Source organism: Bradyrhizobium sp. MOS003, from assembly GCF_003020125.1.
GTDB lineage: Bacteria > Pseudomonadota > Alphaproteobacteria > Rhizobiales > Xanthobacteraceae > Bradyrhizobium.
The window spans coordinates 1,238,168-1,691,808 of record NZ_PYFW01000001.1; the positions used below are offsets into that span (position 1 = coordinate 1,238,168).

416 protein-coding genes, 1 tRNA gene, 1 other RNA gene and 17 pseudogenes (1 of these 435 cut by a window edge) are annotated in these 453,641 nt (G+C 63.3%); 227 read left to right on the plus strand and 208 right to left on the minus strand.

Features of this window, described 5'->3' with window-relative positions; translation table 11 throughout:
* Positions 1 to 122: 122 nt before the first annotated feature.
* Positions 123 to 350 (minus strand): 50S ribosomal protein L31, encoded by a 228-nt coding sequence (gene rpmE, locus C7G42_RS05945; RefSeq protein WP_008137002.1) that lies wholly within the window; start codon positions 348 to 350, stop codon positions 123 to 125.
* A 196-nt stretch (positions 351 to 546) separates the two neighbouring features.
* Between rpmE and C7G42_RS05950 the strand changes: the two genes are divergently transcribed.
* Entirely contained in the window at positions 547 to 2,397 is a 1,851-nt protein-coding gene (locus tag C7G42_RS05950) for an ABC transporter ATP-binding protein/permease (RefSeq protein ID WP_106948076.1), read from the plus strand.
* A gap of 85 nt (positions 2,398 to 2,482) precedes the next feature.
* Here C7G42_RS05950 and C7G42_RS05955 read toward each other — a convergent pair whose 3' ends face one another.
* The 4 genes from C7G42_RS05955 to C7G42_RS05970 all read right to left on the minus strand — a co-directional run bounded on the left by C7G42_RS05955 (position 2,483) and on the right by C7G42_RS05970 (position 5,388).
* Positions 2,483 to 2,710: a hypothetical protein gene (locus C7G42_RS05955; protein ID WP_106948077.1), complete on the minus strand. Its 228-nt coding sequence runs from the start codon at positions 2,708 to 2,710 to the stop codon at positions 2,483 to 2,485.
* A 79-nt stretch (positions 2,711 to 2,789) separates the two neighbouring features.
* A complete protein-coding gene (locus C7G42_RS05960; RefSeq protein WP_106948078.1) occupies positions 2,790 to 3,236 on the minus strand; it encodes a GNAT family N-acetyltransferase in 447 nt (148 codons plus the stop codon).
* On the minus strand, positions 3,236 to 4,264 hold the full coding sequence (locus tag C7G42_RS05965) for a peptidoglycan -binding protein (RefSeq protein ID WP_106948079.1): 1,029 nt from the start codon (positions 4,262 to 4,264) through the stop codon (positions 3,236 to 3,238). Before C7G42_RS05965 ends, C7G42_RS05960 begins: the two co-directional genes overlap by 1 nt.
* 104 nt (positions 4,265 to 4,368) lie before the next feature.
* Positions 4,369 to 5,388 carry a flagellar motor protein MotA gene (locus C7G42_RS05970; protein ID WP_199580669.1) on the minus strand — a complete coding sequence of 340 codons (1,020 nt, stop codon included), beginning with the start codon at positions 5,386 to 5,388 and terminating at the stop codon, positions 4,369 to 4,371.
* 167 nt (positions 5,389 to 5,555) lie between these two features.
* Between C7G42_RS05970 and C7G42_RS05975 the strand changes: the two genes are divergently transcribed.
* The 3 genes from C7G42_RS05975 to C7G42_RS05985 all read left to right on the plus strand — a co-directional run bounded on the left by C7G42_RS05975 (position 5,556) and on the right by C7G42_RS05985 (position 11,162).
* Positions 5,556 to 6,575 carry an SAM-dependent methyltransferase gene (locus C7G42_RS05975; protein ID WP_106948080.1) on the plus strand — a complete coding sequence of 340 codons (1,020 nt, stop codon included), beginning with the start codon at positions 5,556 to 5,558 and terminating at the stop codon, positions 6,573 to 6,575.
* Positions 6,576 to 6,806: 231 nt separating this feature from the next.
* Entirely contained in the window at positions 6,807 to 8,000 is a 1,194-nt protein-coding gene (locus C7G42_RS05980) for an efflux RND transporter periplasmic adaptor subunit (protein WP_106948081.1), read from the plus strand.
* Positions 8,001 to 8,006: 6 nt separating this feature from the next.
* Positions 8,007 to 11,162, plus strand: a complete 3,156-nt coding sequence (locus C7G42_RS05985) for a multidrug efflux RND transporter permease subunit (protein ID WP_106948082.1) — start codon at positions 8,007 to 8,009, stop codon at positions 11,160 to 11,162.
* Between the two features lie 138 nt (positions 11,163 to 11,300).
* Here the strand turns inward: C7G42_RS05985 and C7G42_RS05990 are convergent, their stop codons facing one another.
* The 8 genes from C7G42_RS05990 to tkt all read right to left on the minus strand — a co-directional run bounded on the left by C7G42_RS05990 (position 11,301) and on the right by tkt (position 20,825).
* Positions 11,301 to 12,092, minus strand: coding sequence for an inositol monophosphatase family protein (locus C7G42_RS05990; RefSeq protein WP_106948083.1), 792 nt, complete (start codon positions 12,090 to 12,092; stop codon positions 11,301 to 11,303).
* Positions 12,093 to 12,190: 98 nt separating this feature from the next.
* On the minus strand, positions 12,191 to 13,267 hold the full coding sequence (locus tag C7G42_RS05995; RefSeq protein WP_106948084.1) for a tetratricopeptide repeat protein: 1,077 nt from the start codon (positions 13,265 to 13,267) through the stop codon (positions 12,191 to 12,193).
* Positions 13,268 to 13,275: 8 nt separating this feature from the next.
* Entirely contained in the window at positions 13,276 to 13,965 is a 690-nt protein-coding gene (locus tag C7G42_RS06000; RefSeq protein ID WP_199580670.1) for a thiamine phosphate synthase, read from the minus strand.
* Positions 13,966 to 13,968: 3 nt separating this feature from the next.
* A complete protein-coding gene (locus C7G42_RS06005) occupies positions 13,969 to 14,994 on the minus strand; it encodes a class I fructose-bisphosphate aldolase (protein WP_106948085.1) in 1,026 nt (341 codons plus the stop codon).
* 242 nt (positions 14,995 to 15,236) lie between these two features.
* The gene (gene fba / locus C7G42_RS06010) at positions 15,237 to 16,304 is read right to left on the minus strand and encodes a class II fructose-bisphosphate aldolase (protein WP_106948086.1); all 1,068 of its coding nucleotides are present in this window, start codon (positions 16,302 to 16,304) and stop codon (positions 15,237 to 15,239) included.
* 39 nt (positions 16,305 to 16,343) lie between these two features.
* The gene (locus C7G42_RS06015) at positions 16,344 to 17,540 is read right to left on the minus strand and encodes a phosphoglycerate kinase (RefSeq protein ID WP_106948087.1); all 1,197 of its coding nucleotides are present in this window, start codon (positions 17,538 to 17,540) and stop codon (positions 16,344 to 16,346) included.
* Between the two features lie 143 nt (positions 17,541 to 17,683).
* On the minus strand, positions 17,684 to 18,691 hold the full coding sequence (gap, locus tag C7G42_RS06020; protein ID WP_106948088.1) for a type I glyceraldehyde-3-phosphate dehydrogenase: 1,008 nt from the start codon (positions 18,689 to 18,691) through the stop codon (positions 17,684 to 17,686).
* Positions 18,692 to 18,839: 148 nt separating this feature from the next.
* Positions 18,840 to 20,825, minus strand: coding sequence for a transketolase (gene tkt, locus C7G42_RS06025; RefSeq protein ID WP_106948089.1), 1,986 nt, complete (start codon positions 20,823 to 20,825; stop codon positions 18,840 to 18,842).
* 366 nt (positions 20,826 to 21,191) lie between these two features.
* Between tkt and C7G42_RS06030 the strand changes: the two genes are divergently transcribed.
* From C7G42_RS06030 to C7G42_RS06050, 5 genes are all read left to right on the plus strand, one after another.
* The gene (locus C7G42_RS06030) at positions 21,192 to 21,512 is read left to right on the plus strand and encodes a DUF4164 domain-containing protein (RefSeq protein WP_199580671.1); all 321 of its coding nucleotides are present in this window, start codon (positions 21,192 to 21,194) and stop codon (positions 21,510 to 21,512) included.
* Positions 21,509 to 21,892: a cell division protein ZapA gene (locus C7G42_RS06035; RefSeq protein ID WP_106948090.1), complete on the plus strand. Its 384-nt coding sequence runs from the start codon at positions 21,509 to 21,511 to the stop codon at positions 21,890 to 21,892. Before C7G42_RS06030 ends, C7G42_RS06035 begins: the two co-directional genes overlap by 4 nt.
* A 267-nt stretch (positions 21,893 to 22,159) precedes the next feature.
* Positions 22,160 to 22,321: non-coding RNA, 6S RNA (gene ssrS / locus C7G42_RS06040), on the plus strand.
* A 118-nt stretch (positions 22,322 to 22,439) separates the two neighbouring features.
* Positions 22,440 to 23,036: a 5-formyltetrahydrofolate cyclo-ligase gene (locus C7G42_RS06045; protein WP_106948091.1), complete on the plus strand. Its 597-nt coding sequence runs from the start codon at positions 22,440 to 22,442 to the stop codon at positions 23,034 to 23,036.
* The gene (locus tag C7G42_RS06050) at positions 23,014 to 23,838 is read left to right on the plus strand and encodes a TIGR00282 family metallophosphoesterase (protein ID WP_199580672.1); all 825 of its coding nucleotides are present in this window, start codon (positions 23,014 to 23,016) and stop codon (positions 23,836 to 23,838) included. The genes C7G42_RS06045 and C7G42_RS06050 overlap by 23 nt, the downstream gene beginning before the upstream one ends.
* Before the next feature lie 269 nt (positions 23,839 to 24,107).
* Here C7G42_RS06050 and C7G42_RS06055 read toward each other — a convergent pair whose 3' ends face one another.
* Complete coding sequence (locus C7G42_RS06055) at positions 24,108 to 25,949, minus strand: caspase family protein (protein ID WP_106948873.1); 1,842 nt, start codon at positions 25,947 to 25,949, stop codon at positions 24,108 to 24,110.
* A 577-nt stretch (positions 25,950 to 26,526) separates the two neighbouring features.
* Here C7G42_RS06055 and C7G42_RS35670 point away from each other — a divergent pair.
* Positions 26,527 to 27,069: pseudogene (locus tag C7G42_RS35670) on the plus strand (LabA-like NYN domain-containing protein); the annotation flags it as partial.
* Between the two features lie 608 nt (positions 27,070 to 27,677).
* Here the strand turns inward: C7G42_RS35670 and C7G42_RS06065 are convergent.
* The 7 genes from C7G42_RS06065 to C7G42_RS06095 form a co-directional block, all read right to left on the minus strand.
* The gene (locus C7G42_RS06065; protein WP_106948094.1) at positions 27,678 to 28,148 is read right to left on the minus strand and encodes a Cif family virulence factor; all 471 of its coding nucleotides are present in this window, start codon (positions 28,146 to 28,148) and stop codon (positions 27,678 to 27,680) included.
* A gap of 1,199 nt (positions 28,149 to 29,347) precedes the next feature.
* On the minus strand, positions 29,348 to 30,484 hold the full coding sequence (locus tag C7G42_RS06070) for a DSD1 family PLP-dependent enzyme (protein ID WP_106948095.1): 1,137 nt from the start codon (positions 30,482 to 30,484) through the stop codon (positions 29,348 to 29,350).
* Between the two features lie 89 nt (positions 30,485 to 30,573).
* Positions 30,574 to 31,917: a c-type cytochrome gene (locus C7G42_RS06075; RefSeq protein WP_106948096.1), complete on the minus strand. Its 1,344-nt coding sequence runs from the start codon at positions 31,915 to 31,917 to the stop codon at positions 30,574 to 30,576.
* Positions 31,914 to 34,082, minus strand: coding sequence for a xanthine dehydrogenase family protein molybdopterin-binding subunit (locus tag C7G42_RS06080; RefSeq protein ID WP_199580673.1), 2,169 nt, complete (start codon positions 34,080 to 34,082; stop codon positions 31,914 to 31,916). The genes C7G42_RS06075 and C7G42_RS06080 overlap by 4 nt, the downstream gene beginning before the upstream one ends.
* An 8-nt stretch (positions 34,083 to 34,090) precedes the next feature.
* Entirely contained in the window at positions 34,091 to 34,555 is a 465-nt protein-coding gene (locus C7G42_RS06085; RefSeq protein WP_028142020.1) for a (2Fe-2S)-binding protein, read from the minus strand.
* A gap of 668 nt (positions 34,556 to 35,223) precedes the next feature.
* A complete protein-coding gene (locus tag C7G42_RS06090; protein WP_106948098.1) occupies positions 35,224 to 36,648 on the minus strand; it encodes a methyl-accepting chemotaxis protein in 1,425 nt (474 codons plus the stop codon).
* Between the two features lie 179 nt (positions 36,649 to 36,827).
* The gene (locus tag C7G42_RS06095; RefSeq protein WP_199580674.1) at positions 36,828 to 38,576 is read right to left on the minus strand and encodes a methyl-accepting chemotaxis protein; all 1,749 of its coding nucleotides are present in this window, start codon (positions 38,574 to 38,576) and stop codon (positions 36,828 to 36,830) included.
* 203 nt (positions 38,577 to 38,779) lie between these two features.
* Between C7G42_RS06095 and C7G42_RS06100 the strand changes: the two genes are divergently transcribed.
* From C7G42_RS06100 to C7G42_RS06135, 8 genes are all read left to right on the plus strand, one after another.
* Complete coding sequence (locus tag C7G42_RS06100; protein ID WP_106948100.1) at positions 38,780 to 39,526, plus strand: YebC/PmpR family DNA-binding transcriptional regulator; 747 nt, start codon at positions 38,780 to 38,782, stop codon at positions 39,524 to 39,526.
* A gap of 208 nt (positions 39,527 to 39,734) precedes the next feature.
* Positions 39,735 to 40,262, plus strand: a complete 528-nt coding sequence (gene ruvC, locus C7G42_RS06105) for a crossover junction endodeoxyribonuclease RuvC (RefSeq protein ID WP_106948101.1) — start codon at positions 39,735 to 39,737, stop codon at positions 40,260 to 40,262.
* The gene (ruvA, locus tag C7G42_RS06110) at positions 40,259 to 40,876 is read left to right on the plus strand and encodes a Holliday junction branch migration protein RuvA (RefSeq protein ID WP_106948102.1); all 618 of its coding nucleotides are present in this window, start codon (positions 40,259 to 40,261) and stop codon (positions 40,874 to 40,876) included. The genes ruvC and ruvA overlap by 4 nt, the downstream gene beginning before the upstream one ends.
* Positions 40,877 to 40,917: 41 nt before the next feature.
* Positions 40,918 to 41,337 (plus strand): cytidine deaminase, encoded by a 420-nt coding sequence (locus C7G42_RS06115; protein ID WP_106948103.1) that lies wholly within the window; start codon positions 40,918 to 40,920, stop codon positions 41,335 to 41,337.
* Complete coding sequence (ruvB, locus tag C7G42_RS06120) at positions 41,334 to 42,386, plus strand: Holliday junction branch migration DNA helicase RuvB (RefSeq protein ID WP_106948104.1); 1,053 nt, start codon at positions 41,334 to 41,336, stop codon at positions 42,384 to 42,386. The genes C7G42_RS06115 and ruvB overlap by 4 nt, the downstream gene beginning before the upstream one ends.
* A 129-nt stretch (positions 42,387 to 42,515) precedes the next feature.
* Positions 42,516 to 43,433, plus strand: a complete 918-nt coding sequence (locus C7G42_RS06125; protein WP_106948105.1) for a metallophosphoesterase — start codon at positions 42,516 to 42,518, stop codon at positions 43,431 to 43,433.
* 69 nt (positions 43,434 to 43,502) lie between these two features.
* Entirely contained in the window at positions 43,503 to 43,952 is a 450-nt protein-coding gene (gene ybgC / locus C7G42_RS06130) for a tol-pal system-associated acyl-CoA thioesterase (protein ID WP_106948106.1), read from the plus strand.
* Between the two features lie 94 nt (positions 43,953 to 44,046).
* On the plus strand, positions 44,047 to 44,514 hold the full coding sequence (locus C7G42_RS06135; RefSeq protein ID WP_106948107.1) for a nuclear transport factor 2 family protein: 468 nt from the start codon (positions 44,047 to 44,049) through the stop codon (positions 44,512 to 44,514).
* Between the two features lie 198 nt (positions 44,515 to 44,712).
* Here C7G42_RS06135 and C7G42_RS06140 read toward each other — a convergent pair whose 3' ends face one another.
* A complete protein-coding gene (locus C7G42_RS06140; RefSeq protein WP_106948108.1) occupies positions 44,713 to 45,426 on the minus strand; it encodes a type 1 glutamine amidotransferase in 714 nt (237 codons plus the stop codon).
* A gap of 30 nt (positions 45,427 to 45,456) precedes the next feature.
* Entirely contained in the window at positions 45,457 to 46,383 is a 927-nt protein-coding gene (locus C7G42_RS06145; protein ID WP_106948109.1) for a LysR family transcriptional regulator, read from the minus strand.
* A gap of 151 nt (positions 46,384 to 46,534) precedes the next feature.
* On the opposite strand from C7G42_RS06145, the gene C7G42_RS06150 reads away from it, so the two are divergent.
* The 9 genes from C7G42_RS06150 to C7G42_RS06190 all read left to right on the plus strand — a co-directional run bounded on the left by C7G42_RS06150 (position 46,535) and on the right by C7G42_RS06190 (position 55,502).
* Positions 46,535 to 47,491, plus strand: coding sequence for an N-carbamoyl-D-amino-acid hydrolase (locus tag C7G42_RS06150; protein WP_106948874.1), 957 nt, complete (start codon positions 46,535 to 46,537; stop codon positions 47,489 to 47,491).
* A gap of 39 nt (positions 47,492 to 47,530) precedes the next feature.
* Entirely contained in the window at positions 47,531 to 48,358 is an 828-nt protein-coding gene (locus tag C7G42_RS06155; protein WP_106948110.1) for an ABC transporter substrate-binding protein, read from the plus strand.
* Positions 48,355 to 49,212: an amino acid ABC transporter permease gene (locus tag C7G42_RS06160; protein ID WP_199580675.1), complete on the plus strand. Its 858-nt coding sequence runs from the start codon at positions 48,355 to 48,357 to the stop codon at positions 49,210 to 49,212. Before C7G42_RS06155 ends, C7G42_RS06160 begins: the two co-directional genes overlap by 4 nt.
* Positions 49,209 to 49,973 carry an amino acid ABC transporter ATP-binding protein gene (locus tag C7G42_RS06165; protein ID WP_106948112.1) on the plus strand — a complete coding sequence of 255 codons (765 nt, stop codon included), beginning with the start codon at positions 49,209 to 49,211 and terminating at the stop codon, positions 49,971 to 49,973. The genes C7G42_RS06160 and C7G42_RS06165 overlap by 4 nt, the downstream gene beginning before the upstream one ends.
* A 16-nt stretch (positions 49,974 to 49,989) precedes the next feature.
* The gene (locus C7G42_RS06170; RefSeq protein ID WP_199580676.1) at positions 49,990 to 50,805 is read left to right on the plus strand and encodes an ABC transporter substrate-binding protein; all 816 of its coding nucleotides are present in this window, start codon (positions 49,990 to 49,992) and stop codon (positions 50,803 to 50,805) included.
* On the plus strand, positions 50,792 to 51,676 hold the full coding sequence (locus C7G42_RS06175; RefSeq protein ID WP_106948114.1) for a polysaccharide deacetylase family protein: 885 nt from the start codon (positions 50,792 to 50,794) through the stop codon (positions 51,674 to 51,676). Before C7G42_RS06170 ends, C7G42_RS06175 begins: the two co-directional genes overlap by 14 nt.
* An 8-nt stretch (positions 51,677 to 51,684) precedes the next feature.
* Positions 51,685 to 52,335, plus strand: a complete 651-nt coding sequence (locus C7G42_RS06180) for an aspartate/glutamate racemase family protein (protein WP_106948115.1) — start codon at positions 51,685 to 51,687, stop codon at positions 52,333 to 52,335.
* Positions 52,336 to 52,548: 213 nt separating this feature from the next.
* Entirely contained in the window at positions 52,549 to 54,132 is a 1,584-nt protein-coding gene (locus tag C7G42_RS06185; protein ID WP_106948116.1) for an ABC transporter substrate-binding protein, read from the plus strand.
* The gene (locus tag C7G42_RS06190) at positions 54,129 to 55,502 is read left to right on the plus strand and encodes an amidohydrolase family protein (RefSeq protein WP_106948117.1); all 1,374 of its coding nucleotides are present in this window, start codon (positions 54,129 to 54,131) and stop codon (positions 55,500 to 55,502) included. The genes C7G42_RS06185 and C7G42_RS06190 overlap by 4 nt, the downstream gene beginning before the upstream one ends.
* A gap of 167 nt (positions 55,503 to 55,669) precedes the next feature.
* On the opposite strand, the gene C7G42_RS06195 is transcribed toward C7G42_RS06190, so the two are convergent.
* Positions 55,670 to 56,590, minus strand: a complete 921-nt coding sequence (locus C7G42_RS06195; protein ID WP_106948118.1) for a LysR substrate-binding domain-containing protein — start codon at positions 56,588 to 56,590, stop codon at positions 55,670 to 55,672.
* A 268-nt stretch (positions 56,591 to 56,858) separates the two neighbouring features.
* On the opposite strand from C7G42_RS06195, the gene C7G42_RS06200 reads away from it, so the two are divergent.
* The 10 genes from C7G42_RS06200 (at position 56,859) to C7G42_RS06245 (ending at position 66,991) form a co-directional block, all read left to right on the plus strand.
* Positions 56,859 to 57,893: an ABC transporter substrate-binding protein gene (locus C7G42_RS06200; RefSeq protein WP_106948119.1), complete on the plus strand. Its 1,035-nt coding sequence runs from the start codon at positions 56,859 to 56,861 to the stop codon at positions 57,891 to 57,893.
* A gap of 26 nt (positions 57,894 to 57,919) precedes the next feature.
* Positions 57,920 to 58,960 (plus strand): ABC transporter ATP-binding protein, encoded by a 1,041-nt coding sequence (locus tag C7G42_RS06205; RefSeq protein ID WP_106948120.1) that lies wholly within the window; start codon positions 57,920 to 57,922, stop codon positions 58,958 to 58,960.
* Positions 58,957 to 59,832 (plus strand): ABC transporter permease, encoded by an 876-nt coding sequence (locus C7G42_RS06210; protein ID WP_106948121.1) that lies wholly within the window; start codon positions 58,957 to 58,959, stop codon positions 59,830 to 59,832. Before C7G42_RS06205 ends, C7G42_RS06210 begins: the two co-directional genes overlap by 4 nt.
* On the plus strand, positions 59,829 to 60,638 hold the full coding sequence (locus tag C7G42_RS06215) for an ABC transporter permease (protein WP_106948122.1): 810 nt from the start codon (positions 59,829 to 59,831) through the stop codon (positions 60,636 to 60,638). Before C7G42_RS06210 ends, C7G42_RS06215 begins: the two co-directional genes overlap by 4 nt.
* An 8-nt stretch (positions 60,639 to 60,646) precedes the next feature.
* On the plus strand, positions 60,647 to 61,783 hold the full coding sequence (locus C7G42_RS06220; protein ID WP_106948123.1) for an NAD(P)/FAD-dependent oxidoreductase: 1,137 nt from the start codon (positions 60,647 to 60,649) through the stop codon (positions 61,781 to 61,783).
* 27 nt (positions 61,784 to 61,810) lie between these two features.
* A complete protein-coding gene (locus tag C7G42_RS06225; protein ID WP_106948124.1) occupies positions 61,811 to 62,107 on the plus strand; it encodes a (2Fe-2S)-binding protein in 297 nt (98 codons plus the stop codon).
* The gene (locus tag C7G42_RS06230) at positions 62,104 to 63,522 is read left to right on the plus strand and encodes an FAD/NAD(P)-dependent oxidoreductase (protein ID WP_106948125.1); all 1,419 of its coding nucleotides are present in this window, start codon (positions 62,104 to 62,106) and stop codon (positions 63,520 to 63,522) included. The genes C7G42_RS06225 and C7G42_RS06230 overlap by 4 nt, the downstream gene beginning before the upstream one ends.
* Entirely contained in the window at positions 63,519 to 64,646 is a 1,128-nt protein-coding gene (locus C7G42_RS06235) for an NAD(P)/FAD-dependent oxidoreductase (RefSeq protein ID WP_106948126.1), read from the plus strand. Before C7G42_RS06230 ends, C7G42_RS06235 begins: the two co-directional genes overlap by 4 nt.
* Positions 64,647 to 64,861: 215 nt before the next feature.
* Positions 64,862 to 65,209 (plus strand): RidA family protein, encoded by a 348-nt coding sequence (locus C7G42_RS06240; protein ID WP_038951035.1) that lies wholly within the window; start codon positions 64,862 to 64,864, stop codon positions 65,207 to 65,209.
* A 168-nt stretch (positions 65,210 to 65,377) separates the two neighbouring features.
* On the plus strand, positions 65,378 to 66,991 hold the full coding sequence (locus C7G42_RS06245) for an ABC-F family ATP-binding cassette domain-containing protein (protein ID WP_106948127.1): 1,614 nt from the start codon (positions 65,378 to 65,380) through the stop codon (positions 66,989 to 66,991).
* Positions 66,992 to 67,175: 184 nt separating this feature from the next.
* Here C7G42_RS06245 and C7G42_RS06250 read toward each other — a convergent pair whose 3' ends face one another.
* A complete protein-coding gene (locus tag C7G42_RS06250) occupies positions 67,176 to 68,510 on the minus strand; it encodes a dicarboxylate/amino acid:cation symporter (protein ID WP_106948128.1) in 1,335 nt (444 codons plus the stop codon).
* 215 nt (positions 68,511 to 68,725) lie between these two features.
* Between C7G42_RS06250 and C7G42_RS06255 the strand changes: the two genes are divergently transcribed.
* A complete protein-coding gene (locus C7G42_RS06255) occupies positions 68,726 to 69,562 on the plus strand; it encodes an SDR family oxidoreductase (protein ID WP_106948129.1) in 837 nt (278 codons plus the stop codon).
* 42 nt (positions 69,563 to 69,604) lie between these two features.
* Here the strand turns inward: C7G42_RS06255 and C7G42_RS06260 are convergent, their stop codons facing one another.
* Entirely contained in the window at positions 69,605 to 69,865 is a 261-nt protein-coding gene (locus tag C7G42_RS06260) for a DUF1488 family protein (RefSeq protein ID WP_106948130.1), read from the minus strand.
* Positions 69,866 to 70,098: 233 nt separating this feature from the next.
* Here C7G42_RS06260 and C7G42_RS06265 point away from each other — a divergent pair, with 233 nt between their 5' ends.
* The 9 genes from C7G42_RS06265 (at position 70,099) to C7G42_RS06305 (ending at position 80,593) form a co-directional block, all read left to right on the plus strand.
* On the plus strand, positions 70,099 to 70,503 hold the full coding sequence (locus C7G42_RS06265) for a hypothetical protein (protein ID WP_106948131.1): 405 nt from the start codon (positions 70,099 to 70,101) through the stop codon (positions 70,501 to 70,503).
* A gap of 201 nt (positions 70,504 to 70,704) precedes the next feature.
* Positions 70,705 to 71,979 carry a hypothetical protein gene (locus C7G42_RS06270; RefSeq protein WP_158537567.1) on the plus strand — a complete coding sequence of 425 codons (1,275 nt, stop codon included), beginning with the start codon at positions 70,705 to 70,707 and terminating at the stop codon, positions 71,977 to 71,979.
* Between the two features lie 16 nt (positions 71,980 to 71,995).
* Positions 71,996 to 72,622: a hypothetical protein gene (locus C7G42_RS06275; protein WP_106948133.1), complete on the plus strand. Its 627-nt coding sequence runs from the start codon at positions 71,996 to 71,998 to the stop codon at positions 72,620 to 72,622.
* 290 nt (positions 72,623 to 72,912) lie between these two features.
* Positions 72,913 to 73,734, plus strand: a complete 822-nt coding sequence (locus C7G42_RS06280; RefSeq protein ID WP_106948875.1) for an NAD-dependent protein deacetylase — start codon at positions 72,913 to 72,915, stop codon at positions 73,732 to 73,734.
* Positions 73,735 to 73,872: 138 nt separating this feature from the next.
* Positions 73,873 to 75,957, plus strand: coding sequence for a hydantoinase/oxoprolinase family protein (locus C7G42_RS06285; protein WP_106948134.1), 2,085 nt, complete (start codon positions 73,873 to 73,875; stop codon positions 75,955 to 75,957).
* A 2-nt stretch (positions 75,958 to 75,959) separates the two neighbouring features.
* On the plus strand, positions 75,960 to 77,618 hold the full coding sequence (locus C7G42_RS06290) for a hydantoinase B/oxoprolinase family protein (RefSeq protein ID WP_106948135.1): 1,659 nt from the start codon (positions 75,960 to 75,962) through the stop codon (positions 77,616 to 77,618).
* Positions 77,619 to 77,651: 33 nt separating this feature from the next.
* The gene (locus C7G42_RS06295) at positions 77,652 to 78,653 is read left to right on the plus strand and encodes a TRAP transporter substrate-binding protein (protein WP_106948136.1); all 1,002 of its coding nucleotides are present in this window, start codon (positions 77,652 to 77,654) and stop codon (positions 78,651 to 78,653) included.
* Positions 78,654 to 78,663: 10 nt separating this feature from the next.
* A complete protein-coding gene (locus C7G42_RS06300; RefSeq protein WP_106948137.1) occupies positions 78,664 to 79,257 on the plus strand; it encodes a TRAP transporter small permease subunit in 594 nt (197 codons plus the stop codon).
* A 31-nt stretch (positions 79,258 to 79,288) separates the two neighbouring features.
* On the plus strand, positions 79,289 to 80,593 hold the full coding sequence (locus C7G42_RS06305; protein ID WP_106948138.1) for a TRAP transporter large permease: 1,305 nt from the start codon (positions 79,289 to 79,291) through the stop codon (positions 80,591 to 80,593).
* An 851-nt stretch (positions 80,594 to 81,444) separates the two neighbouring features.
* Here C7G42_RS06305 and C7G42_RS06310 read toward each other — a convergent pair.
* The gene (locus tag C7G42_RS06310; protein WP_106948139.1) at positions 81,445 to 82,089 is read right to left on the minus strand and encodes a glutathione binding-like protein; all 645 of its coding nucleotides are present in this window, start codon (positions 82,087 to 82,089) and stop codon (positions 81,445 to 81,447) included.
* A gap of 103 nt (positions 82,090 to 82,192) precedes the next feature.
* Here C7G42_RS06310 and C7G42_RS06315 point away from each other — a divergent pair, with 103 nt between their 5' ends.
* The gene (locus C7G42_RS06315) at positions 82,193 to 82,879 is read left to right on the plus strand and encodes a TetR/AcrR family transcriptional regulator (protein WP_106948140.1); all 687 of its coding nucleotides are present in this window, start codon (positions 82,193 to 82,195) and stop codon (positions 82,877 to 82,879) included.
* Positions 82,880 to 82,903: 24 nt separating this feature from the next.
* On the opposite strand, the gene C7G42_RS06320 is transcribed toward C7G42_RS06315, so the two are convergent.
* On the minus strand, positions 82,904 to 84,871 hold the full coding sequence (locus tag C7G42_RS06320) for a methyl-accepting chemotaxis protein (protein WP_158537568.1): 1,968 nt from the start codon (positions 84,869 to 84,871) through the stop codon (positions 82,904 to 82,906).
* Positions 84,872 to 84,995: 124 nt separating this feature from the next.
* Complete coding sequence (locus tag C7G42_RS06325) at positions 84,996 to 85,961, minus strand: 2-hydroxyacid dehydrogenase (RefSeq protein WP_106948141.1); 966 nt, start codon at positions 85,959 to 85,961, stop codon at positions 84,996 to 84,998.
* A 144-nt stretch (positions 85,962 to 86,105) separates the two neighbouring features.
* On the opposite strand from C7G42_RS06325, the gene C7G42_RS06330 reads away from it, so the two are divergent.
* The 4 genes from C7G42_RS06330 to C7G42_RS06345 all read left to right on the plus strand — a co-directional run bounded on the left by C7G42_RS06330 (position 86,106) and on the right by C7G42_RS06345 (position 88,846).
* Positions 86,106 to 86,474 (plus strand): YciI family protein, encoded by a 369-nt coding sequence (locus C7G42_RS06330; RefSeq protein WP_063694117.1) that lies wholly within the window; start codon positions 86,106 to 86,108, stop codon positions 86,472 to 86,474.
* The gene (locus C7G42_RS06335) at positions 86,471 to 87,772 is read left to right on the plus strand and encodes an RNA polymerase sigma factor (RefSeq protein ID WP_106948142.1); all 1,302 of its coding nucleotides are present in this window, start codon (positions 86,471 to 86,473) and stop codon (positions 87,770 to 87,772) included. The genes C7G42_RS06330 and C7G42_RS06335 overlap by 4 nt, the downstream gene beginning before the upstream one ends.
* A 90-nt stretch (positions 87,773 to 87,862) precedes the next feature.
* Positions 87,863 to 88,402, plus strand: coding sequence for an SRPBCC family protein (locus C7G42_RS06340; protein ID WP_106948143.1), 540 nt, complete (start codon positions 87,863 to 87,865; stop codon positions 88,400 to 88,402).
* Between the two features lie 30 nt (positions 88,403 to 88,432).
* Positions 88,433 to 88,846, plus strand: a complete 414-nt coding sequence (locus C7G42_RS06345) for a VOC family protein (RefSeq protein WP_106948144.1) — start codon at positions 88,433 to 88,435, stop codon at positions 88,844 to 88,846.
* A 103-nt stretch (positions 88,847 to 88,949) separates the two neighbouring features.
* Here the strand turns inward: C7G42_RS06345 and C7G42_RS06350 are convergent, their stop codons facing one another.
* The 4 genes from C7G42_RS06350 to C7G42_RS06365 all read right to left on the minus strand — a co-directional run bounded on the left by C7G42_RS06350 (position 88,950) and on the right by C7G42_RS06365 (position 92,836).
* Positions 88,950 to 89,312: a hypothetical protein gene (locus tag C7G42_RS06350; RefSeq protein WP_106948145.1), complete on the minus strand. Its 363-nt coding sequence runs from the start codon at positions 89,310 to 89,312 to the stop codon at positions 88,950 to 88,952.
* Between the two features lie 398 nt (positions 89,313 to 89,710).
* Positions 89,711 to 90,148: a hypothetical protein gene (locus tag C7G42_RS06355; RefSeq protein ID WP_106948146.1), complete on the minus strand. Its 438-nt coding sequence runs from the start codon at positions 90,146 to 90,148 to the stop codon at positions 89,711 to 89,713.
* Positions 90,149 to 90,274: 126 nt separating this feature from the next.
* Complete coding sequence (locus tag C7G42_RS06360; RefSeq protein WP_106948147.1) at positions 90,275 to 91,063, minus strand: SDR family NAD(P)-dependent oxidoreductase; 789 nt, start codon at positions 91,061 to 91,063, stop codon at positions 90,275 to 90,277.
* 108 nt (positions 91,064 to 91,171) lie between these two features.
* A complete protein-coding gene (locus C7G42_RS06365; protein WP_106948148.1) occupies positions 91,172 to 92,836 on the minus strand; it encodes a methyl-accepting chemotaxis protein in 1,665 nt (554 codons plus the stop codon).
* Positions 92,837 to 93,155: 319 nt separating this feature from the next.
* Between C7G42_RS06365 and C7G42_RS06370 the strand changes: the two genes are divergently transcribed.
* The 6 genes from C7G42_RS06370 (at position 93,156) to C7G42_RS06395 (ending at position 96,416) form a co-directional block, all read left to right on the plus strand.
* Positions 93,156 to 93,521: a nuclear transport factor 2 family protein gene (locus tag C7G42_RS06370; protein WP_106948149.1), complete on the plus strand. Its 366-nt coding sequence runs from the start codon at positions 93,156 to 93,158 to the stop codon at positions 93,519 to 93,521.
* Between the two features lie 129 nt (positions 93,522 to 93,650).
* Positions 93,651 to 94,055, plus strand: a complete 405-nt coding sequence (locus C7G42_RS06375; RefSeq protein WP_106948150.1) for a YciI family protein — start codon at positions 93,651 to 93,653, stop codon at positions 94,053 to 94,055.
* A 56-nt stretch (positions 94,056 to 94,111) separates the two neighbouring features.
* Entirely contained in the window at positions 94,112 to 94,477 is a 366-nt protein-coding gene (locus C7G42_RS06380; protein ID WP_106948151.1) for a YciI family protein, read from the plus strand.
* Between the two features lie 129 nt (positions 94,478 to 94,606).
* Positions 94,607 to 95,347 carry a TetR/AcrR family transcriptional regulator gene (locus tag C7G42_RS06385; protein WP_094976855.1) on the plus strand — a complete coding sequence of 247 codons (741 nt, stop codon included), beginning with the start codon at positions 94,607 to 94,609 and terminating at the stop codon, positions 95,345 to 95,347.
* 118 nt (positions 95,348 to 95,465) lie between these two features.
* Complete coding sequence (locus tag C7G42_RS06390; RefSeq protein ID WP_162308739.1) at positions 95,466 to 95,957, plus strand: DUF2852 domain-containing protein; 492 nt, start codon at positions 95,466 to 95,468, stop codon at positions 95,955 to 95,957.
* A gap of 201 nt (positions 95,958 to 96,158) precedes the next feature.
* Positions 96,159 to 96,416, plus strand: coding sequence for a hypothetical protein (locus C7G42_RS06395; protein ID WP_106948152.1), 258 nt, complete (start codon positions 96,159 to 96,161; stop codon positions 96,414 to 96,416).
* A gap of 135 nt (positions 96,417 to 96,551) precedes the next feature.
* On the opposite strand, the gene C7G42_RS06400 is transcribed toward C7G42_RS06395, so the two are convergent.
* Complete coding sequence (locus C7G42_RS06400; RefSeq protein ID WP_106948153.1) at positions 96,552 to 97,715, minus strand: acyl-CoA desaturase; 1,164 nt, start codon at positions 97,713 to 97,715, stop codon at positions 96,552 to 96,554.
* Between the two features lie 324 nt (positions 97,716 to 98,039).
* Here C7G42_RS06400 and C7G42_RS06405 point away from each other — a divergent pair, with 324 nt between their 5' ends.
* The 12 genes from C7G42_RS06405 to C7G42_RS06460 all read left to right on the plus strand — a co-directional run bounded on the left by C7G42_RS06405 (position 98,040) and on the right by C7G42_RS06460 (position 113,273).
* Positions 98,040 to 98,801 carry a serine acetyltransferase domain-containing protein gene (locus C7G42_RS06405; RefSeq protein WP_106948154.1) on the plus strand — a complete coding sequence of 254 codons (762 nt, stop codon included), beginning with the start codon at positions 98,040 to 98,042 and terminating at the stop codon, positions 98,799 to 98,801.
* Between the two features lie 428 nt (positions 98,802 to 99,229).
* A complete protein-coding gene (tolQ, locus tag C7G42_RS06410; RefSeq protein WP_106948155.1) occupies positions 99,230 to 99,946 on the plus strand; it encodes a protein TolQ in 717 nt (238 codons plus the stop codon).
* A 42-nt stretch (positions 99,947 to 99,988) separates the two neighbouring features.
* Positions 99,989 to 100,441: a protein TolR gene (tolR, locus tag C7G42_RS06415; RefSeq protein WP_063201086.1), complete on the plus strand. Its 453-nt coding sequence runs from the start codon at positions 99,989 to 99,991 to the stop codon at positions 100,439 to 100,441.
* 4 nt (positions 100,442 to 100,445) lie between these two features.
* Positions 100,446 to 101,405 (plus strand): cell envelope integrity protein TolA, encoded by a 960-nt coding sequence (gene tolA, locus C7G42_RS06420; protein WP_106948876.1) that lies wholly within the window; start codon positions 100,446 to 100,448, stop codon positions 101,403 to 101,405.
* 41 nt (positions 101,406 to 101,446) lie between these two features.
* Positions 101,447 to 102,790: a Tol-Pal system beta propeller repeat protein TolB gene (gene tolB / locus C7G42_RS06425; protein ID WP_199580796.1), complete on the plus strand. Its 1,344-nt coding sequence runs from the start codon at positions 101,447 to 101,449 to the stop codon at positions 102,788 to 102,790.
* Between the two features lie 252 nt (positions 102,791 to 103,042).
* On the plus strand, positions 103,043 to 105,376 hold the full coding sequence (locus C7G42_RS06430; RefSeq protein WP_106948157.1) for a putative bifunctional diguanylate cyclase/phosphodiesterase: 2,334 nt from the start codon (positions 103,043 to 103,045) through the stop codon (positions 105,374 to 105,376).
* A gap of 189 nt (positions 105,377 to 105,565) precedes the next feature.
* Positions 105,566 to 106,291, plus strand: coding sequence for an N-acyl amino acid synthase FeeM domain-containing protein (locus C7G42_RS06435; protein WP_106948158.1), 726 nt, complete (start codon positions 105,566 to 105,568; stop codon positions 106,289 to 106,291).
* A 303-nt stretch (positions 106,292 to 106,594) separates the two neighbouring features.
* Positions 106,595 to 107,083 carry a peptidoglycan-associated lipoprotein Pal gene (pal, locus tag C7G42_RS06440; RefSeq protein ID WP_018317777.1) on the plus strand — a complete coding sequence of 163 codons (489 nt, stop codon included), beginning with the start codon at positions 106,595 to 106,597 and terminating at the stop codon, positions 107,081 to 107,083.
* A 198-nt stretch (positions 107,084 to 107,281) separates the two neighbouring features.
* Positions 107,282 to 108,322 (plus strand): tol-pal system protein YbgF, encoded by a 1,041-nt coding sequence (ybgF, locus tag C7G42_RS06445; RefSeq protein ID WP_199580677.1) that lies wholly within the window; start codon positions 107,282 to 107,284, stop codon positions 108,320 to 108,322.
* Positions 108,323 to 108,407: 85 nt separating this feature from the next.
* Complete coding sequence (gene tilS, locus C7G42_RS06450; protein ID WP_106948160.1) at positions 108,408 to 109,466, plus strand: tRNA lysidine(34) synthetase TilS; 1,059 nt, start codon at positions 108,408 to 108,410, stop codon at positions 109,464 to 109,466.
* Between the two features lie 265 nt (positions 109,467 to 109,731).
* Complete coding sequence (gene ftsH / locus C7G42_RS06455; protein ID WP_094976867.1) at positions 109,732 to 111,657, plus strand: ATP-dependent zinc metalloprotease FtsH; 1,926 nt, start codon at positions 109,732 to 109,734, stop codon at positions 111,655 to 111,657.
* Positions 111,658 to 111,827: 170 nt separating this feature from the next.
* Entirely contained in the window at positions 111,828 to 113,273 is a 1,446-nt protein-coding gene (locus C7G42_RS06460; protein WP_106948161.1) for a hypothetical protein, read from the plus strand.
* Positions 113,274 to 113,275: 2 nt separating this feature from the next.
* Here the strand turns inward: C7G42_RS06460 and C7G42_RS06465 are convergent, their stop codons facing one another.
* The 4 genes from C7G42_RS06465 to C7G42_RS06480 form a co-directional block, all read right to left on the minus strand.
* Positions 113,276 to 113,959, minus strand: a complete 684-nt coding sequence (locus tag C7G42_RS06465) for a class I SAM-dependent methyltransferase (protein WP_199580678.1) — start codon at positions 113,957 to 113,959, stop codon at positions 113,276 to 113,278.
* An 8-nt stretch (positions 113,960 to 113,967) separates the two neighbouring features.
* Complete coding sequence (locus C7G42_RS06470) at positions 113,968 to 114,963, minus strand: glycosyltransferase family 2 protein (protein ID WP_106948163.1); 996 nt, start codon at positions 114,961 to 114,963, stop codon at positions 113,968 to 113,970.
* 130 nt (positions 114,964 to 115,093) lie between these two features.
* Entirely contained in the window at positions 115,094 to 116,686 is a 1,593-nt protein-coding gene (locus C7G42_RS06475; protein ID WP_106948164.1) for a hypothetical protein, read from the minus strand.
* 87 nt (positions 116,687 to 116,773) lie between these two features.
* Entirely contained in the window at positions 116,774 to 118,264 is a 1,491-nt protein-coding gene (locus C7G42_RS06480; RefSeq protein WP_106948165.1) for a hypothetical protein, read from the minus strand.
* A gap of 407 nt (positions 118,265 to 118,671) precedes the next feature.
* Here C7G42_RS06480 and C7G42_RS06485 point away from each other — a divergent pair, with 407 nt between their 5' ends.
* A complete protein-coding gene (locus tag C7G42_RS06485) occupies positions 118,672 to 118,836 on the plus strand; it encodes a Flp family type IVb pilin (protein WP_094976876.1) in 165 nt (54 codons plus the stop codon).
* Positions 118,837 to 118,930: 94 nt separating this feature from the next.
* Here the strand turns inward: C7G42_RS06485 and C7G42_RS06490 are convergent, their stop codons facing one another.
* On the minus strand, positions 118,931 to 119,914 hold the full coding sequence (locus tag C7G42_RS06490) for a phosphatase PAP2 family protein (protein WP_106948166.1): 984 nt from the start codon (positions 119,912 to 119,914) through the stop codon (positions 118,931 to 118,933).
* 267 nt (positions 119,915 to 120,181) lie between these two features.
* Between C7G42_RS06490 and C7G42_RS06495 the strand changes: the two genes are divergently transcribed.
* Positions 120,182 to 120,862: a TetR/AcrR family transcriptional regulator gene (locus C7G42_RS06495; RefSeq protein WP_106948877.1), complete on the plus strand. Its 681-nt coding sequence runs from the start codon at positions 120,182 to 120,184 to the stop codon at positions 120,860 to 120,862.
* Between the two features lie 150 nt (positions 120,863 to 121,012).
* On the opposite strand, the gene pyk is transcribed toward C7G42_RS06495, so the two are convergent.
* Together pyk and C7G42_RS06505 are read right to left on the minus strand one after the other, a co-directional pair.
* Positions 121,013 to 122,449 carry a pyruvate kinase gene (gene pyk / locus C7G42_RS06500; RefSeq protein WP_106948167.1) on the minus strand — a complete coding sequence of 479 codons (1,437 nt, stop codon included), beginning with the start codon at positions 122,447 to 122,449 and terminating at the stop codon, positions 121,013 to 121,015.
* The gene (locus tag C7G42_RS06505) at positions 122,446 to 123,045 is read right to left on the minus strand and encodes a DUF1036 domain-containing protein (protein ID WP_106948168.1); all 600 of its coding nucleotides are present in this window, start codon (positions 123,043 to 123,045) and stop codon (positions 122,446 to 122,448) included. Before C7G42_RS06505 ends, pyk begins: the two co-directional genes overlap by 4 nt.
* A gap of 164 nt (positions 123,046 to 123,209) precedes the next feature.
* On the opposite strand from C7G42_RS06505, the gene C7G42_RS06510 reads away from it, so the two are divergent.
* The 3 genes from C7G42_RS06510 to C7G42_RS06520 all read left to right on the plus strand — a co-directional run bounded on the left by C7G42_RS06510 (position 123,210) and on the right by C7G42_RS06520 (position 124,581).
* On the plus strand, positions 123,210 to 123,527 hold the full coding sequence (locus C7G42_RS06510; RefSeq protein ID WP_106948169.1) for a DUF1244 domain-containing protein: 318 nt from the start codon (positions 123,210 to 123,212) through the stop codon (positions 123,525 to 123,527).
* Positions 123,528 to 123,723: 196 nt separating this feature from the next.
* On the plus strand, positions 123,724 to 123,996 hold the full coding sequence (locus tag C7G42_RS06515; protein ID WP_008136868.1) for a DUF2312 domain-containing protein: 273 nt from the start codon (positions 123,724 to 123,726) through the stop codon (positions 123,994 to 123,996).
* A 147-nt stretch (positions 123,997 to 124,143) separates the two neighbouring features.
* The gene (locus tag C7G42_RS06520) at positions 124,144 to 124,581 is read left to right on the plus strand and encodes a DUF1801 domain-containing protein (RefSeq protein WP_106948170.1); all 438 of its coding nucleotides are present in this window, start codon (positions 124,144 to 124,146) and stop codon (positions 124,579 to 124,581) included.
* Between the two features lie 105 nt (positions 124,582 to 124,686).
* Here the strand turns inward: C7G42_RS06520 and mepK are convergent, their stop codons facing one another.
* The 3 genes from mepK to C7G42_RS06535 form a co-directional block, all read right to left on the minus strand.
* Positions 124,687 to 126,312: a peptidoglycan L,D-endopeptidase MepK gene (gene mepK, locus C7G42_RS06525; protein WP_106948171.1), complete on the minus strand. Its 1,626-nt coding sequence runs from the start codon at positions 126,310 to 126,312 to the stop codon at positions 124,687 to 124,689.
* A gap of 269 nt (positions 126,313 to 126,581) precedes the next feature.
* Positions 126,582 to 128,747, minus strand: coding sequence for a L,D-transpeptidase family protein (locus tag C7G42_RS06530; RefSeq protein ID WP_106948172.1), 2,166 nt, complete (start codon positions 128,745 to 128,747; stop codon positions 126,582 to 126,584).
* A gap of 347 nt (positions 128,748 to 129,094) precedes the next feature.
* Entirely contained in the window at positions 129,095 to 130,591 is a 1,497-nt protein-coding gene (locus tag C7G42_RS06535) for a sigma-54-dependent transcriptional regulator (protein ID WP_106948173.1), read from the minus strand.
* 127 nt (positions 130,592 to 130,718) lie between these two features.
* Between C7G42_RS06535 and C7G42_RS06540 the strand changes: the two genes are divergently transcribed.
* The 12 genes from C7G42_RS06540 (at position 130,719) to C7G42_RS06595 (ending at position 141,645) form a co-directional block, all read left to right on the plus strand.
* Positions 130,719 to 132,662: a M3 family oligoendopeptidase gene (locus C7G42_RS06540; RefSeq protein WP_106948174.1), complete on the plus strand. Its 1,944-nt coding sequence runs from the start codon at positions 130,719 to 130,721 to the stop codon at positions 132,660 to 132,662.
* A 107-nt stretch (positions 132,663 to 132,769) separates the two neighbouring features.
* A complete protein-coding gene (locus C7G42_RS06545; RefSeq protein ID WP_018641564.1) occupies positions 132,770 to 132,994 on the plus strand; it encodes an AbrB/MazE/SpoVT family DNA-binding domain-containing protein in 225 nt (74 codons plus the stop codon).
* A 12-nt stretch (positions 132,995 to 133,006) separates the two neighbouring features.
* Complete coding sequence (locus C7G42_RS06550) at positions 133,007 to 133,402, plus strand: type II toxin-antitoxin system death-on-curing family toxin (RefSeq protein WP_106948175.1); 396 nt, start codon at positions 133,007 to 133,009, stop codon at positions 133,400 to 133,402.
* A gap of 97 nt (positions 133,403 to 133,499) precedes the next feature.
* Complete coding sequence (locus C7G42_RS06555; protein WP_106948176.1) at positions 133,500 to 133,652, plus strand: aa3-type cytochrome c oxidase subunit IV; 153 nt, start codon at positions 133,500 to 133,502, stop codon at positions 133,650 to 133,652.
* Between the two features lie 140 nt (positions 133,653 to 133,792).
* The gene (locus C7G42_RS06560; RefSeq protein WP_106948177.1) at positions 133,793 to 134,920 is read left to right on the plus strand and encodes a Re/Si-specific NAD(P)(+) transhydrogenase subunit alpha; all 1,128 of its coding nucleotides are present in this window, start codon (positions 133,793 to 133,795) and stop codon (positions 134,918 to 134,920) included.
* Between the two features lie 11 nt (positions 134,921 to 134,931).
* On the plus strand, positions 134,932 to 135,249 hold the full coding sequence (locus C7G42_RS06565) for a proton-translocating transhydrogenase family protein (protein ID WP_018453812.1): 318 nt from the start codon (positions 134,932 to 134,934) through the stop codon (positions 135,247 to 135,249).
* Between the two features lie 42 nt (positions 135,250 to 135,291).
* Complete coding sequence (locus tag C7G42_RS06570) at positions 135,292 to 136,689, plus strand: NAD(P)(+) transhydrogenase (Re/Si-specific) subunit beta (protein ID WP_106948178.1); 1,398 nt, start codon at positions 135,292 to 135,294, stop codon at positions 136,687 to 136,689.
* A 211-nt stretch (positions 136,690 to 136,900) separates the two neighbouring features.
* Positions 136,901 to 137,701, plus strand: coding sequence for an alpha/beta hydrolase (locus C7G42_RS06575; protein ID WP_502694180.1), 801 nt, complete (start codon positions 136,901 to 136,903; stop codon positions 137,699 to 137,701).
* Positions 137,655 to 139,133 (plus strand): sodium:proton antiporter, encoded by a 1,479-nt coding sequence (locus C7G42_RS06580; protein ID WP_106948179.1) that lies wholly within the window; start codon positions 137,655 to 137,657, stop codon positions 139,131 to 139,133. Before C7G42_RS06575 ends, C7G42_RS06580 begins: the two co-directional genes overlap by 47 nt.
* A 50-nt stretch (positions 139,134 to 139,183) precedes the next feature.
* Positions 139,184 to 140,281, plus strand: coding sequence for a calcium:cation antiporter (locus C7G42_RS06585; protein ID WP_106948879.1), 1,098 nt, complete (start codon positions 139,184 to 139,186; stop codon positions 140,279 to 140,281).
* Positions 140,282 to 140,308: 27 nt separating this feature from the next.
* On the plus strand, positions 140,309 to 140,593 hold the full coding sequence (locus C7G42_RS06590) for a cupin domain-containing protein (RefSeq protein ID WP_091956448.1): 285 nt from the start codon (positions 140,309 to 140,311) through the stop codon (positions 140,591 to 140,593).
* A 92-nt stretch (positions 140,594 to 140,685) separates the two neighbouring features.
* A complete protein-coding gene (locus C7G42_RS06595; RefSeq protein WP_106948180.1) occupies positions 140,686 to 141,645 on the plus strand; it encodes a hypothetical protein in 960 nt (319 codons plus the stop codon).
* A gap of 26 nt (positions 141,646 to 141,671) precedes the next feature.
* Here C7G42_RS06595 and C7G42_RS06600 read toward each other — a convergent pair whose 3' ends face one another.
* Complete coding sequence (locus tag C7G42_RS06600) at positions 141,672 to 142,319, minus strand: tetratricopeptide repeat protein (protein ID WP_106948181.1); 648 nt, start codon at positions 142,317 to 142,319, stop codon at positions 141,672 to 141,674.
* A 274-nt stretch (positions 142,320 to 142,593) separates the two neighbouring features.
* The gene (gene rpsU / locus C7G42_RS06605) at positions 142,594 to 142,890 is read right to left on the minus strand and encodes a 30S ribosomal protein S21 (protein ID WP_014492442.1); all 297 of its coding nucleotides are present in this window, start codon (positions 142,888 to 142,890) and stop codon (positions 142,594 to 142,596) included.
* A gap of 262 nt (positions 142,891 to 143,152) precedes the next feature.
* Between rpsU and aqpZ the strand changes: the two genes are divergently transcribed.
* On the plus strand, positions 143,153 to 143,875 hold the full coding sequence (aqpZ, locus tag C7G42_RS06610) for an aquaporin Z (RefSeq protein WP_106948182.1): 723 nt from the start codon (positions 143,153 to 143,155) through the stop codon (positions 143,873 to 143,875).
* A gap of 36 nt (positions 143,876 to 143,911) precedes the next feature.
* On the opposite strand, the gene C7G42_RS06615 is transcribed toward aqpZ, so the two are convergent.
* A complete protein-coding gene (locus tag C7G42_RS06615; RefSeq protein ID WP_106948183.1) occupies positions 143,912 to 145,018 on the minus strand; it encodes a 5-(carboxyamino)imidazole ribonucleotide synthase in 1,107 nt (368 codons plus the stop codon).
* Complete coding sequence (gene purE, locus C7G42_RS06620; RefSeq protein ID WP_106948184.1) at positions 145,015 to 145,503, minus strand: 5-(carboxyamino)imidazole ribonucleotide mutase; 489 nt, start codon at positions 145,501 to 145,503, stop codon at positions 145,015 to 145,017. The genes C7G42_RS06615 and purE overlap by 4 nt, the downstream gene beginning before the upstream one ends.
* 141 nt (positions 145,504 to 145,644) lie before the next feature.
* Between purE and C7G42_RS06625 the strand changes: the two genes are divergently transcribed.
* Positions 145,645 to 146,367, plus strand: coding sequence for a GGDEF domain-containing protein (locus C7G42_RS06625; protein WP_199580680.1), 723 nt, complete (start codon positions 145,645 to 145,647; stop codon positions 146,365 to 146,367).
* Here the strand turns inward: C7G42_RS06625 and C7G42_RS06630 are convergent.
* From C7G42_RS06630 to C7G42_RS06640, 3 genes are all read right to left on the minus strand, one after another.
* On the minus strand, positions 146,364 to 146,615 hold the full coding sequence (locus C7G42_RS06630; RefSeq protein WP_106948185.1) for a hypothetical protein: 252 nt from the start codon (positions 146,613 to 146,615) through the stop codon (positions 146,364 to 146,366). The genes C7G42_RS06625 and C7G42_RS06630 overlap by 4 nt on opposite strands.
* A gap of 24 nt (positions 146,616 to 146,639) precedes the next feature.
* Positions 146,640 to 146,858: a hypothetical protein gene (locus C7G42_RS06635; protein WP_106948186.1), complete on the minus strand. Its 219-nt coding sequence runs from the start codon at positions 146,856 to 146,858 to the stop codon at positions 146,640 to 146,642.
* 126 nt (positions 146,859 to 146,984) lie between these two features.
* Positions 146,985 to 147,191, minus strand: coding sequence for a YdcH family protein (locus tag C7G42_RS06640; protein ID WP_008546179.1), 207 nt, complete (start codon positions 147,189 to 147,191; stop codon positions 146,985 to 146,987).
* 329 nt (positions 147,192 to 147,520) lie between these two features.
* On the opposite strand from C7G42_RS06640, the gene C7G42_RS06645 reads away from it, so the two are divergent.
* Positions 147,521 to 147,700: a YdcH family protein gene (locus tag C7G42_RS06645; protein ID WP_094893420.1), complete on the plus strand. Its 180-nt coding sequence runs from the start codon at positions 147,521 to 147,523 to the stop codon at positions 147,698 to 147,700.
* A gap of 171 nt (positions 147,701 to 147,871) precedes the next feature.
* Here the strand turns inward: C7G42_RS06645 and C7G42_RS06650 are convergent, their stop codons facing one another.
* Positions 147,872 to 148,975 (minus strand): NAD(P)/FAD-dependent oxidoreductase, encoded by a 1,104-nt coding sequence (locus tag C7G42_RS06650; protein WP_106948187.1) that lies wholly within the window; start codon positions 148,973 to 148,975, stop codon positions 147,872 to 147,874.
* Positions 148,976 to 149,178: 203 nt separating this feature from the next.
* Between C7G42_RS06650 and C7G42_RS06655 the strand changes: the two genes are divergently transcribed.
* The 5 genes from C7G42_RS06655 to C7G42_RS06675 all read left to right on the plus strand — a co-directional run bounded on the left by C7G42_RS06655 (position 149,179) and on the right by C7G42_RS06675 (position 156,435).
* Positions 149,179 to 151,863, plus strand: coding sequence for a sensor domain-containing protein (locus C7G42_RS06655; protein ID WP_106948188.1), 2,685 nt, complete (start codon positions 149,179 to 149,181; stop codon positions 151,861 to 151,863).
* A gap of 137 nt (positions 151,864 to 152,000) precedes the next feature.
* On the plus strand, positions 152,001 to 153,461 hold the full coding sequence (locus C7G42_RS06660) for a glycerol-3-phosphate dehydrogenase (RefSeq protein WP_106948881.1): 1,461 nt from the start codon (positions 152,001 to 152,003) through the stop codon (positions 153,459 to 153,461).
* A gap of 73 nt (positions 153,462 to 153,534) precedes the next feature.
* Positions 153,535 to 154,707 carry an ABC transporter ATP-binding protein gene (locus tag C7G42_RS06665; protein WP_106948189.1) on the plus strand — a complete coding sequence of 391 codons (1,173 nt, stop codon included), beginning with the start codon at positions 153,535 to 153,537 and terminating at the stop codon, positions 154,705 to 154,707.
* On the plus strand, positions 154,704 to 155,618 hold the full coding sequence (locus tag C7G42_RS06670) for an ABC transporter permease (protein ID WP_106948190.1): 915 nt from the start codon (positions 154,704 to 154,706) through the stop codon (positions 155,616 to 155,618). The genes C7G42_RS06665 and C7G42_RS06670 overlap by 4 nt, the downstream gene beginning before the upstream one ends.
* A gap of 4 nt (positions 155,619 to 155,622) precedes the next feature.
* A complete protein-coding gene (locus C7G42_RS06675; protein ID WP_106948191.1) occupies positions 155,623 to 156,435 on the plus strand; it encodes an ABC transporter permease in 813 nt (270 codons plus the stop codon).
* A 51-nt stretch (positions 156,436 to 156,486) separates the two neighbouring features.
* Here C7G42_RS06675 and C7G42_RS06680 read toward each other — a convergent pair whose 3' ends face one another.
* The 4 genes from C7G42_RS06680 to C7G42_RS06695 form a co-directional block, all read right to left on the minus strand.
* Complete coding sequence (locus C7G42_RS06680) at positions 156,487 to 157,338, minus strand: carbohydrate ABC transporter permease (protein ID WP_106948192.1); 852 nt, start codon at positions 157,336 to 157,338, stop codon at positions 156,487 to 156,489.
* Positions 157,335 to 158,207, minus strand: a complete 873-nt coding sequence (locus tag C7G42_RS06685) for a carbohydrate ABC transporter permease (RefSeq protein WP_106948193.1) — start codon at positions 158,205 to 158,207, stop codon at positions 157,335 to 157,337. Before C7G42_RS06685 ends, C7G42_RS06680 begins: the two co-directional genes overlap by 4 nt.
* Before the next feature lie 95 nt (positions 158,208 to 158,302).
* Positions 158,303 to 159,688, minus strand: coding sequence for an ABC transporter substrate-binding protein (locus C7G42_RS06690; protein ID WP_106948194.1), 1,386 nt, complete (start codon positions 159,686 to 159,688; stop codon positions 158,303 to 158,305).
* A 209-nt stretch (positions 159,689 to 159,897) separates the two neighbouring features.
* Positions 159,898 to 161,838: an AsmA family protein gene (locus C7G42_RS06695; protein ID WP_199580798.1), complete on the minus strand. Its 1,941-nt coding sequence runs from the start codon at positions 161,836 to 161,838 to the stop codon at positions 159,898 to 159,900.
* Positions 161,839 to 162,110: 272 nt separating this feature from the next.
* Here C7G42_RS06695 and C7G42_RS06700 point away from each other — a divergent pair, with 272 nt between their 5' ends.
* Positions 162,111 to 162,848, plus strand: a complete 738-nt coding sequence (locus tag C7G42_RS06700) for a CoA transferase subunit A (RefSeq protein WP_094976912.1) — start codon at positions 162,111 to 162,113, stop codon at positions 162,846 to 162,848.
* A complete protein-coding gene (locus C7G42_RS06705; protein WP_094976913.1) occupies positions 162,848 to 163,498 on the plus strand; it encodes a CoA transferase subunit B in 651 nt (216 codons plus the stop codon). Before C7G42_RS06700 ends, C7G42_RS06705 begins: the two co-directional genes overlap by 1 nt.
* Before the next feature lie 289 nt (positions 163,499 to 163,787).
* Here C7G42_RS06705 and C7G42_RS06710 read toward each other — a convergent pair whose 3' ends face one another.
* The 3 genes from C7G42_RS06710 to C7G42_RS06720 all read right to left on the minus strand — a co-directional run bounded on the left by C7G42_RS06710 (position 163,788) and on the right by C7G42_RS06720 (position 166,303).
* Positions 163,788 to 164,666 carry an SUMF1/EgtB/PvdO family nonheme iron enzyme gene (locus C7G42_RS06710; RefSeq protein WP_106948196.1) on the minus strand — a complete coding sequence of 293 codons (879 nt, stop codon included), beginning with the start codon at positions 164,664 to 164,666 and terminating at the stop codon, positions 163,788 to 163,790.
* A 52-nt stretch (positions 164,667 to 164,718) separates the two neighbouring features.
* Positions 164,719 to 165,816: a copper-containing nitrite reductase gene (nirK, locus tag C7G42_RS06715; RefSeq protein WP_199580681.1), complete on the minus strand. Its 1,098-nt coding sequence runs from the start codon at positions 165,814 to 165,816 to the stop codon at positions 164,719 to 164,721.
* 286 nt (positions 165,817 to 166,102) lie between these two features.
* Positions 166,103 to 166,303 (minus strand): hypothetical protein, encoded by a 201-nt coding sequence (locus C7G42_RS06720; RefSeq protein ID WP_106948198.1) that lies wholly within the window; start codon positions 166,301 to 166,303, stop codon positions 166,103 to 166,105.
* A gap of 205 nt (positions 166,304 to 166,508) precedes the next feature.
* On the opposite strand from C7G42_RS06720, the gene hemN reads away from it, so the two are divergent.
* Both hemN and C7G42_RS06730 read left to right on the plus strand, forming a co-directional pair.
* Positions 166,509 to 167,861, plus strand: coding sequence for an oxygen-independent coproporphyrinogen III oxidase (hemN, locus tag C7G42_RS06725; RefSeq protein WP_106948199.1), 1,353 nt, complete (start codon positions 166,509 to 166,511; stop codon positions 167,859 to 167,861).
* 199 nt (positions 167,862 to 168,060) lie between these two features.
* Positions 168,061 to 168,258: a DUF1858 domain-containing protein gene (locus C7G42_RS06730; protein ID WP_091888479.1), complete on the plus strand. Its 198-nt coding sequence runs from the start codon at positions 168,061 to 168,063 to the stop codon at positions 168,256 to 168,258.
* A 122-nt stretch (positions 168,259 to 168,380) separates the two neighbouring features.
* Here C7G42_RS06730 and C7G42_RS06735 read toward each other — a convergent pair whose 3' ends face one another.
* The gene (locus tag C7G42_RS06735) at positions 168,381 to 169,091 is read right to left on the minus strand and encodes a Crp/Fnr family transcriptional regulator (protein ID WP_106948882.1); all 711 of its coding nucleotides are present in this window, start codon (positions 169,089 to 169,091) and stop codon (positions 168,381 to 168,383) included.
* A 130-nt stretch (positions 169,092 to 169,221) separates the two neighbouring features.
* On the opposite strand from C7G42_RS06735, the gene C7G42_RS06740 reads away from it, so the two are divergent.
* Positions 169,222 to 170,433 carry an NnrS family protein gene (locus tag C7G42_RS06740; RefSeq protein ID WP_106948200.1) on the plus strand — a complete coding sequence of 404 codons (1,212 nt, stop codon included), beginning with the start codon at positions 169,222 to 169,224 and terminating at the stop codon, positions 170,431 to 170,433.
* 2 nt (positions 170,434 to 170,435) lie between these two features.
* Here the strand turns inward: C7G42_RS06740 and C7G42_RS06745 are convergent, their stop codons facing one another.
* The gene (locus C7G42_RS06745) at positions 170,436 to 171,473 is read right to left on the minus strand and encodes an AraC family transcriptional regulator (protein ID WP_106948201.1); all 1,038 of its coding nucleotides are present in this window, start codon (positions 171,471 to 171,473) and stop codon (positions 170,436 to 170,438) included.
* Between the two features lie 201 nt (positions 171,474 to 171,674).
* Here C7G42_RS06745 and C7G42_RS06750 point away from each other — a divergent pair, with 201 nt between their 5' ends.
* Positions 171,675 to 172,289, plus strand: coding sequence for a response regulator transcription factor (locus C7G42_RS06750; RefSeq protein ID WP_106948202.1), 615 nt, complete (start codon positions 171,675 to 171,677; stop codon positions 172,287 to 172,289).
* A 173-nt stretch (positions 172,290 to 172,462) separates the two neighbouring features.
* Complete coding sequence (locus C7G42_RS06755) at positions 172,463 to 174,139, plus strand: mucoidy inhibitor MuiA family protein (RefSeq protein ID WP_106948883.1); 1,677 nt, start codon at positions 172,463 to 172,465, stop codon at positions 174,137 to 174,139.
* 165 nt (positions 174,140 to 174,304) lie between these two features.
* Here the strand turns inward: C7G42_RS06755 and C7G42_RS06760 are convergent, their stop codons facing one another.
* From C7G42_RS06760 to C7G42_RS35675, 4 genes are read right to left on the minus strand one after another with little or no spacing between them, the layout of a single operon-like run.
* Positions 174,305 to 175,108 (minus strand): heme ABC transporter ATP-binding protein, encoded by an 804-nt coding sequence (locus C7G42_RS06760; RefSeq protein WP_106948203.1) that lies wholly within the window; start codon positions 175,106 to 175,108, stop codon positions 174,305 to 174,307.
* Positions 175,105 to 176,196, minus strand: a complete 1,092-nt coding sequence (locus tag C7G42_RS06765; RefSeq protein ID WP_106948204.1) for a FecCD family ABC transporter permease — start codon at positions 176,194 to 176,196, stop codon at positions 175,105 to 175,107. The genes C7G42_RS06760 and C7G42_RS06765 overlap by 4 nt, the downstream gene beginning before the upstream one ends.
* Positions 176,193 to 177,143, minus strand: a complete 951-nt coding sequence (locus tag C7G42_RS06770; protein WP_106948205.1) for a heme/hemin ABC transporter substrate-binding protein — start codon at positions 177,141 to 177,143, stop codon at positions 176,193 to 176,195. Before C7G42_RS06770 ends, C7G42_RS06765 begins: the two co-directional genes overlap by 4 nt.
* 6 nt (positions 177,144 to 177,149) lie before the next feature.
* Positions 177,150 to 177,356, minus strand: coding sequence for a hemin uptake protein HemP (locus C7G42_RS35675; RefSeq protein WP_106948206.1), 207 nt, complete (start codon positions 177,354 to 177,356; stop codon positions 177,150 to 177,152).
* Positions 177,357 to 177,619: 263 nt separating this feature from the next.
* On the opposite strand from C7G42_RS35675, the gene C7G42_RS06780 reads away from it, so the two are divergent.
* From C7G42_RS06780 to C7G42_RS06805, 6 genes are all read left to right on the plus strand, one after another.
* Positions 177,620 to 179,971 carry a TonB-dependent hemoglobin/transferrin/lactoferrin family receptor gene (locus C7G42_RS06780; protein ID WP_199580682.1) on the plus strand — a complete coding sequence of 784 codons (2,352 nt, stop codon included), beginning with the start codon at positions 177,620 to 177,622 and terminating at the stop codon, positions 179,969 to 179,971.
* A gap of 94 nt (positions 179,972 to 180,065) precedes the next feature.
* Positions 180,066 to 180,398 carry a heme-degrading protein HmuQ gene (gene hmuQ / locus C7G42_RS06785; RefSeq protein WP_106948208.1) on the plus strand — a complete coding sequence of 111 codons (333 nt, stop codon included), beginning with the start codon at positions 180,066 to 180,068 and terminating at the stop codon, positions 180,396 to 180,398.
* A gap of 20 nt (positions 180,399 to 180,418) precedes the next feature.
* Positions 180,419 to 180,922, plus strand: coding sequence for a heme utilization cystosolic carrier protein HutX (gene hutX / locus C7G42_RS06790; RefSeq protein ID WP_106948209.1), 504 nt, complete (start codon positions 180,419 to 180,421; stop codon positions 180,920 to 180,922).
* Positions 180,923 to 180,949: 27 nt separating this feature from the next.
* Positions 180,950 to 181,726: a tonB-system energizer ExbB gene (gene exbB / locus C7G42_RS06795; protein WP_106948210.1), complete on the plus strand. Its 777-nt coding sequence runs from the start codon at positions 180,950 to 180,952 to the stop codon at positions 181,724 to 181,726.
* A 3-nt stretch (positions 181,727 to 181,729) separates the two neighbouring features.
* Positions 181,730 to 182,170 carry a TonB system transport protein ExbD gene (exbD, locus tag C7G42_RS06800; protein WP_106948211.1) on the plus strand — a complete coding sequence of 147 codons (441 nt, stop codon included), beginning with the start codon at positions 181,730 to 181,732 and terminating at the stop codon, positions 182,168 to 182,170.
* Complete coding sequence (locus C7G42_RS06805) at positions 182,170 to 183,000, plus strand: TonB family protein (protein WP_106948212.1); 831 nt, start codon at positions 182,170 to 182,172, stop codon at positions 182,998 to 183,000. The genes exbD and C7G42_RS06805 overlap by 1 nt, the downstream gene beginning before the upstream one ends.
* A gap of 193 nt (positions 183,001 to 183,193) precedes the next feature.
* On the opposite strand, the gene C7G42_RS06810 is transcribed toward C7G42_RS06805, so the two are convergent.
* The 8 genes from C7G42_RS06810 to C7G42_RS06845 form a co-directional block, all read right to left on the minus strand.
* The gene (locus tag C7G42_RS06810) at positions 183,194 to 184,549 is read right to left on the minus strand and encodes an esterase-like activity of phytase family protein (RefSeq protein WP_106948213.1); all 1,356 of its coding nucleotides are present in this window, start codon (positions 184,547 to 184,549) and stop codon (positions 183,194 to 183,196) included.
* An 86-nt stretch (positions 184,550 to 184,635) separates the two neighbouring features.
* Complete coding sequence (locus C7G42_RS06815) at positions 184,636 to 185,085, minus strand: DUF6130 family protein (protein ID WP_106948214.1); 450 nt, start codon at positions 185,083 to 185,085, stop codon at positions 184,636 to 184,638.
* A 19-nt stretch (positions 185,086 to 185,104) separates the two neighbouring features.
* Positions 185,105 to 186,112: an alpha/beta fold hydrolase gene (locus C7G42_RS06820; RefSeq protein WP_106948215.1), complete on the minus strand. Its 1,008-nt coding sequence runs from the start codon at positions 186,110 to 186,112 to the stop codon at positions 185,105 to 185,107.
* 49 nt (positions 186,113 to 186,161) lie between these two features.
* Complete coding sequence (locus C7G42_RS06825; protein WP_106948216.1) at positions 186,162 to 187,133, minus strand: MBL fold metallo-hydrolase; 972 nt, start codon at positions 187,131 to 187,133, stop codon at positions 186,162 to 186,164.
* A 133-nt stretch (positions 187,134 to 187,266) separates the two neighbouring features.
* A complete protein-coding gene (locus C7G42_RS06830) occupies positions 187,267 to 188,109 on the minus strand; it encodes a carbohydrate ABC transporter permease (RefSeq protein ID WP_502694195.1) in 843 nt (280 codons plus the stop codon).
* 52 nt (positions 188,110 to 188,161) lie between these two features.
* Positions 188,162 to 189,118, minus strand: a complete 957-nt coding sequence (locus tag C7G42_RS06835; RefSeq protein ID WP_106948218.1) for a carbohydrate ABC transporter permease — start codon at positions 189,116 to 189,118, stop codon at positions 188,162 to 188,164.
* Between the two features lie 124 nt (positions 189,119 to 189,242).
* Positions 189,243 to 190,583, minus strand: a complete 1,341-nt coding sequence (locus C7G42_RS06840; RefSeq protein ID WP_106948219.1) for an ABC transporter substrate-binding protein — start codon at positions 190,581 to 190,583, stop codon at positions 189,243 to 189,245.
* Positions 190,584 to 190,664: 81 nt separating this feature from the next.
* The gene (locus tag C7G42_RS06845) at positions 190,665 to 191,708 is read right to left on the minus strand and encodes a C-terminal binding protein (protein WP_106948220.1); all 1,044 of its coding nucleotides are present in this window, start codon (positions 191,706 to 191,708) and stop codon (positions 190,665 to 190,667) included.
* A gap of 263 nt (positions 191,709 to 191,971) precedes the next feature.
* Between C7G42_RS06845 and C7G42_RS06850 the strand changes: the two genes are divergently transcribed.
* The gene (locus C7G42_RS06850; protein ID WP_106948221.1) at positions 191,972 to 193,657 is read left to right on the plus strand and encodes a methyl-accepting chemotaxis protein; all 1,686 of its coding nucleotides are present in this window, start codon (positions 191,972 to 191,974) and stop codon (positions 193,655 to 193,657) included.
* Positions 193,658 to 193,758: 101 nt separating this feature from the next.
* On the opposite strand, the gene C7G42_RS06855 is transcribed toward C7G42_RS06850, so the two are convergent.
* From C7G42_RS06855 to C7G42_RS06865, 3 genes are all read right to left on the minus strand, one after another.
* On the minus strand, positions 193,759 to 196,197 hold the full coding sequence (locus C7G42_RS06855; RefSeq protein WP_147250228.1) for an autotransporter outer membrane beta-barrel domain-containing protein: 2,439 nt from the start codon (positions 196,195 to 196,197) through the stop codon (positions 193,759 to 193,761).
* A 256-nt stretch (positions 196,198 to 196,453) separates the two neighbouring features.
* Complete coding sequence (locus C7G42_RS06860) at positions 196,454 to 197,431, minus strand: Bug family tripartite tricarboxylate transporter substrate binding protein (protein ID WP_106948223.1); 978 nt, start codon at positions 197,429 to 197,431, stop codon at positions 196,454 to 196,456.
* A 174-nt stretch (positions 197,432 to 197,605) separates the two neighbouring features.
* A complete protein-coding gene (locus C7G42_RS06865) occupies positions 197,606 to 198,541 on the minus strand; it encodes a DMT family transporter (protein ID WP_199580683.1) in 936 nt (311 codons plus the stop codon).
* A gap of 105 nt (positions 198,542 to 198,646) precedes the next feature.
* On the opposite strand from C7G42_RS06865, the gene C7G42_RS06870 reads away from it, so the two are divergent.
* A complete protein-coding gene (locus C7G42_RS06870; protein ID WP_199580684.1) occupies positions 198,647 to 199,036 on the plus strand; it encodes a DUF1330 domain-containing protein in 390 nt (129 codons plus the stop codon).
* 184 nt (positions 199,037 to 199,220) lie between these two features.
* Here C7G42_RS06870 and C7G42_RS06875 read toward each other — a convergent pair whose 3' ends face one another.
* A complete protein-coding gene (locus C7G42_RS06875) occupies positions 199,221 to 200,153 on the minus strand; it encodes a DMT family transporter (RefSeq protein ID WP_106948226.1) in 933 nt (310 codons plus the stop codon).
* A 162-nt stretch (positions 200,154 to 200,315) separates the two neighbouring features.
* Positions 200,316 to 202,832: a magnesium-translocating P-type ATPase gene (gene mgtA, locus C7G42_RS06880; protein WP_106948227.1), complete on the minus strand. Its 2,517-nt coding sequence runs from the start codon at positions 202,830 to 202,832 to the stop codon at positions 200,316 to 200,318.
* Between the two features lie 124 nt (positions 202,833 to 202,956).
* On the opposite strand from mgtA, the gene C7G42_RS06885 reads away from it, so the two are divergent.
* The 5 genes from C7G42_RS06885 (at position 202,957) to C7G42_RS06905 (ending at position 209,271) form a co-directional block, all read left to right on the plus strand.
* A complete protein-coding gene (locus C7G42_RS06885; protein WP_245427549.1) occupies positions 202,957 to 204,210 on the plus strand; it encodes an efflux RND transporter periplasmic adaptor subunit in 1,254 nt (417 codons plus the stop codon).
* The gene (locus C7G42_RS06890) at positions 204,207 to 205,433 is read left to right on the plus strand and encodes an ABC transporter permease (RefSeq protein WP_106948229.1); all 1,227 of its coding nucleotides are present in this window, start codon (positions 204,207 to 204,209) and stop codon (positions 205,431 to 205,433) included. Before C7G42_RS06885 ends, C7G42_RS06890 begins: the two co-directional genes overlap by 4 nt.
* Positions 205,426 to 206,139, plus strand: a complete 714-nt coding sequence (locus C7G42_RS06895; RefSeq protein ID WP_106948230.1) for an ABC transporter ATP-binding protein — start codon at positions 205,426 to 205,428, stop codon at positions 206,137 to 206,139. The genes C7G42_RS06890 and C7G42_RS06895 overlap by 8 nt, the downstream gene beginning before the upstream one ends.
* A gap of 200 nt (positions 206,140 to 206,339) precedes the next feature.
* On the plus strand, positions 206,340 to 207,632 hold the full coding sequence (locus tag C7G42_RS06900; RefSeq protein WP_094893469.1) for an adenylosuccinate synthase: 1,293 nt from the start codon (positions 206,340 to 206,342) through the stop codon (positions 207,630 to 207,632).
* A gap of 37 nt (positions 207,633 to 207,669) precedes the next feature.
* Entirely contained in the window at positions 207,670 to 209,271 is a 1,602-nt protein-coding gene (locus C7G42_RS06905; RefSeq protein ID WP_106948231.1) for a hypothetical protein, read from the plus strand.
* Positions 209,272 to 209,292: 21 nt separating this feature from the next.
* Here C7G42_RS06905 and C7G42_RS06910 read toward each other — a convergent pair whose 3' ends face one another.
* From C7G42_RS06910 to C7G42_RS06920, 3 genes are all read right to left on the minus strand, one after another.
* Positions 209,293 to 209,565 carry a hypothetical protein gene (locus tag C7G42_RS06910; RefSeq protein WP_502694181.1) on the minus strand — a complete coding sequence of 91 codons (273 nt, stop codon included), beginning with the start codon at positions 209,563 to 209,565 and terminating at the stop codon, positions 209,293 to 209,295.
* A 256-nt stretch (positions 209,566 to 209,821) separates the two neighbouring features.
* Positions 209,822 to 210,052: a hypothetical protein gene (locus tag C7G42_RS06915; protein ID WP_106948884.1), complete on the minus strand. Its 231-nt coding sequence runs from the start codon at positions 210,050 to 210,052 to the stop codon at positions 209,822 to 209,824.
* 36 nt (positions 210,053 to 210,088) lie between these two features.
* Positions 210,089 to 210,298: a hypothetical protein gene (locus C7G42_RS06920; RefSeq protein ID WP_502694196.1), complete on the minus strand. Its 210-nt coding sequence runs from the start codon at positions 210,296 to 210,298 to the stop codon at positions 210,089 to 210,091.
* Between the two features lie 175 nt (positions 210,299 to 210,473).
* Here C7G42_RS06920 and C7G42_RS06925 point away from each other — a divergent pair, with 175 nt between their 5' ends.
* Both C7G42_RS06925 and C7G42_RS06930 read left to right on the plus strand, forming a co-directional pair.
* Complete coding sequence (locus C7G42_RS06925; protein ID WP_106948234.1) at positions 210,474 to 210,899, plus strand: DUF5413 family protein; 426 nt, start codon at positions 210,474 to 210,476, stop codon at positions 210,897 to 210,899.
* Between the two features lie 59 nt (positions 210,900 to 210,958).
* Positions 210,959 to 211,513: a DUF4112 domain-containing protein gene (locus tag C7G42_RS06930; protein ID WP_106948235.1), complete on the plus strand. Its 555-nt coding sequence runs from the start codon at positions 210,959 to 210,961 to the stop codon at positions 211,511 to 211,513.
* A gap of 103 nt (positions 211,514 to 211,616) precedes the next feature.
* On the opposite strand, the gene C7G42_RS06935 is transcribed toward C7G42_RS06930, so the two are convergent.
* The 4 genes from C7G42_RS06935 to msrA all read right to left on the minus strand — a co-directional run bounded on the left by C7G42_RS06935 (position 211,617) and on the right by msrA (position 213,555).
* Entirely contained in the window at positions 211,617 to 211,913 is a 297-nt protein-coding gene (locus C7G42_RS06935; RefSeq protein ID WP_014439893.1) for a hypothetical protein, read from the minus strand.
* A gap of 213 nt (positions 211,914 to 212,126) precedes the next feature.
* On the minus strand, positions 212,127 to 212,291 hold the full coding sequence (locus C7G42_RS06940; RefSeq protein WP_106948885.1) for a DUF3309 family protein: 165 nt from the start codon (positions 212,289 to 212,291) through the stop codon (positions 212,127 to 212,129).
* 105 nt (positions 212,292 to 212,396) lie between these two features.
* Positions 212,397 to 212,816 carry a peptide-methionine (R)-S-oxide reductase MsrB gene (gene msrB / locus C7G42_RS06945; RefSeq protein ID WP_094893474.1) on the minus strand — a complete coding sequence of 140 codons (420 nt, stop codon included), beginning with the start codon at positions 212,814 to 212,816 and terminating at the stop codon, positions 212,397 to 212,399.
* A 31-nt stretch (positions 212,817 to 212,847) separates the two neighbouring features.
* A complete protein-coding gene (gene msrA / locus C7G42_RS06950) occupies positions 212,848 to 213,555 on the minus strand; it encodes a peptide-methionine (S)-S-oxide reductase MsrA (RefSeq protein WP_106948236.1) in 708 nt (235 codons plus the stop codon).
* 257 nt (positions 213,556 to 213,812) lie between these two features.
* Between msrA and C7G42_RS06955 the strand changes: the two genes are divergently transcribed.
* Positions 213,813 to 215,495, plus strand: coding sequence for a caspase family protein (locus C7G42_RS06955; RefSeq protein ID WP_106948237.1), 1,683 nt, complete (start codon positions 213,813 to 213,815; stop codon positions 215,493 to 215,495).
* Between the two features lie 100 nt (positions 215,496 to 215,595).
* Here the strand turns inward: C7G42_RS06955 and C7G42_RS06960 are convergent, their stop codons facing one another.
* The 6 genes from C7G42_RS06960 to napE form a co-directional block, all read right to left on the minus strand.
* Positions 215,596 to 216,711, minus strand: a complete 1,116-nt coding sequence (locus C7G42_RS06960; RefSeq protein WP_106948238.1) for an ATP-dependent DNA helicase — start codon at positions 216,709 to 216,711, stop codon at positions 215,596 to 215,598.
* A gap of 236 nt (positions 216,712 to 216,947) precedes the next feature.
* Complete coding sequence (locus tag C7G42_RS06970; protein WP_106948240.1) at positions 216,948 to 217,601, minus strand: NapC/NirT family cytochrome c; 654 nt, start codon at positions 217,599 to 217,601, stop codon at positions 216,948 to 216,950.
* Positions 217,598 to 218,068 (minus strand): nitrate reductase cytochrome c-type subunit, encoded by a 471-nt coding sequence (locus C7G42_RS06975; RefSeq protein ID WP_162307717.1) that lies wholly within the window; start codon positions 218,066 to 218,068, stop codon positions 217,598 to 217,600. Before C7G42_RS06975 ends, C7G42_RS06970 begins: the two co-directional genes overlap by 4 nt.
* A complete protein-coding gene (gene napA / locus C7G42_RS06980) occupies positions 218,065 to 220,578 on the minus strand; it encodes a nitrate reductase catalytic subunit NapA (RefSeq protein WP_106948242.1) in 2,514 nt (837 codons plus the stop codon). Before napA ends, C7G42_RS06975 begins: the two co-directional genes overlap by 4 nt.
* Before the next feature lie 16 nt (positions 220,579 to 220,594).
* Positions 220,595 to 220,924, minus strand: a complete 330-nt coding sequence (locus tag C7G42_RS06985) for a chaperone NapD (protein ID WP_106948243.1) — start codon at positions 220,922 to 220,924, stop codon at positions 220,595 to 220,597.
* Between the two features lie 26 nt (positions 220,925 to 220,950).
* Positions 220,951 to 221,136 carry a periplasmic nitrate reductase, NapE protein gene (napE, locus tag C7G42_RS06990; protein ID WP_094893482.1) on the minus strand — a complete coding sequence of 62 codons (186 nt, stop codon included), beginning with the start codon at positions 221,134 to 221,136 and terminating at the stop codon, positions 220,951 to 220,953.
* Positions 221,137 to 221,412: 276 nt separating this feature from the next.
* Between napE and C7G42_RS06995 the strand changes: the two genes are divergently transcribed.
* Entirely contained in the window at positions 221,413 to 222,612 is a 1,200-nt protein-coding gene (locus tag C7G42_RS06995; RefSeq protein ID WP_106948244.1) for an LLM class flavin-dependent oxidoreductase, read from the plus strand.
* A 128-nt stretch (positions 222,613 to 222,740) separates the two neighbouring features.
* Here the strand turns inward: C7G42_RS06995 and C7G42_RS07000 are convergent, their stop codons facing one another.
* From C7G42_RS07000 to C7G42_RS07015, 4 genes are all read right to left on the minus strand, one after another.
* The gene (locus C7G42_RS07000; RefSeq protein WP_502694182.1) at positions 222,741 to 223,292 is read right to left on the minus strand and encodes a hypothetical protein; all 552 of its coding nucleotides are present in this window, start codon (positions 223,290 to 223,292) and stop codon (positions 222,741 to 222,743) included.
* A gap of 30 nt (positions 223,293 to 223,322) precedes the next feature.
* Positions 223,323 to 223,817: a DUF302 domain-containing protein gene (locus C7G42_RS07005; RefSeq protein ID WP_106948245.1), complete on the minus strand. Its 495-nt coding sequence runs from the start codon at positions 223,815 to 223,817 to the stop codon at positions 223,323 to 223,325.
* A 37-nt stretch (positions 223,818 to 223,854) separates the two neighbouring features.
* Positions 223,855 to 224,733 (minus strand): alpha/beta fold hydrolase, encoded by an 879-nt coding sequence (locus C7G42_RS07010; RefSeq protein WP_106948246.1) that lies wholly within the window; start codon positions 224,731 to 224,733, stop codon positions 223,855 to 223,857.
* A 142-nt stretch (positions 224,734 to 224,875) separates the two neighbouring features.
* Positions 224,876 to 225,646 (minus strand): alpha/beta hydrolase, encoded by a 771-nt coding sequence (locus C7G42_RS07015; protein ID WP_106948247.1) that lies wholly within the window; start codon positions 225,644 to 225,646, stop codon positions 224,876 to 224,878.
* Between the two features lie 213 nt (positions 225,647 to 225,859).
* On the opposite strand from C7G42_RS07015, the gene C7G42_RS07020 reads away from it, so the two are divergent.
* A complete protein-coding gene (locus C7G42_RS07020; protein ID WP_199580685.1) occupies positions 225,860 to 226,819 on the plus strand; it encodes an AraC family transcriptional regulator in 960 nt (319 codons plus the stop codon).
* 392 nt (positions 226,820 to 227,211) lie between these two features.
* On the opposite strand, the gene C7G42_RS07025 is transcribed toward C7G42_RS07020, so the two are convergent.
* The 3 genes from C7G42_RS07025 to C7G42_RS07035 all read right to left on the minus strand — a co-directional run bounded on the left by C7G42_RS07025 (position 227,212) and on the right by C7G42_RS07035 (position 228,144).
* On the minus strand, positions 227,212 to 227,460 hold the full coding sequence (locus C7G42_RS07025) for a hypothetical protein (RefSeq protein ID WP_106948249.1): 249 nt from the start codon (positions 227,458 to 227,460) through the stop codon (positions 227,212 to 227,214).
* A 17-nt stretch (positions 227,461 to 227,477) separates the two neighbouring features.
* Positions 227,478 to 227,645, minus strand: coding sequence for an RNA-binding protein (locus C7G42_RS07030; protein WP_106948887.1), 168 nt, complete (start codon positions 227,643 to 227,645; stop codon positions 227,478 to 227,480).
* A 151-nt stretch (positions 227,646 to 227,796) separates the two neighbouring features.
* A complete protein-coding gene (locus C7G42_RS07035; RefSeq protein WP_158537569.1) occupies positions 227,797 to 228,144 on the minus strand; it encodes a response regulator in 348 nt (115 codons plus the stop codon).
* A 180-nt stretch (positions 228,145 to 228,324) separates the two neighbouring features.
* Between C7G42_RS07035 and C7G42_RS07040 the strand changes: the two genes are divergently transcribed.
* A complete protein-coding gene (locus C7G42_RS07040; protein ID WP_199580686.1) occupies positions 228,325 to 229,206 on the plus strand; it encodes a L,D-transpeptidase in 882 nt (293 codons plus the stop codon).
* A gap of 17 nt (positions 229,207 to 229,223) precedes the next feature.
* Here C7G42_RS07040 and C7G42_RS07045 read toward each other — a convergent pair whose 3' ends face one another.
* Positions 229,224 to 229,868 (minus strand): Rossmann-fold NAD(P)-binding domain-containing protein, encoded by a 645-nt coding sequence (locus C7G42_RS07045; RefSeq protein WP_245427551.1) that lies wholly within the window; start codon positions 229,866 to 229,868, stop codon positions 229,224 to 229,226.
* Positions 229,869 to 230,099: 231 nt separating this feature from the next.
* On the opposite strand from C7G42_RS07045, the gene C7G42_RS07050 reads away from it, so the two are divergent.
* From C7G42_RS07050 to C7G42_RS35190, 8 genes and pseudogenes are all read left to right on the plus strand, one after another.
* A complete protein-coding gene (locus C7G42_RS07050; RefSeq protein ID WP_106948253.1) occupies positions 230,100 to 231,278 on the plus strand; it encodes a cytochrome P450 in 1,179 nt (392 codons plus the stop codon).
* Positions 231,279 to 231,560: 282 nt separating this feature from the next.
* Positions 231,561 to 232,511, plus strand: a complete 951-nt coding sequence (locus C7G42_RS07055; RefSeq protein ID WP_106948254.1) for a sulfonate ABC transporter substrate-binding protein — start codon at positions 231,561 to 231,563, stop codon at positions 232,509 to 232,511.
* A gap of 2 nt (positions 232,512 to 232,513) precedes the next feature.
* Positions 232,514 to 232,636 (plus strand): hypothetical protein, encoded by a 123-nt coding sequence (locus C7G42_RS36090; RefSeq protein ID WP_283809840.1) that lies wholly within the window; start codon positions 232,514 to 232,516, stop codon positions 232,634 to 232,636.
* A 10-nt stretch (positions 232,637 to 232,646) separates the two neighbouring features.
* A pseudogene (ssuD, locus tag C7G42_RS07060) lies at positions 232,647 to 233,847 on the plus strand (FMNH2-dependent alkanesulfonate monooxygenase).
* Complete coding sequence (gene ssuC, locus C7G42_RS07065) at positions 233,844 to 234,650, plus strand: aliphatic sulfonate ABC transporter permease SsuC (RefSeq protein WP_106948255.1); 807 nt, start codon at positions 233,844 to 233,846, stop codon at positions 234,648 to 234,650. The pseudogene ssuD and the gene ssuC overlap by 4 nt, the downstream one beginning before the upstream one ends.
* A gap of 19 nt (positions 234,651 to 234,669) precedes the next feature.
* Positions 234,670 to 235,518: an ATP-binding cassette domain-containing protein gene (locus C7G42_RS07070; RefSeq protein ID WP_106948256.1), complete on the plus strand. Its 849-nt coding sequence runs from the start codon at positions 234,670 to 234,672 to the stop codon at positions 235,516 to 235,518.
* 32 nt (positions 235,519 to 235,550) lie between these two features.
* Positions 235,551 to 236,132, plus strand: coding sequence for a flavin reductase family protein (locus C7G42_RS07075; protein WP_106948257.1), 582 nt, complete (start codon positions 235,551 to 235,553; stop codon positions 236,130 to 236,132).
* Between the two features lie 96 nt (positions 236,133 to 236,228).
* Positions 236,229 to 236,387: a hypothetical protein gene (locus C7G42_RS35190; protein WP_162848676.1), complete on the plus strand. Its 159-nt coding sequence runs from the start codon at positions 236,229 to 236,231 to the stop codon at positions 236,385 to 236,387.
* A gap of 159 nt (positions 236,388 to 236,546) precedes the next feature.
* Here C7G42_RS35190 and C7G42_RS07080 read toward each other — a convergent pair whose 3' ends face one another.
* From C7G42_RS07080 to C7G42_RS07120, 9 genes are all read right to left on the minus strand, one after another.
* Positions 236,547 to 237,695: a M20 family metallopeptidase gene (locus tag C7G42_RS07080; protein WP_106948258.1), complete on the minus strand. Its 1,149-nt coding sequence runs from the start codon at positions 237,693 to 237,695 to the stop codon at positions 236,547 to 236,549.
* 260 nt (positions 237,696 to 237,955) lie between these two features.
* Positions 237,956 to 239,341, minus strand: coding sequence for a sigma-54-dependent transcriptional regulator FlbD (gene flbD, locus C7G42_RS07085; RefSeq protein ID WP_106948259.1), 1,386 nt, complete (start codon positions 239,339 to 239,341; stop codon positions 237,956 to 237,958).
* A 33-nt stretch (positions 239,342 to 239,374) separates the two neighbouring features.
* Positions 239,375 to 239,725: a flagellar motor switch protein FliN gene (gene fliN, locus C7G42_RS07090; RefSeq protein ID WP_106948260.1), complete on the minus strand. Its 351-nt coding sequence runs from the start codon at positions 239,723 to 239,725 to the stop codon at positions 239,375 to 239,377.
* Positions 239,726 to 239,728: 3 nt separating this feature from the next.
* A complete protein-coding gene (locus C7G42_RS07095; protein WP_094976978.1) occupies positions 239,729 to 240,352 on the minus strand; it encodes a FliH/SctL family protein in 624 nt (207 codons plus the stop codon).
* Positions 240,352 to 241,440, minus strand: coding sequence for a flagellar motor switch protein FliG (gene fliG, locus C7G42_RS07100; protein WP_106948261.1), 1,089 nt, complete (start codon positions 241,438 to 241,440; stop codon positions 240,352 to 240,354). Before fliG ends, C7G42_RS07095 begins: the two co-directional genes overlap by 1 nt.
* Positions 241,441 to 241,484: 44 nt before the next feature.
* On the minus strand, positions 241,485 to 243,095 hold the full coding sequence (gene fliF / locus C7G42_RS07105; protein WP_106948262.1) for a flagellar basal-body MS-ring/collar protein FliF: 1,611 nt from the start codon (positions 243,093 to 243,095) through the stop codon (positions 241,485 to 241,487).
* Positions 243,096 to 243,288: 193 nt separating this feature from the next.
* On the minus strand, positions 243,289 to 243,564 hold the full coding sequence (gene sciP / locus C7G42_RS07110; protein WP_002714638.1) for a CtrA inhibitor SciP: 276 nt from the start codon (positions 243,562 to 243,564) through the stop codon (positions 243,289 to 243,291).
* A gap of 375 nt (positions 243,565 to 243,939) precedes the next feature.
* Positions 243,940 to 244,647 carry a flagellar hook assembly protein FlgD gene (locus C7G42_RS07115; RefSeq protein ID WP_106948263.1) on the minus strand — a complete coding sequence of 236 codons (708 nt, stop codon included), beginning with the start codon at positions 244,645 to 244,647 and terminating at the stop codon, positions 243,940 to 243,942.
* Positions 244,648 to 244,660: 13 nt separating this feature from the next.
* On the minus strand, positions 244,661 to 246,283 hold the full coding sequence (locus C7G42_RS07120) for a flagellar hook-length control protein FliK (protein WP_106948888.1): 1,623 nt from the start codon (positions 246,281 to 246,283) through the stop codon (positions 244,661 to 244,663).
* A 346-nt stretch (positions 246,284 to 246,629) separates the two neighbouring features.
* On the opposite strand from C7G42_RS07120, the gene mnmA reads away from it, so the two are divergent.
* The 5 genes from mnmA (at position 246,630) to mobF (ending at position 252,091) form a co-directional block, all read left to right on the plus strand.
* Positions 246,630 to 247,811, plus strand: a complete 1,182-nt coding sequence (mnmA, locus tag C7G42_RS07125) for a tRNA 2-thiouridine(34) synthase MnmA (protein WP_106948264.1) — start codon at positions 246,630 to 246,632, stop codon at positions 247,809 to 247,811.
* Positions 247,812 to 247,835: 24 nt separating this feature from the next.
* Positions 247,836 to 248,474 (plus strand): class I SAM-dependent methyltransferase, encoded by a 639-nt coding sequence (locus C7G42_RS07130; protein ID WP_106948265.1) that lies wholly within the window; start codon positions 247,836 to 247,838, stop codon positions 248,472 to 248,474.
* A 44-nt stretch (positions 248,475 to 248,518) separates the two neighbouring features.
* Positions 248,519 to 248,878: a hypothetical protein gene (locus C7G42_RS07135; protein WP_106948266.1), complete on the plus strand. Its 360-nt coding sequence runs from the start codon at positions 248,519 to 248,521 to the stop codon at positions 248,876 to 248,878.
* Between the two features lie 262 nt (positions 248,879 to 249,140).
* Positions 249,141 to 249,217 (plus strand) — tRNA-Met (locus C7G42_RS07140).
* Positions 249,218 to 249,736: 519 nt separating this feature from the next.
* Positions 249,737 to 252,091, plus strand: coding sequence for a MobF family relaxase (gene mobF, locus C7G42_RS07145; RefSeq protein WP_106948267.1), 2,355 nt, complete (start codon positions 249,737 to 249,739; stop codon positions 252,089 to 252,091).
* 185 nt (positions 252,092 to 252,276) lie between these two features.
* Here mobF and C7G42_RS35680 read toward each other — a convergent pair.
* Together C7G42_RS35680 and C7G42_RS07155 are read right to left on the minus strand one after the other, a co-directional pair.
* Positions 252,277 to 252,525, minus strand: a pseudogene (locus C7G42_RS35680) (hypothetical protein).
* Positions 252,518 to 252,748, minus strand: coding sequence for a hypothetical protein (locus C7G42_RS07155; RefSeq protein ID WP_106948268.1), 231 nt, complete (start codon positions 252,746 to 252,748; stop codon positions 252,518 to 252,520). The pseudogene C7G42_RS35680 and the gene C7G42_RS07155 overlap by 8 nt, the downstream one beginning before the upstream one ends.
* Before the next feature lie 156 nt (positions 252,749 to 252,904).
* Here C7G42_RS07155 and C7G42_RS36095 point away from each other — a divergent pair, with 156 nt between their 5' ends.
* Together C7G42_RS36095 and C7G42_RS07160 are read left to right on the plus strand one after the other, a co-directional pair.
* Positions 252,905 to 253,036, plus strand: coding sequence for a hypothetical protein (locus C7G42_RS36095; protein WP_283809841.1), 132 nt, complete (start codon positions 252,905 to 252,907; stop codon positions 253,034 to 253,036).
* 208 nt (positions 253,037 to 253,244) lie between these two features.
* Positions 253,245 to 253,448 (plus strand): annotated as a pseudogene (locus C7G42_RS07160) (Ku protein); the annotation flags it as partial.
* Between the two features lie 23 nt (positions 253,449 to 253,471).
* Here the strand turns inward: C7G42_RS07160 and C7G42_RS07165 are convergent.
* Together C7G42_RS07165 and C7G42_RS36100 are read right to left on the minus strand one after the other, a co-directional pair.
* Positions 253,472 to 254,743, minus strand: a complete 1,272-nt coding sequence (locus tag C7G42_RS07165) for a DUF2254 domain-containing protein (RefSeq protein WP_106948269.1) — start codon at positions 254,741 to 254,743, stop codon at positions 253,472 to 253,474.
* Between the two features lie 824 nt (positions 254,744 to 255,567).
* Complete coding sequence (locus C7G42_RS36100; RefSeq protein WP_283809842.1) at positions 255,568 to 255,690, minus strand: hypothetical protein; 123 nt, start codon at positions 255,688 to 255,690, stop codon at positions 255,568 to 255,570.
* Between the two features lie 516 nt (positions 255,691 to 256,206).
* Here C7G42_RS36100 and C7G42_RS07180 point away from each other — a divergent pair.
* Entirely contained in the window at positions 256,207 to 256,965 is a 759-nt protein-coding gene (locus C7G42_RS07180; protein ID WP_106948272.1) for an outer membrane protein, read from the plus strand.
* 762 nt (positions 256,966 to 257,727) lie between these two features.
* On the opposite strand, the gene C7G42_RS07185 is transcribed toward C7G42_RS07180, so the two are convergent.
* The 3 genes and pseudogenes from C7G42_RS07185 to C7G42_RS34975 all read right to left on the minus strand — a co-directional run bounded on the left by C7G42_RS07185 (position 257,728) and on the right by C7G42_RS34975 (position 260,315).
* Positions 257,728 to 258,072 carry a hypothetical protein gene (locus C7G42_RS07185; protein WP_147250229.1) on the minus strand — a complete coding sequence of 115 codons (345 nt, stop codon included), beginning with the start codon at positions 258,070 to 258,072 and terminating at the stop codon, positions 257,728 to 257,730.
* A gap of 1,336 nt (positions 258,073 to 259,408) precedes the next feature.
* Positions 259,409 to 259,764: pseudogene (locus C7G42_RS07195) on the minus strand (3'-5' exonuclease); the annotation flags it as partial.
* 383 nt (positions 259,765 to 260,147) lie between these two features.
* Positions 260,148 to 260,315: a hypothetical protein gene (locus tag C7G42_RS34975; RefSeq protein WP_158537570.1), complete on the minus strand. Its 168-nt coding sequence runs from the start codon at positions 260,313 to 260,315 to the stop codon at positions 260,148 to 260,150.
* A gap of 380 nt (positions 260,316 to 260,695) precedes the next feature.
* On the opposite strand from C7G42_RS34975, the gene C7G42_RS07205 reads away from it, so the two are divergent.
* On the plus strand, positions 260,696 to 261,448 hold the full coding sequence (locus tag C7G42_RS07205; RefSeq protein ID WP_106948275.1) for a carbonic anhydrase: 753 nt from the start codon (positions 260,696 to 260,698) through the stop codon (positions 261,446 to 261,448).
* 479 nt (positions 261,449 to 261,927) lie between these two features.
* On the opposite strand, the gene C7G42_RS07210 is transcribed toward C7G42_RS07205, so the two are convergent.
* Complete coding sequence (locus tag C7G42_RS07210; protein ID WP_245427554.1) at positions 261,928 to 263,016, minus strand: AI-2E family transporter; 1,089 nt, start codon at positions 263,014 to 263,016, stop codon at positions 261,928 to 261,930.
* A gap of 104 nt (positions 263,017 to 263,120) precedes the next feature.
* Entirely contained in the window at positions 263,121 to 263,966 is an 846-nt protein-coding gene (locus tag C7G42_RS07215) for an HD domain-containing protein (RefSeq protein ID WP_106948276.1), read from the minus strand.
* A gap of 1,305 nt (positions 263,967 to 265,271) precedes the next feature.
* Between C7G42_RS07215 and C7G42_RS07225 the strand changes: the two genes are divergently transcribed.
* On the plus strand, positions 265,272 to 266,321 hold the full coding sequence (locus tag C7G42_RS07225; RefSeq protein WP_106948277.1) for a SphA family protein: 1,050 nt from the start codon (positions 265,272 to 265,274) through the stop codon (positions 266,319 to 266,321).
* Positions 266,322 to 266,507: 186 nt separating this feature from the next.
* Here the strand turns inward: C7G42_RS07225 and C7G42_RS07230 are convergent, their stop codons facing one another.
* Positions 266,508 to 267,980 carry a sensor histidine kinase gene (locus C7G42_RS07230; protein ID WP_245427556.1) on the minus strand — a complete coding sequence of 491 codons (1,473 nt, stop codon included), beginning with the start codon at positions 267,978 to 267,980 and terminating at the stop codon, positions 266,508 to 266,510.
* A gap of 1,382 nt (positions 267,981 to 269,362) precedes the next feature.
* Here C7G42_RS07230 and C7G42_RS07235 point away from each other — a divergent pair.
* The 4 genes from C7G42_RS07235 (at position 269,363) to C7G42_RS07250 (ending at position 271,487) form a co-directional block, all read left to right on the plus strand.
* Positions 269,363 to 269,797, plus strand: coding sequence for a hypothetical protein (locus C7G42_RS07235; protein WP_106948891.1), 435 nt, complete (start codon positions 269,363 to 269,365; stop codon positions 269,795 to 269,797).
* Between the two features lie 453 nt (positions 269,798 to 270,250).
* The gene (locus tag C7G42_RS07240; protein ID WP_106948892.1) at positions 270,251 to 270,520 is read left to right on the plus strand and encodes a hypothetical protein; all 270 of its coding nucleotides are present in this window, start codon (positions 270,251 to 270,253) and stop codon (positions 270,518 to 270,520) included.
* Positions 270,521 to 270,770: 250 nt separating this feature from the next.
* Positions 270,771 to 270,962, plus strand: coding sequence for a phasin family protein (locus C7G42_RS07245; protein ID WP_158537571.1), 192 nt, complete (start codon positions 270,771 to 270,773; stop codon positions 270,960 to 270,962).
* A gap of 66 nt (positions 270,963 to 271,028) precedes the next feature.
* The gene (locus C7G42_RS07250; protein WP_106948278.1) at positions 271,029 to 271,487 is read left to right on the plus strand and encodes a potassium channel family protein; all 459 of its coding nucleotides are present in this window, start codon (positions 271,029 to 271,031) and stop codon (positions 271,485 to 271,487) included.
* Here C7G42_RS07250 and C7G42_RS07255 read toward each other — a convergent pair.
* On the minus strand, positions 271,465 to 272,148 hold the full coding sequence (locus C7G42_RS07255) for a helix-turn-helix domain-containing protein (RefSeq protein ID WP_106948279.1): 684 nt from the start codon (positions 272,146 to 272,148) through the stop codon (positions 271,465 to 271,467). The genes C7G42_RS07250 and C7G42_RS07255 overlap by 23 nt on opposite strands.
* Before the next feature lie 353 nt (positions 272,149 to 272,501).
* Between C7G42_RS07255 and C7G42_RS07260 the strand changes: the two genes are divergently transcribed.
* On the plus strand, positions 272,502 to 273,125 hold the full coding sequence (locus C7G42_RS07260; RefSeq protein WP_106948280.1) for a response regulator transcription factor: 624 nt from the start codon (positions 272,502 to 272,504) through the stop codon (positions 273,123 to 273,125).
* A 190-nt stretch (positions 273,126 to 273,315) separates the two neighbouring features.
* Complete coding sequence (locus C7G42_RS07265; protein ID WP_106948281.1) at positions 273,316 to 273,690, plus strand: response regulator transcription factor; 375 nt, start codon at positions 273,316 to 273,318, stop codon at positions 273,688 to 273,690.
* A 433-nt stretch (positions 273,691 to 274,123) separates the two neighbouring features.
* Here the strand turns inward: C7G42_RS07265 and C7G42_RS07280 are convergent, their stop codons facing one another.
* Positions 274,124 to 275,812, minus strand: coding sequence for an aspartate:alanine exchanger family transporter (locus C7G42_RS07280; protein WP_106948282.1), 1,689 nt, complete (start codon positions 275,810 to 275,812; stop codon positions 274,124 to 274,126).
* A gap of 713 nt (positions 275,813 to 276,525) precedes the next feature.
* On the opposite strand from C7G42_RS07280, the gene C7G42_RS35695 reads away from it, so the two are divergent.
* Entirely contained in the window at positions 276,526 to 276,789 is a 264-nt protein-coding gene (locus C7G42_RS35695) for a hypothetical protein (RefSeq protein ID WP_245427558.1), read from the plus strand.
* 2,248 nt (positions 276,790 to 279,037) lie between these two features.
* Positions 279,038 to 279,919: a hypothetical protein gene (locus C7G42_RS07295; RefSeq protein WP_106948284.1), complete on the plus strand. Its 882-nt coding sequence runs from the start codon at positions 279,038 to 279,040 to the stop codon at positions 279,917 to 279,919.
* Here the strand turns inward: C7G42_RS07295 and C7G42_RS07300 are convergent.
* Positions 279,864 to 280,736 (minus strand): DNA topoisomerase IB, encoded by an 873-nt coding sequence (locus C7G42_RS07300; RefSeq protein ID WP_245427560.1) that lies wholly within the window; start codon positions 280,734 to 280,736, stop codon positions 279,864 to 279,866. The two genes, C7G42_RS07295 and C7G42_RS07300, sit on opposite strands and share 56 nt — an antisense overlap.
* A gap of 11 nt (positions 280,737 to 280,747) precedes the next feature.
* Positions 280,748 to 281,155 (minus strand): annotated as a pseudogene (locus tag C7G42_RS36225) (DNA topoisomerase IB-related protein); the annotation flags it as partial.
* Positions 281,156 to 281,226: 71 nt separating this feature from the next.
* On the opposite strand from C7G42_RS36225, the gene rnhB reads away from it, so the two are divergent.
* Entirely contained in the window at positions 281,227 to 282,051 is an 825-nt protein-coding gene (gene rnhB / locus C7G42_RS07305; protein WP_106948285.1) for a ribonuclease HII, read from the plus strand.
* Positions 282,052 to 282,081: 30 nt separating this feature from the next.
* Here rnhB and C7G42_RS07310 read toward each other — a convergent pair.
* Positions 282,082 to 282,507 (minus strand): annotated as a pseudogene (locus C7G42_RS07310) (ATP dependent DNA ligase); the annotation flags it as partial.
* On the opposite strand from C7G42_RS07310, the pseudogene C7G42_RS07315 reads away from it, so the two are divergent.
* Positions 282,498 to 282,626 (plus strand): annotated as a pseudogene (locus C7G42_RS07315) (DUF3606 domain-containing protein); the annotation flags it as partial. The pseudogenes C7G42_RS07310 and C7G42_RS07315 sit on opposite strands and share 10 nt — an antisense overlap.
* Positions 282,627 to 282,664: 38 nt before the next feature.
* Here C7G42_RS07315 and C7G42_RS07320 read toward each other — a convergent pair.
* Positions 282,665 to 283,563, minus strand: a pseudogene (locus C7G42_RS07320) (3'-5' exonuclease).
* A gap of 732 nt (positions 283,564 to 284,295) precedes the next feature.
* A complete protein-coding gene (locus C7G42_RS35705) occupies positions 284,296 to 284,508 on the minus strand; it encodes a hypothetical protein (protein ID WP_106948287.1) in 213 nt (70 codons plus the stop codon).
* A gap of 581 nt (positions 284,509 to 285,089) precedes the next feature.
* Here C7G42_RS35705 and C7G42_RS07340 point away from each other — a divergent pair.
* Entirely contained in the window at positions 285,090 to 285,290 is a 201-nt protein-coding gene (locus C7G42_RS07340) for a hypothetical protein (RefSeq protein ID WP_106948289.1), read from the plus strand.
* Positions 285,291 to 285,558: 268 nt separating this feature from the next.
* On the opposite strand, the gene C7G42_RS07345 is transcribed toward C7G42_RS07340, so the two are convergent.
* Positions 285,559 to 285,786, minus strand: a complete 228-nt coding sequence (locus tag C7G42_RS07345) for an SDR family oxidoreductase (RefSeq protein WP_106948290.1) — start codon at positions 285,784 to 285,786, stop codon at positions 285,559 to 285,561.
* A 120-nt stretch (positions 285,787 to 285,906) separates the two neighbouring features.
* Positions 285,907 to 287,133, minus strand: a complete 1,227-nt coding sequence (locus C7G42_RS07350; protein WP_106948291.1) for an ABC transporter substrate-binding protein — start codon at positions 287,131 to 287,133, stop codon at positions 285,907 to 285,909.
* 791 nt (positions 287,134 to 287,924) lie between these two features.
* On the opposite strand from C7G42_RS07350, the gene C7G42_RS07355 reads away from it, so the two are divergent.
* Complete coding sequence (locus C7G42_RS07355) at positions 287,925 to 290,390, plus strand: bifunctional diguanylate cyclase/phosphodiesterase (RefSeq protein WP_158537573.1); 2,466 nt, start codon at positions 287,925 to 287,927, stop codon at positions 290,388 to 290,390.
* A 208-nt stretch (positions 290,391 to 290,598) separates the two neighbouring features.
* Here C7G42_RS07355 and C7G42_RS07360 read toward each other — a convergent pair whose 3' ends face one another.
* From C7G42_RS07360 to C7G42_RS07385, 6 genes are read right to left on the minus strand one after another with little or no spacing between them, the layout of a single operon-like run.
* Positions 290,599 to 291,414 (minus strand): c-type cytochrome, encoded by an 816-nt coding sequence (locus tag C7G42_RS07360; protein ID WP_199580688.1) that lies wholly within the window; start codon positions 291,412 to 291,414, stop codon positions 290,599 to 290,601.
* On the minus strand, positions 291,414 to 293,036 hold the full coding sequence (locus C7G42_RS07365; RefSeq protein ID WP_106948294.1) for a b(o/a)3-type cytochrome-c oxidase subunit 1: 1,623 nt from the start codon (positions 293,034 to 293,036) through the stop codon (positions 291,414 to 291,416). The genes C7G42_RS07360 and C7G42_RS07365 overlap by 1 nt, the downstream gene beginning before the upstream one ends.
* Positions 293,023 to 293,586 carry a cupredoxin domain-containing protein gene (locus C7G42_RS07370; protein ID WP_106948295.1) on the minus strand — a complete coding sequence of 188 codons (564 nt, stop codon included), beginning with the start codon at positions 293,584 to 293,586 and terminating at the stop codon, positions 293,023 to 293,025. The genes C7G42_RS07365 and C7G42_RS07370 overlap by 14 nt, the downstream gene beginning before the upstream one ends.
* Entirely contained in the window at positions 293,583 to 293,762 is a 180-nt protein-coding gene (locus tag C7G42_RS07375) for a hypothetical protein (RefSeq protein ID WP_106948296.1), read from the minus strand. The genes C7G42_RS07370 and C7G42_RS07375 overlap by 4 nt, the downstream gene beginning before the upstream one ends.
* 7 nt (positions 293,763 to 293,769) lie before the next feature.
* Positions 293,770 to 295,017 carry a c-type cytochrome gene (locus C7G42_RS07380; RefSeq protein WP_106948297.1) on the minus strand — a complete coding sequence of 416 codons (1,248 nt, stop codon included), beginning with the start codon at positions 295,015 to 295,017 and terminating at the stop codon, positions 293,770 to 293,772.
* 10 nt (positions 295,018 to 295,027) lie between these two features.
* The gene (locus C7G42_RS07385) at positions 295,028 to 295,729 is read right to left on the minus strand and encodes a c-type cytochrome (RefSeq protein WP_106948298.1); all 702 of its coding nucleotides are present in this window, start codon (positions 295,727 to 295,729) and stop codon (positions 295,028 to 295,030) included.
* A 494-nt stretch (positions 295,730 to 296,223) separates the two neighbouring features.
* Between C7G42_RS07385 and C7G42_RS07390 the strand changes: the two genes are divergently transcribed.
* The gene (locus C7G42_RS07390; protein WP_106948299.1) at positions 296,224 to 296,580 is read left to right on the plus strand and encodes a DUF6544 family protein; all 357 of its coding nucleotides are present in this window, start codon (positions 296,224 to 296,226) and stop codon (positions 296,578 to 296,580) included.
* Positions 296,508 to 296,975 (plus strand): DUF6544 family protein, encoded by a 468-nt coding sequence (locus C7G42_RS34725; protein WP_349627519.1) that lies wholly within the window; start codon positions 296,508 to 296,510, stop codon positions 296,973 to 296,975. The genes C7G42_RS07390 and C7G42_RS34725 overlap by 73 nt, the downstream gene beginning before the upstream one ends.
* Positions 296,976 to 297,028: 53 nt before the next feature.
* Here the strand turns inward: C7G42_RS34725 and C7G42_RS07395 are convergent, their stop codons facing one another.
* From C7G42_RS07395 to C7G42_RS07405, 3 genes are all read right to left on the minus strand, one after another.
* A complete protein-coding gene (locus tag C7G42_RS07395) occupies positions 297,029 to 297,340 on the minus strand; it encodes a c-type cytochrome (protein ID WP_106948300.1) in 312 nt (103 codons plus the stop codon).
* A gap of 41 nt (positions 297,341 to 297,381) precedes the next feature.
* Positions 297,382 to 297,594 (minus strand): hypothetical protein, encoded by a 213-nt coding sequence (locus C7G42_RS07400; RefSeq protein ID WP_106948301.1) that lies wholly within the window; start codon positions 297,592 to 297,594, stop codon positions 297,382 to 297,384.
* Between the two features lie 97 nt (positions 297,595 to 297,691).
* Complete coding sequence (locus C7G42_RS07405; protein WP_245427561.1) at positions 297,692 to 297,895, minus strand: hypothetical protein; 204 nt, start codon at positions 297,893 to 297,895, stop codon at positions 297,692 to 297,694.
* Positions 297,896 to 298,198: 303 nt separating this feature from the next.
* On the opposite strand from C7G42_RS07405, the gene C7G42_RS07410 reads away from it, so the two are divergent.
* Positions 298,199 to 298,393 (plus strand): hypothetical protein, encoded by a 195-nt coding sequence (locus tag C7G42_RS07410; RefSeq protein ID WP_106948303.1) that lies wholly within the window; start codon positions 298,199 to 298,201, stop codon positions 298,391 to 298,393.
* Positions 298,394 to 298,400: 7 nt separating this feature from the next.
* Here the strand turns inward: C7G42_RS07410 and C7G42_RS35710 are convergent, their stop codons facing one another.
* Entirely contained in the window at positions 298,401 to 298,553 is a 153-nt protein-coding gene (locus C7G42_RS35710) for a hypothetical protein (protein ID WP_245427563.1), read from the minus strand.
* A gap of 1,402 nt (positions 298,554 to 299,955) precedes the next feature.
* On the opposite strand from C7G42_RS35710, the gene C7G42_RS07420 reads away from it, so the two are divergent.
* Genes C7G42_RS07420 through ccoG form a run of 4 tightly spaced genes read left to right on the plus strand, consistent with a single transcriptional unit; the run spans position 299,956 to position 303,558 of the window.
* Positions 299,956 to 301,293, plus strand: a complete 1,338-nt coding sequence (locus C7G42_RS07420; RefSeq protein ID WP_106948304.1) for a hypothetical protein — start codon at positions 299,956 to 299,958, stop codon at positions 301,291 to 301,293.
* Between the two features lie 10 nt (positions 301,294 to 301,303).
* Complete coding sequence (locus tag C7G42_RS07425; protein ID WP_106948305.1) at positions 301,304 to 301,813, plus strand: DUF2249 domain-containing protein; 510 nt, start codon at positions 301,304 to 301,306, stop codon at positions 301,811 to 301,813.
* Positions 301,810 to 302,124 (plus strand): metal-sulfur cluster assembly factor, encoded by a 315-nt coding sequence (locus C7G42_RS07430; RefSeq protein ID WP_106948306.1) that lies wholly within the window; start codon positions 301,810 to 301,812, stop codon positions 302,122 to 302,124. Before C7G42_RS07425 ends, C7G42_RS07430 begins: the two co-directional genes overlap by 4 nt.
* Positions 302,125 to 302,133: 9 nt before the next feature.
* Complete coding sequence (gene ccoG / locus C7G42_RS07435; RefSeq protein WP_106948307.1) at positions 302,134 to 303,558, plus strand: cytochrome c oxidase accessory protein CcoG; 1,425 nt, start codon at positions 302,134 to 302,136, stop codon at positions 303,556 to 303,558.
* Positions 303,559 to 303,903: 345 nt separating this feature from the next.
* On the opposite strand, the gene C7G42_RS07440 is transcribed toward ccoG, so the two are convergent.
* Together C7G42_RS07440 and C7G42_RS07445 are read right to left on the minus strand one after the other, a co-directional pair.
* A complete protein-coding gene (locus C7G42_RS07440) occupies positions 303,904 to 305,778 on the minus strand; it encodes a sensor histidine kinase (RefSeq protein ID WP_106948893.1) in 1,875 nt (624 codons plus the stop codon).
* A gap of 91 nt (positions 305,779 to 305,869) precedes the next feature.
* Positions 305,870 to 306,259, minus strand: coding sequence for a response regulator transcription factor (locus tag C7G42_RS07445; RefSeq protein ID WP_106948308.1), 390 nt, complete (start codon positions 306,257 to 306,259; stop codon positions 305,870 to 305,872).
* A 450-nt stretch (positions 306,260 to 306,709) separates the two neighbouring features.
* On the opposite strand from C7G42_RS07445, the gene C7G42_RS35715 reads away from it, so the two are divergent.
* Positions 306,710 to 306,856, plus strand: a complete 147-nt coding sequence (locus tag C7G42_RS35715) for a hypothetical protein (RefSeq protein WP_245427565.1) — start codon at positions 306,710 to 306,712, stop codon at positions 306,854 to 306,856.
* Between the two features lie 1,396 nt (positions 306,857 to 308,252).
* Here C7G42_RS35715 and C7G42_RS07465 read toward each other — a convergent pair.
* The 10 genes from C7G42_RS07465 to C7G42_RS07510 form a co-directional block, all read right to left on the minus strand.
* Positions 308,253 to 308,516 (minus strand): hypothetical protein, encoded by a 264-nt coding sequence (locus tag C7G42_RS07465; RefSeq protein WP_106948311.1) that lies wholly within the window; start codon positions 308,514 to 308,516, stop codon positions 308,253 to 308,255.
* Between the two features lie 103 nt (positions 308,517 to 308,619).
* Positions 308,620 to 308,847 carry a hexameric tyrosine-coordinated heme protein gene (locus C7G42_RS07470; protein WP_063994426.1) on the minus strand — a complete coding sequence of 76 codons (228 nt, stop codon included), beginning with the start codon at positions 308,845 to 308,847 and terminating at the stop codon, positions 308,620 to 308,622.
* A 32-nt stretch (positions 308,848 to 308,879) separates the two neighbouring features.
* Positions 308,880 to 309,269 (minus strand): c-type cytochrome, encoded by a 390-nt coding sequence (locus C7G42_RS07475; protein WP_199580689.1) that lies wholly within the window; start codon positions 309,267 to 309,269, stop codon positions 308,880 to 308,882.
* Positions 309,269 to 310,300: an FAD:protein FMN transferase gene (locus C7G42_RS07480; protein WP_106948313.1), complete on the minus strand. Its 1,032-nt coding sequence runs from the start codon at positions 310,298 to 310,300 to the stop codon at positions 309,269 to 309,271. Before C7G42_RS07480 ends, C7G42_RS07475 begins: the two co-directional genes overlap by 1 nt.
* Positions 310,297 to 310,869 carry a nitrous oxide reductase accessory protein NosL gene (locus C7G42_RS07485; RefSeq protein WP_106948314.1) on the minus strand — a complete coding sequence of 191 codons (573 nt, stop codon included), beginning with the start codon at positions 310,867 to 310,869 and terminating at the stop codon, positions 310,297 to 310,299. Before C7G42_RS07485 ends, C7G42_RS07480 begins: the two co-directional genes overlap by 4 nt.
* The gene (locus C7G42_RS07490) at positions 310,866 to 311,693 is read right to left on the minus strand and encodes an ABC transporter permease (protein WP_106948315.1); all 828 of its coding nucleotides are present in this window, start codon (positions 311,691 to 311,693) and stop codon (positions 310,866 to 310,868) included. The genes C7G42_RS07485 and C7G42_RS07490 overlap by 4 nt, the downstream gene beginning before the upstream one ends.
* The gene (locus C7G42_RS07495) at positions 311,690 to 312,610 is read right to left on the minus strand and encodes an ABC transporter ATP-binding protein (RefSeq protein ID WP_106948316.1); all 921 of its coding nucleotides are present in this window, start codon (positions 312,608 to 312,610) and stop codon (positions 311,690 to 311,692) included. Before C7G42_RS07495 ends, C7G42_RS07490 begins: the two co-directional genes overlap by 4 nt.
* On the minus strand, positions 312,607 to 313,947 hold the full coding sequence (locus tag C7G42_RS07500) for a right-handed parallel beta-helix repeat-containing protein (protein WP_199580804.1): 1,341 nt from the start codon (positions 313,945 to 313,947) through the stop codon (positions 312,607 to 312,609). Before C7G42_RS07500 ends, C7G42_RS07495 begins: the two co-directional genes overlap by 4 nt.
* Positions 313,948 to 313,979: 32 nt before the next feature.
* Positions 313,980 to 315,926 (minus strand): TAT-dependent nitrous-oxide reductase, encoded by a 1,947-nt coding sequence (gene nosZ, locus C7G42_RS07505; protein ID WP_106948318.1) that lies wholly within the window; start codon positions 315,924 to 315,926, stop codon positions 313,980 to 313,982.
* 23 nt (positions 315,927 to 315,949) lie between these two features.
* Positions 315,950 to 318,262 (minus strand): NosR/NirI family protein, encoded by a 2,313-nt coding sequence (locus tag C7G42_RS07510; RefSeq protein ID WP_106948319.1) that lies wholly within the window; start codon positions 318,260 to 318,262, stop codon positions 315,950 to 315,952.
* Between the two features lie 202 nt (positions 318,263 to 318,464).
* Here C7G42_RS07510 and C7G42_RS07515 point away from each other — a divergent pair, with 202 nt between their 5' ends.
* Positions 318,465 to 319,340 carry a ferritin-like domain-containing protein gene (locus C7G42_RS07515; RefSeq protein WP_106948894.1) on the plus strand — a complete coding sequence of 292 codons (876 nt, stop codon included), beginning with the start codon at positions 318,465 to 318,467 and terminating at the stop codon, positions 319,338 to 319,340.
* 23 nt (positions 319,341 to 319,363) lie between these two features.
* On the opposite strand, the gene C7G42_RS07520 is transcribed toward C7G42_RS07515, so the two are convergent.
* From C7G42_RS07520 to C7G42_RS07560, 9 genes are all read right to left on the minus strand, one after another.
* The gene (locus tag C7G42_RS07520; RefSeq protein WP_106948320.1) at positions 319,364 to 319,765 is read right to left on the minus strand and encodes a hypothetical protein; all 402 of its coding nucleotides are present in this window, start codon (positions 319,763 to 319,765) and stop codon (positions 319,364 to 319,366) included.
* 76 nt (positions 319,766 to 319,841) lie between these two features.
* Positions 319,842 to 320,108 (minus strand): hypothetical protein, encoded by a 267-nt coding sequence (locus tag C7G42_RS07525; RefSeq protein ID WP_106948321.1) that lies wholly within the window; start codon positions 320,106 to 320,108, stop codon positions 319,842 to 319,844.
* A 746-nt stretch (positions 320,109 to 320,854) separates the two neighbouring features.
* Positions 320,855 to 322,249 (minus strand): cytochrome P450, encoded by a 1,395-nt coding sequence (locus C7G42_RS07530; protein WP_106948322.1) that lies wholly within the window; start codon positions 322,247 to 322,249, stop codon positions 320,855 to 320,857.
* Between the two features lie 61 nt (positions 322,250 to 322,310).
* Positions 322,311 to 322,544, minus strand: a complete 234-nt coding sequence (locus C7G42_RS07535) for a hypothetical protein (RefSeq protein WP_106948895.1) — start codon at positions 322,542 to 322,544, stop codon at positions 322,311 to 322,313.
* Between the two features lie 170 nt (positions 322,545 to 322,714).
* Positions 322,715 to 323,248, minus strand: coding sequence for a cytochrome b (locus tag C7G42_RS07540; RefSeq protein ID WP_106948323.1), 534 nt, complete (start codon positions 323,246 to 323,248; stop codon positions 322,715 to 322,717).
* A gap of 62 nt (positions 323,249 to 323,310) precedes the next feature.
* Entirely contained in the window at positions 323,311 to 324,534 is a 1,224-nt protein-coding gene (locus tag C7G42_RS07545) for an APC family permease (RefSeq protein WP_106948324.1), read from the minus strand.
* A 158-nt stretch (positions 324,535 to 324,692) separates the two neighbouring features.
* Positions 324,693 to 325,388: a VIT1/CCC1 transporter family protein gene (locus C7G42_RS07550; protein WP_007604849.1), complete on the minus strand. Its 696-nt coding sequence runs from the start codon at positions 325,386 to 325,388 to the stop codon at positions 324,693 to 324,695.
* A 50-nt stretch (positions 325,389 to 325,438) separates the two neighbouring features.
* On the minus strand, positions 325,439 to 326,005 hold the full coding sequence (locus tag C7G42_RS07555) for a cytochrome b/b6 domain-containing protein (RefSeq protein ID WP_106948325.1): 567 nt from the start codon (positions 326,003 to 326,005) through the stop codon (positions 325,439 to 325,441).
* A gap of 9 nt (positions 326,006 to 326,014) precedes the next feature.
* Entirely contained in the window at positions 326,015 to 326,287 is a 273-nt protein-coding gene (locus tag C7G42_RS07560; RefSeq protein ID WP_106948326.1) for a PepSY domain-containing protein, read from the minus strand.
* A gap of 143 nt (positions 326,288 to 326,430) precedes the next feature.
* Between C7G42_RS07560 and C7G42_RS07565 the strand changes: the two genes are divergently transcribed.
* Entirely contained in the window at positions 326,431 to 326,742 is a 312-nt protein-coding gene (locus C7G42_RS07565) for a PepSY domain-containing protein (RefSeq protein ID WP_106948327.1), read from the plus strand.
* Between the two features lie 82 nt (positions 326,743 to 326,824).
* On the opposite strand, the gene C7G42_RS07575 is transcribed toward C7G42_RS07565, so the two are convergent.
* From C7G42_RS07575 to sigJ, 4 genes are all read right to left on the minus strand, one after another.
* Complete coding sequence (locus C7G42_RS07575; RefSeq protein WP_245427567.1) at positions 326,825 to 328,849, minus strand: VRR-NUC domain-containing protein; 2,025 nt, start codon at positions 328,847 to 328,849, stop codon at positions 326,825 to 326,827.
* Positions 328,850 to 328,965: 116 nt separating this feature from the next.
* Positions 328,966 to 329,691 carry an SOS response-associated peptidase gene (locus tag C7G42_RS07580; protein WP_106948328.1) on the minus strand — a complete coding sequence of 242 codons (726 nt, stop codon included), beginning with the start codon at positions 329,689 to 329,691 and terminating at the stop codon, positions 328,966 to 328,968.
* Positions 329,692 to 329,694: 3 nt separating this feature from the next.
* Positions 329,695 to 330,144 (minus strand): hypothetical protein, encoded by a 450-nt coding sequence (locus tag C7G42_RS07585; RefSeq protein ID WP_106948329.1) that lies wholly within the window; start codon positions 330,142 to 330,144, stop codon positions 329,695 to 329,697.
* Between the two features lie 235 nt (positions 330,145 to 330,379).
* On the minus strand, positions 330,380 to 331,282 hold the full coding sequence (sigJ, locus tag C7G42_RS07595) for an RNA polymerase sigma factor SigJ (RefSeq protein WP_245427618.1): 903 nt from the start codon (positions 331,280 to 331,282) through the stop codon (positions 330,380 to 330,382).
* A gap of 210 nt (positions 331,283 to 331,492) precedes the next feature.
* Between sigJ and C7G42_RS07600 the strand changes: the two genes are divergently transcribed.
* Entirely contained in the window at positions 331,493 to 331,948 is a 456-nt protein-coding gene (locus C7G42_RS07600) for a carboxymuconolactone decarboxylase family protein (protein ID WP_106948332.1), read from the plus strand.
* 208 nt (positions 331,949 to 332,156) lie between these two features.
* On the opposite strand, the gene C7G42_RS07605 is transcribed toward C7G42_RS07600, so the two are convergent.
* Complete coding sequence (locus tag C7G42_RS07605) at positions 332,157 to 333,119, minus strand: ABC transporter substrate-binding protein (RefSeq protein WP_147250233.1); 963 nt, start codon at positions 333,117 to 333,119, stop codon at positions 332,157 to 332,159.
* A 784-nt stretch (positions 333,120 to 333,903) separates the two neighbouring features.
* Between C7G42_RS07605 and C7G42_RS35720 the strand changes: the two genes are divergently transcribed.
* The 3 genes from C7G42_RS35720 (at position 333,904) to C7G42_RS36295 (ending at position 335,169) form a co-directional block, all read left to right on the plus strand.
* Positions 333,904 to 334,110: a GDCCVxC domain-containing (seleno)protein gene (locus C7G42_RS35720; protein WP_106948334.1), complete on the plus strand. Its 207-nt coding sequence runs from the start codon at positions 333,904 to 333,906 to the stop codon at positions 334,108 to 334,110.
* 307 nt (positions 334,111 to 334,417) lie between these two features.
* On the plus strand, positions 334,418 to 334,840 hold the full coding sequence (locus C7G42_RS07620; RefSeq protein WP_106948335.1) for a hypothetical protein: 423 nt from the start codon (positions 334,418 to 334,420) through the stop codon (positions 334,838 to 334,840).
* Positions 334,841 to 334,920: 80 nt separating this feature from the next.
* Positions 334,921 to 335,169, plus strand: coding sequence for a hypothetical protein (locus tag C7G42_RS36295; protein ID WP_502694183.1), 249 nt, complete (start codon positions 334,921 to 334,923; stop codon positions 335,167 to 335,169).
* Positions 335,170 to 335,493: 324 nt separating this feature from the next.
* On the opposite strand, the gene C7G42_RS07630 is transcribed toward C7G42_RS36295, so the two are convergent.
* Entirely contained in the window at positions 335,494 to 335,688 is a 195-nt protein-coding gene (locus C7G42_RS07630; protein WP_106948336.1) for a CsbD family protein, read from the minus strand.
* A 160-nt stretch (positions 335,689 to 335,848) separates the two neighbouring features.
* Here C7G42_RS07630 and C7G42_RS35725 point away from each other — a divergent pair, with 160 nt between their 5' ends.
* Positions 335,849 to 336,265: a hypothetical protein gene (locus C7G42_RS35725; RefSeq protein WP_245427568.1), complete on the plus strand. Its 417-nt coding sequence runs from the start codon at positions 335,849 to 335,851 to the stop codon at positions 336,263 to 336,265.
* A gap of 507 nt (positions 336,266 to 336,772) precedes the next feature.
* Here the strand turns inward: C7G42_RS35725 and C7G42_RS07640 are convergent.
* The 6 genes and pseudogenes from C7G42_RS07640 to C7G42_RS35195 all read right to left on the minus strand — a co-directional run bounded on the left by C7G42_RS07640 (position 336,773) and on the right by C7G42_RS35195 (position 343,668).
* Positions 336,773 to 338,578, minus strand: a complete 1,806-nt coding sequence (locus C7G42_RS07640) for an alpha-amylase family glycosyl hydrolase (protein WP_245427621.1) — start codon at positions 338,576 to 338,578, stop codon at positions 336,773 to 336,775.
* Between the two features lie 65 nt (positions 338,579 to 338,643).
* Positions 338,644 to 341,112, minus strand: coding sequence for a 3-keto-alpha-glucoside-1,2-lyase-like domain-containing protein (locus tag C7G42_RS07645; protein ID WP_106948338.1), 2,469 nt, complete (start codon positions 341,110 to 341,112; stop codon positions 338,644 to 338,646).
* A gap of 184 nt (positions 341,113 to 341,296) precedes the next feature.
* Positions 341,297 to 341,794 (minus strand): annotated as a pseudogene (locus C7G42_RS07650) (GlcG/HbpS family heme-binding protein).
* A gap of 29 nt (positions 341,795 to 341,823) precedes the next feature.
* Positions 341,824 to 342,396 carry a hypothetical protein gene (locus C7G42_RS07655; RefSeq protein ID WP_245427570.1) on the minus strand — a complete coding sequence of 191 codons (573 nt, stop codon included), beginning with the start codon at positions 342,394 to 342,396 and terminating at the stop codon, positions 341,824 to 341,826.
* A gap of 118 nt (positions 342,397 to 342,514) precedes the next feature.
* The gene (locus C7G42_RS07660; RefSeq protein WP_502694184.1) at positions 342,515 to 343,396 is read right to left on the minus strand and encodes a DUF1259 domain-containing protein; all 882 of its coding nucleotides are present in this window, start codon (positions 343,394 to 343,396) and stop codon (positions 342,515 to 342,517) included.
* Positions 343,397 to 343,434: 38 nt separating this feature from the next.
* Positions 343,435 to 343,668, minus strand: coding sequence for a PepSY domain-containing protein (locus tag C7G42_RS35195; RefSeq protein ID WP_199580691.1), 234 nt, complete (start codon positions 343,666 to 343,668; stop codon positions 343,435 to 343,437).
* 588 nt (positions 343,669 to 344,256) lie between these two features.
* On the opposite strand from C7G42_RS35195, the gene C7G42_RS07670 reads away from it, so the two are divergent.
* The 3 genes and pseudogenes from C7G42_RS07670 to C7G42_RS07680 all read left to right on the plus strand — a co-directional run bounded on the left by C7G42_RS07670 (position 344,257) and on the right by C7G42_RS07680 (position 346,693).
* On the plus strand, positions 344,257 to 345,291 hold the full coding sequence (locus tag C7G42_RS07670) for a Cj0069 family protein (RefSeq protein ID WP_106948340.1): 1,035 nt from the start codon (positions 344,257 to 344,259) through the stop codon (positions 345,289 to 345,291).
* Between the two features lie 3 nt (positions 345,292 to 345,294).
* The gene (locus C7G42_RS07675; RefSeq protein WP_106948341.1) at positions 345,295 to 345,891 is read left to right on the plus strand and encodes an ABC transporter ATP-binding protein; all 597 of its coding nucleotides are present in this window, start codon (positions 345,295 to 345,297) and stop codon (positions 345,889 to 345,891) included.
* A pseudogene (locus C7G42_RS07680) lies at positions 345,888 to 346,693 on the plus strand (ABC transporter permease). Before C7G42_RS07675 ends, C7G42_RS07680 begins: the two are co-directional and overlap by 4 nt.
* Positions 346,694 to 346,878: 185 nt before the next feature.
* Here the strand turns inward: C7G42_RS07680 and C7G42_RS07685 are convergent.
* The gene (locus C7G42_RS07685) at positions 346,879 to 347,220 is read right to left on the minus strand and encodes a hypothetical protein (protein ID WP_147250234.1); all 342 of its coding nucleotides are present in this window, start codon (positions 347,218 to 347,220) and stop codon (positions 346,879 to 346,881) included.
* A gap of 248 nt (positions 347,221 to 347,468) precedes the next feature.
* On the opposite strand from C7G42_RS07685, the gene C7G42_RS07690 reads away from it, so the two are divergent.
* The 3 genes from C7G42_RS07690 to C7G42_RS07700 all read left to right on the plus strand — a co-directional run bounded on the left by C7G42_RS07690 (position 347,469) and on the right by C7G42_RS07700 (position 351,320).
* Positions 347,469 to 347,906 (plus strand): SGNH/GDSL hydrolase family protein, encoded by a 438-nt coding sequence (locus tag C7G42_RS07690; RefSeq protein ID WP_199580692.1) that lies wholly within the window; start codon positions 347,469 to 347,471, stop codon positions 347,904 to 347,906.
* Between the two features lie 214 nt (positions 347,907 to 348,120).
* Positions 348,121 to 349,917, plus strand: a complete 1,797-nt coding sequence (locus C7G42_RS07695; RefSeq protein ID WP_349627521.1) for an adenylate/guanylate cyclase domain-containing protein — start codon at positions 348,121 to 348,123, stop codon at positions 349,915 to 349,917.
* Positions 349,918 to 350,360: 443 nt separating this feature from the next.
* Entirely contained in the window at positions 350,361 to 351,320 is a 960-nt protein-coding gene (locus C7G42_RS07700; protein ID WP_106948896.1) for an MBL fold metallo-hydrolase, read from the plus strand.
* A 1,964-nt stretch (positions 351,321 to 353,284) separates the two neighbouring features.
* Here C7G42_RS07700 and C7G42_RS07705 read toward each other — a convergent pair.
* The 4 genes from C7G42_RS07705 to C7G42_RS35730 form a co-directional block, all read right to left on the minus strand.
* Positions 353,285 to 353,758, minus strand: a complete 474-nt coding sequence (locus tag C7G42_RS07705) for a lysozyme family protein (RefSeq protein WP_245427572.1) — start codon at positions 353,756 to 353,758, stop codon at positions 353,285 to 353,287.
* A 137-nt stretch (positions 353,759 to 353,895) separates the two neighbouring features.
* Positions 353,896 to 354,345: a hypothetical protein gene (locus C7G42_RS07710; protein WP_106948344.1), complete on the minus strand. Its 450-nt coding sequence runs from the start codon at positions 354,343 to 354,345 to the stop codon at positions 353,896 to 353,898.
* Positions 354,346 to 355,633: 1,288 nt separating this feature from the next.
* Positions 355,634 to 355,882: a hypothetical protein gene (locus C7G42_RS07720; RefSeq protein WP_147250235.1), complete on the minus strand. Its 249-nt coding sequence runs from the start codon at positions 355,880 to 355,882 to the stop codon at positions 355,634 to 355,636.
* Positions 355,883 to 355,943: 61 nt separating this feature from the next.
* On the minus strand, positions 355,944 to 356,144 hold the full coding sequence (locus C7G42_RS35730) for a hypothetical protein (RefSeq protein WP_106948347.1): 201 nt from the start codon (positions 356,142 to 356,144) through the stop codon (positions 355,944 to 355,946).
* Positions 356,145 to 356,618: 474 nt separating this feature from the next.
* Here C7G42_RS35730 and C7G42_RS07730 point away from each other — a divergent pair.
* Both C7G42_RS07730 and C7G42_RS07745 read left to right on the plus strand, forming a co-directional pair.
* Positions 356,619 to 356,768, plus strand: a pseudogene (locus tag C7G42_RS07730) (IS110 family transposase); the annotation flags it as partial.
* Between the two features lie 595 nt (positions 356,769 to 357,363).
* Complete coding sequence (locus C7G42_RS07745) at positions 357,364 to 360,696, plus strand: AAA family ATPase (RefSeq protein ID WP_106948349.1); 3,333 nt, start codon at positions 357,364 to 357,366, stop codon at positions 360,694 to 360,696.
* 179 nt (positions 360,697 to 360,875) lie between these two features.
* Here C7G42_RS07745 and C7G42_RS07750 read toward each other — a convergent pair whose 3' ends face one another.
* A complete protein-coding gene (locus tag C7G42_RS07750) occupies positions 360,876 to 361,226 on the minus strand; it encodes a hypothetical protein (protein ID WP_106948350.1) in 351 nt (116 codons plus the stop codon).
* A 795-nt stretch (positions 361,227 to 362,021) separates the two neighbouring features.
* Here C7G42_RS07750 and C7G42_RS07755 point away from each other — a divergent pair.
* Entirely contained in the window at positions 362,022 to 362,396 is a 375-nt protein-coding gene (locus C7G42_RS07755; protein ID WP_245427574.1) for a hypothetical protein, read from the plus strand.
* A gap of 325 nt (positions 362,397 to 362,721) precedes the next feature.
* Positions 362,722 to 363,783: a class I SAM-dependent methyltransferase gene (locus C7G42_RS07760; RefSeq protein ID WP_106948351.1), complete on the plus strand. Its 1,062-nt coding sequence runs from the start codon at positions 362,722 to 362,724 to the stop codon at positions 363,781 to 363,783.
* Between the two features lie 637 nt (positions 363,784 to 364,420).
* Here the strand turns inward: C7G42_RS07760 and C7G42_RS36300 are convergent.
* Both C7G42_RS36300 and C7G42_RS35200 read right to left on the minus strand, forming a co-directional pair.
* Positions 364,421 to 364,792 (minus strand): annotated as a pseudogene (locus C7G42_RS36300) (hypothetical protein); the annotation flags it as partial.
* A gap of 114 nt (positions 364,793 to 364,906) precedes the next feature.
* A pseudogene (locus C7G42_RS35200) lies at positions 364,907 to 365,137 on the minus strand (transposase family protein); the annotation flags it as partial.
* Between the two features lie 140 nt (positions 365,138 to 365,277).
* Here C7G42_RS35200 and C7G42_RS07770 point away from each other — a divergent pair.
* A pseudogene (locus tag C7G42_RS07770) lies at positions 365,278 to 366,308 on the plus strand (IS110 family RNA-guided transposase).
* A 1,489-nt stretch (positions 366,309 to 367,797) separates the two neighbouring features.
* Here C7G42_RS07770 and C7G42_RS07780 read toward each other — a convergent pair.
* Both C7G42_RS07780 and C7G42_RS07785 read right to left on the minus strand, forming a co-directional pair.
* Entirely contained in the window at positions 367,798 to 368,397 is a 600-nt protein-coding gene (locus tag C7G42_RS07780) for a Crp/Fnr family transcriptional regulator (protein ID WP_106948353.1), read from the minus strand.
* A gap of 151 nt (positions 368,398 to 368,548) precedes the next feature.
* Positions 368,549 to 368,788 (minus strand): DUF6894 family protein, encoded by a 240-nt coding sequence (locus tag C7G42_RS07785; protein ID WP_106948354.1) that lies wholly within the window; start codon positions 368,786 to 368,788, stop codon positions 368,549 to 368,551.
* Positions 368,789 to 369,454: 666 nt separating this feature from the next.
* Between C7G42_RS07785 and C7G42_RS07795 the strand changes: the two genes are divergently transcribed.
* Positions 369,455 to 371,407 (plus strand): hybrid sensor histidine kinase/response regulator, encoded by a 1,953-nt coding sequence (locus tag C7G42_RS07795; protein ID WP_106948356.1) that lies wholly within the window; start codon positions 369,455 to 369,457, stop codon positions 371,405 to 371,407.
* A 138-nt stretch (positions 371,408 to 371,545) separates the two neighbouring features.
* Positions 371,546 to 372,912 (plus strand): annotated as a pseudogene (locus C7G42_RS07800) (transposase).
* A gap of 179 nt (positions 372,913 to 373,091) precedes the next feature.
* Here the strand turns inward: C7G42_RS07800 and C7G42_RS07805 are convergent.
* The 6 genes and pseudogenes from C7G42_RS07805 to C7G42_RS07825 form a co-directional block, all read right to left on the minus strand.
* Positions 373,092 to 373,502, minus strand: a complete 411-nt coding sequence (locus C7G42_RS07805) for a helix-turn-helix transcriptional regulator (protein ID WP_106948357.1) — start codon at positions 373,500 to 373,502, stop codon at positions 373,092 to 373,094.
* Positions 373,503 to 373,733: 231 nt separating this feature from the next.
* Positions 373,734 to 374,256: pseudogene (locus C7G42_RS07810) on the minus strand (IS3 family transposase); the annotation flags it as partial.
* Between the two features lie 442 nt (positions 374,257 to 374,698).
* Positions 374,699 to 375,088, minus strand: coding sequence for an SgcJ/EcaC family oxidoreductase (locus tag C7G42_RS07815; RefSeq protein ID WP_106948358.1), 390 nt, complete (start codon positions 375,086 to 375,088; stop codon positions 374,699 to 374,701).
* 334 nt (positions 375,089 to 375,422) lie between these two features.
* Positions 375,423 to 375,887 carry an MAPEG family protein gene (locus C7G42_RS07820; RefSeq protein WP_106948359.1) on the minus strand — a complete coding sequence of 155 codons (465 nt, stop codon included), beginning with the start codon at positions 375,885 to 375,887 and terminating at the stop codon, positions 375,423 to 375,425.
* A gap of 169 nt (positions 375,888 to 376,056) precedes the next feature.
* Complete coding sequence (locus C7G42_RS34985) at positions 376,057 to 376,233, minus strand: hypothetical protein (RefSeq protein ID WP_158537574.1); 177 nt, start codon at positions 376,231 to 376,233, stop codon at positions 376,057 to 376,059.
* Positions 376,230 to 376,604 (minus strand): transposase, encoded by a 375-nt coding sequence (locus C7G42_RS07825; protein WP_158537575.1) that lies wholly within the window; start codon positions 376,602 to 376,604, stop codon positions 376,230 to 376,232. The genes C7G42_RS34985 and C7G42_RS07825 overlap by 4 nt, the downstream gene beginning before the upstream one ends.
* Before the next feature lie 278 nt (positions 376,605 to 376,882).
* Between C7G42_RS07825 and C7G42_RS07830 the strand changes: the two genes are divergently transcribed.
* Complete coding sequence (locus C7G42_RS07830) at positions 376,883 to 377,218, plus strand: DNA cytosine methyltransferase (protein WP_245427576.1); 336 nt, start codon at positions 376,883 to 376,885, stop codon at positions 377,216 to 377,218.
* Between the two features lie 519 nt (positions 377,219 to 377,737).
* Complete coding sequence (locus C7G42_RS07835; RefSeq protein ID WP_106948361.1) at positions 377,738 to 379,081, plus strand: site-specific integrase; 1,344 nt, start codon at positions 377,738 to 377,740, stop codon at positions 379,079 to 379,081.
* Between the two features lie 505 nt (positions 379,082 to 379,586).
* On the opposite strand, the gene C7G42_RS07840 is transcribed toward C7G42_RS07835, so the two are convergent.
* Complete coding sequence (locus C7G42_RS07840; RefSeq protein ID WP_106948362.1) at positions 379,587 to 380,195, minus strand: hypothetical protein; 609 nt, start codon at positions 380,193 to 380,195, stop codon at positions 379,587 to 379,589.
* A 150-nt stretch (positions 380,196 to 380,345) separates the two neighbouring features.
* On the opposite strand from C7G42_RS07840, the gene C7G42_RS07845 reads away from it, so the two are divergent.
* A complete protein-coding gene (locus C7G42_RS07845) occupies positions 380,346 to 380,576 on the plus strand; it encodes a helix-turn-helix transcriptional regulator (RefSeq protein ID WP_106948363.1) in 231 nt (76 codons plus the stop codon).
* Between the two features lie 324 nt (positions 380,577 to 380,900).
* Here the strand turns inward: C7G42_RS07845 and C7G42_RS07850 are convergent, their stop codons facing one another.
* The 3 genes from C7G42_RS07850 to C7G42_RS34990 are packed head-to-tail and all read right to left on the minus strand — an operon-like array spanning position 380,901 to position 384,789.
* Positions 380,901 to 381,788, minus strand: coding sequence for a 3'-5' exonuclease (locus C7G42_RS07850; RefSeq protein ID WP_106948364.1), 888 nt, complete (start codon positions 381,786 to 381,788; stop codon positions 380,901 to 380,903).
* A gap of 41 nt (positions 381,789 to 381,829) precedes the next feature.
* Positions 381,830 to 383,929 (minus strand): AAA family ATPase, encoded by a 2,100-nt coding sequence (locus C7G42_RS07855; RefSeq protein ID WP_158537576.1) that lies wholly within the window; start codon positions 383,927 to 383,929, stop codon positions 381,830 to 381,832.
* A complete protein-coding gene (locus C7G42_RS34990) occupies positions 383,926 to 384,789 on the minus strand; it encodes a hypothetical protein (RefSeq protein ID WP_158537577.1) in 864 nt (287 codons plus the stop codon). Before C7G42_RS34990 ends, C7G42_RS07855 begins: the two co-directional genes overlap by 4 nt.
* Before the next feature lie 252 nt (positions 384,790 to 385,041).
* Here C7G42_RS34990 and C7G42_RS07865 point away from each other — a divergent pair, with 252 nt between their 5' ends.
* Positions 385,042 to 385,299, plus strand: a complete 258-nt coding sequence (locus C7G42_RS07865; RefSeq protein WP_106948367.1) for a helix-turn-helix transcriptional regulator — start codon at positions 385,042 to 385,044, stop codon at positions 385,297 to 385,299.
* 138 nt (positions 385,300 to 385,437) lie between these two features.
* Here C7G42_RS07865 and C7G42_RS34735 read toward each other — a convergent pair whose 3' ends face one another.
* The 6 genes from C7G42_RS34735 to C7G42_RS07895 form a co-directional block, all read right to left on the minus strand.
* Complete coding sequence (locus C7G42_RS34735; RefSeq protein ID WP_147250236.1) at positions 385,438 to 385,965, minus strand: hypothetical protein; 528 nt, start codon at positions 385,963 to 385,965, stop codon at positions 385,438 to 385,440.
* A 730-nt stretch (positions 385,966 to 386,695) separates the two neighbouring features.
* On the minus strand, positions 386,696 to 388,438 hold the full coding sequence (locus C7G42_RS07875; RefSeq protein ID WP_106948369.1) for a site-specific integrase: 1,743 nt from the start codon (positions 388,436 to 388,438) through the stop codon (positions 386,696 to 386,698).
* Between the two features lie 481 nt (positions 388,439 to 388,919).
* Complete coding sequence (locus C7G42_RS07880; protein ID WP_245427631.1) at positions 388,920 to 389,210, minus strand: hypothetical protein; 291 nt, start codon at positions 389,208 to 389,210, stop codon at positions 388,920 to 388,922.
* Entirely contained in the window at positions 389,179 to 390,144 is a 966-nt protein-coding gene (locus C7G42_RS07885) for a 1-phosphofructokinase family hexose kinase (protein WP_199580693.1), read from the minus strand. The genes C7G42_RS07880 and C7G42_RS07885 overlap by 32 nt, the downstream gene beginning before the upstream one ends.
* Positions 390,137 to 391,111 (minus strand): glucokinase, encoded by a 975-nt coding sequence (gene glk, locus C7G42_RS07890; RefSeq protein ID WP_106948370.1) that lies wholly within the window; start codon positions 391,109 to 391,111, stop codon positions 390,137 to 390,139. Before glk ends, C7G42_RS07885 begins: the two co-directional genes overlap by 8 nt.
* Entirely contained in the window at positions 391,108 to 392,445 is a 1,338-nt protein-coding gene (locus C7G42_RS07895; RefSeq protein ID WP_106948371.1) for a GH1 family beta-glucosidase, read from the minus strand. Before C7G42_RS07895 ends, glk begins: the two co-directional genes overlap by 4 nt.
* Before the next feature lie 81 nt (positions 392,446 to 392,526).
* Between C7G42_RS07895 and C7G42_RS07900 the strand changes: the two genes are divergently transcribed.
* Entirely contained in the window at positions 392,527 to 393,927 is a 1,401-nt protein-coding gene (locus C7G42_RS07900) for a glycoside hydrolase 5 family protein (RefSeq protein ID WP_245427579.1), read from the plus strand.
* Between the two features lie 3 nt (positions 393,928 to 393,930).
* Here C7G42_RS07900 and ppsA read toward each other — a convergent pair whose 3' ends face one another.
* The 3 genes from ppsA to C7G42_RS07915 form a co-directional block, all read right to left on the minus strand.
* Positions 393,931 to 396,360, minus strand: coding sequence for a phosphoenolpyruvate synthase (gene ppsA, locus C7G42_RS07905; protein WP_106948372.1), 2,430 nt, complete (start codon positions 396,358 to 396,360; stop codon positions 393,931 to 393,933).
* Positions 396,361 to 396,613: 253 nt separating this feature from the next.
* A complete protein-coding gene (locus C7G42_RS07910; protein ID WP_106948373.1) occupies positions 396,614 to 396,991 on the minus strand; it encodes a response regulator in 378 nt (125 codons plus the stop codon).
* Positions 396,992 to 397,164: 173 nt separating this feature from the next.
* Positions 397,165 to 397,800, minus strand: a complete 636-nt coding sequence (locus C7G42_RS07915) for a sigma-70 family RNA polymerase sigma factor (protein WP_158537578.1) — start codon at positions 397,798 to 397,800, stop codon at positions 397,165 to 397,167.
* Positions 397,801 to 398,029: 229 nt separating this feature from the next.
* On the opposite strand from C7G42_RS07915, the gene C7G42_RS07920 reads away from it, so the two are divergent.
* Positions 398,030 to 398,467, plus strand: a complete 438-nt coding sequence (locus C7G42_RS07920) for a hypothetical protein (protein WP_106948375.1) — start codon at positions 398,030 to 398,032, stop codon at positions 398,465 to 398,467.
* Between the two features lie 26 nt (positions 398,468 to 398,493).
* Here the strand turns inward: C7G42_RS07920 and C7G42_RS07925 are convergent, their stop codons facing one another.
* The 3 genes from C7G42_RS07925 to C7G42_RS07935 are packed head-to-tail and all read right to left on the minus strand — an operon-like array spanning position 398,494 to position 401,851.
* Positions 398,494 to 398,991, minus strand: a complete 498-nt coding sequence (locus C7G42_RS07925; RefSeq protein WP_106948376.1) for a DUF427 domain-containing protein — start codon at positions 398,989 to 398,991, stop codon at positions 398,494 to 398,496.
* Positions 398,992 to 399,029: 38 nt separating this feature from the next.
* Positions 399,030 to 400,535 carry an alpha/beta hydrolase gene (locus C7G42_RS07930; protein ID WP_106948377.1) on the minus strand — a complete coding sequence of 502 codons (1,506 nt, stop codon included), beginning with the start codon at positions 400,533 to 400,535 and terminating at the stop codon, positions 399,030 to 399,032.
* Entirely contained in the window at positions 400,532 to 401,851 is a 1,320-nt protein-coding gene (locus C7G42_RS07935) for a DUF3422 family protein (protein ID WP_106948378.1), read from the minus strand. Before C7G42_RS07935 ends, C7G42_RS07930 begins: the two co-directional genes overlap by 4 nt.
* A gap of 297 nt (positions 401,852 to 402,148) precedes the next feature.
* On the opposite strand from C7G42_RS07935, the gene hemC reads away from it, so the two are divergent.
* From hemC to C7G42_RS07950, 3 genes are read left to right on the plus strand one after another with little or no spacing between them, the layout of a single operon-like run.
* Complete coding sequence (gene hemC, locus C7G42_RS07940; protein WP_106948379.1) at positions 402,149 to 403,120, plus strand: hydroxymethylbilane synthase; 972 nt, start codon at positions 402,149 to 402,151, stop codon at positions 403,118 to 403,120.
* A gap of 9 nt (positions 403,121 to 403,129) precedes the next feature.
* Positions 403,130 to 404,152, plus strand: a complete 1,023-nt coding sequence (bchI, locus tag C7G42_RS07945; RefSeq protein ID WP_106948380.1) for a magnesium chelatase ATPase subunit I — start codon at positions 403,130 to 403,132, stop codon at positions 404,150 to 404,152.
* Positions 404,149 to 405,897, plus strand: coding sequence for a magnesium chelatase subunit D (locus C7G42_RS07950; protein ID WP_106948381.1), 1,749 nt, complete (start codon positions 404,149 to 404,151; stop codon positions 405,895 to 405,897). Before bchI ends, C7G42_RS07950 begins: the two co-directional genes overlap by 4 nt.
* Here the strand turns inward: C7G42_RS07950 and hemE are convergent.
* Positions 405,894 to 406,946, minus strand: coding sequence for a uroporphyrinogen decarboxylase (gene hemE, locus C7G42_RS07955; protein ID WP_106948382.1), 1,053 nt, complete (start codon positions 406,944 to 406,946; stop codon positions 405,894 to 405,896). The two genes, C7G42_RS07950 and hemE, sit on opposite strands and share 4 nt — an antisense overlap.
* A gap of 107 nt (positions 406,947 to 407,053) precedes the next feature.
* On the opposite strand from hemE, the gene C7G42_RS07960 reads away from it, so the two are divergent.
* Genes C7G42_RS07960 through hemF form a run of 5 tightly spaced genes read left to right on the plus strand, consistent with a single transcriptional unit; the run spans position 407,054 to position 412,491 of the window.
* Positions 407,054 to 408,013, plus strand: a complete 960-nt coding sequence (locus tag C7G42_RS07960) for an alpha/beta fold hydrolase (RefSeq protein ID WP_106948383.1) — start codon at positions 407,054 to 407,056, stop codon at positions 408,011 to 408,013.
* A gap of 9 nt (positions 408,014 to 408,022) precedes the next feature.
* Positions 408,023 to 408,919, plus strand: coding sequence for an alpha/beta fold hydrolase BchO (gene bchO / locus C7G42_RS07965; protein ID WP_106948384.1), 897 nt, complete (start codon positions 408,023 to 408,025; stop codon positions 408,917 to 408,919).
* Between the two features lie 56 nt (positions 408,920 to 408,975).
* The gene (locus C7G42_RS07970; protein ID WP_106948385.1) at positions 408,976 to 410,523 is read left to right on the plus strand and encodes a phytoene desaturase; all 1,548 of its coding nucleotides are present in this window, start codon (positions 408,976 to 408,978) and stop codon (positions 410,521 to 410,523) included.
* Positions 410,520 to 411,578, plus strand: a complete 1,059-nt coding sequence (locus C7G42_RS07975; protein WP_106948386.1) for a phytoene/squalene synthase family protein — start codon at positions 410,520 to 410,522, stop codon at positions 411,576 to 411,578. The genes C7G42_RS07970 and C7G42_RS07975 overlap by 4 nt, the downstream gene beginning before the upstream one ends.
* A gap of 10 nt (positions 411,579 to 411,588) precedes the next feature.
* Positions 411,589 to 412,491 carry an oxygen-dependent coproporphyrinogen oxidase gene (hemF, locus tag C7G42_RS07980; RefSeq protein ID WP_106948387.1) on the plus strand — a complete coding sequence of 301 codons (903 nt, stop codon included), beginning with the start codon at positions 411,589 to 411,591 and terminating at the stop codon, positions 412,489 to 412,491.
* 223 nt (positions 412,492 to 412,714) lie between these two features.
* Here the strand turns inward: hemF and C7G42_RS07985 are convergent, their stop codons facing one another.
* The gene (locus C7G42_RS07985; RefSeq protein WP_502694197.1) at positions 412,715 to 413,578 is read right to left on the minus strand and encodes a carotenoid 1,2-hydratase family protein; all 864 of its coding nucleotides are present in this window, start codon (positions 413,576 to 413,578) and stop codon (positions 412,715 to 412,717) included.
* On the minus strand, positions 413,575 to 415,113 hold the full coding sequence (crtD, locus tag C7G42_RS07990; protein WP_106948388.1) for a 1-hydroxycarotenoid 3,4-desaturase CrtD: 1,539 nt from the start codon (positions 415,111 to 415,113) through the stop codon (positions 413,575 to 413,577). The genes C7G42_RS07985 and crtD overlap by 4 nt, the downstream gene beginning before the upstream one ends.
* Before the next feature lie 103 nt (positions 415,114 to 415,216).
* Between crtD and C7G42_RS07995 the strand changes: the two genes are divergently transcribed.
* From C7G42_RS07995 to C7G42_RS08075, 17 genes are all read left to right on the plus strand, one after another.
* Positions 415,217 to 416,083: a polyprenyl synthetase family protein gene (locus C7G42_RS07995; protein ID WP_106948389.1), complete on the plus strand. Its 867-nt coding sequence runs from the start codon at positions 415,217 to 415,219 to the stop codon at positions 416,081 to 416,083.
* 116 nt (positions 416,084 to 416,199) lie between these two features.
* The gene (locus C7G42_RS08000; RefSeq protein WP_199580807.1) at positions 416,200 to 417,315 is read left to right on the plus strand and encodes a methyltransferase; all 1,116 of its coding nucleotides are present in this window, start codon (positions 416,200 to 416,202) and stop codon (positions 417,313 to 417,315) included.
* A gap of 62 nt (positions 417,316 to 417,377) precedes the next feature.
* The gene (gene bchC, locus C7G42_RS08005; RefSeq protein WP_106948390.1) at positions 417,378 to 418,319 is read left to right on the plus strand and encodes a chlorophyll synthesis pathway protein BchC; all 942 of its coding nucleotides are present in this window, start codon (positions 417,378 to 417,380) and stop codon (positions 418,317 to 418,319) included.
* Positions 418,316 to 419,311, plus strand: a complete 996-nt coding sequence (locus C7G42_RS08010; RefSeq protein ID WP_106948391.1) for a chlorophyllide a reductase iron protein subunit X — start codon at positions 418,316 to 418,318, stop codon at positions 419,309 to 419,311. Before bchC ends, C7G42_RS08010 begins: the two co-directional genes overlap by 4 nt.
* A gap of 25 nt (positions 419,312 to 419,336) precedes the next feature.
* Positions 419,337 to 420,944 (plus strand): chlorophyllide a reductase subunit Y, encoded by a 1,608-nt coding sequence (gene bchY, locus C7G42_RS08015; RefSeq protein WP_106948392.1) that lies wholly within the window; start codon positions 419,337 to 419,339, stop codon positions 420,942 to 420,944.
* Positions 420,944 to 422,395: a chlorophyllide a reductase subunit Z gene (bchZ, locus tag C7G42_RS08020; protein WP_106948393.1), complete on the plus strand. Its 1,452-nt coding sequence runs from the start codon at positions 420,944 to 420,946 to the stop codon at positions 422,393 to 422,395. The genes bchY and bchZ overlap by 1 nt, the downstream gene beginning before the upstream one ends.
* Entirely contained in the window at positions 422,392 to 422,706 is a 315-nt protein-coding gene (locus C7G42_RS08025) for a hypothetical protein (protein WP_245427582.1), read from the plus strand. The genes bchZ and C7G42_RS08025 overlap by 4 nt, the downstream gene beginning before the upstream one ends.
* A 119-nt stretch (positions 422,707 to 422,825) precedes the next feature.
* Positions 422,826 to 423,044, plus strand: coding sequence for a light-harvesting antenna LH1, beta subunit (pufB, locus tag C7G42_RS08030; RefSeq protein WP_015684466.1), 219 nt, complete (start codon positions 422,826 to 422,828; stop codon positions 423,042 to 423,044).
* A 12-nt stretch (positions 423,045 to 423,056) separates the two neighbouring features.
* On the plus strand, positions 423,057 to 423,248 hold the full coding sequence (gene pufA / locus C7G42_RS08035; RefSeq protein ID WP_015684467.1) for a light-harvesting antenna LH1, alpha subunit: 192 nt from the start codon (positions 423,057 to 423,059) through the stop codon (positions 423,246 to 423,248).
* Between the two features lie 120 nt (positions 423,249 to 423,368).
* The gene (pufL, locus tag C7G42_RS08040) at positions 423,369 to 424,205 is read left to right on the plus strand and encodes a photosynthetic reaction center subunit L (RefSeq protein WP_015684468.1); all 837 of its coding nucleotides are present in this window, start codon (positions 423,369 to 423,371) and stop codon (positions 424,203 to 424,205) included.
* A 28-nt stretch (positions 424,206 to 424,233) separates the two neighbouring features.
* A complete protein-coding gene (pufM, locus tag C7G42_RS08045; protein WP_106948394.1) occupies positions 424,234 to 425,157 on the plus strand; it encodes a photosynthetic reaction center subunit M in 924 nt (307 codons plus the stop codon).
* Between the two features lie 254 nt (positions 425,158 to 425,411).
* Positions 425,412 to 426,797 carry a transcriptional regulator PpsR gene (ppsR, locus tag C7G42_RS08050; protein WP_502694186.1) on the plus strand — a complete coding sequence of 462 codons (1,386 nt, stop codon included), beginning with the start codon at positions 425,412 to 425,414 and terminating at the stop codon, positions 426,795 to 426,797.
* The gene (chlG, locus tag C7G42_RS08055; protein ID WP_106948396.1) at positions 426,790 to 427,683 is read left to right on the plus strand and encodes a chlorophyll synthase ChlG; all 894 of its coding nucleotides are present in this window, start codon (positions 426,790 to 426,792) and stop codon (positions 427,681 to 427,683) included. Before ppsR (C7G42_RS08050) ends, chlG begins: the two co-directional genes overlap by 8 nt.
* Before the next feature lie 2 nt (positions 427,684 to 427,685).
* Positions 427,686 to 429,041, plus strand: a complete 1,356-nt coding sequence (locus C7G42_RS08060; RefSeq protein WP_106948397.1) for a BCD family MFS transporter — start codon at positions 427,686 to 427,688, stop codon at positions 429,039 to 429,041.
* Positions 429,038 to 430,234 (plus strand): geranylgeranyl diphosphate reductase, encoded by a 1,197-nt coding sequence (locus tag C7G42_RS08065; protein WP_106948398.1) that lies wholly within the window; start codon positions 429,038 to 429,040, stop codon positions 430,232 to 430,234. Before C7G42_RS08060 ends, C7G42_RS08065 begins: the two co-directional genes overlap by 4 nt.
* Complete coding sequence (locus C7G42_RS08070) at positions 430,234 to 430,722, plus strand: TspO/MBR family protein (protein ID WP_106948399.1); 489 nt, start codon at positions 430,234 to 430,236, stop codon at positions 430,720 to 430,722. Before C7G42_RS08065 ends, C7G42_RS08070 begins: the two co-directional genes overlap by 1 nt.
* A gap of 41 nt (positions 430,723 to 430,763) precedes the next feature.
* Entirely contained in the window at positions 430,764 to 431,030 is a 267-nt protein-coding gene (locus C7G42_RS08075; RefSeq protein ID WP_106948400.1) for a hypothetical protein, read from the plus strand.
* A gap of 27 nt (positions 431,031 to 431,057) precedes the next feature.
* On the opposite strand, the gene C7G42_RS08080 is transcribed toward C7G42_RS08075, so the two are convergent.
* Positions 431,058 to 431,474 carry a c-type cytochrome gene (locus tag C7G42_RS08080; protein ID WP_245427626.1) on the minus strand — a complete coding sequence of 139 codons (417 nt, stop codon included), beginning with the start codon at positions 431,472 to 431,474 and terminating at the stop codon, positions 431,058 to 431,060.
* A gap of 399 nt (positions 431,475 to 431,873) precedes the next feature.
* On the opposite strand from C7G42_RS08080, the gene ppsR (C7G42_RS08085) reads away from it, so the two are divergent.
* Together ppsR (C7G42_RS08085) and C7G42_RS08090 are read left to right on the plus strand one after the other, a co-directional pair.
* Positions 431,874 to 433,247 (plus strand): transcriptional regulator PpsR, encoded by a 1,374-nt coding sequence (ppsR, locus tag C7G42_RS08085; protein WP_106948402.1) that lies wholly within the window; start codon positions 431,874 to 431,876, stop codon positions 433,245 to 433,247.
* Position 433,248: 1 nt separating this feature from the next.
* Positions 433,249 to 435,429: a GAF domain-containing protein gene (locus C7G42_RS08090; protein WP_106948403.1), complete on the plus strand. Its 2,181-nt coding sequence runs from the start codon at positions 433,249 to 433,251 to the stop codon at positions 435,427 to 435,429.
* Positions 435,430 to 435,448: 19 nt separating this feature from the next.
* Here C7G42_RS08090 and C7G42_RS08095 read toward each other — a convergent pair whose 3' ends face one another.
* Entirely contained in the window at positions 435,449 to 436,213 is a 765-nt protein-coding gene (locus C7G42_RS08095; protein ID WP_106948404.1) for a biliverdin-producing heme oxygenase, read from the minus strand.
* Positions 436,210 to 437,103: a cobalamin B12-binding domain-containing protein gene (locus tag C7G42_RS08100; protein WP_106948405.1), complete on the minus strand. Its 894-nt coding sequence runs from the start codon at positions 437,101 to 437,103 to the stop codon at positions 436,210 to 436,212. The genes C7G42_RS08095 and C7G42_RS08100 overlap by 4 nt, the downstream gene beginning before the upstream one ends.
* A gap of 294 nt (positions 437,104 to 437,397) precedes the next feature.
* On the opposite strand from C7G42_RS08100, the gene bchF reads away from it, so the two are divergent.
* The 15 genes from bchF to C7G42_RS08175 form a co-directional block, all read left to right on the plus strand.
* Positions 437,398 to 437,940: a 2-vinyl bacteriochlorophyllide hydratase gene (bchF, locus tag C7G42_RS08105; protein ID WP_106948901.1), complete on the plus strand. Its 543-nt coding sequence runs from the start codon at positions 437,398 to 437,400 to the stop codon at positions 437,938 to 437,940.
* A complete protein-coding gene (locus C7G42_RS08110) occupies positions 437,937 to 439,220 on the plus strand; it encodes a ferredoxin:protochlorophyllide reductase (ATP-dependent) subunit N (RefSeq protein ID WP_106948406.1) in 1,284 nt (427 codons plus the stop codon). Before bchF ends, C7G42_RS08110 begins: the two co-directional genes overlap by 4 nt.
* A 2-nt stretch (positions 439,221 to 439,222) precedes the next feature.
* Positions 439,223 to 440,788 carry a ferredoxin:protochlorophyllide reductase (ATP-dependent) subunit B gene (gene bchB / locus C7G42_RS08115; RefSeq protein WP_106948407.1) on the plus strand — a complete coding sequence of 522 codons (1,566 nt, stop codon included), beginning with the start codon at positions 439,223 to 439,225 and terminating at the stop codon, positions 440,786 to 440,788.
* The gene (locus tag C7G42_RS08120; RefSeq protein WP_106948408.1) at positions 440,763 to 444,491 is read left to right on the plus strand and encodes a magnesium chelatase subunit H; all 3,729 of its coding nucleotides are present in this window, start codon (positions 440,763 to 440,765) and stop codon (positions 444,489 to 444,491) included. The genes bchB and C7G42_RS08120 overlap by 26 nt, the downstream gene beginning before the upstream one ends.
* The gene (gene bchL / locus C7G42_RS08125; RefSeq protein ID WP_106948409.1) at positions 444,488 to 445,399 is read left to right on the plus strand and encodes a ferredoxin:protochlorophyllide reductase (ATP-dependent) iron-sulfur ATP-binding protein; all 912 of its coding nucleotides are present in this window, start codon (positions 444,488 to 444,490) and stop codon (positions 445,397 to 445,399) included. Before C7G42_RS08120 ends, bchL begins: the two co-directional genes overlap by 4 nt.
* On the plus strand, positions 445,399 to 446,100 hold the full coding sequence (gene bchM, locus C7G42_RS08130; protein WP_106948410.1) for a magnesium protoporphyrin IX methyltransferase: 702 nt from the start codon (positions 445,399 to 445,401) through the stop codon (positions 446,098 to 446,100). Before bchL ends, bchM begins: the two co-directional genes overlap by 1 nt.
* Positions 446,097 to 447,530 carry an MFS transporter gene (locus C7G42_RS08135; protein WP_106948411.1) on the plus strand — a complete coding sequence of 478 codons (1,434 nt, stop codon included), beginning with the start codon at positions 446,097 to 446,099 and terminating at the stop codon, positions 447,528 to 447,530. The genes bchM and C7G42_RS08135 overlap by 4 nt, the downstream gene beginning before the upstream one ends.
* Before the next feature lie 21 nt (positions 447,531 to 447,551).
* Positions 447,552 to 448,319 carry a photosynthetic reaction center subunit H gene (gene puhA / locus C7G42_RS08140; protein ID WP_106948412.1) on the plus strand — a complete coding sequence of 256 codons (768 nt, stop codon included), beginning with the start codon at positions 447,552 to 447,554 and terminating at the stop codon, positions 448,317 to 448,319.
* Positions 448,316 to 448,993, plus strand: a complete 678-nt coding sequence (gene puhB, locus C7G42_RS08145) for a photosynthetic complex putative assembly protein PuhB (protein ID WP_106948413.1) — start codon at positions 448,316 to 448,318, stop codon at positions 448,991 to 448,993. The genes puhA and puhB overlap by 4 nt, the downstream gene beginning before the upstream one ends.
* A gap of 13 nt (positions 448,994 to 449,006) precedes the next feature.
* Positions 449,007 to 449,465: a photosynthetic complex assembly protein PuhC gene (gene puhC, locus C7G42_RS08150; RefSeq protein ID WP_106948414.1), complete on the plus strand. Its 459-nt coding sequence runs from the start codon at positions 449,007 to 449,009 to the stop codon at positions 449,463 to 449,465.
* Positions 449,462 to 449,767: an O2-dependent cyclase accessory protein gene (locus C7G42_RS08155; protein WP_106948415.1), complete on the plus strand. Its 306-nt coding sequence runs from the start codon at positions 449,462 to 449,464 to the stop codon at positions 449,765 to 449,767. Before puhC ends, C7G42_RS08155 begins: the two co-directional genes overlap by 4 nt.
* A complete protein-coding gene (gene acsF, locus C7G42_RS08160) occupies positions 449,764 to 450,861 on the plus strand; it encodes a magnesium-protoporphyrin IX monomethyl ester (oxidative) cyclase (protein WP_106948416.1) in 1,098 nt (365 codons plus the stop codon). The genes C7G42_RS08155 and acsF overlap by 4 nt, the downstream gene beginning before the upstream one ends.
* Before the next feature lie 13 nt (positions 450,862 to 450,874).
* Complete coding sequence (gene puhE / locus C7G42_RS08165) at positions 450,875 to 451,885, plus strand: putative photosynthetic complex assembly protein PuhE (RefSeq protein WP_106948902.1); 1,011 nt, start codon at positions 450,875 to 450,877, stop codon at positions 451,883 to 451,885.
* Entirely contained in the window at positions 451,882 to 453,093 is a 1,212-nt protein-coding gene (gene hemA / locus C7G42_RS08170) for a 5-aminolevulinate synthase (protein WP_106948417.1), read from the plus strand. Before puhE ends, hemA begins: the two co-directional genes overlap by 4 nt.
* An 85-nt stretch (positions 453,094 to 453,178) precedes the next feature.
* Positions 453,179 to 453,641: the 5' portion of a hypothetical protein gene (locus tag C7G42_RS08175; protein ID WP_106948903.1), read on the plus strand. 17 nt of this gene lie beyond the right edge of the window; only the first 463 of its 480 coding nucleotides appear in the window; it begins with the start codon at positions 453,179 to 453,181; the stop codon falls past the right edge of the window.

Below are 453,641 nucleotides of genomic sequence, written 5' to 3' on the forward strand. Positions count from 1 at the left end.
GATTCTCAGATGCGCAATTGCGCATCCTAGCTCGCCATTCGGGCGCCCCGGAATGACGGTCACTAACAAAAACGCCCCCGGCTTGCGGGGGCGTTTTCGTCTCCAGCCTTGCGGGGGCCGGATCAATCCTTTTTGAGAAAGCCCGAAAACTTCTTCTGGAAGCGGGAGACGCGGCCGCCGCGATCCAGCATCTGGGCGTTGCCGCCGGTCCAGGCCGGATGCGACTTCGGGTCGATGTCGAGGTTCAGCGTGTCGCCTTCCTTGCCCCAGGTCGAGCGGGTCAGGTACTCGGTTCCGTCGGTCATCACGACCTTAATCGTATGATAGTTCGGGTGAATCTCGGCTTTCATGGCAATTCCTCGGCGCCCCGGCGCCTTGTTGGGTGGCTAGCGAATGACGGATTTGGGCGGCTCTATACCGCACGAAACCCCGCAAAACAAGCCATTCCGGTCGCGAACCGGGGGTTACCCCTAAGGGACATCCCGGATTTGCCACTACCCTTGCACCGGCCTATTGGGAGCAAACGAATGCAATGGGTTGGATCTCATGAGCGCAGTGGAACGGCTTGATGACCAGTATGTCGATCAGCCCGGAATGAACGCCGCGGACACCCCCTCGATCGAGGCCGAGCTGATCGAAGAGCCGGCCAAGGGTCGCGCCAAGCTGCGGCCGCTGCTTGCGCTGGCGCCCTATGTCAGCCGCTATCGCGGCCGGGCGGCGCTGGCCTTCGTCGCGCTCACGGTCGCGGCGCTGACCACGCTGCTGGTGCCGGTCGCGGTGCGCCGGATGATCGATTTCGGCCTGACGCCCGAGGGCATCGAGCTGATCAACAGCTACTTCTCGGTGATGCTCGCGGTGGTCGGCGTGCTCGCGGTGGCCAGCGCCGCGCGCTACTACCTCGTGATGACGATCGGAGAGCGCATCGTCGCCGACCTCAGGCGCGACGTATTCGCTCACCTGCTCTCGCTGTCTCCTGCCTTTTTCGATTCCGCACGCAGCGGCGAATTGATCTCGCGGCTCACCGCCGACACCACCCAGCTCAAATCGGCCGTCGGCGCCTCGGTGTCGATCGCGCTGCGCAATCTCATGATGTTTCTCGGCGCGACGGCGATGATGGTGATCACGAGCCCGAAGCTGTCGGGCTTCGTGCTGCTGGCCATTCCCTTGATCGTGCTGCCGCTGGTCGCGTTCGGGCGCTGGGTGCGGCGTCTGTCGCGCAATGCGCAGGACACGCTGGCCGAGGCGTCGGCCTATGCGGGCGAGCTGGTCGGCGCGATCCGCACCGTGCAGGCCTACACCAGCGAGTCGTTCGCCGAGAAGCGGTTCGGCGGCGAGGTCGAGCAGGCCTATGAGGCCGCGCGCACCTCGACCCAGGCGCGATCCGTGCTCACGGCCATCATCATCTTCATCGTGTTTGCAAGCGTGGTCGCGATCCTCTGGATCGGCTCGCATGACGTGCTCACCGGCGCGATCTCGCCGGGCCGGCTCGGTCAATTCGTGCTGTATGCCGTGTTCGCCGCAGCCGGCCTCGGCCAGCTCAGCGAGGTCTGGGGCGAGGTCTCGGCGGCATCGGGCGCGGCCGAGCGCCTGTTCGAGATCCTGCATGTGCAGCCCGATATCAAGGCGCCCGCCACGCCGCGCGCGCTGCCGGTGCCGGCACGCGGCGAGGTCGGCTTCGACCGGGTCAGCTTCGCTTATCCGGCGCGACGCGACGTCAAAGTACTCGATGCAGTCTCATTCACGGTGCGGCCTGGCGAGAAGGTCGCGATCGTCGGTCCGTCCGGCGCGGGTAAGAGCACGATCTTCCACCTGCTGCTGCGCTTCTACGACCCGCGCAGCGGGGCGATCTCGCTCGACGGCGTGCCGGTCAGATCCGCCGACCCCCGCGATTTCCGCGCGCGCATCGCGCTGGTGCCGCAGGAATCGAACGTGTTCGCCGCCAGCGCCCGCGAGAACATCCGCTTCGGCCGGCCCGATGCGACCGATGCCGAGGTCGAGCGTGCCGCCGAACTCGCGCACGCCGCCGAGTTCATCCGCCGCCTGCCCGAAGGTTTCGACACCCCGCTCGGCGAGCGCGGCGTGACGCTGTCCGGCGGCCAGCGCCAGCGCATCGCGATCGCCCGCGCCATCCTGCGTGATGCCCCCCTGTTGCTGCTCGATGAAGCCACCTCCGCGCTCGACGCCGAAAGCGAGACGCTGGTTCAGACCGCGCTGGAAGAGCTGATGCGCCACCGCACCACGCTGGTGATCGCGCATCGCCTCGCGACAGTCTTGTCCTGCGATCGCATCCTGGTGATGGACCAGGGCAAGATCGTCGAGCAGGGCACGCATGCCGAGCTCGTGGCCGCGAACGGGCTCTATGCGCGGCTGGCGAGGTTGCAGTTCGAGGGGGCGTAAGGTCCTTCGGGTGGTCTGCGTAAGCTATTGATTTTGCTTGTGTGGCCTACTGTGCATGGGGTTGTTTTCGCACTTTTGCCTCCCCTCACCGGCACTTCGGCGACAGCGCCGGCACATTCGGCCACGGCCAGTTCTTCCAGCTGCCGTCCTCGCCAACGCAGGCTGATGGGGCAGGGCCGCTTGTGGGAGCAGGCGAGCCCGTCGTGGTGGCCTGCATCGCAAAGCGCTGGTCGACATAGGTCGTCGACAGATATCCGGCGACGATGACGCCCAGAAAGACCGAGGAACCCTGGGCCAAATCGCGCAGCTTCATCGATCGTCTCCATCCGCTTGTCATCGCTGCTCTGGCATCAACGACTAGCAGACGCCCCGGGATCCCAGCGTGACGGGCCTCACGCTCGCCACGCCATCTTCAGCACCGGCCGGCCCGAGGTCGGGTTCACATCGTCGCCGGCATGGGCAAAGCCGTTGCGCTCGTAGAAGCGGATGGCGCGGGAATTGTCCTTGTTGACGAGCAGCGTGATGCCTGATGGCGACAGGCGTTTTGCTTCGTCAACCAGCAGCTTTGCTGCATCGGATCCCCAGTGATCAGGATCGACCACGAGCTGGTCGAGATAGCCCTCGCCGTCGATGGTGACGAAGCCGGTCAGCGCGCCGTCCTGCTCGGCGACGACGATGGATGCCTTCGGCACCAGATCCCTCAGCCAGCGCTCGCGCCACCATTCGAGCCGCGCCGCGAAATCGATCTGCGGATAGGCCTGCTGCCAGGTGCGATGCCAGAGCTCGATCGCGGCGGTCTCATCGTCGGCACGATAGGGGCGGAGGTGGATCGCGCTCACTACCGCTCCGTCAGCTTCAGCTCGATGCGGCGATTGCGCTTGTAGGCCTCTTCGGTGTTGCCGGGATCGAGCGGCTGGAATTCGCCGAAGCCGGCGGCGACGAGACGCTGGGCGGGTACGCCGAGCGAGACCAGATACTGCACCACCGAGATCGAGCGGGCCGCGGACAGGTCCCAATTCGACTTGAAGTTCGGGCCGTTGACCGGACGTACGTCGGTATGGCCGTCGACGCGCAGCACCCAGGGGATCTCGTTCGGGATTTTCTTGTCGAGCTCGATCAGCGCGGTCGCCAAAGTGTCGAGCTCGGTGCGCCCCTCGGGCAGCAGCATGGCCTGTCCGGTGTCGAAGAACACTTCGGACTGGAACACGAAACGGTCGCCGACGATGCGGATGTCGGGTCGGTTGCCGAGGATGGCGCGCAGCCGGCCGAAGAACTCCGAGCGGTAGCGCGACAATTCCTGCACGCGCTGCGCCAGCGCCACGTTGAGGCGGGAGCCGAGATCGGCGATGCGGTTCTGCGATTCCTTGTCGCGCTTCTCGCTGGCATCGAGCGCCTCTTCCAGCGCGGCCAGTTGCCGGCGCAAAGCGCTGATCTGCTGGTTCAGCACCTCGATCTGCGCCAGCGCCCTCGCCGAGACCGCCTTCTCCGAATCCAGCGCCTTGCCGAGTTCGGAGGTCTTGCCTTGCGCGTCGTTGCCGGCGGCGGCGAGGCCGTCGTAGAGGCCTTTGATGCGGTCACGCTCGGTCTCGGCGGACGCAAGGCCCGCCTTCAATTGCGAGACCTGGTCGTCCAGCGTGAGCTTGCCGAGCTTCTCCAGCGACAGCAGCTCGTTGAGCTGCGCGATCTTGGCGTTGAGCTGCTCCAGCGCCTTGTCCTTGCCGGTGACCTCCTGCGACAGGAAGAACTGCACCACCAGGAACACCGACAGCAGGAACACGATCGACAACACCAGCGTCGACAGCGCGTCGACGAAGCCGGGCCAGTAGTTGAAGGAGGTATCGCCGCGGCGGCCGCGCGCTAAGGCCATTTAGTTCTCCGTTCCCTCGTGTCCCGGACGCACTGCAGCGTGCAACGCTGCTGCGCAGAGCCGGGACCCATGTCTCGTTTCTCTGAGCCGGGGCACGCTAGCGCCTAGCTCTTCTCCGGCTGCCGCGCGATGCGTTCCAGCAGGCGGCGGATCTCGCGGTTCTGCTCGCCCTGGCCGTCGGCCCATTCGCGGATCATCTGCTGCTCGGTGCGCATGTGCGAGACCAGCGCCTGGATGGCTTCGGCAAGGCTCGCCATCGCCGCCGTGGTGCCGCGGCTGGCGCTGCCTTCCTCGAGCACCGAGCGCAAGCGTTCGACCGCGGCCTGGAGCTCGCCGCTGGCGACCCCGCCGCCGCCGGAAGCGACCGCGACCTCGCCGCTGCCATATTCGCGCACGGTGGTGGCGAGCCAGTCTTCGAGGTCGGTGTAGAAGCGGTTCTGGGCCTGGCTCGATTGCAGATCGAGGAAGCCGAGGATCAGCGAGCCGGCAAGGCCGAACAGCGAGCTGGAGAACGAGATGCCCATGCCGCCGAGAGGGGCGGCAAGGCCCTCCTTCAGCGTGTCGAACAGCGCGCCGGAATCGCCGCCGACCTTGAGCCCGTCGATCACCTTGCCGACCGAGCCGACCGTCTCGATCAGGCCCCAGAAGGTGCCGAGCAGGCCGAGGAAGACAAGGAGGCCCGTCATGTAACGCGAGATGTCGCGGGCCTCATCCAGGCGGGTCGCGATCGAATCGAGCAGATGCCGCATCGTAGTCTGGGTGATCGACATCCGCCCCGAGCGCTCGCCGCCGAGGATTGCCGCCATCGGCGCCAGCAGCTTCGGGTGCCGGGCCGGCGCCAGGCCTGGATCGGCGATGCGGAAATTGTTGACCCAGGAGACCTCGGGGTAGAGCCGGATGACCTGGCGGAAGGCCAGGATGATGCCGATGAACAGCACGCCGCCGATCAGGGCATTGAGGCCGGGATTGGCGAAGAAGGCCTGGATGATCTGCTTGTAGAGCACCACGCCGACCAGCGCGCACAGCACCAGGAAGACCAGCATCCGCACCAGGAAGACGCTGGGTGAGGACAGCTTTGTGTACTCGATATCCATGGTGGAGCGGGGCGAAGTGCCTGACGGCATGACCGGTATCATCCATTCCAAAAGCTTGCGTGCGGTGCGCACTATGGCACAGCGCCAGCCCAAAAAAAGCGCCGGATGCGCCGATTTCGGGGCCAGTTGGGGAACCCGGACCGGAAGCGGCGCTTTGATAAGCCAGTACTTGCAGAGATTTGCCAGTCAGGGGGCGCATGAGCGTCGTTTCCGCGATCATCGGGACTGCCGAACGCGTGCCGCTGCCGGACGTCGTCCTCCGCGCCGCGATCCAGCGCCTCTGCTCCCGCAGCGCAACCCGCCTCGCGGCGCATGATGCGATCACCGACGCCGCCTTCGCCGGGCGGATGATGCTGCGGCCGATCGCCGAAAATGCGGAAGCCAGGCGCGGGGAGGTGCCCGCTTCGTTCTTCGCCCAAATGCTCGGCCCCAACCGCAAATATTCCTGCTGTTTCTACAAGACCGATGCGACCACCTTGCAGGAGGCGGAGGAGGAGGCGCTGCGCCAGACCGTCGAGCATGCCGGCCTCGCCGACGGCCAGACCATCCTCGAACTCGGCTGCGGCTGGGGCTCGCTGTCACTGTGGATGGCGCGGCAGTTTCCGCACGCCAAGGTGACGGCGGTGTCGACCTCGCAGGTGCAGCGCGCCCATGTCGAGGAAGAGGCGCGGCGGCGCGGCCTGCTGAACCTGCGCGTGGTCACTGCGGACATGAATGTGTTCGCGCCCGACGGCCAGTTCGACCGCATCGTCTCGCTCGAGATGTTCGAGCAGATGATGAACTGGCGAAAGCTGATGACGCGCCTGCGATCATGGCTGGCACCGGACGGGCGCTTCTTCATGCAGATCGTCACCCATCGCTCCGGCTCGCAGCTGTTCGACCGGCTCGATCGCGATGACTGGATCGCGCAGCACGTTTTCACCGGCGGGCTGATACCGAGCCATCATCTCGTCAGGCAGTTCGCCGACATCTTCACGGTCGAGAAGGAATGGTGCTGGAGCGGCACGCATTATCAGCGCACCGCCAACGACTGGCTCGCCAATTTCGACGCGCATCGGGATGCGATCGAGGCGTCCCTGCGCCAGGTCCATGGCGAGGAGGCCGGCCTGTGGATACGGCGCTGGCGCTGGTTCCTGCTCGCGACATCGGGCCTGTTCGGCCATGCCGATGGAACCGAATGGGGTATCAGCCACTATCGGATGAAGGCTGCGGGGTAATTGCGATGTTCCGCCGCAGCACGCGGCAATGGAACCCCGCTCACAATCGAGTGAGTCAATAAACGCCTTATTAAATCAATAGGATACGCTGTGTGACAATGAGCCGCCCGCGGCACGCGTTGCATCGCAGCAGGCTCATTCTATTTTGACGGCATCAGCCGCACGGAATCGCCCAGAACGGGCGGCGTGTGACGCGTGATCAGTTTCAACAATATCGGGGCACTTAACTTCATGTCAGGACTTCGCGCGCGATCGGCATGCGTTGCAATGATGCTCGCGGCCCTGGCGCCGCTGCTTGGTGCTTGCGACGAATCCAGCTCCGCCGTTTCCGCCGCCCCGCCGGCCTATCCAGACGTCAGCGTCGTCATCGTCAAGCCGCAGCCGCGCGCCGTGGTCCGGGAGCTGCCCGGCCGTATCGCGCCGACGCGCGTCTCCGACGTGCGGCCGCGGGTCTCCGGCATCGTGGTCGAGCGCCTGTTCCGGCAGGGCAGCGAGGTGAAGGCCGGCGATGCGCTTTACCGCATCGATCCGCGTCCGTTCGAGGTCGAGGTGATGGCCAACGAGGCTGCGCTTGCCAAGGCGGAGGCTGCCTTGATGCAGGCCAAGCAGCAGGCGCACCGCATCGCCACGCTCACCAGCCAGCGCGCCGCGCCCGAGGCCGAGAACGAGAAGGCGGTGGCCGCCGAGCGCCAGGCCCATGCCGAGGTCGAGGGCCGCAAGGCCGACCTCGCGCGCACGAAGCTCAATCTCGACTACGCCACCGTACGCGCGCCGATCGACGGCGTCGTCGGCGCGGCTCTCGTCAGCGAGGGCGCGCTCGCGGTGCAGAACGAGACCAATCTTGCCACCATTCAGCAGCTAGATCCGATCTATGCCGACTTCACCCAGTCGGTGAACGAGCTCAACCAGCTCCGCCGCGCCTTCGAGACCGGCGACCTCGAGCGCATCGCCTCCGATGCCGCCAAGGTGCATCTGGTGCTCGACGACAACACGCTTTATTCGCTCGACGGCAAGCTGCTGTTCTCCGACGCCAAGGTCGACGCCCACACCGGGCAGGTGACGTTGCGCGGCGAGTTCCCCAATCCGAAGCGCGAGCTGCTGCCTGGCATGTATGTCCGCGTCCGTATCGACCAGGGTCTCGACTCCGATGCGATCGCGGTGCCCCAGCAGGCGATCCAGCGCAACGGCGGCGGCGGCAGTGAAGTGTTCGTCGTCAAGGACGACAACCACATCGCGGTGCAGCCGGTGCGCACCGGTTCGGTGCAGGACGGTGTCTGGTTCGTCACCGAAGGCCTGAAGGCCGGCGACAAGGTTGTGGTCGAAGGCTTCCAGAAGTTCGCCGCAGGCGACAAGGTCAAGCCGCAATCCTGGTCGGAGGCGGACGCGACCGCGGACAACCGGCACGCCCAGAAACTGACGCGGTAACGCGCCATGGCGAGTTTCTTCATCGACAGGCCGATTTTTGCCTGGGTGATCGCGCTGTTCATCTGCTTGATCGGCGCGATTGCCGTGCCCCTGCTGCCGATCGCGCAATATCCGATCATCGCGCCGCCCTCGATCTCGATCTCGACCAGCTATCCCGGCGCCTCACCCGAGAACCTCTACAACAGCGTCACGCGCCTGATCGAGGAGGAGCTCAACGGCGCCTCCGGCATCCTCAATTTCGAATCGACCAGCGACTCGCTCGGCCAAGTCGAGATCATCGCCAATTTCCAGCCGGGCACCAATACCAACGACGCCTCGGTGGAGGTGCAGAACCGCATCAAGCGCGTCGAGGCGCGTCTGCCGCGCGCGGTGATGCAACAGGGCATCCTGATCGAGGAGGCCTCGAGCGCGGTGCTTCAGATCATCACGCTGAGCTCGACGGACGGCAGCCTCGACGAGGTCGGCCTCGGCGATTTCATGATCCGCAACGTGCTCGGTGAAGTCCGCCGCATCCCGGGCGTCGGCCGCGCCACGCTCTATTCGACCGAGCGGTCGCTTCGCGTCTGGGTCGATCCGGCCAAGCTGGTCGGCTACGGGCTCACCGCCGACGACGTCAACAAGGCCATTGCCGCGCAGAACGCCCAGGTCGCCTCGGGCAGCATCGGTGCCGAGCCGTCGACGTCGAACCAGCGCACCTCCGCGCTGGTTCTGGTCAAGGGCCAGCTCTCTTCGCCGGACGAATTCGGCGCCATCATCCTGCGCGCCAATGCCGACGGATCGACCGTGCGCCTGCGCGACGTCGCGCGCGTCGAGGTCGGTGGTCTCAGCTACCAGTTCAACACCCGCCTCGACGGCAAGCCGACCGCCGGCCTCTCGGTGCTGATGTCGCCGACCGGCAACGCGCTGGCGACCGCGAGCGCGGTCGAGGAGAAGATGAAGGAGCTGTCGCGCTTCTTCCCGGCCAACATCACCTACGAAATTCCCTACAACATCACGCCGGTGGTCGAGGCCTCGATCAAGAAGGTGCTGATGACGCTGGTCGAAGCCGTGGTGCTGGTGTTCGTGGTGATGTTCCTGTTCCTGCAGAACATCCGCTACACCATCATCCCGACCATAGTGGTGCCGGTGGCGCTTCTGGGCGCCTGCACGATACTGCTGCTCGCCGGCTATTCCATCAACATGCTCTCGATGTTCGGCATGGTGCTCGCGGTCGGCATCCTCGTCGACGACGCCATCGTCGTGGTCGAGAACGTCGAGCGCATCATGGCCGAGGAGGGCCTGTCGCCGAAGGAAGCGACCCGCAAGGCGATGTCGCAGATCACGGGGGCCATCATCGGCATCACGCTGGTGCTGATGGCGGTGTTCGTGCCGATGGCGTTCTTCCCTGGATCGGTCGGCATCATCTATCGCCAATTCTCGGTCACCATGGTGGCGGCGATCGGGTTCTCCGCCTTCCTCGCGCTGTCGCTGACGCCGGCGCTGTGCGCGACGCTGCTCAAGCCCATTGCCAAGGGGCACGGCCATTCGACCAACTTTGTGTTCAGCCGGTTCAATCACTTCCTCGAGGCCTGCCGGTTTCGCTACGCGCGCACCGTCGGCTCGTCGCTGAAGCGGACCGGCCGCATGATGCTGGTCTATGTCGCGCTGCTGGTCGGCCTGTCCTGGGCCTTCGTCAGCCTGCCGGGCGGGTTTCTGCCGATCGACGATCAGGGCTTCATCACCACCGACGTGCAGACGCCGTCGGATTCGTCCTATGGCCGCACCGAGGCGGTGATCGAGAAGGTCGAGAAATATCTGGCGCAGCGGCCCGGCGTCGACAACGTCACCTTCCTCACCGGCTTCAGCTTCTCCGGCCAGGGCATGAACACGGCGCAGGCCTTCATCACCCTGAAGGACTGGTCGGAGCGTGGTCCGGGCGAGTCGGCCGCGGCAATCGTCAACGACATCAACCGCGATCTGGGGTCGTCGATCCGCGACGCCAAGATCTCCGCATTGCAGCCGCCGCCGATCGACAATCTCGGCAACTCCTCCGGCTTCTCGTTCCGCCTGCAGGACCGCGGCCAGAAGGGCTATCCGGCCCTGATGCGCGCCGCCGACCAGTTGATCGCGGAGGCCAATGCGAGCCCGGTGCTGCAGAAGGTCTATGTCGAGGGCCTGCCCGAGGCGGGCGTGGTCAATCTCGTGATCGACCGCGAGAAGGCCGGCGCCTTCGGCGTTACCTTCGAGGACATCAACAACACGATCTCGACCAATCTCGGCTCGAACTACATCAACGACTTCCCGAACCGCGGCCGCATGCAGCGCGTCGTGGTGCAGGCCGACGCCCGCGACCGCATGCGGACCGAGGACATCCTCAACTACAACGTCAAGAACAGCCGCGGCCAGCTCGTGCCGTTCTCGTCGTTCGCGACGATCGAATGGGCGCGCGGCCCGACCCAGATCGCAGGCTTCAACTATTATCCGGCCGTGCGCATCTCCGGCGAAGCCAGGCCCGGCTTCACCTCGGGCGACGCCATCGCCGAGATGGAGGCCCTTGCCGGCCGGCTGCCGCGCGGCTTCGGCTATGAATGGACCGGGCAGTCGTTGCAGGAAAAGCTGTCGGGCTCGCAGGCGCCGTTCCTGCTCGCGCTCTCGATCTTCGTGGTGTTCCTGTGTCTCGCCGCGCTCTACGAAAGCTGGACCATTCCGCTCGCGGTGCTGCTCACGGTGCCGCTCGGCATCGTCGGCGCCGTGATCGCGGCCATGCTGCGCGGCCTGCCCAACGACGTCTATTTCACCGTCGGCCTGATCACCATCATCGGCCTCGCGGCAAAGGACGCGATCCTGATCATCGAGTTTGCCAAGGATCTGCGGAAAGAGGGCAAGCCGCTCGTTGACGCCACCATCGAGGCCTGCCGCCTGCGCTTCCGCCCCATCCTGATGACCGGTCTCGCCTTCATCTGCGGCGTGCTGCCGATGGCCATCGCCCACGGCGCCGGTGGAGCCAGCCAGCAGGCGCTCGGCTCCATCGTGATGGGCGGCATGATCGCAGTGGTGATCCTGGCGCTCTTGATGGTGCCGGTGTTCTTCGTCTCGGTGCAGCGTGTGCTGGCGGGGGATCGGGAGCCGAAGGCGGCGAGGGAAGGCGAGGCGTATGGGCCGCCGGCGCAGGTCAAGCCGTAAGGCACAGGCATTCCGGGGCGCGCGTAGCGCGAGCGCGGAATCCATCGTGCGGCCAGTAATGCGGATCAATAGATTCCGGGCTCGCGCCAAGTGGCGTGCCCCCGGAAAGACGGTGGAGTGTGAAGCGCGGCCTGCGCGCTACGCCGGTTTCCGCAAAATCTTCACCAGCTCCCCGTGCACGAACTCATTCCCGCACACCACATGCCCGGTCACCACCGGGTCGCCCGGCGTGTCGATGTCGGTCACCGTACCGCCCGCCTCGCGCACCATGATCAGGCCGGCGGCGACGTCCCAGGATTGCAGATTGCGCTCCCAGTAGCCGTCGAGACGGCCGGCGGCGACGAAGGCGAGGTCGAGGGAGGCGGCGCCGAAGCGGCGCAGGCCCGCGACGCGGTCCTGGATCGCGGTCATCTCGCGGCGGAATTCCTCGTGGTCGCCGCGGCCGATATGGGGCAGGCCGCAGGCCACCACGCATTCGTTGAGCTGGCGGCGGCCGGCCACCCGCAGGCGCTGGTCGTTGAGGAAGGCGCCCTTGCCGCGCTCGGCGATGTAGAGCTCGTCATTGGCGGGGTTGTAGATCACACCCGCGATGATCGTGCCCTCGCGCGACAGGCCGATCGAGATCGCGAATTGCGGGATGCCGTGCAGGAAGTTGGTGGTGCCGTCGAGCGGGTCGACGATCCAGGTGTGGCTCTTGTCAGAGCCCTCGCGGGTGCCACCTTCCTCGCCGATGAAGCCGTAGCCGGGCCGGGACTTGGCAAGGTCCTCGTAAAGGATCTGCTCGGCGCGCTTGTCGGCGAGCGAGACGAAATTGGCCGGGCCCTTCAGCGAGACCTGGAGATGCTCGATCTCGCCGAGATCGCGCTTGAGGCTGCGGCCGGCGCGGCGCGCGGCCTTGACCATGACGTTGATAGTGGCGGAATACAGCATGAGCTCTGGGTCTTGATCGGGGGAAATGGCGCGAAATCGCGCTTGTTTGAGGGATTGGGTGCCCTGCGAGGGCCCTCAGGTCAAGTCATTGCGTCAGGTCATTTGGTCCCGAGCCACTTTTTGGCGGCGGCCTCAGCCTTGGCCCGGTCCTCGGCCGGCAGGTCGGACAGCTGCTTGTCGAGCTCGGGGTCGCCCTTGCCGGCGGTTTTGGCCACCAGGTGCCATTTGAAGCCCTCGACCTTGTCAGTGGCAACGCCCACGCCGTTGATCAGCACCCAGGCCAGCCGGTTCTGTGCGATCGCGCTGCCCTGGCGCGAGGCCTTGCGGAGCAGGGCGACGGCGGCCGGCTGGTTCTTCGGCGTGCCGGTGCCGTTGAACATGGCGATGGCATATTCGACCTCGGCGTCGACATTGTCGGCGAGCGAGGCGGCCTGCAGCAGCCGCACCGCGCGTTCCGGGTCCTTGGGCACGCCGGTGCCCTCCTTGTAGAAGGTCGCAAGCGCGTATTGCGCCTCGGGCAGGCCGGCATCGGCGGCCTGCCGCAGCAGCTCGGCTGAGCGCTTGACGTCCTGCGGCAGGGTCTGGCCGTCCAGATAGAGCAGCGCGAGATTATAGGCCGCCTTGGGCTCGCCGAGCTTGGCGGCAGACGCCATCAGCTTGACCGCCTCACTCTTGTCGACCGAGCCGCCGCGGCCCGAAATGCGCAGCATGGCGAGCGCGAACATCGCCTCGCGGTCACCTGCGTCGGCTGCGCGCTTGTACCATTCGGCGGCCTTGGCGTAGTCGCGGCGGATGCCCATGGCGTTGGAATAGAGCTCGCCGAGCATGGTCATCGCCTTGGGATCGCCCGCTTGTGCGCGGGCGGTGGCGAGGTCGAACGCGGTCTTGTACTGGCCGCGCTGATAGGCGCCGAACACCAGATCGGCGTTCGAATTGTCGGTCGGCGGCGCCGGGATCACGGTGGCGGCAGGCTTGGGCGAAGGGGACGGTTTTGGCGAGGGCGACGGCTTCGGCGCCGGCGCGGCCTCTTTCTTTTTCGCAGGCGCGGGCGGCTTGGCCTTCTGCTTCTCAGGCGCCGCGCTCGGCACTGTCGCCGGCGGCGCGATCTGGAGCTGCGCGGCCGCCGGCCCCGTGAGCAGCAGCGTGGCCAGCATGGTGATGCAGGGAAGCTTCATGTCGGGCGCTAGCCGTGCTCGCTGCCTGCAGGATCCTGGTCGGCCGTCGCCGTCGCATGGGCCTGCTTGATCGCGGCGTCCGCTTCGATCAGCGCGGCCTTGGGCCCGCGCGGATCGGCCCAGACGAAGTCGCCGACCAGCACGAAATCGGCGCCGCTGGCGGCGAAGTCACGGGCTTCCTGCAGCGACATGGCAAAGCCGACGCAGGGCGGCTCGAACAGCTCTGCCCACCAGTCGATACGTTCTGCGATCGCCTGCGCCTGGGGACGCTGGCCTTTCGCATCGGGCTCGCCGAACAGCAAATAATCCGCGCCGAGTTCGCCCGCATCCATGGAATGATGCCGCGTCGTCAGCCCGCCGACGCCGGCGATGCGATCGGGCTTGAGCGACGGCAGCGCCTCTTTCAGCGCGGCGATGCCGGGCAGGTGTGCACCGTCGGCGCCGCCGCGCGCGACCAGCTCGGCATGGCCCTCGACCAGCAGCGCAGCGCCCGCCTTCTGCACCGGCGGCGCGAGCGCCTTGATGCGCGAGATCATGGTGCGCTGGTCGGTCTCCTTCAGCCGCAACAGCACGGCCGCGACATCGGCGGAGCCAAGCAGGCCCGGCAGCTCGGCCAGGAGCGCAGCGGGATCATCGACGACGGGCGTCGCGAGATAAAGGCGCGGCGCCGGGCGCGGCGGAGGCGGTTTGTTCGACAAGATCTAGGCTGCCTTCTGTTCCAGGCTACTTTGCCATTCGCCTCTGGAGGCGAGGCCGTTCATTCGCGCGCGATGGCTGAAGGCGCTTTGGCCGGCCGCGACATTCTCGGCCTTGCCGGCCCAGGCCTTCTGCGGCGCGGCCTGCAGCGCGCGGCCGTAGGAGAAGGTCAGGCCCCAGGGCAGCGGGCCGAGCTTGTGCATGGCGTTGAGATGCGCGGTCGCTTCCTCATCCGACTGGCCGCCGGAGAGGAAGGCGATGCCCGGCACCGCCGCGGGCACGCAAGCCTTCAGCAGCCTTATCGTCTTCTCCGCGACTTCCTCGACGGAGGCCTGCTTCGGGGACTTCTTGCCTGAGATCGCCATGTTGGGCTTGAGCACCATGCCTTCGAGCGCGACGCGCTGCACGCGCAATTCCTGGAACGTCTTGTTGAGCACGCGCTGGGTAACCTCATGGCAGCGGTCGATGTCGTGGTCGCCGTCCATCAGCACTTCCGGCTCCACGATCGGCACGATCTGCGCGGCCTGGCACAGCGCGGCGTAGCGGGCCAGCGCATGGGCATTGACGCTGATCGCGGTCATCGAAGGAATCCCGCTGCCGATGTCGATCACCGCGCGCCATTTGGCGAAGCGCGCACCGCGCTGATAGTACGTCTTCAACCGCTCGGCCAGCCTGTCGAGCCCCATGGTGACGAGTTCGCCCGGACACATCGGCAGGGCCTGCGTGCCTTCGTCCACCTTGATGCCGGGAATGGCGCCGCTCTGTTCGATAAGCCTGACCAGCGGCGTGCCGTCCTTGGCATCCTGCCAGATCGTCTCGTCATAGAGGATCACGCCGGAAATATACTGGCTCATCGCCTCCCTGGAGCGGAACAGCATCTCGCGATAGTCGCGGCGGTTGTCTTCGGTGGACTCCACGCCGATCGCGTCGAAACGCTTCTTGATGGTGCCGGAGGATTCGTCGGCGGCAAGGATACCCTTGCCCGATGCGACCATGGCGGTCGCGACCTTGTTGAGCTCAGTCAGATTCATCGAGAGGTCCTCCCAAAGGATTCTGCCCTTGCCTGTGAAGTTAGACCGTTCTCGGGCAATTGCCGAGTTAACGTTCGTCGCAGGGTAGGGGGCGGGAGGGAGTGTCGTGCTGCAAGAAAGCCGTCATTCCGGGATGCGCCGGAGGGCGCAGGCCCCGGAATCCATAACCCCAGGCTGTGGTTATGGTTTCCGGGCTCGCCGCTTTGCGGCGCCCCGGAATGACCGAGAGGGTATGTACCGGATCACGCCACCTTCGGATCCAGCTCGCCCTTGGCGTAGCGCTTGGCCATTTCGGCGGTGGTCAGGACCCGCTTGATCTTGGCGGCCTGGCCGGCGGTGTTGAACTCCTGCAGCCGCTGCTTGCACAGCTTGGTCATGGCTTCCATCGCCGGCTTCAGATATTTGCGCGGATCGAACTCTTCCGGATTGTCCTTGAGCACCTTGCGGATCTGGCCGGTCATCGCCATGCGGTTGTCGGTGTCGATGTTGACCTTGCGCACGCCGTTCTTGATGCCGCGCTGGATCTCGGCCACCGGCACGCCCCAGGTCGGCTTCATCTTGCCGCCATTGGCGTTGATGATCTCCTGGAGGTCCTGCGGCACCGACGAGGAGCCGTGCATCACCAGATGCATGTTCGGCAGCTTGCGGTGGATCTCCTCGATCACGTTCATGGCGAGAATGTCGCCGTCCGGCTTGCGGGTGAACTTGTAGGCGCCGTGCGAGGTCCCCATCGCGATCGCGAGCGCGTCGACCCTGGTTTCCTGCACGAACTTCACGGCCTCGTCCGGATTGGTCAGGAGCTGGTCGTGGCTGAGCTTGCCTTCGGCGCCATGGCCGTCTTCCTTGTCGCCCATGCCGGTTTCGAGCGAGCCGAGCACGCCGAGCTCGCCCTCGACCGAAATGCCGCCGAGATGGGCCATGTCGGTCACGGTCTTGGTGACGCCGACATTGTAGGCCCAGTCGCCGGGGGTCTTGCCGTCGGCCTTCAGCGAGCCGTCCATCATCACCGAGGTGAAGCCGGCCTGGATCGCGGTCATGCAGGTCGCGGCCTCGTTGCCGTGGTCGAGATGCACGCAGACCGGGATGTGCGGATAGATTTCGGTGACCGCGTCCATCATGTGCTTGAGCATGATGTCGTTGGCGTAGGAGCGCGCACCGCGCGAGGCCTGGATGATGACGGGCGCGTCGACCTGGTTGGCCGCGTCCATGATCGCCAGCGCCTGCTCCATATTGTTGATGTTGAAGGCCGGTACGCCGTAATCGTTCTCCGCCGCGTGGTCGAGCAATTGACGTAACGTGATCCGAGCCATCTGTCTTGTTCTCCCGTTGGGGCCTCAAAGGCCGCTTGCTTACTTGATGCGCAGAACTTCAACGCCGGGCAGGGGCTTGCCTTCCATCCATTCGAGGAATGCGCCACCGGCGGTCGAGACATAGGTGAAGTCGCCAGCCACATGGGCCTGGTTGAGAGCCGCAACGGTGTCGCCGCCGCCTGCGATCGAGATCAGTTTTTTCGTCTTGGTGCGCTCGGCGGCGTGCCTGGCGGCCGCCATCGTGCCGCGGTCGAACGGCTGCATCTCGAAGGCGCCGAGCGGGCCGTTCCAGACCAGGGTCGCCGCATCGTCGATCGCGGCGTGGACGCGGGCGATCGATTGCGGGCCGACGTCGAGGATCATGCCGTCGGCCGGGATCGCATCGAGTCCATAGGCGTGCGACGGCGCGTTGGCGGCGAAGTGATAGGCGACGGTGGCGTCGACCGGCAGGATGATGGCGCAGTTGGCGGCTTCCGCCTTCTCCATGATCCGCAGCGCGGTCGGGGCGAGATCCTTCTCGGCCAGCGACTTGCCGATTCCGACGCCCTGGGCGTGCAGGAAGGTGTTGGCCATGCCGCCGCCGATCACCAGCGCATCGACCTTGGTCACGAGGTTTTCGAGCAGGTCGATCTTGGTCGAGACCTTGGCGCCGCCGATGATCGCGATGACCGGCTTGGTCGGCGAGCCCAGCGCCTTCTCCAGCGCGTCGAGCTCGGCCTGCATGGTGCGGCCGGCATAGGCCGGCAGCTTGTGACCGAGGCCTTCGGTCGTGGCGTGGGCGCGGTGCGCCGCCGAGAACGCGTCATTGACCCAGATGTCGCCGAGCTTTGCCAGCTCGGCGACGAAGGCCGGATCGTTCTTCTCTTCCTCTTTGTGGAAGCGGGTGTTTTCCAGGCACAGGATGTCGCCGTCCTTCAGCGCCGCCACGGCCTTCGCAGCGGCTTCGCCGATGCAGTCGTCGGCGAAGGCGACGGGCTTCTTCACCACTTTCGCCAGTGCCTCGGCGACAGGCTTGAGCGAGTCCTTGGCATCGCGGCCCTTCGGACGGCCGAAATGCGCGAGCAGGATGACCTTGCCGCCCTTGTCCGAGATTTCGGAGATGGTCGGCGCGACGCGCTCGAGCCGGGTCGTGTCGCTGACGCGGCCATTGTCCATGGGCACGTTGAGATCGACGCGCAGCAGCACGCGCTTGCCCTTCAATTCGACGTCGTCGAGGGTGCGGAATTTGTTGGTCATCTCTCTTGTCCCGGGCGCTGCGCAGCGCGGAGCGATGCGCTGCAGAACCGGGACCCACATCACAGCGAGTCCCGCAGTTGCATGGGTCCCGGCTCTGCAGCGCAGCGCTGCGCGCCGCACCGCGTCCGGGACACGAGACCTTCTCAGATCACCTTCGCGATCGCAGCGGCGGTGTCCGCCATGCGGTTCGAGAAGCCCCACTCGTTGTCGTACCAGGACATCACGCGCACCAGCGTGCCGTTCTGCACCTTGGTCTGGTCTTCGTGGAAGGTCGAGGAGTGCGGGTCGTGGTTGAAGTCGATCGAGACGTTCGGCGCACTGGTGTAGCCGAGGATGCCCTTGAGCTGCTGCTCGCTGGCGCGCTTCATCGCCGCGTTGATTTCCTTGACGTCGGTGGCGCGCTTGGCGACGATCTTGAGGTCGACCACCGAGACGTTCGGGGTCGGCACGCGGATCGCGACGCCGTCGAGCTTGCCCTTGAGCTCCGGCAGCACGAGGCCGATCGCCTTGGCGGCACCGGTCGAGGTCGGGATCATCGACATCGCCGCCGCGCGGCCGCGATAGAGATCCTTGTGCATGGTGTCGAGCGTCGGCTGGTCGCCGGTATAGGCGTGGATGGTGGTCATGAAGCCGGTCTCGATGCCGACCAGATCGTTCAGCACCTTGGCAACCGGCGCCAGGCAGTTGGTGGTGCAGGAGCCGTTGGAGATGACCAAGTGCTCCTTGGTCAGCGTCTCGTGGTTGACGCCGTAGACGATGGTGGCGTCGGCGCCGTCGGCGGGCGCAGAGACCAGCACGCGCTTCGCGCCGGCGGTCAGATGCGCGGAGGCCTTGTCCTTCGAGGTGAAGATGCCGGTGCATTCCATCGCGATGTCGACGCCGAGATCCTTCCAGGGCAGCTTCGAGGGATCGCGCTCGGCGGTCACCTTGATCTTGCCGCCGCCGAGATTGATCGTATCGCCGTCGACGGTGACGGTGCCGGGGAAGCGGCCATGGACGCTGTCGAAGCGGAGGAGATGGGCGTTGGTCTCGACCGGACCGAGGTCGTTGATGCCGACGACCTCGATGTCCTTGCGGCCGGACTCGGCGATAGCCCGCAGGATGTTGCGGCCAATGCGGCCAAAACCGTTAATTCCAACGCGGACTGCCATGTTTCGTCTCCTTCAATGACCGTTGTCATCCCGCACAACGCGCCATACGCGCCTGCGAGGGTTTTTTAGGGGCGGACGCCCGGTTCAGCCGGGCGGTGCTTGATCATATGAGAGATTACCTAGTCCTTTTTTCGGGCAAGCTCAACACTCAGGAAACGCGCTTCAGGACAGCGTTAACCGCGGCCTCGGCGGTAATACCGAAGTGCTGGAAAATCTTGTTGAGCGGGGCGCTGGCACCGAAAGAGTGCATGCCGACAAACTCGCCATCCTGGCCGATCACGGCGTCCCAGCCCCAGCGTATAGCGGCCTCGATCGCGACCTTGATCGGCGCATTGCCGATGATGGCGTCGCGTCGTTCTTTTGGTTGCGCTAACAACAGCTCGAGCGACGGTACGGAGACGACCCGGGTCGGAATGCCGCGCTCGGCAAGCTGCTTCTGGGCGGTGACCGCCATCTCGACCTCGGAACCCGAGGCGAACAGCGTCGCCTTGGCTTCGCCCTGGGATGCCACGAGTTCGTAGGCGCCGTGTTGGCAGGGATTGTCGTTCGTTGCGGTGGTCCGCAGCTGCGGCAGGTTCTGGCGCGTCAGCGCCAGCACGGTCGGGCCGTCGGTGCGGTTGAGCGCGAGCTCCCAGCACTCGGCGACCTCCATCGCATCGCAGGGACGAAACACGCGCATGTTCGGAATGGCGCGAAGCGCTGAAAGATGCTCGACCGGCTGATGGGTCGGGCCGTCTTCGCCGAGGCCGATGGAGTCGTGCGTCATCACGTAGACGACGCCGGTGCCCATCAGCGCCGCAAGGCGCATCGCGGGCCGCGCATAGTCGGTGAACACCAGGAAGGTCGCGCCGTTCGGGGCGAAACCGCCATGCAGGAAGATGCCGTTCATCGCCGCGCACATGCCGTGCTCGCGGATGCCGTAATGGATGAAGCGGCCCTTCGGTGTCTTGGCGGAGAAGGCGGTCGCCGACTTCGCCTTGTTGTTGTTGGAGCCGGTGAGGTCGGCCGAGCCGGCGAGGAATTCCATCGGCATCGCGCCGGCGATGACCTCGATCACGGCTTCGGAGGACTTGCGGGTGGCCGCATTCATCGGCTTTTCGAGCAGCTCCTTCTTGTAGGCCTTGAACGCCTTGGCGAGCGCGGCCGGACGCTCGTGGCGCAGGCGGCGCTCGAACTCGGCGCGCTTGCGGCTGCCAAGCTCACCGAGTCTTGCTTCCCATTCCTGGCGCGCGGAAGCGCCGCGGCTGCCGGCCGCACGCCAGGCCTTCAGCACGTCGTCGGGCACCGAGAACGGCTCGAGCGAAATCCCGAGATTTTCCTTGGCGGCCTTGAGCTCCTCGGCGCCGAGCGCCTCGCCGTGCACTTTCGCGGTGCCTTGCTTGTGAGGGGCGCCGAAGCCGATGGTGGTGCGGCAGGCGATCAGCGTCGGCTTGCTGGATTTCTGCGCGCGGGTGATCGCGGCGGCAATCGCCGCCTGGTCGTGGCCGTCGATCTTCTCGGCGGCCCAGCCGCACGCCTTGAAGCGCTTCACCTGGTCGACGGAGTCGCTGATCGAGGTCGGACCGTCGATCGAGATGCCGTTGTCGTCATAGAGCACGATCAGCTTGTTGAGCTTCCAGTGCCCGGCCATCGCGATCGCTTCCTGCGAGATGCCCTCCATCAGGTCGCCGTCCGAGGCCAGCACGTAGGTGTGATGGTCGACGATCTTCTTGCCGAACTCGGCGGCCAGCATCTTCTCGGCGAGCGCCATGCCGACCGCGGTCGAGATGCCCTGGCCCAGAGGACCGGTGGTGGTCTCGATGCCCTTGGTGTGGCCGTGTTCGGGATGGCCCGGGGTCAGCGACCCGATCTGACGAAAGTTCTTGAGCTGGTCGATCGTCATCTCGGGGCTGCCGAGGAGATGGAGCAGCGAATAGATCAGCATCGAGCCGTGGCCGGCCGAGAGCACGAAGCGGTCGCGGTCCGGCCATTCGGTCGCAGCGATGTCGAATTTCAGGAACTGCGTGAACAGCACCGTGGCAATGTCGGCGGCGCCCATCGGCAGGCCGGGATGGCCCGATTTTGCCTTCTCGACAGCGTCCATCGAAAGGCCGCGGATCGCGTTGGCCATGCGGTTGTGGTCGACCTGCGTCATGTCTGAAATCCGTCTGAAATGAGGCGCTTGGAGGCGACGAGCGCCCGCGCGGGAGGAGCCTGGCGGCCTGAAGGTCGGGGCTGGGATAGCACCTCGGTTCCGGGAGTCCAAGGCAGTCAAACGCGGATTTGGCCGTAAAAGTTGCCTCTGTGGATCGCCGTCGATGCGGGTGCACGAGCTGGAACTGACCACCGGCGCGGCATCGTTCCGATTGATCGGTGCATAGTTTTGCGGCGGCGTTGCGCTGGGCTAGCTTGCTTTGTAAATTTCTGCTTCTAACTGCTTGCCGAACCGAGTCTTTTGCCGGGCGGCGAGCCCCAGCAAAAGGCCACTGGGCAAAGGCCGCAAGGTTTCACCGCTGACTGCATGAACGATCGCGTCTCCAACAGTGCTGCCATGACGGAGTCTTCCGCGGTCGAGATCGAGATCGCGACCCGAAGATTGACGGCGGCGCTCGACTCGCTGGAAAGCGCGGTGGAACGACGACGCGATGCCGATCGCGACGAGAACGAACTCGCAGCGCGCATTCAGGCGCTGGGCGCGGATCGCTCGCGGCTTGCCGACGAGCTCGACGGCGCGCTGGTGAAGGCGCGCAAGCTCGAGCGCAGCAACCGCGAGATTTCCGACCGGCTGGATTCCGCGATCGTCACGATACGCTCGGTGCTCGATACCGGAGAGGACGGATGAGCCACATCAACGTCACCATCAACGGCCGGCAATACCGCATGGCCTGCGAAGAGGGCCAGGAAGTGCGGCTGCTCAAGCTCGCCGAGAGCCTGGAGACCCGCATCCAGTCGCTGCGCGGAAAATTCGGCGAGATCGGCGATGCGCGCCTCACCGTGATGGCGGCGCTGACTGTCTGCGACGAACTGGTCGATTCCGGCAACCGTCTCCGCACCATGGAGCAGGAGCTGACCGAGCTCAGGGACTTCCGCAACGCCGCCGTCGAGCGCGCCAGGATGACGCAGACCGCGGTGGTGAATGCCCTGAACGCGGCGGCCGAACGCATCGAGAAGTCGACGCAGGTCCTCAACCGGACCGTCGGCAACGGGATTGCGATCGGGTAGGGGCGCCGATGACGCGCTGAGTTGTCGTCCTCGGGGCGGCGGCAAGCTCAACCTCTCCCGCTTGCGGGAGAGGTTGCGCCGAAGGCGCGGGTGAGGGCTCTGTCCTCTGGGGGATTGTCCCGTTGCGGAGACACCCTCTCCCCAACCCTCCCCAGCAAGCGGGGGAGGGAGCGGACCTCCGTCCTGGCTCGCAGCCGCTTTATGACGCCGAAGCTCGGTACTTTCGCCGGGCTGGCGATTCGTCAGCATCGTTGTTACATTGCCTCTGCGAGGCTGCGACGCGCGTCAGGAGCCATAATATCCCCGGGGCCTTATCGATCCTTTAGGGAACTGTCCCTGGCCGGGCCCGTGGGCCCGGACATATGGTGCCCACCTACTTTCGTAGGGAACTCCGGGATCGAGTGCTTCAACGGCGTACGCGGCTTCGCACTTATTCTTTCTTGAATTGCGTTCTTCGAATTACGTCCACGACAACCGGCGGTCCAGTTCACTCTCAGTGTCATGTCCGTCCACTTTTGCGGGCGATGACGGCGGGGCGGAAGCGCGCATGCCCAACACCAAAGCCGAACTCCGTGCCAAAGCCCTCGCCGCGCGTGACGCGCTGAGCGAGAAGAAGCGCGCCACCGCCGCCGCAAAGCTCGCCAAGCGCGGGCTGCCGTTCGACCTGCTGCCCGGCAGCATCGTCTCCGGCTATTCGCCGATCCGCAGCGAGATCGATCCGATGCCGCTGCTGAAGAAGCTCGCGGAGCAGGGTGCCAAGCTGGCGCTGCCCTGCGTCACGGCGCGCGGCCAGTCGCTGATCTTCCGCATCTTCCACCCGAACGACCGCCTGATGATGGGCCCGCTCGGCATTCCCGAGCCGTCGCCGGCTGCGGCGGAAGTCATTCCGGACATCATGCTGACGCCGCTCGCGGCCTTCGATCGTCTCGGCCATCGCATCGGCTATGGTGCGGGGCATTACGATTTCACCTTCGCGCATCTGCGCAAGACCAAGAACATCCTGGGCATCGGGCTCGCTTTTGCGGCGCAGGAGATCAAGGCGGTTCCGGCACTAGCCCACGACGTCGCGCTGGATTATGTGCTAACGGAATCCGACGTGTTCGATTTCCGGAGTTCTGAAGTTGCGCATTCTCTTCGTGGGTGATGTCGTCGGCCGTAGCGGCCGCAACGCCATCGCCGAATATCTGCCCGGCCTGGTCAAGGACTGGTCGCTCGATTTCGTCGTCGTCAACGGCGAGAATTCCGCCGGCGGCTTCGGCATCACGGAAGCGATCTATCAGGAGTTTCTCGATGCCGGTGCCGACGCGGTGACGCTCGGCAACCATTCCTGGGACCAGCGCGAGGCGCTGGTGTTCATCGAGCGCGCCGAGCGCCTGGTGCGTCCCGCGAACTATCCGCGCGGCACGCCCGGCCGCGGTGCCGCCCTGGTCGAGACCAAGAACGGCAGGCATGCTCTCGTCGTCAATGCGCTCGGCCGCGTCTTCATGACCCCGTTCGACGATCCCTTCGCCGCGCTGGAGCGCGAACTCGGGGCCTGCCCGCTCGGCGTTGCCGCCGATGCCATCGTCGTCGACTTCCATTGCGAGGCGAGCAGCGAGAAGCAGGGCATCGGCTTCTTCTGCGACGGCCGCGCCAGCCTCGTCGTCGGCACCCACACCCATGTGCCCACCGCCGACCACCAGATCCTCTCAGGCGGCACCGCCTACATGACCGACGCCGGCATGACCGGCGATTACGATTCCATCATCGGCATGCAGAAGGAAGAACCGCTGCGCAGGTTCACCTCGGGGATTCCGTCAGGCAGGTTCGAGCCGGCCGCGGGCGCGGCGACGCTCAGCGGCGTCGCGGTGGAGACGGATGACGCGACGGGGCTTGCGCTGCGCATCGCGCCGGTGCGTGTGGGCGGACGACTGGAGCCGGCGACGCCGAAATTCTGGTTGAGCTGAAAGGCGAAGCCACTCACCCGGTGTCGTCCCCCGACGACCACATCAGCTTTGCCGTCATGAGCGGACATCGGCGGGCAACCGAGGGATGTCCGCTTCGGGCCAGAAGCCGACGCATCCCGCTACCAGATGCCGCGGCGAGGGCTCGGTGCCGACGCCTAGCCAGACGGGAGGGGCAAGAGGGCTGCCGCATCTGCTACTCAATCGGCGAGACAATCGCTGAACTGTCGAACACCAGATCGGTGTTCACGGGTGAGACGCCCGCGGTGCGGTCAATTACAGATCAGCGCCCCACCAGTTCCTCTGTTCTTGCTTGAGTCTCCCCCAGACTCCAAGCGGCAGCCTTGAGGCACAGGCTTGCAACCTGAACTGTTACAGAAGATTTGCCCGCTCGCTTGGGGTCGGGATGAAGTTGGTTCCCTTGCTGTCCTTTGTTCGTCTTTCTTGGCCTTATCGTCACGGGTTACTGCTGGCTTCTTGTCCTGAACTTTCTCGCATTCATTATCGTCGTTGACGCGATAGCCAACGCGGCAGGCAATCTTGACGCAGGTGTCGCCATCCGCTCTGGAGCCACGATCACAGACCAGCGGGCAGACGCGGCCCGGCTTGGCCTTGATCGCGTCCAGCGCATCAAAGCTCGCAAGCTTGTCATCAAATTTTGTGCCGGCATATTTGTTGAACAGCGCTAGCGAGCGCTGCGACGATGCTTTCCAATCGCCGTCTGCCGACGCCGTCAGACAGCCGACGCGGCGGAGTTCCGACTGCACCAATTTCGTCGTTTCCTGCGACGACATCGCCGGCACGGTCGAAGAGGGCGAAACCGCCGCTATCTTCTGCTCCGCATTGCCTGAGGCCTGTTTCTCGGCGGCCTGCTTCGCGGCGAGCTCGGCTGCAGCCTTGTCGCTCACGAGTTTCTCAGCCAGCGCTTTCTCGGCGGCTTGCTTGTCGGCGATGGCCTTCGCTGCTGCCGCCTCGGCGTCTTTCCGCCGTTGCTCGGCTGCGGCAGCCCTGGCTTCCTCGAGCTGCTTGGCTTTCTCGGCTGCTAGACGCTTCTCTTCGGCCGCCTTGGCTGCGGCCGCCGCCTTCTCCTGCTCAGCCTGGTTGGCGCGCTCGGCGGCGAGACGGGCCTTCTCCTCTTCCGCCTGCCGGGCCTTGTTTGCAGCGGCGGCGCGCTCTTCTTCAGCGCCAATCCTACTCAACTGCCCCTTGGCAAGGCTGGCGTAAAACCCATCGGGGTATTGCGCGAGGAAAGCATTCCAAACCTCACGCGAGCCGAGTTGTAGTGCCAGTTCGTAGTCCCGGCGGACAGAGTCCTGCGGGTTGGGCTGCGGACCAACCGCAACCGGCTTCGCAGCAACCAGCGGAACGTCGTCGCCCCCCAGCGAGCCGTAGACATAGGGTTCCTGCTTGTAGCCCGTACTCTTCAATACGTCGTCCCGGACGAAGCCGAATGCCTTGCGCAGATCGAGACCGGGCGTAGGGAGACGCTCAACGAGGGCCGCTGCGAATGGGCTGTTCTTCGAGTCACCGTCCGAGGCGGTAGACCCTGCTTTTGCGGCGTAGGCAACCATGGTGTTCGGGCTCGCGGGCTCGACTTTGGCCAAGCCGCGGCCGATCGCCCGCGAAGCAATTGTGCGCTTCATCGTCTTGGCGAAAGGATTGTCCCGGCAGGCATCAAGGATCACAAGCCTAAGTTGCTTGGCAGGCTCTACCGTCACCAGCACCCGATCGAGCTGAAATGCTTCGTCATAGACGTCGGTATCAGTTTCCAGAACCGCATCAGTCGGAATGAGATAATTGTTGCCGTCCAGTTCAATGCCGTGACCAGCGTAGTAGATGACGGCGACTTCGGCCTCGCGCGTACGACTGCCGAACTCACGTAGCGCCTTGCGCATCTCGACGACGCTCAAATCGAGCCTGACATCGACGGCGTCGAACCCAGCCTTTTTGAGCATGCCCCCCACGAGCGTGGCATCATTGGCCGGATTGCTCAGCCTGGGCACGCTCTTGTAAGCAGAATTCCCGATCACCAGCGCAACGCGCCGCTCGGCCTGGGCTGAGCCGCAGGCCAGCCACAGAAAAAAGACCAATGAAAACCAGCGAAGCGCGCCCATCAATAGCCCCGGATAATACGTGCGCAGGGTATGCAGAGGCTGCGGAAACGCAAGCTTCGGTTCAGTGACGCTGGTCACACTACGCCCCTGCGCTTGGCTGACAGCAACATTGGCTGCGATCCCAAGTCCGCTTCGGGTCATGGGCTGCCGTCATCTCTCCAAAAAGACCTTCCGCTTAACGCTCGGAAGCCGACCCTGAGATGCTAAGAGGTGAAGTCAGCCGCGGGCCACAAGCGAAATTCCACCGAACTGAGTGATACGGGGGTTTGGCCGACGTGCCATTGCACCTCTTGATGCGACGTAACGTCACGTACTTCAATTTTGAAATTTTGGCGCCTGCAACTTAGTCTGATTTCATTATCAGATGCCCGCCGTGATCAATTTCGTGCGGGCTAGACTCGCAAGCGGAACGACGCGTTAGCGTTTTGCTGTTGCTTGCGGTGGCGCACTGCGCGCTTACCCAGACGCGCGGTAGATGGTGCCGGACTTTCAGGTCAGCCGGTAATTGCGGCCCCCATTCCAAAATCCACATCGCGATGCCCATCGGAATCGATCCGCAGGGCCGGAGTATCGCCTCATGTCATCAGATACAGCACGCAAGATTGCATTGTTCATCGATGGCGCAAATCTCTTCGCGACCGCCAAGGCTCTCGGATTTGATATCGATTACAAGCGACTCCTGGAGGATTTTCAGGGCAGCGGGACGCTTGTTCGCGCGTATTATTACACCGCCGTCTTTGACAACCATGAGCAGTTCTCTTCAATCCGACCGTTGATCGATTGGTTGGACTACAATGGCTACACCGTCGTAACTAAGCCGGCCAAGGAGTTTATCGACCCTCACGGGCGTCGCAAAATCAAGGGCAGCTTAGACGTTGAACTTGCCGTCCAGGCCATGGAGCTTGCTGAGCATCTTGACCTAATGGTGCTATTTTCCGGCGATGGCGATTTCCGTCCGTTGGTCGAGGCGGTGCAGCGACGCGGGGTCCATGTCACAGTTGTCTCCACGATAGACATCCAACCACCAATGATTGCAGATGCGCTTCGTCGGCAGGCCGATGTCTTTATGGACATTGTCGAATTGCGACCCCGCATCGCCCGCATCTCCGCCGATCGCCCCGGCGCTACCGCGAGAGACGCTTGCCTTCCGACAGCGTCTTGCGTGGGCCTAAGCAAGATGAAAGCGAACACTAATCGCCGCTTACGTGTGTTCTATTTCCCCGACGGTGCATTAAGGTTGCTCAGCGACGCGCGCCCGGCGATCGAAAGAGTTGTTGTCAACTCAGAGACTATGATTGGTGGAGGCGGTCGACCAGCGAGATTTGCGCTGGATCAATGCGGGGGAAAAACTGGCAACAACAATGACGCGCCGGGTCCAAATTTCAGCACGGTATTTTTTAACCCGGAGGGCCGCGGACAATCTCCGCGGCCCTGGTTCGTCAAAGTCAGCATCCCGGACTAGGCGGTCTCGTACAATTGGCTTCGGCTCCGGAGTCCGCTACGGGTCAATCGCGTCGATCTGGACGCGATTTCGGCACGTCCGGTCTAGCCTCAACTGCTGACCCGCCGAGCGCGACCACGATCTTCGCCTCTGGGCCACTTGCAGACATCGCGCGAGCGGTGTGCATTTCGAGGCAACCGTATTTCGCTTTCGGACGACGTGCAGCAAGATCAAACGCCCACCCTCAAAGAGGATGGGCGCGTGGTGACTTACGACATGATGAAGTACTACTTCTTCTCGGCGCTGGCTTCCTTAGCTGGAGGCGGCTTCATGCCGACGGTCAACTGGCGGATTTTTAAAGCGCCGCCTTCACGTATGTCGATGGCGCCCCAGAACACTGTGACCTTGGTGGCGTCGCCGCTCTTGGGGTCCTTACCGAAGATGTCGGTCTCGCCGTAGGCAACGACCAGATCGTTGTTGATGACCGACATGTTGCCGACTCTGATCTCTATATGGTCGGTGCCGTTCTTGAAGTTGTTTTCATATACGGTCTTGAGATCGGAAAACACACCGCCCGGGTTGATCTGGACCCCGTCCTTCGTATAGAGCGCAGCGACACAGGTCGCGTCTTTCTTGGCGACGCAGTCGGTGTAGGCGACGGCTAATTTTTCGGCCTCCTGCTTGACCTCATCGGCCAGTGCCGGTGCAGAGATGAAGGCGGAAGAACACAATGCCAAGAGCAATGAACGTCGCTTCATAGCAACTTCCCCTCTGGTTGTGATGCACAATTGCATCGCGACGTCCTCCTGACGTAGGACGTCGCGTTGCATTTGTTCCGAGGGGCATTCTTTCGTTAGGCTTTAATACCAGCGGCTTGTGAGTATATGCCATTTTGCACGGCTTGGCGCGCGCCAACCTTGATCCTCGACAACGGGGGCGGGCATTCCCGATAATGCGGCGAATGCGGTCGGGAAAGACAGGCCAGTTGACGCATTTGACAGATGAAGTGTCTTGCTCGACGCGCCGCGATGGCCTACCTCGTTATCCAGATTGTTTACCAAAGCGGCCGGCAAAGGCCCAAGCAATTGCTGGATCGCTATCAAGCGGCCGGGGGGCACGCACATACCGATCCAGCTACTTGTGCGCGACCGCACCGCTCGATAGGCCCGCTAGTGAGAGGGAGTCTCGTAACTCGGCCTGCGGGACGCCTAACGTGTTGCACTATCACTGATCTTGTCGGGGACCCATTCCTCCGCGGTTGAGTCCCAATGATGAGTGTCGTCGAAGTGTTTCCAGAGTGGCCGCGATGGCTTGCTTTCACCCTTCTGTCGGTTTGCATTCAGTGCGCGGAGTTGGACGACGAGCACCCCAGCCATCATCACCCATTCGCGAGCGCTATATCGGGAGTTCCATTTGACTGCGGCGAGCATTGGATGCCTCCTTTGAAGTAAGAAGCCTCTGCCACCATTAGCGTGGGCCGAGAATGCAGGGATATAAACTAGCTCACAGTTTGCCAACATCTTCGACATTGCCGCCGGGCGATCTCACTGCGCGGCGACCGTAACCTACGTTCGTTCGGTACTCGGGCGTCATTTTGCCGCGCCAAACGCCCGCGTCTCTCTCAGAGAGTGGATTTTAATCGATCGTAGGTGCGCTCTCCATAAGAGGTCAGCGCATGTTGCTTCCAAGGACCGCTTCGGGTCATTTGCAGACGTACCCGGTCGGGCCAGACAACGTCTGCTCATCCGTTGGAAACGGGCAGTCCCAAATGATGAGTGCACTCCTTGGTGCGCAATTGCGAACGAGGGCCGGGACCGATAACCCCAAGGGCTCAGTTGTTTCGCGAAGCTGCTCGCTCCGTATGTTCGTCAAACTCGTGCTGCGGAGTATGGGGCCGGATTGGCGCTTCGTTCGTCCGGGACGACAGTGAAACTTCGCGCGCAACCACGCATCCATCTCAGGTGACGGCGCCGCGCGCCGCGATCGGCCAAAGCGCTTCCACGCGGGCGTCCGGCGTATTGAAGCCGCGCACGCCGACATACCAGTCGTAGAGATTGACGGTCGGGTCGCAATGACCGGGGATCAGCGTCACCCTGTCGCCGGTCGCCAGCCGCGACGAAGCGCTGTCGAAGTCGAGCACGCCGTGCTCGTCGGAGGGCATATGATAGCGCAGGTCGGGCCGGCCCAGCACGGCCGGAAATCCACTGTCGTTCGACAGGGCCTTGTGGCCGGCATCGATGACCGCGCGTTCGCCGGAGGCGGTGCTCATCACGGTCGAGATCACGAACAGCGCATGCTCGAACGGAATGGCGTTGCGCGTCCCGTCGGCGACGTTCTTGGCGTAGTCGGCGTCCATGAAAATATAGGAGCCGGCCTGCAATTCGTTCCAGATGCCGCTCGCGCCTTCGAGCTCGAAGGTCCCGGTTCCCGCGCCTCCAATCGTCCGGCATTGAAAGCCCGCATCCTTGAGGACGCGCAGCGTCTCCGTGGTCGCGTTCGCGGCGCTGGTGATGGCCGCGCGCCGCTCCTCCGGCGTGCGCAAATGCTGGGCGGAGCCGTGATAGGCTTGCAAACCGCCGAACGACAGGAAGCGTGACCCCGCTACCTGCCGCGCCAGGCCAACCGCCGCCGGGCCCGGCCTGACGCCGCAGCGACCGGCGCCGACGTCGACTTCGACCAGGACCTCGATGTGCGACCCGGCCCGCTCCGCGGCGAGCGCCAGTTGCTCGACCGCCACGGAATCGTCGACGCAAACGCTGATGCGTGCGTGGCGCGCGAGCGCCGCGAGCCGTTCCAGCTTCCGCAGGCCCACCACCTCGTTGCTGACGAGCACGTCGCTCACCCCGCCCGCCACCAGAACCTCGGCCTCGGCGACCTTCTGGCAGCACATGCCGACCGCGCCGCGCGCGATCTGCTTGGCTGCGATGATCGGCGACTTGTGGGTCTTCGCATGCGGACGCAACCGGACGCCGAGCTTGCCGACCGCTGCCGCCATCGTGTCGAGATTGCGCTCGAAGGCGTCGAGGTCGATGATCAGCGCCGGCGTATCGATCTCGGACAACGGCGCGCCGATTTGGGCGGGTGGAAGGGACATCGAAAGCCAGTCGATTGGATTCGGGTCCGCGCCCCGAATGTGCGGCAGCCTTTCTATGGCAACAACGGTCGCCGCACCAGTGGCGACACCTACTCCGCCGTCTGCTCCCTCAACTCCGCCACATCCTTCGCCGTCAGCTTCGAGCCCTTCGCTCCAAACCGCGCCGTCACGTAGTTCGCCACCGCCGCGATCTCGTCGTCCGTATACGCATTGCCGAACGCTGGCATCGACAGCGCGCCATCCGGCGTGTGCCGCTTGGTGCCTGACAACACGATCTGCGCGACGTTGGTGGCGGCGGGATCGTTGACCGCCCAGGTGCCGGTCAGCGTCGCCATCGGCGACACCGGGCTCTCGCCGCTCCAGCCGTGGCAAGAGGCGCAGGCGCCCGCGAACAGCATCTTGCCGCGCGCGTCCGCCGTGATGCCGTCCTTGTGCGAGGCGGGCGCGACCGGCGCCGTGGTCGCCGGCAGGTCGGGCGAGGGCTGCGGCGGCACGCTGCGCAAATACGCAACGATGCTGCGGATATCTTCGGGGGCGAACTGGCTAAAACTGTGATCGACGGCTTCACCCATTGGACCCGACGCCGACCCATGGCCCGGCGCGTGGCCGAGCGACAGATACGAGATCAGGTCCTTGTCGCTCCAGTTGCCGAGACCTGTCGCCTTGTCGGAGGAGATGTTGAAGGCGCGCCAGCCCGCCGTGATCGCACCGGCGAATTTCCTGCGGTTGTCCAGCGCGAAGCCGAGATTGCGCGGGGTGTGGCATTCGCCGCAATGCGCCAGCGCTTCGACAAGATACGCGCCTCTGTTCCACTCCGGGCTCTTCGAGGTGTCGGGCGCAAAGCGCGTGTCCGGATTGAACACGGCCGACCAGACCATCATCGCCCAGCGCTGGTTGAACGGGAACGACAGCGTATTCTCCGGCGCCTTGGCGCGCACCGGCGGCAGGCTGAACAGATACGCCTTCACCGCCAGTACGTCCTCGTCGGTCATGAAGGTGTAGGACGTGTACGGCATCGCCGGATAGAGCCGGGCGCCGTCACGGCGCTTGCCGTGCTGGACCGCGTTCAGAAAATCCTGGTCGCTGTAATTGCCGATGCCGGTGTCCTTGTCCGGCGTGATGTTGGTCGAATAGAGCGTGCCGAACGGCAGCTTGAAGCCGAGCCCGCCGGAATACTCTTTCTCGCCAGGCTTGGTGTGGCAGACCATGCAGTCGGCGGCCTTTGCAATGTATTCGCCGCGTTCGACCAGGCTGGCCTTCTCGAGCTTGGCCGGCACACCGCTCGGCTTGCCCGCACGGTAATCCGCCAACGTCACTTTGGTGCCGCCGGCAAAGTCGAGCGGGCCGGGCCCGCGGACGATCCAGAGGCCGAGCGCCACTGCGACGATGGCGATCACGCCCAGGCTTGTGAGGATACGCATCTTGCCGCTCATGCCTTCTTCCCCGCAGCCAGCAGTTTCCGATCGATCGGCAGGCGCCGCAGCGTCACGCCGGTCGCGGCGAGAATTGCGTTGCGCAGCGCAGGCGGCCCGGCATTGACACCGGCTTCTCCGATGCCGCCGGGCGCCTCGCCACTTTTCACGACGATCACCTCGATCTTCGGCGTCTCGTTGATGCGCATCATGCGGTAGTCGTGGAAGTTGGATTGCTGCACGCGGCCCTTTTCGATGGTGATCTCGCCATAGAGCGCGGCGGTCAGGCCGAAGATCAGCCCGCCCTCGATCTGCGCCTTCACCGTGTCGGGGTTGACCGCGATGCCGGTGTCGACCACGGAGGTGATGCGACGGAGCGTGATCTCGCCAATGTCGTCGATCTCGGCCTCGACCACGGTGGCGAGGAAGCTCGCAAATGACGGCTGCACGCAAACGCCGCGGCCGACGCGCGGCGGCAATGGCTGGCCCCAGCCGGACTTTTCGGCGACCAGGTTGAGCACCGCGAGCGCGCGCGGATTCTTTGTCAGCATCGACCTTCGGAACTCGACCGGATCCTTGCCGGCCTTGCGGGCGAGTTCGTCCATTGCGCATTCGACCGCGAACACGTTGTTGTTGGGGCCGACGCCGCGCCAGAAGCCGGTCGGCACCGCCGGCGGTTCGGCACGGACATATTCGACGTGGAAGTTGTCGAAATCGTAGGGGGCATCGACGGCGGCATCGATCGCGTCGATGTCGATGCCCTTCTGGAAGGCCGGCGGCAGCCAGCGCGCCAGCACTGCGGAGCCGGCGACCTTGTACTTCCATCCCGAGACCTTGCCGTCGACCAGCGACGCCGCGATCTGGTCGCGATAGACCGGACGGTAGACGTCGTGCTGGATGTCCTCCTCGCGGGTCCATATCACCTTGACGGGATAGTCGACCTGCCTGGCGACCTTCACCGCCGCGACCACCATGTCCGGTTCGAGCTTGCGGCCGAAGCCGCCGCCGAGCAGATGCTGGTTGACGATCACCTTGTCGACGGGGACACCCGCGGCCTTCGCCGCCTCGGATTGCACGCGCGTCATGATCTGCGTGCCGGTCCAGATTTCGCAAGAGTCCTTCGTGACCCGCACGGTAGCGTTGATCGGCTCCATCGACGCATGCGCCAGGAACGGCAGCTCGTAAGCCGCCTCGAACTTGTCGCCGCTCGCAAGCGCCTTGGCGATGTCGCCGGTCGATTTCGCGACCACGCCGTCCTTCGCACTTGCATCGCGCAGGTTCTGCCAGATGTCCCTGGTGCTGATCGCGGCGTTCGCTCCCTCGTTCCACTCGATCTTGAGCGCCTCGAGACCTTTCTTTGCCGCCCACATGTGGTCGCCGATCACAGCGACGGCGTCATCGAGCACGACGACCTTGCGCACACCGGCGACCTTCACCGCGGCGCTGTCGTCGACCTTTCCGACCTTGCCGCCGAACACCGGGCAGTTGGCGATCACGGCGATCTTCATGTCGGGCAGGATCGCGTCGATGCCGTAGACGGCCTTGCCGTTGACCTTGTCCGGCGTATCCAGCCGCTTCAGCGACTGGCCGATGAGAACGAAGTCCTTGGGATCCTTGACCGGAACGTCCTTCGGCGGGGTCTGGCCTTGTGCGGCGAGTGCCACCGCGCCGTAGCCGAGCTTGCGGCCGCTCGCGGCGTGAATGACCTCGCCCTTCGAGGCCGTACAGCCGGCGGGATCGACCCCCCATTGCGCCGCCGCGGCCTGCACCAGCATCGCCCGCGCACTCGCCCCCGCTGCGCGCAGCGGTTTCCACCACGCACGGATCGAGGTCGAGCCCCCGGTTGCCTGCAGGCCGAAGGCCGGATTGGCGTAGAGCTTGTCATCGGGCGGCGCGTGCAGCACCTCAACCTTTGCCCAGTCGGCATCGAGCTCTTCGGCCAGGATCATCGAGATCGAGGTATAGGTGCCCTGGCCCATCTCGACCTGCGGCATCATCAGCACGGTGCGGCCGGTCTCGTCGATGCGGATGAAGGCGTTCGGAGCGAACTTGCCGTCGGTCGCATCCGCCGGCTGCGAGGGCTCGTTGACCGCCGCGCGTAGCGGCAGATGGAAGGCGAGCAAGAGACCGGTAGCGAGACCGCCGGTCAGCAGCGAACGGCGGGAGACGCTGTTGTGTGCATTCATGGCAATTCTCACGACTGACGGCCGTTGGCGGCCTGCTTGACCGCCTCGCGGATGCGCACATAGGTGCCGCAGCGGCAGATGTTGCCAGCCATCGCGGCGTCGATGTCGGAATCATCAGGGTTGGGCGTTGCCGCCAGGAGAGCCGCGGCCGACATGATCTGGCCGGACTGGCAATAGCCGCACTGAATCACTTCGAGATCGAGCCAGGCCTTCTGCACCTTCGCGCCGGCAGGCGTGCTGCCGACGTGCTCGATCGTGGTGATGGCGCGGTTTTCGACCGCGCTGACAGGCAGCACGCAGGAGCGTACCGCCTTGCCGTCGACATGCACCGTGCAGGCCCCGCATTGCGCGATGCCGCAGCCGAATTTGGTGCCGGTCATTCCGAGGATGTCACGCAGCACCCACAGCAGCGGCATTTCAGGTGGCGCGTCGAACGATTTCGTTTCGCCGTTGATGGTGAGAACAGTTGCCATGTGCATCCCCTTGCTCGCTCGATCGCTTGCGGCGATCTAGTCAGCGAATTCGCGCGCGACAATAATCATACCGATACGACACGATGAAGCGTCGCAATCTCCGGCAATGCATATTTGCGCTGCCGGCGCGTCAGCCCATGATGATCACGAATTCGTGCGGCGTTCGCTGCACGCGTTTTGGGGGGGATTGATATGATAATCGTCATGTTTTGACGCATTTTCGTCGTGCGCGTCGTTGGCCGCCGGAGATTGTCGTGCGGATGCGCAAAATCATGCGATGACGAAAGTCGTGCGATTGGGAAAGCCGGATGACGGAGAGTCCCGCAAGGGCGAGCCTTGCCTTCGGCCCATCCTTCGAGACGCCGCCCTCAGCGGGCCTTCAGGATGAGGACGGAGTACGCAGCAGCAGTTTCATCGGACACCGATGCAGTGAAGCCCCATCCTGTGAGGGGAGCGCGAAACGGTCGTCTCGAAGGACGAGGTGCTTGCTCCGGCCCTGCCAAGCTCAGATGTTGAACTTCGGAAAAATGGCGTTGTGTCCCTGTTTTGCCCGACGAGTCAAAACGAGCCGGAGCCTGTCGGCGTAAATCATTGATTTCGCACGCCCTGGCTACTGTGCATGGGGTTGTTTTCCGATTTTTTGATTCAGGACGGGCCGCGCGCGCCCGTCAGCCCTGCCGAAATCCCATCCGGAAGGCGCCCCAGTGCTTGCCGCGGATCATGATCGGCGAGGACAGGTCCTTCATCAGCACGAATTGGCCGCCTCCCATATCGCGGCGGTAGGTCTGGAGCAGGAACGGCTTCGTGCTGCCTGCGACCTTCTTCACCGTGCGGTCGTTGAACAGGCGGCGGTTGCGGCAATTGGCGTTATTCCACACGGGATCCTTGCCCTGCGGCAGGCGGTAGTTGGGGTTATGGGTCGGCAAATATCCGCTCCGCGCCCAGGCGACGCAATAGACGATGCGCGGATCGGATTTCTGGAGCGGATCCTGGATCGCGGGCAGCACGCGGTCGGTGAAGTCGACGTAGTTGGTGAGATATTGCTTGGGATCGGAGCCGGGAATTTCGCGGTAGGTCTCGTCCATGAGCTGGGCGAGCGTGATGTCGCCGCGATCGATCGCGGCTTCGAACTCGGCCGAGATCCGCTTGGCGGTATCGACCACGATGCGGATCAGCGGTGTGTCCGACGTTTCGACGCCGCTGTCGGCGATCAGTGCGATCAGGCCCTCGGATGTGTCGAGCAGCTTGGCCACCCGCTCGTCGGCGTTCTTGAGATCGCGCGAGGAGAGATCGACGCCCTTTCCGAGTTCGTTCAGCTCGCTGATCACGGTGTCGCAATGTCCGAGATTGGAGGTCGCCGCGCGCGTGACGCTGCCGATCTGCGCCTCCACCGAGGCGAACCCTTGCTGGACCCGCGAGATGATGCCGGAGATCTGCTGGGCGCCTTCGCCGGCGGTCTTCGCGCGCTGCGAGGCGTCGCTGCTTTCGCCGATCAGGCCTTCGATCTGGCCGTCGAGATCGCGCACGGTGTCGGAGATCTGGTGCGTGGCCTGGCGGGTGGCTTCCGCGAGGTTCTTCACTTCGCTTGCGACCACTGCGAAGCCGCGGCCGGCATTGCCGGCGCGGGCGGCTTCGATGGTTGCGTTCAGCGCAAGCAGATTGGTCTGCTTCGCGATCGCCTCGATCGAGCCGGAGACTTTCGCGACCTGGGCGAGCGCCGAGCCGACGGCGCTGAGGCGCGCTTCGATGCGCTCCACCGCGGCGACCAGCTCGGAGATGTGGCTGACCGCGGCGTCGACGGCGCCGCGCGACTGCGCGATCTCGCCGACCGCCGCGGACGTGGTGGTTTGCACGGCCTGCGATGCATTGGCGATATCGTGGTTGGCCGAGACCATCGTCTCGGCGGTCTCCTGGAGATGGTGGAACCGTTCCGACTGGTTGGCGACGCGGTTGGCAACTTCCTGGACGTTGCCGGCGATGTCGGCGAGTTCCACGCCGAGGCCACCGATGCGATCGGCAAGCTGGTCAATCAGCCGCTCGGCCAGCGTGCGGTTGGAGCCGGTGTCCATGACGGCAAGTTGTGCGACGGACATGTTCGATGAGTCCTCCAGACAGAGCCGTAAACCCGGCTCACGGCGGCATTCCCATTCCAATCCCGCTTAAAAGGATGATTCGCGGCCGGCGTCTTGCCTGAGCGTGCACTCAGGCGCATTTCGCGCCTTATTTCCCTGTTCCGTTCGAGAAGCTGCGGCACATATTTTCGGACCAGGCTCTAAAGCTTGTAAGCCGTGCGGAATCCGCCCCAGTGCCGGCCCTGCACGCGGATCGGAACGTCGATCTCGCGCATCATCACCGTATTCCCATTGCCCATGTCGCGCGCATAGCTCTGCACCAGATACGAGCGCAGGTTGCGCGCGGCCGCCAGCCCCGCCGGATCGTTGAAGATCCTGCGGTTGCGGCTGTTGGCCGTGTTCCAGGCGGCGTCGCCCGGACGCTGCGGATGCGAATAGATCCTGTTGTGCACCGGCAGGAAGCCGTTGCGGTCGACCATGGCGCAGAACGCCATGCGTTGGTCCTTGGCCAGAAAGGCTTCCTGGAAAGGTGGTAGCGCGCGGTCGGCCCAATCGAGATATTTCGTGCGGTATTGCTGCGGATCGGTTCCGGCGATTTCGGCATAGTCGGTGTCGAAGAGGTCGTCGATTTTGACTTCGCCGCGCGCAACCGCTTGTTCAAATATCTTCGTCAGCGCGTTGCCCGCCTCCATGGCGCGGGTGACGAACTCGGTGTTCTCTTCGTGGATCGACCAGAGCCTGTCCTCGATCTTTTCGCGGAGCTCGGCATTGGGGCTGACGAATTGCGCGCGCGCGCCGGCCTTGGCTTGCTCGATCACGCGCAGGCGGCAGGCGCCGACGGCTTCGAGGGTGCCTTCGATGATCGCTTGCGGTGCAAGCCGGCCTGCATCCGCGCCGCCGATCAGCACGCCGTCCATCGCAATTTCATAGACCGGCATCACGCCGCGCGCGCTCTCGAATTTGAGATGGCAGGGCAGCCGCTCGGTCTTGCGGCGGTCGTCGTGCTCGCTCTGGCCGAGCAGCACCGCGCAGCGCGATTTCAGCTTCTGTGCGAAGGTGGTGACGGCTTTGCCGGCGCTGGCGACGTTCTCGCCGTGGCTCTCGGCTGCCTTGGTCGCGGCGTCGATCTCGGCGGCGCTTTCGCCGACCGAGACGATGAACTCCGAGGCGCTGGCGGCGTTGCCGGAAACTTCGCTGGTGGTGGCGTTCTGTTCGGCGACCGCGCCGTTGACGGTCTCGAACACCGGTCGGATCGCCTCGATCGCCTGCGAAATGCGATGCACGGCCTCCGCGGAGCCGGCCGCGTCGCGCTGGAGCGCGTCGATCTTCCTCGTGATCTCTTCCGTCGCCCCTTGCGTCTGCACCGCGAGGGCCTTGACCTCGGTCGCAACGACCGCAAAGCCTCTGCCGGCAGCGCCCGCGCGCGCGGCCTCGATCGTCGAGTTGAGCGCGAGCAGCGTCGTTTGCCGCGCGATCTGCGCGATCAGATTGACGACGTTGCCGATGGCGGCGGAGGATTCGCGCAGGCGATCGACATTGGCACGGGCTTCCTGCGCCGCAGCGCTGGCCTCGTCCGCGAGCTTGCCGGCCTCGCGAACCTGCGCGCCGATGCCCAGCGCGGACTGGGTAAACTTGTCGGCGGCTTGGGCGAAGGTGGAAGCGGTCGATTGCGCGGCGTTGGTCCGGCCGGTCAGGGCATCGGTGCGATCGCGGATGGCGGCAAGCGTCGTGGCCGTCGCCTCGGCGCCACCAGCCACCGAATTGGCGGCGCGCTCGAGCTGGCGGATCATCGCGCCGAGTTCGAGTTCAAGCAGCTCCAATATCTCCCGGGCCGAATCGGTTTCGACCGCGGGAACGGGCTCGGAATGGGCCGCCGGCTGCGGAGCCGCCGGGGCGGTCGCAGGCGCCGCCACGTCCGGCAGACGCTTCCGAAATAGTCCGAACGCCATCAGGTCTCTCTTGTCGGAGGACGAGCAAACGCTATTTTCGCAAGCCGGAATGAAATCAGGGTTAACGTTGCCTGACTTTTGGGCTGATGTGCTACGATACTACCTTAAAGTCGTAGAACCTCTTTCATTCCGGGCGGCTGGCGGCCTATAAGGCCGCGCTTCCCGCGATCACCTTTTGGCTGAGATTCCCCGAGAGACCACGCATGGCCGGACATTCCCAATTCAAGAACATCATGCACCGCAAGGGGCGGCAGGATGCCCAGAAGTCGAAGCTGTTCGGCAAGCTGGCGCGGGAAATCACCGTCGCTGCCAAGCTCGGCACGCCCGACCCCAACATGAACCCGCGCCTGCGTGCGGCGATCATCGCGGCGCGCCAGGAGAACATGCCGAAGGACAATATCGAGCGCGCGGTCAAGAAAGCGCTCGGCAACGAGGGCGAGAACTATGACGAGATCCGCTACGAGGGCTATGGCCCCGGCGGCGTCGCCGTCATCGTCGAGGCGCTGACCGACAACCGCAATCGCGCCGCCTCCGACATCCGCTCCTTCTTCACCAAATCGGGCGGCAATCTCGGCGAAACCGGCTCGGTGTCCTTCATGTTCGACCGTACCGGCATCATCGAATACGACCGCAGCGTCGCATCCGACGACGCCGTGCTGGATGCCGCAATCGAGGCCGGTGCCGACGACGTCGTCTCCGGCGAAAGCGGCCACGAGATCTACGCCTCGACCGAAGGCTATCGCGACGTCGCCAAGGCGCTGGAAGCCAAGTTCGGCGAGCCGCGCAAGGCCGCGCTGATCTGGAAGCCGCAGAACACTGTCGCAGTCGACGACGAGACCGGCGAGAAGCTGCTCAAGTTGATGGATTTGCTCAACGAGCACGACGACGTCCAGCAGGTCTACGCCAATTTCGAGGTGTCGGACGCACTGATCGCGAAGATGGGTGGCTGAAGTCCGCCGTGTCCCGGACGCGCTGCAGCGTGATACGCTGCTGCGCTGAGCCGGGACCCATCGTACCTCACGGGCGGGCCGCAATGGGCCCCGGTTCAGCGGCGCATCACTTCGTGCTGCGCCGCGCCCGGGGGCACGAGCCCACTTCCCCTGTTACTTTCGTTCTGTTTCTGTTTCGCCCACCGCAGTCAGCCGCTATCACTGGCCGATGACTGTGCTCCCGATTCGTGGCCCCGTTCGTATCATCGGCATCGACCCCGGCCTGCGCCGCACCGGCTGGGGCGTGATCGAGGCTGAGGGCAATCGCCTGATCTACGTCGCCTGCGGTTCGGTGGAACCGCCGGACAACCTGCCGCTGGCAAGCCGGCTGCTCGCGATCCACGAGGGGCTCGCTTCCGTGCTGTCCAACCACCAGCCGATGGAAGCCGCGGTCGAGCAGACCTTCGTCAACAAGGATGGCGTTGCGACGCTGAAGCTCGGCCAGGCCCGCGGCGTCGCCATGCTGGCGCCTGCGATGTTCGGCATCAGCGTCGCCGAGTATGCGCCGAACCAGGTCAAGAAGACCGTGGTCGGCGCCGGCCATGCCGACAAGCAGCAGATCGCGATGATGCTGAAGATTCTCCTGCCCAAGGCCGACCCGCCATCGGCGGACGCCGCCGACGCGCTCGCCATCGCCATCACCCACGCCCATCACCGCCAGAGCAACGCGCTACGGCTGAAGGTGGTGGGGCTATGATCGGCAAGCTCAAGGGCCTGATCGATTCCTACAGCGAGGACTATGTGATCCTCGACGTCGGCGGCGTCGGCTATCAGGTGCATTGCTCGGCACGTACGCTGCAACATCTGCCCTCGCCGGGCGAGGCCGCCGTGCTGTCGATCGAGACCTATGTCCGCGAGGACCAGATCAAGCTGTTCGGCTTCCGCACCGACCAGGAGCGCGAATGGTTTCGCCTGCTCCAGACCGTGCAGGGCGTCGGCGCCAAGGTCGCACTTGCCGTGCTTGGGACGCTGGCACCTGCCGATCTCGCCAATGCCATTGCGCTTCGTGACAAGGCCGCGGTGGCGCGTACGCCGGGCGTCGGCCCCAAGGTCGCCGAGCGCATCGTCACCGAACTGAAGGACAAGGCGCCGGCCTTCGCCAATGTGGATCCGGCCGTCGTGCACCTTGCCGGCGCCGTCGACGACCAGCGCGCGCCGCGGCCCGTGGCGGATGCGATCTCGGCGCTGGTCAATCTCGGTTACGGTCAGCCGCAAGCCGCCGCGGCGATCGCATCGGCCTCGCGTAGCGCGGGAGAGAACGCCGAGACGGCGCAGCTCATTCGGCTTGGCCTGAAGGAACTGGCGAAATAGGCTATGTTCGCCGCAGACCGACCAGGGACGATATCTCGCGAATGCTGACCAAGAAGGATAAGGAGTTGATTGCCGCTGCGACCGACGCGATCAGCCAGCGTTACCGCAACGACTGGCAGGAGGTGGGGGCGGCGATGCGCACCCGTGACGGCCGGATCGTGACCGGCGTCAATATCGATGCGTATATCGGCCGCAACGCGATCTGCGCCGAGGCGATCGCGATCGGGCGCGCGATCACGGAGACCGGCGACCACGGCATCGAGAGCATCGTCGCCGTGCGCCATCCGAAGCCCGGCGAGCCTGGTAAGATCGCGGTCGTTTCGCCCTGCGGCACCTGCCGCGAACTGATCCATGACTACGATGCCAAGGCGAAAGTGATCGTGCCAGACAATGGCAGCGCCCCGAAGGTGGTCACGATCGGCGAACTGCTGCCGAACAAGTACCGCAGAGGCAACGAGTGAACACGCCCCCCCGCATCGTCACGCCCGAGCGCCGTTCCGACGATGTCGGCGACACCGCGCTGCGCCCGCAATCGCTGTCCGATTTCGTCGGGCAGCAACAGGCGCGCAAGAACCTCTCGATCTTCATCGAGGCGGCGCGCAAGCGCGGCGAGGCTCTGGATCACGTGCTGTTCGTAGGCCCGCCCGGCCTCGGCAAGACCACGCTGGCGCAGATCGTGGCCAAGGAGCTCGGCGTCGGCTTTCGTGCCACCTCGGGCCCCGTGATCGCCAAGGCCGGTGATCTCGCAGCTCTCCTCACCAATCTCGAAGAGCGCGACGTGCTCTTCATCGACGAGATCCATCGCCTGAGCCCGGCCGTGGAAGAGGTGCTCTATCCCGCGATGGAGGATTTTCAGCTCGACCTCATCATCGGCGAGGGGCCGGCGGCGCGCTCGGTCAAGATCGAGCTGTCGAAATTCACCCTCGTCGGCGCCACCACGCGCGCCGGCCTACTCACAAATCCCTTGCGCGATCGTTTCGGCATTCCGGTCCGGCTCAATTTCTACACCATCGAGGAGCTGGAGAGCATCGTCACCCGTGGCGCCCGCGTGCTCAATGTCGGCATGAGCGCGGACGGCGCCAACGAGATCGCGCGCCGCGCCCGCGGCACGCCGCGCATCGCCGGCCGTCTGTTGCGGCGCGTGCGCGATTTCGCGTCCGCCGCCGATGCCGACAGGATCGATCGCAAGATTGCCGACCACGCGCTGAGCGCACTCGAGGTCGACGCCGCGGGTCTCGATGCGATGGACCGCCGCTATCTCACCACCATCGCGATGAACTATGGCGGCGGCCCGGTCGGCGTCGAGACCATGGCCGCTGCACTGTCCGAGCCGCGCGATGCGATCGAGGACATCATCGAGCCTTATCTGATCCAGTGCGGTTATCTCCAACGCACTCCGCGCGGCCGCCTGCTCACCTCGCACGCCTTCCGCCATCTCGGCATCGCCGAGCCCTCGCGCGATGCGGCGACCCAATTCGGCCTGTTCGGCACAGACGAGAACGACGACTGAGCTGCGCCAAAGCAGCGCGCTCCTTCTGTCATGAACTTCCGGTAATCTCGTGCAGACGGCCTGCACGAACGCACCCCAATTCCGCTCCAATCGGACCGCATCAACGAGGCGCATTACGATCGGGTTTCCATGATCACGCGCCGTCATCTCATCCGTTCCATCGGCGGTCTGTCCGCCCTCGGCGTCTCGACCGCAGCTTACGGCGTCGGCATCGAGCCGGTGCTGCGGCTCCGCGTCACCCGCTATCATCCGACGCCGCGGCAATGGCCGGCGGATTTTCCGCTGAAGATCGCCGCCATTGCCGACGTCCATGCCTGCGATCCCTGGATGTCGCTGGAGCGGATCGCGGAGATCGTCGACCGTACCAACGCGCTGAAGCCTGATATCATCGTGCTGCTCGGCGACTATGTCGCTGGCGTGCATCAAGTCACGCGCCTGATCCCGTCGCGCGAATGGGCGAGGGTGCTGGCCGGCCTGAAGGCGCCGCTCGGCGTCCATGCCGTGATGGGCAACCACGATTATTGGGACGACAGGACGGTGCAGCAGGCAGGGCACGGGCCGACCATCGCCCATCGTGCGCTGGAGGCGGTCGGCATTCCCGTCTACGAAAATGACGTCTTGCGCCTCAGCAAAGACGGTCGTCCATTCTGGCTCGCCGGTCTCGGCGATCAGCTGGCCTACTATCCCGCAAAGCGCTATGGCCGCATGCACAGGCTCGGCGCCGACGATCTCGCGGGCACGCTGGCGAAGGTCACCGATGATGCGCCGGTCATCCTGCTCGCGCACGAGCCCAACATCGCGCCGCTCGTACCCGCGCGGGTCGCGCTGCAATTGTCCGGCCATACCCATGGCGGCCAGGTTCGCCTGCTCGGCTGGTCGCCGGCGGTTTCGCCGAAGAACGGCCTGCGGCTCGCCTACGGCCACTTCCGGCTGAACTGCGACCTCATTGTCTCCGGCGGCCTCGGTTGCAGCATCATGCCGGTCCGCGTCGGCGTGCCGCCCGAGATCGTCGAGGTGACGCTGGGGCGAGCGCCGGCGGTGGCGTAACCTGCGCTTGCGCGGCTGGCCGTTTTTGCGCAAAACGGGCCGGTAGCAAAAAGCGAAGAGGCTCGCGACGTGACTGCCCATCTCGACGGCGAGATCCGCGACGGCCGCCACCACATGCAGGTCCGCGTCTATTACGAGGATACGGATTTCTCCGGCATCGTCTATCACGCGAACTATCTGCGCTACATGGAGCGCGGACGCACCAATCATCTCAGGCTGATGGGCGCCGAGCAGCAGGCCCTGTTCGATCAGGTGGAGACCGAAGGCGCGGGCTTTGCCTTCGTCGTGCGCTCGATGCATCTGGATTTCCTGAAATCCGCGCGGATGGACGACGTGCTCGACGTCGTGACTTGGCCGGTTGCTGTGAAGGGCGCCTCGATCATGCTGGCGCAGGAAGTCCGTCGCGGCGCGGAGGTTCTGGTCAAGGCCGAGGTCCGCGTCGCCTTCATCAGCGGCGGCCGCGCCCAGCCGATCCCGAAATCGATCCGGGCGTTGATGAAGGCCGATTTGATTTCGTGATCGCCCGATAAGTGATCACCCGATTTGTGATGGCCACTCGACTCCACCCATCGGAGCGATAGATTGCGGCCTCCGAGCAACCGATGAGGCCATCATGTCGCGCCCGCCGCTTCCGCCCTTCACCCGTGAGACCGCCGCGCAGAAGGCCCGCATGGCCGAGGACGCCTGGAATTCACGCGACCCGGTGCGCGTCTCGCTCGCCTACACCGAGGACAGCCGCTGGCGCAATCGCTCCGAGGTCTTGCAGGGCCGCGAGGCCATCGTCGCGTTCCTCACCCGCAAATGGGAGAAGGAGCAGGACTACCGCCTCATCAAGGACCTCTGGGCCTTCGACGAGAACCGCATTGCCGTGCGCTTCCAGTACGAATGGCACGACGCAGGCGGCCAGTGGTATCGCTCCTACGGCAACGAGCAGTGGGAGTTCGACGAGCACGGCTTGATGAAGCGGCGCGAGGCGTCGATCAACGACATCGCGATCACGGAGAAGGACCGGCGGTTTCACTGGGCCGCGCCGGGGCCGCGCCCTGCGGATGTTCCGGGATTGGGGACTGACCCGTTCTGAGATTTCAACAAGCGGCGCTGCTTCTACCCTCTCCCCCTTGTGGGAGAGGGTGGCTCGCCGCGTAGCGGCGAGACGGGTGAGGGGTATCTCTCCGCTCGTGAGCATCTCGCTCGTGGAAACATACCCCTCATCCGGCGCTTCGCGCCACCTTCTCCCACAAGGGGAGAAGGAAGAGGAACGTGCCGCGAGCACAGTGAACTAAGGAGCCGTGCGCCTCGTCAAAAACCTCGTGATGGCCGCACCGAGCTTGGCGCTGTCCATCGGCTCCGCCAGCGACGCCCGCGCCGTCGCGACAACCTCTTCCGGCGCCGTGCCGTCGCGCAGCTCGCAGCACACTTCCGCAAACTCCAGGTCGAACTCCGGATGCGGCTGCACCGTCAGCGTGGTGCCGTTGGCGTAGAGCAGGCCGGCATGTGGGGTGAAGTCGGACGTGAGGATCGTGAGCGCGTCGTTCGGCGGCTCGATCACCTGATCCTGATGTGAGGCGGCGATTGCGACCTCCTCGCCGTCGACGACGCCATTCTCCGGCAGCACCCGATAGACGTGCCGGCCAATGCCCCAGCCCTTTTCGGATTTTCGCACGGTGCCGCCGAGCGCCTGCGCGATCAGCTGATGACCGAAGCAGATGCCGACCATCGGCGTCTTGTTGGCGTAGGCGGTGCGGACGAAATCCTCCAGCGGCGCGATCCAGTCGAGCCCGTCATAGACACCGGCGGCAGCACCTGTGATCAGCACGGCCTCGAGCTTGCCCGGATCGGGAAGCGCGTCGCCCTTCGGGATGCTGACCACGTCCACAATAGCCGTGGGGTCCTCGGTGCGGACCATGCGTTCGAACATGTCCGGGAACGAGCCGTGCTGCTCCCGATATTTTTGCGGGACCTGTCCGGTCTCGATGATGGTGATGCGTGCCATCTGCCCCCCAAGGTCAAAAGGTTGCGAAGCTCAGTCGCTTTCTGCCCCATGTTGCTGGTGCGGCGCTGTACTCTCCAGCAGCGCGCTCTGCTTTCGCACCTCGTGGAGAAAGGCCTTGGCGAGGCGCGACAGCGGCTCAGCTTCCGACCATAGCATATAGGCGACCGCGTGCGTCGTCGGCGTGAACGGGCGGACGACGAGGCCGCTGCCGCCGTTCTGTCGCGGCGAGTAGGGATCGACCACGGCGGCGCCGACGCCGGCGGCGGCGAGCACGCAGGCCGTGTTGCAGTAGCGGACCTCGACGGTCGGCTGGAACGGCGCGCCGGCACGGGCAAAACTGTCGCGCACGGCTTCGCCCAGCCGGGTGCCGCGTTCGAGCCCGATGAAAGGCATGCCGGACAGATCAGATGCCGAGATCACCGGCTTGCCTGCGAGCGGATGCTGCGGCGGCAATACACAGACCATTTCGCCGGTATGCACCACCTCATGCGCGATGCCGGGATGATGCGTCAGCCCGAGCGCGAAGCCGAGCTCGGCGACGCGGCTGAGCACGCCCTCGATGATGCCCTCGTAGCGGCGCACGTCGAAGAACATGCGCGTTTCCGGGCGGCGGCGCAGGAAGCTGGAGAGCGCCGATGGAATGATGCTGTAGGCCAGCGGCGGCGTCGCCACGATGGCGAGATGCCCGGAGCGGTTCTCGCGCAGATCGCGCACGCGGTTCTCGAGCTTTGCATGCAGCGCGAAGATGGCCTCGCTCTCCTTGTACAGCGCCATCGCCTCCGCGGTCGGAAACAGCCGGTTGTTGACCCGCTCGAACAAGGCGAAGCCCGCCTGCGCCTCCATCGTTTTCAGCGCATTGCTGACCGCGGGTTGCGACAGCGCCAGCTCGTCCGCGGCCGCGACCGTGGTGCGATGGCGAATGACGGCGCGCAGGATTTCGAGCTGACGCAGGTTCATATCACTGCCAATTATACTTGAGGCCAAAACATCATAGCAGAACGAATTGATTTTGCAGCCCCGCTCGCCCGTAATGGCAGCGGATTTGCACGTCGCATCAAAGGGTTCATTCGCCCATTGAGGCAGCACTGCGCACAGATTGGAGGCAATCTTGGTTCGTGTTCTTCGCGCCGCCGCAGCTCAAATGGGGCCGACGCAAAAAGCCGATACGCGCGAGCATACGTTGTCGCGGATGCTCGCACTGCTGGAGGAGGCCGCCGGCCGCGGCGCGAGCCTCGTGGTGTTCCCCGAGCTTGCCTTCACCACCTTCTTTCCGCGCTGGCTGCTCGAGGGCGAGGCGCTCGACCACTATTTCGAGCGCGGCATGCCGAACCCGGCCGTTGCAAGACTGTTCGACCGTGCGCGCGCGCTCCGCGTCGGCTTCTATGTCGGTTATGCCGAGCTGACGCCGGACGGCCGCCGCTACAATTGCGCTGTCCTGGTCGACCGCGACGGCGAGATCCTCGGCCGCTATCGCAAGGTGCATCTGCCGGGCTCGGTCGAGCCACGCCCAGGCGCTCGCTACCAGCAGCTCGAGAAGCGCTATTTCGAATATGGCGACCTCGGCTTTCCCGCCTTCCGTGCCGGCTCGGCCTGGGCCCATGCCATCATGGGCATGATGATCTGCAACGATCGGCGCTGGCCGGAATCCTGGCGCGTGCTCGGCCTGCAAGGCGTCGAGCTCGTCTGCATCGGCTACAATTCTGCCGCTTACGATCCCAATGGCGGCACCACCGAGGACGGCGCACTCCGCACCTTCCACTCGACGCTGGTGACGCAGGCCAACGCCTACATGAACGCGACCTGGGCAATCTCGGTGGCCAAGGCGGGCGAAGAGGACGGCTCCGGGCTGATCGGGGGCTCCTGCATCGTCGATCCCAATGGCCGCATCGTCGCGCAGGCAGAGACGCTCGCGGACGAAGTGATCGTCGCCGACATCGATCTCGACATGTGCCGCCAGGGCAAGGACAAGATGTTCAACTTCGCCGCCCACCGGCGGCCGGAGCAATACAGGGTGATCACCGAACGTGCCGGCGTCATCGAGCCGGCCGTTCTCGATGCGGATTGATTTCAAACGGCCGGTCGCGGCGTTGGCAAAGGAGCTGACATGACACGCCTCTCGCAATTCCTCGCTCTCGCGGCCTTGGCTGCCGTGACGCCGGCGCAGGCGGCGGAGCTTCCGGCGGAGATCAAGCAGGCGGGCACGCTGAAGCTCACGGTCAACTCCACCTACGCGCCGATGGAATATCGCGATCCCGCGACCAACGAGCTGGTCGGGCTCGACATCGATCTTGCCAACGAACTCGCCAAGCGGCTCGGCGGCCTCAAGATCGTCTGGAGCGAGACGCCATTCGCCGAGCTGATCCCCTCGCTCCAGACCAGGCGCGCCGATTTCATCATCTCAGGCATCTCCGACCGCGCCTCGCGGCGCGAGACCGCCGATTTCGTCGATTACCTCCAGACCGGCCCGCAGTTTTTCGTAATGGCGGAGAGTGAGGCCAAGGCCGCGACCGATCTCTGCGGCAAGAAGGTCGGCACCACCCGCAGCACCAGCTTCCCGGTCGAGATCGAGAAGTGGAGCAAGCAGAATTGCGAGCCGGCCGGCAAGCCCGCGATCCAGTATGTGCCCGGCGAAAACTCGATCGACGTCCGCAACCAGCTCAAGCAGGGCCGCATCGATGCCGCCGTGCAGGGCAGCGAGACGCTGCCTTACGCGCAAACGCAGGAGCCCGGCAAATACCGCGTCGTCGGCGAGCCGTTCGCCAAGGGCTATCAAGGCATCATGTTCCGCAAGGACGATGTTGCCCTGCGCGAGGTCGTGACCGAGAAGCTCGCTGCCATGATCGCCGATGGTGCCTACAGGGCGGTCCTCGACAAATGGGGGTTGGGTGCCAACGCGGTCGCCCAGCCCATGCTGAACGCGGCGCCGCAATGAAGCCGGAGCCGGCACTCGCGGAAGGTTTCCCCGATCTGTCCGGGATGCAGATCGCGCGCGAGCCGCACTGGTTTCGCTGGCTCAGCGCCGCGCTGATCACCCTTGTGCTCGCGGCCATCGCACGAGCGTTTGCGAACGGACAGATCGAATGGTCCTATGTCAGCCGCTTCCTGACCGCAAAAGTCATCCTCGAAGGCATCGTCAACACCATGGTGATGGCGGTGCTGGCCATGGCGCTCGGCATCTTCCTCGGCATCGTCGTCGCGATCATGCGGCTGTCGCCCAATCCGGTGCTGAAGACGGTCGCGGCCGGCTACACCTGGCTGTTTCGCGGTACGCCTCTGATCCTGCAATTGCTGCTCTGGTTCAATCTCGCACTGGTGTTCCCGACCATCGGCATTCCCGGCCTGTGGAGCGCGCGTGCCGTCGACGTCATGACGCCGTTCCTCGCCGCGTTGCTCGGGCTCGGCATCAACCAGGGCGCCTATACTTCCGAGGTGATGCGCGCCGGCATGCTGTCGGTCGACATCGGGCAATACGAAGCGGCGCAGGCGATCGGCATGGGGCGCTTGCGCGCGCTGCGGCGGATCGTGCTGCCGCAGGCGATGCGTGTGGTGATCCCGCCGCTCGGCAATGAGTTCATCGGCATGGTGAAGGCGACGTCGCTCGCCAGCGTCATCCAGTATCCGGAATTGCTGCACAACGCCGAAAACATCTATTACGCCAACTCCCGCGTGATCGAGCTCTTGATCGTCGCCGGGCTCTGGTACCTGCTCGTGGTTTCGATCCTGACGCCGCTCCAGATGCTGCTCGAACGCCGTTTTGCGCGCGGCACATTGCAGTTGTCACGATGACAAAGCCCCTCGTCGCGATCCGCTCCGTCGCCAAGAACTTTGGCGAGTTCCAGGCTCTCAGGAGCGTCTCGCTCGACGTCTGGCCCGGCGAGGTGATGTGCCTGATCGGCGCCTCCGGCTCCGGCAAGACCACGCTGCTCCGCTGCATCAACCAGCTCGCCGCGATCGATGCCGGCGGCATCTGGCTCGACGGCGAGCTGTTGGGGGTGCGCGAGCAGGGCGGGCGGCTGCATCGGCTCAGCGAACGCGAGATCGGTCGGCAGCGCTTGAAGACCGGGATGGTGTTCCAGCGCTTCAATTTGTTTCCGCACAAGACCGCGCTGGAGAATGTCACCGAAGGTCCGCTCCAGGTGCAGGGCCGCAAATCCGACGAGGTGCGCGCGGAGGCGCTCGAACTGCTGCGCCGCGTCGGATTGTCCGCCAAGGCGGACGCCTATCCCGCGCAGCTCTCCGGCGGCCAGCAGCAACGCGTCGCGATCGCGCGGGCGCTGGCGATGAAGCCGATGCTGATGCTGTTTGATGAACCGACCAGCGCGCTCGATCCCGAGCTCGTCGGCGAGGTCCTCGCGGTCATGAAGGAGCTGGCGAAGAGCGGCATGACCATGATGGTGGTGACGCACGAGCTCGGCTTCGCGCGCGAGGTCGCCGACCGCGTCGTCTACATGGACCAGGGCGCGATCGTCGAGCAGGGGCGCGCCTCGGACGTATTGGGCACTCCGCGCGAGGAGCGCACCAAGGCATTTCTTTCGGCGGTTATCTAGCAGTGGGGGCATGTTGATGAAGAGACTTATCGTCGCGACGGCGCTTTTCGGCGCCATGAGTGTTCAGGCTTTGGCGGTCGAGTTGCCGGCGGAGATCACCAAGCGTGGCAGCATCAAGCTGGCGGTGGTGCCGAACTATCCGCCGATGGAGTTCCGCGACCCCGCCACCAACGCACTGTCCGGCTTTGACATCGAGCTTGGCGAGGCGATTGCCCGCAAGCTCGGCGTCAAGCTCGAATGGCAGGAGACCAGCTTCGCCGAGTTCATGCCGTCGATTGCCACGGGCCGGGTGGATGCGGTCCTGTCGGGCTTCACCGACTATGCCAGCCGGCACGAGATTGCCACCTTCGTCGACTATCTCCGCACCGGTCCGCAGTTCTTCGTCCAGCAATCGCGCGCGGCTGAGTTCAAGGACACCGCCGCGCTCTGCGGCAAGAAGGTCGGTGCCAGCCGCCGCACCAAGTACCCGGAGCAGATTGCGGCCTGGAGCGAGAAGCATTGCGCCGGCAATCCCGTCGTCTTCGTTGGCACCGACGGTTCTGCCGATGCCCGTACCCAGCTCAAGCAGGGCCGCATCGACGCCGCGGTGCAGGGCAACGAGACGCTGCCTTACATCATGGATCTTGAGCCCAGCGCCTATACGCCCGTCGGCGAGGCCATCGCGGACCAGTTCGTCGGCATTGCAGTGCCGGTCAAGGAGAAGGGGCTTCAGCAGACGATGCTGGAGGCGGTCGACGGGCTGATTGCCGATGGCACCTACAAGACGCTGCTTGCCAAATGGAAGCTCACCGACAACGCACTAGAAAAGGCAACCATCAATGCTGGACAGTAAGGCACTCGCGAGCATTCCGCTCGTCCCGGCCAACACCGCGGATCCCGCACCGGACTATCCGTGGCCGAAGCCGTATAGCTCGGCGATGTTCCTGTCGTTCGACGTGGACGCCGAGAGCGCATGGACCAGCAAGGACGCCATGCATGCACAGCGGCTCATCACCATGAGCTATGGTGGATTCGAGGCGCGGGTCGGTACGCCTAAGCTGCTTGAGCTGCTCGACCAGCTCGATCTCAAGGCCACCTTCTTCGTCACGGGCTGGTCGGTCGACGCGCATCCGGCGATGGCGGAATCGATCCTCAAGGCCGGCCACGAGATCGGCCATCACGGCTATCACCATCTCTTGCCCGATCCCGGCGATCCCTGGATCGAGGAAGAGCTGGAGCGCGGCTTCGAGGCGCTGAAGCGCCGGCTCGGCGTCAGGCCGACCGGGTATCGCGCGCCTTACGGCGAGTTCACCGAGGAGCTGCGGGTTGCGCTGGTGCGCCACGGCATCGTCTACACCTCCTCTTTCCGCGACGATGTGCGGCCCTATCGTCATCGCCTCGCCGACGGCAAGCCGGGCACGATCGAGCTGCCTGTCACCGCGAGCTATGACGACTGGATGCACGGCCTCTCGGCGCGCTTCAGCCCGCGCTCGATCTTCCCCAGGGAGCACGTGCTCTCGATCTGGAAGGACGAGCTCGACGAGACCAGAGACTGGGGCGCGATGGTGACGACGGTGCTGCATCCGCAGTGCAGCGGTCGTCCGATGCGGCTCCGGCTGTTGCGTGAGTTCCTGACCTACGCAAAGTCTTGCCCGGACGTCTGGATCACCACCGGCGAGAAGATCGCGGAGAACTTCCTGCGCCATGAGGCCGGCAACCGCTAGAGAGCGCCATGACCCGCATCCTCGTCATCAATCCGAATTCCTCGGCGTCGGTTACGGCGGCCATCGACGAGGCGGTCACGCCGCTGCGGATCGCCGGCGGGCCTGACATCGAGGTCGTCGGCCTTGCCGAGGGGCCGCCCGGCATCTCGTCGCAGCGCGATGCCGATAGCGTCGTGATGCCGCTCGTCAACCGTGTCTCGCGCGACGATGCGGCCGCCTTCGTGCTGGCCTGCTTCAGTGATCCCGGCCTGCATGCGGTGCGCGAGGCGGCCTGTGGCCGCCCGGTGCTGGGCATCGCCGAATGCGGCATCTTTCGCGCGCTGATGCTGGGCGAACGTTTCGGGATCATCGCGCTGTCGCCGTCGAGCATTCGCCGTCAGCAGCGCATGGTGCGGGTCATGGGCGTCGACGGCCGCTATGCCGGAAGCTGGTCGGTCGGCGCGAGCGCGGCTGAGACGGCAGGCGCCGATATCCGGGGACGGTTGATCGAAGCCGGTCGCGCGCTGGTCACGCAGTGCCGCGCCGACGTCGTGGTGATGGGCTGCGCCGGCATGGCCTCGCATCGTGCGGCAATCGCGGATGCGATCGGCGTGCCCGTGGTCGAGCCGGCGCAGCAGGCGGTCGCCGCTGCGATCGGCGCGGTCTTGCTGAACACGTGACACGCCAAATGACAACTTTCGATGTCTGGAAACATCTTAGCCGTGCGCTTGCTGCACCTCTCCCGCTTGCGGGAGAGGTCGGCGCGCAGCGCCGGGTGAGGGCTCTCTCCTCTTGGGGGTTCTCGCCTGTCGAGACACCCTCTCCCCAACCCTCTCCCGCAAGCGGGAGAGGGAGCGCACCTATGCTGTGGTCAAATCTGGAGCTCTAAACTAATGCCCATCTCCCGCCGCTCGCTGCTCAAGGCCGCTGCCGCAGTTCCGGCGCTGTCATTGCCGGGCATCGTCCGTGCAGAATCCCAGACCACGCTGCGCTTCATCCCCGTGATCGACCTCGCCTTCGTCGATCCCATCTACTCGACCGCGCAAGTGTCGCGAAACCATGGCTTCATGGTCTACGACACGCTCTACGGCATGAGCACCTCGCTCCAGGTCTCGCCGCAGATGCTGTCGGGTCACGGCATCTCCGGCGACCAGCTCCAGTGGGATCTCAGCTTACGCGATGGCCTGTTCTGGCACGATGGCGAACGCGTGCTCGCGCGTGACTGCGTCGCCAGCATCCGCCGCTGGGCGGCGCGCGACGGCTTTGGCGGCGAGCTGATGGAGGCGACCGACGAGCTGTCCGCCGCCGACGACCGCACCATCCGCTTCCGTCTCAAGCGCCCGTTCCCGCTGCTGCCGCAGGCACTCGGCAAGGCCGCGATCAATGCCTGCTTCATGATGCCGGAGCGGCTGGCGAGCCAGGATCCGTTCAAGCCGCTCACCGAAGTCATCGGCAGCGGCCCGTTCCGCTATCTCGCCGACGAACGCGTGCAGGGCGCGCGCAATGCCTATGCCAAGTTCGAGCGCTACCAGCCGCGCACCGACGGCAAGCCGGATTGGACCGCGGGTCCGAAGATCGTACATTACGATCGCGTGGTGTGGACCACCACGCCCGATGCCGGCACCGGCGTCGCCGCGCTGCAGACCGGCGAGCAGGACTGGCAGGAGACCACGCCGCACGATCTGTTGCCGGTGATCAAGGCCGCCGGTGACATCGAGACGCGCATTCTTGATCCCCGCGGTTACGCCTGCATGCTGCGGCTCAATCACCTGCAGCCGCCGTTCGACAATCCGGCGGTTCGCCGCGCGCTCCTGGGTGCGATCGATCAGTCCGCGTTCATGACGGCCGTCGCCGGCGTCGATCCGGCGTTCCAGGTCTCGCCGATCGGCTACTTCGCGCCCGGCACGCCGATGGCGAGCGAGGTCGGGCTCGATGTGTTCCGCGGGCCGCGCGACTACGCCAAGGTCAAGGCCGACCTGAAGGCCGCCGGCTACAATGGCGAGAAGATCGTGGTGCTCGTGCCCACCAATTCGCTGGCGCAGAAGCCGCTCGGCGAGATCGCGGTCGACAGCTTGCGCAAGGCCGGCATGAACGTCGAATATGCCGGGCTCGATTTCGCCGTCGTTCTGCAGCGCCAGCTCAAGAAGGATCCGGTCGGGCAGGGCGGCTGGAGTGCTGCGGTCGGCAACTGGCAGGGCATCGACTGGCTCAACCCGGCCGGCAACACCAACATCCGCGGCGAAGGCAAGGTTGCCGGCTGGTATGCGAGCCAGAAGATGGGCGAGTTGCGCAGCCAGTGGCTGGCGGCCTCCGAGCTTGCCGAGCAGCAGCGCATCTGCCGCCAGATACAGGCGGTTGCGTTCGAGGAGATTCCCTACATCCCGATCGGCCTGTACAAGCAGCCGACCGCCTATCGCAAAGCCATCACCGGCATTCTCGACGGCACCGCCGTCTTCTGGAACGTACGCCCCGCATGAGCACGATCGCAATCTTCGGCAGCTACGTGCTGTCACGAAAAGACGGTGCGCAGGACGTGCTGCGCGACCATTGGGTCCTCGTCGAAGGCAAGAGGATCGCCGCGGTCACGCGCGACAAGCCGCGCGCGGACGAGGTCTATGACCGTCCCGGCCGCTTCGTGCTGCCGGGGCTGCTCAACCTGCACAATCACTGCTTCAGCGAGGCGGTGGCGCGCAGCCATACCGAGGACGGCAACGGCCGCAAGAACAACCAGAGCATCGTCTACACGGTGCTGCTGCCGCTGACCAAGCGCGGCGCCGATCTGCTGTCGGCGGAAGAGCGCATGGCGGTAGCGCGGCTCGGCATCCTCCAGCTTCTCAAGGGCGGCGCCACCACGGTGATGGAGCCGTTCCGCAATTCGATTCCGGAGATGTTCGATGCGGCCGAGGAGATGGGTATCCGCTTCTACGGCGCGCCCTATCTGTTCTCGACGTCGGATGCCAAGGCCGGCCCTGACGGCGTGGTGCAGTATTCCGGCGATGACGGCGTCGCCGACATGGCGACGTGGGATGCGCTCTACCAGCGCTGGAACAATCGCGGGGATGGACGCATCGGCCTGGCCATGAGTCCGCACGCCACCGACACTTGCGGCCCCGACCTGCTGAAAGCCTGCGCCACGCGGGCGCGCGAGCTCGGTGTTCCCATCACCACGCATATGGCGCAGAGCCGTGCCGAGGTCGAGACCATCGGCAAGCGTTATGGCGGTCGCACACCGGCGCAATATCTCGACTGGCTCGGCCTGCTCGCGCCCGACCTGATGGCGGCGCATTGCATGTTCTCGAGCGACGACGATCTCAGGCTGATGTCTGCGCGCGGCATGACCGTGCTGAATTGCCCGCGCGTGTTCGCGCGCGCCGGCGTCACCGCGGCCTTCAGCCGGTTCGCCGAGCACGGCGTGCGCACCGTGGTCGGCACCGACGGCTACAACATGGACCTGCTGGGCGAGCTCAATGCGGCCTCGCTGATCTCCAAGACCACCTCGCAGCGCGCCGATGTCGCCAATTCGCCCGAGCTGATCGAGGCGAATACGGCGGTGGCCGCCGATGTCATCAAGCGGCCCGATCTCGGCCGGATCGAGCCCGGCGCGACGGCTGATCTCACCGTGGTTGATCTCGCCCATCCGCATCTCCAGCCGCTGTTCGATCCCCGCCGCGCGCTGATCGCGCTCGCCAACCGCGCCAATATCGATCAGGTCATGGTCGATGGCCGCGTGCTGATCGATGCCGGGCGCTATCTCGGCGCCGACGAAGCGGCGATCACCGCGGCCGGCAGCGCCGCGATCGGCAAGATCTGGGACCTGCCGGAGGCACAGGCGGCGTTCAGCGGGTGAGTGCGGCTTAGACGACGGTGCGCTCCCTCTCCCGCGTGCGGGAGAGGGTCGGGGAGAGGGCTCTCTCATACAGGGACACTCCCATGGTGGAGAGAGCCCTCTCCCGGCGCTCCGCGCCGACCTCTCCCGCAAGCGGGAGAGGTTGAGCGCCCGCGGCTTGCGCCGATCTAAACCGACGCCGCTCCACTCTCGCCCTCGAACTCCACCAGCGCCTTGCGCGTGGTCTCGACCAGATCGAGCGCGACCGGTGAGGGGCTGCGTTGTGCGGGAAACACCGCGGAGAACTCGAAATCGATGCGTGGCAGGAAGCGGCGCACGACGACGCCGCGGGTCGAAAATTCCTGCGCGGTGAAGGGATCGCAGATCGCGACGCCCAGCCCCGACGACACCATGCCGCACATGATCTCGGACAGGGCGGTCTCCACCCGCAGCACGCGGCGGACGTCGTGACGGTGGAAGATCTGGTCGACGAGGTGCCGGCTCGACGATCCCGCCGACAGCGAGATGAAGGTCTCGCCCTCGAAATCATGCGGCTCCAGAACCTCCTTTTCCGTGAGGCGATGACCCGTCGGCAGCACCGCGACGCGCGCAGGGGCCGGCAGTCGCAGGCTCGGCAGGCCGGAATGCGCGATCGGCACCTCGGCAAAGCCGACGTCGCACTGATTGTTCAGCACCCAATCGACCACGATCGGCGAGATCACGCCGAAGAAGGCCAGGTTGAGATTCGGCCGCTCCTTCAGGAAGTGACCGGTGAGTCGCGGCAGATAGCCGTTCGACAGCGCCGGCAGCGCGGCAATGCGCAGCGAGCCGGTGCGGCGGCCACGGATTTCCTCGGCCGCTGCCGTGATCCGTTCGAGGCCGACGAAGGAGCGCTCCACTTCGGTGTAGAGCGCCATTGCCGCGGCGGTCGGCACGAGGCCGGTGCCGCGCCGCTCAAACAGCTCCATCTTCAACAGCGCCTGGAGATCGCGCAGCAACCGGCTCACCGCGGGCTGCGTCACCGTCATCAGCGCCGCCGCCTCGGTGACGCTGCCGGTCAGCATGGTCGCGCGGAAGGCTTCCACCTGCCGCGAATTGATCCGCGCCATTCCCAATCCATCCATAACATTTAGGCATACATAGCTTGCCATTATTCATTGGACGATAGAAGTATAGGTTGCGATCTTTTTCATCAGGACTGGAGACAGCCCGCTTTTTCGGCAGATTGGAGGGGTTCAAACCTCCAGATCGCGCAAAACTCGCTGAACAGGGGCCGGAGCCCTGTCCGAAGCGGATTGGCGCGGAAGGAAAGCGGCAGGCGCCTCAGTCGGAGATTTTGGGCACGTCACCTCATCCCGGTATTGGAGATCGGACCATATGAAGACTCTCAGCCTTCTGATCGCGGCCAGCATCGCAGCGCTCATTGCCGTCCCGTCGGCCGTCTCGGCCCAGCAAAAGACGCTCTACGTCGCCGGCTATGGCGGCTCGTTCGAGAAGACGATCCGCGACGAGGTGATCCCGGGTTTCGAGAAGGAGAACGGCGTCAAGGTCGAATACGTCGCCGGCAATTCCACCGACACGCTGGCGAAGCTCCAGGCGCAGAAGGGCAATCAGCAGATCGACGTGGCCATCGTCGACGACGGCCCGATGTATCAGGCGATCCAGCTCGGCTTCTGCGGCAAGCTCGATGGTCTGCCCGCCGATCTCTACGACACCGCGCGCTTCAAGGACGATCGCGCGGTGGCCATCGGCATCGTCGCCACGGGGCTGATGTACAACACCAAGGTTTTCAAGGAGAAGGGCTGGGCGCCGCCGACTTCGTGGAACGACCTCAAGGACACCAAATACGCCAAGCAGCTGGTGATCCCGCCGATCAACAACACCTACGGTCTCGAAGCGCTGGTGATGCTGTCGAAGATGAACGGCGGCGGCGAGACCAACGTCGATTCCGGCTTCAAGATCTTCAAGGAACAGATCAATCCGAACGTGCTCGCTTACGAGCCGTCTCCGGGCAAGATGACCGAGCTGTTCCAGTCCGGCCAGGCCGTGATCGCGGTGTGGGGCACCGGCCGCGTGCAGAGCTTTGCCAATACAGGCTTCCCCGTCGACTTCGTTTACCCGAAGGAAGGTGCTGCGACGCTGCTGACGACGGCCTGTCCGATCACCAAGCCGAACGCCTCCCCGCTCGCGTCCAGCTTCATCAAGATGCTGCTCGATCCCAAGATCCAGCTCGTGTTGCTGAAGGATTACGGCTACGGCCCGGTGCTGAAATCGCTGGTGGTGCCGCCGGAGCTCGGCAAGATGGCGCCGATCGGCGAGCGCGCCGCCAAGCTCTATAATCCGGACTGGACCGTCATCAACGAGAAGCGCGAGGAGTGGACCAAGCGCTGGAATCGCGAGGTCGAGCGTTGATCTGATCGTCGCAGCGGAGACAGCGTATGGCCTATCTCGAGCTCGATCGGGTCGCCAAGCAGTTCGGGGCGCAGACTGTGGTCGACGACTTCAGTCTCGCCGTGGGCAAGGGGGAGTTCATCTCCTTCCTCGGCCCCTCCGGCTGCGGCAAGACCACGACCCTGCAGATGATCGCGGGCTTCCTCGATCCCACTCGCGGCGCGATCCGCCTGGAGGACAAGGATCTGACCGCGGTCCATCCGGCCAAGCGCGGGCTCGGCATCGTGTTCCAGAGCTACGCGCTGTTTCCGCACATGACCGCGGCGGAAAATGTCGCCTTCGGTCTCGAGATGCGCAACGTGCCGCGAGCCGAGCGAGCCGAGCGCGTTCGTGCCGCGCTGGCGATGGTCGGCCTCGCCGGCTTCGAGGACCGCCATCCACGCCGCATGTCAGGCGGCCAGCAGCAGCGTGTGGCACTGGCGCGTGCGCTGGTGATCAAGCCGAGCGTGCTCCTGCTCGACGAACCCTTGTCCAACCTCGACGCCAAGCTGCGCGAGGAGATGCAGATCGAGCTGCGCCAGATCCAGCGCACCATCGGCACCACCACCATCCTCGTCACCCACGACCAGAACGAGGCGATGTCGCTGTCCGACCGCATCGTGGTGATGAGCCAGGGCAAGATCGAGCAGATCGGCACGCCGCAGGAGACGTACGAGAAGCCAGCCTCGGCCTTCGTCTCGCAATTCCTTGGCAAGACCAACGATTTTGCCGCGGCGGTCGATCGAACCGCCACACCAGCGCAGGTGGCGGCGGGTTCCTGGAGCGCGCCGGCCCCGGCGGGCCTCAGCGGCCCCGTCACCGTCAGCGTTCGCCCTGAACGGATCGGCTTCGGCGATACCGGTCTTAGCGCAAAGATCATCACGCGTATCTTTCAGGGCAATCACTGGCTGTTCCAGTGCGACAGCGAATGCGGCACGGCGATCGTGATCCGCCAGAACGACGGACAGGCGCAGCCGGTCGAGGGTGATGCGGTTCGCCTCACCTGGCGGACCGAGGATATGAGCGTGCGCGCGAGGGCTGGCGCATGAGCGCGGTCGCCGAGGAACGCGACGCGCGTGCGCCCTGGGCGCTGGCGGCGCCCGCCCTGATGCTGTTCGTGGGCGTGCTGCTGATTCCGCTGGCAATGACCGTGATGCTCTCGTTCCACGACTGGGGCCAGTACAAGGGCATCGAGCCGGTCTTCATCCTCAAGAACTGGCACGAGATCGCGACCGATCCCTATTACGCCGAGATGTTCTGGCGGACCTTTCGCATTGCGATCCTGACCACGCTGCTCACCGCATTGCTGGGCGCACCGGAGGCCTACATCCTCAACCGCATGGATGGTCGCTGGAAGAGCTTCTTCCTGCTCGTCATCCTCGGTCCGCTGCTGATTTCCGTGGTGGCGCGCACGCTCGGCTGGGCACTGCTGTTCGGCGGCAATAACGGCCTCGTCAACAAGCTGCTGATGTCGGCAGGCGTGATCCGCTCGCCAATTCCGTTCATGTTCACCGAAACAGGCATGGTGATCGCGCTCGCGCATGTCATGATGCCGTTCATGGTGCTGTCGGTGTGGGCGGCGCTGCAGCGGCTCGATCCGCAGATCGAGAACGCGGCGATGTCCCTCGGCGCGGGCCCGATCACGACCATCCGCCGCATCATCATGCCGCAGATCATGCCGGGCGTGCTGTCGGGTGCGATCATCGTGTTCTCGCTCTCGGCCAGTGCGTTCGCGACGCCGGCGATCATCGGCGGCCGCCGGCTCAAGGTCGCGGCGACGCTGGCCTATGACGAGTTTCTCAACACGTTGAACTGGCCGCTCGGTGCTGCGGTCGCAACGCTCCTGCTGGTCGCGCTGGTCTTGATCGTCGTCGGGAGCAACGCACTGATCGAGCGGCGTTACGCGGAGGTGTTCCGATGAGACGGAACGGTCCGCTCGCGCTGGTCTTCCATACTTTCTTCGTCATCGTGATGGTGGCGCCGATCCTGGTAGTCTGCCTCGTCGCCTTCACGCCCGAGGGATTCCTCTCGCTGCCGACCAACGGCTTCTCGTTGCGCTGGTTCAGGGCGATCGCGAACTACCCCGAATTCATCCATGCCTTCTGGGTCAGCCTTGGCCTCGGCGCCCTCTCGTCCTTCGTGGCGCTGCTGTTTGCCGTGCCGGCGGCGCTGGCGATCGCGCGCTATCGCTTCCGTGGCCGCGATGCGCTCGCCGCGCTGTTCCTGTCTCCGCTGATGATCCCGCATGTCGTGCTCGGCATCGCCTTCCTGCGCTTCTTCACCTCGGCCGGCCTCGGCGGCAGTTTCGCCGCGCTGATCATCGCGCACGTCATCATCGTGTTTCCGTTCGCGTTGCGGCTGACGCTGGCGGCGGCGACCGGCATGGACCGCACGATCGAGATCGCGGCGGTCTCGCTTGGCGCCGGGGGCTGGACGCTGTTTCGCCGCGTGACCTTGCCGCTAATCCTGCCCGGCGTCATCAGCGGTTGGGCGCTCGCCTTCATCCAGTCCTTCGACGATCTCACCATGACCGTCTTCCTCGCCGCACCCGGCACCGAAACGTTGCCGGTGCGCATGTTCCTTTATATCCAGGACAACATCGATCCGCTGGTGACGTCGGTCTCGGCTTGCGTGATCGCTGTGACCATGACCGCCCTCATTCTGCTCGATCGCTTCTACGGGCTCGACCGTGTGCTCGCCGGCAAGAGTGGCGACGCCGGACGATAGGAGAAACCATGCGAACGGATTATGACGTCGCCGTCGTCGGCGGCGGGTTGCTCGGCTCCGCCATTGCCTGGGGCCTTGGCCGGCTTGGCAAGAAAGTGGCCGTGCTTGACGAAGGCGACATCACCAAACGCGCCTCGCGCGCGAATTTCGCGCTGGTCTGGGTGCAGAGCAAGGGCCTCGGGATGCCGGCCTATACGGTCTGGACCGTGCAGGCGTCGCAGGCGTGGAGCAAGCTTGCTTCCGAGCTGAAGCTGCAGACTGGACTCGATGTCGCGCTCCAGCAGAACGGCGGCTTCCATCTCACGCTCGGCGAGGACGAATTCGGCCAGCGCACCGACCTGGTCAAGCGCATGCACAACCAGACCGGTGCTGCCGACTACAAGATGGAGATGCTCTCCGCATCCGAGGTGAAGAAGTCGCTGCCGCTGATCGGGCCGGAAGTTTCCGGCGGCAGCTATTGTCCGCTCGACGGCCACGTCAATTCGCTGCGGACATTTCGCGCGTTCCATACCGGCTTCAGGGACTTCGGCATCGACTATTTTCCGGAGCGGCCGGTCTCTGCGATCAGCAAGAACGGTGGCGAGTTCAGCCTGACGACGCCGAAGGGCGAGCTGCGCGCCGCAAAGGTCGTGCTCGCAGCCGGCAATGCCAATCAGACGCTCGCGCCGATGGTCGGCCTCTACGCGCCGATGGGTCCCACGCGCGGCCAGGTCGTCGTGACCGAGCGTACCATGCCGTTCCTCCCGCATCCCCTGACCACGATCCGCCAGACCGACGAGGGCACGGTGATGATCGGCGACAGCAAGGAGGACGAGCTCGACGATCGCGCGCTGAAGCATTCGATCAGCGCGGTGATGACCGATCGCGCGCAGCGCATGTTCCCGCATCTTTCGCGGCTCAATGTGGTCAGGAGCTGGGCCGGCATCCGCGTCATGCCGCAGGACGGCTTTCCGATCTACGACCAATCGGAGACCCATCCGGGTGCCTTCGTCGCTTGCTGCCATTCCGGCGTGACGCTCGCCTCCAACCACGCCTTCGAGATCGCGCGCATGGTGGCGCAGGGCGCGCTCGAGCCGGAGCTGGTCGGCGCGTTCTCCGCGAGCCGCTTTGGCGGCGCGGGCGCCGCGAACAGTAGCGGCTATTAGAGATATCAAGGAGCCCAGAGGCATCCCATGTTCAAGCGATCCGAACAGGACAAACGTCCGCAGGTGCAGATCTTCGTCGACGGCGTCGCCGTCGCGGCGCGGCAGGGCGACACTGTCTCCGCCGCACTGCTCGCTTCCGGCGTTGACGCACGTCGCGCGACGGCGGTGAGCGGTGTGCCGCGTCTGCCCTATTGCATGATGGGCGTGTGCTTCGACTGCCTCGTCACCATCGACGGCATCGGCAACCGCCAAGGCTGCCTTGTGCCTGTGGCCGAGGGCATGCAAATCGAAATTCAGAAGGGCAAGCGGGAGATCGGACGATGACTGTGGCTCCCAAGCGCGAGGACTATGACGTCGTGGTGATCGGCGCCGGGCCCGCGGGCCTCGCGGCTGCGGCGACCGCCGCTGAAGCTGGCCTTTCGACGCTGCTGCTCGACGAGAATATCGGCCCGGGCGGTCAGGTGTTTCGCGCCATCTCCTCGACGCCGGTGACCGATCGCAACCAACTCGGCGCCGATTATTGGGGCGGTGCCGACCTCGTGCAGGCGCTGCGCGCGAGCAACGCGGAGGTCATTCATCGCGCCACGGTCTGGAGCCTCGACCGCAATCTCGATATCGCCGTCTCGATCGGCGGCGCATCCGCCTTCGTCAAGGCGAAGCGCGTGATCCTCGCGACCGGCGCGCTGGAACGGCCGTTCCCGATTCCCGGCTGGACGCTGCCGGGCGTGATGACCGCGGGTGCCGCGCAGACCATGCTGAAATCATCGGCGCTGGTGCCGGATGGGCGCACAGTCATCGCGGGGCAGGGGCCCCTGCTGTGGTTGCTCGCCGCGCAGATCCTGCGCCTTGGCGGTCGCATCGACCGTATCCTCGATACGACCGAACGTGGCAATTATTTCGCCGCCCTGCCGCACGCCTTTGCCTTCCTGACGTCGCCTTATTTCGCCAAGGGCCTGTCGATGATGCGCGAAGTGAAGGCGAAGGTGCAGGTCGTCTCCGGCGTCACCGAGCTTGCTGCGGCCGGTGATGGTCAACTCGCGAGTGTGAGTTATGTCACCGGCGGCAAGCGTGAGACCATTCCCGCAGAGCTTCTTTTGCTGCATCAGGGCGTCGTGCCAAACGTCAATCTGGCGATGTCCGCTGACGTCGAACATCGCTGGGACGATCTGCAGCTGTGCTGGTCGCCGGTGCTCGATACGAACGGCAACTCGTCGGTCGCCGGCATTGCGATTGCCGGTGATGGTGCCGGCATCGGCGGTGCGAACGCAGCAGTGGTTCGTGGACGCATCGCGGCGCGTGCAGCGGTCGAAGCGTTGGCACCCGCGGCTGCTGCGAAGCTGCCGTCGATGGCAGCTTTGCGCGCCGATCTCGCCAAGGCCGAGCGCGGCCGCGTGTTCCTCGACACGCTGTTCCGTCCCGCGCCGCAGTTCCGTATTCCCTCCGGTGACACCATCGTGTGCCGCTGCGAGGAGGTTACGGCAAAGGACGTGCTCGATTCCGTCGCGATCGGCGCAACCGGGCCGAACCAGCTCAAGGCCTATCGCCGCACCGGCATGGGCCCGTGCCAGGGCCGGCTCTGCGGCCTCACCGTCACGGAGCTGATGGCGCAAGCGCGCGGCAAGAGCCCGCAGGAGATCGGCTATTACCGCCTGCGTGCGCCCGTGAAGCCGATCACGCTTGCCGAGCTCGCTGCCGTTCCGAAGAGCGAGGCCGACGTCAAGGCAGTGGTGCGCGGATGAGCCGAAACGTGGATGCGATCGTCGTCGGCGGCGGCATCCACGGATGCTCGACGGCGCTGCATCTGTGCCTCGCCGGCCTGAAGCCGGTGCTGATCGAGAAGGACTATGCCGGCCGCCATGCGTCCGGCGTCAACGCCGGCGGTGTCCGGCAGCTCGCCCGGCATATCCCTGAAATCCCGCTCTCGATCCGCTCGATGGGAATCTGGGAGAAGATCAAGGATCTTCTCGACGACGATTGCAGCTTCGAGAGTCACGGCCAGGTGCTGGTCGCCGAGAACGAGGAGGAGCTCGCGGTCTGCCGCGCGCGCGTGGCCGAACTCAATGCGCTCGGCTTCACCCATGAAGAGCTGATCGACGCGACCGAACTGCGACGGCTGGTGCCGGCGGTTGCCGAGTCCTGTCCCGGGGGCGTGGTCTCGCGCCGCGACGGCGCCGCCAATCCGGCGCAGGCGACGACGGCGTTCCGGCGCAAGGCCGAACAGCTCGGCGCGACCGTGCGCGAGGGCGTGGCGGCCAGCAACATCCGATACAGCGACGGCCTCTGGTACGTCGATGTCGGCACCGAGACCTTTGCGGCGCCGGTGCTCGTCAACGCCGCCGGCGCCTGGGCCGGCAGGATCGCGGCCGCACTCGGCGAGCCGGTGCCGGTCGAGACCGTCGCGCCGATGCTGATGATCACCTCGCGCGTGCCGCACTTCATCGACCCCGTCGTGATCCTGCGCGGACGCAAACTCTCCTTCAAGCAATTCTCCAACGGCACCGTGCTGATCGGAGGAGGTCATCTCGCAACGCCCTACCAGGATCGCAACGAGACGGTGCTGGACTGGAAGAGCCTTGCGACCAGCGCGCGCACCGTGTTCGAACTGTTCCCGGTGATGCGCAGCGCGACGATCGTCCGCGCATGGGCCGGCATCGAGGCGAAGATGAAGGACGATATTCCCGTGTTCGGGCCGAGCAGCCGTCACAAAGGGCTTTATCATCAGTTCGGGTTCTCGCTGCACGGCTTCCAGCTCGGCCCCGGCGCCGGCGCCGTGATGGCGGAACTGATCGTCAATGGCGGCAGCCAGACCCGCATCAGCGATCTCGGCATCGACCGCTTCCATCCCACGACGCTCGGTGTATGAGGCCAATTTGTCGGATCAATTTCACAACGGGCTCGCTCTAACCTCTCCCGCTTGCGGGGGAGGTCGGCGCGTAGCGCCGGGTGGGAGCTCTCTCCACACTGGGAGCGTTCGTTGTGGAGACACCCCCACCCCAGCCCTCCCCCGCAAGCGGGAGAGGGAGCGCACCGCCTTCGCGACCTCGACCTAATCTCGTCACGCTCTAACAAGAGGACCTCATGAGCATCACCCGCAGCATCCGCACGCCCATCATGCACCGCGCCGTCGAGGCCAATGGCTTCGTTTTCCTCGGCGGCACCATCGCCGACGACACCTCGGTCTCGATGGGCGATCAGACCCGCAACATCCTCGGCAAGATCGCCGGCTATCTGAAGGAAGCCGGCACCGACAAGAGCCGAATCGTCAGCGCCTCGATCTTCGTGACCGATCTCTCCAAGAAGAAGGAGATGGACGCGGCCTGGACCGAGTTCTTCGGCGATAATCTGCCGACCCGCGCCACTGTCGGCGTCGCCGATCTCGGCGGCAGCGCGCTGATCGAGGTGGTGGTGACCGCGCTCAAGGGCTGAGCGCGCAGGGCGGAAAAAGGACGGTAGCGCCGAACGCGCTGCCGTTCCTCGGCCGCCTTGATCTCGCCCTCCAATCGAATTACTTAGAGAGAACTTCAACCAGGAACTTCGCACCCATGGATTTCACCCCGACCGCAACGCCCATCCGCCTTGCTCACGGGGAATTCCATGCCTGCTTCAGTCATCCTGTCGAACCTCTCGCTGTCCACGCCTGACGGCCGTTCTCTTCTCTCCAGCATCGATCTGACATTCGCCGCTGAGCGAACCGGTCTCGTCGGCCGCAACGGCGTCGGGAAGACGACGCTGCTTGCGTCGATCTCGGGGGAGCATCTTCCGCAGTCCGGACGCGTTCTGGTCAACGGCAGTATCGGCCTGCTGCGCCAGGACGTGCAATTGCCCGCGGGCGCGTCCGTGGCCGATCTGTTCGGTGTGCGGCCGGCACTCGAACTGCTGCGCCGCGCCGAGCGCGGCGACGCCTCGGCCGACGACATCGCCTCGATCGATTGGACGCTCGAGGGACGATTGGAAACGGCCCTCGCGCACCTCGGATTCGATCCGTCTCCCGATACGGAACTCTCGTGTCTGTCCGGCGGCCAGATCACGCGGGTTCGTCTCGCCGCGCTGGTCTTTGCCGGTCCCGACTTTCTGCTGCTGGACGAGCCCACAAACAATCTGGACCACGACGGCCGCAAGGCCGTGATCGATCTCCTTGCGGCCTGGCGCGGTGGCGCAATCGTCGTCAGCCACGATCGGAACCTGCTCGACGCGATGGATGCGATCGTCGAGCTGACATCGCTTGGAGCCACGCGATACGGCGGCAATTGGAGCAGGTTTCGCGAACAGAGGGCCGTCGAACTCGCCGCCGTGAGGCACGACCTCGCGCATGCCGAGCGGCGCCTGTCCGAGATCGACGGGAAAGCGCAGCAAGCCGTGGAGAAGAAAGCGCGCAAGGACAGCGGCGGTCGGAAGAAGCGTGCCAAGGGGGACATGCCGCGCATCCTGGCCGGGGCGCGCAAGGATCGCAGCGAGGATAGCGGCGGCAGGAACGCACAGGTCGCCGAGCGGCAGCGTGCGGAGGCGCTTCATGCCGTCGACGTGGCGCGCCGGCGCGTCGAAATTCTGCAGCCGCTCTCGGTCAAGCTGCCCGCGACCGGCTTGCCGGCGGGCAGGGAGGTGCTTTGGCTCGACGGCGTCAGCGTCGGCTATCGGCCGGAGCAACCAGTCCTGCGCGATCTCTCATTCGCTGTCGTCGGGCCCGAGCGCATCGCGCTGGTCGGGCCCAATGGCTCCGGCAAGACGACGCTGCTGAAACTAATCGCGGGCGAACTGCCTCCGCTGTCGGGCACCGTGCGGGTGAGGACGAATTTCGCGCTGTTCGACCAGATGGTCGGCCTGCTTGATCCCGCGCTCACCATTCTGGGCAATTTCCAGTTGCTCAATCCGCAGGCGGGTGCGAACGAGTGCCATGCCGCGCTGGCGCGGTTCATGTTTCGCGCCGATGCGGCCTTGCAAATCGCGGGCAGCCTGAGTGGTGGGCAGATGTTTCGCGCGGGCCTGGCCTGCGTGTTGGGTGGAGCGTCGCCGCCTTCGCTGCTGATCCTGGACGAGCCGACCAATCATCTCGATATCGAGTCCATCGAAGCGGTCGAGGCAGGCTTGCGGGCCTATGACGGCGCGCTTCTCGTCGTCAGTCATGACGAAACGTTCCTGCAGGCGATCGGGATGACGCGGCGGATCGATCTTGCAGCTGAGGTGCGGCACACCGATGGCGGGGTCGCCTGATCCCGCCCGGCGGTCCTGATGGCAGTGATTTTCAAAAACCCGACGCCCTGCCCCCAGCGCGTCGGGTGGAAAAAATGAGTATCAATCCGTGATCCCAACGCAACCATTTTGACTCGTTCCCCAGCAATTGGCCATTCCGGGAAACTACCGCATCGGAATCGCGTTGAGCCGGCTCGCCTGCAACCTATGATGCTGCACTCCCGCCCGGTTCCAGCGCTTCGCCCATCTCCAGCGGATGCGCCATGGTCTCGTGCAGCGCATTGCGATCGAGCTCGCCTTCGGAGATGCTGATGACGACGCAGGCAACGCCGTTGCCGATCAGATTGGTCAGCGCCCGGCATTCGCTCATGAACTTGTCGATGCCGACCAGGATCGCGATCGACTGAATCGGGATGTCGGGTACGATCGACAGCGTCGCGGCGAGCGTGATGAAGCCCGCGCCGGTCACGCCCGAGGCGCCCTTCGAGGTGATCATGGCGATGCCCAAAATGCCGAGCTCCTGCCAGATCGTCAGATGGGTGTTGGTCGCCTGCGCCAGGAACAGCGTCGCGAGCGTCATGTAGATGTTGGTGCCGTCGAGGTTGAAGCTGTAGCCGGTCGGGATGACCAGGCCGACCACGGAGCGCGAGGCGCCGAGATGCTCCATCTTCTGGATCATCTGCGGCAGAACCGTCTCCGAGGACGACGTGCCGAGCACGATCAGCAGCTCGTCCTTGATATAGGCGATGAAGCGCAGGATCGAGAAGCCGGCGAGCCGCGCGATCCCACCCAGCACCACGACGACGAACAGGATGCTGGTGAGATAGAACGTGCCGATCAGGGCGGCGAGGTTGAGCAGCGAGCCGAGGCCGTAGGCGCCGACGGTGAACGCCATCGCGCCGAAGGCGCCGATCGGCGCGACGCGCACGATGATGCGGATGATGCCGAAGAACATCTTCGCCGCCTTGTCGATCGCATCCGCGATGGGCTCGCCGGCCTTGCCGAGAAAGGCGATGGCGAAGCCGGACAGGATCGAGACCAGCAGCACCTGCAACAGGTCGCCGCGCGCGATCGCGCCGACATAGCTGTCGGGAATGATTGCCATCAGGTGGGCGACGATGCCGTCTTCGTGGGCCTTGGTGACGTATGACGCCACCGATTTCGGATCGATTGTGGCGGGATCGATGTTGAAGCCGTGCCCGGGCTGCAGCACCTCGCCGACCAGCAGGCCGATGGCGAGCGCGACGGTCGAGACAGTCTCGAAATAGATCAGCGACTTCAGCCCGACCCGGCCGACGCGCTTGAGGTCGCCCATCGAGGAGATGCCGTGCACCACGGTGCAGAAGATCACCGGCGCGATCATCATCTTGATCAGCGCGATGAAGCCGTCGCCGAGCGGCTTCAGGGCCTTGCCGAGATCGGGATAGACATGGCCGATCATCACGCCGAGCGCGATTGCGATCAGCACCTGGACGTAGAGGATCTTGTACCAGGGCTGGTGCCGGGGATGGATGGCTGGCTGGATCGCGACTTGTGTCATAGAATGGCCCCGGAACGCATTGATTTTGCGTGATTTCGAACTTGCATGCTTTGCATCATGTGATGGTCGCCGCAGAAGCGACAATCACATTTTTGTCTGTTCGCACGAAGATTGGCCGCCGCACCGCAGCTGGGGGGACCATGTCGACTGCAACGCGCCGATGTGATGGAACAAAGGGCGCCGCTCGTCGATGATGATTCACCCAGGAGAAACCCATGCCGCAAACCGATCGCTCGACCTCCTTTCACGCGCGCCTCGTCGGCCAATACGCCCTGGTGACCGGCGCCTCGCAAGGCATCGGCCGCGCCGTCGCCGTCAGGCTGGCTCAGGAGGGTGCGACGGTCGCCATCAATTATTTCCAGAACGACGACCGGGCGGAGGAGACGCTCGCGCTGGCGCGGGCGGCTTCGCGCGATCGCGGCCACGGCGAGGCCGATCATTTCATCGTCAAGGCCGATGTCGGCAACGAGCATGAGATTGCCGCGATGTTCGAGGCGATCCTTTCGCGCTGGAAACGTCTCGATTGCCTGGTCAACAACGCCGGCTTCCAGAAGGAATCGCCGAGCGAGGCGCTCGACGTCGAAACCTATCGCAACATCATCGACGTCAATCTCACCGGCGCCGTGCTCTGCGCGCAGAAGGCGCTCGCGCATTTCGTGGCGCGCGGGGGAGGGGGCTCGATCATCAACTGCTCCAGCGTCCACCAGATCATCCCGAAGCCCGGCTATCTCGCTTATTCGATCAGCAAGGGCGGCATGGCCAATCTGACGCGCACGCTGGCGCTCGAATTCGCCGGCCGCGGCATCCGCGTCAATGCGGTTGGTCCTGGCGCGATCGACACGCCGATCAACGAGGCCTGGCGGGACGATCCCAAGAAGCGCGGCGAGGTCACCAGCCATATTCCGCTGGGCCGCGTCGGCACCCCCGAAGAGATCGCCGCCGTGTTCGCCTTCCTCGCTTCCGATGATGCGAGCTACATCACGGGGCAGACCCTCTATGCTTGCGGAGGCCTGACGCTGTTTCCCGAATTCCGCGAGAACTGGGCGAGCTAGACACGTGAGCCCACGGACGAAATCACGAACTCATTGACCGCTTCAGAAATCTCCTGCGAGCAGGTCGTAGGAGCCCCTGCTGCCGCGGACATACTTCCTGGCCGCAGTGGCACATATCAAGTCGCGATTGCAATCGAACGCGTTCAGGAATTCCGATTCGGTCGCGTGCGCGCCCGGTTGAATCCGCTTCAACGCGCCTTCGTCGATGAAGAACGTGGCTTCGATGGCGCTGTCGTGCCCCCAGAATCGCACGGCTCGCCGTGTCCGGTCGTATGAGCGGCTGTGATTTGGAAAATCGATCATGGTTCGGGCCGATCGGGTTGAGGGTGCCTTGCGCCTCTTTCAAATGCTACTTTGACTCAAATGATGTTCTGACGACAGGGTTACAACCCGGTGCGGTTCCGATCGCGACGAATAGTTCGTCGCAAGCCTCGCTATTCGGCGAAAGGTGACTATCTATCTCTCATCACCGCCCGCCCCTCGGCCGTTATCGGTGACTGAGAGCATTTGCGCTCCCGCCGCGACCAAGAGGCGGCATGTTCAAATTCCTGCAGTATCGCGCAACAGCAGCTGCGTACGGCGTACTGGCAGAGAACTCGGCAGGCGAGGCCGATACCAGCAAATTCGAGAAACTGCAGGACAGCCTTGCATGGCGCGCGGACAACGAGCAGGTCCTCGCGGACCAATACGTGGATGCGGTCAGCGCCGGCGAGACGGAACGACTGCGCGGCGCAGCTCTCGCGAGCGAGGAAGAGCGTGTCTTGCGGTGTCTCGGCGCGGCCGTCATCATGCAATGGAACTCTCTGCCAATGACGCTTCAGCGGGAGATCTTCGACACCGCCGGATCGGTTGGAACATTGTTGGACACAGCGGCGCTCCGTGGGCAGATCGCCCGATTTCTTCACAAGCATAGGCACGACTCCGATCCCAACAAGATCTGACGCTCGTCTGGAAACTTCGGGATGTAATTCGGCAACAGTCAAAAAAAACCGAGCTTCCAGCCTAGGACGTCCAGGCGAACTCGACCGTACGGTTGATGCTCGCCTCCTTCTTTTGCCCCACGCTCTCGACGGTTGGGACCGACCCGGCCTCTAGACGTGAGAGCGAAAATGCCTCCTGCGATCATCAAGTCGATATTCCGTTTGATCCAGTTCGTCGCTGGCGGCGCGCTTGTTCATTGCGCCGGGTTCGCCGGTCTCGTCCTGATATTGGGCGTGTCTGGGCTGGGCATCTCTCCGGTAGCCGCACAGACCTGCTATTCCAATGGGAGTGGATTCCTGGGCAGCTGTGACGCCGCAACGTTGGGGCCGGGCCAAATGACCGCAATCGGCAATGGCGCTGCCGCGTTTGGAGCCGGTGCGACTGCCCTTGGCGATAATGCGGGCGCAAGCAACCAGGCGGCGACGGCGATTGGCGCTGACGCTTCTGCGACCGCCTCCAGCACATCAGTCGGCAGAAGTGCCGGCGCAACCTCCATCGGTGCTGGACAGGGCGTGACGAGCATCGGCGCATACGCCAACCACACCCAAAGTGATTTCGCAGATTGGAGCACTGCAATTGGTGCCGGTGTTAACGGCACCGCCGCTACGTCGTCCGGAAAGTACAGCGTTGCGATCGGCGGGGGCGATGGCGTAGCCGGCCAGACCGGAGCAAGTTCCAGTGGCGATAGATCGGTCGCGATCGGCGTGAGCAGCGCCGCGTCGGGGGTATCTGCCACCGCGATTGGAAGCGGTGCGAGTGCCAGCACAACAAATGCCGTCGCCCTGGGAAACGCGGTGACGGCAAGCGGCAGCAATTCCTTCGCGGCTGGCAACAACTCCCACGCCACCGGGGCGAGCGCCGTCGCGATCGGCGATGGCGCAACCGCCGGCGGGGGCGCCAATGCCATCGCCATCGGGACCAACGCTACCGCGAGCTTCACGAACTCCGCCGCGATCGGCTCCGGCGCGACGGCGACGGCTGCAAACCAGGTCGCGATCGGCACGGCAAGCAACACCTATCGCATGGCCGGTGTTGCCTCGGCCGCAAGCCTTGCGGCGCAGAGTGGACCAGTGTCCTTCGTCACCACCGATGCTGCCGGCAATCTCGCGACGTCGAACTTCAATCCGGCGAGTATCACCTCTTTGCAATCGCAGGTGACCTCGCTGCAATCGCAGGTCATGGACAACCGGCTCGAGGCGCGTAGCGGCACGGCGGTGGCCCTCGCCGCCGGCTCGATGCCGGCGCTGCAGGCCGGCCGCAAATTCGCGCTGTCGGCGGGTTACGGAAATTTCGAGGGTGCCAACGCATTCGCGCTCGGCGCGACCGCGCTGCTGTATGACGGCAAGAGCTACGCCGTCATCGCCAATGCCGGCGGCGGCATCGGGCTGGAGCGCAACGTTGCAGGCGGCCGCGGCGCTGTCTCGATCCAGTGGTAGGAAGAACGCGTTTGCAATGACGCTTCGTTGGGTAAGCGCAGGCCTTGGGCTATTGGTTCTCGGGCTCCTGATTTTGGGTGCGGTGACGACGTCTGCGCAGCAGGCCTCGCCGCAGCCGCAGCCACACCCGGCCACGCAGCCGCAAGCCGCAGCAAAGCCGGCCAATATCGACCGCAACGGCGTGCTGATGCTGATCCGGTCGACGCTGCTCGCGCTCGATCACGCCAACAAGACCGGGAACTATACCGTGTTGCGCGATCTCGGCGCGCCCGGATTTCAGGTCAACACCGCAGCGAGGCTAGCGGAGATTTTTGTCAAGCAGCGCGGCGACAAGCTCGACCTCTCTGGCGTCGCCGTCATCGATCCACAATTGTCACTGCTGCCGCAGATCGAGGCGAACGGCCTGTTGCACATGGCAGGATTTTTTCCATCCGTGCCCTCGCAGGTGAATTTCGAGCTGTTGTTTGCACCGGTCGAAGGACAATGGCGCCTGTTCGGCGTGTCTCTGTCGGTCGGTCAGTCCGCGCCGGTCGCGCCGCCTGCGCCTGAAGCGCCGGCGGTCAATGCCGTGGTCTCGCAGAAGCAGGTGACGACGAAACCCGGCGTGACTTCGAAACAGTCTGCTCCGTCAGCGACGCACTGATCGGCGAATGGAACTGCTTCGGCGGCCGTCTTCCTGGTCGCCCCGAACGGGCGCATGGTCTTCAACAATGCGCCGGGCGGGCCATGCTGGACGAGGCCTCGTTGCTGACCGAGCGAAACGGCAATTTGGCTGCAGTCGCGTCCGAGGCGCAGCGGACACTCCGCGACGCGCTCGCGGCTGCCGAGAACGGCAGCGCGACGGTCGGGGGTGGTGGTCCGATTTCGCTCTCGGCCGCGCTGCCCGGCGGGCGTGATCTGGCAAATTTCGCGACGCGAACTACATCATGCGCCATGACCAATGCTCCGCCGCCAAACCATCCGCTCCGGGATTTCGTCGATCGTCACGAAAAACTGTTCGTGCTGACCGGCGCCGGCTGCAGCACCAATTCGGGCATTCCCGATTATCGCGACAGCAACGGCAACTGGAAGCGGACCCAGCCGGTCAACTTCCAGGCCTTCATGTCGGAGGCGCATACGCGCCAGCGCTATTGGGCGCGCAGCCTGATCGGCTGGCGGCGGTTCGGCCAAGCTCGCCCAAACGATGCGCATCATGCGCTGGCTAAGCTCGAGGCGAACGGGCGGTGCGGGATGCTGCTGACCCAGAACGTCGACCGGCTGCATCAATCCGCCGGCCACCGCCAGGTGATCGACCTGCACGGCCGTCTCGACCTGGTTCGCTGCATGGGCTGCGGCGGCAAGATGCCGCGCGATGAATTTCAGCAGGCGCTCGGTCGCGCGAATGCGGAATGGCTGACGCTCGATGCGGCCGATGCACCCGACGGCGACGCTGATCTGGAGCACGAGGATTTTTCGTCCTTCCAGGTGCCTGCTTGCGAAGCCTGCGGCGGCATCCTCAAGCCCGATGTCGTGTTCTTCGGCGAGAACGTCCCCCGCGACATCGTCGCCACCGCGCAGGATCATCTGGCGCAGGCCGATGCCATGCTCGTCGTCGGCTCCTCGCTGATGGTCTATTCCGGATTCCGTTTCGTACAGGCTGCCGCGCAGCGCAATATCCCGATTGCGGCCGTCAATCTCGGACGCACCCGCGCCGACGATCTCCTCACGCTCAAGGTCGAGGAGCGCTGCGAGGCGGCGCTTGCATTCCTGCTCTGATCGCTGGGCTCGCGAACACGCCTTGCCTATTGCATGGGTGCCAAGCAGAATGGCTTGGCGCGGCATTCCCAGTCATCCATGGCATGGAAATTGCTGCGTTTTCGACGACAGTTTCGACGATCAGCCGGAGAATTTGGAATGCTTGAGGGAGCCGAGGTGCGGCTTGCCGTCGATATCGGTGGCACGTTTACCGACATCGTGCTGGACGTGGGTTTGGATCGCAAGACGCGCAAGCTGCTGACGACGCCGCAGCGTCCCGAGCAGGCGGTGCTGGATGGAATGCGTCTCATTCTCGCCGACGCGCGTGCCCATATCAGCGACATCGACGTCTTCATTCACGGCACCACGCTCGCGACCAACGCCATCATCGAGCGCCGTGGCGCCAAGACGGCGCTGATTGCGACCGAAGGCTTTCGCGACGTGCTCGATATCGGCACCGAGAGCCGCTACGACCAGTATGATCTCACCATCGACAAGCCGAGGCCGCTGGCGCCGCGCAGTCTGCGTTTCACCGTGCCCGAGCGCGTCGACGCCCATGGCGCCGTCCGTCTCCCGCTCGACGAAGCCTCGGTGCGCGCACTCGCGCCGAGATTGCGTGAGCTGGGCGTCGAGAGCGTCGCGATCGCCTTCCTGCACTCCTATGCCAATCCCGAGCACGAGCGACGCGCAGCCGCGATCCTGGCCGAGGAGATGCCTGATATCTCCGTGACCGTGTCCTCGGCCGTTTGCCCGGAGATTCGCGAGTATGAGCGCACATCGACTGCGGTCGCGAACGCCTATGTGCAACCCTTGATCGACGGCTATCTCGCCCGCATGGCTGATGCCTTGCAGGTCGAGCAGTTCCGCGGCGCGATCTATCTCGTCACGTCAGGTGGCGGCGTCACCTCGATCGAGACGGCGCGGCGCTTCCCGGTGCGCCTCGTCGAGTCCGGGCCTGCCGGCGGCGCGATCTTCGCGGCGCAGATCGCGGCACGGCTCGGCGAGAGCAAGGTGCTGTCCTTCGACATGGGCGGCACCACGGCCAAGATCTGCCTGATCGAAAAATACCAGCCCGAGACCTCGCGCGTGTTCGAGGTCGATCGCGCCGCGCGCTTTCTCAAGGGCTCCGGCCTGCCGGTGCGCATTCCCGTGATCGAGATGGTCGAGATCGGCGCCGGCGGCGGCTCGATCGCCCATGTCGACGCGATGAAGCGCGTTACCGTCGGCCCCGAGAGCGCCTCCTCGGAGCCGGGACCAGCCTGCTACGGCCGTGGCGGCCTGCGTCCGGCGGTGACCGATGCGGACGTCGCGCTCGGCATGATCGATCCCGACGCATTTGCCGGTGGCACGATCAAGCTTGATCCGGAGCTTTCGAAAAAGGCTCTGCTGAGCAGCGTGGGCGAGCCGCTCGGCCTGTCGGCGGAGACTGCGGCCTATGCGGTGCACGAGGTCGTCTGCGAGAACATGGCGAGTGCGGCGCGCGTCCATGCGGTCGAGCGCGGCGAGATCGTCGGCCAGCACACCTTGATCGCCTTCGGCGGTGCCGCGCCCCTGCATGCGGCGCGGGTTGCCGAGAAGATCGGCGTCTCCCGGGTGATCGTGCCGTCGAATGCCGGTGTCGGCTCGGCCGTTGGATTCCTGGCAGCTCCCATCGCCTACGAACTGGTGCGCAGCCGCCACGTCCGGCTCGATGATTTCGACACCGAGGCGGTGTCGGATCTCCTGCAGGAGATGGTGACCGAGGCGCGCGCATTGGTCGAGCCGGGCGCCGCCGGTGCGCCGGTGCGCGAACGTCGCTCCGCCTTCATGCGCTATGTCGGCCAGGGCCATGAGATTTCGGTCGAGCTGCCGAACCGCCGGCTGACGACGGCCGATCTCGCCGGTCTGCGCCAGAAATTCGAGGCGGATTACTCCGCGATGTTCGAGCGGTCGATCCCGGGCGCGGCGATCGAGGTGCTGAGCTGGTCGGTGCTTGCGACCACCGATGCCCGCAATCCATCCGCCGTCGCCGCCGTCGCGCGGAAGCCCGCCGGCAAGGCGAGCGGCAGCCGCAAGTTCTTCGACGGCCGGGCAGGCGAGGTGATCGAGATCCCGCTCTATCGCCGCGAGGACATGGCGCCGGGCGCGACCATTGCCGGCCCCGCCGTGATCGCGGAGGACGAGACCTCCACCTTCGTCTCCAACAGTTTCGACGCCCATATCGACGGTGCCGGCAGCATCGTCATGGAACGAAAGGCAGCCTGATCATGAGCAAGTCAAACGGCGCGAGCCTGATCGATCTCCAGATCATGTGGCACCGGCTGATCGCCGTGGTCGAGGAGCAGGCGCAGGTGCTGCTCCGCACCGCCTTCAGCCCGATCGTGCGCGAATGCGGCGATCTCTCGGCCGGCGTGTTCGACCTCAAGGGGCGGATGCTGGCGCAGGCCGTGACCGGCACGCCCGGTCACGTCAATTCGATGGCGGAATCGGTCAAGCACTTCATCAACCACTTCCCGATCGAGACGATGAAGGAGGGCGACGCCTACATCACCAACGATCCCTGGATGGGCACCGGCCACCTCAACGACTTCGTGGTCACCACGCCCTGCTTCAAGGACGGCAAGCCGGTCGCGCTGTTCTCCTGCACCAGCCATCTCATGGACATCGGCGGCATCGGCTTCGGTCCTGATGCCACCGACGTGTTCATGGAGGGGCTCTACATCCCGATGCTGAAGCTGATCGACCAGGGCGTCGTCAACGAGACGCTGATGGCGATGATCCGCACCAACACGCGGCTGCCGATCGACACCGAAGGCGACACCTATTCGCTGGCCGGCTGCAACGACGTCGGCTGCGAGCGCCTTGTCGAGATGATGACCGAGTTCGGCATCGATACGCTCGACGAGCTCGGCGACTACATCTGCGACCGCTCGCGCGAGGCGGTGCTCGCCGAGATCGCAAAGCTGCCGAAGGGCAGCTGGCGCAACACCATGGTCGTCGACGGCTACGACGCGCCGGTGACCCTCGCCGCGACGCTGACGATTTCGGACACGGGCATTCATGTCGATTTCGACGGCACGTCAGCTGCCTCGAAGTTCGGCATCAACGTGCCGCTGTCCTACACCATCGCCTACACCGTGTTCGGGCTCGGCTGCGTCGTCGCCTCGCAGATCCCGAACAATGCCGGCTCGCTGTCGCCGTTGACGGTGTCGGCCCCCGCTGGAGCTATCCTCAATGCGCCGAAGCCGGCGCCGGTCGCCTCGCGGCACATCATCGGCCAGATGCTGCCCGACGTGGTGTTCGGCTGCCTGCGCCAGATCATTCCCGAGCGTGTGCCGGCCGAAGGCACATCCTGCCTGTGGAATCTCAATGTGCGCGGCCAGACGCGAAGCGGCGTCGGCGGCAATTACGGATTCTCGATGGCGGTCACCTCCAATGGCGGCACCGGTGCGCGGTTCGCCAAGGACGGCCTGTCGGCGACGGCTTATCCGAGCGGCGTGCGCGGCACGCCGGTGGAGATCGCGGAGACGCAGACGCCTTTGATCTTCTGGCGCAAGGAGCTGCGCCCGGATTCCGGCGGGGCAGGGCGCACCCGCGGCGGCCTCGGCCAGATCATCGAGGTCGGAAGCGGCGTCGATGCGCCGTTCGACATCCTGGCGGCCTTCGACCGCATCGATCATCCGCCGCGCGGCCGCGACGGCGGCAAGAACGGCGAGGCCGGCTATGTCGGCCTGAAGTCCGGCAAGAAGCTGCGCGGCAAGGGTTTCCAGCAGGTGCCGCCGGACGACCGGCTGGTGGTGCTCACGCCCGGCGGCGCCGGCATCGGTGCGCCCGGGACGCGCGATCGCGCGGCGGTCGAGGCCGATGTCGAAAGCGGGCTCGTCTCCGCGGACAATGCGGTTGCAGTTTATGGGTACGCGCGCTGACGCGTCGGTGCGTTTGGTAAATGGAGGGGCTCTATGATCACGCGACGTAACTTCACTGCGGGCGCCGCGACGCTGCTCGCCGCCGGCCACATCTCGACCCGCGCTCGCGCGGCGACGACGAACTGGGACATGTCGACGGTCTGGCCCGACGGCAATTTCCACACCCAAAACGCCTTTGCCTTCGCCGAAGAGGTGAAGAAGCAGACGGGCGGCGCGGTGGCGATCACCGTGAAGGCCGGTGGCCAGCTCGGCTTCAAGGGGCCGGAGCATCTGCGCGCCGTGCGCGACGGCCTGGTGCCGCTTGCGGACGTCCTCAACATCCAGCAGGTCGGCGACGAGCCCTTCATGGGCGTCGAGAGCATCCCGTTCCTCTGCGGCTCCGTGGAGGAGTTGAAGGTGCTGCACAAATACGTGCGGCCCGAATACGAGAAGATCGCCGCGCGCAACAATCAGAAGATCCTCTACATCGTGCCGTGGCCGACGCAGTATCTGCATCTCAAGGCGAAAGTCGCCGACGTCGAGGGCCTGAAGAACATCAAGATCCGCGTGCCCGACAAGAATGCGGTCGACATGCTGAACGCCATCGGCATGGCGGCGGTGATGATCCCCTGGGGCGAAACGATCCCCGCGCTCGCCTCCGGCGCGGTCGCCGGCGTCTCCACCTCGTCGGTGTCGGGCGTCGACGGCAAGTTCTGGGAATTCCTGAAATATGTCTACCCGACCAATCACGTCTGGTCGTCGCAGATGCTCACCGTCAATCTCGATTCCTGGAAGGCACTCCCGGCGGACCAGCAGAAGCTCGTCGCGGACATCGCGGCGAAGATGGAGCCCGGCTTCTGGGCCAACTCGCTCAAGGCCGACGTCGACAGCCTCAACCGTCTCAAGGAAGGCGGCATGGAGGTGGTGCCGGTCTCGGACGCGATGATGACCGACATCCGGGCCAAGACCGCGCCGCAGCTCGACGCCTTCCTCAAGCGCGTGCCGGCAGCCGACAAGCCGGTGCGGTCCTATCTCGCCGAAATGAAGCGGGGCTGAGGGCAGCACCGTGGTGAGCGTTTCGTCCGAAGCATCGCAAAGCCTCAATGCAGCGGCGCCCGCGCCGCTGCGCATCCTGCTCGACGGTATCGACCGGCTCGGCCGGCTCGACGGCTGGATTGGCGGCGGCTGCCTGCTGACGCTGACCCTGCTGATGCTGTGCGAGGTCGCAACGCGCTTCCTCTCGAACTTCCTGCCGTTCTTCCCTCCGACGATCTCGATCGCCTGGGAGTATTCCTCCTACCTGATGGCGGCGTCCTTCACCTTCGGCGCCGCCATGACCTTGCGCGTCGGCGGCCACATCCGTGTCGTGCTGCTGCTCAAGAACGCGCCTGCGCCGCTGCAGCGCGCGCTCGAGATCTTGTCGGCTGCGGCCGGCTTTGCCTTCATGGCGTTCCTGACCTCGGCGATGGCGAAGTTCGCTCTCGGCGCCTATGTGCGCGGCCAGGTCTCGACCTCGAGCGACACGCCGCTGTGGTTTCCGGAAGCCGTCGTCACCTTCGGCATGCTGCTGCTGACGCTGCAATTCCTGGCGCGCGCGATCCAGGCCGTGCTCGGCCTGCCGCTGGAGGACCATCGCATGAAGGCCTCGCCCGTCGAATGACAGCTTTGCTCGCTCCCGGATTCAAGCTCCCATGACCATCGAAGTCGTCGCCCTGTTTGCGATCCTGTTCGCGCTTCTGGCCTGCGGCGTGTGGATCGGCCTGACGCTCGCGCTCACTGCGACGCTGCTGCTCGCCATGTTCCGCTCGATCCCGCTCGACAAGCTGCTGCCGCAATATGCCTGGAACATCCTGACCACGCAGGAGCTGCTGGCGCTGCCGCTGTTCATCCTGATGGGCGAACTACTGTTTCGCACCCGCCTGTCGCGCTCGCTGTTCCAGGGCCTCGCGCCGTGGGCGGGGTTGCTGCCGGGCCGCCTGCTGCATGTCAACGTGATCGGCTGCACCATCTTCGCGGCGATCTCGGGCTCCTCGGCCGCGACAACGCAGGTGATCGGCCGCATGTCGCTCAACGAGCTCCTGCGCCGCGGCTATTCGCGCGACATCGCGATCGGATCGCTCGCCGGCGCCGGCACGCTCGGCTTCCTGATCCCGCCGTCCAACATCATGATCATCTACGGCGTGCTCGGCGACGTTTCCATTCTCAAGCTCTTTACCGCCGGCGTGCTGCCCGGCCTGCTGCTGGCGGCCACCTTCATGGGCTGGGTGATGCTGCACACGACGCTCAAGCCCTCCATGGTGCCGGAGGCTGAGGCAAAGCTCTCGCAGGTGCCGTGGGTCGAGCGTTTCGCGGCGCTGAAGGATCTTGCGCCCGCGCTGTTCCTGATCGCCTGCGTGCTTGGCTCGATGTATGGCGGGCTCGCGACGCCCTCGGAGGCCGCCGCCGTCGGCGTGCTCGGCGCGGGGCTGGTGGCCTGGGCGCAAGGCTCGATGTCGCAGCAGGTGATGCGCGACGTGCTGATCGGCTCGGTCGTGACCTGCTCGATGATCGCACTGATCGTGCTCGGCGCATCGATCCTCGGCAATGCCGCGGCCTTCCTGGGCATTCCGCAAGCGGTCGCGGCCTTCGTCAAGGGCCTCGGCCTGTCGCCCTTCATGCTGATCGTGGTGCTGATCATCTTCTACCTGATCCTCGGCTGTTTCCTCGACGGTTTCTCGATGATCGTGATGACGCTGCCGATCGTGCTGCCGATCGTGAAGGGGGCAGGCTTCGACGAGATCTGGTTCGGCATCTTCCTCGTGCTCGCCGTCGAGATGGCGCAGATCACCCCGCCGGTCGGATTCAACCTATTCGTGATCCAGGGCCTGACCGAGGACGGCCTCGGCTACATCGCGCGCGTCACGATGCCCTATCTGATGATCATGGTCGGCTTCGTGCTGCTGCTGACGCTGTGGCCCGGCATCGTCACGATCCTCCCGCGGGTGCTGTACGGGTAAACCGACCGACGCCTACCATCCGTCGTGGTGCCCGACGGGCAAAACACGCCAGCGCTGGGTCGATAGCCCTGCGTCAAAATATTCGTATTTACAGAAGTTCGGTTTTGCCGTACAAGCTGTGCCATCCCGCCCGCCACAAGGGGCGTTTCGCGATCGTCACGAGACGCGGGCCGGGATGCGGTGGCCGCGACGGCGTCGGCGCGCAATGTGGTTGCAGGGCGGGAAACCGTGAGCAGCGGCAGGCGCGGTACGACACGGCGCTGACAGCGTCTCTGTCCGGTCTCGATGGCGAGCGCACGCCAGCAGTCGGGAACGCGGATGGGGACGTGCGCGGACGGAGAAGTCGTGTGGTCCTGACGCCCGGGGTCTGTGCGTCAAGTCATGTGGTGATGTGCCGCCGACCGGTGCGCACATCTGAAATCCGCAAGGCGACGGGGGCAATAGTGCAACGCTCCCCGGGGAGAGCACGAAGGACACCGTGAGAACCATCGCGCAGGGAAGGCCGGGCGACCGGCAACACCTGTCGTCCACCCCGTGCGCGTTCTTAGCACACGCGGGACTTCGGGTGCCAGCCGGCGCCCGGCCTTCCCTGCGCCCTTGCTTTCGAAGAGGGCGAAGACCACAGCAACGCTCGGGCGAAACAGGCCGCGAGGATGAGCAATCGTGTCATCGCCCAACAGCGGTCTCGTGCCCCGGACGCAGCGCAGCGCGCCGCGTCTTCGCGGCGTGGTGCGCTGCAGAGCCGGAGCCCATGCATCAGCGGATGTTCAGCGAGCTGGGTCCCGGCTCTGCGCAGCAGCGTAAGAACGCTGCAGCGCGTCCGGGACACGAGAGAGGTGGACCAACCCGGCCTACGCCGCCGCCTTCTTGCGCGCGAGCTCGGCCTTGTAGAGTTCGAACTCCTCCGCAACCGCCTTCGCGACCGACGGCCGCTGGCGCAGGCGTTCGTAATAGGCCTTCACGTTCGGCCATTTCGAGAGCTCGATCGGTGGCGTCGCCATGGTCCAGTTGATGACCGTGACGAGATAGGCGTCGGCGACGCTGAAATGGTCGAGCAGGAAGTCGCGCCCCTTCAGGTAATCGTCGAGATAGTCGAGCCGCGAGAGGTTCCTCGCGAGCACGTAGGCCTTGGCTTCTTGAGGCGCCTTGGGATCGAGCACAGGCACGAACAGCCCCTTGTGCAACTCGGTGCCGATGAAGCACAGCCATTGATGCAGCCGGGTGCGATCGATACCCTCGGCGGCGCCGAGCCCCGATTGCGGGAAACGGTCGGCGACGTATTGCAGGATCGCTGCGTTCTCGGTGAGGATCACGCCTTCGTCGGTGCGCAGCGTCGGCACCAGGCCGATCGGATTGACGGAGCGGAAGTCGGAGCCGTCGCTCAGTACCCTCTTGGTCGGCGGGTCGACCTCGAGATAGTTCGCCTCGGCACCGGCTTCGTACAGCGCGACGCGTGTTGCCATCGAACAGGCGAGCGGCGAGAAATAGAGATCCATCTGTAGCCTCCTTGGGCAATTCTTGCGGTTTCGCTCAACCTGGCCAGATTGATTTTTGTACCATCTTGCATAATATGGGACCGGTCAAGGATTAGTTTGCGAAATGGTACAAAAATCGAAGCCGCCAGCTGCTGCCAGTGAACCCGAGCGCCGCGGCGAACCCGAGCGCCGCGGCGAACCTAAGCGTCGCGGACGCCCGCGCGCCTACGAACCTGACATAGCCCTCGGCAAGGCGCTGGATCTGTTCCGTACGCAGGGGTTTGCCGCGACCTCGCTCGATGATCTCAGCGAAGCGACCGGGATGAATCGCCCGAGCCTGTATGGTGCCTTCGGCGACAAGCGCGAGCTCTACATCAAGAGCTATCAGCGCTACCGCGAGGAAGCGCGGGCTTCCATGGCCGCGATCTTTCGCGAGGAAATGCCGGTGCGCCAGCGGCTGGAGCGCATCTTTGCCTCCGCGCTGAACATCTATCTGTCCGGCGAGACCGGCCCGCGCGGCTGCTTCACGGTGGTGACGGCGGCGTCGGAAGCCGTTGGCGATCCCGAAATCCGCGCCATGGTGCTCGACGGTCTCACCGAACTCGACAAGGCCTTTGCGAACTGCTTCCGCCGCGCCAGGGAGAAGGGCGAATTGCCGGAGAGTGCCGATCCAGTGGTGCTGGCGCAGGTCGCATCAGCCACCGTCCACACCATCGCCATCCGCTCGCGTGCCCGCGTGCCGCGCAAGGATCTGGAGGCGATCGTGAAGGGGGCGATTGACGTGATGGTGGTAGCGGGCGCCAAGACCTGAGCTGTCGCGCGATCCCGCGCGTCACTAAGCCGCGCGGATCTGTGCGAGAAAGCGATCCACCTCGTCCCGCAGCCGCTGCGACTGCTTCGACAGCTCGATCGCCGAACCCAGCACTTCCTCGGCCGCTGTGCCCGTCGCGGCGATGCCGGCCGTGACGCCGGAGATGTTCTGCGAGACTTCGCCGGTGCGGGCCGCCGCCTGCTGGACGTTCTGTGCGATCTCCTGCGTCGCCGTGCCCTGCTGGCCGACGGCCGCGGCGATCGCGGCGGAGATCTCATCCACCTGCTGGATCGTCACGCAGATCGACTGAATGCCGTCCACGGCGCCGGATGTCTCGCCCTGCACGGCCGTGACCTGTGCCCCGATCTCCTCGGTCGCCTTCGCCGTCTGCGTCGCCAGAGCCTTGACTTCGGAAGCGACCACGGCAAAGCCGCGGCCGGCTTCGCCCGCGCGCGCCGCTTCAATGGTCGCGTTCAACGCCAGCAGGTTGGTCTGGCCGGCGATGCCGTTGATGAAGGAGACGACGTCGCCGATTTTCTGCGCGGCCTCCGCCAGGCTCTGCACGCGCGCATTCGACTGCCGTCCGTCGCTTGCGGCCTTGCCGACCACCTCGGTCGCGTGGGCAAGGCGCCGGCTGATTTCGGTCATCGAGGAGGACAGCTCTTCCGCCGCCGCCGCGACGGTCTGCACGTTCTCCGAGGCCAGTGTCGAGGCCGACGACACCGCGCGCGTCTGCTGTCGGGATTGCTCGACGATGGCCGACATCGACCGCGCCGTATGCTCCATCTCGACCGCAGCCGAGGACACCGTGGTGACGACGTCGCGGATGCTGGCCTCGAAATTGTCGGCAAGCGCGGCGAAGGCGCGCCGCTTCTCCGCTTCGGACTGCGCCTTGGCTTCCAGCTGCTCGGCCTGGAGCTTGCCGAAGTTGACGGCGTTGTCGCGGAACACCGCGACCGCCTTCACCATCGCCCCGACTTCGTCGTTCGCCTTGCTGGCGGGGATCGTGACGTCGGTCCGGCCGTCTGCGAGTTCGCGCATGACCGACGTGATGGAGAGGATCGGGCGCGAGATGCTGCGGGCGATGAGATAGCCGACGATGGCGGCAAGCACGAGCCCGATCGCGGCGATCGCGATCGAAAGCCACCAGGCGCGGTCGGCCGAGGCTTCGTAATCGGCATTGTCCATCACCAGCTCGACGGCCCCGAGCGGCTTTCCGGAAAAGTCCTTGATCGGTCCGAGCAGCACTGCGACCGGCGTGGTGTCGAGCTTGGCCCGTTTCACGGTGAAGCTGCCTGCGGTCGCGCGCCCGTAGTCGCCCGCGTCGAAGAAGCTCTTGCCCTTCAGCGTGCCGCCGAACAGCTTGAAGCCGGAGCCGTCGGCGAGGTGGAAGGCGACGTCGACATGGCGGTTGGTCTTGAAATCGTCGAGGAAAGACTGGCCGAAGGTCAGGCCGAATTCGACCGAGCCGAGATGCTTGGCCCCTTGCGCGATCGGCACCACGCCGCGGATGCCGAGTCCGGCGACGCCGCCTTCGAGGCCGATCACGACCTTATGTTCCTGATTGGCGACCAGAACGGTCTTGCGGAAGCCGGAAAGATCGTCGCCGAATTTGGCGGGCTGGTGCACACGCAGGAACGAGGTCGCCGGCGCCACATGGAATTGGAACTGCTCGACGCCGTATTCGGATTTGGTCGCGGCGAACACCGGCCCGAAAAGCCCGACCAGGGCGTTGCGGTCTTGTTTGGCCATCGCGTCCTGCGTCGCCGGCATCGCGGCCACGATCGCGCTCATGGCGGCCGCCCGGTGCGATTCCTCGGCGATGCGCGATTGAAGAGCGTCATAGTGGCTGTGCAATTCGCGCTGGTCGGCGCGGTCGATGATCCCCGCGATGATCCACATCGCCCCCAGCACGGCGAACAGGGCCGTCGCCGCCGCCGTCACCGCCAGGGCAACCGTAATCCGCATCCTGAGGCCGAGGCTCGCGCGCATGTCCGACTCGTTCGTTGACCGTCGGTTAAAAGCACTATCGGTTTCTCGCTAAAAGAGAGTGAACGGGATACCGGCAGAGCGCACCAGCCGGGGACGACGCAAGTGTGGGGAGTCAGCTTCAGCCTCAATATCCCCGCGCCCGATCCACCACGTTCTCCAACGCTCCGCCGGCCTCGAAGCGCGCGATCTGCTCGGCGACATAGGCCGAGATCGCGTCCGCGTCGGTGTCGGCTGCGTTGTGCGGCGTCAGCACCACCTTGGGGTGGGTCCAGAACCGGCTGTCCGCCGGCTGCGGCTCCTGCACGAAGACGTCGAGCGAGGCGGCGCCCAGCGTGCCATCGTCGAGGCAGGCGAGGATGTCGGCCTCGTTCTGCAAGCCGCCGCGGCCGGCATTGATCAGCACCGGCGCGCCCAGCGGACTGTTGCGGTTGAGCCTGGTGAAGACGTCGCGGTTGAGGATGCCGTGTGTCTCCGGCGTCAGCGGCAGCAGCGACACCAGGATGTCGGTCTTGCGCAGGAAGGCATCCATGCCTGCGGTGCCATGGAAGCATTCGACGCCATCGATCGCGCGCGGGCTGCGGCTCCAGCCGGCGACACGGAAGCCGAGTCGGCGCAGCAATTCGGCCGCATCCGCCCCCAACGTGCCAAGCCCCATGACGCCGACCGTGACCGCGCTCGCCGGCCATTGATATCTGGGCTCCCAACGCTTCGCGCGCTGCGAGTCGCGCAAGTAGAGCTCCTGGCGGTGGTGCATCAGCACGTGCAGCACGACATATTCGGTCATGCGGCCGGTCAGGTCGGGCACGGCGACGCGCACCAGCGGCACGTCAGGCAGGCTCTTGTCCGCCATCAGCGCATCGACGCCGGCGCCGAGATTGAAGATCGCCCGCAGATTGGGAAAAGTGCCGAGATCGCCCGGCACCGGCTTCCACACCGTGGCATAGTGCACCTCGGCCGGATCGAGCGTGGAATCCGGCAGCAGCACCACGCGACGTCCGCCGCAGACCGCGTCGAACCGGGCCTTCCAGCGCTCCGGCAGCCAGTTCTGCTGCGTGCTGTTGATCAGGACGGCCAGGGTGCCTTTGGTCATTCGAAGTGCCTCGTTGGGTTCCGCTTACAACGGCCCTCCTTGGCACGATCTGCTGGACTTTTCCTGCAAATTATTTCCGCAGCGCTGTCGGGGCGGGGCATATTGGCGCGTCTTCAAATCAAGCCTTCGAGGAAAGCGCCGCCTATGCTTTACGCCATCCTTTGCTATCACGATGAGGACTTCGTCGGCTCCTGGAGCAAGGAGCAGGACGAGGCCGTGATGAAGAAGCTCGCCGTGGTGCAGGAGAAGCTCACCCAGCAGGGCCGGCTCGGGCCGGTGGCGCGACTGCTGCCGACCACGGCAGCGGCGACCTTGCGCAAGGAAGATCCCCCGCTGGTGCTGGACGGCCCCTATGCCGAGACCAAGGAGCAGTTGCTCGGCTTCTACATCGTCGACTGCAAGAATCTCGACGAGGCGCTCGACGTCGCGCGCGATCTTGGTGCTGCCAATCCCGGTGGCGCCTATGAGGTGCGTCCCGTCGGCGTGTTCCGGCCCGGAGGAATTTCGGCGTGAGCGAGGCCGACACTGGCTGGATCGAGACCGCGCTGACCTCGGCGCGGCCCCAGGCCGTCGGCGCGCTGCTGCGTTATTTCCGCGATATCGACACCGCCGAGGAGGCGTTCCAGAACGCCTCCCTGCGCGCACTCAAGAGCTGGCCGCAGAACGGGCCGCCGCGCGATCCTGCGGCCTGGCTGATCATGGTCGGCCGCAATGCCGCCATCGACGAGGTGCGCCGGACCCGCAAGCAGCAGCCGCTGCCGGAGGACGACCAGGCGATTTCCGATCTCGACGACGCCGAAGGCGCGCTGGCCGAGCGGCTGGACGGCTCGCACTACCGCGACGACATTTTGAGGTTGATGTTCATCTGCTGCCATCCGCAATTGCCGGCGACGCAGCAGATCGCGCTGGCGCTGCGCATCGTCTCGGGCCTCACGGTGAAGCAGATCGCGCGCGCCTTCCTGGTCTCGGACGCGGCGATGGAGCAGCGTATCACCCGCGCCAAGGCCAAGGTCGCGGAGGCCGGCACGCCGTTCGAAACGCCCGGCGCAATCGAGCGGTCCGAGCGGCTCGCCGGTGTCGCGGCGATGATCTATTTGATCTTCAACGAGGGCTATTCGGCGAGCGGCGACACCGCGGAGATCCGCAAGCCGCTCTGCGAGGAGGCGATCCGGCTGGGGCGCCTGGTGCTCAGGCTGTTTCCGAGCGAGCCGGAGATCATGGGGCTCACGGCGCTCTGCTTGCTGCAGCATGCGCGCAGTGCCGCGCGTTTTGCCGCGGACGGCTCGCTGATCCTGCTGGACGACCAGGACCGCTCGCTGTGGAACGGCACCATGATCGCGGAAGGGCTGGCGCTGATCGACAAGGCGATGCGCCATCGCCGCAGCGGGCCGTATCAGATCCAGGCCGCGATCGCCGCGCTGCATGCCCGAGCGGCGACGCCGGAGGAGACCGACTGGGCGCAGATCGACCTGCTCTACGGCGCGCTCGAGGTCGTGCAGCCGTCTCCTGTGGTGACGCTCAACCGCGCGGTCGCGGTCGCCAAGGTGCGCGGGCCGCAGGCCGCGCTCGATCTGATCGAGCCGCTGGCCTCGAAGCTCGCCAACTATTTTCATTTCTACGGCGTGCGCGGCGCCTTCCTGATGCAACTCGGCCGCAACGACGAGGCGTGTGTCGCCTTCGACCGCGCCATCGCGCTTGCCAACACCTCCGCAGAAGCCGCCCACATTCGCATGCACATCGATCGCCTGATCCGGGACAACCAGCCGAAGCAGGCCAATGGCGGCGCCAGGCAGGGCGCGAAGGCGACGTGACACCCGGGACAACGCGGGCAAAAATCTCGCTTCGAGTTGTCGGCCCCGGCGCCCTTGCATCGTCCTAGGTCCGTATCCAGGGAGCGATCCATGCTGAAAGCCATTGCCGTCATCGCCATCGTGCTCGCCGTTGGAATTGCGGGCGTCCTCGCCTTTGCTCTGACCAAACCCGACACCTTTCGCGTCGAGCGCAGCCTCGCGGTGAAGGCGCCGCCGGGCGCGATCTATCCGCAGGTCGCCGATTTCCACCGCTGGACCGCTTGGTCCCCCTATGAGAGCCGCGATCCCGCCATGAAGCGTACCTTCGGTGGAGCTGCGGCAGGGAAGGGCGCGACCTACGCCTGGGACGGCAACAACAATGTCGGCGCCGGCCACATGGAGATCCTCGAGGCGAATCCCGCGTCAAAGCTCCGCATCAAGCTCGACTTCGAACGTCCGTTCGAAGGCCACAACACTGCCGATTTCACCTTTGTGCCGCAGGGCGATGCCACACTGGTGACATGGGCGATGTCCGGTCCGGCCCCGTTCCTGTCCAAGGTCATGCAGGTCTTCATCAACATGGACAGCATGATCGGCAAGGATTTCGAGGCCGGCCTCGCCGGCCTGAAGAAGCTCGCCGAGAAACAATGAGCCTCACTGCAAACGAAGAGGAGAGAAACGATGCTCAACCCCTATCTGTTCTATCAAGACAGTTGTGAAGCGGCGTTCAACTTCTACGCCAAGGCGCTCGGCGGCAAGATCGAGGCGATGATGCGGTCATCGGAGGCACCCTCGGACGTGCCCGCCGCGCCCGGACGCGAGAAGACGATCATGCATGCACGGATGTCGCTGCCCGACGGCAGCGTATTGATGGCCTCCGATGCGCCGCCAGAGCATTTCCATAAGCCTCAAGGCTTTTCGATCTCGCTCACGGTCAGGGATACCGAGGAAGGCGAGCGCAAGTTCAACGCGCTCGCCGACGGCGGATCCGTCACCATGCCCTTCAGCAAGACGTTCTGGGCCAAGGGCTTTGGCATGTGCGTCGACAAGTTCGGGATTCCCTGGATGGTGAACTGCCCGGCCGAAGGAATGTGACGGGCGCGACCGCCTGCATGATGAGCCGCGATCCCTCTCTCCAGCGTTGCGAGAGAGGGGGGGCTTGAATTTATCGCGTCATACCCGGATCCATCGCGAGCGCTCAACGGATCGATCCGGTCACGCCCTCGCCTTGCTGTGGCGCCTGAACGCAGCGAGGACAGATCACGAGCTTGGTGCCGAGCTTCCTGTCGTTCTCCGCTTCGATCTCGTCATGGACCGCCCACCACGCCTCCGAGTATGGCTGCAAGGTGCCCAGCACGCGTTCCCGTTCCTGATTGGGATCAGTCGCCGCGGGCGCGAGGTTCGTCGCGCGACGCTTCGCGGCATGAGGGTGGTTCGAGCCGTTGTTGGGGTCCTGGCCGAGGCCGTCCCATGCGATCGGGCGGCGCTCCTGCGCCGGTGCGACTGCGCAGCCAAGCAGCGCCGTGCAGAAAGTGAGCAAGATGAAGCCATGTCGCATCATACCGGATCCAGATTTCGGTGCACGATCCGCAAGGCTGCGTGTGGAGAACCTGCGTCGATCAAATGGAACTCAAGGGATGGGCCGTCATGGCTGAGGGAACGAACTCACGAATCGCATCACTTTGCGGGCGCAGTGAGGCCACTTCGTGAAACCCCGCGGACTGCATTGCACAACAATTGACACAAAATTGGGCTGTGATCTGCACGTCAGAATCGCTATTCATGATTCATAAAAGCTTCAAACCGGGATGGACGTCACTTAGAGGGGGAGCGACCGATGGCGACGGCGCTACAGATCAATTTTGCTCTTTGGGGGATGCTCATCTGCGCCAGCATGAAGCTGGTGCCGGTGATTCAGACTCTTTATTGAAGCTGGCCAAACCGTGGTGAGTGGGTTCTTCACCGGCAACGCGGATAGATCGCGGCGAGATCGCGGCCTTTCAACAGCAGAAGCCGTGAGCTCAGGCCGCCGCGGCGGCTGATCCAGTCGCGCACGGGGCCGGGATAGGCGGCAAGGACCGCGACCGATGCTTCCGGCTCGGCATAGAAGCGCCCGCGCCGGTCCACCGAACGCGCCGCATGGAAGCCGAGCACGGCGCGCTTGGTGACGCAGATGCGCTCGCCCGGCACGATGCTCAGCACCAGCGTGCAGGCAGACAGGCAGGGACCGTCGATCACCACGCGCTCGCCGCTCTCACGTACCTTCTCGAACAGATCGAGGAACGGCCCGACCTGCCCGCCGGGAGACTGGATGATGCGGATTTCGGCTGATGCAGGCGCGGTGGCGAGCAGCGCGGATATAAGGATCAGGGCGTTGAGAAAAGCAGCGCGTTGCATGGAGTACTCCACAAGCTCGAATCCGTAGGTGGGCAAAGCGTAGCGTGCCCACCATTGGCGCCGCAAATGCGGAGAAGTCGTGGGCACGGCGCTTGCGCGCCTTTGCCCACCCTACAATTTCCGTGCCTAGCCGTTGCGGCGCTGGCCGCGCAGCGTCGGCAGACCGATACCTGCCGCATCGAAGCCGCCATCCACGGCCAAAATTTGTCCGGTGATGTAACTCGCGCTGCCCGAGCACAGGAAGTAGATCGCTTCCGCGAGTTCCTCCTCCAGGCCGTAACGGTTGAGCGGAATGGCGTCGTGATAGTCGGCGCGGATCTCCTTGGTGTGCACCTGCTTCGCCATCGCCGTGTCGACCGGTCCCGGCGCGACCGCGTTGACGCGGATGTTGAGGGAGGCGAGCTCGACCGCGAGCTGCTTGGTGAGATGCGCGAGCCCGGCCTTGCTGGTGCCGTAGGCCGAGCGCAGCGTCGAGGCGCGCACGGCCGAGATCGAGGTGATGTTGACGATGGCGCCGCCGTGGCCCTCGCGCATCAGGGGCACGGCCGCCTTGGTGCAGAGGAACGGGCCGGTGAGATTGACCTCGATTACGCGGCGCCAATCGGTCTCGGACGTTTGCATCAGCGGCGCGAACACCGCGATGCCGGCATTGTTGACCAGTGCATCCAGCCGGCCGAACCGGCGCTCGACGGCCTCCATTGCGTCGCTCACCGCGGCTGAATCCGAGACGTCGCAGGTCAGTGCCAGCGTCGTCTCGCTTTGGTCGATGTCGGCGACGGCGCGGCCGAGCAACTCGCCCTCGATGTCGAGCAGCGCCACGCGCCAGCCCTCGGCCAGGAACTTTTTCGCGGTCGCAAGCCCGATGCCGCGCGCGGCTCCGGTGACGAGGGCGACTTTTTGCGGAGAAGCAGGCATGGGCTGATCTTGTCCTTCTGTCGGAAACGGAAGCCGCACGGGCGGCCAGCGCCTTTTACTGCGCTTTCGTTCCGGCAAGAAGGACGGAGATCGATAAAGGCTGTTTTCCTAGGAAAGCTCCGCCGAGGCGCGCTGCATATTGGCCGACATATCCGAAGTCACGATGCTCTGCTCCTCGACCGCTGCGGCGGTCGAGGCTATGAACTCGTTGACCCCGGCAATCGCGGCCTTGATCGCGGTCAGGGAGCTGGCGACGTCGCCGGAGATGGTGTTGAGCGCATCGATCTCGGACGTGATGGTGTCGGTCGCCTGCTTGGCCTGGTTGGCGAGATTCTTCACCTCCGAGGCGACCACCGCAAAGCCCCGGCCGGCCTCGCCCGCGCGCGCCGATTCGATCGTGGCGTTCAGCGCGAGCAGGTTGATCTGGCTGGTGATGCCGGCGATCATCTCGACGATGCCGCTCATGGCCTGCGCGGCCGTGTTCAGACGCTGGGCCTGGCCGTCGGCGGCTTCGACCCGGTTGGTCGCGACCTTGGAATTCTCGCGCGACTTCGCCATGGTCTCGGAGATCTCGCGGATCGAGGCGCTCATCTGTTCGCTGCCGGCCGCGACCGCCTCGATCAGCCCGCGCGCATTGTCGGCCTTTTTGCGGCCGATCGCCTGCGCGGTGATGTCGGTGGCGTATTTCACGACCTTGTAGGGCCTGCCGTTGAGGTCGAAGATCGGGTTGTAGGACGCCTGGATCCAGATATCCCGTCCGCCCTTGGCGATGCGCTTGTACTCTGCGGCCTGATATTCGCCGCGGTTGAGCGTCTCCCAGAACTGGCGATAAGCCGGCGAATTCCGTTCGCTCGGCTCGACGAACATGGAATGGTGCTGACCCCTGATCTCCACCAGAGAATAGCCCATCGCCTTCAGGAAATTCTCGTTGGCGGTGCGGATCGTGCCGTCCATGTTGAACTCGATCACCGCCTGCGATTTCTGAATCGCGGCGAGTTGGCCGTCACTGTCGGCCGCCTTCATCTTCTGCGCAGTGACGTCGGTTGCGAACTTGACCACCTTGAACGGCTTGCCGGTCTCGTCGAGGATCGGATTGTAGGTGGCGATGATCCAGATCTCCTTGCCGCCCTTGCCGAGCCGCTTGTATTCGGCCGCCTCGAATTCGCCGCGGTTCAGCTTGGCCCAGAACGCGGCATAGCCGGCACTCGCGCGATCCTCGGGCGTCACGAACATGCTGTGATGCTTGCCCTTGATCTCGTCGAGCGAATAGCCCATCGCGGTCAAGAAGTTCTCGTTCGCGGTGATGATGGTGCCGTCCATGTTGAACTCGATCACGGCCTGCGCGCGGTTGATCGCGGCGATCTTGCCGGAATCCTCCATGGTCTTGATCTTGTACGCCGTGATGTCGGTGGCGAACTTGATGAAGCTGATCACCTTGCCGCTCTCGTCGCGCAGCGGCGCGTAGGAGGCGTGGACCCAAACTTCCTTGCCGCCCTTGCCGAAACGCTTGTATTGTGTGGTCTGGAATTCGCCGCGGTTCAGGCTGGCCCAGAAATCGCGGTAGCGAGCGCTCTCGCGCTCGGCGGGGCTGACGAAGATGCTATGATGCTTGCCCTTGATCTCGGCCAGCGTGTAGCCGCTCATGTTGAGCAGGTTCTCGTTGGCATCGAGGATGGTGCCGTCCAGACCGAATTCGATCACAGCCTGCGAGCGGTCGAGCGCCTCGACCTCCGCGACGGCGTGCTTGACCTTCTTGCTCTGGAAATTGAACACGTAAGTCCCCCCGCAATTCTTCAGCAGCGAATCGGCTGCATTTCCATACCGTTTCCCCAGAGCTGAAAAGTTGCATTCTCTTATTGAGCAACCGTAAACCACGAGTTGTCGGCCAAGCGGTTCCGTAATCCTGCGGGGTATCGACCATGTACTTCAACTAATAGCGGTTCTCGGCCCATATGCACGTCGGGGTTCACAAACGGGCGGCCGTGGTTTTACGGGGCGAGCGAAATATTTTTGGTATCGCGCGCAGCCGCGGTGTCGGCGCGGTCCCAATGTGAACCGTCTTCAACGGAATGCCTCCTTGCGGAGACGATTGATGTCCGACGACTGCGAGCGCCTGATCCGAGACCTCTTCGCCGCCTATCTCGCCAACGACCGCCAGCGGTTCTCCGAAGCGTTGGCCGACGATTTCCGCTTCACCAGCCCTTTCGACGACGACATCGACAAGGCGACCTATTTCGAACGCTGCTGGGGCGACACCGGGTGGATCGCACGGCATGACATCGAGCGCATCTTCGTCAGGGGCGAGGAGGCCTTCGTCACTTATCTCTGCCTTGCGACGGATGGCAGGAGTTTTCGCAACACGGAGTTCCTTACCTTCGCAGCCGGCAGGGTCCGGCGCATCGACGTCTATTTCGGCGCTGCCCGGCAGGATGGTCGTTTCCTGCCGCATCCGCGCTAGGGCCGGGGGCCTCCGGATTATTTCCGGGGGGCGTGTCGGTTCCGCGAGAGTTCATTCGTCTTGAAGGCGAGCAGGCCTGCGCCCCACGGCGCATCCCGGAACCACCGCAGAGGCCAGGACACCACTCCCATGCGATTCATGATGCTGATGATCCCGCTCGGCTACGAGGCCGCGCCGCCGGACGTGCAGCTCGATCCAGAGCGCGTCGCGGCGATGATGCGCTACAACGAGGCGCTGAAGGACGCGGGCGTGCTGATCACGCTCGACGGACTGCATCCACCGTCGATGGGCGCGCGGGTATCGTTCGCGACCGGCCAGCCCATCGTCACCGACGGCCCATTCACGGAAGCCAAGGAAGTGCTGGGCGGCTATTGGATGATCGAGGTTGCCTCACGCGCCGAGGCGATTGCATGGGCGAGGCAGTGCCCGGCCTCGCCGAACGAGATCATCGAGATCCGGCAGGTGCAGGAGATCGGCGATTTTCCGCCCGACGTGCAGGCCGCCGCCGCCGGGTTTGGCGACCTGAAGCAATAGCCGCAATGGTCGCGATGAGAGCGCGGCTGCATCAAGACTCAACAGCGGAGAGACCGATGAACACCCAACACAACTTCCTCGCCGTCTATCTCGGCAGCATGAGCGGCGAAAAAATGAAGGCCTGGCATGCGATGCCCGAGGCGGAACGGAAGGTGAAAGAGCGCGAGGGCATGGCCGCCTGGCACGGCTGGGTCGAGAAGCACAGGGACGTCATCGTCGAGATGGGCGGCCCGCTCGGCAAGACCCGCAGGATCGACGGGCGCGGCGTCACCGAGATCAGCAATGCGCTGACCGGCTTCACGGTGGTGCGGGCTGCCTCGCAGGAGGACGCTGCCAAACTGTTCGAGAACCATCCGCATTTTGCTATCTTCCCGGGCGAGGCAATTGAGGTCATGCCAGTGCTGCCGATTCCACAGATGTAACTGCGGACGAGGCCGATTCCGGGTGCGATGCTGCCTCGACGGCCCGACATCCCCCGTGGACGTATAGGGTTAGTCGCGCCCGATTCCCGCTAGTGACCTTCGCGTCCAGCTCATGTAAAGCTCGTTCACATGAGCTGGCGCAAGGAGCAGGGCCGCGCCGAGCGCGGCTATCATCACGGCAATCTGAAGGAAGCACTTCTGCAGGCCGCCCTCGGGCTGATCGCCGAGAAGGGCGCGGCCGGCTTTACCTTCGCCGATGCCGCGCGCATGGCCGGCGTCAGCGCGGCGGCGCCGTACCGGCATTTCCGCGACCGCGACGAGTTGTTGTCTTCGATCGCCCAACGCGGCTTCGAGCAATTCGAGGCGCGCCTGACGGCGGCCTGGGATGACGGGCGCCCCGACACGGTCACCGCGTTCGAGCGCGTCGGCAGGGCCTATCTCGCCTTCTCCCGCGAGGAGCCCGCCTTCTACGCCGCGATGTTCGAGTCCGGTCTGCCGGTCGATGCCAATCCAGCCCTGCAGGCCGCGAGCGAGCGCGCATTCAACATCATTCGCGCCGCCGCCGAGCGGCTTGCGGCGCTGGCGCCGCCCGGCATTCCGCGCCCGCCGGCGATGATGATGGCGCTGCACATCTGGTCGATGGCGCACGGCGTGGCCTCGCTGTTCTCCCGTGGCGACGCCGCGCGACGAAAGCTGCCGATGTCGCCGGACGAGCTGTTGGAGGCCGAGGTGCTGATCTATCTGCGCGGTCTCGGCTTCCCGACCGACCGTCGTCCTCCGGCCAAGGGGGCCGAGCCGCCGCCGGTGCCGCCGGAGGCGTCCTCCGGTTCAGGCGTTCCGCCTGGCGGGCCTTGGGGCAAACCGAAATAAAATTACGCGAGTAATCACGCGGGCGTGTCAGGCGGCCGGCTTGACAAAATCGCGGGATGGTCTAGCTATGTAAATGTTATTTACATTCACAACGGCTGATGCCGTCATGGAGAAGGAAATGGCCTACACCGCTGATGTCAATCGCTGGCGCGGCCCTTCGGACCAACACCAACAGTACGAGCGTCCCCGCATGCTCGATACGCCTTGGCATCCGGGCTGGATCGCCGTGACCATCCTCGGCTTCATCATCTGGTGGCCGATCGGACTCGCCCTTCTCTTTTTCACACTCGGGAGCAGAAGAATGTCGTGCTGGAGCAATCAGGACCGCTGGCAGAACAAGATGGAGCGGATGCAGTACAAGATGGACCGCATGCGCGGCCGCATGGAGCGCCGCGGCTTCGGCTTTGGCTTCGGTCCGCCGTCTTCCGGCAACCGCGCCTTCGACGAATACCGCTCTGAAACGCTGCAGCGGCTCGAGGAGGAGCAGGTCGAGTTCAAGAACTTCCTCGATCGTCTGCGCCACGCCAAGGACAAGGAAGAGTTCGACCAGTTCATGGCGCAGCACAAGACGCGTCCGACCCCGCCACCGACCGATCAGCAGCAGGGCTGACCTTCGAGCCTGATGCCTCTCAAAGCCTTCAGGCGCATGCCCCCAAAGTCCTGATGGCCCCGAGCCGCCCGTCTGCGCAACCCGCAGGCGGGCGGTTTGGTTTTGGGGGCACCGCGAACTCGCCAAGCGCCGTAGAACCCGATCCGCGCGAGCCCCGACTAAGCCCCAGCAGCGCGCTTTCGCGCGCCGACGGGTACGACCATGGCCACCGCTGGATGCAACGAGACCACGCAACGCATCGCGCTGCTCGAGCGCGTCTCGGACCTGTTCGACCGGTTCGGAGGCCTGGTGCCGCTGGCGATCGCGTTCCTCAACGGATGGCCGACCGAGATCAAGTTCTATCCTGACTTCGTGGTCGGCAACGCGTGGAAAGTCTTTCTCAGCTGCATCCTCTATCAGCTCGCCGCGTTCGCGCTCAGGCGCGCGGTCACGTTTGCGTCAGGGAGCCTCGACCTGTGATCCTGCTCCGTGATTTCGCGCTTTATGCTTTGCCTGGCCTGGTCGCTGCGGGCGGCTGGCTCTATGCGCTCAGCCTGCGCAAGCAGGCGCGTCGCCGATGAAGGCCGAGCGCATCCCATCGCATGGCCGCGAGGTTCAGCGCGCTGTCACGAGCTGTGCACGAACCGAAGCCAGGAATTGTTCGTAGGCGTGATCCACGATCTCGTTGAGTGATCGCGTCCGTGCGAACATCGCCTTGGCCTCGGCGAGAAACTCCTCGCGGGTCGGGATTCTCGGCAGATGCAGATGTGTCAGCGCGTCAACGCCGTCATGCGCGCGATTGAGAATGTCGTGCAGCGTCGGCAGCTGCAGCTGGGTCGGGTCGGCCCGGTGCAGCGCCGAAGAGATCGCATGTGCAAGCTTCGGCGCGTCGAACCGCCCGGCAAGCTCGCGGGCTGCCCGATTGATCACGCGGGCGCCGAGCGGCTGCTCGTTGCGCAGCACCTGTTCAGGCGGCGCCTTCATGTTCCAGACGACGCCGAACCAGGACAACACCTTCAGCACGTAATAGGTGACGTCGATCTCCCACCAGTAAAAGCCCTGTCGCACGCTGCTCTGATAGGCGTGGTGATTGTTGTGCCAGCCCTCGCCCATCGTGACCAGCGCCAGCAGCCAGTTGTTGCGGGAGTCGTCGCCCGTCACGTAACGCTTGCGTCCGTGCACATGGGCCAGCGAATTGATGCAGAAGGTCGCGTGATAGACCAGCACCGTGCTCCACAGGAAGCCGACGATCAGGCCCGACCACCCCGCAACCAGGAAGCAGAGCGCCGCGAGCACGAAGGCAGGCAGCAGTTCCAGCCGATGCAGCCACATCAGCTCGGGATAGGCCGTGAGATCGCCGACTTTCACGAGGTCGGTCGCGTCGTGCTCCCGGTAGAAGATCCAGCCGAGATGGCTGTACAGGAAACCGCGCTGACGCGGCGAATGCACGTCCAGTTCGGTGTCGGAATGCAGATGATGATGCCGATGCTTGGCCGCCCACCACAACACGCTCTTCTGCGCGGTGCTTTGCGCAAGGCAGGCCAGGATGAATTGAAACACGCGGCCGGTGGCGAAAGCCCGATGCGAGAAGTAGCGGTGGTAGCCCGCCCCGATCGCAAACATGCGCACGACGTAAAGAGAACCGCAGATCGCAACGGCCTGCCACGTGACGCCCGACCAGATCGCCGCAAAGCAGCCGAGATGGACCAGCACGAACGGTATGGCGGAGGGATACATGACGTCGTCGTGGTGGTCGTCGGCGGGCGCGTTGGGCGACATATTCTGGCGTGACCTCAGTAACGGGGAACCGGGATTCGCGTCGGCAGCGCGGAAGATCGCCGGGTACGAAAAACCCGCGGATGGCGGACCACCGCGCGGGCTTGAGCGAACTGCTTTGCATCGACATCCCGGCGAAAGCAGCGTCGGCCGAAAACTCTACTAATTATATGGCCGCGGATGGCAGGCATGCAAGCTCGTAGCCTCACGGGGAGCTGCGGCATGGTGTTCGGGTAGTCGCAGTGCCGCTGCGCCGCGTGGCGCGCGGGTTGCCAACGGCCTATATTCGATACGCGAAGGAAGCACCCAAGCACCGGAGGCGGCCTGATGGCAGCTGCGACCGCAACGGACGATCGCCTCTGGCGGAACATACGCGAGGAGGCGCAGCGCGCGTGCGCATTCGATCCCGTCTTCGGCAAGTCGCTCGTCGATGCGGTGTTGGCGCATGATAGTTTCGCCGCGGCTCTGGCCGATCTGATCGGGCGCAGGCTTGGCGGCAACGCCGCTAGCGGAGCGCGTTTCACGTCCTTTTCTCTCGACGCCTTTCGTGGCGCGCCGGAATTGATCGAAGCTGCTTCCTGCGACTTGCAGGCGATTGAGCGCAGCGATCCCGCTGTCGCCGGTCTGTTGGCGTCGCTGCTGCATTTCAAGGGCTATGTCGTGCTGCAAGCCTGGCGCGTCTCGAACTGGCTCTGGCGTCATGACCGTCGCGATGCGGCGCTGCTGTTCCAGAACGAGGCGTCGAACCTATTGCAGGTCAGCATTCACCCGGCGGCCAGCATCGGCTCGTCCGTGTATCTCGACCACGCCACAGGGATCGTGATCGGCGCCGATGTGGTGATCGGCGACGAGGTCACCATCCTCCAGAATGTCAGCATCGGCCGCGGCAGCGAGTTGCCGACGCACTCGCCGCGTATCGGCCGGGGCGTCTATATCGGCGCCGGCGCGACCATCTTGGGCGACATCAGAATCGGCGATTTCGCCAAAATCGGAGCCGGCACGGTCGTGACATCAGACGTGCCAAGCGGCTGCACGGCAGTCGGCGATCCTGCGCGGCTGACCAATTGCCCCGAGGCCTCGGCGGCGTGACGCGCCATCGCGGCATGGGATGCGGCGGGCCCCGGCTCGATCACGGTGGAGACATCGTCTGCGGGATGTCCGGTCACCTGGCCCTGGCGAGGGGTTCTCGCCCCAACCTCCTGCGCTGCCTACCATTCCGGCAGCCAATTTCGCCTGTGGTAACCCCGCATTAACCAACGCCGGGCTCTGGTTAGGGCGGACAGTCGCGCCCACAGCCGAAGTCGGGGCCATGGTCAAGGTCTCGGGGTCGAGGCCCATAGTTTTGACATCTTGGCAGGGAATGCAGACGGCCGGCTTTGGACGAGCCCCTGCACCCAGAAAGACAAGGCTTTGAGCGGGCTTGCCGGCCGCGCCGGTTCTAGCGCGGCCATTGGGGAACCGGCAGCCATTTGCTGGCCGGTACATCGGATGACGATCGCCTTGAGAGGATACTGCTTATGAATCCGGCCGACGTGGCTCAGTCAGCCCTTCCGGTTGCCGCTTCCGCGGACGTGTCGCTGATCGCGCTGTTCTGGCAGGCTCACTGGATCGTGAAAGCGGTGATGCTGGGGCTTCTCGCCTGCTCGGTCTGGGTCTGGGCGATCGCCATCGACAAGATATTCCTGTTTGCCCGCACCCGCCGCTCGATGGATCGTTTCGAGCAGGCATTCTGGTCCGGCGAATCGATCGAGGAGCTCTATCGCACCCTCTCGGCCAAGCCGACACATTCGATGGCAGCCTGTTTCGTGGCGGCGATGCGCGAGTGGAAGCGCTCTTTCGAGAACCAGGCCCGCTCGGTCGCCGGCCTGCAGATGCGCATCGACAAGGTCATGAACGTTTCGATCGCCCGTGAGGTCGAGCGGCTGGAACGCCGCCTGCTCGTGCTCGCGACCGTGGGCTCCGCCGGCCCCTTCGTCGGCCTGTTCGGCACGGTCTGGGGCATCATGTCGAGCTTCCAGTCGATCGCGGCGTCGAAAAATACCTCTTTGGCGGTGGTGGCGCCGGGTATCGCGGAAGCGCTGTTTGCGACCGCGGTCGGCCTTATCGCCGCCATTCCTGCCACTATCTTCTACAATAAGTTCACTTCCGAGGTGAACCGGCAGGCTCAGCGGCTGGAAGGCTTCGCCGATGAATTTTCCGCCATCCTGTCACGTCAGATCGATGAGCGGGGCTGACGGGCGCATGTATAGTGTGAAGGGTCATTTGGGCACCAAGCCATGGGCATGAACGTTGCGAGTTCGTCCGGAGGCGGCGGGCGCCGCGGCCGGCGCAAGCCCGTCGTGGCCGAGATCAACGTCACGCCGATGGTCGACGTGATGCTGGTGCTGCTCATCATCTTCATGGTGTCGGCGCCGATGCTGACGGTCGGCGTGCCGCTCGACCTGCCGCAGACCCAGGCCAAGAGCCTCGAAAACAACGACCAGAAGCCGATCCAGATGTCGGTCGACATCAAGGGCAAGGTGTTCATCAACGACACCGAGATAGCGATCAACGAGCTGATACCCAAGCTGAAGGCGATCACCGACGCCCGCGGCGGCCTCGAGGAACGCATTTATCTGCGCGCCGACAAGAAGGCGGATTACGGCACGGTGGCCAAGGTGATGGGCCAATTGTCCGGCGCCGGGTTCAAGAAGCTCGCCCTCGTCACGGAAGCGGATCAGGGGTCCTAGGCCTGTGAAGGTGAACGTCGACAAGACACTCGTTGCGTCGATTGCCCTCCACGTGCTCGTGCTGGGATGGGGGCTCGTCACCTTCAGCAGCAAGGCCTACATGGCGCCGGAAGAGTCGCTCCCGATCGACATCATCTCCACGGATCAACTCGCGAAGATGATGGCCGGGCAGAAGACCGGCAAGAAGGAAGAACCCAAGCCCAAGGTCGAGAAGATCGCGGAGCCCAAGCCGGAGGAAGACGCCGTCGGCAAGGTCACCGAGAAGAAAGAGCTGATCAAGACCAATTCGCAGCCGGAGCCGCCGCCGAAGCCGGTCGAGAAGCCGGTGGAGAAGAAGCCCGAGCCGCCGAAGCCCGTGGCCGAGGCGAAGCCGAAGGAAGAGCCGAAGCCGCCGGAAAAGAAGCCTGATCCGGCCAAGGAAGATCCGATCGCCGAACTCCAGAAGAAGCTGGAGACCAAGAAGCCGCCGCCCAAGCCCGTCGAGCAGAAGGTTGCGGCGGTGCAGCCGCAGCAGCAGCCCAAGCCCAAGGAGCGCAGCTTCGATCCTGCGCAGATCCAGCGCGACCTCGACAAGCGCGCCGCGACCCGGCACGAGCAGACCGGCTCGGCGCTGAACGCCTCGGCCTCGCTCGGAGCGGCGACCGGGACTGCTGCCAACAACATTGCGACCTGGCGCGGTGCGTTTCAAGGCGCGGTCAAGCGCTGCTTCACGCCGACCTATAACGGGCAGGATGCCGATCAGTACGAGGCCGACATCGACATTCCCATGAAGATCGACGGATCGCTGGCGTCCGAACCCGTCGTGGTCGCGGTGAGGGGACCGTCGCGCTCGATTGCTCAGGCGATCGCTGAGAGTGCCAAGCGCGCCATCGTACAGTGCCAGGTCTACTCGTTCATGCCGAAGCAGCAGTACGAGAGCTGGAAGCTCATTCCGATGACTTTCGGCCTGAAAGATATGTTGTGACATCCGAACAAAAGAATTTTGCAATGAATGACGTCCGATCGATGAACCGCCGCCGCTTCATGACCCTGACCGGATCGACGCTCGCGATGCTCGGGGGCGGAAAGGCCTTGGCGCAGGCCCAGCCGCGAATTCGTATCGACCCGACCGAGTTTCAGCCGATCCCGATCGCGATCACCGGCTTCGTGCCGGGCTCGCCGTCCGACGGCGACGTCGGCAACGGTGTGACCCAGGTCATCACCAACAATCTGAAACGCTCGGGCCTGTTCGCACCGATCGACCAGGCCGCCTTCATCGAACGCATCAGCAACATCGACGTCGCGCCGCAATTCCAGAACTGGAAGACCATCAACGCGCAAGCTCTGGTGACCGGCCGGATGACGCGGCAGTCAGACGGACGGCTCAAGGCCGAATTCCGCCTGTGGGACGTGGTCTCTGGCCAGCAGCTTGCGGGACAGCAATATTTCACCTCGCCGGAATATTGGCGGCGCATCGCCCACATCATCTCCGACCAGATCTATGAGCGGATGACCGGCGAGAAGGGCTATTTCGACAGCCGCGTGGTGTTCGTGGACGAGAGCGGTCCGAAGGAGCGCCGCGTCAAGCGGCTCGCGATGATGGACCAGGACGGCGCCAATGTGCGCTATCTGACCCGCGGCGCCGACCTCGTGCTGACGCCCCGCTTCTCGCCGAACTCGCAAGAGATCACCTATATGGAATTCGGCCAGGGCGATCCAAAAGTCTATCTGTTCAACATCGAGACCGGCCAGCGCGAGATCGTCGGCAACTTCCCGGGCATGACCTTTGCGCCGCGCTTCTCGCCGGACGGCCAGCGCGTCATCATGAGCCTGCAGCAGGGCGGCAATTCCAATCTATTCGTGATGGATCTGCGCTCGCGCTCGACCACGCGCCTCACCGACACGCCGGCGATCGACACGTCTCCGTCCTACTCGCCGGACGGCGGGCGCATCTGCTTCGAGTCCGATCGTGGCGGCCGGTCGCAGATCTATGTGATGGCGGCGGGCGGCGGACAGGCGCAGCGGATCTCCTTCTCCAAGGACGATACCAACGCCAGCTATTCGACCCCGGTGTGGTCGCCGAAGGGCGATTACATCGCGTTCACGAGACAGGGCGGCGGGCAGTTCTCGATCGGCGTGATGAAGCCGGACGGCTCCGGCGAGCGGCTGCTCACCTCCGGCTTCCACAACGAAGGCCCGACCTTCTCGCCGAACGGCCGCGTGCTGATGTTCTTCCGCGATCCCGGCGGCAATGGCGGGCCGTCGCTATACAGCGTCGACATCTCCGGCCGCAATGAGCTCAAGGTGCCGACGCCGGGCTTCGCTTCCGACCCGGCATGGTCGCCGCTGCTATCCTCGACGGCGGGATGACGAGAGAGCACTAAGACATCGCGCGTTCGGGTGCGCGATGTCGTCGAAAAACGTGCCGATTTTTTCGACCTCTCCACGCAAAGCAATCTTTCCTTTACCTTGGGCTCGGCAAGGCTTGCCTAGTTGCTTGATATTTAAGCGGAAATCGGTTCGCTGATACCGAAAAACAACTCGACTTTAACGATGTTCCCTCAGAAAGGCTTCATCTGGGCTGGGTAAAAGTACGCGCCAAACAGGATGCGTAACAAGCCAATGCAACTGGCCGACCAGAAGCAGAGTGATCGAGACGAGCTGGAGCCGATTCTCTACGCCGCTCTCATCAACTCCATGGTGCAGAATTTCTGGGCGATCTTCCTCGGCTCGGCCTCCGCAGCCGTGGCCGCGGTGATGACTGCGTTGAAGACGGGCGACGTCTGGCTGTGGCCGCTTGCGTTCCTGCTGATTGCGATCGGCACCGCGCGTGCGTTCCAGATGCGCGGATACGAAAACCGCACCCAAGTGCTGTCATTCGAAGAGGCCAAGCACCTCGCGCCGCGTTACTGGATCGGCGCGCTGAGCTATGCGGCGGTGCTCGGTGTGTGGGCCTTCGTCGTCATCTACAACAACAACGATCCGGTCGCCGACATGCTCTGTGTCGCCATCGGCATCGGCTACACCGCGGGCGGCGCCGCCCGCAATTACGGGCAGCCGCGGGTGATCCAGTGGCACGTCGCGCTGGCCTGCGGTCCGATGTCGCTCGCCCTGCTGCTGCACGGCGGCTTCTACCATATCGGTCTCGCCATCCTGCTGGTGTTCTTCTTCATCGGGCTCAAGAACATCAACCTCAGCCTGCACGCGATCTTCGTCAAGGCGTTGACCTCCAGCTTCCGCGAATCCGCGCTGGCGAGCCAGTTCGACACCGCGCTCAACAACATGCCGCACGGCCTGTGCATGTTCCGCGCCGATGGCCGCCTGGCGGTGATGAACCACCGTTTCGGCGAGCTGATGGCGCTGCCCGAGGACCTGGTCAAGCGCGGCGCCACCGCCGCCGACATCGTGTCGGCCTGCGTTTCCGCCGGATCGATCTCGGCGGAGAGCGGCGACCAGATCCTGGCCGAGATCGAGCATGCGCGGGTCTGCGAGATCGTCACCGCCGATCCGGATTCCTCGCGCGGCCGCACGCTGGCCTGGACGTTCCAGCCGATGACCGGCGGCGGCACGGTGCTGCTGCTGGAAGACATCACCGAACGCACCGTTGCGGAAGCCCGCATCACCCACCTGGCCCGTTATGACGAGCTCACGGCACTGCCCAACCGGGTCAGCTTCCACGACGAGATCGAGCGCCTGCTGAAGAATTCGCACCATGCCGAGCGGCTCTCCGCGCTGCTGTTCGTCGACCTCGACCAGTTCAAGCAGGTCAACGACACGCTCGGTCATCCCTGCGGCGACCAGCTGCTGTGCGCGGTCGCCAACCGTCTGCGCGAGATGCTGCGCCCCGAAGATTTCGTCGCCCGCTTCGGCGGCGACGAGTTCGTCGTGTTCCAGCAGAACATCTCTTCGGCGGAGGATGCCGCCGCGCTTGCCCGCCGCATCGTCGAGCGGCTGAGCGAGCGCTACCGCATCGACAATCATCTGGTCGAGATCGGCGCCAGCGTCGGCATCGCGCTGACCTCGGCGGACGGAGCCGTCGGCGCCGACACCCTGCTCAAGAACGCCGACATGGCGCTGTACCGCGCCAAGGCCGACGGCCGCGGCACCTTCTGCTTCTTCCGTGACGAGATGGCGGCGACCGTCGAGGCGCGCCGCATCCTCGAGCTCGATCTGCGCAAGGCGCTCGCCAACGAGGAGTTCGAGCTGTTCTATCAGCCGCTGGTCAATCTGAAGTCCGGCAAGATCACCACCTGCGAGGCGCTGCTGCGCTGGAATCATCCGGTGCGCGGCACGGTCTCCCCCGTCGACATCATTCCGGTGGCCGAGGACATGGGCCTGATCGTGGATCTCGGCCGCTGGATCCTGCGCCGCGCCTGCATGGAATGCATGAAGTGGCCGGAGACCGTCAGCGTCGCCGTCAACTTCTCGCCGCAGCAATTCCATCAGCGCGACGTGCTGAGCGAAATCCGCTACGCGCTCGAAGTGTCGGGCCTGCCGGCGCACCGGCTGGAGATCGAGATCACCGAGTCCTCGCTGCTGCGCAACACCCAGCTCACCCACGACATCCTGTCGCAATTGCACGCGCTCGGCGTGCGCATCTCGCTCGACGATTTCGGCACCGGCTATTCCAGCCTCAGCTATCTGCACAATTTCCCGATGCAGAAGGTGAAGATCGACCGCTCCTTCCTCGAAGGCATCGACACCGACCGGCCGCTGACGCTGCTGCGCGGCGTGGCGCGGCTGTCGGCCGATCTCGGCATGGCCGTGGTGGTCGAGGGCATCGAGACCAACGAGCAGCTCGATCTGATCAGCGCCGACGGCACCGTCTCCGAGGCGCAGGGCTATCTGTTCAGCCGGCCGGTGCCCGCCGTGCGGATGCGCCAGTTGCTCAACGCCTCGCATGGACGGCGCGGCGAAGGTCAGCTCCACATCGCCAGCTCGCGCTCCTTCGCTTAGGCCCGTTTCTCGAAACCTCCCGTCATTTCAGGGTGTTGCAGCTCACCGTAGTGCTACGGGGGTTAACCCTAACTCTTCGATTGCTTTGCATACTGGTTAAGAGGGTGTTAATAATTGCCACGCGCGCGCAAGTTGTCTTGCCGCAATTGGCTTTGGATGCCGTGGCGTGAGTGCGGGTAGGGAGTTGGAATGCAGTCCTCAGCCAGATCTGTCATTTCGGCTGTTGGACGAGGAGCGGAGCTCCTGACCGACGTCGACTATCATCTTGCGGAAACCGCCGCGGAGAAAGAGGAGATCTACAATCTCCGCTACCGCGCCTATCTGCGGGAAGGCGCCGTCAAGCCTTCGGCGGACGAACGCGTCACCGACCGCTACGACGAACTGCCGAACGCGTGGACCTTCGGCGTCTATCTCCATGGCGAACTCTGCAGCTCGGTGCGCATCAGCGTGCTGACGTCGGAATGGCGCGAGTCCACCTCGGCCGATGTCTTCCCGGACATCCTGATGCCGCGGCTCGATCGCGGCGAGGTCATGATCGACCCGACCCGCTTCGTCGCCGATCCCGACCAGGTCAAGCGCGTTCCGGAATTGCCCTATCTGACGACCCGTCTCGCTTACATGGCCTGCGAGCACTTCAATGCCGATCTCGGCCTCGCCATCGTGCGTTCCGAGCATCAGGCCTTCTACCGCCGGGTGTTCCTGCACGAGACCATCGCCGAGCCCCGGCTGGTTCCCGGCCTCACCAAGCCGTTCGGATTGATGGCGGCGGACTTCCCGAACTTCCGCAAGAAGGTGTTCGAGCGTTATCCGATCATGCGGTCGACCGCCTTCGAGCGGCGGATGCTGTTCGGGCGCGGCGGCCAGCGCCAGGTGCCGCAGCGGCCGGTGCTCGTGGCGGACGCCGCGCACGCCTGAGTCGGCGGTTGCGCGGATGCGGCTTAGGCTTTTGAGCCTGGGCGTTTTGGCCGGCTACGGGTCGCCACACATCACGCCCTGCGCCCAAATTCCGGCGAATGCCGGCGGTTTTGCCGGTTGGCGAGGCTTGCCTTCACCCTCGTGCCACATTTACAACCCATTAACCATGACGGTTGCTTTTCGCTGGTTGGGGGCATTTGATCGGCTGAGGCAAGGTTCCGTCAAGGTTGACGGAACGTTCGCTTAACCAACCCCCTGTAGACCGGACAGCAGTGGACGAAACGTGAGCGTGGAGGCTCCGGAATGAAACATCCTATGCGTATCCTCCAGGGATTGAAGCTGGTTGCGGTACTCGCCGTCGCGCTGTCGATGGGCGCCTGCGCCAACAAGAATGCTGCGACGGACGCGATGGCCAATGCGGCGACGCCCGGCAGTCAGCAGGACTTCGTCGTCAACGTGGGCGACCGCGTATTCTTCGAAAGCGACCAGACCGATCTGACCCCGCAGGCGATCGTGACCCTGGAGAAGCAGGCGCAGTGGCTCCAGACCTATCCGCGCTACAGCTTCACCGTTGAAGGCCATGCCGACGAGCGCGGCACCCGCGAATACAACATCGCGCTCGGCGCCCGCCGCGCCCAGTCGGTGCGTTCGTTCCTCGCCTCGCGCGGCATCGATCCGAACCGCATGCGCACGATCTCCTACGGCAAGGAGCGGCCGGTCGCCGTCTGTAACGACATCTCCTGCTGGTCGCAGAACCGTCGCGCCGTCACCGTGCTGAACGCGAGCTCCTGACGCCGGACTGACACTCAGTCAGGCGCCGTTCATCTTGCAGAACTGATTATGCCGGCGCCCTCTCGGGCGCCGGTTTCGTTTCAGCAATCCGTGACAGAATCCCCGTGGTGCCAGACACATTTTTGGCGTACTCCCCCTCAATGTGTGGCGCGTCGCATGTTCCGTCGCAGGCCATTTCGCTTTCGTCGTCAGGGCAAGATGTCATCCAGATTTAAGGTCTTAACCGGCACCGTGGCCATCGCCGCGCTACTCCCCTTGTGGTCGCCCGTCTTCGCCCAGACCGATGACGATCCCGAGATGCGGATCGAGCGGCTGGAGAACCAGCTGCGGCAGCTCACCGGCCAGAACGAAGAGCTGCAATACCGCAACCGCCAGCTCGAGGAGCGGCTGCGGGCGCTCGAAGGCGGCGCGCAAGGCGCGCCCGGACAGGCGCCCAATGTCGCGGCGATGCCGCCCGCCCAGATCGGACCAGGTCAGGTCGCGCCCGGCTATCGCCAGCAGCCGCAGCAGCAGGCGGTGCAGCCGAATTACGAGCAGCCGCAGATCGCGTCTCCCGCGCCGATCGTTCAGGAGCAGCCGGCGCCCGGCGCGCCCGGGCGAAGCCGCCGCGGCGATGCGTTCGACCCGAACCAGAATCCGAGTGCGCCTGGCGCGCCGCGTGCGCTCGGCGGCGGCCAGCAGCCGATGCCCGCGGGAGCCCCGGGTGGGCGCAACGCGGGCGAGCCGCTCGATCTCTCCAACAATGGCGGTCGCTATCCGCAGGCCGCGGCGCCGGCGCAGCCTGCCTATCCGCCGGTCCAGCAGGGCAATCCCGCACCTGCCGGCGCTCCGGCCCTGACGACGCTGCCGCCCTCGGCCACCCCGCGCGACGAGTTCGACCTCGGCATCGGCTACATGCAGCGCAAGGACTATGCGCTCGCCGAGCAGACCATGAAGAATTTCGCGCAGAAATATCCAAGCGACCCGCTGCTCGGGGATGCGCAATATTGGCTCGGCGAAAGCTACTTCCAGCGCCAGCAATACCGCGACTCCGCGGAAGCATTCCTCGCCGTCACCACCAAATACGAAAAATCGGCCAAGGCCCCGGATGCGCTGCTGCGGCTCGGCCAGTCGCTCGCCGCGCTGAAGGAGAAGGAGGCCGCCTGCGCCGCCTTCGGCGAAATCGGCCGCAAATATCCGCGCGCCTCCGCCGGCGTCAAAGCCGCGGTCGACCGCGAGCAGAAGCGGGTGAAGTGCTGACCTGAACCGCAGACCTGCGGCGCCGAGCGCTGACAAGGCCGATGGCGTTGCGCTAAAACGGTGCCGGCATTGCTGGGGCAGCGTCATGTCAGACGACGACAATTCTCCGATCTCGACGCGCGAGGCGAGGCGGCTCTTCGCCGGCCTGAAGAGCGCGCCGGCGCTGGTGCTCGCCGTGTCGGGCGGCCCCGACTCGGTCGCGCTGATGTGGCTTGCAGCGCGCTGGCGGCGCAGCCTCGCGCGCGGCCCGGTTCTCACCGTCGTCACGATCGATCACGGCCTGCGGCGAGAGGCGGCGCGTGAGGCGCGTGAGGTCAAGCGGCTCGCCGCCGAGCTCGGATTGCCGCACCGGACCCTGCGCTGGCGCGGCGCAAAGCCGACGGCGGGTCTGCCGGCGGCGGCGCGCGAGGCGCGTTACCACCTGCTTGCGCAGGCCGCGCGTGCCGCCGGCGCGAGCCACGTGCTGACCGCTCACACCCGTGACGACCAGGCCGAGACCCTGTTGATGCGCCTGTTGCGCGGCAGCGGACTTGCCGGGCTGTCGGCAATGGCCTCCCACAGCCAGCGTGACGGAATCGTGCTGGCGCGTCCGCTGCTCGAGGTCCCGAAGGCGCAGCTGATCGCGACCTTGAGGCGGGCTGGAATCGGCTTTGCCGACGACCCTACCAACCGCGACACCGCCTTCACCCGGCCGCGGCTGCGTGCGCTGCTGCCGCTGCTTGCGGCCGAGGGGGGCGATGCCCGCACACTGGTGCGGCTCGCGGCCCGGCTGGCGCGGGCCAATGCGGCCGTCGAGTTGCTGGCCGACGGCGCCGAGCGTTTCCTCCATTTGCGGGATCGCGGCGATGCGTCGCAGGACGGTGTGCGAAGCTTCGAGGCCTCGGCCTTCGCGGGCCTGCCGGAGGAGGTCCGGCTGCGGCTCCTGTTGCGGGCCATCAACGCGCTCGGACATGAAGGGCCGGCGGAACTCGGCAAGGTTGAATCCCTCCTCGTGGTGCTCGACCAGGCCATCGCCGAAAGCCCTCGCGCAGGCGCAAAGGGCCGGCCGGCCCTGAGGCAGACCCTTGCGGGAGCCTTGATCAGCCTTGCCGGCGGGCGTATCCACATCGCGCCGGCGCCGGCCCGGCGTCGCAAGGGCGGATAGGCACGGACGAGGGCGGATCATGACACCGGCCGTTTCCGGGCGGCCGACGTCAGGTCACCTTAACCAGGCAGGAAAAACCCCGGCCGGGTCGCCATTATTTCAGCGGGAATCGCTCTAAGATGGGATAAATAGTCCCATCTCGTTCCCTTGGCAGCGACCGGGGCGGCACCTAAATTGTATTCGTCTAACGATGAGGATTCCTTGGGGATTTCCTCGTAGAGCCCAAGGATGAGGCCGCGATCCGCGCGACCACGAAGGAAGATCGATGAACGCCAATCTGCGCAATTTCGCCCTCTGGGTCATCATTGTCTTGCTGCTGTTGGCGTTGTTCACGCTCTTCCAGAATCCGGGGCAGCGCGCCTCCTCGCAGGACATCGCCTTCTCCCAGCTCCTGAGCGAAGTTGATCGCGGTAATGTGCGCGACGTCGTGATCCAGGGGCCGGACATCCACGGCACCTTCACCAACGGCTCGAGCTTCCAGACCTATGCGCCGAGCGATCCGACGCTGGTGAAGCGCCTCTATGACAGCAAGGTCCAGATCACCGCGAAGCCGCCCGGCGACAACGTGCCGTGGTTCGTCTCGCTGCTGGTGTCCTGGTTGCCCTTCATCGCGCTGATCGGTGTCTGGATATTCCTGTCGCGGCAGATGCAGGGCGGCGCCGGCAAGGCGATGGGCTTCGGCAAGTCGCGTGCGAAGATGCTGACCGAAGCGCACGGCCGCGTCACCTTCGAGGACGTCGCCGGCGTCGACGAGGCCAAGCAGGACCTCCAGGAGATCGTCGAATTCCTGCGCGACCCCGGCAAATTCCAGCGTCTCGGCGGTCGCATTCCGCGCGGCGTGCTGCTGGTCGGCCCTCCCGGCACCGGTAAGACCCTGATCGCGCGTGCGGTCGCGGGCGAAGCCAACGTGCCGTTCTTCACCATTTCAGGTTCGGACTTCGTCGAGATGTTCGTCGGCGTCGGCGCGAGCCGCGTCCGCGACATGTTCGAACAGGCCAAGAAGAACGCGCCCTGCATCATCTTCATCGACGAAATCGACGCGGTCGGTCGTCATCGTGGCGCAGGCCTCGGCGGTGGCAATGACGAGCGCGAGCAGACGCTGAACCAGTTGCTGGTCGAGATGGACGGCTTCGAGGCGAACGAGGGCGTGATCCTGATCGCCGCGACCAACCGTCCCGACGTGCTCGATCCCGCGCTGCTGCGTCCCGGCCGCTTCGACCGCCAGGTCGTGGTGCCCAATCCTGATGTCGTCGGCCGCGAGCAGATCCTCAAGGTTCACGTCCGCAAGGTGCCGCTGGCCCCCGATATCAACCTCAAGACCATCGCGCGCGGCACGCCCGGTTTCTCCGGCGCCGACCTGATGAACCTCGTCAACGAAGCCGCCCTCACGGCCGCACGCCGCAACAAGCGCATGGTGACCCAGGCCGAGTTCGAGGAAGCAAAAGACAAGGTGATGATGGGCGCCGAGCGCAAGTCGCTCGTCATGACTGAGGAAGAGAAGCTGCTGACGGCCTATCACGAGGGCGGTCACGCCATCGTCGGCCTCAACGTCGTCGCGACCGACCCGATCCACAAGGCGACCATCATCCCGCGCGGCCGTGCTCTTGGCATGGTCATGCAGCTGCCCGAGCGCGACAAGCTGTCGATGTCGCTGGAGCAGATGACCTCGCGGCTCGCCATCATGATGGGCGGCCGTGTCGCCGAAGAGCTGATCTTCGGTCGCGAGAAGGTGACATCGGGTGCGTCCTCCGACATCGAGCAGGCGACACGTCTGGCTCGCATGATGGTGACGCGCTGGGGTCTGTCCGAAAAGCTCGGCACCGTCTCCTACGGCGAGAACCAGGACGAGGTGTTCCTGGGCATGTCGGTCTCGCGCACGCAGAACGCTTCTGAGGCGACCGTGCAGAAGATCGACTCCGAGATCCGGCGTTTCGTGGAAGAGGGTTACAACGAAGCGACGCGCATTCTCACCGAGAAACGCGCCGATCTCGAAGCTCTCGCCAAGGGCCTGCTCGAGTTCGAGACGCTCTCCGGCGACGAGATCATCGATCTGCTCAAGGGCAAGAAGCCTAACCGTGAATCGGTGCTCGAGCCGACCACGCCGCGCGCCTCCGCGGTGCCCCCGGCCGGCAAGTCGCCGCGTCCGCGGCCCGATGCGGATCCCGGCCTGGAGCCGCAGCCGCAGGCGTAATCGCGAACGGCAGATGAGATTGCAGAACGCGGCGGAAACGCCGCGTTTTTCGTTGGCTGGTGGTTCGCGGATGCAGGGCGTCCCCGGCGCGAGCGGAGCGCGAGGCTCCCGGGGCAAACGCGGGAATCACTAAAGAAGAACTTAACGCTTGCGGCCTATTTTGGCCCGCCATGACTGACCAGGTCGTCCACAGCGCGGTTCAACCGTTTTCGGCACGTGCGGCGCTCCCCTGGGCCGTGGGCCTCGGCGTCTATGCCCTGCTGCTGGTCGTCGGGCCGTGGCTGCTTGGTGATCCCGACAGCTATTCTCATATCGAGGTCGGGCGCTGGATCATCGCGCATGGCGCGCTGCCGGAGAGCGATCCGTTTTCGTTTTCAAAGCACGGCGCGCCCTGGATCACGTTCGAATGGCTCTCGGAAATCGTCTACGCCGGAGCCTACGCATTGTGCGGCTGGCCCGGCGTCGTCGTCGTCGCGGCAGCGGCGATTGCGCTCGCCTTTGGCCTCTTCACGTTCTTCCTGCTGCGTGAGCTCTCGCCGGCCCTGACGGCCCTCATGGTGATCGCGGCCATCATCCTGCTGGCGCCGCATATGCTGGCGCGGCCGCATGTCCTCGTGCTGCCGGTGATGGTGACCTGGGCGGCTGCCCTCGTGCGCTGCATGGATCGCGGCGGGCCTCCGCCATACTGGGCGCTGCCGCTGCTGGTGCTGTGGACCAATCTGCATGGCAGCGTGGTGCTCGCGCTCGGGCTGATCGGCCCGGCGGTGCTCGAGGCGCTGCTGCGTGAGGGGCGGAGCGAATGGCCGCGCGTGCTGCTGCGATGGCTGCCCTTCTCGGCCCTTGCCCTCGCTGCGTCCTGCCTGACGCCGCATGGGCCGGAACCGCTGCTGATGCCGCTGACGACACTCGGCCTCGGCTCTGCACTCGCCTGGATCGGGGAATGGCGGCCGCAGGATTTCAGCCATGTCGGTGGATTCGAGCTGCTGCTGCTGGCCGGCATCTTCGCGCTCGCGCGCGGCGTGACGCTGCCGGTCGTGCGGGCGCTGGTGGTGATCGGCCTGCTGCATTTCGCGCTGGCACAGGTGCGCAATGCGGATCTTCTGGCCATGCTGGCGCCGCTCTATCTGGCGGCCCCCTTGGGTCGGAAGTTCGGCGGGCGGATCACGGACGACGAGGCGGGTGCGTCGCGCGGCCTGAATCTGGCCGCGCTTGGTGTGTTGATCGCGATGAGCGGGGCAGCGCTGGCGCGCGAGATACGGCCGGCTGCCGTCATCACCCCGCAGGTTGCCGTCGCTCGGGCCGAACTCGCCAAGGCGGGGCGCGTGCTGAACGATTATTCCTTCGGCGGCTATCTGATCTTCGCCGGCATTACCACCTTCATCGATGGTCGCGGCGAATTGTACGGGGGACCGTTCATCGACCGCTACAATCGGGCCCTGGCGCTGGTCGACCTCGCAGATTTTCTCAAGCTGCTCGACGACTACGACATCGGCGCGACGCTGCTCGCGCCGAAAACACCGGCAGTCGCGATGCTCGACCGGCTGCCGCAGTGGCAGCGCGTCTACAGCGACGATGTAGCTGTCGTGCACAAGCGGCGGGATCCGCCGCAGCGATAAAGTCAGGCGGTGCCGAAGGCTGCGTATTGACCGCCGAGCGACACGCCGCTCAGGGCCTCTTCGAGGCGGCGCGCCGGTTTGGTGTCCCAGGGGAGCAGCAGGAAATGGCGCGCGCCGACCTCGCGCAAGCCGCCCGCCGCCATCAGCTTTCGGGTCTTGCCGGCACTGAGCAGGACGGCGTCCCGGTCGAATTCACAGCGCGCAACGGCAAGACGTGTCAGCGGGTTGTACGGATTGTGCTCGATCACGCAGACGAGCCCACCGGGGCGTACCACCCGCCGCATCTCGGTGATGAAATGCGTCCATTCGGCCGGCACGACGTGGTGCATCACACAGACGGCCGTGACGAGATCGAAGCTGGCGTCCTCGAAAGGAAAAGTGCGGCCGTCGAACTCGCGGTACTCGACGCCGCTATTGGCCGCGCGGGCCTGCGCCAGGCTGGCCGACGAAACGTCGATGCCGCTCAACCGGCCGACGATGCCGTGCAGCAGCGGATGAAGGCTGCCGACGCCGCAGCCGACGTCCAGCATGCCGGGCCTCTCCGTGTCGAGCCGCTGCGCGATCAGGTCGCGCAGCAGATCGGCCTTCGCGCGCATGAAGAAATCATGCGGCAAGCCCGAGAAGTCGATCGAGGATTGCACGACGTCGCGATAGTTGGCGTGATAGCCGTCGAAGAGTTCAGTCATGCGCAGGGTCACTCGTTGACGGCGTGAATCGCAGGCGCGGCCGCCGCCTCGTTGCGATCGAAGCCGGCGCGCGTCTGCACCACATAGAGCGGGCGGCGCTTCACCTCGGCATGGATGCGGCCGACATAAAGTCCCACGATGCCCGTCATCAGCATGTTGATGCCGCACAGCAGGGACACGACGACCATGGTCGAGGACCAGCCGGTGACCAGATGGCTGTCATTGCTGAGCCACAACAGGATCACCCAGCCGCCGTACAGCAGAGCCAGTCCCGAAACCGTCAATCCGCACCAGATTGCGAGCCGCAGCGGCAGATCGGAAAAGCCGAGTGCGGCGTTCATCGCGAGCCGCACCATCTTGAACAGAGGGTATTTGGTTTCGCCCGCTGCGCGCTCGAGGCGGTGGAAGGCGACCTCGGCCTGCCGGAAGCCCAGCCAAGCGATCATGCCGCGCACGAAGCGGTCCTGCTCCGGCATCTGCATGAGTGCGTCGAGCACCTTGCGATCGATCAGGCGGAAATCGCCGACATCGGCGGGGATGCCGACGGAGGACATCCTGCCGAGGAGCCGGTAGAACACATGCGCAGTCGCGCGCTTGAACCGGCTTTCGCCGTCGCGCGACAGGCGGCGGGCGTGGACGACATCGTTGCCTTCCTTCCACTTCGCGATCAATTGCTCGATCACTTCCGGCGGATCCTGCAGATCGGCGTCCATGACGATGATCGCTTCACCTTGCGCGGCGTCCATGCCGGCAGTGATGGCAACCTGGTGGCCGAAGTTTCGCGACAGGCCGATATAGCGGAAGCGCGGATCGCGCTGGGCGAGCGCCTGGAGCACGATGGAGCTGGAATCGCTGCTGCCGTCGTCGACGAAGATCGCTTCTGCAGCCCCGTCGAGCCGCGACAAGACCAGGTCGAGCCGGCGCAGCAGGACCGGCAGCACGGCTTCCTCGTTGAACACGGGGATGACAAGGCTGTAGCGGATCGATCTGGAATTGGCCGCCATGCGAGAGATTCCGGCTGGGTTCAGGGGCGGAAGTCTAGTTCACCGGTGGTTAAGGTCGCCTTGCTGCAACCGTTAAGGATTGGGCGGCCGGGGCGACTGAGGGAGGCGGAATGGGCGCGATGACTGATGATCAACCTTGCGGTGCCGCCGCAGCGTCGGTTGAGGGCCTGCGGTGGATCTTGTAGAGAACAAATCGCTCCGAGGTATCCAGCACCTCAAGCAGGTCAGGCAGCGGGTTCGCAGCCGGCGGCCCAAGCACGTAGAGATAATCGAAATCCCGGTACCAGGTGCGGACGAACGGCGGAACGCCTGCCGGCGATTGGTTCGTCGCGATCGCGGCAAGCAGCTCCGACGGCACCGGTCCCCCATAGGGAATGGCAAGATTGCGCACGCCCTCGCGTGGCCGCACGGGCTGCTTGCCCGCTTCCGTGAAGAGATTGGGCACGAACGCGTTGGCGTAATGCACGGCCAGCGTCGGTGCATAATACATCGGATACGAGGTGAGGTCGGCGAAGGGCGGGTCGCCATTGTCGCCCATGCTGCCAACGAGGACGCGCGAGCCGCGCTCGATCTTCTGGAACGACGCGATGATCGCCGCATAGTCGGCGCGGTAGGGCAGCCACACCGCGAGGACGATGGCAAGATTGATAAGTATGATGCTGCTGATCGCGGCGAGCGCGGCTGTTCTCCAGGCACGGCTCGGCAGCGTCAGCGAGCTGAAGGCGGGCAGGATCAGGGCTGCTGCGGGAATGACGCGAAGGTCGACAAACGCGGTTCCAAACAGCTTCGAAGGAATGACGAGGTAAAGCAGCGCAAAGCCGATCGCGAGCCAGGTCCCGGCCGGCGCGAGCCTGAGGACGCCGCGCCGTGCGGCGAACAGCAAGGAGATCATCAGCGCCAGGCCGGTCGCGGCCGCTGCGGTCAGATTGTAGCCGTTCAGGATGCGCAACGGCCAGACGGGCTTGAATCCGAAGAACCAGCTCGTCCCTTCGCTTCCGATCGAGCCCGCGGTCATTTGCATGATCCCGAACAACACGAGCGCCGGCAGGGCCAGCGCGCCGAGCCGCGCGGCCGCGACCCGGTACGCTATTCCCTGCCGACGAATGCGCGAGAGCTCGTAGAGGCCAAGCGTCGCGCCGTAGATGCCGAGCGAGAAGAAATGCGCCGCATACAGCGCGGCGACGAACAGCATGTTGGCAACGAAGCGCAGCGGCCAGGGGCCCTCGGCCAGCAACAGGTAGATCGCGATGCCTGAGAGAGCGAGGCCGAGTCCGAACTCGAAATTCACGAAGCCCCAGCTGAACGGCAGACAATAGAGGACAGCGAGCGCAGCGAAGCCGGCGAGCTGGACCCGACCCTTTCGGGCCCATTCCAGCAGCAGCGCACCCCCGACGATCAGCAATTGGCTCAGCAGCAGAAACAGCCGCGTGGCGTTCTCGACGCTCATCAGCCGCGCCAGCTGCGGCACCAGCAGATCCATTCCAAGGTTGGGATAGAAGGCCCAGGCCACCTCGTAATGCGGATTGGCGTCGGGAGTGCCGTTCTGGCTCAGAATGTACATGCGGGCGAGGTGATTGGGATAATCCACCATCGCTGGAATGGGGGTCATCAGCACCGGCAGAAACGAGACGGCCGCCAGCACCGCCAGAACGGCGATCGCCACGGACCGCTCCGAGCCGAACCGAGCCGGGATTGTCAAAGTCGGCCTGTCAAAAGAAGACATGTCGCGGGATCGCCGGGGTTTGAGCGCATGGGTCGTGTCCGCGGCACATTCGCTCAAGGTTACGCGTGCGTGCCCTCACGTGGGTGCTCACTTCAAGGGCGTCGCGGGCGCGCTGTCGGCATGGTCTCGCACATGGATCACGGCGATGTCGTCCGTATAGATCCGCTTCCAGCCCTTGAGCTGGTCGAGGATCTGCGGGCCCGGCGCATCGGCAACCAGGAGCGTCGCGTCGATCTTGTACTCGTCGAGCAGGCGAGGCAGCAGCTCGGGCTTCTTGCCTTCCGTCGCCTTGAAGAAATCCATGACGAATTTCTCGCCATAGAGCTCGGCACGGCCGTCGACGAAGACCGGAATGTTGCGCGAGATCAGATAGCCGCCGAACTGGTAGGCATTGAAGATGCGCTGCACCTTGCGTTGCTCGAGCAGATCGACGGCCGCAACCGGCGTATGCGTCGTCGTGAAGGCGAAGCGGTGGTGCCCCATGTAGAGCGACGTCGAGGTCCAGCTCGCCGCCACGATCATCAGCGCGCCAAGCGCGGTGACAGTGCGGGCCGGCCAGCGCCCCGCATTGGCGGCGTCAGGCGCCGGGCGCGGGAACATCTCGCCGAGCGGCTTTGCCAGCACCAGCGGCACCAGGAACGCAAATGCCTCGATGCTCCTGACATGGGTCAGCGCGCTCCAGGTCAGGAACAGGATCAGGAAGATCCGGGGCGCCGACAGCACCAGGCCGCGATAATAGCCGAATGCGATCAAGCCGAGCAGGGCGCCTTCGAACGCCGTGAAGGTGGAGAAGTTCGCAGGCATCCATTCGAAGATCAGCGACAGCAGCTCGCCGAGGCCGAGGATGTTGGTCGCGCCCAGCAGCGTCCGCCAGCCATACGGCGTGAGGCAACTCGCGACCAGCGCGCCGATTCCGAACAATACCCAGCGCATGAACAGGGCAAGACGTCGTCCCTTCTCGGCATGCTCGACGGCCTCGAGCGAGATCGGGCCGATCAGCGCGAGGCCCAGCACGAAGCCGCCATGCAAATTGGCCCAGAGCGCCATCAACGGCAGCCAATACCAGGACGGCGCGCTCTTGCGGTCGGCAGCCGCCATCAGCACGCCGACCCACGCCACCATGACCGGCAGCGCCAGGATATGCGGACGCGCCAGCACGTGATGGGTCGACAGCAGCAGCGCCAGCATCGCGAACAGCACTGCGCGTGGGGCCTCGATCTGCGCGTCGAGCAGATAGACGAAGATCGCGACCGTGATCGCGACCGCGACCGCGGTGAGGATGACGGGGCCTGCCCAGTCCAATTGCGCATGGGACCAGGCGAACAGGACCTGCGACAGCCACGACGTCGACATCCATGGCGCGCCCGTGCGCGTGAAGGAATAGAAGTCGGTGGTGGGCATGGCGTGGTGGTCGAGGATCCACTGCCCGATCTTGACCTGCCAGAACGTGTCGGAGTCCTGGAGCCGGGTGTCGCCGAGGTAGAGGAAGAACAGATAGACGCCGGCGCCGACGCACAGCGGCACCAGCGCTCGCGCGCGGCTCTGCGCCGCGATGCTGTTGGCAAGGGAAAGGGACATGCCGCCTCGTCGTCCTGTTGTTCTTGTCGGTCGGGCACGGTCCGGAGCCGGAGTTGGCGCAATGTGCGGCGCGGTTTCCGGGAGGATCATGCTCGAACAATCACCTGAAGCGCGATGAATGATTCATCGCGTCGCGCGTCAGTCCGGGCGAGCGGCATTGGACCACGGGCGATCATAACTTCGGGTAAACTGGCCGGTCACGCCGGCTTCATGTCCCGACAATTTAACGGATTGTTTTAGATTTCGATTTACCATCGACGAATACACGCAAACCGCTTGGTGTTTACGCAGTCGAATTAACTGCGGCGCAATTCTTTGCCTCTACGTTCGGTTCCATGGTCGGGCGGCGCTGGGAAGCCGGAAAGACCAGATCAGTTGTAGCCTCGTGTACTCATTTGGAGCACTCTATGAAGAACCTCGTTGCGCGTTTCCTGAAGGATGAATCCGGCGCCACCGCCATTGAATACGGCCTGATCGCTGCCGGCATCGCGCTGGCGATCATCACCGTCGTCAACAACCTCGGCACCACGCTGAACACCAAGTTCACCGCGATCTCGACCAGCCTCAAGTAAGACTGGACGAACCAGAGATTTTCGAGAGCCCCGTCCTGACGGGGCTCTTTTCTTTTGGGCGAAGCTTGGGCAGTTCGGCCGTCAGTTCAATCAGTCAGTGTTCCTGGGCGAGGGTGGCCAGCCCGGTTGACGGCGTGGTTGCGGCCGACGCGCGCGGCGCGCTCCTGCAGCCAAAGTAGAATTTCGCGGCCCAGATCGAGGCTGCTGCGAGCGCGACACCGGCCGCGACGTCGATGACGTAATGCGCGCCGATCACCGGCGTCGCCGCGATCATCGACAAACTGAGCGCAGCCGCGATGCCGCCGAGCCACCGCACCGGCCACAGCGCCCACATGTACAGCACGGCCGATGCCGCGTGAAAGCTCGGAAAAGAGACGATGCCGGAGAGCGAGAACAGCCGCAGCTGTTGCAGGCTGCCGTCCCGAAGCGCGAGGATGTCGCGCAGTTGTCCGGCATAGACCGTGGTGTCGATCTCGGGCAAATGCGCGGCCGGCAGATTCAGTGCGTAATAGGTGCCGATCGCGGGCACCACGGCGGAGATCGTGATGGTGACCGCGAGCGCGAGGCTCATCGCGAGCATGAACAATTGCAGCCGCACATAGCGCCCCGTCAGCGCCAGCACGACGGGAATGCCGAGCAGCGGAAACTTGATCAGTGCGTAGGCGCGCGCCATGCAGATCGCGAGCCAGGGATGATCGTTGACGTAGCGCGCGATCGGTTCCGGATCGAGGCCCAACGCCCGGTCGATCGCCAGCAGCGCATGGTCCTCGAGCGGCCAGTTCAGCTTGCCCGCGACGTAACTCAATGGTCCGACGATCGCGCAGGTGAGAATGACTTGTCCGATGGTGCCGAGTGAAAACACCAGCTTCGGATCCGCAAGCTCGCCTTTGACGATCCGGTGGCCATAGGCAACCGCGAGCAGCACCGTGGCGATCGCCATGGTCACGCCGTAGGCGACCGGCTCGAGCCTCAGCCCGGTCGAGGCAAGGCCGAGCGCCAGCAGCGTCCCCATCCCGAGCATCGGAAACCAGTTGAGGTGGAAAAGCTGCCAGGCGGTCCGGGCGTCCGTGTCGAGCATCGTGCACTGAGGGAATTGCATTGCCCCCGTACAGTTACGGACCGGCTTTAAGATCCCGGTAAGAAGTGTGGTTATCGGACTTACAACCACTGCCTGTTATTTTTAGTGTTTAAATCGCGGCCTCTCTGGGCCGACGCTCCAAGCATTTCCCATCTTGTCATCCCTCCTGAATAGTTGTTCAGTCCTTGCGGGGCGATTTGCATCGAATTGAGTGGCGAAGCGTTTAGCCGCAGGGCGTGCGGCGGCGTGTGGGACAGGAAGCGCGCCATGGTTTATCGGCGGACGCATCAAGTGGTGAAGCGCCTTGCGGCGCGGCGCAGTGCAATCTTGACGGCGGCACGGGAGACTGCGGCTGAAGGCGGTATGGCGGCCGTGCAGATCGCACCGGTCGCGGTCCGGGCCAATGTCGCGGCGGGCACAGTCTACCGCTACTTCCCCTCCAAGGCCGAGCTGATCTCCGAACTCATTGCCGAGGTTTCCCGCGACGAGCTCGCCGCGATCCGCCGGGCTGCCGATGCCGCGCCGGGGCCGTCCTCGGCGCTGGCAGCGGCCGTGACGACCGTAGCGGTCCACACCCTGTCGCAGCGGCGGCTGGCCTGGGGCATTCTGGCCGAACCCGTCGATGTCGATGTCAGTGCCTCGCGCGTGGCCAGCCGGCGCGAGATCGCGGGCGAGATGGCTGCCCGGATCGACGCTGCGGTGCGCGCCGGTCACCTGCCGGCGCAGGACACCGCGCTCGCCGCCACCGCCTTGCTCGGCGCGCTGCATGAAGCCCTGGTCGGGCCACTCGCGCCCGACAATCTCGACGATCCCGTCAAGATGCGCGACGCAGTGCAGACCGTGACCCTGCTGGCGCTGCGTGCGGTCGGCGTCATGGACGCCCGCGCCAGGGGTCTCGTGGTGCAGCAGACGCTGCTGCCGACCGCAAAGGCGCTGGTTGGGGCGTAAAATCGCCTTGCGAACGAGTGGCCGGCCTGAGGCGCTCAGGTCGTTGACCGAGCGAGCTTTTTCGCAAAATCGCAGCAGGCTCGCCGAACCCTCCGGCTACTGTGCATGGGGTTGTTTTTCGACTTTTAGTTTGGCGTGCCCTGGCGGGGCCTACATGTTCGCGTCGCCCTCGGGGCCGACCGAGGCGATGCGCACCATGTTGGTGGTGCCGGGGATGCCGAGCGGCACGCCGGCGACGATGATGACGCGCTGGCCGGCGCGGACGAAGCCGTCCCGGAACGCGATCTGGCCGGCGCGGCTGACCATGTCGTCCTGATCGCGCGCGTCCTCCGCCACCACGCAATGCACGCCCCACACCACCGCGAGCCGGCGGCCGGCGGTGATGTTCGGCGTGATCGCCACGATCGGCGGCTTCGGCCGCTCGCGCGCCACCCGCACCGCTGTCGAGCCCGATGAGGTCCAGCAGATCAAGGCCGGAAGGTCGAGCGTCTCGGCGATCTGCCGCGCGGCGTCGGCAATGGCGTCGCCTGCGGTGGATTCTGGCGCGGGGCGCTGCGCGGTGAGCACGGAACGATAAATCGGGTCGCGCTCGACCTCCTCGCCGATGCGGTTCATGGTCGAGACCGCCTCGACCGGAAATTTGCCGGCCGCCGATTCCGCCGACAGCATGATGGCGTCGGCGCCCTCATAGACCGCCGTGGCGACGTCGGAGACTTCAGCGCGGGTCGGCACCGGCGACTGGATCATCGACTCCAGCATCTGGGTTGCGATCACCACCGGCTTGCCGGCACGGCGCGCCATCCGCGTCATCTGCTTCTGCAGGCTCGGCACGCGCTCGAGCGGCAATTCGACGCCGAGATCGCCGCGCGCCACCATCAGCGCGTCGGAGGCTTCGAGGATGTCGGCAAGACGGTCGATTGCCTGCGGCTTCTCGATCTTGGCCATGACAGCGGCGCGGCCGCGGATCATCTTCTTGGCTTCGATGACGTCGTCGGCGCGCTGCACGAAGGACAGCGCGATCCAGTCGACGCCGGTCACCAGTGCGGCCTCCAGGTCGGCGCGATCCTTCGGCGTCATGGCCGAGACCGCGAGGTCCGTATCGGGAAGGCTGACGCCCTTGCGATCGGACATCCGGCCGCCGACCACCACGCGCGTCACCGCGTGCTCTTTCGAGGTCTCCTCCGCGATCAGCCGCACCTTGCCGTCGTCGAGCAGCAGCGCGTGGCCGGGCCGCAGCGCGGCCAGGATTTCCGGATGCGGAAGATGGACACGCGTGGAATCGCCGGGGGTCTTATCGGAATCCAGCGTGAAGGTCTGGCCGTTCTGCAGCTGCACCGAGCCTTCGGCGAAGGCGCCGAGCCTCAGCTTCGGGCCCTGGAGGTCGACCAGGATACCGATCGGCCGCCCATAGCTGCTCTCGACGTTGCGTATCGTCGCCACCAGCTCCCGCATCTTGTCATGCGGCGTGTGGCTCATGTTGATGCGAAACAGGTCGGCGCCGGCTTCGAACAGGCGGCGGATCATCGCGAGGTCTGAAGAGGCCGGTCCGAGCGTCGCGAGAATCTTGATACGGCGAAGACGCCTCATGGCTTACTTCCAGACGGTGGCGGGGGAGCTGGCGGGAGGCCAGGCGCGGCGGGGGGCGTACCACCGGGCGGGCCATTGGGCAAACCCGGAACCCCGCCACCCGGGCCAACCGGGCCCGGCAGGCCGGGCACACGCTGCTGCTGCGACGGCTGCTCGTTGGCGTCGGTGAGCTGCACCGTCCAGGCCCGCTGCTCGCCGGTGTCGACCTCGAAATAGCCGGTCCGGTCGTAGCCCCGCGCGAGGCAATCCTCGGTGCCGCGGATGGTGAACTCCTTGTCGCGCGAGCACATGAAAGCCTGCCCCGACCACTCGCCGCCGCGGTCGTAGTCGATCGCGTAGATGTAATAGTAACGGGCGACCAACGTTCCCCGCAGCAGGGTCTCGCAGGAGCGGGACGAGATGTTCCACCAGCCTTCGGTGGTCCAGCCCTCGGCATCCTTGTAGCCGAGCGCAATGCCGACCCGGCTCGAGGTGTTGTTGCAGAGACGGAAATCGGCGGAGGCCGGGGTGGCGTAAAGGCACAGCAAAGCAACCACCAGCACCGGGACCAACCGGGCGAGCAGGCGAAGCGGGGAGCGGGGAGATTCGGCGATCATTGTCGCGGAAGCTATATCAGATCATTGACGATTTGGCGTAGGGGACGAGGAACTGCCTCGAGGGGTTCGGGTCCGTTTGCGCCGGGATATGGCAAAATCTGTGACAGGACCCACCTGATCCCGTAAGGGTGACCAGCACCGGGGCAGGCCCAAGGGATATAGCCATGGCAATCGACGACAAAACCAGAACGGAGCTCGAGGCGGCCGCTTTCCGGCATCTGGTCGAACATCTGAAGACGCGGTCCGACGTCCAGAACATCGACCTCATGAATCTGGCGGGTTTTTGCCGCAACTGCCTGTCCAATTGGCTCAAGGAGGCCGCCGACGCGCAAGGCGTCGCCTTGAGCAAGGACGAGAGCCGGGAGGCCGTCTACGGCATGCCCTATGAGACCTGGAAGTCGAAATACCAGGGCTCAGCTACGCCCGAGCAGCTTGATACGATGAAGAAGGTCCACCCCCACGGCCACGGCCACGGGCACTAAGCGGTCCTGCGAAGCCACGCCTGAGTCGCATCACACAACAGCTTTCTCGGCCTCGCCGCAGGAAGGTGTGGGCGCGCTGTGGACGAGCGCGATGCTGCCTTGAACGCAGTCGGTACGGACCCTAAGGGTCTACCAGCACGCGCGGTGAGGGATGCCGGCGTCACCTCGTTTTGCCAGTTCCATTGGGAGTACCTAGATGGCCACCTCCGCCGCCGTCCGCGACGACGAGCCCGCGACGAAATTTGCCAAGGACCAGCTCAAGTCCATCATCGAGCGCATCGAGCGGCTGGAGGAAGAGAAGAAGGCGATCTCCGACGACATCCGCGACGTCTATGCCGAGAGCAAGGGCAACGGCTACGACGTCAAGGCGCTGCGCACCATCGTGCGCATGCGCAAGCAGGATCCCAACGAGCGCGCCGAGGCCGAGACCATTCTCGAGACCTACATGCAGGCGCTCGGCATGATCTGAGGCGCGTCGCTTCGATCATCACTGCCGTAGCCCGGATGGAGCGATAGCGAAATCCGGGTTCTTGCTGTGGGGACGCGTTCCCGGATGACGCTTGCGCTCCATCCGGGCTACAAATTGCGCGTGTTTCGTTCGTGAACGGAGACGTGAATGACCGCGCCACCGCCGCCGCGCGAGGTAAGCCGCGCCTTCGGCGCTCTTCCCGTACCGATCGGCAAGCGGCTGCTTCAGGTGCGCGCGCTCATCTTCGCGACCGCCGCGGCGCATGACGAGGTCGGCCGGCTCACCGAGACTCTGAAATGGGGCGAGCCGGCTTATCTGACCGACGAGACCGGCAGCGGCTCGACGATCCGGCTCGGCCGCGTCAAGGGCTCCGCACACGCTGCCATCCTGTTCAATTGCCAGACGACGCTGATCGATAGCTTCCGCGAACGCTTTCCCGATCGTTTCGAGTACCGGCAGACGCGGGCGGTGTTGTTGCCGGTGGCGGGCAGGCTGCCGAAGCGGGAATTATCCGTCTGCCTGTCGTTGGCGCTGACGTATCATCTGGGCCGGCGGGGAACGAAGGCGAAATCGGCGCAATTGTAATCCGGATGAGCGAAGCGATATCCGGATGTCAGCGCGCACAACTGTCCCGGATGTCTACGCGCTCGTCCGGGCTACCAGACGAATTCGCGGAGGGAGCTCGGCGTCTCAGCGCAACGCGGCCGTGCGCATGACGAACGACGTCGTCTGGAGCTTCGCGGTCGCGCTGCCCGAAAAACTGTCGCAGGACAGGCCGTGCATCGGGTCGTCGGCGAAGCCCATCGCGATCACGGCCTGCGGCTTGACGAAATAGCCGCGCAGCGCGGCCGTATCGAGCTCGCCCAACAGCGTGACCGACATCGCGCGGCTGGCGCTCGGGGACAGCATCACGATCTTGAGCCAGATGCTCTCGCTCTTGGCGGCGGAGAGGCGGGTAGCGGTCGCGACCGCGCCGTCGACGTTCTTGCCGACCACCGTGTTGATTTCGGTGGCCTGAGCGACGCTGCGCGATGTGGGACGGGCCGAGCGCGGGATCGGCGCCGAGGCGGCGACGACGTTGGCGCGGTCGACCGGGGAGGCGGCCGGTGCGTAAGCCAGCGCCTGAAGGGCGGCGTTGGGCAGGCTCGCGGTTGCCTGCGGATCGGTGGCAGAGGCGAGCGCTTGGCGCGCCTTCAGAGCCGCGATTTGCGCCGGCGTCGCCTGCTGCGGCGCGGCCGGGACATCATCCCAGAAGCCGCGGGCATTGATGATGTCGGCCGGGGTCTCCGGCTTGCCGTCCGCAGATTTGGGGGCCGGCTTGTCAGCCACGGCCGCGGGCTTCGGCTTGGGCGGCGCAACGAGTTGCGCGTCGGCCGAGGCGAGCTGGATCGTGGCGGCGATCTGCGGCTTGGCGCGCGGCGTCGGCACCGGCTCGGCGGGCTTGGCTGCGGCTGCGACCACGGTCGGCGCGGCTGCCGGCTTGACGGTCGGGGCGGGCGCGCCCTCGTCATCCTCGTCGCTGCTGGCGGCCGGGGCCGGCTTGCCCTTGAACAAGGCGGCGAAGAAATTCGGCTTGCTGCCGGAATCGTCGGCATTGCCGCGCCGCTCGATCTCGGCCTTGGCGAGCTCATAGCCCTTCAGCGGCACGCCGTCGGTCGGCAGATGCACCGTCTTGCCGTCCGGGAAGACGCGGGCGAGCTGGTCATGCGTCATGCGCGGCCAGTGCCGGACACTGCCGGTGTCCAGATGCACGAAGGGCGATCCGGAGGTCGGATAGAAGCCGACGCCGCCGCGCTGCAGGCGCAGGCCGGCGAAACGGATCTGCTCCAGCGGCACGCCCGGAATGTAGAAGTCCATCGCATGTCCCAGCATGTGCTGGCTGGCGCGTGCCACCCCGGAGGAGCGGCGGCGGAGCATGGCGTTGGTGGCGGGGGAGCGGTAGGAGGAGATGATCTGGATCGGCTGCTTGGCGTCGACGTCGCGGTAGACGTCCCAGAGGATGTCGAAGAGGTGACGGTCCATGACCGTCTCGTCCTGGGTGCGCCAGTCGCGCAGGAAGTGATTGAGCTGCTTCAGCGCCGCCTCGTCGTAGCGGCCCTCGCGCTTGAAGGTGACGGTCAGGTCTTCGCCGGAATGGGTGTGGTGGAAGGAGAGCGTCTTGGTTTCGCTCAGCGCGGCGGCGTTATGGACCGAACCCGCGGCAGCAAGCAGCAATACGCCAGCGAGGCCGATCCGGGATCCGGCCTTCATGCCCGCGTGGGACAACGACAGCACAGTAAATCGGCGTGCGAGACTAGTCAGCACGTGAGAGCCCACCCAGTCGACCAGCGTTCAAAATGGACTCTTCCGCCAACCCCGTTAGCGCGCGAAAGAGGGTGAACGCTTTCTTAAAGCGAGAAGGTTAATTCGAGGTTGACCTTCCCGCCCCCAAACCAAGCCAGAATACTGACCTAACCGGGTGAGTGTGGCAAAAAAACGCCCGCTGCCCCGAGCGAGGTGGACAATGGTTAACGTTAAACGGCCCCATCCATGGGATGGGGCCGTTGATTTCGTTGCGGAATTCAGAAAACCAGGGCCCCGCAGGCTTACCGGGTGAACACCCGCTGCTGCTGAGGCCGGCGGCCGACCGGAGCCGGCGGGGGTGTCGGCGCCCCGAACAGCCGCTCGAAGAAGTTCGGGCCGGACGAGCCGCCATTATTGGCCACCGCAACGCCGGAGGGCAGGGTCGTCGCCGGGCGCGAATAGCTCGGCTGCGAGTGCGCAACGACGGCTTCGAGATCCTTGCCGCGGTTGTTCTTCAGGATGTTGATCATGGTCGCGTCGCGGCCATAGACGTCCTTGCGGAACTGCAGCTTGCCGGCGTCGTCCACGAAGGCGGTCTGATAGGTGATGTTGACCGGGATCGGGGTTGGAAATTTCAAGTCGATCTCGCTCTTGCCGTACATGCTGCGGATGCGCTCCGGCGTGTACTTCTCGTTCGGCAGCGCGATGCCGAGCAGAACGGAGGCGTACTGATCCGGGTTCTGCACGCGCATGCAGCCATGGCTGAAGGCGCGTTCGTCCCGTGAGAACAGGTTCTTGTCCGGTGTGTCGTGCTGATAGACCAGGAACTTGTTCGGGAAGTTGAAGCGGATGCGGCCGAGTGCGTTGGCTTCGCCGGGCGGCTGGGAGATGTGCACGGAGCCGTCGCGGTTCTGCTCGAGCTTGAGACCCATGCGCTGGAGCACGGTCGGGTCCTGCTGAAGCGCCGGCAGATATTCGTTGTAGACGATCGACGGCGGCACGTTCCAGGTCGGGTTGACCGTGATGTACTTCATCGTCTCGGTGAGCAGCGGGGTCGCATGCGTTCCCGGCTTGCCGGTGACCACGCGTGTGGTCCAGACCTGCTGGCCGCGCTGCATGACCTTCAGAGTGTAGTCGGGAATGTTGAGGATGACATAGGCATCGCCCAGCGAGGGCACGCCGAGGTCGCGCGGCAGCCAGCGCCAGCGCTCCATGTTCACCAGCACCACGTCGATCTGCTTGTCGCGCTTCGGGGTGTTGAGCGCCTTGACCGTCTTGTCGTCGAGGATGCCGGTCGCCTTCATCTCGGCGCCGCTCTGGAATTTGCGCACGGCGTCGGCGAGCGCTGCATCATAGCGGGTGTCGCTGGCGTTCTCGGCGAGGCCGAGCTTGGCGCGGAGCTGCGGCACGCGCGGATCTTCCACGACGATCTCAGCCTGCTTCTTGTGGGCCGGGGTATATTTCAGCGCCGGACCGTCGGCGATCTCGATCACCGGGCCGTTGCCTTGACCGCGAAGCTCCGCGAGCTTGGCCTTCAGCTCCTTGTAGAGCTTGTGCGGCGGGTTGTAGCTGTCCAGCGCCGCAGAGGCGTCGGTCGCTGTCGTGATCTTGGCGAGCACCTCGTTCGGGTCGACCGGATGTTCGGGATAGAGGATGTCGCCGCTGACCTGCGACCAGTGCATGCGGCCGCTCTGGGCCTGGCGCGCATAGTCGAACATGCTGGCGGTGAGCTTGAGCTCGGCATCGGCCAGCGCATCGGGCGTGGTGGCGCTGGCGAAGTCGGGCACCGCATAGTCGGCGGGATTGAGTCCGTCGGACGCCGCGTCCTTCAGCCGCGCGATGACGCCCTTGGCCGCAGCGGTCAGGCTGCCGCCTTGGGTCCAGACCGGCGCGAAGTCGCGTGCGCCATAGAACTTTTCGACGGCGGCGCGCTCGTTCTTGCGATCGAAATGGCGCGAGGTCTTGGCGCCGATGATGTCCTTGAGCTTGTCGGCGACCGGCTGGTCGGCGGCGGGAACGTTGCTTGCGGCCTTCACGGGCTCAGCGGCAGGAGCCGCGGCCGTGGCGGGTGCCGCAGGCGCAGCCGGCGTGGCGGATGCGGGCTCGGACTTCGCGGTTTCGCTGTTCGGCGCCGCAGGTGCGGGCTTGGTGGCGACGTCGGACGGCTTGGTTTCGACCTTCTCGGGGGCCGGGGCCGGCGCGACATCGGCCCTTACGGGCTCTTTCGCTGGCTCCTTGGCGGAGTCCTGAACCGTGGCGGTGGTGTCGAGCTTGATATCCGACGCAGTCGGGGGCGGGACGTTGGCCGGCTCGGGGCGCGGGATCGCGGCTTCGATTGCGAGCTCGGCGGCGCTGCTGCGCGCCTGATCCTGGGCCAGGGCCGAGCCGGCGGACACCGTGAGGAAGGTTGCCGCGACCGTCATCAAGACACGATCGAAGCCTGCACGGTGGTTCAAACAGTCACGCATTGTGTCGCACCCCTCGGGTGAACTGTCCCTCGTGGAACAGCTTTGTTGTCGCCTATTGAGCTTCGGCTAAACCGCGCCGGCCTCTCGAAAGTTGCACGCCTGCACGCAACGATTCCTACGCAGACGATATACAGGGCCCGGTTTTGCAGCCAGCGCTAACCGGGACAACTCACGCCAAACTGACTTCAAGGGAGCCTCTTGGCAACGGATTGTGCGCTTGCCCGACGCGCTTTTCCCTGTGTCTGTCACTTCCAAGTCACGGTTCAAGCCGCAACCGAATTCTGTCGTCCTGCGAACGGCTTACAGCCGGTCGCATATCGTCCTGCGAACCTCCGTTCGCATGAGGCTCAATGCGTCTCCTGATCGCTTTTCCCGCCATGTCCGGGAACGCCGGCCTCGTCGAGTTTGCGGTACAGGGTGGACCGGCCGATTTTGAGGCGGCGGGCCACCTCGGACATCTGGCCGCGGTAGTGCGAGATCGCGAAGCGGATGATCTCGTTCTCCATGTCCTCCAGCGAGCGGACGTCACCGGTCGCGGTGAGCAGGGCGAGAGTTCCCACGGTCGGAAGCGGCGCGATCGGTATTTCATTACCTGATACCATCGAAGGGGCCGCGGCCGGCTCCAGCATCAGTGGGGCGGTGGGAATCTCGGTTGCGGGATGCGCCTGCGAGGCGAGCAGAGGAAAATCACTGAGGCCGAGCTGGTCGCCCTCGCTCATCACCACCGCACGGTAGACCGCGTTCTCGAGCTGGCGGATGTTGCCGGGCCAATCGAGCTGGGCGAGATGGGCCATGGCCTCGCCGCTGATGCCGGTGATCTGGCGGTTCTCCTCGGCGGCAAAGCGCGCCAGGAAATGCCGGAGCAGATGCGGAATGTCCTCGCGCCGGCTCCTGAGCGAGGGGATCGTCAGCGGCAGCACGTGTAGGCGATAGAACAGGTCTTCCCGGAAGTGTCCCTGTTTCACCCGCTCCAGCAGCCGGCGATTGGTTGCCGAGACGATGCGGACGTCGACCTTGACGGGCTTGCGGCCGCCGACCGCCTCGACCGCACCTTCCTGGAGCGCGCGCAGCAGCTTGACCTGCGCGGCCAGCGGCAGCTCGCTGACTTCGTCCAGGAACAGCGTGCCGCCATGGGCTTCGACGAACTTGCCCATGTGCCGCTCGGTGGCACCGGTGAAGGCACCCTTTTCATGGCCGAACAGAATGGACTCGACGAGGTTGTCGGGGATCGCGCCGCAATTGACCGCGACGAACGGCTTTGCCTTGCGCTCGCCGCTGCCATGGATGGCGCGCGCGAACATCTCCTTGCCGACGCCGGACTCGCCTTCGATCAGAACGGGTATGGAGGAGTTCGCCGCCTTCTGCGCGGCGCGCATCACGCCGGCCATCGCCTCGGCGCGGGTGATGATGTCGGAGAAGGTCAGCCGGCCCTCGCGGCTGTGCCGGATGCGCTGCAATTCGCCCTTGAGCGCGGAGGCGTTGAGCGCGTTGCGCAAGGAGACCTGGAGCCGTTCCACACCGACAGGCTTGACCACGAAATCGGCCGCACCGGCGCGCATCGCCGAGATCACGTTGTCGATGCCGCCATGGGCGGTCTGCACGATGACGGGGACGCCGAGGCCCGCTTCGCGGATTTTCGCCAGCACGCCCATGCCGTCGAGGCCGGGCATCACGAGATCGAGGATGACGGCATCGATGGCCGGCGCATCGGGGGCGGTGAGGGCGGCGATCGCGGCGTCACCGGAGTCCACGACGACCGTTTCATAGCCGCATTTCTGCACCATGTTCTCGACCAGCCGGCGGGCCACGGCATCGTCGTCGGCGATCAAAATACTGGCAGCCATGGTGTTCCCCGCACGCTACTACTATCTGTCTCGAATCGGGGCACTCTGGCCGAAGCCGATTAACGCACTCTTAAACCTTGATGCCCCCGCCCGCCGCTGCGATTGTTGAACACAGGTTTCCCACACAATGAATTCGCGCTCCAAGCCTGCTCTCAAAACCTCCGCTCTCAAGAAGTTCGCTTCCGGCAAGCCCGCGCTTCGCAATCCGAAATCTGCTGCCAAGGCCAAATCCTCCAAACCGTCACTCGCCAAGCCGTCATCTGCGAAGCCGTCACCCGCGAAGGCTGCGAGCAAGACCAGCAAGCTTCCGGAGTGGAACCTCGCCGATCTCTATTCCGGGATCGATGCGCCGGAAGTGGCGCGCGATCTCGAAAAGATGGATGCCGACTGCGTCGCATTCGAGACCGACTACAAGGGCAAGCTGGAGACAGGGACAGCAAACGAAGATGGCGGAAAATGGCTCGCGGGAGCGGTGCGACGCTATGAGGCAATCGACGATCTCGCAGGCCGGCTCGGTTCCTACGCCGGACTCGTCCACGCCGGCGACAGCGTAGACCCCAAGATTTCAAAGTTTTACGGCGATGTCTCCGAGCGGTTGACCGGGGCGTCCACGCATCTCCTGTTCTTCGCGCTCGAACTCAACCGTATCGATGACGATATTTTGAGCCGTGCGATGCAAGCCCCGGAGCTGGCGCACTACCGTCCCTGGATCGAGGATCTGCGTAAGGAGAAGCCGTATCAGCTTGACGACAAGCTCGAGCAGCTTTTTCTGGAGAAGGCGCAGACCGGCTACTCCGCCTTCAATCGGTTGTTCGACCAGACCATCTCCGGCCTGCGCTTCAAGGTTGGCACGAAAGAGCTCGCGATCGAGCCGACGCTCAACCTCATGCAGGACCGCGACGGCGCCAAGCGCAAGGCCGCCGCCGAAGCGTTGGCGAAAACCTTCAAGGCCAATGAGCGCATCTTTGCGCTGATCACCAATACGCTCGCCAAGGACAAGGACATCTCCGACAACTGGCGCGGCTTCAGGGACGTCGCGGATTCCCGGCATCTGAGTAATCGCGTCGAGCGCGAGGTGGTGGATGCGCTGGTCGCCTCCGTGCGCGCGGCCTATCCGAAACTGTCGCATCGCTATTACGCGCTCAAAGCGAAGTGGTTCGGCAAGAAGAAGATCGCATATTGGGATCGCAACGCGCCGCTGCCCTTTGCCGCGACCGATGTGATCGGCTGGCCCGATGCACGCAACATGGTGCTGACGGCCTATCGCGGCTTCTCGCCCAAAATGGCGGATATCGCCGAGCGCTTCTTCACCGATCGATGGATCGACGCGCCGGTGCGGCCGGGCAAGGCGCCGGGTGCGTTCTCGCATCCGACCACGCCGTCGGCGCACCCCTATGTGCTGATGAACTACCAGGGCAAGCCGCGCGACGTGATGACGCTCGCCCACGAACTCGGCCATGGCGTGCACCAGGTGCTGGCGGCAAAGAACGGGGCGCTGATGGCGCCGACGCCGCTGACGCTGGCCGAGACCGCCAGTGTGTTCGGCGAGATGCTGACCTTCCGGCGGCTGCTGACGCAGACCAAGAGCGCAAAGCAGCGCCAGGCGCTGCTCGCAGGCAAGGTCGAGGACATGATCAACACCGTGGTGCGGCAGATCGCGTTCTATTCGTTCGAGCGCGCGGTCCACACCGAGCGCAAGAACGGCGAGCTCACCGCGACGCGGCTCGGCGAAATCTGGCTGTCGGTGCAAGGCGAGAGCCTCGGTCCGGCGATCGAGATCAAGGCGGGCTACGAGAGCTATTGGATGTACATCCCGCACTTCATCCACTCGCCGTTCTACGTCTACGCCTATGCGTTCGGCGACTGCCTCGTGAACTCGCTCTATGCGGTCTACGAGAACGCGGCCGAGGGCTTTGCCGAGCGTTATCTCGACATGCTCGCCGCCGGCGGCACCAAGCATTATTCCGAGCTGCTGCGGCCGTTCGGGCTCGATGCCAAGGACCCGAAGTTCTGGGACGGCGGGCTCTCGGTCATCGCAGGCATGATCGACGAGTTGGAGGCGATGGGCTGAGGCGGGGGTTTGTCTCGATCGCCACGAAAGCCGCGTAAAACATGTGTTGAACTTCCGTCGTTTCAGATGTTATACACATGTATAACGCACTGGATGACGGGACAGCCATGAAGATCGAGATCAAGAAGATCGGCAATTCCGATGGTTTGCTGCTGCCGCGCGAGCTGATGCAGCGGCTCGATCTCAAGCGCGGACAGCAATTGCACATCGTGGAATTACCCGGCGGTGGTTTTCAATTGTTGCCTTACGACCCCGACTTCGAGAGGACGATGGAAATCGCCGACGAGGTGATGGACAAATATCGCGACACGCTCGCTGCACTCGCAAAATAGCCGGCTGCGCGCATGAGCGAACTTCAGGAGCCGCTCTGGATCACCTACGAGCAGGCCGTCGTGATTCATGGTCGCCAACTCCGGCGCTTCGGTGGTGCGCCGGGATTGCGCGACGAAGGCATGTTGCGCTCGGCGCTGAAACGGCCGGTCAACAAATGGCGCTATGAGCAGGCGCCGATGGCCGAACTCGCTTCCGCTTACGCATTTGGCCTCGCGAAAAACCATGCATTCGTCGATGGAAACAAGCGCATCGACTTCATGGCGATGATGGTCTTCCTCCACAAGAACGGCGTGGCTTTTAGTCCGGATCCCGCAGAAGCAACGACTATCATCCGCTCGCTCGCCGCCGGCGAAGTCAGCGAGAAGAGCCTGACGCGCTGGATCCGCGACAATTGGGATTCCAAATGACCTGATTTGCGGGAAAACCGCGCTTGCCTGCCGTTGCCCTGCTCGCAGGTTTCAGGTATCCCAGCCCCAGAATTCGACTTTCGACTGGGGACATTCCATGGCTGACCATAGCGAAGTGGCCTACACCACCGCCGACGGCAACGACTACATTGCCCACGAGCAGACCTATGAGGGCTTCATCAAGCTGGTGAAGTACGGCACGATCTCGGTCGCGCTCATCGTGATCCTAATGGCGGTCTTCCTGACCTGATCCATCGACGGTTGCATCCGCCAGCGCCGGCGGCTGCTCATAAAATTTGCATACAAGCCGGTTCCAAAACCGGTATCGAAACGTTGCGGGAGTAACGCTAAGTTCGCGTGCGCGTTTTTGTCCGCGTCGCCGGAGGGCCTATGAAGATCGCCGTTGCCAAGGAAATCGATCCGTCGGAGCCGCGCGTTGCCGCTTCGCCCGATACGGTGAAGAAGTTCAAGGCGTTGGGCGCCGAGATCGCCGTCGAGCCGGGCGCCGGCATCAAATCGGGTCTTCCGGATTCCGAATTCACGGCCGCCGGCGCCACCGTCAGCGCAGATGCGCTGAAGGATGCCGACATCATCATCAAGGTGAAGCGCCCTGAGGCCTCCGAACTCGCGCAATACAAGCGCGGTGCGCTCGTCATCGCGATCATGGATCCCTACGGCAACGAGGCCGCGCTGAAGACGATCGCCGATGCCGGCGTCTCCGCCTTCGCGATGGAGCTGATGCCGCGCATCACCCGCGCGCAGGTGATGGACGTGCTGTCCTCGCAGGCGAACCTCGCCGGCTACCGCGCCGTGATCGAAGGCGCCGAGGCGTTCGGCCGCGCCTTCCCGATGATGATGACCGCGGCAGGCACCGTGCCTGCCGCAAAAGTGTTCGTGATGGGCGTCGGCGTCGCCGGCCTCCAGGCGATCGCGACCGCGCGCCGTCTCGGCGCCATCGTCACCGCGACCGACGTGCGTCCCGCCACGAAGGAGCAGGTCGAATCGCTCGGCGCGAAATTCCTCGCCGTCGAGGACGAGGAGTTCAAGAACGCGCAGACCGCCGGCGGCTACGCCAAGGAAATGTCCAAGGAATACCAGGCCAAGCAGGCCGCGCTGACCGCCGAGCACATCAAGAAGCAGGACATCGTGATCACCACCGCGTTGATCCCGGGCCGGCCTGCGCCGAAGCTCGTCTCCGGCGAGATGGTCAAGTCGATGAAGCCGGGCTCGGTGCTGGTCGATCTCGCCGTCGAGCGTGGCGGCAATGTCGAGGGCGCCAGGCCGGGCGAGGTCGTCGACCTCGATGGCATCAAGATCGTCGGCTACACCAATGTCGCTGGCCGCGTCGCCGCGTCGGCGTCGAGCCTCTACGCGCGCAACCTGTTCTCCTTCATCGAGACCATGGTCGACAAGAAGGAGAAGAAGCTCGCCGTGAACTGGGACGACGAGCTCGTCAAGGCGACCGCGCTGACCAGGGACGGCGCCGTGATCCACCCGAACTTCCAGCCGAAGGTTTAAGGAGAGCCGCCATGGAGCATGTTGCACAGGTCGTCGACCCCTTCGTCTTCCGGCTTTCGATCTTCGTCCTCGCCGTCTTCGTCGGCTATTTCGTGGTGTGGTCGGTGACCCCGGCACTGCATACCCCGCTGATGAGCGTGACCAACGCGATCTCCTCGGTGATCGTGGTCGGCGCGCTGCTCGCCGTAGGCGTCGGTATGATCTCGAGCGGTTCGGGATGGGCGCGTGGCTTCGGCTTCATCGCGCTGATCTTCGCCTGCGTGAACATCTTCGGCGGCTTCCTTGTCACCCAGCGCATGCTGGCGATGTACAAGAAGAAGGTAAAGTGACCGGCGTGCACCTCGGGGTGACGAAGACAAAGGGGACCTGAGATGAACGCCAATCTGGCAGCAGTTCTTTATCTTGTGGCGGGTGTGCTGTTCATCCTGTCGCTGCGCGGGTTGTCCAGCCCGGCGACGTCGCGCCAGGGTAATTTCTTCGGCATGATCGGCATGGCGATCGCGGTCGCCACCACGCTGGCAAGCCATCCGCCGGCCGATGGTCTCGCCTGGGTGCTGGTCATTCTCGGCATCGCTATTGGTGGCTCGGTCGGCGCGGTCATCGCGCGCCGCGTGCCGATGACCTCGATGCCTGAACTAGTCGCCGCCTTCCACTCGCTGGTCGGCATGGCCGCGGTGCTGGTGGCCGCCGGCGCGTTCTACGCGCCCGAAGCCTTCGACATCGGCACTCCCGGCAACATCCATCCGCAGAGCCTGGTCGAGATGTCGCTCGGCGTCGCCATCGGCGCGCTGACCTTCACCGGCTCGGTGATCGCGTTCCTGAAGCTGTCCGCGCGCATGAGCGGCGCGCCGATCATCCTGCCGTTCCGCCACGTCATCAACATCGCGCTGGCGATCGCGCTCGTCGTCTTCATCGTCGGGTTGGTGATGTCGGGCAGCGCGCTCGACTTCTGGCTGATCGTCATCATCGCGCTGGCGCTCGGCGTACTCATGATCATCCCGATCGGCGGCGCCGACATGCCGGTCGTGATCTCGATGCTGAACTCCTATTCCGGCTGGGCTGCGGCCGGCATCGGCTTCACGCTCGGCAATTCCGCGCTGATCATCACGGGCGCGCTGGTCGGATCGTCCGGTGCGATCCTGTCCTACATCATGTGCCACGCGATGAACCGGTCCTTCATCTCGGTCATCCTCGGCGGCTTCGGCGGCGAGACCGCGGCGGCCGGCGGTGGCGGCGGCGAGCAGAAGCCCGCCAAGCTCGGCTCGGCCGACGACGCAGCCTTCATCATGAAGAATGCCCAGAAGGTCATCATCGTGCCCGGCTACGGCATGGCGGTGGCGCAGGCCCAGCACGCGCTGCGCGAGATGGGCGACATCCTGAAGAAGGAAGGCGTCGAGGTGAAATACGCCATTCACCCGGTCGCCGGCCGCATGCCCGGCCACATGAACGTGCTGCTGGCCGAAGCCAACGTTCCCTACGACGAGGTGTTCGAGCTCGAGGACATCAACTCGGAGTTCGCCCAGGCCGACATCGCGTTCGTGATCGGCGCCAACGACGTCACCAATCCGGCGGCCGAAGAGGACAAGACTTCGCCGATCTACGGCATGCCCGTGCTGCAGGTCTGGAAGGCCGGCACCGTGATGTTCATCAAGCGCTCGCTTGCCTCCGGCTATGCCGGCATCGACAATCCGCTGTTCTACCGCGACAACACCATGATGCTGCTCGGCGACGCCAAGAAGGTCACCGAGAACATCGTCAAGGCGATGTAGCACGCGAAGGAAACCGACCGGTGGCCATCAACAAGGAATGGCACCGGTCTCATCCCATGCCGCTCAAGGCGACGCGCGAGCAACGCGTCGCATGGCATGCCGCCCACAAGGCGGCGTGCGGTTGCCGAGACATACCGGCGAGCCTCCGGCCCGACGTCATGAAATTGCTGCGGAGCGTAGGGCCCGAGCCTGAACCGGGGCCGGCCCCGCCATGATCACCGTCGCCAAATGGACCGTCATCCTGCTCGCGACCGTCTATCTCGCCGGGCTCGTCACGCTCTACGCCCGGCAGCGCGAGATGCTGTTCCCGATACCGACCGCCAAGCGGATCCCGCCTGAGGCGGCGGATTGTCCCGAGGCGGAAGAGCATGTCCTGACCACCTCGGATGGCGAGAAGATCATCGTCTGGCACGTGCCGGCGAGACCCGGTCGCCCCGTGATCCTGTATTTCCCGGGCAATGGCGATTTTCTCGCCGGCCGTGTCAGCCGCTTCAAGGCGATGACGGCTGACGGCACCGGCCTCGTCGCGCTGTCCTACCGCGGCTATGCCGGCTCGAGTGGCGCGCCGAGCGAGGAGGGGCTGCTGCGCGATGCCGCGGCGGCCTATGCCTTCACCACGGCCCGCTACACGGCGGAACGAATCGTCGCCTGGGGCTTCTCGCTCGGGACCGGCGTGGCGGTCGCGCTCGCCTCGGAACAGCGTGTTGGGAAACTCGTCCTTGAGGCGCCCTATACGTCGACGGCCGACATTGCATCTTCGTCGTTCTGGTTCGTGCCGGTGCGCCTCTTGATGCGCGATCCGTTCCCTTCCGACCAGCGGATCGCGCGCGTCACTGTGCCGCTATTGGTCATGCATGGCACCAATGACCTTGCCATTTCGATCGTGTTCGGAGAGCGTCTGTTCGCGCTCGCGCATGAACCGAAGCAGTTCGTTCGCTTTGCGGGTGGCGGACACGACAATCTCGATGCGTTCGGTGCGATCGAAACAGCAAGGCGCTTCGTTGGATCATAGACAGCTCGTCGCACGGCTCTGGAGCGTATCCCTTGGCGCCATCCTCGCATTGCTGCCGCAGCAGGCATGGGCCGCAACCGGTCTCGATGGTGCGGCGATGCGCTGGCCCTTTGCGCTTCCCTTTGCAGGCCTGTTGCTCTCGATCGCGCTTGGGCCGCTGCTGTTTGCGAAAGTCTGGCACCATCACTACGGCAAGATCGCTGCTGCCTGGTCGCTGCTGGCGCTGGCCCCGCTCGTCATTTTTGCCGGGAGCATGGCGACGCTGACGGCGTTCGTCCATGCCATGCTCGCCGAATATCTCGGCTTCATCGTGTTGCTGTTCGCGCTCTACGTCGTGGCCGGTGGCATCCTGATTACGGGCGACATCAAGGCCACGCCGGCGACGAATGCCGGCATCCTCGCGCTCGGGACCTTGATGGCAAGCATCGTCGGCACCACGGGGGCCGCGATGATCCTGATCCGTCCGCTGATCCGCGCCAACCGGCCCCGGCGCTACAATGCCCATGTCATCATCTTCTTCATCATTCTTGTCGCCAATGTCGGCGGCGCGCTGAGCCCGCTCGGCGATCCCCCGCTGTTCGTCGGTTTCCTGCACGGCGTCGACTTCTTCTGGACCACGCGGAACATCTGGTTGCAGACTGCGATCGTCGCCGGATTGCTGCTCGCGATCTTCATCGTCGTCGACCTCTGGCGCTTTCGCAGCGAGCCTGAACTCGGCGACGGCGGTCCTGCCGCCCCCGTCCGCATCCGCGGTCTCGTCAACCTCGTGCTGATCGCAGCCGTCGTCGCGAGCCTGCTAGCCTCGGCGATGTGGAAGCCCGCTGTTGCTTTCGACATTCTCGGAACGAGGCTGGAGCTCGAAGACATCGCCCGCAATCTGGCGCTGTTGTCCATCGCGGCGCTGTCAGTGTGGCTGACGCCGGACGAGCACAGGCTGGCCAATGGCTTCACCTGGGAGCCGATCCGCGAGGTCGCGAAACTGTTCGCGGGCATCTTTGTCGCCATCATCCCGGTCATTGCCATGCTCAATGCCGGCCATCACGGTGCCTTCGCCTGGCTGTTGTCGGCAGTGACGGCACCGGACGGCACGCCGCGCGAGGTCGCCTATTTCTGGTTCACCGGCCTGATGTCGGCGTTCCTCGACAATGCGCCGACCTATCTCTTGTTCTTCCAGCTCGCCGGCGGCGATCCGCAGACGCTGATGCATCAGCTGTCGGGCACGCTCGCGTCGATCTCGATGGGCGCCGTCTACATGGGCGCGCTCACCTATATCGGCAATGCGCCGAACTTCATGGTCAGCAGCATTGCCAGCGAGAATGGCATCGAGATGCCGAGCTTCTTCGGCTATCTCTTGCGCGCCGGCGCGGTGCTGATCCCGCTGTTCATGCTGCTGACGCTGCTCCCGGTCGCGCCGATCCTGCGCTGGCATTGAATCTGCCTGCCGATTTGGTACTGCTCGTCTTCAGCGATTGGAGCCGGTGGATGAGCGCGCATAATTCGATGCCAAGGTCGGCCTGGATCTTTCCGGCGCTGGCCGTGCTGTTGTTCGCAGGCGCCAGCGCGACCGGCTACGTCTTCACGCTGTCGCTCGGCGGGCTCGTCTTCGCCATCGTCCTCCTGGTCATCCTGTTCGGCACGGTGTTCGCCGCGGTTCATCATGCCGAAGTGATCGCCGAGCGGGTGGGTGAGCCCTACGGAACATTGGTGCTGACGCTCGCTGTGACGATCATCGAAGTGGCGCTGATCACCACGATCATGCTGGGCGACAAGCCCGCCCCGGAACTTGCGCGCGACACCGTGTTCGCCGTGGTCATGATCGTCTGCAACGGGCTGGTCGGGCTCTGCATCTTCATCGGCGGGCTGCGATATGGAGAGCAGGGATTTCAGGTCTCCGGCGCCAATGTCTATCTCAGCGTTCTCTTCGCGCTGGCAACGATAGCTTTGATCATGCCGAACTACACGACCACGACGCCGGGCCCGGTCTATTCTGCGATCCAGCTCGGCTTCGTCGACGTCGTCACGCTCGCGCTGTACGGGGTGTTCCTCTACACCCAAACCGTTGCGCACAAGGACTACTTCGTCCATGAGCGAGGCGAGGGCGAGGATGCGAGCGCCCATCTCTCGGGCAGGATGCTCGCGCTCAGCGTCGTGCTGCTGCTGGTGTCGCTGCTGGCGGTGGTGCTGCTGGCCAAGAAATTCTCGCTGGTGGTCGACGCGGTCGGCGCTCAGATCGGCGCGCCGCCGGCCTTTGCGGGCCTGCTGGTTGCACTTCTGATCCTGCTGCCCGAGGGCGTTGCCGCGATTACGGCGGCCCGCAAGAACGATCTCCAGAAAAGCATCAATCTCGCCCTTGGCTCCTCGCTGGCGACGATCGGCCTGACGATACCCGCCGTCGGCGTCGCGACCTGGGTGCTCGACAAGGAGCTTAAACTCGGCCTGAGCGCCCAAGGCAGCGTCCTGCTGCTCCTGACCTTCTTCCTGAGCATGATGACATTCGGCACGGGCAGAACCAATCTCCTGTTCGGGCTGGTCCATATGGTGGTATTTGCCGTCTACGTGTTCATGGTTTTCGTGCCCTGAAGCGCGACGTCCCAAAGGAGGTTCCAGATGCTTGCCGCCAAGTCCGAGGTTCAGGTCGACAACGAGGAGGTCCGGGTGACGGAATGGCGCCTTCCGCCCGGTGGCGCCACCGGCCATCATACCCATGGCATGGACTATGTGATCGTTCCCGTGGTCGCGGGTGAAATGACCATCGTCGCGCCTGGCGGCGAGCGGTCCAAGGCGCAGCTGGCAGCCGGGAAATCCTATTTCCGCAAGGCCGGCGTCCAACATGACGTACTTAACGAAACCTCAACCGAGATCGTGTTCCTTGAGATCGAGCTAAAGCCGTAAGTCCGCCCCTGCAACTTGCCATCGATCCGTCGCAGTTGATCCCTTACAATGCCCCAAAGTTCCCGCATCAGATCGCGCGGGGAGTGGCCGGAATGCTGAAATACCTCGCTAAAATCTCGATGGATATTTTCCCCTCGGTGCTCGCGACGATCATCGGGGCGTACATCGTTAATCACTACATCAACGCCAAGCCGGCGGCTGATGCCCCTGCGGCCGTCGAGGCCCCTGCCGAGGCCGGCAAGAACGGCAAGCCTGCCGATCTGGCCAATCTCCCTGCGCCCGGCGTCAAGGCCAAGGGCATCCTCGAGAAGAGCGTGACGGACAAGCCGGCGGCAGAAAAGGCGGCCGAGCAGCCGTCCGCCGAGCACAAATCTGCCGACGTGGCCCCGGCCGAGGCCAGCCCGCGTGGCAAGCCGTCGGCGCGCGAGAAGGCTGCGGCCAAGTCAACCCCGGCCGCAGGCACCCCCGCTCCGGTGGTAGAGGCCAATTCGGCGCCGGCTGCTGCGGCTCCGGGCCCTGACGCCAACGACCTCGTGCGTGCCGCGATCGAGCGGCTGCGCAAGTCTCCTGAGGGCAAATCTTCTGAAGCCAAGGCTTTTGAAGGCAAGTCGTCGGAGAGCAAGTCCGCCGAAACCAGGCCGTCCGATAACAAGCCTGTCGAGACCAAGTCAGCCGAGAGGCCGACCGAGCCTGCCGTGCGGGAAGCCGCCCGCACGCCGGAAGCTCCGCGGGTGATCAGCATGGAGCCGGCTACGGTCCGTCCGCTGCCGCCGCCGATTACGGTATCGACGCCTTCACCGGACGCCTATGACAAGGCTGGCGCCTCGCCGGCCAATCCGCCTTACACCGCCTCGGTCGGCAACGATGATCCGAATCGGATGACGCCGCCGGCTGACATCCCCGTGCCGGTGATCGCTCCCCCGCTCGATCTGCGCGCCGACGCCGGTGGCTTCATTCCGCGGCCGAAGAAGACCAATGTCGCCGACGAGATGCTGTCGGGCATGAAGTCGATGTTCCACTCGGTCCTGCCGAAGGGCGCCACCCCCGATTGAGACGGCGCCCGCGCCGCTAAAAACCGTCAGCCGCCGACGCGGGCGAGGCCGTTGCGCGCGGCGTCGTCGCGTGGGCGAAGCGAGACAGCCCTGGTGTAGGACGCCGCCGCCTTGGCCTTGTCGCCCAGCCGCTCATAGGCCTGTCCGCGCGTGGTCCAGACCTGCGCGTTGTGCGGATCGGCCTCGGAAGCCTCGTCTAGATCGGCCGTGGCCTCCTTGACCTTGCCGAGCGCGAGATAGCTGGAGGCGCGGCCGAGCAGCGGCTCGACCTTCTGGGGATTGAGCCCGCTCGCAGCGCTGAAATCTGCGATCGCGAAATCGTGCTGATTGTTGCCCTGGTAGATCAGGGCACGACCATATAGCGCCTGCGCATTGTAGGGATCGAGCCCGACCGCGCGATTGAACTCGTCGAGCGCGGCAGCGGTCTCGCCCGACTTGGCCAGGGATTGGGCTTTTGCGGTGTGGGCCTGGGCTTCGGCGACGTTGCCCGCGCTCACCGCGCTCTCGGCTGGCGCGGCCGCCTTCGGAGCCTCTTGCGGCTTGTCCTTCTCCGGCATCAGCGATCCCAGATCGAAAGAACAGCCGCACAGCGTAATCCCCATCAACGCCAGCGCGAGCGGCTGCCAGATCTGGCGTAGCCGCGCCAAGCCGCGCTGGGGAAAGGGGGAGGCCATCTACGGTTCGCTCACGCTAGAGCATGATCCGGACCCAAAGGGCCGCGTTGGCGAAAAGCATGCAGCGGTTTTCCCTCGCGACAAAGGCGGAACGCGTTTGCGTAGAGATCATGCTCGAACAACAAACCAAAGCGCGACGACGTTCAATCCAAATCTCATCGCGCTTGCGTGTCGCGTCCTTGGCGCCCGACCCGGAAATGCACTGCGCACAAACAATGACGCGGGCCAGAGGCCCGCGTCATCGAAAACTCCAAGTCTTGCAAGATTCGGTAAATCAGCGCGGTCCGCGCGGACCTGCACCCGGGCCGCTACGGCCACCGCGATCACCGCCCGGACCTGCGCCGAACACCGGCTTGGGCTTCATCGGCAGCAGGCCTTCGCGCTGCAGCTTCTTGCGGGCCAGCTTGCGCGCACGGCGCACGGCTTCGGCCTTTTCGCGGGCCTTCTTCTCGGAGGGCTTCTCGTAATGACCGCGAAGCTTCATCTCGCGGAAGATTCCCTCGCGCTGCATCTTCTTCTTCAGCGCCTTGAGGGCTTGGTCGACATTGTTATCGCGAACGAGAACCTGCACGCGGCATCCTCTTCAGTGGATCGGATTTGAATTCTGGTAAGTCAAAGGGGATGGCGAAAACGCGCAAGCCCTTAACCTTGAGGGCGCGGATGTATCAGACAAATCCCGCGATGTCCACCGGCCAAGCGGGCTTTCGGGCCAAGTTCAGCCATTAAATGAGGCGAAAATACCTCTGCGCGGCCCTGATTTGGGCGATTCGACGCCGGCGATGGGGCCGTTTCCGGAGCTTTGTTCCGGAATCTCGAGAAGCAGGGGACGACACATGGATATCAAGAAATACGCCGCTGAGGCCATAGGCACTTTCTGGCTCACATTCGCAGGCTGCGGAAGCGCAGTGATCGCTGCGGGCTTCCCTCAGGTCGGAATCGGTCTGGTCGGCGTCTCCCTCGCATTCGGATTGAGCGTGGTCACCATGGCCTATGCGATCGGCCATATCTCGGGCTGCCATCTCAACCCGGCGGTCACGGTCGGGCTTGCTGCCGGCGGCCGTTTCCCCGCCGGGCAGATCCTGCCCTATGTGATCGCGCAGGTGGCCGGCGCGATCATAGCCGCCTGGCTCCTCTACGTCATCGCGAGCGGAGCTCCCGGATTCGACGTCGGCAAGGGCTTCGCCTCCAACGGCTATGATACGCATTCGCCCGGCCAGTACAGCATGATCGTGTGCTTCCTCACCGAGGTGGTGATGACCATGATGTTCCTGTTCATCATCATGGGCGCGACCCATGGCCGCGCGCCCGCAGGCTTCGCGCCGCTCGCGATCGGGCTCGCGCTGGTGATGATCCATCTCGTCAGTATCCCCGTCACCAATACCTCGGTGAACCCGGCGCGCAGCACGGGCCCCGCGCTGTTCGTCGGTGGCTGGGCGACCGCTCAGCTCTGGCTGTTCTGGGTCGCACCGCTGATCGGCGGCGCGCTGGGTGGGGTGATCTATCGCTGGCTCAGCGAGGAGCCCGCTGGAATCGTCGCAGGCGCGAAGACGGCGTAGCCGCAAAGCGGGATCGCAGCGATTGCTGCGGTCCCGTTACTTGCCCGTGTTGGGAAGCACTTCGGTGACGTGGCCCATCTTCCGGCCGGGGCGCGGCGCACCCTTGCCGTAGATGTGCACGGTCGCGCCCGGCACGCTCAGCCACTTCTCGTAATCGTTGATCTCGTCGCCGATCAGATTGGTCATGGTGACGATTTCGCCGTGGCGCACGGGCTTGCCGAGCGGCCAGCCGGCGATGGCGCGGATGTGCTGCTCGAACTGCGAAACCGACGCGCCGTCGAGCGTCCAGTGCCCCGAATTATGCACGCGCGGGGCGATCTCGTTGACAAGCACCTTCGGGCCGGTGCCGTTGGCGAGCACGAACATCTCGACAGCGAGCACGCCGACATAGTCGAGCGCGCTCGCGATCTTGCCGGCGATGCTGCGGGCTTCCTCGGCGAGCGCGTCGGGGATCCGGGCGGGCGCACGGGATATCTTCAGAATGTGGTCGCGATGCTCGTTCTCGGTGACGTCGAAACACTCGACCTGGCCCGTGGCCGAGCGCGCGGCGATCACCGAAATCTCGCGCTCGTAGGGCACGAAGGCTTCCAGGATCGCGGATTTGGTGGCGAGGCTGGTCCACACCTTGGCGATGTCGTCGCCCTCGCGGATGATGGCCTGGCCCTTGCCGTCATAGCCGAAGCGGCGGGTCTTGAGCACGGCCGGAAGGCCGATCCTGGCGATCGCCTCGCGCAGCGAGGACACGGAGGTGACGTCGGCATAGGCCGCGGTGCCGATGCCGAGCCGCGTCACGAAATCTTTCTCGGCGAGCCGGTCCTGGGTGGTCTCGAGAATCTTGCGGTTGGGCAGCACGGGTCGACGCGCGTCCAGCACCATCGCGGCGGCCGATGGCACGTTCTCGAATTCGTAGGTGATGACGTCGACGTCGTTGGCGAACAGTTCGAGCGCTTCGACATCGGCATATTCGGCGCACGTCGCGTTCAATACGACGTCGAAGGCCGGCGAGTCCGGATCGGGCGAGAACACCTGGCAGCGCAGGCCGAGCCGCGCCGCAGCCATGGCCAGCATTCGGCCCAATTGTCCGCCGCCGAGGATGCCGATGGTGTCACCGGGCTTCAGCTTCACCTGCCTGGTGTCGGTCACGCCTTGTCCTCCGGGCGCTCGGCGACCGCCTCGGTTTGCGCCTCGCGCCAGGCGGCGAGGCGATCGGACAAGGCCGGGTCGGACAACGCCAGGACGGACGCCGCCAGCAGCGCGGCGTTAATCGCGCCGGCCTTGCCGATGGCGAGGGTGCCGACCGGGATGCCGGCGGGCATCTGGACGATTGAATAGAGCGAATCGAGGCCCTTGAGCGTCTTGGATTCGACGGGAACGCCGAACACCGGAAGCTCGGTCAGCGCCGCCGCCATGCCGGGCAGGTGTGCAGCGCCACCGGCGCCGGCGATGATGACCTTGAACCCGGCAGCCTTGGCCCCCTTGGCGAAAGCAAAGAGGCGGTCGGGGGTGCGGTGGGCCGAAACGATGCGGGATTCGGCGGCAATGCCGAGCGCTGCCAGCGTGTCGGCGGCATGCCGCATCGTGTCCCAGTCCGACTGGCTTCCCATGATGATGGCGATCGGCGCGGTCATGTCGTTAATTGTGCCTGAAAAACAGAAAGATAGGCCAGATTGACGGTTCCGGCCGGCGGCTCGCAAGGCGGTGGCAAGGAGAAGGGAATCCACTATCCTGTCTTGGTGAATCCCCGCAAGCCTTCATTGAGCAGGACGCCCATGAAGAAACCAAAAAGGGCGGGCGCTGCGAAGGCCAAAAAAGGCCGGAAGACGAGCGCCGGCCGATCCAAAGCCGCTCCCAGGTTGACCAAGCGTCCGGCGAAGCCGCCGCGGCGCGACGCGTCGGACGATGATGGAGTCAAGGATACCGTCAGGGCGACGATCCGGGGCTTGCGGACCAAGCTCAAGGAGGCGCAGCGGCGGGTTGCGGAACTCGAAGCTGCGGCCGACACCGATTTCCTGCTCGAGATTCCGAACCGGCGCGGCTTCGAGCGTGAGCTGGCGCGCGCCATCGCCTACATGAAGCGCTACCGCGCCAGTGGGGCGCTGATCGTGCTCGACGTCGATCGATTGAAGCCGATCAACGATTCCTTCGGTCATGGCGCCGGCGACGAGGTGCTCAAGGCGATTGCCGCCACGCTGACGCGGCAGGTCCGTGCCTCCGACGTGGTCGGGCGGCTCGGGGGCGACGAGTTCGCGCTGCTGCTCTGGAATCTCAGCGGGACCGACGCCAAGGCGAAGGCGGTCGCCTTCGAACAGGCGGTCGACGAATTGTCCTTTGTCTTTCGCGGCCAGCACGTGACCGCGGGGGCCTCCGCCGGTGTCGCGCTGCTGGGGGCGCAGTCCGACCCGGGCCGCGCCCTCGAGGAGGCGGATGCCGCCATGTATGTGCGCAAGGCGCAGCGGCGGCACGAGCCGCGGATCAGGCTGGTCGGCAGCTAAAGCGCGCTGAGATCCGGCGGTACGGCACCGAATTTCCGCAGCAATTTTGCGTCGCCAAACTCGCCGGTCAGGGGATCGCCACTGCGGCTGAAGGCGACCGCGCCGATATGGCCGGCGCCGCGCGCCAGCATTTCCGCACGACGCAGGGCGGCAGCCGATGTCTGACATTCCTCGGCCGCGCCTGCCACCGGCGAGCCGTCCTCGTCGGTCAGGAAGGGCAATGCAACGTAGTAGGTGACGTCGGGCATGGTCGGCTCCGATGGGCTGCCGGTTCAGGCGGCGCTGCTCTTGCTCCGCATCTTGCTGCGCGAAGTGTCCGAAATGCAGCCGGCGGAAATCGCCGCCTGCAATTCCTCCAGCTCGGCCTCCAGATATTCGTTGGCCATGATCAGCGCCTTGATGGTGCTGCGCAGATTGCCGTCGCACATCGCGATCGCCTGATCGCAGGCCTGTTCATAATGGCTGTTGTCGAGAAGGGCGGCTGGCGACATCTGCGTTTCCTCGTGCGTTCCAGGGGCGGCGTTGGCTATCGAATGTTCTTATTTTGTTCTTTTCGAGTCAAGCGGATTCGAGCCACCGTGGCTTGGCCGCGCACAGGTCTGCGGATCAGGCGATGATCAGGCGATGATGTCGGGGGTGATCTGGTCTTCGATGAACGCAATGCGGTCTCGTAACAACAGCTTGCGCTTCTTCAACCGCTGCAGCCGCAACAGGTCGGGGGCGGGCGATTGATGCAGCGCATCGATCGCCGCATCGAGATCTCGGTGTTCCTGCTGCAACCGGGTGAGCTCGGCTTCGAGCTCACGCTCGTCTTCATTGGTCATGTCTGCGGTGGCCGAAAACCGATAGGCGTGGGATGAAGGCTGTGGATGCCCTGTGGAAATTATCGTCCTTGCGCGGCGTGATCGCAAGCGATCTGCGACCATCGTTCGCCGATCTCCAGCGAGATATTTCCGCTGATCGCTGCGGCGCTGCGCAAGCGCATTGATATCATGGATATTTCCCGCGCGGTTCCTTTACTCACGCTTCGTTACATATGAATTTTCAAAAATGAAGCTGCGACGACGGATACCCATCGACAGAACGAATCGGTGATGTAAACTTCGTTGTCCGGATCGAATCCTAAGGTTCAACCCTACCGAGGAGGTTTCGAATGACAATTCAGGCACATCTCGTTGAATTGGAGCGGAAGCACAAACTTCTCGAAAACGAATTGCACGATGCTCTCGTGCACCTTTCAACAGACGACCTGCAAATTGTTGAGTTGAAGCGCCGGAAGTTGATGGTCAAGGACCAGATCGAGCGTTTGAGGCACGGCGACACGCTCCACTAGTAACCCCCGTAACAGCGTTGAGTTGATCGTACCTTATCTCGCAGGGGTGGGAGCTTTCGCGCTCATCCCTGCCGTAAGGTGCGCACCGTGCAGAGAAGTCTGCGCAGTGCTTGACTTTGTCGGAACTCGTATTGTTGCCGCGAGCCGGTATCCGCCTCGCTCGACAACGCTTCAGATCTCTGCGAGCTCGGCGACGTGATCTGCGATCGCGAGCGACGACGTCAATCCCGGCGATTCGATGCCGAACAAGTTGATCAGGCCGGCGACGCCGTGATCGCGCGGGCCCTGCATCAGGAAATCCTGCGTCGCCACCGCGGGCGGTACGATCTTCGGCCGGATACCCGAATAGCTCGGCATCAACGCGCCGTCAGGCAGCGTCGGCCAGTATTTGCGGATCGCCGGGTAGAACCGCTCGGCGCGTGATGGATCGACCTCGTAATCGATCGTCTCGATCCATTCGACGTCAGGGCCGAAGCGCGCTTGGCCTGCCATGTCCAGCGTCAGATGCACCCCGAGCCCGCCGGGTTCGGGCACCGGATAGATCAGGCGCGAGAACGGCGCCTTGGCGTTGCAGCTGAAGTAGTTTCCCTTGGCGAGATAGGCGCGCGGAATGCGGTCCAGCGGCATGCCGTCGATGTTGCGCGCCACGTGGGTCGCCGAGAGTCCCGCGGCGTTGACGAGGAGGCTGCATTGCAGCGTCATCGGCGCCTCGCCGCCGGCGTCGATCTCGATCAGGCCGTTCGCAGCCTTGGCGCGGACCAGCGGCGTGTGAAACGCGAAGGCCGTGCCGGCTTCCTCGGCCTCGCCGCGCAGCGAGAGCATGTAAGCATGGCTGTCGATGATGCCCGTCGATGGCGACAGCAGCGCGGCGTCGCAGGCCAGCGCCGGCTCCAGCGCGCGTGCCGCCTCGCCCGCGAGCAGCTGCATGTCGAGCACGCCATTGGCCTCGGCATGCGCCTTGATCGATTGCAGCTTCTCGGTCTCCTTCGGGCTGGTCGCGACGATCAGCTTGCCGCAATTCCTGTGCGGGATGCCGCGCTCGCCGCAGTAGCGGTAGAGCGCGTGCTTGCCGTCGACGCACATGCGCGCCATCCAGCTCCCGGCGCGGTAGTAGATGCCGGCATGGATCACCTCGCTGTTGCGCGAGGAGGTGATGGTGCCGATCGCCTCGGCCTCTTCGAGCACGATGACCTCGCGCCCGGCCTGCGCAAGCTTTCGAGCCACCGCGAGCCCGACCACGCCGGCTCCGATGACGACGCAATCGACCCTATCCATGGCTGTGCAGGACGTCCGTTGGAAGCGCCGGTGGCATCCGGCCTGGAGCGAATGGCGCGGGGCCATTTTCCGTTAAGGAAGAATTTATCATGTCAGGGCAATTGCCGTATTTCACGTCACATTTTTTCCGTTGCGCGTACAGGCGTTTACCCGATCCAAACCCGTGAAGCCAGACAATCCAACGTTGAAATCGCGGGTGGCTGATGGCTGAGAAGAACTGGCACGAGGGCAGCACGCTTCCGATTGCTGTGCAGGCCGTTGTGTGCCTCGCCGGCACGGTTGCGCCCGCGCGCGCCTTTGCGCTGTCGGACAGCTTCGCCGCGCCGAGCTATCTCGGCGAGCTCGATCCCAACGTGGTCTGGGAAGTCCTGATCGCGGGCATCGTCGTCTGCGCCTTCCTCGCCGCGATCGCGCTGTGGATCCATTCCTCGCTGCGCCGGACCCGGCGCTTGCAGCTCCGGCGCAACGCCTTCGTCTCCTCCGCCATGAACAATCTCAACCAGGGCGTGGTGATGACGGATGCGCAGCGCCGCATCATTTTCTGCAACGACCGCTATCTCGAGATCTATGGCCTGAAGCGGTCGGACCTCTGGGCCGACATGAACGGCTACGAGCTTCTCGCGCTGCGACGCAAGCGCGGCGTGCTCGTCGCCTCCGATGACGAGTTCTACGAGAAGGCGGCCAGCCCCAACGGTCTGATCACCGAGTTGCCGGACGGGCGGGCCATCCTGGTGAAATATTTCGTGCTGCCCAACGGCGGCTCGGTGGCGACCCATCTGGATGTCAGCGAGCAGCGCAAACTGTCGCGACAGCTCGCCTCGACCAAGCAGTTCCTCGAGACGGTGCTGGACAACGTGCCGGCCTGCGTGGCTGCGAAGAACATCGAGGACGGCCGCTACATCTTTGCCAACAGCGCCTATGAGCGGTTCTGGGGGTTCTCGCGAGACCAGGTCGTCGGCAAGAATGCGCGCGAGCTGTTCGCGTCCGTCTCGGCGGCCACTATCGAGGCGACCGACCGGGCGGCGCTCGATTCGCCGGACGGTCAGTTCCGCAACGAATTCGAGGTCGATCGTGGCGGCGAGCGGCGCATGGTCGCCTCGATCCGGATCGTGGTCCGCAACGAGAGCAACAAGCCCGAATTCCTGATGCTCGTGTTCGAGGACGTCACCGACCGCCGCTCGCTGTCGAAGGAGCTGGAGAGCACTAAGAAGTTCCTCGAACTGGTGGTCGACAACATCCCGGTGGCGCTGATCGTCGAACAGGTCAAGGACGGCCGTTATCTGCTCGCCAATCGCAGCGCGGAGACGATCCTCAACCGCCGGCGCGAGGAAGCAACCGGCCTGACCGCGTCGGACATCTTCAATCCCAAGGAAGCCAAACTGATCATCGCGCGCGACGAAGCCGCGATCAAGAAACGCGGGATGATCTCCGAGGAGCACCCGATCTCGACCAAGGCGGGCTTGCGCCTGTTCCTCACCCGCCGCGCCACCGTGGTCAACGATGCCGGCGAGCCGCAATATCTGATCAAGACCCACGAGGACGTCACCGACCGCCGCCAGACCGAGTCGCGCATGGCGCACATGGCCTATCACGACGGCCTCACCGACCTGCCGAACCGCGCCGCCTTCCTGCAGGCGCTGAACCAGATGATCGAGGCCTGCGAAGGCACCGGCGAGGAGTTCGCGGTCCTCTCGATCGACCTCGACGGCCTCAAGGAGGTCAACGACGTCTTCGGCCATGCGCTCGGCGACAAGCTCCTGATCGAGGTCGCGCAGCGGCTCCAGGACGTGGCGCGCGGCGGCCTGGTCGCGCGCCTGTCCGGCGACGAGTTCGGACTCATCATCGACGGCAAGCAACCCGAGGCGGGACTCGCACTGGCGCAGCATGTCGGCGAAGCCGTCTCCCGGGATTTCCATATCGATGGCCGCCCGGTGCGCGCGGGCGTGACCACCGGCATGTCGATCTTCCCGCATAACGGCACCGACGGCGCCTCGTTGCTCGCCAATGCCGGTGCGGCGCTGTTCCGCGCCAAGCAGAAGTCGCGCGGCACCATCAGCCTCTACCAGCCGGAGATGGACCAGCAGATCCGCGATCGCCGCGTGCTGCATCAGGACCTCTCGGTGGCGATCAAGAACGGCGAGCTTTCGCTGGCGTTTCAGCCTCAGGGCGCCGCGGGCCACAGCGTCGCCGAAAGCGAGATCATCGGCTTCGAGGCGCTGGCGCGCTGGCAGCATCCGGTGCGCGGCCAGGTCTCGCCGGCCGAATTCATACCGATCGCCGAGGAGAGCGGCCTGATCGTCGAGATGGGTGAGTGGATCCTGCGCGAGGCCTGCCGCGAGGCGGCCTCCTGGCCGAAGCCGCTCCAGGTCGCGGTCAACCTGTCGCCGGCGCAGTTCATGCACGGCGACGTGGTCGGGCTGGTCCATTCGATCCTGATCGAAACCGGCCTTGCGCCCGGCCGGCTCGAGCTGGAGATCACCGAGGGCGTGCTGATCGAGGATTTCGACCGGGGCCTTGCGCTGCTGCGCCGCCTGAAGGCGCTCGGCGTGCGCATCTCCATGGACGATTTCGGCAGCGGATATTCTTCGCTGAGCTACCTCCAGGCGTTCCCGTTCGACAAGATCAAGATCGACCGGGCCTTCATCACCAATCTCGGCCGCAACCCGCAATCGGCTGCGATCGTTCGCGCGGTGATCGATCTCGGCCACGGCCTCGAAATGTCGATCGTCGCCGAGGGCGTCGAGACCGTCGAGCAGCTTGTCTTCCTTGCCAAGGAGGGCTGCGACGGCGTGCAGGGCTATCTGCTCGGCAAGCCGCTGCCGATCGCAAAATATGCCGGGCTCGTCGGTCGCGCTGAGATCATGGAGCTTGCGCTCAAGACCGGCTGAAGTGTCTTCAAGCGAAGTGGCCGCCGGCCCGCGTCAAGAAAAAGCGCAGAATGAAACTCCAGAGCCCCGTTCCGATTTCATCGGAACGGAAATGGCTCTAGTGATGATGGGGCGCTTTGCTCCTTCTCGACGGCTTCATGGCGGATTACGACCTCGCGATCATCGGCGGCGGCCTGAACGGTGTCAGCCTCGCGCGCGATGCGGCAGGCCGCGGCCTGCGGGTCATCCTGTTCGAGCAGGGCGATCTCGGCGGCGCGGCATCGTCGGCGACACCGCGGCTGATCCACGGCGATCTGTCGGTGCTGGAACGGCGCGGGTTCCGGCGGGTGCGCCGGGCTCTGGCCGAGCGCCGGACCTGGCTCCGGATCGCGCCGCATCTGGTCCGGCCACTGCGCTTCGTGATCCCCGCGCATTCGGACGAGCGGCCGCCATGGCTGCTGCGCGCCGGCCTGTATGTCTATGACGGTCTTACGAACCGGGGCGGCCTGCCGCCATCGGCGACCCTCGACATCACGCACCATGCGGTCGGCAACGCGCTGAAACGCCCATTCGGCACGGCATTCGAATATTCGGACTGCGTCGTCGATGATTCTCGCCTAGTGGTGCTGACGGCGCTGGATGCGGCCGAACGTGGCGCTGTGATCCGGACTGGTGCGCGTTGCGTGCGTGCCGACAGAACCGATACCTGGCGGCTCGCGGTGGTCGATCGCGGCCATCGCCGCACGATCACGGCGCGGGCGCTGGCCAACGCCACCGGCGGCTGGACGCCGATGGTCGCCGATACCGTGCTGCGGCAGCCGCAGCCCGCCATGGCGGCCACGCAGCTGAGCCAGATCATCGTGCCCAGGCTGTTCGAGTCCGAGAACGTCTACGTCTTTCAGAACAATGATGGACGGCTGATCTTTGCCCGGCCCTTCGAGCGCGACTTCACGCTGATCGGCACCGTCACGCACGCCTTCACCGGCGATCCCGCCATTGTCGCGATACCGGGGGCCGACGTCGGTTATCTCTGCGACGCCGCCAGCCGCTATTTTCGGGAGCGCGTTGCCCCCACCGACGTGGTCCGGACGGTCTCCGGCGTCAACCTGACGCTGGCGTCCGCGCGCGGCCGCGACGGCACGATGCTGTTCCATGCGCGCCGGCGCAAGGCGCCGCTGCTGACGATGTTCGGCGGCGACGTCACCACCTCGCGCCTGCGCGCGGAGTGGGCGGTGACGAAGCTGACGCCGTTCTATCCGATGTCGCCGCCCTGGACTGCCGGCGCCGCGCTGCCCGGCGGAGATTTTGCCTGGGACCGTTTCGACACCGAGATCGGCTTCGCGCGCGACCGCTGGCGCTTTCTGTCGGAGCCGGAGGCGCAGCGCCTGGTCGGGGCCTATGGCTCGCGGTTGTCGGCAGTGCTCGGCGACGCCAAGACCCGCGACGAACTTGGTCCGGCCTTCGGCCCTGAGTTGACGGGTGCCGAGATCCGCTACCTGATGGCTTGTGAATGGGCGCGCTTTCCGGACGATATCCTCTGGCGCCGATCCAAGCTGGGCCTGACCATGCCTGCGGCGGACCGCGACGCAGTTGCCACGTTCATGGCGAATGTGATGTGAACGATCTTTCCGATGCAGTTGAGCCAGGGACAATCGGCGGCTAGCGTGCGGCGGAATCGGGGTTGGCAGGAACATGACGGACGAGTTGCCCAGAACAGACGGCGTGGCCAATGCGGGCGGCGGAGATGCGCTTCCCGCAGCGCGCCGACCGCTGCTGCGCATCGAGGGCGTCGCTAAAACCTTTGGTACTTTCCGCGCCGTGGACGGGGTCTCGCTCGATATCAAGGCCGGCGAATTCTTCGCGCTGCTCGGTCCCAGCGGCTGCGGCAAGACCACGCTGCTGCGCATGCTCGCCGGCTTCGAGGCGCCGGACGAAGGGCGCATCCTGCTCGGGGATAAGGATATCGCGCAGGCGCTGCCGCATGAGCGGCCGATCAACATGATGTTCCAGAACTACGCGCTGTTTCCGCATCTCTCCGTGCGCGACAACATCGCCTTCGGCCTGAAGCGCGCTCGAATGGCGCGCGCCGAGATTGCCACCCGTGTGGCCGAGATGGTCGCGCTGGTGAAGCTCGAAGGCCTCGAGAGGCGCAAACCGGATCAGCTCTCCGGCGGTCAGCGCCAGCGCGTGGCTCTCGCCCGTGCACTGGCGCGACGACCGCAATTGCTGCTGCTCGACGAGCCGCTCGCGGCGCTCGACAAGAAGCTGCGTCAGAGCACGCAGGGCGAGTTGATGGAGCTGCAGCGGCGGCTCGGCATGACCTTCATCATCGTCACTCACGATCAGGAGGAGGCGATGACGATGGCTGATAGAATCGGCGTGATGAAATCAGGCAAGCTCGCCCAGGTCGCGCCCCCGCGCGAGCTCTACGAGGCACCGCACTCGCGCTGGATCGCGGAGTTCGTCGGCGACATCAACCTGTTCGACGGCGAGACCAAATTGCGCGACGGTCATCGCCTGGTCATTGGCACGCGTGATGCGGGTACGCTGGTGGTGGCCGAGCCGCGCGAGCCGGTCGGTGCGGGAAAATTCTCGGTCGCGATCCGCCCTGAGAAGATCAAGTTGTCGCGCCGCGCCCCGGTGAGCGAAGCCGGCCGTGAAACCGCGATCAACAGCCTGGACGGCGTGATCGCGGACATCTGCTATCTTGGCGGCACAACCACCTACAAAGTGAAGCTCGATACCGGCGGGATCGTACGGGCCTCCGTCGCCAACAGCGCGCGCCTGGATGTCGACGCCTATAGCGTGGGCCAGCAAATCGTCGCCTGGTTTACGCCCGATGATTGCGTGGTGCTGCCGTCATGAGCGCCCGCCGCATCTTCGCGCGGCCGGCGCGCTTTGCCGCGATCGCGCCCTATGTCTGGATGGTGCTGTTCTTCCTGGTGCCCTTCGCCTTCGTGCTGAAGATCAGCCTGTCGCAGACGGCGATCGCGCAGCCGCCTTACGAGCCGGTATTCGACCTGACGGCGGGGTGGGACGCGCTGAAGGCGGGGTTTGCCGCACTCTCGATCGACAATTTCAGGCTTCTCTTCTCCGACGATCTCTATGTGTTCGCCTATGTGCGCAGCCTCACCGTCGCCGTAACCTCAACGGTGCTCTTGCTGCTCGTCGGCTATCCCATCGCCTATGGCATGGCGCGGCTGCCGAAGCGTTGGCAGGCGGTGGCGATGGTGCTGGTGATCGTGCCGTTCTGGACCTCGTTCCTGATCCGCATCTATGCCTGGATCAACATCCTCCAGCACGATGGCCTGCTGAACCAGATCCTGCTGGCGCTGCACCTGGTCAGCCAGCCCGTGGTCTGGCTCTCCACCGACAGCGCGATGTATATCGGCATCGTCTATTCCTATTTTCCGTTCATGATCCTGCCGCTCTACGCCACGCTCGCGAAGATGGAGCCTGTGCTGGAAGAGGCGGCCTCCGATCTCGGCGCGCCGCCGTGGCAGGTGTTCTGGCTCGTCACCTTTCCGCTGTCGCTGCCCGGCGTCGGCGCCGGCGTGCTGCTGTGCTTCATTCCCATCGTCGGCGAATTCGTCATCCCCGATCTTCTGGCCGGCTCCAATTCGCTGATGATCGGCCAGACCCTGTGGCTCGAATTCTTCACCAACAAGGACTGGCCTGTCGCTTCTGCCGCTGCGATAGTGCTGCTCGTGGTGCTGCTGGTGCCGCTGCTGCTGTATGAGCGGCTGCAGAAGCGGCAGCTGGAACAGGGGCGCTAATGCCATGCGCAAGGTCTCCCGCCTGTCCCGTTTCAACATCGCCTCGCTCGCACTGGGGCTGGCCTTCCTCTATCTCCCGATCCTCATCCTCGTCATCTATTCCTTCAACGGCTCGCGGCTGGTGACGGTGTGGGGCGGCTGGTCGCTGCGCTGGTATCATGAATTCTTCAACGACCGCGCCATGATCGAGGCGGCCTGGATGAGCTTTCGTGTCGCGGCCTCCTCGGCGACCATCGCCACGCTGCTCGGCACGCTCGCCGCGGTCGCGTTGTCGCGCGGCGAGCGCTTCCGCGGCCGTACGCTGTTCTCCGGCATGCTCTACGCGCCATTGGTGATGCCCGAGGTGATCACGGGGCTGTCGCTGCTGCTGTTGTTCGTCGCGCTGAACGCCGAGCGCGGCTTCTGGACCGTGACGATCGCCCATACCACGCTGACGATGTGTTTCGTCGCCGTGGTCGTGCAGTCCCGCCTCGGCTCGCTCGACCGTTCGCTGGAGGAGGCGGCGATGGAACTCGGCTGTGATCCGGTGCGCGCTTTTCTTTCGGTGACGCTGCCGCTGATCGCGCCCGCGATCGTCGCAGGCTGGATGCTGGCCTTCACGCTGTCGCTGGACGATCTCGTGATCGCGAGCTTCACCACCGGCCCGGGCTCGGCGACGCTGCCGATCCGGATCTATTCGGAGGTGCGGCTTGGAGTGAAGCCCGAGATCAACGCGATCTGCACGCTGGTGATCGCCCTGATCGCGGCGGTCATCGTGATCGCCTCGCTGGCCTCGAAGCTTTCGAGCTCGCAAGGCGAGAGCGCGGCGCCATTGTAAGAGGAGGTCATTCCGGGACGCGCACAGCTCGCCCCGGAATGATGGTTTGCCCTACGACTTCACCGCACCTGCGGTCAGCCCGCCCACCATGTAGCGGCGGAAGGCGTAGTAGATCGCGGCCGGCGGCAGTGCGTAGATGAAGCCGGTCGTCATCAACAGCTCCCACGGCGAGTCGTCGGCGGCGAGGAAGTTGCCGAGCGCGACGGGCAGGGTGATCTCGCGGTCGTTCGAGAGCAGCAGGAACGCGTAGAGATATTCGTTCCAGGCCAGCAGCACCGCATAGGTGCCGATCGCGACCAGCGAGGGCATCATCAGCGGCACATAGACCATGCGGAAGATCTGCAGCGTGGTGGCGCCGTCCATCACCGCGGCCTCATCCAGCTCCACGGGCAATTTGTCGGAGGCCTGCTTCAGCACCCAGATCGCGTAGGGGCTTGCGATCGTCACCATCGCAAGGATCAGCGACCAGTGATTGTTGAGCAGGCCGTAATTGCCCATCGTGCGGTACATCGGCACGGCGAGGAACGCCGCCGGGATGAAATACGTGAAGAGCGCGAGGTTCATCACGATGCGGCCGCCGGGCACCCGAAGCCGCGAGATCGAGAACGCCGCGGCCGTGGCGATGACCAGCGTCAGGACGCCGACGGCCGCGGCGATCACCAGCGAGTTCCAGAACTGGGCATAGAAGTCGCGCAGGAAGTAATGCTGCTGCTTGAACACGATCGTGAAGTTGTGGAGCGTCGGATGGTCCGGCCACAGCTTGCCCGAGAACGCGTCCTCCTTCGGGGAGATCGCGAACAGGAACATGTGGTAGATCGGGATCATCGTCCACAGGAAGACGGGAATGCCGATCAGCAGCAGCCGCGCTTCCGTCGCGACGTCACGGAGAGAGGGAAGCTTCATCGCGACAACCGTTTCATCATGAAGTACACGAGCGGCAGGACGAACGGCATCGCACAGACGATGGAAGCCATCGCGAGCGAGAGCTGGTCGAGCCGGAGATAGCGGATACCGAGCGTCGCCAGCACATGTGTGAGGTCGGCCGGACCACCGCCGGTGAGCAGATAGACGCTGTTGAAGTCGCCGAGCGTCCAGATCATCGAGAGCAGCGTGCAGGTGATGTAGAGCGTCTGCATCGACGGCCAGGTGATATAGCGGAACTTCTGCCACCAGCTGGCGCCGTCGACCTCGGCGGCCTCGAACAGATCGTGCGGGATCGCGAGGCGGCCGGTGATCAGGATCAGCGTCCAGAACGGCAGCGACTTCCAGATGTGCACGCCGATCGCCATGGTCAGCGCCACGGTCGGGTCGTTCAGCCAGTTCGGGCCGTCGTCGCCGGTGAAGGAAAAGATGAGGTGGTTGATCACGCCCCATTCGGGATTGAACATGAAGCGCACCGACAGGATGGTCGGGATCGACGGCACCGCCCAGGGCAGGATGAAGATCACCGACAGCCATTTGATCCAGGGGCGCTGCACGGCGAAGAAGCCGGACAGGAACAGGGCAATCACCATCTTGATGTTGATGCCGATGACCAGGAAAATCAGCGTGTTGACCGCGGCGCGCGCGAAGATCGGATCGTTGTAAAGCGCGACATAGTTCGACGGGGCCCGCGCCAGCCACAGCCCGTAGCAGACGGGATAGACCACGAAGGCCAGGAAAACGAGCAGATAGGGCGCGAGCAGTACGATGCCCCAGACCTGTGCCGGGGTCAGTCGCGACGACAGGGGCGGGCCGGGGAGTGCCTGATCGCCAGAGAGCGTGATCGCCATTCTTTTCGGACTCTTCAAAGAGAAGCCGGCCGCGAAGCGCGGCCGGTGGTTGTTCTAGCACCTCTCCCCGCGAGGCGGGGAGAGGGAGGGACGACTTAACCCGCGACTTGCTTGATGCGGGCGATCAACTCGTCCACGGCCTTGTCGACGGGAACCTTCTCGCTGACGACGCGGTTCATCGCCTTCGCCCACACGTTCTCGTTGTTGAGGATCGTGAACTTCCAGTTCTTGGTGAAGTCAAACGCCGCGGTGCCGCCGGTGAACTGGGCGTGGACGGCCTTGCGGTGCTTGTCGGCCTGCCAGAACGGACTGTCCTGGCTCGCCTTCGTTACCGGGAACCAGCGGCCGAGCGCGCCTTCGATGTAGGGGCGGACGTTCTCTTCCTGGAGCAGGAAGCTGATGAACTGCTTGGCCTCGGCCTTGTTCTTGGCCGCGGTGAAGATCAGCCCGGTCTTGACGTCGGAGCGGTAGCGGATGGTCGAGCCATCCGGCGCCTTCGGGAAGGACGCCGTAATGATGTCCTGCTCATAGGCTTTCTTGCCGGCTTCGCGCTGCTCGGGCGTGAGAGCCTGGTTCTGCGAGTCTTCGTACCACTTCGCCGCGATCGAGATCGTGAAGTTGTGGGTCATCACGATGGTCTTGTTGTGGAAGGCGACGTTGTTGTCGGGATCCTTCCAGGTCGTGGAGGAGGGCGGCGTGCAGCCCTTGATGTAGGTGTCGGTATAGTCCTTCAGCGCGTGGATCAGGTTCTCGCGAACTTTGGGATCGTCGACCGTGAGCTTGCCGTCATCGTCGACCAGCTTGACGTGGTAGGCGTCCATGAAGGTGTAGAACGACTGGAAGGCGTCGGTGGATTCCACGCCCATCGGCTGGCCGACGGCGTAAATGCGCTGTCCGGTCGCCTTGCGGATGCCAGGCTGCACCTTGTCGCACCAGAACGTCCAGTAGCCCGCCCAGTCGGTCGGGATATCGGCCTGCTTGAAGCCGGCTTTCTCCAGCATGTCGTTCCAGATCTGGACGTGCATGCTCTGCTGCTTCAGCGGGAAGCCGTAATAGGCCTTCTTCTTGGTGACGTCGTTGTAGAGGATCGACGCATCGAGCGTGTTCTGGACAAAGCGGTCCTTGATCGGCTCCATGATGTCGGAGAGATCCTCGAGCTTGCCCTCATAGGCCCACTTGCCCTGCGCCTGCACGTCATAAGAATCGGAATAGGCGACATCGGGCACGGTGCCGGCATCGAGCGCTGCGACCGTCTTCGGAATCATGTCCTGGATCGCGTATTGCGACAATTCGACCTTGATGCCGGTCTTGGCTTCGAACTTCTTGATCGTATCGAGCAGCGCGTCGTCTTCGGAACGATAGAAGCCCTTGCCCCACCAGACTGTGATCGTCTTCTGCTGCGCAAATGCGGGTGCAGCGGCTGCAAACAGCCCGGCCGCAGCGACCGCCAGTGATACTGCGCCAATAACCTTGGATTTCACGTTTTTCTCCCTCAAACGGCCGGTGTTTTTAACCGGTCGTATAAAACACTAGCGCATGGCGTAAGCTCGATCTAGCGGCATGTTGTCAGACATAGGTCGTGGTGGCGGGCCTTGCGGAGATGCTTAATGCGTGCATCGATCCAATCGCCGCATCAATTCGCCCTGATCAATTCGTGCTTTCGTCGGGCGGCGGCAGATGATCGCGATCCTCAGTTGGATTTCGCGTTGTCCTTCGGGTTCTCTTTGGCGTTCTCCGCCGTCGGCGAATCCGCCTGTGGAGGAGGCTTTCCGCTGCCGGTGATGCGTTCGATCGCGGAGCGCACGGCGTCGCCCCCCTTGCGGTCCTTCAGCATGTCGAGCAGCGGCGCGGAGGCCGGCGAGCGGCGGATCAGGCTTTCCGGATCGGGGAAGATCAGGGGATCGTCCCAGGGGCCCTGCACCACGAATGGCAGTTCGAAGCCCGACGTGCTGTTGAGGCTCGCCACGCCCTTCATGTCGTATTCGCGCGTCGGCACCGAGGCGGTCCCGGTGAGCGTGATCTTCGCCGCCGGCCCTTCGACGCGGATGTCCTCGGCGGTGGCGACCCCATCGGAGAATTTCACGGCGATGGTGAGATTGTTGTAAGGCGTCGAACCGTTGCGGAAATTGCCGCCGCCCGACAGCGGCCGCCGCTCCAGGCGCTTCAGCAATTGCTCGGCATTGAAGCCCGCGATCGCGCCGTCGTGACCGGTGACGGTGGCGCTGCCGTCGAGCGACTGCACGAGGCCGAACGGGCTCGAGCCCGAGGCGAACAGCGACACGTTGATGTTGCCGCGGCCGGACAGCTTGTTGAGGCCGAAAAGTTCGGTGGCGCAGGCCTGGAGATCGACGTCGGTGAACTGGAATTGCGCCTTGATGTCGGCGACGGTGTCGGAGCGCGCGATGCCGAACGAGCCCTTGGCAATTCCGCCATAGACCTGCGCCTCGCCGACCGAGAGCGCCAGCGTGCCGTTGCGCAAATTGGCGCCGATCGCGGTGCGGCCGAGCTTGGTCGATCCGACCGTCAGCTTTGCCGCCGACAGGCGCATGTCGAGGTCGGTCGTCGACAATCCGTTGAGATCGAACAGCTGCCTGTTCCAGTCCCGCGCACCGCTCGCGAGCAGGCGGAAGGTCGAGATGTAAGGTGTGAAGTCAAGTGCGTCCGCGGCAAGCGTCGCCTGCAGCGTCTGCCGGCCGTTATTGGCGTAGGTCATGACGCCCTCGGCCGCATTGCCGTCGAGCTCGACATTGACGTTGGTGAGCGCGATCGAGGCGCCGACGACGTTGGCGCGCGCTTTCAGCACGAAGCGGCCGAAGCCGCCGCTGGCGGGCTGCGGCTGCCCGGTCCAGCGCAGCGCGTTGCGCAAGGAGGGGCTGTCGACCGTCAGCATACCTTCCATCATCGGGCTGGTGCGGTTGGCGACGCTGCCGTCGAAGGCGAGCTTGAGCGGCGCGCTGGCGATCCGCGCCTTCAACCCCGAGCGCTCCCCGGAGAGGGCGGCGACGAAATCGGAAAAACTGATCGAGCCGTCGACACGCTCGCCGCGCCAGTCGAACTGTCCGGTCGCGGCGAAGGAACGCGAGATCGAGGGCCAGGCCAGCGACAGGTCGATGTCCTCGAACTTCTCGGTGCCGTGCGTGGCGGCGTCCTCGTAATCGAGCACGCCGTCCTGGATCCGGATTTCGGAGAACGAGACTTGGTTCTCGGCACCGGGCTTCATGGTGCGCGCGATGGTCTGGATGAAGGGCGTCCAGTTGCTCTGGCCGTCCGGCTTCAGGCTGACATGGATGCGCGGCCGCAGCAGCGTCAGGTCGGCGATCTCGAACCGTTGCAGCAGCAACGGCAGCAGCCGCAGATTGGCGGTGAGCACGTCGACCTGGAGCGCGGGATCGCTGGTGCCGCCGCCCTTGAGGCCGACGTCACGGAAGGAAATGTAGCTCGCCGGCAGCACCGAGATGTCGATTGCACCCGCGACACTGAGCTCGAGCCCGGTGACGTCGCGGATCTGCGCTTCGACCGCCTTGCGCAGCGCGTCGCGGTTGATGAGCCATGAGGTCGCGATCAGGGCGATCAGCGCAACGCCGAGCAGCGCCGCGATCGGCGTCCCGAGGCGCTTCATTCCTTGGGCCATGGTCAATGGCATGTCCTGATCGGGTTGGTCGTTGGAGCCAGAAGGACGGGTCGGGAAACCTGCGTGCCCACGCCCAACCCCCGCAACTTGATGGTTTTTCTTGTCGCTTTCAAGGCCGCGGACGGTTCTGCCCACGGTGTGGGCAGCTTCTATCACCCGGGCGCGGTGCGGAGAACCCCGTATCATTGACGGCTTTGGAGGATTTCGCCTAATAATCGCCGCCAATAGGGCGCGACGCCTCCAAGCCGAAGGTTCAGTCGAAGGTTATTTGCATGAACAAGGTCTATCCCGACGCCAAGTCGGCTCTGTCAGGCATTTTGAAAGACAACATGATGATCATGTCGGGAGGCTTTGGCCTCTGCGGCATTGCCGAGGAGCTGTCGGACGCGATCCGCGAGGCCGGCGTCAAGGGGCTGACGGTCGTCTCCAACAATGCCGGCGTCGACGGCATCGGCCTCAGCCGCCTCCTGGAAACCCGGCAGATCAAGAAGATGATCTCGTCCTATGTCGGCGAGAACAAGCTGTTCGCCCAGCAATTCCTCGCCGGGGAGCTGGAACTCGAATTCAATCCGCAGGGCACGCTGGCCGAGCGCATCCGCGCCGGCGGCGCCGGCATTCCGGCCTTCTACACCAAGACCGGCGTCGGCACGCTGATCGCCGAAGGCAAGGAAGTGAAGGAGTTCGACGGCGAGAAGTATCTGATGGAACGCGGCTTGTTCGCCGACCTCGCCATCGTGCACGCCTGGAAGGGCGACACCGCCGGCAATCTCATCTATCGCAAGACCGCGCGCAACTTCAACCCGATGATGGCGACCGCCGCCAAGGTCACGGTGGCCGAGGTCGAGCATCTGGTTCCGGCCGGCGAACTCAATCCCGACCATATCCACACGCCCGGCATCTTCGTGAAGCGCATCGTCGAGGTCGGCACGGCCAAGAAGCGCATCGAATTCCGTAACACCCGCCCGCGTCCGACCAAGGCGCCGGCCGCCGGCACTGGAGTTGAAATCTGATGGCCTGGACCCGTGAACAGATGGCCGCACGCGCCGCAAAGGAACTGCGCGACGGCTATTACGTCAATCTCGGCATCGGCATACCGACGCTGGTTTCGAACTACATCCCCGACGGGGTCGATGTCAGCCTGCAGAGCGAGAACGGCATGCTCGGCATGGGTCCGTTCCCCTATGAGGGCGAGGAAGACGCCGACCTGATCAATGCCGGCAAGCAGACCGTGAGCGAGCTGCCGTCGACCTCGTATTTCTCCAGCGCGGATTCGTTCGGCATGATCCGCGGCGGCCACATGGACCTCTCGATCCTCGGCGCCATGCAGGTGGCCCAGAACGGTGACCTCGCCAACTGGATGATCCCCGGCAAGATGGTCAAGGGCATGGGCGGCGCGATGGATCTCGTCGCCGGCGTCAAGCGCGTCGTCGTGGTGATGGAGCATTCGGCCAAGGACGGCTCCAAGCTCCTGAAGCAGTGCAACCTGCCGCTGACCGGCGAGCGCGTGGTCGATATGGTCGTCACGGATCTCGCCGTCTTCACCATCGACAAGCACGGCGACGGTGGCATGGCCCTGATCGAACTTGCCGACGGCGTCTCGCTTGACGAGGTCAAGGCCAAGACCGAAGCCGAATTCCGCGTCGCGCTGAAGAACACGTAAGGTCTTCGCGAATCATTGTGAAATGGCCGGGCTTCGTCCCGGCCATTTTCATGCGTGGCATCCGGTGTTGGCACCTGCTCCGCCTCGTCATTGCGAGGAGCCCTTGCGACGAAGCAATCCCGGCTGTTTCCGCGGCAAGAGTCTGGATTGCTTCGCTACGCTCGCAATGACGGAGTCGAAGCAAGCGCCGTCGCTCTTGCAATGCGCGCGCCGGTAGCCCGCATGAGCGAAGCGACACGCGGGATATCCCCGGGTGTCGCTTCGCTCACCCGGGCTACGTGCTACGCGATCAAGACCTCACCGCCCACACCTTGCCCCAGCGCGCCGACACGCTCGCGACCCAGGACGTTTCCTCGCGCACCAGGCGGAAGCCGAGATTTGCGGGCGGCACGCCTTGGGCGCAGCCGCCGGCGCGGGCGTCGCGGATGAAATCGGTGACATAGGCGCGGTGGGCACCCTCGGCGACACGCACGCCGCAGTTCACGGTCGGGCGGTCGGCATTGCCTGAAGCGTCGACGCGCGAGCGCACGAAGCAGGTCGAGGTCCACTCCCAGACGTTGCCGGCGAGGTCTTCGACGCCGTGCTCGTTCGGGCCGAACTTGCCGAACGGATAGGCCGTGGTGTCGGAGAGGTCGCGTTCCGATTCGCGCTCATAGCGGCTGATCCAGCGCTTCGAAGGATCGTCTGCGTCGACCGGTACGCTATCATCCCTGAAGCGGGAGCCGGCCGCAAAAGCCCATTCCGCATCGCTCGGCAATCGGTAATGGTGACCCGTCTTGCGCGACAGCCAGCCGGCATAGGCCTCGGCATCGTGCCAGCTCACCTGCACCGCGGGGCGATCGGGAGCGATGGCGACGTCGCGATCGAGCGCGCGGCATGCGCCGTCCTGTACGCAAAGCTGATAGTCGGATGAGGAGACCTGGTTTCGCATGATGTGCAGGGGACGGTCGATGCGCATCGCGCGCAACGGCGCCTCCGCCTGCTGCCCACCGCGCGTGAAATCGCCGGCCTCGCGATAGGACAGGCTGCCTGCCGCGACCCTGACGATCGCAGGCTCGGCCGCCGTGCCGTGGACGGCCACGTCCGAGACCAGCGGCGCAACCGCGACCGGTCCTGCGAGCCCGGCGGCGCAGGCGAGTGCCAGTTTGAGCTTGAATGCGATCAGCATGGTCGTTCCCCGAAGGAAGAAGGGGCCGGTGATGACCGGCCCCTTCTCACGTCTAGTTGGTGTTGGCGGCAGGGATTTCGGCAGGTGCCTTCACCTGGGTCATCAGATCCTCGTTCCACTTGCCTTCGACCTTGAAGTGCGCGGTGGCACCGAGGTCCGCCGCCTCGATCAGATTGTGCGTGACATAGGCGTAGATGCCGGGCTGCTGGAATTTGTACAGCGCAGCTCCCGCCGAGCCGCCGCGGATGAACCAGGTCTCGAGCCCGACTTCGGGTGCATTGCCGAATTTGCCGGTCTCCCAGACATAATCGCCATGGCCGCCGATCAGATGTGGACGGCTGTCGCGATTGGCCTGCGAATGCACGATCAGCACGTTCTCGCCGACATTGGCCGTCAGCGCGTTCTTGCCGGTGAGCGCGCCGACCTTGCCGTTGAACACGACATGGGAGGGGATCAGCTTCTTCATCACCTCTTCGGTGTCGGTGAAGGCTTCGCCAGGCGAGTCGTAGGACTTGAAATTGCCCTTCTCGTCGCGCGGCACATACATATCCTGCTCGCCGATGTAGTAGACCTTGTCGTATTTCAGCGCGTGGCCCTTGCCGTCGTTGAGTCCGTCACGCGGCAGCACCATCACGGCGCCGTTCATGCCGGAGACGACGTGCCAGGGGATCATCGGACCGCCCGGGGCGCAGTGATAGACGAACACGCCGGTCTTGGTTGCCTTCCAGCGCAGCACGACCTGCTCGCCGGGATTGATCAGCGTGAGCGCGCCGCCGCCGAGCGCGCCGGTCGCGGAATGGAAGTCGATGTTGTGCGGCATCGTGTTGGTGGCGGGATTGACCAGTGTCGTTTCGACGTAGTCGCCCTCATGCACCACCATCAGCGGGCCGGGCATCGAGCCGTTGAAGGTCATCGCCTGGAAGGTCGTGCCCTTCTCGTCGATGACGACCTTCTTCTCCTCGATCGTGAGCGTGAACTCGATGATTTTGGGGCCTTGCTTGGTCGCCTGCTCGTGCGCATGCACGAAGGGCGGAGCGACCAGCTCGACCTTCTGGCGCGGCAGTTTGAGATCATCGGCAGCCAAGGAGGGGGTCGCCAGCATCAGAGCTGTCGCGGCGGCGCTGATCAATGCGGCTCTGCGGGTGAACATCGGAAGCATCCTTCATCTGGAAAAGTTTTTGATGACGGATGCAGTGTGCGCCGATCGCGGCAAGCGTGTTTGCGCTGCGACAAGGTATTGCCGGATTCAGCTCCGCAACAGCACCTAGGTGTTTCAACGGAGCAGGATCGGTGACACCAGGTTAGCCGCATGCGACGGCGTTATGCTGATGTCGAGGCCTGCAAAGGCGTGCGACTCGACAAGGCATGCCAGGATGACCGTGCCTGGGAATGCGCGCTTGGATGAGATCGTGATCGGGGCCGCGGAAAAGACGCGGCTAAAAGAGATGTACGGCGAGCCGGACCGCCGCCCAGATGGCCAGCGACAGACCGACGAGGACAGCGATTAAGGCGGCCAGAACGCGCGCGGCGCCGACCGGGGCCGGTGCGGCCGGGGCCGGGCGGAAATCGTCGAAACGCGGGATATGGCCGCGGACGTCGAGCAGTGAGAAGATCAGTTCGAGTGCGAAAAGCCTCATGGGCAAACGCTCCGGATGCAGTGCGAATTGTCGCGATCATGGCCCGGAACCGGCCGCTGCGCTTTGCGCGAACGCAATCTCCGGCGCGCACGCCCGGCCGACTTTGCGCGAGCGCAAGGTCGCCCCCTCGGATCCAAGGTAATGGAGTGCATTCCGTGATTTGCTTGAGGTCTGCACACGGCGGAAATTTACGAATGGGTAAGATATGAGAGCTGATCTTGCGGCGAGCTACGGCGAAGAGCGATTGCCACGCTACACGAGCTATCCCACCGCACCGCATTTCTCGGCGGCCATTGGTCCGGACACCTACGCCCGGTGGTTGGCGGAGCTGTCGGCGGGCGCCAGCGCGTCGCTCTATCTCCACGTGCCGTTCTGCCGCGAGATGTGCTGGTACTGCGGCTGCCATACCCAGATCGTCCGCCGCGACGAGCTCATCGCCGGCTATCAGCGGACGTTGCGCAACGAGATCGCGCAGGTCGCCGAAACCATCGGCCGCCGCATCAAGGTGGAGCATATCCATTTCGGCGGCGGCACGCCGACGATCATGCAGCCGGAAGCTTTCGCCGAGTTGATGGCGACGATGCGCCAGAAGTTTTTCGTGCTGCCCTCGGCCGAGATCGCGGTCGAGATCGATCCCCGCACATTGACCGCCGACATGGTCGATGCCATGCGGCTCTCCGGGGTCAATCGCGCCAGCCTCGGCGTGCAGAGCTTCGATCCCGTGGTGCAGCGGGCGATCAACCGCGTGCAGAGCTTCGAGCAGACGGCTTCCGTGGTCGACATGCTCCGGCGCGCCGGCATCGAGGGACTCAATTTCGACCTGATCTACGGCCTGCCGCACCAGACCGTCGCGTCGTGTCTGGATACCGTCCGGCGCAGCCTCACTCTCGCGCCCGACCGCTTCTCCGTGTTCGGTTATGCTCATGTGCCAAGCTTCAAGAAGCACCAGCAGATGATCAACGAGGCTGTGCTGCCGGACGGCCTCGCGCGCCACGACCAGGCCTGCGCGATCGCGAATGCATTGAAGGAGGCCGGTTACGTGCAGATCGGGCTCGATCATTTCGCGCGACCCGGCGATTCCATGGCGGTGGCCTTCGAGGAACGGACGCTGCGGCGCAATTTTCAGGGCTACACCACTGACAAGAGTGAGGTCCTGCTCGGTTTCGGCGCCAGTGCGATCGGGCATCTGCCGCAGGGTTACGTCCAGAACGAGGTGCAGATCGGCGCCTATGCGCAGAGCATCGCCGCAGGCCATCCCGCCACCGCCAAGGGCTATGGGCTCACCGATGACGACCGGCTGCGCGCCGACATCATCGAACGCATCATGTGCGAGTTCAGCGCCGACCTCGGTGATATCTGCGCTCGCCATGGTGCAGAAGCAGGAGCGATGCTGGACTCGGCATCGCGCCTGAAGCCTCTGATCTCCGACGGCGTCGTGCGGCTGGACGGCAACCGCCTCGCAGTTGAAAAGGATTCGCGCTTCCTGGTCCGCAGCGTCGCGGCCGCGTTCGATGCGCATCTCAATCCGGCGAAGCAGCTGCACAGCCGGGCGGTTTAACCTCGCTCTGTCATTCCGGGGCGCGCCCTCTTGGCGCGAGCCCGGAATCCATTTCTCCACGTCATCTGCTGCGCGATGGATTCCGGGCTCGCGCTCTGCGCGCCCCGGACTGACGCTCTGAGGGACCTCACGCCAGCTTGCGCTGCCACAAAGAAACTCCGCTTCCCTCCATTATCGTCGTGTCGGAACGGAGGTGTCCATGTCTTTCCGATCCGACGATCTGGTCGATGACATCATGCGCACGGCGCCGCACACGATCCGGGTGTTTCTGGCCTTCAGGATGGCTTGTGTCGGTTGCCCGATCGCAACCTTCCACACGGTGGATGATGCCTGCCGCGAGCATGGCATCGACCGCGAAAAATTCCTCGCCGCATTGTGCGATTGCGTGCCGGCGTGAAGCGGTCTGGAATTCGCGCAGGCGCGCGCGGATTCCCGGGTGAGGGGCGGCTTTCGCCGTAAGCGGAAGCGCCCTCACCCCTATCTCGACCTATCCTGTGCGGAGATGTCCCGGCGCGGCTCTCACGCCGCGCCGCTGTCGGCGCTCCGCTCCGCCAGCACGACGATCCTGTGCGGCTCGCGCAGGATGATGCGCTGACGGCCGCTCTCGACGAGGCCCTGGCTCTCCCATCCGCTCAGGATGCGGCTGACCGTGTGCAGCGTGGTGCCGGTCATCTGCGCGATGTCCTGACGGCTGATCGGGAAGTCGATCTCGATGCCGTGCTCGAGCTTCTTGCCGGATTGCTTGGCGAGGCGCAGCAGCGCATGCGCGACGCGTTGCTCGACCTGCTGCGTCGACATTTCCAAGATGCGGGTGTGGCTCTCCTGCAGGCGCGTGCCGACGGTCTGGAGCGTGTTGGCGGCAAGCGAGGGAAATCGCTCGACCAGCCGCGGCCAGGCGGAGGTCGGCCAGATCAGCACCACGCTGTCGTCGACCGCGATCGCGGTCGCCGGATATCGCGCGGCCCCGATCGCCATGGCGAGCCCGAACGTTTCGCCGGGCGCGACGTAGCGGACCACGATCTGCTCGCCGGTCGGCGTGGTCTTGGCAGCGCGGACATGGCCGTGCAGCAGCAGGAAGAAGGACTGTGCGTCCGCACCCTGCTCGAAAATGGCACTGTTCTTGGGATAACGCGCCGAACGGGCCTCACGCAGGATCTCGTCCAGCGCTTCCGGCGTGACCCCGGCAAATAGCGGTAAATGCGCAACCAGCGATGTGTCGACCTTGGCCAATTCTGCCTCCTTGGCGCTCGGGAGTGTGATGGCACCTGCAATCGTCCTGATGTTTGCGATAGCGCAAAACGGAACGGCCGACTGGCAGTATTTTTCCAAACAACGATCTGAATCTATTGGAGTTGACCCCATGGCTGGCACACGATCCCGCAAGTATGAGGGCTGGCCGCTGTTTGCGAACAGTTTTCGGCCCTTTTTCCTGCTCGCTGCGATCCAGGCGGGGCTGTCGATCCTGGCCTGGCTGCCGATGTTCTATGGCGAATTGTCGGTGAGTTCCGCGTTCGCTCCGCGCGACTGGCATGTCCACGAGATGCTCTATGGCTTCCTGCCGGCTGTCATCACCGGGTTCCTGTTCACGGCCATCCCGAACTGGACCGGGCGGCTGCCGATTCAGGGCACCTCGCTCGCGGCATTGGTGTTGGTCTGGCTTGCCGGGCGTGTCGCGGTGACGTTGTCGGCCGACACTGGCTGGGCATTCGCGCTTCTCGTCGATGCCGCCTTCCTGGCACTGGTCGTCGCCGCCGCGGCGCGCGAGATCATCGCAGGCGGCAACTGGCGCAACCTGCCCGTGGTGGTGCTGGTGTCCGTTCTGCTCGCAGGCAATGTCGCGTTTCATCTCGAGGCGCATTACCGAGGTGCCGCCGATGTCAGCATTCGTGTCGGCATCGGTGTGGTCACGCTTCTGATCTCGCTGATCGGCGGCCGCATCATTCCGAGCTTCACCCGCAACTGGCTGGTCAAGTTCAATCCCGGCCGCCTGCCGGTGCCGTTCGGACGCTTCGATGGCGCAGTGATCGGATGCAGCGCGCTCGCGCTCCTCTGCTGGATCGTGGCGCCGCTGAATGCCGTCACCGGTGTCCTGATGGCGCTGGTCGGCGGGCTGCATCTGGTGCGGCTTGCGCGCTGGGCCGGCGATCGCACGTTTCGCGAGCGACTGCTGGTGATCCTGCATATTGGCTATTTCTTCGTGCCGCTCGGCTTCATCCTGCATACGCTGGCGGTTTTCGGCGCGCTGCCGCCGAGCGCCGGCATCCACGCCTGGATGACGGGTGCGGCGGGAACGATGACGCTGGCGGTGATGACCCGCGCAAGCCTTGGCCATACTGGACAGGCGTTGACGGCTTCGCCGGCGGTCCAGGGAATCTATGCGGCGATCATCATCGCAGCCCTGGCGCGGGTCGCCGCCGTGGTGTTGCCCGCGCACAGCGATGCGTTGTTGCACGTCGCTGCCTGCGGCTGGCTGGTCGCGTTCCTCGGATTTGCCGTTGCGTTCGGCCCCCTGCTCGCGGGCAGCCGGCGGCGTGCCCTCGCCACGATGGGCGTGCCGGCGCCGGCGCGCTGAGCTCAGGCTGCGGTCGCCGAGGGCGTATCGGCGGGCGAGCCCTGTGGCCGCACGCCCTTGCGCCAATCGGTAATGGTGCAGCCGAACCGCCCGCGAAACCAGCGCGCCATGGCGCTCTGCGCGGAGAAGCCGAGCTGGGTCGCGATGTCGGCCAGCGGCCGGTCGGGATCCTCGATCAGCTGGATCACGAGATCGGCGCGTTGGGCATCCAAGATGGCCGAGAAGCTGGTGCCGGCTTCGGCCAGATGCCGGTGAATGGTACGGCGGGTACAGGCAAGATGCTCGGCGACGCGCTCGACGGTGCAGTCGCCGCCAGCGAGCAGGGTCCGCACGACCTCGTCGACCTTCTCTTCCCAACTTGCCGGCCGAGTCTCGATCGCCTCGATCCGCTTGCGCAGATAAGTCGCGATCAGGGGATGCGCGCTCGGAATCCGGCGCTCCATGTCGCGCGCCGAGAGGAGGATGGCATCGTGCTCGGCGTTGAAGGTCACGCGGCAGCCGTAGAATTCGCGGTAGCGCTTGCGATCGCGCGGCGGCGGATAGTGCAGGTGGACCTCCTGCGGCCGCCAGTCTTGGCCGTATAGCGACTGGATGATGCGGTGGATGCTGCCGAGCGCCATGTCGATCGACTGGCGCGGCGCGATCGGCTGCCGGCCCCGCAGGTGCAGCGTGACCGTCACGATCTGCCCGTCGCGGGCAACATCCAGCCGCATCCCGTCATGATGGACGTGGATGAAGCGCGAAAATGCTTCGATTGCTTCGCTCACGGTCGCCTGCTCGCGCACGATCAGGCCGACCGCGCCGAAATTGGTCAGGCCGCCGCGCTCGGCGAGGCGCAAGCCGAAATCTTCGGCGCCGGACGTCTCTGCCGACAATTCGAGCAGACGGCGCAGGCCGGCGACGGCGATGGGTGTGTCGGGCTTGTCGAGGCAGGCCAGCGGCAGCCTGGCCTTGCGCATCATTTGTTTGGGATCGAGCCCGACCGACCGGGCGATCTCCGGGTAATAGCTCAAGCCTGCGCTGCGAATGAGGTCCGTCATGCGAACCGTTCCTGCCAGCCATTCCCGCAGATGTCCCGAAATGTAAAGTTTCTGTCTCGATCCGTCAAATCCGGGAACAGGGCGGAATATACATAACGAAAACCGAAGCACCGGCGCCAATGCCGTGCTTGCGACGGCGGGGCGCGATGGGGCCTTCGTCCGTCTCGTTTCATTTGACCAAGACATTGCTGGATCGGGATTATGCCGGGAAACACGCTTTCCAAGGGTGAGGTATTCGTCGTCGACACCGACGCTGCCTCCCGCGAACAACTTTCGACCGCGCTTCAACAGAGCGCCTATGATGTGATCTGCTTCGCTGACGGTGCCTCACTCCTGTCCGAAGCAAAGGCGCGGATGCCGGCCTGCGTGCTGATCGAGCTGCCGCCCGATCGCTCCGGCCTCGATATGCTGAGGCGGCTGCGGGAGGAAAACTGCATGGCGCCGGTGCTGGTGACCTCGGCGAATGGCAGCATCGCCATGGCGGTCGACGCCATCAAGAGCGGCGCGGCCGACTTCATCGAAAAGCCGTTCCGCACCCACGACATCATCGGCCGGATCGACGCCGCCATCGACGAATGCGCGCAACCCGGCACGAGCCGGCAGCGCTGGCTGCCCGGCTGCGAGCCCTTGACCGAGCGTGAAGGCGACGTGCTCGAGCACCTCGCTGCCGGCCTCACCAACAAGGAGATCGCCCGGCGCATGCATCTGAGCGCGCGGACCGTCGAGGGTTATCGCGCCGGCATCCTCAAGAAAGCCGGGGCCAGGAACGTGACCGATCTGCTCCGCCGCATCTTCGGACAGGGGGCGTCGGTTTAGGCCTAAGACCTGTCGGCACTGCGACACGTTCCGCGGCCTTGGTGCCGCCGTCGCGGCGCCCCACGGAAACCCCAATCGAACCAGTTCCTTCCCTGCCGCGTCCAACCATGTTGGCGAGGCATTTGATCGCGCGCGTCCGGCTGGCGGCGCGGCGATACGGCAGGAGGGACTTCATGCGCATCACCGCAAGATATCTGGCGACGACTAGTCTGGTTCTGGTCACCATGGCGGCGGCGGCACCGTCATGGGCCGCCGACCTGGACGCCACATCGGCGATCGACACCGTCACGGTTTACCCCGACGGCGCCACCGTCACCCGTGTCATCACGGTCGACCTGCCGTCCGGAGATTCGACGCTGGTTGCCAAGGACTTCCCGCTTGGTCTCGATACCTCCTCCATCCGGGTCGAGGGTGAGGGCGGCGCAAAGCTCACCATCGGCACGATCGATGCGCGGTCGCCGCGCGCCGCGCCGGTCAACCTGCCCGAGCTGGACAAGCGCATCGAGGCCTTGAACGATCAGCGCGCCGATTTGCAAGGCGCGATCGACTCGGCGAATGCGCGGCGCAAGTTTGCGGAGCACTTTGCGGAAGCCTCTCCCGCGGGTATCGGCGACAAGGGCGAGGCGCGGCCCATCACGGAATGGCGCGCGGCCTTTGCTGCGGTCGGCGAAGAAATTGCGAGCGCCGATACCGCCGTCCGTGACGCCACGCGCAAGATGCGGGAGATCGACCGGCAGATCGCCCAATTCGAGGTCGAGCGCAAGGCCAAGCCGCCGAGCAAGCTCGAGGTTCGCATGGAGGTTGCCGCGTCGGCTGCGACGAAGGCGACGTTGCGCGTGACTTATGCCGTACGCAATGCGCGTTGGGTACCGCTGTACGATGCCCGGCTCGACACCGGCGCCAAGGACCGCAAACCGCAGCTCGAGCTCGTTCGTCGCGCCGAGATTACGCAGTCGACCGGCGAGGATTGGTCGAGCGTTGCGCTTGGCGTCTCCACTGTCCGGATCGGCCGCGGCGGCAGTGCGCCGGAACTCGGTTCGCTGGTAGCGCAATATCCTCAGCTGCCAAAGTCGATGGCGGCGGGTTCAGCCTCCGATCTGGCGCGGCCCGCACCAGTTCTGCGCCAGGTGCAATCACCAGCGATGGCCAAGATCGCGGAGTCGGCCGAGCCGCGCGAACGTGCCGATGAGCAGCAGGCGGTTGCCGAGATTGGCGGCTTCCAGGCCACGTTCAAGATCCCTGGCCGCGTCAGTCTCGGCGCGCAGGAGGGGGCCAAGAGCATGCGCATCGCGGCCATGACCGTGCCCGCCGATCTCGCGGTGCGCGCGGCCCCGGTGATCGACCCCACCGCCTTCCTCGAAGCCAACTTCAAGCAGACCGACGACACGACGCTGCTGCCTGGCAAGGTCGCGATCTACCGCGACGGCGTTTTCGTCGGTCGCGGCAAGCTCTCCGCTTCAGCCAAGGACGACATCGTGCGGCTCGGCTTCGGCGCCGACGACAAGATCAAGATCGAGCGCGCCGTGCTCAAGCGCAACGAGGGGTCGGCAGGCCTGCTGGTCACGACGTCCAAGACCGACGAGCGCACGTTCAAGACCACCATCCGCAACGGCCACGACTTCCCGATCAAGGTCGCGATCGAGGATCAGCTGCCGGTCAGCGAGAGCGAGGACATCGCCGTCGAGATGCTGCCCGCGACCACGCCGCCGACCGCCAGCAACATCCGCGACAAGCGCGGCGTGCTGGAATGGTCGTTCGACGCCAAGCCGGGCGAGGTCAAGGATATCAACTTCGCCTGGCGCATCCGCTGGCCGAAGGACAAGAGCATAACGATCGTGCCGGCGGGGTAGGATCAGTCGCGTCACGAACGAGGTCGGCTCCCTCTCCCGCTTGCGGGAGAGGGCTGGGGTGAGGGCTCCCTCCTCTAGGGGATTGTCCCGTTGCGGAGACACCCTTTCCCTAACCTTCCCCCGCAAGCGGGGGAGGGAGCGGACCGCCTCCGCAGAAGCACTGCGCTAAGTTCCCGCCACCGCCGCGCGCATCGATTGCGGCAATACGTATGGCACGCCGTCGTCGGCCTGATGGACGACCGCGTCGATCTCGAAGATGTCGCGGATGGTCTCGCTTGTGACGACCTCGGCGCGCGGACCGTCGGCGGCGAGCCTGCCTCGGTTCAGCACGACGAGTCGGTCGGCGAAGCGGATCGCGAGATTGAGGTCGTGCAGGATCGCGATCACGGCCGTGCCGCCGGCAGCACGGCGGCGCGCGGCCTCGACCAGGTCGATCTGATGACGCAGATCCAGGCTCGAGGTCGGCTCGTCCAGCAGCAGAAGTCCCGGACCATGCTCGGCTTCGCCGCAGGCGAGCTGCACCAGCACGCGGGCGAAATGGGCGCGCTGCTGCTCGCCGCCTGACAGCGTCGGCAATTGCCGTTCGCGGAAATGCGTCAGCCCAACCTCGTCGAGGGCAGCGTCGACGAGCGAGCCTGCATCACGCGCGCTGCGCTCGCCCGCGCCCATCAGCACGATCTCCTCCACGGTGAAGGGGAAGGTGACATTAATGTGCTGGGACAGCATGGCGCGGCGCGCGGCGAGTTCACGCGGCGCATAGCTGCTGATATTGCGCTGCTTGAGGCGGACCGCACCCTCGTTCGGGCGGAGATCGCCGGAGAGCAGCCGCAGCAGGGTCGACTTGCCGGCGCCGTTCGGGCCAATGATTGCGACCATCTCGCCGGCCGCAACCGTCAGGCCGACACCATCGAGCAACGTCGCGCGGCCGGCGCGCTTGCTTAAAGCCCGCGCCTCGATCACGGCAGTCATAGCGAGGCGAGCCCGCGCTGCCGCAGCAGGATGAAGAGGAACACCGGCGCGCCGACCGCTGCGGTCAGAATGCCGATCGGCATCTCCGCCGGCGCCACGATGGTGCGCGCCAGCGTGTCGGCGCCGACCATCAGGATCGCGCCTGATAGTACCGAGGCCGGCAACAGCAGCCGATGCGCAGGTCCAATGACGAGACGGAGCAGATGCGGCACGACGATGCCGACGAAGCCGATGACGCCGCTGATCGACACCGCGACGCCGGTCATGGCGGAGACCAAGACGATCGAGATCCGCTTGAGACGCTCGACGTCGACGCCGCCGTGAAAGGCGTCGGCCTCGCCGAGCACCAGGAGATCGAGGCCGCGCGCGATGAAGGTGCAGGCGGCAAGCCCGGTGATGAGGATCGGCGCGAGCACGGCGGCCTTGGTCCAGGTCACGCCGCTCATTGAGCCCAGCATCCAGAACGTGATGTCGCGGAGCTGACGGTCGTCGGCGACGAAGACAAGAAGTCCGATGCCGGCATTGGCGATCGCGGTGATGGCGACGCCGGCGAGCAGGAAGACCGCGATCGAGGTGCGACCCGATCGGCTCGAGATGCCGTAGAGAATCGCGGTCGTGGCCAGCGATCCCGCGAACGCCGCGAGCGGCAGCAGCTCGGTCTGGAGGAAGCGCAGCATCTCGCCGAAGCGCGAATCGGTGAAGACGATCGCGCTTGCGGCTGCGAGCGCACCGCCGCTGGAGACGCCGACCAGCGCGGGATCGGCGAGCGGGTTGCGAAACAGTCCTTGCATGATCGCGCCGGCCGCGGCGAGCAGGCCGCCGACCATTGCCGTTGCCGCGATCCGGGGGACGCGGATCGACCACAGCACGAGCTGGTCGCGGGCCGTCATGGCCGTGCCTTCGCCCGACAGCCCGAGTGCGGCAGGCAGGCGGGATAGGGGAATGCCGGCGGCGCCAAAGCCAAGCGCCACGATCGCGGCGACCGCGAGCACCGCGATCAGGAGGGGGATGGCGAGCGATGCGGCCCGCCGTCGCGCGCTGGCGCGTCGTCCCAAGCTCCGCGCTTCAGTGCCGATCGCCACGCTCATTGCCGGCAATTCGCCGCCGGCAGCGCCGAGGTGAACGCCCCGCCTTCGGCCAATGCCGGATAGAGCTTGACCGAGAGATCACGTGCCGCCGCCGCCGTGCGCGGTCCGAAGCCGAGCAGATAGAGCCCGTCCATCGTGATGAAGCTCTTGTTGGCCGCGACCGGCGTCAGGGCAAAGCCGGGATGGGAGTAGACCGCATCGGCCTGGAGCGAATCCTTGCCGCGCTCGATCGACAGCACGACGTCGGGCCTGGCGGCCACGATCGCCTCGTCTCCAATGTTCTTGTAGCCCTCGTAATCGTCGACGGCGTTGGTGGCGCCGGCGAGCTGGATGATCTCGTCGGCAGCGGTCTTGTGGCCGGCGACCATGGCCCGCCCGTTCAGAAGCGACATGACGAACATCACCCGTACCGGCTTCGTCACCTTGGCGCGCAACGCGCGGAGCTGCTTGAGATCGTCGCCGACGGCGGTCGCCAGGCACTCTGCCCGCGCATCGACGCCCATGGCGTGGCCGACCAGCTTGATCTTCTCGACGAGGCCGTCTTCGGAGAAGGTCTCGGGCACCAGCACCAACGGCACATTCGCCGTCTCCAGGATGTCCATGGTCTCGCGCGGTCCTGAGCCCTGGATCGCCAGGATCAGGGTGGGGTTGAGGCCGATCACGCCCTCGGCCGAGATCTGGCGCATGTAGCCGACATTGGGTTTGTCGTGCAGCGCCGCTGCTGGATAGAGGCTCGTGGTGTCGATGCCGACGAGCCGGTTCTCGAGCCCGAGCGCATAGATGATCTCGGTGATGGCGCCGCCGATCGAAACCGTGCGCGCGACGTCGGTCACGGCGATGTCGCGATTGCGCGCGTCATGCACGGTGATGCCGGCGGCGTGTGCGACTGGCGCGAGCGCGATCCCACTGGAGAGCAGGAGGCATTTGAGGGTGCGGCTAAATGTCATTGCGTATTACTTCGTCAGGATCAGCTTGTTCTGCGAGGTCAGGCGAAGCCGATAGCTGTCCTCGCCATGCGCGATGATGATCTCGCGCTCGGCCGCAAACAGCTCGCGACTGTCGATCCGGCTCCCGCGCATGGTGAGCGTTCTCGTTGCCGCAGAAGGGTTTGCTGCCGACCCCGCCGCGCTGCTGCCGCCGTCTCCTGATGTTGCTGACATGTTGGGTGTGATGCGCTTTCGAAACTCTGGAGTGCTGCTCGTTTGTACAGGCGGCACGAAGCGCATTCCAACGGCTGCAATTTACAATCGATATAAATTGCAACCTTGTGACATTGACCGTCAGAGGGTTGCCACGTAACCAATTATGGCGCGGGGCGACTTGCCCGCGTCTCGAGAAAATTAGCCAGCCAGTCGTTCGCGTTGCGAACGCACGCCAGCCAGAAGACCCGAAAAATTAGAGTGAAGTGCAGGCTGGGGCTGATATGGCTGACGGGGCTAGGTATTCGCGTGCCTTGATTTTAGGTGCGTCGGTGGTTTCATTTGCGGCATTGACGACTGAGGGCGGTCTTGCGCAGACCGCATCGCCGCAAGCCGAACGCGCGTCGACGGAACGGCCGAAGCAGGCCAGGCGCAAGCAGGCCAAGCCGCCAGTCGCGCAGCAGGCGACGCCGGATCTCCTCGACGCCCGGGCCCAGGCCGGCGGCACGACTCAGGTCCAGGCGCTCGACACCATCACCGCAGCCGCAACGAAGACCAAGGAGCGCGCCATCGACTCGCTCGCGCCCGTCAGCTCCATTTCTCTCGATCAGATCCAGGGAATTCAGCCCAACCGGCTGTCGGGCATCTTCTATGCGGTGCCCGGCGTCTCGTTCCAGGAGCGCGGCGATGATCCCGCGACAGTCATCAACATCCGTGGTCTGCAGGAATTTGGGCGCGTTGCGGTGGTCGTCGATGGTGCGCGCCAGAATTACCAGCGCACCGGCCACAATGCGAGCGGCTCGTTCTTCCTCGATCCCGAACTGGTCGGCGGCGTCGACGTCGTGCGCGGTCCGACCGCGAACATCTACGGCTCCGGCGCGATCGGCGGCCTGGTCTCGTTCCGCACCAAGGACATCGACGACGTGTTGCGTCCCGGCGAGCGCTGGGGTGTCGATCTCTCGGCGTCCTACGGCTCCAACAACAATCGCGGCCTCGGCTCGGTGTTCGGAGGCGTGCGCGCCACGCCGGACGTCGATATCTTCGGTGGCGCGGTCTATCGTACCCAGGGCAATTACAAGGACGGCAACGGTACCGAGATCGGCAACACCGGCAACCAGGTCGAGAGCGGCCTGATGAAGCTCACGGTGCGTCCCGCCCTCGGCCATGAGGTGAAGTTCGGCGCCATCTTCCAGGACTATCAATACGATGTCGGCCAGTTCAACAGAGGGCCCGTCGCGACCGCAGCCCAGCGTGCGCTCTATCAGGGCTCGTCGGTCTACGCTTCCGACGCCAAGAACTACACCGGCACGGTCACCTGGAATTATGCGCTGCCGAGCGACAATCTGTTCGACTGGCACATGTCGGTCTACGGCAACCGCGTCGACAACGACCAGACCAAGACCTACCACTATTCGACCTCGGGTGCGGCCCTGTGCGGCACCGGAAATTTCGGCAACAACATCTCCGGCTGCGTCGGCGACAAGCGCGGCTATGTCCTCAATACCTACGGCATCGACGCCAACAACACCACGCGGTTCAACGTCGGCGACTGGCGCAACGCCCTCACGGTCGGCTTCGACGCGTTCCAGGACGACGTGATCACGACCGACAGCCGCGGCAATTCCAACATCACCACGCCGAGCGGCATCCGCACCGTGTCCGGCGGATTCCTGCAATTGAAGCAGAATTACAGCACCTGGTTCGAGGCGGTGAGCGCGATCCGTTATGATCGTTACGATCTGGAGTCGGACAAGACCAACGGCAGCGGGGACCGTTTCTCGCCGAAGATCACCCTCGGCGTCACGCCCGTTCCCGGCTTCCAGCCCTATGTGAGCTATGCCGAAGGCTATCGCGCCCCGTCGATCACTGAAACCGTGATCTCCGGCGCGCATGCGACCGGCGGCGGACCGGCCTTCTTCCCCTGTCCCGACGGCACCGTCGGCCTGTTCTGCTTCCTGCCGAACCCGAACCTGCGTCCCGAGGTCGGCAAGAACAAGGAAGTCGGCTTCAATCTGAAGTACGACAACATCTTCTCGGCCTCCGACTCCTTCCGCGGCAAGATCAATCTGTTCCGCAACGACGTCAGCGACTATATCGACCTCGTCGCCTCGGCGCCGGTCGCGGTGCCGCCGTTCGGCTCTTTCAGCCAGTACTACCAGTACCAGAACATCGCGCAGGCCCGCATCCAGGGCTTCGAGGCGGAGACGATGTACGATGCCGGCAGCTGGTTCATCGGTGTCGCCGGCCATTACATCCAGGGCAAGAACGCCGTCACCAATGTCGGGCTCGCCACCGTCACCCCGCGCAAGGTCGTCACGACCGGCGGTGTCCGCCTGCTCGATCGCAGCCTGATACTGACGGCGCAGTGGGCCTCGTACGGCGCCAACAACGACGTGCCCGCCGGCTATCTGCCCGCGACCGGCTACGAGCTGGTCAATCTGTACATGACCTACAATGCGACTCGGGACATCGTGTTCTCGGCCTCGATCGACAATCTCTTGAACCAGTACTACCGGCCTTACGCCATTCCCGGCAGTTCGACCGACGGCACCACGCAGAACGACGTACTGTGGTCGAGCGCGGGTCCGGGCAGGGTCTACAAGGCCGGCATGAAGATCCATTTTGGAGGTGCGTAGGCGAGGGCCCGCAACACCGCCAATCCCGCGGGGCCGCGCTGATGCTCCAGCGCGGCTTCGGCACGTTTTGTTTTGATCAGGAGGAGAGACTTTGATGTTCATCGCCATGAATCGTTTCCAGGTGAAGAAGGGCGCGGAGACCGCGTTCGAAACCGTCTGGGCCACCCGTGAATCCTATCTCGGCAGCATGCCGGGCTTCGTCGAGTTTCACCTGCTGAAGGGACCGGAGGCGGAGGACCACACGCTCTATTCGTCGCACACGACTTGGGTGGACAAGGCGGCGTTCGAGGCCTGGACGCGCTCGGACCAATTTCGCCGCGCCCATGCCCGCGCCGACAATCAGACCGGCGAGAGCCTGTATCTCGGCCATCCCAAATTCGAAGGCTTTGAGGTGATCCAGAGCGAGCGCACCGCCGCGGCGGCCTGAGCGAAGACAAGGAGCCGGACATGCCGAGCACCGATCTCGCCGACCTCAAGGCGCACATGGCCGACAATCCCGGCGCAGTGATCGAGGACGTCGCGCGCGAGCTCAACGTTACCCCGCGCAGCGTGATCGAGGCGCTGCCGCCCGCGATGGTGCGCATTGGTAGCGGCGAGCACTTCGCCGCCGCCATGCAGGATATCGCGGCGTGGGGCGAGGTCACACTAATCGTGCACACCGACGATGCGATCTTCGAATTCACCGGCGCCATTCCCGCCGGTGAGATCGGGCGCGGCTATTTCAACCTGATGCAGCCGAACGGCCTGCACGGCCATCTCCGCCACGAGCGCTGCGCAGGCGTCGCCTTCGTCGAGCGTCCGTTCATGGGGAAGTCGTCGGCCTTCGTCGCGTTCGTCAACGCCGAGGGCGGCATCATGTTCAAGGTCTTTGTCGGCCGCGACGAGACGCGGGCGCTGCGCGGCGACCAGCTCGCGCGGTTCCGGCAGCTTGCGGACCGGATCGCGGCGTAGCGTCTTTCTGTCTGTCGGGAGATCAGGATGCAGGGCATATTCGGGCTTCGGCGAATGATCGTGGCAATTGCGCTGGCGCTTTCGCCGGCGCCCGCCTTCGCGATCGACGAAGCGCTGCTGCCGCGTAATCTGTCGCCTTGGGGCATGTTCATGGGAGCCGACATCGTCGTGAAGGCGGTGATGGTCGGCCTGGCCATAGCTTCGCTGGTGACCTGGACGGTATGGCTTGCCAAGTCCATCGAGCTCCGCCGCAAGGGCGCGCGAGCCTTACAGCGAACGCGCGCCCTCGAAGGCAACATCAGGTTGACCGAGGCGGCCGAGCGGGTCGGCGGCGCACACGACGCGGTCGCCCAACTCGTTCAGTCCTGCGCCAGGGAAGCCGAACTCTCCGGCGGCATCCTCGACGATGGTCTCCAGGAGCGCGTGGCGCTGCGGCTCGAGCGGGTCGAGGCGGCGATGTCCAGGCAGATCGCGCGCGGCACCGGCGTGCTCGCGACCATTGGCGCCACCGCGCCCTTCGTCGGCCTGTTCGGCACCGTCTGGGGCATCATGAACGCCTTCATCGGCATCTCCGAGAGCCACACCACCAGCCTTGCGGTTGTCGCGCCTGGCATCGCGGAGGCGCTGCTTGCCACCGCGCTCGGCCTCGTCGCGGCGATCCCGGCGGTCGTGATCTACAATCACCTCGTTCGCGGCATCGCCAATTATCGCGCGCTGCTCGGCGACGCTTCGGCGCAGCTCATGTTGCTGGTCAGCCGCCAGCGCGACCACCGGGAATTCCGCCTGGAACGGGCGGCGGAGTAGGCCATGGGCGCAAAGCTCGGCGCATCGAAGCTCGGCTCGCGCGGCGACCCGGGTGATCTCGACGTCGTCAATGAGATCAACGTCACGCCGTTCATCGACGTGATGTTGGTGCTGCTGATCATCTTCATGGTGGCGGCCCCTCTCGCCACCGTCGACATCGGCGTCGATCTGCCGGCTACCGCGGCCGAGCCGGCGCCGCGGCCCGACAAGCCGGTCTTCGTCACCGTCAAGCCGGACCTGTCCATCGCGGTCGGCGAAGACATCATCGCTCGCGAGGTGCTCGGCACCTCGCTCGATGCCGCCACCAAAGGCCGCAAGGACGAGCGGATCTATCTGCGCGCCGACAAGGCCGTCTCCTATGGCGACCTGATGGAGGTGATGAACACCTTGCGCAATGCCGGCTATCTCAAGGTCGCCCTCGTCGGCCTCGATGGACGCAGTTGATGAGCGCCAACGCCTTCGCCCTTCACGAACCGCTTCGAGAGCGCGAAGCCGCGCGCTGGGGCCTCTCGGCGGCGGTAATCGTGATGTTGCATCTGGCCGTCGCGCTGCTTGCGATGAATTGGATCAGGTCGCAACCGGAGCAGGGCGTCAGCCTGCCGGCGATCATGGTCGACATGGCACAGGTGACCTCGGCGCCGCAGTCGACGCAGGACGATGTCGCGCCGGGACCGGTGATGCAGGAGGCGGACGCTTCGCCGCCGGAGCCCGTGCAGCAGCAGATGGTCGCCGAGACCATTGCTCCGACGCCGCCGCAGGAAAAGGCTGATGTCGTGGCGCCGCCGGAGCAGAAGCTTGAGCCGACCCCGGCCAAGCCGGAGCCCGCGAAGATCGTGCCGGTCGAAAAGCCGGCCTCTTTGAAGCCCAAGGTGGTTCGCCGCGAGGCCAAGAAACCGTCCGATGCGACGCCCGCGCCGCGCACCAGCGCAGCCCCGCGCGCCGAGCGCGAGGCGCCTCTGGCATCGGCCCAGAGCGCTGGCGCGGTGGCCTCTGTGGTCGCATCCTACAATCAACGTGTCCGTGCGCATCTGATGCGCTTCCACTCCTATCCAAGCGGTGGCGGCGGTCAGCGCGGCGTCGCCAGGCTGAGCTTCACCCTCACCAGGAGCGGGCAGGTTACGTCCAGCCGCATCGGCGGTTCGTCCGGTGTTGCCGCTTTCGATGCCCAGGCCATGTCGATGATCCGCCAAGCCTCGCCGTTTCCACCGTTCCCGGATGAGATCAGGAACGGCGCGATGAGCTTTTCGATCCCGGTGGAGTTTACGGTGCGGTGACGTTTCCTCGAACTCATCGAGAGTGCGGAAATGGACTCTATCCTCGTCATTGCGAGCGCAGCGAAGCAATCCAGGCTTCCTCCGCGGAAAGATTATGGATTGCTTCGCTGCGCTCGCAATGACGGAGGGTGAGACGCCGACGTTGGTTCCAATCCTCTCCCCGCAAGCGGGGAGAGGCAGACGAGAGACCGCCCTACTTCGCCTTCAGGAAGTCCGCGACCTCCAGCAGCATGAACTCGTCGTCGTCGGCCTTGTTGGGATCGCGGCTGGAGGAGAACGGCAGGTTGTTGTCGTTGCCGACAATGATGTGGGTGTCGTCGACGCGATCTACGTTTTCGATGGTGAAGAACGGGAAGGTGTAGACGCCGTCATTGAGCGGCTTCCTCGCCTTCTTGTCGGGATCTCTGATCTTCAGAAGATCGATATAGCCGATCTTGCGCACGGGCTTGCCGACGTTGGCGTCGGTGAGCTCGATCTTGTAGACGCGCTTGAACTTGGCGAGATCCGGGAAGCAATTCTCGGCGCGGGTGCCTTGCGGACAGGCCTTGTCGGCCGTGCCTTCGCCGTTGTCGCGCTCGATGATGAGGCCGGAGGCCTGGTCGATCATGTTGAAATCGCCGATGGCGTTGCCGGTCTGCTCGAACACATATTGCCAATAGCGGCCGGTGAACTTCTCGGCGGCGACGTCGAATTCGAGGATGCGGGAGGCTTCCTTGCCGTCGACCTTCTCCCAATCCTTCTTGTCGGCGTCCCACAGCGGTCCCTCGAGCAGGCCGTAGAGGAACTTGCCGTCCTTGGAGGAGGCGAAGCCTTCATAGCCCTTGGAGCGGCGGAGGTTGACGTTGGTGTAGGTCGCACCCGGCGCGCCCGGCGTCGCCACCGCCCAATGATCCGGTGAGCGCACCGGCTTGCCGTCGGCAACCGTATCGAACACGCCGAGGATCTTGCCTGATTTGTCGGCCTTGAGGATGTAGGGGCCGAACTCATCGCCGATCCAGAAGGTGTCGCCGATGATCTGGAAGCCTTCGGTGTCGAAGTCGGAGCCGGTGAGATAGCGCCTCTCGGTGTCCTCGTGCACGATGCGGAACGGAACCTTCCTGTCGGGATCGTGCAGGAAGATCGTTTCCAGCCGCTCGATCTTGCCGCCGGCCCAGTCCATCTTGTAGCGGTTCAGGTACAGCATCGAATCCGGCGAGTTGGCGCGCGCGCCCATGCCGTTGTCGGTGATCACCCAGTAGCTGCCGTCGGGCATGTGCTTGATGCCGGAATGGCCCTGCAGCGGCTGCCCCTTGAACGGCAGCGACACGCCGGTAGCCCGCTCATACGACTTGCCCATCACGGTGCCGAGCGCGTCGACCCGCTTGCCGGTGGTGTATTTGCCGGAGGTCTTGAGATCGGCAGGGGCATCGGCGGGGGCGTCGATGAAAGTCGCGGCCGGCATTACCACGTGGCCGGCGAGCTTGGCGGGGAATTCACCCTCGCTCTGCGCGAGCGCGGAGCTCGCGGCGAGAATGACCGTTGCGACGGTGCTGAGAAAAATCGCGCGCATGTGCGTCTCCTGTTTGCGGACGCACGCCTTATGCGGATCGCGTGTTGCAGTATTGTGAAACCGGGCCAAACGCCGCAGCCGCGGGGTTACTTTCTCGGCGCGGGCACCGGTATCTCGAAGCTGACGGTCTTGCTGTCGATCACGCGGTGCGTGGGATCGGCCAACTCGAAAAGAACTTTGTGCGGGCCCGGCGGTAGTCCGACCACGATCACGGTCTCGCCACTGGCATCGACGAAATGCCAGGGCGCATCGTCGACCGTGACATGGAGGTGGCCGATGCGCGGCGACACGTCGAGCGCGCCTTTGCCGAACACCGGCACGACACGGAGATTTTCCGTGGTGTACTGGATGAAGACGAGCCCGTGCGCCAGTTGTTCGGCCAGCGGCGGATCGATGATCAGGCGGGCCGGCGGCTCGTTCTCGATCGCAACCAGCGGAGAGGGCCCGCGCACGTCGCGGGCGCTCTGGCCGATCGCCGCCGATGCAAACAGTGTTGAGGCCGCCAGAACGGCCATGATATCGAGGGCGGCGTTCATGATCGTTCCTTTGGAAGCATCAGACAATCTTTCGGGCGAGGAAGTCGCGGATCAGGGGAGTGACCTCGTCGAACCTGTCCTCGAGCAGGAAATGGCCTGAGTTGACCAGATGAAACTCCACCTGCGTCAGGTCGCGCTTGTAAGGATGCGCGCCGTCGGCGGGGAAGATGAAATCGTTCTTGCCCCAGACGATCAATGTCGGCGGCTGGTGCTTGCGGAAATAAGCCTGCACCGCCGGGTACAGCGGCAGATTGGTCCGGTAGTCGTAGAACAGGTCCATCTGGATTTCGTTGTTGCCCGGACGATCGAGCAACGCCTGATCCTGCACCCAGTTGTCCGGTGAGATGCGGCTCACGTCGGACATGCCATCAGTGTATTGGAATTTCGTCGTCTCCAGCGTGACCAGCTTCATCAACGCCTGCCGGCTCGCGTCAGACCCGTCGGCCCAATATTTCTTGATCGGATCCCAGAACTCCTTCAGCCCCTCGTCATAGGCGTTGCCGTTCTGCACGATCAGCCCGGTGATGCGCTCGGGATTCTTGAGCGCGAGGCGCCAGCCCACCGGAGCACCGTAGTCCATCACATACATCGCATAGCGCTTGACGCCGACCTGGTCGAGCAAGCCGCCGACCAGTTCGCCGAAGCGGTCGAAGGTGTATTTGAATGTCGTGCGCGGCGGCATGTCGCTCTGGCCGTAGCCGGGATAGTCCGGAGCGATCACGTGGTACTTGTCGGCAAGCGCCGGGATCAGGTTGCGGAACATGTGCGAGGAGGTCGGGAAGCCGTGCAGCAGCAGCACCACCGGCGCATCTTTCGGCCCGGCCTCGCGGTAGAAGATCTTGATGCCATCGACGGTTGCGGTTCGATGGTAGGTGACCGGATAGGCGCTGGCGGCGGCGTGTTCGTCGCGCTCCGGCTTCGCGGATGCTGCCGTCGAAGCAACCGCGACAGCGGCTCCGGACAACCCCAGAACGAGACGTCGACGATCGAGCAGCGTTGGCTTGTGTGTGGTCTCTGCGGTTTTCATGTCAATGCTCTTTCAAAACGGTGAGTTCGCCGACGGCAGCGAGGCGTTTTCAAACGCCCTGGTAGACCAGCCGGGTGAAGAAGCCGGGATCGATCACGAACTGACCCCATATCGCGTCGAAGGCCGCTGTCGGCTTGGCCGCAACGGTTTCGTCCCGCGTTCGTCCCTGCTTCTTGAGCCGGGCGACGTTGTCGCGGATCCCGGCGAGCATGTCGCGAAAGGCCTGGAACTCGGCTTTGTTGCCGACCGGCTTGCCATGCCCGGCAATGACGATCGTGTCCTTGTCCATCGCCGCGAGATTGGCGTCGCATGCAGCGATCATCCCGTCGATGCTGCCGCCTGTCGAATAGTCGATGAACGGATAGATGCCGTTCCAGAACATATCGGCGACGTGAACGATGTTCGCGTCCGCAAAGGTTACGGAGATGTCGCTGTCCGTGTGCGCAGGTCCGAAATATTTCAAGCCGATCGAGGTTCCATTGAGCCTGAGTTCGTGGCTGCGGGCAAAGACTTCACTGGGGATTCCGCCCGCGCCGAGTGGAAGGAAATTGTAGTCCCAGTCCTCGACCCGCTGCACTTCGGCAAGGTGCTTGCGGGTGTTCTCCTGCGCAATGATTTTGGCGCCGGCTGAATGCAGCCATTCGTTGCCGTCGGCGTGATCGAAATGCCAATGGGTGTTGACGAGGTGGGTGACGGGATCGGCGCCCAGATCGGCCAGCGCCTTGGTGAGCTGGGGACGCGAGGCACGGATGCCCGCATCGATCAGCAGCTTGCCGTCAGGTCCGGTGAGAACGGCAATATTGCCTCCGGAGCCTTCGAGCACGTTGATATTGCCGCGCAGCTTGTAGGTCGTGATGGGCGACGTCGCCGCGCTGTCCTTGATCAGGCTGACGATCCCGCGCGCTTCGGCGTAGGCTTGCCTCGGGCTAAGCCATCCCGAAGTGGCGGCCGACGCTGCTGCGCCGACGCAACACAGGCAGAAACCGCGTCGGGTTAACGAGGGAAGCTTTGGCGAACGCATGCAATTTTCGCTTTCTCGAGCGACAATCGACGGCGCCAATGATCGGCTCCGCTGTCAGGATGCAGCGTGAGGCCAATGCAGCATGCGGTCTATCACGATAGCACGATCGGCTGCGCTCGCGCGCAGCGGCCGGCTACTCCTTCACCGCGCCGGTCAGCGAGGACACGTAGTAGTCGACAAACAGCGAGTAGAACACCGCGACCGGCAGCGATCCCAACAGCGAGCCCGCCATCAACGCGCCCCATTGGTAGACGTCGCCGGTGACGAGCTCGGTCAGGATCGCGACCGGCACGGTCTTGTTGGCACCGCTCTGGATGAAGGCGAGCGCGTAGATGAATTCGTTCCAGGACAGCGTGAAGGAGAAGATGCCGGCCGAGATCAGCCCGGGCACCGCCAGCGGCAGCGTGATCCGGCGCAGGATCTGAAGCCGCGTGGCGCCGTCGACCAGCGCGCATTCCTCGAGCTCGTAGGGGATCGACTTGAAATAGCCGATCAGGAGCCAGGTGCAGAACGGCACCAGGAAGGTCGGATAGACCAGGATCAGCGCCAGCGGCGAATCGAACAGGCCGAACTGTACGATGACGGTGGCGAGCGGAATGAACAGGATCGACGGCGGCACGAGATAGGCCAGATAAATGCCGAGTCCCACATAAGGACTGCCGCGGAAGCGCAGGCGCTCGATGGCGTAGGCGGCGAGCGTGCTCGCGATCAGGGACAGCGTGGTCGACCCGATCGCCACCGTCATCGTCGTCCACAGCCAGCGCGGATAGGACGTGTCGAACAGCAGGTGCTTGATGTGGGCGATCGTCGGCGAAGATATCCAGAACGGGTTGTGCTGCTTGTAGTTGAGCAGCTCCGCGTTCGGCTTGAACGAGGTGATCGCCATCCAGTAGAACGGAAACAGCAGGATCAGCACGAAGCAGCCGAGCGGCAGGTAGATCATCATCAGCCGCCGCAGCCCGGAATCCCAGGCCATGGTATCTGGTGCCGCCTTCGCGTCGGCCACGGCAGCGGTTTGCGCGACGGTGTCAGTCATTGCTCTCTCCCTGCTGCCATTTGCGGCGCGCCAGGCCGAAATAGGAGAACAGCGTCGCGAAGACCAGGAACGGGATCATCGACACCGCGATCGCCGCGCCTTCGCCAAGCTCGCCGCCGGCAATGCCGCGCTGAAACGCAAGCGTCGCCAGCAGATGGGTGGAGTTGCCGGGGCCGCCGCGGGTGATGGCATAGACCAGCTGGAAATCGGTGAAGGTGAAGATGATCGAGAAGGTCATGACGATGGCGAGGATCGGCATCATCATCGGGAAGGTGATGTAGCGGAAGCGCTGCCAGGCGCTGGCGCCGTCGAGCATCGCGGCCTCGTAGAGCGAGGGCGAGATGGTCTGCAGGCCGGCGAGCAGCGAGATCGCGACGAAGGGAATGCCGCGCCAGATGTTGGCGGCGATCAGCGAGAAGCGCGCCGGCCAAGCCGAGCCGAGAAAGTCCACATTGCTCGACCGCCAGTGCAGCACGTCGACCAGCAGATAGGAGATGATCGAGAACTGCGGATCGTAGATCCACCAGAATGCCAGCGCCGAGAGCACGGTCGGCACGATCCAGGGCAACAGGATGATCGCGCGCAAGATGCTCTTGAACGGAAAATGGTTGTTGAGCAGCAGCGCGAGCCAGAAGCCGAGCGCGAACTTTCCGAAGGTCGCGATGCCCGTATAGACCACGCTGTAGAAGACTGCGTTCCACCACAGGGGATCGGTGAGCAAATACTGGAAATTCTCGAGGCCCACGAAGACGCCGCGCCGGCCGATCGTGGTGTCGGTGAAGGCGAGCCAGATGCCGAGGCCGAGCGGATAGGTCAGGAACACCGAGAGCAGCCCGATCGCGGGCGCCAGGCACATCACGATCAGGAACGGCTTGTAGTCGAACAGCCGCACCAGCCAGGACGGCTGCCGCTGCGCCAGGCCTTGGGAGGAAAGGGTGGTCACGGACATTAGTGTGTTGTCCTGTTCTAATTTTTCACCACGTCGTCATTGCGAGGAGCGAAGCGACGAGGCAATCCAGACTGTCGCTGCGGGGACGGACTGGATTGCGTCGCTTCTCTCGCAATGACGATCTCTACTTCTGCCGCCGGAAGTACCGCTTGCAGCGTTGCTCGGCTTCCGCGGCGGCTGCCTCCGGGGTTGCGGCGCCTGTCGCAACGGACGATAGCATCTGAATCAGCACGTAATCGGCGGTGACCGCTCCGCTGGCCGTCGAGATCGGTCCCTTGTAACCGCTATAGTAAGTGCTGTTCATGGTGTTCTTGAAGATTGTCACCTTGGGATCCTGCGACCACACCGCGGCATCGGCATAGGCAGCCAGCGGCTGCGACCAGTAGCCGGAATTGGCGTTGAGCCACGGCTCGTACTGGTCCTTTTCCAGCATGTATTGCAGGAAGGCCTTTGCGGCGTTGGGATACTGGCTGTGCTTGAATACCATGGCGTTGAGCGTGAGCCCGTCCATCGGTGAGACCTTGGCCAGGCCCTTGGGCAGAAGCTGATGCTCGCTGTCGTCGGCGATCGCCTTGGTCGCCGGGTCGTTCTTCAGCGAGAAGTAGAGCGAGACGCCGTTGGCGGTCAGCGAGATTTCTTGCGCGGAGTAGGCGCGATTGTTCGACACGTCATTCCACGACGGCGTGCCGGCGATGAAGGTCGGGTAGATCTGCTTGACCCAGTTCAGCGCGGCGATCGTCTCCTTGCTGTTGATGACGACGTTGCCTTCCTCGTCGAGCAGGGATGCGTTGTGCGACCACAGCGTCCAGTTGGCGAAGCCGGTGCCGTCTCCTCTCGCGTTGCCGAGCGCGAAGCCGGCCGGTTTGCCGGCCTTGTGCAGCTTCTGGCAGAGGTCGAGGATTCCGGCATGATCTTCCGGCACCTTGTCGAAGCCGACCGATTGCAGGATCGACTTTCGGTAGATCAGGGGGCCCGCGGTCGCACCGAACGGCAGGCCGATCCAGGCGTCGCTCTTGTTCTTCTTGCCGTAGCGCTGCGCCAGCGGCAGCCAGCCGCCATAGCGCTTGCCGACATAATCGGCGACGTCGGTCAGCTCGATCAGCTTGTCGATATAGATGTGCGGCGCGTCGGAGAAGCCGATGATGATGTCGGGGCCGGCGCCGGAATTGGCGGTCACTGCGGTCTGCTGGTTGATGTCTTCCCAGCCGACGAAGTCGACCTTGACCTCGACCCCGGTGTCCTTGGTGAACCTTGCCGCATTGGCGCGGAAGACGTCCTCGTCGGCCTGGACGAAGCGCACCGGGCGCAGCATGCGCAGGGACGCGCCCTTTTCGATCTCGCGCTTGGGGGCCGGAACGTCGGCCGCCTTGATAGTGGATGTTTGCGCCGCAGCACCGGTGGCAGCGAACGTTGCAGCGGACAGGCCCAGCGCCAAGGCATCACGACGTGTGATGTCGTTCCTCATCAGTACCTCCCTATGATGTTCCCTTCCCGGCGTTGATCGCCGGTGAAGGGTCGTCCGGTTCCGGCGCCTTGCGCCGGCCGCCTAGCTGTTCGGCCCGCGATCCATGCTGACGGGTTGCCAGCGGCGGAGCGTGGTGTCTTGCAGCACCGACGGATTGACGCAGCTTACCGGCCACATGCCCTGAAGCACCAGTGACAATTCGTAGCCCACCCGGCGCTTGCGCGCTTCGTCAAACCGTGCCGAGGCCGAGGCGACGTGGGCGGTCAGGGTCACGCTCTCCATGCCGAGCAGGGGATTGTTGTGGGAGGGCGGTTCCTTCTCCAGCACGTCGAGGGCGGCGTGTGCGATCCAGCCCTCCTGCAGCGCCTTGATCAGGCTCTCCTCGTCCACGGTGGCGCCGCGCCCGGTGTTGATGAAGATCGAGCCCTTCTTCATCTGCCGAAAGTGCTTCTCGGTCAGCATGTGATGCACCTCGGGCCTTGCCGGGGCATGCATCGAGACGAAGTCGGATTGCGACAGCACCTCGTTCAGCGTCGCCGGAATCACGCCGTGGTCCCACATCAGCGTTTCCTGGATGAAAGGATCGTAGGCCATCATGCGCAGGCCGAACGGCGCCGCGCGCTTCGCAACCGCACGCGCGACGCGGCCGAACGAGACGAAGCCGAGCGTCTGGCCCATCAACCTCGGGACCTTGAGAAGCGCCGGCCGGCCCTCGGCCCAGCGGCCGCTGCGCACCATACGGTCCTGCTCGACCAGGCGGCGGAAGCCTGCGAGCAGAAGCATCATGGCGTGATCGGCGACCTCCTCGATGAAGGTGTCGGGGATGTTGGTGACGGGAATGCCGCGGGCGGTAGCAGCCTTGACGTCGACGCTGTCGACGCCGACCGAGCCGAGCGTGATGACCTTGCAGCTCTGCAAACTGTCGATGATGGTCTTGGAGATCGGGATGCCCTTGGCATAGATGGCGTCCGCGGTCTTTGCGGCGGCGATGAACCCGGCCTCGTCGGCGGGGGCCTCGATGATCTCGGCGTCGATCGGATCGAGCGCCTCGCGCTCATAGGAATAGTCGCTGCCAGCGACCGTGAAGCTCGCGCCCTTCGGCGTCACCACCCTGTATTTCGGCATTTCCTGCTCCCGATTTGGTTTGTCGGTTCTTGTTGTGACCCGTCCCTGGGGGGCGGGCCTTTGCGTCTTTTACGCGAAATCGAGGTCGATGCGTACAATCGCTGGTTGCCGCTGCGGCGATTTATTCAGCCGTTCGGGCGTTTTGTCCGGGCTTCTACGGAGCCGCCCGTAACAGCTTGATAAGGGGTCACATACTAAAAGTTGAATGAATTTCGATCGATTCCTCGCGTGCCCGTATCCCTTTTGCTGCCGGAGCCATCCCCGTGAAATTGAGCAATCTGAAGATCGCCTCCAAGCTCGGCATCCTTGTCGGCGTCACGCTGTTAGGCCTCTGCATCTCCGGTGTTCTTGCCGGCTATCTGATGAAGCGCGAGATGGTGAATGCGCGCATCGACCAGGCCAAGTCGATCGTCGATATGGGCCGCAACTACGCCCTCGCCCTCAAAAAACGGGTCGATGCCGGCGAGATGACGAAGGATGCGGCGCTGGCCGACCTTCGCCGCTACGGCAATTCGATGACCTATGACAACGGCTCGGGCTATCTCTTCGGAACGTCCTACGACGGCATCACCCAGCTCGCGCCTGATCCGAAACAGATCGGCACCAACCGCATGGACGTCGTGACCAACGGCCGCAAGCTGTCCGCCGAACTGATGGACGGCGTCAAGGCCAACGGCTCGATCCTTCTGTATTATGAATATGCGAAGCCGGGCCAGGCAGCACTGATTCGCAAGATCGGCTACGCCGTCGCCGTCCCCGGTTTCGACATGTATCTGGGCACCGGCGCCTATCTCGACGACATCGACGCCAAGATGGGGCCGGTCTACTGGCTGCTTGGCCTCGCCATGCTCGGCATCGTCATCGTCGCCGGCAGCGTCGCCTGGCTGATCGGCCGCGGCATCAGCCGTCCGCTCGCGCTGCTCGGCACCCGCATGAAGGAGCTCGCCGACGGCAAGCTCGAGGGCGAGATCCCCGGCGTCGGCCGCGGCGATGAGGTCGGTGCGATGGCCGCCACCGTCCAGATATTCAAGGACAACGCGGTCCGCATCCGCGACCTCGAAAAGACCGAAGCCGATGCAATGGAACGCGTTGCGGCGGAACGTCGTAGCGCGATGGAGGGCATCGCCAACGATTTCGAGCGCAGCGTCAACGGCATCGTCCGCTCGGTCTCCTCGGCCGCGGCTGGCATGCAGACGACGGCGCAGTCGATGACCGCGACCGCCAGCGACGCCTCTTCGCGCGCGGCGACGGTCGGTGCCGCCTCGCAAAAGGCCTCCGGCAATGTCGGCACGGTCGCGGCGGCCGCCGAAGAGCTGTCGAGTTCGGTTGCGGAAATCTCCCGCCAGGTCACCCGCTCGACCGAAGTGGCGAGCCGCGCCGTCAGCGACGCCGAGCGTACCAACGCCACGGTGCAGGTGCTCTCGACCGGCGCCGAGAAGATCGGCGAAGTCGTCAAGCTGATCCATTCGATCGCCGCGCAGACCAACTTGCTCGCGCTCAACGCCACCATCGAAGCCGCACGCGCCGGTGAATCCGGCCGCGGTTTCGCGGTCGTCGCCTCCGAGGTCAAGGCGCTCGCCAACCAGACCGCCAAGGCGACCGAGGAGATCTCCGCGCAGGTCGCGGCGATGCAGACCTCGACCAGCGACGCGGTTACGGCCATCTCCGGCATCACCCAGACCATCGCTGAAATGAGCGAGATCACCGCCGGCATTTCCGCATCGATCGAGCAGCAGGGCGAGGCGACCCGCGAGATCGCCCGCAACATACAGTCGGTTGCGGCCGGCTCGAGCGAGATCAACACCCATATCGGAGGTGTCACCTCGGCCGCGGAAGCGACCGGTTCTGCCGCCACCGACGTGCTCACCAACGCCCGCGAGCTGGACAACCAGTCCGGCGCGCTGCGCAGCGCGGTCGACGGCTTCCTCGCCAAGGTGCGTGCGGCATAAAGGACACGCCGCACCCGCTAGCAATGCAAGCGCCCGGCCCCGCAGCCGGGTGCTTTTGTTATTGGCGCCTTTCGAAGAAGGATGCGACGCCGTCCGGCGGATCAGAAACTGATCCTGATTCCGCCGCGCCCGGCGATGGTCCGGCTCGCGTCGGACATCTCGTTGAATTCAGTCGCCGCGAATAACGAGACGCCGAAGGCGTGATGCCAGTCGAGGCCGGCGCCAACGAAGTAGCCGACGGCGTTGCCGCCGCCCGGCGCGGCAAATGCTAGATTTTGCCCGAGCAAGACGGCGTTGACGTTGGCATCGCCGGTCCGCTGCAGCCCGACCATCCCGGCCGATCCGGAAACCTTCAGGGCGCCCTGCGCAACACCGGCAAAACTGCGCGTCAGCGTCACGCCGCCGCGTTCCTCGAAATAGTGGCTGATACGGCTGCCGACGTTGAGATCGGCGGCTGAACCGCTCTCCTGGTAGCCGCCGAACCCGGCGGCGAGATAGCGCACCCGCGCGGTCGGGGTCATCGTCAGGTTAGCCGCGATCGTCCGGTCGAACCCATAGGCCAGTTCCGGGCTGACGAACCATCCCGAATAATTTCCCCGCGCGAACTCGCCGCCGCCAGCCACGAGATTGTTGTCGATCCGGCGGGTAGCGGCATTGCTGCTGCCCCCGCCGAGCAGCGAGAAATCAAGGAACGCGCCGCTCAGCGCATAGCGGCCGTAGATGCCGGCGAAGCCGAGATCGCTGGTCGTGCGACCGGCATCAACGGCGAGGTCCGATTGCAGATTGCCTCCGCCGACGAGAGCTCCGAGCCGCAACTGCGGCTGCACGAACTTGTCGACGCCGATCGCGCCGCCATAAAAGCCGTTGACCGAGCGCAGCATCAAGCCGTTTTCCGGCGCCACGCGACGGCCGCCAAAACCCTGCGCCCACACGCTGGTGCCGTCCGCAGCCGTAAAATTGGGATTGCTCGCCATCACGCGATCCTGGCCGGCATAAGCCATGCCCGGCATCGAGGCGAAGGAATCATTGAACATGTCGCGCGCGACATTGCCTGACGGCGCGAAACCGATCGCGGTGCCTTCGCTGGTGACCGGTGCGGCTCCGCCAAGTCGGCCCGATGCAAGTCCGGCGATCGCATGCGTCACGTCCACAACGTTGCGGCCGGCGACGCCGAACGGCGAAGGATCGACCATTGCGACCGAATTGCCGCTGACGACGTAGGGGATGCCGCTGACGTTGACGTGTGAAGCCGTCTCTAGAAGGCCGAATGCGCCATCGCTGTAACCGAACGTCAGGACCGATGAAGCGCCGCGGCCACCCTGGATATTGATCGTCGTCCCAACTCTGTCGGGATTGCTCGCGTCGCCTGTGAGCAATATTAGTCCGATTACTCGCGAGCCCGGCAGCAGGTTGATCGTCATCCGGTCGTTGTCCGATGCGCTTGACGTCATGTCGATGGCCGCGTAGTCGCTGGTGCCGTCGATCAATCCGGAGTTGGTGAGAAACGAACCTGGACCGGAGCTGCCGTTGTAAGCGGACGTGACCTTCACGACACCGTGGATCGCCCCCGAATTGGTGACGGACGCCGGACCCGTATCTGCGTTCGCCTCGACCGATCCGTTTACTGTGCCGGCATTCCTGACGACGGCGCTTCCGCTGCCGCTGTTGCTGCTCTTCAAGCCGGTAGCTCGGCCGTAGTTGATGGTTGTGGCGTTACCGGCACCGTTCACTTCCGTCATTATGCTGCCCGCCACACCGGTCAGCTGGTTGGTGGCCATTGCGCTGCCGGCCAGGCTATCTGCAGAAGTCCAGATATCGCCGACAGAGCCAGCATTGATGGTTTCTGCCCCCGAAGTGACGCCTTGCATGTTCTCCGTACGAATCCAAACCGCTACCGTGCCGGTATTGACGGTTTTCGCCGAATTGTTGCCGACGGACGCGTTTGCGATTGCCTCAGCAGAACCGGAGTTGACCACGTTGGCCGGGCCGAACATATGTACATTAATCAGATTCGCCGTTCCGGAGTTCACGACCCGCGCCTCGCCAAAAACCGAAGCGGCAAGCGTGATCTGAATAATGTTGGTGCTGCCATAGTTGAAGATCCGGGCGGAGCCAAATGCCGTGCTGTTGAGCAACGCAACCAAATTCCTGGCATCGCCGTAGTTGTAGATGATGGCATCGGCCGCAAAGTCGGTGCGGGCCACGAGGTTTCCGCCCACTGTGCCGTAATTGGTAACGGTCGCCGTTCCCGTTAAGCTGTTGCCGGAAAAGATGCCGGCTGTAGCAGTAACGGGTCCCTGCACGGCACCGAAGTTTGTCGACGTTGCATCGCCATGCTCGCCGCTGACAGTACGAATGCTGGTGGCTGTGCCGGTCGTTGTCAGGACGTTGGTGAGGTTGGTCGATCCGCTCACCGGCCCCGAGGGTGGATCGCCGATCGGCCCGGAAACGCCTGTATAGGTACAGATGATATCCGTCGTTCCAACGCAGGTTTGGCTCTGCGCGCCGCTTGCCGTCAAAGCAGCCACCGCTGAGAGCAACGACCCTCCGAACAAACCGGAAGCCGAAAACGAACTCGAAAAACGAGCCCTCACCACATCAAACAACGCCCACGCCCACTCTCGCCCGCAATTCTGGGCTGCTTTCAAGCCAATCGATTGTGATGCCTAGCAATCACGGCACAACAGGTCTGTTACTTTTTGGACACGGCCGGAAATCATTATCTTCTGGTTCCAATTCGCGTCAAAAAGGAACCGCATTGTATGTCGCGATTCCTCTTCGCGTCGTACGCGAGACCTACTGCTTCTCGATCTTCGCGTTGGTGATCAGCTTCTCCCACAGCACCAGCTGCTCGTCGACGAATTTGCCGAGCTGCTCCGGCGTGCCCGAGAACGCGTCCATGCCGAGAGTGGCGAGTTGGGCCTTGATCTCCGGCTTCTCGACGATTTTCCGGATCTCGGCGTTGAGCCGGGTCACGATCTCCTTCGGCATGCCGGCGGGGCCGAAATAGCCCTGCCAGGACGAGATGTCGAAATCCGGCACGCCAGCCTCCTGCATCGAAGGCAGGTTCGGCACCAGGGGCGAGCGGTCCTTGGTGGTGACGGCGAGCGCGCGCAGCGCGTTGCCGTTGACGTGCGGCAGGCCGGTGAGAATGTCGACGAACATCATCGAGACGCGGCCGCCCATGACGTCGTTGAGCGCCGGTGGCGAACTCTTGTAGGGCACGTGCAGCAGGTCGAGCCCGGCATTGTGCGCAAAGGTCGCACCCGACACGATCGCCGAGGACGATCCCGAAGCGTAGCTCAGCTTGCCCGGATTGGCCTTGCCATAGGCGACCAGCTCGCCGACCGTCTTGGCTGGCACTTCCGGATTGACGACCAGCATGAAGGGCAGATCGCCGGTGCGCGCGATCGGGGTGAAGTCCTTGACCGGATCGTAAGTGAGGCTCTTGAGCAGGTAGGGATTGGCCGAATGCGTGGTGTTGGTGGTCACCAGCAGCGTGTAGCCGTCGGGGGTGGCCTTGGCGACATAGCTTGCGGCGAGCATGCCGTTGGCGCCGGCCTTGTTCTCGATCACGATGCCGACCCCGAGCGCCTGCGACAGGTGCTGCGAGATCAGCCGGGTCGTGGTGTCGGTGCCGCTGCCGGCCGCAAACGGCAGCACCAGCGTGATGTTGCGGCTCGGCCAGGTGTCGGCCTGGGCAGTGGATGCGGCGGCAAGACAAAGTGCGGCCGTGCCAACGGCACGCAGGTTTCGAATCAACGCTGAAAGCATGTCTGGTCGTTCCCTCTTTTTTGTTGGCGGGGAACCTAGCGTCTCTCCATCGAAATCGGAAGCGGTGAGTTAATTTGCTCCTGTGCCCGGGCGCAGTGCAGCGTGCCGCCCTTTGCGGCGTGGTGCGCTGCTGAACGGGGGCACGAGATTCACTCGTTCATCCGCCCTGCGGAATTATTTCACGGCCGAGCCCTGGCGCGACGCGATCACGACGCCGGCCAGCACCAGTGCGTAGCCGATCAGGTGGAACGGCTGCAGCTTTTCGCCGAGCAGCAGGATCGCCATCGCCGAGCCGAACACTGGCACGAGGTGGAAGAACGGCGCGGCGCGGTTCGGGCCGATCAGAGCGACGCCGCGGTTGAAGAACAGATAAGCCAGCGTCGAGGGAAAGATCAGGATGTAGCCCAGCGTCGCCAGCGTGATCCCGTCGAATTGCAGCACGCGGCCGCTCGCCGCCTCCCAGATCGCGGCGGGGATCAGCATCGTCGCGCCGCAGCAGGTGGTGAAGGACAGGAAGGAGAGCTGGTGGATCTTGGGCCGGCGCGGGATGAAGGCCGAGTAGATCCCGAATGCGACCAGCGAGGAGGCGAACATGATGTCGCCCCTGTTGAAGCTGATGCTCGCGAGCGCGGCGAGATCGCCGCGCAGGATGATGATCAGCACGCCGAGAAGCGAGATCGCGATGCCTGCGAACTGGGCCCCCGTCAGCCGCACCCCGAACAGCACCAGCGACCACAGCGCCACGAACAGGGGACCGGCCGACTGGATCAGCAGCGCGTTCAGCGCCTCCGTATACTGCATCGCCCAGTACGAGATCGCATTGTTGAAGGCAAAGCCCACCAGCGACAGGAACAGCATCAGCGGCAGGCTGTTGCGCAGGGCAGGCCAGTCACGCTTGAGATGCGGCCAGGAGAACGGCAACAGGATCAGGAAAACGCCGAACCAGCGGATCGTGGTCACCGTCAGCGGCGGCACATGCGCGCCGACGTGGCGGGCGAGCACGATGTTGCCGGCCCAGAACAGCGAGCTCAGGCTGAGCAGCAGATAAGGCTGGTTGTTGAGCCAGCCGGCCGGACTGGAGGCGGGTGGCGCGGGTGAAGCGGTCGTCATTGGCGTTGGATACGAGCTTGCGTCAGATCGGCATCGTGGCACAAGTCACGCAGCCGCAATGCTACAATGCAGGCAAACCCTGAGGAGGCGCCTTTGCCGGTTGATATGTTGAACATCGCGGGGCTGGAAGGGCTCGATCCGCAGGCACCGGTGGTGATGCTGAACCTGATGCGTTTCCACGCCCTCTCGCGCGACGGCGACGGATCCGGCTGGGACGCCTATTTGCGCTACAGCGCCGTCACCGTGCCGATGATCAAGGCGCGCGGCGGCACCTTGCTCTGGACCGGCGAGGCCAAGGCCGTCGCGCTGGGACCGCACGCCGGCAACGACTGGGATTTCGTCGCGCTGGTCCATTACCCCGCCGTCGCGGCTTTTTTGGACATGATGACGTCGGAGGCCTACGAGCGCGAAGCCGACCCGCACCGGGTCAACGGCTGCGCCGAACACGTGATCATCGCGACGAGCGAAGCGTACAGCAAGTTGAGGACGACGTGATGAATGCTCCGCGGCGCGGCGCGCCTCTTCCCCTCTCCCCTTGTGGGAGAGCGTGGCTCGCCGCGTCAGCGGCGAGATGGGTGAGGGGTTTCTCTCCGCGAATCCAACTTTCAGCGAATGCGTCGAGAGAGACCCCTCATCCGGCGCTTCGCGCCCCCTTCTCCCACAAGGGGAGAAGGAAGAATCAGTTCGCCTGCTTCCGTGACGCCACGAACACGCCCGACAGCACCAGCGCAAACCCGATGAAGTGGAACGCCTGCGGGTGCTCGCCCAGGAACGCCATCGCCATGATCGAGCCGAACACCGGCACGACATGGAAGAACGGCGCGGCGCGGTTGGCGCCGATCAGGCGCACGCCGCGATTGAAGCAGAGATAGGCCAGCGTCGAGGGAAAGACGGCGACGTAGAACAGCGTCAAGACGTTAGGCCCGTCGAGCTTCATGACCGGGCGCGCGGACAATTCCCAGATCTCGAGCGGAATGAGACAGGCTGCGCCGACCCCGAAGGTGAAGGCGAGGAACGAAAGGCCGTGCATCGGCGGCCGTTTCAGCGTCAGTACCGAATACAGCGCGAAGATGATCAGCGCGACGATGAAGATGAGGTCGCCCTTGTTGAACGCGATGTTCGACAGCGTGGTGAAATCTCCGTGCAGCAGAATGGTCAGCACGCCGCACATCGAGAGAGCCACGCCGAACGCCTGCGCCACGGTGAGCCTGACGCCGAGGATGGCCAGCGACCACAGCGCCACGACCAGCGGCGCCGCCGACTGCAGCAGCAGCGTGTTGAGTGCCTGGGTATGCTCCAGCGCCCAATATTGCAGCGTATTGAAAGCGCCGATGCCGGTGATAGAGAGCGTGACCATCAGGCCGAGCCTGCCGCGGATCGCGGGCCAGTCCTGGGCAAGATGTTTCCAGGCGAACGGCAGCACGAGGAGGAAGGCGAAGAACCAGCGCAGGAACGACAGCGTCACCGGCGGAATGTGGCCGGCGGCGAGCCGCCCGACGATGGCGTTGCCGGCCCAGCACAGCGCCGTGATGCAAAGCAGCAGATAAGGCTGGTTGGCGATCCAGCTGTGGCCGGATGTTTCGGTGCTCGTGGTCTGGCCGGTGGCGGACATTGTGATTGTTATGGTCCCGCGTCGATAGCGCCGAGACCCCGGCCCGGGTCGATCCGGGCCGGCTGATCGCCCGGCCTCGCTCAAAGACACGGAAATGCGCCCGATATCAATGGTGCGAGGCGCATCGCGACCATGCGCAGTGCGTTGCGGCCGGAACCGCGCTCAGTCCTTTCGTCCGGTGCGGATCGCAAACGGCTTCAGCAACTCGGCGCAGGCGAGGTAGACGACGACCAGAAGCGCGATGCCGGCCATCATGATTGGTGGCGGCGTGACGAAGCCGAACCAGGCACCGACCGGCGTGAAGGGCACCACCATCGCGACCAGCAGGGCAACCAGCGAGGAGACGGACAGCAACGGGTCCGGCCAGTTGTGCCATGGCCGCCCATTGGTTCGGATGATGAAGATGACCAGGATCTGCGTCGCCATGGATTCGATGAACCAGGCGGTGCGGAATTCCTCCGGGGAGGCCTTGAACAGATAGAGCAGGGCGCCAAAGGTCAGGAAGTCGAACACCGACGACAGCGGCCCCATGATCGCGGCGAAGCGCGCCAGCTGCCGCATGCTCCACACCTGCGGCTGCGTGGTTGCTGCGGGTGAGACCTGGTCGAAGGGAATGCCGAGTTCGGAAAGGTCGTAGAGCAGATTGTTGAGCAGGATCTGCGTCGGCAGCATCGGCAGGAACGGCAGCGCAATCGAGGCGATCGCCATCGACAGCATGTTGCCGAAATTGGAGCTCGCGCCCATGCGGACATATTTCAGGATGTTCGCGAAAGTACGCCGCCCCTCCTCGACGCCGTCGGCGACGACTTCGAGGTCGGACGCGAGCAGGATGATGTCGGCGGCGGCCTGCGCCACGCCGCTCGCGCCGTCGACCGAGAGGCCGATATCGGCGGCCTTCAGCGCCGGCGCGTCGTTGATGCCGTCGCCGAGAAAGCCGACCACCGCGCCGCTGGCCTGCAGCGCCTTCACGATTCGGGACTTCTGGTCGGGTGCGAGCCGGCCATAAGCATCGGTCGATTGCACCTGTACGGCCAGCGCGTCATCGCTGAGTTCGGCGATGTCGGCGCCCGACAACACGCGGTCGGCGTTCAGTCCGACCAGGCCGGCGAGCCGCTTCACCACCACGGGATCGTCACCCGACAGGATCTTCAGCGTGACGCCGCTCGCCGCGAGCCGGGCGATGGCGGCCGCGGCCGTCGGTTTTGGCGGATCGGCGAAGGCGCAAAGGCCCTCGAAGACGAGGCCGGTCTCGTCCTCGGTTTCGACCTCGCGCGTTGCGCCGCTCCAGGGGCGCGAAGCGATGGCGATGCAGCGCAGCCCCTCTGCCGCAAGCTGATGCACGCGCGCGATGGCGGTCGTTCGCGCATCGTCGTCCATCGCGCCGCTGCGCTGCGTCGTGCACAATTCCAGTACCGTCTCCGGCGCGCCCTTGACGATCAGCAGCGCGCCTTCGGGACCGGTTGCGAGCACCGACCCCAGCCGGCGCGAGAAATCGAATGCCTGCCGGCCGGCAAGTGACCAGCCTTGTGCGGCATTGGATTGGCCGGCGACCAGGGCCGCATCGAGCGAGCCGCGATCCCCGCCGAGTTTTGCGGCGATGGCGCCGAGCCGCGCCGCGCGGGCGTCGTCCTTGCCATAGGCATCGAGGCTTTTCGCCAGCGTGATCTCGGCCGAGGTCAGCGTGCCCGTCTTGTCCGTGCACAGGATGGTCATGGCGCCGAGGTCGTGGATCGCGGCGAGCCGCTTGACGATCACCTTGCGGCCCGCCATGCGCAACGCGCCGCGCGACAGCGTCACCGTGGTGATCATCGGCAGCAATTCCGGGGTCAGCCCGACCGCCAGCGCGACCGAGAACAGCAGCGAGTCCATCACCGGGCGGCCGAACACGACGCGGACAGTGAGCACGACCAGCACCAGCGCCAGCGTGGCGCGCGCGATCACGAGGCCGAATTCGCGCAGGTCGCGTTCGAACGGCGAAGGCACCTGCGCTTCGGCAAGGGCGGATGCGGCCGTTCCGAACACGGTGTCGCGGCCGGTCCTGACCACGAGTGCGATCGCCTCTCCGGTCTGCGCCACGGCGCCGCGGAACAGCGCATTCGATGTATCGTCGGAATCGGTGACCGCGCCGGCGCGCTTCTGCACCGGATAGGGCTCGCCGGTCAACGCGGCCTCACCGGCAGTGAACGCGGTGCTTTGAAGGATCAACGCATCCGCCGGGATGATGTCGCCGGCGCGCACGCGCAGGATATCGCCGGGCACGACGTGATCGACGTCGATCTCGCGGAAGCTTCCGTCGCGCTTGACCTCGGCCTTCAGCGCCACCGAGCGGCGGAGGATCTCCGCGGCGCGGATCGCATGACCTTCCTGGACGGTGTCCAGCCCGATCGAGAGCGTCAGGATCAGGACGATGATGAGTCCGCCGATCTCGTCTCCGGTGAGCATCGAGACGATGCCGGCAACCAGCAGGATCAGCGACAATGGCTCGAGCAGCCGGCGCAGGATCGCCCGCATCGCACCTTCGATGCGCGGCGCCGCATCGCTGTTCGGCCCGAAGCGGCCGAGGCGCCCGGCGGCGTCCGCCGCAGCCAGGCCTGCGAGCGTGCAGTCCAGTCGCCTACAAAGCTCATCGGGTGACAGACGCCAGAAGTGGTTGTCGGCGTGCGCTGGACCGTCCGGCAAGCGGGTCTCCCATCTGAAGGCATCTTGCCGGGCTACGTGCCGCTAAATTCGGCGTAACGTGTTGACCTGCCGCAATCCGGGCTGCTGTGAGCGCGCTAGCTTCGCCGGCATGGTCGAGCAAGCAATGATCCTGCCGCAGCCCAAGCGCCGGTTCTCGGTCGCGTCGCTATGGTCGGGATGTCTCAGTCATAAATGGTTCATCCTCGTGGTCGTCGTTCTGCTCGGCCTCGGGGGCTGGCAAAGCGCGCGGACGATCCTGGGACCGGCGATCGTGGTCGATCAGGTCAAGCGCGGCCACCTGATCGAGACGGTGGTGGCGAGCGGCCATGTCGAAACGCCGTTCCGGGTGGAGATCGGCAGCCAGCTCACCGGCACAGTGCAGGATGTGCTGGTTCAGCAAGGCGAGAAGGTCACCAAGGGCCAGCCCCTGATCTCGCTGGAATCGCGCGAGCTGAAAGCAAGCGTGGTGCAGGCGCAAGGCGCGGTGGCCCAGGCCGAGGCGCGCATCAGGCAGATCGAGGAATTGACGCGGCCCTCGGCTGAAGAAGCTTTGACGCAGGCCAGGGCGACGCTGCTCAACGCCCAGCAGACCTATGACCGCACGGCGCAGCTCGAACGCAATGGCTATGCGACGCGCGCGGCGCTCGACGATGCGCAGAAGACGCTCGATGTCGCCCGCGCCCAGATGCGCTCGGCGCAGTTTCAGGTCTACACGGCAAGCCCGGGCGGCAGCGACTATGTGATGGCCCAGACCCTGCTCAACCAGGCCCGCGCCAATCTCGACACCGCCGAATCCCGGCTCAATTACGCGACGATCGCCGCGCCCCGCGACGGCGTCCTGATCACGCGCAGCGTCGAACGCGGCACCGTGGTGCAGCCAGGCAAGGCGCTGCTGGTGCTCGCGCCGGCCGGCGACCTGCAACTCGTGCTGCAGATCGACGAGCGCAATCTCGGCAAGATCGCGCTCGGGCAGAAGGCGATTGCCTCCGCCGATGCCTATCCTGACCGGCGCTTTCCGGCCGTCATCACCTACATCAATCCGGGCGTCGACATCTCGCGCGCATCGGTCGAGGTGAAACTGACGGTCGCCGATCCCCCGGACTATCTGCGCCAGGACATGACGGTCTCGGTGGATATCGAGGTCGCCGCAAAGGACAATGCGCTGGTCCTGCCGCTGCGCTCGGTGCACGACATCCTGTCGGGTGCCCCCTGGGTGCTCGGCATCAAGGACGGCCGCGCCAGCCAGCGACCGGTGAAGATCGGCCTGCGCGGCAACAGCCATGTCGAGATCACCGACGGCCTCGCCGCCGGCGACGTCGCGATCCCGCAGAATTCGGGCGTCCTGACCGGGCAGCGCCTGCGGCCCGTGCTGCAATGAACCGCTGGCTGCCGTTCGAATGGATCATGGCGGTGCGTTTCCTGCGCGAGGGCCGGCTGCAGACCATCTTCATCATCGGCGGCATCTCGATCGGCGTCGCTGTCATCGTTTTCATGTCGGCGATGCTCGCGGGGCTCCAGGCGAACTTCATCAAGCGCGTGCTGACTTCGCAGCCGCAGATCCAGCTGCTCGCGCCGGACCAGGTCGCGCGGCCCTTGCGCAAGGGCGCGGGCGAGCTGGAAGACGCATTGGTGCAGCGCCCGAGCCAGCGGGTGATCTCGATCGATCAATGGCCGAAGATCGCGAGCCAGATGCGCGCGATGCCCGAGGTCACGGCGGTATCGCCGACCATCCTCGGCTCGGTGCTGGTGGTGCGCGGCGACGCCAGCCGTTCCGTCACGCTGTCCGGCGTCGAACCGGACTCCTATTTCAAGATCGTCAAGGTGCCGGACTATATCGTCGCCGGCGAGCCGCGCCTGACCAGCGAGGACATCATCATCGGCATCGAACTCGCCAAGGATCTCGGCGCCACCGTCGGCGACAAGCTCAACGTCCGCGCCGCGTCCGGCGCAACTCGTGTGCTGACGATCTCCGGCCTCGTCGATCTCGGCAACAAAGGCGTCAACCAGCGCATCTGCTATGCCGCGCTGCGCACGGCGCAATCGCTGCTCGGCATGATCGGCGGCGTCACCACCATCGATATCACGGTCACTGACATCTATGCGGCCGAGGAGATCGCGCAGCGCATCCAGGCCGCCAATGCGGTTGAGGCCGACAGCTGGATCAAGACCAATGCGCAATTCTTCACCGCGGTGCAGGCGCAGCAGAACACCAACACCCTGATCCGCCTGTTCGTCGGCCTGTCCGTCGCGTTCGGCATTGCGGCCGTGCTGGTCGTCTCGGTGATCCAGCGCTCCAAGGATATCGGAATCCTGCGCGCGATGGGCACCTCGCGGGGACAAGTGCTGCGTGTGTTTCTTGTGCAGGGCGGCCTGCTCGGTTTCGTCGGCTCGCTGTTCGGCGCGGTGATGGGCGTGTTCGCGCTGGTCTACTGGCACTCGTTGGCGCGCCAGGCCGACGGCACGGAACTGTTTCCCCTGATGCTGGAGCGATCCCTGTTCATCTACACGGCCTTGCTGGCCACCATCACCGGCCTCCTGGCCGCAATGGCGCCGGCGGTGCGCGCCGCGAAGCTCGATCCGGTGGTGGCGATCCGTGGCTAACCGGGAAGAAGACGCGTCACAAAAAGCCAGCGAGATCCTGAAGCTCGAGAGGGTTTGCAAGGCCTACAATGTCGGCCTGCCGACCGAGACCGAGGTCCTGCACGACATCGACCTCAAGCTCGACCACGGCGAGTTCCTGGCGCTGATGGGGCCATCCGGCTCCGGCAAGAGCACGCTGCTCAACATCGTCGGCCTGCTCGACCGGCCGACCTCCGGCCGCCTGCTGATCAAGGGACGGGACACGGCCGCGCTCGGCGACGCCGAGATCACCCGCCTGCGCGGCCACACCATCGGCTTCGTCTTCCAGTATCACCTCTTGATCTCGGCCTTCACCGCGCGAGAGAACGTCATGATGCCGATGCTGGCCGATCGCGGCTTTCCCAGTGCGGAGATCGAGGCGCGGGCGAACCGCCTGCTGGGGCAGGTTGGGCTGGAGAAATTCGCCGGGAACCTCGCCAACAACATGTCGGGCGGTCAGCAGCAGCGCGTGGCAGTGGCGCGCGCGCTCGCCATGAACCCCGACCTCGTTCTGGCGGACGAGCCGACCGGCAATCTCGACACCAGATCGGCCGATGCCGTGTTCGAGCTGATGCGGCAGGTCAACCGTGACAGCGGCACGAGCTTTCTGCTGGTGACCCATAATATGGACCTGGCGCGGCGCTGCGACCGCATCATCGAAGTGGTCGACGGCCGTATCCGGGCCTAAGGTCGTAAAGCTCGCCCCGCGAAGCGGATTTTTAGGGGATATCAAAGGCTTGGAGAGCGCTTTGGGACCGAAAAAAGCCCCGTTCTTGCTTGCCTAGAAGGGCCGCTTCCTTTATCCGGTTGGGCAGCCTCGCGTGCGAGCGGCCCCGGCCGTCACTTGGGCTGGGCAGCATCTAAAATCTTCAGAGGGATTACCCGCGAATGGCCAATGTTGTCGTCGTCGGCGCCCAGTGGGGCGACGAAGGAAAGGGCAAGATCGTCGACTGGTTGTCGGAGCAGGCGGACATCGTCGTCCGCTTCCAGGGCGGTCATAACGCCGGCCACACGCTGGTGATCAACGGCAAGACCTACAAGCTCGCGCTGCTGCCCTCGGGCGTGTTGCGCGACCAGAAGCTCTCGGTGATCGGTAATGGCGTGGTGTTCGATCCCGCCGCCTTCCTCGACGAGGTTACCAAGCTGCGCTCGCAGGGCGTCGCCGTCTCGCCGGAGAATTTGCGCGTCGCCGAGAACGTCACGCTGATCCTGCCGCTGCACCGCGAGCTCGATGCCCACCGCGAATCCGCCAATGCGGCGACTGCGATAGGCACCACCCGCCGCGGCATCGGGCCTGCCTATGAAGACAAGGTCGGCCGCCGCGCCATCCGCCTGATGGACCTCGCCGATCTCGACACGCTCCCGCACAAGATCGACCGGCTGCTTGCCCACCACAACGCACTGCGGCGCGGCCTCGGCCTGCCCGAATTCGACGGCAAGGTGATCTTGAAGGAGTTGAGCGCGCTGGCGCCGGAGCTGCTGCCCTATGCCGAGACGGTATGGCGGCTGCTCGACATCAAGCGCCGCGAAGGCAAGCGGATGCTGTTCGAGGGCGCGCAGGGCGCGCTGCTCGACGTCGATCACGGCACTTATCCTTACGTCACCTCGTCCAACACGGTGGCGGCGCAGGCGGCGACCGGCTCGGGCCTTGGCCCCGGCGCGGTCGGCTATGTGCTTGGCCTGTGCAAGGCCTACACCACCCGCGTCGGCCAGGGCCCGTTCCCGACCGAGCAGGACAACGAGACCGGCCGCAGGATCGGCGAGCGCGGCCGCGAGTTCGGCACCAACACCGGCCGTCCGCGCCGCTGCGGCTGGTTCGACGCCGTGCTGGTCCGCCAGGCGGTCCGAACCTGCGGCATCAATGGCTTGGCGCTGACCAAACTCGACATCCTCGATGGCTTCGACACCATCGAGGTCTGCACCGGCTACAAGCTCGACGGCAAGGAGATCGACCATTTCCCCGCCGGCGAGGGCGCCCAGGCCCGGGTCGAGCCGATCTACGAGACCATCGAGGGCTGGAAGGAGCCGACCGCCGGTGCGCGGTCTTGGGCCCAGCTGCCGGCCCAGGCCATCAAATATGTCCGTCGGATCGAGGAATTGGTGGGGTGCCCGGTCGCACTGCTTTCCACCAGCCCCGAACGCGAAGATACTATCCTCGTGCAAAACCCGTTTGAGGCTTAACGATCTCTTACCAGGACGCGCGTATAATTGAGTTGAAATGGCTGATTACTATCCGCTGATCGCCCGCGCTATTGCCGCCCTGGACCCCAACGCTCCCGGCGAAAGCCGTCGCGCGCTCTATGAGCGGGCGCGTACGGCGTTGATTGCCCAGTTGCGCAGCGTCCAGCCGCCGCTCTCCGAATCCGAGATCACCCGCGAGAGGTTGTCGCTGGAGGAGGCCGTCCGCAAGGTCGAATCGGAGGCCGCCCAGCGCGCCCGCGAGGCCTCGCGCCCCGGTGGCGGCGCCCGCAGCGGCAGCAGCGGCGACGCCTTTCGCCGCGCCAGCACCCGGGCCGCCGAAGGCGCCCCGGCTGCGGCTGCGCCGGCCCCGCCGCGCACGCGTCCGGCCCCGCCGCCGCCGCGCGCCGACCGTCCGTCCTTCAACGTCGATGACCAGAGCGAGGCTCCGCGTCCGCCGCGCGCTCCCCGTTTCGACGCTCCGCGCCAGCCGGGACCGTCTGCCCCGCCCCCGATGCCGGAGCCGGCGGCCGGACGCGATCGCGCCGGTGCGCGTCGTCCGCCCGATGTCGGACCTCCGCCGGCGCCGGGTGTGCGCGGCTTCCGCGACATCACGGCCGACGCCAACGAACTCGGCGGTGCGGCCGCGCAGGCCAGCCGCGCCGCCCGCCGCACTTACGCCAACGTGCCCTCGCCCTCGCCGGAATTCGACCGGCTCGAGCCGAGCCTGGAAAACCGCGTCGGCGAACAGGACGCGCCCTATTCCTACGACGAGTCGATCGAGGAGGCCGAGCGCTACGCGCCGCAGGCGCAGCCGCCGTCGCCGCGTCCGCGCATCGCGCCCGAACGCGATGCCAAGAAGCGCGCCCGCACCCGTTCCGCCTTTCCGTTCAAGAGCGCGATTGCCGTCGGCATCGTACTGATCCTGGTCGGTGCCGGCATCCTCTGGGGCAAGCAGCTGGTCCAGACCGCGACCACTTTGTTCAAGTCCTCGCCGACCCAATTAGTGGAGGCGCCGAAGGATCCGTCCCAGCCGCAGAGCAAGCCGAAGATTCCCGATCGCGTCGGCCAGCCCTCGGCCAGCAACCAGCCGGTCGCGCCGGTGGCGCAGAAGGTCGTGCTCTATGACGAGGATCCGTCAGATCCGAAGGGCAAGCAATATGTCGGCTCGGTAGTCTGGCGGCTGGAGCCGATCAAGGCCTCGGGCGCCCAGAAGGCCGACGTCGCCGTGCGCGCCGACATCGAGATCCCCGATCGCAAGTTCAAGATGACGATGTCGTTCCGCCGCAACACCGATTCGTCGCTGCCGGCGAGCCACACCGCGGAGCTGACCTTCATCCTGCCGCCGGATTTCCCGGGCGGCAGCATCTCCAACGTGCCGGGCATCCTGATGAAGTCGAACGAGCAGGCGCGCGGCACGCCGCTCGCGGGCCTCGCGGTCAAGGTCACCGACGGCTTCTTCCTGGTCGGCCTGTCAAATGTCGACGCCGACCGCTCCCGCAACGTCCAGCTCCTGAAGGAGCGCTCGTGGTTCGACGTGCCGCTGGTCTACGCCAACCAGCGCCGCGCCATCATCGCCATCGAGAAGGGCGCCCCCGGCGAACGCGCCTTCAACGACGCCTTCGCGCAGTGGGGCGACTAGGTCCTCCGTCGCGGATGCGTCCTACTGCGCCGCCGCTTCCCGCTTGCGCGACGTGGCGGCTGCGTGCTCGCGGTCCATCACGGCGCGGCAGCCGGGGCTGACCTCCGCTCGCTTCTGCACCATGCAGGCCCTAACCCTCGGAATGTCGGGGATCTCACTGGAACACAGCCGCATCGCATCGCCGGTGCACATCTGCTGCGCTTCGGACGAGAAGGCGAGGCCGGGTGATGTCTGGAGTGCGAGCGCCGTGGTGGCGAAGGCGAACAGCGAAACGACGGTCCTGTAGCGTGTCATGAAGAATGCATCCCCGAGTTCCGTGGCTTGAGCCACTTTGTTGGGGCGCCGCACGCGGCTTGATCTGCCGCATGTCACAGCCGTCACGTCGGGACCTCTGGTCCCGCATGTGGTCGCTCGATTTCTTGATTGCTCGAATCGAAAAGTGCTGCGCCGCCCGAGCGAAGTATGCGCCATTGTCGCGTGGCTGCAATGGCAGGCGCAAAGGAATTTGCAATTGTTGCGTGGACGTCACGCAACAAGCGTGTGCACGCGATCAGGTCAGTTGATCGGAGGATGCGTTCGTCTGTTCGTCGTCGATCGTGCCGAGCGCGGCGGCGTGTTCCTCAACAGCGGTTGCGCCCTTGGCGGTGAGTTCGAACAGATCGCCGTCCTTCATCACGTAGCCGTCGGCGATGAGTTCGCCGATCTTGCCGTGGCGGTCGTCGGCAAAGGCAACGGACTGGCTGATGTCCCGGAGAATGGAGAGTTGTTCGTCGCGTAGCATGGCTTCACGCTCCATTCGCCGGGACGGTGCCGGTTCTCACATGCCGTGACTTTGGAAAACCTTGTTACACGACTTCGACAGCTTTGCCCGGTTGGCTTGCAGGCAGCCCTGCACGGCCATGTCATTGCCGAGGTCCTTGCGACAAAAACGCTGCGCATCCCGCGAGCAGGCCTTCTGCTCCTGCGGCGTGCCCATGTGGCCTTGCGCGTAGGCGCTCGGCTCAAGGAAAACGGTCAGGGCTGCCATCGTGATCGTCGCCAGGAGAATTTTGCGGGCCATCAGCACTCCAATCTTCAAAGGTAAATTCAGGTCCCTGTCTGAACTCGTCGTGCTGCCACTTGTTCCGACAAAGGCCGAACCGCGCGCTATTCAAGGTTCCCGGGGCACTGCTATAATCGGCGCAGACGTGTGAGGATGTTTGATGAAACGCTATCTGGTGTTTGCGCTGGTCGGCCCGTTTGTCGGCGGTTTCCTTCTGCTGCTGACGACGACCTATCAGTCCGGCTATTGGGCCCAGACCAATCTCGGCGAGGTCGGCAAGCTATTCGTGGTGTTCTTCAAGACGCTGCAATACAGCTATCTGTTCGGCTTCCTGCCTTCGCTGATGATCGGCGCGATCGACGACATTCTGGTCCATATCAGGCGGATCGGCCCGGGCGTGCGGATGCTCCTGGTCGGCTTGTTCGCCTTCGTGCTGGCCTCGTTCACCTACAGCTCGCGCGGGCCGGATTCGGGCTCGGTGCAGTTCATCCTGTACGGCCTGGTCGGGTTCGTGCCGGCGGTGATTTCGTCCTGGCTCGTGCATAAATACATCAAGGAGCCGCAGCCAGTGGCGGCGCCCACCTGAGCGCGACGTTCGGGCGCGGCGCAGCAACTTCCGCCGCGTCCGCGCGTTTCCTGAAGGCCATGACCATGTCCGACGACGACATCCTTGCTCCACGCAGATCCCGTTCGGGAAGCTCGCGCACGACCTCATCCGGCGCGGGGGCGCGCGGTCCGATCATCGACCAGGACGGCCGGGAAGTCCGCCCCGAAACGCTGGAGCAGGGCTTTCGCGAGTTCCGTTTCGAGCTTGGCAAGGACAATCCGTTCGCCGGGAGCCCGTTCGGTAATCTGACGCGCGAGCAGCGGATCGCGCGGGTCGAGGCGATCGCCAAACTGCTCGACGTCGCCTTTATCCTGCCCGGCACCAATATCCGCTACGGCATCGACGGGTTGATCGGCCTGATCCCTGTCGTCGGCGACATCATCACCACGGCGATCTCGCTGTGGCTGGTCCGCGAGGCCCGCGCGCTGGGCGCGCCCTGGTATGTCACCGGCCGCATGCTCGGCAACGTCGCGCTCGACGGCGTGGTCGGCTTGGTCCCGTTCGCGGGCGACGCTTTCGACGTCATGTTCCGCGCCAACATGCGCAACGTGCGTCTGCTCCGCCACTGGCTCGACAAGCAGCCGCGGCTCTAGCGCTTCTACGCCTCTCCCCCTTGCGGAGGGAATAGAAACGAAAAAAGCGCGACAGCCTTTTGGCTATCGCGCTTTCCGCACACATCGGGCTGGGCGAAACGGCTTACGCCGCGTCGGCGTCGGTCTCGGCGGCCACGGGCTCGGGCTTGCGATGACGCTCCAACGGGAAGGCTTCGCTCTCATAGAGTGAGCGGATGCCGTTCTGGTCGAAACGCGCTTCCTCGACCTGGAGATAGGCGCCGTTCAGCGAGTCCGTCGGCAATTGCTCCATCGCGAACTGCACGGCTTCGGCGGCAGTGCCGAACCGGCGATAGGTGAAGCCTGCACGCTTCTTCTTGCGGATCGCGGCGGGAAAGAGTTCGGCGGAAGTGTTGAAGTTGAACGGACGCAGTGGACGCATGGTCAAAGACCTCGTGATCTTCTCTGGGGCTTTAAGCGCGTGGGGTCTGGGAGGGCAGGGGCCGCAACCGAGCGAGCCCGCCGCACATGCCATTTCGTCCTCTAATATAGGCCGATTTGACAAAAATGCGACCCCCGCGATGGGAGATGATGAATCCGCGCATGGCAGCCCCGCGGACGAAATTATCTTATTATGTTCAATGGCTTATATGGCTTACAATTTGCCAAGAAGCAGCAGGACGACCAGCACCACCAGGACGACGCCGCCGATCCCCATGCCGGAATGGCCCATGCCATAGCCGTAACCTCCCAAGCGGCCGGACAGGCCGCCGAGCAGATAGATGATCACCAGGATGATCAGGACGGTCCCGAGTGACATGGCATCCTCCCGGCGGCCGCCAGATGCGATGATCGGCCGCACCGCCAGACAAGAAAAGCATATCGCGCGGCCGGGTTCCATCAAGGAACCCGGCCGCGCGCAATGTTATTTCGGCTCCAGCTTCAGCGCTGCCGAGTTGATGCAGTAGCGCAGCCCGGTCGGCCCGGGGCCGTCGGGGAAGACGTGGCCGAGATGGCCGCTGCATTTGGAGCAGAGCACCTCGGTGCGGATCATGCCGTGGCTGACGTCGCGCTCCTCGTCGACATGGCTCTCGACCGCGGGCTGGGTGAAGCTCGGCCAGCCGCAGCCGGAATCGAACTTGGCGTCGGATTCGAACAGCATATTGCCGCAGCCGGCGCAGACATAGGTGCCGGCGCGGTGGTCGTGCTCGTACTCGCCCGAGAAGGGACGCTCGGTCGCCTTCTCGCGCAGCACCGCGTACTGCATCGGCGACAATTCACGCCGCCACTGCTCTTCGCTCTTGATGACCTTGTCGTCTGTGGTTTTCATTTTGGTGTCGGGCATGGGTCTCCCGTTTGCTTCGGTGATCTCGCGATCAGTTGGTGGCCTTGCTGGCACTCACCAGCGTCGGCTTTTCAATGTAGTTATCGGCGAACAGCTTTTTCAGATTCTCGACCTTGGGCAGGTCGTTATACGCGATGTAGGGCTGGTTCGGGTGTAGCGTCAGATAGTCCTGGTGGTAGGCCTCCGCCGGGTAGAACGCCTCCAGCGCGCCGACCTTGGTCACGATCGGCTTGCTGAAGACCTTGGCGCCGTTGAGCTGGGCGATATAGGCCTCAGCCACCTTCTTCTGCTCGTCCGAGGTGGTGAAGACGGCCGAGCGATATTGCGTGCCGGTGTCGGGGCCCTGGCGGTTGAGCTGGGTCGGGTCGTGCGCCACCGAGAAGTAGATCTGGAGGATCTTGCCGTAGGAGATCTTCTTCGGGTCGTACTTGATCTCGACCGCCTCGGCATGGCCGGTCCGGCCGGTCGAGACCGTCTGGTAGTCGGCGGTCGCCTTGGTGCCGCCGGCATAGCCGGAGACCGCGTTGACGACGCCCGCGGTATGCTGGAACACGCCCTGCACGCCCCAGAAGCAGCCGCCGGCGAGCACGGCGGTCTGGATCCCGCTCGCAGGTGCGGCATCCATGGCGGGGGCGGGGATCACGACCGCTTCTTCCGCAGCCCGCGACGGCATGGCGAAAACCAGTGCCACGGCGGCGGTTGAGGCGGCGATCAGGGACAGGATGGCGGGTCGGCGCATGGCGGATCCTCTTTCGGAAGGTCTGACAGTCTAGGGCGGTCGGGGCCGGACGAACAGTTGCCCGGCGGCGTTTTCGCACTATCCGAGGTACGGGCGCGGTCGCCGATCGTTACGCCCGGACGGACACGAGTCCGTGAAATGAGCCGTGCGGGAGAGCCGGGCGCCGGCAGCTTGGCGAGACCGGGAACTCCGCGCTAGATGAGCCGGTGCGATCGATGATCGACTTGAGAAGAATCTGGCTGGAGCGGGTCTGACCCATGCTGCGCGTCGTTTCCCTGACCCTCGTCATCCTGGCCGCCGGACTGTTCAGCGCGGCGGCCGACCCGCATGCCGAAGATCTCACCCTCTGCCGCGACCGCCAGGCCGAGACCCAGGCGCGCGCGAGCGCCTGCGACAATCTGTTGAAGACCGACAAGCTCGGCGGCAAGGACAAGGCGATCGCGCTCTCCGTACGCGGCAACACGCTGATCAACAAGCGCGATTACGACCGCGCGATCGAGACCCTGTCCATCGCGGTCGATCTCGATCCGGACTACGTCATTGCCCTCAACCTCCGCGGCCTCGCTTACGAGCGCAAGGGCCAGGACGACCTCGCCATGGCGGACTACAACCTCGCCCTCCAGAAGCGCCCGGCCTACGGTGTCCCCTACAACAATCGGGGCGTCATCTACGCGCGCCGCGGCGCGCTGCAAAGCGCGCTCGACGATTTCAGCCTGTCGATCAAATACACGCCGAAATTCCTGCTCGGATGGACCAATCGCGCCCGGGCACGGACGCTGATGAAGGATTTCGACGGTGCGATCGCCGATTTCGCCGAGGCCGAGAAGATCGACCCGGCCGCGCCGCAGATCGCCAGCAACCGCTGCATCACTTACGGCATGATGGGCAAGTTCGACCAGGCCTTTGCCGATTGCAACGGCCTGATCGAGCGGCAGCCGAAGAACGTGTACGCAATCAACAACCGCGCCGATGTCAGCATGATGAAGGGCGACCTCGATGCCGCGCTGAAGGATTACAACACGGCCATCCAGATCAATCCGAACAATATCCGCGCGCATTCCGGTCGCGGCCAGATCTACGAGCGGAGGAAAGATCTCGCGCAGGCGCGCGCCGATTATCGCGCTGCCGCCTATTCGCTGACGAAGTTCGACGAGCCCGACGTCGCCCGTGCCCGTGCCGTCGCGCAGGAGCGGCTCGCCGCGCTGACGCTGCAGGCGCCGGCCGGAGCAATCGGACGCCGCGTGGCGCTGGTGATCGGTAACGGCGCCTACAAGAACGTCCATGCCTTGCCCAATCCGCCGCGCGATTCCAAGCTGATCGCGGGCGTGCTGCGCGACGTCGGCTTCCAGACCGTGATTTCCGTCAGTGACCTCACCCGCGACAAGTTCTTCGACGCGTTGAAGGCCTTCGCGGAGGAAGCGGAGAAGGCCGACTGGGCCGTGGTCTATTACGCCGGCCACGGCTTCGAGATCGGCGGGGTGAACTATCTCGTTCCCGTCGACGCCAGGCTCGCCGCCGACAAGGACGCCGAGACGCAGGCGGTCGCGCTCGAGCAGGTGATCGCCGCGGTCGGTGCCGCGCGAAAAATGCGTCTCGTGGTCCTGGATGCCTGCCGCGACAATCCGTTCGCGCCTGCCATGCAGCGCACGCTGTCGCTGAAGCTGGTCGACAAGGGCTTCTCCAACATCGAGCCCGGCGCCGGCTTCATGGTGGTCTACGCCGCCAAGCACGGCGAGACCGCTATGGACGGCGACGGCAGCGCCAACAGCCCGTTCGCCACTGCGCTGGCCCGCGAAATCAAGCAGCCCCGCGTCGAGATCAGGAAACTGTTCGACATCATCCGCGACGACGTCTGGGCCGCGACGAAGCACGGGCAGCAGCCGTTCACCTATGGCTCGCCGCCGGGCCGCGAAGATTTTTATTTCGTCGCGGGGAAGTGAGGGCGAACGCTGTGTCGTAGGTTCGTAGCCCGCATGAGCGAAGCGACATGCGGGTCATTTCGTCCCGGATATCGCTGTGCTCATCCGGGCTACAACGTCCTCACACGACGATGCTCAACCTTTTCGCCGCGCGCGTAATCCCAGTGTACAGCCACCTTGCGCGACTCTCCCCGAACGCAAAGCTCTCGTCGAACAGCACGACGTCGTCCCATTGCGAGCCCTGCGACTTGTGCACGGTGAGCACGTAGCCGTAGTCGAACTCGTCATAGGGCTTGCGCTGTTCCCAGCCGATCTGCTCGACGCCACCTTCGAAGCAATCGGCGCGCACCGAGACCTTGGTCACCTTGTGGCCGAAATCCTCGTCCGGCGACAGCCGCATGCTGAGAATGCGCGATTTCGAGCGGGAGGTGTTGCGCGACTTCACGCGCCACAGGCCGCCGTTGAACAGGCCTTTCTTGCGGTTGTTGCGCAGGCACACCAGCTTGTCGCCGGCGACCGGGAAGACGTCCTCGATGTTCTGACGCTGGCGCACACGCATGTTGTAGGCGCGCCTCGTGTTGTTGCGGCCGACCAGGACCTGGTCGGCGGCCATGACGCGGTCGGGATCCAGCTCCTTGCGCGAGACCACCTCGCTCTCGCCGTAGCGGCCGATGTCGAGCTCGCGTCCCTCGCGCACGTCCATCGACATCCGCACGATCGGATCGTCCTGGGCCTGGCGATGCACCTCGGTCAGCATCGCATCCGGCTCGGTGTTGGTGAAGAAGCCGCCGCCCTGGATCGGCGGCAGCTGCGCGGGATCGCCGAGCACGAGCAGCGGGCAATCGAACGACATCAGGTCGCGCCCCAATTCGGCGTCGACCATCGAGCATTCGTCGATCACGATCAGCTTGGCCTTGGAGGCCGGCGCGTCGTCCCACAGCTCGAAGCTCGGCTGCTCCTCGCCAGATTCGCGGGCGCGGTAGATCAGCGAGTGGATGGTGGAGGCGTCGTCGCAGCCCTTGTTGCGCATCACGAGGGCGGCCTTGCCGGTGAAGGCGGCGAACTTCACCTCGCCGTCGACGCCGTCAGCGATGTGCCGGGCGAGCGTGGTCTTGCCGGTCCCGGCGAAGCCGAACAGGCGGAACACCGGCGGCGTGCCGTTACGGCCCGGCTTGGCCTTGAGCCAGTCGCCGACGGCCTTGAGCGCGGCATCTTGATGCGGGGTGAAAGTGGCCATGTCTGTCTTGAGGAGGGGCGAAACGAGGCGATTCGCCACCCCCCGAAACTAACCATTCGCCCCGCCGGTTCAAGCGGGGCCGCCCCGCTATTGCCGACCGCTACTCCCATGTGGACTCTCGCAAGAGGTCGCCATGCCCGGGCTTGTCCCGGGCATCCACGTCCTTCGTGCCGTGCGGCTAGACGTGGATGGCCGGGACAGGCCCAGCCATGATGCTGCGGAGGCGATTGTGCCGCCTACTGCCAGCCTGGAACGCCGCGCATGTCCGGCAATTGGTGGGCGATGCCCTTGTGGCAGTCGATGCAGGTCTTTTCCTTGGTGAACAGGAAGCGCTGGTGGGCGACCGAGGCGCGCGGCGACTGCTTGGTGATGTCCATGGAATCGGCGCTGTGGCAATTGCGGCATTCCAGGGAATCGTTGGCCTTGAAGCGCGCCCATTCATGCGCGGCGAGTTCGAGGCGGTGGTCCTGGAATTTTTCCCGCGTGTTGATCGTGCCGAAAATCTTGCCCCAGACTTCCTTCGAGGCCTGCATCTTGCGCGCGATCTTGTCGGTCCAGTTGTGCGGGACGTGGCAGTCCGGGCAGGTCGCGCGGACACCGGAGCGGTTGCTGAAATGGATCGTCGACTTCAGCTCGGCGAAGACGTTGTCCTTCATCTCGTGGCAGCCGGTGCAGAACTTCTCGGTGTTGGTGATTTCCAGCGCGGTGTTGAAACCGCCCCAGAAGATCACGCCGGCAACGAAGCCAGCGAGGACCAGGGTGCCGAGCGCGAACACTGAGCTCGGCCGGGTCAGTACCCGCCAGAGCTCCAGCGCAAAGCCCCAGCTTCGCGCAATGAAGCCGCGCTTGATTTTCAACTCTGCATTGGGCCCGTCAGCGGTCGTCGTCATCGCCGTCCACCGGGGCTCGAGCGCGACAGCAGCGTGTCGATGTCGGTGAAGTCGTTGCTCACGGGCGGCGTGGTGACGTTCTGCGGCACATGGCATTCCGTGCAGAAGAACCGCCGCGGCGAGACCGAGGCCAGGAACTGGCCGTCACGGTCCATGAAATGCGTGATCGAGACCATCGGCGCCTTTGATTCCGCGATGCGTGCCCGCGCGTGGCAGGACAGGCACTTGTTGCCGTTGAGGTCGACCTGGTAGCCGTCGATCGAATGCGGGATCACCGGAGGCTGCTCCGGATAGTTGCGCACCTCCCGTTCCGACGTGTTGCGCATCGGCGTCATCGGCGGCGCCGGGCCTTCGTCGTTGAGCGGGGTTGGGCCGCGCAGGCCGGAGGTCACCGTCTGCGCGGTCAGCGAGCTGACGCCCGCGGCGATCACGACCGCGAGCAGGGCGATTGCTGTTCGTTTCATCATGACAGGTTCACCCGCTCGATTCGGACGGCGCACTTCTTGTAGTCGGTTTGCAGCGAGATCGGATCGGTGGCGTCCAGCGTCACCTTGTTGATCAACTTGGATTCGTCGAACCAAGGCACGAACACCAGCCCACGCGGCGGCCGGTCGCGGCCGCGGGTCTCGACACGGGCGCGGATGAAGCCGCGGCGGGACACCACCTTCACCTCGTCGCCGCGCCGGATCTTCGCGTCCTGCGCGTCATCCGGATGCATGAAGCAGACGGCCTCGGGGAACGCCTTGTAGAGCTCGGGCACGCGGCGCGTCATGGTGCCGGAGTGCCAGTGCTCCAGCACGCGGCCGGTCGAGAGCCAGAACGGATAGTCGCCGTCGGGCGATTCCGCCGGCGGCTCGTAGGGCAGCGCGAAGATGCGCGCCTTGCCGTCCGGGTGGCCGTAGAACTGCACGTCGGTGCCCTGCTTGACGTAGGGGTCGCTGCCCTCGCGGAAGCGCCATTTCGTCTCCTGGCCGTTGACGACCGGCCAGCGCAGGCCGCGCTCCCGGTGATAGGTGTCGAACGGCGCGAGGTCGTGGCCATGGCCGCGCCCGAACGAGGCGTATTCCTCGAACAGGCCCTTGTGGACGTAGAAGCCGAACGCCTTGGACTCGTCGTTGAGATAGCCCGCCTCGATGTCGGAGACCGGGAACTTGTCGACCTGGCCGTTCTTGTAGAGCACGTCGAACAGCGTCTTGCCGCGAACGTCCGGCTTCTTGGCGATCAGCTCCTCGGGCCAGACCTCCTCGATCTTGAAGCGCTTGGAGAACTCCATGAGCTGCCAGAGATCGGATTTCGACTCGCCGGGGGCTGCCACGAGCTGATGCCAGAACTGTGTGCGCCGCTCGGCATTGCCGTAGGCGCCTTCCTTCTCCACCCACATCGCGGTCGGCAGGATCAGGTCGGCGGCAAGCGCGGTGACCGACGGATAGGCGTCCGAGACCACGATGAAATTATCGGGATTGCGGAAGCCGGGATAAGTCTCCTCGTTGGCGTTGGGACCGGCCTGGAGGTTGTTGTTGACCTGCACCCAATAGGCGTTGATCAGGCCGTCCTTCAGCATCCGGCTCTGCAACACGGCGTGTGCGCCGGGCTTGTCGGGAATGGTGCCTTCCGGCAGCAGCCAGAGGTGCTCGGCGTGGTCGCGATGCGCCTTGTTGGTCACGACCATGTCGGCAGGCAGGCGGTGCGAGAAGGTGCCGACCTCGCGCGCGGTGCCGCAGGCCGAGGGCTGGCCGGTCAGCGAGAACGGGCTGTTGCCGGGCGAGGAGATCTTTCCGGTCAGCAGATGGATGTTGTAGATCAGGTTGTTGCACCAGACGCCGCGGGTGTGCTGGTTGAAGCCCATGGTCCAGAACGAGACCACCTTGGTCTTGGGGTCGGCATAGAGTTCGGCGATCGCCTCCAGCCGATTCATCGGCACGCCGGACATCTCGGCCGCCTTCTCCAGCGTGTAGTCCGAGACGAACTTGACGTATTCCTCGTAAGTCATGTCGGTGGAGTCGTTGGCCTTGGCCGCGCCGGTCGCCTTCTTCTGCAGCGGATGCTCCGGCCGCAGGCCGTAGCCGATGTCGGTCTGGCCGCGCTTGAACACGGTATGCGCGGCAACGAAGTCCTTGTTGACGCGGCCGGTTTTGATGATGTGGTTGGCGATGGCGTTGAGAAGGTAGAGGTCGGTCTGCGGCTTGAAGATCATGCCGATGTCGGCGAGGTCGAACGAGCGGTGCTCGAAGGTCGAGAGGACGGCGACGCGGACATGCGGCGCGGAGAGCCGGCGGTCGGCCACGCGCGTCCACAGGATCGGGTGCATCTCCGCCATGTTGGAGCCCCACAGCACGAAGGCATCGGTGGCCTCGATGTCGTCATAGCAGCCGGGCGGCTCGTCGATGCCGAAGGTGCGCATCATGCCGGCGACCGCGGAGGCCATGCAATGCCGCGCATTGGGGTCGATGTTGTTGGTGCGGAAGCCGGCCTTGAACAGTTTCGAGGCGGCATAGCCTTCCCAGATCGTCCACTGACCCGAGCCGAACATGGCCACGCCGTTCGGGCCGCGCTTCTTGATCGCCTCCTTCCACTTCAGCTCCATGATGTCGAAGGCTTCGGTCCAGGACACGGGCGTGAATTCGCCGTTCTTGTCGTACTTGCCGTTCGTCTTGCGCAGCATAGGCTGCGTCAGGCGGTCGTGGCCGTACATGATCTTGGAGAGGAAGTAGCCCTTGACGCAGTTGAGGCCGCGATTGACCTCGGCCTTGGTGTCGCCGTGGGTGGCGACGACGCGGTTGTCCTTGGTCGCGACCATGACCGAGCAGCCGGTACCGCAGAAGCGGCAGGCGGCCTTGTCCCATTTCAGTTCGGCGATGTCGCGCTCGGCGACGAGGTTGGCGGCGAGCGCCGGCACCGGCATGCCCGCGGCGGCGGCCGCGATCGCGGCGGCCTCCAGTTTCAGCATCTGGCGGCGGTCGAGCTTTGGCGATGACATGATGGCTCTTCTTTGCTCAGGCGGTTTCGATGGCGTGGAAAACCAGCGCTGCGGAATAGACGTCGGGCAGCGACTGGATGGTGTTGAGCAGGGTGCCGAGGCTGCCGGAATCAGGGGCTTCGGTCACGACGACGAGCTTGCCGCGCGGATCGCGGCCGTGGATCTCGCAGCCGGCGAGGGCCGTGATCGCGGCTTCGAGCTCGGCGAGGCGCTCGGGGCGCGCCTGCACGATGATGCTGGCGATCTCGCAGCCCGGCGGAGCGACGACGGGGTCGGCGCTGAGCACCCGGCCGGTGATCAAGGCGCGGCGATTGAGTGTGGCTTTGTCGAGTAAGCCTTGGGCCATGATGCCTGTCTTTCGCTGTTGGGGGATCAATGCGGCGAGGGCGGCGGGCCGGGAGGGCCTGCAAACATCTGGTAGATCCAGACGCCGAGGCCGTAACTACCCACGGTTCCGACCGCGAGGACGGGCATCACGACCGCGGTCAGGAAGAGGAAGGCGAAAATCTCCATGCGCTTACGGCGCACGCGCGACATCGCGTCGTCAGGGGCCGACATATTCGGTCTCTCAAGATGTGATGGGAATCGGGACGGCATCCGGGCCGTTGCCTTGCTGCACTTCTGGTGCAAAAGGGCCGGCGCGGCGTTGATCTGGATCAAGCCGCGGGCCTGCACTGATGTCGCAGCGCCGCGCAAGGCAAGGCAAGGCAGGTGTACGCCGCCATTCGCGGCAAGGGAATCAATCTCCCGTGCGGCGGAATTGTCGCTCCGTAGACAGCGGCGCCTCGCACATTAAGATGACCCTAACCATAAAAAAACGGGGAAGGCGACGCCATGAAGTTCGGCATCTTCTACGAGCTGCAACTGCCCCGGCCTTGGGTGGCCGGCGACGAGCTCAGGCTTTACCAGAACGCGCTGTCGCAGATGGAACTCGCCGACCGCCTCCGCTACGATCATGCCTGGGTGGTCGAGCATCACTTCCTCGAGGAATATTCGCACTCGCCCTCGCCGGAATCCTTTCTCGCCGCCGCGAGCCAGCGCACGAAGAACATCCGGCTCGGTCACGGCATCCTGCAGCTCACCACCAACCATCCGGCGCGCGTTGCCGAGCGGGTCGCGGTGCTCGACCTGCTCTCCAACGGCCGCTGCGAATTCGGCATGGGCGAGAGCGCGTCCATCACCGAGCTGACGCCGTTCGGTCGCGACATGGAGACCAAGAAGGAAGTGTTCGAGGAGGCGGTCGCCGCGATCTTCCCGATGTTCAAGGACGCAGGGAGCGAGCACCACGGCAAGTATTTCGACATCCCCTTGCGCAACGTGGTCCCGAAGCCGGTGCAGAAGCCGCATCCGCCGCTGTGGATGGCGTGCTCGCAGCTGCCGACCATCGAGCGCGCCGGCCGCCACGGCTTTGGTGCGCTCGGCTTCCAGTTCGTCAGCGCCGATGCCGCGCATGCCTGGGTCCACGCCTATTACAACGCCATGACCAAGCGGCTTCACAAGCTCGCCGACTACCAGATCAATCCGAACATGGCGCTGGTGTCGTTCTTCATGTGCGCCAAGACCGACGAGGAGGCGCGCGCCCGCGCCGACGGCGCCACCTTCTTCCAGTTCGCGCTGCGCTTCTACGGCGCCGCGCAGAACCGCCAGCGTCCCGCGCCCTACACCGTCAACATGTGGGACGAGTACAACCAGTGGAAGCGCGACAATCCGGAAGCGCAGGAGGCGGCCTTGCGCGGCGGCCTGATCGGCTCGCCCGAAACCATCCGCAAGAAGCTCAAGCGCTTCCAGTCCTCGCACATCGACCAGGTCATCCTGCTCAACCAGGCCGGCAAGAACAGCCACGAGCACATCTGCGAATCGCTCGAGCTGTTCGGCCGCGAGGTGATGCCGGAATTCCAGAACGATCCGGCGCAGGACGTGTGGAAGCAGGGCGTCATGAGCGGCGAGATCGAGCTCGAGGAGATCGACACCGAGGCGTTCACGGATCGCTACGGCAAGCTCGCGATCAACGTCGCCCCGGCGAAGGCGGGATAGGCGCTCTGCATCCGGGGCGCGAGACCGTCATCGCCGGGACCCGGAAGCGGCATATGCCGGCGCCGCCGGCTTTCGGCACATTCTTCGTTGCTGCTATCCTTCCGCAAAACCGCGTCCAGACCTGGCGCCTAGCGTTTCGTGGCGGGTACGGGCGGCACCGGCAGAATGATTTCCGAGGCGATCTTCCAGTCCGCTCCGATGCGAAGCCAATTGATGATCATGAGAAACGGCTTCGCTGTCCCATCCTGCCCCGCATAGGACACCGTGATGTTCATCGGCACGTAGGACTCGGCGACATCGCGCGTCAGCCCGACGACCCTGAGCTTCGAATAGTCCGGTTCGAGCACGACCGGGCCGGAACTGCCGATATCGTGCAGTTTCCGGTCAATCGCCTCGTTGCCCCAGAACCCGGCCCAGTTTCCTTCGGACGGGATCGCGCTCTTTGCCACCAGCAGAGCGGAGGGCGATTGCCAGAACATGTCATGCAGAGCCTGGAAATCGTGCCTGTTGGCCAATTCCATGAGCGTGCCGAATTTTGACTTGATCGCACTCAGCTCGGCAGAATCCAGCGGCTCCCCTGGAGATGCGGCTACAGCGCCGGAGGAAACAGCCGACGCCATGAGAATGGCAAGAAGCAACCTGTTCACGCAGAATTCCCTTTCGATCGTGTGGCGGCGCATCTCAGCGCTTGCAGCGCCGTGCGGAGATCGTCAGCCCGCGCATTCGCGCAGCAAGCCCGTCACCTTGGCATCCAGATCCCGGGCGACGGCAAGGGCTTCCGCGTTGGCATAATGCAACAGGTAACTCTCCATCTGGTCGTAGGACAGATGCACGCCATCGGGACGCTCGTCGACCAGGATGGTGACGGGGGCGTAGGATCCGGCATCGGGCACGTGCTTGACCATCTCTTTCATGATGAGCGGATTGCCGATGACAAACCGCATGATCCTGGGTGTCGCGGCTCCGGTCTCACGGCGCAGAATGTCGCCCAGGTCGAATTCCGCGAAGCGCATGAGACCGGTGCGGCCAAGGCCGCTCTGCACGACACGCTCCAGATCCCGGAATTCATTCGTCGCCCGCGTGGTCCTGAAAAATTCGTTCATGTCGGGCTGCCCCACCGCCGACCTGAGCTTGGCCACCACCGCGTCGAACGGTTTTGAGCTTATGATGCTGAAGCGCGACACTTGAATCTGCGTGATTGTCATTCCATCCTCTTCAATGCTCTCGAGACCCACGTCGGAGTCACGCTGCCGTAGACCGGCCGGCGTCCAGAAACGTCCGGACGTGGTCGACGAAGATGTCGTGGTGCTGAAACAGGGCGCCATGACCTGAATCGGGATAAAGCACCAGCTGCGCATTGCGGAGCTGCTTGAACATGGCGTAGGCGTTGTCCGCTGGCAGCATCGTGTCATGGCTGCCGCTGACCACCAGGGCAGGCTGGTGAATGGCGCGCAGAACCTCATGATCGGGATCAGGCGTGGCGCACCAGGTGATCAGAGCCTTGGCCTGCGGATCCGTCACCGCTTTGCCGTTGTCGGTATCGCGATCGTCCGAACGCACTCGCGTTCGCTTGAGAAACGCCAATCCTGCAGCGCGGCTATTGGAGGATTTGGTGAAGAACAACGGCAAGCGCGGGTCGGGCGCGTCCGCCTGGGAGAACGCGTCCTGCAAAACCGCCAACAGATGTTCCTCTCCGCCTCGCGGCGCAGTCGCTACAAGGACGAGCTTGCGGACCAGCCCTCCGTGCTCGGCGGCGATCTGCTGAGCGACACAGCCGCCCAGAGAAAAGCCCAACAGGTCGACTTCCGCGAGACCAAGCGCATTGATGAACGCGACCGCGTCTCGTGCCATCGCCGCGACGTTGTCGGGCGTTTGACCGCCCGAGCGGCCGACCCCGGCGTTGTCGAAGGCGATCACGGGGCGATCGGCGGCAAGGGAATTGACGACGGCGGGATCCCAGGCATCCATGTTGCCGGAGAAATGCTGCAGGAGAACGAGCGGGGTTCCGGTCGCCGGGCCGAGGCGGCGATAGGCGAAGCGGATGGTGCCGCTTTCGACATAGCGGGTCGGCGCCGTTTCGAGCGTGGCACCATCGTGGCTGGGGATCTCGAGTTCAGTCATTTCATCCTCGATGAACAAGTTGCCGTGGGGTGGGCGGGCGGCGCAGCCTTGCGCGAGGCTGCGATGCGGAGACCGCAGCCCGGGCCGGTTTGCGCCATTTGCAGCGCGCGCTCCCGGCACGTGTGCGCCGGGAGCGGCGTCGTCACTTTGCGAGCGAAGCCTTCTCGATCACCGCGGCGACTTCTTTTGCATGGACGACGAGCGAAGCATGGCTGCCGGCGACTTCCGTCGTCTGGGCCTTCATGCCGGCGGCAAAGAGCTTCTGGACCTCGGGCGCGATCACCTTGTCCTTCGTGCTGACTACGTAGAAAGTCGGCTTGTCGCGCCACGCGGCAACATCGACCGGGGCCTCGAACGCGACGTGGTTCAGCGGAAGCTGATGGTTGGCCAGGGATTCCGCGATCTTCGGCGGAAGGTCAGCCGCGACCGCAGACGGGAACACCTTGGGATCGATGTAGAGGTTGCCCTTGTCGTCAGGATGGATCGCCGCGGTGCCCTCGGTGGCCGGACCGCTCTTGGCGAGGGTCGCCAGAGATTGGCCGACGTCGGGCGCGAAAGCGGAAACGTAAACGAGCGCCGATACCTTGGGATCGTTGCCGGCCTGCGTGATCACCACGCCGCCCCATGAATGGCCGACGAGGACGGTCTTGCCGGTCTGCTTCGCCAGCGCCTGCTTGGTGGCATCGACGTCGGCGGCAAGCGAGGTGAGCGGATTCTCGACCAGCGTGACGTTGTAGCCCTTCTTCGTGAGAATTTCGGCGACGGGCTGCCAGCTCGTCTGGTCCACGAAAGCGCCGTGGACGAGCACGATGTTGGGGGCCGCTCCCTTGGGCAGTTCGGCGGAATGGGCCGAGCCGACCAATGTCGTTCCGGCCAGAAGTACGGTGGCGGCAGAGAGGAGAATATTTCGCATGAATCGTTCCCGTTGGCATGTCGGACGAACACGGTCCGAAGGAATGGACAGGCGTTTCCGGTAAGGTCGCGGTTCTTCATTCGCCCCTGGGCGAAGGTTGCCGCTCGTACCGTCGGCCCGCGCCGGCATGACCTATGGCGCAGACCTTCCGGACGATAGAGATCGATCGTCCGGATGTTGTGTCCAATCGTCCAGCGGACTAATCTCGGCGACATGGACATACTCGCCCAAGTGCTCGATCGGGTTCGTCTCGGCGGGACGCTGCTGTTCCACTTCGAGCTCGGCCATCCCTGGCACCTCGAGTTGCCGGCGCGACCATACGCCCTGTTTCATTATCTGAGCCAAGGCTCGGCAACTCTCGCCCTCGACCAGGGAGAGCAGATCCAGATGTCCGAGGGCGATTTCGTCGTCATCACGCGGGGAGAGCCCCATGTGTTCTATTCGGATCGCCGCGCCAAGCCTTTGCGGATCATGGATATCGACCGGACGTCGGCGCGCCTGGGCGTCGTTCGTCACGGCACCGGCGCAAAGCCGCTCTCGACGATGATTTGCGGCAATTTCACCGTGTCACGGCCTTTGTTTGGCAGTGTGATGGAGCTGCTTCCACCGGTGCTGCTGCTGAAGCGGACGACCGATGCTGTTTGGCTTGAAGCGATCTTGCGCCGTATGGTCAGCGAGTCCGCGCTCGAGCGTCCTGGCCAACGCGTCGCGCTTTCACGACTGACCGAAGTGCTCTTCGTCGAGGTGCTCCGAAGTTGGATCGCATCTCTCAGTCCCGGACAGGGCGGCTGGCTTGGCGCCATATCCGACCCTCACATCGGACCGGCGCTCAAGCTGATTCACGAAAATCCCGAGCGGCCCTGGACACTGAGCGATCTGGGCCACCGTGTTGGGCTCGGCCGTTCGGTGTTTTCGGCGCGCTTTACCAAGCTCGTCGGCCAGTCCATGCACCGTTATGTGATCGAGCGTCGGATGGCGGAGGCTGCGTTCCTGTTGGAAACCAGCGATGAGCCTATCGCCCGGATTGCGAGCCGGGTCGGTTACGAGACGCCCGCGGCATTTTCCAAGCTGTTCAATCGATATCACAGCCTGTCGCCCGGTCGGTACCGGGCAGCCAGACAATCCAGCGGCGACGCCAGACAAGCGGCCATCCCGGAACAGGCTGCCGATTGACGACGGACGAACGGGTGCATGGTCGCAACGTCTTCGAGAAGCCCATCGGCCGCGTCACCACCCTGCCGCCCCGTTCGCAACGCGCGGGCCACTCCCGCATCGCACACCGCGCGAGCAGGAGAACTTTTGAATCATGCTGGGTCTGCCCTCGCGGAGCCTGAATTGAAGCGGCAAGCGGCCTCAGCCTGGGAAGGGTAATAAGCTGAGGCCGCTGATGCTTCGGCACGGAGGCGAATCCAACCGACGCCGGATGAGGTTAGGCTTTCCTCCACGTCGCACGATGTTCACATCTGAACGTTCGCGCGACGTTGTTCTGTTCGATGCTTTACATCTCGTGAATGCCCTTGCGGCATCCCGGCGGTCTCATGCGTACCGAGGCGAGCCGAATGCAATCAATTTGCGATCGTCCGAAGCGGCCGATCGGCCGGGTCGCGCGACGGATCAGCCAGGTGCTCGGGCCATTCGATTGGCCTGCAGACGAGCCCGCGACGCTCGATCTCCTTGAACAGACGTTCAGCGCGGTGTCTGGCGGGTAGCCCGATCAACCTGGTGCCGGCCAACGCATCGGCCTGCACCTCGTTGCGAATGAACTCGTGCATTCGCATGATGAAATGATCGGAAAGTCCTGCAAATTCGCTCATGGTAAGCCGCGCTTGACCTAGAAAAAAAGCCACTCGATCAGGCGCCAGCCGACCCATGCGATTGCGGCGATCCATGCGATCATGGCGATGCCGACGGCGCCGAGGAATGCCAGCCCGACGGCGTAGTCGTTGGCCTCGCGGCGCTTGGCCTTCGACAGCGTGTGCTGGTCGGTTCTCTCGAGCATGTTCATCCTTGCCTGGTTGCCAGGCTAGCGAGGGCAGCTTCGATCGACAAACGGCGGCTCGAATTAACCTCACCGGTCAACCTTACCTGCGCGGCATGGCGGCCGAGTGAGTGCCTGTCCTTATGGCCAAGCCCGCCGTTCGGATGCCGCGTTACTGGCGCGTCAAGGTGCGGATGGATTCCAGGAGCCGCTCGAGTCGGTAGGGCTTGTGGAGCATGATGCTCCCTGAAACCGGCCGCGGATCTGATTGAGTGTATCCAGTGGCGTAGATGACGGGGATGGCGGGATGACTCTGCCTGCACCTTATTGCGACGTCCCATCCGGAAATCTGTCCCGGCAGCTTCACGTCCGTGAAGATGAGGTCCGGAGCGACTTCGGCGCATAGCTGCAGCGCTTGCTCTCCGCTCTCGGCTTGAAGAACTTCGTGCCCTTGACCCTCCAATATGTCCACGACCACATCGCGGATCAGGTCTTCGTCTTCAACGACCAGAATCTGCAAATCATTCTCCCGGCTGGCGCGCCCTGTTGTTCCGGCTTGCCTCGCTGTAGCGCGCGCATTGTGAAGCATCAGGATCAAAGCGTTAACCATCGCTGGCGGTTCCATTTCTGGCGGGATTGCTTCGATGTTTCTTAAATCTTGCTGGATACCTCTGTTGGGCATGGTGACCGAGGGAAAGCGATGAAGAAGCGGGCAAAACGCGGAAAGGCAGAGACGCTCGCAATACCCATGGCCGCGAGAGTTGCAATTGGCGCCGTGGCCGTCGCGGCGTTGGGGTACGGTTTGCTGTCTCGCCCGGCGAGCGTGCAGCCGGTCCGGAAGGCGCCCGCACAGGAAGCCAAGGCATCGTCGACGCCGGTTTACGTGGCGCCTCCGGTTCATGCCGCAGCGGTGGCTCCGGTTCCGGCTGCAGCTCCGATACCGGCCCCGGCTCCGGCGCCTCTGGCCGAGCCGCCAAAAGCCGAAGCTGATGCTCCCGGAGCTCTGGTTCGGCAGGTGGTCGACTACGCCAGCCGCCAGACACCTGGCACCGTGATCATCGATACCGGAAATACATTCCTCTATCTCGTCCTGAACGACAGGCAGGCGTTGCGCTACGGCATCGGTGTCGGCCGCGAAGGCTTCACATGGTCCGGCGAGCAGACTGTGGCCCGCAAGGCAGAATGGCCGGATTGGCATCCACCGACCGAAATGATCGGGCGTCAGCCTTATCTGCCGCGCTTCATGGCGGGCGGCCCCGGCAATCCGCTCGGCGCGCGCGCGATGTATCTCGGCGAAACCGAATATCGCATTCACGGCACCAACAACCCCAATACGATCGGCAAGCGGGTGTCGTCCGGCTGTATCCGGCTGACCAATGACGACGTCACGGACCTCTATGAGCGGGTGAAGGTCGGAGCGAAAGTGATCGTGCTTCCGGCAAGCGGCGCCCGCAGACCACCGCAGGGCACGCCGGCCGACGCCGCCTTCCGATTGCCGGACCCGGCATCGCCGTCGAAGCGGCCGTTGGCGGCTAACGCACAGATGCCGTCATCCGGACCGAAGGTCGCCCAGGTTCAGTAGCTCCAAGACGGGCGGCGTCAGTTGCCGCCTTCCGCCAGTTGTCCGGCTCCAATGACGTGGCTTCCCGGCTCGCCGGCAACAGCCGCCTCGATGAGCTGGCGGGCCACGTTGGTCACCGAACTGATGCGCGCAACTGGCGGCAACAGGGGAGATAAAAAGCCCAGGACGTTCCGCACTGCTCGCTGTACCGGCCTGCTTTCGGCACGCTCGCCATCCAGGAATCCTGGCCGCAGGATCGTCAGGGACGGGAAAGCGAGCGCCCCGATCGCTTCCTCCACCTCGCCCTTCGTCCGCGTGTAGAGAAACAGGGATCGCGGGTCGGCGCCCAGGGACGATACCAGCGCGAACCGGCCAACTCCGGCGTCGCGCAGCCGCCGCGCGATCAGCAGCACCAGTTCGTAATCGACCGCTCGAAATGCCGCTGCCGACCCTGCCGCCGCCCGCGTCGTTCCGAGCGCGCAGATTGCGCCGTCGGCTCGCCATTCCCCATCGCCGGCACCAGCAATCAGATCATCGAGCCGAGGATTGCTGACCCGCTCCTCGGGCGGCAGCGCACGCCGCGTTGGCGCGATGAGGCGCGTAACGCGAGGGTCCGCGAGAGCGAGCGTCATCGCGCGGCGGCCAACCAGCCCCGTTGCGCCCAAGATGAGCATTGTGGTCATGACTATCCCGTCCCGGCTTTGCAGGCCAAACCTTGCAGGTCAAAGTCTGCAGACCAAGAGTACAGGAACCGGTTGCCACGGCAAATTCGGGGATCTTCTTGCCGTTTTGTCCCGTCAGCCTGACTTGCACCTGATTGCCCTCCTGCCGTTCGTCCCCATCACCAGGGACTGACGCCGGCGCTGTGGTTCGCTAGTCTGGCCTGAAGGATACGACAACCTCGGGAGGCCGCCTTGAGCACCGCGCCACGCATCGATATCGACCCCGTCGCGTTCTGGGCCGATCCCTATCCGATGCTCGCGAAAATGCGCAAGGAGGCGCCGATCGCGTTCGTGCCGCAACTCGGCTCGACGCTGCTGACCAGCCGCGACGACATCTCGATCTCCGAGAAGCAGATCGACGTGTTCTCCTCGCACCAGCCCGCAGGCCTGATGAACCGGCTGATGGGCCACAACATGATGCGCAAGGACGGCGAGGCGCACCAGGTCGAGCGCCGAGCGATGTTTCCGACGGTGTCGCCGAAGACGGTGAAGGCACACTGGACCGCGCTGTTCCAGGCCCATGCGGACCGCATCCTCGACGCGATCGAGCCGGGGCGGATCGACTTCATGCGCGACTTCGCGCTGCCGTTCTCCGGCGAATGCCTGAAGTCGATCACCGGGCTCACCAACATTGGCTATCAGGACATGGACGCGTGGTCGCAAGGGATGATCGAGAGCATCGCCAATTACGCCGGCGACCCCGCGGTCGAGGCGCGCTGCCACGTCGCGACCTCGGGCATCGATGCTGCGATCGACGACATCCTGCCGGTGATGCGCAAGCATCCCGACCAGAGCGTTCTCGGTGTGCTGATTGCCTCCGGCATGCCGATGGAGAGCGTACGCGCAAACGTCAAGCTCGCAATCTCGGGCGGCCAGAACGAGCCGCGCAAGGCGATCGCCGGCACGGTGTGGGCGCTGCTGACTCATCCCGAGCAGCTTGATCTCATCAGGCGCGGTGAAGTGTCCTGGCTCCAGGCGTTCGAGGAATATGCCCGCTGGATCTCGCCGATCGGCATGTCGCCGCGGCGTATCGCCAGGCCGTGGAGCATCCGCGACGTCGCCTTCGATACGGACGAGCGCGTGTTCCTGATGTTCGGCTCCGCCAATCGCGACGAGACCCATTTCGAGCGCGCCGACGAGTTCGACGTGCGCCGTGATACGACCAAGAGCGTCGCGTTCGGCGCCGGCCCGCATTTCTGCGCGGGCGCCTTCGCCTCCCGCGCCATGATCGCCGACGTCGCGCTGCCGACCGTGTTCGCGCGGGCGAAGCGGCTCGAGCTTGCCGATGACGAGAAGGTGCGGATCGGTGGCTGGGCTTTCCGTGGGCTGCAGAATTTGCCGGTGAAATGGACCCGTCGGGCCGCCGTGTAAGTCATTGATCTCGCTACTGCCGGCTACTGTGCATGGGGTTGTTTTCGCAAATTTTGAGGTCGGGGGCCTCGCGTCGCCGAGACAGAGCCGCGCGGCGCTCACATTCGCGTGCGAAAAAAATCCCTCTGCATCGTCGTCGCTACTTGAAAGATTAATCATGCGCGCTGCCGCGCGCGCAGTGCTCGCATCGCTATTTTCCCGGACGTCTCGACACCTCCGACAAGCCGCACCATCATTCTCGAACGCGAATGAATGACGGCCGCATGTGGCCGGGAGTGTGGAATGCAGCGTCGTGACTTTCTGAAACTGTCAATCGGAACCGCGGCCGCCGCCGCGTTCGCCTCGCCTGCGATCGCGCAAGGCGCGGTGAAGGAAATTCGTATCGGCTACCAGAAGAACGGCGTGCTGGTCATCACGCGCCAGCAGGCCGCCCTGGAAAAACATTTCACTCCGCAAGGCATCGAGGTGAAATGGGTCGAGTTCTCCTCCGGCCCGCCTATGATGGAGGCGATGAATGTCGGCAGTGTCGACTACGGCGCGGTCGGCGATTCCCCGCCGGTGTTCGCGCAGGCCGCCGGCGCCGCGATCGTCTATGCCGCGGGCCAGCCCATCACCAACGGCCAGGGCATTCTGGTGCCCGGGGATTCGCCGATCCGCTCCATCGCTGACCTGAAGGGCAAACGTATCGGCTTCACCAAGGGGTCCAGCGCCCACAACATCGTGGTGCAGACCCTGGAGAAGGCCGGTCTCACCTATGCCGACATCAGCCCGGTCTATCTGACGCCGCCGGATGCGGGCCCCGCCTTCGCCAATGGCAGTATCGAGGCCTGGGCGATCTGGGATCCGTATTTCGCCATCGGCGAGACCAGGCAGAACGGCCGCATCCTGATCAATGCGCGCGAGGTCACCAAGACCAATTCCTTCTACGTCGCCAACCGCGATTTCGCGAAGAATCACGGCGCGATCCTGCAGCAGATCGTCGACGTCACCACCGCGACCGCCAGATGGGCCGAGCAGCACCGCGACGAGGTCGCGAAGTCGCTCGCCGCCGTGACGGGCATGCCGCTGGACATCCAGACCATCGCGGCCAACCGCTCGTCCTTCGTCGTCGGCCCCGTCACCGACGACATCGTCGCGACCCAGCAGGGCGTCGCCGATCGCTTCTACAAGCTCGGCCTGATCCCGAAGCCGATCGCGATCCGCGACATCGTCTGGCGCAATCCGGCAGCCTGATCGTGCCGACCAGCCTTCCCACGCAGAGGGGTTCGAACATGAGGCGTATCATTCAGCGTCTGATCGCGGCCGTCGTGCTGTCGATCGGCATCGTCGCCGCCGCGGTCGGCACGACCTACGGTTAGGAGCACATCCATGAGCAAGCAACCCAACGCCAATATCCTCTGGTTCCTGCCGACCCACGGCGACGGCCGTTATCTCGGCACCGGCATCGGCGGCCGCGAGGTCAATTTCAACTATCTGCGCCAGATCGCGCAGGCCGCCGATCAGCTCGGTTATTTCGGCGTGCTGCTGCCGACCGGGCGTTCCTGTGAAGATTCCTGGATCGTTGCGTCCAGCGTCGCGCCGTTCACCGAGCGGCTGCGCTACCTCGTGGCTGTCAGGCCCGGGCTGCAATCGCCGAGTGTCGCCGCGCGCATGACCGCGACGCTAGATCGCGTCAGCAATGGCCGGCTGCTCGTCAACGTCGTCACCGGCGGCGACCCCGTCGAGAACAAGGGCGACGGCATCTTCCTCGGTCATGACGAGCGCTACGAGGTCACCCGCGAGTTCCTGAATGTCTATAGCGACCTGCTCGCCGGCAAGACCGTCAATGTCGAGGGCAGGCATATCCGCATCGAGAATGGCAAGCTGCTGTTTCCCCCGGTGCAGTCGCCGCGCCCGCCGCTGTATTTCGGCGGCTCGTCCGATGCCGGCATCGATGTCGCCGTCGACACCGTCGACAAATATCTCACCTGGGGTGAGCCGCCGGCGCTGGTCGCCGAGAAGATCGCGAAGGTGAGGGAGGTCGCGGGCGCCCGCGGCCGCAAACTGTCCTTCGGCATCCGCCTCCATGTCATCGTTCGCGAGACGAACGAAGAAGCATGGCTTCATCGTTCGCGAGACGAACGAAGAAGCATGGCGCGCCGCCGACGAGCTGATCAAGCATGTCGATGACGACACCATCGCCAAGGCGCAGAAGAACTTTGCCCGCATGGACTCCGTCGGTCAGCAGCGCATGGCGCAGCTCCATGGCGGCAAGCGCGACAAGCTCGAGATCGCCCCGAACCTTTGGGCCGGCGTCGGCCTCGTGCGCGGCGGTGCCGGCACGGCGCTGGTCGGCGACGCCGAGACGGTGGCGGCCCGCATCAGGGAGTATCAGGACATCGGCATCGATACTTTCATCATGTCGGGCTATCCGCATCTGGAGGAAGCCTATCGCTTCGCCGAACTGGTGTTCCCGCTGCTCTCGCTGCAGCAGCCCTCCAACGTGACCAGGCTGCACTTCAACGGCGGTCCGTTCGGCGAGACGGTCGGCAGCGACTTCCGTCCGCAGCACCGGGTGTCGCAGTCATGAGCCTGATCGACAGCATCTCGCTTCCGCGTCGTCTCCGTCTGCCGCGGGTCGACGGCCTGATCCAGTGGATTGTGCCGCTCACCATCATCGCGATCTGGCAGGTCGCCAGCGTGACCGGCTTCGTGCCGAGCCGGGTGCTGCCGGCACCGAGCGACGTCCTGCTCGCCGGCTGGAAGCTGCTGGTCTCCGGCGAACTCGTTCGCAACATCTGGGTCTCGTTCTGGCGCGCCTCGATCGGCTTCCTGATCGGCGGCAGTATCGGCTTTGCCTTCGGCCTCGCCAACGGCCTGTCGCAGCTCTCGGCCAAGCTCACCGACACCACGCTGCAGATGGTACGCAACGTGCCGCATCTGGCGCTGATCCCGCTCGTCATCCTCTGGTTCGGCATCGACGAGAGCGCGAAGCTCTTCCTGGTGGCGCTCGGCGTGTTCTTCCCGATCTACCTCAACACGCTGCACGGCATCCGCACCGTCGATCCGCAGCTGATCGAGATGGGCCGGATCTACGGCATGACCGACGGCGAACTGTTCCACCGGGTGATCTTCCCGGGCGCGCTGCCGTCGATCTTCGTCGGCATCCGCTTCGCTCTCGGCATCATGTGGCTGACCCTGATCGTCGCCGAAACCATCGCGGCGTCATCGGGCCTCGGCTACATGGCGATGCAGGCGCGCGAGTTCATGCTGATCGACGTCGTCGTGCTCTCGATCCTGATCTACGCCCTGCTCGGCAAGCTCGCCGACAGCGCCTCCCGCGTGCTGGAGCGGGCGACGCTCTCCTGGCACCCCGCCTTCCAGAAACGTTGAACAGAAACACGGGCATCCCATGCAGACAGCGCTTCGTACCTCCCTTCCCGAAACCGAGCTCGCCAGCCGCGCCGGTTTCGCGCCTCACGCCCGTGTTGTGCGCGAGGAGCGCCAAGGAGAACGTCAAGCGCGGAGCAGCGGCCTGCCGCTCAGCATCCGCGGCCTGCGCAAATCCTTCGGCAGCAACGAGGTGCTGCGCGGCATCGATTTGCACATCCCCGCCGGCCAGTTCGTTGCCATCGTCGGCAAAAGCGGTTGCGGCAAGAGCACGCTGCTGCGCCTGATCGCAGGCCTCGACAAGATCGACGCCGGCAGCATCAGTTTCGGCCAGAATACCCAGCCCGAGGACATCCGCGTCATGTTCCAGGAACCGCGGTTGCTGCCCTGGGCGCGGGTGCTTTCCAATGTCGAGGTCGGTCTCGGCCGCGATCGTGCCTCCGGCGATGCGCATACACGCGCCGAGAAGGCGCTGACCGAGGTCGGCCTTGCCGACAAGCGCGACCAGTGGCCCTCGGTGCTGTCGGGCGGACAGAAGCAGCGCGTTGCGCTCGCCCGTGCGCTGGTCTCCCGTCCGCGCGTTCTCGCCTTCGACGAGCCCCTCGGTGCGCTGGATGCGCTGACCCGAATCTCGATGCAACGCCTGCTGGAGCGCGTCTGGCGCGACCAGGGCTTTACCGCGATTTTGGTGACCCATGACGTCGCCGAAGCCGTCGCCCTGGCCGACCGGGTGCTGGTGATCGACGAGGGCCGGATCGCCCATGACGTCACGATTAACGCCGCCCGACCCCGCGAACGCGGCTCTGCCGAATTGGCAAGCCTCGAAGGCTCAATTTTGAGCAACCTTTTGTCGGCGGAAGATCGTACTTAGATATTGGAGGACCCCGCGCCGGGGACCATGCCATGAATGTAGTGCCTCGCGATCTCATGACTGAAACCGCCATCTCATCCGCCGATTTCCGCGGCGCCATGCGCCATCTCACCGGCGGCGTCAGCGTCATTACCGCCGGGCGGGGCAAGGACATCACCGGCATGACGGTGACCTCGGTGACCTCGCTGTCGGTCGAGCCGCCGACGCTGCTGGTCAGCATCAACCGCGATGCCTCGTCCTTCCCCTTGATCCGCCGCTTCGGCGCCTTCGGCGTGAACATCCTCAATGCCGACCAGCTCGACGTCGCCGAGCGCTTTGCCGGCAAGGGCGGGCTGAAGGGTGCCGACCGTTTCAAAGGTGCCGAGTGGGTGACAGCGGTCTCGGGCGTTCCGCTGCTGGTCGGCGCGCTGTCGGCGTTCGATTGCGAGGTCGAGGAGATCGTGGAGCGGCATTCGCACGGCATCGTCATCGGCCGTGTCAGGGGCATCAACAGCTCGACCCGCACTGCGGCGCTGGCCTATTGGCACGGCCAGTATGTGGCGGTCGACCAGGACGAGGTCGCGGCCAGGCTTGCGGATGTCAGCGTTCCCGCGCGCAGCCGGCGCGGCGTTTGACCGCCGCAGGCTGTCGGCGCAGAGGCTGGTCTTTTCTTCGTCATCGCTCTAGAAGCGCCCTGAACCTTCCCGCCGGGACGGCAACGGAGCGGAACGATGAAGCGTATCGCGACCTGGGCGTTTTATGCCATCGGCGCGCTGGCGATCGCCTATCTCGCGCTCTACGCTTACGCGATGTTCTCGGGCCAGCCCGTGATCATCCCTGGCGATCCCATCCACATCTTCCGCAAGCCCGACGCGCCGAGTTATTCGTAGAAACTCGGTAGGTCTCGTAGGGTGGGCAAAGGCGCACTTGCGCCGTGCCCACGATCTTTACATGTTGACAGAGACGGTGGGCACGCTTCCGCCTTCGCTCTTCGAGCTACGGCGGACAAGTCGCTTTGCGCTCCCTACGCCCACGGCCCTACGGCACCTTCACCCCCGCAAAATCGCCAGCGCCAGCGCTTGCGCGCGGGGCACGATGCTGTCGATCTCGAGATATTCCTCCGGCGTGTGCGCGAGCCCGCCGACCGGGCCGAGGCCGCAGATGGTCGGCGTGCCGACCGCGGCGGTGAAGCCGGAATCGGCGCAGCCGCCGGAGAATTCGCCCTGCAGCGTGGTGAGGCCGGCCTCTCTGGCTGCGGCCTGATAGCTGTCGAACAGCGCCTTTGAATCCGCGCTTTGCACCACCGGCACGAACTCGCCCTTGATCGTCAGAGTCGCGCTGGTGCCCGGCACGTAGGACGTCGCGACAATTTTTTGAATCGCGTCCATCACCCGCGCACGATCCGCCGGATCGACGTAGCGCAGGTCGATCTGGCCCTCGGCGTAGGGCGCGGTGGTGTTGACGGACTGACCGCCCGAGACCAGGCCGACATTGAGGGTGATGCCCCTGTCGAGATCGGTGAGCGCGTGGATCTGCACGATCTTGTGCGCGAGTTCGCCGATCGCGCTGACGCCGGCGGCGAAATTGGCGCCGGAATGCGCGGCTTTGCCGGTGATGGCGAGATGCATGAAGATGCCGCCCTTGCGCCCGATCACGATGTTGCCGGTGGGGCGGCCCGGCTCGGAATTGAACACGGCGCGGGCCGAGCGGCCTTCGCGCTCGATCACGGGCCGGGAGGAGGGCGAGCCGATCTCCTCGTCCGAGGTGATCAGCAGCTTGATCGGATGCGGGTTGCCGCCGAATTTGTGGAAGGCGGTGGCGACGAAGATGTTCATCACGACGCCGGACTTCATGTCGGCGACGCCAGGCCCATAGGCGCGGCCGTCCTTGATCGTGAACGGGCGCCGCTCCGCTTCGCCCTTGCCGAACACGGTGTCGCGATGTCCCATCAACAGCACCGGCTTCTCGTTGCTGCCGGGCTTTGCGACGTCGGCATGGATGGCGTCGCCGAAGGTGGCGTCGCCCTCGCGCCGGCACGGAATGCCGTGCTCGGCAAAATGCCGCTCCAACCGCGCACCGACCGCATCGACGCCTTCCTTGTCATAGGAGCCGGAATCGATATTCACGACGTCGCGCAGCAGATCGATCATCGCCTGCTTCTGCGACGCCAGCCAGTCCGTGATTTGAGCTTGAGACATGTGGTTCCTCGCGTGGTCTTCATGCGGGGTTATAGGGTCTGGCGTGCGGATGACCTAGTCACCGGACGCGGTCCCGTTATGCGAGGCATGCTCCCAATGCCGTCATTGCGAGCGTAGCGAAGCAATTCAGTCTGTCACCGCGGAGGAATTCTGGATTGCTTCGCTGCGCTCGCAATGACGAAATTGGCGGCCTGTATCTAAAACAAAATGCCCGGGACCAGCCCGGGCATTCGCAGTCTCAAGCAGAGTGGGGCGCTGCCCTACGCCCCCACCATCGGCATGCGCGGATACTCGCCCGGCGTTCCCGCCGGGGTGATCGGGATACCGCCGTCGGAATATTCGTTGAGCTTGTTGCGCAGCGTGCGGATCGAGATGCCGAGGATGTTGGCGGCGTGGGTGCGGTTGCCGAGGCAGTGCTTCAGCGTTTCCAGGATCAGGTCGCGCTCGACATCGGCCACCGTGCGGCCGACCAGCGCCCGCGTCACCTGCTCGGCGGCCATCGTGGCATGCGCCACGGCCGGCACGGTCTTGGCGAGGTCGAGGCGGTCGCCGTCCGGCGTCAGGATGGCGTCGGCGCCGATCTCGTCGCCCTGTGCCATCAGCACCGCGCGATGCATGGTGTTTTCGAGCTCGCGGACGTTGCCCTGCCAGCGGTTGGTCGAAAGCACGCGGCGCGCTTCCGCCGAGATCGGCCGCATCGGGACGCCATTGGCCTCGGCGTATTTCTTCACGAAGTGCTGGGCCAGCTCGAGGATGTCGAGGGGACGCTCGCGCAGCGGAGGGATCTTCAAATTCACGACGTTGAGGCGGAACAGCAGATCCTCGCGGAACGTGCCTTCGCGCACGGCGTCCACCAGATTGCGGTTCGAGGTCGCGATGATGCGAATGTCGACGGGGACCGGCTTGGTGCCGCCGACGCGATCGATCACGCGCTCCTGGATGGCGCGGAGCAGCTTGGATTGCAGGCGAACGTCCATCTCCGAGATTTCGTCGAGCAGCAGCGTGCCGCCGGTCGCTTCCTCGAACTTGCCGATGCGGCGGGCGATCGCGCCGGTGAAGGCACCCTTCTCGTGGCCGAACAGCTCGGATTCGAGAAGATGTTCGGGGATCGCGGCGCAGTTGATCGAGATGAAGGGACGCTTGGCGCGGGCCGAGCGGGTGTGGACGTAGCGGGCCAGCACTTCCTTGCCCGTTCCGGACTCGCCGGTGACCATCACCGAGGCGTCGGAGCCCGCGATCTGCTGCGCCAGCTTGATCACCTTGGCCATCGCCTCGTCGCGATAGACCAGCTCGCGGGAATCGTTGGCGACCGCGGCCAGCACCGCGGCGATCAGCTCCGGGTCCGGTGGCAGCGGGATGTATTCCTTGGCGCCGGCGTGAATCGCGGCGACCGCAGCGCGGGCGTCGTTGGTAATGCCGCAGGCGACGATCGGGGCGTGGATGTGCTCGGCCTCGAGCCGCATCACGAGGTCGCGGATGTCGAGGGCGACGTCGACCAACAGGAGGTCGGCACCCTTGCCGCCGCGCAGCACGCGCATCGCCTGCTCGTGATCCTCGGCATGGGTCACGGTGGCGCCGTTGTCCATCGCGATCTTGGTGGCGGTGGTGAGCTGGCCCTTCAGTGTGCCAACGATGAGAAGCCGCATGTCAGTCTCCTGTCCGTCTGGTCGCGCGCGCTATCAGCTGCGTTCGGTCTTGATGATTTCGGTCATGGTCACCCCGAGCTTGTCCTCCACCAGGACGACTTCGCCGCGGGCAACCAGCTTGTTGTTGACGTAGATGTCGATGGCCTCGCCGACGCGGCGGTCGAGCTCGAGCACGGTGCCGGGTCCGAGCTTCAACAGCTCGCTGACGTCCATCTTCGAGCGGCCGAGCACCGCCGAGACCTGCACGGGAACGTCGAACACCGCCTCGAGGTCGGCGGCGGCACGCGCCGCATATTCGTCCTCGTTGTAGCCGACATCCGTGCCGTTGGGCGGCATCGGGCCGTTCAGATCGGGCAGCGGGACCTGTCCGTCGGTGTCGCTCATGGCCTAGCTCCCCCTGCGGGACGCGACATAGCGTCCAACCATTTCGTCGATCTTGGCCGCGATGGCGCCGCGCTCCAGCACGACACCGCCATCGGCCCATTCGATCCGGCAGTCGCCGGTCGCAATCTCCGGCTCGGCCAGGATCACCAGCCGTCCTTCGAAGCCGCTCTGCTTGGCGAGCCGCTCGATCTTCTCGCGTGCGCTGTCGTAAAGCGCGTCGTTGATGCGGACCACCAGATGCGGCGTCGCGACCAGATGCGAGAAGCAGTCCTTGACCAGTGCGACGATCTCGCCGAGCGGCTCGGCGGCGACCAGGTCGGCGCACAGCTTGCGCGCGACCGCCACTGCGACGTCGACCGCCTCGGTCTCCATCTTGGATTCGATGTTGCCGATGCCGGACGCGATGCCGCGGATGCCGATGTTGATCTCTTCCATGGCCAGCGCGACGCGGCGGTCGCTCTCGGCCTTGGCCTCCTGCTGGCCGGCGGCAAAGCCGTCCTGATAGGCGCGCGCCTCGGCTTCCGCGATCCTCTGGGCGATCTCCGCGGCAGTCGCGGCCTTCTCCCGCGTCGTCCGCTCGGGCGCCGCGAAGTCGGTATCGAACAGGAATTTTGCCGGAGCGGCCATCAATACACCAGTTCGTCGTCGGCGCGGTTCTTGGTCAGCATGATCTCGCCCTTGGCGGCGAGATCCTTGGCGAGATTGACCAGCAGGGCCTGCGCCTCGTCGACGTCGCGCAGGCGGACCGGTCCCATCGCGGCCATGTCGTCCTGCAACATCTTGGCGGCGCGCGAGGACATGTTGCCGAAGAAGAAGTTGCGGACGTCCTCGTTGGCGCTCTTGAGCGCGACGCCGAGCTTGTCCTTGTCGACGTTGCGCATCAACGTCTGGGCCGAGCCGGAATCCAGCTTCACGAGGTCGTCGAAGGTGAACATCAGCGCCTTGATGCGCTCGGCCGATTCGCGGTTGTCCTCTTCCAGCGAGGTGATGAAGCGGGTTTCGGTCTGGCGGTCGAAATTGTTGAAGATTTCGGCCATCACCTCGTGGGCGTCGCGGCGGCGGGTCTGCGACAGGTTGGACATGAATTCCGTGCGCAGCGTCTTCTCCACGCTCTCGATCACCTCCTTCTGCACCGCTTCCATCTTCAGCATGCGGTTGACGACGTCGAGCGCGAGCTCCTCGGGGAAGATGCCGAGCACGCGCGCGGCGTGTTCCGGCTTCAGCTTCGACAGCACCACCGCGATGGTCTGCGGATATTCGTTCTTGAGATAGTTGGCGAGCACCTCTTCCTGCACGTTGGAGAGCTTCTCCCACATGTTGCGTCCCGCGGGACCGCGGATCTCGTCCATGATGCCGTTGACGCGCTCCGGCGGCAGGTACTGCTGGAGCAGCCGCTCGGTGGCGTCGAAATTGCCCATCAGCGCGCCCGAGGCCGACATGCGCGAGACGAACTCGAGCAGCATGTCCTCGACCGTGTCGACCTCGACGGTGCCCAGCGTCGACATCTCCAGCGAGAGCTGGCGCACCTCGTCGTCGTCGAGCATCGACCAGATCTTGCCGCCATATTGCTCGCCCAGCGCCAGCATCAGGATCGCGGCGCGCTTGGGTCCTGCCACCGCCTCGGTTTGCCCCGCGCGACTGCCGGCACGCTGGCCGAGCGTGGAGATCACGCTGGTGATGTCGTTGGAGTTGGCGTTTTGCAGATTTCCGGCCATGTCAGATCACTTCTTGATTCACTGGGTAAGTTTCTTGGCTAGGATTATTTGGTTGGCTCGGTCAGCCACTGGCGGATGATGGCGACGGTTTCGTTGGGGTTGCGCTCGGCGAGTTCGCCGACGCGATGAACGGATTGGGCGTGGACCTGGCCCTGGACGGTGGCGACGTCGATCGCGCTGGCGGCGCCGCTCGGCAGCAATGCCTGGCCGGCTGGCGCGGTCTCTTCGGAGGCGGCCGGGCCGGAGAGCACGCCGGAGATGGCAGCGGCGACTTCGTCGGAGGCCAGGATGCGCTTGACCAGCGGGCGGATCACCAGGAACAGCACGATCAGGCCGAGCAGCATCATCACGCCGAGTTCGACGAAGTACATGACGTCGTCCTTGGTGAACTGGAGCATGCCGAGGAAGCCGGAGGGCTCGCTGATCGGGGCTGTGGACGGCGCATCCGCAAAGCGCAGGTTGACGACCTCGACTTGGTCGCCGCGCTTCTGGTCGAAGCCGATCGCCGAGCGCACCAGGGTGGCGATGCGGTCGAGCTGCTCCTTGGTGCGGTCGGTGTAGACGAGCTCTCCCTTGTCGTTCTTGGCGTAGATGCCGTCGACCAGCACCGCGACCGAGATGCGGTTGACCCTGCCGGCCTCGGTCACCTCGGTCTTGGTGGTGCGGGAGATCTCGTAATTGTTGGTCTCTTCGGACTTCTTGCTCTGGTCCTTGGCCGTGGCGCCGCTGTTCTGCTGGTTGCCGGGCAGCTCGTTGTTGACGGTGACCTGGCCGTTGTTGTCGGCGGTCATGCTCTGCTCTTCGCGGGTCTGGCTCGAGCGCAGCACGCGGCCTTCGGGGTCGAACTTGTCCGAGGTCTGGGTGATCTTATTGAAGTCGAAATCGGCGGAGAGCTGGACGCGGGCGCGGCCCGAGCCGACCACGGAGGAGACGATGTCCTCGACCTGCTTGCGGATCCGCTTCTCGAAGGAGATGCGGCGCTCGTCGCCGACCGCCTGCTCCGGGTCGGTGGCGGCGCCGTCGGCGAGCAGCTGGCCGGCCTCGTCGACGATCGAGACCCGCTGCGGCTTCAGGCCGTTGACGGCGGAGGCGACGAGGTGGCGGATGGCGCGGATCTGCTGGGCTTCCAGCGCGCCGCGGACCCGGACCACGATCGAGGCCGACGGCTCCGGCGCCTCGCGGGCGAACAGCGGGCGCTCGGGCAGCACCAGATGGACGCGGGCGGCCTGGATGCGGTCGATGGCGCGGATGGTGCGGGCGAGCTCGCCTTCCAGCGCGCGGAGGTGATTGATGTTCTGGACGAAGGAGGTGGTGCCGAGGGCGTCCGACTTGTCGAACACCTCGTAGCCGACGCCGCCGCCCTTGGGCAGGCCGCCCTCGGCGAGCTTCATCCGCAGGCGCGTGACCTTGTCCTTGGGCACCATGATGATGCTGCCCTCGTTGCGGATCTCGAACTGGATGCCCTGGCGCTCCAGGTCCTTGATAATGCCGGAGGAGTCCTCGACGCTGAGGTCGGTGAACAGCGTCGTCATCTGCGGCGTGGTGACGCGCATGATGACGAACGCGAAAAAGCCGATGAGCGCGGCGGTGACCGCGATCATCGCCCCGAACCGGGCGGCGCCGATACTCTTCAGAAAGTCCGCAAGACCTTGCAAGCAACCGCCCCAACAGATTCGGCCGCTTTCACCGGGAAAGGCCGACTGGGCAATTATTGCCTAGGTGATGGTTTCGATATGGTTAACGAAGGTTAAGAGGTCGGACAAAAGTAGCGCAAATGGCGGATATGAAAAAAATCGGCCTCGCGGGGCGGGGCCGATTTTCGTCAAAAGCCGCAGATTTCCGGATCGCCTACTGGCGATATTGCTGGATGCGGGTGGTGCGAAGACCCGCCAGACCATGCTGGTCGATGGAAAACTGCCAGGAAAGGAATTCGTCGACCGTCAGGGTATAACGGCTGCAGGCCTCCTCAAGCGAGAGAAGTCCACCACGGACGGCGGCGACGACTTCGGCCTTGCGGCGGATGACCCAGCGTTTGGTGCCGGGTGCAGGCAGGTCCGCGATCGTCAACGGACTGCCGTCCGGCCCGATGACGTATTTTACCCTCGGGCGATGGGGTTCTGTCATGGCGTACTCACAAACTCTCAACCACTGAACTCACTTCACAACCCTACGCATCGCGGCTTAAAAATCCGCTAAGCCTAAGGCTTCAATACAATTCTCGTTGAAACTTGCGGGAACGCGACCGGCCCGAGGCGCTGAAAACGCAATTTAAGCGGGTCGGGCGGGGTCTTCGTAAATACTTTACTAACGAACGGGGCCTGCGCGGTGGTGCTGCAAGGCCTTTTTAGTTGTCCCGGCGAAGGCCGGGACCGATACCGCGTGATCTATCGATGTGACGCGGGTAGCAGAACCGAGAATGTCTTAGCCAAATTGCCTTTGGTGGTTATGGATCCCGGCCTTCGCCGGGATGACATCTTAGGTGTGGCTCTTGCGCGGGCCTCAATTGCTGCTGGTGGCGATGATGCTCTTCACCTGGCTCAGCGTGTAGCTGGCGCCGTCGATGGTGAGCAGGGGCGGCGACTGGGTCAGGTCGACCGACGACACCACGCCCTGCACCTGGGCTGCGATGCCGACATTGTTGTTGGCGACGTCCTTGCCGGTAGCCGTGATGGTGTACTTGCCGTCGGGCCATTGCGTGCCGTCATTGCCCATGCCGCCCCAGGTGAAGGGGACGTCGGTCCCCGCGCCGGCGGTGTATTTGCCGGTGAACACGGTCTGGCCGGTGGAATTGGCGACGGTGATGTCGACGGTGGAGTCGGTCGGCACGTTGAGGTGCCAGGTCGCGGACGAGTTCGTCATGGTCGCGGTGGTGCCGTCGACCAGAGCGGTCTTGCCGACGAAGCCCAGCGCCTGGGTCGCCTGCGTGGTCTGCTGCAGGGTGACGAGCTGGGACAGCGCGTCGTTGGTTTTGAGCTGCTGCTCGACGCCGGCGAACTGCACCAGCTGCTGGGTGAACTGGTTGGTGTCGAGCGGATCCAGCGGGTTCTGATTCTGCAGCTGCGTGGTCAGCAGCGTCAGGAAGGTCTGGAAGTTGCCGGCGAGCGTCGATCCCGTGGTCGAGCCCAGCGAGTTCGACGAGGAGGATTTCGGGAGGTCGGTGGTCCCGGAGACGACGGTAGGAGCGGTAGCGCCAGTCGTGGTGGTCATGTCGAATACTCCCTCACACTCTGATGTCGACGCCGCTGCTCGGCCCGTACATGCGGCCATAGCCGCGCCCGACGGGTGCGGCAGCAGCGGTGTCGTCCTCGCTGATGATCAGCCGGCGGGCATTGCCGCCATTGTCGTTGTTCTGGCCGGAGTTCTGGCCCGATGAATTCTGGTCGCGCAGGCTGAAGGACAGCCCGTTGCTGCCGGACTTGAGGCCGGCATCGTCGAGCGCGCGCTGCAAGTGCGGCGCGTCCTGGCGCAGTAGCTGCAGCGTCTCCGGCTTCTCCACCGTGAGATGCGAGGTGACGTTGCCGTTGCGGTCGACATTGATGCGGACGTCGATGCGGCCGAGTTCGGCCGGGTCGAGGCTGATGTCGAAGCGGGACTTGCCGGAGCGGAACGCGGCGGCGATCTCGATTGGGATACCGTTGACCGGCACCGCCGTCGCACTGGCCCCGGTCGCGGTCAGCGTCGCGCTCGAAGCGGACGCAGTCGAGGTCGTATTGGTGAGCGGCGCCTGCACGGCGGAGGCGGCCTGCGCGCTGGTGTCGGTCGGGGAGACCGCGCCTTGCGCGCCTGCATGAGGAAGCGTCGTCGGTGCGCCCTGGGTCGCATCGGCAGTGCGGTCCGAAGCCTTGGCCTCGGTCGCCGCGCCATCCGCCTGCGGCTTCGCGGCTTGCGGATGCGCGGCGGCGTTGGCGGTCGCAGTGCCCGGCGCCTGTGTCGGGGCCGCGTTCGCCTGGCCGGCGTCCTGGCCGATATCGGAAACGTCGGACTGTCCTTGCGCGGTGGCGACGGCGGCCTGGAACGAGGTCTTCGGCGTGCCCTGGTTGACGGGGATCAGGCCGCCGTTCGGCTTGGCGTCGGTCGCGGCTGCGTCGGTCGCCCCGGTTGCGGCATCGGCCAGCGTCGCGGAGGTGTCGGCATCGACCTTGGCACCGGCGGTCTTGGCGTTCTTGTCGGCCGGCGTGGCGGTGTCGGTCTTGGTGCCCGCGATCTGCGCCGCGGTCGAGGCGCTGGCGGCGATGCCGGCGGCGGCGATCGTCAGCGGCGAGGTGGTGGCGGCCTGTTCTGCAGCCGCGTTGGGATCGGCAGGGACGACCGGCGCGGCAATCACGATGGCATTCGGATCCGGCACAGCGGCCTGCGCCGCGTCGGCCGGCGCGGATGCTGCGGCATCGACTGCGGCGGTTAGCGTGTCGGTGCCTTCGGTCTTGTCGTCCTTGGTTTTCCCGGAGCTATCAGCCGATTTGGCGTCTGATGCCTCGGCCTTGTCCTTATCCTTGGCCTTGCCGGCGTCCTTGGCCGGATCGGTGGTCGTGTCGTCGGTCCTGTCGTTCGTCTTGTCGTCCCTGGCGGCCGCGGATGTGTCGTCGCTCGCCCTGCTCTGCGAGGATTGATCGGTGGGCGAGGGGTCGCGCGGGCCCTTGTCGGCGGAGGACGAATCGCTCCGCCGCGGCGCGCTATCCTGGGCCTGCGTGGCCGCATTGCTGTTGATCGCCTGGGTGTTGCTGTCGACCAGCGAGCCGAAGGCGTCGTTCGCGGACGGCTCCCTGGTGCTCTGCGACCGCGCAGGCTTTTGCTGCGCGCTCGGAACTGGCACGCTGGCCACGACATCTGACGTACGACTGACCACAGGCGACCCCTTGGAAACAACTTCGGCATCCAAGGGAGCAAGGAGCGGGCCAGTGCTGCGACATGTAAATTTATATAGCGAAATCAATATGTTAAATATCGAGCCAGCCGCCGCGGGAGCTGCCGCGACCCCGTCATTTCTGCCTCCCGGCAAGAATTGCCCTAAGCTGGCGGCGTGCGTGATTGCTTCACCGGAATGCCGCCTATATTAAAGAGGTTACTCTCAGCCGCTTTCGACCGGGCAGTCGTGCCTTGCGGGAACCAAAGTTCCCGGGGATCGACCACGTCCCGCGAGAAGCATGAAATCGCGGATCGCCGCACGCCGCCGTCATAACCCTCAAAGGCCCATGCTCAACAGTCTGGATCTCGAAGGCCGTCCTGAGGACACCAGGGTCGTCGTCGCCATGTCGGGCGGCGTCGATTCCTCGACCACGGCTGCGCTTCTGAAGGCGGAAGGCTACGACGTCGTCGGCATCACGCTGCAGCTCTACGACCATGGCGCGGCGACCCATCGCAAGGGCGCCTGCTGCGCCGGCCAGGACATCCACGACGCCCGCGACGTCGCCGCCAAGCTCGGCATTCCCCATTACGTGCTCGACTACGAAGATCGCTTCCGCGAATCCGTCATCGACAATTTCGCCGACAGCTACGCGCTCGGCGAGACGCCGGTGCCGTGCATCGAGTGCAACCGCAGCGTCAAGTTCCGCGACCTCCTCAAGACCGCGCGCGAGCTCGGCGCGCAGGCGCTCGCCACCGGCCATTATGTCGCCTCGCGCCGCCGCGACGACGGTTCGCGCGCGCTGGTCTGCGCCGCCGACGCCGACCGCGACCAGAGCTATTTCCTGTTCGCGACCACGCAGTCACAGCTCGACTTCCTCCGCTTCCCGCTCGGCGACATGACCAAGCCCGAGACGCGCGAGCTGGCGCGCCGCTTCGGTCTGAGCGTCGCCGACAAGCACGACAGCCAGGACATCTGCTTCGTGCCGACGGGGCGCTACACCGACATCATCACGCGCCTGCGTCCGAACGCGATGGACCCCGGTGACATCGTCGATCTCGACGGGCGCGTGCTCGGCCGCCACAACGGCATTGCCAATTTCACCGTCGGCCAGCGCCGCGGCCTCGGCATCGCGGCTCACGCGCCGCTGTTCGTGGTGCGCCTCGATGCCGCCAACCGCCGCGTCGTGGTCGGCCCGCGCGATGCCCTGAAGATGCACCGCATCGCGCTTCGTGACGTCAACTGGATCGGCGGCGGCGAGATCGACCGCGCCATCGGCGCCGGCCTCGAACTGTTCGTGCGCGTGCGCTCGACCCGCGCGCCGCAGCCCGCGTGGCTGCGCGGCAGCGACGGCCATTACGAGGTCGAGCTCGTCGGTGGCGAGGAGGGCGTCTCGCCGGGACAAGCCTGCGTGTTTTACGATGCGCCTTCGGGACAGGCCCGCGTGCTCGGCGGTGGTTTCATCCAGAGCGCCGCGGCCAAGGTCGCGAGCAACGTAGCGAGGCCGCTGGTGGAAGCGGTGCGCGGCTAAGAACATAAGCTGGGGCGAGGGGGCATGGCAGCAGATATCTCGCGGGCCGGGGTCGAGAAGGCCTATGGCCGCTGGGCGCCGGTCTATGATCTCGTGTTCGGCAAGGTGTTCGACGCCGGGCGGCAGTCGACCATCGCGGAGGCCGACCGCATCGGCGGGCGCATCCTCGACGTCGGCGTCGGCACCGGCCTTTCGCTCTCCGACTATTCGCGCACCACGAAGATCTGCGGCGTCGACATCTCCGAGCCGATGCTGCGCAAGGCGCAGGCGCGCGTGCGTGCGCTGCGGCTCTCCAATGTCGAAGTGCTCTCGGTGATGGACGCGAAGAACCTCGCCTTCCCCGAAAACTTCTTCGACGCGGTGGTGGCGCAATATGTCATCACCGCCGTGCCCGATCCCGAAGGCACGCTCGACGAGTTCGTGCGCGTGCTCAAGCCCGGCGGCGAGCTGATTCTTGTCAACCACATCGGCGCCGAGAGCGGCCCGCGCAAATTGTTCGAGCTCGCCTTCGCCCCCATCGCCCGCCGCCTCGGCTGGCGCCCGGAATTCCCGTGGGCCCGCCTCGTTAACTGGGCCGCCAAACACGGCGGCATCACGCTCGCCGAGCGCCGCCCCATGCCGCCGATGGGGCACTTTTCGCTGATCCGCTACCACAAATCGTGATCGTGTTGCGGGAACACGCGCCGTGATCGGCGCGTTTCCCTCCCATGCGCACCACATCGAACATCATTCTGGCCATCCTCCTGATTGCCGCCTCAGGCAGCGCGATCGCGCAGGCTCCGCCCGCCCCCGCGACGCCGCCGCAAGCGACCGCGCCGCCGTCTCCGCAACGCGCGGCCGGCTGCGCGTCCTCAGACCGGATGACCGCCGCCCCGGACGGCACCGCCACCACCGGCCAGTCCCGGGAACCGCTCGGCGACAAGCTCGCCAAGACCGACGGCGTGCTCTGCCCGCCCTCCGACGTCGACCCCGACATGCACGCCCCGGCCCCCGACACCGGCGGCAACACCCCCGTCATCCCGCCTCCTGGCAGTCCCGGCGGCGATCAGACGGTCCGGCCGAAGTAATAGATTTTCGCGGGTTGCGGTCCTTCGCCTCTCTCTCGGGGAAGGTGAAATCTGTGCAAAGCGCGGATTTCGGGTGAAGGGGCTCCTCCGCAAGTCTGGTGCTCGAAAACGGGAAAATCCGGCGCCAAAATCGGCCGCTTTTCCACCCACACCGCCTTGTCCCGCCGAAGCTTGAGCGAAGGCGGATTGACTTCCCGGCTTCCCCTTCATTATATGCCGCGCGTTCGCGAGATCGGCCGTAGCAGCCGTTCGCGATCCCTGTGGCGGGGTAGCTCAGCTGGTTAGAGCACGGGAATCATAATCCTGGGGTCGGGGGTTCGAGTCCCTCTCCCGCTACCAATTCCAGCGTAACCCGTTGATTTCCCAGCCTTGGCCGATCGATGTTTCAACACGAGGGATATCTCATTGATACATCCTCGACGGTCGTGGATCAATTCTCGCCGTGAACAATCAACATCGCCGCGGAGAGCCGACGTGCCGACTGCGATTTGAAAGTGTGGTGGGTTAACGGGGGTTCGAATCCCTCCCTCTCCGCCAGTTAATTCGCCCCATCCGCCACTTTCTGGACCTGCGAAAAGCTCGAAAAACAACGCTTCCGGCCTGCCCGAGTGTGCAAGTGTCGAAGCGTGTATCCCGCATTGTAGTCAGCAAAGTAGTCCACCAGAACGGCGCGTCCGAGCTTCCGACGCGCCGGCCCAGAGGGCCGGGGCGTGCCCCGACCTACCTGGTGTGCCGGCTTTCCACGTATTTCTTCCAGATTCGGCCCCCCTCTAGCCTTGCAGCAGGACTGCCGTCATGCGCTCCTATTCGGGTGCGACTTGGGGTGCTTCCGCATCGTGAGGCGCAACGGCGGGCGTCTTGGCTGACCCAGCGATCCATACCCACGCCATTTTGATGAACACGGCTCGCTGCGGTGCAAAATATCGCACACTTGAGCCCGAAAAGTTGTTCGAGTACCAGCTCGTCATCGGAGCTGCGTTTAGGGCCTCGTTGGCTCACCGTTTAGCGGCTGTCGGATTTTCGCTGCGCGAAGCTGGACGCAATCAGTTCGAGATTGCCGGCATTCCACAAAGCACGATTGAGACGTTTTCCAAGCGATCGCGCCAAATAGAGGAGCTTGTCGGACGTGACGCGACTGGCGCGCAAAAGGAAATGGCAGCGCTCGCAACGCGCGGGTCAAAAGATGAAGTCCCGGTGGGTGAGATCCTCGAAGCTCGCTGGAAAGAGGAGCTCGCACAAACTGGTGCTGATCCATGGAAGGCGGCACGGGACTACGTGCCCGCTCGGGAGATCTCGGCGGCCGTCGAACGCGACCTTGACCCACCGGAAATTGAGGGCGCAGGTCCGGTTGCGATTGCCGCGTCAAAGCTCTTCCGGCATCAGAGTGTGATAAGCCGTAAGGAGTTGGTGCATGGTGCCCTTATCGAGGCAGGTATCCGCGCGCGCGGTATAGACCAAGTGTGGGAAGAGCTGCGATCGTACGAGGAATGTGGGATTCTTCGTAAGCTAACGGACGAAAAGAGAGCAGAGTACTGGACCACGCCAGCCATCGCTGTCGCCGAAGCAAGCCTGCTACGATCCGCGGACCGCCTTGATGAGCAGGACTGGTTTCGACGCGACTCAGTTGAAGCAGCGCTCGCCGACGCGCCCTATTTGGCTCAAGAACAAGCCGATGCCGTCAGGTTTGCAGCCAATCGCGATGGGGTAGTCATATGCGAGGCGCCTGCCGGCACCGGCAAAACCGTGATGACGCAAGCACTGGTCGAAGCCGGCCGGCGCTCTGGTCTCAAAATTCTGGGCTTAGCGCCCACCTGGGTAGCCGCCGACGAACTTTCAAAATCTTGCGGTATTGAGGCATGCGCAGTCGCCAAATGGCGATACGACCATGAGCGCGAAATCGGATCCAAGATCGACGCCCATACACTGATTGTTGTCGACGAGACCGGCTTGGCCGGCGTGCGGGATCTCGAAAAGATATTAAGCATAGCGCATCAATCACACGCTAAGGTTGTATGCCTCGGTGATCGCCGTCAGCTCCAGGCCGTGCCTGGAGGCAGCGCGCTAAAAGCGATTGCCGATGTGATTGCGCGGGGTGCGGTTCTATCGCAGGTGCGTCGACAAACGGTGGAGTGGCAGCGCGCGGCCTCGATGGTGATGGCGAGAGGCGATTCCTTTGCTGGCCTGCGCGCCTACGCGGAACATCGAAATCTCGAACTCGTGTCTGGCGAGGCTATGGCGCAAGCTCGCGTCATCGAGATCTGGAGCAAATATCGCCGCGAGCATGGTGATGATGTTCTAATCGTCACACGCCGGAATTCTGATGCCGCAGCTCTCAATGGAGCGGCGCGTGCCACCCTGCGTACGGAAGGGCGCCTAGTAGGCGAGGATTTATCTCTTCCAGCGATTGGCCGTGACAAGAAAATTGGGACGATTGAGCTTGCTCAAGGTGATCGCATCCGCTTCAGTGAAAACCTGCCCGAATTCCGCATTCGCAACGGCACTCGTGGTACAATCGAGCGCATGACGCGAAATGACGCTGATGTGCAAGTCGCCGTTCGGCTTGACGGCGGTCGCGTGATTAGAACTGAGTGGGGATCTCTAGCTCGCGCGCGTGCTGAAGGTCCACCCCGGCCACCACGTATTTCGCTGGCGTATGCGGGTACGGCATATTCGGTGCAGGGCCGAACGTCGGCTGCCGCCGTGCTGTACGTGGCGAAGCCGACGGATGCACGGGAAGTTTATGTCGGGCTTACGCGACACAAGGTCGACGCTTACGTTGTCGCCGAGCGAAATCGACTTCAGGCTGCTGTAGCGAAGCACCAACTCGACCCTCGGAAGGCTCCAGGGGAGGCTGCAATTTTTGAGCGGCTTTTCCACGAAGCGAAATCTTACGCAGAAAAAGTGAACGTTGTGGATTTCGTCGACGATCGAATTGAATACGTCCGGACGGGCCAGCTTCGAATGCGACGCGAAACAGGATCACCGGACGTCGGTCGAGTTGCACGGGCTGCACGGCGGATGTTGGAGGCCTCGCGCGAAATGTTAGCTGACACCTCCCTCGCTGTCCCCGTTTGGCGGCTGATCGGCAGCGCATGCCAAATCAGACAAGATATTGCGCAACGCGTGCGCCAGACCATTCAAGCGATTAACAGCCGCATAAATCTTAGAGACAAAGAGCGCAGGCCGGCTCGCGAATGGGACCGGGGACTTTGATGAGGACCTCGAGCAATGAAGATGGCCCGCCTGTTCTTATCTTTTTGCGACGTACGACCGGAGGCGCTCGCGGGGGGCGTTCGCATTCCCTGCCTCTACACCAGGTGACATTGACGGTGAGGTCGCCGCCTAGTTAAGCGTGATTGCGCCGGCAGAACGGAAGTTGCTTTGCAACCAGTGGAATTTCATAGGGTGCTGAGATCGTCCGGCACGTCGCCCGAATTTCCTGATCAGCTTGGCGTCGCTGAAGTCGCCGCTTGATGGATCGCCGGTCCGGGAGAATGCCACGGCGCCGGCGTGCCCAGACTTGCGGGAGAGCGCCTCGGCCCGCATGACCGCGGCATTGGCGCTCAGGCACTCAGCGGCCTCGCCGGCGGCCGCCCCTCGTCGGAGAAAACGAACGGCAGAGCGACGTAGTAGGTCACTTCAGACATCTGCTTCATCCTTGCGTTCGCGCCCCCCTGGGAGCCGCCCGCAGGCGTAGCCGGTCGACACCTTCCTCCCGAACTCGACCAGCTGGGTCTCGAGAAAGTCGTTGGCCACGATCAGAGCCTTGACGGTTTCCCGGGCGTCGCCGCCGCATGCAGCAATGGCCTGGTCGGCGGCGGCGTCGAGGTCGGTTGGGGCCGCCCCGGCCTGCTCGAAGGTCGCGCTCATAGGCGTATGTTCCCTTTTCGTTCTGGTAGAGTCAAGTGAGCCTCCCCAAATTTCGGCGCTGGCCCGTTTCCGACCGCAGTGGCCTGATTTGAAAAGGGAACTCAGATCGTTGAGGTGAACCAATCCTTACCGACTACGTGGGATTGGATTGAGAGGATGAACAAGGAAGCTCCACCCCCTGAGAAGAAACCCGCCGACGAGCAGCGCACCGACGAGGCGCGGCAAGCCGTGCAAGAGCACATGGACGACCAGAAGGCGATCATCAAGAAGCTCCGTAAGGAGCACTAGGCTGTGTGGACTCTTGGGATTCTCAAATCAGACGGAACGTGATTCAAGGCTTTCTTTTAGGAGGCAGCCTTGGGTGTCATGGATCGGCTCGTCCTGAGCGACACGCAATGGGACCGTATCTCCGGCTTGATCATCGGTCGGATGGCGGTCGCGCATGTCGGAACCGGTCGCGCCCGTTCGTCTAGTCCGAGCCGATCGAACCGGAGTTCTGCGTACATGGCCCCGCGCCAACTGGAAAGGCTTCCTGCGTCTGTCCCTGGTCACCTGCCCGGTGGCGCTCTATCCGGCCACCTCGGAGAGCGAGAAGATCAGCTTCAACCAGCTCAACCGCCAGACCGGCCACCGCATCAAGTATCTCAAGGTCGACGCCGACACCGGCGGCGAGGTGCCGAACGAGGACATCGTCAAGGGTTAGCCAAGGCTGAGATCACTAAATCAAGACGAAGTTCGGTGTTGGCGAGATAAACCGAGGCCCTGCAGATCCTCCTGCTTAGCCGTTTCCTCATCGTCCGCTCTCAGAATTGAGCGATCCACAGTCAAGTCGAGTTGCTTGAGATATCGGTTGACCGCGGCGATCCGCGCGCTGTCCCTCATCGAATCGGCCAACCCGACGAGCGCTGACCTCAGGCGGCGCACAACTTGCACCGAGTCGGCACCGTAGTGGCGAACCTCATCGAATGCCAAAACGAGATAGTCCTCCCATCTTGGCATCGGGAAAATGAGACGTAAATTGCCATCCACATCTGAGACATAGCCGGCGTCCAAATCGCGCCCTCCCAGCCGACGCAACAAATCCTCGATCTGGTCGATAGCTTGGACCGCCGTAGTAGGATCGTTGATCGCCGGCGACAGCGCCTTGATGGCGATGTCAACCAGCAGCCGAATTGGATATTTTGGATCCTGCTCCGACGTCCGCTCAAACCCGAAGTGGACCGCTCGCACCAGGTCGGTTTCAAGCAACACAGCTTTAGTCCCATGAACCTGCAACAGCAGTGTATTTTCGACAAGAGTGTCGCCGACCCCGCAGGCCATCACTATGACGGCTCCTGCCTGCTGTGCCTGGCGAACCAAGTCGTCGATATCAAAACTTTTAATCACGCGTGGCGCGGCGAAATATCTCAACGTTTGGACAACCGGACCCAATTCGGAAATGATGCGCATCCGTTGCCGGTACTTTGATTCAATTTCCGCCTTCTCGTCGACACGCTGAAACGTCTGGCCTATGACCTCGCGGCCCTTGTCGCCGATGACGTGAAGCACGTAAGTGACCTGAAGGTCTATCAAACCCTTCATCATGGCGGCAAAGAGCAGTGTGCTAAGCAAAAGCAATCCAGCCACTGCAACTCCGGAGATCATCGGGACGATCCCAGACCCATTGCGATCGACATAGAGAAGAACGGAAAGAGAATACGTGGAAGTAGCGATGAATACCCCCAGCGAATGAAACAGCCTCGGGTCGCGAGCCAAAAGGAGAACGAGCCTTGGTGAGTATGCAATGGCGCTGAACTGCACCATGACCAAGCCGAGGGTAAACACGATGCCAGTGAGTGCGATCATGCCCGAAGCGACCGCCCCAAGGAATGCCTGAGCTGAGGCGACGGAAATGCCGGAATTGTAGGGCAAGTATGCCTGCTCGAGTCGCGGCAGCGTAATTCCACCGAGGAAGCTTGCAGCAGCGTATATCATCGGAATCAGCCAGAGAGACATCTGGACTTCCCCCTTGGGTTTTCCTGAGTGAGCAGCGTGGCCACATCGCTTCTGACCAGGAACGTAATTGAGGCCCCGTCGCCGCCAAGAAAAAGAAACGAATTTTTGTCAGGAGCTTGATTCAAATCAAGCGGGATCAATCTCATGCAAATGACCGCAAGTCGAGTTGCTGCCCACAAGTGGCCCGATCAGAGTGGGCACGTTTTCCAGAAAGCCGGCGATGCGCGCATAATGACCGGTGCGAGGCTCTGAAAACATGAGTTCGGCCGCTGACCACCACCGTCCGCCCGCATCCGCCCGAACTGATCCGCAGGAAGCTAAGGCGGACCGCTACGACTGAAGCTTTGATCCATCTCAAGAGTCGAACTCTCGGTAGGCCAAGGATGTCACTCGAAAAAGCCGAATCAGCTCCATTGACAAGACAAGTCGGGGCGATTGGCCAACCCAGGGAGAAGCAAGATGGTTAGGACGATTTCCGTTGCTGTCTTCGCCTTGTCGATTGTAACACCGGCGCTGGGAATGGCTCCCGCACCGATGGTCTATCAACCGGACGCCATGGTCACACAGATCGCTGCCGCCTGCGGCGCGGGTAGGACACGCATTAACGGGGTCTGCGTCGCGAGAACGACGGTACGCCAGACCCGTCGAGCCGTCCGCAGGTGTGCGACCGGGATGACCTGTTAGATGTTCAAAGGACTGGAATTAAGGGTTTGGTGCTGATCGGCGCTGATCGAGTTATCAACGGCGGCACGTCACGGAACGGCCCTTGCGATGCTGAGGGATAGGTCACGGCTGCGGCGTCTGAACGCGCTGCCTTGCACCTGTCAGAATTTCGGGTTGGGCCCCTCATATCTGCCGAAGGACGACATCGCCGCCGACGACCAGGTGATCGTGCGGCGGCGGTCGGCGTGGACGGTGCGCAGACCTTCGCTGTTGTCTGGCAGCATCGTGCGCGATCTTGATTCAGATCAACCTGCTATGAGACGGCCGCACCACAACACAGCAGGGGATCGACGGGCTGGGCCAATTCGCTGGCAGGTGCGCGATGACGCCGACTTGGTACGTCACCTTCGAAGTCCGTAAACGCGGCACGTTACCGAAGCAGCGGAGTCCGCGGGAAACAAGGACTTTCGCGACGGAAGCAGAGGCCAAGGTGTTCGTTCGTACAAAGCTCGACGAAGGCCTCGCTGTATTTGCAGGCACGATCAATCCGAGTGTCCCTAGGCAGCTTATTCCGTCGGCTCGCATCCAAGCCTGGCTTGACGGCGAACTATCAGACACTGAACGACATACCGGTCCCGACACTGAATAAGCACGTCTCCGTGCACATACGCGGCTCTTGAGTGTTGCCATTATGTTACGGGCTTAGGGTCTCGTCCAACGTAACTTGTGGATGTTCGCCGTGCTTATGCACGCCGGCCTGCATTCGCATTTCTAAACAAAAAGAGCGAAGGGACGTGACGATGAAAAGGCTTTCGATGGCTGCGATCAGCTTCGCGGCGCTCAACATGGCGGCTCCGGCCATGGCCGCCGATATGGCTGTCAAGGCAGCACCGCCTCCGGCCCCGGTGGTGGCGATCTACAACTGGAGCGGATTCTACATTGGCGCCAATGGAGGGTGGGGGCAGAGCCATGGTTGCGTGGATTTCCTGACGCCGGCAGGGACAGTTGCAGGTGGTTGCGCTGATCGCTCCGGAGGCCTTGCTGGCGGACAGCTCGGCTACCGCTGGCAAACCAATCAGTTTGTCCTCGGATTGGAGGCGCAGGGCGACTGGGCCGAGATCAAGAACACCCGCGTCAGCTTGATCGATCCTTCGATCTCAACCACAGGCAAGATCGATGGCATTGGGCTGTTCACGGCTCAGCTCGGTTGGGCATGGAACGCCTCGCTGTTCTACGTGAAGGGTGGCGCTGCGGTAACGCGCAATCGCTTTGACATATTCAACAATGCCACCGGTGTTGGGCTCGCGTCGGCAGGTCACACGCGCTGGGGCGGCGCCTTAGGCGTCGGCTGGGAATATGGATTCACTCCCAACTGGTCGTTCGGTCTCGAGTACGACCATCTCTGGATGGGGCGTGACAACACGTCCTTCGCAGGCGTGGTCACGCCCGGGGGAATCACCCTTCTCGGCAACGGGGTCAGCCAGGATGTGGACATGGTCACACTTCGGCTAAACTATCGTTTCGGTGGCTATGGTGCGCCGGTCACCGCTCGCTACTGAACTGTGCCTGCGTCCATAACGGAGGCCCCGCGACAGGGGCCGCCGCCTTAACGCGATGGCGAAGGGCTTCCCCGTCGCGGCACGCGCAGTTGTCTGCGATGGCAGGGAGGGTCTGTGCGGCGAACGAATAGGCGCCACGACGTCGGCGTTCGGATCGTGTGCAGACGCGGATCACCAGGATCTGACGCCAAGCCAAGTGAACTGCCCTTGTCGCGCCGCTAGAAGCATCCGCGGCTTGACGTGTCGTCTTGGCCGGACCGCCGTTTGATATCTTGGGTTGTCGCTTGCGGTCGATGGATTTCAGGCGGTCGTGTATCCGGACGTGGCAGCATTGCGAGCGCATTTGCAACTGTCGAGTTATCCACCCGGCTAACAGGCAGTTCGATGACGTCAGACGACGTCGCGACATCGGGGATATTGACCGCGGGTGCGGCGGCAACGATTGTCGGCGACCGAGTATCGAAGCCAATTTGCTCCGGCCATTTGTGATCGGAGTGAATGCGTATCGTTGCTCGATCGGTCGGCGCCTGTTGGGGGATTGGCGCCCTCGGAACATAATAGTCCGCCCGAAAGAGCAGTAAAAGCAACGCCGCTCCGACCTTCGAGAGATATGCGAACAGCGGCAGCATGCATGAGACAACGTCGTAGAACTGGACCCGGGGTATTGTTTCGGGGGTTCGGGTGCGACCGGCATGCAAGATGGCCACGAGCTGCTTGATGCTTGATGTAGATCAAGGGCGTTCGATCGCTCGCGAACGCGCTCTAACTGCAGCCGGTAATGCGCGCAACTGCCTTCATGTACTTGAGATGAAGTGCGGCGCCATCTCCGTCTGACGGCGAGTTGCGAGCGGTCAGGCGATCTGAATTCAAACAAGTCTCAAGATCGAACCTGATATGCGAGCACCATCCCAGGGCGCTCTTCTCTGCCTCTTCCTTGGAGGGGCCGAACCCCACAAAGGTCTGAACGTGCCCCGCCTCGCCGTCGGCCGTCGATACGAGAGTGATTTCCGAGATGTAGAAGGACGAACACTGGCCGGCCTTGGGCTCGGCGCGAGCTCCATTTGTCCCAAGGACGAGAATGATCGTCATTAGCACGACGCGTTTCATTCTCTCCTCCTCAGTCGCGCCTCTTGGCGACGCCCGGATCAACTCGGCCACGCCAGAGATGCGAACGATTTACCACCTCGCGCATCAACGCTGGCAGGACCATCAATTCCGCAAACCTCGGCCCCGGCATGTCCGGGGCCGTTGGCCGGTTGCTTGACGAGACCGAGTGTCTGATTGGCCCGTAATGTGCAACTGCCATTAACTCTTACTGACAGTAGTACATCTGGCCGTCGTCGAGTTTGATCATGCCTCCCGGGTGGCATTTGAGGTTGTTGCGTGTCGAATAGTCGTCCCATCCGGCGTAACCGTAATAAGGACTATGTCCATAGTAGGCTCTGTGAGGGTAGAGCGGTTGCCCAAAGTAAGGATCAGTCTGGGCCGCGTAAGCGTTGCCCCAATTGTTGTTGCCCGCTCCCCAGTTTGAGGAAGCGGCGACAGCGGTAGCCGTGCCAACCGCGGCGGCACCTGCGACACCTGCGCCATACCCGTATCCGTACATAGCTCGCCGATTATGGCGACGCGCAACACCCGCAACGCTCACGGGCGTCAGGGGACGACCGACTCGCGCCTGAGCGCTCTCGATTGAGATCGAAACCCCGCCTTGGTCAGACCAGCCGGGGGAGAACATTGCCGCACACGCGAAGGCGGAAGCAGCAAGGGCAGCCTTACTTACGTACGTCATCGAACTTCTCCTCTGTATAGCGAAGTGACGCGATACGCTCGTGTCGCATGCTTGTAGCTCCACTGATCCAGATCAAAGCTTGCAAAAAAGAATCCGACATTGGCGGGATGTTGTGTCCGTCGTCTGATCGTGAACCGCTTTGTACCTTCGATGAAGATTCACGCGACCAACTCCGTCCGACCTAGTGGCTGCGCTCATCCAATTCCAGCGTCACAGAGAGTCGCTGGCTAGTGCTGCCCGATATGGCTTGCTGGCCAATGATCGATCATCTTAGTCAACGTCCTTGAATGCGTCGTCAATCGACAAAACTACAAGGTGAAGCGCTGCACATCTCCAGCCTCGGTGTCCCGAAGCACAGGCGGCCTCGCCATGCGTAACGGCGTGGGCCGCTGCTGGGCGAGACCCCATGGATCGGCTGGCGAAGACGCATGACGAAGTGAGGATTGATCCTGCTCCCGCGCTCCCGGCGAGCTGACGGCTCGCGTGCGCCTATCGATCCCGTCGGACATGCTGCGGTCGATCCTGCAAGTGTTGGCCGCCGGACGTTTTCAGCCTCGCGCCCAATCTCGACGAGGACGATGAGGTCGCGGAGCCCGCCGCCCTCCTGACGCTTCCGCTCCTCTGCTCTCGCCTCCGATACGGCTCGAAACGCGAGGCGCTCAGCATCTGCAGTCGGGGCTCGACGTCGCGTAAATAGATCTCCGTCCTGACAAAGCGATCTCGTCGTCGAGGGCGCTCAGAGACGCCGTGTGCCAGGACTTAGGTCGGCCGTCGCTGCCGTCGTTCCAGCGGTAACCGCGCCGCTTCAAGGAATCCTTGAGCTCGAACGGCGACTGCTCGGCCCATACTCGCACCGTTGGCTTGCGGGCGTTCTCCAGCAGGGCGGCGAGCGCCGGCGCTCCGGTCGTCGGCAGCGTGAAGTCCAAGATCTCCTGCAGCGCATGGCAGTCGTCGACGGAGCGGTACGCCTGGTGGAAGTAGCCGACGCCGTTCAGCAAGTAGCCCAGCTTCCGCCGGCCGACCAAAATTCTCGTTTGTAGCGCGGCACGATCTCAAACTGGCCAAGTGGACTTGCGGAGGGTGACAGCTTCAGTTGACTTAAATCAAGAGCCACGCGCAGCGAGAAGCAACTCTCAGAAGTCGACGATCGAGGGCATTAGCGATGGACTCGAGCTTGCAACTTCGACAGTTCAGGATACGGGCCTGTTGGTTTTGCAGAAGCGCGCTCTATCTGTTGTTGATCGTTGTGCAGCCGATCGCATGTTTCGCTCTGGATATACAACGGCTGAAGACCTGCTCAGGGACGGTTTTGCGGTTGCGAGGCGATATCAAAGAGGGGGACTTCGCACGGCTGAAGTCGCATTTCAGAAAAGATGCGATCATTGGTTTTGATCTAAGTTCCGAAGGAGGCGATTTCGAAGAGGGTCTTCGGATCGCGAGCCTCACACGCCGCAAATGACTCGTTGTCTATGTTGTCGGCGAATGTAGTTCTGCTTGCGCAGATGTGTTTTTTGCCGCCGCAAAACGTTTTCTCGGGGAAGATTCGAAGATCGGCGTTCATTCCATTTCCAACGATCGAGATATCGAAGATACAGGATCGAAGCTTCTCACAATGAAACACGCGAGGTTCTGGGCAGAGCACGGTATCCCCAACTCCGCTATCGGCAAGATGGTTACCACTCGTCCCGGGTCCATTGCTTATCTGGACCGCACGGATCTGTCCGGTCTTCAGGCGTCAGCTGAAAATCCTTTTGCATACGAAACGGAAAGTATTACGTGCGGCAGGCCAGGCGCACAAACAAAGCTGCGCAACTCAACTGAGTCCCGGGAGCGTGAGGGGCAAACTATAAAATAGACGAAGTTTCGCCTTGACAGCCGGTCTTACCCATCGGGATTGTCAATGACTAGCTGGCAGACCTGGTAAACGTCGAGGAGGATTGCATGAACCGTCGGCACGCGTTGAAAGTCCTGACTGGGCTCGTGGTGTGCCCGCTGTGCTTGTCCACCGGCGTTGCCGCTGAAGGAGCACATTGGAGCTACGAAGGCACCAATGGCCCTGAGCATTGGGGCGATGTAGACGCCGCGAGCAATGTCTGCTCCATCGGGGGTCAGCAATCGCCAATCGACATAATAGCATCCATTAAAGCGCAATTGCCCCCGCTTCGAATCGCCTGGGCCAAGGCCGCAGACACGATCGTCAATAACGGTCACACAATCCAATTAAATGTTGCCAACGGCAGCACGCTCAGGTTCGGCGGCCCTTACGGCTTGTTGCAGTTTCACTTCCATCGTCCAAGCGAGCACCTCATCCGCGGTCAGCGGTTCCCAATGGAGGCCCATTTTGTCCATGCTCATGCGTCTGGCGCGCTCGCGGTCGTTGGTGCACTGATGGTGGCTGGAAAGCGCAACCCGGTCTTCAGCAAGATTGTCGCTACAATGCCAAGGCATGAAGGAGAAGCCGTCAAGGCCGACCCTGCTATCAACCCGAACGGGCTCTTGCCCAAACGACTCGCCTACTATCGATATGCTGGCTCCCTGACGACACCACCCTGTTTGGAAACCGTCGACTGGCTACTGCTCACCGAGCCCATAGAGGTCGCCGACGCGGACATTGCCGGTTTCGCAGAACTCTATGCGATGAACGCCCGACCGGCGCAGAGGGTGAACCGTCGCGCTGTACTACGTTCTGGCTGAGCAGGCCATTTTCCGCGCGCGACCAGCGGAAGAATGGTTATCACAGCGCTGCTCGCCGCCGGAGAGAAAGTTTGTGCCGTGCGACGCCAGGCAGACTCTCTCTCACATGGCCCTGCCAGCGCTGATCCTCGGCACAGCTCTTTCGGCAATCACAATGCGGCGCCCGACCTGGACCATGGTGCCGACCCGTGCACGCGAGATACTCAAGTTCCGGCAATCTCAAGAACGCCGATCCAGCGGCTAGGGACGAGCGGTCCCCCCGCACTTGTTCGTAATCCAACGTGGTTGCCCGCTGTTGAGCAGTTTGGCGAGGGGTTGTTTTTTTGCTCGACCGCACAGCTCTTCAAGAATGGCTGGCTCGCCCTGAGGTGCAGAGAAGAATGGCCGCTTTGGACGCTCGCGCTGATCGTTAGTTACAACAGCGACGTGAGCGGGTAGAGAACATTCCACGGAAGGCAGTCATTCTTCCTGGTTATAGGTCAACGCTCGACCGCCAGCTGCGCCGGCGGAGCACGTTCGGTGCGGATCCAGGCGACCGTCAGCTCCCAGGCCACCGACAGAATGATCGGTCCGATGAACAGGCCGATGATGCCATGGACGAGGGTTCCGCCGATCACCCCGATCAGGATGACGAGTGCGGGCGTGGTCAGGCCACGTCCCATGATGAGCGGTTTCAGGATGTTATCGAGCACCGACACGACCACGAGAAATACCGTCAGCAGAAGCGCGATCGAAAAATCCTTGTCGGTCCAGATCCAGACGATGACCGGCAAAATGACGATCGCTCCGCCGATCTGCACGATCGAGAGCAACAGCACCACGAACGCCAGCAATCCCGCGCTAGGGATGCCGGCCAGCTTGAACCCAAGACCGGCCAGCAACGATTGGACGATCGCGACGCCGATCACCCCCTGGGAAACCGCGCGGATGGTGGTGCCGGCGAGGTCGAGAAAGTGCTCGCTCTGTTCAGGGACGATCCGTGACAGAAAGTCGCGGCTCGCGGCGACGAGCAGCGGGCCGTACGGAAACAGAACACCGGCCACGACAACGGACAGCAGGAACTTGACCGTTCCCACACCGGCATTGCCGGCAAACCCAAGCAACGTCGTCGCGAAGGGCTTGAGATACGGCACCACTTCGCGCAGCAGCGAACGAAGATTGGTCGAGGCCTGATCCCAGAGATCGAAAAGCTGAGGCCCAACGAGGGGCCATTTCTTGAGCGACTGAGGCGGCGAAGGAACCAGCACTTCACCCGCTGTCATTTGCCCGGCAAGCTCCCTGATCCCATCGACTGCGCCCATGCCGAGCCAGGTCGCGGGTCCAATCACGATGGCGAGACTGATCAGGGTGAGGATCCCCGCCGCAAGCTTTGGCCGGCCACCGAGGAGCTTGGTGAGGCGCTGAAACAGCGGATTGAGTGCGACGGCGAGCACGACACCCCAGGCCAGGATCGGCACGAATGGACGGATCAGGAGCAGGGTCCAGACGATCAGGACCGCGAGCAACCCTAGCCGGATCACAAGCTGGATGATCTCGTCTCCGGAGATGATCTGGCGAAGTGTTCTCACGGACGCGCCTTCAGGCATGGCCACGCATGTTGCAGACAAGCCTAGTCCCCGCTCTCGCGCGGCGATCTTGATCCAAATCAAGCGAGTGGCGGGGTAAGCAGCTGCTATGGCTGCGGTCCCGACAGGTTCATCTCACGCTCGGCCCGGAATACGTTGCCATAGAGACTTGCGATCCACTGGCGGCCACGCGACGTCACGTTGAGATAGCGTATCGCCGCCTGAATCTGGGGAGCAACATTGCTCCAATAGAACTGCGGATACTTGTAGACGATGTCCGCAGGCGTCGCATAGCCGAGCGTCTTGTTGAGCCCGATCTCCTCGAATTCGTAGAACAGCGCATTCGACTTTCTCAGATAGTTGGGATCGCCGAGCTGGCCGATCAGATCGGCGGCCCGCAGCAACAAGCCCTCCTCCTCGATCAGGCTATCATTGGAAGACATCGTATAGGGGAACCGAGTATATTCGATCGCCCGGGCAACCCGGTCCGCATCCAGCTGCTCGACAGAATCGAGCCGCTTCAGCACGAACAGCTTGGACCGATCGACATGGTATGGCGCGAGGGCCGCATCGGACGATCCTCGCGGTAGACGAACGGTACCGCCGTTCACGTTCGCAATGAACTGCTCGTCCTCATCGCCTTGAACGACCCCGCGCACATATCCGATGTCATGAGCAAGGCACGCCAGAATGAAGTTCGCATAGTCGTTTGCCGTGGTGGGCCGCAGCAGCGCGCGTCCGGTCAGGATATCATGCCCGGCTAGGGTCACGAGCAAAGTATGCTCGATGTTGTGATACAGGGCATCGCTATTGCCGATGCACTCCATGGTGAGCTTGGCTGCGAACGGAAGCAGTTCGGTCAGACCGGCATGCGAGGCCCCGAACCGGTCCTTGGTTTCTGTAGTCAGAAACGCGCCCAGACCTTGCGACACCAGTTCGGGAACTGTGATCATCAGGCTGCTCCGCTCCGGAAGTGTGGACAATATGCAGACCAAGGCCATGACTCCCCGCGAGCGCGTCCGCATGAGTCAAGGTGCGCTGGCCGAACAATACGCTTAGATGCCGCTTTCGCGCGGCGCCCTTGACACAGATCAAGCGACCGCCGCCAGCCAGCGCCCCATGAGCCAGATGGGGCAATTGCACTTCCAGTCTACCGAGACACGAGCCCACATTTCGGACATCGCCAAATACAGCGCACGAGAGCACTTGCGCGACGGTGTGGATGATAACCGCATTGCCGGCAGGACGCTCCCGTGGCCGCTGCTCCGTCGGCAGCTACGCTTAGCAGCTCCATAGTAACCGCGCCACGATACGCGCGCTAATGCACTCGCCTACGAACCCCCGCAACGCTGCCAGGCGTGAGCGTGCGACCGACACGAGCGTCAGCTTTGTCGAAGGAGATAACGATAGTCCCGGCTGGTGACCAATGAAACGGCACGGGCGCCAAGCACACAATCGCTGCACCGAGGGTCGCCCCGAGCACCGTTGAATTTTTCATGTATTTGCTCTTAATCAGTCGGGGCGTGCTTAGGGACGCGCGGCTACTTTTCTCCTCGGCAGCACCGTCATACCGCCCTTCGCGCCGCGCTCTGCGCCCCGTCCGGCGCTCCTGACGCTGTTCTGTGCGTCCTGTACGTCGTTCCTGACGTCGCTCCGCCCGACTGCGGTGTCTCAGCGGAAGGTGCTGCAAGCGTGGTCGGTGCGGTTGAGGTCTGGGCGCCAGCATCTGACACAAACAGAATTGCAGCGAGGCCATGAACCCGAAGACGGCTGCGTATTCACAAAGAGCAAGGGCCTCGACGGCTGACCATCGCTTCCGAACGTTCCCCCATATCCCAAACTCCGGTCTCCCGCCCTCTTGCAGGTCGCCCAAATTCTGGAGAGTGGGGGGTGATCTAAGTCAAACCCGACACAGGCAGGCCGCTATCAGCGTTTTCTCACGCCCAGCCCGCGGGCTCCCAAGGCTTGCTGTTGTCCTGTCAACGGACATCGTCAGCGCGACGAGGCATGTCCGAAACGGCCCACCGGACCGGCCCTCGAACGGGCAAAGAAACAGAACATCTCCAGTCAACACTTGATCGAGCCGAGACTGCGACATCGCCGTAATAGAAATATCTCCCGCTGTTACCATTCTGTCACGGATTTCGACGCTGCTTGTGCCCTAGTCTTGAATGCCGCCGTAACTTGAGGCCCCCGCGGTTCGCGGAGCGCTTTGCCGTAGCCGCCACTGTTTGCAAATGCCGCCCAGAGGTTTTGCAATGAGATCAAACAAACCGGGAAGCCGCGTCATCAACTATGCGGCAGCGGTTGCTCTCGTGCTTTGCGCAGATGTTTCGCATGCCGACCAGGGCGGTAGCTCATTCTGGTTTCCCGGTCAGTTTGCGAGCCTCGTGGCCGTACAGCAGACACCGGGCTGGGCGCTCAGTGTCATCGATTACCATTCCGGCGTCGCCGCCGCGGGGGGCGCTGCTGCGGCCAAAGAGATCCTGGCCAGCAAAATCCCCGCGAACGTCAACGTTAATCTAAATCTGAGTCTGAGCGGGCGGGCCGATCTGTTCTCCCTAGCGCCATCGTATACTTTCGCGACGGCGGTGCTTGGCGGCCAGTTGGTCGTGGGCATCTCCGGCCAATATGGAAGAGCCGCCACCAGTATCGCCGGGACCCTGACAGCGATTGCCGGACCGATTGTGGTGATGCGCACCGGAATGCTCGAAGGCTCGCTTACCTCCTACGGCGACCTCGCGCCATTCGCGCAACTGCTATGGAGTCATGGCGTCGACAATTACATGGCTTACGTTACGGGCAATGTTCCCGTCGGCGACTATGATCCGACGCGGATTCCCAATATCGGGCTCGGGCACGGCGCGATCGACGTCGGAGGCGCCTATACCTATTTCGACCCGGCGCTGGGAAACGAAATCTCGGGCGTCGCCGGCCTTACCTACAATTTCAGGAATCCCGACACCCTTTACCGGAGCGGCATCGATTTCCACTTCGACTGGGGCGCATCGCACTATCTCACCAAGCAGCTTTTCGTCGGCATTGTCGGATATGCCTACCAGCAAATCACCGACGATTCCGGCCAGAACCCGATCCTCGGTGGCTTCAGGTCGCGCGTCTTCGGTGTCGGTTCGCAAATCGGGTACAGCTTCCCGGTCGCAGACATGCAGGGCTCCCTTAGCCTGAGGGGATATGGCGAATTCGGTGCAGCCAACCGTCCGTCAGGATGGAACTCCTGGCTGACGTTCACCATTTCCCCGTCCGCGTCTGCCGCCATAGCGCCCACAAAGCATCTGGTTGTGAAATAGCCTTATGCCAACCGGACGTCGGCTACGATCGGTCGATGCCTTAAATGTGTCACCAACACGGGTTTCGACTGTGTGCAATCAGGCTCGGTCTACTCTCTATTTCAGAAATCACGGGCAACGCTCGGAGGGTTGCGAAGGGCCAAAAACCGGAAGTCGGGTTGCGTCGGAAGGGGGGCGCGCCACAGATTACTGAACAAGAGAAAGCCTTATCCGAAACGATGCACCGCCGTGATCACGATGTTCTGCCCATATCAGCCCACGGTGCGCCTCGATAATTGTGCGCGCGATGGACAGCCCCATGCCCATGCCTTCTGGCTTGCTGGTGAAAAACGCCTCGAAGACCTCTTGTAGTTTGTCTTCGGGAATGCCCGGCCCGCGATCTGACACAGAGAGCTCGGCAAAATTCTCGACGCGCGAAGTCTGTATGCTGATGATACGGTCTTTCGTAGGAATATCCTTCATCGCGTCGATTGCATTAACGACCAGGTTAATAATAACTTGCTGGAGTTGGATTTGATCGCAGACGATTGGGAGCGCGATCGGCGCAAGGGAACAGTTCAATTCGACTTTCCGTCCTGCGACTACGGCCGAAAGAAGATCGACTGTTTCTCGCACCACTTCGTTGAGGTCGAAGTTTTTCGGATCGAAAGGCACCTTTTTCAAAAGGCTCCGCATTCGCCGAATGACCTCGCTGGCGCGAAGATCATCATGCAAAATATCCTGCACGATATCCTTGAGCACAGCGACATCGGGCGTCCGGGATTTCAGGATCGCGTCCGCGGTTTCGGCGTTGGTCCGAATAGCGCCGAGCGGCTGGTTCATTTCATGCGCAATTGAGGCGGTCAGTTCGCCAGCCATGGCAAAGCGATTGACGTGGGTAAGCTCTTTCGCACGCTGCGCCGATTGTACTTCGGCAAGTCGACGCCGACGACGTTCAGCTACCAAGGTAGAGATAAGCCCAGACTGCGCCAGAATAACGGCCGTGACGAGCGCTATCTGCCACCAATACCGCTCCCACAACGATGGCTCACGGAAGTAAACGGTGCTGCCAGGTGGCAGACTGCTCTCGGCAATTCCCCACCGCTGCATTTGTAGCCAGTCGAACATGGGCGCTGCCACTTCAACGAATGACGGTTTGATGTCACCCGGCTTTTCGCCGTCAAGGATGCGCAGCGCAACCTCTGCGGCCATCTTGGTTTGTCCTGCGACGACCTGCATCGGACCGCCGACGATGCCCTCTCCGAAAAACGTCTCGTCGTGAAAAAAGATCGGTGCATTGGCCACGCGATAAAGCCGTGAGAACGCGCTGTTGCCCTCATGCGCCACTCCCGCTGCATCAACATTCAATCCGATCCAAAAAATTGCGCTGTGTGGCGGAAGGTCAGCTGCGTCCTTGAGCATATCTTCGAAGGAAAGCTTATCGTACCAGCGAAATTGCACGCGGTCGCTGAACCGTGCGGTGGACTTGGCGACTTCGTTCCGCCACCACGTTTCGCTCTGCGAAGCACCGACAACGATGGCAATAGTTGTCGTGAGGGGTAGTACGCGCAGGATGTTTTCAAAGAATACGGCATCGTTGTTGGACGCCGCCACGACCGTGTCGTATTCGGTCAAATTGCTGAAGTCTACGCGGCGTCGTTCTACCAGAGTGTAGACCATAGGCGTTGTTGCAAAAGGTCTTTACGGTGCGCCTGCACGAAATTAGCGGCAGGAGCGCCGATGGCCATGATCAAGTCGGGTGGCTGGTCAATGTTAAGGGTGCGAAGATACTCGACAAATGGAGCATCCGATTTGTCGCTGTTTCGTCGGGCGTTCAATAGCGAATGGTCTTGAAACTCCACAGACGTTCGTCGGCTTAACTCGGCGCGAAGGGCTTCCGAATAATCGGTCCAGGGCCTGAACCGAAGACCGAATGAATGCAGCATCATTATCCGCTTGGGAACTAAATCGGCCGCCTGGCTTTGACTCAGCGTCGCCAGCAATAATGCGACGCCCAGGGCTGCGGCGAAAGCCCGCGCGCACGACGATCGCCATGGTAAGGCACCCAACCGGACACGCATCCTCGTCCGCAGCTCTGATCCAAGTAGGAGCATCGTACCCGCTCGACTAGACAATTAACAGGGGCCGATCTGGACGGTCCTTCTCCGCTCAGGGTGTGCGCCGTGACAAGGCGGCGCTTTCCAGTGGGCGAAAATCGCTCTCAATCACCAACTACAGGTCGACCTTCGCAGATTGGAATATGAGCCTCAGCGCCAACCCGCGGGCCTAGGGGCACACAATCCTTTCGGATCCAGCTGAAGGCGGCGCTCGCGCATCGAAAATTGAGCAATAGGCGGCAATCGCTGCCCATTACTCACTCGGTGGCTACTGGCAGACGTACATGATGCCGTCGCCGCCCTTGCCAATGAGCTGGGGACGCAACCGTTGCGGGCCTGTACTTGTCCTTCTCATGGGTGCGTTCTCCAAAAATGAACTTCAATAGGATGACTCGAACTCCGCGCGACGGCAGCGGCTTGCTCTAGATCAAAGGAATCGGAAAAAACGAGATGCGCCGAACCCTTCGCATTTCACCAGATAGGGCAAAGCCTGTTCTAGAGCATAGCGCTCTCGCTGCAGGAAGCCGCGACGGATCTCCCTGCCAGAAGTTCGATGTACGCAATCATAACTTTACGCCCCGTGTCTCGGTCGGCCTATTGCCCTCGTGGTCATTGTCTCAAAGGACATGTCATCGGGACTGGCCAAGCCGCGCGATGTTGCGCCAGGCAAGGTTGCCAAAAATTCCTTTCGTTGATCTGGGTCAAACGAAGCCGGGCATAAGCGCCGTGAAGATCAGCAGTTGCACTGTGCATGCCCGCGCGCAGGAAACAGATCGTTTCGCAAGCCTCAGCAAGCGCAAGTGCTTCACAAGGGACGCGCCGCGGCAAAATACGACGGCGGGTTCGAGTTAGGCAGCCACGTCCATGCCGGTTGTATTGCTTCACCCATTTTATCGCCGTCCATTGCTCGCGAGGCGAAAGTCTTCGGCGGCTATGGCGCCGACGATGCCGGTCTTGCAATATCTGCTCTATGTCGGCGGCGCGTTGCTTACGCTGCTCTTTATTGTGGATGCCTGTGTTCCGGATCGATCGGCTGGACACGCCCGTTCGGGTCTGTCGCCCGCCATCCGCATCTATTCCGATCAGAAGGTGCCAGAGCGGGTCGTTCTCGACACCAGCCAGATCACGATCTTCCCAAAGGAGATCGCGAAGGGCGAGTTCGGGACTCCGCTCAGCGCTGAATCTACTCAAACCCAGGCACTTGACGCATTTGCTCAGTTTGAATCGCCTGATGCAGGCCGAATTCTGTCACGTCAATTAGTAAAGTCTGACGCGAAACGACAGCGTCAAAGCAAAATTGCAAGGAGGTACATCGAAAGACGCATCCGGCTCGTGGCGCGGCCACCGCAATATGGCTGGTTCGGCTCCCAAATGTGGTGAGCATGTCCCACCACCGTTTGCGTCGTCTGTTCGGCCAGGCAACGACGTCGATCGCTAAATCCAATCAACGTGAGGAATCGCCTAGTGAAACGTCCTCAGGACCGGGAGTTGCTGACATGAGTGAAACGTCAAAGTTTGAACGACTGGCACGCCGCGAGCTTCTCTCGTTGCTGGGATGGGCCGCTGCTCTTGGAATGGCGACATATGGCGGCCTGTTGCTATTCGCAACTGAAGCATCGGCGCAAACAGTCGGCATGGAACGGCGCCAAGAGAGGCGAGGAGCACGTCACGAGCGGCGCCATGAGCGGCGTGCGGGACGTACCGAACGGCGCGAAGAACGGCGTGAAGGACGGACCGAACGACGCGAAGAGCGGCGCAACTAGGCCTCCGACATGGTCTCTCTGGACATTGTTGGCCGGCACACGTCAGCTTGATCGCAATCTGGAAGCTGACATGCCGCAGACCTGGTACGTCACCTTCGAGGTTCACAAGCGCGGGACCTTGCCGAAACGGCGAAGCCCCCGAGAGACGCGCACGTTCGAGAGCGAGGCGGACGCGAGGACTTTCGCGCGAGAGAAATTCAATGAGGGATTGATCGTCTTCGCGGGCACGCTCAATCCCCTCTTGCCGCGACGACTAATTCCCTCGAGCGACATTCCGTCCTGGATCGAGCAAGGCCAGGGCGACGAGATTCCGGGCCACGAGACAAAGCGCGACCTTTAAAAATCGCCAATGCAATCGCGGCCGCTCTTTGTCGATGACGCAGGCTAATCGGCGCCTGACAGTCCGATCGACCGGCACCCTCGTCCATGGCATCACCGGCCTCTTCGTTCTGTCGGTGGTTGGGAGCTGGCGGTCGGCTGGATCCGCACAGAACGTGTCCCGCCGGTGCACCTTGTCAGCGTTGACCTAAATCAACATTGGGGCGTGCGCAGGCCTTTGAATTGAGTCGATACGACGATGAGATCGAACCATGTCGATTGAAATGCCTGCCTGCCGGTGGGGCATGTCGCCGGTACCTATGGCCATGCGGCGTAACGTCAACGCGCTATTCGATTTCGGCGACAAGCACATCCAGGCCGGGGACATGCAGGACGCGCTCAAGAACCAGTCGAACTTCTTCCAGGCCCAGATGCAGTTGCTCGCCGATCAGACGACGCATTAGCGAGTCCGTGATGAAGGCGGCTCAGAGACAAGACTTGAATCTCAAGACTTGAACCGGTGCGTGGCGATGACCGTTCAATTTCTACTTGGTACCCTAGTCAGCGTGATCAACATCATGATTCATGCGCTCGTGACTGTTGCAGCGATCGACATTGCCCGCACCGCCGGCTTGAAGCATACCTCACGGCCTCGATCACACCTGATGGCCGTCATGGTCACGATCGCTGTCATTTTGATGGCCGCACACACAGTCGAGGTATTGGTCTGGGCGCTGGCTTACGCCATCGTCGGCGCGGCCCCGGAGGGAAGCGAATTGCTGTACTTCACCTTTGTGAATTACACCACGCTCGGCTATGGTGACATCACGCCCGTAGAGAGATGGCGGCTGACGGGACCGATGACCGCCATGAACGGCATTCTGATGTTCGGCTGGTCGACCGCCGTCCTGTTCGAAGTGTTGCGCAAGACGGTCGAACACCTCGCCGCGATCGCGGCGCCCGGCTTTAGTTCTGGAGATCGAGGCTAGTGAGTTGCTGCTTGTCGAGCAGCACGATCTGGCGCTGATTGTTGCCGATGAAGCTGAGGACGCCGAGTTCATGCAGCCGCGACAGTACGCGGGACACGGTCTCCAGGGTCAATCCAAGATAATCTGCGATGTCGCGCCGCGACATCGGCAGCGCCATGATGCCGGCCGCGGTCAGCCGCTTATCCATCTCGAGGAGGAAAGCCGCGACACGCTCCAGCGACGTCTTGCGCCCGAGCAGCAGCATGTGGTCTTCCGCATGCTGAAGATTGCTGTTGGTCATGGTGAGCAGGTTGCGAGCCACCATCGCATCGCCTTCGGCGACTAGCTCGAGGCTTTGCCGCCTGACCAGTCGCACTGTGGTGTCGACGATTGCCTCTGCAGTGAATCTATGTTCGCTGCCGTTTTCTAGCCCAAAGATGTCACCCATCAGGTGAAACGCGCCGATCTGCCGACGGCCGTCGGGCAGCAGCTTGTAGCTTCGCACAGCGCCCAGCTTGACTTGGTAGACGTAGTCCGCCGGTTCTTTCTCGCCGTAGATCTCGGTGCGCCTTCTGTACGTAAATTCGTTTAAACTGATGATCGGATTTAAATCGCTGGTCATCCCGAATTCGCGAAGCGAATTGAGGCGCGGGGACGCATCGGCGGCGTTGCGTATGTACATGGCCAACTCCCGAACTGATGATGACGTGATAGCTCGCCAGGAGAGTTTTCATCATTCGGGAAAGAGGCCGCTGATATCCTCAGGTCCCGCAAAGGTTGTTTACGACGAGGTAGCATTAGCAGCCATTGTCTCTAGGTTCATTGTACCAAGGGACAGGGAGGTGGCGCGGAATGAAATGTCAGTCACGAGGGCTGTCCGAGTAAACTGAGTATGGCGCGAACGGCATATTGCGGCATATGATGCTGCAATATGTGATTTCTGATTTTCGGTGCGGCAGCCAGCGCCCGAGCATTTTGGCAACTATGCGATCGCGTGTCCTAACTGCGGTTTTATGAGCGGCCCAAGAGGGGACATTGCCCGGCCTCGTTTACGTCGTGGACGACGACGAATCGTTTCGAAGGGCTATCGAGCGCCGGCTCAAGCTGGTTGGCTATGAGGTCGTGGCGTACGCATCCGCGCAGGATTTGCTGGATGATTTGCCGGACGCAGAAGAGCCAGGATGCATCCTGCTGGACGTACAGATCCCCGGTCTGAGTGGACCCGAACTGCAAGCCCGCCTCGTTGAACTCGGTTCGGTGCTGCCGATCGTGTTCCTCACCGGTCATGCCGATACCGCGACGACAGTCCGCGCGATCAAGGCCGGGGCGGAAGACTTTCTGACCAAGCCGGTTTCGTCGGAACAATTGATCGATGCGATCCAACGGGCATTGGCTCGCTGGGAGGCCTCACGTGGCCAACAGAGCAAGCTCGAATCGCTACGTGTCCTTCTGACATCGTTGACGCCGCGCGAACGGCAGGTGTTCGACCTGATTGTGCGCGGAAAGATTAACAAGCAGATTGCCTACGAGCTTGGGACAACGGAACGAACGGTGAAGGCGCATCGCCATCAAGTCATGGAGAAGATGAAGGTACCTTCGTTTGCCGAGCTGGTTTCGATTGCCGAGCGGTTGGGTCTACGAGACTCCAAAAAGACGTAAGTACCAGTCGGTAAATACTTCCCTGGTCGCGCGACCTGTACGAAGGGACAATATGAAAGTTTATTGACAGAATCCGATGGAGGCTGCCTACATGGCGGTGTCTGCCAGCCGAGTTTGCAGACGGACTATTTAACGGCCGCACTGCTCGCGATGCCGCTTTGAATTTTCAGGGAACGAGAAAGCCAGCCTGTTGCCCGCACGCAAGTCCATTTTCGTTGTGGAGGACGATTCGTCCATGCGCCGAAGCATAGAGCGCTTGCTTCGAGAACATGGCTTTAATGCGATATGCTTCGATTCCGCAAGCGCGCTGCTACGATATGGCCATCTCCACGAGGGCTGCTGCATTGTGTTGGATATCAACCTGAATGGCGAATCCGGTATCGTCCTACACCGCATGCTGAGGACGGAGGGCATTGCCGTGCCGGTCATCTACATCACCGGCAATGACAGCCAAGCAACCCGGTCGGCAGCGATCGAGTCGGGATGTGTCGCCTACCTGACGAAGCCGTTTGCTGCGAATGCATTCATTGAATCGGTCGAACGAGTCTGCGTCGGCAGCGGCTAGGCTGATCGCACTTGCTACTCTAGCGTGTTTGCCAGCGTACCCTTGTGGACTGAAGCAAATTGCGTCAGCGGCAATGACGTCGTCACGATCAGAACATTGGAAGCGACCGCCCTAGCATCAGTATCTTTCCGGATACCAAGCAGCATCGCGCGAACCACTTCGCGGCGTCGCGGAATTCCACCAGCAGAAAGAAGCCGCGATCGACGGGCTTGAGCGAGACGCCGTGGTTCATGATCGCGAGCGGCAAGGACCGTTGCCGACGGGGCGTACCACTTAGCCGAACATCGGCAGCGGAACCGGCCTCGCCCAGACCTGCTTCTGAATACGGACGTCGTTTTCGGCGCGCGCCGGAGAGAGCAGAGAGGCCAGGAGGAGCAACGCCGCGGCCGTCGACTTGGGAGTTGGTGCATGTCGGAGATTCGTACCCTCCTCCTCAGCCGGCGAACGTACTGGCTACGATAATCGGACCGAGCACGGTCAGGACGACGTTACCGACCGCGTAGGGCACGGCGACTCCGAGTACCGGCGTCTGGCTCTCGGCGACCTCGCAGGCGCCGGTCACGGCGGCGTCGACCGTCATCGCGCCGGCCAGTGCGCCGCAAATAATGACCGGATTCATGTGCAGCATGCGATGGGCAAAAAGGGTCGTCAACATAAGCGGCACTAGGGTGACGACGAGACCCATGCCGACCAGCAGCATGCCATGCGACTGGATCGCGACCCAGGCCGCATGGCCGTTGCCGAGGCCGATCGCCGCGATGAAGCCGCCGAGTCCGAGATCGCTCAGCGTCTGCTGCGCCGCGGGCGGCATTGCGCCCATCGTGGGACGCCGTGAGCGCAGCCAGCCGCAGAATAGCCCTGCAATCAGGGCGCCGCCACCGCCGCCCAGCGTCAACGGCACCGACCCGATTTTGACGCTGGCGAGACCAGCGAGCAGGCCCACAGCAATGCCGGCGGCCAGGAATGCAACGTCGGTGCGATCTTCGGAGCGCAAGATTTGTCCGATCACCTTTGCGGCACGCTCGATGTTGCGAGTGCTGCCGACCAGCGTCATGACGTCGCCAACATAGACACGGGTGTCCGCGCTCAATGGGACTTGCCGTCCCATCCGCGTTAATGTGCGAAGGAAGATGCCGCGCGCATTGTCGCCGACGCGCTCAGCCACGTCCTTGACGGAGCGGCCATGGAGCTTGCGATTATCGACGAGGACATCAATCACGTTGCCCGGAAGCGCCTTCAGGATCTCGTCGGCATCGATCTCGGCGCCAATGATCGGTTTTGCAGCGACGAGGGCAGCGGTTCGTCCCGCGATGACGACGTCGTCGCCTGCTTGAAGAACTGTGTCGGCATGCGGCTCGACATCGGCGCCCTGACGCACGATCCGCTCGACCACGCTACGGCTGCCGATCTCGCCTTCGACGGCGCCGACAGTCCGCCCGGCCGCGACCGACACCCGATAGGCACGCGCCTGGAACTTTCGATAATGCAGATTTTCAGTCTGTGGCGGGCTCCCCCCCGCTAGTTCCGCCTCGAGCTTTGCGGCTTCCGCCTTCAAATCGATCCGCATCAGCTTCGGCGCAACAAACGGCACGTACAGGAGTGTGAGGATATAGCCGAGAACGTAGGTGACCGCGTAACCGGCGGCAATGTTCGCGTTCTGCTGCTCCAGCACGTCTTTGGCGAGCCCGAGCTGGGACAGCGCGCCAGACGCCGTGCCGATGACGGAGGATTGCGTCAGGGCTCCCGCAGCAAGACCAGAAGCGGTGCCGGGACCAAGAGCGAACGCATTCGCGAACAGGAGCACGATAATGAGGCCGGTGCCACCGAGCACCAGCGCGAGTGCAACCTGCGCTAAAGTCCGAATGCTCAGCGAGGCGAAGAACTCGGGTCCGGACCGGTAGCCGATCGTAAAGACGAACAGGCTAAAAAGAATAACCCTGAGCAGAGACGGAAATGTGAAGGTGCCGAGCTGTCCGATCAGCACGGCCACGATGAGCGTGCACGCCGTGGTGCCGATCGAAAAGCCGAAGATCCGGACGCGGCCGAGAATGGTGCCGAGCGCGATCGACAGCAACAGGAAGATTTCCGGAGCGGTGGAGATGATCCACCTGACGGTGTTCATGGCGCATGCCCTCCAGCAATTTACGCAAATCTTGTTCGTGAAACCTGGCGACGTTTGATCCAGATCAATCCTCGCCAATAGCAACGTGCCGCCTTGGGACGCTGGCATGGGAGCTAACGCTTCGGATATGAAGACGATGGATTTCGCCACCGCCTCGTCGACGCGCCGCGACGAAACGGGGTTAGTTGCGCTGTTGCTTGCCCTGGCCAGTGGCTATCTGACGCCTGTACCCGGATCGTCCACGGCGTGATGGCGAACTGGAGCAACTGATCCGGCACCCGAGATGCAGCATCAGCCTCCAAGAGAACCGATAAGGATCGGGAGATAGCCATCTCCAAGGACACCAAGCCGACACAGAAGCGCATCGATCAGCTTTTTTACCGGGCCCCGAGGGCGAGCCGACGACTGGCATGACCTCGTGGGCGCCCCAAACGGCGTGAGTCCGTGGCGGTGATCGCCTGAGATATGAGACTGCCTGGTCGACGTCCCCGTGACAGAAGAATTTCATGGCTGCTCCGGCCTGCAATTGTTGGTGGCCTTGCACGAGGCGGCCAGCTCCAGAGACGCAGCGAGCTCACACAAGGCTGTCGGAACACCCGGGCAAGCCGCGCCAACGAACGGACACTCGTTTGATCTAGGTCAACGTCAGCGAGCTCACGCCCCTCAGCATTGCAGCGGCGCCCGTTGTCAGCAGCGCCAGAGGAGGTTTCGCCATGTATCCGAGGAAACGCCTTTCGAACAAGTCAGCGACAGTTGCCGGAATTGCCGCGAGCGTCCTGTTGGGGCTTGCAGGTCTCACGCTCAATCCAACGCCCGCAAAGGCGGTCGTGTATTGCCAGTATGTTGAATATCCGGCGGGGTGCGTTGCCCGGGCCGGCGTCGTGCTCAGGCCTCGTCCAGTGGCGCGCGCTGCCGTCCGTCATAACGCCGGGGGCAACGCAAACGGCGGCGTCAATCGCGTTGGCGCGCGGCGGTGAGGACATTTGCTTCAGATCGCGAGCCCTGTGGCAATGAGCATGTCGGTTCGTGGCTCTTTTTCAGACATGCCCTATCTCGCCGACGATGTCCTTAATAGGGTCAACAGCGGACTTGGCGGCAAGCGCTGAGTGGAGTGCAAACGCTGCCAAGCGTTTGCCCGTCCATCGTCGCCAAGCGCATGCCTTCCGGTTGATTTAGATCAATAGCCACGCTCGGAAATTTGGGCGACTCGCAAGAGGGCGGGAAACCGGGAGTTCGAGATATGGGTAAACGTTTGGAATCGATGGTCAGCCGTCGAAGCGCCCTTGCCATTTGTGGATACGCAGCCGTGTTCGGACTCGTGGCCTCGCCTGCAATTCTAATGGTGTCAGATGCTGGCGCGCAGACCTCGACCCCACCGACCACGCCCGCCGCGCCTTCCACTGCGACGCCGCAGTCGGGTACGGAGCGGCGTCAGGAACGGCGCACGGGGCGCACCGAACGACGTCAGGATCGACGGACAGGGCGAACAGAACGGCGTCAGGAGCGACGGACGGGGCGCACGGAGCGGCGCGAAGAGCGGCATGACGGTGCTGCCGAACAGAAAAAGTAGCCGCGCGTCCACCAGCACGCCTCAAGAAACCAATTGGGAGCAAGAACATGAAAAGTTCAACAGTGCTCGGCGCCGCCCTCGGTGCAGCGATGTTGTGCTTGGCGCCCGTGTCGTTTCACCGGTCGCCGGAAGGGACTGTCGTTATCTCCGTCGACAAAGCTGACGCTCGTGTCGGTCGTCCTCTCACACCTGGCAGCGTTGCGGGGGTTAATAGGCGAGTACATCGGCGCGCGTACTATGGAGCTGCGGTGGGTGCAGCTGCCGTCGGAGCAGCGGCCACGGGAGCGTACTATCACCGCCGTCAATGCGGCTACTATCCGTATCCCCCGTGTTATTGAGAGCGACGCAGCCGACCTGATGGCCGGTGCACTGCCGCGCACCGTCGGGGACGCGTTGCAGGGCGCGTCTGCGTCGGCGTTCAACCGAAGTCGGTGCCGCATTGTTGAAAGATGTAGCCGCCACAATTGCGGCAAGGGACTCAGCTACTGATTCGCACGGTAATCCAGCGTTCGTGGGCTTGTCCAACGATCCCTTAGAACTCACACCTGGGTAGGCCAACGATGGTGGTGCAAGGGCGCTTGGTCCCCATCCCGGCGCCCTTGTACTGAGGCTCTATGCTCCGCGCTAGACGCGCCACACGCCTTTGCGAAAGCCGCCGACAAAATGATCGGATACGTCCGATGGCGGAAAGTAAGCGCCGTCCTTGCCGAAGTGGCGTGCATGAACTCCAACGTCGGAGTTCGCATGTCGGGCCCAGTGCAGAGACTAAGCGAGTTCATCTTGCGCTTGCTGGTCCGATGCGGAGAAGTTTGCCGACGGGCAGCGTCTCGACGACCGCCGGTTCACCGCCGCCTGCAACGACTTAAGCCAAGCACGCTGCTGGTCGCGGACGACACGCCACGCGGTGCGGCGGGTTAGCGAGGAGCGCTAGTCTAAGTGTCGCGGACTCCACCTTCACCCTCGTCCGCGGAAACGCGGGCGAGTGTGGATGCTGATCGAAAAGTGACCCCCATCGGCCTCTTCGGGACCCCTTCAAGTCACTGATTGTATTTGAATCTGATTGATCGGAGCCCACGCCGATCAAGGTCGAGACCCCTCGCCGAAACACAGCCGTCATCACGCGGCGACCGCCTCAACCGCCCGGCAACATCGCGCATCAACCGTGAATCAACTTAACAGGCTGGACTGGCCTCTTTGAGGATTGACCAAGGCAGACGATCGCGCGATTCTGCGGCGCTGATCCGCTGCAGTAGTCCACATTGTAGTCGTCAGTGTAGTCCGTAACCCGCCGGCTCGCGTTGTTTTTGCAAGGAAATTGGCGGATAGGGCTTAATTGGTCCGAGAGTCCCTCCCTCTCCGCCAATTAGCTCGCACCCCAATTCGCAGTCCTAAGGGCCCTTAAAGCCCCGTTTCACGCAGGTCCGACGCCCCAAACTAAGGCGTGACGCGTGACTGTACCGGGACCTGTACCAGCAAAAGTATCAGCGAAGAGGCGAGCCGCCGGCGCGCGCGTCGGCGGCTCGCGGCCGCCGCGGCACCTGACCGGCGACCCCTCCGGCTGGCGCTTCCAGCTGCGGCTGTCCCCGCAATTCTTCAAGAACGGTATTGCGGGTGGATCCCGACTTTCCGGCGCCGCCCCTATGGTCAGGGCTCAGTTGGGCCCGCGCAGCCGCCGCGAGGCCCAACGCCTGGCGGCGCAGCTTGCGACCCTTTGCCAGACCATCAGCAGCTTCGCGGCAGAGATGTGGAAGGGGATATCGATGGACGCGTCGCGGATCGACGACAGGCGGAACGAGCTGGTCCAGCACACGGTGGCGGCGTGCCAGAACGCCATCAGCCGCGCCCTGGAGCATCCGGCCCAGGCGATCGGGCTGGCGCGCGGTCTCGAGGCGGCGCTGAGCACGCTGCAGCTCGTCGGGCGGGAAGTCGAAAGGGGCGAGGCGGGGATCGCCGCCGTGACCTCCAACGCGGAAGCCCTGACGCGCTCCGCGCTGACCGATGTCCTGAAGCTCGCCTCCGCGCCCGAAGAGGCGCTCGCGGCGCTCGCCGCCGTCGATCAGGTTGCTCCGTCGTTCGAGCCGATGACCGCGACCGCGGCGTCCACACGGCCGGCCGGCACGCCGGGCCTGCCGCTCTTCGGCGCGATCTCGCAAGCCTACATCGACATGCGCATCGCGCGAGACGGCGTGGATCACCCCGAAATCCCGCGCCTCGTCCTGCGCCGCCAAGTCTTCATCGACCTGGTCGGCGACCGCACGCCCGACAAGTACTTCCCGAGCGACCTGCAGGCCTTCGTCAACAAGATGCAGCACTTCCCCGCCAACGTGATCAAGCGGTCGGACTTCGCCGGCATGACGACGCAACAGATCCTTGAATCCAACAAGGGCTTCGCGATCGCCTATTTGCCGACGAGAGCACCAGCCGAGGCCTGCCTGGAGGCATCAAGGAAGACGCAGGCATCCGGAGACCGGGTACGCGAGGCTAGGCGGGCACCTTCAGAGAATCGAGACGCTTCCGGAGAAATGCCAGCACCATGATCTCGTCGGAAGTAAGCTTGGCGTACTGGCGCTTGAACTTCTGCGCGATCTTGGCATCAATCATCTTCACGAGGTTACCGGACATGTAGGCGTTCAGGACTTCCGGGTGCACGTAGCACTTGCGGCAGATGGCCGGTGTGTTGCCGAGCTGCTTCGCGACGCTTTCGATCGCGGCGACGACGTTGCGCTTCGCCTCGGCCTGGCTATCGTACTTCTTGAATTCGGCAAGCGCCAACGCCGCCAGAACGGTTCCCGCCCAAGTCCGAAAATCCTTGGCGCTGAAGTCCTCGCCCGTGATGTCCTTGATGTAGGCGTTGACGTCGCCAGAATCGACGGTGCGGGGCTGTCCGTCGTCGTCCAGGTACTTGAAGAGCTCATGTCCCGGGATCTCCGCGCAGCGCTTCACGATCGCGGCTATCCGCTTGTCCTCGACGCGAAGCTTCCATTGTTTGCCCGACTTGCCCGTGAAGTCGAACCGAAGGACGCCGCGCCCGACCTCGACGTGCTTGCGGCGCATGGTCGTGAGCCCGTAAGACTTGTTTTTCTCGGCATATTCGGCATTGCCGACCCGGATCAATGTCTTCTCCAGAAGACTAACGATCGTGGCCAGCACCTTCTCGCGCGGCAGTCCGTCCCGCTTCATGTCGGCGGCGACCCGTTCCCGCAGCGCGGGCAGCGCGGCAGCGAACAGGATGATATGCTCATACTTGTTCTGGTCTCGTAGCTCGCGCCATTTCGGAGGTAGCGGTACTGCTTGCGACCCCGCGCATCGAGCCCGGTTGCCTGGATGTGGCCGTTCGACGACGGGCAGATCCACACGGACTCGTAGGCCGGCGGGATGCCGATAGATTTGATGCGTCGGATGACGGCGGCATCGGTGATGCGCTTGCCATCCTTGTCGTAGTAGCTGAAGCTGGTTCCAGTCTGCTTGCGCGTGTACCCCGGCGCGGAGTCGCTGACGTACCGGAGGCCTTCTTCCGCGATGGTGGCCGCGACCTCGGCGGTGCGATCCAGAACCTCTTCTTCGTTGCTGGCTTGTCGGAGCATGGGCCGGCCCCCTCGGAAGCACCCGGGGATCGAGGCTCCACTCTTTCTCAAGGGATGATGACACCTGTTGGTTCCGCTCTGAGGTCGAACGCGGGGTTCTGGATCAGTGGCCCTCCAGAATAGCGGGACCTCAGATGGCGAGCCGGTCCGGTTCCTTTCGACAAGGCGCTGCGCAGTCGATGACGGCATGGTCTAGCTTCAGACAATCGCCACAAATTTCACCGACACGCTTCCCACAGTCAGTCTTCACGAAGGCCCCTATGCCCCAGTATTCGCTCGATGCGTTGCGCCGGCGCTATGTCGTCGAGAAAAGACCGCTCGAGGCCGACGTCGAGCAGATCTTGCGGGCCGACGCCCGCGCGGGAGCCCGTGCCATCCTGGCTTCAATCGACAAGCGGCGCTCCGAAAACAGGTCCGAAGGGCAGCGCCTCCGTAAGATGTTCCGCTTCGAGACCTCTCTCTGGGAAAGCGGCCAACATGCCGTGGCAGGCGTGGACGAGGCCGGAATGAGCCCTCTCGCCGGGCCAGTCTCTGCTGGCGCCGTGATCCTGAAGCCCGGCACGCGGATAATCGGAATCGACGACTCGAAAAAGCTCGATGCCGCCGCTCGCGAAGAACTCGCGAAGGAAATCAAGGAAAAGGCAGAGAGTTGGTGTGTAGCATTCGTCGAGGTCGAGGAGATCGACGAAATCAACATCTATTGGGCAGGCATCCAGGCGATGCAACGTGCGGTCCGGGGCCTAGGGTTGATGCCGCAGCACTTGCTGATCGATGCGAAGCGGTTGAAGGAAATCGACATCCCTCAGCAGTCGATCATTAAAGGGGACGCCAAGTCCGCCAGCATTGCCGCCGCCTCCATCCTAGCGAAAGTCGAGCGCGACACGGTCATGCGGACACTCGACGTGCGTCACCCCGGCTACGGCTTCGCGGATCACAAGGGCTACCCGGTGCCGGCTCACTATGAGGCGCTCGCCAGGCTTGGTGCATGCGCAGCTCACCGGAGGTCGTTTGGACCTGTACGCAAAGCCCTCGGATTGCCGCCCCTGCCGCCGTGGCCTTCGGCATCCGAGCGCGCCGCCAGCTGAACTACAGGTCGTACTCTGCGTCTGGGGCCATTATTTTCGCGACCACTTCTTTTCGCGAACGACGTCCTTGGCGTTTTTGTCGGACCTCAGGCCGAGATAGACCGGCTGGCGCAGCTCGCCCTTGCTGGTCCACTCCGCGAATTTCACTTCCGCGACCAAGGAAGGACGCACCCAGGTCGTAACCCGCTCATTTTTCACCTTGCCAGGGAAGGGCGACTTGGCTGTCTTCAGCCTCACGAGCTTGCGGTGAAGCTCTTCGAGAACCTGGTGGCTGAAGCCGGTGCCGACGTGGCCAATGTACCGCCATGCATCGGCGTCGCGTACCGCCAGCACGAGGGCGCCGAAGAAGGGCCGGGTTCGCCTCGGCGCGGTGAAGCCGGCGATCACTACCTCCTGCCGCTGCGCGGTCTTCACCTTCAGCCAATCGGCGGTCCGGCGTCCGGACGCGTAAAGGCCAGGACTACGAATTGCGGTACGAAGCAAAGAAGACTGGCCGCTCGGCCTCGGCGGTGAAGAAGGCCGTGAAGAAGGTCGGCAACAGCCGCAAGCGGGTCGAGAAACGTCTCGGCCGCTGAGGGCAGGTTCGCGCGCGTAGCATGGCCGTTGGCGGCCATCAGATCCTGCAGGAGAAGCGGGTGAAGGCGGTCAGCGTCTGCAGGCGCGGCTCCACGTCGCGCAGGTAGATCTCGGTCCGGAGAAACGCGAGCTCGGTGTCCAGCGCGGACTCGCAGACGTCGACGTACCAGGACTTTGGCCGACCGTCCGTGCCGTCGCTCCAGCGATAGCCGCGCCGCTTCAGCGAATCCTTGAGTTCGAACGGCGACTGTTCGGCCCAGATCCGGATGGTCTTCTGTCGTGCGGTCTCGAGCAGGACGGCGAGCGCGGGCGCGCCGGTCGTTGGTAGGTCGAAGTCCAAGATCTCGAGCAGCGCGTGACAGTCGTCAACCGCGCGGTGCGCTTGGTGAAAATAGCCGGCGCCATTCAGAAGGTAGCCGAGCTTCGCTCCATCGAAGCCGTGCTGCCGCCACTGGACCTCGGTCGCGGAGCATGCCCACGCCTTCCGCTCGAAGACGGGCCAGTAGCGTTCGGAAAACTTCCGATCGAATCCACTGTTATGCGCGATGACCAGGACCACGGAATCATCGACGAAGGCGTTCACGGCGGCCTCGTCGATCCTGTGGCCGGCCACCATTTCGTCGGTGATGCCGGTAAGCGCCGTGATCTCGGCCGGGATCGGCTCGGACGGCTCATTGAAGGCGGAGAACGTGTCCCTGACATCAATGATGCGCCCGTCCGGCGTGTAGCCGAACTTGACCATGCCGAGTTCGATGACTTCGTCTTTGCGGTGGTCGAGGCCGGTGGTTTCGGTGTCGAGCAGGATGCCGATCCTCATTTCGTGCCGGAGACCCCCATCGACCTCGGCCGCGGCACCAGGCGCCGGAGCACCCGGTAGTCGCTCGATCGCCCTAGTACCTCGGCCATCGCGGCCAGATCCGATGCGTCTTGAAACATCTCTTCTCGTGGTGAGCCGATGAGGTAGTCCCGTCAGGCCCCACAATACCGGGACCGCTCGGCGCGAGATATCTGAAAGACAAGCAATTCACGGGCTTTTCGGGAGAGTCGGTGCAGTTGGGTCCCCTTGCGGGACGCTCGCGCAGGGCTTCAAGCGCGAGCGCTCCAGAGGTCCGCGCTATGAACGGGCGGATCGGCGGAGCAGCTCCAAAGGCTAGACAGGCGTCCGCCTATCGTGCCGACCCCGGATTGCTACGGTCCCACTGGTGCGTGATCGTTTACGATCTGCAGCTATATTTGTATCTATGGATCTCGAGTACGACCCCAAGCGCGAGGCCGCCGCGGCGATGAAGTTTGCCGCCGAAGCCGATGGGCTAGAACGGCAGAGATGGATCACCGCCGCCCTGGCGTGGTCGGAGCTCACTCGCCTACGCGGGGCTGCCGAGCACAACGTGCCGGAAGGGTGGCCTACGCGGCCGCTCGTTACCGAGGCAAGGCGCCGCGCCTTCCGGGACCCCCCTTCCAAGGCGCTAGGAGCGAGTTCAGAGGGCAACGCGATGCCGCACCACCCGCTCACGGCATCAAATCCTCGCCGGTGAGGCCAGGACCACCGGCTGGGTACGTGAGCTTGGCCCTGGGGAAGCGTCTGTCGGCAGATCTCTCGCGCGCTGCGGCGCCAGGCTTCATCGGGTGCGCGGTGCGGCACCATCAAGAACGACACGGGTGTGGGCGTCAGGCCTCACTGGGTCCAGAGAAAGTCGCTGCAGGCGGCGGCGTGCGAGACGCCGGCAGCGGCCGCTCGGTCGGCCCGGATGCCGAGGGCTGACCGCCCCTGCTGTCATACCGTTTGGCGAGATCTAGGAGACGACGCCGGGTGAACGGATCGGCTTTCTCCGCCATACCTCGGACCCTTTGGGCCAGACCTCGGTAGAACTCCTGCTCCATGACACGCCCCTCAACATCACTGCCCAGAGTTGAGTGCTGTGCGGCGGCGGAGTCGAGAAGGCGCGCAACAGTGCGTGAACCCGACCTAATTTTTATCGGCCAGCTTGAGCTCGCGATCTCGGCTGAACTAGAGTGCCATCGCAGGGGAAAAACAGATGGCCATGCTCCATGCGGTCCGGAAGGCGTGCCCGGTGTGCGGCAAGCCGATGAAAGCTGTGTCCGAGGAAGCTTCGGAACGGCCGCCGCGGTACGTGTGCACCAATTGCAGCGATGACCCGCTACGCGACCCCGCCGCCCGCAAGTGGGCGGACGGCCCTTTGCGGCCTCCGGAGCCCTAGGTCTTCGCTGCGCGCGGTTGGTGTCGAGCATGGAACGGGCTCGGTCGGACACCGTTGATATGGCGGGCCCGCGCGAATGCACGGCCCGCGTGGCTCCGCCCTCAAGCCCCCCAGCCCCCAAAAAGGCGGGGCCACGCTCATTCTTCCCAGTCCTCTCGCAGAATTTTTCGTTGACCGTAACTTGCGTGAATCCCCGGCTGGCCGGTTCAGGCAGAATGCTGCTTTCGCTGGGGGAGACCTCCAATGTTCGATGCTGAAACCGCCGCGCTTTTGCGCGCGGTTCTCGACGAAGTGTGCGAAAGCGTGTCACGCTACGAGACCTCTGCCCGCACCCACGTGGCCTCCATGATCCTCGAAGCCGCCAGCAAGGGCGAGACATCGGTTGACGGGTTGAAGCAGATCGGCAGGAGTGCGCTTCGCGAGGCCCCGATCCTGCGGAATTGACCTGCCCCCGAGCGCAGCGGTGCGCCACCACCGCCGCCCCGGACTGGGCGTGTACCTAACGTCGGCTTACGGCGAGTACAAGGAAGAAGCGAAGTGCAAGTACTTCGTCTCTTCCCCGGTGAACGGACATTCTCAGACAGGTGGGCACGTCTCAAAACGCCATTCCTGGCGATCTCGACGCCCAGTGCATGTAGCTGAAATCGGGATCGAGTGCGCGTCCGGATTGATGCGCACGACGCAGCCGAACCGAGGTGCGGATAGACCGCTTTCATCGTGGGCTATAGGCGATCGGGCCCGTGTCGAAGTTGCGCCGCAACTGCTCCGCCGAGAGGCCGAGCACCGACAAGGATGGCGCGGATGAATTGAATGCGTTATTCACCAGGATGTGGATTCCTCCATAGGCGGAGACCACCTTCTCGACCGCCGCCTCGATTTGATCGGAACTGCTGATGTCGCAGGCCAGGCCAGCGGCGATGCCGCTCCCGCTGCAGAGCATTTTCGGGAGCGCTCCGTTCCTAAGACCATTTTCTACAGCAATGCCAAGCTGCGAAGCGGTTTCTTTCTTTGGCAGACGCTCCGGCCCGCGCAGACGATTGCGGGCCGGAGAGAAATGACTTTACGCTCCCTTCTCGCCGCTCATGACAGGCCCGAAGCGTTCCCAGCTCTCACCCTTGAACCGCATCATCTGCAGCTGCTCGATCGGCGCAAAGTCGGTCGGGCTGGTTTTGATGCGCGTACCCGGTAGATAGATGCCGATTTCGAAATCGAGACTGGCGGCCTGCTTCATCACGTTCTCGCGCGTCAGGTCGTCCTTGCATTGACGCAAGACCTGCTCGAGTCCCTTGGCAACGCCGTATCCGAAGACTGTGGCGGCATCGTCGAGATCGCCCTCTGGATACCACTTGGTCATGAAAGCACGCCACTCGTTCATTGCCGGATCGTTCTTCCACTCGGCGTCCTTGGGATCCTTAAGATACGCCGTTGAGAGAATGCCTTGCGCGTTGTCGTAACCTGCGGGCTTGATCACGCCGCCGATCGATCCGGAGACATTAGTCAAAAACTGGACCGGATGCCATTTCAGCTCGGACACCTTCTTGATAGCCTGCGCGGCGAATTTGGGCGTCGCGATATTGAAGAAGATATCGGGATTGCCCCCCTTGATTTGCACGACCTGCGAGTCGACGGTTGGTGAGGAGGTTTCGTACGGCGCCTCCACGACGATCAGCTTGCCCGCCTGATCACCAAGCCCGTCCTTCAGCCCGATCAGATAGTCCTTGCCGAAGTCGTCGTTCTGATAGAGGACGCCGATAGTCTTGCCGGGATAATTTTGCAAAATGTACTTCGCATAGATCCGCGCCTCAACCTGATAGCTCGGCTGCCATCCCATGGTCCATGGATGGTCCTTCGGATCGTTCCACTTGGCGGCACCTGTCGAAACAAACAATTGCGGCACCTTCTTGGTATTCATGTATTTCTGGATCGCCGTGTTGCCCGGCGTTCCGAGTGGATTGAAAATCAGCAGCACCTCGTCGCTCTCCACCAGCTTGCGGGCCTGCTCCACCGTCTTCGGTGGGCTATAGGTGTCGTCATAGGAGATGAATTCGATCTGCCGGCCGTTGATGCCACCTTCGGAGTTGATCTTCTTGAAATAGGCGGCTTCGGTCTTGCCGATAGTGGCGTAGGCTGACGCTGGGCCCGAGTACGGCATGATGTTGCCGATCTTGATCGTGGCATCAGTTGCGCCGGTATCGTATTTTTTCTGGGCGTTTGCGCCGGTGATACTCGACGCGATCGCGAATGCGATCGTGGCGGTGTAGATCAGTCTGCGGCAAGTCAAATGCATTGCAGTCCTCCCATGACGCTGATCATTCCCAAGCTTCTGTCGAGCTCTTGGGTGTGTCCAAGTATGCACGAAGACTCGGTCGTCGCCAGTGAGCGAACGTCACGCCAAATTCCGTGAAATGATATTTGCGGCGACGCGGCATGATGTCTGACTGAGCGAGCATCATATGCGAGGAATCACGTAACGCGGCTCAATACGCGGGCAAATCCTCGCTGTTTGCCGAAGCCTGCACCGTCGGAACGACACCCGCGGCTCTTCGCCTCGTCGCCAATACGGCCTCGCACCGGCTGGACGCGCCATCCCGTTGGTTTGCGGGAACATCACAATCTATGCGGTAACCCGACCTCTCTTCCACTTCCCCAATACTTGGTGTAGGTCGGCGTGGGTCCCCCGAGGCCGATCGGCGAGCTAAGTTATTGACCCAGCAGATGGCGAAGGGGCCAACTTGGACGCCTATTCACGCATTGCGAAACGGCGACTTGTCGGGAGGCCGGGCTCCCCTGTCTAGGAAGGGCGGCCTAATGCCCACACCGGACAGGCCGAGGCGCATGTACGTCCGGCCGAGCTCAAGATCTTGCATCGGCGGCTATTGTTGAACGCAGTTCTGGATGTCGCTCGTGAGAATGTCGGACTGATCCAGCTGAGCGTCATGCGAGAGGGAGACTTGCGCTTCGCGTGGGCGTCCAGGGGAATCAGGTGATCCGATGAGCGGTCACCTGTTAACTTGTTCTAAAGCATCGATTCTAACTTGTTGTTTCCCCAAGCTCATTAGGATGTTTGTGGGGGAAACCATGAACCACGAACTCATGTTCGCGGCACTCAACGCCACGAACGAAGCCATTCTACGTTCGGCGAACAGCTCCGAACTTTACCAAAAAGTCTGTGATGCCGCGGTCCACGGCGGCCACATTCGGATCACGGCCGCCCTTATCCCAAATGATGCGGGATCGCTCAACGTTGTTGCTGCAACGAGCGAGACGGGGTTCATTCCGCAAATCAGCATTTCAGTTGACGAGACTTCGGTCCACGGCCACGGACTTGCGGGACGGGCATATCGCTCTGGGCTCGCCGCTCTCAGCAATGACGTGGTTCATGACGACACGTTGAAGCCGTGGCGAGAGCATTCGATAGCCTGCGGCGTCGGTTCAACGCTGGCCGTCCCGATTGTTCAGCGCGAGCAAAGCATGGGCGTCTTTCTGTTCTGCTTCGCAGCAGCCGGGTCTATCACTGGCGAAATGAGTGCGCTTCTCGAACGGGTCGTCGAGAATGTCGCATTCGCTCTCGAACGTTTTGAGGGGGCCGAACGGCAAAAGGAAGCCGAGCGCGCGCAGCGCGAGGCAGAGAACAAAGAAGCTGCGTTGCACCGCATGTACATCGCGCTTTGCAAGACAAACGAAGCCATGATGCGCGCCGGGTCGCGCGAAGAGCTCTACGAACTTGTTTGCGAGGCAGCGGTTCTGGGCGGGCATTTTACTTCGACGACAATTGCCTTGGCTCAGCCCGACGATCATTTCTTGAAGATCGTCTCCACTAAAGGACAGAATGCCGATCGGGTTCGCAGCACAGCGTTTTCGGTCTTGGCAGACCACCCTCAGGGTAAGGGACTAACCGGCACCTCGTTCCGTTCAAAAATGCCCTGCATCAAGAATGAATTCTTGCGTGATGCCGGGACAAGCCATTGGCACCAGCTTGCGGAAAGAGGAGGGACACGCGCTGGTGCAAGTTTTCCTCTGTTCAGCGACGGCGTAGCCATCGGAGTCCTGCTCTTCCTGGCCAGCAACGAAGGCATCTTCACCTCCGAGATCGTCGAGCTACTGGCCAGGCTGGCCGAAAACGTGTCCTTCGCGATCCAGAATTTTGACCGGACGGATGCAAAGAGAATGGCCGAGGAGCGCATCCGCTTCCTGGCAACCCACGATGCTTTGACGAGCATCCCGAATCGCTCGACGTTCACGACAATGCTCTCTGATGCGCATCAGCGCGCGAGCAGCGCACCGGGCCGCCGGCTTGCCGTTCTCTTCATAGACCTTGACCGCTTCAAAATGATCAACGACTCGCTCGGTCATACTGCCGGCGATCAATTGCTTATCGAAGCATCCAAGCGGATGCGCGCGCATATTCGGGCGGAGGACGTGCTGGCCAGGTTGGGTGGCGACGAGTTCGTGGTTTTGGTTGACCAGCTGACCGGCAAAGATCAGGCGACTGCGATCGCCCACCGGCTTCTGGAAGCGCTCGAGTCACCCTTCCTCCTGTGCGGACACGAGTGCCGCATCAGCTGTAGCATCGGGATCGCGATTTTCCCAGATGATACCTCGGATCCCGAGGAACTCGTCAAGCAGGCGGACACCGCAATGTATGCGGCCAAGGCAGGTGGAAAGAATGCATATCGTTTCTTTTCGGCGGAGCTGCAGTCGCATTCGCTGAGGCACCTGGTTCTCGAAGCCGACCTGCGCCGTGCGCTCGAAAAAGAGGAGCTGTTTCTCCATTATCAGCCGAAGGTAGATAACGCGGGTCGCATTGTCGGTGTGGAGGCGCTTCTACGTTGGAAGCATCCCCAGAAAGGAGTGATCGCTCCCGCAGCCTTCATTCCAATGGCCGAGGAAACCGGTCTAATCATTCCGATAGGCAGGTGGGTACTGGAGACAGCCTGCCGGCAGAGCACCATGTGGCAATCACTGGGATTGCCGGCAATCTCGATGGCCGTCAATCTGTCGCCGAAGCAGTTCACCGATCATGATTTGCTCGGATTTCTCGACGGAGTCCTACGTGACACGGGCTTAGCTCCCGAGCTCCTGCAGCTCGAGGTGACCGAGAGCATGGTGATGCAGAACGTCACGCATGCGACTGCGGTCATGCAGGCCATCAATCATCGCGGTGTTCGTCTGGCAATCGACGACTTCGGCACGGGCTATTCGTCTCTCTCGTTAGTGAAAAGCTTCCCGATTGACACCATAAAGATCGACCGTTGCTTCGTTGGAGGGATTGGTGAAAGCCCTCAAGACCGCGCTATTTCCGCAGCTATCATCACGCTCGGACAGGCACTTGGTCTGACTGTAGTTGCCGAGGGCGTGGAGACCGCCGAACAAGACGCCATTCTAAAAGATTTCAACTGTCATGAATTTCAAGGATTCCTGTTCAGTCGGCCGGTTTCGGCCGCCGAAATTTCGCGCTTGCTAGGTGCCAGCGACGGCCTCACGGAGCAGATATCATCTCCATCCCTCGCCTCAGCGGGCGAAGGAAGAATGCATTGTCTCTGACCTTCGGCGTTTGAAGGTAAGTTTAGTGGCGTGTCCACTAGAGACCGATTTATTAGAGCGACTCGATTTTGACTCTCGATCTGCGTCTCGCAAGCTGTATAAAACCTCACGAGATGCGGGCGAATCTATCGCGAACCGGCCGGTGCTCGTACGCCGCGTTGCGGTTAAAATCACGTGTAGTATCTGCGGCGTCGTGTGCGGGGGCAAGTCAGTCCGTCGTCTTCACGATCTCGGCTGGCTGCGAGGCGTAGTAGGCCGCCGCCTCGTCGATCTCTTGGGGCGTCATCGCGCGGGCGATGTTGCGCATCTGCTGACTGATGTCATTAGTGCGTTGGCCGGACGCGAAGGCCTGAAGCTGCGCCTTCAGATAAGCCTCGGACTGCCCTTCGAGCCATGGGCTCCCGGTCTTGTTGTCGAGGCTACCATGGCAGGAGCCGCAGGGCGCGATGCCGCGGACCGGGGCCCCGTAGATCACGATGCGCGGTCGCGGCAGCTGCGGGGTCGGGTGGTAGGCCGGCAGTCGCGGCAGATATGCGTAGTACGCCGCGAGATCGGCCATGTCCTGGTCCTTCAGGTCGACGGCGAACGGCGACATCACGGCGTTGCGGCGGGCGCCCGAGCGGAAGTCGAGCAGTTCCTTGTAGATCACGCTCGCGTACTGGCCGGCCAGGTTAGGCGAGTCCGCGCGGCTGATCCCGGTAGGGCCGTGGCAGATGGCGCAGCGCTGCGCGAGGGTCGCGCCGCGGCCGATCGATTCCTGGCCGGGCCTCGCCAACATCGTCGGCGTCAGGACCGCCTCGGATAGGCGCGGTCCCACCTTGGCCGTCGGAACGGAGGCGGAGCGCTGCGGCAGGCCCGCCGCGCTGCAGATCGCGTCCCACAGCCCGGCGAATTTGAGCTCCGTCTGAGCATAGGGCAGCACGATGAAGCCGCCGAGCGCGGTAAGGAAGAAGAGGCCCGCGGCGAGCCCCACACCGGCGGAAAAGTATGGATTGCGGAACGTGAACAGTTCGCGGGCGCTCATCATTGCGCTCCCACGTAGACCGCCGGCACCGAGGTGTCGGATCGGGCGGCCAGGGTCAGGATGGGGTACGCATAGTTCGTGATCGTCAGTCCGATCATCAGCGCCACCCAGATCGCGTAGCTGTTCAGCGCCAGCGGTACGGTGCGGACCGGATGAACTGGCACGCTGAAGCGGTATGCGCCGGCATCCGTCGCCGGCTGGCGATGCGCGGTCGCGAGAATGTAGAGGAAGAGCAGGCCCGAGATCAGGAGGACGAAAGCGCCGATCGCCGATAGCGTGACCGAGAACGCCTGCGGCGAGATGGCTGGGTCGGAATAGTCGTAGTAGGCCATGCGGCGCGGCATGCCGAGGATGCCGACCCAATGCCATGGGAAGGTCGTGACGATCATGCCGACGAACCACAGCCAAAGCTGGGCGCGCACAAGGCTGAGGGTCGGCAGGGCCCGACCGGTCAGATGGGGCCACAGATCGTAGGCGATGGCGAAGTACATGATCACGATCGCGCCGCCGAAGATCAGGTGGAAGTGTCCGGTGATCCATTGCGTGTTGTGGATCGTGGTGTCGAGCTGATAGCTCATGTTGATGAGCCCGCCGGCGCCGCCGAAGCCGAGCAGGACGAACGAGAAGGCGACCGCCAGCATGATTGGATTGTCCCACGGGAGCGCCGCGATCCAGCCGAACGGGCCTCGGCCGCCGCGCAGGCGGGCGGCGATCTCGACCGAAGCGCAGATGGTGAACACGGTGAGCAGGGTCGGGAGCGCGACGAGCGCGGTGAAGGCGGAGTGGATGAATTTGAAGCCGGCGCCGACCTGCGGGTCGGCGAAGGTGTGGTGGATGCCGATCGGCATCGCGACGACCAGGAACAGGATGAATGCGATCCGCCCCATCGTGTCGCTGTAGAGCCGGCCGCCGATCGCGCGGGGCACGATGGTGTAGTAGGCGATGTAGGTCGGCATCAGCCAGAAATAGACGATGGCGTGCAGGGTCCAGGAGAAAAACACGCGTGCGAGACCTGCGTCGATCGTGGTCCTCCAGCCGAGCGCGACCGGTATGATCTGCAGCAGGAGTTCGAGTGCGGCTCCGACGGCGGTCCAGGCCCAGAGGTACGAGCCGGCGACGTTGGCGAACATCGCGAGCGGAACGGGCTCTCCGGGGTGTTCGCGCCGCCATACCCGCAGGTTGATGGACATCAGTGCGACCCAGATCCAGGAGCCGACCACGACCAGCACGACACCGATGTAGTAAAACGCGCTGCCGATCAGGGGCGGGTAGAAAGTGTAGAGCACGGACGCGCGGCCTAGCGCGACTGGCACCATCGCCATGACGCTACCCGCCACGATCAGCCAGAAACCCGTCCAGGCCCAGCGCACGCCGACGAGGGGCTGCTTGAGTGCGGATTCCGAGATGGCGTAGCCGAAGCCCATCGCGACCAGCGTCGGAAAGACGTAGCCCATAACGGTCCCATGGGCGGTCAGCGAGCGATAGTACCATTCCGGATTGCTGATCCAGGTGTAGAGCGGGCTGCGCACGAACATCTGCCAGGCGCCGAGGAAGAGCGCGAACCCGAACACCGCAAACGCCAGCCAGAAATGCGCGAGGACGAGCTTCCTATTCACCAACACAGCTGAGCCTCCCGCCGTTCTTCGCGCGCGACGCGAACTCCGCTTTTTCGATCACCTTCACCTTGCCCCACATGCCTTCGTGGCCGAAGCTGCAGAATTCCTGGCACGGCATCAGATGGTCGCCGGGTTTCTCGAAGCGCATCAATTGCTCGGAGACGTAGCCTGGCACCAGCATGGTGTTGACGTTGGTGCCCTGGACGAGAATCCCGTGAACCACGTCGGCGCTTGTGGCGCGTAGCGTGATCGGCGTCTGGGCCGGCACCAGGATGCAGGCCGGCGTAAAGGAATACTGCTGGCCGATGGCACGGACCGTCACGGCGCCGTTCGGCTCCAGCATGCTGCCGAGATTGGATTCGACGAACTCGCCCGAGAGGTGCAGCCGCGTCGGATCGATGGTCTCGACGCGCGGCTGCGGCATGGTGACCTGGTGGATGCCGGCGAAGGCCGCCAGTACAGCAAGCACCACGATGATGATCACCGAGACGGTCGCCCAGCGGCGCTCCGTACGCGCGGCGACCTCGGCGCCGTGATGGCCGTCATGGACGGTCATTGCAGGGCCCCGCGAGGGAGAAAGACGAAGAGGTAGAACGCGAACCACATTCCTACCACCAGCGCGGTAGCTATGCCGGCCACCGTCAGTGCTCCGCCCGGTCCGGCGGCCACGATGCGACCGACGCGGTCATCCGCGGTCGACTCGGTCTGCTCGGGGAGATCCGTGTTGATCATCTGGGCCTCAGTTCAGGGGCGCGGAGCGCAGTTCGTTCGCGTCGCGGGCGCTGACCGGCGCGCCGCGATTGCCCCATGCGGTACGGATGTAGGAGACAACGGCGGCGACCTCGTTGTCGGAGAGCAGGCCTGCGAACGGCGGCATCCCGTAGGGGCGCGGATTGCCCTCGGTCCCGGGCGGGTAGCCGCCGTTCAGCACCATCCGGATCGCGTTGACGGCGGACTCCATCTCGATCGACTGGTTGTTCGCGAGCGGAGGCCAATGCGGCGGCTTGCCCTCGCCTTGAGCGCCGTGACAGCTCGCGCAGCGCGCGTCGTAGACGGTCTTGCCGAGGCTGATCAGAAGACTGCTCTCGCTCGTCGGCAGGACCGGCGAGGTCGCCGGCGTGCGCGACGTCGGCTCGGCGATGCTCTTCAGATAGATCGCCATAGCCTTGGTGTCTTCGTCGGTCAGATATTGCAGGCTGTTGTGCACGACTTCGGCCATCGGGCCGTACACGACACCGCGGGCCGACACCCCGGTCTTCAGGAGGTCGGTGATGTCCTTGATGCTCCAATCGCCGAGGCCAGCCTCCCGGTTCGACGTGAGCGAAGGCGCGTACCAGTTTTGCATGGGAATGAGGCCCCCCTTGAAGGCATCAGATTGGGATGTGCCGCCGAGCGCGTTGATCGGGGAGTGGCACATGCCGCAATGGCCGAGCCCTTCGACGAGATAGGCGCCGCGATTCCATTCGGCGGACTTTGAAGGATCCGGCTTGTACTCGCCCTCGCTGAAGAACAGCGTGCGCCAGCCGAGGATCAGTTGGCGGTTGGAGTAGGGAAAGCGGAGGTCGTGCTCCCGGTTCTTCTGATTCACGGGCGGGATCGACTTCAGATACGCGAAGATCGCGGCGCTGTCGGCCTGAGTCACCTTCGTGTAGGAGGCGAACGGCATCGCCGGGTACATCAGGCCGCCGTCCGGAAAGCGGCCCGTGTGCATGGCCTTGTAGAAATCCTCGGTGGTCCACTTGCCGATGCCAGTGTCGCGGTCGGGCGTGATGTTGGACGAGTAGAGCGTGCCGAACGGCGTCGGCATCGGGCGCCCTCCGGCGAAGATGCGCCCCTCCGGAGCCGTGTGGCAGGCAATGCAGTCGCCTGCGCGCGCGAGATACTCGCCGCGCTTGACGATGTCGCTGGGGGAGTTCTGCTGCTGCGCGTAAGCCGGGCTCGCTAGGAACCAGAACAGAAGACCAAGGATTCGTGCGCGTGAGAGCATCGCCGCCTCCTCAATCCGGTTCGCTTCCGCACGCGAAGGGCAGAACGTAGGCGCCCTTCGGAGCGGGAGCGATGACGATCGGAGCGGGCCGGCTCGCGAGGTAGGCCGCCACCGCGGTAACGTCCGCCTCCGTCAGCCGTGCCGCGACCTGCTGCATGCAATCCGGAGCTTTCGCCGTCCGCGTGCCGTACCGCCAAGCGCCCAGTTGCGCGCTGACGTAGTTGGGACGCAGCCCCAGGAGACCGGGAATGCCGGGCTCCATGCCCGTGAGGCCTGGCCCGTGACAACTGCCGCAAGCCGGAATTTGCCGCGCCGGGTCGCCACGCGAGACCAATGCCTGGCCGTGCAGCAGGACCTCCTTGCTGGCGTCGCTCGCTGCTGGCGCCGGAAGCGGCGGACGCTGCTCGGCGAAGTATTCGGCCATGTCCTGCAGGTAGGGATCGCCGAGATATTCGAGCAGATAGTTCATCGGCGGATACTTCCGCCGGCCGTTCTTGAACGCGAGAAGCTGATTGTAAAGATAGCCGGCGGGCTTGCCCGCTAAGCGGGGAAAATAGACGTCGCCGGTGCCTTCGCCCTGTTTGCCATGGCAAGGGGAGCACGCTTCGATGCGCGCCTCCATGGTATCGGGCGGCTGACCAGGTGTCTGAGCTAGAACGGGAAAAGTGTGGACCGAGATCGCCAGCCCCACCCCTGCCATCGCAATTCGCATCCGCACGCGGCACCCCAATGCTGCGTAAATGAGGAGGCTCAACGTCGGACGGCGAGATTTGTTCCGGATGCCGGAACTGAGGCGGCGCGGCGGGAAGCGACGCTTGGATGGCAAGACGTAACCGGCCCGGCGGCAATGGCCGCCAAGCCGGGTTTGTCAGTGCAAGATGTGTCCTTCGACCCGCAACGCCGATCATTTTCGGCGGAGCCGCTCTCCGAGCCGGCCCCATATAGCGGTCGTAAATTGAGGCGCGAAGCCCGGAGTGCCTAGGAGTCCGAGCTCCGCAACCGTAACAGCACCGACGCGAGACGATGCCGCTCGGTACGGAATCAACACTACGCCGCCGCGGCGTTGTTGGCCTTGACGCATCTCAAGCTCGAATGTGCCGACCTCGGTATGCATCGACATCGCACATCGCGCTTACTCTCCTCGAATCCTTGCACCGGAGGCGAGGTCATGAACCCAGCTCGGCTTGCGCCGCCACAAGAGTGCACATGTCTGACGAAAGTCCTGACACTCACCTAAACCATGCCACGTCGCCCGCCAAGGCACTGGCCCGCGGCGCGATGCCGCCGCCCGTGACGGGGTCGCTTCCAACCGAGGTGGCGGAGCTCGCGCGCAAGCTGGGCGCCGACGGGGACTGCCGCGTGGTGCACCTTTCGCAACTCGGGCGTATGAGCAGCGGCCCCTCGAGCCGCTGGATGCGCTTCCGTGCCCTTGATGAAATCGAGACTTCGGCGACGGCTTTCGATTGGGAAGCCAGATTTGGCCCGCTGTCTTGCTTGACGGTGGTGGACCGGCTCTCCTCCGAGGGTGCCGCATCGGAACTTCGGTTCTTGGCTTCCGTCTAAGCGGCGCGCCGGCAGACGAGACTGCTCTCCGCAAGGGGCAGATCATGCGATACTTGGCTGAGCTTGCGTGGGCGCCCGACGCGATCCTGTGTAACCGGTCGCTCGAGTGGCAGGTCCGCGAAGACGGCTTTCGCGTCTCTCATCCGTCAGCTCACGGGCGCATCTCGGTCGAGATCCAACTGGATAAGGCAGGGCGCATCGGATCAGTCTCCGCGAAGGACAGACCGCGCATGGAGACCCGTCGTTTCGTTGACCGGCCTTGGCGCGGCAGCTTCGCGGACTACCGCCTCCGCAATGGCCGATGGATACCTTTTCACGGAGAGGTCGGCTGGCATTTCGACGGAAACTGGCATCCGGTCTGGACGGCCGAACTCACGGATTGGCGTTTCGAATGAGGAGAGTGCTTCTGTGCGGCTCCATACGTCCTGGATGGCTTCGAGCTGGCTCTTCATTTCAACGACCGGATGTATTCGGCCAAATCCGCGATTTCCGCCCGGTTCAGCGACAGACTCGGCATGTTCGGGTGCGGCATGAGGAGCAGGAAGGCGAGCTTGTTCTGGTCGAAATCGGGCGCCTTCCCGATCGATGCGAACGGCGGCGCCTGGTCGGTGGTGCTGGTCTGACCGCGCTCGACCAGGTGGCAGCTTGCGCACCAGCGCTTCGCGATATCCTTGCCGTTGACGGCGTCTGCCGCCGAAGAGGAGGTGACGATGCCGACCAGCCAGCATACGACCGCGACGGATTTGAATGCGTTCGACATGCCAAGGCTCCTGGGCTGCTTCATGGTGGCGGCATTCCGGACTACGACGGGAAGTCGGCGGGATCGATCTTCAGGCGATCGGCATGCAGGGACCAGTCGTGCGTGGCGTGCATCTGGCAGAACCGTTCCTTCGCTTGCTGCTCGGCTTCCCTGTCGTTCCGGGCATCCAGCTCGATCGTAGTTTGGCAGACCTCGCCCATCTGGCCGTTGTCGCCGAGGACCTCCTTCATGAAGCTGACGATGAAGCGCGGCATGGCGACCTCATTGGCGACGGCATTGCCGGCTCTATACGCTGGCTCCTTTCGGAGCAGGAAGGATAAATTGGCGGCAGGCGCTCGGCTGGGCCAACGGTTAGCCGGAAATCGCGTCACCAGGAGCGCCTCTCGCGCGCCAATAACGCTGGCGAAGCCTGGGTGCTATCAACCATGCGATCGCAGCCGACGCGACGACGCTCACGGCGATCATCGTCGGAATGGCCGCCATTGCGTTCGACTGGATCGGCGTAAGGAGAATCACAAGCATTCCCGCGCCGAACATCACTGCCTGGACGCTCATGAAGACCAACGCCGCGATCTGAAGTCGTACCGACATGCCGACACTCCCGGTTCCACTCGGTACAACTGGTTCGGCTAAGGTGAGTTCCGAAGGCGGGTCTCTCTTCAGGAAACGACCGCTCGCCGCAGCGTCGGCGTGCCTCCGAATCTTGTTCTTGAGCGCTGTCCATCCGCCTCGGAGCGGCGGGTGTAGGTCGAACCCTGAACCTGCCCGCCGATGCTGTGACCTGTCTCGAATTCCGGAAAGGCCCGTAGGTAGTCATCCGCAATTTCGCAGACGGGCGAGAAGGCGCACGGTCGAGACATGCAGCGCCAGATATTGTTCAAGTGTCCGCGCACGGGAATGAATGTCCAGCTTCGCCTGGACGAGGAGGCGGTCGAGTCCGGGAAGCCGGAAAACACCTATGTCTCGGTTTCTTGCCCGGCCTGCGCTTCGTTCCACCTCGTCAACAGCACGACGGGAAGGACACTTGGCGACCTCAAGACGGTGCACCGTTGACCGGTGCTCAGGACGTGACTTGATCGGTCACGTCCTCGACCTGGTGCAGCAGGAAAGCCAATCGTCCGTCCTCGTCGCGAATGGGCGAGTTGATGGGGCGCCAGTGGCGTTCCAGGAATGCTCCGTCCAGATCACGGATGTCGTAGCGCTGCACCGCCATTGCATGGGCACGGCCCGTCTGAACCACCGTCCGGAGCGAGGCGAAGAGGTTGCTGACCCCATCGGCAAGGGGTTCGTCCGGATTCTCGGGAAATACCTCGAAGAGGGCTCGCCCCCACGACGGTTTCAGGGTCGGTCAACGTGGCCTGGGCGTAGGCGGAGTTGATGTCGACGATCTGCAGGCCTGGTCCTGGATCGAGCAGCATGTAGGCGTGCGGCGAGCGGGCGAAGTCCGACAAGAACTGCTCGCGGCGTTCGGCCGCGTCGGCGGGAGGTCGGCTTCGTTGCCCGAACGGGGGCGGCTGGGCGCCATCCGTTTCGGCCTCCAGCAGCGCGAGCTCGCGCCTGTTGGAAGCCAGCAGCCCCTGGAGGGTGCGCTGCAGGGATGGATCGCGCCTCGGCCAGCAGCCTCCCGAAGTTCGCGATGTTCTGCTCGCAGATGAATTTTTTCATTTGTCCGGGATAAGCGGAGTGATGTGGGTGCGCAGTATGCACCGCATCATCCTACCTTGCCACGTCGCCACGCGAATGGCGGCATGCCGCGCTGCATCGAAGTTCGGACGCCGAACCTTTGCGGCGCCGGCGGGCTGGAGGCCGATCCTGGCCTGCCTCATTGGAGGAACCGCTGCGCCAAGTCGTCGTTGCTCGCCCTAGAGGCCAGGTGAGGAGCCGCTGCGATGCTAGAAACGAATGATCTTCTGGTGAAATGTCCAAAATGCGGTGCCTGGCCGATGGCGGTCGGATCTCAGAGGAACATCATCGCGCATCGCGAGGTCAGCTTCCGATGCCCGAGGTGCGGCAGCGAGGAAGAGGGCCGGCTTCGCCATGCCGCCGCCTCGCAGATCAACGCGCACGGCGGTCTCGACGCTGCTTGAGAGAAGCGGAAAGTGCCTCTGGGTCTGCCTGCAAGCGCGTGCTGAGTTCGAGCGGAGAGCGCCGGCCGACGCATCTCAGGTCTCGCAGATGGCACCAGAAGTTCGCCGAGGGAGAGAAGAGAAAAAGCTCCCCTGCTGTCCGAAGCAAGGGCAACTGTGCAGCATCAGGCTACGTCGTGAATTGACCTCCATGGGTCTTCTGCTTCGTTGCGCTCGTGCGAAGCCGAATAGAACGAGGATTCGACTCGTTTTGCCTCTCTCCTGCGCTCGAGCTCGTCAAGATCAATCTCGTGCACGGGAACTCGGACGCGCCTCCGAAGTCTTTCGAAAATCCTCATCCATCGTACTCCGATATTTCGACATGTGCATATTGCGCTGCGGAACTTGTCCGGTCTTTGCGACATCGCAAAGATCTGCGCGGGGCTTCAATTAGCTTACCGCCAGCAGGTCCGGAAATCGCTCACACCGGACGCGCGGGGCTCTTGAGGCGCGCGTCGCGCGCCCGACCGAGCGGATGAAGAGACGATCATGATCGGCGGCAACATCTCCCGGTGGACCATGACCTACTTCGCCGCGGCGTTGACCTGGTTGCTTGCCGCGCTCGCGCTGATGGCCGCCGGCATCGGTCATCCTGCGACGGACGTCGCGGCGCCGGACACGCTGGTTCTGGTGCATGTGATCTGCGTCGGTTGGTTGAGCACCGCGATGTGCGGAGCGCTTTTTCAGTTCGTTCCCGTCCTCCTCGCCAAGCCCCTCTTCTCCGAAAGACTGGCCTTGCCGGCATTGGGCTTGTTGACCGCGGGGCTTATCGCGCTGCTCGCCGGGTTCATGGCTCTGGGTGGCCGCCTGCCTTCCGCCCCGTGGCTTCTGCCGCTCGGGGCCGTGCTGCTAGTCGCCGGCTTCGGCCTCGTGATCGTCGATCTCGGCCTGACCGCCTGGCTGCGGCCGACCGGTCCGGCACGTTTTGTCCTAGTCGGCCTAGCGTCTCTTTGCACGACCGTCACGTTCGGCGCGGTGTTCGCGTTCGCGCTGGCCGGATGGGCGGGGCCGGTCGGGGATGCCGTCCTGGCGCGCGGCATCCCGCTGCACGCGACCGCCGGGCTCGGCGGTTGGCTTACGTTGACGGCCATGGGCGTCAGCTATCGACTGCTCTCCATGTTCATGTTGGCGCCTGATGTGGAGGACCGCCAAAGTCGCCAGACGCTCGCGGCCGGCGGGCTCGCGGTCGCGGCCGCCGTTGGTGGCGGAGCCTTCGCGATCGGGCTCGGGATGGGACTGAATGCCGTGTTTTCTGTCGCCGCACTTCTCGGCCTGACGTGCGCCGCGCTCTACGGGCGCGACGTTGCCGGTGTCTTCAGGAGCCGCAAGCGACATCACCTCGAGCTGAACATGCGGATGGCAATGCTGTCGTTCGCGAGCCTGGCGGGGACGGCCGTGCTGGGGGTCGCGCTCGTTTCAATGGGGACGCTGCCGCTACATTTGGGCGCGTTCGCCTTCCTGACGGTGTTCGGCTGGCTCTCCGGCCTGGTGCTCGCCAAACTCTACAAGATCGTCGCCTTTCTCACCTGGCTCGAGACCTACGGCCCGGTGATGGGACGCGCGGCGACGCCTCGCGTTCAGGATCTGGCCGCAGAGCAGAGGGCGACGAAGTGGTTTGCCATCTACTATCTCGCCGTCTGGGCAGGAACGCTCGCCCTTCTGGCGGGGGAACCGAGCGCGTTCCGGATAGCCGCGGCCGCGATGACAGTTGGCGTCATTGGCATCATCCACGAAATCATTCGAATCCGGCGGCTGGAAGACGTGGCGCCGCCGCTGCGCCTGCCGGCGGGCTCCGTCGCGCCGCATCTGTTGTTCGCCAAAACCTGAGGAGATCGCAATGACCGCTTACCTGGACGTCGATGTTCGTCCGATCCTGCGCGCCGGGGGCGAGCCGTTCTCGGCCATCATGGCCGCGCTCGAGCGTCTGGAACAAGGGCAGGGCGTACGCCTTTACGCGCCGTTCAAGCCGGTGCCGCTGTTCGCCGTGATGGCCGACAAGGGCTTCGCTCATTCGGCGAACGCAATGGAAGGCGGCGAATGGGAGGTACTCTTCACGCCTGCGGCAGCGAAGCCGGCGCAAGTTGCGGCTCTGTCGAACGGCTTCAACTTCGGCGCGTGGCCCGAGCCCCGCGTCAAACTTGACAATCGCGACCTGGAGCCACCGGAGCCGATGGTCCGGATCCTCGCTGCCGCCGACAAGCTTGAGCCAGGGGAGACCCTCTCGGCTCTTCTGCGGCGTGAGCCGGTGTTCTTGTTTCCACAGCTCGAAAGGCGCGGCTTCCGCTGGCTTGGCGGATTCGCATCCGACGGGGCAACCTACGAACTCACGGTGAGGGCGCCGTCGTGACGGACCATCTGGTCGAACGTGTCCGCGAGGCGCTACGCGTCGTGATCGATCCGGAGCTTGGTGAGAACATCGTCGACCTCGGTTTCATCTACGATATCGCGGCCTCGGGCGGTGCCGTCCGCATCAAGATGACGGCCACGACGCCGGGATGTCCAGCGACCTCCTTCCTGAGGGAAGGGGCGCAGGCGGCGGCATCCGCCGTCCCAGGGGTCGTTTCCGCCGACGTGGCGATGATCTTCGAGCCGGCCTGGACCCCCGACCTCATCGCGTCGTCGATCCGGGCTTCGCTCGGCTTTGCGGCTGTGAACTGACGGCGCGCCATGGCGATCACCATCGAGATCGATCACGCGAAGACCAGGGCAAGGGCCGCTGCGATAGCCGGACTGCCGGTCGTGCCGCAGGCCGTCAAGGGGCCGATCCGGAGGCTCAAATGGGTCATCCTGCTGCTGACGCTCTCGATTTATTACGTCACGCCGTTCCTCCGCTGGAATCGTGGACCGAACGCGCCCGAGCAGGCGGTGTTGCTCGATTTTGCGAACGGGCGTCTCTACGCGTTCTTCATCGAGATCTGGCCGCAGGATCTTTATCTCGTCACCGGCCTTCTGGTGCTCGCGTCGACCATCCTGATCCTTGCGAATGCGCTCGCGGGGCGCCTCTGGTGCGGCTTCGCATGTCCCCAGACTGTCTGGACCGATCTGTTCCTGCTCGTCGAGCGCTTGATCGAGGGCGACAGGCGCCAGCGCCTCAAGAACATCGGAGCGCCTCTCACGGCGAAGCGGGCTTTTCAGTTGGTGGCCAAGCACGTGACCTGGCTTCTGATCTCGCTCGCGACGGGCGGCACGCTGATCTTCTATTTCACGGACGCGCCGGATCTGCTCAGCGGTCTGATCGTGGGCGACGTGTCGGCCAACGCCCTCACCTGGATCGCGGTGTTCGCGGGCACGACGTACGGACTTGCGGGGTTCGCGCGCGAGCAGGTCTGCACGTTCATGTGCCCATGGCCTCGCCTGCAGGGTGCGATCTGGGATCCCGAAGCCTATACCGTTAATTACCGCGATTACCGGGGCGAGCAGCGGACTTCGGCGAAGAAGGCGGCCGAGCTGCGCCTTCGCGGGGAGCCGGCAGGCGATTGCGTGGATTGCGGCCAGTGCGTGGCTGTCTGCCCGATCGGGATCGACATAAGGGAAGGCCCGAACTTCGCCTGCATCAACTGCGGTCTCTGCGTCGATGCGTGCGACGGCGTGATGACGAAGCTCGGGCGCCCGCGCGGCCTGATCGACTACGAAAGCTGGACCAACATCGAGCGGGGGCGCAACAAGGAGGCTCCTCGCAACCGCCTGCTGCGGCCGAAGACGATCGGTTTGACCGCGGCATGCATTGCGCTGGCGGGCACGATCGGCCTTGCGTTCGCAACGAAGACCACCGCGACGCTCTCGGTCCAGCACGATCGCGACCCCGTCGCTGTCCGCCTGTCGGACGGCTCCCTGCGCAATGCTTACACGGTGAAGCTGCTCAACAAGTCGGCGAGTGCCCATCGGTACACGCTGTCCGTCGGCGGGATCGACGCGAAGCTGTCCATCGTCGGCAACGAGAGCCTCTCTCCGATCGAAGTCGCGCCGGATTCCTCGGAGCAGCTGCGACTGACCTTGACGGCGGCGCAAGCGGCGCAGCGCGATGTCGTGTTCATCGCGCGTGACGAGACCGGCGGCTCGCTGTCCGCAGCGGATCGATTCGTCGAACGGTAGGCCCGACGGTCCTGCCGCAGCGCGGCATCCCACCCTTAGGACAGATGCCTCCCAGGGGAATTTTACTATTGCAGTGCGGACATCTCCGCGCCTCGTAGTATCGGGCGTCTTTGTTCCGACCGGTGCTGCCGACCCGGTTGGTGATGACCATCAATAGAATGATCGCTGCGGGCGATTTTCTGTCCGCTGCCAGTGGCCAATTTAGGGCGTGGACTCAATAAACCGGGGACGCCGTTTGATGTCCGCTATGCCCCTGATAGCGGCGCGAAATCGGAATGTCGCAGGACTTCCGCGTTGGGCCGTCAGCAGAAGTACGGTCGTACGGGTCGCGAGATGGTTCACGAACTATTGGACAATAGGAAGCCTGATCCGGAACGACGCACCGCCATGATCCCGATTTTCTGCCCTTATCTGCCCATTGTGGGCCTCGATAATCGTGCGCGCGATGGACAGCCCCATGCCCATGCCATCGGCTTTGCTGCTGTAGAACGGGTCGAAGACTTCTTTCAGTTTGTCTTCGGGAATGCCCGGCCCGCGATCCGACACGGACAACTCGGCAAATTTTTCGACGCGCGCAGTCCGGATGCTTATGATGCGGTTTTCGGTAGGTATCTCCTTCATCGCGTCGATCCCGTTCGTGACAAGGTTAAGAATGACTTGTTGGAGTTGAATGCGGTCGCCGAGGATCGGAAGCGCTTCCGGCGTGATCACACTAACCAGTTCGACCTTTCGTCCAACGCCAAGAACGAGTTCGACAGTCTCACCAACGAGATCATTGAAGTCGAGGCTCTTCAGTTCAAAGGGTGCTTTTTTCAGCAGGCTCTTCATCCTCCGGATGACTTCGCTGGCGCGGCGGTCATCGCGCAGGATATCGCCGACGATCTCGTTCAGTTCCGCCATGTCGGGGCTCGGAGATTTCAGGATCACCTGAGCGGTTTCGGCATTGGTCAGAATAGCGCCGAGCGGCTGGTTGATTTCATGAGCAATTGAGGCGGTCAGTTCGCCAGCCGTGGCGATGCGGTTGACATGGACAAGTTCCGCCGTGCGCTGCCTATACTGCACCTCGACAAGTTGACGCCGACGATGTTCGTGTAGCAGGATAATAATAAATCCGGCCTGTATCACAAGAATCGCGACGACAGATGCGATCTGCCATGCATACCGTTCCCACACCGTCGGTTCTCGGAAGTAAACGGTACTTCCAGCAGGCAAATTGTTCTCGCTAATTCCCCAGCGCTGCATTTGCCGCCAATCGAACTTTGCAGCCGCGAATTCAATCGGACGGGTCTTGATGGCCCCCGCCCTTTCCCCCGAAAGGATTCGGTTCGCGACACTGGCCGTGATTGCACTGCTCTCCAACACGGAAAACATCGGCCCCCCAACGAGGGCGCCTTCAAAAAAGGAGCCGTCGTAAGAGAAGATGGGGGCAGAGGCTACGGAAGCCAACGCATTCAACGACTCGTTTTCTTCATGAGAGACACCTGCTGCATCCACATTCATCAAATGCCAGAGAATCGCGCTATGTGGCGGCAGTTTCGCTGCGTCCTTGAGAATGTCGGCAAAAGGCAACTCATCGTACCATTTCAAGACGATCCTGTTCGCAAAGGGAGCTAGTTGCCGCTGTATTTCCGCGTGCCAGAATACTTCGTTGGGAGATACTCCGTTCACGATTGCTAACGCTTTGGTATCCGGCAGCACTTGCAGGATAGTCTTGAGAATGGCAGCAAAATCGTGATCGACGGCTACGACCGTGTCGTTTTCCGAAAGTTGACTAAAATCGACGCGGCGCCTGTCAACAGCCGTGAAGATCATTGGGGTCGTTTGAAACAACTCGCTGCGATGCCTCTGGATAAAGCTTGCGGCGGGCGCTCCCACCGCGATTATCAGGTCGAGTGGCTCCCTGAGATAGAGCGCCCGGAGATACTGAACCAACGGGATTTCGGGCTCTGCGTTGTCCGATCTTGCGCTGGTGAGCGAGAAGTCTGTGAAATCAATCGACGATTTTACCTGACGAATGGTTTCGGCTCGAATCGTGCGAGCATAATCGCTCCAAGGCTTGAATTGTGGTCCGAACGAATGCAACATCAGAACGCGTTTGGCTGCTGGATCGGCCGCCTGACTTTGGCGCACCGTCACCTGCAACAAAGCGATGGCCAGCACAGCGATGAAGCTCCGCGCGCGACAATTTCGCCATGATAAGGCAGTCGGCCAGAAACGCATTGCCATCCTAGTCCGGGCACTTAACCCGAGTGTTGGAACGATAAGGGCTCAATAAGATGATTGACAAGAAAAAGCGCTATCGGCGGTCGGGCTAGGGCGGATATCCGGTTTGGGTACTCGACCTTCGCTCAATCGGCTCTATCAGCGACTTGGCCGAGAACGGCTTTACCAGGTAGGCAAGGCACCCAGATTGAAGTGCAGTCTCGCGAATGAGTGGGCTGTCGTTTCCAGTCATGTAGATGACCGGTACATTATTCCCGGCCACTTTGAGACGCCGTCTCACTTCGATCCCTGACCCATCACCCAAGTTTATGTCGAGCAGAACGCAAATTACCTCGTCGAAATCGGCGTGATTTTCGAAAGCACTCGCAGTCGGAAAGAGCAGGCTGCCGTAGCCGAACTGTCGCAGTATTCGACCTATACTTCGTAGCATACCGGGGTCGTCATCGACGACGAAAACAACGCCCTTATTTGAAGACATCAAGCTCCACCCAACCCGGCCGAAGCGAACCCGCAACCCACTCACGCGGTGGTAAAATGTACGTTTGGCGGGCTCTTTCCTTTGACCTTAATCAAGATCGCCGCTCTTCGCGGGGCATTCTGTCGCAGATGCTCGTTTCCACTTCCGCTCCGGGTCAAAAGCGTCGGTGGAAGTGAGGTAAGCTGGCTTCCGGTTTGCCAGCGAAAGCGGACATCGCGGCGGCTCATGCGGCGAATCCATTCAGACAGACGAAGCCTAGACAATCGTGAAAAGTAACTGCTAGTCATTCGGATGGGTTGGATTCCGAATTGGCTGCGGGCAGATGTCAGGCTGCGGCCTCGGGCCGGCGCTCAGGTCGACTTACAACCACTGTCGGAGCGCGGCGGCCGATGGCTGAAGGCGAACTTGTTTCGCTTCCCGGGAGCGGTGTGGTCGCGGAAACGGGGCTGTGTGGAGCTGGCAGAGGGCGACGTGATCGCGCTGCATCTCGTTATCAAGCGGATCACGGAGGCCGGGCTGAAGGTGCGGCTGGCGGGGCGCCTTCGCGGCTGGGACGGATCGTCGCCTGTTTGGACTTTGCTGGTGCGCAAGCGTTAACGGATCGGGCCACTCCTGATGCGCACGGCGACGAATGACGGCTGGGTTAGAGCGGTCGGTTTGGCAGCGCGCGCGGTGTCCGGTCTGCATTGGGAACGGAATTGCAGCGACCATGGTCTGCACGTCAACTACGGGGCATTGGCGTCAAGTTGGCCGCGCCTTTGCAAGGCCCGGTCTCACCCCCGACGGCCGACGTGCCGGCAAGCATCGTGTTCGGTCCGACGCTCCCGAGCGATGCCAGGGATGCTTTCCCGGACAATCAGTACAGCGCCGGGATCGCGAAAACCTAACGCCGGCAGATACTGCCCTGTCGTAAGCTGCGAGGGCGGCGTCGGTTGATATCTCGACCATCTCTCGGAACCGTGCATCGCTCACCTGCGTGAAGCTTTGGCTTATGACTTCGTGCAAGGTCAGCATCGCTGACAGAAGGCTCCTTGGGCGTCGTTCGCCCCATAAGCTGACTGAATAAGTCCACTCGGTAGGTGTTCGCCGCGAGTTGCCAACCCAGTCTCCACTGCCTTGCGCATCTTTCCGGCTGCCCAAAACGCTTAACATTCGGTCAGAATAGCCGCGAGCTTTTCAAGAGCAAGTACGTGAGGCTCTCATCTCATTAGAGGCGCTATGTCTGTGGGTCCATAAGCAGCGACGCTGACCGAGCGGGACGACTTCCGCTTAACCCTCGGAAGCTGACGATACGAGTACATGCCCTAATTCTCACCGTTTGACGTGGGGGGCGACAGTCCGGCTCCCGACCGCTTCAGGCGGCCCTGTTCAAGCCGAGGCACCTGGAGCGATCCGGTCCCGCCCGGCGGCGTTGTATCTACCCTAATTACCGGTATGTTTCGCCGGATTCGAGAAGAGCGCCGTCTGCTGATGCGGGCGCGGTCCCCACGGCCCGCCCAGGCCTCGATCCGGGCCTGCCTTTGGTATCCTACCGCTTCGCCAGGCCGAGCAACGGATGTCTGCTGAACGGATCCGCCTTCTCCGCCAGATCGCGCGCGCTGCGCGAAGCCGCTGTAGAAATTCCATGACGCCACCCCGCAACACCACTGGATTTCGGTACGCTGTCAACGTGCCGTCAAGCGGCTGTGCGGCAGCCGTTACGTCCATTTCGCAGGACGGCCTTGCGCGAAGGCTTGTGCTGGACGCTGGGGTGCAACTAAGCTGGAAGGGCAGGGGAAAGACAAATGTCTGTGCTTCAGGGGACCCGGAAGGCGTGCCCTTCGTGCGGGAGGCCTATGCAGCTTGCGGCCGACGCGGGCGGTCGCGATCACTACGTCTGTTCGCGCTGCGAAGACGATCCGCTGCACGACCCGGCCGCTCTCAAGTGGGCAAATAGTCCGCTGAAGGCGCCGGTGGGCCCCGAGACATGAGCGGTCCCCGGCGGCAACGGCTACTACGGGTCGCGGCGCTCCCGGTGCCGGAACGGATCGGCGGCGTCGTCATGACCTGAGCGGCTACTGAAGAACATCAGGGCCATGAGCCCGCACCCGACGAGAAGCGAGAAGAAGGTGCCTAGCCCCAACGCGATCCACCCGTGCTTGCCCATCTCGACGCCGCTGCTCGCACTCCACACCGACACGGCCCAGACGCCTGTGAGGATCAATACGGCGCCCAGGGCCACCAGCAGGACGATTTGACCGGGACTGAGACCTCTCATCGCTGCACCTGTTCGTGCCGGGACTGGGTGAACCGCGAACGCGAGCAGGCGTTCCGGTGTGCGGTGCGCGCGGGTCCCGAGCAGGCGGGATGGCCGCGTCTCATCAGCGCCACCAGTTGTTGGCGGCGGCAACCGTCTGGAAGTGGACGGCCACCACGTGGGATGTTGCGATCAGTTGCTCCGAGTCCTGCTCATAAGCCGCCCGCAGACGCGTACGGACTTCGTCCGATGGCTGCGTGATCTTCACCGCCATTCGTGAGAGCTTTACGGCCAGTTCGAAGCCGGCCTGGGGTGTGTCGGTCTTCAACGACGGTAGCCAATTTTCGCTCATGTGCCGTATCCTTTGTTGGGGGCTCAAAGTGCTCACTGCGTCAGCTTGACGGGCGCCTTGTCGAACGTGTGCAGGTAGGCGATCAGGTCCTTGATCTTCTGCTCGTCCTTGATGCCGGCGAACGCCATTTTGGTGCCCGGGATCTTGGCCTTGGGATCCTTGATGTATTCTGAGAACGTCGCCTCGTCCCAGGTGATGCCCGACTTCTTGTTGGCTTCGGAATAGTTGTAGCCCTCGACGGATCCCGCTTTCCTTCCGATCAGCCCGTTGAGCACCGGGCCGACGACGTTCTTGGCGGTGTCGCCGACCTGGTGACAGGCCTTGCAGACGGCGAAGGCCTTCTCGCCCGCGGCGGCGTCCTGGGCGCCGGCTTGGCCGAGACCCGCTGCGAGAAACAGGGCCACAAGTGCTGTCCGGTTCATCAAGTTCTCCTTTTCCTTGGGTTTGAATTCGATCGATCAAGCGTGATTTCGGATGACTTGCCCGCCGCATCGATGAGATGGACGCGTTCGACATCGACGTATGGCAGCAGCGAACGGATTCGCTCCTCCGGCATCAGGCTGAACGCGGTCGAGAGCGCATCGGCTGCAGTGGCGCTTCGAGCGACGGTCGTCACGCTTTGATAACGATGGGCGCTGCCTCCCGTCGCCGGATCGAACAGGTGGTTGAAGCGCCCTTCAGCATCGAACCGGAACCCGTAGCTCCCCGAGGTCGACACCGCCCGGTCGATCATCGGAACGATCGTGGCGCTGCGGCCCGCGACCTTCGGATCGGCGACGCCCACTTCCCATGCGCTGCCGTCCGGCCGCGCCCCTATCGCTCGGATCTCGCCCATGTCCACCAGGCTGTGCGAGATGCCCTGGGCCTGCAGCAGCTCGACGATCTTGTCGGTCACGTAACCCTGCGCGATCCCGTTCAGGGTCACGGCCGTTCCGTGAGACATCGCAATCCGGTCGCGGCTGACCGACAGTCGGCGGTGGCCGACGCGCCGGAGCGCGGCCTGGATCGCCGTCGATGACGGACCGGCGGGATCCGCTCCTTCTCGTGCAAAGTGGTCCGCATAGAGCTCCCACAAGGGCTGCACTGTCGGATCGAACGCGCCTTCGGTCAGCGCCGCGTAGCGCTGCGACGCGGTCAGCAGTTCGACCATTTCGGGGGCGGGGCCGACGAGGATGCCGGTCCGGTTCAGTTCGGCGAGAGCGGATTCCTTCATGTAGAGACTGAACTGCCGCTCGAGCCGCCGCGCCTCGGTGCAGGCGAGCGCGATCAGCCGCTCCGCCCGGCTGCGATCCTCGTCGTGAATCTCCAACGTCGCAACCGCGCCCAGCATCGTGCCGCGCCAGATCACCGGCGCGACCTCTGCACGAGTGGGATGACCTGAAGACAGCAGGCCGAAGCCCGCTGCCGCCGCGCTGATCCGGATGAAGCGTCGGCGCGTCAGGGTTGGCGTCATGGCGTCCTCCTCGGTCGTTCGCCCGGCGGGCCTTCCGCCGTCTCGTCGGCCGCAACTGCGCCTGTAGTGTTCGCCGAGGCTAGGACATAGTCCCGCGGCACCTCGTTGAAGCCGACGATCCTGCCGCCGTTTTCACCGGCGAACTTCTCCGCCGCCGCCCGGTCGGAGAACGGAACGGCCTCGTCGCCGCCCATGCCGCTCTTGGCCTGGCTCTCGATCACGAACAGCGCCTTGCGCGCCTCGATCCAATTGTCGGCGCCCGGCTTGTCCCAGTCGGGGGTCTTGCCCATGTCGGACACGTAGATCGCCAAAATGTCCTTGGGCTCGTCGGGCAGCATGGTGAAGGCGATGGTGTCCCGCACCGACGAGAACCACACGGGCTCCATTAGGCTCGCGGCAAAGATATGGCCCTTCGGTCCCGGGTGCTCGAGCACGTTCATGCCGCAGTAATGGCCGATGTCCTCCGCCGTCATCCGATGCGGCGGCGGGATCTTGGCAGTCTGCTTGTCGTTGCAGCCCGCAAGCGCGACCGGCACGAGCAAAGCGAGAAGTATCGTTCGGCGCCTCATAGCTCCCTCCGCGAGAAGGCGAGCGCGGCCAGCCCCAGCGGGAGCAGCGTCCAGCACAGCAGGGCGGCCAGAAGCACCGGTATCGTCAGGGATGTGCTTTGAGCGAGGCCCGCCATGCCGGCGAAGGTGCTGACATTGGCAAACCCGGTCAGATTGATCAGCCGGTAGGCGTCGGTCGGATTCGACAGCAGCATGGCGTTGAGCCCAGCCGCCGAGATGCTACGTCCCTGATCGAGTGCAAGCACGCCCAGCAGCGCCATGTCGTAGATCAGCACCAGCAGCAGCCACAATCCGATGCAGATGCCGGCTGCCGTTCCGCGGTCACGCACGAGCGCGCTGACCAGATAGCCGATCGCGACGAAAACGGCGCCCAGCAGCACCGAGGAGCCCACCATTGCCGCGAAGGCGAGAAGACTGTCGCCGTCAATCTGGCTACCCGTCGCCGCCAGCGCTCCGACCGCCGCGCCGTAGCCGAGACAGGTCGCAAAGGCGAGGACGGCGAGGTGTCCCAGGAACTTACCGAGCAGCACCTGCCATCGCGCGACCGGATAGCTCAGCAGCAACAGCATCGTCCCCCGTTCCATCTCGCCGACGATGGCGTCGTGCGAAATCAGCAGCGCGATGAGGGGAACGAGAAAGATGGTCAGGCTCGACAGGCTGACGACGACCACATCCAGCGTGCGGACGCCGACGTTCCCGATTGGTGCGCTGCCGAGAAAGGACAGTGACAGGGCGAGCCCGGCGAGCAGGAGCGTTGCGGCAAGCACCCAGCGATTGCGGATGGCCTGGTGGATTTCCTTGGCGGCGATGATGAGGACGTTCATGGCGCCTGTTCCGATTGCCGGAGGAAATGAGCATACAGCTCGTCGAGGGTCGGCGGGACCACGTCGACGTCTTCGACGGCATTGCCGGCCGCCGTCGCACGATGCAGCAGCTCGATCTTGCGCTCCGGTGCGGCGTCGATCTCGACGATGTGGCCGTTCAGACGGCGGCAGGTCGCGTCTTGAGGAGCCCAGGGCGGCATCTCGCTCGGCGCGAGGCCCGCGACCTTGAGACGAATCCTCGTGGACAGCCGGGCGAGACGACGCAGCTCGTCGATCGATCCGTCCGCGACCTTGATGCCGCGGTTCATGATGATGACCCGGCCGGTGCGCTCCTCGAGCTCGGTCAGCGCATGCGACGACAGCAGCACGGTCGCGCCCGCAGCGGCGAGCCGCGCGATGATGTCGTAGAAGGTCTGGCGCAGCTCCGGATCGAGACCAGTGGTCGGCTCGTCCAGCAGCAGCACACGCGGCTGACCAAGCAGCGCCTGCGCGAGCCCCAACCGCTGACGCATGCCCTTCGAATAGGTGCTGACCCGGCGGCGGCCGGCGGCGCCCAGCCCGACGGCGTCGAGCAGTTCTAGGCCTCTGGCAACCGGCTCTCGCTTCAGTCTGGCGTAGAAAGCCTGGGTCTCGCGGCCGGTCAAAGCGGGGTCGAAGGAGACGTTTTCGGGCAGGTAGCCGAGCTGTCGCCGGCCTGCGAATTCGCCGGCGGCGGGATTGTCTCCGAGAACCTCGATGGCGCCGCTGGTCGGCCGGATCAACCCGAGCATGAGCTTCATGAGCGTGGTCTTGCCGGCGCCGTTGTGGCCGATCAAGGCGACCAGTTCGCCTCGATCGAGCGTGAACGAGGCGTCGCGTACGGCCTTGATCTGGCCATACGACTTGGTGACGCCGCTGATACGTACCGTGCTGGTCATCGCGCTTCCTTCGCCGCAGCGTTCTGCGGCGGCGACACCAGTGGATGGCTGTCGACCACGCCGCCCGACAGCAGCGCCGGAAATTGCGCCTGCGCCCAGCGGATGACCTGGACGGCGGGGCTGTTGATCAGGACCTTCGCAGCGGGCGCGGTCCACAGCACGCGATCGATGAGGTCGTTCGGCCGATACGCGGTGTCGGCGATTCCGTCGCCGTTCAGGTCGAATGCCGGATTATCGCTCCAGTAGTTGCCGCGCCCCCCGATCGACCAGTCGAGGTGCCGGGTGCCGACATATTTCACCTGGTTGGCATTGCCGACGAAGGCGTTGCCCGTGATCTCGTTGCCTTCGGAGCCGGCCGTGAAGTGCACGCCGATGGCGCAGCGCTCGAACCAGTTGTTGCGGAATTTGTTGTGATTGGTGTTGTAGATGAACACGCATTTCTCGGGGCCGCTCTTGAGGGCGTTCGCCCGTTTCGGCTGCGGAAGCATGCCTCGCTCGTCGTCTGGACTGTCCTCCGTCCTCTGTATGATCGGGCTCAGCGGGCCGCCCGTGACCCGGTTATCGTTGATCTGGGCATAGTTCGCGTAGTTGAAGAGCATGCCATAGTCGCGATCGCGATCGGAGGAATTGCCGCGGATCACGAGGCGGTTCGAATACATGATGGCGTAACCGACATGGTTGCCGATCGAAACGTTGCCGCTGACTTCGCTGTCGTTGGTGTACATGTAGTGGACCGCGAAGCGAACCTGCTCGAAGCGATTGTCGAGGAAGCGGTCCTTGCTGCTGGAGATCGAGAAGATGCCGTCGCGGCCGTAGCGGAACGTGTTGTTTGCGATGGTGACGTCGGGCGCATTCCACAGCGAAACGCCGTTGCCTGCCTCGCTGAGACGTCCCCCGCGCAGTCCGTCGATTTCGTTGCGGACGACGCGGGAGCCGCGGGCGCCATGCACATAGACGCCGAACAGGTTTCCCATCAGGCGGTTGTCCTCGATCTTCGCGCGTTCGGCCGTCTTCTGCAGGAAGATCCCGGAGTTCATCGCCTGCAGATCGCGCCCGGACCCGCGAATGGTCACGCCGCGGACGGTGACGTCGGGCGCGCTGACGGTGACGACGTTGCCAGAGCCGTCGCCGTCCAGCACCGCGCCCTCGGTCCCGACCAGCTCCAAAGGACGATCGATCTGGATCGAGCCGTGATATTCACCCGGGGCAAGTTTGACGACGTCGCCGGCCCGCGCGCTGTCCAGCACCGCCTGCAGCGGCTGGCCGGGCGCAGCCGTCAACGTCTCCGCATTGGCGAAGCCAGACAATCCGGCGGCAACCAGCGCCGCCGGAAACATGCGTGACAACAGGCCCACGAGGTCGCTCCCGATCAGACCGATTTCGGTTCGACGAACATGCGGCCCTTCATCTCCATGTGCATCGCATGGCAGAACCAGGAGCAGTAGTACCAATACACGCCCGGCTTGTCGGCACTGAACGTCACCGATGCCGTCGCCATCGGCGCGACTTCCATCTGGATACCGTAGTTCACGATGCTGAAGCCATGTGTCAGGTCTTCGACCGCATCGATATTGGTGATGAAGACGGTGACCTGATCGCCCTGCTTGACCTGGAACTGCTCGAGCCCGAATGCCGGAGCCGTCGAGGTCATGTAGACCCGCACCTTGTTGCCGTCGCGGATGACCTTGGAATCACCTTCCAGGTCGATGCCGTCAGCCTTGGCCTGCTTGACTGCATCCGCAAACATCGGATCCGCGCGATCCCAGATCGAGATCGGATTGATCTTGGAGCGGTGCACGATGGTGGCGTCATGGGGCTCCGCAAAGCTCGGACCATCGTGGACCAGCTTCATCTGATCGCCCGAGATGTCGATCAACTGGTCGTTCTCCGGCTTCAGCGGGCCGACGTTGAGGAAGCGATCCTTCGAGAACTTGTTCAGCGAGATCAGCCATTTTCCGTCGGCCTCCTTGGTCTGCCCCATCGAGGAGTGGTTGTGGCCGGGCTGATAGTGCACGTCGAGCTTCTGGATGATGGGATCGACCTTCTCGCCCTTGAACGCCCGCTTGGCGAGGTCGATGTTCCACTTGCAGACCTGGCTGTCGAGGAACAGGGTGGTGTAGGCGTTGCCCTTTCCATCGTAAGCCGTATGCAGCGGTCCGAGGCCGAGTTCGGGCTCGGCGACGACGACGTCGCGCGGCTTGATCTTGTCGTCGAACAATTGATCGAACAGCCGCACGTCCATCACGGTGACCGTCGGTGAGAGCTTTCCGGCCGCAACGATGTGGATCCCGTCGGGCGCGGTGTTCATGCCATGCGGATTGTTCGAGACCGGAACGTAGCGCGTGTAGGGTGAGCCCTTGCGGCCATCGATGACCGGCACGCCTTTCATTTCCTTGAAGTCGCCCTTCTTCACGGCCTCTTCGATCCGCTTCAGGTTGAAAATGACGACCCAGTCCTGCTCGTTGGCGGTCATCTCGGCGAGGGTGACGCCTTCCTCCGCGTTGTAGCAGGTCGAGAAGGCGTATTTGCCCTGGTAGTCGGCATCGACGTTGTCGAGATTGCCGTCGACGATCACCTGCCAGGCCACTTTCATGGTGTCGCCATCGATCGCACTGAAGATCGAGTGGTACTGTTTCCGGTCATCGAGGATCTTGCCGTCGTTCGGCAGCGGCACACCGTCCTCGCCGTTCGCGAATACATAGCCGGTACGGGGATATTTCTGCACGCGCAGGCCGTGCACCGTGTGCTGGTTTGGCAGCTCGATGATCTTGTCGCACTTCATCACGTCGAGCCGCACCCGCGCGACGCGGCTGTTGGCCTTGTCGTTCATGAAGGCGTAGCGGCCGTCATAGGTCCCATCGGTGAACGAGATATGGGGATGATGCAGGTCGCCGTTCATGTAGGTGCCGCCGCGGCTCTTGAGAAACTCGCGTGTCTCCGGCTGCAATCCTTCGGTCAGCACCTTGAGACTTTCATTCGTCTGTCCCCACCCGGTGGCGCTGCAGCGGTTGAAGACAGGGACGCGCATCAGTTCTCGCATCGAGGGCAGGCCGACGATGCGCATCTCGCCCGACTGGCCGCTCGAGAAGAAGACATAATATTCGTCGAGCTCGCCCGGCGCGACTTCCGTCTTCTGCACAGCCGGACGCGCCGGCGGCGCCTTCGGCGCGCCCGCTTTGGTCTGCGCGTCGGCAACCGAAACGAAGCCGCCGTCCTTCATCACAGCTCCGCCGGCGAGTCCAACGCCCGCAGCCGCGGCGGTGGTCCCCAGCAGGGTTCGTCGGCTGACGCCCTTTGCGTCTTCGTTGTCGCTCATGATGGTCTCCTCGGCTTTCGGTTTCAGGTTGCAGGTGGAGTGATGACGTCGGCGGGCGAGGCGCCGACGGGTTTCCCGCCGGCGGTGATGACCGTGTCCGGGCCCTTGCCACCGGAGCGCATCGATGGCGACGACATCGCCTGACGCTTTTCCCGCTTCAGCCGCACCTGGATCATGTGCGGGCAGCGGTGGTCGTCGAAATAGAGTTCCTGGCAGTGCATGCAGTAGATGCACTCATTGACGTTGATGTGACCTTCCGGATGGATCGCCTGCACCGGACACTCGTTGGCGCACCGCTGACAGGGCGAGCCGCATTCCGGCCAGCGCCGCAGCCATTCGAACATCCGGATACGCCCCGGGATCGCCAGCGCCGCACCGAGCGGGCACATGTAGCGGCAAAAGAAGCGCTCGACGAACAATCCGGCGGCGAGCAGGGTCAGCGCATAGAGGACGAACGGCCACTCCCGCGCGAACTTCAGGATGATGGAGGTCTTGAACGGTTCGACCTCGGCGAGCTGCTCGGCGAAGGCGGTCGAGTAGAGCGACATCCCGAACAGGCCGAGGAAGATGATGTACTTGATCGGCCAGAGCCGTTCGTGAAGTCCCCAGGGAACGCGGAATTGAGGCACCTTGAGCGCCTGCGCGACGTTGTTGAGCAATTCCTGCAGGGCGCCGAACGGGCAAAGCCAGCCGCAGAACGGTCCACGGCCCCAGAACAGCAGCCCGGCCGCAATCGATCCCCAGAGGATGAAGATCAGGGGAGCCGAGAGGAAGTAGTCCCAGCTGAAACCGGTCAACAGGGAATTCGCGAAGGTCAGGACGTTGACGACTGAGAGCTGAGCGTTCGCATACCAGCCGAGCCAGACAAGGATGAAGAGCAGGTAGCCTCGGCGCACCCAGACGTACACCGTGGGACGTCGAACCAGCACGTTCTGAAAGAAGAAGATGAGGGTGAGCGCGCCGAGTGCCGCCACGGTCAAGCCTACCTTGGCGGTGTTGGCGCGCCAGATCCGCATCCACAGCGGCTCCTCGTCCGACGCGGGCGGCGGCGTACCGACTTCGCGCATCTCGGCAACGGAGGTCGTCGACGCCTTCGGAGCCGCCGCTTGTGGAGGCTGCGCCGGGGACGCTTGGCGCTTCAGATAGGCCTCAGGAAGGGCATAGCCGAGATCGAAGGTGACCAACGCCTTGTCCCGCGCGCCGACCACGCGCTGCACCAAGAGCCGCAGCACCCATGGTTCAATCGGATCGAACGCGAGTTCGGGCGGCACCGTGAACAGCGCGATTTCCGGAAAGTCGGGCGCACCCTCGGCGGCAAGGTTGCCGAGCCGGGTGTGATCGCGGTCGCGGAAGCGGACGCTGTTGGTCTCCTGAACCAGTTCGATGCGGTCGAAGATTCCGCCGCGGACGTAGGCGGCTCCCTTGAACGAGTAGCGGCCGGATCCGGCAACGATGAGCGCCTGCTGATTTGGCTTAAGACGGCTCACCAGCCGTTGGTAGCCGTCGTCTCCGAGCAGACTGCGTCCGATCGTGGGAACTGCGACATCGGCGACATACAGATCGATGAATGTGTCGTCGGGATCGCCCGTCTCCGGATGCGCGGTCGCGGCGGCGTTGCCCGTGTTTTCGAACGCCTTGTTGATATCCGCGACAGAGAGGAACAGCCGCCGGACCGAGCCGTCACCGAGGAGCGTCTGCCAATCGCGAACCTCGCTCTTTGCGGGATCGATGGCTTTCGACGCTTGCGGCGCTGCGCTGGCGGCTGCATTGCCTTGGGCGCCGAGCCGGCCGCTCTTGATCAGCTTGGTCGCGGAACGGACAATGCTGTCTCCGAACACGAGGACGGTGACCGTCGCCCCGCTGACGATGTCGACCTGGGGCGCCTGCGCGGCACCGCGCGCCACCTCGCTCATGTCGGCACCAATCAACTTGTTGACGGCGTCCAGGATCCTCTTCTCCGGAATCCCGACGAGAACAATCGGCTCCTTGTGCTCGACCAGCTTGAACCCCTTGAGCACGCCCTTGGTATCGATGCCGACCAAAACCTGGATTGGCTTGCCGGAGTAGCCTGTCGCGTTGGCGAACTGGGAATTGAGATAGACAAATCCCTGCAACTGGTCGCCGCGATAGACCGGAACGATCGGCGGATCTCCCTGCGGCGGACCGAATCGCTCGGCGCCTTGGAAGAAGTCGGCGGGCGTGACCTTCAGCAGATAAGTGGCGAGATCGCCGGCCGCGAGTGCCGCATGTGCCCACAACGTCGTGCAGATCGCGACAATGACCGCGAATGCTGCTGCAGATGCAGGCCGTCTGTGGACGAAAAAACTCCGGACCATGGAGTACCTCAAAGCGGAACGGGTCTGCCCGAGCACGCTCATTCCATTCGAATTTTTGATGTTTGATGTCCCGGGATCGTCGTTGACGCCGGACGGGAGGACCGATTGAGCCAACGCAAATCGAGCTGCGTCAAGAGGGTCTATGTAATAATAGGAATGGCCTCGCAATTTGCGCTGCATCAAACAGCCGAGGAATATGATCATGCCGTTGCTGCGAACGACGCTCTTAAAGATGGAACCGGCAGGGACCCTGCAGTCGCTCGACGAACTGTTCGCGCTCGCCAATGCTATGGAGCAGGAAGCCGCGACCAAATACGGGGAACTCGCCGAAGAGATGCGACGTCAGGACCGTTCCGACCTGCTGACGGTCTTCTCCGATCTGGCCGCGGCGGAGCGCGAACACGTCGATAGCGTGCAGCGCTGGTCGCAGTCGCGGCGCGGGAAGCGGCCGGATCCCGCCCTCGTCCGCTGGGAGGCGCCGGAGACGTTCGACCGCGATGCCACAGCCGAGATCAAGGCTTCAAATCTGATGACGCCTTACCGCGCGCTCGCGATGGCGGTACGCAACGAGGAACGCGCCTTCGCCTTCTGGTCCTATCTGGCCGCGTATTCGAAAGATCCTGAGATCAAGACGGCCGCCGAAGCGATGGCGAAGGAAGAGCTCGGCCACGTCGCGACGCTGCGGAAGGAACGGCGCCGAGCCTATCATCGAGAGCATGACCAGGCGTGGGCAAACGAAGCGCGCCTACCCGCGGAGCGGATCGAGGCGCGAAGGCTTGAGCTTTGCCTCGCGACGCATCTTGCGGCGCTCGAGCGGCGTCTGGAAGGGGCGGCTGCGGTGCGCACGCGCGAACTCCGCGAAACGACCATGCGGATGGCCGACGAGGTCGGCGATTTCGGAAGCTTTCCGGAGACGCTCGAGCAGCGGGACGCGCCGACGATCGCCGAGGCGCTGGCCGACGCCTATCTCGAAGGTGCCGAGCGCTCCGGCGAAGCCGAGCGGGTCGAAGCCTTGCAGCACCTGGCGGAGCGGGCAATCTTGAGGTTGGCTTGGCTGCGTTCGCTTGGTGCGGAGTAAGGCACCCGAGCGCCGCCACCACTTCAAAGCCGGCGATCGAGATGGATCACGTCGGCGATGGTCCGGTCCTGCGGGTTGACCAGCAGCAGGTTCTGGTCCTCCAACATCACGTACTCGTAGCTGCGGACAGGCTCCGCCGCCTGATGGAGATTCGATGGAATCTGGGCGGATTTCAGCTGGTCCGGCAGCTTCGCCCCGGGCTTCGGCTGGAAATCTTGCGGAGAAGGCTGCTTCTCAGCGATGCCTGCGATGCTCCAGGCGATCATCTGCCTTTGGGTTGAGGTGAGCCCGATTGGGTCCCGCTCATCGGGTTTGCTCACGCCGGTGGTCGACTGTTCGTTTGCTCTGGGGTTCGAGCCCGGTTGAGCCGCGGCCGGGAAGGACAGCACGGTGGCGGCGATCAGCACGGTGGAAAAGCGGGTCATGGGTTTGCCTCCTGAGATGGTCTGGCCTCGAAACTCGCGCGAAGCACGGAGGCTGCTGTAGCGGCTCGTTCCGGTTTCAGGCGGCAGCGCAGCGCGGGCACTGGCCGTCCGCCGCAGAAGAGAGCTGGCGTGCGAGCTCATGACTCAGTGCTTCGCTGTCCCAAGTCGAGCCGTCGCTTTTGACGACCCTCTTGGCGCGTTCGAAGGCGTGGCTCTCGGCGGCATCGTCGCCCACGCGGACGATCACCTCGTTGTGGAAGGGACAGACGGCGGTGGCTCGGGTCGTTTCGAGCGCGTACTGCACGACGGCAGTCAGATCATCCGGATGAGCACTGAGTGACATGATGGCGTTCCCGCATGCGAGCCGCCCGTTGCCGGAGTGCCTAGGAGTTTTGGGCCCGCTTCATCGGCATCGAGAGCGCCGAAGCGCCGACCGACAACACAGCCTGGAGCGAAATACGGTTGTTCACTTTGACCCAGATCAAGTCCAATGCCCGGCCGCGAGAAGGTTTGGCTCGCCTTGGTCGAGAACTTGGGCTGCGGCAAGTCGTGCGGTGATTCCTCGCGATAGGGACGATGACATCCGACGCCGCGCCCCTTCAGACCCCCGCCAGTTCCGCGAAGTCGACATGTCTTCGTTTGTTCCCGACCGGCTCATCGCGCCTCGATAACCCACGGTAGATGCAATTTCTGATCGCCCTTGGCGTTGATCTCATGGCGCCTGGACGTTCTTTTGCTTCTTGCCGACGAAGCTCCAAAGCTCGTCAAGCTCAAGCTGGTCGGTGCGCACGCCGACCATGATGCGGTCGTGCAACTCCATGCATGCCGACGCGCAGGGCCAGGCGGGCGACGGCGCCACGGTTGACGTCGGTGTGAGGTGCGGACACCGACTCCTTCACAGAGCGCGGCAATGACTTCAATCTGTTTTCGAGGAGAAGTACGTTCACGAAGCTGATCCTTCGGATTGAAGGGATATATGCCGACATTCGAACGCGGCGCAACTCGGTATGACCAATGCTGGTACGAGGACCTGAAGGAGTGTCGCGGGGCTCATTGCCGGACTGGGGCGCGCTCCTCGTCGGCTCTACCTCACGGACACTTCCGGAGGCGCATAGGTAGGGCGTGCGTAGGCCTTAACGTAATCCCCTGCAGCGGCCAGACTTTGGTGCCCGGCAGAAGGTCCAGATCGAAGCGTCGCATCAGCACCGCCAACACGATCGTCGCCTCCTGCAGCGCAAAGGATGATCCGATGCAGGTGCGGGGACCTGCGCCGAAGGGCAGGTAGGCGAAACGAGGCACTTGGCTTCTTGCCGGCGGCAAGAAGCGCGACGGATCGAACATATCCGGCCGGTCCCACAGGCGCTCGTGCCGATGCAGCACGTAGGGTGAGATAACGATCAGGGACCGGGCGCCGATCTCATGAGATCCCAGATTGTCCGGCCGTTCGGACATTCGGCTGAGCGCGGCGATCGGGGGATAGAGCCGCAGGGCCTCTTCCACGACCGCCCGCGTCACCAGGAGCCGATCGGCCAGCCCGGCCGTCGGGCCGCTCAATTCGCGCTCCGCTTCCTCTCGAACGCGCGCCCGCCACGCAGGCGCCTGCGAGAGCAGAAACATCGACCACGCCAGCGAATTGGCAGTCGTCTCATGGCCGGCGGAGAGGAACGTGAGGATGTTCGACCTCACCTCCGCGAGGCTCATCGGCTGTCCCGTCGAAGGATCGGGCGTGCGGAGCAGCAGTGTCAGGATGTCGTTCGGATCGTCCTTGCCGGCCGAGCAGGCAAGTCGACGGCGCCGCGCTTCGATGATCTCGTCGATTACGCGCTCGAAGTAGCTCATTGTCCGGCGCAGCCTCGCCCTCCCTGGGCGCGGCACGAACTCCGGAACGCCGAATAGATCGAGCGCGCCGATGCGTCCGATGACCCCGAAATAGGCGTTCATGGCAAGGCGAAATTCTTCAAAGTCTCCGCCGATCCCATCGGAGAAGATGGTCAGGGCCAGCACCTTGAGCGTGAGCAACGTCATCTCGGCGACAGCGTCGACCACGGTACCGTAGCCGAGGCGGCTCCATTTGCCCGCGAGCTCGTCCGCCGCGGTCAGCATCGCCTCGCTGAAGGAGGCGACGCTCCGCTTCGCAAATAGCGGTGCCAAAGTCCGGCGCTGCACCTCCCAGCGGCTTCCTTCCACGCTCAATAGGCCGTCGGCGAGACCGGAGGATAAGATGCGCCGCTGGATTGGGTCCTTGCGGTAGTTGTCCGCGTTGTCGAGAAGAACGCGCTTGATCGCGGCCGGGTCGTGAACCAGAAATGCCCGGGCAAAGGGCAGTCTGACCTTGGCAATCGGTTCACAGAAAAACTCGGCGCTCCAGCATTCGAGAGGGTTCCTTCTCAGGGTCTGGATGATCTCGATCAGCCCGAGCCGCCTCGGCGGCGGCACGGGAGCCGGTGGTCGATAGTCAGTATCGGTCAGACTGCGATCCAGCATGGGGATGGGCCGGTTCGGCGCCCGGGTGGGGCGAAGGTGGACGCCTCCGGGCGATTGTCCATCAGTTGGATGAACAGACCTTGACCGTCTCCATGCCGGTCTCCGCTTCCGCGCGTGTCTTGTAGATGGTGCCAGACCGGCTGACGACGATCATGGAGGTATCCGTCGGCTTCTTGTCGAGGATCGTGCACTTCTTCGTCTTCATATCCTGAGCGATGTAGAATTCGTTGGCCGCTAGGGCCGGAGCGACGGAAGCTAAAACGAGACCTGCGGCAGCAAACGGCCTGAGCTCCATATCTTCCTCCTTGCGAACGCCGGCAGTTAGGCCGGCAAGCAACAACAGGAAAAAACGGCAATTTGTTCCTAACCCGGAACACTGCGGGCAGGCCGCGGTTCCAGATCGAGCCGCCCCTAAAGGACCCGCCTCGTCGTCCCCCGCACGCTTTCCTCGCGAGCCGCTCCATCTCACCCGGGGAGCATCCGTTGCATCACGCGGTCGCGGTAAACGAAGATGTGCGCCAGCGCGGCAGCCAGGTGGATCCCTATCAGCGCAAGCAACGACCACTCCGCCGCCTGGTGCAGCCCGTCGATAGCCTTTCCGGCGGCCGCGTTGTCGGACGCGAGCATCGGCAGCGAAACGAGGTAAAATAACTTCAGCGACCAACCGCGGAAAGACGCGAACAGCCAGCCGGTGAGGGTCGTCGCCAGCACTGAAATGTAGAGCATCCAGTGCACGACCTCCGAGCTCAGGCGCTGCCACGCCACAAGCGAGGTTTCCGGCGCAACCGGATGGGTCAATCGCCAGACGAAACGCACAACGATAAGCGCAAGGATTGCGATGCCGATGGAGACGTGGAAGGTCATCGGAGCACCCGGTGCCTGGCCGCGGTGGACGTCCGGCATCAACCAGCCGATCGGATACTGCACGGCCAGGAGACCGACGATCGTCCAGTGCAGGATTTTTGCGGTCCTCCCGTAGCGCAAGCAAAGGGTGGTCATTCTAGGGTCCTCCGGTCGGTTTGGCCGTGCCAACAACGCCGGCGCTTCGGTGCCGTTTCTCGCTACCCGAGGAGATCGACGAGGAGCAGCGAAACCGTCGTGAACAGTCCCGCGACCGGCACCCACCTCGGAACGAAGAATACGCCGGCAGGACGAGTCAATTCGGCTGCCTTGATCCGAAGCAGCGCCAGATTGACCAAGGCAAAGATTCCGAGCGTCAGGCGCGAAGTCCACTCGGCCAAGCCCGTCAGCGGAATGCCCAGCGCAAGGATCAGGATGGCTCCAACCCCGAAGAGGGTCGCCACGATTGGCGTGCGGCTTCTGGCGTTCACTTTCCCAAGAAGTTCGGGAAGGCTACCCTGGTCGGCCAGCCCATACAGCACGCGTCCGATCATGATCATGTGAACGATGATACCGTTGATCGTCGCGACGATCGCGATGGCGCCCAAGACCTGCAGAGGAAGACCCGTCAGCCGCTGAAATACAAGGGCAAGCGGAGCGGAGGAGCGCGCGAGCTCGATCGGCGGCACGGCGACGACCGCGATCCACACGATGGCTGCGTAGAGAAGCGCGGTGACGCCGAGCGTGATGAGGAGCGCCCAAGGCAATGTCCGGAGAGGATTCTTCATTTCCTCGGAGATGTTCACCAGGTGTTCGAAGCCGATGAACGCAAACACTGCGAGCAGCGAAGTTTGCGCGATGCCGGACCAGGCCCCCGGGTCATCCAGCGAAGGCCAAAGTTCAGGCAGACGAGAGACGAGCGCGCCGCCATTGAACAGGCCGGCGGCGAGGATGAGGATCAACCCTCCGATCTCGACGACCGTCATCAGCCCGGCGAAGCTGATGGACTGAACCGCGGAAAGGCAGGCGATGGCTCCCATCGCGAGCACGACGCCGGCAATGATCCAGGCAGCAGGGAGCGGCACGAAGACGCCGATGTAACCGGCGCTCCCGACGCTGATGGTGGCGCCTGAGATCGTCGCCGCGGCCACCACGAGCAGTCCTGTGGCGCCGCTAAGCCATTTCCGGTGAAAGGCTGCCTGGACGTAAGCTGCCTCGCTTGCCGCGACCGGCAGTCGCGTGCCCAATTCGGCAAAGGTTCCTGCGGTCATGCCCATCACGACCGCGGCGGCGAGGAACGCGAGAGGCGCGTGCATACCGCTCCGGGCCGCTGCCGCCCCGACCAAGACGTAGATTCCGGCGCCGATCGTGACGCCCAGCCCATAGAGCACCGCATGCGTCAGCGTTAGTGAGCGGATCAGCTTCGGCCGTGTTTCAGTGGTCATTTTCTTTGGTCGCCGAAGGGCCCATGAGAACCGACTTGACCTTCTTTGTCATGGCCACGCGAGCACTGCTTGACGCTGATCAAGTGCATCGCAGGCGCGCTGGGGCATCATTCCGAGCGAGCAGGCACGCGTTTCGCGGCCCGGCGCTGATGCGACCCCTAGCCGAAGAGGTGCGCGAGCCAGTACGCCGCTCCTGCGGCCAAGCCGCCGACCAGCAGCGTTTGCGCTGCGGATTTGAGCTTGTTGACGCCCGTGAAGTGCCCCTTGACGGCTCCGAAGCACAGCAGGGCCATGCCTGTCGCGGCAACCGAGATCTGCAGGGCCGCTCCGATGTCTTTCGTGAACATGTAGGGCACCAGGGGAATCAGACCGCCGACCACGTAGGAGCCGCCGATGGTGACTGCGCTGATCGGCGCCCGCTTCGGGTCGGGGCGCTCCAGCCCGAGTTCGAAGCGCATCATGAAGTCGACCCAGCGCTGCCTGTCGGACGCGATGGCGCCGACGACGGAGTTCAACGCGTCCCCTTCGAGTCCGTACTCGCGGAAGACTTGCTCGACTTCCTCGATCTCCCGCTCGCGCAAGTGCTCGACTTCGTGGTGCTCGCGCTGTTCCTCGGCCGCAAAGTGCTCCGCGTCCGTGCGCGCCGCGAGATAGCCGCCCAGCCCCATCGCGATGGCGCCGGCGACGACTTCGGCGAGCCCGGCGGTGACGATCACGTCCGTGCTGGCGACGGCCGCCGAGAGACCTGCGGCCAGCGCGAACGGGACGGTCAAGCCGTCGGCCATGCCGATCACGACGTCGCGGACGCTTTCGGTGGCGGTGAAGTGCTTTTCGACATGGGGCGTGGCGGGCACGGTGATGCTCCTGCTTGACGGAGTTGATGGTCGAGTCCGAAGAAGGCTGCCTAGTCGGCAGCCCTCTTGCGACCGGAGATCATGGAGACGACCAGGTTTTCGCGATGCTCGAAGCTCGCGATCAGCACGCCGAGAACATGCGCCACGACCAGGCCGATCGTCGAGTTGGCCAGGAATTCGTGGACATGCTCGAGCATCTTCGAGCCCCAGTAGGCGTCCGTGATCATCATGTAGCCGGTGACGCAGGTCCCGGCCAGCGCGACCAGGAGTGCCATGATCATGGCCCCGCCCGCGGGGTTGTGCCCGATGTAGCGCGGCGCCCGGAGCAGCGCGACGTCGCGGACGTAGGCGAGCACCTCTCGCGGAGGCCGGACGAAGTTGGAAAATCGCGCATGCCGCGGACCGACGAACCCCCAGAGGATGCGCGCCGAGAGCAGACCGGCGATGGTGTAGCCCGCCGCGATGTGCACCCGCTCGATCTCGTCGCCGGTGGCGTAGGCGAGCACGAAGCAGGTCGCCAGCGACCAGTGGAAGATCCGGACGAACGGATCCCAGACCTTGACCATCGCCGGCGGCCTCGCGCCGCCGGCCTGGATCGTGTTGCTAACGGTTTTCATTTGCGACGATCACATCTGGCCGATGATCTGGCCGTTGGTGGGATCCACAAACAGCTCGATCCGGCTGCCGTTCTTGTCCAAGGCGTAGAGTTCGCCGCATGCGCTCTTGAGCTTGGCCTTCTGGACCTTGTAGCCTTGGGCCCCCACCTTGGCCTGCAACTGAGGCATCGGCAGCCACTGGGACTCCGGTGCCGACGTGCAGGGCTTGCCGAAGCTGCCGGCCTGGGCGGAAGCCGCCCCGAGGGCGACGGCGGCGACGGTCAAAATGGCGATCTTGCGCATGGGTATCTCCTGACGGTGGCCGGGACACCATGCCCCGGCGATCCGGGCAACCTGCCAGAAGCGGCCTGACTGACGCCTGTTGAGGCAAGTCAGCGATTTGTCAGCTGATATCTGCCATCCATATCTTCCGGATTACGTGTTTCATGGATTTGCGCTTGTACCCGCTTCGCACCCTGATCCTTGCCGCAGCGCTGCTGATTGCGGCCGGGGCGCCCGCGCTCGCCCGCGATCATGATGACGCGCGACGAGCCGTCGAGACCGGCGAGATACGTCCGCTCGCCGACGTGCTCGATGTGGTCAAGGGCAAGCTCCCCGGCGAGGTTGTTGGCGTGAAGCTCGAGCGCGAAGGCGGCGCATGGACCTACGAATTTCGCGTGCTGGACGGCAAGGGCCGGCTGTTCGACATCCACGTCGATGCGAAGAGCGGCGAAGTCGAGCGGACGAAGGAGAAGTGATGCGCGTGCTTCTTGTCGAGGATGACCCTCGGATCGCATCCGACGTCTCGCACACGCTCGAGGCTTCCGGTTTCCTTCGTCATCAGCATCGAGCTTGCTCCTGCCGGGACGAATCCCTTCGCCCGTCTTCTCGTTCCGGGCGGTTAGCACGCAGCAGGGATTCGCAATCGGCAGGGCTGAGGTTTGTCCCCGTGTTCCGCGGGGCTGTGCGCAACGCCACCTTCCGGTGCCGGCATGAGGCGCGTCCCAGTGCCCTGCAGGCTGCTCGGTGTAATTGCACTCGCAGGTACCTCCGAAGTGGCAGGAGGGGTGCATGGGTAACTGGCTCGTTGTTCCGAATGGAACGCTGAGGATTGATGAGAGAATGCCACTCGTCGACGACACAGTGATTGCGAACCTTCACCGCCCCGATCTCGGTGATGCGATCGCCATTCGACCAGGAGCCGGTCGTCTCGATATCGACCACCACGTAGTCCTGCTCGGGGTCGAAACGATAATCCACCCGACCGATCTCGGCGATGATGCCGGCGGCGCCGAGTTGGCGAAGGCGGGTCAGCTGGTTGCGGCGGATCACGTCCCCTTCGGCCTTGACCTCCATGAAGGACGCTTTGCCGTCCTGCACCAGCATCAGGTCGGGGAAACCGTCCCGCATGCCGCGGAAGTCGTCGCACATGCTGCGGACGATGCTGGCTATGGCGGTCGGATCGAATCCTTCGAGCAGCGCGCGGAGCGCCTCCACTTGCACATGATCCCAACTGAAGATTCCATTCGGGCGGCCCCCTTTTGTTGCGACGGTGCGGAGGATCAACGGAAGAGAAGCTCCGGATGCGATGGCGGCCAGTTTCTCGTCGATCGTCACGGCGAAGAGCCGACCGAAGCTGCGGTCCTTTAGGCAATGGGGTAGCCAGTCGAACTCGCTGGGCATTCGGGTGCTCTCGAAGAGCTCGTCCCAGAAGAGAAGGCCGAACAGGGTGTGCCACAGCACATTCTCGGTGAAAAAGACCTTGGTGCCCTTGCGCCGCAGAACGCCGGCGACGCCTGCTTCTGGATTGCCGCGATGGGTATCGTCGACAGTGATCGTTCGCCCGGACCGCAGCAGTTCGGTGCAGACGCCTGTGCGCCTCCCTCCGAACTTGCGAGCGTAAAAGTCAGTTGCGAAAACGTGCTCCCCGTCGCTGGCGGGATCATCGATCATCCGCTGCAGCAGGTCTTCGGCTCCGGTGCGATCCCCGGTATTGTAAAGCAGGCGGACCAGACGCTCGTTGCACTCCGGCGAGCACCCCGCGCGGTAGAGCTGCCGCGCAAGATCGCTCTCACCCGCTTTGTCGAAGAAAAGTCCGGTCTGATGAGCCGCTCGGCTGCGGAGGTCGTTGGCGTACCGTGTCCCGCAGGCAGGCCCGGACAGCACGTCGATGGCGGCCCGCCTGTGGACAGGCTCCGATCCGCCCTCAAGGCTGTCGAGAATCTGGTTGTAGTGGAACGAGGCAAGCGCCTCCTCGGCATCGGTGAAACGTGCGCTGAACGCGGTCTCGCGATTGGTGCGGAGGATACCCAGGTCCCGCAGCGCGAAGTTCTTGAGGTTCACCTCGGTCTTGCCGAAGTAGAGATACAGCAGGAATTCGATTGGCCGCGTGCCGTCGAGAGCGATGAATTTCCGGGCGCCGCAGTGCTGCGCGGCCGTCGAAAACGGGATCTGTTCGAGATAATAATCGATGAACTTGGCTTTGGCCCAGGACTTGCGGACGTCTTTGCGCCCGGCCGCCTGTGCTCCGGTGAAGAGGACATCTTTGGGAAGAGACGCGACGAACCCCGCGTAGTCGGTTTCACCGATTACCCGGGCATGGCCGACCATCATCAGATCCGACGTCGCCTGCTCGATATCGTCGATCTCGGGGTAGTCGAACAGGGACCGATTGAATATCGCACCACGCCGGTTGATCATGCGGATCAACAGGCATCTGGCATCTCTCGGAAGTCCCTCGAAGCGCGCTATGAAAGCGTGATGATTTGGACCAAGCACGGGTTCGTACGTTCGCTGCACGAACTCGAGCATTTCGGCGAAATGGTCGAGATAATAATAGACGGGCAGTTGCGGCAGTTTGGCCAAGCGGACCTTCGCGGCAGGAATCGTTTGTTCTATTTTCGTTCGAATAGCATGGGTGAAGTCAAGCGCCTCGACGGGCTGCGCCTCTCCTGGTCGCCGACCGCTCGGTGTCCGCGAAGTCAGGAAGGCGAAGCCGGGGTATCTTCCTTGACGCCGCGGGCGACGATCCGGAGCGCCCCATCCGGGAGCGGCCGCTGCAGCTTCAGCGCCTCGTCCGGAGGCGCGGTCATCCAGGTCTCGACCTCTTCCGGCGTCGTGAGGATCACCGGCATTGCCTTCGGGTGGATGGCTCCGACCTCGGCGTTCGGCTCCGTGGTCAAAAACGCGTAGAGGTCGTTGGTGGTCTCACCTTCCTTGACCTTCCTGACCGACGTCCAGTTGGTCCAGATGCCGGCGAAGCAGACGAGCGGTCGGGTCTCGTCGATCGCGAACCAGATGTCGCCGCCCTCGGCCTTGTTGAACTCGCTGAACGAGTTGAACGGCACCACGCAGCGATTTTCGACGCCGAGCCAGCGCGTCCAGTGTTTGCTTTTCACATTACGGATGTTGGTCGTTCCAGAATCCGGCTCCATCCGGAGCAATTCCTTGAAGTCCACACTCTTGCCCTTGGCTTGCAGCTTCTCCGCACGCTTCTTCGTCGCGTCCATCAACGCTTTGGACGAGGACGGCATGCCCCAGCGCGCGGTTGCGAGCTCGCGGCCCTCGGCGCCCGTCCGGACGATCGGCGCCCTATAGTCCGGAAATACGCCGGGCATCGGCGCGAGGTTGCCGACGTACCGGTTGACGACGCGGAACAGCGCGCTGATGGCAGCCTGGTTGGTGGTGATCGAGTACAGGTTGCACAATCTTCAGGTCTCCTGGTCCGGATGGCGTGCCCGCTGCGCCAGCTGCAGCAGCGTGGCCGGCGGTCGCCGCCCGGCCTTAGCACACTTGCTGCAGCGGAGACGGCTCGCCAGGTCGTGGACGAATGTGGTGGGCGGATGGCGCAGCGCGGCCATGTCGACGTCCCTCTTTGTCCTGCAACGCGAGCATTCGATCTGGAGCCAGCTATAGCCGCCGTTGATGGCTTGGTCGATCGTCGGAAACGGATCGATGGGGCCGCCGTCCAACCACAAGCGTTCGTTGACAGACTCGCACAAGAGCTTGTCGGCTTGGCGGATCAAAGCCTCACCCTTGGCCCGAGCCTCGCCGGACTGTGCCGCGAGAATCGTCGTCATCGCGCGGGCGCGACCGAGCTCCTTCTGCAGCGCCTTGCGGTCGCCTCCGGAGAGCGGAGTTGGATGGTGCTTCGGCGCCATCCGGACGCCTATTCGAATTCCGGCCAGCAGCCGTCTTCCTCATGACGCCCCGTGCGGGACGTGCACGTGTTGTCCAGCAAACGTTGACCGACGTTCTTCCAGATCGCCTCGGGACCGTACAGGCGGACGGCATCTGCTTTCTGGATCTCCACGGTCCGGCGGACGTCGATCGTGGGCGAGCCTCGTATGCAGCCCATCAAACGATTCTCCACGTTGCCACAGTCACTCGGCCAGTTCATAAAGCTGGCGGTACCGGCGAGATGCGTTCTGGAAAGTCCATTTCTGTCGCTAAGTGAGACAGCTTGTCCGGGTTTTTGACGATGTAGATCGCGGTGATCCCATCCTCGCGGATTTCGAGCGCAGTCGTCTGCAGAAAACCGCGTCCATCGAGGCTAACGTAGCCTGGCAGGCCGTCGATAGTGACGACACGAAGCAGCGTCGGCGGTACGACATATTTGCGCCGCTGCCTCGCAAAAAGGCGCAGGGCCCGCTCGATCCCCCGAATGACATTGCGGAAAGCAAGGACCTTGCCGCCGCCATCGGCATGGATCTCGACATTCCTTGCCAGCAGCGCCGAAAGCGCCGCCACGTCCCCGTCGCGTGCTGCGGCGAAGAAAGCACGGGTGATCCGATCCGCATCCGCGGGTTCGACGTCGAAGCGGGGTCGTGCGGCCTGCACGTGCTTGCGGGCGCGCGCCGCGAGCTGACGAACAGCGGCCGGCTCGCGGCCGAGGGTGATGGCCACTTCGGTCAGCGGCACGTCAAAGACGTCGTGGAGAAGGAAAGCGGCCCGCTCCAGAGGCGACAGACGCTCAAGGGCCAGCATCAACGTGACCGTGACGTCGTCGGCGACCGTCTCGTCCTGCTCCACGGAACCCACGAGAGGATCTGGCAGCCACGGTCCGACGTAGGTTTCCCGGCGCGCCCGCGCGGAGCGGCGTCGGTCGAGGCACAGGCGTGTGACAATGCGGGTCAGATAGGCGGGAGGCGAATCGACGCCACCCTCCACCCCGACCCACCGTAGCCATGCGTCCTGAACGACGTCCTCCGCCTCGGTGAGCGAGCCCATCATCCGATAGGCCAGGCGTGTCAGGCGCCTGCGCTCCGTTTCGAACTCGGTGGTCCGCTGATCGTCCATCGCCTCCATCCGCCCAGTTTCCTCGCAGATCATATCCGCTGTCACCGTCGCTCGCGCATCCCGAACCCAAGGATAAGACGATCGGACGTGCCTGGATGTGACATCGGCCGCTTTGAATGGAACCGCCGAGTGCCATGTCACACCCTGACCGCTTGGCCCGTCATGGCTTCGAGCGTCGAATCTCCGGCGTTCCGAACAACGAGGCACGTCATGAGCGAGAACAAGCGGCTGGTCTGGAACGAAGTGGCGCCGCAGGGTGCAAAGGCGCTCTTCGGCATCCACCACTACATCACCACGGGTACCGACCTGCCCCACGAACTGATCCACCTCGTCTTCCTGCGGGTTTCGCAGATCAACGGCTGCGCGCACTGCATCGACCTGCACACCCGGGACCTCTTGGCCACGATGCCTTTTCAAAAAGTCGCACTCGTTCCGGTCTGGGCCGAGGTGCCCCACCTGTTTCCCGACAAGTACCGCGCTGCCCTCGCGTGGGCGGAGGAAGTCACGCTCGTTAGCGAGACGCACGCCTCCGACGAGGCCTATGTTGCAGCAAGCGCGGCTTTCGCGCCAAAGGATCTCGTGGACCTCACCATCACGATTGCGGCCATGAACGCGTTCAACCGGCTGGGGGCGCCCTTTCGGCTCCCGGTCAAGACCAAGGCCTGATCCCCTTCTTTCCATCATCACCGAATGGCCCCAGAGCGGTTCCGATTCCACCATTTAGGATCCAATCCCAGGGCTGTGTCGAGCTGCGAGACGTTGGGCGAAGTTCGGTTTGGCTGAGATATGGTCTGCTGATCGGGGCACAATGGAAGTGATACGCCGCCATTCAAACGAGCGCTTTTGACCCGAAGCGGACTTTCGGTGCCTCAATCTACTCGATCACTCTGTCTGCCAACAGGAGCACTTGCTCCGGGACGGCCAAATGCAACGCTTTGGCCGTTTGGAGATTGATCACGAACTGAAACTTCGTCGGTTGCTCAACCGGCAAGTCCGCTGCATTCGCACCTTTTAGGATACGGTCCACGTAATCGGCCGCTAAAACAAATAGAGCCTTGATGTCCGGCCCGTAAGCCATCAACCCACCCAGGTCCGGGTAATTGGTGACCTGATATACTGTCGGCAGGCGGTACTTAAGTGCGATTGATGGCAACGACGGCCGCGGCGGGTCCGCAAGTACGTAGACGATTTCGCACTCCGCGGCCTGCATGTCGGCGAACGCCTTTTCGACGTCCTCGGGGTTGGGCGCAACGAACCGTTGGGCTGAAATGCCGATGACGCCCGCCGACCTGGCCGCTACGTCGGCCAAAGCCGGATGCGTCGGGTTGTTTGAAGTGAGTACACCGATTTTCCGGACCTTGGGAAACAGAAGGCGAATAATGTCGAGCGTCTTCGCTGTGAGATCACCGAACATATTTGCAACGCCGGTGATATTACCACCGGGCTTGGCAAAACTTCTGACGAAGCCAGAGCCGATCGGATCGGTGGCTGGCGCCATGATGATCGGAGTCGTCGAGGTCGCTCGTTGTGCAGCTGCAATAGCAGGCGTCGCTTCGGCAATTATGATGTCCGGCTTTAGTGCGACGAGATCCTCGACTAATTTCGGTAACAGCGCGTAGTGTCCCTTCGCTTCGCGCAGTTCGAATATAAGGTCCTTTCCCTCCCGATATCCTTTGGCTTCCAAAGCTTCTCTGAACCAGCCGATGATCCGGTCGCCTTGTCCGGAGGTAACCAGCGCGACGCGCCATGGCTGCGATCGCTGGGCGTGCACCACGGCGCCAATGCCAACTAAAGAAGCTGTCGTAAGCAAGGCACGACGCGTTACTGAACGAGCCATGTGTCTCTCCTTGAGTTCGCACTGCGAGGTTAGCACGGGCGGATTCTTCAAAGAATATGGTCTCGCTTGCTGCGGCACGTGAGTCCGGAACTGGCCCGTTGCTGACTTTGCCGAAACGCCCGCGTCAAGTCCGCTCCTAACCGGAAATCGGACCTTCCATGCACGGTCCTGAGAGGGGTGGACTGACTAAGAATCATTGCCGAACCGAGGCGCGCTCTAAAATCGGCGGCCATGACCACTGATACGCCAGCGCTCCCAGAGAAGAGCTGCCCGAGATGCGGCGGCACCGTCCTGCGACTTGTGACGAAGATCCTTGACGTTCGCAATGACAAGACGGTCCGACTCTTTCGTTGCAGCCGATGTGGCGAGCAGGTCTGGAACGACGGGCATTCCTGAGAGCTGCGACGGCAGTCTCTGAGGGAGTGGACGGCGAAGGGCGCGGGTCCACATTGAAGCTGTGCGCGGGTTGTCTAAAATCGAGGAGCCCAGAGGGCCCAAAACGACAGCATCGCTGGCTGTTTATTTCGAGCGACGCCCCAACGCTTTTGGCTGTATCGTTCCTTACCGTTTTTTCCTGACAGCGGATTGGATTGCCATGTACCCCATCTAAAATACGCACATTGCCGCGATGTCCAAATTGGGCGCCTGCCAGCTTGAAGCACTTCGGATCCCCGCAGATATCGCAAAGGAATATTTCAAAATCCTCGTTTTGAGAGAGAAAATAAAACTGGCGACCGATCTGAAGGCAGCTCTTTACTCGGTGCTGCCACGCGCGTGAAGGTAAATGATCCTGAACTCAACGATCACGTGTCCCAAGTGCGGTCACGCTTCTGCCGAGGTCATGCCGACCGACGCTTGCCAGTTCTTCTACGACTGCAAAGGCTGCGGCGAGCGCCTGAAGCCGCTCCTTGGAGACTGCTGCGTGTTCTGTTCCTTCGGCACCATTCCCTGTCCGCCGGTTCAGGAGCACGGCACGGGCTGCTGTAGTTAGCTGCCCCGAGGCAGCTGCGGGAAGTTAGGCAACCGGACGAAACTTATGGTCGAACTTAGGAACGACTTGCCGATTGCCAAGTTTTCCCGTTGCCCATTGCCAAGGGTGGCTGCCTTCCCCAAGGGGCAGCCTAAAGAAGCCCCAGCTTCACCGCCCTGAAGCTGGGGTCCCTCTCGCTATCTCATTGCTGTCTCAATCGCCTCAGGAGTGGACGCCGACGCATGCTGCCTGAAGGGAGTGGACGGGGACTCGAATCCCAGAGGACGCTGGGGCAAACTTTTCTCGGAGGGCGCTTCAAGGGGGCGAAATGACCACCATCCCACTGATCGGATTTGAGCCAATCGGCTACGCTGAAAATGGAAATGTCGTACTAGTAACTTTTATCGCCCAGCCGGGTGGCGAACAGATTAAGTTTTCGATGCCGATCGCCATGTTCGAAGCATTGCTTGGGCAAGGCAAGCCCGTCCTGTCGATGGCCGAGTCGGTTCGCTCAGGCCCACCTGTGGGCGAAGAAATCAACATAGAGCTTCAGGCGCACAATGTGGATGTCGTCTACCAAAAGTCAAAGCCTGACACGATGCTCCGTGTTCGGATGCCGCCGCCGGACGTCACGTCCTACTATTTTGTAGTTGGTCCTGAGCTGACGAAGTTTCTGAAGGGTTCCCTCGAACGACGTTTGGAGGCCCTTCCACAAGAACACAAGACGCCAGAGCCCGGTAAGAGAAACTGAGGGGCCGACCCGGGCCACCGACGCCTTCTGGGATCATATTGCTCGCTCATGGAATGCCCGCCGCCGCTTTCAGAGTCGTGATGAGCCGCAGGACCGTCAGGCTTGCCACCCTCACCACCCCAGGAGCGGCCGAATCCCTGGCCCTCATGGGCACTAGCAAAGCCGACTTGGCGGTCGGACGCAGCGACCTTGCGATTCCGGCTGACGCGCAGACGCTCGCCGTACTGCGCAAGAACTACGTCGTAATATGGTCGCCTTCCGGAAGAGCAGGCAAAGACTTCAAAAAGAAGCCTGCCGCGAAGATCGGTGAGATCGCCGATCTCGCGTGACACAAGGTCGGTAAAGACCGGCGCCAACCTCGCGCTCTGCGGACGATTCTTGAGGGATCGGGCGTGCCGCCCGATAAGGTCGCCACGGCTCAGTTCGGGACCGAAGAGAGGACACCACGCTGGATGCGTACCTCGCCGTCGGTCCCCTAGACAGTAATCACGGCTGCTGCCATCTCACAGGAAGAGAGATGCGGCTTCCTCGATTGCGTTCCTGACATCGACCTTGACGCGGCCGACCGCAAGGTTCGCATCGGGAGTTCGCCGAACCTCGAATTGAAATAAAGAAAGAGCCGCCCCGACGCGGCTAGTTCAGACTTCTTCTACTTATTTTTTCTTGAGGGCGTCAGCGGCGTCCCGCGCGGCGTCCTTCACGTCTCCCGCAGCGTTGTGGGCGGACCCCTTAGCCTTGTCCATCTTGCCTTCGGCTTGCAGGTCCTTGTCTCCCGTAAGCTTGCCAGCCCCCTCCTTGATCGCGCCTTTTGCCTTGTCGGCGGCGCCTTTCACATGTTCACGGTCCATTATCTTTCCCTTTTTGTTCGGAGAACGACCAACGAAACCGACGCGTAGTCGTTCCTGCGAGACGCGAACCGCTCTTGGGCTGGAAGACTTGGCTGTAGCGGCGGACAAAGGATGAAGACTGCGGTCTTCCTGCCAGTTTTCTGCGGGAGAAGCGTCAAGGATGCAGTCGCAAGTTTTCATCAGTTTGGCGGAAATGTTCTGGGATTCGCACGTTGATGAAGCGGCGGGGCCTAGATGGAGAACAGCCATGCGATACTTGTCTGTGGCATTGCTTTTCGCACTTCCAGTCATACCGATAGCTGCTGACGCCCAGCAAACGGAGCCAAAGTCCCAATCCGGTGTTGCTCAAAGCGTGCAGACTGAAGCGGATAAAGGCATAAAAACCCGCAATTCCGGCGAATCTGGCTACGTCGGCAACCAGGACCGGCCTGGCGCTGCTTCCCACGCCCCGGGCGAGACAACCAACACGGTCGGGACGACAACCGGTAGCCGTGCGACAGGCAATCAATCAAACATCAATAGCTCGCAGGCCGATTACGACGCTTCGTTGAAGGATGGCTCTGCGCCGAAGAAATAACGGGTCGACGAACGTCTTAAATGCGCCCGTCTCGACATCTGGAAGATCACCGCCGAAGAGCGGGGCCCTTACCGCGAGCCGCCTGGTTTAGTTAGCCCAGTCGCGGCCCCCCGGCGGCCGCAACGCGGGTTCTGTCCGCGCGATAGCCAACCCATCGCCGCCGGGCCGCGCCCGCGCGGGTTTGCGGAGCATAATATGGGGCGCAGCAGCGGGCCGAACATCGAAAAGCCGTGTGACGGTCGATATGACCTCCCTGGCCTGCGATCGCCGAAATCGCGAGTGTCAAGACAGCCAAGGCGCGCCGCGCCTCTAGGTGAGGCAGAATCACCGTGAGAGAAGCATCGATTGGGTTGATCCGACCTCCGCCTTGCGATTTTGAGCGATCCCTACCGTTTCTCAAAGACTCTGTAACGTTCGCCCGTAATATTTTCAGACCAGTTGCCGTTGCGACCGCGTCGATCGGATATCGACCCTGCCGTGAACTGGGCGTAAGGGCGGTCGCCGAGCCTACATCAGCGTCCAGATCCGTCCATAATGAGATGGGATATCTAGATCTACTTGCCGGAGCGAAAGCACGTTCCTCAGGTCGAGAGCGCCGCCATGCAGCTCTTCGACATAGTCTCCGGCCATCGGAAACCAGAAGGGGACGGTCCGGTCGGTGTCGCTGAAATTGACAGCAACCAACGTGTACTGGGCGCCTGCGTAGCGCGCGAACAGCAGAACTCCGAACTGCTGATAGCGATCCCAATCGTTGAAGAAGAAGTACGCGCCCTGACGAATGTGGTCACGTTGCCGCCGGATCCGCAGCAGCCTGCGGATCAGGCTCACGATCGGTCGGCCGGACTCATCGTAGAAGAAATCCCATCGCATGGGCCGCAGCAGCGAGACCCGGCCCATTCCAAAGTCGGGCAGAAAGTAGTTTTCGGCGAATTCCTCGCCTTGCCAGAGCATCGGAATGCCCTTGCTCATCAGCAGGCCAATCAAATAGGGCTGCAGCATGTACCAAAGCGTCCGGTCGCCCTCGGCGAACAGCGGATTGCCGGCTTCGTCGGGATTGGAGGTCCCGAAATTGCAGAGGAAGCGTTCGTGATCGTGGTTCTCGACGTATTGAAGCGCAGTCTTGGGGATATCGTCGCCATTGACAGTCTCCCGGTCGGGGTAGCCGAAGAGGCCCAGCTGCAGACCGAGGTCGGCGAGCCGGCCGTGATCCCCATGGGCAACCGCGCGCGCAGCGCCATAGGTGCCGTTCTGCCAGGTGCAGTTGGAATAGGTCGAGCGCAGCACGTCCTCCGGGGCTTCGAGCTGTTCGGCCATTTGCACCAGCGTCAGCGGCTTGCCCGCCCCTGCGTCGAAGCGGCTCCAGTACGGGCGACCTGCCGCGATGTTCGCCTTGGTCAGCTGGTGCGTCTCATAGACGAGGCTCGCATAGCCCACGCCCATCGGCCCGTCCCAGTAGTTCGGGACGCAGTCGTAGCGGAAGCCGTCGACGTGATAAACCTCGAGCCAATGGTGATTGGCCGTATGAAAGAAATCCCGGGTGATCTCGCGAGTGAAATCCGTGCTCTTGCCGAAATTGCTGAAGTAGTCCTTGGCAAACGGCCCCATGAACGGATTGTCGCGGTACCGCAACCGCCTGTAGGCGTCGTAGTACGGGAAATCCACCCCCGTGTGGCCATAGACGACGTCGACAATCACCGCGATCCCATGCTGGTGGCAGATGTCGACCAACTGCTGGAAATCCGACCGCTTGCCGAACCGCTCGTCGACACCATAATAGCCGATCGGCAGATAGCCCCAGTCGATTGAATTGCCGACGTTGGACAGCGGCATGATCTCGATGGCGTTAATCCCGAGGTCGGCGAGATAGGCCAAGAGCCCGCGGGCGCGATCGAGGTCGTTGCCAAACTCGGCGATACTCACCTCATAAAGGATCAGATCTGCCAGCTCAGGCGTCCGCCATTGCGCCTCGCCGGCACTCCAGACGTAGGGTTGATATCCCAGGGTAAAGGCGGATTGCTTGCCGACACCGAACTCGCGCGCAAAAGGGTCGATGATCCAGTCGAGCATTCCGACGTTCGGGTTCGTGATGGTGTAGCGGTAGACATAGCGACCCGGGCTGCCCCAGGCCGAGCCCGGCACCGTGGGCGGCGTCCCGGCGACGGGGACCGTGACCGACCAGAAGTCGCCATAGGGAGCACGAACGCTGTGCGCGAGCCGAAACTCCCGGGCCGGCATCTCCTGCAGGAACTGGTCCGCCTCATGGATGATCTTCACGGTGACGACGTTGCCGTCGGCCGCCGACAACCAGGGCATCCAGAGTCCGAACGTCACCGTGCCGTTGGTTTCCACGGCGCCCAACGATCCGAGTGGCATCAGGTTCATGCCACAACACCCTCCAACGACTTCCACTGAATGTTGCGAAAGAGCACGCGGCCCGTATGCGTCTGCAGGCCGATGAAGCGCGGGTCCTGCGCGGTGGACGGCAGCCCGCGGCGCGGGGACTGCGGATCGCCCGCGAAATGGAAAATGTTCACCGTCTGCCCGTTCAGCGCGACGGTGATGTCGGCACCGTCGACCGTGATCTCATAGCTGTTCCACTCTCCGACCGGATGGACATTCAGCGGACCGTCGGTCGGCCCCTTGAAGGCGTAGACCGCACCCGTCCTGTGGATGGGCGCATTATCCGGCCGGGCCAGTTCGTCGATCTGAATCTCGAACCCGAAGTTGACGCCGACATAAGCCGTGTTGTCGAAGCCCTCGTTCCGAGGGTCCGGGAAGCCGATGAAGACGCCCGAATTGTCGTCCGGCGCCGTCATCATCCATTGCAGCCGCAAGACGTAGCGAGGCGGCGTCGGGCGCTTCAGCCAGAGCAGCCCCAGGTCCGTCCCCGTTCGTGCCTCGAGAACGCCGCGCCGGACCCTAAACGAGCCAGGGGCGTCCCGACCGGGCTGGTTGCTGATCGTCGACATTGTCCAGTCACCGAGAGAGGCGCCATCGAACAGCGTCTCGAAACCCGCGTCGGCGGCGACGGCCGGCGGCGTCATGATAAGGTCGCCGGTGCGGCGCGAGAGCGCTATCCCGGTCAGCATCGGGTTGGGCGAACCGATGCTCGGAAACAGCGCCGGGCCGGCCGCATACAGGTTTTCGGTGTGATGGAAACGTCCGTTGCCGTCCGTGACGCTCGCGGTCGGATCGGTGCCCATCCAAAGCGTCCCGGCTTCATGATGGGTTGTCCCGAGCCCGTCCTGATTGCTCTGGAGCGCCTGCATGGGCTGCCCGTTGGCGAAGATGGCGGCGACCTTCTGCATCGCCGCGTCCATGGCGGCCCAAAGATCCTGATCGCGCTGCGTCGGGGTCAGAGCAACCGATGCGCGACGAACGCCGTATTCGTCGGTGCGCGCGCTCAGATCGACGCGGCTTGGATGAGCGGCGGGATTGGCCGGATCGGCGGGCTCCATCTCGCCGAGTCCTCTGATTGCAATTGCGACAAGCGTATCGGTCGAGGTCTTCAGCTGGTCGAAGAAGTCGACATCGGGCACCTTCCGGTAGAGCTCGTCCTCGGCGCCGATGGTGTTGCCGCCGCCGCTGGCGGAGATCTGAAGGTGGAAGTGGCCGATCAGATCACCATTCGGGCGCGTGGCCCGTCCCTTCAAAAACAGGGCCGCGGTCTGCAGCTCGTTCACCGCGGGCGAAAGCCCGGAAATCGCCGACCGCGGCACGCGGATGACAAGGTTCGAGCGAAGGTGCGCAATCAGGTTCTTGCCGATGAGCGGCAGGGTCGGAAGTCCGGTGGCATCGAAAGATGCGAGAGCCAGCCGCGCGTTCTCGATCGTACCGAGCGCGATGACGATGGCACCACCCGGTGCCAGATCTATCGGACCTCGGCTGGTGTCGATGCCCGAGATGCGCCAGGTCCCTGCCGCGGTAGGGACGCTGCGCAGCGTCAGCACATGCGTGTCGGGCAGCACCATGAATTCCTTGACGGAATCATTGCCGTTGGAGTCGCTCGCCGCGGTCCGAGCCGCCTTCATCAGCAGCGGAACGACGCTGAACTTGTTCAGCGGGAAGAACCCCACGTGTGGCGGGCGCGCCTGCACAGCGAGCGGCGCTTCCAGCTTCAGCAGGTTAAGCAGGTCGTTCTGCGAAAGCCCGCCGCTTGACGTCAGACCGAGCAACTGTGCGGCGTCGGCACCCGGCTTCAGCAGCGGAGACGGCGGGAGCGCGTCGAGCGCGAACGCTCCGGGCACGCTGGATAAACTGTCGAAGAGCTGGCGACGCAGCGCGTTTTGCAATTCGCCGAAAATGAAGTCGTTCGCCTCGTCGACACCGATCTGCCGAGAGCTCTCATCGAAATAGCGGCGGTTTAAATCGGTTACGGTATTCGCGGGCCAACCCGACATCTCCTCGTCCAGCAGACGAGGCGACCAGCCGCCCCAATAGAGCGATCTGCCTCCGAGCGTATACGCCAGTCCCTTGAAGGGAATGGTCGACTTCCATGGAATTCCCCAGACCTCGTTGCGTGGGGGCTCCGGCTGCGGCAGGTTTTCGTTCAGAAAGAACGGATTGGCCGGATCAGCAAACCCTTGGATGCCGGTGTTCTGAACGTGCTCAGGAACGGTGTACAGCCCGGCATCGACGACCAGCGTCCGCAATCCGCCGCCCGTCTGTTTCTGCCGGAACCACAAATGCTCTGCGATCGCCGAACCGAACGTCCCGCCTCCTACGATGATGAAATCGAATGGACGCCCGCCTGCTAATTTCCAGGCGTCTACCTCCGCGAGATTGTTGCAGAGATAGCGGCCTTGAATGTCTTTGGTGAACGAGGTCGTTTCCGTAGTGATCGGCATTGCCCGTCTCCTGGTGCAATCCTCGGACTCGCCTGCGTGTTAAGCCACGATCTCCTTCAACCTAAAATGAGCTAGTTCACAGATTGCTCTTCTTTCAGAACTGCACCGAGAAGGCCCGCTGCGGCGACCGGTTCTTAGACCGTCGAGTTCCAATCCTCGCACAAGAGCCCGAAACCTGGTCGGGTCAGAAATCCAACCTGTCACGGATGGCATCGATACCGGCCCTTGCACATGCATCGTCAGCGTCGCCAACCGGAGCTCCGGAGACACCTACCGCTGCGATCAGCGAGCCGGTGGCTTCGACCACCAGTCCCCCTCCTATGATGACTACTCCAGGAAGATGGCGAATGCCCGACTGCATTGTGCCGGGTTGACTGATCGCATTGAGCTCTGTCGTGCTGGTCCTGAACGAAAGCCGTCCAAGCCTTGCCTGTCGCCGTTGGCGAGGTGTGAGGACCTGCAAAGCGATCACGCAGCATCACCTGCGTCACGCCGAGCGATCGACCACAGCGACTGCTACTTGGAGCCCCCGGGAGCGGCAACTGTTCAACGCGGCGCGCGCGAGATCGAATGCCAACTCCGGAGTTAGTGATTTGTGGGCGACCAAGTTTTCTTCCGCCCGCAGCGGGCAGATGGACGCGATCCCCAAGGCCGTCGCGACCGTTAGGCGCCGAAAGTTCATGGTTATCTCCGGCAAGGAAGGGCAGAGACCTATTTGAAGTCACCATACGTCAGATCATCAAACAGGGTCACGCTATCCGCCTTGGTCCACAGGCCGATCATGCCCGATTGAGCAATCGTGGCGTCCTCAACGTCGAACAACTGGCGTCCGTCATACGTCACCCTGAACCGCGTTCTTGCGAAATCGCAGCGCAGCACGTGCCACTGGCCGGACGCCACGGGCGCATTGACGCCATATCCGCCCTTGCGACCCACGATATTCAGAGACATTCGAACGCCTTTGATCGTCTTGTAAAGTACGACATTGTCCTCCAAAGCGGTTGCCCGGACGACGTAGTAGTTGTCGGCATCCTTTGCGCGCCAGATGACCCCCGCAGCGCGATCCTCAGAGCCGGTGATCGCTTTGAATTTTACTTCGACGAAGCCGTCGCGGATGTCGGTATCTCTTTTGAGCGCCACTGGAAAAGTCGCCGTGCCGGATTGTTTGAGGACGTTCGGCTTACTCGGTGCGGTGGGCTCTGGCTCAACGGTCCATTTCGGCTCTCCCCTTCCTGTCCTCGTAAGAAATCCAGCCTTGGGGCGACGTTCCCGCAGGAGCGTCATCAAAATTTAAGGTCTGAGCCACGGCGGACGCTCCCATCAACGAGATCGACATGAACACTAGGGCGAGCAGCGGCTTGGCCCGGTAGGACATCGGATCGCCTCCTTTGCGATTTTCGCCTCAGTTCTTCGTGCTCGCCGTCTTGTCCAGTGCAGCGCGCAAGCCTTCGGCAAGCCGGATCGCGCCGTCATTCGCCCAAAAGTGCATGAAGAACAGCCTCGGCTGCTCATCGAGCATGTGACTGTGCAGCGCCGTCACCTCGATGCCGTGCGTCTGGAGCGCCACGATGACGGGGTTGACCTCGTCGGCCGTCAGCACGAAGTCGCCCGTGATGGCGGACTTCCCGCCCCCGGTCGGCTGGAAATTGATGCCGATCGCCACGCCCATCGGGCCGACGGGCGTCAACGGCGTGCCGTCTTGCGTGATCGGGTCGAGCCGCTTCACGTTGAACTGGTAGACGCCGCCGTTTGCTTGGCCTTTAACGCCGATGATCTGGTCGAGCTTCGCCGTATCGAGGTCCACGGCGGGCGGTGGGCTCGCGGGGGCCGCGATAGTCAGCGGCGTCGTGCTCTCGGCCAGCGCATCATGGATCGCCGAGGCCAGCTTGAGGGGGTCGCCGTGACCGGCCACGTGCATGTAGAACGTCGCCGGGCTCGCGCGCAGCAGATGATTGTGCACGGCTGTGATTTCGAGACCGCTCGCGATCATCTTCGCCATCACAGGGTTAATTTCGGTCTCTAGCAGCACAAGGTCCCCCATGACCATGGCGCCACCGTGCCCAGGTTTGAAGGCGACCCATCCGCCAAGCGCCAGTGAAGGCTTGATCGTCACGCCGTCCAAGGTCACCGAAAGGTCGCTACGTGGGAAACCGTAGCGGTGGACGTCATCGGAGACCGCGGCCTTCCGGCCGAGGGTCTCGTCGACCTTTTGCCAATCGATCGCTTGCGCGCGTGCCATGTAGACGAAGGGCAGGTAGGCGAGAGCGAGGCCGACCACGGTCATGGGCCAGACTATGCGTTTCATCTTACTCATCCTCCACCTCAGTTTCGTTCTTTGATCTGGCCGCTGCTGTCGACGACGAGCGTCACTGGCTTGCCGTCCTTCACCGCCTTGGCGGTGATGCCTTCGGCGGTCGATTTGACGTCGGTTACCTGCGAGTAGCCGGCCGCCTGGATCTTGGCGACAAGCTCGTCTTGGGTAAGGGCGCGGGAAGGCGCGAGTCCCGCCGCAAGGGTCACGATTATCGCTACCTGATAGATCGTCGATGTTCGCATGTCTGATCTCCTAGTTGTCCCAGCCCCAGAAGTAGTCCCGCATCCGGCCTCACCTGACCTTGTTGGCCGGACCATCGTGCGATCCCCTGATCGTGTCGCGGCAACATCGGTCGTGTAGGAAGAGACCTGGGTTCATCCGCTCGATGGCGTCGTCGAACATGCGCGAAGCGCAGCGCAAAGCCGCGAGCCGGCCCAGCGTCGGCGCGGCCGCCGAGCCTAACGATCGAGATAGTTTGTCGGGTGAAAGGTAGGTGTACAATGCTGACATGCTGCGCCCTTGGTGATCAGGACGCGATTCTTGAGCATGACGCCTCGCGGGGAGATCGCATATCCCCGTCACGCGAATAAAAACTCACTCGGCCAGGCTGTCAACCCGCGATCGCTCGGGCGCGTGAAACCGAACGTCACGAAAATTTCACGCCGTCCGGAACGGAAGCGACCTCTTCCCTGCGTCAACACGCCAGTCAAGAAAGCCGCCGCTTGAAGGATCCTCGCGATATCACGTAGACTGCCTGGGCGGGATTAAGCAGACTCCCGGCGAGACTTCGGTCCAAGCTCTGCGCAGCACGCAACACGTGGAGCTTGCGCATGGACACCGAAAAACACTCTTCTGCCCGACGCACGGTAGCCATCCTCTCGCGAGGAGACGCCGCCGCGCGTCGAGATGCCACCCCGAAAAGCGGCCGCTTCGTCGACGTTTTCGATGCGCTTGCCGCCGTCGGCGTCCAAGGGCTTCCCGTGATCTACGACGAGAGCTGCGCAGACGCCGTCCACGAACAGCTGCTCGCGGTTGACGGCGTACTCGTCTGGGTCAACCCTATCCAAGACGGTCGGAATCGGGCCGGTCTCGATGCCCTGCTGCGCGACGTCGCCGCGCAAGGCGTTTGGGTAAGCGCTCATCCGGACGTCATCCTTAAGATGGGCACCAAGGAGGTCCTCTATCGCACCCGCTCCATGGGCTGGGGAAGCGACACGGCGCTGTACCAAACCGCCGCTGCGATGCGCGCGGAGCTGCCGGCGCGGCTCGCCTCCGGTCCGCGCGTCATCAAGCGCAACCGGGGCAACGGTGGCCAGGGCGTCTGGAAGGTCGAGAAGCTGCCGACCTCATCCTTGATCAGGGTGCTGGACGCGACCAAAGACACGCCGGAGGAACTGACGCTGGACGACTTTCTCCGCCGCTGTGCGGAGTATTTCGAGAACGGCAGCGTGGTCGACCAAGCATTCCAACCTCGCTTAGACGAGGGCGTCGTGCGTTGCTACATGGCCGGCGACCGCTGCGCCGGCTTCGGTCACCACAAGGTCAAAGCCCTGGTTGAGTCGCCGGCCGCGCGAGCCGGGGTCGGCCCGCGGCTCTACACGTCAAACGCTGACCCGCGCTTCCAGCGGTTGCGGCGGCTGATGGAAAACGAGTGGACGCCGCAGCTTGTTTCACTCTTGGACATCGCCCGAGGTGACCTCCCAGCCATCTGGGATGCGGACTTCATGCTCGGCCCTTTCCAGCCCGATGGGAGCGACGGCTACGTGCTCGGCGAGATCAACGTGAGCTCGGTGCATCCCTATCCGGCCGAGGCGCCGGCGGAGATTGTTCGATGCGTCGCAGATCGCCTGCGGCTCAAGCTCTGACGCATGCTGACGGTCAGGGAGCTCAAGCGTCTGCACATCTCCGTGTCGTTCGACTTGCAGGACGGCGAATGTGTCGCCCTGCAGGGGCCTTCCGGGGTCGGAAAGGCCTTGCTGCTCCGCTCCATCGCGGATCTCGATCCCAACGAAGGAACGGTCAAGCTGGACGGCATGCTCAGAGAGGCGATGCCCGCCCCGGAGTGGCGAAGACGGGTGACCTACCTCGCCGCCGAGCCGGGCTGGTGGTCCGACGCTGTGCAGGAGCATTTCTCAGCCTGGGAGGCTGCCCTTCCGCTGGTCGCGCGGCTGGGGTTGCCGGACGACTGCGGAGCGTGGCCGATCCAGAGACTTTCGACGGGCGAGAGACTGCGGTTAGGACTTCTGCGGGGGCTGATGCTGCGGTCGCGCGTCCTGCTACTGGATGAGCCGACTTCGGCGCTCGACTCGGCATCCGCCGCCGCCGTCGAGGCTTTGATCGCCGAACGTGTCGCGGAGGGAATGAGCGTCCTCTGGAGTACCCACAACAACGCCCAAGCCCGCCGCGTCGGGACTAGGATTTTTGCGATGAGGCACGACGGCGGGATCGAGGAAAACCGGCCGTGACCTACATCCAGATATCGTATGGCAATCTGGTCCTCCCCGCGCTCCTTGTCGTCATGGACGGAGTCTTCTCGCTTGTTCTCCGCCTCAAACTTGAGAAGCAACTGGCCATTGCGACCGTCCGAATGGTGGTCCAGCTCGTCCTCGTCGGATACGTGCTGACTTTTCTGTTTGCCGCGGTGTCGCCGCTCTGGACCGCTCTCGCGGCCCTGATCATGGTCTTCTTCGCCTCGCGGAGATCGTCGCGCGGCAGAAGCGCCGCCTTCAGGGCATCTGGAAGTACGGTCTTGGCGCCGGGTGCACGCTGCTCGCAGCTGGTACCGTCACGATGTTCGCACTTCTGACTGAGCTACGCCCCGATCCTTGGTATCATCCTCGCTATGCGCTGCCTTTGCTGGGCATGATGCTCGGCAATACGATGACCGGAATAAGCCTGGGCCTGGACGTGCTGACGAACAGCCTGGTCCGCGAACGGGCCGCCGTCGAAGCGTGTCTCGCGCTCGGCGGCACCCGACACCAAGCCCTGCTGCCGGTCGTAAGGGACGCTTTGAGAAGCGGCTTCATGCCGATCATGAACAGTATGGCGGCTATCGGCCTCGTTTCCTTGCCGGGGATGATGACCGGCCAGATCCTTGCGGGTGTCGAACCGGTCGATGCCGTCAAATATCAATTGCTTATCATGTTCCTGATCGCTGGCGGGACCGGGCTGGGAACGCTGGCCGCCGTCCTGGGCGGCGCACGCCTGCTGACTGACCATCGGCACCGACTACGTCTTGATGGCATAGACGCCGGGAAGTCCGCATAGAACGGGTAGAGCGTGGGCAGCCTCAATCGTCTCGAAATCGGTCGAGTTTGACTGCCGAATCAGGCCTACAGAGTGGTACACAGCGGTGGTCACAAATTCCCAGCGGGTCTTTTCAGGAATCCTTATTTTTCGGCAGTTTTCGCGCAAACTTAGCATGGGGGAGGGAGTCCCACTCTCTCTCCCGCCTACTTCGTTTGTTCCGCCCGCTTGGCCCTCGATGCCTGTCGGATCGTCTTCGCTTCCGCCGCGGCGGCAAGCTGCGCGGGCGTCCGACGCTGGCGCTTGTGGGGCGCCGGCGCCTTCTTCAGCGCCGCGATCTTGTACCGCGGATACTTCTCGATCTCGGCGGCCATGGTCGCGACCCAACGGTCGCCGTAGTCGTGGCCGGCATTCGCGTTCTTCGGTCGGTGACCCGTGATGAAGCCTTCGACCTCGCGATCCATGCCGACATGGCGCGCAACGCTCTTGAACGTGTGCCGCCAAGCATGGTTCGGCTGGACACCAATCGGGATGCCTAGCCCGTGCACCCATTCTCCGACCCGTTCGCCGACTTTTTGAACTGCGGATTGCCGGCGGTGCCGCCGCGCCCGCGCGCAGGGTCTTAGAACAGCGGCAGACCCGCCTTGCGACGCTCTTCGACGTAATGGAGAAAACCTTGCTCGATGACGTGACTGTGGATCGGCACTGTCCTTCACTGGGAGGTCTTCTCGGCTTGATGACCATGCACCAGACCTTGCTCGCAGGGTCTCGCGTGATGTCGCGTGGGTAAAGCGACGTGAGCTCGTTGACGCGCGCGCCCGAGTATGCGCACAGCCACGGCAGCCAGCGCCTAGCGGCCTGCATCTCGACGCTGATCAGGTGGGACGGCGTCGCGGCGGTAGCAACCAAGATCGGCGCGGCCCTCGCAGCAATTCTGGATAATCTCGAATCTCGGAGGATTGCCGTGCTCCTTTGCGGAGTGCGAGCGCGCACAAACTTTGGAGACGAACACGAGAAAGCGTTTGCCGTTATGTTCGCTGGCCTTGCCCGCAAATACAACGTTCTATTTTTTCCAGCTATCAACGAGGCAGTTATCGACGATGCTCAGCTCAAGGCGGTGGACGGTCTCCACCCTAACGCAGCTGGAGACAAGGCGATCGTCGCGCAGATACTCCCAATAGTTGAGACCTTAATTGACCGGGCGCGTCCCAGAGACCGCGATCCCACTCCTTAGTCGATGCGGTGAAGGTCGTAGGACCATTTCCGCTATTGGCCCGAAGGCGAGCTTCGAACGGCGCTCTCAGTTGTCGGCTCGTTGGGGTAGACCGGAAGCCGCCAGCTAACCTTCCAAACGGCGCTGATGCCCCGTTTAGGACGCGGGCACAGCCGGACATCGGCTCACAATTATGCTATTGAACATTGGTTTTCCCCGAGCCCAGGGGTGCATCTTGAGCAGCGAGCACGTAGAGCGGCGATTGGCGGCTATTCTGGCGGCGGATGTCGTGGATTCTTGCCGCTTAATAGGGATCGACGAAGAAGGCACGCTGGCGCAACTGAAAACTCTCAGAAAGACGCTTTTCGATCCCAAAATTGCTCAGCATCACGGACGTATCGTCAAGAATACCGGGGACGGCGCTCTTATTCAGTTCGCCAGCGTGGTCGATGCCGTGCGATGTGCCGTCGAAATTCAACGCGGCATGGCAGAACAAAATATAGTCGTACCGCAGGCCAAGCGGATCGAATTTCGCATCGGCATTCACGTCGGTGATATCATTATCGAAGACGATGATATCTTTGGTGACGGCGTCAACATCGCAGTGCGTCTCGAAGGGATCGCAGAACCCGGTGATGTTAGCATTTCTAACGATGCTTACCGACAAGTCCGCGGCAAGGTAGAAATCACCTTTGAGGATATGGGTTCGCAATCGTTGAAGAATATCGCCGAACCAATGCGCGCTTGGCGCGTGCGCATCGGCTCGAGCTCTGCGCCGGCTAGGCTAACCAAACCGCCGACCGAGATTGCACAACCTATCACCCTTCCGGGCAACCCGTCCATTGCTGTTCTTCCATTCACCAACATGAGCGGTGATCCAGAACAGGACTACTTTGCTGATGGCATGGTGGAGGAGATCATTACCGCGCTGTCGCATTTCCGACAGCTGTTCGTGATCGCGCGCAACTCGAGCTTCACCTATAAAGGGCGGCCCGTCGAAGTGAAGCAGGTAGGACGCGAGCTTGGAGTGCGGTACGTGTTGGAAGGAAGCGTCCGCAAGGCGGCAAACCGAGTACGCATTACGGGACAACTCGTGGATACCACCACTGGTACACATCTTTGGGCGGAACGGTTTGATGGCGGGCTCGGCGACATCTTTGATCTGCAGGACCAGGTGACTGAGAGAGTTGTCGGGGCGATCGCGCCAGCGGTGGAAAAGGCCGAGATCGAGCGTGCCAAGCGCAAGCCGACCGAGAGCCTCGACGCCTATGCCCTCCATTTACGCGGTTTGGCTAAATATTACCAGTATGGTAGCCGGCAAACGAACAGCGAGGCACTTCGCCTGTTTAACAGTGCGATCGAGCTCGACCAGGACTTTGCGTCCGCCTACGGTCGTGCCGCTATTTGCTACGCATTCGCCAAGGTCAATGGCTGGTTTTCGAGCACTCCGGACGAGATTGCCGAAGTGAAGAGGCTCGCTTATAGGGCGATTGACTTGGGCAAGGATGACGCGTTTGCGGTCACCGCCGGCGGGTATGCGTTAGCGTTTCTTGTTGGTGATCTGGAGACAGGGGCCGGTTTAGTCGATCGAGCGCTTGTGCTCAATTCCAATTTGGCCGAGGCATGGGCTTGCGGTGGCTGGGTAAAAAACTGGCTCGGCGAGCCGGAAGCGGCGCTCGAGTGCTTCGCGCGTGCCATGCGCCTGAGCCCGCTTGATCCGTCGCAGTCAAGAATGCGAAGTAGCGGAGTCGCGCATGCGCATTTCTTCCTGGGTCGCTATGACGAAGCGGCATCGTGGGCGGCAAAGGCATTGCAGGACAGCCCGGATTATCAACCGGGATTAAGAATCGACGCCGCAAGCAATGCAATGGCCGGACGGCCGGAGCAAGCACAAAAGGCAGTGGCTCGGATACGGCAACTCGATCCCGCGCAACGTGTTTCCGGTCTTAAGGACTTGCTTGGCCCTTATCGTCGAGCCGTTGACCTTTCGCGATACGAAGAAGCATTGCGACGGGCCGGGCTTACCGAATGACCATCGCAGAAAGATGCTTGCCCGTTGGGACGAGATGATCGCATAAAGCGCGACTTCAGTTGATGGTCGCTTGTATTGAAAGAGTTCGGTCCGGCGTTGGGAAACTCTTCAAGAGCCGTTGGTGTGCTCGGCGTCTTGGGACGTGGGACCGTTGAGCGAATTCATTCAGCGGTCTTTCAACCTACTCTGAGCAGCATCGACAGCCGCTGACGCTGCTTTCTTTTTGACACCATCCGCCCGTTGCTGATGTCTTCGATAAAGGACGGCATGGCCGTTTGGGGGGAGCAGACTCAGGCCCAATGCCGCGACGTCTGTTGTTGGCCGGAAGCCGACCTCACGGCGACGATTGACGAGCGCCAGATCGTTTGCAACACTACTGGTTGAAATGCGAAATTTTGCCTGGCGCGAGGGCCGTTTTTATTCAGCGGTTCGTGGAGTCAGTCATGGCGGCTTCCAAGAGGTCGGTTTTCTGTCTTCCCTGCATCACACTCTTTGCAAGCTTGCTCGCTATTGTCCCTGTGTCCGCCCAAGCGCAAGAGATCAAAGTTACGCTCTTAGGCACAGGATGCCCTCCACCTGTTATGAACCGGTTCGGCCCGAGCATCCTCATCGAAGCGGGTGGGCAAAAGTTCATTTTCGACGCCGGCCGCGGTGCTCTTCAGCGGCTGACTCAGGTCAACGTGTTTTGGCATGATATCAACGGCGTTTTTCTTACCCACTTGCACTCGGATCACGTGGTTGGTTTTCCAGATCTGTGGCTGACCGGCTGGCTTTTTGGACGGCCCGGGCGGGATCGGCCATTGGAGGTGTGGGGACCAAGGGGGACGGTGCGCATGATGTCGTTTCTCGAGCAGGCGTTCGAATATGACATCCGGATTCGACTATACGACGACCGAGCGGCGCCAGACGGTGTGGTCATTCTGGCCAAGGACATCAGCGAGGGACTTGTTTATGAAAACAATGACGTAAAGATCACCGCCTTCGAGGTAGACCACACGCCCGTGAAGCCGGCGTTTGGCTATCGCGTCGATTATTCCGGTCGCTCGGTTGTCCTCTCCGGAGACACCCGTCTGTCTGAGAACCTCATCCGACATGCCCAAAATGTTGACCTGTTGATTCATGAAGTTGCTTCGCTCGAGACATTTCAGCGGATCGGAGTCCCGCCAGAACGAACCGCGAGCATAATCGCCCATCACACGACTCCAGAACAGGCGGGCGAGGTATTCGGGCGGACAAAGCCGAAACTCGCGGTCTATTCACACCTCGTGATGCCAAATGCAACCGAGCAAGATGTGATTCCACCGACGCGGAAGACTTACTCAGGTCCATTGGAACTCGGTGAAGATCTCATGGTAATCGAGGTGGGTGAGAAGGTTGAGGTCCGAAGACCCGCCAAGCCTTAATCCAGGTTGAATCCACCGGCGGACTTGATCGGTAGCCCGGACCAATTTTGCTGAGCCACACGAGTCTGGATTTGGCCCGTTGCTGACCTTCGCTCAGAGAGCCGAAATGTCTGCTCCCAGGAGTGAGCCGACCAGGGTGAAGCAGCCGGCCAAGGGCAGCTTGTGACCCCTAGCCGACGTGTCATACGCCGGCATGGCGTACCAAACTCTTTCGATTATTCGGGCATGCCAGCCCTACGTAGGGCATCTTCCCATCGCGCCAGCACCTCGGGCTGCCTGTGCGGCAGGCGGTACTTTACGTTCTGTATTCGAAAACCCGGGTCACTGCACGCACTAGCTCCGTCGCCCTTTTGGCCGCGTCCAAGTTGCCGGCGAGCGCGTTAGACGCAGCCGCGACGAGCGATGCAATGAAATTGTCCGATTGTTCGAGTGTTGCCTTGCTGGCCAGAGACGCGGCGCGGAATCTCCGGAAGGAATGAAGACTGTGAGTTTTACCTGCAAATGAAGCGATATGTATAGGTTCGTCGCCGTGGCAAATTCAAACATTCCCCGTCTGGACGGGTCGATCCTGGATAGCTTAGTAGCCAGCGAGATTGTGTGCCGGAAGCTTCCGCCAATCGCGCGATCAACGACAACTGTGAGATCGCGAAGCGCCTAATCGTCATTCAAAAGCGTCAGTGGCTTTTCTGCAGAATGAAAGTAAGCGATTTTCCGCCAAACACCCGTGTCTGTTTCGCCATCCGTCCAGCGGGAGGAGCACGAACACGTCGTAGCGCTCCATGAATGTTGATCGAAGGCGACCCAAAAATCGGAACCGAGAGTGCTCGATCCGGTGAGTTCGATGTCTATTGGATGCTTCATCGTTATGGGGGCCAAAGACGATCGGATTAGAGCGCTGCCGCCTTCGTTGCTTGTTTGAATCGCAGCAAGCGAACCGCCTTGGGAGGATCGGAGTAGGGGCAGACCAAATAGATTAGTTCGCGTTGTAATCTGCACGACTGGATCCGCTGTGGCTTGTTCGGGACCCTCTCTGGCGAACGCCTCTCCAGTGAGAGTGCATGAGGCGATCTTAAACCAATGGCGGGACAACTAGCTTGCGCTTCATTTCATCAGCACGCCTATCTGCGGACCAGGACGGCACTCTATTGGTACGGTGAACGGATGTTCTAGAGCCCAAGAAAGCCCAAGATTGATCGCGAACAAAGAGTGAATATGCTTGGGAAGTCACCCAAAAACCGTAGTAAAATCAAAGGTTCCCAGGGCGAGAAATCCGATCAGGACGCAGGGGTCGCAGGTTCGAATCCTGCCACTCCGACCAATCTTCCAAAAGTCGACGTTTTAGTAAAGGCTCGTTCCCAAAGGCTTGCCGGACCGGCCGCCGGCGTCCGGGAGCGCCCGGGTCCATGGCCGATTTGGCCGGGCAGGGCGGCGTGTGCGAGCGGCATGGCTCGGCATTTGCCGAGATCGATCAGAAGCTGACGCACTATTCTCTATCGCTCAAATGCCAGGGCCAGTAGACTGGCGAACCACTCATTTGCACTGGGATGCGGGAAGGGTTCTTCGATCGCCGTACCGACGGAGCTGAGCCGGGGCGCTGCCGGATGGTTTTCTGTTCTGCGTCACCCAAGTGCATGGGACATGCCGGGCGTGTTGGCGCGGCGCCGGTAGGGCGCAGCCGCGCCGGCGCCGGAGGCCGTTCCCGCTCTGTGTGGAAGGTTCGACGCCAGGACGAGCGCGCCGTCCTCAACGCGATGGATCGGATGCTCAAACTGGCTTCTGGCCGAGAGCTTCGCGACCCCAAATCGCCGGTTTCCTAAGCCGCTACCGGCCAGGCCGAGTGCCTGCCGCCATTTTGCGATCGGCCCAGCTCTTGATATCGCCGACTGTCATCGCCTTGAGGAACGTATTGGCGTTGACCAGCTTTTCGCGTGTGGTCCGACCCGTCATGTCAGCGGCGGCCATAACTAAAGCAGCGTCGGCACTTCTGCCCCGGATAATAGCGCCACGGCGCCCGCCGGTCCCGCGAAACGGGCAAGGTAGAGAGAACCGGGCGTCACGGGGAGACCGCGCTTGGTCAGCATCGCGGCATGTTCCTCGAGCAGCCGTGCGGCAATGTCCCGCGTAAGCTCGGCATCTCCCCGCAGGTCCAAGACTCCCTTGTCGCTGCGGCCTTGGATCAGATCCCGTCGGTGCCTTCGAACGGCTTCGAGCCACGTATCACCGAGAAACTGGGCGGCGCCGGTGGCGCTCGACCGCTTGTTCTTTGCATTCGGGTCACCGTTGGACTCGGCTATGATGATGCGCTCGACCAATGCCTTCGCAGCCGCTCTGTCGATCGATTTCCCCTTCAATTGAGCATCGCGAAACAGGACGAAACTTGCGACGAAAGCCAGGCCGATTGCCACTCCAACAACGAGCGAGATGAATTCCGCGGACAACCGCTTCCGCGCGGCGACAACGGATCCACGCTCGTCGGGGCGAGGCGGTCGGATTTCCTCGGCACGGCGTATTTGCCCTGACACATGCGGCGGGAGCCGCGGGTCGGCTGTCGTTCCAACGCAGAGGAATCGGTGCGCTAGGTCTGGCATCGCGTCTGCAGGTTCAATGCTTTCAAAACGCCATCGAAGGCACCTGACAGGCACGGCTTCGCCTCCGCGACTGGTTTGGCGCGACTGGCACCTGCGCTTGCCTTGGAAATTCCGTGGCGGGGCCGAGGTCTGGGCAGCATGATCGCGGATTTTCCGCTTGCGTTGCCTTTCTGCTCGATGATCTTCGAATGTGCTCGTGCAACGATCTCAACGTGGTCCGGCGGATTCTTTAGTTCGCTCGACGAAAGTGGCTGCGGTGGCGCTTCGAATTGCGGAATTTCGAGCCGGTCTGCCTTGGTCAGTGTATCGTGTGAGGGACCTAATCCGACGGTTGCCAGAGCCGGAGGCTCGTTCACAGGCTCTGTGATGCGCGGCGGCGCCGCGAGCTCCATCACGGCGAGTGTACCGAGGCCAATTAGAAAGAGAGCCACTCTCATCTGATTTCACGCTCCCCGAACGAGAAACCTCACTCAAATCCTCTTAGAAATGAGCTCTAGAAATCAAGAAAGATTGCAAAGGTCCAATAAGGCCGCTTAGCGGCAGAGGTGAACCGGGAAGCGCTGCTATGTGAGGAGATCAAAGACAGGGTTAACGCGGATCATGCGAACTGGCCGAGTGAAGGGGAGAGTCAACCTGATGTGGCGCTGGCGGCTTCTCACCTCGAAAATGTAACCGAACCCCAGCTCGACGGCTGCCTCGTCCTCACTACGCCCTGGCAAGTTCGCGACTGCACTTTGCAGCGGGAGGTGTGCGTCTGTGAGTCGGTTCAAAGCAGCAAGCGGGACGGGGGACGGACGTAAATTTCCGCCGTGGAGGGCTTCAGCAGCTTGGCAGGACGTGAGGGTGAGCTACGGACTCGTGAGCGATCACTGCAAACCGTCGACAGGATACTCTGAGACTTCTAAGCGAGGCCGCCGGTCCACGCGGCGGAAAAGCACGAAGGCCGCAGCGAGGGAAACTCGCTGCGGCCCGCGCGTGGTCAAAAAGCCGGGTCAAAATGGACAAGTAAAATATCGGGCCAGCCCCGGTGTCGAAGATTCTAGCGCTAACTTGGTCCGGATGGCGAAAATAATTCGCTGGAACCGAAATGTGGTTACTGGGCATTCAGTTCCGTTGTTGAAGGAGGCCGGCGGGGCTGCTGCGTCGACCTTCCACACTGGGAACCCTTGCGGCAAATGGTCGGAGTATTGAACGGGCCGTGCCAGTTTTTAGGTCGCGCCGGGAAGATTACGCTTCGCTTGCGCGGTGCTTGCGCAGCTCTCGATTCGTAAAGCGTCAAGCCCGTCAAAGCCGTTTCCTCGCCGACGTCGTGCGGGCCTCGGCCATCTGCGGCACTCCGGGCATGGCCGATGCGCTCATGGTCAATTCGCCAATCTTCCCGCCCCAGCGCGCGGTCACGTTGTCGGTCGTTGTTCGAACCCGAGCAAGCGGCGATCAGTCCCAATCGACCAAATGGGCTTGCCCATGGCGTCGTATCCGCGAGTTTCAGGCTATCACGGAAGCGCGGTCGTCGACAGTTGACGAAGCGCGATAGCGGCGGATTGGCTTCTGCCGATGTCATAGAGATTTGCGCCGACCTACTTGGCGTAGATCATTCGTTGCTTACGGCGCGTACTCATAAATTAACCGCGTGAACCAATGTCCGCTTGTCCCCAATAGCGGCGCGAAAGTTGTCGGTCTTTCAAGAGGGGCCAAGCTCGGAAGTCGCTAGACCATTCGACTGGCTCACGAGGCCAAGTCGTCGAGCAACGCCTTGGCCTCTTTCAAATCGAGCGTGTCGAACCCTTCAGTGAACCAGCCGTAAACCGGAGCCAGCAGATCACGTGCCGCGGTGCGTTTGCCCTCATCGCGCCATAAGCGGGCAAGGCTCGTCGCTGCCCGGAGCTCAAGTGATTTCGCCCGTTGTTGCCGAGCGATCTGTAGGGACTTCAGCAGCCATTTGCTCCCTCCGAGCTGGCCGCGAGATAGTGCCACCAACCCTCGCACCCGGGAGATTTCCGCATCCCACCAGTGCTCGCCGCTTTGTGGCTGCGCCTTAATGAGTCCGCGTCCTAGTGGTCCCCAGGCTGCGGATGTAATAGCCTTGTGCCTGAACGGCTGACTTGATTTCGTTGCTAACCTTGAGAACTCGTTTTCGACTCTTGCGCCAGGTATGTGCAGAGTAAAGCGCAGGTACGGCAGAGCCTGTACTTAGAACGAGCAAGCCGCGCTTGTCATTGCGATAGACATCAAACATCGTTCGCCCCCGCTGACCATATTTGAACTAAGAATGAAATATGTTTCGGTTGTCTCAATGGCCGAGCTTAGTATTTCGGTCGGCTGTGCGGGTTGTAAATCTGCAACGCCAGCGACTTTCCTTCAGTTCGTTCCGGATACGGAACGAACTGAAGCAGGCCCCGGCCGCCGTCAAATTGCTGCGTATGCAACTACTTCAGTCACGATGTGTTTCGGATGTTGGGGCGGAATCGAGCAGGAAGCGGCAGCCGATTCGCCCGTGTGGTTGCTCGTGCACGGCAGCGCCGACACGTTACCGTGGGCGGCGATGCACCTGGCCCGGAGGCGATATAGCTACATCTTTCGCTGACTGCCTGTTCAGTAAGAATCACCTCACAAGCGCGATGAAGATCGTCGGCAAACCGGGCCTGATTGCAGCCATCCGCACCACTTAAAAGCGGGAAAGTGCGTCCAAAGGCGACGCCGCGCGTCGCTATATAGCAAGGGACAGAAGAACGACTTCAATGATGCCGAAGCGATTGCCGAAGCCGTGCAGCGCCCGACGATGAAGTTCGTGAAGACCAAGACTGCGGAGCAACTGGATCTGCAGGCGCTGCATCGGGTGCGCGAGCGGCTGGTGTCGCAGCCGTTAAAGGCTTCGGCTCACGCCTCATCTCGAGAACACTGGAAGACGATCTCCGAGGGACGGTTACTGTGTCCTACGGATCGAGCGGGCTCACTTGCCGTCTCACCGCCCCCGTTGCAAATCTAGAGACTTCACCAGTCTTTTACCCGAGCTACGTTGACCAAGGCCAAGACGAGGCGCCCGCTCGCGGCTCCGCCGGCATCGAGGCGAGTGTTCGCGAGACAATCTAGAACTTGCGGTATGGCCCCAAGCCGAAGAGCGCCTCAGTTAACGTGATGTCCGCTTTCGGTGGTAGAATGGGTGCCGAGTTGCACTCGCGTCGACCGTCGCTTTCGAGCCGTAGCAGATGAGGATTTTAGAACGTCTCCGTGGCGTGCGACTGCTCAATTGCGAGGACACGAAAGAGGCCAGCCGCGTCGGCCTATCGTGCGTCGGGACGTACTCCGATCTCGCCAATGAGCAGAATTATGGCCGAAAACTGTTCCCACAGATGACGTCGTATGAGATAGGATTGCTCATCCACGGAGCCAGGTTCGTCCGCTTCAGTAGCTAGTTGGCAAACTCTAAGACGCCCTGGGTGCAGTGAGGACATGCAATGAGCCATGACGTAGGAGCTTGGCTTGAGCATCTCGGACTCGGGCGATATGCCGAAACGTTCGCACAGAGCGGCGTCGATTTTGATCTGCTGCCGGATCTCAGTAACAGCGATCTGAAAGATCTCGGGATTGCAAGGCTAGGTGACCGCAAGCGTCTGCTCAGGGCAATCGCCGCGCTCATGCGGACCAAGCCCTTAGCGGCAATTCCTCCGAGCACATCCGAGGCGGAACGTCGTCAGCTGACGGTGATGTTCTGCGATCTCGTCGATTCTACCGCTCTCTCCAGCACTGTCGATCCCGAACAGCTGAGAGAATTACTGCTCGCCTATCAAGCAGCTTGCGTCGCCGTCATTGACCGCTATGACGGCCATCTCGCGAAATACCTTGGAGACGGTCTGCTGGTCTATTTCGGTCTTCCGCGTGCGCATGAGGATGACGCCCAACGTGCGGTGAGTGCTGGGCTGGATATTGTCGAGGCGGTCGTCCTGCTGAATCGAGACTTGTCCAAGAAATTCGGTATCGAGCTCAGTGTCCGCCTTGCCGTGCACACCGGGCTTGTCGTGGCAGGCGAGATGGGTGCGGGTGGCGCACGCGAGGAAATGGCGATTGTCGGTGAAACACCGAATGTTGCTGCGCGGCTACAGTCGCTGGCCGCCCCCAATGCCTTAGTGATCAGCTCCAGCACACAGCGGCTGGTCGCTGGCTTTTTCACCTACGAAGACATTGGTGTCCACCAGCTGAAAGGCGTCGCCCGTCCTGTGCAGGCGTGGCGCGTGACCGGCGAGCGTCTGACCGAGAGTCGTTTTGAGGCGCTGCATCCTGGCAGGCCATTCCCGCTGATCGGTCGCGAGGAAGAGGTCAATTTATTGCTGCGCCGCTGGGAGCAGGTGAATCAAGGCGAGGGCCAGGTCGTATTGCTCTGTGGGGAGCCTGGCATTGGCAAGTCGCGGATTGCCGAGGCGCTCATCGAGCGAATAGCGGACCTGCCGCATGCACGGTTGCGGTGCCAATGCTCGGCATATTTCGCGAACAGCGCGCTATATCCCTTCGCGCGCCAGTTGATACAGGCGGCCGGGTTCCTGCCAACCGATCCGCCCGCGATTAAATTGAACAAGCTCGAGCAGATGTTGACCGAATCTGGACAGGCAGTGCCCGAGAACGCTTCGCTGTTCGCAGGTTTGCTGTCGATCCCTGTTGCTTCGCACTATCCGAGGCTGGAGCTGACGGCAGAGACCCTTAAGCAGAGAACGGCGACAGCATTGGTCGATCGAATGCTTGGGTTGGCGACCCGGAAGCCGGTGCTGATCGTGGTGGAAGACGCGCATTGGATCGACGCTTCGAGCGCAGACTTAATAGCGGCCGCGATGGATCGTGTGCAGGATTCTCGGGTCCTGATCCTGATTACCTACCGACCCGACTACGTACCGCCATGGAGCGGCCGCCCCCATCTAACCATGCTTACGCTCAATCGGCTAAGCCCAGCGCAGGCAGCTGACATGGTTGGTGCGTTTGCTGCTACCGAAGCGCTGCCGGCGGAAATAATTCAACAGATCGTCGCAAAAGCGGACGGCGTGCCGCTTTTCATCGAGGAGCTGACCAAAGCGGTACTTGAGGCCGGCTTGGCCGACGGCGAAACTACTAGCGGGCGTGCCGGGCGACTGCAGCTCTCGGTTCCGGTGACGCTGCAGGACGCCCTCGTTGCGCGGCTGGACCGGACAGCCGGGACGAAGGAAGTCGCGCAAGTGGCGGCGGTGCTGGGCCGCGAATTCAGCGAGGCCCTCCTGACGGCTGTCTTGCCACCGAAGCGAGACGCACTGACCGCGGCCTTGGATGCGCTGGTTCACGCGGGACTACTGTTCCGCCGCGGCTTGCCCCCTCAAAACAACTACGTCTTCAAGCACGCGCTGGTGCAGGACGCCGCCTATGGAACCCTGCTCTTCACCACCAGACAGCAACTGCATGCGCGGACCGCCGACGTACTTGAGCAGCAATTCCCGGAGATTGCAGAAGCGGAGCCCCAACTGCTGGCACACCACTACGCGGCCGCCGGCATATACGATCGCGCGATCGCCTATTGGCAGCGGTCCGGCACGCGTGCGCGCGAACGTTCCAACTACGTCGAGGCTGAGCACGCCTTTACCGCGGCGGTCGCACTTGTGCCGCAACTGCCCGACCAGGCGCGGAAGCGTACTGAGCTTGACCTGCAGATGTCGCTAGGCGCAGTGTATCGTGCCCTCCGTGGCTCGGGCTCACTGCAGACTGAGATCAGCTATAGGCGTGCCCGCGCACTATGTGAGGAGATTGGCGACGCCGATCGGCTGTTGGAAGTCATGTATGGTCAGTTTGTCGGTGCTTTCAATCGGCCGAAGCTTCATGATGCCGAGCTCTATGCGAGCGAGTTCATGGAGGTTGCGCAGATTGACCAGAATGCTTCAGCGCTGAAGGTAGCAGAGTATTTGATTGGCAGCACAGCATTTTTGCTGGGTGACCTTGTGCGCGGTCGCCAACATTTGGAAGAGTCGCTGCGCGTCGATAACGTAGACCATGGGCGCGTCAATCGTTACTCGCACGGCCAGTATCCCACTTGGCCACTGACATACTTGGCATGGACCATGTTCGTGCTTGGATTTCCGAACCAGGGGCACGCTTTAGCCGCAGAAGCCATTGCGGCTTCAAGGAAGGGCTCAGAGTTCTACTATGCAATGGCACTTAGCAACGGTTGCTATCTGCATCATATGTGCGGAGATTGTGCGGCCGTGGAGGCGAACGTTGCTAGGCTGCTCGATCTTGCGGCGAAGAAAGGGGTCGTGTTCCGCGCGCAGATGCGCCTTTTCGAAGGCTGGACACGGGCTTGTCGCGGCGCACCCGAAGGTGGGATAGAGCTGATGCGTGACGCGCTGGCTAAGCTCGTCGCGACGGAGCAGAAGGTCGAGCATCCCTATAAGAGATCAATCCTGGCCGAGATTTGTCTGCAAGCCGGTCGGTGGTCGGAAGCGGAGGAACAGCTCGGCGAGGGACTACGCCTAGTGCGGGCCACGGACGAACGCTGGTATGAGGCGGAGTTACACCGACTTTCCGCCGAACTTGCGCTTGCAGAAGGGGACAAGGTGAATGCCGAGGTAAAATTCCGGCGAGCGCTCACGCTTGCGACGGCGCAGTCGGCGCGGATGTGGGAGCTACGCGCGGCGAAGGGACTTGCCCGGCTGTGGCGCGAAGCTGGCAAGATCGACGAGGCGCGTGCCCTACTGGCGCCGGTGCTCGGCAGCTTCACCGAAGGTTTCGACACGCGCGATCTCATCGAGGGCAGAGCACTCCTCGATGAGCTGGCCTGATGCACGGGAGCCAGTTTGGCGGGCCGGCGCCAGCTTCTCATGGTCTAGGTCCGTAGCTGGCCCATCAGCGAAGTCGCGGCATGCCTCGGTTAGGTCCGCTCGGTGAGGTTTGGCGGACCAGTGTTGCTCACGTTGTGTTGTTCCCATTTTCGCCCGAAGCGGACTACTTTCTAAACGCATCAAGTCATGCTGCCAGGCATGAAGCATCGAACGCGCGGATGGCCGTCAATGTAATGCCTCCAAACCATTGTACGGCCGAAACGGTTTGGTTGTGTGACAACGGCGCCGTCAGGCACGTCTACCCATTCGTTGTCGATGCGGACGCGGTAACGCCCGCGATTGGACTCCCAATCCACGTCGGAAACTATGTACCCGTCAAAATCGGTACAGCACTTTCCGAACTGGCTCTGCAAGCTTTCAAACCATGGCTTCAGCGGAGAGTTGTCGTGTCGGCCATCATCGCCCGCGAGCGCTCGCGTCACTAGCATCGCTAAACCGAGCAACAGCGCCCCAGCTTTTGCTGAAAACATCTCTTTGCTCCGCGATTGACGCCGTCCGGAGAACAAGATGGCGCTTACAGCTGCGACCCGGCGATGAGCGCGACAGCCACAATCTGCGATGCTTCGTCATGGGAGACCTTCGTCCCCGATGCGTACAGAAGTGGGTCCCCTAATTCGGGCAAAGGTTCAACAGCTGGACAACACAACTGAACGTAAGCGATGCTGCGGCTTTGCTCCGGGCAACTGGGGAGTGCGGCGCGGCTGACGACATCATCAACGAAGGGTTGAATGAGTGACCGTTACAAGTTCGACCAGGTCAATCAACCAGCACACCTTACGTAAGCAAGCGCTAAAACCGACGGTCTCTTTGTGCCGGTCTACCGCGAGGACTTACCCGTTCTAGAATGGGGTAAGCAATTGGTTGTAAACTAAGAAGCATACTCTTCAGATCTTTCATGGTCTTTGGCATCTTCGAAGTGCGGGAGTTGTCAACTTCACGCACTTCGGAAATTGGGGTAAGTGTGGGTTGTCAACCCGCATGATTAATCCTCGGCGATCACAAGTATTTAGCCTCACTTCAACCAACACCGATCCGAATGGACCCGACGCGGTAATGTTCATTCGAGCCGGATGTGCCGCTCAAACGTTTAGAGTGGATCAGCTCTACTGACGCACCTTCGCCCGCTGAGCTCCGCCTGCGACACCGTGCTACTCTTCGTTTGGTCTGTAACTCTTGCTGGAGCGTTCCTCAGGGCATACCCTGCTCGCTCGCAAAGGTTCGGTCTCAGTCATATTCACCGCTACGCCGATTCCAGCGCCAAGCCAATGTCCATCGGCGGCGGCAAAGAGTTCGTTTTTATCAACCAAGCCATGGCAGCCTCGAACGAGGCTGGAAACCCTGTACTCAACAACATGGGTGGACGCTGCCAGCTGAGCCGACTTACGGATTCGTCTGCAAAGACCGCAGAGATTCACGGGTTCTGTACTTACGTCGACAAGGACGGCGATCAGTTGTTCGAGCAGTGCGACTGGATGCCTGGATTCCCCAACAATTGCAATATCACTGGTGGAACGGGGAAATTTGAAGGTCTCCAGGCTGCGCTCGTCGTCACCATAGACCCGCTTAAGAGCAACTTCGAAGGCGTCAGTCAGGTCATTGGCCACAAGAAGGGAACGTACAAGTTCGCTAAGACGAACTGAGCCAACCAAGCTTGGGCAGCTACATACGTTCGAAACCGATGCCCGGATAATCGCTTGGCCTGGAGCATTTACGCGATATCTGCGGCTGAGGCAATTCTGATAGTACCACGAGTTTTGGTTGCCCCTGGCAGGTGCCGCCGCTGCTTGGCCGCGCGGGAGCAGAGCGGAGGCCGCTCGACTGCCGAACGACAGACGCGATGACCCAAAGCTGATATCGAGCGACGCAGGCCACTCGTGGAAACGTGAACTCCTTCACTCGCAATCTGCCGGTCATCCCACGCTAGTTTGACTAAGGCTGGGTTGTTCTCAAGAGGAGGAAGCTGAAATGCGTGAACCAAACGTCGAAAAATTGAACGCGCTGGTAGGAAAGCTGGTCGGCGACCTTGGCATCTCACTTGGCGGTGCAAGCATACTGCTCGGCGATCGCCTCGGGCTCTACAAGGCGATGGCGGATGGTGCCGTGATCACTCCGTCCGAGCTTGCGAAGAAGACCGGACTGCATGAGCGTTACTTGCGCGAATGGCTGTCCGGGCAGGCCGCCTCAGGATACATCGACTACCATCCGGAAAAAAATGCATTCTCACTCTCGGCGGAGCAGGCCATGGCTTTCGCCGAAGAGGGGTCGCCAGCCTTCTTTGCGGGCGCATTCGATGTCGTGCAGTCCACGTACCTCGACGAACCCAAAGTCGCCGATGCGTTTCGAACCGGGAAAGGCCTTGGTTGGCACGAGCATTCGCAATGTCTGTTCTCTGGCACCGAACGCTTCTTCAGGCCGGGCTATAACGCCAATCTAGTTTCGAACTGGATTCCCACGCTCGAAGGCGTCGAAGCGAAACTGAAAGCCGGTGCCAAGGTGGCCGATGTCGGATGCGGCCACGGCGCCTCTACGATTGTGATGGCGCAGGCCTACCCCAATTCAGAGTTCTTCGGGTTCGATTACCACAAGCCTTCGGTCGAACGGGCGAAGGTCCTGGCGCAAGAAGCGGGAGTTGGAGATCGCATCACGTTCGCGCAGGCCAGCGCCAAGGATTTTCCGGCTAAAGACTATGATCTGGTGGCGTTCTTCGATTGCCTGCATGACATGGGCGATCCCGTCGGGGCAGGCAAACATGTCAAGGAAACACTAGGCAAGGACGGGGCGTGGATGATCGTCGAGCCGTTTGCTCATGACAATCTCAAGGATAATCTCAACCCGGTCGGATGCATCTTCTATCACGCCTCGACATTCATTTGCACGCCGGCATCGCTCTCGCAAGAAGTGGGGTTGGGTCTCGGTGCGCAGGCGGGTGAAAACAGATTGCGTCAGGTGGCGACTGAAGCGGGCTTCAGGCGCTTCCGCCGCGCGACCGAGACGCCGTTCAATATGATCTTCGAAGTGCGTTCTTGAGGCACCGGATCCACAGTGCGCATCAGTCCGGGTGTTTGCGGGAAAGCGGCTCTTAGAGCCTGCATTCACTCGGGACCTACGTCCGCTTCGGTGCCCTCCGCGGCCATGTCGCTGGCCGAATGTTGGTCGGCTTGTCGGGAAGCGGTGATCGGGAACCTCTACGGCGCAAATTGACCCGTATGACACGCCGTCTAAGCAATGCATTGTTCAAAGGCCAAGCTCGTGCCTTGTGTTCTTAGGACGGCGACGGCCGAAGAGCTGCGGAGCGTGTCGCGGCGAGTTCACCATTGAAGCATGTGAGCTGCAGTCTAGTTCAATCACGCTGGCCGAAGAGATAGGCAGAATTCACGCCCCAATCGGACCGATGCCGGGAATTGTCGCAATGCGCCTCCTGATCTCATCCTCGCGATGCCACTTCATCAGCTTGGCCTCGATCTTCGCTAGGCGGGCTTCAACCGGCATACTCGTCCGCCTGAAATCGGAAGAGATCCCGCGCCATTTCCGGCAGGCTATCGTCTTCCAGCACACGTTTGATGAGTGCGGCTACGTTCTGTCGGCCAGCGGGGCCGACGATACCAAACTCAGCGGCATAGCTTCTGAAAGCATTGGAGAGCTGATACTTCACGGTGACCAGGCGTTCTCGGACGGTCATCAACATGCAAGCCGCTTGCTGTTCCTTCGATTTTACCGGTACGAACCGCATGCTGGGCCGGGTGACCGACTCGCACAGCGCTTCGGCGTCGGCCGCGTCGTTTTTGCCGCGCTTCACGTAGGCCTTCACATACTGAGGTGAGATTAGCTTTACCTCGTGTCCAAACGATTGCAGCAGGCGCCCCCAATGATGCGAGCTGCCGCAAGACTCTATGGCGACGAGAACTGGCGGAATCCGTTCGAAGTAGCGGATCATCTCGGCTCGCCGAAACTGACGCCGAACGACCACTTCCTCATTCTCATCAACACCGTGAAGCCGTTTTGCGAAGCCTGCCGCCGGTCGACCGCCAAGCGCCAGGCCAAGGTGATGGACAATAGAGTCCAGCCTCGCCGTGCGTCGCGCTGATGGAGCCAGCATCTCATCAAAACGCTCAGTGAAGATCTGGCGTCCGCACCGGACGGCGTCGCAGCGGAAGCGACGGGCGACCACCAGGAGCTCTACGACCCGCCCGGACAGCGGCAGATCGGTCACGCGTCGCTGATACCGGCTATGGATACGCCGCGAAACCGTCCCGCACGATGGACACAAGCCGTCAGTTCCGGATGCCCGGACCGTGATGACGGCCTTATCACCCTCGTAGCACGCACTCTCTACAAGAAACCCACGCGGCACCAGACTGGAGCGGTGGAGCGCTTGCTGCATGGCGCTGATTCTCCTCCAATCAAAACGCCAGACATCCCTCGAATTGCATCAAAAGTGATGGTGTGGAACGGCCCTTCGAACCGGCATCAAAAGTGCCTAACGTGGTCGCCTGGAGAGGCGGCCAAGGGAAGGACCGTTCCATGGAGAAGATTATCACGGTGGGTTTGGATTTGGCCAAGTCGATCTTTCAAGTTCACGGCATCGCCGAAAACGGGGAAGTCTGGTTCGTCGCACATTGCGGCGATCGCAGGTTCTGCCCTTCTTTCGGAGCCTTCCAGCTTGCTTGGTAGGTATGGAGGCCTGTGCGAGCGCCCATCACTGGGCACGCGAGATAGCGGCGCTGGGCCACGCTGTCCGCATGATGCCGCCAGCCTACGTGAAGCCTTACGTCAAACGAAACAAGACCGACGTGGCGGATGCTGAAGCCATTTGTGAGGCGGTCACCCGCCCGACAATGCGGTTCGTACCGGTGAAGACTGCCGAACAACAAGCGGCCAGCATGATTTTGCGAACGCGAGAACTGCTGATGAGGCAGCGCAGCCAGACTGCAAATGCCCTACGTGCTCATATGGCCGAATTGGGCATTATCGCCGGCACAGGCATGGCAAGCATCGCAAAACTCCTGGTTCTTCTCCGGGACGAAAAAGACAATAGGATCCCCGGCGCCGCCCGCTTTGCCCTGATCCTATTCGCTGAACAGATTGAGCTGCTTACAACCCGCATAGAGAAGCTCGACAGAGAGATTTTGGTTGCCGTCAGAAAGGACCCCGATGCAAGGCGTCTGATGAGCATTCCGGGTGTCGGTCCTCTCATCGCCGCTACCGTTCGGACATCGGTTTTGGATGCTCGCAATTTTGCGACTGCACGAGATTTTGCGGCTTGGACGGGGCTCACACCGAGGGCACAGTCGAGCGGCGGAAAAGAAAGGCTCGGCGCGATATCAAAGGGTGGAAATCGGCAACTACGGACGCTCTTGATCGTTGGTGCGACCTCTATCATCAAGCTTGCTAAACGAGGCTTGAAAGTCCCGCTCTGGATTCGGACCATGCTGCAAAGACGGCCGGTCAAGGTCGTATCGGTGGCGCTCGCCAATAAGATTGCGCGCACGATCTGGGCCTTGCTGGTCAGAGGCGGCATCTATCAGGCGCCGGCCGCAATGCTGAAATCCTAATCTTAAGAGCTCTCCGGCGGAAGAAGAAAGCTGCCGAGGAGGCAAGGTGCAAGTCTGGATGACCCCCGAATGACGTCATTCCCGGTAGCAATCAGACCGCCTGACTCACTGCGCTTCGAGCGCGAGAGATTGATTGGGCGATTGCTTCCGCGGATATCATCGTGGCCAGCGGCCAGGCGCCGCTTCACAGGCCGAACATATGACAGCACCGTCATCCCTTGTTCAACCAGAGAAAGATCTTGCAGCCCGGGTCGTTCCACATATGAGTCAGAGCCCCTTTTGGATGCCGATAGGGGGTCCCAGTCGAACGCCGATTGACAGCCAGCCTCTTCGCAGCAATATCTCCTCTCCGTCGAGGTAGCCGCGGTCGGCGACTGCCTCGAGTTTGTCCACTCCGAGCACTTCTTTGGCTTGCTTCGACATCCGAGCAAGCTGCCCTCGGTCGTTGCCGACATTTATGACTCGGGCGTAATAATCATATGGTGTTCGGTGCCCAATCCTCTTCGGTGCCCAATCCTCTAGACATTCCGGCAAGAGCGTCAGCTGGGATCTGTCCGCGCCTTCAACGAAGCGTCCCATCCGTGTCCTGCATCAGGAAACGGAGGAATCGTAGCCGGCTCGTGGCTTTTCACACAGCCAGGGTCACAATGCGAAGAACTCAAACTGAGCATATTCAGTCCGCCGTGCCTCAATAAGCGGACCTCGTCGAGCGACGCTGCCACTTCGCCGAAGGGCCATTAGCAGACGAGCAAACTTGATTCCCTAGCGGCGTGGAGGAGCTTTAGGGGAAAGCCACCATCCGTTGGGAAATGGCTCAAGCAGCGCCCCGTCGATTGGATTGTGGTTCTCAGAGGGACTGACAGCTCCTACATCTCTGCTTGCTGGCGGGTAGCGATGGAGCGAACAGACAGGGCGCCGAAATCGCGGCCTCGACGGCGACGCCAAGCATGGCGTCTAGAGCGCCATGGAGACGCACCGCGGGCGCTTCGCTCTGCATCTTCGACTAGACCTCGAAGATTCTCTAATTCTGAGAGCTGAGAGGCGAGCTCGCCCAGTCGTTGGAGATAAAGCATTGCGCGAGAGCTTCGCATAAATGTTCTCCACAGTCAAAAAACACTACTAGGACTGCTGCCGAGCAAACGGGAAAAGTGGCAATCTACTGCGGGCACGTTCACCTTTCAATACGTCAGGGTTACTGCCTCAGCGAGGGCAAACGCGTTTCGAGCTGCTTCAACAGCGAAAAATGACAGCCTAGGGTCAAAAGCTGACGCTCGACCGGCGCTTGGCAGTGTCAACTTGGGGCCACTTTCCAGCCACTCACCCTCAGGGCGACGGCACGCTCCCACCAAAGAGCGGCCAGCGAGCCAACAGCGCGTAGAGCAGGGCGGCGGGTAGGGCCACCCAGATAAGAGCCGTCGCGATAGAAACCCGGTGCCAATCCATGGACCGCAGCATACCACTATCCAAAGCCATAAAGGCAGTCGGCGACTTAAGGCTGGAAGCCCTTTTGTCGACTGTGATGAAGGTAATCGGGATCAAACTCGGCCAATTTTTCTAGGGCATTACGGTCGAGAATTTCAACAATAAAAAGGCCGACAACCTCTAGCCGAGCTGTCAGCTCGCAGGAAAGATGGGCCACTCTTGCGAGTGCATCTCGCGAACCGAGGTTTCCGACCCACTCACGAAAGATCGCCGCGTCAACGAGCGTCTGACGCCACAGCGTGTGCATCAATGTTGCAGATGCGAGTACGGCAGTTTGGAGCACGGAGTGCGGCACAAATGCTATCGTGGAAGGTCCGACGCTGCGAAGGTCATGGTCCATCCTCGGCAGGAGAAGAGTGTGGAGATCCGGCAGATCTCCGGGCACATGAATTGAAAGAATTTGGTTCCGATCGGCAATCACCTTTTCACGGGTCAACACGCCGCGCATGACCGCGGCGCACTGCGTCGCCATATCACCCTGACGCAGGACGTAAGCGCCGTGTTCGAATGTCCTGACGGTTGAGGGAAGCGCAAGCAGCCGTTGACCGTCCTCTTGGGTAAGATCGGCCGTCGCCGCCAGCCGCGCGATCAATCTTGTGTAGGGCATCGAGTGCGTTCCGCTTGTTTGGGCGGGAGCGTAGTGCACTCTCGATCGCTTGGCAGGCCCTAGCGACTACCCACGGTAGCACGCCTTTATTTTGGAAGGCGGGTTCGTTTGGGCCGAACCCGGGAAATTAGCTTCAGGCCAGGTCCTCCCACTAGGGGCCCAAACATTCAATAGAGACGGCGGCGGAGGCTCTCAGAACGATTTGGCTCGCGGCGTCGCGAACTTCGATCTTGGTCACGCCTGTTCTGTGTTTGCGCGCGTCGTCGAGTATGGCCTGGGCCAATGATTCCAGGGCCAGCTTTTCGACAGCAACCCGATCGGCAAGCTCGATCCCTTCGTCGTCGATCGTGATGTCGTTTCCACGGTGAGTATCAAAGTAGAAAGCCGGCATGTCCGTTTAATCAGCCTATTGCAGCAAAGTTCCAATAGCGCCGACTGCTGGCAAGTCTTCGCGCGCCGGCCGATCAAGGGACCGACCGTCGGCCAGCAGCTCGCCAGCGCGCTGCAAAATCCTGGAGTCCGCTAGGAGCGGCTATCGGACTCCAGCTGAGTCGTTAGGTAAATTTGCTCGGGGCGCGAATGGACTGTGCAGCCCCGAGCTAATGGTCAATCCCAAGTTACGCGTCCTTCAACCTTGATCGCAAATCGGCTATTGAACACGTGAGCCGCTTGAACGTCTCGGCTGCGCGCTTCCTGTCTCTCCCCCGAGCAACAAGAAGGCTGATCTCCATCAGCCTAATGCTTGCTCGCTCAATGCGGGCCAGTCGCTGGCCATAAGTGTTATCCTCGTCAGAAAGTTCTAGATCCAACTTCTCGGTGAGGCCTGTTAGGCGGGAAGCGAACTCCTCTGGCGAAAGGTCGTGGACGGGGCATGGAAATTGTAAGATTCTATCGTGTTCCATTCGGGCCTCCGGCGATGGTACGACAGCCGAGAGGCTTTGGATCAGTCCGCTATCCCCTTGGCCCGGGGAAATGCATTTGACGCCGTGACGCTATAAATGTGGAACGTTTCCTGAGGCCGGACTTTAACTTTCCCCTCCTTCCGAGTTCAATCGAAATGCACACGGCTGCCGCCCCGCGTTCCCCGAGCCTCGATCTGCTAGTCAATTCCATTGTTGACTATGCCATCTTCATGCTGGATGCCGAGGGCGTGGTCCGAAGCTGGAACAAAGGGGCTGAGCGGCTTAAAGGCTATCTTGCTGACGAGATCATAGGGAAGTCTTTCTCGACCTTTTACACGGCGGAAGATCGAGAAAAGGACCTCCCCAGAAAGGCTTTGGCAACGGCTGCAGCGACGGGGCGCTTTGCTTCAGAGGGGTGGCGGGTCAGAAAAGATGGCTCTCGCTTCTGGGCCCTCGTCGTCCTTGACGCTATACGTGCCGACGACGGCGGCCTGATCGGGTTTGCGAAGGTCACGCGCGACATCACCGAACGGCAGCAAGCTCATAACGACCTACTGGAAAGCGAGCGACGCTATCGCCGGCTCGTTGAGGCCGTTGTCGACTACGCTATCTTCCAGCTGGACATCTCAGGTCATGTCGCGACGTGGAACCCCGGCGCCGAGCGTATCAAAGGGTATCGGCCGGAAGAGATCATCGGTCGGCATTTCAGCACGTTCTACACGCCTGAGGATCTTGAAAAGGAAGTGCCGAAAACGGCATTGGCCGAGGCTGCCGCACAGGGCCGCTTCGAGGCCGAGGGCTGGCGCATGCGAAAGGATGGCACCCGCTTCTGGGCTTCAGTGGTTATCGACCGGATTACCGACGAAAACGGTGCAATCGTCGGCTTTGCTAAGATCACGCGCGATCTGACCGAGCGGAAGCAGGCGCAGGAAGAGCTCCAACGTGTCCAAGATCAGCTTGCCGCCTCGCAGAAGCTCGAAGCCATCGGACAGCTAAGCGGCGGCATTGCTCACGACTTCAACAACCTGCTCATGATCGTCCTCGGCAACCTTGAAAATGCGGAGCGAAGCAGCCGCAATGTCGGAGGGCCAAACCTCCAGCGCGCACTGGCGAACGCGAAGCGCGGCGCGCAAAGGGCTGCGGCGCTAACCAGCCGGTTGCTCGCCTTCTCGCGCCGCCAGGCGCTCGACCCGAAACCGATCAACCTCAACAGCTTCTTGAGCGGTTTGCAGGAATTTCTTCAGCGCACGCTTGGCGAACGCATTGAAGTGCAGACCGTCGGCAGCGCAGGCCTCTGGCAGATCGAGGCAGACCTGAACCACCTGGAATCTACGATTGTCAATCTCGCGATCAATGCCCGTGACGCGATGCCAAGTGGTGGAAAGCTAACTATCGAGGCTACGAACGTCTCTGCCGACGAGGGCTATTCACGGGCCAACCCGGAGCTGTCCGTCGGACAGTATGTTATCATCTGCGTGAGTGACACAGGATCTGGCATGACTGCTGAGGTTCTAAACCATGCATTCGAGCCATTCTTCACAACCAAGGACCCGGGCCAGGGGACCGGCCTTGGGCTGAGCCAGGTCTATGGCTTCGTGAAGCAGTCTGGCGGACATGTGAAAATCTACAGCGAGGTGGGAGAAGGCACGAGCATCCGGATGTACTTCCCTCGCTACGCCGGCAATAACCCGCAGCCTGCTCCGGAAGGAGACGACGAACTCATATCGGAAGGCAGCTCGGTCGAAACGATTCTCGTCGTCGAAGATGATCCCGACCTTAGAGGTTACATCTCGGACGTGTTGCGCGAGCTCAATTACCAAGTTCTGTCCGCCGGCAGCGCGCAGGCTGCTTTGACAATCCTGTTACAGGAGAATCACCATGTTGATCTCCTTCTCACCGACGTGGTCATGCCCGGCATCAACGGACGCGAGTTGGGAAGACGCGCGCAGGAGATCAGACCCCATCTCAGGATTCTCTACATGACCGGCTATTCGCGCAACGCGGTCGTTCACCATGGGCGGCTTGATGATGGCGTTGACCTTCTGGAAAAGCCCGTCACTCAGGCCAGATTGGCGCTAAAGGTCCGCGAAATTTTGGATCGAAACTAAGACTGGTCGGGCACTCCATCAGCTTATGCCAAGCAGGGCCACGGTCCGCTTTGGGTCGATTTTGTTGCAAAAAGTCGGTTGAGACAGACCGCGAAGCGTGATTCCGTTATGTGACGCGATTCTCGGCGAGGTCGATTCATGATGGGCCGTCTGAAGAGTGACCAAGGTCAACTGTTCTAAGAGTTTCGTCTTGGCGACGCGGTTCCGGAAGATCATCTGGTGCGAAGGATCGATGCTGCTCTCGATCTGTCCTGGCTTCGCGGCGCGAACTTGCATCTCACTATTCGTCGATGGGGCGCCCCTCGATTGATCCGGAATTGATGATCCGGATGCTGGGCGTGGGGTATGTCTTTTCGATCCGCGCCGAACGGCTGATCTGCCGTGAAGTGCAGGTGAACCTCGCCTATCGCTGGTTTTGCGGGCTCGGCATCGAGGACGCTATCCCGGATCAGTCTGCGTTCTCGCGCGCCCGCAACGAGCGCTTCCGCGATGGCGATGTTCTCCGCCGCGTGTTCGAACGGATCGTCGAGACATGCATGGATTTGGTTGGTGGCGAGGGATTTGCAGTCGATGCGAGCCTGAATGCGGCCGACGCGAACAAGCAGCGCTCGATCGCAGGTCCGGACTGGCGCAGGGATCGCGATCCAGCCAAGTCTAGACGCGCGGTGAAGGAGTATCTGGCGACCCTCAACGATACGGCGTGGGGCGCCGCCAGCGATGTCATCGCGAAGTTTATTTCGCCATCCGGTCCGGCAGCGCAATGGACCGGGGCTCACAAGGGGGCGGCATTCTTCGCGTACTCCGATAACTATCTCATCGACGTGAAGTTCGGTGTCATCGTTGATGTTGAGGCCTCCCGCGCCATTCGCCAGGCCGAGGTCGGCGCAGCAAAGACCATGGTCGAACGGACCGAGGAGCGCTTCGGTCTCAAGCCAGAACGGCTAATCGGAGATACCGCATACGGAGCTGCTCCGATGCTGAACTGGCTGGTCGAGGAGAAGGGCATCGCGCCGCATATCCCTGTGTTCGATAAGTCGAAGCGGGATGACGGTACCTTCTCGCGGAGCGACTTTCGATATGACCCGGCCGGCGACGTCTATCACTGCCCGGGTGGTAAGCAGCTTGGGACAAGCGGTACCGTGCATGAAGGCAAGACGCTGCTGTATCGAGCAAGCAAGCTCGACTGCGATGTATGCCCGCTTAAATCGCAGTGCTGTCCAAAAGAACCATCGCGCAAGATCCCGCGCGACATCCATGAATACGCCCGAGACGTTGCCCGGTCGATTGCCGACACCGAAGACTTTGAGAAGTCACGGCGTGAGCGCAAGACGATCGAAATGCGGTTCGCACACTTGAAGCGCATCCTGAAGCTCGGTCGGCTCCGACTGCGGGGACCAAGAGGCGCTCAGGACGAGTTTGTTCTTGCTGCCATCGCCCAGAACCCGCGGCGGCTCGCGTGGCTGGGCGCTCGTCCGCCACCTGCTCGGGCTCTGTGCATTGCGTAGCGTTCGAGTTGGGTAGAGAGCGTCAGGGCCGGCGGATCAAAGCCGGTTGTGCTTAGAGAAATGGCCGAACGATCCATCGCTAACAGCCGACTTTTGCAACAAAATCGGCCAATAAGGGACATTGTGGCGACCCGCGCGCAGAGGTCGAGCTATGGGTGTCTTAAAAGAGGCAAGACTAGCTATAGCTTCGGCTTGCTTTCTCTGAGCTCGTGGCCAAGGTAACAATTGTTAGCTGCTTGTGCACGGGCAAGCGTTTGCGAGGGCATCTCACCAAAAGTGCGACGGTAAACGCGCGAAAAATCGCCCAAGTGCCAAAAGCCATTGGCAAGAGCCGCCGCCTTGACGCTAAACGCGCCCGTCGAAAGTTGCAGCCGCGCCTCTGATAACCTCTTCCGACGAAGATAGGAATGCAAGCCCATGCCGCAGACAGAGACCGATGCCGAGTGCAACGTTCGCACCGACGTGCCAATGTGCTGAGCTAATTCTTTGCTGTACAGCGGTCTCGATGGCGGCAGTACGCTGACCAACTGGTCTAGCTCTGCAATGATTGCATTATACCGGTTAAGCGACGGAAGCGGGCCCGTTCGCATCACTCCCTCAACTAAATGATCTGGTTATGTGCGACAACATCATAGTCGCTCCTGGTCAATAGCGACCATTGTTGTAATCTAGTCCACGAAATTGACAGCGAGGAGAGCATCAAGAATTGCGCCTAGAATCCTCATACCAGAATCGTGGGCCCAGCCACTTAAAAATTGATTAACTCGTGCACAAAAGGGTAGTGAACCGCCCCGGGTTTGCCGGAGGCCATTTGGTTTAAGTTATGCCGCCATGGCGGGTTGTTTCAGCATGGCGTAGTAGCGTTGTTCGGCCTCGGCTGGCGGGATGTTGCCGATGGGCTCGAGGAGCCGTCGGTTGTTGAACCAGTCGACCCATTCCGGCGTCGCGACCTCGACGAACTCGAAGCTACGCCAGGGTCCGCGCCTGTGGATCACCTCGGCCTTGTAGAGGCCGTTGATCGTTTCGGCGAGGGCGTTGTCATAGGAATCTCCGACACTGCCGACAGAAGGCCCGACACCAGCTTCAGCCAGGCGCTCGGTGTACTTGATGGATACGTATCGGCTGCCCCTGTCGCTATGGTGTACGAGCCGCCGCCATGGACCGGTTGCCGATCACGCAGGGCCTGCTCCAGCATCGAGCACGAAGCCTGCATGCGCCGTTCGCGAGGCTCGCCAGCCCACGATCCTGCGAGCATAGGCGTCGATCACAAAAGGCGACGTAGACGAAGCCGGTCCAGTTCGCCACATAGGTGAAGTCCGAGAGCCAAAGAACATTCGGCCGTGGCGTTCGTTGTCTTGCTCGTCATGGCTCCATCCTCTCAGGAGTTGGAGCCTCCGGCAAACCCGGGGGCGGTTCAACCCGCCCTTCACCTGCATCATTCGAGCAACCGTCAACCACGACATCACGACGGCTTTGAGAATCATTATGCAGGCAGCAATTGCATAGGCATGGAAAAGGGGGTTTTGAAAGCTGAGTTTGTCCATAGGACTGCTTTCGCGTTTGGACGATCACGAACTATTTGATTATACGAACCGGCCCTCCGGCTAGGGTCGAAGACAGCTTCGGGTCACGGGCGGACGAGCGCCACCAAGTTTGCGACTGCCTGTTGTCGCACCTTGAAAGCGGATACTACCTGCGAGATCGGCCGGGTCAGCATCGGGCCATGTGCGGAAGTCGCGAAAACGACGTCCGCCGTCAATGACCCCGTCGTTAAATCGTCTATTTTTCACTTTGGCCTGGATTCATCAAACGGCGCAACCAGTGTGTTCTGAAACGCCGTGAGTCGCCACGCACCGTCGTTTTCCTTCACTAGCACTTGCAGACTCAGTTCTTGGTGGGCCAACAGCGTTTGCCCGTTTGCATTTACAAGGCCGCCGAGCTCGTTGGTAACATGGACAAGTGCAACGTCGGGCCGAACGAAGCGTATTGTCATTTTCAAAGTCTTGAGGGAAGCGTTCCTAGCTCTCGTTGCGAGGATAGCCGCGAGCTTGGCCTCGACTTCGGTAGCGCCGTTTGCTGCCTCTCCGCGGACGCTCACAAAATCGCCGTCTGGCGCATACATTCGAGTAGCTGCCTTCGCATCGTGGTTATTAAAACCATTGGTCATTTCGGCCATGAGGTTCTTTTATGGCCTCTTCATCTTCAGAGGTCCCAATGTTTTGCGCGATGCTGATCGCCGTAAGAGGGCCAAACAGGAGTGCGGCAAGAATCCACAGGAGCGAAATGCGACGCATTGGCGACCTCCAAAGGAAAGCGATTTTCTGAAAGCTCTACAGCATATCAGGAAGAGCGTCCGATCCCAATCAAGCATCGTCTATTTATTACATAATGAGAGGCGAGAATCCTAAAAAGACGCAATGTCCGAGATGGGTCAAATGCGCCTCTCAGCACGAAGCGAAGAGGGGAGGCAGCCATGGGCCAGATGTGGAAGCTGGCCGCTTGAGCTGTTGTCACTGCAATGCCGTCACTAACGTCTGACAAGTCATGTAGACAAGGATCAGAGAACCTATGGTCCAGAAAGTCGCCCGCGTGTCGTGGGTGCGCTCCGTGAAATAGGCCGCAAAGTGGAGAAGGCGCGATACTACGTACCCGTACAGAAGCAAGCGGGCAATCAGTAGAGAAGGCTCAGTTAGAACGAACAGTAGGCCTGCCACGAGAAAGAAGGGCAGGTTTTCGAGATCATTCAGTTGGATACGTCGGATGCGCTCGACGTGCTCATTGGGCTCAAGTTGTTTGGGATCGGGCGCGGGATTGAGAAGCGTCTTCCTGAGGTCTTCGGGCGAACGGAACCCGCCCTTCGCTTGCATCATGCGAAACACAGTCAGCCACGACATACTGAGTGCTTTGAGTATCATGATCGTTGCGGCAATGACGTAGGTGGCGAATATCGGATTTTGCAAACTGAACTTGTTCATGCCTCTCTCCGCGAACGCGATGATGCTATCAGGTCCCGATCAAAAGCACGCATTCGAAGATGCCATGGCCCATGTGGGTTGTCCTGATCGCCGGATCGACCGGCGCTGCATTAGTGCTGTTCGCCCTTCCAACCGTTACGTTACAGCCGGTGACCGGCTGTGATCTCGTTCACGCCGTAAGGCCGGCGGGTTCCTTGTAGGGTTCGTTCCTGGCGATCATCGCCCATGCCATTCTGGCGAGCTTGTTGGCGAGTGCGATGGCTGCGACCTTGGTGGGGCGGCGTGCCAACAACGCAGTGAGCCAAGGCCGATGGCTCGTGCCATGGATCTTGGCATAGCGGATCACGGCGAGTGCGCCCGCTGTGAACAGGCTGCGTATATAGCGATCGCTTGCTTGCTGATACGGCGAAGCTTGTCCTTGCCCCCACTGGAGTTCTGCTTCGGCACGAGCCCGACCCAGGCCGAGAAGTCCCGCCCCGACCGGAAGGTTCCGGCATCGGCAACGCTTGCGACTAGCGCCGTTGCCAGTGCTGGACCGACGCCAGGGATCGCATCCAGTCGCCTGCTCGTCGCGTTTGATCGATGCCAGGCAATGATGCGCCTGTCGAACTCCAGGATCTGAGCCTTCAGTGCCCGCAACTGACCGCCGAGAGCCGCAAGACACGCGCGGGCCACCTCCGGGACCCGGCGGTCGGCTGGATCGGCGACGACTTTCAACAGCTGTTCGACACCCCTGCGCCCGACGGGGGCAACAATCCCGAACTCGGCCAGATATGCGCGGATCGAGTTGGCGTACGCGATGAAGCATCAGACAGCTCTGTTGCTCGTTCGTCTTGGTCGGCACGAACCGCATGTTGGGCCTTGTGACCGCCTAGCAAATAGCCTCCGCGTCGGTGCTGTCGTTCTTCTGCCGTTAACGTAGGGCTTCACATAGGCCGGAGGCATCAGACGCACCGTATGCCCCAACGCCTGCAGCTCGCGGGACCAATGGTGCGATGAAGCGCAAGCCTCGATCCCAACTAGACACGGCGGCAACTTCTCATTTCAGGTCTGGAAGCAGCCCGCGACAACGATCACAAGTCATATTCAAGGACGGCCACTATTTCATTCATCCGGATCCCGCCCAGTGCCGCAGCCTCACGGTCAGGGAGGCTGCGCGTCTGCAGACGTTTCCAGACAACTACTTCTTCAAGGGTAATCGCACCGAACAATACGTCCAGGTTGGCAATGCGGTTCCGTCACTTCTGGCTCGAAAGATAGCTTCCGTTCTGCACGTTCTGCTCGATTCCCTAGCAAGCAGCGGCCGCGACAGGCTCAAAAAGGCAAGCTAGACCAAGACTTTGCGCCTTCGCCTTCACTTGCGATTGGGCTATTGTCGGGCTTCGAAGTCGCAAGGCCCGCTGCGCGGACGAAAGACGAGAACAGAACAGCTGAGGGATCCGACTTGTTGCGCGCGATCTGACTGTGAAACATTTCGATCTCTCCGGTTGCCGCGCTACGGCGCCGCCTGCACGCAGGCCGCGATCGCCGCACCGAATGCAATTGAGCAATCAGATTGCATCAACCTGTGCGGGATCGCTGACGAGTTAGCTTCCCACCGTTTCGCTTTCCCCGCATTTCTGGCCATCGTACGCAAGGGAACCTTTCCTTTCCCTCTTTTCCGTGCGCAGCGTGGAATGTGCCGTCGGTCGGAGGTGAGGGCTGTCACCGAGTGAGGAGGAGACAAGCACGCAAGGTATTAGAGCAATCTTGATCGATCCGGCTCCGCGATCGATCGCCACGATCGAGATCAGCCCCGTCTTGGGCCAAGATATTTCCCGTTGTAGCGTCGCAGAACTCGGATACTCGCCATGACAGAACCCTCTTCCCCCGTCCGTCCGCCGGCGGTGCCGTGCGCGAACATGTCGAAGCCGCCGGCCGCCGAGCCGTTTGACGTCTTTCCGGAGCCGGGGGCGGCGGCGCCGCTTACGCCTGACGCTCCCCCCGCAGGCCCTAACCCAAGCCGCATCCGCACCTTGGACGAGGCCATTGCGCGCGAGTTCGAGGCCTCGCAGCGCGCCCGCCGCAACCGCAAGGCTGCCAAGGCCGGCAAGACCCCCGACGAGACCGAGGAAGACGAGACTGAGGAAGAGCGAATGGCGAGGTTGTTGCAGGAGACCGAGACCCAAGGACAATACCTGCGCCGCGGTCGGCAGCTCGTCGATCGCTACCGCCGGGAGCGCCGCCTGCAGGTTAGCCTCGAGGACTTGGACCCGATGGTGTTCGCCGGATGGATGAGCGAGCTGCGCCCCGGCTTGAGGAAGTCGGCGTGGCGGACCTACCGCCAGGCCGGGGCGGCCATCATCCTCACCATCCCGCACGACTCCGGTCCCGACGCCGTCGCCCTGCTGTACACCGACGGTAGACGGCTCCTGGAAGAGGCCCGATCGACCTACCGTCGCGGCCAGGTGAAGGAATCGAAGCCCCGGGCGAAGCGCATCCGCGCCAAGCACTTCAAGGAGATCCGGGAGAGTCTCGGCCAGATCAGCCGCGCCCAGGCGGTGGACTGGTTGGACGATTGGATGGTGGCCGGCGTCAATACCGGCCTGCGCCCCGGCGAGTGGGCGTTGGCGCACATCGAGACCCGAAGGGTCCCGGACGGCGGCCGGCGCATCTGGCTCCACGTCGTCAACGCCAAGGCCACCCACGGCCGCGGCAACGGCGAGTACCGCACCCTCGACATCTCGGACTTCCGGGACTCGACCCTGGAGGCGATCGGCCGCCAAGTGCAGCGCGCCCACAAATGGACGCTGGAAGGCAAGTTCGCGCAGCGACAGGCCGACGTGGCCGACCTGTTCTACCACGCCTGCTCGATCCTGTGCCCGAAGGAGAACTACTCGCTGTACTCGCTGCGGCACCAGTTCATCGCCAACATGAAGTCGGCCACCGGGGACGCCGCCGTCGTCGCCACCCTGTGCGGCCACATCTCGATCGAGACCCAGATCGAGCACTACGGAAAGAAGCGCTCGAGCTGGCTCGGCGGCGTCAAGGAGCCGTTCGACGTGCCGCACGCGCTGGCGGACCAGGTCGCGCCGGTCCAGGCCCACATGGCCGAGCTGGAGAAGCGCCAGGTCCTGAAGGCCAAGCAGGAGCTGGCCGACCTCAAAAAGAAGGCCGAAAAGGCGTCGGAAGATTCCCCGTCGCCGGCGCGCTAGAAACCGGGAGTGTGGCGTTAGATCCCAGGTTTTGAGGCGGCAGCAGGCGCGCCAATGCTTGCCATCATAGAGTTGGTAACGCTGTCCTATCTATCGCCACACCCTGGCTTTGTAGCGCCTCAGTCGGGGCGGTGTAACGGGGGGCGTCCGAAGGAAGGCCCCGCCCTCCCACACTGGAACTCGCATTGTGGAACGCCGTGATGCCGAGCGGTCAGATACGTCTCCACGGTCCCCAACAGCGGCGCAGATGGCGTCGGCAAAACCCACCTCTAGGCGACCTAAATCCCAACCGGGCAACAGTCTCACTTGTGAGCAGGAGGTTGGTCCCGCAGGGCCTCGGGTTTCTGCGGACGGCAGGAAGCAAGTTGCGCTTATGGTGTCTTGATACCGGTTATCGCACGGTAACATACCGTCAGCGTACCGGTAACCGGCCGGTGCGATCGCACGCTGTCTTACACCTCAGGCATCCTGCGATGGGGCGCCGCATCGGCGAAGGCTGCCAAGCTTAGCCTTCCTTCGTCCCACTCTCGTGCGCTTTGATCGCCGACAACACCACGGCGCCAGCCTCACCGAATTTCTCGGGTTCGGTGGAGTAGCGGAAGCCCCACCCCAACCACGACACCGAGAGTTCTCTCGTGAGGGCGTGACCCACGTCCGTGAGCCCGACGATCTGTGCGAGGACGAGTGCGGCGGATGCTTGGCCGGCAAGCGCGCAGCGCAGCAGTGCCGTCATCGCGATGTCGGTGTGATAATCGATGGTCTTGATCGGCATCATCGCCAGGGCCGTCGCGATGGCAGCATCGGCGTCACCGTTCAGGGCAGCCCGGAATTCGTCGTCAGAACGAAGCACGTCAACGTAGCGCAGCGTCTCGCTGATTTTCGCACGCTCCTGGTCGCGAAGGACATGCGCGGGCATCGTGCGCCACCACGTCAGCGGCGTGCTGTCGTTCGGGGAGAACGGCCAAGTCGGAGCTACCGTGAATTTCCACGCCGCCTGATCTCCGAGAGAGGGAAGGGGAATTCCGACGCCGTGCCCATCGGCGCGGTCGCCATCCCTGCGAAGCCCGAGCGCAGCCTTTCCATCGCGCTCAGGCACCTTGTTCACTTCCTTCATGTCGACGTCCTTTCGCTGACGGCGTCGTCGCGGTAGTAGCGCTTGAGAGACGCTCCGCGAGGACGCGCGTTGAGGTTCGGAATAACCTTCCCATGGCTGGCTTGGAATGTCAGTTGGTTCGACAAATCGAGGTTAATAAGGTCCTAAGATATGATATCAGTAGAACAAATTCGCGCAGCGCGAGCCTGGCTGAATATTTCGCAGCAAGAACTCGCCGACGCATCGAAGGTCGAGGTGCGGACCATTTACCGCATTGAAGGCGGGTTTCGAGGAGCGACCGAGCGGACGCTCGATAAGATCCGCCAGGCGTTCGAGACCCGGGGTTTGGAGTTCATTTTTGAAGGGGCAAAGCCGGTCGGACTGCAAGTACGCCGATCGTGATTGAGCTCGGCGTACACGGGGCCCCCAGCGCTTCGTCGGACGGGATTACATCGGCGCCTGCATCGAGAAGCCGTTCTCTGGCCAGTTCTCCAGCGTCAAGGTTCTCCTTCCCATTGCTCGGATTTGCCGTACTCGCCTGCGAACTGGCGGGGATGCCGTGGTCGACGATCCGTCTAGACGCGCGCCAACGGCCAAGGAAACTCAGGGGCTCGGAGACGTACGCTGTAGCGAATGCCAAGTGGTGACAGGGCGTTCGGCGATCGTGAGGCTGACGTCTCCTGCAATGGACGTGGGGCCGCGCGGGACAGAAACGCGCACGTGACGTTAGGTTCTGTTTGAATATCTGTCCAAAGCCGTGAACTCCTGGCGCTGGAGGTCCATCTCCTGCTGATAGATCTCTGCCTGGAGGTATAGTAGCTCGGCATCCAAGGCCGCTTCCTCGACGTCGAGATACCATGACTTCGGGCGGCCATCGGAGCCGTCATTCCAACGATAATTGCGTCGTTTCAACGCTCCCCTCAATTCGAATGGAGACTGTTCCGCCCAGATCCTAACGGTCTTGCGGCGTGCCCGCTCAAGCAGGAAAGCGAAAGCAGCCTTCGAACTCCCTGCCAGATTTTGATCAAGCAGAGTCAGAAGGGCGAAACAGTCGTCGACGGCACGGTGGGCATTGTAGAAGAGACCGTGCGCGGCCAGCAAGTGTTCAAGTTTCGCACTCGCAAAACCATACTCTTTCCACGTGATGCCGCTCGACGAGCAAGCCCATGGCTTGTGCACGAAGACGGGCCAAAGTCTCTCGGCGAACTTTCGATCGAACGCCGAATTATGCGCCAGGACGATGTTTGCATCCGACGCGAAACGATCGACCGCTACCGGGTCGATCGCTTGGCCGACAACCATTTCGTTGGTGATCCGGGTCAGCGCCGTGATCTCGGGGGTGATCGGGGACGATGGCTCCTGCAAAGCCTGAAAGACATCGACCACCCCTAAAATCCGATCATCGGCCGAGTAGGCGAACTTGATCATTGCCAATTCGATGACCTCGTCCCGGACGATATCGAGACCCGTTGTCTCGACATCGAGCGCGATGCCGATCCTCGTCCCGGTCTCTGGACGGAAGTCTGCGCTAGGTGGTACGACGCGGCGCAGCACCCTGTACTGCCCGGTCGCCTCGAGTTGCCTTGCCAAGGTTTCGTTGATTTCGCTCTGCATGGTCTTTAGTATCGAACGAGCTAGGTCTCTAGCAGCGTGAATTAGTCGAGAGACGGAGAGGTTGTTTCACGCGTGAGGGCGGCGGCTGGGACGAGCGGGTTAGCGGCGATGACCGCGGCGATCTCAGACTGGTCGAGATAACCAGCAGCAAACAGGGCTTCCGCGAGTGCGTGCAACGACCGGCTGTTGTGCTTGAGGAGAGCCAGCGACTTGGCGTAGGCGCGCTTCAGCGTCTCGTTGGTTGCCAAACGCAGCGGTCCGTTCATGAGCAGGTCGCTGTCGGTGACTTCGTCCTCGCTGAGCGTGACGAGACCCGTATGTCCGTAGCCGTATGCACTCTCGATTCGTAAGGCTAGGCTCGTGGCGCGAACCAGATCGCATTTCGCGGACGTGCCGCCGGAGCCGGTCGTTGCTTCACCGAACTTCAGCTCTTCAGCCGCGCGGCCAGCAAGCGAGGTGATGAGAAACCTTTCAAGATAGTCTTGAGTGGGGAGCTGAAGCTGTTCCGGCGCGCTTTCCGAGAACCCGCCATCGTCGCCGATCGAGAGTGACGTCGGAATGGCGGTGCCGAGAGCCAGATGCGAGATCGCATGCCCGGCTTCATGATAAGCGATGCACCGGCGGAGGTCCTGCGGCAGATTGGGCTTTCCGTTGCGGACCGCTTGGAGAACGTCCGCAAGAACCAGCTTCCTTCCGGCTGTGCGCGCGGCATGGCGAGCCATACGGATCCACTTTTCGACGTCGGCACCAGTATGTCCGCGAGCGGCGACCGCCGCCTCGCGCAGATCGATGCCGACGCAGTCGGTGCGGAGGTGCGTGCGGAAAATTCCGATCAGCCCTTCGATATCGGGCAGTTCGATCCGGATGTGGTGATCGAGGCGCCCGGCCCGAATGAGTGCAGGATCGAGGCGGTCCGGATCGTTGCACGACGCGCACAAAAACACGCCTTCGGTCTGCTCGAATCCCTGCATGCACTCGAGCAGAGTTGCAACGATAGCGTTCCACCAAGAGCTGTCTTTGCCAGAATGTCTCGCTGGAATTGCATCACATTCATCGATGTAGATGATGGAGGGACGGCGCTGCAGCGCCTCGGCGAAGGTTGCGCGAATACATGAGGTCACGTCGCCGAGGTGCCCGGTTTTATGGGACTGAAACTGCGCATAGCTGGTGGCAATGAAGTGCACGCCGGGCAGCTCTCGAGCCAGCGAGCGCATCAGCGAGGTCTTGCCGGTGCCCGGAGGGCCCGACACCAGCAGTCCGTGCGGACATTCGCTCCAGGGACGTCCAGCAAGATAGGCCCGCATCGAATCGACCACCTCCATGACGTAGGTCTTCGCAGCGCCCATACCGGACAGCTCGGAGAGCGACGGTATGTCGTAAATGTGCTTAGGGTCGACGAGGCGTTGCAGTCGTTCGAGAGAACGTTCGGCACCAATGTCGCTGCGTACGGCGATCGTGAGATCAACGATGCCAACGCGGCTTGCCATCGAAGCGTCGACCGTAGCGGGTCTCGCTGCTGTCACGGCTTCGATGACGTCGGCCACGATGTCGGCGTCGAAGGAGGGCACGATCACGCGGTGTTCGGCGAGGCGGACCAGCGGCTTCGGCAACCGCCCAAACGGTGTTGCGATGCCGATGATGGGACAGTGCAGTCGTACGGTTGTTGCAACGGCGGCGGCATCATCCTTCTCGGACGAGACCTTCGATTTGGTCCCTTCGCTGAACACGATAGCGGTATTTGCGACCCACGTCGCGTTGAAACCAGTGAGCTCGTTGCCGTCTATTAAGCGGATGTCGCGTGGGAGCAGGAGGCGCAGAAAGCGTCGGATCGGATCCGCAAGGTCGGGGTGGGGAACCTGAATGACTACAATGGAATCCCGGTCCAACATCTTAGCCAATACAGGGCGCGCGTTTTCGAATGCGCGGCCGAGCAGCAGGGCGGCGGCCGCGGTGTCGGGCAAAAATCTGGATGTCGTGTGGAGCGGACTTCCTCCGCCGTCGGAGGCGATGTCATGATCGTCGTCTGCCTCTCCACCGGAGTGGGATCGAGCCAGCTGCGAGAACCCACCGCCTCCGTGTGCGATGCCGGCGAACACCTCGCTGAGCGGCCGGACCGATGCGGCAAGTGTGCGCAAAGTCATGCCAGATCTCCGTAGTCGGCGGAGGGGGAACTTTCGACCGCAACCCAATGCTTTTCGTCCAGCTTTTCTCCCGAGAGAATCTTGGCGGCGAACGCGCCGCTGCGGCAGCTGAAGCCCAACTTGACCGTCATCTTGTCTGGCGCATCGATTCTCGGGCCGACCCATCCGTGGGCTTCCAGCAGTTCGCGCCTGCCCCGGTGATCGTGCGACAGGCTGGTGCGCGTCCGGCTGGCGTAGTCGGATCCGTCGATCAAGTAGAACCTGTCGTTCCATTCGTAGGCCACGACTTGAAGGTCACGCCAAGCGAGCCGATAGGCCTCGCCCTCGGCGGTCACGATGGCTTTCTCGTCATCGGTCATGGCGACCATTTCGTCGAGATCTGCGGTCACGGAGAGCCTGCGGCACTGCTCGGGCGGCCTCATCCGGGCGAGGTGGATGCGAGCGAAGCCCGCAGCGAAGAGCAGCATCTCAGCGTGCCCGACCAATTGTTCGAGATCGTCTCTGATTGTCAGGCTTCTGCCGAAAGGACGCCCTCCATTGATCAGAGGGATATTGAGTTCGGTGCAAATCCTGATCAGCCGCGACTCGAGATAGGTTGTGGTGAATTTGTCGAACGTCTCCTCGTCAGCGATGATGACGTAGATCTGCATGTTCGCGGTGGCATCGCCAAGTCGGTCTCCGAAATCGCGCTCGCCGTCGCCGTGACCGATGTAGGTCGTCCCATTGGCAACGAATAGGGGATCGTCGATCACGTATGCGACGTACTGCCAGGGGGAAAGGCAAGCCTTTATGCGTTCGAGTGCCTTGAACGGCGCCGTGATGAGGGACAGTCGCGATCCACACGACTTGATCAGGCGCATACCGCCGGGGTGCCCCTCGAGGAATACCGTCGAAACCGAGAAGGCTCGCGGGCAGGCATGTAGGGGCACTCCTGCTGTCGCTAGAGCTTCCGTCAGAGCCGCCACGGAGCTGAATTGGCGCATTCGCCGACCTCGCTGTAAGTAATGTGCGTCATATGAGATATATCCCATATGACGTACATTACAAGAGCCTCTGTCGTGCTGGTCGACAACCGGTGGTATGGTTAACCGAATTTCGATTCGGGGCGCGTAATGGCCGGAGATAAGATTCCATCGGGGCGCATGATCCGGGCCGGCCGGGCGCTGGCCGGGATAGAGCAGCTCGATCTCGCCGAACAGATCGGTGTTGATCGTCGCACGGTGTCGCGACTGGAGGCCGACAAGGACGTCCCGGTGAATCCGCTGAAGATTGCGACCTATGAGAAAATGCGCGATGCGCTCCAGAGACGCGGCATTGTGTTTCTTTACGGGGGTAAGGGGTACGGGGAAGGGGTCGCGCTCAAGGACTGAGCGTCTGGGCGGCCTCACTAGGCGCTTGGTTTTGGATTACGGGTGTATCGGCAAACTGAATCGTCAGCGCGCAGGTCGCGCGACCGCCGGTCGGGCAAGCCTGGCTAGGTTGTTCTGCCCCGTGCAGATCGAAAGTTTTCAGCGAGAAGCCGCTGCATCGGCCGCCTCGAGCTCATTCATGATCCTTTTTAACTCGCGCACGATTATGGGATGCATCCTGGTGCGATGCCGATGAGCGTATTCTCTGATGCGCCAGTAAAGATCTGCATCAAGGTACAAGCTCATTCGCTTTACTGTTCCATCTGCGCCCGAATTGCCTTCTGCCAAATCCCCATCAAGTTCTTCAGGAAGGTCGGCCGTAGCCGAACATCGAGACTCCGTGCCGGGCAGTGGATTCTCCGGCGTGGTCGAGGGAGCCCCGACCACGCGCACACCTTCAACGGCCTCTCTCTCCACTTGCTCCTCATTTAAAGCCTTGAGAGGACTGACGGCGTTCAAGTGCTGAGCCCGTTTGCGGGGCGGTGAGTCCTTGGCCATGGCCAGTCGGGTGGCGCCGGTGCCTTCGAAAGACCTTTTGGGGTGCGGTCCTTCTTTCATCGGCGACTCTCGCTTCAGCGGCGGCTCAATGAAATTGGCGAGGCTTCCGAGTCTGTTTCGTTTGGCCATCTTAATGCCCCTTGGGACGACGTCACGTGATCACGCTAAGCCTCGAACACAAAGCGGGCGCTACTTAACGTGATTGCTGCTTCACACGATCACAGTTTCACGTGATCACATCGTCACACAAATCGGTTTCGAAACCGTCGAGCCGGGGCGGACAATTTTATTAGAGTTCGAAGCACGGACGGCTGTCCTGCCGTCGCGACGGCCACGGCCTGCTGCGCGGTCGTTCCTCAGAGACCGTCGACACTAGATCACTCCTTCCGCTCGCAGCCGTCTCAGTTCGGTGTTCCCGAGCCCGAGGAGGCTTCCGAACACTTCCTCGTTTCCAGCACCAACGGCTTCCCCGAGCCAATCGATCTTGCCAGGCGTCGAAGACAGCCGAGGCACAGCATCCGGAACGGCGATTTCGCCAGTGAGGAGGATCCCGAAGACGCCTTGAGCGCTGAGTTTGATGATGTGGAGGAGGAGCCAGACACAGGATGAGATGCCTGAGCCGGATCCATCCGACTCTTAGGAGGAAATGGCCGGCCACGGTAAACTGTCCGATGAGCCGGGAGCCTTGCTAGAGCAGCGCAGGCCGAGTCCTGCTCTCGTCAGCCGCGCGCCCAGCTTGCACCAGTTCGTCTCTCGGTGCAGGCGCCCTCAGTAGGTTTTTAGCGTCGTGAGTTCGCCGTTGTCCGCCCGGGCTTTTGCGGCGACCAGGAACGTCCTCATCTGCTTGATAACCGGCGGCTCAAGCGCTTCGATCGCGGAGGCGATTTGCGGATCGAGCACGCCCTTGCGGCCGTAGCGGCGTCGTGAGTTCGCCGTTGTCCGCCCGGGCTTTTGCGGCGACCAGGAACGTCCTCATCTGCTTGATAACCGGCGGCTCAAGCGCTTCGATCGCGGAGGCGATTTGCGGATCGAGCACGCCCTTGCGGCCGTAGCGGCCACGAACATCGCTGGCGTGCCCGAGAATCCGATCGCGCGTGCGCTGCGCAATCGCCTCATTGTCCAGCCAGTCAGCCATCAGATGCCTTGTAGAATAGAGCGTTAGGTCCGCGCGATCGAGCTTCAGCTTGGCCTTCACGTACTGCCACGCCTTGCTGAGCGGCTGCGACCACCTGATCGTGCCGTCCTTACGGGTATAGGCATCCCATTCGGGAAAAAGCCGCGCTTCCTGCTGATCCATCAGGTCTTGCATCCGATCGAGCAGCCCCAACTCGATGAGAAGCGGATGGATCGGAATGACGCGACCCGCGGCGTTGGTTTTGAGATTGCGTAGATCCTTGACCGCGACGCGTCCGCTGCGTGCATCGAACGGGCGCAGATCGAAATAATAGAACTCGCCATCGGTACGGATGTCGGCACATTTGAGCTGACCGACCTCGCCGGGCCTCATCCCGGTGAGGATGCAGATCAGGAAGCCCCAATAGATGTGCGACTGCACGAAGTATTCGCCGGGTTGCCAGACGTGTACACGGTTCTTGCAACCGGTGAAGAGCGGCAGCCTCAGCAGCGTCAGCAACTCATCGTCGTCGAAGGCATCGCGCGGCAGCGGGGCTAAATTCTCAGGGTCGATGCAGACGAACTTAGGCTTCGGTCCGTGATAGAACTTTTCCGCGATCGAAAAGTCGACGAACTTGTAGAGCCCGGCCCAATAGCGGCTCTTGATGGTCGTGGTGGTCACGCGCTCCAGCTTCGACCACTTCGTCTCTTCAGCATATTTGTAGCGCTGAAAGAGCGTCTGCGAAAATTTGCGCGGAATGTTGTCGCGGTTGGGAATGTCCGGCAGGGCCTCGTCGAGCGACTTCCATTTGGCTTCAATCAGTTCGTCCATCCGGGGATCACCCAGAAGATCGATCGCGAACTGGACGATCGATGCTGCTTCGCCGCGGCCCTTCGCGGTGTGCTTGCGCTTGCGGTCCAGCGGCTTGAGGAATTCCGCCAGCACCTCCGACATGCGGCTGGAAGAGCTATCGGAGGGCTCTACGGTGGCGGACGACATTGTCGGCTCGGATGCGGGCGAGATCGAACCGACCTCAGGCGCCGGCAGCAGTCGAAGCCTCTGGGCGACGGCATCCTGCACCAGACGATCGATCATCGCGATGGGATCGAACGGCTGCGTGGTCGTCGAGGGGGCCGGGACGGTCCAGCCTTCCTTGATCGCTTCGGTCGCCTCATGCCGGCCGCTCTCATGGGCGCGTCGGACGTTCAGCCGCGCGATTGCGCCTTCGGCCGCCTTGTTCTGGTCGACGAAGTCGACCCAGGTGCTCGGCATCCGGGGAAAACGCTGGGCGTAGGCGTAGCCGCGCTCCTGCGCCCGGGTGAGAAAGCGACGGACTTCGTGCTCGAAGGCGCACCGCTCGGCGAGGAGCCGCTCGTTGTCAGGGGGACCGCGGTCGACATAGACGCGCAGCCGGGCGTCGAGGATGCTCCCCAACGCCTCTAGGTCCGGAGCCTCGATCAGCTCCTGTACCCACCCCAGATTATCCATCAGCCGGCGCCTCGCTTCGTTGAAATTCCCCGTCCTGAGGCTGACACGGAGGAGGGGGAGACCAAAGAGCTTTGCCGCCTGTTTCCCCAACCGAATCTGCAGGAAATAGCGACCGTCGCCGCGCCGGGCGAGGTAGGAGGGACGAGACACGTTTGCAGCCCTTCCGGAGGCGGCCGGCGCGAGACATCCGGGTGAGATGTAACACTGCCAAATCCGCTACTCCAATCCGGCCAACATGCTGGAAAATATCATGATTTCGCTTCCATTTGGACTTGGTAGCGTTTCCCTCTCCCGCTACCAAATTGATTCCATTTGGATTTTATCCTTTGTGGGCCCTTAAATTTAGGCTTGCTCGCCCCTTGAGAATCGTCTCGTACAAGATCCGTACAAGCGAAGTTAGATATAGGCTGACCGTAGAGGCCCCTTCGGTGGATTAGGTCCGCAACTCGGAGCGTGGGCGAAATGGAATGTGCCTGCTCCGCTAACCGTCGATGCAGGCCTTGTAGGAAAACTTCTCGCTGCTGCCATCGACACGATTGTACACGTCCGTTACCGTGAAAAAATCGCGGTTCCAGTAGTTGAGGAAGTACTGGGTCAGCAATTGCAGGACGACCGTTGCAACGAGCATGATGGTGAGCGTCCAGGCCCAGCTCGCCGACCTTCCCCGCCAAAAGCCGCTCGCGCATCTCCAGAACCGCAGCAGCAACTGCCGCTCGTCGGGGGACAGATATCCCGCGTCGCTAGGCACGAGGGCCGGCGATGGATGTGACATTCACGCTCGTGGCGAGGCGATGAATGTCCTCGGCTAGGCAAAGTCCCGTGCCGGGGCTGAGCAGCGCGGCCGAGCCGCCGGCAACGGCGTATCGAAATGCGCTTTCCAGGTTGTTGTCATGGACCAGGTTCGACACCATCGCTCCCAGGAAGCTGTCGCCGGCGCCGGACACGCTGACGGGCTCGATCGGGAGCCCATTCGCGCGCAGGGTCATATCGCGCGTCAACAGCAGCGCGCCCTCGGCCCCCATCGAGAGCGCGATGATCTCGACGCGGTAGCGATCGAACAGGCGGCGCCCCGCTTGGATGAGAGAAGGCTCGTCAGTGCTGCTGATCCCGGCCAGATCTTGAAACTCCCGGAGGTTGGGCTTGATCAGATAAACGCCCGCCTCCAATGCCGCCTTCAGCGCGACGCCCGTCGTATCCACAATGACCCTGGCGGCGCCCTTCGATGCCCGCACGACCCTGCCGTAGAAGTCATTCGGCACGCCTGGCGGGAGGCTGCCGCTTGCGATCACGAATGCCGCCTGCCAGCTGGTGCGGGCGATCGCGTCGAGGCACTGCTGCCATTCGAACTCGCTGAGGAAGGCACCCGGAAAGACCAGGCGAAACTGCTCGCGGGTCGTCTCGTCGAAGACGGTGATGTCCTCGCGGGTGTCGTTCGACGTCGGGATCACGATGCTACGCACCGCTTCGCGCTCGACCAGTGCCGCCAGGGTTTGCCCGCTGGCGCCTCCGGCAGGGTAAATGGCAGTTGCTTCCGTGCCGAGCCGCTTCAGAACGCGGGCGACGTTGATGCCGCCACCACCGGGATCGCGCTGAGCCTCCGCGCAGCGCATCTTGACGAACGGCTGCATTCTCTTGACCGAAGTCGAGATATCGACCGCGGGGTTGATCGTGAGCGTAACGATCTGGACGGGCGCTGTCTCAGCCAAGGCCTTCAGCCTCCGTCAAAGCGCGCAGGCCAACGAACGCAACGTGTTCATCGAGGACGAGATAGGCAGGTATCGGCGCGAGGTATGCCTTAAGGCGTCCCTTGCCTTCAAAGCGTGCGCGAAACTGAGATGCGGCAAGATATTCCGGCATGTGTCGCAAGATGCCTCCGGCGATGAAGATGCCGCCCTTTGCGCCGATTGCGAGCGCGAGATTGCCCGCAACGGAGCCCAGCATGCCGCAGAACATGTCGACCGCCGACCGGCTGATCGGACATGAGCCCTCGATTCCGGTCCGGGTGATGTCGGCCGCGCGGCGTCTCGGGACCGTCACGCCGTCGAGGGATGCCAGAGCGTCATGGAGATTTTCCAGCCCCGCGCCCGACAGGACGCGTTCGGAAGAGACGTGTCCGAAGCGTCGCCGCAAGTGCTCAACGACCGTATCTTCGCGAAGCGAGCCGCCCGCCATCGTGCAATGGCCGCCCTCGCTAGGAAGCACGATCGGGGCGCCGGCATGGGGTATGCTGTTCACCATGCCGAGGCCGGTGCCGGGGCCAAGCGCAGCGAGGGGCGTTCCCGCGACACGCTCGCGCCCGCCAAGCGGCAGCAGGCTGCGCGGCGGAAGGTGGGGCAAGGCCCACCCTATCGCTTCGAAATCATTGATCAGACGTACCGAGGAGAACCCGTAATCGGCGCAAAGCTCTGCTGCATCAATAATCCAGGAATTGTTGGTGACGGCGCAGCGGCCATTCTGAACCGGGCCAGACGCGGCGAAAATGGCATTACGAATGGTACCGGACGGTGCTGTATCGCCGAGATAGGCCGCGAGAGCCTGCTGAAAGGTGCCAAAATCGCCGACGGCCATATGGGAGATCGGACCGATCTTGCCGTCGGCCAGCAGGGCGAAGCGAGCGTTGGTCCCACCGATGTCGGCGAGCAGAGTGGTTGCTCTCGAAGAGGCTGCTGTCATGACGAGTACCTCTCCTTGATCAGCCCGGCGTACCAGCCGAATGAAGCCTTTGGTATCCGTCGCAGAGAGGCATAGTCCACATATGTCAGGCCGAACCTTGTGCTGTAGCCGGAATCCCATTCGAAATTGTCGAGCAGCGACCAGATGAAATAGCCGCGCACATCGACGCCGCTTGAGGCGGCGGCATTCATCGCCTCGATATAGGTCTTCAGGAATTCAATTCGGCCGCTGTCATTCACCACGCCCGTCTGATCTGGTTGGTCGAAGCTGCCATATCCGTTCTCGAGGACGTAGATTGGCAGCCCGTAACGCCCATGGACGGATTCAAGAGTCGACCGGAAAGCCTCGGGCTCGATAGGCCATCCGATCGGGGTTAAGGGAACGTTGGCCGGCTTGTCGCCGAAATCGTACCCCAGTATCGAGTCCGCACGCGTCTTCACATAGACCGGGCTATAGTGATTGAGCCCGAACCAATCGAGCGGGCGGCAAATGCGCGCCATGTCGCCCGATTGCATGTGTGGCTCGATCGCCGTCCGCATCGACGGCGGATAGGCGCCACGGCATTGCGGCTCTGGAAAGACATCGTTCCAATAGACGTTCAGCCGTGATGCCGCCGTTGCGTCGGCCTCGCTTGGGCTGGAGGGACGGCAGGGCTGCCGGTTGTGAATGCATCCGATCGAGGCGCCGGCGACGCGCGCGCGCAGCACATCCACAGCGGCTCCATGCGCGAGATTGACGTTGTGGATCATGCGATGGAGTTCGTCCTCGCTGCCGCGGTCCCGCTTGCCGAGCGACCGACCGAACAAAGTGAAAATTGAGGGTTCGTTCAATGTCGCGAAACGCTTGACGCGGTCGCAGAAGCGGCTGGCAACTACGGCAGTGTAATCGGCGAACCATGCTGCGCACTCTCGATTAAGCCAGCCGCCGCGCTCCTCCAAAGCCTGGGGCAGATCCCAATGATAGAGGCATAGCCATGGCTCGATCCCGGCAGCCAGAAGCGCGTCGATGAGCCGGTCGTAGAATGCAAGGCCGGCCTCGTTGGCGGATCCGCACCCTTGCGGCAAGATGCGCGGCCAGGCTACCGAAAACCGGTAAGCCTGCACGCCGAGAGCCTTCATCAGGCCCACGTCCTCGCGATAGCGATGATAATGGTCACACGCGACATCGCCGGTGTCGTGATCCTTGATGGCGCCCCTTCGGCAGTAGGTATCCCAGATGCTGAGCCCGCGGCCGTCCTCCCGCGCCGCCCCCTCGATCTGGAAGCTCGAGGTAGAAACGCCCCAGATGAAATCTGGGCGCAGGCTCGTGGTGTGCGGCAATTGCGTTGTCGACATGAACAATCTGCTGGGTCCAGCCCGCAATGATTATTTGTGACATGGTAGTCATGCTGGTCCGGGCGGTATTGAGATATCTCAATGACCCCCGGCGCGGCCATGCAAAGGATTGGGATCCTAAGACCATTGCTGGGGTCTGCCGTGCAAAGAACGAGATGGGGTGGGGTCGTTGATGGCGATCTCAGCGGGAGCGGCTACTTTCGCATTGTCGAGCGTTCTGGCGTATTCTGGGTCGTCGATCCGGACGGGGGCCGTTTCATCTCCAAGGGGGTCAATACGGTCCGCTTCGATCAGGAACGCATTGCGGGGACCGACCGCTTCCCCTACGCGGAGGCCTGCCGAGCCAAATATGGCAGCCTGCAGATCTGGCGTACTGCGGTATCTGACCGTCTGGCGAGCTGGTCCTTCAACACCGTCGGCTGCTGGTCAGACGAGCTCGTCGCCAGTTCGGGATCGCGATTGTTGGCAACCACGCCGATCGCGGAGCTAGGCGCATCCTTCCGCTTGCACCGGCCGGGTCAGGTCTTCCCTGATGTCTTCGATCCCGAATTCTCGGCGCACATCCGCGCAAGTGCCAACCAGCGCTGCTGGCATCGGCGCAATGATCCCGGCTTGCTCGGCACCTTCATCGACAACGAGCTCTACTGGTCACCCGACTGGCGCGGTTCCGATGAGCTTCTGACGCTGTTCCTGAACCTGCCGTCGCGTCGACCCGGCAAGGTCGTCGCCGTCTCAGGTCTGCAGGCCCGTTACCGGGATTTTGCTCAATTCAATGCGGTATGGCGCACACCGGCGCGATCCTGGCAGGAACTCGGCAGGATCGAACATGTCGCCGCACCTTTCGTCAGGCTTCGCCCCGGCGTCCTGACCGATGCGCTCGAGACCAAGGCCAATCTGGCAGATCCCGCCCGCGAAGCCTTCTCGGCGGATTGCGACGCCTTCGTGGCTATCGTGGCTGACAGATATTTCGAACTTTGCGTCTCGGCCATCAAGGCGGCCGATCCCAATCATCTCGTGCTCGGATCCCGGTTCGGCTATCAGCCACCGGCAGGTGTCATCGCGGCTGCCGGCCGCCATCTCGATGTGATCTCGTTCAACTGCTACGACTTTGACCCCGGTCCCGTCATTGACGCTTATGCTGCCGGCGCGAAGCCATGCCTGATCACCGAATTCTCATTTCGAGGCGACGACGCAGGCTTGCCGAATACCAAGGGAGGGGGACCCCGGGTGGCGACCCAGACAGAGCGTGCCCAGGCCTTCGAGGGCTACGTTGTGACAGCGCTCAGCAAGCCGAATGTGGTCGGCTATCACTGGTTCGAGCATGCCGATGAGCCGGCGGAGGGGCGGTTCGACGGTGAAGATTCGAATTTCGGCACCGTGACCATCGACGACAAGGTCTATCAAGAGCTGACGAAGACCATGACCAGGGTCAACGCAGCGGCAGAGCGCATTCACGCCGCTTCTGTGCCGGCTGTGATCTGATCGCTACAGCGAGGTCAGGCGTCGCGCGTCGGACTTCGGCGGATCGGCCTCGGCCTCGGATACGATGGTCATGGTTCGAAACACGCTCGCGGGATTGACGCTGATGGAATCGATGCCCAGTCCCGTCAAGTACCGGGCGATCTCTGGATAGTTCGCGGGCGCTTCGCCACAGATGCCGATATGGCGACCGTTGCGCTTGGCGCCGACCACCGCTTGCCGGAACATTTCTAGCATTCCCGGATCGCGCTCGTCGAAGTCGAACGCCACGATGTCGGAGTCCCGATCGACCCCGAGCGTGAGCTGGGTGAGATCATTGGAGCCTATCGAGAAGCCGTCGAAGAGCTCAGCGAACGCGTCGATCTGAATGACGTTGTTCGGGATCTCGCACATCACGTAAATTTCGAGGCTGTCTTCGCCGCGCTTCAGTCCATTGGCAGCCATCGTGGCGATCACGCGTCGACCTTCCGCGACGGTCCGGCAGAACGGCACCATGACACGCAGATTGGAGAGGCCCATCTGCCTCCGCACCCGTCGAAGCGCGGCACATTCGAGGGCAAACCCCTCAGCGTAGGCGGGATGGCTGTAGCGAGAGGCGCCCCGGAAGCCCAGCATTGGGTTCTCTTCCCGAGGCTCAAAACCTTCGCCTCCAATCAAGCTGGCATATTCGTTGGTCTTGAAATCGGAAAGCCGCACGATCACGGGCTTCGGATAGAATGCCGCAGCGATGGTGCCGACGCCTTCCGAAAGTCGTTGCACGAAGAAGTCGGCCGGACTGGCGAAGCCCTTCACGAGGCGCGCGATCTCGGCCCTCGCTTTGGCCGACTTGATCTTGTCCGGCTTCAGCAACGCCATCGGGTGAACGCCGATATGCTCGCTGATGATGAATTCCATCCGGGCGAGCCCGACTCCAGCCTGCGGTTGCATTGCGGTCCGAAAGGCCATTTCCGGGGTGCCGACATTCACCATGATGGCAGTCCGCGGCTGTCGCAGCTCGCTGACCGGAGTTCTGGTCACTTCAAAGCCGACCTTTCCCTGGTAGACCTTGCCGACGTCGCCTTCGGCGCAGCAGATCGTCACTTCGATGCCGGTCTTGATCTTCTCCGTCGCGAGCGTGGCGCCCACCACCGCAGGAATGCCCAGCTCGCGTGCGATGATGGCGGCATGGCAGGTGCGGCCGCCCTTATCGGTGATGATGCCGGCCGCGATCTTCATCACCGGCTCCCAGTCCGGGCTGGTGGCCGGCGCCACCAGGATCTCACCGGGCTTAAAGGAGGCAAGATCGCGTGCGGTCACGATGCGCCGGGTACGCCCTGAGGCAATCTTTTCGCCCACCGCACGGCCGGTGACGACGAGCGGACCGCTTCCCTTCAGATTGTAGGTTTCGTAGACGTCCGCGGAGCGCCGCGAGGCGACCGTCTCGGGCCTGGCTTGGATGATGTAGAGCTTCCCGTCGGCGCCGTCCTTGGCCCATTCGATGTCCATCGGCATCGCGGCACCGGCGTGTTGGGAGTAATGGGCTTCGATACGAACCGCGATGTCGGCAAGGCTGAGCACCTCTGGGTCGGAGATGCAGAATTTGCGGCGTTCGGCTTCGGGGACATTGCGGGTGAGCGTTGCATGCTCGCCGCCGCGCTTGCCGTAGATCATGCGGATCTGCTTGGCTCCGAGCCGACGCCGCAGCACGTGGCGATATCCCTGGCTCAGCGTCGGCTTGTGAACATAGAACTCGTCCGGATCGACCTGGCCCTGCACGATGGTCTCGCCCAGACCGTAGCAGCCTGTGACGAAGACCACGTCGCGAAAGCCGGATTCGGTGTCGAGCGTGAAGACGACGCCACTGGTGGCCAGATCGGAACGCACCATTTTCATGACGGCGACGGAAAGTGCCACCTTGAAATGATCAAAGCCGTTGTCGACGCGATAGGAGATCGCCCGATCGGTGAAGATCGACGCGAAGCAACGTCGGCAGGCTTCGAACAGATCCGTGGGCCCGCGCACGTTGAGAAAGCTCTCGTGCTGGCCCGCAAAGCTCGCTGTGGGCAGATCCTCGGCCGTCGCGGAGCTTCGCACGGCGACAGCTACCCCCTTTCCGGCCTCCCGTTCGAGCTGCCGATACGCGTCCACGACCTGCTTGCGGAGGAGGGGCGTGTCCATGGCCTCGTATATGATCTCGCGAGCCTTCGCCGCCCTGCTGGCGAGCTGCTTTATCTTGCTCTTGTCGATCCTGTCGAGGAGTCGGTGCAACTCGTCCGCAACATCATGACGTGACAGCGCGTCGCGGTAGGCCTCGGCCGTGATGGCGAAGCCGTTGGGGACGGCGATCCCTTGCGACGCGAGTGTCGTGTACAGCTCGCCGAGCGAAGCGGTCTTACCGCCCACCAAGCCGACGTCCTCCAGTCCAATTTCAAGGAAAGGTGTAATGTACCCGGACATGATGACAGCAGACCACGTCGCGGCCTTCTGCCTTTGAGGCAAGTCAAACTTCGTTGCCGCCCCTTTTCTCTCCTGTGCGGTCTATTTGCGTGTGCTTTGCACGCAGCGGACCGCGGGTGCGAGGTCGGCGCCCGGTCTTCCCTGCGCCCTTGTGAACAAGAGGGCAGCACGAAACCGAAACGACAAGGCAGAGCTCGGGCGATTTCAGCCGCGAGAACGCGTCACCATGTTTGTGGTATTGAAAACGCCCGTCCTAGGTCGTCGGCGTCCCGCTGTTGAGAAGATTGGCGAGGGCGGTGAGAAGCTGCGCAGGCGCAAACGGCTTGGGCAGCATGACGCTGTTGGGAACGCCTTTGGAGGTCCAGTCCGAGGCTGCGGCCCCGCTCATATAGATGATAGGAAATTCCGGATGGATCTCCCTGGCGTGTTGGGCGACCTCCCAGCCGTCCATCTTGCCCTTGAGGTCGATGTCCGTCACCAGCGCGCGATATTGGCCGTTGTGGGCTTTCAGCAAAGTGACCGCCTCTTCCCCAGACGATGCGATGACCGCTTCGAAGCCGCCGTCACGCAGAGCGTCTGCGACGAAACTCTGCAGCAATGCCTCGTCTTCGACGACAAGGACCACTGGCATTTCAATCTCCGGCACGATGCATTCCCCTCTGCAGCCCGAAACCCAAGTTACAAAGTGAACATAAGTTCCCCGCCGGTACGGCGCTCGGCGCACCCTCGCGCCGTTGCGCTTCGGCTTCTCGTTCAGCGCACGACGTCTTGGGGAGACCGATGCAAGTGGGTGCGGATCACGAGTTAAAGGCCGAGTGCGGACACGGGCGCGCCGACGTCATGATCGCCAGGCGGCAAGGCTCTGATCTGCTCCCGCACCTGCAGCAGCGCACGCCGGAGCCAGGTCTTGATGGTGTTGACCGGCACATCATACTGCTCGGCCAGCCGATCCCGGCTTTCACCGTGGATATAGGCCGCGATCACCAGATGACGCCGTGCCGGGTCCAGCGTCTGCAGGGCGGACAGCATGCTCTGCTGCAGCCTGGCGGTGTCGCTTTCGCTTTCCCTGCTTTCCATGCTCTCCAGCGCCGTGGGTGCGTCGGCGGGGAATTCCAGCAGCATCGAATGGTCGCGATATATTTCCCGCGACGGCCTTCGCGCGGCATCGATCGCGAGATTCCTGGCGATCGTGATCATCCACAGCATGGGAGAGCCCAGCGCCGGACGGTAGGCGGACGCGTTCAGCCAGATGCGGACATAGGCCTCCTGCACGATCTCCTCCGCAAGATGCCGGCGCCTGACGACCGGCAGCACAGTGGCAAACAGCTTGCGCCTCGTCGCCGCGTACAACTTTTCGAACGCCGGCTCATTCCCGCCCGCCATGCACAGCAGGAGGTGCTCAAGCTCGGTGGACTCGACCGCGCTGAGGCTGCTTGTCATTGCCATGTCATTCCCCGGGTTGCCGGAAATTCCATCCGACCAAGCTCTCCGATGTCGGAGTGAGTGTCAATAAAAGTTTACACGTGAATCTGACAATGCTGCACCAAATTCGAAGGATATAGTTGTGTGTTCAAATGGTTCTTCGCTATGAGCCGTGCCGGCAGACGACCCTTAGGAACAAAGTCTAGAGGCCTCCATTGTCATCCAAATCATACAACGGAGGCTTCCTATGCAAGGCGACAACGCAATCAGCTGGCTGATGTTCTTCACCCTCGCGGCCACGACGTTCATCATTGCCGGTGCGTTCATCTACTTCCTTCGGTCCCACACCAATCGCGAAATCGCGGCGAACGCGCTTGAAGGCAACGGAAGCAGCCGCGGCGTCGCGCCGAGCGGGGCAGGGCCCGAACTGATCGGTTTCGCGGTTCTCGCATTCGCGGTGATGGGCCTGCTCACGGTCGGCTACAACGGCAAAGCCCGCGTCGAAACAGCTCAAGCGCCCGCGCCGGTCGGTGGTGCAACCACAGGCATGGCGCAGCCGGTCGGCACGCCTGATCAGTCGAAACCCTACCAGCCGGTCAATCCCGCGCCCGACACCCGCGCTGCCCCGACCTCGTCCAATACCGGGACTGGGCCCGAGAACGGTTCGACGGGACTACCGAAGTAAAGGATGGCTGGCCGAAGACGCGGGCTCTACCATCCGCGAGTTCCGATGCCGCCCTTGAACGGTCCGACGATGCGCGAGGTAATCCAGCCGCCGTAGAAGTCGCCTTCCTGAGGCTGTACGCGTTCATCATCAACCCAGCACTCATCGACGCGTGAGGCATAGAAAGCCAGATGACCGGCGATATCGGAAAATGCGGGCGATGGCGAAGGATAGCTCCAAGCCGCGCGCTCGGACGTGCGTCCGTCGACATCGAGCGACCAGTATCTTGCGTGCCCCTTGAATTCGCACCACGAGTTACCCGGCGCATCCAGCAGGTATTGCCGCGCGATGTCGCCGGGCGGAATGTAGTAGACTGGCGGGTGACTGGTCTCAAGGACGCGATAGCCCGCCGTCGTATCGGCGACCGTGTGTGCGTTGAAAACCACGCGCAGCCGCACGCTGATTTTTTCCAGCCTCGGCGGGCGGGGATAATCCCAGACGGACTCCTGTCCGGCCGAGGGTTCGATGCGCTTGGGTCTCCACATGTCTCATCAACTCCAGCAGGATGTCGTGCGGGCAATACTCATCGCACGATCATCGGAAAGGTCACAGCGATTGCCCAGGCGAACACCGCGCCGTTGGCGAGTGCGCCAGGAAGCGGATGGCGGGTCGCCGCGTAGCTCCAGCGGCTGATCAGCCCAAAGGCCAGGAACAGCAACAGGATTGCCGGCACGATGATGACGAGGAAGAACAGCTTCATCGGATTGAGCGCCACGGCAAGCGCGAGCGAGAACAAGAAACAGAATTTGGTCAGTGCGTAAGCGCCTCTCCGGGACTCGCGGCCACGTGTCAGCCACTCGTCGGCAATGAAGTAGGGCAGCGTCCCGCAAGCGATTGCGGCGATCAGCGGTAGCCGCGCCGGGATGGGCAGGAACGAGAACACATAGGCGTCGATGGGAGCGCCGAAAGCCAGGACATTGTAGGCGAATATTGCGGCTGCCGCGATCGCGACCCGCGTCCAGGCGACATTCCCGAAGGCCGGCGCCTTGCGCAAGTAGACGAGGATTGCGGTCGAGAGTGCGCCATAAAGCAGAAAATGCAGCGTTAGATAGTCGCCGAGCAGGATCGGCAGGAAGTCAGTCGGCATCTTCCAGAGTAGCAGCGGGGTCACGATCGACGGCACCAGCGCTGCCGCAATCAACGCCTTCCAGCCCAGGCTTGCGCCGGCCGGACTCGCGCTCACCACCGGCAACAATGCCGACAGCGGCCAGGCCAGTGCGACGATTCCAGCAAACGCCAGCGCCAGCCAGCGCCCGCGGCTGTCGACCGCCTCATAAGGCCGGTCGCCGAACGCCGCATTCATCCAGCGCAAGGTCTCGACCATGCTGTCATGACTGTAGAGCACGCCGATGTGTTCGACGCCGTGCGCCAACACCAGCTTGCGGGCAGAGCCGTCAGGAAAGTGACCGTAAGTCTCGCCGGGGATCGCGGTGCCGCCGGCGGCGAGATTGACGATGCGCAGGCCCTCGTTCCGGAGCATCGCGGGCTCCAGCGCGCCGACGATAACGAGCAGATTGCGCGGACTGGCCGGTGTCACGACGGGCGAAAATACGGAGACCGCGACGGTTGCCTCGACGTCGGGGTGGGCTTGCGCGTACCGAACCACGATGTCGGACGCCATCGAATGTCCGAGCACCGCGAGCCGCCCATCGCTCCCAGGCAGCCTGCGTGCCGCCGCCGCGACGTCGGTCAGCTCCTTCAGCAACGCGTTGGTGATGGTCAGCCCCTCGTTGATATCGCCGCGCATCGGGACCGGGTTACGGCCATGGCCGAGGAAATCGAAGGTCACGGCGATGTAGCCGTTGCGCGCAAGCGTTTCGGCGAATGGCTGCATCAGCTGCTGCGAACCGGCAAAACCGTGGGCGATCACAACGACTGGCGCGGGCGCGGCGGATTGTCGCCTGAAGATCGTGACCGGCGTGTCGCCGACGACGGTCCGTGTGATATTCAGATCCCGGCTTCCTTCATGCAATGCAAACATTCCGATCAGGATCGCGGTGATCGCAAGAAACCCAGCGACGAGCCTCATCGATCCTCGCCGGCGATGTGCTTCCTGCGGATGCCGCGCACGGTCCACCAGATCGCAAAGCCGGCAACCGGAACGAAGGCAGCCGTCGCGACGCTGGGCTCGACATGAAGAGTGCCGCTGTCATGCGCTGCCTTGGCGATGTATCCGAACAGGCTCACCACGTAATAGGTGATCGCCGCGACCGACAGGCCTTCGACCGTGGCCTGCAGCCGAAGCTGAAGCCGCGTCCGCGCGTTCATCGACTTCAGAAGCTCCTGGTTCTGCTGCTCCAGCTCGACATCGACGCGGGTGCGCAACAGGTTTGCTGCGCGTGCGAGCTTCAACGACAGGCTCGATTGCCGCGCCTCAGTGGTGACGCATGTGCGCAGCGCCGGCTTCATCCGGCGTGCCAGAAACGACGACCATGTCGGGAGGCCACCGACCTTGCGTTCGCCGATGGTTTGCAAGCGTTGCTCGACGATCTCCTCATAGGCACGGCTGGCGCCGAAGCGAAACACACTGGCGGCCGCCCCGGCTTCGACCTCGGCGGCCAGCGCAGTCAGCTCGTCGAGCAGCTTGTGGTTGGCGGCGAGGTCACCGGCTTGGCGCATCTGGTCGGTGACTTCGACAAGGCGGCGCTCTGCGGCTGCGATCGACGGCGACAGCCGTTGCGTTTCCGGCAGGCCAAGCAGGGCAAGCGTACGATAGGTCTCAAGCTCGATCACCCGCTGAACCAGCGCTCCGGCGCGCTCCGGCGACATCTTGCGATTGGCGATGAGGATGCGGACAAAGCCCGTTGGTCCAGGCTGGAAGTCGGTCGCGTAGAGCGCAGCGCCGTCGGAGTTCTCGGCGACGGCCAGACTGGCGTTGTCGAACAGGCGTTCCGGCGCGGTTCGTTGCAGATCCTCCGTCAGAAGATGCAGGTCGACAGCGACCAGCAGTGGGCCTGGCTGTGGCAGCAGCCGCATCGGCAACGCCAGCGAGGCCGCATCCGGATGGAATGGCGCGGCCGCGGGATCGGCCGGCATTTCCCAGGTGTAGGTGGTGAATTCGGAGTGCTGCTCCCACCGCAGCACGGTGGTTCCGAACGGGGCGCGATGATGCTTTTCGGCGGGCGACGGCGGCTGCAGCCCGCGCGACGTGCAGAACGCGACCAGGTTGGCGCGGTCGGCCTGTGCGCGTGGTCCCGACGTATCGAAAGCAAAATGCACGACGCGCGATGGCACCGAAATCGGTGTGAATGGACGAGCATGAACCTCGCCGAGTACGGCTGCGCGCATCGGATGAGGTGTCAGCCGCACCGCCTCGCCGTCACCTACAAGGACATCCGCGCTCATCGCGATCTCGATCTCCGGTGGGGTCGTTGCTTCCGAGGGCCACCGCGATACGATTAACACTCAGTCGTGCCGGGCAGAAGCCGGAAGAGGTCTAGAGCGCCTCGGCAAAAAAAGTTTGTCGTGCCGTGAAACGCCGGATGATTGGCTCGTATATCTGCTGCGGTGCTGTGTCTTGATATAGCAGTGTGCACCGCACGCTGGCCCTGGTTTGCATTCCGGCAATGGTCGGCCCTAATCTCTGCCCGCGCCGCGGGGCATCATGCGGTGGCGGATGGGAGCGCGGTGGTGGCAGTCTCGATGCGGATAGGCACGCGCAAGAGCGTCATGGCGTTGGCCCAGACCGAGGATATTGCGCAGCGGCTGTCCGGGGCCGCGGCCGAATTAGCCGTCGAGATCGTCAGGTTCGAGACCACCGGCGATAGCGATCAGACCAGCAAGCTGTTGGTCCATGGCGGCAAGGGCGGTGCGTTCGTCGCTGAAATCCGCGCCGCGGTCACATCGGGCCGGCTTCATGCAGCAATGCATTCGCTCAAGGACATGCCCGGCAATGAGGATACGCCCGGGCTCGTGATCGGTGCAACACTGCCGCGCGCGCCACCAACGGATGCGCTGGTGTTGCGGCCTGGTGTCTCTATCGAAGATATCAGGCGTTCGCGCGGCAAGGGTTACCGGATCGGCACAAACGCGGTGCGGCGCGCCGCCTATGCCCGGCGGCTGTTTCCGGACATCGAGGTGATTCACTTTCGCGGCGCGGCCGATACGAGAGTTCGCAAGCTGGACAATCGAGACATGCAACGCCTGCCCGGTGGCGGCGAGGTCGGGCCGGCGGACGCTCTGATCATGGCCCGGTCCGGGCTCGAACGGATTGGCCTCGGCCATCGCATTGCTTGCGAGCTTTCACCTTTGGAAATGTTGCCAGCGGTGGGGCAGGGTATCGTCGCGGTCGAGTGCGCGGTCAACGATTGGCCGACGCGAAAATATCTCGGGCTGATCGACGATCCCGCGGCCCATCTGAGTTGCGACGCGGAGCGAGAGGTTTTGTGGATCCTAAACGGTCACTGCAACTCGCCCATCGCAGGATATTCGACGATCGATGGTTCGCAGATGACGCTCACGGCTTCGGTGCTGGATGAAGCGGGCATGGAGTTTATCGAAGTGACCCGCTCGGGAGACGCAAGTCGACCGCGCGAGCTCGGTCGCGCGGTCGGGTTGGAACTGCTTCACAAGGGTGCAGCCGATATCATTGCGCGTACGCGGCCGGCGCCATGAAAGGTTAGCATGGCAACAGCGTTTCCATTCTCCGCGATTGTCGGGCAGGACGAGATGAAACTCGCGCTGCTGATTGCCGCGGTCGATCCCAAGATCGGCGGCGTGCTGGCCTTTGGCGATCGCGGCTCAGGCAAGTCCACGGCGGTCCGCGCGCTTGCGGCGTTGCTGCCGAAGATGAAGGTCGTTGCCGCCTGCCGCTATAATTGCGATCCGGATCGGCCGGCGGAGTTTTGCGAGGAGTGTCGTGTTAGCGCCGCCAAGGGCGCGCTGAAATCTGCGCAAGTGCCTGTCCCGGTGGTCGATCTACCGCTCGGCGCGACCGAGGATCGCGTTGTCGGTGCGCTCGATCTGGAACGGGCGTTGGCCCGCGGAGAGAAGGCGTTCGAGCCGGGATTGCTGGCCCGCGCGCATCGTGGATTCCTGTATATCGACGAAGCCAATCTGCTGGAGGATCATCTGGTCGATCTTCTGCTCGATGTTGCCGCGTCCGGCGAAAATGTCGTGGAGCGCGAAGGCCTGAGCATACGCCATCCGGCGCGGTTCGTGCTGGTCGGTACGGGAAACCCCGAGGAAGGCGAGTTGCGGCCGCAATTGCTGGATCGCTTCGGCATGTCGGTGGAGGTGAAGACCCCCGACAATCTCGCCGACCGGATCGAGGTGGTGCGGCGTCGTGACGCCTTTGAAAGCGATAGTGATGCCTTCGTCACCAAATGGGCCAAGGACGAGGCCAAACTTCGTAGGAAGATCATGATAGCGCGGGAGAAACTGTCCTCGGTCTCGGTGCCTGATGTGACGCTTGAGCGCGCCGCAAAACTCTGCATGGCGCTCGGCACCGACGGCCTGCGCGGTGAATTGACCTTGATGCGTGCTGCCCGTGCGCTGGCGGCGCTCGATTCGGCAAAGACCGTGACCGACGATCACCTGCGCCGGATTGCGCCTTCGGCCTTGCGTCATCGCTTGCGGCGCAATCCGCTTGATGATGCGGGCTCCTCGGTACGGGTCGACCGTGCGATATCGGAGGTGCTGCGATGACTGGCGCCGCCGTCTGGTCCGACGCGGTGACGGCGGCGCGATTGTTCGCCGTGGACCGGTCGGGAACCGGTGGCGTCTTGTTGAGATCACGGGCAGGCCCGGTGCGGGATCGTTGGCTCGCCTTGCTTCGTGCGGAACTGCCGCCATCGTGCAACGTGAAGCAGGTGCCGCTGAATATCGCTGAAGGCCGGCTGCTCGGTGGGCTGGACCTCAACGCGACGTTGTTGGCGGGGCGCCCCGTTGCCGAACGCGGACTCCTGGCCGAAGCCGATGGCGGCGTGATCATGCTGGCGATGGCGGAGCGGCTGTCCGCAGCAACCACGGTCCATGTCACCGCCGCGATAGACGCCGGAGAGACCATCGTGGAGCGCGACGGCCTGTCTCTTCGCATGCCTGCGCGCTTTGGCGTCATCGCCCTGGATGAAGGCGTCGAGGATGAATTCGCGCCGGCATCGCTGCGCGATCGTCTGGCGCTCCACCTCGATCTTAACGCTATCGGCATCCGTGACGCCGAGGAGTTCACGCTTGATGCCGGAGAAACGGCAGCGGCACGCGCAAGGCTGCCATCCCTCAAGCCCGACGCGGCCCAGATCGAGGCCGTCTGTACCGCGGCCACAGCGCTTGGGATCGCCTCGTTGCGTGCGCCCCTGCTGGCGTTGCGTATCGCCTGCTCCAGTGCCGCGCTTACAGGTCATTCCAGCGTCGAACGGGAAGATCTCGCTTTGGCTGCACGGCTGGTGCTGGCGCCCCGTGCGCTGGTGTTTCCGGCAGCAGATGAGGCGGCCCCGCCGGAGCAACCGCCGCCGACCGAGGATGAAGCTAATGAGCCCGGTGCTGAGGATCAAATCTCCGACACCGATCGCGCGCTCGACGAGGTCATTCTGGCCGCGGTGCAGGCGGCAATCCCAGACGACGTGCTCGCAGCCCTTGGTGCCGCTGGACGATCGCGCAGTCGGTCGTCTGGCAAGGCCGGCGCATTGCAGAAATCCAGCAAGCGCGGCAGGCCGGCGGGTGTGCTGCGCGGCGCGTTGCGCGCCGGTGCCAGGCTCAATCTGATCGAAACCTTGCGCGCAGCGGCGCCATGGCAACCTTTGCGGTGTCGCGAGGCGAGCGGATCGCGCGAGGAATCGCGGCCCCGCATTCTGATCCGCAAGGACGATTTCCGCATCTCACGGTTCAGGCAGCGCACGGAAACGGTCACGATTTTCCTCGTCGATGCGTCCGGTTCCGCAGCATTGCATCGACTGGCGGAGGCCAAGGGTGCGGTCGAACTGCTTCTGGCGGATTGCTACGTCAGGCGGGACCAGGTGGCGCTGATTGCGTTTCGGGGCAGCGCCGCGGACATGCTGCTACCGCCGACCCGTTCGTTGGCGCGCGCCAAACGCAGCCTTGCAGGTCTGCCTGGGGGCGGCGGCACGCCGCTCGCCGCAGGGCTTGATGCGGCTTTCATGCTGTCGGACTCGGTCCGCCGCAAGGGACAGACGCCGACCGTGATCGTCTTGACCGATGGCCGCGCCAACATCGCACGCGATGGCGGACAGGGACGGCCGCGCGCCGAGGACGACGCGATGAGCGCGGCGCGACAGTTGCGCGCCGCAGGTGTCGCGGTCGTGCTGGTCGATACCTCGCCGCGCCCGGGCGCTTCAGGCGAAGCTATCGCCAAAGAGATGGGCGCACGCTATCTGCCGCTGCCGCACGCCGACGCCGCCACCTTGTCAAAGGCCGTGCTCGCGAGCGTCGGCTAGAGCGATGCCTTGTAGCTACGGACCCGCTTCACCATCTGCTCGACATGCGCGATCGGGGTTTCCGGCTGGATGCCGTGGCCAAGGTTGAAGATCAGTCGGCCACCTGCAAAATTCGCCAGCACGTCGTCGATCGCGCGATCCAGCGCGTCCCCGCCTGTAATCAGAGCCAGCGGATCGAGATTGCCTTGCACCGCAACGCGGTTCTGAACCTTCTCCCGGATCAGCGATGGCTCTGCCGTCCAGTCGATGCTGACTGCATCGACACCGGTTGCATCGACATATCCAGGAAGCAACGCGCCGGCGCCGCGTGGAAAGCCGATGATCTTCGCATCTGGCACCGTCCTGCGGACGCCTTCGACGATGCGCCTGGTCGGCTCGACCGACCAGCGCTGGAACTCGCGCGGTGGAAGGATGCCGGCCCAGGTGTCGAAGATCTGAAGCACGTCGGCGCCGGCAGCGAGTTGTCCCAGCAGATAACGAATCGAGTTCTCGACGATGGTGTCGATGATCCGCGCAAACGCGTCGGGATGGCGATAGGCCATCATCCGTGCCGGTGCCTGATCCGGAGTGCCGTGTCCCGCAACCATGTAGGTCGCAACAGTCCACGGCGCGCCGCAAAATCCGATCAGGGCGATGCTGGGATCGAGTTCCTGGCGGACTCGGCGGAGTGCTTCGAACACTGGCTCGAGCTTGGTGGAATCCCCGGTCGAGGAGAGTGTGCCAACCTTGTCCGGCGTGTCCAAGGGATCGAGCCGCGGTCCTTCGCCGACTTCGAACCGGACATCGCGGCCCAATGCATAGGGGATGACCAGAATATCCGAGAAGATGATTGCAGCATCGAAATTGAAACGGCGGATCGGCTGCAGCGTTACCTCGGCGGCGAGCCCGGGTGTGAAGCAGAGATCGAGAAAGCCCCCGGCCTTGGCGCGAACCTCGCGGTATTCGGGCAAGTATCGTCCCGCCTGGCGCATCATCCAGAGCGGCGGAACTGGTTGCCGTCGGCCGGAGAGCACTTCGAGGAACGGTTTGACGGGCGAGGCTTGTGTCAAGCGGCATTTCCGTTGCTGGTCGACAACTGTGATTGTCAGTCGTGATACACTGCTGTTACGGTCTTGGCCACGGCGAGATGCGATCGGGTTCGAAAAGGAGACCAACAATGAGCGCAGCCGCCCCGGCGATCCGTCCTGCCGCGTTGCGTGGCGCGGAGGAATTGCCCGCGCCCGTCTCGGGCCAGCGTCACGAGATCGCGAGCCCTGTCGGGAGGTTGACCTATTATTCGGCAGGCCCCGACGCTCCCGGCAAATTTCCGCCGCTGTTGCTAGTTCACAGCATTAATGCTGCTGCCTCGGCTTACGAGGTCAAGCCGCTCTACGAACACTACCGCGGAAGCCGGACGGTCTACGCGTTGGAGCTTCCGGGCTTTGGTCATTCCGAGCGCGAAAAGCGCGAATACTCCGTCCGCATGATGACTGACGCGATCCTGATCGCGATACGTGAAATCCAGAAAGATCACGGTCGCAGCCCGATCGATGCATTGGCGGTATCGCTGTCATCCGAATTCCTTGCTAGGGCCGTCTCGGAGTCGCCACTGGCATTCCGCTCCCTGGCGCTTGTCAGCCCGACCGGTTTCACCACCCTCGACAAAAGCACCACCTCGCGTACGGGAACCCGTGGCAAGCCGTGGCTGCACGGATTTTTCGAGTTTCCCTTGTGGAGCGAGGGTTTCTTCCGGCTGCTGACCAGCCGTCGCATCATCCGCTATTTCCTGAACAAGACCTGGGGCTCGACCAATATCGACGAGGGCTTGCTGGAATACGACTATCTTACAACGCACCAACCTGGAGCGCAGCACGCACCGTACTATTTCGTGTCTGGCTTCCTGTTCAGCAAGGACATCCCCAAGATCTACAGTTCGCTGACACTTCCGGTCTGGATGAGTCACGGGGTGCGCGGCGATTTCGTCGACTACACCAACAAGACGCAAGTCGAGGGCCGCGCCAACTGGACCATTCGCGTGTTCTCGACGGGTGCGATGCCGCATTTCGAAGCCGAGGCCGAATTCATTGCGGCTTACGACGCGTTCCTTGCCGGCGTCCCGTCGGCATCGCCCGCGTAAGACACTGCCGTGTCCGGTCTCGTCTGGAGCCGCGATGGTACGGACTGGCCCAATCGGAATGCCAGTGCGTTCGTTGAAGCGGCCGGCATCCGCTGGCATGTGCAGCGAATGGGCGAGGGGCCATCGCTGCTCTTGATACACGGCACCGGCGCCGCAACGCATTCCTGGCGCAAATTGTTGCCTTTGCTGGCCCAGCATTTCTCGGTGCTTGCGCCGGATTTGCCCGGACACGGATTTACCCAATCGCCACCGTCATATCGGTTGTCGCTGCCCGGCATGGCGGCGGACCTCGGTACGCTGCTGCGCAAACTGGAGGTCAAGCCGGAGATCACGGTCGGTCATTCCGCAGGGGCGGCGATCGCGGCGCGCATGTGTCTTGCCGGCCGCATGACGCCGCGCCTGCTGATCGCCTTGAATGGCGCCTTCATGCCGTTCGGCGGTATCGCCAACCATCTGTTCTCGCCCCTGGCGAATCTGCTGGTGATGAATCCGCTGGTGCCGCGCGTGTTCGCCTGGCAGGCCTCCCATGCCGGCGCGGTCGAGCGGTTGATTGCCAACACCGGTTCGACGATCGATCAGGATGGCATTGCGCTCTATCGCAAGCTGGTGCGGAATCCCGTGCATGTCGCGGCCGCACTACGGATGATGGCGAACTGGAAGCTCGAACCGCTGCTGCACGATCTGCCACGACTGAAGACGGCGCTGGTCCTGATGGCCGCCACCAATGATCGCTCGATATCGCCTGAGGTCGCGCGACAGGTTCGCGAGATTCTTCCGAGTGCCGTGATCGAGCGACTGCCGGGCCTTGGCCATCTCGCGCACGAAGAGCAGCCACACCTGATCGCGCAACTCATCATGGAACACGCCCACGCAAACGTGGCCGAAGAAACGGCGCAAGAAATGTAACAAGTAATGTACACTTTCAGACTAGGCAACTGTCAAGAAATAATTACAGTGGTCTTATGCTGGACTCGACCTCAGTCCGAACAACACCATCAGCACCACCGCATCGCCAGCCGCATGCGGTGGTGATCGGCAGCGGTTTTGGCGGATTGGCAGCCGCGATCCGGCTTGGCGCCAAGGGTTATCGTGTCACCGTCCTCGAGAAGCTCGATGCGCCCGGCGGCCGCGCCTACGTCTACCGGCAAGACGGCTTCACGTTCGATGCTGGACCAACCATCGTCACCGCGCCGTTTCTGTTCGAAGAATTGTGGAAGCTGTGCGGACGGAAGCTGTCCGACGACGTGACGCTGGTGCCGGTGTCGCCCTTCTACCGGATCCGGTTTCAGGACGGATCGCATTTCGACTATTCCGGCGATCCCGTCGCGATGCGCCGCGAGATCGCGCGATTTTCGCCTGATGATGTCGACGGCTACGACGCGTACATGAAGGCCAGCGAGGAGATATTCAAGGTCGGGTTCGAGAGGCTTGGCGACGTGCCATTCAGCAAATGGACGGACATGGCGAAGATCGCGCCTGAGATGCTGCGGTTGTCGAGCTATCGCAGCGTCTATTCGCTGGTTTCGAAGTTCTTCCGGGATACTCGCCTGCGTGTCGTCTTCAGTTTTCATCCGCTGTTGATTGGCGGAAATCCTCTCACTGCGAGTTCGATCTACTGCTTGATCGCATTTCTGGAGCGGCGCTGGGGCGTGCATTTCGCGCTTGGCGGCACCGGACGACTGGTCGATGGGCTGGTCAGGTTGATCGAGGGGCAGGGCGGCAGGCTCCGCTGCAACCATGAGGTCCGCGAGATCATCGTGAACGACGGCGTTGCGCGCGGCGTCAGGCTGGCTTCGGGCGAGACCATCGATGCCAATGTCGTTGTGTCCAACGCCGATTCGGCTTGGACCTACCGGTATCTCGTGCCCGCGTCGGCGCGGTCTCGCTGGACCGACAGGCGAATCGAGCGTGCGCGCTATTCGATGAGCCTGTTCGTTTGGTACTTCGGCACGCGTCGCCGATATGAAGGGGTGCCGCACCACACGATCCTGCTGGGGCCGCGCTACAAGCGTCTGCTGACCGACATTTTCGATCGCAAGGTTTTGGCCGACGATTTCAGCCTGTACCTGCATCGTCCGACTGCCACCGATACGTCGCTTGCACCGGATGGCTGCGATGCATTCTATGTGCTGTCGCCTGTCCCGCATCTCCAGAGCGGAACAGACTGGAGTGTGATGGCCGAAGATTATCGCCTGGCGATCGCCGGCGAACTCTCCAGGACCGTGCTGCCCGGCCTGGACAAGGAGATCATCAGTTCGCGAATGTTGACGCCGCAAGATTTTCAGGATCGCCTATGCTCATTCCGGGGCGCCGCCTTCGGGCTGGAGCCGATCCTCACCCAAAGCGCGTGGTTCCGCCCGCACAACAAGAGTGAAGACATCGAGAATCTGTATCTCGTCGGTGCCGGAACGCATCCCGGCGCGGGTCTTCCTGGCGTGCTGTCATCGGCGCGCGTCCTGGATTCCCTGGTACCCGATGCCTCACACCTTGCAAGCCTGGTGACCGCATGACGATACGGCTCGATCCCGTCGATATGTCCGCCTGTCGTGCGCTGCTCAAAGGCGGCTCGCGGACCTTCAATGCGGCGTCGAAGGTACTGCCGCGCAGCGTCGCGGATCCCGCCATCGCGCTCTACGCATTCTGTCGCCTGGCAGATGACGCCGTCGATCTCGGCAACGACCGCGCGGCGGCCGTGGCGCGCCTGCGGGATCGGCTCGATCGCGCCTATCGGCAGCAGCCGGCGGACCTCGCTGCGGATCGCCTGTTCGCCGATGTCGTCACGAAATTCTGCATTCCTCGCGAACTCCCTGAAGCCCTGCTCGAAGGGCTGGCTTGGGATGCGGAGGTCCGCCGCTATGAGACGTTGCAGGATCTCACTGCCTACGCCGCGCGGGTTGCGGGTGCGGTCGGCGCGATGATGACGCTGGTGATGGGGCAGCGCGCGCCCGAGATCGTTGCGCGTGCCTGCGATCTCGGCGTCGCGATGCAGTTTACCAACATTGCGCGTGATCTCGGCGAAGATGCCCGTGCCGGCCGGCTCTATCTACCGCAGTCGTGGCTTCGCGAGGGGGGAATCGATCCGGACGCGTGGCTGGCGAGCCCTTGCTTCACGCCTGAGGTCGCGGCCATCGTACAGCGGCTGCTCGATACGGCCGATACTTTCTATTCCCGCGCGACGCAGGGGATCGCCAATCTGCCGATCGGCTGCCGTCCCGGCATCTATGCGGCCCGCGCGCTTTATGCCGAGATCGGCCGCGAGCTGGAGCGGGGAGGGCTGGATTCGGTGTCGAGGCGCGCGGTCGTCTCGACCAAACGCAAGCTCGCGGTCCTGGCGCGAACGCTGCTGTTGCCGCAAACGGAATGGGCACCCGCGAGAGAGCTCGACGTCAAGACCGCCGATATTGAAGAGACCCGTTTCCTGGTCGAGGCCGTCGAGGCAATGCCGCTGCGCGAAAGCGCGCAGCTGCGGCGGCGGCCGATCGAGGACCGCGTGGTTTGGGTCATCGATCTGTTCGAGCGGCTGGAACGCCGCGATCAGCTGCAACGGACGGCCTCCTACCGGTAGAGCAGACGAGATGCACGGGACCGAGCCCATCCGGGAAGCCGAGAACAGTCTCGCCGAACGGCGGCGTGCAGAAGCGAAAGTCTGGTTCGAATCGCTGCGCGACAGGATCTGCGCCGAGGTCGAGGTGCTGGAGCGCGAGGCGCCAGCGGAGCTGTTTCCCGGGGAGCCCGCCACCTTCACTTACAAGCCGTGGCAGCGCGCGACCGGCAGCGGCGGCGGTATCGGTGGTTTCCTCAGCGGTGGCAGACTGTTCGAGAAGATCGGTATCCATACGTCATCGGCCAACGGCACGCTTACCCCAGAGATGGCCAAAGCGTTGCCGGGCGACGGCATTCAGCTCGACTACGTTTCCACTAGCATCAGCCTGATCATGCATCCGCGCAGCCCGCGGGTGCCGACGGTGCACATGAATACGCGGTTTCTGTCGACCGCGAAGGGGTGGTTCGGCGGCGGTGCGGATCTCACGCCGATGCTGCCGGAGCAGAGAAACCAGGATGCGCGTGACGCCGTGACGTTCCACGCGGCGATGAAGCAGGCCTGCGACGCTCATGATCCCGATTATTACGGCAAGTTCAAACCCTGGGCCGATACCTATTTCTTCCTGCCGCACCGCGGTCAGGCGCGCGGCGTCGGCGGCATCTTCTACGATCATCTCGACACTGGCGACTTCGAGAAGGATTTTGCATTCACGCGCGACGTCGGACTTGCTTTGTTGGAGGTCTATCCACGGATCGTGCGCCGGCGGATGATAGAACCGTGGACCGAAGCGGAGCGCGCGCAGCAGCTTGCCTGCCGGGGCCTCTATGTCGAGTTCAATCTGCTCTACGACCGCGGTACCATGTTCGGCCTTCAGACCGGAGGCAACATCGAGACTATCCTGAGTTCTATGCCGCCAATGGTGAGCTGGACGTAGCTTTCGGCTGAAATCAATTCTGCACTGAAGCGGTAGCTGCGGAGAGTTGCGCGGGGGGCGACATCATGGACAGCTATCTTGTTTCATCGAATTCTTCGTGGTGCTCATGTTCGCGGCGGCCTGGGGCATCCTCGAACTGGTTTGCCGGCGGCTCGACAGACAGAAGGCAGCAGAACGCGCAAAGCAGCGCAACGGGACGCAGTCGCCTTGACGCGATCCGCTGCTACCGCAATGCCCGAGGCATGCGGAATGGAAGCATGGCCTGCACGACCGGCATCTTGAAGCGATCGAGCGAGAGGCTTTCGTGCATCAAAGTCACGGGCTCGCCGAGCAGCTTCGCCGAGATTACCGAGCGGGCATAGAACGGAGCATCTTCCAGCGTTTTGACAATCTTGGCGGCGCTCTCGCTACGGACGCTGCGGGCGACGCGCCAGCCGGTTCGCCTCAGGTCCACCGTTGGCGGCGGATCGAAGGCTTGCATCCGTCCGCTCGGATCGAACGTCATCGCTAGGTCGACCTTGTTGCCGTCGCGGCGCTGGGCTTCGTAAAGGATCGCCGTGCCGTCCCGCATGGCGCCACGCGACCATTGCCAGTCGGCAAAGCCCTGCTCCAGCGGCGCGTCACCGTGATTCATGTCGAAATAGCCGTCACCCTGCCAGCTCAGGCGCGGATGATCGAGCCGCACCTGGACGCGCGCGCATGGCGCTATCGGCCACCACTGATGATTGCCGCTCCGATTGAGCGAGAAGGCCTGCTGCGTGATCGCAGTGGGTACCAGTCGGATGGTACCGCGCAGGCGTCCGGGAATCGGAACGGTAATTTCATCCACATCGATGGTTAGTGATCTGCCGTCCCAGGACAAATGGCTCGGACCTACCGTGAATGTGTCCGTCGTGCGGTTGACTGCGTCGCGTGATCGCTCCGTCATCGCCCAGCGATTGCCGCTGCTGCGATATACCGCGACATTGACGGCGCAATGATTGAGCGGATCGGCCGGTCCCTTGCGCCGCGCGAACGCGTAATAGGGTGAAAACACGCTGCCGATGAAAGCGATGATGGTGATGCCGTTCTGCCCGTCGTCGCTCAGCGCGTCGACGTACCACCACGCATAGCCGTTTGCCGGAACGACCCGCGAGAAGTCAGGTCCGCGAGCAGGCTGGCTGCTGCCGACCGGCCCGACAAGGCCGCCATGGGAACGCCCGGACCCGGATGCGTGCTGCCCCCCGCCAGGTATAGCCCCGGAATTTTGGTTCGTGCTCCCGGACGCTGGAACGAGGCCGTCCATCCGTGCGAACTGCGGCCGTACAACGCGCCGCCGGTGGCCGGAAACATCCGGTTGAAATCCTCTGGCGTCGTCACTTGCATCGCATCCGCTTGCGCCTGGAGTCGCAGGCCGCGTCGCTCCAGCATGCCGAATGTCCGCTGTGCGCATTGTGCCACCTCCATTGTATCGTAGACATGCCGGTCGCCATTTGCGGGCGCGTTGACCAGCACCAGAAATCGCTCGGGACCAGTCGCCGCGATGTCATGGCCGTTGCGATCCTGGGCGCAGATATAAACCGTCGGCTCGCGCGGCAGCCGGCCGTGCGCGAAAATGTCGTCGAACTCGGCCGCATAGTCGCCCGAAAAAAAGACGTTGTGCCGGTGGAGCGGGAAGCCATCAGGCTTCGCGACGACACTCCATGTCATGGCTGACAGCGAGCGTTCGCGGAGCGGGATCTCTGTTGCGGCGCGACGGGCGAGCGGGCCGAACATTCCGTCCGCGACGGCGCCAACATCCGCATTAACGATCACGGCGTCCGCCGCAATGCGCTCGCCGCTTGCGAGCCTGACGCCGCTGGCGCGGCCGCCCGAGACCAGAATTTCGCTGACGTCCTCACCGTAGCGGATCGTCGCGCCAAAGGACCTTGCGCAATCCGCCAGCGCTTTGGCGAGCGCATGCATGCCGCCATCGATGCTCCAGACGCCTTCGCGCTCGACATGCGCGACCAGCATCAGCGTCGCGGGCGCCAGATACGGCGACGATCCGCAATAGGTCGCGTAGCGTCCGAACAATTGCCGCAGCCTCGGATCGGCGAAGTATCGCCTCAGCGCCGACCACATCGACGAGAACGGCTTGATCTGCGGCAGTCGCATGAGCCCGCGAATGCCGTCGGCGCCGATCAGTCCGCCCATGCTCGGCTGTGCGGCACGCAGGAACGGCTTTTCGAGAATCTCGTAAATGCGCTTGGTGTCCCGGCAGAAGGCGCGATATCCGTCCGCTTCCTGTGCGCCCGCAAAGTCCCCGATTGCATCGACCGTGCGTTCCTGATCGGCAAACAGATCGAGCGGGCCATGTTCGTCCCAGGCGTGTCTTGCCAGAGTTTCCAGCGGGCGCAGGCAGACATGGTCCGCGAAATTCAGGCCGGCCGCTGCGAACAGTTCGTCGAACACCCAGCGCATCGTGAAGACGGTCGGACCGCTGTCGATCCGCGAGGTGCCGATCGCGATCTCGCGCATCTTGCCGCCCGGCGTGGCGGCGCGTTCGAGAACAGTGACGTCCAGTCCGCGTGCTGCGAGCGCGAAGGCGGAAACCAGCCCCGCGACGCCGCTGCCGACAACGACAACTCGATCTCTGGGCATAGGCGCGCCGGCTCCGGTTGTCGATTGACATGTGTCTATATTTATTTACACTCGTCGAGACAAGTCAACTTGACATTCCTTGTGTCAAACACGGGAGCCTGCCATGGACGTCACCAGCCGGATCGAACGGGCACTGAACGACGCGATTGACCGGGCCGAGCTTCCCGGTTGTCCGCCCCGGCTGGCGGCGGCCATGCGTTACGCGGTGTTTCCCCGCGGTGCGCGGGTGCGGCCGAGGCTCGTCCATAGCGTCGCAGCGGCTTGCGGTGAGGATCATCCCGCGGCCACTGACGCTGCCGGCGCGGCGCTCGAACTTCTGCATTGTGCCTCGCTGGTTCACGATGACCTACCGTGCTTCGACGCGGCGGAGACGCGGCGCGGCCGTCCATCGGTGCACAAGGCATTTGGCGAGCCGCTCGCGGTTCTCACTGGAGATGCGTTGATCGTGCTCGCATTCCAGACGCTGGCGCGTCTTCAATGCACGCCGGAGCGGCTGGCGACGCTCACCCTGACGGTGGCCCGATCCGTCGGCGTGCCTTCAGGGATCGTCGCGGGGCAAGCCTGGGAGTGCGAAGACAAGATCGATCTCGCACATTATCACCGCGCCAAGACCGGCGCGCTGTTCGCTGCGGCGACCGTTGCAGGCGCAGCGTCGGCTGGCGCCGATTGCGAATCGTGGCGGATGGTCGGGGAGAAGCTCGGCGAGGCCTATCAGGTCGCCGACGACATTCGTGACGCGGCCTCCGAGGAAGATGAGATCGGCAAGCCCGTCGGCCGCGACCTCGCGCTGGGGCGTCCGAGCGCGGTGATTGAGCTCGGCCTCGATGGCGCGCTGTACCGCTTGCACGACCTCGTGCGTGGCGCCATCGATGCGATCCCGCCATGCCCCAATGGCGCGGAGCTGCGGTCGCTGATGCTCTCGGAAGCCAAGCGCCTTGTGCCGGCCAAGCTTGCCCAGTTCGCCGCGTAGCCACGATGGCCGCGATCGCGCATCGTGACGGCCGAGGTGAGACATCCAAGGCGCCGTCCGGTGCGGGTGTCGTCCCTTCAGGACACGGCGTGCCCCGGCCGTCGTTGCATGATCGCATGCTCGGGTGGCGAGATTCGATCCTTTCAAACCAGTCTTTTCAGCGATTTGTCGGGAATTTCGCGCTGACGCGACCGATCGCGCGGCGTCGGGCAGGCGCGCTGTTCGATCTCTGTGCCGGTTTCGTCTATTCGCAGGTTCTGTTTTCTTGCGTCCGCCTGAAGCTGTTCGATCAAGTGGCAGATGGTCCTTTGAATTCGGCAGAGCTGGCATCGCGTCTGCCGCTGTCAGTCGACGCGACGTTGACGTTGCTCGATGCGGCGGTCTCGCTGCAATTGCTGCAGCGTCGCAGCGACGGCCGCTACGGTCTTGGTTCGCGCGGCGCGGCCCTCAGGGGCAATCCCGGCGTCGTCGCCATGATCGAGCATCATGCGATGTTGTACGACGACCTGAGGGATCCGATCGCGCTGCTGCGCGGTGACGTGGGCGCGGGGCAACTCGCCGCCTATTGGCCTTACGCGGCGAATCGCAAGTCTGCCAATCTGCCGCGTCAGGCGATAGCACCCTACACCGTGTTGATGGCTGCGTCGCAGCCGATGATCTCGCAGCAGGTACTGTCGGCTTATTCGTTTCGTCGACATCGCTGTCTGCTCGACGTCGGCGGCGGCGACGGATCCTTCATCGCCGCCGTCGCAGCCGAGACGCCCAAACTGCGCTGCGTTCTGTTCGATTTGCCCGCGGTGGCCGACCAGGCAAGCGAACGGTTTCGTGCCGAGGGATTGTCGTCGCGCGCGGTCGCGATCGGTGGGAGCTTTCTTGCTAACCGTCTTCCCGAGGGTGCCGATATCGTCTCGCTGGTGCGCGTGATCCACGATCACGACGACGCCGACGTCATGACGCTGCTTCGCGCGATTCACTTATCCCTGCCAATCGGCGGCACGCTGCTGATTGCCGAGCCCATCTCCGGCGTTCGCGGCGCCGAGCCGATCGGCGATGCGTATTTCGCCTTCTACCTCCTCGCGATGGGCAGCGGCCGGCCCAGGACCTTCGCGCGGCTGCGGGACATGCTCACCGAGGCCGGCTTTGGCGATATTGCGCTGCGGCCGGTGGCGATGCCCATGCTTGCCAGCGTGATAGCGGCGCGAAAAAGCGATATTGACGTTAATCAAACTTGACAGTCTAGAATGTAAGTCTAGCATGACACCTGCGGAGTATCCGCCGAAGATCGGAGTGAGCGATGGACACCATCGCGGTAGTTCTCAAGCAGCCGGAGCAGATCGAGCTCAGTCGGCTTGCTTTGACTCCTCCGACCGCCGACGACGTCGTCGTCGATGTCGACTGGAGTGGCGTCAGCACAGGCACGGAGCGGTTGCTCTGGTCGGGACGAATGCCCTCGTTCCCGGGCATGGGATATCCGCTGGTGCCAGGCTACGAGTCGGTCGGGCAGGTCGTCGAAGCGGGATCTGCCACTGATCTGCATCCTGGCCAGCGGGTCTTCGTTCCCGGCGCGAAGTGTTTCGGCGAGGTCCGCGGTCTGTTCGGCGCCTCCGCCTCGCGCCTGGTAGTGCCGGCGAAACGCGTGGTGCGGCTCGATCAAAACCTCGGCGAACGTGGAATTCTGCTGGCGCTGGCGGCGACGGCCTATCATGCCATCGCGGCGCCGGGTGCCTCGGCACCGGACTGCATCGTCGGTCACGGCGTGCTGGGGCGACTACTGGCGCGCATCTCTCTCGCGGTTCGCAACGAGCCGCCGATCGTATGGGAGAAGAATCCGGCGCGCGTCGGCGGTGCCGTCGACTACGGTGTGATCGATCCCGAGCATGATACGCGGCGCGACTACAAGAGCATCTATGACGTCAGCGGCGATGCCAGCCTGCTCGATTCCCTGATTGGCCGCATCGCGCCAGGCGGCGAGATCGTGCTGGCTGGATTCTACAGCGAGCGGCTGTCCTTTGCGTTTCCGCCCGCGTTCATGCGCGAGGCGCGACTTCGCGTTGCCGCGGAGTGGCAGCCCTCTGATCTTGTCGCAATCAAGGCCCTGATCGAATCCGGACGGCTCTCGCTCGATGGCCTGATCTCCCACCACCACGATGCCCGTGATGCTTCGAACGCCTATCGCGTCGCGTTCGAGGATTCGGCTTGCCTGAAAATGGTCCTGAACTGGAGTTCGCTGTCATGAATGTCGTGCCGACCATCAACATGAAGGACGCTCTGCGGGCAGAAGCGTCGATCGAGCCGGATGCACCGTTGACGACGCCGGCAACCAAGGAAACCCAGATCATCGCGATCTACGGCAAGGGCGGGATCGGGAAGAGTTTTACGCTCGCCAATCTGTCTTACATGATGGCCCAGCAGGGCAAGAAAGTGCTGCTGATCGGCTGCGACCCGAAGAGCGACACCACGTCGCTGCTGTTCGGCGGCCGTGCCTGTCCGACCATCATCGAGACCTCGTCGAAGAAGAAGCTCGCCGGTGAGGAGGTCAAGATCGGCGACGTCTGCTTCAAGCGCGACGGCGTGTTCGCGATGGAGCTCGGCGGCCCCGAGGTCGGCCGCGGCTGTGGTGGCCGGGGTATCATCCACGGCTTCGAGTTGCTGGAGAAGCTCGGCTTCCACGAGTGGGGGTTCGACTACGTGCTGCTCGACTTCCTCGGCGACGTGGTCTGCGGCGGCTTCGGCCTGCCGATCGCGCGCGACATGTGCCAGAAGGTCATCGTCGTCGGCTCGAACGATCTGCAATCGCTCTACGTCGCCAACAATGTCTGCTCGGCAGTCGAATATTTCCGCAAGCTCGGCGGCAATGTGGGCGTTGCCGGCATGGTCATCAACAAGGACGACGGCACCGGCGAGGCGGCGGCATTTGCCCAGACGGTCGGCATTCCTGTCCTTGCGGCAATCCCGGCCGACGACGACATCCGCAAGAAGAGCGCGAATTACGAGATCATCGGCCTGCCGGGCGGGCAGTGGAGTTCGCTGTTCGAGCAACTCGCCACCAATGTCGGCTTGGCGCCGCCGGTTCGTCCGACGCCGCTGACGCAGGACGGCTTGCTCGGCCTGTTCAAGGGCGAAGTGGTCGGTCGCGGCGTCGTGCTCGAGCCTGCGACGATGGAAGACATGTGCGGCAAATCGGTGGTCGACAAGCCGTCCCTCGAAGTCGTCTACGACGCGGCGTGAGCGGCAGCATGACGCGGAGCGCAACATGAACGTCATTCTGCCGCGATACGCCGGCGCGATAGCCGAGTCTGTCGTGAACGAGCCCGTCGAGGTCGAGGTGGCCGAGACGGACACTGTCGTTGCACCGCCGACCATCAACGCCGCGGCGACGAAAACCGACGGCCTGGGCTGTCATGCCGGCGCTGCCGAACTCAAGGCTGCCGCCAGCGCCGCGGGAAAGAGCGATATCCTCGATCAGTATGCCGCCGATTATCCCAAAGGCCCGCATGACCAGCCGCAAAGCATGTGCCCGGCGTTCGGTTCGCTCCGGGTCGGCCTACGGATGCGGCGCACTGCGACAATCCTGTCGGGTTCGGCCTGTTGCGTCTACGGCCTGACCTTCACCTCGCACTTTTACGGTGCGCGGCGCACCGTCGGCTATGTGCCTTTCAACTCCGAGACGCTCGTCACCGGGAAACTGTTCGAGGACATTCGCGAAGCCGTCTTCAAGCTCGCTGACCCCGAGCTGTACGACACCATCATCATTACGAATCTCTGCGTGCCGACGGCGTCCGGCGTTCCGCTGGATCTGTTGCCGGATGAAATCAACGGCGTGCGCATCATCGGCATAGACGTACCAGGCTTCGGTGTGCCGACCCATGCCGAGGCGAAGGACGTGCTGGCGGCGGCAATGCTCGAATATGCCCGCAAGGAAGTGGAGCATGGGCCGGTGCAGGCGCCGCGGGGCGGCAAGAGTGAGCGGCCGACGGTCACGCTGGTCGGCGAAATGTTCCCCGCCGATCCGGTCGGCATCGGCATGATGCTGGAGCCGCTCGGGCTGGCGGCCGGTCCAGTGGTGCCGACGCGGGAGTGGCGTGAACTCTATGCCGCGCTCGATGGCTCCGTCATCGCAGCGATCCATCCGTTCTACACGGCGAGCTTCCGCCAATTCGATCTGGCCGGACGAAAGATCGTAGGTTCAGCACCGGTTGGACATGACGGCACGGAGGCCTGGCTCGAATCCATCGGCACGGCTTGCAACGTCGCACGTGAGAAGATCGACGGCGCCAAGAACCGCTTCCTGCCGATGATCAAAGCTGCACTCGCAACGAAGCCGATCGACGCGCGAATTACGGTTTCCGGCTACGAGGGATCGGAACTGCTGGTTGCGCGGCTCTTGGTCGAGAGCGGTGCACGCGTACCCTATGTCGGCACGGCGTGCCCGAGGACGCAATGGTCCGATGTCGACCGCGAATGGCTGGAAGCCAGGGGTACGCGGGTTCAGTATCGCGCATCGCTCGAAATGGATCTGGCCGCCGTCGGCGAGTTCAAGCCCGATTTGGCCATCGGCACCACGCCCATCGTGCAGAAGGCCAAACAGCTCGCGATCCCGGCGCTGTATTTCACCAATTTGATTTCGGCGCGGCCGTTGTTCGGCGTCGCCGGTGCCGGCTCTCTGGCGCAGGTCGTCAACGCCGCGCTCGCCAATCAAGGCCGCTTCGACGAAATGAAGGAATTCTTCGGCGATGTCGGCGAAGGCCACGCCGCCGGTATCTGGGAGAATACGCCGAACGAAAACGTGGCTTTCCGGGAGAAATACAAGAAGCAGATCGAAGCCCAGGCCAAGAAGCGCAAAGCCGAGGAGATGATCTGATGCTCGTCCTGGATCATGATCGCGCGGGTGGTTATTGGGGAGCTGTCTATGCCTTCACCGCGGTGAAGGGCATGCAAGTCATCATCGATGGACCGGTCGGTTGCGAAAATCTGCCGGTCACATCGGTGCTGCACTATACCGACGCTTTGCCGCCGCACGAGCTGCCCATTGTGGTGACGGGCCTCGGCGAAGAAGAGCTCGGACAGACCGGTACCGAAGGCGCGATGAAACGCGCTCACCGCGTGCTCGATCCCTATCTGCCGGCCGTCGTCGTCACCGGTTCAATCGCCGAAATGATCGGCGGCGGCGTGACGCCGGAGGGAACCAACATCAAGCGCTTCCTGCCGCGCACCATCGACGAGGACCAATGGCAGAGCGCTGACCGCGCCATCGTCTGGCTCTGGAAGGAATATGGGGTCAAGAAGATTCCCGAACGAAAGCCGCGCGCCGAGGGCGTCAAGCCGCGCGTGAATATCATCGGCCCGATCTACGGCACCTTCAATATGCCGTCCGACCTTGCCGAAATCCGCCGCCTGGTCGAAGGCATCGGTGCTGACGTCAACATGGTGTTCCCGCTCGGAAGCCACCTCGCCGACATTCCCAAGCTGGTGAACGCCGACGTCAACGTCTGCATGTACCGCGAGTTCGGCCGCATGCTGTGCGAGGCGCTGGAGCGTCCCTATCTGCAGGCGCCGATCGGGCTTCACTCCACCACTAGATTCCTGCGCAAGCTCGGCGAAATGCTGGGCCTCGATCCCGAGCCGTTCATCGCGCGCGAGAAGCACACCACCATCAAGCCGCTTTGGGATCTGTGGCGATCGGTGACCCAGGACTTTTTCGGCACGGCCAGCTTCGCCATCGTCGCCAACGAGACTTATGCGCGCGGCGTCAGAAACTTCCTGGAGAAGGAAATGGGCCTGCCGTGCACCTTTTCCTTCGCGCGCAAGGCCGGAGTTAAGCCGGACAACGATGCGGTGCGATCTGCGGTGCGCGAGAAGCCGCCACTGATCCTGTTCGGCAGCTACAACGAACGCATGTACCTGGCCGAGGCAGGTGGCCGGGCGATCTATGTGCCGGCGTCCTTCCCGGGCGCGGTGATCCGGCGTCACACCGGCACGCCGTTCATGGGCTATTCGGGCGCGACTTACCTCGTTCAGGAGGTCTGCAACGCGCTGTTCGACGCGTTGTTCAATATCCTGCCTCTGGCGGCCGATCTCGATCGCGTCGACCCGACGCCAGCCCGGCTGCACGAGGAAATTCTCTGGAGCGACGAAGCCAAGGCGCTGCTCGACGAGGTGCTGGAGGCCCATCCCGTACTGGTGCGCATCTCGGCGGCCAAGCGCCTGCGCGATGCCGCCGAGAGCGGTGCGCGCCAGGCCGGTGAAGCGCGCGTCACCACGGATTTCGTGAACAGGGCTCGCGCGGTGCTGATGAGTGGAGCGCAAGCATGAGAATTATCGAAGCCGGCTTGTTTCCGGTGATTCCGTATCTGCACCTGAAGGACGATATGCGGGAGGTGATGTCGATGTCCGATTATGCTTATGGCGATCGAGCGAAAGCGCACGGCGAGAACAAGACTATCGAATCCCAAGCGGTATTTGGCGCCTGCTACGTGGCCTTTCTGTTGCGGGCTGCGCTCTCGCGGCTGACACCCTGGCGCAAACGAGCGGTCTTCGACCATTCCAGGAATCGCGAGTCGATCTTCGCGGAGGCCCGCAGTGCTGCCGGCACGATCGTGACGTCATCGTTCATGGGACTGTAACCGGGATTCCGTCCGGCCGGTTGCCGGGCGGATAACTGCCGTATCGATGGATTCGGCAATCGCTGTCGCCCACGCTCGGGCGGCGAACGGCCGCAAGGCCATCACTAGGAGGATCCCAAATGAAGGACGGTTCCTTATCGGGGCTATCCGAAGCTGAAGCCAAGGAATTCCACTCGATATTCATGACGAGCTTCCTGCTCTTCACGGCTGTCGCAGTGGTTGCCCATATCCTCGCCTGGATGTGGCGTCCCTGGTTGCCCGGCCCGGGCGGCTACAAGACGACGGCGGTGGATAGCATCCAGCACGTCGCCAGCGTCGCCCTTTCGTACCTGACATAGAGGGAGGCAATCATGTGGCGAATTTGGCTTCTGTTCGATCCGCGCCGTGCCTTGGTCGCGCTCTTCACGTTCCTGTTCGGACTGGCGATCGTGATCCACTTCATCCTGCTCTCGACCGACCGGTTCAACTGGCTGGACGGGCCTCGCAAGGCGAAGACGTCAGAGATCACTCTGCCGTACACACCACCAAGCATGCCGTCCTGATGGCATGACGAAATGCGTACCGGAACGGACGAGGCAGGATCGAGCGGCCCGCCTCGTCCGCTTCCGGTAGCGACCCGGAGATGATGGTCACGCTGGCTTTCGCAGGCGGAGGAACGAACGATGGCAATGCTCAGCTTTGAAAGAAAATATCGCGTTCGCGGCGGAACGCTCATCGGTGGCGACCTGTTCGACTTCTGGGTCGGCCCGTTCTACGTCGGGTTCTTCGGGGTGACGACGGTGTTCTTCTCGTTCGTCGGCATCGCGATGATCCTCTGGAACACTGCGCTCGGACCCACCTGGAATCTCTGGCAAATCAGCGTCAATCCGCCGGATGTCAAATACGGCTTGTCCTTCGCGCCGCTACAGGAAGGAGGGATCTGGCAAATCGTCACGATCTGCGCGCTCGGCGCTTTCGTGTCATGGGCGCTTCGGGAGGTCGAGATCTGCCGGAAGCTCGGGATCGGCTATCACGTGCCGTTCGCCTTCGGCTTTGCCATCTTCGCCTATTTCACCCTGGTGGTGATCCGACCGGTTCTGATGGGCTCGTGGAGCTACGGCTTCCCCTACGGCATCATCACCCATCTCGATTGGGTGTCGAACACCGGCTACCAATACGGCAACTTCCACTACAACCCCGCGCACATGATCGCCATCACGTTCTTCTTCACGACGTGCCTGGCGCTGGCCCTGCACGGCGGTCTGATCCTGTCGTCAACCAATCCCGACAAAGGGGAGGCTGTAAAAACGCCCGAGCACGAGAACACGATGTTCCGGGACCTGATCGGCTATTCGGTCGGAACCATCGGCATCCATCGCGTCGGACTGTTCATCGCGCTGTCCGCGGTGTTCTTCAGCGCGGTCTGCATCGTGATCAGCGGGCCGTTATGGTCGGAAGGCAATGCCTGGTCGGAGTGGTGGAACTGGTGGCGCAATCTTCCGATCTGGTCCTCCAACTAATTCCGGTCATCAGAGAGAGTCCTGAGCCATGGCCCAATATCAAAATTTCTTCACGCAGGTGCAGGTGCGCAGCACCATCTACCCCGGCATTCCGATCCAGCCTGGAATATGGGTTCGTACCAGTGAGGGCCGGTTCAACTACTGGCTCGGAAAGATCGGCGACGCCCAGGTTGGCCCGGTCTATCTCGGATTTCTCGGATTGGCCTCCATCGCCTGCGGAATCGTCGCGATCGAGATCATCGGCCTCAACATGATGGCCTCGGTGAACTGGAGCCCGATCGAATTCGTCAGGCAGCTGCCCTGGCTTTCGCTGGAGCCGCCAAAGCCCGAATACGGCATCAGCTTTCCGCCCTTGCAGGAAGGTGGCTGGTGGTTGATGGCCGGCTTCTTCCTCACCACCTCGATCCTGTTGTGGTGGGGACGCACGTATCGGCGGGCGCGGGCGCTCGGCATGGGCACGCACGTGTCGTGGGCCTTTGCATCCGCGATCTGGCTCTATCTGGTGCTTGGCTTCATCCGGCCCCTGCTGATGGGACACTTCAGCGAAGCCGTTCCGTTCGGGATATTCCCGCATCTCGACTGGACCAACAATTTCTCGATCACCCACGGAAATCTCTTCTACAATCCATTCCACATGCTCTCGATCGCGTTCCTGTATGGCTCGGTACTGCTGTTCGCCATGCACGGTGCGACGATCCTGGCGGTCAGCCGCTATGGCGGCGAGCGCGAGATCGAGCAGATCGTCGACCGAGGCACGGCGCTCGAGCGGGCGGCCTTGTTCTGGCGCTGGACCATGGGCTTCAACGCGACGGCGGAATCGATCCACCGCTGGGCTTGGTGGTTTGCGGTTCTCTGCCCGCTCACGGGCGGCATCGGGATCCTGCTTTCCGGTACCGTCGTCGACAACTGGTTCGACTGGGGCGTCAAGCACGGCCTGGCACTGCCGCGATAATTCATTTGGAGATCTGGCGCGCGCCGGATTGCAACATGCCGCTGCGGCGCGCGCACGCTTTCATCGTCTTCCCGGCTCGGCTGTCCGAGACGACGCGGCGGCGTACGGCCTGATCCGGGCTCCGTGCGTTGGTCGTCCGCCAACAAAAAACGGGTTCGAGGAACGCTAGGTGAGATATCACGGGTTGTTGGAGGATATTTGCCCTGGTTCAGGTGTTCAAATCTCCGAAGGAGTCGCTGGGGAATCTCGGCGCATTGCCAGCCGCGAACCTGATCGCGGCAGCCAGCGACGTCGCTGTGATCATCGACGGCGAGGGGATCATTCGCGATGTCGCCTTCAACAAGGAAGACCTGTCGCTCGAGCTCGATGCCCACGGCCGCTGGCTGGGTTCGAAGCTCGCCGACATCGTGACCTCCGAAACCAGTCCCAAAGCCAGAGAATTGCTCCAGGACGCGGTGAACCGAAAGTCCTCGATCTGGCGTCAGGTGAACCATCCGTCGCCCGGAGGCGCGGATATTCCGGTGCTGTATTCGGCTGTCAACATCGGACGCAACGATCGATTTGTCGTGGTCGGTCGCGATCTGCGTCCGCTGGCAGCGATGCAGCAGCGGCTCGTCAACGCCCAGCAATCGATGGAGCGCGACTATGTCCGGCTGCGCCAAGCCGAAACGCGCTATCGGCTGCTATTCCAGGTCTCGTCGGAGGCGGTCATGATCGTTGATGCCGCCAACAATGCCATTCTTGAGATCAATCCTGCCGCGCTGGCGCTATTCGACGAGAGCGCACCGCAGGTTCTGAAATCGAATCTCGCCTCACATTTCGTTTCGGCGGATGCCGAAACGGTTCAAACCCTGCTGTCCAATGTTCGCGCCACCGGTCGTGACGGCAACGTCCGTGCCCGGCTTGCGAAGGGAGACCGGGAGTGCTTTGTCGCCGTGTCCCAGTTCCGGCAGGAGAACGCGACCTTGTTTCTGGTCCGCCTGTCGTCGCAGCAGACGCCGGCGCAAGCCGGCGCGCTGAAGGCGACATCGAGCTTGCTGGAGTATTTCGACGCCGCGCCCGACGCGTTGGTCATCACTGGGCATGACGGCCGCATCGTCAAGGCTAACCCGGCCTTCACAGAGATGGCGCAGCTCGGTAGTGCGGAGCAGGCTCGCGGCGAATTGCTGGACCGCTGGCTCGGTCGTGCAGGTGTCGACTTTGGAGTGGCATTCGCCAATCTTCGCCAGACCGGCTCTATCAAATTGTTCTCGACTTCGCTGCGCGGCGAACATGGCGCGACGACGGATGTCGAGGTCTCAGCGGCATCTCTGACCCACGACGACCGCAAGCAGGGTTTCGGCTTCGCAATCCGCAATGTCGAGAAGCGTCTTTCGGCATCGCCGTCCTCGGCCCGCGAGCTACCGCGCTCTGTGGCTCAACTGACCGAGCGGATCGGCCGTGTTCCGCTGCGCGATCTCGTGCGCGAGGCGACCGACGTCATTGAAAAGCTCTCGATCGAGGCTGCTCTCGAATTGACCGGCGACAATCGCGCGTCGGCTGCGGAAATGCTCGGCCTCAGCCGTCAGAGCCTCTACGTCAAGCTCCGGCGCTTTGGGCTTGCCGAGCACACGGGCGAAGGGGAAACCGAAGATGACTAGTGCCGTTGTCAGTCATCCCGCGCCCTCGGTCGTTCTCGAACTGCTGAAGCCAATCACCTGGTTTCCGCCGATGTGGGCCCTGGGATGCGGGATCGTGTCGTCCGGCGTTTCGCCCGGCCAGCGTTGGCCGATGATCGTCGCGGGAGTGCTGTTGGCCGGACCGATGGTTTGCGGCACCAGCCAGGCCGTGAACGACTGGTACGACAGGCATGTCGATGCCATCAACGAGCCGGACCGGCCGATTCCGTCGGGACGAATTCCCGGCCGCTGGGGTCTTTACATCGCAATCCTTTGGACGGCGCTGTCACTGTTGCTTGCGACCGTGCTCGGCACTTGGGGCTTTGTTGCCGCCATCGTCGGCCTCGTGCTGGCCTGGGCCTATAGCGCGCCGCCCATCCGCCTCAAGCAGAACGGCTGGTGGGGCAATGCGGCATGTGGGATCTGTTATGAAGGCCTGCCCTGGTTCACGGGTGCCGCGGTGATGAGCGCATCCGCGCCCGACTGGCACATCGTCTTGATCGCGCTGCTCTACAGTATCGGTGCCCACGGCATCATGACGCTCAACGACTTCAAGTCGGTCGAAGGCGACAAGCGGATGGGTATCGATTCGCTGCCGGTGCTGCTCGGCGTCGACAATGCCGCGCGGTTTGCCTGCGTGGTGATGGCAGCGCCCCAGGTGGCGGTCGTGGCACTTCTACTGGTATGGCAGCGTCCGTTTTATGCGGCGGCGGTCGCAGTCCTGCTGCTCTCGCAATTGCTTCTGATGTCGCATTTTCTGAAGAGCCCGCGCCAGCGCGCCCCCTGGTACAACGGAACCGGGATCAGCTGCTATGTCGTCGGCATGCTCGTCAGCGCCTTCGCGCTGGCGGCACTGAAAGCGAGCTGAGCATGAACAGTCCGGCTCTTTCATGGTTGGGCATTATCAGGCTCGGTCTGGTTCAGACCGGTCTCGGTGCGATCGTGGTCTTGACGACGTCGACGCTCAACAGGGTCATGGTGGTCGAACTGGCGATGCCGGCGATCCTGCCGGGCGCTCTCGTCGCCGTTCACTATGCCCTTCAGGTTTTCCGGCCGGCCTGGGGCCATGGCTCGGATCTCGGGGCCCGCCGAACGCCTTGGATCGTCGGTGGCATGGCGGTGCTCGCAACCGGCGGATTGATGGCGGCGGTGGCGACGGCCTGGATGACGATGCATCCGCTGTTCGGCATTGCGCTTGCGGTGGCCGCCTTCTGCCTGATCGGCGTCGGGGTCGGCGCCGCCGGTACGTCGCTGCTGGTCCTGCTTGCGAAGCGCACCGACGACAATCGCCGCGCGGCCGCGGCGACCATCGTCTGGGTGATGATGATCGCGGGCTTTATCGTGACCACGGGTTTGGCGGGCCATTTGCTCGATCCTTTTTCCCCGATGAGACTGATCGTGGTATCGGGATCGGCATCCGTTGCGGCGATGGTTCTCACGGTCATCGGCGTATGGGGCGTCGAACGAGAGCAGGTTACCAGCGCCCAACTCGTCTCGAAGCGGACGCCGCGCCAAGCGTCGTTCCGCGAAGCCTTCCTGGAAGTCTGGACGGAGCCAAGATCGCGGCGGTTCGCGATCTTCGTCTTCGTCTCGATGCTTGCCTATAGCGCGCAGGATCTGATCCTCGAACCGTTCGCTGGCGCGGTGTTCGGCTTCACGCCCGGCGAGACGACGAAGCTTTCGGGTGTCCAGCATGCGGGAACGCTGATCGGCATGGCATTGGTGCCGTTGATCGGCGCCATCTCTCCGAGTTCTCGCGGCAACCTGCAGAGTTGGACCATCGGGGGATGCCTCGCTTCGGCGATCGCGCTGTTGTGTTTGGCGGCAGCGGCCGTCGTCGGGCCGTCCTGGCCGTTGCGCGAGACCGTGTTCATGCTCGGTGTCACCAATGGGGCCTATGCCGTGGCGGCGATCGGCTCGATGATGGCGCTGGTCGGCGCGGGCGGCGAGAAGCGTGAAGGCGTGCGCATGGGTCTGTGGGGCGCGGCGCAGGCATTCGCGTTCGGAATCGGTGGATTCCTGGGAACGCTGGCCAGCGACATCGCGCGCTACGTCCTGACGTCGGTGGCGTTGTCCTATTCTGCGGTGTTCGCATCAGAAGCAGGATTGTTCGTCGTTGCCGCCGTGATGGCCGTTTGGGTTCATCGTGCTCCGGCAAAGGACGCGATGCAGCAGCGCCTTTTGGATTCGCCGGTAGCCGCTATCGCAGAAGGAGCGCGGTCATGACCAGTTCGGAGATTTTCGATGTCGTGGTGATCGGCGGCGGGCCGTCCGGCGCGACGGCCGCGCACGATCTTGCAAAGCTCGGGCGGAGCGTGTTGTTGCTCGACCGTGCCGGGCGCATCAAGCCTTGCGGTGGCGCGATCCCGCCGCGGCTGATCCGCGACTTCGACGTCCCCGATCACCTGTTGGTCGCGCACGTCAACTCCGCCCGAATGGTGTCGCCATCGGACAAGCAGGTTGACATGCCCATCGACGGCGGCTTTGTCGGCATGGTCGACCGCGATGTGTTCGACGAATGGCTGCGGACCCGCGCCGCCGAGGCCGGTGCGCGGCGGCGGACCGGCCTGTTCAAGCGCTTCGAACGCGACGAAACAGGCCTCACCGTCGTCCATTATGAAGAACGCTCTGCCGATGGGACTTCGATGGAAAGCACGGTTCGAGCCCGTGCGCTGATCGGCGCCGATGGCGCCTTGTCGGCGGTGGCACGGCAGTGCCTGCCCGGTGCTGATCGGTTGCCTTATGTGTTTGCCTATCATGAGATCGTTCGCGCGCCGCCGGCGGCGTCCAGCTTCGACGGTACGCGTTGCGACGTCTACTATCGCGGTAGCGTGTCTCCCGACTTTTACGGTTGGGTCTTCCCGCATGGCGACACCGTCAGCGTCGGAACGGGATCGGCTCGCAAGGGATTTTCATTACGGGATTCGGTAGGAGGTCTGCGCGAGGCCGCGGGACTTGGTGCGTCCGAGACCATTCGCCGCGAAGGCGCCCCGATCCCGCTGCACCCGCTGCCGCGGTGGGACGATGGGCACAGCGTCCTGCTCGCCGGCGATGCGGCGGGTGTCGTTGCTCCCGCGTCGGGCGAGGGCATCTACTACGCGATGATCGGTGGACGGTTGTCGGCGGAGGCGGTCGACGAGTTTCTGGAGACCGGCAACGTCAAGGCCCTGCGCAATGCGCGAAAGCGCTTCATGCGGTTGCACGGCGTCGTGTTCTGGATTCTCGGCGTGATGCAGTGGTACTGGTATTCCAACGATCGCCGTCGCGAACGCTTCGTCAGTATCTGCCGCGACCGCGACGTCCAGAAGCTGACGTGGGATGCGTACATGAACAAGGAACTGGTTCGCGCCAAGCCGGTCGCCCATGTGCGCATTTTCTTCAAGAACCTTGCCCACATGGCAGGGCTGGCATCGGCGTAATGGCCACGCGCGGCAGTTTCTGGAAGCCCGTGCTGATCGCGGCTTCTGTGGCGATCTTCATTGCGGCGCTCGGCGGCTCGTTGACCGATACCGGGGTCTGGTATCAAGGCCTGCTGAAGCCGTCATGGCAGCCGCCGGACTGGCTGTTCGGCCCCGCCTGGACCGTGATCTTCGCGCTGGCGACGGCCTCGGCGGTTGACGCCTGGCGCAACGCCGACAGCCGCGCGCAGCGGGAGTGGGTGATCGCGCTGTTTGCCCTGAACGGATTTCTCAATGTGTTGTGGAGCACGCTGTTCTTCGCGCTGAAGCGTCCGGATTGGGCACTGATCGAGGTGGTGTTCCTGTGGCTCTCGATCCTGTTGCCGATTATCGCGTTCTGGCGCTTCGCCAGGCCTGCGAGCCTTTATCTGGTCCCTTACCTGTTGTGGGTGTCGTTCGCCGCATTTCTCAATCTCACGGTCGTCCGTCTCAATGCACCGTTCTCGTGACGGACGGTTGCCTGGACCGGCCGTTCATGTGATCCTTGGAAATGGCTGACCTGTTTGCGAGCGGACGGCTCGTCGATCTCATTCTCGTCGTGGTCGTTTTCGAGGCTGCTGCCTTGCTTATATATTGGTCGCGCGCCCGGCGAGGCGTCGCGCCACTCGATCTGTTACCTAATCTATGCGCCGGCGCATTTCTTCTGCTTGCGCTACGCGCGACCTTGGCCGGCAGCGGCTGGATGTTGGCAAGTCTCTTTCTCGCGGCCGCCGGTCTCGCGCATCTGACAGACGTCACCCGGCGTTGGCGCAACTAGCCGCCGCGCCGGTCCTATCGCAGCCGACTATTTCTTTTCCGAGAATTTGTTGATGTAGGCGATGACGTCCTTGCGCTGCTGCTCGTCGGTGAGCTTGAACGCCATCTTGGTCGAGCCGGTTGCCAGATCCGCCTTGCCCTTGTCGGTCAGGAATTTCTTCAGGAACGCGTTCGGATCGGGCAGATATTGCATGATCAGCTCATCGGACCAGACCAGTCCGTTCTCGCCGGCGGCCTTGTTCAACGCCGAATAGGCGAAGCCTGGCGCGGTTCCTGATTGCCGGCCGATGACGCCGGTCAGGACCGGTCCGACCAGGTTCTTGGCGTCCGGTCCAATGCGGTGGCAGGTCATGCACTGTTTGAAAATCTGCTCACCCTTGGCGGCGTCCTGTGCGAAGGTCGCGCTGCTCGAAAAGACGATGGCTGCTGCGACACAGCCAAAAATTGCAGATTTCACCGGCACGTTGCTCTCCCTGACGTCTAGTTGGCTCCGATTTGAGTGTTAGGATATATTGACAGTTATAAATATCAATCGAAGTTGTCGGTTCCTGACGTTCTTTGAGCGGCGTCAAACCAGTTCCCCGTGGATTATGCTAGCGGAGTCTAAGTCAGCACAAATCCGGGTCGCGACGGGCGCAGCCGGTGTCAGGCAAATAAGACAACTAAAACCTTCAAAACAAAGGTGTTTCTTGACTTCGCGCTGGATTCTGCGCATTCCTACCAGATAGGGCTTCAGTTTCGGTTGCCGAGTGTCAGGAAACGTTGGCACGCCGGGTGCATCGGCCCGACTGCCGTTGTTTCGACAGCTTCACGCTTCCGCACAGAATGATCGGCAGATAACAGAATGGCCGCATTACCGACCGTACAGCCCGACATCACCCTCCTGCTGGACATGGAGGGGGTGATCCGCGAGGCGACGCTGTCTCCGTCCATGAGCGGTGAGAGCGTCGACGGATGGCTCGGCCGCCCGTGGGTCGAAGTTGCCGGTGAGATGGGCGGAGAGAAGGTCAAGCGCATGGTCGATGACGCGCGCGTCACCGGCATTTCGGCGTTCCGCCAGATCAATCAGCGCTTTCCGAGCGGTCTCGAAATTCCGATGGAATACACCACGGTGCTGCTGGGCGGCCGTGCCGGGATGCTGGCGATCGGCAAGAACCTGCAGGCGGTTGCCGAGTTGCAGTCGCGCCTGATCGCGGCCCAGCAGACGATGGAGCGCGACTATTGGAAGCTGCGCGAAATCGAGACCCGCTACCGTCTGGTCTTCGACGCATCCAACGAAGCCGTCCTGATCGTATCGGCCGCCAATCTGCGCATCCTGGAAGCCAACCGTACTGCGATTGAAGCGCTGAATTCGCCGCGTCGCCGCAACGAGGACATCGCGGGACGCGAACTGCTGCATGACATCGCCGCTGAAGACCGCGATGCGGTTCGCGAAGTGCTGGCGCGCATCCGCGAGCGCGGCAAGGCGCTGAGCATCCTTGTGCATCTTGGCCCTGAAGCGAAGCCCTGGATGCTGCGGGGGTCGCTGATGACGGCGGAGCCCGGCCATGTGTTTCTGCTGCAATTCACCGCAGCGACCGACCTGTCGGCTTCGAAGGAGAAGAGCGAGCCTTCGACCATCGAAGAGTTGGTCGAGCATTTGCCGGACGGGTTCGTGGCGCTCGATGAAGCCGGCATCATTCGCCATGCCAATCAGGCCTTCCTCGATCTGGTGCAACTGGGCTCGAAGGCGTCCGCAATCGGGGAATCGCTCGGCCGGTGGCTGTGGCAGCCCGGTGCCGATCTGAATGCGCTTCTTTCGAACATCCAGCGGCACAAGACCGTGAGGCTGTTCACGACGTCGGTTCGCGGTGAACTCGGGACCGAGACCGAGGTCGAGATATCGGCCGGAACCGGGGAGGGCGAGCCGGGGCAGATCGGCGTGCTGCTTCGTAATGTGGCCCGTCGGCTGCCGTCGGGCAGCGAGAGTGATTTTCTGCGCACTGCGCTGGGCTCGATGAGCGAGCAGATCGGCAAATCGTCGCTGCGCCAGCTCGTCAAGAATACGGTCGGCGTCGTCGAACAGCACTACGTGAAGCAGGCGCTCGAGCTTTCGGGTGGCAACCGTACGGCGACGGCTGAACTTCTGGGATTGAGCCGACAGAGCCTTTATGCAAAGCTGAATCGTTACGGCTTGGACGACAAGGAGCCGGACGTCGAGGAAACCCCAGAGGACTGAGTTGGCGCTGCATTCGCTCGCTACACCAGCATTCGGAAAAGCCGACCTTTCGAACTGCGAACGGGAAGAGATCCATCTCGCGGGCTCGATACAGCCCCACGGCGCCCTGTTGGTCGTCAGCGAGCCTGATCACCGCGTCGTTCAGGCCAGCGCCAATGCTGCGGCCTTTCTCAATCTGAAGCAAGTCGACGGCATGGCGCTCGCCGATCTCGATGGCGACCTGCTGGTTCGAATTCTTCCTCATCTCGACCCGACCGCCCAGGGAATGCCGATCGCGGTTCGCTGCAGGATCGGAAGCCCCGGTGCCGACTATGACGGGCTTTTGCATCGTCCGCCCGAAGGAGGTTTGGTCATCGAGCTGGAGCGGGCCGGACCGTCGGACGATTTGACCAGATACATCGCCAAGGCGCTCGAGAAGATCCGCACCGCTTCCTCGATCCGCGCGCTTTGCGAAGAGGCTGCGACCTTGTTTCAGGATCGTACCGGCTACGACCGGGTGATGGTCTACCGTTTCGATGACGAGGGCCACGGCGAAGTGTTTTCGGAGCGCCGCAAGCCGGAGCTCGAGGCGTATCTGGGCAATCGCTACCCTGCGACCGATATTCCGCAGATGGCGCGGCGGCTCTATGAGCGCACACGAGTTCGCGTGCTTGTGGATGTGAACTATGAGCCCGTCCCGTTGCAGCCCCGGCTTTCGCCGATTACCGGACGCGATCTGGACATGTCGCTCTGCTTCCTGCGCAGCATGTCGCCGATCCACCTTCAGTACCTGAAGAACATGGGGGTGGGCGCGACCTTGGTGATCTCGCTGGTGGTTGGCGGAAAGCTGTGGGGCCTCGTCGCCTGTCACCATTACGAGCCGCGCTTCATCCATTTCGAATTGCGGGCGGTTTGCGAACTGCTTGCCGAGGCGATCGCGACACGCATCGCGGCGCTCGAAAGCTTTGCGCAAAGCCAATCCGAGATTTTCGTGCAACGGCTCGAGCAGCGGATGATCGAGGCGATGTCGCGCGAAGGTGACTGGCGAGGCGCGATCTTCGACAGCTCGCAATCGATCCTGCAGCCGCTCGGGGCAAGCGGAAGCGCTCTGATCTATGAGGGCCAGATCATTTCGACTGGTGAAGTCCCCGGAACACAGGAAATCAGGGAGATCGGCGCGTGGCTGGACTCGCATCGCGATCGCTCGGTGATGGCGACGGCGTCGCTCGGGCTCGATCTGCCCCAGTTCGCGGGGACTACGAAGGTCGCAAGCGGCATCGCAGTGACGCCGATTTCCAGCAATCCCGGCGAATACCTGATCTGGTTCCGCCCAGAGCGCATTCGCACGGTGACCTGGGGCGGCGATCCGTTGAAACCTTTCGTGATCGGCAACAGCCCTACGGATTTGTCACCGCGCCGGTCTTTCGCGCAGTGGCACCAGCAGGTTGAAGGAACGTCCGACCCCTGGACGCCGGCCGATCTCGCCGCTGCGCGCCTGATCGGTCAGTCGGTTGGCGACATTGTTCTACAATTCCGCGCGGTGCGTACGCTGATCGCCCAGGACCAGCTCGAGCAGTTCAGTCGCCAGGTGCGCGTGTCCGATCAGCCGGTGATTATCGCCGATATCGACGGCAAGGTCCTGCTGATGAACCAGGCCTTCAAGACGTTGTTGCCGAAGGATCATGCCGCGTTCGACCATCTGGACGAACTGGCGGGAGCATTTCAGCAATCGGACCGTTTCCTTCGCGATGTTGCCGACCTCATTCGTCACCATCGCCCGTGGCGAGGTGAGTTGCTGTTGCGCAGCGAAGGCAACCGGGAAAAGCCATTGATGATCAGGGCCGATCCCGTGCATCCGTCGCGGGACCGGGTGCTCGGCTTCGTGCTGATCTTCTCCGATATCACCGATCGAAAGGCCGCCGAGATTGCGCGTAGCCGTTTCCAGGAAGGGATCGTTCAGAGCAATCGAATCAGCAGCGTCCGGCTCGATTCCAAGACCGACCTCGTCTACCAGAACCTGCTGTCGTCGGTGATCGAGAACGCCCAACTCGCTGCGCTCGAAATTACCTATGGTGTGGAAACCGGCCGAATCGCCGAGATGCTCGAGAGCGTCCGCAATTCTACTCTTCGCACGGCCGAAGTGCTTGAGCATCTCATCTGGCATGCGTCGCGGACGTCGGGCGGCGGTAAACCGAACACCTGAAACGCGACGTGCGGTCGGCCTATTCCGCGGCCGCGACCAAGGCCGATCCCCGCGGCAACGTAGCCTCGACGGCACAGGAGAGGTCGATATTCATGGAAAAAGCGATCGCGCCTTCCTCCACCACGGCCTGCTGGTCGGGCGCAAACGCACCGGCCTGGTCGAGTGCCCTACGGTAGTCGGCCTTCAGCAGATCCAAATCTGGGACGTGCGAAAATTCGTAGAATGCCAGTTCGGAAGGGCAAAGCTCCAGCGTGCGCGCCAGCAATCGCTGGAGGATCTGCCCTCCGCTGAGGTCTCCGAGATAGCGGGTGTAGGCATGGGCGATCAATCGCATGCCGTTACCTTCCGCGGCATGCGCAATCCTTTCGGCATAGATCTCTCCGGCCGCAAGCAGCGGAACGTCTTCCATCCATCGCTCGCCGCACAGGGCGACGAGGTCGGATTCGATCGCGCGTGCACGCCCAAGCCGGTATCGCGAGAGCGATTCGAGGCCGGGTGAACCGCCATGACGTTCGAGGCCATGCTCCATCGCCCGATAGGCGGGAAGCAGATTGCGCAACAACAGGACATAGCCTGCGCGGCTGGCTTCACCCCGCAGCAGGCTGCGAATGATGCCAGTCCGTTCGGCTTCGGCATGCAGCGCCTTGGTGCGGAGATAAAGCGCGGTCACTACGCCGGGCAGGGAGAGATCATCCGCCGGTGTCTCCTTCGGCTCAGCAAAGCCGTTGGCAGGTAAACTTCGTCGGGTCAATCTGCGTCGCCCCTGTGAACCGAGGCCGGTCACGTCCGCCCCTTCATCTGTTCGATCAGGTCATGTGCCTGTTGCGGCGCGGTGATCCCATCGGCCGACATCATATCGGCTCCCATCGACGCCACAAGGCCGGGCTGGGCGGTTATCATCGGGCCGCCCAGAATGATGCCGACCTGCCGGTTGCGCGAATCGCGCCTGATGTCGTGGATGTCTTTCTTCAGCTCGTCCAGTCGCCGGTCGCTGCTCACGGAGAAGCCGACAATGTCGAACCAGTGATTATGCACCAAGGATGTCAGCTCTTGGTGCGACGAAAACGGCCCGGTGCATAGATTCCAGCCGGCGCGACGGAAGAATTCGGCCACCATGGATAGTCCGAAGCTGTGCTGGTCACCGGGAATGATCGTCAGCAGGGCAGATTCCCCGCCGTGGTTGTCACTGGCTTCCTGCACGAAGCTGTCGCCGAGGCGGTGCATGATGAGCTGCAGTCGACCGACACCGAGTGTCACGCTGGCAAAATCCGTCGTGTCCGATTCCCACTGCGCGCCGAGCTGTCGCGCTGCGGGCGCCAGCAGCTCGAGAAAGATCGATTCGACCGAGGCGCCTTTCGCCTGGAGCTCCACGACATAGGCGAACGCCGCACCGTCATCGGCGCCAAGCGCCAGGGCGGCGAACATTTCCACTTCGGTCGGCGTGGTCGATTCGGTGTTTGCCGCAGGCTTTGCAATGGGCGTGCTGCGTAACGCCAGCACGATCTTGGGAATGATCTGGGTCTTGATGGTTCTGACCACGGCGACGGGCTGCAACGACGGCCGAAAGCGCCAGATCGGCGTCGGGAGCCGCTGTCGAAGCGATTTGGTACGACGCGGCGAAGCGGTGTCGGTGGTGCTGCCGGCTGAGAAGGATTGCTCGTTCACATCGGTCATTCTTCACTCCCCCCAACATTAAGTCCCCGAGTCAAAAAACCGTCAAGTTGAATTTACGTATAGTTTAGTTGACAGTTTCTGAAGCGAGGTTTAGCCTTCTGTCCATCAAGCCCGCACATAGGGAGTGGCGCGGTGCAGTTTCGAGAAGCAAAAACCGGCCAGTTTCGCGAACGCGGCAACCATTCGCCGGTAGTTGCTCGATTTCCCCAGCCGATATCGCATCACTGCGACGGAGGACTGTCAAACAATCTTTACAGTTGCGCGGTGGAATCCGTCGCTGCGCCTGCGAATGAAATTTCGAAAGCTGTCGATGTTGCATCCACGGGGCGTTCGACGGCGCAAGGACTTAAGGCGCTGTACACCCCCGAACAGCGCATGCGCCGCGATGCAACAAAGTGGACGTTGGTGCAGGGCATTCTCGCGCCGGTTCAGTTTGCCGTTTTCCTGATGAGCCTCGTACTGGTGCTCCATTATCTCTCGACAGGCGATGGATGGGGCGTCGCAACGGCGTCGATCGTCATCAAGACGCTCGTGCTCTACGCAATCATGATCACAGGCTCGATCTGGGAACGTGAAGTCTTCGGCTGCTATCTGTTTGCACCGGCGTTCTTCTGGGAAGACGTCTTCAGCTTCCTGGTGCTGGCACTGCACACTGCCTATCTGGTCGCGCTGTTCGCAGGGCTCGGCGATCCGCGCCAGCAGATGCTGCTCGCACTGGCTGCCTATGCGTCCTACTTCGTCAACGCCACGCAGTTCGTCCTCAAGCTTCGCGCCGCGCGCCGCGACGAGCGGTTGGCACTTTCGGCGGCTTCCTCCATTCCCGGGAGCCGCGCATGAACGTGCACGTGCAGGATTGTCCGGTTGCGGCAGATGTCGCGCCCAAGCCGGTTCGCCGCGAGAGCGGCCAGCGCGAGGTGTTCTGCGGGCTGACCGGCATCGTCTGGCTGCATCGCAAGATCCAGGATGCGTTCTTCCTGGTGGTGGGCTCGCGAACCTGCGCGCATCTGATTCAATCCGCCGCCGGCGTCATGATCTTCGCCGAGCCGCGATTTGCGACTGCGATCATGGAGGAGAAAGATCTCGCCGGGCTCACCGACGCCAACGACGAGCTGGACCGCATCGTGGCACAGCTGATTGCCAGGCGGCCGGACATCCGGCTGCTGTTCCTGGTCGGCTCCTGTCCGTCCGAAGTCATCAAGCTCGATTTGTCCCGCGCCGCACTGCGGCTATCGCAGAAGTTTTCGCCTGCAGTCCGCATTCTCAATTATTCGGGCAGCGGAATCGAGACAACATTCACGCAAGGCGAGGATGCCTGTCTCGCCTCGCTCGTCCCCGCGGCCCCCCCGACCCGGACGAGCGAGGACCAATTGCTGATCGTCGGCTCGCTGGCCGACGTGGTCGAGGACCAGTTCATCCGGCTGTTCGACGCGCTGGGCATTGGGCGCGTGCAATTCCTGCCGCCGCGCAAGGCGAGCGCGCTTCCCGCGATCGGACCAAACACCCGATTTCTCCTGGCCCAACCCTTCCTCGCTGACACGGCGCGCGCGCTGGAAGATCGCGGCGCCGTCCGGTTGGCCGCGCCGTTCCCGCTGGGCGTCGAGGGCACGACGGCATGGTTGCGTGCAGCGGCCGATGCGTCAGGTGTCGCGCCCGCGCTGTTCGAGGCGGTCACCCAGCCCCATCGCGTCAGGGCGGAGCGGGCGCTGCTTCGCTATCGCGATCACCTCGGCGGCCGCCGCATCTTTCTGTTCCCGGATTCCCAGCTCGAAATTCCCCTGGCGCGGTTCCTGTCGCGCGAATTGTCGATGCAACTGGTCGAGGTCGGAACACCCTATCTGCACCGCGAGCATCTCGCCGAAGAACTCAGGCTGCTGCCGGATGATGTCGTGCTGTCGGAAGGGCAGGACGTCGATTTGCAGCTCGATCGCTGCCGCATGGCGCGACCCGATCTCGTGGTCTGCGGGCTTGGGCTCGCCAATCCGCTGGAGGCGGAAGGCATGACCACGAAATGGTCGATCGAGCTCGTGTTCACACCGATCCAGGGCTACGAGCAAGCGGCCGATCTGGCCGAACTGTTTGCGCGCCCCCTGGTGCGTCGCGCAAAACTGGTGGCCTGATCATGCAGCTCACGGTGTGGACATATGAAGGACCTCCCCACGTTGGCGCAATGCGCGTCGTCACCGGAATGGAAGGCTTGCATTACGTCCTTCATGCTCCGCAGGGGGATACCTATGCGGATCTGCTGTTCACGATGATCGAACGCCGCGACCGGCGCCCGCCCGTGACCTACACGACCTTTTCCGCGCGGGATCTCGGCGGTGACACCGCCGAACTGTTCAAGACAGCCGCCCAAAACGCCTATGATCGTTTCAAGCCTCAGACGATGCTGGTCGGCGCGTCCTGCACCGGGTCGTTGATCCAGGACGACCCCGGCGGGCTGGCGCGTGCGCTCCATCTCCCGATTCCCGTTGTCGCCGTCGATCTGCCGGCCTATCAGCGCAAGGAAAACTGGGGCGCAGCCGAGACGTTCTATCAACTGGTGCGCGCGCTCGCAGGGCCCTCGGCGCCGGCGCCGGGAACATCGCGCCCTGAGCGCGCAGCCGGCGTGCCTGCTCGCTGCAATCTGCTTGGCCCGACCGCGCTCGGCTTCCGGCATCGCGACGATATTGTCGAGATCACGTCGCTGCTGACAAAGCTCGGCATCGACGTGAATGTCACGGCGCCGATGGGAGCGAGTCCGGCCGATATCGCAAGACTGGGCGAGGCCGATTTCAACGTCGTGCTGTATCCCGAAATCGCGGGTCAGGCCGCGTCCTGGCTGCAAAGGACTTTCGGACAACCCTTTACCAAGATCGTTCCGATCGGCGTCTCGGCCACCCGCGAATTCGTCGCAGAGGTCGCGAAGCTCGCTGGTGTCGATGCGTCGGCGACGCTGGCTTCGGCCTGTACCCGGCTGCCGTGGTACTCGCGTTCGGTCGACTCGACCTATCTGACCGGCAAGCGTGTCTTCATCTTTGGCGACGCCACCCATGCCGTTGCTGCCGCACGCATCGCATCCGACGAACTCGGCTTCAAGGTCGTCGGTCTCGGCACCTATAGCCGTGAGTTCGGCCGCGAAATCCGCGACGCGGCAAAACGCTATGACGTCGAACCGCTGATCACCGACGACTATCTGGAGGTCGAGGCGAAGGTCGCGGAGCTGCAGCCCGAGCTGGTGCTGGGGACGCAGATGGAGCGGCATATCGCCAAACGTCTCGGCGTTCCCTGCGCGGTGATCTCGGCGCCGGTCCATGTGCAGGACTTTCCGGCACGCTATGCGCCGCAGATGGGGTTTGAGGGCGCCAACGTCATCTTCGATACCTGGGTGCATCCGCTGATGATGGGCCTCGAAGAGCATCTGCTGGCGATGTTCAAGGATGATTTCGAATTCAAGGATGGCGCTGTGCCTTCGCATCTGGGCGCTGGTCATTCAACGCCTGTTGCCGATGGGCCGGTTCAGGCACCTCCGAATGCCTCGAATATCGCGGTCGTCTGGGCCGTCGATGCCGAGAAGGAGCTGTACAAAATTCCGTTCTTCGTTCGCGGCAAAGCGCGCCGCAACACCGAACGTTTCGCCAATGAAAACGGCGTGGCCACCATAACCATCGAGACCCTCTACTATGCCAAAGCGCATTACGCCCGCTGACGCGACGCCTCTCCGGGTGGTCGTCGTGACCATGGACAGTCATCTGTCCGGCGCGGCTGCGCGTGCGCAGGCGCTGTTGAGGAGTAACTTCCCGGGGCTGTCGCTCACGGTGCATTCCGCGGACGAATGGGGCACTGACGACGCAGCGCTCGATCGTTGCAAGGCCGATATTGCCCACGGCGACATCGTGATCGCCACCATGCTGTTCCTCGATGATCACGTTCGCGCCGTGATGCCGGCGCTCGTTGCCCGGCGCGGCCATTGCGACGCGATGATCTGCTGCATGTCGGCGGCCGAAATCGTCAAGCTGACACGCGTCGGCAAGTTCGACATGAGCGGCGAGGCGCTCGGCGCCATCGCGTGGCTGAAGAAGCTGCGCGGCAATCGCAAGGGCAGCCCTGGCGGCAAGGGCGAGATGAAGATGCTGCGGCAACTGCCGAAGCTGCTGCGCTTCATCCCCGGCACCGCGCAGGACATGCGCGCCTATTTCCTGACGCTGCAATACTGGCTCGCCGGCTCCGAGCAGAACATCGCGAACATGATCCGCCTGCTGGTCGACCGGTACGCGGAGGGACCGCGCCGCGGCCTGCGCGGCATCGCCAAGGCGGAGGCGCCCGTCGACTATTCCGACATCGGCGTCTACCACCCGCGCCTCAAGGGACGCATCGCCGATACCGCAGATCGACTACCCGTCTTGGCCGCCGAGCGCGGCACCGTCGGCCTCCTGTTGCTGCGCTCCTATCTGCTCGCCGGAAACGCCGGTCACTATGACGGTGTGATCGCGGCGTTCGAGGCGAGGGGGCTGCGCGTGATCCCCGCCTTTGCCAGCGGCCTCGACCAGCGGCCGGCGATCGAACGCTTTTTCATGAAGGACGGAAGCAGCGTGGTCGATGCGGTGGTGTCGCTCACCGGCTTCTCGCTGGTAGGCGGGCCCGCCTACAATGACTCCCGGGCTGCCGAGGACATTTTGGCTCAACTCGACGTGCCCTATCTTTCGGCGCATCCCGTTGAATTCCAGACGCTGGAGCAATGGGGGGCCTCGGATCGTGGTCTGATGCCGGTGGAGAGCACCATCATGGTGGCGATCCCCGAACTCGACGGTGCGGCGGGACCGATGGTCTATGGCGGCCGCTCCGACGGGGCTGGCGTTCCCTGCACCGGCTGCGAGCGTGCCTGTGTTTTCGTACCGGCCGAGACCGGCGGCGAGATGCACGTGTGCAGCGAGCGCGCCGACATGCTGGCGGCGCGGACGGCGCGCCTGGTCGCGACACGCCGTTCCGAGCGCCGGGATCGCAAGGTCGCGATCGTCCTGTTCAACTTCCCGCCGAATGCCGGCAACACTGGTACCGCGGCGTTTCTCTCGGTCTTCGAATCACTCCACCGCACGCTCTCCGCAATGAAGCGCGAGGGCTATCAGGTCGAGGTGCCCGAAAGTGCCGACGCCTTGCGCGATCGTATCGTGGTCGGCAATGCCGCCCGGTTCGGCGCCGATGCCAACGTTCACGCCAGAATTCCGGCTGGTGATCACGTTCGGAACGAAAAATGGCTGCGTCAGATCGAGGCGCAATGGGGGCCGGCGCCCGGCAAGCAGCAGAGCGACGGGAGCTCGATCTTCGTGCTTGGCGAGCGCTTCGGCAACGTCTTCGTCGGGATCCAGCCTGCATTCGGTTACGAAGGCGATCCGATGCGGCTGTTGTTCGAGAAGGGCTTTGCGCCGACGCATGCCTTCTCGGCTTTCTATCGCTGGCTGCGTGAAGATTTCGGCGCCGGTGCGGTGCTGCATTTCGGAACCCATGGCGCGCTCGAATTCATGCCGGGCAAACAGGCTGGTCTGTCCGGCGCATGCTGGCCAGACCGCATGATCGGCGACCTGCCGAATCTCTATCTCTATGCTTCGAACAACCCGTCGGAAGGCACCATCGCCAAGCGCCGCTCGGCGGCCACGCTGATCAGCTATCTGACGCCGCCGGTCGCTCATGCCGGGCTCTACAAGGGCCTGGTCGAGCTGAAGGCCTCGATCGAGCGTTGGCGTGGACTTGCTCCGGATGACGATGCGGAGCGCGGTGATCTCGCAATATTGATTCAGGCCCAGGCCGGCGCGCTGGAGCTGGCCGAAGCCGCCCCCGCCTGGACGGATCCGGTCAAGGCGGTCGGAAAATTGTCGGAAGCCGTGTTAGAGCTCGAGTACACCTTGATCCCGCATGGTCTGCATGTCGTTGGTGAGACGCCGTCGGTCGAACAACGCGCCGAAATGCTGCAAGCGGTAGCGGATGCCTCGCATGGCGCGCGTCCCGACAAATCGATCCTCGAAGCGCTGGTGAAGGGCGAGGCGCCCGAAGCACTGGCCGCGAGGGATAATGCCGCGCTCACGCTCTACACGGAATTGGCCGGCATCGATCGCATCCTTCAGCAGGATCATGAGCTGCCCGCGATCCTGCATGCGCTGGACGGCAGGTTCGTTCGTCCCGCGCCGGGCGGCGATCTTCTGCGCACGCCGGCCATCCTGCCGACCGGGCGCAATCTCCATGGCTTCGATCCGTTCCGTATTCCCAGCGCCTTTGCGGTGCAGGACGGTGCGAGCCAGGCGCAGCGTCTCATCGACAAGCATGCAGGTGAAGGGCATGGGATTCCGGAATCGGTCGCGATCGTGCTGTGGGGCACCGACAACCTCAAGAACGAGGGCGCGCCGATCGGGCAGGCGCTGGCCTTGCTTGGAGCAAAGCCGCGCTTCGACGGCTATGGCCGCCTGACCGGCGCGGAATTGATTCCGCTCGATCAACTCAACCGGCCGCGGATCGACGTCATCATCACCATGTCCGGAATCTTCCGCGATCTGTTGCCGCTGCAGATCAAGCTACTGGCCGAGGCCTGCTTCCTCGCCGCATCCGCCGACGAGCCGATCGAACATAACTTCGTTCGCAAGCACGCACTGGCCTACCAAGCCGCAGAACATTGCGATCTCGAGACCGCATCGTTGCGCGTATTCGGCAATGCCGACGGTGCTTATGGCTCGAACGTCAATCATCTGGTCGAGAACGGCCGCTGGGAGGACGAGGACGAACTGGCCGAGACCTATACCCGTCGCAAGAGTTTTGCCTACGGCCTCAAGGGTCAGCCCGTGCAGCAGACAGCGCTACTCAAGAAGGCGCTCGCCACTGTCGATCTCGCCTACCAGAACCTCGACTCTGTCGAGCTCGGCGTGACCACCGTGGATCACTATTTCGACACGCTCGGCGGCATCAGCCGCGCCGTGCGAATGGCGAAGGGCGGCCAGTCGGCGCCGGTCTATATCGGCGACCAGACCCGGGGTGCGGGCACGGTCCGGACGCTGTCGGAGCAGGTCGCGTTGGAAACGCGCACTCGGATGCTCAATCCGAAATGGTACGAGGGCATGCTCAAGCACGGCTATGAGGGCGTTCGCCAGATCGAAGAGCATGTCACAAATACCATGGGATGGTCGGCGACGACGGGCGAGGTCGCGCCCTGGGTCTACCGGCAGCTCACCGAGACCTTCATGCTCGATCCCGAAATGCGCGAGCGCCTGGCCTCGCTCAATCCCGTCGCCTCCGCAAAGGTCGCCAACCGGCTGATCGAAGCGCACGAACGCAAATACTGGTCGCCCGATCCGGAGATGCTCGATGTCCTGCGCAGGGCAGGCGAAGAGCTCGAAGACCGCCTCGAAGGCGTGGGAGTTGCCGCATGAACATCCAGACCAAACCATCGTCGCTCAAGAGCCCGTCCTGTTGCGGCGACGGCGAGGGCAGCGTGCAGGTCCAGCTCGATCCCAGGCTCAAGATCGGCACCGCAAAGGTGTTCTCGGTCTACGGCAAGGGCGGCATCGGCAAGAGCACGACGTCGTCGAACCTGTCGGTCGCATTTTCCAAGCTCGGCAAGCGCGTGCTGCAGATCGGTTGCGATCCCAAGCATGACTCGACTTTCACGCTGACCAAGCGGCTGGTCCCGACCGTGATCGACGTGCTGGAATCCGTGAACTTCCATGCCGAGGAACTCCGCCCAGAGGATTTCGTGTTCGAAGGTTACAACGGCGTGATGTGCCTTGAGGCTGGCGGCCCGCCGGCCGGCACCGGCTGCGGCGGCTACGTGGTCGGCCAGACCGTGAAGCTTCTCAAGGAGCACCATCTGCTCGAGGACACCGACGTGGTGATCTTCGACGTGCTCGGCGATGTCGTCTGCGGCGGCTTTGCGGCACCCCTGCAACACTCGGACCGCGCGCTGATCGTGGCCGCCAACGATTTTGACTCGATCTTCGCGATGAACCGCATCGTGGCCGCGATTGAGGCCAAGTCGAAGAACTACGGCGTCCGGCTCGGCGGCGTGATCGCCAACCGCAGCAAGGATACTGATCAGATCGATCGTTACGCCGAGCAGGCCGGCTTGAAGCGCGTCGCCCATTTCCCGGACCTCGACGTCATCCGCAGGAGCCGCCTGAAGAAATCGACGCTGTTCGAAATGGACGAGACGCCGGAGTTGAAGGCCGTCACCGACGAATACATGCGGCTTGCCGCCGAGCTCTGGGCCGGCACGATCGAGCCATTGCCGGGCAAGTCACTCAAGGACCGTGAAATCTTCGATCTGCTGGGGTTCGACTGATGTCGATTGCAACCTATCTCGAACGGCGCGGCGAGCTCGAGACCTATTTCGACCGGACCGCGGTCGATGCCTGGGCCAAACTGACGTCGGATGCGCCGGTCGGCCGCATCCGGGCGACCGTGCGCGCGGGGCGAGATGAGATGCGCAACACGCTGCTCTCCTGGCTGCCCCAGAACATGAGCGGAGCGCGATTGCTCGATGCCGGCTGTGGCACCGGTGCTTTGTCGATCGAGGCGGCGCGGCGCGGCGCCCGCGTGGTCGCAATCGATCTGTCGCCGACGCTGGTGTCGGTGGCGCGCGAGCGGCTACCGTCGGATCTCGATGGCTCGACCATCGAATTCCGGTCCGGCGACATGCTCGACCCCAAGCTCGGCAAGTTCGACTTTGTGGTCGCGATGGATTCGCTGATCCATTATCGCCCGGCTGATACCTGCCGGATCATGGCCGGCCTGGCGACGCGGACCTCCGAAGCCCTGCTGGTGACGTTCGCGCCGAAGACGCCGGCGCTAGCCGCGATGCACGCCGTCGGCCGGTTTTTCCCGCGTGGAGATCGCGCACCGGCGATCGAGCCGGTGGGTGAGCAGAAATTGCGACGGTTACTGATATCGGAGGAAGGGCTTGAACGATGGCAGCTCGGCCGTAGCCATCGCGTCGCCAGCGGATTCTACAAGTCGCAAGCTTTGGAGATGACGCCCCGATGACGCGGATTTCGTCGACATTGGCAAAAGGCTGGATGCGGCTCGGAACCCGCTTTCTTCCCTTTGCCGACGCGGCAACGACGGAGCTGCCGCTGGGGCGGCTGCTGCGTCTGTCGCTGTTCCAGGTGTCGACGGGCATTTCGATCGTGCTGCTGAACGGCACGCTCAATCGCGTGATGATCGTCGAGCTCGGCGTCTCCACGCTTTTGGTCTCGCTGATGGTGTCGATCCCGCTGGTGTTCGCACCGTTCCGCGTCCTGATCGGCTTCAAATCCGACAATCATCGCTCGGTACTGGGCTGGCGCCGGGTGCCCTATATCTGGATGGGCACGCTGATCCAGTTCGGCGGCTTCGCCATCCTGCCGTTTGCGTTGCTGGTGCTGTCGGGCACCGGCGAATATCCCGCTGTCTACGGTCAATTCGGCGCAGCGCTCGCTTTCTTGTTGGTCGGCGCCGGCATGCATACGGCCCAGACCGCGGGTCTCGCGCTCGCCACCGATCTGGCGCCGGCCGATGCGCGGCCGCGCGTGGTAGCCTTCCTCTATGTGATGCTGCTGTTCGGGATGGCCGGCAGTGCGCTGATCTTCAGCGAGCTGTTGCGCAACTTCAACGAGATCCGTCTGATCCAGGTGATCCAGGGCGTTGCGGTCACGCAGTTGCTACTCAACATCGCCGCGCTGTGGAAGCAGGAAGCGCGCAATCCCGCACTGACATCGGCTTCGCGCGCGCGACCCGAATTCCAGCACTCCTGGGCCCGGTTCCGCAACGCCGGCGGTTCGGCTCGCGTCCTCGTTGCGGTAGCGCTCGGCACGTCGGCGTTCTCGATGCAGGATATTCTGCTCGAGCCCTATGGTGCCGAGATTCTCAAGCTGACCGTGGGCCAGACCACGGCGCTCACGGCGTTCTTCGCGCTCGGCACGCTGGCGGGATTTGGCCTCGCCGCAAGGACGCTGGGACGCAACGCCGATCCCTACCGCATCGCAGGCTTCGGCGCCGTGGCGGGCGTGTTCGCGTTCGCCACGGTGATATTTGCTGCGCCCCTGGGCTCGGTGCTCTTGTTTCGGATCGGTACCGCGCTGATCGGTTTCGGCGGCGGGCTGTTTGCGGCGGGAACGCTGACCGCCGCGATGGCGCTGGCGCGTGACGGTGAAAGTGGGCTGGCGCTGGGCACGTGGGGCGCCGTGCAGGCGACTGCGGCCGGCGGCGGAATCGCGCTCGGCGGTGGCATCCGCGATGCAGTAACGTCGCTCGCGTCGAACGGCGCGCTTGGCCGCGCGCTCACGGACCCGTCGACGGGATACAGCGTCGTCTACCACATCGAAATTGCCTTGTTGTTCGCCACTCTGGTTGCGATCGGTCCGCTCGTGCGCACGTCACGCGCGAGCTTCCCGCAGCCATCCACGAAGTTCGGCCTGGCAGAATTTCCAGGCTAGTCAACGATAGGGAGGTCGCCCATGCAGCCCGACTCATACCTGGACCTGGCACAGGTCACGCTTTACGTCTTCTGGATCTTCTTCGCCGGCCTGATCTTCTATCTTCGCCGCGAAGACAAGCGCGAGGGCTATCCGCTCGAATCGACGGGGATCAACGGCGGAGTCGCGCACGGCTTCCCTCGCATGCCGGATCTCAAGACGTATCTCCTGCGGGACGGACACACCGCGACGCTTCCGAACCACAAGAACGATCGCCCCGACGTCGCGCTGGCGCCGATCGCGGTGTGGCCGGGCGCCCCGGCGGAGCCGACCGGCAATCCGATGCTCGATGGCGTCGGGCCGGGGTCTTACGCCAATCGCGAGGACGTTCCCGAACTCACGATGGAGAATATCCCCTGCATCGTTCCGCTGCGGCTTGCGGAAGGCACCTATCTCGAGTCCCGCGATCCAGATCCGCGCGGCATGCGGGTGAACGGCGCGGACAGTGAAATGGGCGGCATCGTCACCGATGTCTGGGTCGATCGCGCGGAGGCCCTGATCCGCTATCTCGAAGTGGAGGTCACGATCATTGGCGGCGTGAAGCGTGTGCTGTTGCCGATGCCATTCGCCAAGATCGACGGCCGCCGCAGCCGGGTCTGGGTCGACGCCATCCTCGGCAGCCAATTCGCCGATGTCCCGGCCACCAAGAGCCCGGATCAGGTCACCAAGCTCGAGGAAGATCGCATCGTCGGATATTACGGCGCGGGCACGCTCTACGCCACGCCGGCACGACAGGAGCCGCTGCTGTGAAACAGGATCATCAGCAGTTCAAGAATGTGCCGCTCAACGATCTGCCGGCGCCGCTACCGGTCGGCGAGCGCGTGATCTGGCAGGGTAAGCCGAGCTTCAAGGGACTGGCGCTGCGGTCGTTCCACATCCGCGAGGTTGCGATCTATTTCGGCGTCCTGCTGGCCTGGCGACTGTGGTCGAACTGGTCGAACGGCATGCCAGGACGCGACGCCGCGATTTCTGCGCTCTGGCTAATCGCTCCTGCGATCAGCGCCATCGCCGTGCTGGCGGCACTTGCATGGCTGTTCCGCCGGGCGGCCTGCTACACGATCACCAGCAAGCGCGTCCTGTTCCAGTTCGGCGTCGCGCTGCCGATGACCATGAACGTTCCGCTGAGCAAGATCACCAACGCCGCCCTGAAGATCCATCGCGACGGCACGGGTGACATTCCGCTGGGCGTGTCGGACGGCAAACGGGTGTCGTACTTGCTGCTTTGGCCGCACATCCGGCCCTGGCGGCTGCGCCTGCCGGAGCCGATGCTGTGCGCATTGCCGAACGCCGCGATCGTCGCCGCGAAACTCTCGGACGCATTGGGCGGGCAGCCCGCACCGACGGCGGTCGCACTTTCCGCCCCTGCCAATCGCAATCTGGTCTCGGACGTCGCGGCCAATTCGCCGTCGACTGCGGCTGCCTGAACGGAGAACACTCATGAGCCATGCCATCCAGGAACCCGTGGTCCCCAAAGGCGGCATCATCGCGGCCGCGGCCCTTGTCCTGTTTTCGCTCGCGACGGTGACGACGGCGCGACTGACGGGGACGGGCGGCGTCCACATGACGCTCCCGGCCGCCGTCGAAAGCCGCGACTTCCAGTTCGAGGACGGCCAGAATGGCGCGGTGCTGGTGTACGACGCCGGCAGCCGGCAATTGGTGGATACGCTGGCGCCGGGCAGCAACGGCTTCATTCGCGTCGTGCTGCGCGGTCTCGCGCGGGAACGCAAGCTCGGCGACATCGGCAAGCAACCGCCATTTCGCGTCACCCGTTTCGTCAACGGCCAGATCACGCTGACGGACACCTCGACCGGCAAGCAGATCGACCTCGACGCCTTCGGATCGGCCAATACGGCGGCCTTTGCCCGGCTGATGACGCTGAAGGGTAGTTCGTCATGACAATGTTCTGGAGCAATTCACGCAAGACGTTCGACGTCCCCTGCACGGTCGAGATCGAGCAGACCTCGGAGACATTGCACGCCCACGTCGTGCTCGACGGCGACATCGCGATCGAGCCCGGCGACGAGGTCAGGGTTCACGACGCGCCGACCGGAGTCGCCTTTGGCGAACGTCTGGTCGTGCGGAGAACCGCAACCGTGGTCCGCGCCGGTCCACTCGACCGGCTATGGGCGCGGATCGAGGGCTACCTGGAATTGACCGAGCTTTACGAAGTCAGCTTCTCGGACGGGAGGGCATCATGATCAACATGGAAGGCGGCACCCACGGCAATCTGCAAACGCGCCCCGGCATCAAGGGCAGCAGCGAAAGTCTCGACAAGGCGCGCGAAGACACCATCCTCAGCCCGCGCTTCTACACCACGGACTTCGAGGCGATGGATCGCCTCGATGTCAGCCTGGTGCGCTCCGAATGGAATGCGGTCATCAAGGAGCTGCGCGCCGATCACAACAAGGCGCATTTCGTCAAGACCGACGAATTCAAGAACGACCTCGCATCGCTGCCGCCCGAGCTGCGCAAGGAGTTCAAGGATTTCCTGGTCTCATCGCTCACCGCCGAATTCTCCGGCTGCGTGCTATACGCGGAGATCAAGAAGCGGATCAAGAACAAGGACATCCAGGAGCTGTTCAGCTTCATGAGCCGCGATGAAGCGCGCCACGCCGGCTTCATCAACGAAATCCTGAAGGATCACGGCATCGGGGTGGATTTGAGCTTCCTCACCAAGGTGAAGAAGTACACCTATTTCCGTCCCAAGTTCATCTTCTACGCGACCTATTTGTCCGAGAAGATCGGCTACGCCCGCTACATCACGATCTACCGGCAGATGGAGCGTCATCCCGAACGGCAGTTCCATCCGATCTTCCGCTGGTTCGAATTGTGGTGCAACGACGAGTTCCGCCACGGCGAAGCGTTCGCGCTCTTGATGCGCGCGGATCCGTCGCTGCTGCGCGGCCTCAACAAGCTTTGGATCCGGTTCTTCCTGCTCGCGGTGTTCGCCACCATGTATGTGCGCGATCATATGCGCCCCGCTTTCCACGAGGCGCTTGGCATGGATCCCACCGAGTACGACATGCGGGTGTTCCGCATCACCTCGGAGATTTCCAGGCAGGTATTTCCGGTCACGCTGGATATCGAGAACCCGCGCTTCCTCGCCGGCCTCGAGCGCTTGCGGCTGATTTCGGAAGCGATTGCGGATGCGCGCGAGCAGGGCGGCTTGCTATCGAGCTTGAAGCGCGCAGGCCTTGCGGCCCAGGCTGCGCTGACCTTCGCAAGGCTGTTCCTGCTGCCGGTAAAGCCGAATGCGCTCCCGCGCGAAATCTGCCTGCAACCCGCGTGGTGAGGAGAGGACGTTGATAGCCGCGTACACGGTCCCTCCCATCTACGCTGCCTTCGTGTGGTGGTTCAGCACCGGGGCCGTGCTTTTGCTGGTGGGACGTTCGGGACGGTTCGAACTGTCGCGCGCGTTCCTGGCGGTTGGTTTGCTCGCCGGGTCGCTCGGCGGCCTCGCGCTGACGGCCGGCGATACCAGCGTTGGCGGCGCGTATACGGCCTTCACCTGCACGATCCTGTTATGGGGCGCGCAGGAGATTGCGTTTCTCGCGGGATGGCTGACCGGGCCGCGGCCGGAGCCTTGTCCGGTCAACGCGACCGGCCGTTCGCGCCTCGGCCTCGCGTTGCAGGCCATCCTTTATCACGAGTTCGCGCTGCTGGCGTGCGGTGCGGCCGTCGTTGCGCTGACCTGGGGCAGCCCCAATCAAGTCGGTCTGTGGACGTTTGCGGCGCTCTGGGTACTCAGGCAAAGCGCCAAGATCAATCTCTTCCTCGGCGTTCCCGTCACCAACGACGAGCTGATGCCCGACGCGGTGCGTTTCCTGAAGACGTTTTTCACGCGCGGCCCGGTCAGCGCTTTCTTTCCCGTCTCCGTGACGCTTGCGACCGGAGCCCTCGTCATCATGATCCAGCGGATCGTCGAAGTCGCGATCACGCCCTTCGACATCGTCGGCCTGACGCTGGTCTCGACCCTGTTTGCGCTCGGTGTTGTCGAGCACTGGTTCATGCTGCTTCCGCTGCCGGCGATCACGCTGTGGGGCTGGGGCATGCGCTCGGGTTTCCCGCCGGAGGACACCACCATGGAACAGGAACGAGACACCAAGACCGCCGCCGCGCCGCCCAATCTCGTCGTACTCGCGGATGTGCGCCCCGATGCGGCACCTCCCAGGCTGTCGCAGGCCGCCTGCGCACGGCAGCGTCTCGAAGACCAATTTCGCCAGAGTTTCCGCGAGCAACAGGCAAGGGATGGCCTGACCACGGTTCTCAACATCGGCTCCGAGCCGGCGGCAACGATTAACGGGAGGACGTCATGAACTACGAAGCCTATTTTCGCCGGCAACTTGAAGGTCTTCATCGCGAAGGCCGCTATCGCGTCTTTGCCGATCTCGAACGCAAGGCCGGCTCGTTTCCTCGCGCCAAACATCATCAGCCGGGCGGCGCCGGCGAGGTCACCGTCTGGTGCTCCAACGATTACCTCGGAATGGGCCAGCACCCCGCGGTGCTGAAGGCGATGCACGAGGCGCTCGACAGTTGCGGCGCCGGGGCCGGCGGCACGCGCAACATCGCCGGGACCAACCACTATCACGTGCTGCTCGAGAAGGAACTGGCCGACCTGCATGGCAAGGAATCCGCACTGCTGTTCACCTCGGGCTATGTCTCCAACATGGCGTCGCTGAGCACGCTGGCGTCGCGGATGCCCGGCTGTACGATCCTGTCGGACGAACTCAATCACGCCTCGATGATCGAGGGCATCAGGCACAGCCGCAGCGACACGCGCATCTTCGCCCACAACGATCCGCGCGATCTCGAACGCAAGCTCGGCGATCTCGACCCGCATGCGCCGAAGCTGGTGGCATTCGAGTCGGTCTACTCGATGGACGGCGATATCGCGCCGATCGCCGAACTCTGCGACGTCGCGGATGCCCACAACGCCATGACCTATCTCGACGAGGTCCACGGCGTCGGCCTTTACGGACCGAAGGGGGGCGGCATTGCGGACCGGGAAGGCGTCAGCCATCGCCTGACGGTGATTGAGGGTACGCTGGCAAAGGCCTTCGGCGTCATCGGCGGTTACGTCGCGGCATCGGCGACGATCTGCGACTTCATCCGCAGCTTCGCTTCCGGCTTCATCTTCACCACCTCGCTGCCGCCCGCGGTCGCCGCCGGTGCGCTCACCAGCATCCGTCATCTGAAATCGAGCGCGGCGGAACGCGAGCGGCATCAGGATCGCGTCGCGCGGCTGCGCAGGCGGCTCGACGAGGCGGGAGTTGCCCATCTGGACAATCCCAGCCACATCGTGCCGGTCATGGTCTGCGATCCCGTCCTGTGCAAGCATATCAGCGACGTGCTGATCGACCGCTACGGCATCTATGTGCAGCCGATCAACTACCCGACGGTGCCGCGCGGCACCGAGCGGCTGCGCATCACGCCGTCACCGCATCATACCGACGCTGATATCGAGCATTTGGTGCAGGCCCTGGCAGAGATTTGGGCGGAGGTCGGGCTCGCCAAGGCAGCTTGATCTGCTGATGCGTGTTGACTGATCCGGATGCTTGGAGTTGGTCAATGGCCCGATAGGCCAGGTTTTTTACGAACCGCGGTCGATCATGCGGAAGTTGATGAAGTTCCTTCACACGCTGGGAGCGATCGGCCTTGTCGGCGCGGTCGCATGCTTTCTTGTCATGGCCGGCTACGCGCCCGCGCCTAGCGCGATCGCGCAATACGCGCCGCTCAGCATCGCGACAGGGGCAGTGGCGACCTGGATCTTCATGCCGTCTCTCGGGCTTACCCTGATCGCCGGTTTGTTGGCCATAGCCCTGAATAGAGCCTTTCACAATGCGGGCTGGGCATGGGCAAAGCTGGCGACCGGCGTCCTCGTTTTTGAATGGGGATTTGTCTCTGTGGTCGGACCGCTCCAGCAGGAAGCAGAGCAAAGCGCGCGAGCGTTTGCCGGCGAAATCGATCCCGCAACGCTCGCCGGGGAATTAGGGACACGTCGTGGTGCGCTTTGGGTGTTTTTGGCCATTGCGATGGCCAACATTGCCCTTGGCGTGTGGCGGCCTCGGCTCA

Bases quoted from the DNA above. Each gene is read 5' to 3' on its own strand.
- rpmE (WP_008137002.1), bottom strand. From the start codon at position 350: ATGAAAGCCGAGATTCACCCGAACTATCATACGATTAAGGTCGTGATG.
- C7G42_RS05950 (WP_106948076.1), top strand. From the start codon at position 547: ATGAGCGCAGTGGAACGGCTTGATGACCAGTATGTCGATCAGCCCGGA.
- C7G42_RS05955 (WP_106948077.1), bottom strand. From the start codon at position 2,710: ATGAAGCTGCGCGATTTGGCCCAGGGTTCCTCGGTCTTTCTGGGCGTC.
- C7G42_RS05965 (WP_106948079.1), bottom strand. From the start codon at position 4,264: ATGGCCTTAGCGCGCGGCCGCCGCGGCGATACCTCCTTCAACTACTGG.
- C7G42_RS05970 (WP_199580669.1), bottom strand. From the start codon at position 5,388: ATGCCGTCAGGCACTTCGCCCCGCTCCACCATGGATATCGAGTACACA.
- C7G42_RS05975 (WP_106948080.1), top strand. From the start codon at position 5,556: ATGAGCGTCGTTTCCGCGATCATCGGGACTGCCGAACGCGTGCCGCTG.
- C7G42_RS05980 (WP_106948081.1), top strand. From the start codon at position 6,807: ATGTCAGGACTTCGCGCGCGATCGGCATGCGTTGCAATGATGCTCGCG.
- C7G42_RS05985 (WP_106948082.1), top strand. From the start codon at position 8,007: ATGGCGAGTTTCTTCATCGACAGGCCGATTTTTGCCTGGGTGATCGCG.
- C7G42_RS05990 (WP_106948083.1), bottom strand. From the start codon at position 12,092: ATGCTGTATTCCGCCACTATCAACGTCATGGTCAAGGCCGCGCGCCGC.
- C7G42_RS05995 (WP_106948084.1), bottom strand. From the start codon at position 13,267: ATGAAGCTTCCCTGCATCACCATGCTGGCCACGCTGCTGCTCACGGGG.
- C7G42_RS06005 (WP_106948085.1), bottom strand. From the start codon at position 14,994: ATGAATCTGACTGAGCTCAACAAGGTCGCGACCGCCATGGTCGCATCG.
- fba (WP_106948086.1), bottom strand. From the start codon at position 16,304: ATGGCTCGGATCACGTTACGTCAATTGCTCGACCACGCGGCGGAGAAC.
- C7G42_RS06015 (WP_106948087.1), bottom strand. From the start codon at position 17,540: ATGACCAACAAATTCCGCACCCTCGACGACGTCGAATTGAAGGGCAAG.
- gap (WP_106948088.1), bottom strand. From the start codon at position 18,691: ATGGCAGTCCGCGTTGGAATTAACGGTTTTGGCCGCATTGGCCGCAAC.
- tkt (WP_106948089.1), bottom strand. From the start codon at position 20,825: ATGACGCAGGTCGACCACAACCGCATGGCCAACGCGATCCGCGGCCTT.
- C7G42_RS06030 (WP_199580671.1), top strand. From the start codon at position 21,192: ATGAACGATCGCGTCTCCAACAGTGCTGCCATGACGGAGTCTTCCGCG.
- C7G42_RS06035 (WP_106948090.1), top strand. From the start codon at position 21,509: ATGAGCCACATCAACGTCACCATCAACGGCCGGCAATACCGCATGGCC.
- C7G42_RS06045 (WP_106948091.1), top strand. From the start codon at position 22,440: ATGCCCAACACCAAAGCCGAACTCCGTGCCAAAGCCCTCGCCGCGCGT.
- C7G42_RS06055 (WP_106948873.1), bottom strand. From the start codon at position 25,949: ATGGGCGCGCTTCGCTGGTTTTCATTGGTCTTTTTTCTGTGGCTGGCC.
- C7G42_RS06065 (WP_106948094.1), bottom strand. From the start codon at position 28,148: ATGAAGCGACGTTCATTGCTCTTGGCATTGTGTTCTTCCGCCTTCATC.
- C7G42_RS06070 (WP_106948095.1), bottom strand. From the start codon at position 30,484: ATGTCCCTTCCACCCGCCCAAATCGGCGCGCCGTTGTCCGAGATCGAT.
- C7G42_RS06075 (WP_106948096.1), bottom strand. From the start codon at position 31,917: ATGAGCGGCAAGATGCGTATCCTCACAAGCCTGGGCGTGATCGCCATC.
- C7G42_RS06080 (WP_199580673.1), bottom strand. From the start codon at position 34,082: ATGAATGCACACAACAGCGTCTCCCGCCGTTCGCTGCTGACCGGCGGT.
- C7G42_RS06085 (WP_028142020.1), bottom strand. From the start codon at position 34,555: ATGGCAACTGTTCTCACCATCAACGGCGAAACGAAATCGTTCGACGCG.
- C7G42_RS06090 (WP_106948098.1), bottom strand. From the start codon at position 36,648: ATGTCCGTCGCACAACTTGCCGTCATGGACACCGGCTCCAACCGCACG.
- C7G42_RS06095 (WP_199580674.1), bottom strand. From the start codon at position 38,576: ATGGCGTTCGGACTATTTCGGAAGCGTCTGCCGGACGTGGCGGCGCCT.
- C7G42_RS06100 (WP_106948100.1), top strand. From the start codon at position 38,780: ATGGCCGGACATTCCCAATTCAAGAACATCATGCACCGCAAGGGGCGG.
- ruvC (WP_106948101.1), top strand. From the start codon at position 39,735: ATGACTGTGCTCCCGATTCGTGGCCCCGTTCGTATCATCGGCATCGAC.
- ruvA (WP_106948102.1), top strand. From the start codon at position 40,259: ATGATCGGCAAGCTCAAGGGCCTGATCGATTCCTACAGCGAGGACTAT.
- C7G42_RS06115 (WP_106948103.1), top strand. From the start codon at position 40,918: ATGCTGACCAAGAAGGATAAGGAGTTGATTGCCGCTGCGACCGACGCG.
- C7G42_RS06125 (WP_106948105.1), top strand. From the start codon at position 42,516: ATGATCACGCGCCGTCATCTCATCCGTTCCATCGGCGGTCTGTCCGCC.
- C7G42_RS06135 (WP_106948107.1), top strand. From the start codon at position 44,047: ATGTCGCGCCCGCCGCTTCCGCCCTTCACCCGTGAGACCGCCGCGCAG.
- C7G42_RS06140 (WP_106948108.1), bottom strand. From the start codon at position 45,426: ATGGCACGCATCACCATCATCGAGACCGGACAGGTCCCGCAAAAATAT.
- C7G42_RS06145 (WP_106948109.1), bottom strand. From the start codon at position 46,383: ATGAACCTGCGTCAGCTCGAAATCCTGCGCGCCGTCATTCGCCATCGC.
- C7G42_RS06155 (WP_106948110.1), top strand. From the start codon at position 47,531: ATGACACGCCTCTCGCAATTCCTCGCTCTCGCGGCCTTGGCTGCCGTG.
- C7G42_RS06160 (WP_199580675.1), top strand. From the start codon at position 48,355: ATGAAGCCGGAGCCGGCACTCGCGGAAGGTTTCCCCGATCTGTCCGGG.
- C7G42_RS06165 (WP_106948112.1), top strand. From the start codon at position 49,209: ATGACAAAGCCCCTCGTCGCGATCCGCTCCGTCGCCAAGAACTTTGGC.
- C7G42_RS06170 (WP_199580676.1), top strand. From the start codon at position 49,990: ATGAAGAGACTTATCGTCGCGACGGCGCTTTTCGGCGCCATGAGTGTT.
- C7G42_RS06175 (WP_106948114.1), top strand. From the start codon at position 50,792: ATGCTGGACAGTAAGGCACTCGCGAGCATTCCGCTCGTCCCGGCCAAC.
- C7G42_RS06180 (WP_106948115.1), top strand. From the start codon at position 51,685: ATGACCCGCATCCTCGTCATCAATCCGAATTCCTCGGCGTCGGTTACG.
- C7G42_RS06185 (WP_106948116.1), top strand. From the start codon at position 52,549: ATGCCCATCTCCCGCCGCTCGCTGCTCAAGGCCGCTGCCGCAGTTCCG.
- C7G42_RS06190 (WP_106948117.1), top strand. From the start codon at position 54,129: ATGAGCACGATCGCAATCTTCGGCAGCTACGTGCTGTCACGAAAAGAC.
- C7G42_RS06195 (WP_106948118.1), bottom strand. From the start codon at position 56,590: ATGGCGCGGATCAATTCGCGGCAGGTGGAAGCCTTCCGCGCGACCATG.
- C7G42_RS06200 (WP_106948119.1), top strand. From the start codon at position 56,859: ATGAAGACTCTCAGCCTTCTGATCGCGGCCAGCATCGCAGCGCTCATT.
- C7G42_RS06205 (WP_106948120.1), top strand. From the start codon at position 57,920: ATGGCCTATCTCGAGCTCGATCGGGTCGCCAAGCAGTTCGGGGCGCAG.
- C7G42_RS06210 (WP_106948121.1), top strand. From the start codon at position 58,957: ATGAGCGCGGTCGCCGAGGAACGCGACGCGCGTGCGCCCTGGGCGCTG.
- C7G42_RS06215 (WP_106948122.1), top strand. From the start codon at position 59,829: ATGAGACGGAACGGTCCGCTCGCGCTGGTCTTCCATACTTTCTTCGTC.
- C7G42_RS06220 (WP_106948123.1), top strand. From the start codon at position 60,647: ATGCGAACGGATTATGACGTCGCCGTCGTCGGCGGCGGGTTGCTCGGC.
- C7G42_RS06225 (WP_106948124.1), top strand. From the start codon at position 61,811: ATGTTCAAGCGATCCGAACAGGACAAACGTCCGCAGGTGCAGATCTTC.
- C7G42_RS06230 (WP_106948125.1), top strand. From the start codon at position 62,104: ATGACTGTGGCTCCCAAGCGCGAGGACTATGACGTCGTGGTGATCGGC.
- C7G42_RS06235 (WP_106948126.1), top strand. From the start codon at position 63,519: ATGAGCCGAAACGTGGATGCGATCGTCGTCGGCGGCGGCATCCACGGA.
- C7G42_RS06240 (WP_038951035.1), top strand. From the start codon at position 64,862: ATGAGCATCACCCGCAGCATCCGCACGCCCATCATGCACCGCGCCGTC.
- C7G42_RS06245 (WP_106948127.1), top strand. From the start codon at position 65,378: ATGCCTGCTTCAGTCATCCTGTCGAACCTCTCGCTGTCCACGCCTGAC.
- C7G42_RS06250 (WP_106948128.1), bottom strand. From the start codon at position 68,510: ATGACACAAGTCGCGATCCAGCCAGCCATCCATCCCCGGCACCAGCCC.
- C7G42_RS06255 (WP_106948129.1), top strand. From the start codon at position 68,726: ATGCCGCAAACCGATCGCTCGACCTCCTTTCACGCGCGCCTCGTCGGC.
- C7G42_RS06260 (WP_106948130.1), bottom strand. From the start codon at position 69,865: ATGATCGATTTTCCAAATCACAGCCGCTCATACGACCGGACACGGCGA.
- C7G42_RS06265 (WP_106948131.1), top strand. From the start codon at position 70,099: ATGTTCAAATTCCTGCAGTATCGCGCAACAGCAGCTGCGTACGGCGTA.
- C7G42_RS06275 (WP_106948133.1), top strand. From the start codon at position 71,996: ATGACGCTTCGTTGGGTAAGCGCAGGCCTTGGGCTATTGGTTCTCGGG.
- C7G42_RS06280 (WP_106948875.1), top strand. From the start codon at position 72,913: ATGACCAATGCTCCGCCGCCAAACCATCCGCTCCGGGATTTCGTCGAT.
- C7G42_RS06285 (WP_106948134.1), top strand. From the start codon at position 73,873: ATGCTTGAGGGAGCCGAGGTGCGGCTTGCCGTCGATATCGGTGGCACG.
- C7G42_RS06290 (WP_106948135.1), top strand. From the start codon at position 75,960: ATGAGCAAGTCAAACGGCGCGAGCCTGATCGATCTCCAGATCATGTGG.
- C7G42_RS06295 (WP_106948136.1), top strand. From the start codon at position 77,652: ATGATCACGCGACGTAACTTCACTGCGGGCGCCGCGACGCTGCTCGCC.
- C7G42_RS06305 (WP_106948138.1), top strand. From the start codon at position 79,289: ATGACCATCGAAGTCGTCGCCCTGTTTGCGATCCTGTTCGCGCTTCTG.
- C7G42_RS06310 (WP_106948139.1), bottom strand. From the start codon at position 82,089: ATGGATCTCTATTTCTCGCCGCTCGCCTGTTCGATGGCAACACGCGTC.
- C7G42_RS06315 (WP_106948140.1), top strand. From the start codon at position 82,193: ATGGTACAAAAATCGAAGCCGCCAGCTGCTGCCAGTGAACCCGAGCGC.
- C7G42_RS06320 (WP_158537568.1), bottom strand. From the start codon at position 84,871: ATGCGCGCGAGCCTCGGCCTCAGGATGCGGATTACGGTTGCCCTGGCG.
- C7G42_RS06325 (WP_106948141.1), bottom strand. From the start codon at position 85,961: ATGACCAAAGGCACCCTGGCCGTCCTGATCAACAGCACGCAGCAGAAC.
- C7G42_RS06330 (WP_063694117.1), top strand. From the start codon at position 86,106: ATGCTTTACGCCATCCTTTGCTATCACGATGAGGACTTCGTCGGCTCC.
- C7G42_RS06340 (WP_106948143.1), top strand. From the start codon at position 87,863: ATGCTGAAAGCCATTGCCGTCATCGCCATCGTGCTCGCCGTTGGAATT.
- C7G42_RS06345 (WP_106948144.1), top strand. From the start codon at position 88,433: ATGCTCAACCCCTATCTGTTCTATCAAGACAGTTGTGAAGCGGCGTTC.
- C7G42_RS06350 (WP_106948145.1), bottom strand. From the start codon at position 89,312: ATGATGCGACATGGCTTCATCTTGCTCACTTTCTGCACGGCGCTGCTT.
- C7G42_RS06355 (WP_106948146.1), bottom strand. From the start codon at position 90,148: ATGCAACGCGCTGCTTTTCTCAACGCCCTGATCCTTATATCCGCGCTG.
- C7G42_RS06360 (WP_106948147.1), bottom strand. From the start codon at position 91,063: ATGCCTGCTTCTCCGCAAAAAGTCGCCCTCGTCACCGGAGCCGCGCGC.
- C7G42_RS06370 (WP_106948149.1), top strand. From the start codon at position 93,156: ATGTCCGACGACTGCGAGCGCCTGATCCGAGACCTCTTCGCCGCCTAT.
- C7G42_RS06375 (WP_106948150.1), top strand. From the start codon at position 93,651: ATGCGATTCATGATGCTGATGATCCCGCTCGGCTACGAGGCCGCGCCG.
- C7G42_RS06380 (WP_106948151.1), top strand. From the start codon at position 94,112: ATGAACACCCAACACAACTTCCTCGCCGTCTATCTCGGCAGCATGAGC.
- C7G42_RS06385 (WP_094976855.1), top strand. From the start codon at position 94,607: ATGAGCTGGCGCAAGGAGCAGGGCCGCGCCGAGCGCGGCTATCATCAC.
- C7G42_RS06390 (WP_162308739.1), top strand. From the start codon at position 95,466: ATGGCCTACACCGCTGATGTCAATCGCTGGCGCGGCCCTTCGGACCAA.
- C7G42_RS06395 (WP_106948152.1), top strand. From the start codon at position 96,159: ATGGCCACCGCTGGATGCAACGAGACCACGCAACGCATCGCGCTGCTC.
- C7G42_RS06400 (WP_106948153.1), bottom strand. From the start codon at position 97,715: ATGTCGCCCAACGCGCCCGCCGACGACCACCACGACGACGTCATGTAT.
- C7G42_RS06405 (WP_106948154.1), top strand. From the start codon at position 98,040: ATGGCAGCTGCGACCGCAACGGACGATCGCCTCTGGCGGAACATACGC.
- tolQ (WP_106948155.1), top strand. From the start codon at position 99,230: ATGAATCCGGCCGACGTGGCTCAGTCAGCCCTTCCGGTTGCCGCTTCC.
- tolR (WP_063201086.1), top strand. From the start codon at position 99,989: ATGGGCATGAACGTTGCGAGTTCGTCCGGAGGCGGCGGGCGCCGCGGC.
- tolB (WP_199580796.1), top strand. From the start codon at position 101,447: ATGAACCGCCGCCGCTTCATGACCCTGACCGGATCGACGCTCGCGATG.
- C7G42_RS06430 (WP_106948157.1), top strand. From the start codon at position 103,043: ATGCAACTGGCCGACCAGAAGCAGAGTGATCGAGACGAGCTGGAGCCG.
- C7G42_RS06435 (WP_106948158.1), top strand. From the start codon at position 105,566: ATGCAGTCCTCAGCCAGATCTGTCATTTCGGCTGTTGGACGAGGAGCG.
- pal (WP_018317777.1), top strand. From the start codon at position 106,595: ATGAAACATCCTATGCGTATCCTCCAGGGATTGAAGCTGGTTGCGGTA.
- ybgF (WP_199580677.1), top strand. From the start codon at position 107,282: ATGTCATCCAGATTTAAGGTCTTAACCGGCACCGTGGCCATCGCCGCG.
- tilS (WP_106948160.1), top strand. From the start codon at position 108,408: ATGTCAGACGACGACAATTCTCCGATCTCGACGCGCGAGGCGAGGCGG.
- ftsH (WP_094976867.1), top strand. From the start codon at position 109,732: ATGAACGCCAATCTGCGCAATTTCGCCCTCTGGGTCATCATTGTCTTG.
- C7G42_RS06460 (WP_106948161.1), top strand. From the start codon at position 111,828: ATGACTGACCAGGTCGTCCACAGCGCGGTTCAACCGTTTTCGGCACGT.
- C7G42_RS06465 (WP_199580678.1), bottom strand. From the start codon at position 113,959: ATGACTGAACTCTTCGACGGCTATCACGCCAACTATCGCGACGTCGTG.
- C7G42_RS06470 (WP_106948163.1), bottom strand. From the start codon at position 114,963: ATGGCGGCCAATTCCAGATCGATCCGCTACAGCCTTGTCATCCCCGTG.
- C7G42_RS06475 (WP_106948164.1), bottom strand. From the start codon at position 116,686: ATGTCTTCTTTTGACAGGCCGACTTTGACAATCCCGGCTCGGTTCGGC.
- C7G42_RS06480 (WP_106948165.1), bottom strand. From the start codon at position 118,264: ATGTCCCTTTCCCTTGCCAACAGCATCGCGGCGCAGAGCCGCGCGCGA.
- C7G42_RS06485 (WP_094976876.1), top strand. From the start codon at position 118,672: ATGAAGAACCTCGTTGCGCGTTTCCTGAAGGATGAATCCGGCGCCACC.
- C7G42_RS06490 (WP_106948166.1), bottom strand. From the start codon at position 119,914: ATGCTCGACACGGACGCCCGGACCGCCTGGCAGCTTTTCCACCTCAAC.
- C7G42_RS06495 (WP_106948877.1), top strand. From the start codon at position 120,182: ATGGTTTATCGGCGGACGCATCAAGTGGTGAAGCGCCTTGCGGCGCGG.
- pyk (WP_106948167.1), bottom strand. From the start codon at position 122,449: ATGAGGCGTCTTCGCCGTATCAAGATTCTCGCGACGCTCGGACCGGCC.
- C7G42_RS06505 (WP_106948168.1), bottom strand. From the start codon at position 123,045: ATGATCGCCGAATCTCCCCGCTCCCCGCTTCGCCTGCTCGCCCGGTTG.
- C7G42_RS06510 (WP_106948169.1), top strand. From the start codon at position 123,210: ATGGCAATCGACGACAAAACCAGAACGGAGCTCGAGGCGGCCGCTTTC.
- C7G42_RS06515 (WP_008136868.1), top strand. From the start codon at position 123,724: ATGGCCACCTCCGCCGCCGTCCGCGACGACGAGCCCGCGACGAAATTT.
- C7G42_RS06520 (WP_106948170.1), top strand. From the start codon at position 124,144: ATGACCGCGCCACCGCCGCCGCGCGAGGTAAGCCGCGCCTTCGGCGCT.
- C7G42_RS06530 (WP_106948172.1), bottom strand. From the start codon at position 128,747: ATGCGTGACTGTTTGAACCACCGTGCAGGCTTCGATCGTGTCTTGATG.
- C7G42_RS06535 (WP_106948173.1), bottom strand. From the start codon at position 130,591: ATGGCTGCCAGTATTTTGATCGCCGACGACGATGCCGTGGCCCGCCGG.
- C7G42_RS06540 (WP_106948174.1), top strand. From the start codon at position 130,719: ATGAATTCGCGCTCCAAGCCTGCTCTCAAAACCTCCGCTCTCAAGAAG.
- C7G42_RS06545 (WP_018641564.1), top strand. From the start codon at position 132,770: ATGAAGATCGAGATCAAGAAGATCGGCAATTCCGATGGTTTGCTGCTG.
- C7G42_RS06550 (WP_106948175.1), top strand. From the start codon at position 133,007: ATGAGCGAACTTCAGGAGCCGCTCTGGATCACCTACGAGCAGGCCGTC.
- C7G42_RS06555 (WP_106948176.1), top strand. From the start codon at position 133,500: ATGGCTGACCATAGCGAAGTGGCCTACACCACCGCCGACGGCAACGAC.
- C7G42_RS06560 (WP_106948177.1), top strand. From the start codon at position 133,793: ATGAAGATCGCCGTTGCCAAGGAAATCGATCCGTCGGAGCCGCGCGTT.
- C7G42_RS06565 (WP_018453812.1), top strand. From the start codon at position 134,932: ATGGAGCATGTTGCACAGGTCGTCGACCCCTTCGTCTTCCGGCTTTCG.
- C7G42_RS06570 (WP_106948178.1), top strand. From the start codon at position 135,292: ATGAACGCCAATCTGGCAGCAGTTCTTTATCTTGTGGCGGGTGTGCTG.
- C7G42_RS06575 (WP_502694180.1), top strand. From the start codon at position 136,901: ATGATCACCGTCGCCAAATGGACCGTCATCCTGCTCGCGACCGTCTAT.
- C7G42_RS06580 (WP_106948179.1), top strand. From the start codon at position 137,655: ATGCGTTCGGTGCGATCGAAACAGCAAGGCGCTTCGTTGGATCATAGA.
- C7G42_RS06585 (WP_106948879.1), top strand. From the start codon at position 139,184: ATGAGCGCGCATAATTCGATGCCAAGGTCGGCCTGGATCTTTCCGGCG.
- C7G42_RS06590 (WP_091956448.1), top strand. From the start codon at position 140,309: ATGCTTGCCGCCAAGTCCGAGGTTCAGGTCGACAACGAGGAGGTCCGG.
- C7G42_RS06595 (WP_106948180.1), top strand. From the start codon at position 140,686: ATGCTGAAATACCTCGCTAAAATCTCGATGGATATTTTCCCCTCGGTG.
- C7G42_RS06600 (WP_106948181.1), bottom strand. From the start codon at position 142,319: ATGGCCTCCCCCTTTCCCCAGCGCGGCTTGGCGCGGCTACGCCAGATC.
- aqpZ (WP_106948182.1), top strand. From the start codon at position 143,153: ATGGATATCAAGAAATACGCCGCTGAGGCCATAGGCACTTTCTGGCTC.
- purE (WP_106948184.1), bottom strand. From the start codon at position 145,503: ATGACCGCGCCGATCGCCATCATCATGGGAAGCCAGTCGGACTGGGAC.
- C7G42_RS06625 (WP_199580680.1), top strand. From the start codon at position 145,645: ATGAAGAAACCAAAAAGGGCGGGCGCTGCGAAGGCCAAAAAAGGCCGG.
- C7G42_RS06630 (WP_106948185.1), bottom strand. From the start codon at position 146,615: ATGCCCGACGTCACCTACTACGTTGCATTGCCCTTCCTGACCGACGAG.
- C7G42_RS06635 (WP_106948186.1), bottom strand. From the start codon at position 146,858: ATGTCGCCAGCCGCCCTTCTCGACAACAGCCATTATGAACAGGCCTGC.
- C7G42_RS06640 (WP_008546179.1), bottom strand. From the start codon at position 147,191: ATGACCAATGAAGACGAGCGTGAGCTCGAAGCCGAGCTCACCCGGTTG.
- C7G42_RS06645 (WP_094893420.1), top strand. From the start codon at position 147,521: ATGACAATTCAGGCACATCTCGTTGAATTGGAGCGGAAGCACAAACTT.
- C7G42_RS06650 (WP_106948187.1), bottom strand. From the start codon at position 148,975: ATGGATAGGGTCGATTGCGTCGTCATCGGAGCCGGCGTGGTCGGGCTC.
- C7G42_RS06655 (WP_106948188.1), top strand. From the start codon at position 149,179: ATGGCTGAGAAGAACTGGCACGAGGGCAGCACGCTTCCGATTGCTGTG.
- C7G42_RS06660 (WP_106948881.1), top strand. From the start codon at position 152,001: ATGGCGGATTACGACCTCGCGATCATCGGCGGCGGCCTGAACGGTGTC.
- C7G42_RS06665 (WP_106948189.1), top strand. From the start codon at position 153,535: ATGACGGACGAGTTGCCCAGAACAGACGGCGTGGCCAATGCGGGCGGC.
- C7G42_RS06670 (WP_106948190.1), top strand. From the start codon at position 154,704: ATGAGCGCCCGCCGCATCTTCGCGCGGCCGGCGCGCTTTGCCGCGATC.
- C7G42_RS06675 (WP_106948191.1), top strand. From the start codon at position 155,623: ATGCGCAAGGTCTCCCGCCTGTCCCGTTTCAACATCGCCTCGCTCGCA.
- C7G42_RS06680 (WP_106948192.1), bottom strand. From the start codon at position 157,338: ATGAAGCTTCCCTCTCTCCGTGACGTCGCGACGGAAGCGCGGCTGCTG.
- C7G42_RS06685 (WP_106948193.1), bottom strand. From the start codon at position 158,207: ATGGCGATCACGCTCTCTGGCGATCAGGCACTCCCCGGCCCGCCCCTG.
- C7G42_RS06695 (WP_199580798.1), bottom strand. From the start codon at position 161,838: ATGGCCCAAGGAATGAAGCGCCTCGGGACGCCGATCGCGGCGCTGCTC.
- C7G42_RS06700 (WP_094976912.1), top strand. From the start codon at position 162,111: ATGAACAAGGTCTATCCCGACGCCAAGTCGGCTCTGTCAGGCATTTTG.
- C7G42_RS06705 (WP_094976913.1), top strand. From the start codon at position 162,848: ATGGCCTGGACCCGTGAACAGATGGCCGCACGCGCCGCAAAGGAACTG.
- C7G42_RS06710 (WP_106948196.1), bottom strand. From the start codon at position 164,666: ATGCTGATCGCATTCAAGCTCAAACTGGCACTCGCCTGCGCCGCCGGG.
- nirK (WP_199580681.1), bottom strand. From the start codon at position 165,816: ATGTTCACCCGCAGAGCCGCATTGATCAGCGCCGCCGCGACAGCTCTG.
- C7G42_RS06720 (WP_106948198.1), bottom strand. From the start codon at position 166,303: ATGAGGCTTTTCGCACTCGAACTGATCTTCTCACTGCTCGACGTCCGC.
- hemN (WP_106948199.1), top strand. From the start codon at position 166,509: ATGAGAGCTGATCTTGCGGCGAGCTACGGCGAAGAGCGATTGCCACGC.
- C7G42_RS06730 (WP_091888479.1), top strand. From the start codon at position 168,061: ATGTCTTTCCGATCCGACGATCTGGTCGATGACATCATGCGCACGGCG.
- C7G42_RS06740 (WP_106948200.1), top strand. From the start codon at position 169,222: ATGGCTGGCACACGATCCCGCAAGTATGAGGGCTGGCCGCTGTTTGCG.
- C7G42_RS06745 (WP_106948201.1), bottom strand. From the start codon at position 171,473: ATGACGGACCTCATTCGCAGCGCAGGCTTGAGCTATTACCCGGAGATC.
- C7G42_RS06750 (WP_106948202.1), top strand. From the start codon at position 171,675: ATGCCGGGAAACACGCTTTCCAAGGGTGAGGTATTCGTCGTCGACACC.
- C7G42_RS06755 (WP_106948883.1), top strand. From the start codon at position 172,463: ATGCGCATCACCGCAAGATATCTGGCGACGACTAGTCTGGTTCTGGTC.
- C7G42_RS06760 (WP_106948203.1), bottom strand. From the start codon at position 175,108: ATGACTGCCGTGATCGAGGCGCGGGCTTTAAGCAAGCGCGCCGGCCGC.
- C7G42_RS06765 (WP_106948204.1), bottom strand. From the start codon at position 176,196: ATGAGCGTGGCGATCGGCACTGAAGCGCGGAGCTTGGGACGACGCGCC.
- C7G42_RS06770 (WP_106948205.1), bottom strand. From the start codon at position 177,143: ATGACATTTAGCCGCACCCTCAAATGCCTCCTGCTCTCCAGTGGGATC.
- C7G42_RS35675 (WP_106948206.1), bottom strand. From the start codon at position 177,356: ATGTCAGCAACATCAGGAGACGGCGGCAGCAGCGCGGCGGGGTCGGCA.
- C7G42_RS06780 (WP_199580682.1), top strand. From the start codon at position 177,620: ATGGCTGACGGGGCTAGGTATTCGCGTGCCTTGATTTTAGGTGCGTCG.
- hmuQ (WP_106948208.1), top strand. From the start codon at position 180,066: ATGTTCATCGCCATGAATCGTTTCCAGGTGAAGAAGGGCGCGGAGACC.
- hutX (WP_106948209.1), top strand. From the start codon at position 180,419: ATGCCGAGCACCGATCTCGCCGACCTCAAGGCGCACATGGCCGACAAT.
- exbB (WP_106948210.1), top strand. From the start codon at position 180,950: ATGCAGGGCATATTCGGGCTTCGGCGAATGATCGTGGCAATTGCGCTG.
- exbD (WP_106948211.1), top strand. From the start codon at position 181,730: ATGGGCGCAAAGCTCGGCGCATCGAAGCTCGGCTCGCGCGGCGACCCG.
- C7G42_RS06805 (WP_106948212.1), top strand. From the start codon at position 182,170: ATGAGCGCCAACGCCTTCGCCCTTCACGAACCGCTTCGAGAGCGCGAA.
- C7G42_RS06810 (WP_106948213.1), bottom strand. From the start codon at position 184,549: ATGCGCGCGATTTTTCTCAGCACCGTCGCAACGGTCATTCTCGCCGCG.
- C7G42_RS06815 (WP_106948214.1), bottom strand. From the start codon at position 185,085: ATGAACGCCGCCCTCGATATCATGGCCGTTCTGGCGGCCTCAACACTG.
- C7G42_RS06820 (WP_106948215.1), bottom strand. From the start codon at position 186,112: ATGAAAACCGCAGAGACCACACACAAGCCAACGCTGCTCGATCGTCGA.
- C7G42_RS06825 (WP_106948216.1), bottom strand. From the start codon at position 187,133: ATGCGTTCGCCAAAGCTTCCCTCGTTAACCCGACGCGGTTTCTGCCTG.
- C7G42_RS06830 (WP_502694195.1), bottom strand. From the start codon at position 188,109: ATGGCCTGGGATTCCGGGCTGCGGCGGCTGATGATGATCTACCTGCCG.
- C7G42_RS06835 (WP_106948218.1), bottom strand. From the start codon at position 189,118: ATGTCCGTGACCACCCTTTCCTCCCAAGGCCTGGCGCAGCGGCAGCCG.
- C7G42_RS06840 (WP_106948219.1), bottom strand. From the start codon at position 190,583: ATGAGGAACGACATCACACGTCGTGATGCCTTGGCGCTGGGCCTGTCC.
- C7G42_RS06845 (WP_106948220.1), bottom strand. From the start codon at position 191,708: ATGCCGAAATACAGGGTGGTGACGCCGAAGGGCGCGAGCTTCACGGTC.
- C7G42_RS06860 (WP_106948223.1), bottom strand. From the start codon at position 197,431: ATGCTTTCAGCGTTGATTCGAAACCTGCGTGCCGTTGGCACGGCCGCA.
- C7G42_RS06865 (WP_199580683.1), bottom strand. From the start codon at position 198,541: ATGACGACCGCTTCACCCGCGCCACCCGCCTCCAGTCCGGCCGGCTGG.
- C7G42_RS06870 (WP_199580684.1), top strand. From the start codon at position 198,647: ATGTTGAACATCGCGGGGCTGGAAGGGCTCGATCCGCAGGCACCGGTG.
- C7G42_RS06875 (WP_106948226.1), bottom strand. From the start codon at position 200,153: ATGTCCGCCACCGGCCAGACCACGAGCACCGAAACATCCGGCCACAGC.
- C7G42_RS06885 (WP_245427549.1), top strand. From the start codon at position 202,957: ATGATCCTGCCGCAGCCCAAGCGCCGGTTCTCGGTCGCGTCGCTATGG.
- C7G42_RS06890 (WP_106948229.1), top strand. From the start codon at position 204,207: ATGAACCGCTGGCTGCCGTTCGAATGGATCATGGCGGTGCGTTTCCTG.
- C7G42_RS06900 (WP_094893469.1), top strand. From the start codon at position 206,340: ATGGCCAATGTTGTCGTCGTCGGCGCCCAGTGGGGCGACGAAGGAAAG.
- C7G42_RS06905 (WP_106948231.1), top strand. From the start codon at position 207,670: ATGGCTGATTACTATCCGCTGATCGCCCGCGCTATTGCCGCCCTGGAC.
- C7G42_RS06910 (WP_502694181.1), bottom strand. From the start codon at position 209,565: ATGACACGCTACAGGACCGTCGTTTCGCTGTTCGCCTTCGCCACCACG.
- C7G42_RS06915 (WP_106948884.1), bottom strand. From the start codon at position 210,052: ATGCTACGCGACGAACAACTCTCCATTCTCCGGGACATCAGCCAGTCC.
- C7G42_RS06920 (WP_502694196.1), bottom strand. From the start codon at position 210,298: ATGGCAGCCCTGACCGTTTTCCTTGAGCCGAGCGCCTACGCGCAAGGC.
- C7G42_RS06925 (WP_106948234.1), top strand. From the start codon at position 210,474: ATGAAACGCTATCTGGTGTTTGCGCTGGTCGGCCCGTTTGTCGGCGGT.
- C7G42_RS06930 (WP_106948235.1), top strand. From the start codon at position 210,959: ATGACCATGTCCGACGACGACATCCTTGCTCCACGCAGATCCCGTTCG.
- C7G42_RS06935 (WP_014439893.1), bottom strand. From the start codon at position 211,913: ATGCGTCCACTGCGTCCGTTCAACTTCAACACTTCCGCCGAACTCTTT.
- C7G42_RS06940 (WP_106948885.1), bottom strand. From the start codon at position 212,291: ATGTCACTCGGGACCGTCCTGATCATCCTGGTGATCATCTATCTGCTC.
- msrB (WP_094893474.1), bottom strand. From the start codon at position 212,816: ATGCCCGACACCAAAATGAAAACCACAGACGACAAGGTCATCAAGAGC.
- msrA (WP_106948236.1), bottom strand. From the start codon at position 213,555: ATGCGCCGACCCGCCATCCTGTCCCTGATCGCCGCCTCAACCGCCGCC.
- C7G42_RS06955 (WP_106948237.1), top strand. From the start codon at position 213,813: ATGCTGCGCGTCGTTTCCCTGACCCTCGTCATCCTGGCCGCCGGACTG.
- C7G42_RS06960 (WP_106948238.1), bottom strand. From the start codon at position 216,711: ATGGCCACTTTCACCCCGCATCAAGATGCCGCGCTCAAGGCCGTCGGC.
- C7G42_RS06970 (WP_106948240.1), bottom strand. From the start codon at position 217,601: ATGACGACGACCGCTGACGGGCCCAATGCAGAGTTGAAAATCAAGCGC.
- C7G42_RS06975 (WP_162307717.1), bottom strand. From the start codon at position 218,068: ATGATGAAACGAACAGCAATCGCCCTGCTCGCGGTCGTGATCGCCGCG.
- napA (WP_106948242.1), bottom strand. From the start codon at position 220,578: ATGTCATCGCCAAAGCTCGACCGCCGCCAGATGCTGAAACTGGAGGCC.
- C7G42_RS06985 (WP_106948243.1), bottom strand. From the start codon at position 220,924: ATGGCCCAAGGCTTACTCGACAAAGCCACACTCAATCGCCGCGCCTTG.
- napE (WP_094893482.1), bottom strand. From the start codon at position 221,136: ATGTCGGCCCCTGACGACGCGATGTCGCGCGTGCGCCGTAAGCGCATG.
- C7G42_RS06995 (WP_106948244.1), top strand. From the start codon at position 221,413: ATGAAGTTCGGCATCTTCTACGAGCTGCAACTGCCCCGGCCTTGGGTG.
- C7G42_RS07000 (WP_502694182.1), bottom strand. From the start codon at position 223,292: ATGCGCCGCCACACGATCGAAAGGGAATTCTGCGTGAACAGGTTGCTT.
- C7G42_RS07005 (WP_106948245.1), bottom strand. From the start codon at position 223,817: ATGACAATCACGCAGATTCAAGTGTCGCGCTTCAGCATCATAAGCTCA.
- C7G42_RS07010 (WP_106948246.1), bottom strand. From the start codon at position 224,733: ATGACTGAACTCGAGATCCCCAGCCACGATGGTGCCACGCTCGAAACG.
- C7G42_RS07015 (WP_106948247.1), bottom strand. From the start codon at position 225,646: ATGCGAAATATTCTCCTCTCTGCCGCCACCGTACTTCTGGCCGGAACG.
- C7G42_RS07020 (WP_199580685.1), top strand. From the start codon at position 225,860: ATGGACATACTCGCCCAAGTGCTCGATCGGGTTCGTCTCGGCGGGACG.
- C7G42_RS07025 (WP_106948249.1), bottom strand. From the start codon at position 227,460: ATGAGCGAATTTGCAGGACTTTCCGATCATTTCATCATGCGAATGCAC.
- C7G42_RS07030 (WP_106948887.1), bottom strand. From the start codon at position 227,645: ATGCTCGAGAGAACCGACCAGCACACGCTGTCGAAGGCCAAGCGCCGC.
- C7G42_RS07040 (WP_199580686.1), top strand. From the start codon at position 228,325: ATGAAGAAGCGGGCAAAACGCGGAAAGGCAGAGACGCTCGCAATACCC.
- C7G42_RS07045 (WP_245427551.1), bottom strand. From the start codon at position 229,868: ATGACCACAATGCTCATCTTGGGCGCAACGGGGCTGGTTGGCCGCCGC.
- C7G42_RS07055 (WP_106948254.1), top strand. From the start codon at position 231,561: ATGCAGCGTCGTGACTTTCTGAAACTGTCAATCGGAACCGCGGCCGCC.
- ssuC (WP_106948255.1), top strand. From the start codon at position 233,844: ATGAGCCTGATCGACAGCATCTCGCTTCCGCGTCGTCTCCGTCTGCCG.
- C7G42_RS07070 (WP_106948256.1), top strand. From the start codon at position 234,670: ATGCAGACAGCGCTTCGTACCTCCCTTCCCGAAACCGAGCTCGCCAGC.
- C7G42_RS07075 (WP_106948257.1), top strand. From the start codon at position 235,551: ATGAATGTAGTGCCTCGCGATCTCATGACTGAAACCGCCATCTCATCC.
- C7G42_RS35190 (WP_162848676.1), top strand. From the start codon at position 236,229: ATGAAGCGTATCGCGACCTGGGCGTTTTATGCCATCGGCGCGCTGGCG.
- C7G42_RS07080 (WP_106948258.1), bottom strand. From the start codon at position 237,695: ATGTCTCAAGCTCAAATCACGGACTGGCTGGCGTCGCAGAAGCAGGCG.
- flbD (WP_106948259.1), bottom strand. From the start codon at position 239,341: ATGCGGCTTCTCATCGTTGGCACACTGAAGGGCCAGCTCACCACCGCC.
- fliN (WP_106948260.1), bottom strand. From the start codon at position 239,725: ATGAGCGACACCGACGGACAGGTCCCGCTGCCCGATCTGAACGGCCCG.
- C7G42_RS07095 (WP_094976978.1), bottom strand. From the start codon at position 240,352: ATGGCCGCTCCGGCAAAATTCCTGTTCGATACCGACTTCGCGGCGCCC.
- fliG (WP_106948261.1), bottom strand. From the start codon at position 241,440: ATGGCCGGAAATCTGCAAAACGCCAACTCCAACGACATCACCAGCGTG.
- sciP (WP_002714638.1), bottom strand. From the start codon at position 243,564: ATGACAGAACCCCATCGCCCGAGGGTAAAATACGTCATCGGGCCGGAC.
- C7G42_RS07115 (WP_106948263.1), bottom strand. From the start codon at position 244,647: ATGACCACCACGACTGGCGCTACCGCTCCTACCGTCGTCTCCGGGACC.
- mnmA (WP_106948264.1), top strand. From the start codon at position 246,630: ATGCTCAACAGTCTGGATCTCGAAGGCCGTCCTGAGGACACCAGGGTC.
- C7G42_RS07130 (WP_106948265.1), top strand. From the start codon at position 247,836: ATGGCAGCAGATATCTCGCGGGCCGGGGTCGAGAAGGCCTATGGCCGC.
- C7G42_RS07135 (WP_106948266.1), top strand. From the start codon at position 248,519: ATGCGCACCACATCGAACATCATTCTGGCCATCCTCCTGATTGCCGCC.
- C7G42_RS07155 (WP_106948268.1), bottom strand. From the start codon at position 252,748: ATGAGCGCGACCTTCGAGCAGGCCGGGGCGGCCCCAACCGACCTCGAC.
- C7G42_RS36095 (WP_283809841.1), top strand. From the start codon at position 252,905: ATGAACAAGGAAGCTCCACCCCCTGAGAAGAAACCCGCCGACGAGCAG.
- C7G42_RS07165 (WP_106948269.1), bottom strand. From the start codon at position 254,743: ATGTCTCTCTGGCTGATTCCGATGATATACGCTGCTGCAAGCTTCCTC.
- C7G42_RS36100 (WP_283809842.1), bottom strand. From the start codon at position 255,690: ATGCTGCCAGACAACAGCGAAGGTCTGCGCACCGTCCACGCCGACCGC.
- C7G42_RS07180 (WP_106948272.1), top strand. From the start codon at position 256,207: ATGAAAAGGCTTTCGATGGCTGCGATCAGCTTCGCGGCGCTCAACATG.
- C7G42_RS07185 (WP_147250229.1), bottom strand. From the start codon at position 258,072: ATGAAACGCGTCGTGCTAATGACGATCATTCTCGTCCTTGGGACAAAT.
- C7G42_RS34975 (WP_158537570.1), bottom strand. From the start codon at position 260,315: ATGAACGCCGATCTTCGAATCTTCCCCGAGAAAACGTTTTGCGGCGGC.
- C7G42_RS07205 (WP_106948275.1), top strand. From the start codon at position 260,696: ATGAACCGTCGGCACGCGTTGAAAGTCCTGACTGGGCTCGTGGTGTGC.
- C7G42_RS07215 (WP_106948276.1), bottom strand. From the start codon at position 263,966: ATGATCACAGTTCCCGAACTGGTGTCGCAAGGTCTGGGCGCGTTTCTG.
- C7G42_RS07225 (WP_106948277.1), top strand. From the start codon at position 265,272: ATGAGATCAAACAAACCGGGAAGCCGCGTCATCAACTATGCGGCAGCG.
- C7G42_RS07230 (WP_245427556.1), bottom strand. From the start codon at position 267,980: ATGGTCTACACTCTGGTAGAACGACGCCGCGTAGACTTCAGCAATTTG.
- C7G42_RS07235 (WP_106948891.1), top strand. From the start codon at position 269,363: ATGCCGGTCTTGCAATATCTGCTCTATGTCGGCGGCGCGTTGCTTACG.
- C7G42_RS07240 (WP_106948892.1), top strand. From the start codon at position 270,251: ATGCCGCAGACCTGGTACGTCACCTTCGAGGTTCACAAGCGCGGGACC.
- C7G42_RS07245 (WP_158537571.1), top strand. From the start codon at position 270,771: ATGTCGATTGAAATGCCTGCCTGCCGGTGGGGCATGTCGCCGGTACCT.
- C7G42_RS07250 (WP_106948278.1), top strand. From the start codon at position 271,029: ATGACCGTTCAATTTCTACTTGGTACCCTAGTCAGCGTGATCAACATC.
- C7G42_RS07255 (WP_106948279.1), bottom strand. From the start codon at position 272,148: ATGTACATACGCAACGCCGCCGATGCGTCCCCGCGCCTCAATTCGCTT.
- C7G42_RS07280 (WP_106948282.1), bottom strand. From the start codon at position 275,812: ATGAACACCGTCAGGTGGATCATCTCCACCGCTCCGGAAATCTTCCTG.
- C7G42_RS35695 (WP_245427558.1), top strand. From the start codon at position 276,526: ATGTATCCGAGGAAACGCCTTTCGAACAAGTCAGCGACAGTTGCCGGA.
- rnhB (WP_106948285.1), top strand. From the start codon at position 281,227: ATGCCCCAGTATTCGCTCGATGCGTTGCGCCGGCGCTATGTCGTCGAG.
- C7G42_RS35705 (WP_106948287.1), bottom strand. From the start codon at position 284,508: ATGGAGCAGGAGTTCTACCGAGGTCTGGCCCAAAGGGTCCGAGGTATG.
- C7G42_RS07340 (WP_106948289.1), top strand. From the start codon at position 285,090: ATGTTCGATGCTGAAACCGCCGCGCTTTTGCGCGCGGTTCTCGACGAA.
- C7G42_RS07345 (WP_106948290.1), bottom strand. From the start codon at position 285,786: ATGCTCTGCAGCGGGAGCGGCATCGCCGCTGGCCTGGCCTGCGACATC.
- C7G42_RS07350 (WP_106948291.1), bottom strand. From the start codon at position 287,133: ATGCATTTGACTTGCCGCAGACTGATCTACACCGCCACGATCGCATTC.
- C7G42_RS07355 (WP_158537573.1), top strand. From the start codon at position 287,925: ATGAACCACGAACTCATGTTCGCGGCACTCAACGCCACGAACGAAGCC.
- C7G42_RS07360 (WP_199580688.1), bottom strand. From the start codon at position 291,414: ATGAGCGCCCGCGAACTGTTCACGTTCCGCAATCCATACTTTTCCGCC.
- C7G42_RS07370 (WP_106948295.1), bottom strand. From the start codon at position 293,586: ATGACCGTCCATGACGGCCATCACGGCGCCGAGGTCGCCGCGCGTACG.
- C7G42_RS07375 (WP_106948296.1), bottom strand. From the start codon at position 293,762: ATGATCAACACGGATCTCCCCGAGCAGACCGAGTCGACCGCGGATGAC.
- C7G42_RS07380 (WP_106948297.1), bottom strand. From the start codon at position 295,017: ATGCTCTCACGCGCACGAATCCTTGGTCTTCTGTTCTGGTTCCTAGCG.
- C7G42_RS07385 (WP_106948298.1), bottom strand. From the start codon at position 295,729: ATGCGAATTGCGATGGCAGGGGTGGGGCTGGCGATCTCGGTCCACACT.
- C7G42_RS07390 (WP_106948299.1), top strand. From the start codon at position 296,224: ATGTCTGACGAAAGTCCTGACACTCACCTAAACCATGCCACGTCGCCC.
- C7G42_RS07395 (WP_106948300.1), bottom strand. From the start codon at position 297,340: ATGTCGAACGCATTCAAATCCGTCGCGGTCGTATGCTGGCTGGTCGGC.
- C7G42_RS07400 (WP_106948301.1), bottom strand. From the start codon at position 297,594: ATGCCGCGCTTCATCGTCAGCTTCATGAAGGAGGTCCTCGGCGACAAC.
- C7G42_RS07405 (WP_245427561.1), bottom strand. From the start codon at position 297,895: ATGAGCGTCCAGGCAGTGATGTTCGGCGCGGGAATGCTTGTGATTCTC.
- C7G42_RS07410 (WP_106948303.1), top strand. From the start codon at position 298,199: ATGCAGCGCCAGATATTGTTCAAGTGTCCGCGCACGGGAATGAATGTC.
- C7G42_RS35710 (WP_245427563.1), bottom strand. From the start codon at position 298,553: ATGGCGGTGCAGCGCTACGACATCCGTGATCTGGACGGAGCATTCCTG.
- C7G42_RS07420 (WP_106948304.1), top strand. From the start codon at position 299,956: ATGATCGGCGGCAACATCTCCCGGTGGACCATGACCTACTTCGCCGCG.
- C7G42_RS07425 (WP_106948305.1), top strand. From the start codon at position 301,304: ATGACCGCTTACCTGGACGTCGATGTTCGTCCGATCCTGCGCGCCGGG.
- ccoG (WP_106948307.1), top strand. From the start codon at position 302,134: ATGGCGATCACCATCGAGATCGATCACGCGAAGACCAGGGCAAGGGCC.
- C7G42_RS07440 (WP_106948893.1), bottom strand. From the start codon at position 305,778: ATGCGTTTCTGGCCGACTGCCTTATCATGGCGAAATTGTCGCGCGCGG.
- C7G42_RS07445 (WP_106948308.1), bottom strand. From the start codon at position 306,259: ATGTCTTCAAATAAGGGCGTTGTTTTCGTCGTCGATGACGACCCCGGT.
- C7G42_RS07465 (WP_106948311.1), bottom strand. From the start codon at position 308,516: ATGAGAGGTCTCAGTCCCGGTCAAATCGTCCTGCTGGTGGCCCTGGGC.
- C7G42_RS07470 (WP_063994426.1), bottom strand. From the start codon at position 308,847: ATGAGCGAAAATTGGCTACCGTCGTTGAAGACCGACACACCCCAGGCC.
- C7G42_RS07475 (WP_199580689.1), bottom strand. From the start codon at position 309,269: ATGAACCGGACAGCACTTGTGGCCCTGTTTCTCGCAGCGGGTCTCGGC.
- C7G42_RS07480 (WP_106948313.1), bottom strand. From the start codon at position 310,300: ATGACGCCAACCCTGACGCGCCGACGCTTCATCCGGATCAGCGCGGCG.
- C7G42_RS07485 (WP_106948314.1), bottom strand. From the start codon at position 310,869: ATGAGGCGCCGAACGATACTTCTCGCTTTGCTCGTGCCGGTCGCGCTT.
- C7G42_RS07490 (WP_106948315.1), bottom strand. From the start codon at position 311,693: ATGAACGTCCTCATCATCGCCGCCAAGGAAATCCACCAGGCCATCCGC.
- C7G42_RS07495 (WP_106948316.1), bottom strand. From the start codon at position 312,610: ATGACCAGCACGGTACGTATCAGCGGCGTCACCAAGTCGTATGGCCAG.
- C7G42_RS07500 (WP_199580804.1), bottom strand. From the start codon at position 313,947: ATGTTTCCGGCGGCGCTGGTTGCCGCCGGATTGTCTGGCTTCGCCAAT.
- nosZ (WP_106948318.1), bottom strand. From the start codon at position 315,926: ATGAGCGACAACGAAGACGCAAAGGGCGTCAGCCGACGAACCCTGCTG.
- C7G42_RS07510 (WP_106948319.1), bottom strand. From the start codon at position 318,262: ATGGTCCGGAGTTTTTTCGTCCACAGACGGCCTGCATCTGCAGCAGCA.
- C7G42_RS07515 (WP_106948894.1), top strand. From the start codon at position 318,465: ATGCCGTTGCTGCGAACGACGCTCTTAAAGATGGAACCGGCAGGGACC.
- C7G42_RS07520 (WP_106948320.1), bottom strand. From the start codon at position 319,765: ATGACCCGCTTTTCCACCGTGCTGATCGCCGCCACCGTGCTGTCCTTC.
- C7G42_RS07525 (WP_106948321.1), bottom strand. From the start codon at position 320,108: ATGTCACTCAGTGCTCATCCGGATGATCTGACTGCCGTCGTGCAGTAC.
- C7G42_RS07530 (WP_106948322.1), bottom strand. From the start codon at position 322,249: ATGCTGGATCGCAGTCTGACCGATACTGACTATCGACCACCGGCTCCC.
- C7G42_RS07535 (WP_106948895.1), bottom strand. From the start codon at position 322,544: ATGGAGCTCAGGCCGTTTGCTGCCGCAGGTCTCGTTTTAGCTTCCGTC.
- C7G42_RS07540 (WP_106948323.1), bottom strand. From the start codon at position 323,248: ATGACCACCCTTTGCTTGCGCTACGGGAGGACCGCAAAAATCCTGCAC.
- C7G42_RS07545 (WP_106948324.1), bottom strand. From the start codon at position 324,534: ATGACCACTGAAACACGGCCGAAGCTGATCCGCTCACTAACGCTGACG.
- C7G42_RS07555 (WP_106948325.1), bottom strand. From the start codon at position 326,005: ATGAAAACCGTTAGCAACACGATCCAGGCCGGCGGCGCGAGGCCGCCG.
- C7G42_RS07560 (WP_106948326.1), bottom strand. From the start codon at position 326,287: ATGCGCAAGATCGCCATTTTGACCGTCGCCGCCGTCGCCCTCGGGGCG.
- C7G42_RS07565 (WP_106948327.1), top strand. From the start codon at position 326,431: ATGGATTTGCGCTTGTACCCGCTTCGCACCCTGATCCTTGCCGCAGCG.
- C7G42_RS07585 (WP_106948329.1), bottom strand. From the start codon at position 330,144: ATGGCGCCGAAGCACCATCCAACTCCGCTCTCCGGAGGCGACCGCAAG.
- sigJ (WP_245427618.1), bottom strand. From the start codon at position 331,282: ATGGACGATCAGCGGACCACCGAGTTCGAAACGGAGCGCAGGCGCCTG.
- C7G42_RS07600 (WP_106948332.1), top strand. From the start codon at position 331,493: ATGAGCGAGAACAAGCGGCTGGTCTGGAACGAAGTGGCGCCGCAGGGT.
- C7G42_RS07605 (WP_147250233.1), bottom strand. From the start codon at position 333,119: ATGGCTCGTTCAGTAACGCGTCGTGCCTTGCTTACGACAGCTTCTTTA.
- C7G42_RS35720 (WP_106948334.1), top strand. From the start codon at position 333,904: ATGATCCTGAACTCAACGATCACGTGTCCCAAGTGCGGTCACGCTTCT.
- C7G42_RS07620 (WP_106948335.1), top strand. From the start codon at position 334,418: ATGACCACCATCCCACTGATCGGATTTGAGCCAATCGGCTACGCTGAA.
- C7G42_RS36295 (WP_502694183.1), top strand. From the start codon at position 334,921: ATGAGCCGCAGGACCGTCAGGCTTGCCACCCTCACCACCCCAGGAGCG.
- C7G42_RS07630 (WP_106948336.1), bottom strand. From the start codon at position 335,688: ATGGACCGTGAACATGTGAAAGGCGCCGCCGACAAGGCAAAAGGCGCG.
- C7G42_RS35725 (WP_245427568.1), top strand. From the start codon at position 335,849: ATGCAGTCGCAAGTTTTCATCAGTTTGGCGGAAATGTTCTGGGATTCG.
- C7G42_RS07640 (WP_245427621.1), bottom strand. From the start codon at position 338,578: ATGCCCTGGTTGTCGGCGGCCGACGGCAACGTCGTCACCGTGAAGATC.
- C7G42_RS07645 (WP_106948338.1), bottom strand. From the start codon at position 341,112: ATGCCGATCACTACGGAAACGACCTCGTTCACCAAAGACATTCAAGGC.
- C7G42_RS07655 (WP_245427570.1), bottom strand. From the start codon at position 342,396: ATGACGCTCCTGCGGGAACGTCGCCCCAAGGCTGGATTTCTTACGAGG.
- C7G42_RS07660 (WP_502694184.1), bottom strand. From the start codon at position 343,396: ATGACCGTGGTCGGCCTCGCTCTCGCCTACCTGCCCTTCGTCTACATG.
- C7G42_RS35195 (WP_199580691.1), bottom strand. From the start codon at position 343,668: ATGCGAACATCGACGATCTATCAGGTAGCGATAATCGTGACCCTTGCG.
- C7G42_RS07670 (WP_106948340.1), top strand. From the start codon at position 344,257: ATGGACACCGAAAAACACTCTTCTGCCCGACGCACGGTAGCCATCCTC.
- C7G42_RS07675 (WP_106948341.1), top strand. From the start codon at position 345,295: ATGCTGACGGTCAGGGAGCTCAAGCGTCTGCACATCTCCGTGTCGTTC.
- C7G42_RS07700 (WP_106948896.1), top strand. From the start codon at position 350,361: ATGGCGGCTTCCAAGAGGTCGGTTTTCTGTCTTCCCTGCATCACACTC.
- C7G42_RS07710 (WP_106948344.1), bottom strand. From the start codon at position 354,345: ATGAGAGTGGCTCTCTTTCTAATTGGCCTCGGTACACTCGCCGTGATG.
- C7G42_RS35730 (WP_106948347.1), bottom strand. From the start codon at position 356,144: ATGTTTGATGTCTATCGCAATGACAAGCGCGGCTTGCTCGTTCTAAGT.
- C7G42_RS07745 (WP_106948349.1), top strand. From the start codon at position 357,364: ATGAGCCATGACGTAGGAGCTTGGCTTGAGCATCTCGGACTCGGGCGA.
- C7G42_RS07750 (WP_106948350.1), bottom strand. From the start codon at position 361,226: ATGTTTTCAGCAAAAGCTGGGGCGCTGTTGCTCGGTTTAGCGATGCTA.
- C7G42_RS07755 (WP_245427574.1), top strand. From the start codon at position 362,022: ATGTCCATCGGCGGCGGCAAAGAGTTCGTTTTTATCAACCAAGCCATG.
- C7G42_RS07760 (WP_106948351.1), top strand. From the start codon at position 362,722: ATGCGTGAACCAAACGTCGAAAAATTGAACGCGCTGGTAGGAAAGCTG.
- C7G42_RS07780 (WP_106948353.1), bottom strand. From the start codon at position 368,397: ATGCCCTACACAAGATTGATCGCGCGGCTGGCGGCGACGGCCGATCTT.
- C7G42_RS07785 (WP_106948354.1), bottom strand. From the start codon at position 368,788: ATGCCGGCTTTCTACTTTGATACTCACCGTGGAAACGACATCACGATC.
- C7G42_RS07795 (WP_106948356.1), top strand. From the start codon at position 369,455: ATGCACACGGCTGCCGCCCCGCGTTCCCCGAGCCTCGATCTGCTAGTC.
- C7G42_RS07805 (WP_106948357.1), bottom strand. From the start codon at position 373,502: ATGCGAACGGGCCCGCTTCCGTCGCTTAACCGGTATAATGCAATCATT.
- C7G42_RS07815 (WP_106948358.1), bottom strand. From the start codon at position 375,088: ATGGCCGAAATGACCAATGGTTTTAATAACCACGATGCGAAGGCAGCT.
- C7G42_RS07820 (WP_106948359.1), bottom strand. From the start codon at position 375,887: ATGAACAAGTTCAGTTTGCAAAATCCGATATTCGCCACCTACGTCATT.
- C7G42_RS07830 (WP_245427576.1), top strand. From the start codon at position 376,883: ATGAAGCGCAAGCCTCGATCCCAACTAGACACGGCGGCAACTTCTCAT.
- C7G42_RS07835 (WP_106948361.1), top strand. From the start codon at position 377,738: ATGACAGAACCCTCTTCCCCCGTCCGTCCGCCGGCGGTGCCGTGCGCG.
- C7G42_RS07840 (WP_106948362.1), bottom strand. From the start codon at position 380,195: ATGAAGGAAGTGAACAAGGTGCCTGAGCGCGATGGAAAGGCTGCGCTC.
- C7G42_RS07845 (WP_106948363.1), top strand. From the start codon at position 380,346: ATGATATCAGTAGAACAAATTCGCGCAGCGCGAGCCTGGCTGAATATT.
- C7G42_RS07850 (WP_106948364.1), bottom strand. From the start codon at position 381,788: ATGCAGAGCGAAATCAACGAAACCTTGGCAAGGCAACTCGAGGCGACC.
- C7G42_RS07855 (WP_158537576.1), bottom strand. From the start codon at position 383,929: ATGACTTTGCGCACACTTGCCGCATCGGTCCGGCCGCTCAGCGAGGTG.
- C7G42_RS34990 (WP_158537577.1), bottom strand. From the start codon at position 384,789: ATGCGCCTGATCAAGTCGTGTGGATCGCGACTGTCCCTCATCACGGCG.
- C7G42_RS07865 (WP_106948367.1), top strand. From the start codon at position 385,042: ATGGCCGGAGATAAGATTCCATCGGGGCGCATGATCCGGGCCGGCCGG.
- C7G42_RS34735 (WP_147250236.1), bottom strand. From the start codon at position 385,965: ATGGCCAAACGAAACAGACTCGGAAGCCTCGCCAATTTCATTGAGCCG.
- C7G42_RS07875 (WP_106948369.1), bottom strand. From the start codon at position 388,438: ATGGATAATCTGGGGTGGGTACAGGAGCTGATCGAGGCTCCGGACCTA.
- C7G42_RS07880 (WP_245427631.1), bottom strand. From the start codon at position 389,210: ATGTCACATCCATCGCCGGCCCTCGTGCCTAGCGACGCGGGATATCTG.
- glk (WP_106948370.1), bottom strand. From the start codon at position 391,111: ATGACAGCAGCCTCTTCGAGAGCAACCACTCTGCTCGCCGACATCGGT.
- C7G42_RS07895 (WP_106948371.1), bottom strand. From the start codon at position 392,445: ATGTCGACAACGCAATTGCCGCACACCACGAGCCTGCGCCCAGATTTC.
- C7G42_RS07900 (WP_245427579.1), top strand. From the start codon at position 392,527: ATGACCCCCGGCGCGGCCATGCAAAGGATTGGGATCCTAAGACCATTG.
- ppsA (WP_106948372.1), bottom strand. From the start codon at position 396,360: ATGTCCGGGTACATTACACCTTTCCTTGAAATTGGACTGGAGGACGTC.
- C7G42_RS07910 (WP_106948373.1), bottom strand. From the start codon at position 396,991: ATGCCAGTGGTCCTTGTCGTCGAAGACGAGGCATTGCTGCAGAGTTTC.
- C7G42_RS07915 (WP_158537578.1), bottom strand. From the start codon at position 397,800: ATGACAAGCAGCCTCAGCGCGGTCGAGTCCACCGAGCTTGAGCACCTC.
- C7G42_RS07920 (WP_106948375.1), top strand. From the start codon at position 398,030: ATGCAAGGCGACAACGCAATCAGCTGGCTGATGTTCTTCACCCTCGCG.
- C7G42_RS07925 (WP_106948376.1), bottom strand. From the start codon at position 398,991: ATGTGGAGACCCAAGCGCATCGAACCCTCGGCCGGACAGGAGTCCGTC.
- C7G42_RS07930 (WP_106948377.1), bottom strand. From the start codon at position 400,535: ATGAGGCTCGTCGCTGGGTTTCTTGCGATCACCGCGATCCTGATCGGA.
- C7G42_RS07935 (WP_106948378.1), bottom strand. From the start codon at position 401,851: ATGAGCGCGGATGTCCTTGTAGGTGACGGCGAGGCGGTGCGGCTGACA.
- hemC (WP_106948379.1), top strand. From the start codon at position 402,149: ATGCGGATAGGCACGCGCAAGAGCGTCATGGCGTTGGCCCAGACCGAG.
- bchI (WP_106948380.1), top strand. From the start codon at position 403,130: ATGGCAACAGCGTTTCCATTCTCCGCGATTGTCGGGCAGGACGAGATG.
- C7G42_RS07950 (WP_106948381.1), top strand. From the start codon at position 404,149: ATGACTGGCGCCGCCGTCTGGTCCGACGCGGTGACGGCGGCGCGATTG.
- C7G42_RS07960 (WP_106948383.1), top strand. From the start codon at position 407,054: ATGAGCGCAGCCGCCCCGGCGATCCGTCCTGCCGCGTTGCGTGGCGCG.
- C7G42_RS07970 (WP_106948385.1), top strand. From the start codon at position 408,976: ATGCTGGACTCGACCTCAGTCCGAACAACACCATCAGCACCACCGCAT.
- C7G42_RS07975 (WP_106948386.1), top strand. From the start codon at position 410,520: ATGACGATACGGCTCGATCCCGTCGATATGTCCGCCTGTCGTGCGCTG.
- hemF (WP_106948387.1), top strand. From the start codon at position 411,589: ATGCACGGGACCGAGCCCATCCGGGAAGCCGAGAACAGTCTCGCCGAA.
- crtD (WP_106948388.1), bottom strand. From the start codon at position 415,113: ATGCCCAGAGATCGAGTTGTCGTTGTCGGCAGCGGCGTCGCGGGGCTG.
- C7G42_RS07995 (WP_106948389.1), top strand. From the start codon at position 415,217: ATGGACGTCACCAGCCGGATCGAACGGGCACTGAACGACGCGATTGAC.
- C7G42_RS08000 (WP_199580807.1), top strand. From the start codon at position 416,200: ATGCTCGGGTGGCGAGATTCGATCCTTTCAAACCAGTCTTTTCAGCGA.
- bchC (WP_106948390.1), top strand. From the start codon at position 417,378: ATGGACACCATCGCGGTAGTTCTCAAGCAGCCGGAGCAGATCGAGCTC.
- C7G42_RS08010 (WP_106948391.1), top strand. From the start codon at position 418,316: ATGAATGTCGTGCCGACCATCAACATGAAGGACGCTCTGCGGGCAGAA.
- bchY (WP_106948392.1), top strand. From the start codon at position 419,337: ATGAACGTCATTCTGCCGCGATACGCCGGCGCGATAGCCGAGTCTGTC.
- bchZ (WP_106948393.1), top strand. From the start codon at position 420,944: ATGCTCGTCCTGGATCATGATCGCGCGGGTGGTTATTGGGGAGCTGTC.
- C7G42_RS08025 (WP_245427582.1), top strand. From the start codon at position 422,392: ATGAGAATTATCGAAGCCGGCTTGTTTCCGGTGATTCCGTATCTGCAC.
- pufB (WP_015684466.1), top strand. From the start codon at position 422,826: ATGAAGGACGGTTCCTTATCGGGGCTATCCGAAGCTGAAGCCAAGGAA.
- pufA (WP_015684467.1), top strand. From the start codon at position 423,057: ATGTGGCGAATTTGGCTTCTGTTCGATCCGCGCCGTGCCTTGGTCGCG.
- pufL (WP_015684468.1), top strand. From the start codon at position 423,369: ATGGCAATGCTCAGCTTTGAAAGAAAATATCGCGTTCGCGGCGGAACG.
- pufM (WP_106948394.1), top strand. From the start codon at position 424,234: ATGGCCCAATATCAAAATTTCTTCACGCAGGTGCAGGTGCGCAGCACC.
- chlG (WP_106948396.1), top strand. From the start codon at position 426,790: ATGACTAGTGCCGTTGTCAGTCATCCCGCGCCCTCGGTCGTTCTCGAA.
- C7G42_RS08060 (WP_106948397.1), top strand. From the start codon at position 427,686: ATGAACAGTCCGGCTCTTTCATGGTTGGGCATTATCAGGCTCGGTCTG.
- C7G42_RS08065 (WP_106948398.1), top strand. From the start codon at position 429,038: ATGACCAGTTCGGAGATTTTCGATGTCGTGGTGATCGGCGGCGGGCCG.
- C7G42_RS08070 (WP_106948399.1), top strand. From the start codon at position 430,234: ATGGCCACGCGCGGCAGTTTCTGGAAGCCCGTGCTGATCGCGGCTTCT.
- C7G42_RS08075 (WP_106948400.1), top strand. From the start codon at position 430,764: ATGGCTGACCTGTTTGCGAGCGGACGGCTCGTCGATCTCATTCTCGTC.
- ppsR (WP_106948402.1), top strand. From the start codon at position 431,874: ATGGCCGCATTACCGACCGTACAGCCCGACATCACCCTCCTGCTGGAC.
- C7G42_RS08100 (WP_106948405.1), bottom strand. From the start codon at position 437,103: ATGACCGATGTGAACGAGCAATCCTTCTCAGCCGGCAGCACCACCGAC.
- C7G42_RS08110 (WP_106948406.1), top strand. From the start codon at position 437,937: ATGAACGTGCACGTGCAGGATTGTCCGGTTGCGGCAGATGTCGCGCCC.
- bchB (WP_106948407.1), top strand. From the start codon at position 439,223: ATGCAGCTCACGGTGTGGACATATGAAGGACCTCCCCACGTTGGCGCA.
- C7G42_RS08120 (WP_106948408.1), top strand. From the start codon at position 440,763: ATGCCAAAGCGCATTACGCCCGCTGACGCGACGCCTCTCCGGGTGGTC.
- bchL (WP_106948409.1), top strand. From the start codon at position 444,488: ATGAACATCCAGACCAAACCATCGTCGCTCAAGAGCCCGTCCTGTTGC.
- bchM (WP_106948410.1), top strand. From the start codon at position 445,399: ATGTCGATTGCAACCTATCTCGAACGGCGCGGCGAGCTCGAGACCTAT.
- C7G42_RS08135 (WP_106948411.1), top strand. From the start codon at position 446,097: ATGACGCGGATTTCGTCGACATTGGCAAAAGGCTGGATGCGGCTCGGA.
- puhA (WP_106948412.1), top strand. From the start codon at position 447,552: ATGCAGCCCGACTCATACCTGGACCTGGCACAGGTCACGCTTTACGTC.
- puhC (WP_106948414.1), top strand. From the start codon at position 449,007: ATGAGCCATGCCATCCAGGAACCCGTGGTCCCCAAAGGCGGCATCATC.
- C7G42_RS08155 (WP_106948415.1), top strand. From the start codon at position 449,462: ATGACAATGTTCTGGAGCAATTCACGCAAGACGTTCGACGTCCCCTGC.
- acsF (WP_106948416.1), top strand. From the start codon at position 449,764: ATGATCAACATGGAAGGCGGCACCCACGGCAATCTGCAAACGCGCCCC.
- hemA (WP_106948417.1), top strand. From the start codon at position 451,882: ATGAACTACGAAGCCTATTTTCGCCGGCAACTTGAAGGTCTTCATCGC.